Genomic DNA, 450,838 nt, shown 5'->3' with positions numbered 1-450,838 from the left:
CGACCTGCTGGCCCGGCTGCGCGCGCTGCCGAACGAGCGCGATGTACCCGCCGATGGCTGGGCACGCCTGTCCGCCCGGCTGCCGCCGCGTGAATCGCAGGCAGCACCCGCGCCAACGGACAACGTGATGGTCCTGCCGGTGCGTTCGCGGCGCCGCTGGTGGTTGCCGGCCGGCGCTGCCCTGGCGGCCAGCCTGGCACTGTATGCGGTGGCGCCGTGGCGGCATGCGCAGCCGGATACGCCGGCGCCGTCCGCCCTGCAGCTGCAGGCCGCGGCGATGACCGAGCAGTATCAGCAGGCCGTCGCTTCGCTGCCCGATGGACGGGCGCCGGAATGGCAGCCGGCCCTGCACGAACTGGATGAAAGCGCGGCGCAGATCCGTGCCGCCCTGGCGCAGGACCCGCGTGCGCCGCACCTGCTTGGCCAGCTCAAGCGCACCTATGCGCTGCGGCTGGAACTGACCCGGCAGGCGGCCTATGCCGCCGAGTCCGGCTTGACGACCTGAGGAGACCCCCATGACCCGAACCCTGATTTCCTGCTGCGTCGCGCTGCTGTTGGCCCCTGCCGTGGCGCTGGCCGACACCCGCATCGACGAGCGCCACACCTTGGCTGCGGGCGGTCGCATCGAGCTGAGCAACGTGGCCGGCAAGGTGACCGTGCGTGGCTGGGACCGCAATGACGTGCAGCTCACCGGCACGCTCAGCGACGGCCTGCAGTTGCGCCAGGAAAAAAGCGCCAACCGTGTGCGCTGGGAGATCGAATATCCGCGCCGCAGCAACAGCGGTGGTGCAACGCTGGTGCTGAACGTGCCGCGATCGGTGGAGCTGCTGCTGAGCACGGTCAGCGCCAGCCAGGACATCAGTGGTATCGATGTGCGACGGCTGCAGGCCGACACGGTCAGCGGCAGCCTGAGCGCGGCTGGCCGCAGTGGCGACAGCAAGCTCAACACGGTCAGTGGCAGCGTCAGCGCACGCCTGCAGACGCCGAAGCTGGATGTGAACACCGTCAGTGGCCGCATCGAGGCCGGCGGTGGCGTGTCCGGTGATATCGGTGCGCAGACGGTGTCCGGACGGGTCGAGGTCGACGCCGGGCGCGTGCAGCGACTGGCGGTGGAAACCGTTTCGGGCAGCATCGATCTGGCAGCGGCCGGGTTGGCGCCCGGCGGCCGCATCAATGTCGAATCGGTCAGTGCCTCGGTCACGCTGAGCCTGCCACGCACGGTGTCGGCACAGCTGTCGGTGAACAGCTTCAGCGGCTCGATCAACAGCGACGCCGGTCAGGTGGAGCGGCCGCGCTACGGGCCGGGCAGCCATCTCGATACGCGTCTGGGGGGCGGCGATGGAGACATCCGCATCCAGTCGCATTCGGGCAGTGTGCGGGTACGCCTGGATCGCTGAGCACGGTCCGGCAGGCCGCGGCGGCAGCGCCGCCGCGGTCGGTACTGGGTCAGCTGGCTTTCTTCAGCGCCCAGGTGGTGCCGAGGACTTCGATCTTGCCACCGGCCTTGCGGAACGCTGCCAGGTCCGAAGCGATCGAATCGCTGCTGACCACGGTGCTGGCGGCCGCGCCCTTGCGTTCGCTGCGGATGCTGTTGCTGGCCTTCGCGGGGGTCTTTGCCTTGCGGGGCATGGTTGCTCCTGTCAGGTGGAAGGGGAGGAAAGCGCCCAGGCGTCGGCCTGGCGCAGGTAATCCTGCCGCTCGCGGCGGCAGTCATCGCCGCCCATCGAAAACTGGCGGCAGATCGCCGGGCGCTGCGAATAGATCGTGCAGCGCAGGTGATAGGGATCGATCGCCGCGCACCAGCCTTCCTCGTTGCGCGCCATCACGGCACGGCCGTGGGTGTCGCGTGACAGGAACTGGCCAGGCACGTGGTCGCCGGGCTGCAGCAGCACGGGCAGCCGGCAACAGACCGCGTCACAACGGCGGCAGTCGATGGGTGCAGGTGCTGCGTCAGGTTGTAAGGCCACAGGGGCCTGGCGGGTGCCCAAAGCGGGTCTCGATGGCGGCTCAGGTGCTGCGCGGACCATGAACGAGCCAGGAAGGCATGGCCGCTAGGCCCGCAGGGCGGGCCAGGCTGCACCGTGGACACACACCGGCGTGGCCGGTGGAAGGTGCAGCGGGGTTCTAGCCGACCAAGAGTAACTTAGACCGCGTAACGTTTTGTTAATCCTGGCTGGCTGCCGCCAACGCCAGGCCTTGGACCACGCCCAGCGAGGGCTCGCCGTGGACCATGCGGGCCCCCGGGAAGGCCTCGGCCACGGCCTGGCGCAGGTAGCCGGCACGGGACATGCCGCCGGTCAGGAACACCGCATCCGGGTCGCCCCCGATGTCGCTGCGGACTTGGGCCAGCAGTTCCCGGATCTGCTCCAGGTAGCCGTGGGCGGCGGCGGCCAGGCCATCGGCGCTGCTGTCGGCATGCAGGTCGCGGGCGATGTAGTCCAGCGTGCTGCGGTGCTCGCTGGCGGCGCTGAGGGCGATCTTGGCGCGTTCGACATCGCGGTACAGGCGGGCGGTATTGCCGGTGTCCTGCAGGGCCTGCAGGCGCCCGCCCCACGGCTCGTCGACGTGATCGTATTTGTGCTGGCGGAAGTCGCGCTGGCGCGTCATGTCCTGCACGGTGGCTGCTTCCACATAGTGGTGGGCGGGCACGCGGGTGATGCCGCGGCCGAACAGCGGCATGTAGCTGGACAGGCTCAGCGCCAGATCAATGTCGGTACCGCCGCGGGCGATACCCCACGCGCGGTGGATACGCGGGGCGTCGTCGCCACCGACTTCGGCATGCGCGATATCGGTGGTACCGCCGCCGATGTCGACGATCACCGCCTGGTGCCGCTCGCGGCTTTCGGCGTGGTAGTGCATGGCCGCCGCGGCGGGTTCTTCGAGGAAATCGATCTGGTCGAAGCCGGCCTGGGTGGCGGCCTCGCGCAGGATATCCAGTGCCTGGTCATTGCCGGCCGCGCCGATCGAGCTGCGGAACTGCACCGGGCGGCCGAGCAGAGCGGCACGCAGCGGCTGGCCAAGCTGGGCGCTGGCGGTCAGGCGGATGTGTTCGAGGATGTGCGCGGCGATGCCGGTGATGGTCTGCTTCGCGCGTGGGTGCAGGTTGTAGCCCAGCATCGACTTCGGGCTCTGCACCAGGTTGCCTTCGTGTTCCTCGAAATAGGCTTCCAGCGCGTCGTCGCCGTAGACCGCGTTCTGCAGCAGGTCGCTGGCGCTGCGTTCCTTGCCGGCGCGGGCCTCCATCCATTCACGGCGCAGGGCGCGCAGGGCTTCACGGCGCAGCGCCTGCGGGGTGCGTTCCTGGCCGGCGGCACGGGCTGCACGCGCGGCGCTATCGATCATCTGCTGCAGCTGGTGTTCCTGGCCGTCGTCGAGCTGGAAGTCGTCCGGGTCGGGCACCACGCCGGGGAAGTACACGCTGGTGCGGAACTGTTCGGCGTCACCGAAACGGATCGGCAGCAGTTTCCCCTCATGCACGATGGCGGCGGCGGAGTTGCTGGTACCGAAGTCGATGCCGAGGCGCATGGGGAGTTCCGGGGGCGGTCAGGGGCCGCGCACTCTGCTGCAGTTCGTCGCCGACTGCAAGTTCCAGCGTCGCGGCTGCTCCAGCCGCGGTCATGGCGGCGGCCGGGCACCTGCCAGGGAGCCGGGGCCCCGGACCGGGCGGTTACAATGGCGGCTGTTGATTCACTTTGAGGTACTTGCCGATGTCGTCTGTTCCCGCCTGCCCGCAGTGCACCCTGGAAAACACCTATGCCGATGGCGCGCTGTGGATCTGCGCCGATTGCGGTTTCGAATGGACCGCCGAGGAAAGTGCCGGTTCGACCCTGGTCGTGCGTGACAGCAACGGCAATACCCTGCAGGCCGGCGACACCGTCACCGTGATCAAGGACCTGAAGGTGAAGGGGTCTTCGATCCCGCTGAAGCAGGGCACCGTGATCCGCAACATCCGCCTGGTCGAAGATGATGCCGAGCACATCGAAGGCAACTCGGACAAGATCAAGGGCCTGGTCCTGAAGACCTGCTTCCTCAAGAAGGCCTGATCGGTCTCAGCGCCTGGCCTGCTGCTGCGCGCGCCAGCGGGCCAGGCTGTCGAGCTTGGCCTGGTAGCGTGCCTGCTCCGGTGCACCACCCAGCAGCTGCGCGCGGGTCAGTTCACGGTCGGCGCGTTCAAGCTGCCCGGACAGGAAATACACGCGCGCCAGCCCGAAGTGGAACTGGTGCGCGGTGTCATACAGGCGCACGGCCTGCCGGTAATAGCGGATGGCTTCGGCCAGCTTTCCGGCCTGCTCGGCCTGCGTGCCCAGCATGTACTGCGCGAACGGGTCCTCACGCTGCACCGACTTCAAGCGTCGCTCCAGGGCCTTGGCCTGCGCATCCAGCCCAAGCTGCCGATACAGCGCGCTGGCATTGGTCAGCGCCGCATCCTGGCGACCGTCCAGGCGCAGGGCGCGGTCCAGTGCCTGCCGCGCCGCATCGGTGTTGCCCTCACGGTTGTCGAGCACACCCAGGTTGTTCCAGACCGAGGGGAACGCGCGATCCTGCACGACCGAGGCATCGAAGAACGCGCGGGCGCCGACGAGGTCTCCTTCGGCCATGCGTTCGGCACCTCGATTGTTGTAGAAATGGGCCAGTGCACGCGCGCGGCTGACCGGCTGCGGGCCGTGGCGGTCGTAGAGTACGTTGCGATCGAGGTCGACCGTGGCGTAACGCCCCGCGATCTCCACGCCCGCGTTGACGTGGCCCACACTGTAGACCACGCCGGCGTCCTGGTCCTGGTACCAGGACACGACCTGGCCGACTTCCTGGACGCGGGCCTGGATGCCAGCCTCGCGCGCCAGTGCCACGAACATCAGCGTGAAGGCGAGGCAGTTGGCGCGGCGCTGCTGCCAGACTTCGTCCACGGTGTAGGTCGCGTTCGCGTCGTACTGCAGGTCCAGCCCCTGGCGGCCGAAGATCATTTCCACCAGTGCCTGCAGCCGCTGCTCGCGCGATGAACTGCGGTCGATCACCTGCGCCTGCAGCATCGCGCGCATTGCGGGAGGAATCGCGAAGACCTGTTCCGGTGAGGGGACCTCCACCGGGGTGACGCTTCCGATGGGCGGGAGTGCATCGGTGCGCGGGTGGTTCTGTGCGCAGAGCGGCGCGGCCATCAAAGCGGCCAGGACCACGACGAAGATGCGGGCGGCAGGGCGGTACATGACAGTTCCCGGCAGCGGCGGGCGCTCCCGCCTGCAGCGAGTGTAGACCCGGCGGCGCCGCGCTGCAGTGACCGTTGGTCGGCGCGTGGCCGGTACGGCGTTTCATCCACAACCGATGTGGACCAGCGCTCGACAAAGCTGTGGACAACCGCGTCCAGGCCTCACCGGGCAAGCGTTGTGAGTATGTGGTGAAAAAACCATCAGCTTGCCGCGGGGCTGCGCAGGCGGGATGATCCGGGTATGGATTTCTCTCCGCTGACGCTGGCTCCTGCGCAGTGGCAGGCGCTGCAGGACAGCTACGCAACGCCGCCCCGCGCCTACCACCACTTCGGACACGTACGCGCGGTGCTGCAGCACTGCCAGGACGTGGCTGACGGCCCGGGCTGGCAGAGGCCCGCCGAGGTGTACCTGGCCGTGCTCTACCACGACGCGATCTATGTGGCGGGCCGCAAGGACAACGAAGCGCGTTCGGCGGCGCTGGCCCTGCAGGCAATCGCACGGGCCCCGGAACTGGCCGGCGTCGACGCCGCGCGGGTCGAGCAGTTGATCCTGCTGACAGCCCGCCATGGCGATCTGGGCCCGGACGACGTTGATGCCGAGGCCGCGCTGTTCCTGGACTGCGACATGGCGATCCTGGCCGCGCCCGAGCCGGTGTTCGCTGCCTACGATCGTGGCGTGGCCGAAGAGTACAAAGGGGTCGTGCCGGGCTTCCTGTACCGCGCCGGGCGTCGCCGTTTCCTGCAGGGGCTGCTGCGGGCGCCGCGCATCTTCCTCAGTGACTTCTTCCACCAGCGTCTGGATGCGGCGGCTCGGGAAAACCTGCGTCGACAGCTGGCCCGCTGAGCTGGACCGGTACACTTGGGCCTGCTCTCACCGATTGTCGCTTCCCACTGTGTCCGTCCCTGATCCCGACCCCCGCCCGCTGCCCCCCGAAGAGCCCGGTCCCAACGAGTGCTGTGGCAGCGGCTGTCCGCTGTGCGTGCTGGATCTGTATGCCGATGAGCTGCAGCGCTATCGCAAGGCGCTGGCCGAGTGGAAGACGCGGCATCCGGAGGCAACGCCATGAGCCGTGCGCGTCCGGCGGCGGTGCTGGCACTGGTGGCGCTGCTGCTGTTCGTGACCACCGCGCTGTGGACCCAGGTCGCGCGCAGTGATCTGGACTGGGTGCGGGCAACCTTGAGCCTGTACCTGCACGGGCCGTGGGGCCTGGCATTGCGCGCTGCCTACTGCCTGCTGGCGCTGGCCATTGCGGCGCTTGGCATTGCGCTGTATCGCGGCAGCATCGGGCCGCGCCGCAGTGCGGCGGCGCCGCTGTTGTTCACTGTCTCTGCGCTGGGGCTGGCGACGGTCGCCATCGGTGACAGCTGGCTGCCTGAAGCGACCCCGCTGCTTGCACCGTTCATCCATGGACTGGCAGCCAACACCGCGTTCCTGTGTGCCAGCGTCGGCATGCTGCTGCAGGCCTGGTACCTGCGCCGCGAACCGGGTTGGCAGTCCGCCGCGGGCCTGCTCTGGGGCTGGGCATGGCTGGCCTTCGTGCTGCTGTGGCTGCATGTGCTGTGGCGTGGTGGACCACCGCGTGGGCTGGGACAGAAAGTGGTGATCGCGGTGATCGTTGGCTGGCTGCTGTATCTGGCGATGGCCCTGTACCGGCGCAGCCGTCGGGCCGTAGCCCACTGAATCCCCAACGGCCTGCGCCGGTACGTGCCGTGCACGCGGCGGCGGCGTATCGTGTGCGCATTCCATCGGGGATGCGACATGAAGCGTGCAGGGCTGGGCAGGGCAATGGGTGTGGTTCTGGCGTTGGCAGCACTGCCGGCAATGGCGGCGGCCAACGTGCAGCAGTTCAGCCACGGGCGGTTCGAGCAGATTCCGGTGCACATGCCGGCTGGCACGCCGCAGCGTGTGGTGATCTGGTTCCATGAACCCACCGCCGGTGGTGATACCAGCCGCCTTCCGATCGAGGCCCTGCGTGCCGATGGCGCGATGGTCGCTGCCGTGGACATCGCGCATCTGCGCAGCGTGCTCAAGCGCGAGGGGAATCCGACCTGTTCGTTCGGTTCCGGCGACGTCGAGAACTTCTCGCGCTGGTTGCAGGCCTCCCTGCACCTGCCTGGCTACCACCTGCCGCTGGTCGGTGGTGATGGTGAAGGCGCCGAGATGGCCTACACGCTGGCCGCACAGGCCGACACCCAAGTGTTCGCCGGCCTGCTGACCACTGGCTTCTGCCCGGATCGCAGCCACGAGCGCATGGTCTGCGGCGATGGCGTGAAGCACAACAAGCTGCAGCCTGCCGAGTTGAATTCCCCGTGGCTGAGCGCCGCCGGCGACCATGGCTGCAAGGTTGGCGAGGCCAGCCGCTTCGTGCAGCAGGTGGCGATGGCACGCGAGTTCAAGCGCACCGCGCGCGGTGATGCTTCACCCGGCCTGGTGGCGGCGGCGCGGGTGATCGGCGCGCAGGCCGGCGTCAGCCTGGCACCGCCACCAGCCGCGCTGAAGGGCCTGCCGATAGTGGAAGTACCCGCTGCCGGTAATGGCGACACGCTGGCCGTGTTCGTTTCCGGCGATGGCGGCTGGGCCGGCCTGGACAAGGACGTGGCATCGTCGCTCAACGAGCATGGCGTGGCCGTGGTCGGCATCGACTCACTGCGCTACTTCTGGAGCGAACGCACGCCGAAGGGATTTGCCACTGACCTGCAGAAGATCATCGATCACTACCGCCAGCAGTGGCATCGCGACAAGGTGATGCTGATCGGTTTCTCGCAGGGTGCCGACGTGCTGCCGGCCACCATCAACCAGCTCGATGCCGATACCCGCGCAGCGCTGGATCGTATCGTGCTGTTGTCGGTAGGCAGGAAGGCCGACTTTGAATTCCACGTCAGCAACTGGCTGGGTGGTGGCGGCGATGGTCTGCCGATCGCGCCGGAAGTGGCGAAGCTGCCGGCGGCGAAGACCCTCTGCGTGTATGGCGACAAGGATGACGACGCGCTGTGCCCCGGCCTGCCGGCCAACGACGGCGTGCAGAAGGTGAAGCTGCCGGGCGACCATCACTTCAATGGTGATTACGACCGATTGGCCGAAGTGATCCTCAAGGGCGGGGCGTAGCGCCGGGCCACGCCCGAACGCTGTCGCCGCCGTGTCGACCAAGGTCGACACCTACCGGGTGGTTTGCAGCGCCGGGCCATGCCCGGCGGCTCAGGGCTTCAGTTACGCCGCGGGTCCAGCGAGATCAGGCGCGTGGCATCCAGCAACGCGGCCGGCAGATGCATGCCGCCGGGTGCTGCCAGATAGCGCGGTCGCCACTGCGGGTCGAACTTCGACTTGAAGCGGCGCAGGCCACTGAAGCCATAGAAGCGTTCGCCATGCCGCGCGAGCAGGCCGGCCAGTCGGTTCCAGCGACCAGCAAGGCGATGCTGGGCCAGCCCGGACAGCGGCGCCATGCCCAGCGAGAAGCGCGCATAGCCCTGCGCGCGGCCCCACAGGAACAGCTCGATGAACAGGAAGTCCATCGTGCCCTTCGGTGCCTCGTTGACGTGGCGCATGAGGTCCACCGACAGCTCGGCACCGGCCGGTGCCTGCCACAGGTTGGCGAATGCCACGATCTGGCCCTCGGCTTCGACCAGCGCCACCGGGAAGCGCGCCAGGTAATCCGGATCGTAGCTGCCCAGCGAGAAACCCTTCTCGTCGCCGGCCTTGTCTTCCAGCCACGCGTTGGAGATCGCGTGCAGGCGGGGAAGCAGGCTGGGAATCTCTTCCACCGGTGCCACGCGGAACGAAAGGCCCCCGCGCTTGCCACGGTTCCAGGCCTGGCGCAGATCGGCGCGTTCGCGGCCTTCCAGGCCGAAGTCGTGCAAGGGCACGATCGCTTCCTCGCCCAGCTTGACCAGGCCCAGGCCCAGGTCGAGATAGGTCTGCCAGTAGGTCTCGCCCACCTGGTAGAACACCGGGCGCAGGCCGAGCCGGTCAGCTTCCTCGCGGAAGCGCCATATCAGCGCGCGCGCCACATCAGGCGGGCCGACCGGATCGCCCATCGCGATCAGCGAACCGCCGTAGCGCTGCATCATCACGAAGCCCTGTTTCGCATCATCGCGCAGCACCGCCTTGTCGGCGGTCAGTACCAGGCAGGCCTGGGTATCGGTGGCACCGGCCAGTACCGGCGCCAATGATTGCAGCGTGGCCTCGTCGGCGGCTGGCAGCGGGCTGCGCGTACTGTGCAGCAGCCGCGCCAGGCCGAACATCACCAGCGCGATCGCCACCACCAGCAGCGCACGCAGCGCACGCGGTGCGTTGCCGGATATCGCAAACTGCCACCACAGCTCGTTCTGGTACTCGACATGGCTGTAGGTGAAGAACAACAGCCAGGTGACCGCCACCAGTACCAGGCCGAGGTTGCGCAGCCATGGCCACGACCATGCTTCATCGAGCAGCGCGCCCTGGCGGTAGAACTCGCGGCGTGCGGCCCACAGCGCCATCGCCACCAGCAGGGCGGAGACCGCGATCAACGGTTGGCCACCGCGCAGCCACAGTGGCAACGGGGTGATCACGCACACGGCCATCGCCAGCATCCATGCGGCATGGCTGCGCCGGGCCAGGCCCTGGCCGATCAGCAGCAGGGCGACGCCGCTGAGGCTGCCGATCAGATGGGACGTTTCCAGGATCGGCAGTGATGCGTTGACCAGGTGACGGCGCGGCGTGGGCAACGTGCCGTCGATGACCAGCGCAGCACCGATGCTGAACACCGCCAGCGCGATGATCTGCGGCAACCATGGGCGCAGCGCGTTCCAGCCGGCACGGGTTGCCCCGGCACTGGCCTGCAGCGGCTGGCGCAGCGCGGGTGCAAGCGCGAGCAGGGTGGCCAGCAGCAGGGGCAGCACGTAGTAGGTGACGCGGTAGATCAACGCCGCCGCCAGCACCGCAGCCGGTGCCACCTGTGGCAGCAGCTTCAGCAGGCTCCATTCGAACACGCCGAGGCCGGCGGGCACGGTCGAAACCAGGCCGGCCAGCACCGCGACCAGGTACAGGCCGACGAAGCCGGGCAGGCCGGTCGGCGTCGAGTCCGGAAGCAGCACATAGAACGCGGCACTGGCCAGCACCAGCTCGATCACGCTGAGCACGGTCACCCCGATCATCGTGCGCCGGTCGGGCAGCCACAGCGCATGGCCGAACACGCTGAACTGGCGTCCATCGCGGCCGACCAGTAGCAGGGTGGCCGCATAGGCCAGCAGCGCGACGATGCCGACCACGCGCACCGCATCCGGGTCCAGCGGCAGGGCAAGCGCCGCTGCCGCCGGTTCCATGCACAGCGCCACGCTGATCAGCAGCCACGCACCGAACACGAAGCCGAGCGTGCTCATCAGCACGACCTGGCCGATCTGCGCCAGGTCGAGGCCGGCGGTACGGTAGCCGCGCAGGCGCACCGCACCGCCGGTGAGCGCGGCAAAGCCCACGGTCTGGCCGAGCGTGTGTGCCAGGAACGCGGTGATGCCGATGCGCGCCGGATGCACGCGGATGCCGCTGCGGCGCAGGCCGATGGCATCAAAGCCGATCAGGCAGGCATAGCTGGCCAGGCCCAGCACGACAGTAAGCGCGATCTGCGTGCCACTGAGCTGGTGGAAGGCATGGCGGATGGCGCGGTAGCCGTTCTCATCGAACTCGTTGGCCAGGCCGTGCAGCGCCAACGCAAGGATCAGCAGCGGGATGACGATGGTGAGGACCCGCTTCCATGCCGGGGTGGAGGGAGCGGTGGCGGGGTCGGTGGTTTCGGTCATCGGCGCAAGGGTGCGTCAGGGAGGGCGAGGGCGGTGTCAATGCAGCCGTGGCGCATCGTGCGCCTGTCGCTGGCATTTGACCAGCGTCGCTGTCGGAAGCCGGTAGTGACCGTGTGTGGATGGCTGCCCTGCACCCATCGTTGACCGGTTTGGAGGACAATGCAGGCCTGATCACCCGCAGGAGCCACGCCCATGATGGAGCGTTACGACGTCGGACCGCGCATGTCCGAAATGACCGTGTACAACAAGGTCGCCTACCTTTCCGGCCAGATTCCGGAAGACACCAGCCAGGACATCACCGGGCAGACCCGGCAGGTGCTGGCCGAGATCGACAAGCTGCTGGCGCTGGTGGCCAGTGATCGCCAGCACGTGTTGCGCGCCGAAGTGTTCCTGGCCGACATGGCCGATTTCGACGGTATGAACAAGGCATGGGATGAGTGGGTGGTGGAAGGTGCGACCCCGGCGCGCGCCACGGTCGAGGCCAAGCTGGCCCACGCCGACTGGAAGGTCGAGATCGTGGTGACGGCGGCAGTGCCGTAACGGCAAGGTCACCTCCCAGCAGTGGAGGGGGGGTAGAGTCGACTGTCGCGCGCAGCGCGGGGTTTTGCGCCGCCGGAACGAAGAGCAGTCGACTAACAGCCGACTCTACCCCGCCGCTCCACCGCCGGTTGGTCTGGTGGCTAGGCCGGCACCAGCTCGATGCAGTCCACCGGGCACGGCGGGATGCACAGCTCGCAGCCGGTGCACAGATCGGCGATCACCGTGTGCATGTACTTGGCGCCGCCGATGATGGCGTCCACCGGGCAGGCCTGGATGCACTTGGTGCAGCCGATGCAGTCGGCTTCCACGATCAACGCCACCTGCGGCGCCTTGTGCTCGCCGCGCGAACGATCAAAAGGAATCGCCGGTACGCGCAGAACCTGGGCCAGCGCGCGTGCACCGGCATCGCCACCGGGTGGGCAGCGGTCGACGCCTGCCTCGCCGCGCGCCATCGCCTGCGCGTACGGTCGGCAGCCGTCGTAGCCGCATTGCCCGCATTGGGTCTGCGGCAGCAGGCGGTCGAGGCGTTCGGTCAGGGGCGGGATCAGGCTCATGCGTGGCGAAGGCTGCGCGTCGGGTTACTTCAGGGGTTTGCCGCGGAACCAGCGCTCGTGGGCCAGCGCCAGCATCGGCTTGTCTTCGGAACTGTCACCGTAGGCATGGATGCGCACGTAACGCGACAGATCGAACTGGCGACGGATGTGCTCGACCTTGCGCGGGCCACAGTCGCCACCGGCGTAACGGCCGGTCAGGCGTCCGTCCTGACATTCCAGCCGGTTGCAGATCAACTGCAGGCCCAGCTGCTCGCACCACGGCCGCAGGTACAGGTCCAGCGAGCCGGACACGATCACCACGGTGTGCTGCTGTTCCTTGTGCCAGCGGATCTGCTCCAGCATTTCCGGGCGCACCACGTCGGGCAGGAACTCACGCGAGAAGCCGGCGGCCAGGGTGGCGATGTCGTCACTGTGGCGGTCGCTGAAGGTCAGGCGGGTGACGCGCGCGCGGATGCGTTCGGCCGAGATCAGCTTCAGCTTGTACGCGAGCAGCCACGGGCCGACCTTCCACCACGCCTGCGCCAGCTGTTCGGCGGTGGCCACGCGGCGCAGGAAACGGCCATAGGTATCGCAGGTGGTCACGGTGTGGTCGAAGTCGAACAGCGCCAGTTCCATTCCGTTGCCTCCCATCGCGTTGCCTCCGCTGGCCAATGCTGCCGGCGGGCGCGGCCGAGGCCACGCCCGCTGCGGGCATCAGCGGACCGGCATGCCCGGCTGCGCGCCGCTGTCGGCGTCCAGCAACGCCAGCGCACCGCCGTCGAAGCCGGCCGACAGGATCATGCCTTCGCTCAGGCCGAAGCGCATCTTGCGCGGGGCCAGGTTGGCGATGAACACCACGCTGCGGCCGACCAGCTTCTCCGGCTCGCCGTAGCTGCCACGGATACCGGAGAAGATCTGGCGCTTGCCCAGTTCACCTGCATCCAGCTCGAAGCGCAGCAGCTTGTCCGATCCTTCCACGAACTCGCAGACCAGCACCTTGCCGATGCGCAGGTCGAGCTTGGCGAAATCGTCGATGCCGATGTAGGCCGGCGCGTCGGCGCTCTTTGCTTCGTCCTTGGCCGGGGCCGGGGCGGCCGGCTTGGCGGCGGGGGCAGCGGCAGCCGCCGGCTGCAGGGTGTCCTTGGAGGCGTCGATCATGGCGTCAATCTTCTTCGGGTCGATACGGGTGAACAGCGGGGTGTAGTCGGTGATGCGGTGGCCCAGCAGCGGCTGTGCCAGTTCGGTCCAGTCGTTCACCGGCGCGGCCAGGAAGGCTTCGGCCTGCGCGGCGGTGGCCGGCAGCACCGGCTTCAGGGCGGTGACCAGCACGCGGAACAGGTTCAGGCCCTGGCTGCACACGGCCTGCAGCTGCGCGTCGGCGCCTTCCTGCTTGGCGATGACCCACGGCTTGACGTCGTCGATGTAGCGGTTGGCTTCGTCGGCCAGGGCCATGGTCAGGCGGATCGCCGCGGCCGGGTCGTTGCGCTCGTAGGCTTCACGGATCGGCGCCAGGCCGTCGACGAGGCGCTGGTACTGCGCCGCATCGGGCAGCTGCGCGGCCAGCTGGCCGTCGAAACGCTTGCTGATGAAGCCGGCGCAGCGGCTGGCCAGGTTGACGAACTTGCCGACCAGGTCGGCGTTGACGCGGGCGATGAAGTCACCCAGGTTCAGGTCGAGATCGTCGACGCCACCGCCGGACTTGGCGGCGTAGTAGTAGCGCAGTGCTTCCGGTTCCAGGCCGGCATCGAGGAAGGTACGCGCCATCACGAAGGTGCCGCGCGACTTGCTCATCTTGGCGCCGTCCACGGTCAGGTAGCCGTTGACGTGCAGGCGGGTCGGCGCGCGGTGGCCGGTACCGTGCAGCACCGCCGGCCAGAACAGGCCGTGGAAGTTGACGATGTCCTTGCCGATGAAGTGGTGCAGCTCGGTGGCGGTACCGGCGCGCAGGTGCGCCTCGAAGTCCTCGCCGATCCTGCCGCACAGGGTCTGGAAGCTGGACAGGTAGCCGATCGGCGCATCCAGCCAGACGTAGAAGTACTTGCCCGGCTGGCCAGGAATCTGGAAACCGAAGTACGGCGCATCGCGCGAGATGTCCCACGCGCGCAGGCCACCTTCGGCATTGAGCCACTCACCCAGCTTGGCCTTCACGCCCGGCAGGGCGACGTCGCCGGCCAGCCATTCGCGCAGGAACGCGTCGAAGTGGCCCACCTCGAAGAAGAAGTGCTCCGAATCGCGCATTTCCGGCGTGGCACCGGAGATGACCGAACGCGGTTCCTTCAGATCGGTCGGCGCATAGGTAGCGCCACACACTTCGCAGTTGTCGCCGTACTGGTCGGGGCTGCCGCAGTTCGGGCAGATGCCCTTGACGTAGCGGTCGGGCAGGAACATGCCCTTGGCCGGGTCGTAGAACTGCGCCACCGAACGGCGGCTGATGTGGCCTGCCGCTTCCAGCTTCAGGTAGAACTGCTCGGTCAGCGCCTTGTTGGCCGCCGAATTGGTCGAGTCGTAGTGGTCGAATGCCACGCCGAAGGCGGCGAAGTCACGTTCGTGGCTGGCCTGGATGTTGGCGATGAAGGTCTCCGGGGTGACCCCGGCCTTTTCCGCGGCCAGCATGATCGGCGTGCCATGGGTATCGTCGGCGCAGACGAACCAGGCCTTGCCGCCACTCATTCGCCGCGCACGCACCCAGATGTCGGCCTGGATGTAGCCGACCAGGTGGCCCAGGTGCAGCGGGCCGTTGGCGTAGGGCAGGGCGGTGGTGACGAGCGCGGTACGGGTCATGGTCGCGGGGTGAAGCCGAGGGGAACCGCAGAGTATCGCATGCCCGCAACGAGGTGACCCGGCCGGGGCCGGGTCACGGGGATGAAGCGGGGGCCGGGGCGCTTATTCGCGCTGCCAGGTCTGCGCGCGGCAGATGAAGGCGATGCAGCCGGACACGTCCAGCCTGGTGCCGCCGGGCTGGAGTTCCATCTTCGACTTGTAGGTCTTGCCATTGGCCGGATCGAGGATGGTGCCACCGGACCACTTGTTGGCGCCGTCGGCCTTCAGGTTCCAGAGGATGGTCATGCCCTTCACCGGCTTGTTCCTGTTGGCGCCTTCACAGCCGTCACAGACCGGGTTGGGGCCCTTGTCCGAGTGCAGGATGTCGACCACCTTGCCGGTCAGGGTGCCGTTGGCGGCCTGGGTGATCTCGACGATCGACTTCACCTTGCCGGTCTTGTCGTCGATGGTCTTCCAGCGGCCGGCGGCGCCATCGGCGGCCTGCGCCGAGAGCGCGGCCAGGCACAGCGGCAGTGCCAGCAGCAGGGTCTTGAAGGTCTTGCGCATGGTCCCCTCCCAGGGTTCATTCCGGCACGATGCCGGTACGGGTCGACTGTATACCCATTCGGCGGGGTATGGGGAAGGGGGGCTTTGCAGGGCTGCGCCCTGCACCCGCGGTAGTGCCGGCCGCTGGCCGGCAACCTCAAAAGCAAAGACGGCTATCCGTGGGATGGCGGGGTGGGTCCGGTTGCGGGGGGCGCTGCAAGTCCCCCTCCGGGGCCCGGCCCAGCCGCTGGCGGCTGTGCGTTCGGGCGCTTGCGAAGCAGTGCTTCGCAAGCAAAGCGCCCTCACCCATGTAAGCTCGGTCGCCGCTTGCTCGTGGGCGCAGTCCTGCGCACACGGCAAGACCGGGGTTGGGCGTCCTGCCCAACCCGCCCGAGGCATGCCTCGGGCCCATGCGGCTCACGCCCCCGCAACCGGACCCACCCCGCCTTCGACAGGTCTCCGCGATCTGTTGGAATGCCACGGCCTGCTCTTGGTGGGTGTCGACCTTGGTCGACACGTAGATCCACGCCATGCGTGGATGGGCCTCCGCGATTGAAAATCGCTCACGCGATCTCGTACAGCTCCAGCGGCAGGTCGTCGGGGTCGGCGAAGAAGGTGAAGCGTCGGCCGGTGTATTCGTCCACGCGGATCGGTTCGCAGGCGACACCATGCGCGGCCAGGCGCTGGATGAAGGGTTCCAGTGCAGCCACCCGGAACGCGAGGTGGCGCAGACCCTGGGCCTCCGGGCGGCTGGGACGGGGCGGCGGCGAGGGGAAGGAGAACAGTTCCAGCTGGCCGCCGTCGGGCAGGGCCAGATCGAGCTTCCAGGAATCGCGTGCGGCGCGGTGGTTCTCGGCCAGCACGCGCAGGCCGAGGATGCGCACGTAGAAGTCCTTCGAGCGGGCGTAGTCGCTGCAGATCAGTGCGGCGTGGTGGATGCCCAGCAGGGCGTCGGAACCGGGGGTCATTGCAGGGTGTCCAGCCAGCGCTGGGCGATCTTCTGCGCCAGCGGATAGGGTTCGGGGTCGTTGCGGTTGGTCAGCACGATCACGGTCAGGTGCTTCTCCGGGTGGCGCACGATCACGTTGCGGAAGCCGATGCTCTCGCCGCTGTGCCATTGCACCGGGCCGTTCAGGCGCCAGCCGAAGCCGTAGTGCGGCACATCCGGTTCGGGCGTCGGTGTGGCGGGGCTGAACATCGCCCGGCGCGAAGCCTTCGACAGCAGGCGGTCGTCGTACAGCGCCGCATCCCAGCGGGCCAGGTCGTCCAGCGAGGAGTAGATCCCGCCGTCTCCCAGTACAGCGCTGGTAGTGCTCTGGTCGGTGCGCTGCCAGCGGCCATCGATCCTGCTGTAGCCATAGGCGCGTGTGGCGACCGTGTCCACGCCGTCCTGGTGGGCCACGGTATGCGCCATGCCCAGCGGGCGGAAGATGCGTTGTTGCAGGAAGGCGGCGAAATTCTGGCCGGATGCGCGGCCCACGATCAGTGCCAGCAGTGCATAGCCGCTGTTGCTGTAGCGGTACTGCGTGCCCGGCGCGAAGTTCAGCCGGTCCTGGCGCGACAGCAGGGCCAGCACATCGGCATCGTGTACCTGCCGCGTGTCTGCCGGGTCCATCAGGTCTTCGTAGTCGAGCAGGCCGCTGGTATGCGAGAGCAGGTGGCGGAGGGTGATGCCCGCTGCAGCCGGTGGCAGCTCGGGCAGCCACTGCCGGGCCGGCTGGTCCAGCCCGAGCCGGCCGTCTTCCACCAGCAGCAGCACCGCCGCGGCGGTGAACTGCTTGCTGACCGAGGCCAGCCGGAAGTTGCTGGCGGCTGTGACCGGGGTGCCGTCTTCGACCACCGCAAGGCCGTAGCCACGGCGGAACACCGGCTGCCCGTCATGCAGCACCAGCACTGCGGCGCCGGGCACCTGGCCATCGTAGGCCTGCATCAGGCCGTCGATACCGGCATCCGGTGGGGTCAGCACCGGTGCGGCGGCGCCCGCCAGAGGCAGCAGGCCCAGCACGGCGGCGAACAGGGCGACGGCAGGGCGCATGGTGGCTCCGGAAGCGTCAGGGCGAAAGTGTGGGCGCAGCGCTGGCCGGCTGTGCCATCCAGCGCTCCATCTTGCGGTCCAGCACGTCCAGAGGCATCGAGCCGTCTTTCAGCAGTTCTGCATGGAAGCGGCGCAGATCGAAGGCTGCGCCCTGGCGTGCCTTGGCCTTGTCGCGCAGGGCAACGATGGTGGTCATGCCGGCGACGTTCGACAGTGCCTGGCCGGGCTGGGCCATGATCCGCTCGACTTCGGCGTTGGCGTCATCGCTGCTCATGTCCACCGTCTTCTGCAGGTAGGCCACGGCCTGCTGCTTGCTCCAGCCCTGTGCATTGACGCCGGTGTCGGCGACAACGCGTGCGGCGCGCAGCAGGCGCGAGTACAGGTAGCCGATGCGGTCGTAGGGATCGGTGTAGGCGCCGAGATCTTCGCCCAGCGTTTCGGCGTACAGGCCCCAGCCTTCGACGAAGGCGAGATCGCCACCGAGGCGACGGAAGCGCGGCAGCTTGGCCAGCTCCTGCTGCAGGCCCAGTTGCACGTGATGGCCGGGAATCGCTTCATGCAGGTACTGCACCGGCACGCTCCAGCGCTTGCGGCTGGGCAGGTCGCGGGTGTTGATGTACAGCACGCCGGGCTGCCCGGGCGGCGACGGCTGGTAGGCGGCAGCGGCGGCGGTCAGCGCCCGTTCCGGTTCCACCGCGCGTACTTCCAGCGCGGACTTCGGCAGCGTATCGAGCACCTGCGGCAGGCGCGCGTTGACCTGCTGCTGCACCTGGCGGTAGCGGCTGATCAGTGCATTGGCATCGCTGTACTGGAACTGGCGATCGTTGCGCATGCTGCGCAGCAGCTTTGCCGGCGTGCCACGCAGCTTGGCGTCCTTCATCACCGTGGCGATCTGTGCCTGCAGTTCCTGCACGCGTTGCTCGCCCAGCGCGTGCAGCTGCGCGGCGGTCTGGTCGCTGGCGGTGGTCTGCACGATCAGGTTGGCGTACCAGGCCTGGCCGTCGGGCAGCGCGCCCATGCCGCTGCTGGCGCGCGTGGCCGGCAGGTACTCGGTGGCGATGAAGCCGCGCAGGGCGCGGTAGGCGGGCATGATGCGCAGTTCGATCATGCGCTTGTACTCGGCACTGATGCGCGTCTTGTCTTCGGCCGCAATCGTGTTCGGCATGGTGCGGATCGGCGACCAGAAGATGCTCTCTTCAGCGGTCGGCTTGATCACCGCATCCAGCTGCGGCAGCACCTTCTCCATCAGGTCGCGCGGCTGCACCACGCCGGCCTTCATGCCCTGGCGCATGTTGTCGATGGCCTGGTCGAACAGTTCGGGAATGCCGAGCGAGCGGCGCGACCAGGTGTCGTAGTCCTGCACGGTGTTGAACGGCTGCGCGCCGGCGCCGGAGCCGAGGATCGCCATGATGCTGCCGATGTTGTAGTACTGGCTGATCGGCATCATCCAGCTCGGGTAGCGCTCGGCAGCCAGCGAGGCGCGCGCGTCACGTACGAAGATCTCGTAACTGAGCAGGTCCTGGCCCTGCAGGCCATCGCTGCCGAGTTTTTCGACCTTGCCCAGCCACTGCGTGGTGAAGTCGTGCGACTGCTGGCGCCAGGCGGCGGACAGGATGTTGGGCAGCTGGTCGTTGTAGCGCGGTTCGCCCTGGAACGTGGCCTGCAGCGGGTTCAACCGCATCGAGGCATCCCAGTACTCGTCGTACAGCCGTTCCAGCTGCACCTGCTTGGGCACGGCACGGGCCGGAGCGACCGGACGCGGCGCAGCGCGGCGCGCCGAACTGCCACGGGCCGGTGCGGTGGCACGGGCGGGCCTGGCCTTGGGCTTGGCGGCCTGGCGGGTCTGCGCAGCGGCAGGGCGGCTGGCCTTCTTCTTCGCTGCTTCGGCCGACGGCACGGCACTGAACAGGAACAACGCGGCAATGGCAGCGGCCAGGACGCGGGGGGAATACGGCATCAAGAAGCTTCCGTGGAACACAGATCGTGGAGCTTGCACGATCCGCGCGCGTACGGCCAGCGTGAAGACGCAGTCAGCTTGGTGGCGCTGGGGCTTCAGTCAGCCGCAGCGGCGGCGCGCAGTGCCGCCGCGCGATCGGCGCCCAGATAGCGGGTGATGGCACGCCGCATCAGGTACAGCAACGGAATCAGGGCGACCGCAAAGCCCATCTTGTACACGTAGTTGACACTGGCGACCGCAAGGAACAGCGAGGTCGGCCAGTGCTGCGGGCCCAGCACGAAGGCGATCCAGATCACCACGAAGCTGTCCACCACCTGCGAGATCGCAGTCGATCCGGTCGCACGCAGCCACACGTGGCGTTCACCGGTGGCTTGGCGGATGCGGTGGAACACCGCCACGTCGATCAGCTGGCCAAGCAGGAAGGCCACCAGCGAACCGGCGATGGTCCACATGCCCTGGCCGAACACGGCTGCGAACGCGGCCTGGTAGTCGGGCACACCGTGGCCATCCATCGACGTGACCCACCAGCTGGCCGGCGCCAGCGAAATGGCCGCGAAGGCGAACAGGAAGCCGTAGCCGATCAGCACCACCGCCAGCCACGAGATGAAGCGCACGCCGCGCTTGCCGAAAAACTCGTTGATGGTGTCGGTCATGATGAACACCACCGGCCACAGCAGGGTACCGGCGGTGAAGCTGAGCGAGCCGGTCTGGCCGAACAGGTTCCAGTTCAGCGGGGCGATGCCCAGGGTGTCTTCCAGCGCGAAGATCTTCACCCCGATCAGCTCGGCCAGCACCGCATTGCCGCAGAAGAACGCGGCCAGCACGATGAACAGCAGGACCGCGCGGTCCTGCAGCGGGCGCTCGATCGGCGCCGGGGTCATTCGGTGCGTTCGCCGGTGCGTTCGCCGGCGCGGGTGAATGGCACGCTGGACGGTGCGACGGCGCCGCCGGAAATGATGAAGCTCATGGCCTGGTCGACGGTCCAGTCAGTCGGGGTCAGCAGTTCCACCGGCACGATTTCCAGGTAGCCCGAGGTCGGGTTCGGCGTGGTCGGTACATACACCGCGGCCAGCTCACGGTCGGTGCCGTGTTCCTTGATCACGCGGGTGACCAGTCCGACCGATTTCATGTCGCGGTGCGGGAAGTCGATCAGCACCACGCGCTGGGTGCTGCCCGGTTCGGTCTGCAGCATGTCCAGCAGCTTCTTTGCGCTGTCGTAGATGATGCTGGCCAGCGGAATGCGCTTGATGACCGCGCCCACCCAGCGCAGCAGGCGCTGGCCGAGCACGCGGCGGCTGGCCACGCCCACCGCCAGGATCACCAGCAGGGTGGCCAGCAGGGCGATGGTGTCCTGGATCCATTCGGCGCGGACCCAGCCGAGGTAGTGCGGAAAGCTTGTCGCGATCTGCTCGGACAGCGGTACCACCAGCGGGCTGGAAATGCCCGACAGCAGCACGAACACGAACTTGACCACGACCCAGGTCAGCCAGATCGGCAGCAGGGTCAGCAGGCCGGTCAGGAACAGGCGCTGCAGGGAGGGGCGGGGGACCAGGGCGGGGGCTTCGAGCGACATATGCGCATTGTAGCGGTCACTGCCGGTCGATTACGCTGGTGGATCGACTGCGGCAACGAGCCATGGAAGGGAAGCTGTGTTGAAGATTCTGCGCGGACTGGGCTGGACCCTGGCGGGCCTGCTGCTGTTGACCATCGTGGTGTGGTGCGCCTCACGCATGTGGCCGGTGCCGGAATCGCGGTTGCAGGCGCAGCAACGGCTGGAAGCGCGGCTGCCGGCGAGCGGGCGCAACGGTTATGCCCTGTTGTGGACGCTGCCGTTCGACGATCTGGATGCCCGCCAGCGCGAGCAGGCGTTGGCCGAGGACGTGCGCCGTTGGGAGGCCGACCTGCGGGGCAGCAGCGGCGGCCAGACACACCTGGTGGCCAACCATGCCGAGCTGCGCTCGCGGCCCGGTGCCAGTTGCGGGCCGGCCGCCCGCGGCTGCCTCGCCCAGGTCCGCGCGGACCCGCAACGCTTCGTGGAGGCCCATGCCGGGCACCAGCAGTTGCATGCGCGGCTGGATCAGCTCGCCGAAGCAGACTACTTCGTATCGCCGTTCCAGCCGAAGGGCGAGGGCATCCTGGTGCCGATGCCGACCTACGGGCTGGTGGTCGATGCCACCAGCGCACGCGCGCTGGCGTTCGTACAGGGTGACATCGACGGTGCCCTGCGCGGCAGCTGCCGGGGAGTGCAGCTGGGCCGGCGGCTGGTGCCCGGTGGCGGCTATCTGGTCGAAAGCATCATCGGCGCCAGCCTGGTACAGGCCAACGCGCAGCTGCTGGCCGACATGCTGGTCGAACTGCCTGCCGATCACCCGCTGCCGGCCGAATGCGAACAGGCCATGCAGCCGATGCGGGCCGACGAGCAGAGCCTGTGCCGTGCGATGCAGGGCGAGTATGCGATGAACCAGGTGGCGATCGAGACCTCGGCGCGGGAATTCGGCGGCGCGCTGGTACTGGACCGCAGCAGCACCCTGGCCCGTGCGGCTGGCAATCTCGGTTGGGCCTGTGGCGCGACGGCGACCGCTGCGCTGGAGGCGGACCGTCCGTTGCCGGTGCCGGCGCCGCCGCAGCGTGACTTTGGTTGCCTGTCGAACGTCATGGGTTGCCTGTTGACCGACATTGCGGGTCCGGTCTATCCGTCCTATTCGTCGCGCACCCAGGACGCCGCGGCGATGCTGCGCCTGCTGGGTGCACAGCGCTGGCTGCGGCAGCAGCCGGGGGATCCGGTGGATGCCCTGCAGCGGTTGCCGGCGCAGTTCGCCTCGCCGGTGCGGGTGCCGCGCTTGTCGGCGGATGGCCGCCATCTGCAGGTGCCGCGCCGCTCGCCGTCCCGCAGCAACGACGAAAGCCCGTGGCTGTCGGTGCCGCTGCAGGCGGAGCCAGCTTCGACTGCGTTGGCGCGCGATTGAGGCGCGCTCAGCGCGCGTGCGGCTTCAGGCGCAGGTACACCTGCTTGCGGACCTGTGCGACCACTTCGCCGCTTTCATCGATCACGTCGTTGCTGAACCAGCGCAGCACCTTCTCGCCACTGGCCGCTTCGGCGCGCAGTTCATCCAGCAGCGCGTCGTCGATGCGGAACGACGTCCGCACGATGCCACGGCCCGGCTTGAGGAAGTCGATGGCGCCGGCGCGGTCCCACACGTAGTAGTCGCGGCCGAGGATGTGCAGCAGGCCGAGCATCCAGAACGGATCGGTCATCGCGAACAGGCTGCCGCCGAAGTGGGTGCCGACGTAGTTGCGGTTCCATGGCCGCAGGCGCAGCTCGACATCAATCTGCCGGTAGTCGGGGGTGATGCGGGTGACGTGGATGCCGGTGAACAGGAAGGGCGGCCAGAGGTTGATGCCGAAGCGGAACAGACGGGCGTTCATGCGGATCCGGGGGCGCTGGGCGAGGTGTCCAGTCTAACCATTCGCATGCGTATGTTGCACCCGGTGGCACCGGTCACGCGCCGCCGTCGATCACATACCCGTCGCGTCCATTCGCTTTGGCCTGGTACAGCGCGGTGTCGGCCCCTTCGACGAAATGATGCGGTTGCAGCTCGCCTTCCGGTACCCGGGTAAACACGCCGATGGTGAGCGTCACCCGATCGTCGCTGCCGTCACCGTGTACCGGCAACGCACGTACGCAGTCGATCAGGTCCTGGATGACAAGCCGCGCGCCTTCGGCCGGGGTATCGGGCAGTACCAGTGCGAATTCATCGCCACCGTAACGCGCGGCCATGTCGCGCGGCCGCCGCGCATGCGCGCCGATCAACCGGGCGACGTCCCGCAGCACGCGGTCGCCGACCTGGTGGCCATGGCGGTCGTTGTGGCGCTTGAAGTGGTCGACGTCGATCAGCGCCAGGCTCAGCGGCTTGCCGTTGCGTCGTGCGGCGTCGCATTCCTGCTGCAACGCCTGTTCGAAACGCAGGCGATTGCCAAGGCCGGTCAGTGCGTCGCGGTTGGCCTGCCGGTGCCAGGCCGAAATCCGCCAGGTCGCCCAGGCCAGCAGGACCAGCAGGACGCCCAGCAGGGCGGTGGCTGGCGCCCACCAGAGGTTGCTGGTGCGCAACAGCAACCAGCTCAGCAGAGGGGCAAGCGGCAGCGAACACAGCGCCGCCAGCCACGGCAGGCGCAGGCCGAGCAGGATCACGCACAGCGCCACCAGCACCGCGCTGATGGTGTGCTGCCAGAAGCGGGGCAGCACCTCGATCTGCTTGTGCCGCAGCAGCATCGAGGCGATGTTGGCCTGGTACTCGCTGCCGCTCATCCAGAACTCGCGGGTGGTCGGGGTCAGCAGGCGCGGTGCGATGCCGCTGGCGGTCATGCCGACGATGATGCGGCGGCCATGCAGCATCGCCATGTCCACGTGGCCATCGAGTACGTCTGCGTAGGAAACCTGCGGCAACTGCTCGGGAGGTCCGGCATAGCGCACCCGCACGTAGTCGTTGCGCCGCCATTGATAAGGCGAGCCCACCTCGGGATCAGGGTCGGGCAGTCCGCGCACCGCGCCCGCAGGCAGGCCGGTCAGGGCCAGCCCGAGCGCCGGCCAATGCGCCTTGCCGATGCCCGCATGCAGGTAGATGCCGCGGGCGACGCCGTCGCTGTCCACCTCAACGTCGGTGTGGCCGATGGCGGCGGCACTGGCCGCGATCTGCGGAACCGGCAGCATTTCCTCGGCCATGCGATCACCGGCTGCCGGTGCGGCCAGCACCGGCAGCACCACCCGGCCATTGCGACGGATGGCCGCGGCCAGCGCCTCATCCTGGCGGCTGTCGCGGCGGTCTGGCTCGGACAGCATCAGATCCAGCGCGACCCGTTCGGCACCGGCATCGGTCAGGCGATCCAGCAACCGGGCGTGGACCGAGCGCGGCCACGGCCATTGGCCGATGCGTTGCAGGCTGCCTTCGTCGATGGCCACGATCAGCACGCTCGGGTCGGGTCGATAGTCCCAGTTGCCGACCATCGCGTCGTAGGTGGCCTCGTCCTGCCGCCACAGCCATTGGCCCTGGCTGGCGACGAGGGTCAGTATCCCGGCCAGCATGGCCAGCAGGACCCGCTTCGACCACGGCAGCGGCGAACGCCTCACAACAGCAGCCACAGCAGCAGGGCACCGCCGCCGGTGCCATAGCAGAGGCGACACGGCAGGGCGATCTTCTGGGCAGGCGAGAACTCGCCGGCATGGCCGTCATCGTCGATGTACTGCACGCGCACATGCAGGGTGCCGCGCCACGGACGCTTGAAGCTGACCTGCGGTTCGGCCACGGTTTCGTCGACCAGGGGTGCCTTGAAGTCGCCGCGGCGGTCGACCTGCACGCGATAGCGCTGGCCTTCGCTGCCGGCCTGCCAACGCAGGGTCAGTTCACCGTGCGCGGCCTCGGGCGGTTGCAGCGCAGGATCCACCGGCTCGTTGCTCAGCTGCAGTGGCAGGGCCTGGCCATAGCGCCCCTGGTGCCCATCGGCACTGCGGGAGGCGATCCGCCAGAAGTAGTGACCCGGCGGCAATGGCTGCGCCAGGCGCAGGTCGGTGCCGGTGCTGGTCTGTTCCTGCAGTGGCTGTACGAAGCTGGAATCAGCCGCGATCTGCAGCACGCTGCTGCGCGCACCGGGGGCTTGGCTCCAGCGGAAACGCGGGCGGTCGCTGTTGATTGTCTGTCCATGCAGCGGGGCCAGGGTCAGCGGCGGTGGAGGCTGGTCGCTGAGTTCGAAGTCGGCACTGGCGTCGATGCCTTCCACGCCCTGCGCATCGACCGCGCGCAGCAGGATGCGCAGCTGGCCCGGCGGCAGATCGCCGATGGCCAGGCGGGTATCGGGGGTGGTGGCAGCGAACAGCAGGATCTCCGGCGTGGCTGCCTCCACCACTTCAACGCGGTAATGCGCGGCGCCGGCGACCGGAGTCCATGCCAGCAGCGTCGGCAACGGGGCCAGGCGCAGTTCATCGTTGCGCAGCTGCGGTGCCGGCAGCAGTACGGAGACTGCGTCCGGAGCGGCGTCTGCGCTGGCGCTGCGGGTGGCCTGTCCGGGCTGGACCATGCGCTGGCCATGGGCGTTGCCGACCTGTACCTTGCCCTGCAGGACCTCGGTGGCCGCGACATCACGACCGTCGCCGGCACTGACCCGGAAGACGGTGCCGCGTACGCTGCTGGTGGCGGTGGGCGCATCGATGATGTAACGCGATGCCGGGCCGCGCGCGGGCGTCACCCGATTGCTGGCGCGGCCCTGCTGCAGGCGCAGGCGGGTGTCGACCATGCCGGTGTGGCCGTAGCGGCTGAGCTGGTCCAGGCGCAGGCGCGAGTACTCACGCAGCTGCAGGCGCGACGCATCGGCAAATTCCAGCGTGACGCTGGATTCGCCCTCGGTCTGCACGGTGTCTCCGATATGCAGTTGCTCGCCGGCCTGGATGGCGCGGCTGGCGCTGCCGTCTCCACTGGACAGTTCGACCTTGCCGCGGACCGAGAGCACCCGCGCCGGTGCCGGTTCGATGCGCAGCCAGCTGATGGGGAAACGCAGCAGCTGGCCGGGCGGCAGCCGGTAGGGGTTGTCGATTCGGTTGTGCTGCTGGAGCTGTTGCCAGCGCACCGAGGGTTTCAGATACACGCCACCCAGATCCCACAGGGTGTCGCCGGGGCGGACCCGGTAGTTCCAGTCCTGCGCGGCGGCGATGGCCGGCAGCAGAAGCAGGGCACAGAGCAGGGCGCCCTGGAAGCGCATGGCAAACAACAGCGAGCGGACGAAGGTCACAGTTTTGCAATCCCGGCAATGCGGGGGTGCAGCTGCAAGACCCCATGGCCCCGACCTCATCCCCCCGAACGGATCGTGGCGGCCGTACGGCCGCCATCGTGCGCATTATTGCCCGCGTCCAGTGCAGGGATTCTGAACGAACCCGGCTTCCGTTCAGAACAGCAGGGAGGCCATCCTTCGGCGGTACTGGCCGACCAGGTCCTCGTCGGAGATCACATTGAAGGCATCGATCAGCGCCTTGCGCGGCAGGCCTTCCTCGAAACTCCGGTCGATCCGCAGCATTTCCAGGAACTGCGCCAGCGCGGCTTCGTCATGGCCGCCGAGCAGCAGCTGCACGCCGCGCAGGTGGCGGGCCTTGAGGTCATTGCCGTTGGCGGCGATGCGCGCGTCCAGCACCTCGGCGGCCGGGGCGTCCTTCAGGGCGGCGGCAAAGGACAGCCGGGCGCGGGCGCGCACGGCGCGGTCGTCGGTGGCCAGGTTGGCGGGCAGGCCGTCGATCAGCGTACCGGCTTCGTCCACGCCGCCGATCTGCAGCAGGGCCAGGGCCAGGTCGAGCTTCAGCTCGTCCTTGTCCGGCTCGGCGGCGATCTGCGCACGCAGTACGTCCACCTGTGCCTGCGGATCCAACGGCGCTTCGTCCTCGGCGGCAGTGTCGCCGACGTCGGCCGGCACGATGCCGTGCTGGGCCAGGAACTCACGCAGCTGGCCTTCCGGGATGGCGCCGGGGAAACCGTCCACCAGCTGGCCGCCCTTGACCAGGAACACGGTGGGCACCGAGCGGATCTGGAAGGCGGCGGCAATCTGCTGTTCCTTGTCGACATCGACCTTGGCCAGCTCGAAGGCACCGTTGTATTCGGCGGCCAGTTTTTCCAGCATCGGGCCCAGGGTCTTGCAGGGGCCGCACCACGTGGCCCAGAAGTCGACCAGCACCGGCGTCTGCAGCGACTTCTGCAGGACTTCGGCCTCGAAGGTCGCAGTGGTGGCGTCGAATACGTAGGTCGTCTCGGTCATGGGGGAGGCATCGATTGGCATCTGGAGACCGATTCTATGGTGACGATCGATGCCAGTCTCAACCCGGACTGCGGCAAATGCCCGACAATGCGTCGTTCCCGCCGCCGTTGCTCCTGGAGCCCGCATGACCTCCCCGTCTTCCCTGTTGCGTCTGTCCGGCCCCGCCGCCGCACTGCTGTTCGTGCTGGCGGTGCTGGGCTTCGGCGCCGGCCTGGAAGGTTATGCACAGGCGCGGCACCCGGTGGCCCTGCTGGGCGCACACGGCGTGCCGCACGCGTTGGCCTTCAATCTGCTGGGCTTCGTACTGCCGGGCCTGTTGGCGGTGGTCGTGGCCGAGTGCCTGCGCCGACAGCTGCCGGCCAGTGCTGGCTGGGCGCCGCGGGTGGGCAGCCAGATGCTGTTGCTGGGCGGACTGGCCTTCACCGCGATGGGCTTGATGCCGCTGGATGTGGACGATCTGCACGGGCCGGCCAGCCAGCTGCACGCCAGTGCCTGGATGATCTGGGTGCTGGGCTTCGTCGCCGGCACCCTGTTGCTGGGCATCTCGCAGCTGCGCCAGACGCACGGCCGCGCCCTGGGCGGGGTGGCGCTCGCCTGTGGCGCGCTGGCAGCGCTGGCTGCCTTTGCGCTGCAGGGCGTGCTGCCGGCGCCGCTGGCACAACGGCTTGCATTCGCCTGCTGGGCGGTCTGGCTGGCGCTGGCCCTGCCTCTGTCGCGACCGCGCTGAGACCGGCTCCGGGCGCTGGCGGCGCCGGCGGTCGGCGGGCAGGATTGGAGACGTTTGCCGCACTGCGGTACGCTGTACCGCTTTGCCGCCGCATCCGCGTGTTCCATGACCAGCGCTGAAACCAACGCCTACGACCCGCAGCAGGTTGAATCCGCCGCCCAGAAGTACTGGGACGCCACCCGGGCCTTCGAAGTCGACGAGACTTCGGACAAGCCGAAGTACTACTGCCTGTCGATGCTTCCGTACCCGTCCGGTGCGCTGCACATGGGCCACGTGCGCAATTACACCATCGGCGACGTGATCAGCCGCTACAAGCGCATGACCGGGCACAACGTGCTGCAGCCGATGGGCTGGGACGCGTTCGGCCTGCCTGCGGAGAACGCGGCAATCAAGAACAAGACCGCACCGGCGGCCTGGACCTACAAGAACATCGAGCACATGCGTGGCCAGTTCAAGGCCATGGGCTATGCGGTGGACTGGTCGCGCGAATTCGCCACCTGCCGCCCGGACTACTATGTCCACGAACAGCGCATGTTCACGCGCCTGATGCGCAAGGGCCTGGCCTACCGCCGCAATGCGGTGGTGAACTGGGATCCGGTCGACCAGACCGTGCTGGCCAACGAGCAGGTCATCGATGGCCGTGGTTGGCGTTCCGGTGCGCTGGTCGAGAAGCGCGAGATCCCGCAGTGGTTCCTGCGCATCACCGATTACGCCCAGGAACTGCTGGACGGCCTGGATGAACTGGACGGCTGGCCGGATTCGGTCAAGACCATGCAGCGCAACTGGATCGGCCGCTCCGAGGGCCTGGAAATCCAGTTCGACGTGCGTGATGTCGACGGCACTGCGCTGGATCCGCTGCGCGTGTTCACCACCCGTCCGGATACCGTGATGGGCGTGACCTTCGTGTCGATCGCCGCCGAACATCCGCTGGCCCTGCATGCGGCGAAGAACAACCCGGAACTGGCTGCGCTGCTGTCGGAAATGAAGCAGGGTGGCGTGTCCGAGGCCGAGCTGGAAACCCAGGAAAAGCGCGGCATGGACACCGGCCTGCGTGCCATCCATCCGGTCACCGGCGAAAAGGTGCCGGTGTGGGTCGCCAACTTCGTGCTGATGGGCTACGGCACCGGTGCGGTGATGGCTGTTCCGGGCCACGACCAGCGCGACAATGAAGTGGCAAACAAGTACGGCCTGCCGATCAAGCAGGTGATCGCGCTGAAGGATCCGCGCAACGACGACGAGCGCACCTGGGATGGTGCCCGCTGGCAGGACTGGTACAGCGACAAGAACCGTGCCTTCGAGCTGGTCAACTCGGCCGAATTCGATGGGCTGGATTTCCAGGGCGCCTTCGAAGCCCTGGCCGAACGCTTCGAGCGCAAGGCCCAGGGCCAGCGCCGCGTCAACTATCGCCTGCGCGACTGGGGCGTGAGCCGCCAGCGCTACTGGGGTTGCCCGATTCCGGTGATCTACTGCGACAAGTGTGGTGCGGTGCCGGTGCCGGAAGAGCAGCTGCCGGTGGTGCTGCCGGAGGACGTGGCGTTCTCGGGGACTGGTTCGCCGATCAAGACCGATCCGGAATGGCGCAAGACCACCTGCCCGGAATGCGGCGGCGCGGCCGAGCGCGAGACCGACACCTTCGACACCTTCATGGAGTCGAGCTGGTACTACGCCCGCTACACCTCGCCGGGTGCCCGTGATGCGGTCGACAAGCGCGGCAATTACTGGTTGCCGGTCGACCAGTACATCGGCGGCATCGAGCACGCGATCCTGCACCTGATGTATTTCCGCTTCTACCACAAGCTGCTGCGCGACGCGCGGATGGTGGACAGCAACGAACCGGCACGCAACCTGCTGTGCCAGGGCATGGTGATCGCCGAGACCTACTACCGCCCGAACCCGGACGGCTCGAAGGACTGGATCAATCCGGCCGATGTGGAAGTGCAGCGCGACGAGCGCGGCCGCATCACTGGCGCCACGCTGATCGCCGACGGCCAGCCGGTGGTGGTCGGTGGCACTGAAAAGATGTCCAAGTCGAAGAACAACGGCGTGGACCCGCAGGCGATGGTCGACAAGTACGGTGCCGACACCGTGCGCCTGTTCTCGATGTTCGCCGCCCCGCCGGAACAGTCGCTGGAGTGGAACGAAGCCGGCGTGGACGGCATGGCGCGCTTCCTGCGCCGCCTGTGGGCCCAGGTGCAGAAGCACGCCGCCGACGGTGCCGCCCCGGCGCTGGACGTGGCCGCGCTGGACGCCAACCAGAAGGCACTGCGTCGCAAGACCCACGAGACCATCGGCAAGGTCGGTGACGACTATGGCCGTCGCCACAGCTTCAACACCGCCATCGCGGCGGTGATGGAACTGATGAACGCGCTGGCCAAGTTCGAGGACGGCAGCGAGCAGGGCCGTGCGGTGCGCCAGGAAGCGCTGCAGGCCATCGTGCTGCTGCTGAACCCGATCACCCCGCATGCCAGCCACGCCCTGTGGCAGGTGCTGGGCCATGGCGAGACGCTGCTGGAAGACCAGCCGTTCCCGCAGGCCGACGCCGGTGCGCTGGTGCGCGACGCGCTGACCCTTGCCGTGCAGGTCAACGGCAAGCTGCGTGGCACCATCGAGGTGGCCGCCGACGCTGCACGCGAGCAGGTCGAAGCACTGGCTCTGGCCGAGCCGAATGCGGCCAAGTTCATGGAAGGCCTGACCGTGCGCAAGATCATCATCGTGCCGGGCAAGATCGTGAACATCGTCGCTGCCTGATGCATCCTTGGGCCGGTCACCCACGCGGTGGCCGGTACCTTCCCGGTGCGGGGCCATGCACTTGATGGCCCTGCATTCACGCGGCTTCGGGCAGGCTGTGTGTTGCCGTGATCGCCCGGCTCCGCCAGACTGTCTCCATGACCCGAATCCTGCTTGCCCTCGTTCTTGTCCTCGGCCTTGCCGGCTGCGGTTTCCATCTGCGCAACAAGCTGATGCTGCCGACCGACACGGCGCCGGTGAAGGTGGTCTCCACCGCGCCTTACAGCGAACTGGTCAAGCTGCTCAATCGCAGCCTGCTGGCATCCGGTGCCAAGCTGGCCGACGAGGACAGCAAGGGGCCCAGTACCCAGCTCCAGGTGCTGTCCGAACGCTGGGGCGACCTGCCGATCGCCATCGACTCGCAGGGCCGTGCGCAGGAGTACAGCCTGCGCTATGCGGTGATCTTCATCTTCCGTCGCGAGGATGGCAGCGAGCTGGTGCCGCAGCAGGTGATCGAACTGTCGCGCGACTACGTGTCGCCGCCGACCGACGCCACCGGTACCACCACCGAACGCGAAATCCTGGCCGATGAGCTGCGACGGGAAATGTCCGCGTCGATCATCCGCCGCATCGACAGCGTGGTGCGCGCCGAGATCGAGAAGGGCGGCAGCCTGACGGCGCCGAAGGCCAAGCCGATCGAAGGGGCGGAGCCGGCCGAGCCGGTCCCCGCAGCCAAGCACTGAGTCGCGACGATGGAACTGCGTCCGGAGCAGCTGGCCAGCCAGGGCGCTGACACCCCGCTGGCGCCGGTCTACCTGATTGCCGGCCCGGAAACCCTGCGCGTGCTTGAGGCGGCCGACGCCATCCGTGCACGCGCACGCGCCGCCGGCATTGCCGAGCGGGAAGTGTTCGACGCCGATGGGCGTGATTTCGACTGGAACCAGCTCGACGCCAGCTTCAACGCGCCCAGCCTGTTCAGTGCCCGCCGCCTGGTCGAGGTGCGCCTGCCCAGCGGCAAGCCGGGCAAGGACGGGGCCGAGGTGATCAGCCAGTTCTGCGCCAACCCGGCGCCGGACGTGGTGCTGATGATTACCGCCAACGAATGGAGCAAGGCCCACCAGGGCAAGTGGGCCGAGGCAGTCAATCGCATCGGCGTGCTGTCGGTGGCGTGGGCGATCAAGCCGCACGAACTGCCGGACTGGATCGAGCGCCGCCTGCGTGGCAAGGGCCTGCGTGCCGATCCGGCCGCCGTGCAGCGCCTGGCCGAGCGGGTCGAGGGCAACCTGCTGGCCGCTGCGCAGGAAATCGACAAGCTGGCGTTGCTGGCCGACGGCCAGCCGCTGGACGTGGAACGGATGGAATCGCTGGTGGCCGACGCCGCCCGCTATGACGTTTTCCGGCTGCTGGAAGCCACGTTCTCCGGCCAGCCGCCGGCGGTGCTGCGCATGCTGGCGGGCCTGCGTGGCGAAGGCGAGGCGGTGGCCGCACTGATGCCAATGGTGATCCGCGAGCTGTTGGCTGGTGCCGGCCTGGCCCGGGTACAGGCGCGTGGCGGCAATCTGGCCGCCGAAATGAAATCGCGCGGCATCTGGGAATCGCGGCAAGCGCCCTACAAGCGTGCGCTGCAGCGGCACCCCGAGGGCAAGCGCTGGGAGCGTTTCGTGGCCGAGGCCGGACTGGTCGACCGCATCGCCAAGGGGCGCGCCGACGGTGATGCCTGGCTGGCGCTGGAGCGCCTGCTGGTGGCCGTGGCCGAACCGCGTGCCGTGCGCCTGCTGGCGCGGGCCTGAATGATGAGCCTGCGGATCTATTACGGGGGCACCTTCGATCCGGTGCACCTCGGGCACCTCGCCATCGCGCGTGCTGCCCGTGACGAACTGCAGGTCGCTGTACGCATGCTGCCGGCGGCTGATCCGCCGCATCGCGCGGTGCCGGGCGCAACCGCTGACCAGCGCTTCACCATGCTCTCGCTGGCCATCGGCGATGAGCCTGGCCTGCTGCTGGACCATCGTGAACTGGACCGCGCCATACGCTTTCCCGGCCGCCCGTCCTACACCGTCGACACCCTGCGCGAACTGCGCGGCGAGCTGGGCCCCAGCCGGCCATTGGCCTGGCTGGTCGGGGCCGACAGCCTGCTGGGCCTGACCCGCTGGCATGAATGGGAGGCACTGTTCGGGCTGGCCCATTTCGTGGTGGCCGAGCGCCCGGGCAGCCCCCTTCAGGCCTCGGTGGATGGCGAACTTGGCCGCGCCCTGGAAGGCCGCTGGGCCGACAACGAGCAGGCCCTGTTCGCCAGTCCGGCCGGGCGCATCCTGCGCCTGCATCATCCGCTGCGCGAGGAATCGGCCAGTGCCGTGCGTGCGCAGATCGCCGCCGGCGGCCCCTGGCGGGCGTTGCTGCCGCCGGCCGTGGCCGACTATGTGGCCGCCCATGGCCTGTACCGCTCCCCTACGCCGTGAATGCCGCCGCCCCGGCTTGCCCGTATAATCGCCCCCACGTTTATCGAGTCGATCCACTTTGAGCAACCAGACCCAGCCCCAGACCATCAAGGTCGATCTGCCCAGCCCGCCGCCGTCCGTGCCGGAACTGCTGGCCAGCGTCCGCCAAGCCACCGAAGACCTGAAGGCCAAGGACCTGGTCGAGATCGATGTGCGCGGCCGGTCCAGCGTTGCCGACTACATGATCGTCGTTTCGGGCACCTCGACCCGCCACGTCAAGTCGATCGCCGATGAAGTCGTGCGCTTTGCCAAGAATCTCGACGTGATGCCGCTGGGTGTTGAAGGCGAGCGCGAAGCCGAGTGGGTGCTGGTCGACCTGGGCGACGTGATCGTGCATGTGATGCTGCCGCGCGTGCGTGAGTTCTATGCCCTGGAGCGCCTGTGGACCGTTGGCGACCAGCCGCCGTCCAGCGACGACGAAGTGGCCTGAGCCGCACGTTGATGCATCCCTTCGACGGCGCCGATGGCGCCGTCGACGTTTTGGAGGACCGTTGATGAAAGCCCGCCTGATTGCTACCGGCGAACGCGCACCCAGCTGGGTGGCGCAGGGCTTCGCCGAGTACCAGAAGCGGCTGTCGCACTGGCTGCCGTTCGATCTGGTGGAAATCGAGCCCGGCCTGCGCGGCAAGGGCCGCGATGCGCGCCGCGCCACCGAAGACGAAGGCAGGCGCGTGATCGCCGCACTGCCGAAGAATGCCTATGTGGTGGCGCTGGATGTGCCGGGCCGCCAGCTCAGTTCCGAACAGCTGGCGCAGCGGCTGGAGCATTGGCGTGGGCAGGGCAGGGACCTTGCCTTCCTGATCGGTGGCCCGGAAGGGCATTCGCCGGAAGTTTCCGCGCTGGCCGACGAAAAGTGGTCGATTGGACCATTGACGCTGCCGCACATGCTGGTACGCCTGGTGGTGGCCGAGCAGTTGTACCGGGCCGCCGCAATGATTGCGAATCACCCCTACCATCGCGCGTGAAGAGTGGTTATACTAGTCGTCTGCCCGAATAGCTCAGCCGGTTAGAGCACTTGACTGTTAATCAGGGGGTCGTTGGTTCGAGTCCAACTTCGGGCGCCACCTTGAAGAGACCTGCATCGCAAGATGCAGGTCTTTTTTTTGCGTTGTTGTAGAGCCGAGCCCGCGCTCGACTCTACAGTGCCAGCTCACCTCTGGAGAACGCCACCAGCGTAGCGATGGCCACCACCAGAATGGCGCCGAACAACACCCATTCCCAACGCGTGAATACCTGCTCACCGCGTTGCAGCCGGGTCAGTGCGAACACCACCACGCCGGGCACATACAGCAGCACCGACAGCAGCAGGTTGTCGAGGCCTCCTGCATACACCAGCCACAACGCGTAGGCACTGGCCAGCAGCGCCACAGCGAAGTCACGCCAGCGCACGCCCGGTTCACCCGCATAGGCGTCCCCGCGCCACGCCAGCTGCACGCCGAACGCGGTGGACAGGAAGTAGGGCACCAGGCTCATCGAGGCCGCCAGCAGCACCAGGCCCGTGTAGCTGCCGGAGTTGACCAGCACCAGCAGCAGGAACAGCTGGATCAAGCCATTGCTCAGCCACAGCGCGTTGGCGGGCACGGCGCGCGCATTCTCGCGTCCCAGGAAGGCCGGCATGGTGCCGTCGCCTGCAGCGGCGTACAGCACTTCGGCACACAGCAGCACCCAGGCCAGCAGCGCGCCGAGTACCGAAATGATCGAGCCGACGATGATCACCGTCGCGCCCCACTCGCCAACGATGGCGCGCAGCACATAAGCCATCGACGGATTGGGCAACCCCGCCAGTTCGGCCTGCGACAGCACGCCCATCGACAGCAGGCTGACCAGCACCAGCAGCAGCCAGACGCCGAGGAAGCCGATCACCGTGGCGCGGCCGACATCGGCGCGACGGGCCGCGCGCCGCGAGTAGATGCTGGCGCCTTCGATGCCGATGAATACCCACACGGTCACCAGCATCATGCCGCGCAGCTGCTGGCCGAGGTCGCCGAGCGCGGGCGCGCCCAGGAAATCGGCACGGAACACATCCATGCGGAAGGCGCCGGCGGCCAGGATCAGGAACAGCGTGATAGGCAGCAGCTTGGCCACCGTCACCAGCCCGTTGACGATGGCGGCGGTGCGCAGGCCGCGCAGCACCAGCAGGTGCACGGTCCAGAGAAGTAGCGACGAAGCGGCCACGGCGGCCGGGGTATTGCCTTCACCGAAGACCGGCATGAAGTGGCCGAGACCACTGAAGATCAGCACGAAGAAGCTGGCGTTGCCGAGCACCGAGGCAACCCAGTAGCCCCACGCAGCGGAGAAGCCGATGTAGTTGCCGAAGCCTTCGCGCGCGTATGCGTAGATGCCGGTATCGAGATCCGGCCGGCGGTTGGCCAGGGCCTGGAACACGAAGGCCAGCATCAGCATGCCGGCGCCGCTGACCGCCCAGCCGAGCAGCGCCGCCGCCGGACCGGCGCTGTGCGCTACGTTCTGCGGCAATGAAAAGATGCCGGCACCGACCATCGAGCCGACCACCAGTGCGGTCAACGCGGGCAGCCCGAGGCGTTGTGATGTCACGGCCATGATGTCCCCTGCGGCGCTGATGCCGCTGACCCACGGTAGCGGTGTGCCCGTGAACATGCACGCAAGGGGCCGCAACGACGAAGGCCCGGGCAGATGCCCGGGCCTTCGACGGTGGTGCGTTGAACGGTATTACTTGAAGGTGTACTTGGCGCCGACAGTGAAGTAACGGCCGATGGCGCCGCTGAAGTGCATCGGGTTGTAGTTCACGCCGCCATAGGTCAGCGGATCCAGCGGAGCGATGCGATCGAACACGTTTTCGACCGAAGCGCTCAGCTCGAACTCGTCGGTAACAGCCCAACGGCCGGACAGATCGAAGGTGGTGAACGAGGAGATCTTCTTCACCGGCGTGCCGTCGAAGTAGAAGAACTGGTACTTGCCGCCACGCTTGTCGGTGTTGTCCATGCTGGAGATGTAATTGGCAACGCCGCTCACGCTCCAAGGACCCTGTTTCCAGGTGGTACCGAAGTTGATGCGATCCTTCGGCGTACCGATGCAGTTGGTCACGTCGCAGTTGCCGTGCGTGCCCAGGAAGTCATCGGTGCTGCCACCGCTGGTGCGCTCGAATTTCAGCAGGTGGCTCCACTGCAGATCCATCTCCAGCTGGCCCGGGCCGATGTCGAAGGTCTGGCGGATGTCGGTGTCGATGCCGCGAACGCGCGAGGAGCTGGCGTTGATGTAGGCGGTATTGACGGCCAGGATGCTGCCGGTGCCTGCGACGCCGTTGAGCAGGTTGTTGTCGCGCAGGACATTGCCGGCACGGATCGCGTCATCGGTATCGCCCTGGGCGATCTCGTTGGTGCGCTTGATTTCCCAGGCATCGACGGTCAGCGAGGTGGAGCTGGTGGGCTGCAATACGATGCCCACCGAGTAGCTCTTCGACTCTTCCGGCTTCAGGTCCTTGTTCGGACGGGTGATGATCGCAACCGACTGCGAGCCGCAGTCGTCCGGCGAAGCACCCGGGGCCGGGTTTTCACCGTCCGGGCAACGGATCGGATCCGAGGCCGTGGAGAAGGCGGCCAGGCCACCGTCTCCGTTCTCGGCCGGGTTCGGTGCACGGAAGCCTTCGGCGTAGCTGGCGCGCAAGGCGATCCAGTCGGCCGGCGTCCACTTCACGCCCAGCTTCGGCGTGGCCTTGCCTTCACCGCTTTCATACTTGTCGTAGCGCAGTGCAGCGGACAGTTCCAACTGCTCCAGCACCGGTGCCGACAGTTCGACGTAACCGGCGTACACGTTCTGCGTGCCGTCATAGGCCGAGTAGCCCAGGCCGATGATGTCACCCGTGTCGGTGTAGGTCTGCGGGGTCAGGCTGTTGCTGGTCTTGCGCCATTCGGTACCGATCGCCAGGCCCAGCGGCCCCCCCTTCAGATCCATCAGGCTGCGCGACACGGTGAAGTCGAACATGTCCAGGCTGGACTTGGCGCGTGCGCTGATCTTCGGCGAGATGTAGTCGTACAGTGCCTTGGAGTTCAGGTTGGCATTGTCACCGATGCGCCACACGCCACCGGCACAGTTCGCGTCGCCCAGCGCGCACTTCACGGCGCTGTAGCGCAGGAAGCCGGTGCGCTCGTTGACCAGGTCGGTGCCCGAATGCAGGTAGGCGGTGTCATAACTCCAGTCGCCCCAGTTGCCCTTGACGCCGACCAGGAAGCGGTTGAACTCGTTGGTGTTGTCGGTCACGCGCGGGCCGACATCCCAGGCGCTGTAGCGCAGGCGCAACGGGCCGTTGCCCAGGCCGGCAGGCCGGTCAGGATGATTCGGGCCGAGCACCACGGCACCGTCGCCGCTGTTGGCGTTCACCGGGCCACCCGGGTAGCCCCAGCCGCCGGAAACACCGGACGGCGTGTTGCTGAAGGTGGTCTCCTTCTTCGAGTAGCCGATCTCGGTGTAGATCTCGCCGCCCTCGCCGAAGGCGAAGCTGGCACGTCCGAACACGTTGACGTACTTCTCTTCCGGCGAAATGTCGCGGTACAGCTGCGCCGGATCCCACAGGCAGCCCTGCGCGGCCACCGAAGCATCGGTCTGGCCACCAATGGTGGTCAGGCCCTGGCAGCCCGGCAGCGGTACCAGCGTCGCCGGATTGGTCTCGGTGACATTGCGGTCGTCATACACCGAACCGTTCGGTCCGACACCGCCACGGGTCCTGCCGCTGAGGAAGGCGCCGCCCAAGAACTGTGCATTGTTGCCGTAGCCCCACTGGCGGGTGTCGCCGGTGCCGATCCACTTGCGGTTCTTGCGGTCGCTGATCTTGATCGCGTCGCTCTTGCCGACGTCCAGGCTGAAGAAGGCGTTCCAGCCGTCGGTGGCCATGTCGCCGGTACCGGCGGTCAGGGTCGCCTTGCGGGTATCGCCGTCGCCGTCGCCGGAGACGCCATAGGAGCCACGCAGGATGGCGCCCTGGAAATCACTGCGCAGGATGATGTTGACCACGCCGGCGATGGCATCGGAGCCATAGATCGCCGAGGCGCCGTCCTTCAGCACTTCCACGCGTTCAACGGCGTCGAGGGGGATGGTGCTCAGGTCGGTGAAGACCTTCTGGCCATCATCGGCCAGGCCATAGGTCGCCATGCGGCGGCCGTTCAACAGGACCAGGGTCGAGCCCGCGCCAAGACCGCGCAGGGAGATGCCGGCGCCACCGCCGGCGAAGCCGTTGCCGAATGATTTGGGAATCGAGCCGGCGCCGTTGGCGGTGATGGTCTGCAGGTATTCGGCGACCGTGGTCTTGCCGGTGCGGTCGATTTCCTGGCGGGTCACCACCTGCACCGGGGACGGTGTTTCGGTGTTGGTGCGCGGAATGTTCGAACCGGTAACCGTGATGCGGTCCAGGTTGGTGGCCTTCTCCTGCGCGAAGGCGGAGGTGGAAGCCACGGCGCCAACCAGCAGCAATGTGCCGCCGGTAAGGATGTGGGTGATGGACGATGCCAGGGTGCAGCGGCGGCGGCTGGCGGGCCGTTGGATCAGGTGTTTCACAGCTTCTCTCCTAACTGGAAAACCGTAGCGTTGAGGGCTGTCTCCGGAGTGTCCGGGACGGGCCAATCTAGGTTTCCGACGGGTGACGAAGTCGTGAAATTTTGCTTAATCCGTAACGTTTGAACTGGAACTTTGCCGAGTTTGGCAGTTCGGTCCCGAAGGCCGGTCCGACAGGCGGTCGGACCGGCCCGGGTCGTCAGTCCGGCAACGAGAACTGCACCGGCACCAAACCGATGGCCGGTACCGCTACACCATCACGCTGGGCCGGTTCAAAGCGCCAGCGCTTGAGCACCTGTTGGCGTGCAGCCTGGTCCAGGTGGCGGGAGCCACTGCTGCGCTCGATGCTGACCGCGACCGGCTGGCCGCCGCTGTCGACCTCCACCCGCAGCAGCACCGTGCCCTGCTCATGGTTGCGCAGTGCGGCGACCGGATAGACCGGTGGCGGGGCGCTGCGGTATTGCAGCTGGGCGCCGGCCAGCGGTGCATGGGTGTCGATGCTCGGCGCGAGTTGCGGCGGAGCCTGTTCGGCGGCCGGCAGCATGATGCCCTGCGTTTCCTCCACGGTCGCGGTTGGGGTCGGCAGTGGCGGTGTCGCCGGCTGTGCCTGCGGTTTCGGCACGACCCGGGCGACTTCCTTCGGTTCCTGCAGCACCGGTGGGGGCGGCGTTGGCGGGATCTTCTCGATCAGCCTGACCGTGGTCTTGTCACGCGGGACCTGCACGGCCTGGTAGGTCGCCGGGATCAGCAGCAACAGGAACGCGAGCAGGTGCAGGGCGATGGCCGCGCTCCAGGCGGCAACGCGGGCGGGGTCGAAGTGCGGGGATGCAACGGGATACGTACGAACCATGGTCCACCTCCATGCCAGTGACGAAGTCCTCAACGCACCAGGGCCCGTGGCGGGGTTGCCGCACGCGGCTGGCAGCCAATCATTAACGCCAGGCCCCGGCCACTGCCTAGAGGCAGGGGCAGGATCGTTGGGCTGGCCTTCAGCCAGCCGCCCCGGTCCATGAAAAAGGCGGGCCCCTGCGGGACCCGCCTCTGTCTACCGGAACGGATGGGATCAGCGACCCAGCTCGAACACCACGTCCAGATTGACCGACACAGTGGATTCGCCCGGGGCGACCGGCGTGGCCTTGTCCATCGCCGCGCCGGCGGCCATGGTCCGCATCATCGGCATCGGGCGGTAACCACCCCCGGCATTCTCGGAGATGCTGACGATGCGGCGCACCTGAAGGCCGAGCGACTTGGCATAGGTCTGGGCGCGGGCCTGGGCCTTCTTCAGCGCGGCCAGGCGCGCTTCGTCATAGACCGGTTCCGGCTGGTCGATCTCGAAGCTGGGGCCGTTGATCTGGTTGGCGCCCTGAGCGGCCAGCGCGTCCAGCACCTTGCCGAGCTTGGCGATGTCACGGACCTTCAGGCTGACCGTGTTGCTGGCCTGGTAGCCGGTGATCTTCGGCGCTTCGTTGTCGGCATAGCGGTACTGCGGGTTGAGGCTGACGCCGCTGGTCTGCACGTCGCGCTCGGCGATGCCGGCGGCCTTGATCGCGGCCAGCACCTTGTCCATCTGCTGGGCGTTCTGGCGCATGGCGCTGTTGCCATCGGCAGCCTGGGTGACCACGCCGGCCGACAGGGTGGCCACGTCCGGTACGCGGGTGGCTTCGGCATTGGCCGAGATGTTCAGCAGCGTGCCTTCGGCCGCGGCGGCGATCGACGGCGACGACGGGGCGGCATGGGCAGTCATCGAGGTTCCAAGGGCGAGGGACAGGGCAAGCAGCAGCGGGGTGGCGGTCAGGCGCATGGAGAACTCCTTGTTGTGCCGTTGAGGGTGGTGTCGTAGCGATGAACGCGCTGTGAGCCCGTTCGGGGTTCAACGCGTTCCGGGACGGGTTGCCGACGATTCAGGTGGCGGCCTCAGGTTATGCTGTGCCGATGCTCTATCTTGCTTCCCGCTCCCCCCGACGCAACCAGTTGCTGGCCCGACTCGGACGCCCCTTCCAGGCCCTGGACCTGGAGGTCGTCGAGCAGCGCGCGCCCGCTGAAAGCGCCGAACAGTATGTGTGCCGGGTCGCCGCCGACAAGGCGCGCGCCGGCCTGGCCCGGGTGCTGGCCGATGATCCGCAGGCGCGGGTGCTTGGCTCGGACACCGAAGTGGTGCTGGACGGCGAGGTCTTCGGCAAGCCGGCCGACGCCGCCGGCGCACGCGCGATGCTGGCGCGCCTGGCCGGGCGCACCCACCAGGTGATGACTGCGGTGGTGGTGGTCGGCGCCGACGGGCTGGACAGCGAACTGGTCATTTCCGAAGTGACCTTCGCCCCGATCGCCGCCGCCGACATCGCCGCCTATGTCGCCACCGGCGAGCCGTTGGACAAGGCCGGGGCCTACGCCATCCAGGGCGGGGCCGAGCGCTGGATCGAACATCTTTCCGGCAGCTACTCCGGCGTCATGGGGCTGCCATTGCTGCATACCGATCGTCTGCTGGCGCGCTGTGGCGTGCCGGCCCCCACTGCCGATGCCGCCAGGGAGGCTGCCGATGTCTGAGGAAATCCTGGTCAATGTGACCCCGCGCGAGACCCGGGTCGCGGTGATCGAGAACGGCATGCTGCAGGAACTGCACATCGAGCGCGGTTGGCGCCGGGGTGTGGTCGGCAACATCTACAAGGGCAAGGTGCAGCGGGTCATGCCCGGCATGCAGGCCGCGTTCGTCGAGGTAGGCCTGGAGCGCGCCGCGTTCCTGCACGCCAACGACGTGGTGCGCCCGGCCCCGGTGGCCAGTGCAGACACCGAGAACACGACCCTGCCGCCGCCGGCCAGCGTGCCCATCGTCGAGCTGCTGCGTGACGGCCAGGACATCGTGGTGCAGGTGGTGAAGGACCCGATCGGCACCAAGGGCGCACGCCTGACCACCCAGATCAGCATTCCGTCGCGCTACATGGTGCTGCTGCCGCAATCCAAGGTGGTGGGGGTGTCCGCGCGCATCGAGGATGAAGCCGAGCGCGCCCGCCTGAAGGCCCTGGTGACCGAGCTGTCTGCGCAGCATGGCGGCTACGGCTACATCGTGCGTACCAATGCCGAGGGCCAACCGGCCGAGGCCATCGCCGAGGACATCGCTTACCTGTCGCGGGTCTGGAACGTGGTCGAGCGCCGCGGCCGCGAAGCGGCCTCGTGCAGCAACATCTATGAAGACCTGAGCCTGCCGCTGCGTTCGGTGCGCGACCTGATCCGCAAGGACGTGGACAAGGTGAAGGTGGACTCGAAGGAAACCTTCGCGCAGCTGCAGGCGTTCGTCGCCAAGTACATGCCGGTGCTGGCCGAGAAGCTGGAACTGTATTCAGGCGATCGCCCGATCTTCGACATGTTCGGGGTGGAGGACGAGATCGGCCGTGCGCTGGACAAGCAGGTGCCGCTGAAATCCGGTGGTTACCTGGTGATCGACCAGACCGAGGCGATGACCACCATCGACGTCAATACCGGTTCGTTCCTCGGCCAGCGCAACCTGGAAGAGACGGTGTTCCGCACCAACCTGGAAGCGGCACAGGCGGTGGCCCGCCAGCTGCGCCTGCGCAACCTGGGCGGCATCATCATCATCGACTTCATCGACATGGACGATGCCGAGCATCGCCGCCAGGTGCTGCGCACCCTGGAAAAGGCGCTGGCCCGCGACCATGCCAAGACCACGGTGTACGACTTCTCGCCGCTGGGGCTGGTGGAGATGACGCGCAAGCGCACGGTGGAAAGCCTGGAGCGCCAGCTGTCGGAAACGTGCCCGCAGTGCAGTGGCCGTGGCAGCATCAAGACCACCGAAACGGTGACCTACGAGATCTTCCGCGAGATCACCCGTGCCGTGCGCCAGTTCGATGCCGCACGCCTGCTGGTGATCGCCTCGACCAAGGTGGTCGCGCGCATCACCGACGAGGAATCCTCGGCGGTGGCCGAGCTGGAGGAATTCCTCGGCAAGAGCATCCGCTTCCAGGCGGACGAGCAGTACCTGCAGGAGCAATTCGATGTCGTTCTGCTCTGATCCTCGCCGGCCGCAGGCCGGCGGTGGCCGATGAGCGCGCCGCCGCGCCTGCGACTGCGAAGGATCCGCCGTCATTTCATTGCCGCCTGCGCGGTGGGCCTGGTCGGGCTGGCACTGCTGGTGGGTACCCTCAGCCAGCTGCTGCCGCTGGCCGAGCGTCACCCCGACAGGATTGCCGCCTGGCTGAGTGAGCGTGCCGGCCAGCCGGTGCATTTCGACCAGCTGCAGACGGCCTGGACCCGGCGTGGTCCGCTGCTGCAGCTGAAGGGCCTGCGCATCGGCGCCGGTCAGGGCCTGGCCATCGGCGAGGCCGAAGTGCTGGTGTCAATGTACAGCGGGATGCTGCCTGGTCGCTCGCTGACCGAGCTGCGCCTGCGTGGCCTGGCACTGGACCTGCAGCAGGACAAGGACGGCCGCTGGTCGGTGCGTGGCCTGCCGAAGTCAGACACGGGCGGTGACCCGCTGGACGCGCTGCGCCGGCTGGGCGAGCTGCAGGTGATCGATGGCCGCTTGGGTGTGCATGCACCGGGACTGGGTATCGATACCACCCTGCCGCGTATCGATCTGCGCCTGCGCGTCAATGGCGACCGCCTGCGTGTGGGCGTGCGTGCCTGGGCGCAGACCGATGCCCTGCCGCTGACCGCAGTGCTGGACGTGGACCGCGCGCGCGGCAACGGGCAGGCCTGGCTGGGTGCCGATCCTGTTGATTTCCATGCCTGGTCGCCGTTGCTGGCAGCTGGTGGCGTGCGCCTGCGCGAAGGCAAGGGTGAGCTGAACTTGTGGCTGACCCTGCGCGACTTCGCGCCGGTGGCGCTGACCACCGATTCGGACCTGCGTGACGTGCGCGTCGACGGTGCACCGATGCCCGACGTGGCAACGCCGCAGTTGCAGCTGCAGCGCTTGCAGGCGCGCCTGCGCTGGCAGCGCCAGGCCGATGGTTGGGCGCTGCAGGTACCGCGCCTTCGTTTGAAGACCGAAGACGGCGAACAACAGCTCGATGGCCTGCAGTTGCAGGTTGGCAGGCAGCTGCGGGTGAGTTCCGGCGAAGTACAGGCCGGTACGGCGCTGCGTGCGCTGGCGCTGAGTGATCGCCTCGAGGCAGGCCTGCGCCATTGGTTGTTCCTGTCCAAACCGCAGCTGGATGTGCGAGAGCTGCAACTGGCCGGCGAACGTGATGGCCCGTTGCGGGCACAGGGCGAGCTGCAGTCGCTGGGCTTTGCCAGCGTTGGCAATTCTCCGGGTCTGCGCGGCCTGGGGGGACATTTCGAGGGCGACGCCGATGGCTTCAGCCTGCAGCTGCAACCGCAACGGCAGCTGCAGTTCGATTGGCCCACCGGCTTCGGCGTGCGGCACGACCTGCACCTGGCTGGACAGATCGTGGGCTGGCGTGACGAGGGCGGTGGCTGGCGTATCGGCACTGCGGCGATGCGCGTGGAAGGCACCGACTACGCGGCCGATGTGCGCGGTGGTGTCTGGTTCCAGGGCGACGGCACGCGGCCCTGGCTGCAGTTGGCGGCCAAGCTGGACGATGTGCCGATGACGGCGGCCAAGCGCTTCTGGATCCACTCCAAGATGAGCAAGGGCGCCACCGACTGGCTGGACATGGCGCTGGCCGGCGGCCAGGTGCGCAATGGCATCGGCCTGGTCAGCGGTGACCTGGACGACTGGCCGTTCGACAACAACGATGGCCGTTTCGAGGCCACCGGCCATATCACCAACGGCGACATCCGCTTCCAGCACGACTGGCCGCTGATGCGCCAGGTCGACGCCGATATCGCCTTCATCGGCCCCGGCTTCGACATGCATGGGCGCGGGGACCTGGCCGGTGTAGCGGTGCAGAAATTCGAGGCGGGCATCCAGGACTTCGGGCAGCAGCCGCTGTACGTGCGTGCCGATGCGCAGAGCGAGGCCGGCAGACTGCTGGCAATGCTGCGGCAGAGCCCATTGCACAAGGACTATGGCGACACCCTGGACAACCTCACGGCTGCGGGCCCGGCGCATGTGACCTTCGACCTGCTGCAGCCGCTGCACCACGATGAAGGCGGCGGTCACCTGCAGGGCACGGTCGACCTCAATGGTGTGAAGCTGGTGGACAAGCGCTTCCAGCTGGCCTTCGACAACATGCATGGGCAGGCGCGCTACAGCAATGGTGGCTTCGGTGCCGAGGAACTGGCGGTGCGCCACCTCGGCCAGGACGGCCGCTTGAGCTTGCGTGCCGGCGGCTACGTGCACGACAGCAGGCTGGCGTTCGAGTCGCAGCTGACGGCCAACCTCGACGCCGGTGTGCTGATTGACCGCGCCCCGGAAATGGCGTGGCTCAAGCCCTATATCGCGGGTAACTCGCCCTGGACCATCGCGGTCAACCTGCCCAAAGTCGCACCGGGAGCGCCCGCACCGCCCAGCGAACTGCGCCTGAGTTCGGATCTGGTAGGAACCCGCCTGGACTTGCCGGCACCGCTGGACAAGCCGGCCACCGAGCCGCTGGCGACCACGGTGGCCGCGCAGCTGCCGATGGGCGCTGGTCGCATCGATGTGGCCTTTGGCCAGCGTCTGGCCCTGGCCGCGCGCAGCCACAACAACCGCACCGGTGTGCAGGTCACCCTGGGCAGCGACCATGCCGATCGCGAGCCGCCGCCCAGCGGACTGTCCGTCAATGGCCGCAGCCCGACTCTGGATGCGCTGGAGTGGATCAGTCTGGCCCGTGGTGGCAACGACGATGACGGCATGCCGCTGCGTGCAGTGGACGTGCAGGTCGGCAAGCTGATGCTGATCGGCGGCGTCTTCGAGCAGACCCGGTTGCAGCTGCAGCCGGGACCGCAGGCGCTGGACGTGCGCCTGGATGGACCTTCGCTGGCCGGTCGCCTGATCGTACCCAACGCCGAAGGAGGCACCATCAGTGGCCGACTCGACCGTGTGCACTGGCAGTCGCTGCCGCCGGCGCCGGGCGCGGCCGCGCCAGCCCGGGTGCAGGCCGGCGCCAACGACATGGACCCGGCCAAGCTGCCGCCGTTCGCGCTGGACATCGCCGACCTGAAGTTCGGCAAGGTGGTGCTGGGCCAGGCGGTGCTGCGTACGCGGCCGCTGGCCAATGGCCTGAACGTGGACGAGCTGCGCTTCCGCGCGCCCGACCAGGAAATCGACATCAGCGGTCGCTGGCTGGGTCGCACCGGTGGTGCCCGCACCGAGCTGACCGCGCAGGTGCGCAGCGAGGACCTGGGCGGCCTGATGCAGAACCTCGACTACGGCGGCCAGCTGCGTGGCGGCTCTGGCCAGGCGCAGCTGCAGGCCTCCTGGAGCGGGGGGCCGTCGGACTTCCAGCTGGCCAATCTGCAGGGCAGCCTTGATCTGCACGCGCGTAATGGCCAGCTGCTGGAGCTGGAGCCGGGCGCTGGCCGTGTGCTGGGCCTGCTCAGCGTGACCCAGCTGCCGCGGCGCCTGATGTTCGACTTCCGCGACTTCTTCTCCAAGGGCTTCGCGTTCAACCAGGTCGACGGCAGCGTGCAGTTCGGGCAGGGCATGGCCCGCACCGACAAGGTACTGATCGAGGGCCCGGCGGCGAACATCACCATCCGCGGCCAGGCCGACCTGCGCAACCAGCGGTTCGACCAGACCATCGATGTCAACCCGCGCGCCGGCAACCTGCTGACGGTGGTCGGCGCGGTGGCCGGTGGCCCGGTGGGCGCGGCGCTCGGCGCGGCCACCAATGCGGTACTGTCCAAACCGCTCGGCGAGATCGGCGCCCGCACCTACAAGGTGACCGGTCCATGGAAGGAGCCGAAGGTGGAAGTGATGGAACGCAGCCGCGACAAGACCCCGCCAGCGCCCGCGCCGCGCCCGGCCCCGGCCGTTCCGCCGCCCGTTACCGACCTGCCACGCTCACGCTGAGCGTGGACCTCCTGTTCACGGGGCTTGCCTGAGCGCCCCAGCACCCCCAGATCGAGAACCATGACTGATATCGCCCTGACGCTTGCCCAAGATCGCCTGCTGCGCCCCGGCGGGCTGGATACCGATGGCCTGGAGCGCACCTTCGGCCAGCTGCTCGGCCCCGGTGTGGACTTCGGCGACCTCTATTTCCAGCACGCCCGCCGCGAGAGCTGGAGCGTGGAAGACGGCATCGTCAAGGACGGTGCCCATTCCATCGAGCAAGGCGTGGGCGTACGGGCGATGTCCGGCGAGAAGACCGGATTCGCCTACTCCGACGACATCCATGCCGACGCGCTGCTGGCCGCGGCGCAGTCGGCGCGTGCGATTTCGCGCGAGGGTGGCGCGCAGTCCGGGCGCTCGCTGCTGCGCGGCAATTCACGCGCGCTGTATCCGGCGCTGGATCCCATCGATGGCGTCGGCAACGAGGCAAAGGTCGAGGTGCTGAAGCGCCTGGACGGCTACCTGCGTGCCGCCGACCCGCGCGTGAAGCAGGTGATGGTGAGCCTGTCCGGCGGCGTGGACACGGTGCTCATCGCGCGCAGCGACGGCGTGCTGGGCGCTGACGTGCGCCCGCTGGTGCGCCTGAACGTGCAGGTGATCGTCGAACACAACGGCCGCCGCGAGTCCGGCTATGCCGGTGGCGGTGGCCGCTATGGCTACGGGGAACTGTTCGCTGATGGCCGCCCGGAAGCGTTTGCGCGCGAGGCCCTGCGCCAGGCGCTGGTGAACCTGGACGCCGTGCCGGCGCCGGCCGGCGTGATGCCGGTGGTACTGGGACCTGGCTGGCCCGGCGTGCTGCTGCATGAAGCGGTCGGCCACGGCCTGGAAGGCGACTTCAACCGCAAAGGCACCAGCGTGTACGCCGGCCGCATCGGCGAACGCGTGGCGGCACCGGGCGTGACCATCGTCGACGATGGAACCCTGGACGGGCGTCGCGGTTCGCTCAACATCGACGACGAAGGCCACCCGAGCCAGTGCACCACGCTGATCGAGGACGGCATCCTGGTCGGCTACATGCAGGACAGCCTCAACGCACGCCTGATGGGCATGGCACCGACCGGCAACGGGCGTCGCGAATCGTTCGCGCACCTGACCATGCCGCGCATGACCAATACCTACATGCGCGCCGGCCAGCACGACCCGCAGGAAATGATCCGCTCGGTGAAGAAGGGCCTGTATGCAGTGAACTTCGGCGGCGGCCAGGTCGACATCACCAGCGGCAAGTACGTGTTCTCGGCCACCGAGGCCTACCTGATCGAGGATGGCCGCATCACCGCGCCGGTGAAGGGGGCGACCCTGATCGGCAACGGTCCGGAAACCATGCAGAAGGTGCGCATGGTCGGCAACGACCTGGCCCTGGACGAGGGCGTGGGTATCTGTGGCAAGGACGGGCAGAGCGTGCCGGTGGGTGTCGGCCAGCCGTCGCTGTTGATCGAGGGCATCACCGTCGGCGGTACCCAGGCCTGAGCCGGGCGATGGCCAGCGCCACCGCCCGCTCCAGCGCGGACTCAGTCCTCGTCGGCCTCGTCGGTCTCGACGTGGTCGGCGTCTTCGGCGCTGGCCTTCAGGCCGAGCGCCGCCGGCAGCATCAGTGCGCGCAGCACCTGGTAGATCTCGCGATAGGCACGCGGCGGCTTGTTCTTCGCCTTCTCGGCCTGCGCATTGCGCACCAGCGTGCGCAGCTGCTGGCGGTCGGCCTGCGGGTAATCGTCCAGCAGGGCGGCCAGCGCCTTGTCACCTTCGGCCAGCAGGCGCTCGCGCCAGTCTTCCACGCGGTGCATCATCGCCACTTCGCGACGGCCGGTTTCGCTGTTGGCATCCAGCGCATCGCGGATCGCATCCAGCGTGGCTTCTTCTTCGCGGCGCATGTGCTTGGCCAGGAACGCCAGCTGGCGCTTGTGGGCGATGTGCGCGGTGATGCGCTTGCACTCGGCGATGTGCGGCAGCAGGTCTTCCGGGATCGGCAGGCGCGCCAGCTGGGCCGGTGTCAGCGACACCAGTTTTTCGCCCAGGGCCAGGACGTCGAGCGCGTCGCGCCGGTTCTGGCTGCGGCTCTTGTCGTGGAATTCACCGGTTTCTTCGTCGCGTCCGCGCATCGTCCATACCTGATTTCAAAAAAAGTCGCCCGGCGTGATGCCGGGCCCAACCCGTACAGGATAAAGCATTGAACGTGATCGCCCCTGAAGCCGCCGTCGGCGACGACAGCCCGGCCCGGCTGGAACGGCTGGCCGACCTCTCCCAGCAGCTGCTCGACCGCGCCCGCGCGCTGGGCGCCAGCCAGGCTGAAGTCAGCTGCAGCGAAGACCGCGGGCTGGAGGTGAATGTCCGCCTCGGCGAGGTCGAAACCGTGCAGTCCACCCGCGACCGCGGCATCGCCGTCACTGTGTATTTCGGCCAACGCAAGGGCAGCGCCAGCACCGGCGACCTGAACGAGGCCAGCCTGGCGGCCACGGTCGAGCAGGCCTGCGCCATCGCCCGGCATACCGAAGATGACGCGGCCGCCGGTCTGGCCGAGGCGGCCCTGATGGCCACCCACTTCCCGGACCTGGACGGCTGGCACCCGTGGGCGCTGCAGGCCGACGAGGCGGTGGACCTGGCCTTGGCTTGCGAAGCCGCAGGCCGTGAGGCCGATGCGCAGATCCGCAATTCCGACGGCGCCTCGGTGTCGAGCATGCAGAGCCTGTCGGTCTATGCCAATTCGCATGGTTTCATCGGCCGTGAGCGCGGCACCCACCATTCGGTCGGTTGTGCGCTGATCGCCGGGCAGGGCGATGGCATGCAGCGTGACGGCTGGTACACCAGTGCGCTGGCTCGCGAGGACCTGGAGGACGTCGACCTGGTCGGACGTCGTGCCGCCGAGCGCACTGTCGCCCGCCTGCAGCCACGATCGCTGGCCACCGGCAGCATGCCGGTGCTGTTCGCCCCGGAAGTGGCGCGCAGCCTGGTCGGGCACCTGCTGTCGGCGGTGTCCGGCGGTGCTCTATATCGCCAGGCCAGCTTCCTGCTGGACAGCGTTGGCCAACGCCTGTTCCCGGAATGGATGCAGATCGAGGAGCTGCCGCACCTGCGCCGTGGCCTGCGCTCGGCCGCCTTCGACGGCGACGGCGTGGCCACCCGGGCCTCGGCTCTGGTCCGCGACGGCGTGCTGCAGCGCTATGTGCTGGGCAGCTACTCGGCACGCAAGCTGGGCCTGCACACCACTGCCAATGCCGGTGGCGTGCACAACCTGCAGTTGGCGGCCAATGCCGGCCCGCTGCACGACATCGCCCGGCAGATGGGCGATGGCCTGCTGGTGACCGAGCTGATGGGGCAGGGCGTGAACGGCGTGACCGGCGACTATTCGCGTGGCGCGGGTGGCTTCCGGGTCGAGAACGGCGAGATCCAGTATCCGGTGGACGGCATCACCATCGCCGGCAACCTGCGCGAGATGTTCAGCAGCATCGAGGCGGTCGGCAGCGACGTCGATCCCCGTTCGCACATCCGGACCGGTTCGATCCTGTTGGGGCGGATGACCATCGCAGGTAATGATTGATGCCGTCGATGGCGTAAGCTATGCCCGCCTGACGCAATCAGCTGGGTGCTGGTTGGTCAAGACCACCCAATGAAAAGGAGTTTTGTCGTGAGTGAATTCGATAACGTCCCGCCGCCGCCACCGGCCACCGCCGACGTTCCGGCCGACCAGCGCACCATGGCCCTGGCCGCGCACCTGCTGGGCATCTTCACCGGCTTCATCGGCGCGCTGATCATCTGGCTGATCAATAAGGACGATGCTGGCAAGGCCTTCGTGACCGACCAGGCCAAGGAAGCCCTGAACTTCCAGATCACCGTGACCATCGCCATGGTCATCAGCATGATCCTCACCATCGTGATCATCGGCGTGTTCCTGGCCCCGATCGTCGGCATCATCAGCCTGGTGTTCAGCATCATCGCTGCGGTCAAGGCCAACAACGGCGAAGCCTATCGCTACCCGTTCGCGCTGCGCCTGATCAAGTAGGATCGTCCGCACGCGGAACTGAAAACGCCCGGCACTGCCGGGCGTTTTCGTGTGCGGGGAATGCCGGGCCGCGTGCAGCGATCAGTGATCGCGTTCCACCGCCAGCGTCGCCAGCGCGCGCAGCGCGTCGGCTTCCTCGCCATACCCGGCCAGGATCGACTGCATGCGCGCTGCGAGCTCGTGCAGCTGGGCCTTTGCGCCGTCCATGCCAAGCAGGGCGGGGAAGGTGCTCTTGTCCTGCGCCTGGTCCTTGCCGGCAGTCTTGCCCAGCTGTTCGGAACTGGCTTCGACATCGAGGATGTCATCGCGGACCTGGAAGGCCAGGCCGAGTGCATCGGCGAAACTGTCGAGCTGGGCCAGCTGCGGTTCGTGGGCCTGGCCGCACAGCGCGCCCATGCGCACTGCCGCGCGGATCAGCGCGCCGGTCTTCAGCGCGTGCATGCGGGTCAGCGCCGCCAGCGTCTGCTGCTGGCCGGTGGCATCGATGTCCAGCGCCTGGCCGCCACACATGCCGGACGCGCCTGAGGCGTGGGCCAGGGTCTGCAGGCAGGCCACGCGCAACGTGGCCGGCAGCGGCGCATCGGCCAGCAGGCCGAAGGCGCGGGTCTGCAGGGCGTCGCCAGCAAGGATCGCGGTGGCTTCGTCGAAGGCGATGTGGGTGGTGGGCTTGCCGCGACGCAGGGCGTCGTCATCCATCGCCGGAAGGTCGTCATGCACCAGCGAATAGGCATGGATCAGCTCGACGGACATGGCCGCCGCATCCAGGCTTTCCGGCTGCGCACCGAACAGGTGACCACTGGCGTAGACCAGCAGGGGCCGCATGCGCTTGCCGCCACCAAGCACCGAATAGCGCATGGCCTGATGCAGGCGCTGCGGCGCCTCGGCAGGCGAGGGCAGGGCGGCATCGAGCTGGCTTTCGATACGGTCGCGCCAGCGCGCGAACAGAACCTCAGCCGTCATGGCTGGGCGGGTCGAAGGGCTCGGAGGCTTCCGGCTGCGCCGGATCACTGAGCAGGCGCACGCGCAGTTCGGCCTGCTCCAGTGCCTGCTGGCACTGGCGGTACAGACCGACACCACGCTCGTAAGCACTGAGCGAAGCTTCCAGGCTCAGCTCGCCGGTTTCCATCTGCTCCACCAGCTGCTCCAGCGATTCGAGCGACTGCTCGAACTGGGCGACGGGGGAGGCGTTTTCGGGGGACTTCTTGGCCATGCGGCAAGTGTGGACGGGCCGCGCGCGGGGGTCAATTCACCAGCCGCCGGGACGCCACCGCAGCTGTGCCTCGTTGGCCTGCAACCAGGCCTGCAAGGGCGCGGCGATGACCACGTCGGCGGCGGCCAGCAACTGCGGGCCATCGAAGATCAACGGCAGCTGCGCGCGTCGCCAGGGGGCGAGGTGCTCGCGCTGCAGGCAGTCCTTCAGCGCGTGCGAATGCTGGCGACCCTGCAGCAGGATGCGCTCGCCGCCCACGCGTGCACGGACCTGCAGTGGCTGTTCGAAAGCGCCGGCGCCCAGCAGGCTCAGCTGGCCACCGTCGGGCAATGGCAGCGGTGCACGGCCATCCCACTCGGCCTGCCAGTCGAGGGGCAGCGAGGGCAGCCGGGCCGGCAGCAGATAGGCGTGGTCGCGCCATTGCTGGATCACGTGCTGCTGCCAGCGCACACGCGCCTGGCGGTCGGTGTCGGCCGGCAATAGCTCCTCCAGCGCCTGCTGCAACACCGAGGCCGGCAACGGTGCCGCATCATGGCCCAGCACCCACGCGCGCAGCACGCGTGCTGCGCGGCGCGGCGACATCTGGCGCAGCAGTTCCAGTGACAGCACGCGCGGTGCCACTTCCAGATGCGCGATCAGCTCGGCGTCTTCCTCGTCCAGCAGTTCGCGGGTCTGCCGGCAATGCGTCGCGCTGCCCGCCAATGCTGCAGCCGCATGCGGCCAGCGCTGGCGCAGCAACGGCAACACCTGCAGGCGCAGGAAGTTGCGATCGGCGTGGTCTTCCGCGTTGCTGGGGTCTTCGATCCAGCGCAGCGCGTGCTGGCGCGCGTAGTCGAGCAGTGCACTGCGTGGTACCGCCAGCAGCGGGCGCCACAAGGGATGTTCGCCAAGGCGGCTGTGCGTGGACATCGCCGCCAGGCCATCGACGCCAGAAGCGCGCAGGGCGCGCAACAGGAAGGTCTCGGCCTGGTCGTCCTGGTGCTGCGCCAGTGCCAGCGTTTCGCCTTCGCGTAGCTCAGCCGCGAACGCGGCACGTCGTGCCTGTCGCGCGGCACCTTCGGTGCCCAGGCCTGTGCCGTTCTCGACCTGCACGCGGTGCACGGCCAGCTCAATGCCCCAGGCGTCGCATTGCTGCCGGCAGTGCAGCACCCAGTCATCCGCATCGGGTTGCAGGCCGTGATGCACGTGCACCGCGCGCAGGGCGGTGCCCGAAGTCTGCGCGCAGCGCCACAGCCAGTGCAGCAGCACGGTGGAGTCGACGCCACCGCTGTAGCCCACCAGCAGCGGCGCATCCAGCGGAACGAGGGCAGGGAAGGCAGTCACGGTGGCAAGTATAGGGTTGCTCGGCAGGGCTGCGCCCTGCACCCGCTACGATCCAGAGCAACAGCAACAGCAACAGCAACTGCAACAGCAACAGCAGAAGCTGGTTTCCTGAGGGTAGGCGGGGTGGGTCCGGTTGCGGGGGGCGCTGCAAGTACGTCCATGTAAGCTCGGTCGCCGCATCCATGCGGCTCACGCCCCCACAACCGGACCCACCCCGCCTTCGACAGTTTCCTGCGAACTGTCGGGTTGCTCATGGGGTCAGATCCGTTTTCCTGCGGAAAACGGATCTGACCCCGGATTCAATTCGATATCTGACAGATACGATCCACGCAAAGCGTGGATGGTCCAACCGTCACCGGAAAACTGTCGGGGGTGGGGCGGTGTGGGTGGGCAGGACCGTTGGCGCCATGGATGGCGCCATCGAGCCCCCAGGGATGGGTTTACGGCGTGTCCTGCCCACCCACACCGCCCCACCCAACTCACAGGAAACCAGAGCCGCTTTTGATCTTGCTTTGGCGTCTGCAGGTGCAGGGCGCAGCCCTGCCAAAAACCCTACTTCACCCGACGACCCGAACGGTCGATGCGGAACCACTCTCCGCCTTCCATCGGCGTGTGGCCATCGGCATCCGGCGTACCACGACGGCAACCATTGCAGACCTCGGCCACGCCGTCCTGGAACGGCCATGCGAAATCGAAGGTGCCGGACACCACCTGGCGGAACGTCAGGTCGAAGTAGCCCACGCGGTTGCCGACGCGGGCGCGCAGCAGGCCTTCCTGCGGCGTTTCCGGGCCGTTGTCCCAGGTCAGCACCGGCAGGCTGCGGCCCTTGCGGTCGACGTAGTGGAAACCCTGGTCGGCGTACACCACTGCCAGGCCGTGGTCGTCGTAATTCAGGTCCTTCAGCGTGTCGGCGCTGATCTTCGGCCGGTGATCGATCACCTCGCAGTTGGGCAGTGGCCACAACCCGTGTTCGTCGGTCAGCAGCTTGCATGCCGGTGCCTGTGCCGCTGCAGTGGCGCTGACCAGCACGCCAAGCAGGGCCAGCGACCGCGCGAAGCGGCCGCTGGCAGCGTCAGGGCGGGCCTGCCGTGCGATCACTTGGCCTCGGCCTTGCGCTCGAACGCGGTCGGTGCCGGCAGCTGCACCGGCACGCCCTTGTCATCGCAGGTGCCGGCCTGGCACAGGCGCTCGCGCAGGGCCGGGGTGGCCTGCACGATCATGTGATAGATCGCGTTCTGTTCCAGCGTGCCGCGGATCGCCTTGCTGCCCGGGCCGCGTGCCCAGATGCCGACGTCCTCGCCACCGTGCGATTCGGACTTCATCGGCACCAGTGCTTCCTGCATGTAGTCCGGATGCTCGGTGTCGACCTCGCGCAGATTCGGGCGGCCGTTGGCCGGTTCGAAGCTGCTCGGGTTGTGCGGGTAACGCTTCGGGCCGGCCGGCTGCTGGTTGCTGCTGCCGGTGTGGCCCGGGCCGTTGGCGTAGCTCAGCGTGGTGTACGGCTGGCCGGTGCCGTCCAGCGCGTAGTCCAGCTTGCCGGCGCCGTCTTCGCCGCCCTTGTCCTTCACCTTGCCCAGGATCGGGTTGCCACGTGCCGGGTAGCCGACGAAGTTCAGCGTGTGCGAGTGGTCGGCGGTGACGATGATCAGGGTGTCGTCGGCGGAGGTCAGTTCGTTGGCCACGCGCACTGCGTCGGACAGGGCCACGGTCTCGGTCAGTGCACGGTAGGCATTGCCGCTGTGGTTGGCGTGATCGATGCGCGCGCCTTCGATCATCAGCACGTAGCCTTCCTGGTGCTTGGCCAGATTCTTGATCGCTGCGGCCGTCAGTTCGGCCAGGCTCGGCTCGCCGCCCGGATCCTGCGGGCGCTCGTACTCGTAGCGCATGTGGTCCGGCTCAAACAGGCCAAGGATGGCCGGTGCGTTGGCGGCGGCGGCCAGCTGCTTGCTGTTCCACACGTAGGCACCCTGCGGGTGCGCCTGCTGCCATTCCTGCACCAGGCTGCGGCCATCCAGGCGCTGGCCGACCTTGTCGTCGTATTCCGGATCGCGCTCTTCCACGGTGGTGAATTCACCGCGGCCGCCACCGAGGGCGACCAGGGGGCCGCGGCCATAGCGTGAGGTCGACAGCAGTTGCTGGGCGATGTCCTTGCAGCCGGCCGCCTTGGCCGCTTCGGTCAGGTCGGTGTCGTTTTCCCAGTTGCGCTCGGGCGAGTGCGCGTAGGTGGCGGCCGGGGTGGCATGGGTCAGGCGCGCGGTGGAGACCACGCCGGTAGCCAGACCGGCGCTGTCGGCCAGCTGCAGCCAGGTCAGCAGGCCCTTGGACAGGCTGTCGGCACAGTCGGTGCGGCTGCCGGCGCTGACGCCGATCGCACCCATGTGGGTCTTCACGCCGGTGGTGATGGCGGTCATGGTGCCGGCCGAATCGGGCGTCTGCGAATCGGTGTTGTAGGTCTTGCTGAATGCCGTGGCCGGGAAGCGCTCCCAGGACAACAGGTTCTCTTCACCGGAGCCACCCTTCTGCTGGCCCTCGTAGATGCGCGAGGCGGCCACGGTGGTCAAGCTCATGCCGTCGCCGAGGAACAGGATGACGTTCTTGGCCTTGCCGGACATCGCACCGTTGGCGGCGGCCTGGGCGGCGCCACTGCGGTACCACCACTGCGGGGTCTCGCCGGCCGGGTGGGCGACGGGGTCGACGGCGACCTTGAGGCTGGCCGGGGCAGTGGCGGGGGTGGTGCTGGCGCAGGCGCCCAGCAGCAGGGTGGTGGCGCAGGCGGCCAACAGGGAGACGGAACGGCGCATGGACGCTGGGATCTCACAAACTGTAACGGGACGTTCATTATGCCCGCCCTCGCAAGGCACGCCGATGACACACTGATTTGCCGGTCGGGCGGTCGTTCCCCAGCCGTTGATGGGCTATCGTGCCAGCATCCCTTCCTTCCCTCTGGATTGCCTATGAAGCTGGTCTCTGCCTGGCTGCGGATTCCATTCTGGCAGCGCGTGGTCGGTGGCTTCGTGCTCGGCGCGCTGGCCGGCTGGGCGCTCGGCCCGGCCGCGGAAACGTGGTTCGGCCCGCTTGGCGAGCTGTACGTCACCCTGATCAAGATGATCGCCGTGCCGCTGGTGTTCTTCGCGGTCATCAATGCGATCTCCTCGCTGCACGGCCAGAAGTCGGTTGCCGCGCTCAGTGGCCGCACCTTCCTGTGGTTCGTGATCACTGCTGCGTTGGCGGTGTGCGTCGGACTGGGCGTGGGCACCGTGCTGCAGCCCGGCGCCGGTGGCCTGCAGCTGACGATGGCCAGCAATTACGTGCCGCGCGAAGTGCCCAGTGTGGTGCAGGTGCTGCTGGACGTGGTACCGGCCAATGTCTTCTATGCGCTGTCTGGTATCGGCACAAAGGTCAACGCGGCCGGCGAAACCGTGCTGGCCGCCGGCCGTGGCTCGATCCTGCCGGTGATCTTCTTCGCTGGCCTGGTCGGCTTCGCCATCGTCAAGCTCGGCGAGAAGGTGACCGAGGCGCGCAAGCTGGTCGGCCAGATGAGCGACATCATGATCCAGGTGACCCGCTTCGTGCTGGAAGTCACCCCGATCGGCACCTTTGGCCTGATCGCCGGCCTGGTCGGCAGCTACGGGTTCGAGAAGCTGCTGCCGCTGGGGCATTTCGTGCTGGCCCTGTACGTGGCCTGCGCCCTGCACATCGTGGTGGTGTACAGCGCACTGCTGCTGGCGCACGGACTGAACCCGCTGAAGTTCTTCCGTGGTGCGGCGCCGGGCATGCAGGTTGCGTTCGTCAGCTCTTCCAGCTTCGCGGCGATGCCGGTGGCACTGCGTTCGATCACCCACAACCTGGGCGTGAACAAGGATTACGGTTCGTTTGCGGTGCCGCTGGGCGCCAGCATCAAGATGGACGGCTGCGGTGCCATCTACCCGGCGCTGTGTGCGGTGTTCATCGCGCAGTACAGCGGTGTGCCGCTGACCCCTGAACAGTACGTGGTGGTGCTGATTGCTTCGGTGCTGGGCAGCTTCGGTACGGCCGGTGTTCCGGGTACCGCGGTGATCATGGCTACGGTGGTGCTGAGCGCGGCCAACCTGCCGTTGGAGACGATCGGCTACCTGTATGCCATCGACCGCATCCTCGACATGATGCGCACGATGACGAACGTGACCGGCCAGATGCTGGTGCCGGTGATCGTGGCCAAGGAAACCGGGCTGCTCGACCAGGCGGTGTATGACAATCCGTCCAGCAATGTGGGTGTGGACGACCCCGATCCGACGCCGCCACGCGGCTGAGGTTGCGTGGAGATGAAAGGCCCGCCCTGAACGGCGGGCTTTTTGTCTGGGAGCTGGCTGGCGCGGTGGCGGTCATGCCGGGCCTGGTAGATCCACGCCATGCGTGGATGGAGGCGGTGCCGACCAACGGTCGGCCCCCACCAAAGGTCAGTACCCACCAGAGGTCGGCCCCCACCAAAGGTCAGTACCCACCAGAGGTCAGTACCCACCAGAGGTCAGTACCCACCAGAGGTCGGTAGATCCACGCCATGCGTGGATGAAGGCGGTGCCGACCAAGATCGGCAGCTACCCACCATTGCGCGGGCCTAACAAAAAAGCCGCTGCAGGGCAGCGGCTTTCTCGTGTCAGGCGGCGTGGTAGCGCCAACCGGCCAGATCAGAGATCGACCCGGCGGGCCTGCATGAACTTGTTGCCCCAGTAGCCGCTGAGCAGGGTGTCCACGCGCACGTCCTTGCCCGAGCTCGGTGCGTGCAGGAAGCGGCCATCACCCACATAGATGCCGACGTGATCGACGCGGCCCTTGCGGCCGAAGAACACCAGGTCACCGGCGGCCAGCGCGGTGCGGTCGTTGATCAGTTCGGCGTTGTCGTCGTGTGCCATTTCGCGCGAGACGCGCGGCAGCTCAATGCCCAGGGCCGAGCGGAACACGTAGCCGACCAGACCACTGCAGTCGAAGCCGCTGTCCGGGTTGCTGCCGCCCCAACGGTATGGGGTGCCCAGCAGGGTCATCGCGCGGCGCAGCAGCGACTGCACCTTGCCATTGTCGGCCGCGGTGCCGACAACGCTGCCATTGGCAGCGCTGCTGGTGTCGTAGTTGGCGAGGAGGCGGCTGAGGTCACCGGCCACCACGGCCGAGCGGTCCATCAGCGGAATGGTGTCGTTGGCGGCCAGGTGAGGCAGCAGGGCGGCCAGGGTAGCGCTGGCGGCGGCGTCGACGCGGCTGCGTTGCGGAGCGGCAGCCTCGGCCTTGGCGGCCGGTCGGGCGGTGCTCTCGGCCACCGGGGCCGGGCTCACATCGGAACGGTTCGGAGCAGTCTGCGACCAGGCCGGAAGGCTGGTCAGACACAGTGCCAGGCCAAGCAACAGCGGGCGGGCACTACGTGAAGATACGGAAGTCTGGCCTTCGCTTTTCAGGTCGTCAGTCGTCACGCGTCGGTCACAGGAAAAAAACGATGGGGCATCATGCCCTGTAAAAGCGCGGATAAGTTAAAAATTCCGTTAGTAATTCGTTAGATGCATAGTGATTTTTGTCACAGTTTTGAACATATCGCCTGTTCATTTTAGCGAAGGACGCGTTTCGCCCCTGTGTAGTGGTCCTTCCAGTAGGGACCGCTGAGCGAGTCGAGGCGCACGGTGCCGCCGGTGCTCGGCGCATGCACGAAGCGCCCTTCACCGACATAGATACCGACATGGGTGACGCTGCCGCGGCTGCCGAAGAACACCAGGTCGCCGGTGGCCAGGCGCTGCGGATCGATCTTCGGACCCTGTACCGCCGCCAGGTCGCGCGAGGTGCGCGGCAGTTTCAGGTCCAGCATCTCGCGATAGACATAGGCCACCAGGCCGCTGCAGTCGAAGCCGGAATCCGGGGTGTTGCCGCCATAGCGGTAGGGGGTGCCGACCAGGCTGATGGCACGCATCAGCACCGAGTTGGCCGCCTCGGGGTTGTCCGGCACGGTCTTCGGCCAGTTCGCGGTCGGCGGGGGCGGAGCGGGGCGGGTGGCCTTGCCGCCGCCGCAGGCGGTCATCAGCACGGGCAGGGCCAGCAGCAGGGCCGGGGCGAGGAGCCGGCGCAGGCCGGACGAAACTGGCGTGATGTGCATGTTCTCCGGATAATGCGCCACCTTGGGATTGGCCGTCATGATGGCGGCGTCCCCGCCGGGCGACAACCCGCCCCAACCCGCCTGCCTCCGGCAGATCCAGACAGAGTTGCGCATGAAGATCGAAAAAGACCGCGTTGTCCGCTTCCACTACACCGTTTCCGAAGTCGGCCAGGAGCCGATCGAATCGTCCAAGGACCGCGGCGAGCCGCTGGCGATCCTGATCGGCCACGGCAACATCATCCCGGGCCTGGAAAACGCCATGATGGACAAGGAAGCCGGCGCGACCTTCAGCGTTGACGTCAACGCAGCCGATGCCTACGGCGAGCGCCGCGAGGGCCTGTCCCAGCGCGTGCCGAAGAAGCATTTCGGCAACACCAAGCTGGCTCCGGGCCAGCAGGTCGTGCTGCAGACCAACTTCGGCCCGCGTGCGGTGACCGTGCAGAAGGTCGGCATGAGCGTCGTCGACGTCGACCTGAACCATCCGATGGCCGGCAAGGACCTGCACTTCGACGTGGAAATCGTCGATGTGCGCGAAGCCGGCAAGGAAGAGATCGACCACGGCCACGTCCACGGCGATGGCGGTCACCACCACTGATCGCAGCGCGATCATGATGGCAGCAAGGGCCCGCTTCGGCGGGCCATTGCGTTTCTGGAACACGGCGCGGCCATCCATGGCACGCGGGCCGGCGGCATAATGGCGGACCTGCCCGACGGACGCCCCGTGAACGCCGCTTCTCCTTCCCTGCAGCCGGTGGCTTCCGGCGAACGCATCGCCGTGCTGGACGTGCTGCGCGGTGCTGCGCTGCTGGGCATCCTGCTGATGAACATCGAGGCCTTCAGCGGACCGCTGGACCTGGCCTTCACCGGCATCGACGTGCATTGGCAGGGTATCGACTACTGGGCCGATGCCTTTGTCTACGTATTCGTGCAGGGGAAGTTCTTCACCCTGTTCTCGTTGCTGTTCGGCGCCGGCTTCGCGGTGATGGCGCAGCGCGCCGAGGCGGCCGGGCGTGACTTCACCCCGTTCTACCTGCGCCGCAGCGCTGGCCTGCTGCTGATCGGCCTGTGCCACGCGCTGCTGGTCTGGTCCGGCGACATCCTGGTGATGTACGCGTTGGTCTCGTTGCCGTTGCTGGCCTGCCGCGAGGCGCCGCGCAGCTGGCTGCCGTGGATGGGCGTAACGGTCTATCTCGGCGGTGTGGCGATGATGCTGCTGGTCGGCGCGATGGTGTCGATGGCTTCGGCGGAGGACGTGCGGAAGATGCTCACCGACGCGCAGCAGAGCATCGATCTGCAGCGCCTGGTGTACGGGCAGGGCAGCTGGATGCAGGCCAATGCGCAGCGGCTGAGCGAGTTCGGCACGTCGATGGGGGCGATGCTGATCACCGGCCCGGAAGTGCTGGGCATGTTCCTGATCGGCAGCTGGTTTGCCGGCAGCGGCGCGCTGGCCACGCCGGATCGCTTCCCGCGGCTGTATGCGGTGTTGCGTTGGGGGGCGCTGCCCTTCGGCCTGCTGGTCACGCTGCTGGGTGTTGCCTGGAAGCCGTATCTGGCGCCGGGCGCTTACGATCTGCCGGTTACGGCGGCGATGGCGCTGGTGACGATCGGCGGCCTGCCGATGTGCCTGGGTTACCTGGCCTGGATCGTACACTGGCGCGCGCGGCTGGGCTGGCTGGCGCCGGTCGGGCGCATGGCGTTGACCCATTACCTCGGCCAGTCGCTGCTGTGCACCTGGCTGTTCTACCACTACGGCCTGGGCGCGTTCGAAACGATGCCACGCAGCGTGCAGTTGATGTTCGCGCTGCTGTTGTTCACCGTGCAGGTGGGCATCTCGCACGTATGGCTGCGCCGCTTCCGCTTTGGGCCGATGGAATGGCTGTGGCGCGCGATGACCTATCGGCAGTGGCCGCCGATGCGGCGCGAGGCCGGCCAGGGCTGATCGATGCAGGGCGCGCGCGAGGATGTGATCGTGGTCGGCGCCGGTGCCATTGGACTGGCTGCCGCACTCGCGCTGCGTGCACAGGGCCGGCAGGTACGCGTGATCGACCGTGGGCGTGTCGGCGGCGCGACCTCGCATGGCAACTGCGGCACCATCACCCCCAGCCACGCGCCACCGCTGGCAGCGCCCGGCGTGCCGTTGCGCGCGCTGCGCTGGATGCTCGATCCGCGTGCGCCGCTGTACGTGCGTACACGCCTGGACCCAGCATTGTGGCGCTGGCTGCTGCAGTTCGGGGCGCGCTGCAACGCACGCGACTGGCTGCACGCCACGCGGGCACGCGGCGCATTGTTGAATGATTCACGGCTGCGCCTGGCGCAGTGGGTGCAGACGCATGCGCTGGACTGCGAGTTCGAGGCGCGCGGTCTGGACTATGTGTTCGGTGACGCCCGCAATTTCGATCACCACGCTGCCGAGTGTGAGGCGCTGAACGCACAGGGCATTGCCTCGGCGCGCATCGATGGCACCGACTACGCGCGCGACAATCCGGCGTTCCATGATCGCCTTGCCGGTGCGATCCACTTCCCCGGCGATGCCCAGCTGCGTCCGGACCGCTACACCGCCGAACTGGCGCGCGTGCTGCGCGCACAGGGCGTGGTGATCGAAGAGCAGTCGGACGTGGAGGATTTCAGCGCCGATGCGCAGGGTGTGCGCGTGCGTGTCGGTGAACGCATGCTGCTGGCGCGCGAGCTGGTGCTGGCGACCGGGCCGTGGTCACCGCGCTGGGCGCGGCAACTGGATCTGCGCGTGCCGATCCAACCCGGCAAGGGCTACTCGCTGACCTGGTCACGACCGGCGCAGGTGCCGCAGCGTCCAGTCGTGCTGAAGGACCATTCCGTGTTCGTGATCGCGTGGCGCGAAGCGCTGCGGCTGGGCGGCACCATGGAATTCGCCGGTGCCGATCCGCAGCTGCGCACGACCCGCCTGCAGGCCTTGCAGCAGGCCGCCGACCACTACCTGCGCGCGCCACGTGGTGTGCAGCTGCAGGAGCAGTGGTGCGGGTGGCGCCCCATGAGCGTGGACGACGTGCCGTTGATCGGCCGCGCGCCCGCGCATCCTCACGTCTGGCTTGCAGCGGGGCATGGCATGCTCGGCATCAGCATGAGCGCCGGCACCGGCCAGCTGATCGCCGATCTCGTCTGCGGCCGCACGCCGGCGATCGATCCTGCCCCTTACCGACCCGAGCGATTCCGATGAGCACTGCACCCTATGATTACGACCTGATCGTCCTTGGCGGTGGTTCCGCCGGCCTGGCTGGCGCGATCCGCGCCGCGCAGCGCGGCAAGCGCGTGGCGCTGCTGGAGCCTGGTGAACTGGGCGGGACCTGCGTCAACGTCGGCTGCGTGCCGAAGAAGGCCATGTGGCTGGCGGCCGACCTGCACGAGCGCATCGGCCTGGCCAGTGCGATGGGTTTCGATGTCAAGGCACGCCCGGCATTGTCGTGGAAGGAGCTGGTGATCCATCGCCAGGCCTACATCAGCAACATCCACACCAGCTACCACAAGCGCCTGGACGAAACCGGCGTGGTGCGCGTTCCGGCGCGCGGTCATCTGCTCGATGCGCATACCGTGGCCTGCAGCGATGGCGTGCGTTACAGCGCTGAACATATCCTGATCGCCACCGGCGCGCACCCGCTGCGGCCTGACATCCCCGGTGCCGAACTGGGCCTGGTCTCCGATGATTTCTTCGATCTGCGCGCCGCACCGGCCGAGGTGGCGATCATCGGTGGCGGTTACATCGCGGTGGAGCTGGCCGGCCTGCTGCAGGCACTGGGCAGCAAGGTGAGCCTGCTGGTGCGTGGTCAGCGGCTGCTGGATCGCTTCGATTACGAGCTGACCGATCAGCTGGCCGAGAACCTGAAGCAGCAGGGCGTGCGCATCCATTTCGGCTATCGCCTGCGCGAACTGCAGCGCGATGGCGAACGCGTACGTGCATTCGGCCATGATGGCCCGCTCGACAGCGTGTTCGACGCGGTGTTCTTTGCCACCGGCCGCCGTGGCAACAGCCGCGATCTGGGCCTGGAAGCGCTCGGCATCGGTATCGGCGAACACCAGCAGGTGCAGGTGGACGAATGGCAGACCACGTGTGTGCCGAGCGTGCACGCGGTGGGCGACATCGCTGGCAAGGTCGGCCTGACCCCGGTGGCGGTGGCCGCTTCGCGGCGGCTGATGGACCGCCTGTTCGGTGGCCGCCCGCAGTCGAAGATGGATTACGAGAACGTGGCCAGCGTGGTGTTCTCGCATCCACCGCTGGGCGCGGTGGGCATGAGCGAAGAAGAGGCGCGCGCGCGGTTCGATCAGGTGAGCGTCTACCACAGCCGTTTCCGTCCGATGCTGCAGGCGCTGGCCAACGGCACCCAGCGCAGCCTGTTCAAGATGGTCTGTGCCGGTCCGGAAGAACGGGTGGTGGGCATCCACCTGCTGGGCGAAGCGGCCGACGAGATCCTGCAGGGCTTTGCGGTGGCGGTGAAGATGGGCGCGACCAAGGCCCAGTTCGACGACACCGTGGCGATCCACCCGACCTCGGCCGAGGAAGTGGTGCTGATGCGCTGAGCTGGACGGTTTTAGAGCCGAGCGCAGGCTCGGCTCTCCAGGTCACCAGGCGCACCCATGCGACAATGGACGCCCTTACGCCTTCCCTAGCCGCCCCGTGCGGCCCGCCGTCGTCCTGATGTCCAGCCCCGCTTCCCGTATCGCCACCGCTTCCCCACGCATCGCGCTGGGAGGCATCGGCCTGGCCGTGATCGGCGCCATCGCCGCCTCCGGCAAGGCCATCATCGTCAAGCTCGGCCTGCGTCACGGCGTGGATGCTACCACGCTGCTCGCCCTGCGCATGCTGATGGCGCTACCGCTGTTCGTACTGATGGCACTGTGGGCCGCGCGCCGGGCCGAGCCGCTGACCTGGGCCGACCGTGCCCGCGTGTTGTGGCTGGGCTTCACCGGCTACTACCTGTCCAGTCTGCTCGACTTCCAGGGCCTGCAGTACATCAGCGTGACCCTTGAGCGCCTGATTCTTTACTTGAACCCGACCCTGGTGCTGCTGATCAACGTGCTGCTGACGCGCCAGCGGCCGGGTCGGTGGCAGATCGGCGCGCTGGTGCTGAGTTACCTCGGCGTGCTGCTCGCCTTCGGCCACGATCTGCAGCGCGAGGGCGGGCAGATCATCGTCGGCAGCCTGCTGGTACTGGGCAGTGCGCTCAGCTACGCGCTGTACCTGTTCGGCAGTGGGCAGGTGGTCGCACGCATCGGCGCGGTGCGGTTGACCGCCTATGCCAGCTGCGTGGCCAGCGTGCTGGTGCTGCTGCATTTCGCGGTGACCCATCCGCTGCCGTTGCTGTGGCAGGCACCGGCGCCAGTGCAATGGCTGTCGCTGGTCAATGCCACCGTGTGCACGGTGCTGCCGGTGCTGGCGATCATGCTGGCGGTGCAGCGCGTGGGTTCGTCGCTGGCCGCGCAGGTCGGTATGCTGGGCCCTGTTTCCACCATCGTGATGAGCCTATGGCTGCTCGACGAACCGATGGGGCCGGCGCAGATCGCCGGCACCGTGCTGGTGCTGATCGGCGTTCTGCTGGTGACCCGCCTGCGGCGCTGACGCCGGAGCAGGCGCGTGCCCGCATTCTGGCGGTGATCCGCGCGATCCCCGCAGGGCAGGTGATGGGTTATGGGCAGGTAGCGATGCGCGCGGGCCTGCCCGGGCGTGCGCGGCTGACCGCGCGCATCCTGGGCCAGAACGACGACCCGGACCTGCCCTGGCACCGCGTGCTGCGCTCGGATGGGCGAATTGCCATGGAAGAAGGGTCGGCCGGATGGCGCGAGCAGTCACAGCGGTTGCGCGCGGAGGGCGTGGTGGTGGAGAACGGCCGGGTGCGGATGCCGGCGGCTGATCCGGCAGCGGCACTGGATGCCGCTGTGTGGGGCCCGGGCTGAGCACCGCTGGCGACTGAACAGGCCGGACCTGAGGGCCGCCAACAAGACACGGTGCTGCGGCTATGATGGAGGCCGTTCCATGCCGGTACTCCCATGTTCCCGCGACTGCCAACCGTCACCAAGGCCCTGCTGATCGCCAATGCGATCCTGTTCCTGCTGCAGCAGCCGTTCCTGCTCGGCATGCAGACCTTCGAGCCGTTCATGCTGCAACCGCTGCAGCAGGGCTTCGATGCGTTCTCGCCGGGCGGCAACTTCCAGCCGTGGCAGCTGCTGACCTATGGCTTCCTGCATGGCAGCTTCGGCCACCTGTTCTTCAACATGCTGGCGGTCTTCATGTTCGGCGCGCCGCTGGAGCAGACCTGGGGCGAGAAGCGCTTCCTGCTGTATTACCTGGTGTGCGTGGCTGGTGCAGGCGTCTGCCAGCTGCTGGTGGGCACGCTGCTGGAAAACCCGGCGACGGTGCTGGGCGCCTCCGGTGGCGTGTTTGGCCTGCTGCTGGCCTACGGCATGCTGTTCCCCAACCAGCGGGTGATGCTGCTGTTCCCGCCGATCCCGATGAAGGCGCGGACCTTCGTGATCCTGTTCGGCGTGGGCGAACTGGTGCTGGGCATGACCGGCTGGCAGCCGGGCGTGGCCCATTTCGCGCACCTGGGCGGCATGCTGTTCGGCTGGTTGCTGATCCGTTACTGGCGCGGGCAGCCGCCGTTCAACAAGCGCCGCCCGCCCGGCCCACCGAAGCGCCCGAACCATCTGCGCAGCGTCAAATGATCCGAAGGATCACTTGACGCCCAGGTGCCTACCGTTGGTCGCCACACCGCTACAGGTCCCGCAGCACCACCTGCGCCGCATTGTGCCCCGGTGCACCGGTAACACCACCGCCGGGATGGGTACCCGACCCGCACAGATGCAGGCCGGGAAGGGCGCCGCGATAGCCGGCCTGGCCGACCATCGGCCGCGCCGAGAACAACTGGTTGGCGCTCAGTGCGCCGTGGAAGATGTCGCCGCCGACCAGGCCGAAGGTGCGTTCCAGATCGAGCGGGGACAGCACCTGACGACCGAGCACGCTGTCAGCGAAGCCGGGCGCATAGCGTTCAACGGTAGCGATCATCAGGTCGGCTACCGTCTCGCGGTGGTCATCCCAGTGACGCCCATCAGGAAGTACCGGCGCCACGTGCTGGCAGAACAGGCTGGCCACATGCTGCCCGGGCGGTGCCAGTGAATCGTCCAGCGTACTGGGTATCAGCATTTCCACGATCGGTTCGCGCGACCAACCGTCGCGGCGCGCATCCAGCCAGGCGCGATCCATGTAGTCCAGGCTGGGTGCCATGATGATGCCGGCACTGAGGTGATCGCCCGGACCGGGCAGGGCGCGGAACTCCGGCAACCGCGACAGCGCCACATTCATCCGGAAGGTGCCGGAACCGCAGCGCCAGTTCGTCATGCGTTCGCGTGTGGCAGCCGGTACCTGCGCCGGCTCCAGCAGCTGTTCGTACAGCAGCTTCGGATTGACGTTGGCGACCACCGCGTGCACGCAGGGTTTCGCCGTTGGCCAGTTCCACCCCCACGGCGCGGCCCTGTTCGGTCAGTACCCGTCGCACGCCGGCATCCACGCGCAGCTCGGCCCCGGCCTCGCGCGCCGCGCTGGCGATGGCCTGGCTGATCGCGCCCATGCCACCCATCGCATGGCCCCATGCACCCTTCACGCCATTGCACTGGCCGAACACGTGATGCAGCAACACGTAGGCGCTGCCCGGTGTGTATGGACTGGCATAGTTGCCGACGATGCCATCGAAGCCGAACAGCGCCTTGATCGGCTCGCTCTCGAACCAGCGGTCCAGGTATTCCGCCGCCGACAGAGTGAACAGGTCCAGCAGCTCCTGCCGCAGCGGTGCATCCAGCGCCGCCAGTTCGCGGCCGAGCTTCCCCATCTGCCAAAGTGCGGGCAGGCCGCGCCAGCCGCCGGCGACGCCGATGTCCGGTGGCGCGCGGAGAGCCCACGCGCGCAGTACATCGGCGAAGATCTCCAGGCGTGCTTCGTACGCTGGCAGGCGCTGTGCATCCCGAGCGGAGAATCCAGCGACTTCGGCCTGGGTGCGGCCAGGTGCCGACAACAGGTAGCGGTCGTCGGGCAATGGCAGGAAGTTGTTGGCCGGGCGCGTGACAATGCGCAGCCCATGCGCATGCAGTTGCAGGTCTTCGATCACCTTCGGTTGCAACAGCGACACCGTGTACGACGCCACCGAGTTGCGGAAGCCGGGATGGAACTCCTCGGTGACCGCCGCTCCGCCGAGCACGCCGCGCCGTTCAAGGACCAGCACCTTCTTTCCGGCCTTCGCCAGATAGGCCGCACAGACCAGGCCGTTGTGGCCACCCCCGATGATGATTGCATCCCAGGACATCAGCACCTCAAAAAAAGGGGACGGAGGGGATCAAGTCGCAATTCGCACAAGGTCGGCAGTGGTGGGGAGAAACGACTTAATCCCCTCCGTCCCCTTCTTTTATTGCCGCTTCGATGGTGGCGATGTCGATCTTCTTCATCGGCATCATCGCGTTGAAGGCGCGCTTGGCCAATGCCTTGTCCTTGCTGGTCACTGCTTCGATCAACATGCGCGGGCTGATCTGCCAGGAGATGCCCCAGCGATCCTTGCACCAGCCGCATTGGCTCTCCTGGCCACCGTTGCCGACGATCGCGTTCCACAGGCGGTCGGTCTCGGCCTGGTCCTCGGTCTGGATCTGGAAGGAGAACGCTTCGCTGTGCTTGAACGCGCTGCCGCCGTTGAGGCCGACGCAGGGAATGCCGCAGACGGTGAATTCGACGGTCAACACGTTGCCTTCCTTGCCATCCGGGTAGTCGCCCGGCGCGTGATGCACGGCGGTGACCGCGCTGTCGGGCAGGAGGCTGGCATAGAAGGTGGCGGCCTCGAGCGCGCCGTTGTCGTACCAGACACAGATGGTGTTCTTGTGTGCCATGTCGGGGCTCCGCGATGGACGAGGCCGCAGCGATAGCACGCCCGGTGTTAAGCCGGGATGGGTATCACGGTGACCGGAGACTGGGGGCGGGAACGGGTGGAGCGCGCTGCAAGCGGCTGATTAATAAACAAAACTTGAACGAGGTTCATGTTTGTATCAAAACTTTTCCTTCAATTTCAATTGGTTATTTTTGTTCAGCTGCCATTGCAAATTAAGAATTGATGAAATTAATATTTGGTTCAGCTACATGGAGCTGTCGCTTCCGTGCAGCAATTCTGCAACTGCAGCCTGATCTTCACCGAATCAAGGAAACTCCATGACCAGCAGCAAGCACGTCGCAAGGTTGAAGCGTACCGCCTTGGCGGTCGTCCTGACTTCTTTCATCGGCGCCGCAGCCGCGCAGAGCACGACCGGTTCGTTGTACGGCAGTGCGCCTGCCGGCACGACCATCGTCGTGCAGAGCGATACGGGCCTGAAACGCTCGGCGACCGTCGACAGCAATGGCCGCTACAACCTCGGCTCGTTGCCGGTGGGCAAGTACACCATCATCCAGCAGCGTGACGGCCAGACCGTCGATCAGCGCGAGAATGTTCTGCTGAAGGTCGGCGTTGGCACCGAGGTGTCGTTTGCCGGTGGCAGCAGTGCCGCCACCACGCTGGAGGCCGTGAACGTCGTCGCGGCGAATGTGCCGAAGATCGATGTCACCAATACGGTGTCCAAGTCGGTCATTACGTCCGAGCAACTGGATGTGTTGCCACTGGGGCGTAGCGCCGAAGCCATCGCATTGCTCGCGCCAGGTGTTGTCGCAGGCAGTGGCGCGTTCAGCAACGGCTCGCGTTCGGTGCTGTCTTTCGGTGGTTCCAGTGTTACTGAGAATGCCTACTATCTGAATGGCTTCCTGGCCAACAATCCGCTCAGCAACCTGGGTGGTATCAGCCTGCCCTATGGGTCGATCGACCAGCAGGAAACGTTCATGGGCGGCTACGGAGCGGGATACGGTCGCTCCACCGGTGGTGTGATCAACCAGCTCGGCAAGCGCGGCACCAATGAATGGCATTTCGGCGTGCAGGCCACCTGGGCCCCGGACTCGCTGTCGGCTTCTGCGGCCACTGTCATCTATCCCAATCGCCAGCTGCCAGATGGATACAGCTACACCGATGACTCGTTGCCTGGTTCGCTCTATCGCTACCGCAAGGACGATGTCGCCACGCGTACCACCTACAGTGGCTATGCCAGTGGCCCGCTGATCGAGGATCGTCTGTTCATTCACTTGGCTGCGGAAAAGGACCGCACCGAAGGTGTGTCCACGAACAGCTCTGCAGCAACGCAGCAGGTGCGCAACCACTACACCATTGATGCGCCGAAGTTCTATGGAAAGATCGACTGGAACATCAACGATAGCAATACGCTGGAATACACCCGCGTGCAGAACACCGATCGCAACGGTGGCTACTACCGATCGTTCGACTACGAGGACCTGGCCGAAGGTGATCGCACCGGCACGTTCCCGAACACCACGAAGCTCAAGGACGACTTTGACATCTTCAAGTACACCGGCTACCTGAACGATGACCTGACCCTGAGTGCGGTATGGGGTCGCAGCAAGGAGAGCAATCTGGAGTCGAATCCGCTGGATACGGCCAACCCCTATCTCAGCAGCCCGGGCAATCAGGATCCGTCCATTACCGGTGGCCGCCCCATCCGCAACGACCAGTCGGCGCTCTATACCAAGTCGTCAGATGCGGGCAGCAAGACCCGAGGCCTGCGTGTAGACCTGCAGTACCGCATCGGCAACCACGAGCTGACCGGTGGTATCGATAACATGTACTTCCAGGGGCATAACGAAGGTCAGGCGATGACCGGGCCGGGGTATGCCTGGATCTATGGTCGTGTTGATCCGGCCTCGTCGCCGAATCCGGGCTTTGATATCACCCCGCCGGGCGGCAATGGCTACTTCGTGCAGAAGTACATCTTCTCCACGACCACCAGCATGTCGGTCAAGCAGAAGGCCTACTATCTGGAGGACCGCTGGCAGGTCACGCCGAACTGGTTGGTGACCCTCGGCATCCGCAATGACAAGTTCACCAACTACAACAGTGCGGCCAAGCCTTACGTCGACAGCGGTGACCAGTGGGCGCCGCGCCTGGGCGCGAGCTGGGATGTGTTTGGCGATTCGTCGCTGAAGGTGTTCGCCAACCTGGGCCGCTACTACCTGGCGTTGCCCAACAGCGTTGCCATTCGTGGTGCTTCCGCCTCGACGTTCACCCGCGAGTACTTCACCTATAGCGGAATTGATGCCAACGGCAACCCGACCGGGTTGACCGCTCTGGGCCCGGGCCCGGTGTCAGCCAACAATGAATATGGCCAGACCCCTGATCCGTTGTCGATTGCGCCGACCGACCTGAAGTCGCAGTACCAGGACGAGCTGATCCTTGGCTTCGAGAAGACGCTGGGCGAGCGCTGGAGCTCCGGTGCCAAGTTCACCTATCGTCGCCTGCAGACGGCCATCGACGATACCTGTGACTCCGATCGCATCCACGACAAGCTTGCCGCGATGGGCGTCGACGACAGCAATCTCGATGTCCCGGGCTGTGTGATCTTCAATCCGGGCAAGACCAACACCTTCATGATCCGACACGCGGATGGCTCGGGTTACACGCCGGTGCAGATGAGCTCCGCCGACTGGGGTTACGGCAACAAGAAGGCCAAGCGTGACTACATCGCCGTCGATCTGTTCATCGAGCACCCGCTGAGCGACAAGTGGTACGGACGTCTGGATTACACCTGGTCGCGCAGCTTCGGCAATACCGAAGGCCAGGTGAAGTCGGATATCGGCCAGGATGACGTCTCCAAGACCCAGGACTGGGATGCCGCGGCACTGATGGAATACGCCGGTGGCTATCTGGCGAACGACCGCCGTCACCAGCTGAAGGGCTATGGCGCCTATATGTTCAACGACGAGTGGTCGGCGTCGGCCACCCTGCGGATCATGTCGGGGGCGCCGAAGAGCTGCCTGGGCTACTACGGCACCGATGAGAGTGATCCGCTGGGCTACGACGCGGCCTATCACTATTGCGGTGGCAAGCCGTCGCGTCCGGGTGACGCCGGCCGGCAGCCCTGGACGACCCGCCTGGATCTGGGCGTGATGTATCGCCCTTCGTTTGCCGATCACAAGCTGGCTTTCAGCCTGGATGTTTTCAATGTGCTGAACCAGCGTCGCGCCGTGCAGTCTGACGCGGTCTATGAAGATGGCCCCTACACGGTGTCCAACACCTACGGCATGGGTACCTACTTCAGCGCGCCTCGTTCGGTTCGTGTCAGTGCGTCCTACGACTTCTGATCGCAGCACCTGATCGATCTCTCCAGAAAACGACCTGGACCCCGGCCATGCCGGGGTCCCTTTTTTGGGTCGCCAAGCGAAAAAAGGGCGCCCGAAGGCGCCCTCTGCATTACCAGTTGCAGCAGTTGGCTCAGCGCCAGACCTTGATCTGCTCGGCTTCGCTGCGCTGCATCGGCTGGCCGGCCTTGCAGCTGAAGGTGGCACCGAACGCCGGCAGGTTGGCCAGCGTGCCGTTGCTGCGCCACAGGCCCGGTGCACGGATGTCGGCGGTCAGGCGACGCACGGCCTCGTTCGGCGACAGCTGCTGCGCCCACAGTGCCGACCAGGCGCGGAAGAAGCCCTGTTGCTGTGCCTGCTTGGCCTTCGGCTCCTGCGCGGTGTACGCGGCCCAGGCCAGTTCCAGACCGGCGATGTCGGCCAGGTTCTCTTCCTGGGTGAGCGTGCCGTTGACCTTGGCACCCTTCACGCCCGGGAAATCGTAGGCGCCGTACTGCGCGGCGACGCGGTTGCCGAGCAGGGTCCAGGCGGTCTTGTCGGCCGGCGTCCACCAGCTGCGCAGTTCGCCCTTGGCATCGACCAGTGCGCCCTTGGCATCGATCGCACGGGTCAGCTCGTGGCCGACCAGGCCACCGAAGCTGCCGAACTTGTCGGCAGCGTCGGCCTTGGCGTTGAACACCGGCCCCTGCAGGATCGCAGCGGTGACGATCAGGCGGTTCTGCGCCAGATCGTAGGCCAGCGACGGCTGCTGCGGCAGCACGTCCCAGCGGCGGTCGGCGTTGCCCTTGCCGATGCGCTTCATTTCCTCGCGATGGCGCCAGGTCGAAGCGATCAGCATGTTGCCGCCAAACGAACCACGGCCCATCGGCTGCACGCTGTAGTCGAGATCACGCAGCGGGGTACCGATCTCGATCTTCAGCGCGGCCAGCTTGGCCTGCGCTTCGGTCTTGGCTTCGGCACTCATCCAGCTGCTGTTCTTGACCGCTTCGATCTGCACTTCGCGCACCTTGTCGACGATCCATGCGGCCTGGCGACGATCTTCGGCGGACAGGTAACGGGCAGCGTATTCGCGACCGACCATCGGGCCAGCGGCCACGTTGATCGCCTCCAGCACGTCTTCCCAGCGCTGCGGCGGCAGGGTCTCGCCACGCAGCACGCGGCCACGGAATTCGAATTCGGCGTCGCGGTAGGCCTTGGACAGGTACGGCGCCATCGAGTCGCCCACGCGCCAGCGCAGGTAGGCCTTCCACTGGTCCGGCTTGAGCTTGGTGACCATGCCGTCGAGCTGCTTGAACAGGCCCGGGTCGGCCAGCGAGACCAGGTCGTCATCCACGCCCTGGGCCTTCAGGAACGCATCCAGCTGCAGGTTGCGGTAGCGGCTGTTGAGCTCCTTGGTGGAGATCGGCGCGTAGTTGTTGAACGGGTTGTTGATGCCGGCCAGCGACTGCGCGTTGCGCGCCAGTTCGGTTTCCAGTGCGATCACCGATTGCGACTCGGCATCCAGCTTGGCGGCCGGAGTGCCGGTCAGTGCCAGGATCTGCTTGACGTAATTGCGGTAGCGGCCCATCAGCGCCACGGTGTCGGCGTCGGTGCGGGTATAGAACGCCGGGTCCGGCAGGCCCATGCCGCCCTGCATGAAGTAACCGATGTGGCGGTCCAGCGCCTTCAGGTCCACGTCCGGGCCGAAGTTGAAGGCCACCGGGATGCCGACCTGGTGCAACGCGGCGATCGAGGCCGGCACATCCTTGGCCTTCTTGATGGCGTTGATGCGGGTCAGCAGCGGGGCGATCGGATTGGATCCGTCGGCTTCCACGGCGGCTTCGTCCAGGCCGCTGGCCCAGAAGTCGCCCAGCAGTTTCTGCACGTTGCCCTGCGGCGCCTTCATGGCTGCGTCGAGCAGTTCACGCTGCTGCTGACGGCTGCGGTCGACCAGCTGGCCCAGCGCGGTGGTGGCACCGGTCTGTGGCACCGGGTTGGCCTTCAGCCAGCCTGCGTTGGTGGCGTCATAGAAGTCGCTGCACTGGGCGCTGACGGCCGGGGCGCGCGCGGCCTTCTTCTTGGCGGCGGCGAACGCATCATGGGTCGGGACCAGGGTCGCCAGGCTGATGCCCAGGGCGATGGCAAGCGGACGGAAATTGGGCATGTGGAACGAATCCGTGATGGATTGAGGGCGCGCGCACTATAGCAAGCCGTGCATCGACGCGGCATGCACGCATCACGCTGCTTTCGCCGGCCAGGGTCGGCCGCTAACGGGGAGCGCCGAGATCATTGGATCCACACCATGCGTGGATGAAAAACACCCCGGAAAAACAAAGGCCCGGGAATTCCCGGGCCTCTGCAGGTCTGCCGCGGCGTCAGCCGTGGCTTACCAGATCACCACCTGCTGGTCGCCGCTGCGGGCCATCGGCGAACCGGCCTTGCACTGGAACGCGGCCGCGAAGGTCGGCAGGTTCGACGGCGCACCCATGGCGCGGAACTGCGCCGGGGCGTGCGGGTCGGTCGCCAGGCGGACCTTGGCGTTCTCCGGGGTGTACTTGGTGCGCCACACGGTGGCCCAGTTGAAGAAGAAGCGCTGGTCGCGGGTGAAGCCGTCCACCTTCGGGTCTTCCTTGCCGGCGCTGGCCTTCTGCAGGGCATCGTAAGCAGTGGCCAGGCCGCCCAGGTCGGCGATGTTCTCACCCAGGGTCAGGTGGCCGTTCACCGCCTGGCCGTCGACCTTGTACTGGTCGAACTGCTTGACCAGCTTGCCGGTCAGGCCTTCGAAGTTCTTCTTGTCAGCGGCGGTCCACCAGTCTTCCATGTTGCCGGTCGGCCCGAAACGTGCGCCCTGGTCGTCGTAACCGTGGGTCATTTCGTGGCCGATCACCGCGCCGATGCCGCCGTAGTTCAGTGCGTCGTCGGCCTTCGGATCAAAGAACGGCGGCTGCAGGATGGCGGCCGGGAACACGATCTCGTTCTGCAGCGGGTTGTAGTAGGCGTTGACCGTCTGCGGGGTCATGCCCCACTCGGTCTTGTCCACCGGCTTGCCGATCTTGGACAGGTTGAACTTGTAGTTGAATTCGTTGGCCGCGCGCACGTTGCCCAGGAAGCTGTCGCGCTGGGTCTGCAGGCCCGACCAGTCACGCCACTTGTCCGGGTAGCCGATCTTCGGGGTGAAGGTTTCCCACTTGGCGATGGCCTTGGCCTTGGTTTCATCGCTCATCCAGCTCAGGCCCTGGATGCGGTCCTTCAGCGAGGCGGCCAGGTTCTTCACCAGTTCTTCCATCTTCGCCTTGGCTTCCGGCGAGAAGGCCACCTTCACGTACAGCTGGCCGAAGGCTTCACCGGCGTCATTCTCGATGGTGCCCAGCACACGCTTCCAGCGCGGCTTCTGCTCCTTCTGGCCGTTGAGGGTCTTGCCGTAGAACTCGTAGTTCTCCTGCACGAAGGCATCGGCCAGGTACGGCGAGGCGCTGTCCACGGTGTGGAAGCGCAGGTAGGCGCGCCACACCGACGGATCGGTGTCGCCCAGCGCCTTGCTCACTTCCTCATGGAAGGCCGGCATGGCCAGCGAGAACTTCTCCGGTGCGGCCACGCCCTGCGACTTGAAGAACTCGGTCCAGCTGAAGTTCGGGGTCAGCTTGTCCGCGTCGGCCACGGTGACCGGGTTGTAGTACAGCTCAACGTTGCGCGACAGTTCGACGCGCGACTTGGACGCCTTGGCCAGGCGGGTCTCGAACTTGACCACGTCCTCGGCCTGCTTGGCAGCGTCGGCAGCAGCGACGCCGGACAACTCCAGCACCTTGGCGACGTGCGCCTGGTAGGCCTTCAGCTTGTCGGCGTTCTTGGCATCGGTGTAGTAGGTGCTGTCCGGCAGGCCCAGGCCGCCCTGGCTGGCGTAGGCCATGTTCACGGCCGAGTTCTTGAAGTCGGCTTCGGCGCCGAAGCCGAACAGGACGTTGTCACCCTTGGCGGCGCTGGTGCGCAGGTAGTTGGCGATGGCCGCCTTGTCCTGCAGGCCATCGATCGCGGTCAGGTCGGCCTTCAGCGGCTCGATGCCCTGGGCGTTGATCTTGGCCTCGTCCATGCCGGTGGCCCACAGGTCGCCGACGATCTTCTCGATGTGGTTCGGAGTCTTCACCTGCGCGACCTGTTCGGCCAGCTGGTGCTGCACGGCCACCGAGCGCTCGTCGAGGATGGTGAACGCGCCCCAGCTGGTGCGGTCGCCCGGGATTTCATTGGCGGCCAGCCACTTGCTGTTCACGTAGTCGCCGAAGGCGCCGCAGGCGTCCTTGCTGGCATCCAGGTCGCTGGGCTGGAAGGCGTTGTAGGCCGGCAGCTTGCTCTCGTCCAGGGTGTACTGGGTGGCTTCGGCCGCAGCCGGCGTGGAGGCGGTGGCGTCCTTGGCCGGGGTTTCGTTCTTGCCGCAGCCAACCAGCGCGGCCGAAACGGCCAGGGTCAGCAGCACGATCTTGGGAGTACGGGTCACTTTGATGGCCTCCAGGCCGAGTGAGTCAGGGAAGGGCCGCAGGGACGGCCGTGGGCCGAACGATACGCCGCCGGCTTGCCCTGCAAGGGTGTCGAAGGTCATGGCCGGGCGCAAGGGGCCGACGGCGACGCGCCACGAAAGGAAAAAAGAAGGGCCCGTGCGGATCGCACGGGCCCTCCGGGTCAACGATGCTGCCGGATGATCAGAAATCGTATCGGGCAGTGAAGCGGAAGTAGCGCGGGGTCGAGTAGTTCAGGTCACGACCGTACTCCGGGTTGTAGTCCGCTGCGCCGCGGTACGGCGAGGCGGCGTAACGCGAGTACGTGCTGCCAGCCACCTGGCGATTCAGCAGGTTGATCACATCGGCCTGCAGGGTCAGGCCCTTCGCCCAATCCGGCGTGTACGCGACATTCAGCCCCAGGTTGAACTGCCACGGCGCCTTGCCGTGCGAACCGCGCGGCGAGGAACCATAGTCCGCCGACGGCGGCACGTAACCGGCCGTGCCCGGTGTGGTGCCGCTGCCCGGCAGGCCGCAGTACCAATAGTAGGAGCCATCGTAGAGGCCCTTGTCTGGGGTCGGGTACATGCTGGTGCAGTTGTTCGGACGACCTTCGGCAACGGTCAGGCTGCCACCCACGCGCCACTCGGGGGTCAGCTTCATGTAGCCGAACGCCTTGAGCACATGGCCACGGTGGTTCGGCAGCAGCCCATTGGCGCCCTGCATCAGCTGCGGCAGATCCCAGTCCTGGGTGACCGACACATCTTCCTGGCCACCGGTACCGGTATCCAGGTCGGAGTTCAGCTGGCCTTCGGTATTGCCGTAGTTGCGGCTGAAGGTGTACATGACCTTGCCGTACCAGTTGTCCGTACGCTTCTCCAGGAACAGGTCCAGCGCGTAGTACTTGCGCTTGAGCTTGGGCAGGCCAAGGTCAGCTGCCGAATAGTGCACCTTCTCGTAGCTGCCATCGGCCTGTTCTTCCCAGAAGGTGTTGCCCACGCCGGGGTTGAACAGGAAGCATGCGCCGCCCAGCGCGGGGGTGCAGGTGTCGTCGATCGCGCTCTTCAGTTCGCGGTAGGTGAACTTCGCGCCCCAGACGGTATCAGCCGCAAGCTGCTGCTCCATGCCAATGATGTACTCGTCCTGGTAGTGCGACTTCATGTCCACTGCGGCCAAGGTGCGCGGATTCGGCGCACTGCCGCATTCCAGGTTGCTGGCGACAGCGTTGGTGCCCGGGCACAGGTACCCCTTCGAGGCATCGACCGGAATGGAATTGAGCCCCGTCGGTGCACCGGTGGTCGGATCGACGCCGGTGTAGGTGAAGTACTCGTTGGTGTTGAGCGAGCCGGAGGCTGCACGCACTGCCACGTTGTTCGGCATGGCCAGGTGGTAGCGACCGGCATTGGCGAACAACTTCAGCGACGAGTCGCCATGAACGTCCCAGGCCACGCCCAGACGCGGTGCCAGCTGCGTCTTCTGGCTCGCATACTTCTCGCCCGTGCCGGTGTAGTTGGTGAACTGTTCGTTGCGCAGACCCAGCGATAGCAAAACGTTGTCCGAAACCTGCCAGCGGTCTTCGATGTACTGCGAGGCCTGCTCGGTCTTCGGCTGTGCCAGCTTGGTGCTGTACAGGCGATAGACGTAGTAGCCCTGTGCGCCCAGGCCGCCACCGGAAGCTGCCGAGCTCACGCCGTGCGATGCATCGATCGGGGTGTTCGGGTTGGTGGAGCGACGATAGATCCAGCCGTAGCCGCCCGGATACTCGGTGCCGGTCAGCGACTCTGCATCCTGGCGGTCGAAGCCGAAGCGGAGTTCATGGTTGCCCAGACGCCAGGTCAGGTCGATACGCCCGCCCTTGGTCTCGTCGAAGGCGCCGTCGGCGTTGACCAGCGAGGTCGTGCTCTGGCAGCCGCTGTAGTTCAGGCCCGGCACGCGTGCAGTGGTTCCGGCACTGATGTACGGGCAGCTTGCGTCGTAGTTGTACAGGCCCTGCGAGTGTTCGATCTTCTGGCGACCGTACAGCGCCGACAGGGTCAGGTTGTCGGTCAGGTAGCCGGTGTACTTGCCGATGTAGAGTTTGGAGTCTTCCTTGGTGCTGATGCCGCCGGTCTGCACGTCGCCATGTGTGAACTTGTTGTAGTCGAACGAGTAGTACTCGGCGTCGTACTTGGTAACGTCAGACACACCTGTCAGCTCGATGACGTGGTTGTCGGTGATGTTCCAGTCGATCTTCGCCGTCCAGCGCGGATATTCATAGGTGTACTCGTTCCAACCGCGGGTCAGGTTGGCCGGGCTGGTGTTGGTCGCGTAGCGGGCGCTGGTGCCGTCAGTCTTGGTGAACTCGCCGTTGACGAAGAAGAACAGCTTGTCCTGGACGATCGGGCCGCCGACATAGGCACCGGTGGTGTTCTGCCAGGAGTTGTTCTTGTTGCGGTACTGATACAGCTTGCCATCGGTCTGGTAAGCCGCGCCGCGCGGATCATTGGCGGTGAAGTGGCCGGTGTTGGCGTAATACATGTTGCGCGGAGATGCGCGCAGCGATTCCGGGCTCCAGATCTCGTACGCACCGGCCTTCCATTCGTTGGTGCCGCGACGGGTCACGATGTTGACCACGCCACCGGTGGAGCGCCCAAAGTCCGCGCCATAGCCGCCGGTGAGGACCTGTTCCTGGGCGATGGCCTCAAAGGGCAGTGTGGTCGAGCCGATGCTGGTCAGCGGGTTGGTTACCGCAAAGCCGTTGATGTAATAGGCATTCTCCGACGCAGCAGAACCGCCGAAGCTGGGTACGCCGCTGTAGCTGTTGCTGGCGATCGCACCGGGTGCCAGCAGGGCAACAGCAGTGATGTCGCGCGGCAGCGGAAGGCTGCGCAGGTCTTCGTAGCTGAAGACGGTCCGGGTATCGACCTGCGAAACGTCGATCGATGCCATCGACGCGGCGCGCACCACGATGCCGTCCAGATCAGTCGCCTTGCCGCCGGCGAAGGAGACCTCGGTGCCGGAGGCGATGTTGACCGCCACGTCATTCTGTGTCGTGACCGTGGCGCCGTCACGGCGCAGTTCCACCGAGTAGCGGCCGTTGGGCAGGTCGGACACGCGGTAACGACCATTGGCATCAACCGGCAGGGTGCGCGTGGCGCCGGTCCCCAGGTTGCGGACAACCACGCTCGAACCCGCGCCGGCCGGCGCCTGGCCGTAGATGTAACCGGTCACGGACTGAGCGTGGGCGATCGAGAAAAGGCAACCAGACAGGGCGGTAGCCAGCGCCGCGCGGCGCCAGAACTTCGTTTGCATCAGGACTCTCTCCGGGGTGTAGTGGGTGCGCCTCGTGGCCAAACAGGAATGCGGTCACAAACGGCGTGCCTCATTTATAAATGCCTCGTGAACAAAAATGCAATGAATCCTGAATGAAATTTTTTAGGTGACAAGACTTGGAAAAACTCCGAGTTGGTAAAAAAACGCAATATTGAAGCTAAGTTCTGCGAAAATACATCTAAAATCATTGTCATGTGATGGGTGGCGCGATCGCTGCATGAGGTGGAATTGTCATATTTTTCTGACATTCATGAATCCAGCCGCGAACGATCAAGGATGGTCACCGACGCGCAGCATCCGGAGAGAAGCGGTGGAAGACCCACGCAGGCAAAAAAAAGCCCCGCCGGAGCGGGGCCTCTGCTTCCATGTGCGTTTGGCTGTGCTTACTTCCTGCCGAAGTCGTACTGGGCCTGGACGTAGATAGCGCGCCCGTAGGCGTTGTAGAGCGAGTTGTTGTACGGCACGTCGATGTTGCCCGCGTAGGAGTGCTGCTGGTTGTCCGGCACCTTGTTGAACAGGTTGTTGACCATCAGCGAGAACGTCAGGTTGTCCATCGCGCGGTAGTTCACGCTCAGGTTGTACGTCGTGTAAGAGCCCCACTTGCCAGCCTTGTAGCCGGACGTCGGATCGACATAGTCATAGCCACGGCCCAGGTAGGACAGGTAGTTCGGCGTGCGGCCGATGTAATTGAAATACAGCGTGGTGGTGAACTTGTCGATCGCCCAGCCGATCGAGCCGTCAGCCCGGACCTTGGCGTAGGAGTCGTACACCCACATTGCGTACGGGTTGCCCAGCAGATCCAGGAACGGGTCGTTGAGCTGCGGCTGCAGTTCACGCTTGAGCATGTTGGTGTAGTTGCTGGAGAACTGCAGCGAACCGAAGCGACCGATGTCCTGCACGTACTTGAAGCTGGCAGTGACCGCCTCAAGGTTCTGCCGTGCCACGTTCAGCTTCGGCGTGTAGATCTCCTCCAGCGCGCCGGTGGCATCACGGGTGACCCAGTTGGCCACTTCCTCGCAGGTGGCGCCAGCGGTGTTGGTCAGGCCGTTGCGGCAGTAGTACTCGGCGAGCAGCAACTGGTCGGAGCTGAGGGTGTTGACCTCGTTCTTGATCTTCCAGTTGTAGTAGTCCAGGGACACCGACAGGTTGTTGATCGGCGCCCACACCAGGCCCGCGTTCCACACATCGGCGGTAATCGGCTTCAGCTCCGGATTGCCCGACTGGGTGCCGAACACCGACACGCTGCCGTAGCGGCAGTCGACCGTGTTGGACGGATCGAACCCGAGCTGGCCACAGCGGTAGTAATCCTTGGACCCATTGGCGTAGTAGCCGCTCTTGCCCTGGAAGGCATCGGGCAGGGACGGGGCGCGGAACGCGGTGCCGTACTTGCCGCGGACCAGCAGGCTTTCGAAGGGGCGGAACTCGAGGCCGATGCTGTAGGTGGGCTTGTCTACGGTATGGCCGGCGATCTTGAAGTTGTCGTAGCGGCCGGAAGCGGTGACCGTCAGCATGTCATGCAACGGCAGACGCAGTTCGCTGGTGACAGCGTAGTTGCTGCGATGGCCGTTGCCCGCCACCGAGGTGGTACCGAACACTGTGCCGTCGGTCAGGCGCACGTCCGGCATGTAGTTCCACCCTTCGCTGCCGCCTTCAACCACGGCGGCAAAGCCGGCGTCGCCACCGGGCAGCTTGAACAGCGAGCTGTTGGTGATCTGCGCGCGGGTCTGGGTCTGCCAGGTGCGGCTGCGGCTGGTGGTGAAGCCGGTGAAGCTCTGGAAGGCCCCTTGCGGCAGCTGGGAATAGAAAGCACCCCAGTTCGGGTTGTAGATGTTGTAGCCGTCGTCGGTCTGGCCCAGCACCGGTCCCAGCACGTTGTCGGCGAACCAGTTGTTGATCGGGTCGTTCCAGCGTGCATAGCCACGCTCGTTGAGCTTGTACTCGCCGCGGGTGACGCTGGCCTCGTAGTCCCAGTTGCTGCCGATCGCGCCGCGTGCACCGAGCGTGACCTGATAGGACTTGCTGCGGTCGGTATTCATGATGTCGCGGTAGCCGATGCCGCCGATGTCTTCGGGTGCGAACACGCGTTGCAGCCCCAGATAGCGACCACTGGACTGATCGAAGAACGGACCCATGCTGATGTCCGTGCCCCAGTAGTTGTAGCCGGCACCGGTGTTGTACTTGACGGTTTCGTAGCTGTAGAGGACATCGCCGAACAGCTGCAGGTTGTCATTCACATCGTAGGTCAGCGACGAATAGAACTGGCTGCTTTCCTTGCTGTTCTTGATCGTCTTGTAACCCGCACCGAACGCGGAGCCGCAGGATTGTCCAGCGCGGCGCGTACCGAGGATGGTGGTGCCGCCGAACTGGCCGGAAACGCCGGCGCAGTTGTTCGGATCCATCATCAGGAAATCATTGGTATCCGCGTCGAAGACCAGGAAGTCGTTCGAGGGCAGCTGGCGCGTGTAGCCATGCGGATTGTTCTGCTTGGTGATGTCGCGCTGGTAACCCCAGATCGGGTTGGTCTTTTCATACTGCACATTGACCAGGGCGCGGAAGCGATCGTCCTTGCTGTTGAAGCCATTGGCGCCGCTCACGCGGAAGCTGGCGCCACCGCCATCGGAATAGGCGCCGCCGCGCACGTTCAGCGTGCCGCCGTCCATGCGTTCCTTGAGGATGATGTTGACCACGCCGGCGATCGCGTCCGAACCGTACAGGGATGACTGGCCACCCGGCAGCACCTCGATGCGGTCGACGATGTCGATGGGGATGCCGCTGATGTTGTTGAACGCGTCGCTGCCGTTGTACAGCGCCGGATACGAGAGCATCGGGCGGCCGTTGATCAGGTACTTGGTGTAGCCCGGGTTCAAGCCGAACATGCCAGCCGCTTCAGCACCCTGGGTGAAGGATGCCGAGGTCTGGCCGCCTTGCAGGCCGCCGGTGGTCAACGAGGACTGCTGCAACACTTCGGCAACGCTGGAGAAACCGCGCGCCTGAATCGCCTCGGCGCTGATGGTCAGCACCGGCGTCTGGTTTTCGATCTGCGTCTGCGGGATCAGCGAGCCGGTGACCGTGACCCGGTCGAGGTTGGTCGCGGCCTTGCTGCTGTCCTGGGCGAGTACGGTGGCGCTGCTGCCGGCCAGCAACAAGCCGCAGGCGACGGCGTGGGTGAGCGGGTGGTGCGAGAATGCGAAGCGACGACGAGACATGCGATTACTCCGTGTGATCGTGATGACGCGTGTATCCCTTTCCTGGGATTTCGATTCTGTTCAGCTGCCTTGCCTATGCGGTTTGGCGGCGTGGAGTCAACGTAACACACGCTTAACGTGCCTTGCGCAGTTCTGTAACGGTCGGTGACGGACGGTTGCGCGCTTCGTAAAAAGCCCCTTCTCCACAGGCATTTCTGCCGTTTTCCGGATTATCGGAAAGCAGTGAAAATGAATATTTGATAAATTCAACTGACATTAATAATCGATACGTCGCGGGCTTTCCCCATGCCGCATAGAAGGAAAAAAAAGGCCCCGCCGAAGCGGGGCCTGGTCCAGACACGAAGTCCGGGAAACGACGGGATCAGAAGTTGTACTTGACCTGGGCCGAGATCTGGCGGCCGTAGACGCTGTAGAAGCCGTCATTGAACGGGGTCGATTCGTTGCCCGGGTAGTTGTAGCGCTGGCCTTCCGGCAGCTTGTTGAACACGTTGTTGACCATCAGCGACAGGACCAGATCGTCCTGTGCCTGGTAGTTCATGCTCAGGTTGTACGTGGTGTACGAACCCCACTTGCCGGCCTTGGCACCGGAAGAGTGGACATAGCCGTAGCTGCGGCCGGTGTAGGCCAGGTAGTTCGGGGTGCTGCCGACGTAGTTGGCGTACACGGTGGTGGTGAACTTGGCGATGTTCCAGGCCACCGACAGATCGCCACGGACCTTGGCGAAGTTGTCGTAGTACCACATGTTGTACGGATCGCTCAGCAGGTCGAGCTTGGCGGCGCCCGGCATCGGCTGCACTTCACGCTTCAGCATGTTCGTGTAGTTGCCGGAGAACATCAGCGAGCCGAAGCGACCGATATCCTGCTGGTATTTGGCCGCCACCGTCACCGCTTCCAGGTTCTGGCTGGCGACGTTGAGCTTCGGCGTGTACACGCGGGTCAGGTTGCCGCCGGCATCGCGCGACACCCAGTCGGTGACGTTCTGGCAGCTGGCCGAGGTGTTGTTCGGCAGGCCGTTGTGGCACTGGTACTCGGCCAGCAGCAGCTGGTCGGTGCTGAGGGTCTTGACCTCGTTCTTGATCTTCCAGTTGTAGTAGTCGGCCGACAGCGAGAAGTTGCTCACCGGGGCCCACACCACGCCTGCGCTCCACACGTCGGCGGTGATCGGCTTCAGGTCCGGATTGCCGGACTTTTCGCTGTACACCGAGGTGTTCTTGTAGAACGAGCAGGCCTCGTCACGCAGGCCGTAGCCCAGCTGGCTGCAGCGGTAGTAGTCATTCTGGCCGGACGAGTACGAGCCGCTCATGCCCTGGAAGGCATCGGACAGGGTCGGTGCACGGAAGGCGGTGCCGTACTTGCCGCGCAGCAGCAGGCTCTCGATCGGACGGAATTCCAGGCCGATGCTGTAAGTGGCCTTGTCGACGGTCTTGTCGGCGATCTTGAACGCGTCATAACGGCCCGAGGCGCTGACGGTCAGCTTCTCCAGCAGCGGCATGCGCAGTTCGCTGGTGACCGCGTAGTTGCTGCGGTGGCCGGCGCCCGCGACGGCGGTGGTGCCCCACACGTTGCCGTCGACGAAGGCCTGGTCCGGCGAGTAGTCCCAACCTTCGCTGCCACCTTCCAGCACGACGGCCAGGCCGGCGTCACCGCCCGGCAGGCTGAACAGCGAGCCGTTGGTCACCTGCACGCGACCCAGGTTCTGCCAGGTCTTGCTGCGGTGGGTGCCGTAGCCGGTGAAGCTGGCGAACTGGTCCGGGGTGATCGGCGAGTAGAAGGCAGCGTAGTTCGGGTTGTAGATGCCGAACGTGGCGGTCGGGTCCTTCGGGTCGGTGTAGGTGCCCAGGCGCGGGCCCAGCACGGTCTGGCCGAAGAAGTCCTCGATCTTGTCCTTCCAGCGCACGAAGCGGTTCTGGTCCAGGCGGTACTCGCCACGGGTGAAGCTGGCGCTGTAGTCCCAGTCGCCGACGATGCCCTTGCCGCCCAGGGTGACCTGGTAGGCGCGGCTCTCATCGGAGTTCAGGATGTTGTTGTAGTCGCCCGCGCCGATCTCCTCCGGCGCGAAGGCGCGCTGCAGGTTCACGACCTTGCCTGCGCCCTGGTCGTAGAAGCCACCCATGACCGACTTCGTGCCCCACCACAGGGCGCTGGAGCCGGAGGTGAACTCGGTCTTTTCCTTGCTGTACAGCACGTCGGCGAACAGCTGGAAGTTGTCGTTCACGTCGAAGGTCATCGACGAGTAGAACTGGCCGCTGTTCTTGCCGTTCTTCAGGGTCTTGTAGCCGGCGCTGTACACCGAACCGCAGGACTCGCCCGACGCGCGCTTGCCGACGACGGTGGTGCCGTCGTACAGGCCTGCCACGTTGGCGCAGCGGCTCGGGTCCATCATCAGCAGCTTGTTGTCTGCATTGGTGATGACGGCGAAGTCGTTCGACGGCACCTGCGCGGTGTAGCCGACCGGGTTGTTCTGCTTGGTGATGTCACGCTGGTAGCCCCAGATCGGGCTGCCGTTCTCGATCTGCACGTTGACCAGCGCGTGGAAGCGGTCGTCGAACGCGTTGAAGCCCTTGGCTGCGCTGAAGCGGATATTGCTGCCGCCGCCTTCGGTGTAGGTGCCGCCACGGACGGTCATCGTACCGCCGTCCATGCGCTCCTTCAGGATGATGTTGACCACACCGGCGATCGCGTCCGAGCCGTACAGCGAGGACTGGCCACCGGGCAGCACTTCGATGCGCTCGACGATGTCGATCGGAATGCCGCTGATGTTGTTGAAGGTGTCGCTACCGTTGTACAGCGCCGGATACGAGAGCATCGGGCGGCCGTTGATCAGGTACTTGGTGTAACCCGGGTTCAGGCCGAACATGCCGGCTGCTTCAGCGCCCTGGGTGAACGAACCCGAGGTCTGGCCACCCTGCAGGCCGCCGGTGGTCAGCGAGGACTGCTGCAGCACTTCAGCAACGCTGCTGAAGCCGCGGGTCTGGATGTCTTCGGCGGTGATGGACATCACCGGGGTCTGGGTTTCAACCTGGGTCTGCGGGATCAGCGAACCGGTGACGGTGATCTTGTCCAGGTTGGTCGCCTTGTCCTGGGCCATTGCCGGGGCGGCGGCCATCAGGGCGGAAATCAGGGCGACGGCGAGCGTGTTGCGACGTGCGGTGTTGCTTGCGTATTTCATGTAGTTCCAATAGAGAGCAAAAACAAAAATCGGCACTGCGCATGCGCCATCGTGCGCGCTGGAAACCAGCTCCGCAGCCCAAAACAGTGCTTCAGGAACGTAACATGAACTTAACAATCTGTGCACGAATCTGTAGCAATCCTGAATTTCAGTCAGGCTACGTCCAGCTTGTATGATGTTGGGTTATTCCCCCTGATACAGCTGGTGCCCGTTGTGAACAGTTCCCCCCGCCGCCCCCATGCCAGCCAAGTCCAGAAGGGACTGACGCCACATGCCCGCATCCGCAATGTCATCGCGGTCGGCTCCGGCAAGGGCGGCGTGGGCAAGTCGACCACCGCGGTCAATCTGGCCGTGGCGCTGCAGCAGCTGGGCGCACGTGTCGGCGTGCTGGACGCGGACATCTACGGCCCCAGCGTGCCCGCCATGCTGGGCTTGTCCGGGCGGCCGGAAAGTCCCGACAACAAGAGCATCGAGCCCCTGCGCGCGTTCGGCGTGGACACGATGTCGATCGGTTACCTGATCGAAGAGGACACGCCGATGATCTGGCGCGGTCCGATGGCCACCTCGGCAATGACCCAGCTGTTCAACGACACGCTGTGGGATGACCTGGATTTCCTGCTGATCGACCTGCCGCCGGGCACCGGCGACATCCAGCTGACCTTGACCCAGAAGATTCCGCTGGCCGGTGCGGTGATCGTCACCACGCCGCAGGACATCGCCACGCTGGATGCGAAGAAGGCGCTGAAGATGTTCGAGAAGGTCGAGGTGCCGGTGCTGGGCATTGTCGAGAACATGGCCGTGCACACCTGCAGCAACTGCGGGCATGTCGAGCATCTGTTCGGTGAGGGCGGTGGCGAGCGCATGGCCGCGCAGTACGGCGTGCCGCTGCTGGGATCGCTGCCGCTGCAGATCGGCATCCGCGAGCAGGGCGATAGCGGTACCCCGATCACCGTGGCGCAGCCCGATTCGGTGCCGGCGCAGGCCTACCGCCATGCCGCGCAGCGCCTGATCGAGGAAGTGGGCAAGCGCCCGCGGGCGTCGATTCCGATCCTGTCGTCGCTGCTGTAAGCACCTCGGCCGGGGCCGTCGGCGATGCCCGGCCCCCTGCTAGAATCCTCGCGCCCCTCGTATCCCCCAGGACAAAGCATGAGCATCAAGAGTGACCGTTGGATCCGCCGCATGTCCGAGCAGCACGGCATGATCGAGCCGTTCGAGGCCGGGCAGGTCAAGCAGGCCAACGGCGAGCGCATCGTCAGCTACGGCACGTCCAGCTATGGCTACGACGTGCGCTGCTCGCGCGAGTTCAAGGTGTTCACCAACATCAACTCGACCATCGTCGATCCCAAGCATTTCGACTCGGGCAGCTTCGTCGACATCACCGCCGACGAGTGCATCATTCCGCCGAACAGCTTCGCGCTGGCGCGTACCGTGGAGTATTTCCGCATCCCCCGCGATACCCTGGTGGTGTGCCTGGGCAAGAGCACCTATGCGCGCTGCGGCATCATCGTCAACGTGACGCCGCTGGAGCCGGAATGGGAAGGCCACGTCACCTTGGAATTCAGCAACACCACGCCGCTGCCGGCTCGCATCTATGCCAACGAAGGCGTTGCACAGATGCTGTTCTTCCAGGCCGCGGCCGATGACATCTGCGAGACGTCGTACCGCGATCGTGGCGGCAAGTACCAGGGCCAGACCGGTGTGACCCTGCCGCGGACCTGAAGATTGCAGGCGGTTTGTGGAGCCGAGCCATGCTCGGCTTCAAGGCGGGGCAGCCGAGCATGGCTCGGCTCTGCATGAACGAGGGCGGCGCAATGCGCCGCCTTCGTTATTTTCCGCGCCCGAACAGCATCGCGATCCCGACACCCACCAGCGCCACCGGCCACCAGGTCAGCAGCAGCTTGGACAGGTTCAGGTGCGTCCAGCCGAGGTTGCTGGCGAGCATGAACAGGCCGATCAGGATCAGCAGGATGGCGGCAACGAGGTTGAATCGCATCGGGTCGGCGAAGGCTCAGGTGTGGGCCGGATATCCTAGCCGTTCCTTCCAGTAGGCGACATGCTGGTCCAGTGCGGCCGCTTCGTAGCGGTGCGCGGGACCGCTGCCCCAGACCGGGCCCGGCCAGGCCGGATCACCGTCATGGCGGCCGATCACGTGGAAGTGCAGCTGGCGCACGATGTTGCCCAACGCGCCGATGTTGATCTTCTCCACTCCGTCGGCGCCCTTAAGGGCCTTGCAGGCGCGGTTGAGCTCGGTGCGCAGCTTGTCCTGCTGCTCGCCGTCCAGCTCGATCCACTCGGTGACCCCGGCCAGGCGCGGTACCAGTACCAGCCACGGGAATCGTTCGTCGTTCATCAGCCGCACTTGCGACAACGGTCCTTCGGCCACCAGTACGCTATCGGTGGCCAGGCGTGAATCGAGTTCGAATTCGCTCATCCAAGATGCTCCGAGAAGAAGTCCAGGGTGCGTTGCAGCGCCAGGGCGGCGCTTTCTGGATCATACGCATGTCCGACCTCCCGGTTGAAGGCGTGGTCGGCCGGATAGACGAAGGTGGCCATCTGCGGCAGCTTCTCGCGATGGGCCTGGACCGCTTCCGGCGGGATGCTGCGGTCCTGGGCGCCGAAGTGGAAGATCACCGGCGCCTTCGGCGTCTCATCGAGGAACTGGACGTTGCGCGCGCCGTAGTAGCTGACAGAGGGCAGGCCCAGGCGCACTGCGGACAGCATCGCTACCGTACCGCCCCAGCAGTAGCCGACGGTGCCGACCTTGCCGTAGGGGGCCAGCCGGGTGGCTGCCGCGCGGACCACTTCCAGCGCCTTCTCCATGCCCAGCGCGCTGACCCGTTCCAGGCCCTGCTTCACGCCGTCGGCGTCGTAGGGCAGGGCATCCGGGTCGGCATCGGGGCCATCAATCAGGTCAAAGAACGACGGTGCCAGCACCGCATAGCCCTCGGCGGCGAAGCGTTCGGCCACGCCGCGGATGTGCGGGTTCGCGCCGAAGATTTCCTGCACCACCACCAGCCCGCCTCGCGCGGTGCCCTCGGGGAGTGCCTGCCAGGCCCGTACCGCGCCGTGGTGCGTATCCAGGGTGATCCACTCGGCCATCGTCATCTACTCTCGTTGCAGGGACAGGACTGCATTGTCGGTGCTGCGCGGGTTAGCGCGGTGTCAGCGGCTGTGCGTGATCGGGCGGCTGGCCATTCAGAGCCCGGCCGCCAACCCCGGTATACTGGCGCCCTTTCAGGCCCCGGCCCCCAGGAACCCCTGCCATGCCGGCAGGGGCCCAGGCCCCCAGAGTCCCGCGATTCCATGTCCCAGCTGAACCCCAAAGTCGGCTTCGTCAGCCTTGGCTGCCCGAAGGCCCTTGTTGATTCCGAGCGCATCCTCACCCAGCTCCGCTCGGAAGGTTACGACATCGTCCCGTCCTACGATTCGGCCGATGTGGTGGTGGTCAACACCTGCGGCTTCATCGATTCGGCGGTGACCGAGTCGCTGGACGCGATTGGCGAGGCGATGAACCAGAACGGCAAGGTCATCGTCACCGGCTGCCTGGGCAAGCGCCCGGAGCAGATCCGCGAGGCGTATCCGAACGTGCTGGCGGTGTCCGGCCCACAGGACTACCACAGCGTGATGGAAGCGGTGCATGAAGCACTGCCGCCCAAGCACGATCCGTTCGTGGACCTGGTGCCTGACTACGGCATCAAGCTGACCCCGCGCCACTATGCCTACCTGAAGATTTCCGAAGGCTGCAACCACAAGTGCAGCTTCTGCATCATCCCGTCGATGCGCGGCAAGCTGGTCTCGCGCCCGGTCGACGAGGTGCTGCGTGAGGCCGAGCGCCTGGTGCGTGGTGGCGTGCGCGAGCTGCTGGTGGTGTCGCAGGACACCTCGGCCTATGGCGTGGACGTGAAGTACGCCGAGAAGATGTGGCGCAACAAGGCCTACCAGACCCGCCTGAAGGCACTGTGCGAAGGTCTGTCCGAGCTGGATGCGTGGGTTCGCATGCACTACGTCTACCCGTACCCGCACGTGGACGAGGTGGTGCCGCTGATGGCCGAGAACCGCATCCTGCCGTACCTGGACATTCCGTTCCAGCATGCCAGCCCGCGCATCCTGCGCCTGATGAAGCGTCCGGGTGCGGTCGAGAAGACCCTGGAGCGTGTGCAGAACTGGCGCCGCATCGCGCCGGACATCACCGTGCGTTCGACTTTCATCGTCGGCTTCCCGGGCGAGACCGAGGCCGAGTTCGAAGAACTGCTGTCGTTCCTGGACGAGGCACAGCTGGATCGCGTCGGTGCGTTTGCCTACTCACCGGTCGAAGGTGCCACCGCCAACGACCTGCCCGATGCGGTGCCGGAAGAAGTGAAGCAGGAACGCCTGGCCCGTTTCATGGAGAAGCAGGCGCAGATTTCCGCCGCGCGCCTGGAAGCCAAGATCGGTACCGTGCAGCAGTGCCTGGTCGATGCCATCGAAGGTGATATCGCCGTGGCCCGTTCCAAGGCCGATGCGCCGGAGATCGACGGCCTGGTGCATATCCAGAACGCCGACCAGGTGCCGCTGCGCGTGGGTGAGTTCGTCGACGTGGAAATCACCGAGAGCGATGAGCACGACCTGTACGGTGATGCGCTGCCGGCCGCTACCCGCCCGGTATTCGATCTCAAGATGCTGTGACCGCGGCGACGACCGCCGCCGGTGACGGCAGCGGTGTCCGCCGCTTCGTGCCGCCGCCGCGTGCGGCGGTCGATCCGCAGGTGTTCGCGCACCCGGTGTTTGCCGGGTTGCGCGACGTCCATGACCTGCTGGTCAGCCCTGAGTGGCCGTCCATTGCAGCGCTCGAGGCACGCCTCACGCTGCCCGGCAAGCACCTGGTCGAGCAGGATGCCGCGCTGCTGGCCGACGGCCTGCACTACGAAGCCCGCATCGCACAGGGGCGCATCGCCACCCGCGCCGACAACTGGCATGACCTGTTCAATGCACTGGTGTGGGCCCGTTACCCGCAGCTCAAGCAGGTGCTCAATGTGCAGCAGTGCAGGCATATCGCATCCATGCCGCCGGGCCAGCGCAATCGCGCGCAGGCCGCGCTGACCCAGTTCGACGAAACCGGTGTGATCGTGCGTGTGCGCGATGAGGACGTGTTGGCCGCATGGGACGTGCATGATTGGCCGGCGTTGTTCGAGCCTGCGCGCTGGCAGAGTGGTGACATCGCTATCGCTGCGATATTCGGGCACGCGTTGATGGAGCAGGCGCTGCTACCGGGGCGCCTGCTGGTCGGCAAGTGCGTGGTGGTGCACGGTGAAGTCGATGATGCCTGCGTTGACGCAGTAACCGCGGCCATCGCCGAGGGCAGGGCAGTGACCGATCCCCTGCAGTTGCGTCCGCTGCCGCTGGCGGGAATCCCGGGCTGGCACCAGGGACAGGATGCCGCCTTCTATGCAGATGCCGCGTACTTCCGCCCGCTGCGTGCCGGCCGCCAGTACCCGCCGCCGTTGCACAGGGCTATGTAGAGTCGACTGTCAGTCGACTGCTCTTCGTTCCGAGGCCGTGAACGCCCGACAGATGGCTTCGACGAGTCATCAACCGCGATGAGGAGCGCGGTGCGTTCACCGTCCGGCTGCGGAGGTTTGTGCCGCGCTTGGCGCGGTAGTCGACTGACAGTCGACGCTACAGCGGTTCGTATTCCACGCTGATCACCGCGAAGTTGAACTGGCCGCCGGGCAGTTCCACCGAAAATTCATCATCCAGCCGCTTCTTCAGCAGCGCACGCGCCAGGGGGGAATCGATGCTGATCCAACCCAGCCCAGCATCGGTCTCATCCGGCCCGACAATGCGATAGCGGCTGGTCTCACCGCTGTCCACGTTCTCCAGTTCCACCCACGCACCGAAAAACACCGCCTGCGGATCGGTCGGCGTGGTATCGACCACGCGTAGCGATTCCAACCGCTTGGTCAGGTAGCGCACACGACGGTCGATCTCGCCCAGCTGCTTCTTGCGATAGGTGTACTCGGCGTTTTCCGAACGGTCGCCTTCCGCAGCGGCCGCGGCCAGTGCCTTCACCACCTCGGGGCGGCGCACACGCCATAGGTCATCCAGCTCGGCCTTCAGCCGGGCATGGCCGGAGGCGGTGATCAGGGCGGTACTCTTTTCTGCAGGGGGACGCCAACGCGACATGTGGTGCGATTTCTTTTCAGGGGGACGATGGGGTCGGATCCTTTCCGCAGGAAAGGGATCCGACCCCAGTAGTGGCGGATCAGCGCTTGCCGCCGAAGATGCCACCCAGGATGCCACGCACGATCTGGTTGCCCAGCTTGGTGCCGACGGTGCGCGTGGTCTGCTTGGCCATGGTTTCGATCATGCCCTGGCGGCGCTTGGTGCCGAAGATCGCGTCCTTGATCGCCTGGCCGAAACCGCCTTCCTGCGCTTCGTCCTGCTCGCGACTACGCGCGGCCGGTGCCTGCGCCTGTTCGACGGTCTTCTGCGCACGCTGGGCCAGCAGTTCGGCGGCCGATTCACGGTTGATCGCGGTGTCGTAGCGGCTGCCGACCGGGCTGCCGGCACGCACCTGGGCACGCTCGGCGTCGGTGATCGGCCCCATCCGGCAGCGCGGCGGCGCGATCATCGTCTGCTGCACCGGCATCGGCACACCCTTGTCCTGCAGCGTGGACACCAGCGCTTCGCCGGTACCGAGCTGGCTGAGCACCTTGGCCACGTCCAGCTTCGGGTTCGGCACGAAGGTCTCGGCAGCAGTCTTCACTGCCTTCTGGTCGCGCGGGGTGAATGCACGCAGCGCATGCTGCACGCGATTGCCGAGCTGGCCGAGGATGTTGCCCGGTACGTCATCAGGGAACTGCGAGCAGAAGTAAACGCCCACGCCCTTGGAGCGGATCAGTCGCACCACCTGCTCGATGCGCTGCACCAGCGACGGCGGTGCATCGTCGAACAGCAGGTGCGCTTCGTCGAAGATGAAGACCAGCTTCGGCTTGTCCAGGTCGCCCACCTCCGGCAGCTGCTCGAACAGCTCCGACAGCAGCCACAACAGGAAGGTGGAATACAGCTTCGGCTTGAGCACCAGCTGGTCGGCGGCAAGGATGCCGATCATGCCGCGGCCGTCGTGATTGACCCGCATGATGTCGGCCAGTTCCAGGGCCGGCTCACCGAAGAAGTTCTCGCCGCCATCCTGCGCCAGGCGCAGCACCGACCGCTGGATCGCAGCGATGGACTGCGCGCTGACCAGGCCGTACTCGGTGGAGATGTCCTTGCGCTCCTCGGCCACCAGGCCGAGCAGGGCGCGCAGGTCGTCCATGTCCAGCAGCAGCAGGCCACGGTCGTCGGCCAGCTTGAACACGATGTCGAGCACGCCGGACTGGGTGTCGTTCAACTCGAGGATGCGCGCCAGCAGGGTCGGGCCCATCTCGCTGACCGTGGTGCGCACCGGGTGACCCAGCTTGCCGTACAGGTCCCAGAAAATGGTCGGGCTGGCGGCCGGTGCGTAGTCGGCCACGCCGATCTCGGCGGCGCGCTTGAGCAGGTTCTCGGCGCCGGTGCCGGACACCGCCAGGCCGGACACATCGCCCTTCACATCGGCCAGGAACACCGGCACGCCCAGCCGCGAGAAGCCCTCGGCCAGGGTCATCAGGGTCACGGTCTTGCCGGTACCGGTGGCGCCGGCCACCAGGCCGTGGCGGTTGCCGAGTTTCGGCAGCAGGGTGACGGCCACATCGTCGGTGATGCCTTTGCCGAGCAGAATCGGATCCATGGTCCAGCCCTTGTGGTGAATAGCCCAATGTTAACCGCCGGCGGTGACGGTCCGAAGGTCGGCTTGCCCGGACCTTGGCGGCGCCGCTACTCTGCCTGCCTGTTTCGCACACAGTGCCATCAATGCCCGTTCCTGTCCTGATTTCCCGCGGTTGGCCGCTGCTGGCCCTGGCCGGCCTGGTTTCCCTGGCGCCCGACGCCCATGCGCAGCGGGTTTCGGCCCGGGACAAGGTGAAGGTGGATGCGCTGCAGCAGCGCATGACCGTCGCCGAGAAGCGTTACAGCGATGCGCTGCTGCTGGTCGCCAATGCCGACCCCAAGGGCAGCAACGAAGCCGACGCCGCGCTGGAGGACATGGAAGATGTCCTCAACGACTGCGTGAAGCAGAAGGGCTGCCAGATGGGCACCCTGCTGGCCAGCTACAAGCGCCTGCTCAAGCACGACGCCGACGCGGCCGCCAGCGATGACGTGGCCGACGAGGGCGGTGATCGCCTGGAAGCCGACCCCGACCACATCGGCCCGCTTACCGCCGACGTACCGGAGGCCGCGCGCGCTGCCGCGCTGCTGAACGACAAGCGGCACGCCTTCGACAGCATGGTCGAATACAACCCGGCGGTGCAGGCCGGCATCCGCCGCTGGCTGACCGACATGCGCCCGGCGTTGCTGACCAGCTACGAGAACTACCAGAACCTGCGTGCGGTGATGTGGCCGGAGTGGGAGAAGCGTGGCCTGCCCGAAGCGCTGCTGTTCGGCATCATGGCCAAGGAATCCAACGGCCGCGTGCATGCCTCCTCGCGCGCCGGCGCGGCGGGCCTGATGCAGTTCATGCCGGCCACCGGCCGCCGCTTCGGCCTCGGCCCGGACGGCACCGGCTTCGACACCCGCTTTGACGCGCGCAGCGCCGCCGAAGCCAGCGCCAGCTACCTCAACGAACGCCTGCGCGAACTGAACAACAACGTGGAAATGTCGGTGGCCGCCTACAATGGTGGCGAAGGCCGCGCCGCGCGCGTGTTCAAGCAGAGCGCCGGGCAGAGCTTCTGGACCGACAGCGTCTACAACCAGTTCCCCGGCGAGACCAAGGACTACGTGCCGATGGTGATCGCCGCGGCCTGGATCTTCCTGCACCCGCAGCAGTACGGGGTGGAGTTCCCGAAGATCAGCGCGCAGCCGGCCACGCTGCGCCTGGCCAAGTCGACCACCATCTACGAACTGACCATCTGCCTGGGCAGCCACGGCACCCGCGATGGCTACATGCGCGCGCTGCGCAACCTCAACCCGCGCTATGAGGCCGATGGCTGGATCCCGGCCGGCACGCTGATCAATGCCACCACCCGCATCGCCGGCCTGTACCAGCGCAACTGCGTCAGTGGCCCGCGTGCCGACCTGGCCCGCACGCTGATCACCGCCGATCTGAACGCAGCAATCAAGCGCCCGGCCGCGACCAGCTACACCGGAAGCGTGGCCGTGGGCGGCGTGGTGCCGGTGGCCGATGCGGCCGCGTCCACCAGCGTGCCGACCACGCCGGTTGCTCCGGTGGTCACGCCGCGCCCGGCGGCGCGCCCGAAGCCGGTGCGCAGCCACAAGGTGGGCCGGGGTGAAACCCTGGGCGCCATCGCGGCCAAGTTCCAGTGCGACGTGCCCACCCTGGCCCGCGCCAATGGCCTGAAGGCCCCGGCCTACAGCCTGCGCCACGGCCAGACGCTGAAGCTGCAGGGCTGCGACAAGTAATCCCCCCGACCCTGGAATCCGCATGGACCTCGAAGACACCCGCAACCTGTTCGCCAACCTCCGCGAAAACACCGACTGGGACATCACCGGCCCGTTGCTGTGGGGGTACTTCTTCGTGCACTCCACTGCCGAGCCGTTGCAGGCACTGGCGCAGCACCTGCAGGCGCAGGGTTACACCTTCGTGGAATTGTTCGAACAGGATCCGGAAGAGGGCGACGCGCCGTTCCACGTGCTGCATGTGGAGCGCGTGGAGATCCACGACGAAGCCTCGCTTGACCGCCGCAACCAGGAATTCGCAGCGCTGGCCGCGGAGAAGGGCGTGGAAGACTACGACGGCATGGACGTCGGTCCGGCCCCGTCCCTGCAGTAACGCGCGTACCGGTAGTGCCGGCCGCTGGCCGGCAATGCTCGACGCGTTGGATCAGCGGAGATGCCGGCCAGCGGCCGGCACTACCGAAGCCTCAGCGCAGCTTTGCCAGCGCCTGGCCCAGCTGCACCGGGCTTTCAGCGCCCAGCTGCGGGGCGAAGTCAGCCACGCCCGGCGGCAGCAGTACGATCACGGTGGAGCCGTAGTTGAAGCGCGCCATCTCGGCAAAGCGCTCCAGCCTGATGCCCTGGCCGCGGTAGTCCTTGCGGGTGATGCGGTCGCCATAGTGCGGAATCTCTTCGCCGCTCCACACGGTTTCCACCCCGGACACCAGCAGCGCACCGACCATCACGCTGACCATCGGGCCGAAGCTGGTGTCGAAGTGGCAGACCAGGCGCTCGTTGCGTGCGAACAGGCGCGGTACGCCGTTGACGGCCGCCGGGCCGACGCTGAACAGGCGCCCCGGCACGTGCACGGTCTCACGCAGGGTTCCGGTCCACGGCATGTGCACGCGGTGGTAATCGCGCGGCGACAGGTACACCGTGGCGTAGAGGCCATCGTTATATGGCTTGGCGTCCTCGTCACTGCCCAGCAGTTCGGCAGCGGTGAATGACTGGCCCTTGGCCTGGAAGATGCGGCCGGCCTCGATCTTCCCCAGCTGGCTGATGCGGCCGTCGGCCGGCATCACCAGGCTGCGCGGATCGGCGTCAGCCACGCGCGCACCCGGCTTCAGCGCACGGGTGAAGAACTGGTTGAAGGTCGCATAGCTGCGCGGGTCCGGGTTGGCCGCTTCGTCCAGGTTGACGTTGAACTTGCGGGTGACCGTGTCGATCAGCCAGCGCGATACGCGCGGATCGTCCGAGTACGCCAGCGAACGCGCCATCGAGGACAGCAGGCGGTGTGGCAGCGCGTACGTCAGGGCGGTGGTGAGGCTCATGGGGCGGTTTTCTCGGTCAGCTTCTGCAGGTCGCGGGCAATGGCCGGCGCGTTGAACGGGGGGCGTACCAGGCCGGCAAGGCGGCCCTGCGGGTCGAGCACGGCCAGGCTGGCCGAATGCTCGACGGTGTAATCCTCGGGGTTCTCGTCGAAATGCTTGCCCGGCACCTTCTGGAACACGAAGCCCAACGAGGTGGCGAAGCGCTCCAGCGAGGGAACGTCAGCGGTGGCGGCCAGGGTGTCCTTGTGGAAACCGTGCACGTACTCGCCGAGGCGGGTGGCGCTGTCGCGGTCGGGGTCGACCGAGATGAACAGCACGCGTGGGCGCAGGCTGTCGGGCAGGGCTTCCCACTGGTTCTGCGCGCCGGCCAGCTCGGCCAGGGTGGTCGGGCAGACGTCCGGGCAGAAGGTGAAGCCCAGGAATACCAGGGTCCAGTGGCCCTTCAGTTCGCCCGGGATCAGGCGGGTGCCGTCGGACTGGGCCAGGTTGAAGTCGGGCAGTTCGCGCGGCTGCGGGTACAGCGTGATCGCTTCGGTGGCCGGGGCATTGGCCGGCGGCTTCGGCGCGAACAGCTGCTGGGCGGCCAGCAGGCCGAGACCCGCCGCCAGGGCGATCAGCAGGATGATGCCGGCGTTGCGATTGAACATGGGGGCTCCCGCGCGAAGTGGGCCCCATCATACCGGCTGTGGCCCGAATCGTTTCCGCCGCAACGGATGCCGCCACGGGCGCCAGCCCCTATAATCGGGGGCCACTTTGCCCGCAGTACCGCCATGACCGCTGAAACGGCCGCCGAACTCCACACGATCATCGATCTGATCCGCTACGGCACCAGCCGTTTCAACGAAGCCGGACTGACCTTCGGGCACAGCTACGACAACGCGCTGGACGAGGCCACCCAGCTGGTGCTGCACAGCCTGCACCTGCCGCATGACCTCGGCCCGGCCTATGGCCAGGCGCGCCTGCTGCAGGCCGAGAAGCTGCGCGTGCTGGAGCTGTTCCAGCGTCGCATCGACGAACGCATCCCGGCCGCCTACCTGACCGGTGAGGCCTGGTTCGCTGGCCTGAGCTTCAAGAGCGACAAGCGCGCCCTGGTGCCGCGCTCGCCGATCGCCGAACTGATCGAATGCGGCTTCGAGCCGTGGCTGGCCGGCCGCGATGTCAGCCGTGCGTTGGACCTGTGCACCGGTTCGGGCTGCATCGCCATTGCCATGGGCCACTACTACCCGAACTGGGAAGTGGACGGCGTCGACCTGAGCGACGATGCACTGTCGCTGGCCGAAGAAAACAAGGAGCGCCTGCAGGCGCACAACGTCACCCTGCTCAAGTCGGACCTGTTCAACGGCCTGACCGGCCGCCACTACGACCTGATCGTCACCAATCCGCCGTACGTCACCAACGACGAAACCGATGCCCTGCCGCAGGAATACTCCTACGAGCCGGAAATGGGCCTGCGTGCCGGCGACGACGGCCTGGACCTGGTGCTGAAGATCCTGCGCGACGCCCCGCTGCACCTGAGCGAGGACGGCCTGCTGATCTGCGAAGTGGGCGAATCCGAGCAGCACCTGATCAAGCTGCTGCCGGAAGTCGACTTCGCCTGGATCGAGTTCAAGGTCGGCCAGATGGGCATCTTCGCGGTCGAGTGCCGCGAGCTGATCGCCCACAGCGCGCGCATCACCGAACTGGCGGCGCAGCGCCCGTGAGCTCCAATTCGTTCGGCAAGCTGTTCACCGTCACCACGTTCGGTGAGTCGCACGGGCCGGCCATCGGCTGCGTGATCGATGGCTGCCCTCCGGGGCTGGCGCTGGACGCGGCCGAATTCGCCCATGACCTGCAGCGTCGCGCGACCGGCAAGAGCCGGCACACCTCGGCCCGCCGCGAGGCCGATGAGGTCGAGATCCTGTCCGGCGTGTACGAGGGCCTGACCACCGGCACCCCGATCGCGCTGCTGATCCGCAACACCGACCAGCGCAGCAAGGATTACGCGAACATCGGCCAGCAGTTCCGGCCAGGTCATGCCGACTACAGCTACTGGCACAAGTACGGCATCCGTGACCCGCGCGGTGGCGGTCGTTCCTCGGCGCGCGAGACCACCATGCGCGTGGCCGCCGGCGTGGTCGCCAAGAAGTGGCTGGCCGAACGCTTCGGCGTCACCGTGCGCGGTTACCTGTCGCAGCTGGGCGACATCACTCCGGCTGGTTTCGACTGGTCGGCGGTGGAAGACAATCCGTTCTTCTGGCCGCATGCCGCGCAGGTGCCCGAGCTGGAGGCGTACATGGATGCGCTGCGCAAGTCCGGTGATTCGGTCGGCGCGCGCGTGGACGTGGTCGCCGACAACGTGCCGCCGGGCTGGGGCGAGCCGATCTACGGCAAGCTCGATGGCGAACTGGCCGCCGCGCTGATGAGCATCAACGCGGTGAAGGGCGTTGAGATCGGTGACGGTTTCGCCAGCGCCGCACAGAAGGGCACCGAACACCGTGACCTGCTGACCCCGCAGGGCTTCGCCAGCAATCACGCCGGCGGCATCCTCGGTGGCATCTCCACCGGCCAGCCGGTGGTCGCCTCGATCGCCCTGAAGCCGACCTCCAGCCTGCGCCTGCCGGGCCCGTCGCTGGACACCGCCGGCAACGTGGTCGAGGTGGTCACCACCGGTCGCCACGATCCCTGCGTCGGCATCCGCGCCACCCCGATCGCCGAGGCGATGGTGGCGATGGTGCTGATGGACCAGGCGCTGCGCCATCGCGCGCAGTGCGGCGATGTCGGCACGATCACCCCGCGCATTCCCGGGCAGATCGATGGCTGACACGCGGCCGACCGTGTGGGTGAGCCAGCCGCTGATCGACGCGGCCATCGCGCCGCTGCGCGATCGCGTGCAGCTGCGCAGCACCGATGCGGTCACCGCCTGGTCGCCCGAGCAGGTCGCCGAACAGCTGGCCGGCGTCGACGGCGCGATCATCACCCTCAACGAGCGCATCGGTGCGGCCCAGGTGGCCGACGCCGCGCAGCTGCAGGTGATCGCCAATGTCGGCGTCGGCTACAACAACCTGGATGTCGATGCGCTCAGCGCAGCCGGCATCCTCGCCAGCAACACGCCGGACGTCCTGACCGAAACCACCGCCGATCTCGGTTTCGCCCTGTTGATGGCGACCGCGCGCCGGATCACCGAATCCGAGCGCTGGCTGCGCGAAGGCCAGTGGCAGCAATGGTCGTTCCAGACCATGCTTGGCGCAGACATCCATGGCAGCACGCTGGGCATCCTCGGCATGGGCCGCATCGGCCAGGGCATCGCCCGCCGCGGCGCGCATGGTTTCGGCATGAAGGTGCTGTACCACAACCGTTCGCGCCTTCCGGCCGAGACCGAGGCTGCGCTCGGCGCGACCTACGTGGACCTGGACACGCTGCTGGCGCAGTCCGACCACCTGGTCACCGTGCTGCCCTACACGCCGGCCTCGCATCACATCATCGATGCGGCTGCGCTGGCGAAGATGAGGCCCTCAGCCACCCTGGTGAACATCGCCCGCGGCGGCATCGTCGACGAACTGGCGTTGGCCGACGCGCTTGCCCGAGGCCGTCTGGCCGCTGCCGGCCTGGATGTCTACGAGGGTGAGCCGGCGGTGCGCCCCGAACTGCTGGCGCTGCGCAATGTCGTGCTCACGCCGCACATCGGCAGCGCCTCGCTGGCCACGCGCACGGCGATGGTACAGCTGGCCGTGGATAATCTGGTTGCCGGGCTCGGCCTGGACGGCGGCCCGTCGCGCATGCCGAGCGCGATCAACGCTGATGCGGCGATGGCCGCGCGCGTGACGCTGGGCAAAAAAACCGGGAAACGATAGGGAACCTCCGCGCGCCCCGCTTGAGGAGGTTCCCCGAACCCAGCTGTCGTGCGTGTTTCTTCCCCATTCCCGTTTTCGTGAGAGTTCCCCCATGAGCAATGCACAGCGCAGTTTCCACGTTGCCGTCGTCGGTGCCACCGGTGCGGTCGGCGAGACCATGTTGTCGATCCTGGCCGAGCGTGGTTTCCCGGTCGGTACCCTGAGCGTCCTGGCTTCCGAGCGTTCGGCCGGCGGCGAGATCGAATTCAACGGCCAGAAGGTCAAGGTGCAGGACCTGGCCACCTTTGATCCGAGCGGTGTCGAGATCGCGCTGTTCTCGGCCGGTGGCAGCGTGTCCAAGGAATACGCACCGAAGTTCGCCGCTGCCGGTGCGGTGGTGATCGACAACTCTTCGGCCTTCCGTTACGACGATGACGTGCCGCTGGTGGTGTCCGAGGTCAATCCGGAACAGGTGGCCAACCGTCCGCGCGGCATCATCGCCAACCCGAACTGCTCGACCATGCAGATGCTGGTGGCGCTGGCGCCACTGCACCGCAAGTACGGCATCGAGCGTATCAACGTCTCCACCTACCAGTCGGTGTCCGGCGGCGGCCGTTCGGCTACCGAGGAACTGGGCAAGCAGACCGGCCAGCTGCTGAGCTTCCAGGAAATCGATCCGCAGCGCTTCCCGGTGCAGATCGCCTTCAACCTGATCCCGCACATCGACGACTTCCAGGACAATGGCTTCACCAAGGAAGAAATGAAGCTGATCTGGGAAACCCGCAAGATCCTCGGCGACGACAGCATCCTGGTGAACCCGACTGCGGTGCGCGTGCCGGTGTTCTACGGCCACTCCGAGTCGGTGGCGATCGAGACCCGCGACAAGGTCACCGTCGCCGAAGCGCGCGCGCTGCTGGAGCAGTCGCCGGGCATCGAAGTGGTGGATCGTCACGAAGCCGGTGGTTACCCAACCCCGGTCACCCACGCCTCGGGCACGGACGCGGTGTACGTCGGCCGCATCCGCGAGGACCTCTCGCACCCGCGCGGCCTGAACCTGTGGATCGTGTCGGACAACGTGCGCAAGGGCGCGGCGTTGAATGCCGTGCAGCTGGCCGAGCTGGTCGCCGCCGAGCAGCGCTGATCACAGCGGTTGCCTCACCGGTAGTGCCGGCCGCTGGCCGGCATTGCCGTGATCCTTGTGCCGGAGTGCATGCCGGCCAGCGGCCGGCACTACCTCAAGGGTCTTTCCGGTGGGTGCGGACCCCGGTCCGCACGCTTTATAGTGTCGCCCATGAATAAACGGGCCAGGGGCGCAAAGCGCCCGCTCCTCTATCTTTCCACCGCGCTGCTGGCCCTGGCCAGCAGTTCGGCACTCGCATTGGGCCTGGGAGACATCCGTGTCCTGTCCAAGCCGGGGCAGCCATTGCTGGCCGAAATCCCGGTGGTGTCGGCGGACCCGTCCGAACTGGAAAACCTGCGCGTGGCGCTGGCCTCGCCGGTCACCTTCGAACGCGTCGGCCTGCAACGGCCGACCGGGCTGGTCAGCGAGCTGCAGTTCGAGCTGACCCGCAATGCGCAGGGCAGGGCGGTGGTGCGCGTCACCTCGCAGGCCCCGGTGGAGACGCCATCGCTGAGCTTCCTGATCGAAGCTGACTGGGGCCAGGGCCGCCTGGTGCGCGAGTACTCCGCGCTGGTCGACGCGCCGTCCAGCGCGCTGGCCGTGGCCGAGCCGGAGATCGTCGCGCCGGCAGGCACGCTCTCCAATACCATCGTGCGCGAACCTGCACCGGCTTCGGCAACGGTGCCAGCGGCAGAGGCGCCCACTACGCCGCCACCTGTGGTGGCGCCTGCACCGGCACGCCCGCGTGCGGCCTCCGCGCCGGTCGCTGCACCGGCGGCCGATGGCAGCGTCACCGTGCAGCGCGGTCAGACCCTGTCGCAGATCGCCAGCGCGGTGGCGCGTGGCAACCAGGTCAGCCGCGACCGCGCGATGATCGCCCTGCTGCGCGCCAATCCCGAAGCCTTCATCCGTGGCAACGTCAATCTGCTCAAGCAGGGCGCGGTGCTGCGCATGCCGGGCAGCGATGCGCTTGCCGCTGTCGATGCCGCCGAGGCCGCCGCGCTGGTGCGCGAGCACGCCGCGCAATGGCGGCAGGCGCGCACCGTGCCGCAACCGGCGGGTGCGGTCGCGCCGGCCGCCAGGGCGGCAACCGCGAACGCTTCTTCCCCGGCTGCCGCCAACGGGGCACGACTTGAGATCGCTCCGGCGCTGGCGTCCGACGCCGCGCACGCGGGCACAACCACCGGCACCGCTGCCGGCAGCGAGGGTGACATGCTGGGCAACGAACAACTGCGACAGGCGCGTGAGGACATCGCCACCCGCGATGCCGAGATCGGTGAACTGAAGCAGCGCGTGGCTGATCTGGAGAAGCTGAAGGAGCAGCAGCAGTCGTTGATCGCGATGAAGGACAACGACCTGGCTGCCGCGCAGCAGCGCCTGGCACAGGCGCCGGGTTCCCGTGATGCGGCAACGCCGTGGTACTGGCTGGGGCTGCCGGTGCTGCTGTTGGCGGCGGGCGCGGCCTGGCTGCTGCGTCGTCGCAAGCCGTCGCCGCTGCCGCCGCTGCGTGAGGAAGACGATGCCGCCGGCCTGGCCGCAGCGGTGCCGGCAGGTGCGGCGCTGGATACGCTGGCCGAGCAGTCCTCGTGGTCGTCGGCTGTTGCCGACAATGGCCGCCAGGAACCGGCGATGCCTGCCTGGGCGACCGAAACCGAAGTGCACGACGTGGTGGTCGCCGAACCCGTTGCCGAGCACGCGGTGCGGGCCGAATGGCAGGCCGAGACACTGCGCGACGAGGACGCGGTGGCATTGCCCGAAGCGGTGACCGATCTGCCGCGCTGGGACGATTCCGCAACCACCGGCGACGAGGTTGTCGTCGCCGAGCCGCTGCAGGACGAACGCGTTGTACCGCAGGCGCCGGCCGAAGTGGCGGTGCCGGACTACGCACTGCATGCCGAACAGCAGCCGCAGTTCCGCGGAGTGTTCGATCTGCCGGCTGACGCGCATGAGAACGAGGCTCCGGCGGATACCGTACGTCCGGAAGCCATCGACAGCATCGACGATGGCAGCGTCGAGGCCTCTCATTCCGACGATATCGCGCCGAGCGCGGCCGCGCCCGCCGGCGACGCGGGCTGGTCGCCGCGTGCCGGCCAGGAGCGCCTGGAACTGGCCATTGCCTACCTCGATCTGGGCGACGCGCAGACCGCGCGCACCCTGTTGCTGGAAGTCGCCGAAGGCGGTGACCTGCACAGCCAGGCCCAGGCCCGCGAACTGCTGGCCCGCCTGCCGTGACCGAACCTGCCGACAAGGGCCCTGCCATGAGCCGCGAGCGTCGCATCGACTACGTTGAATTCGCTTCCAGCGACCCGGCCGCAAGCCGCGCCTTCTTCGAGAAGGTGTTCGGCTGGTCGTTCGTCGATTACGGCAGCGACTACACGGCGTTCGACGATGGCCGCCTGCAGGGCGGCTTCTTCCGCGGCCAGCCGCAGCGGGCCAGCGACAGCGGTGCACCGCTGCTGGTGCTGTATGCCGACGCACTGGCACCGGTCGAGGCCGCCGTGCGCGACGCCGGCGGCGAGATCGTGCGCCCGGTGTTTTCCTTCCCCGGTGGCAGCCGCTTCCAGTTCGTCGAGCCCGGTGGCAACGAACTGGCGGTCTGGTCCGAACGCGATCCGGCCTGAGAGCCGCCCCATACGCAATATCGAGGTAGCACATGCGTTACGCGCTTGGCGTCGAATACGACGGCAGCGATTTCAGGGGCTGGCAGAACCTGGGCGAGGGCGGTCCCAGCGTGCAGGCCAGCCTTGAGCAGGCCCTGTCGTCGGTGGCCGATACGCCGCTGCAGGTGGTCTGCGCCGGCCGCACCGATGCCGGCGTGCATGGCCAGTGCCAGGTCGTCCATTTCGATACCGACGTGGTGCGCGACCCGCGCGCCTGGATGCTGGGCACCACCACCCGCCTGCCGCGCTCGATCGCGGTGCGCTGGTGCGTGCCGGTGGCCGACGATTTCCACGCCCGCTTCTCGGCACGCGCGCGCCGCTACCGTTACCGCCTGCTCAACCGCGAGGTGCGGCCGGCGCTGGACCGGCAGACCCTCAGCTGGGAGCGCCGGGCGCTGGACGAGACGCTGATGCACGCCGCCGGCCAGGCCCTGATCGGCGAAAATGACTTCAGCGCGTTCCGCTCCGTGCAGTGCCAGGCGCTGCATGCGCGGCGTGAGCTGCAATCACTGCAGGTCAGCCGCCAGGGCGAAGTGATTGAAGTGGCCGTGCAGGGCAATGCATTCCTTCATCACATGGTCCGCAATATCGTCGGTTCGTTGATCCTGGTGGGCAGCGGTGAAAAACCGGTGGAATGGATCGCCGAACTGCTGGCCGGGCGCGATCGCACCGTAGCCGGTCCCACCGCACCGCCGCAGGGCCTGGTGTTCCTTGGGCCCCTGTACCCCGACAACTGGCATCTGCCCGCCGAGGTCACGCTATGAGCCGCTCCTACTACCGCACGCGCATCAAGTTCTGTGGCATGACCCGTGCCGGCGATGTCCGCCTGGCCGGTGAGCTGGGCGTGGACGCAGTGGGTTTCATCTTTGCCCGCGAGAGCAGCCGCAGGGTTGCTCCTGCCGAAGCACGCGCGATGCGCCAGGCGATCGCGCCGATGGTCGATGTGGTGGCCCTGTTCCGCAACAACAGCAAGGAAGAGGTGCGCGAGGTGCTGCGCACGGTGCGGCCAACCCTGCTGCAGTTCCACGGCGAGGAAGACGAGAGCTTCTGCCGCAGCTTCAACATGCCCTACCTGAAGGCGATTGCCATGGGGGGCCGGGAAGAGGTCAATGCGCGCACGTTGCAGCTGCGTTACCCGAGCGCGGCGGGGTTCCTGTTCGACAGCCACGCTCCCGGCGGCGGCGGCGGTACCGGCGTGGCCTTCGACTGGGGCCGTATCCCGACCGGCCTGCACCGGCCGTTCCTGCTGGCCGGTGGCCTGAACCCGGAAAACGTCTACGACGCTGTGCTGGCCACGCTTCCCTGGGGCGTGGACGTGTCCAGCGGCATCGAACTGGAGCCGGGCATCAAGGACGGCTACAGGATGCGCACCTTCGTCGAGGAAGTGCGCCGCGCGGACTGCACGGTCCTGGAGTGATCCGCGCCCCCTGAGGGCGCACCCGGAACGTCATCGCCGACGGTGCATTCCGCCGGGTCTGTGTTCTGCCTGTCGCGTGCCGTGCCATGAAGGCGGACGTCTACTGAATGCGGTGAGCATCCCACTTTCGGGTAATTCAGGATCCAGCGCCAGGAAGTCGACACTCCCGAGCATCTGATCGGACACAATGGGCCCGGCCTGACCTGGCTGGGTGCGATGCGGTGTGCGTGTCGCTGGCCGCACCCCTGAGATACGCCTTGGCTTTCGAACGAGGACGCAATGGATATGCGCCATCTCTCTTCCCACCGTATCCACCTGGCCCGCCTGACGATCATGCCCGGCCTGCTGCTTGCATTGGGCGCGTGTGCGGGCGGTGACTCGTCCGCCCCGACTGCATCGGCACCGGCCGCTGCCACACCGGCAGGCGCAGCCGCCACAGCACCGGCGACGGTTCCGGCGGCAGCACCGGCTGCCGACAGCCTGGCGGCGCTGATCCAGGCCAGTGGCGTGAAATGCAGCAACGCCAATACGGGCAGCGGCTGCACGGCCGGCGATGTGGACAGCGGTGATTTCTACGATGTCGAACTGTCGCCGGACTGTGGCGACCAGGGCTTCTTCGCGGGCGTAGCCGACGCCAAGGGCGTGGAGACGTTGAATGCGGTGCCATCCACCGGCAGCAAGGCCAGCGTGACCGCAAAGCTGTCGAAGGGGCAGCTGGTCTGCGTGCAGGGCATCGGGCGTACCGGACAGAATCCGCTGTTCTATTACGTCGTGGCGGTTCCCGCAGCAACGGTCGGCAAGTGCAAGGGCAACACGTTGTGTGACACCTATGGCGACAGGCCGATCACTGGCCTGGCGAACACGGGGGGCGAGGCCTGCCATGTGGCGGCGCCGGGACATTACGCCGGGAACTGCGCGCAGGGCTGGGTCAGTGCGGACGTGCTCGACGTGTTTTCCAACGGAATGTAATTACGGTATCGATGCGGCCGACAAGCTGCAGAGCATCACGGCGCAGGATGGCAAGGCGTTCGTGATGGGCACGACGCCGGGCTTCCGCACCGCCATCGATCTGGCTCAGGCGCCACCGCCGCTGGAGCAGACCAGTGCCAAGCTGCTGGCAGATCCGCCGCACCAGCAGCGGGTGCATGAGGAGCAGCAGCGGGTCGCGATGGGCGGTCGCTGAGGCTTGTGTTGCCGACTTCGGGGGCGAACGCCACCCGGAGCCTTGTCTCATCGCAGCTGTGCTGCTGCCCAGTCGGCCAGGGCGTCCACCCGTGCATCGGCCGGGCCATCCGGCCGCGCCAGCACCCAGAAGCCGCCGGTGGCGGTAAATCCCCACGGTGCGACCAGCCGGCCTGCGGCCAGGTCTTCGGCCACCAGCGGTTCCGGTGCGATCGCCGGGCCCAGCCCGGCTACTGCGGCTTCCAGCAGGTAGTACAGGTGCTCGAAGGCGGTGCCCAGCTGCAGCTTCGACACGTCCAGATCGTGCGCCTGTGCCCATGCCGGCCATGCCTGCGGCCGTGAGCTGGTGTGCAGCAGCGTCTCCTGCAGCAGCGCCGACGGCGGTGCATGCCGCAGGCGCTGCGCGGCCGGATGCGATGGCGCCACCACCACGCCGACCCGTTCCGACGCCAGCTCGCGTACCTGCCAGCCTCGTGGCCACGGGCCCTGCGCCAGCAGCAGCACCGCGTCCAGCGCCGCCTGCGCTTCGGTGAAACTGCCATCCAGTGCCGACCACTGCAGGCGCACGCCGGACAGGGCAGCCTGCAATGCTGGCAGTCGTGGAATCATCCAGCGCGCCAGCACGCTGCCACTGCAGCCCAGTACCAGCGCCGGGGCTGCTGTCGGCCGCCGCAGTTCGCGCACGCAGTCTTCGATGCCGCTGAAGGCCTCGCTGCATGCTGCCTGCAGCCGCGTGCCCGCAGCGGTCAGGCGCAGGCCACGGCCGGCCCGCTGGAACAACGCCAGGCCAAGGTGATCCTCCAGCAGCTTCAACTGCCGACTGACCGCGCCGTGGGTGACGTGCAGGTCCTGCGCGGCGCGCCCAACGCCGCCAAGGCGGGCCGTCGCTTCGAACGCGCGCAGCGCATTGAGGGGAGGCAGCAGGGAACGGCTCATGTGAGATTTCCTGACGATATGCGCCAGATAATATCCATTTTCCGGTCATGACCCGTGCGCTAGAGTATCCACCTGTCTGAACCACCGGTCGTATCCATGTCTGCCTCCCCCATTGCCGACTATCACGCCTTCCCGGATGCCCAGGGCCACTTCGGCCGCTATGGCGGCAGTTTCGTTGCCGAAACCCTGGTCGGCCCGCTGCAGGAACTGGCCCAGGCCTATGACCAGGCGCGCCAGGATCCCGCATTCCAGCTGGCCTATGACCGCGATCTGGCGCACTACGTGGGCCGGCCGAGCCCGATCTATCACGCCCAGCGCCTGAGCGATCACGTCGGTGGCGCGCAGATCCTGCTCAAGCGCGAGGACCTGAACCACACCGGCGCGCACAAGATCAACAACACCATCGGCCAGGCCTTGCTGGCCGCGCGGATGGGCAAGAAGCGCATCATTGCCGAGACCGGTGCCGGCCAGCATGGCGTGGCCAGTGCCACGGTTGCCGCGCGGCTGGGCCTGGAATGCGTGGTGTACATGGGCGCCACCGACATCGAGCGGCAGAAGATCAATGTTTACCGCATGAAGCTGCTGGGCGCGACGGTGGTGCCGGTCACTTCCGGCTCGGCCACCCTGAAGGACGCACTCAACGAAGCCATGCGCGACTGGGTGACCAACGTGCAGGACACCTTCTACATCATCGGCACCGTGGCCGGCCCGGATCCGTATCCGCGCATGGTCCGTGACTTCAATGCCATCGTCGGCCGCGAAGCGCGTGAGCAGATGCTGGCCGAATACGGCCGCCTGCCCGATGCGATTACTGCCTGTGTGGGCGGCGGCAGCAATGCGATCGGCCTGTTCCATGCCTTCCTCAACGACCGCCAGGTCGAGATCGTCGGCGCCGAAGCCGCCGGGGATGGCATCAACACCGGCCGTCACGCCGCGTCGATCGCTGCCGGTCGCCCGGGTGTGCTGCACGGCAACCGCACCTATGTGCTGTGCGACGACGACGGCCAGATCATCGAGACCCACTCGGTATCAGCCGGCCTGGACTATCCGGGCGTCGGCCCGGAGCACGCATTCCTGGCCGATACCCGTCGCGCACGCTACCTCGGCATCACCGACGAGGAAGCGCTGCAGGCCTTCCATCTGCTGGCGCATACCGAAGGCATCCTGCCGGCACTGGAGTCCAGCCATGCGTTGGCGCAGGCGATCAAGCTGGCGCGCGAGCGACCGCGTGACCAGATCGTGCTGTGCAATCTGTCCGGCCGTGGCGACAAGGACGTGCACACCATCGCTGCGCGCGAAGGGCTGGTGCTGTGAGCGCGCGGCTGCGGAACAGCGGCGTGCTGCTGCTGGCGCTTGGGCTGGCCGCGTGCCAGCCGCCGGAGCCACCGGTACTGGCGCCGGCCGCCAAGGCCACCACGCAGCCGGCGCAGCAGCCCGCCGCCAATGATGACCTCGACCCGATGGCGCGCACGCCGATCGACGATCCGCCGTCTGTGGACGATACCGACAGCGATGACGCACCAGCGGTGGCCTCGGTGGCGCTGGACCATGCCGGCGAGGTATTGATCGGGCAGCACATGACCGATCTGAAGGCCTTCGGGCCGTGGACGGCACAAGGGGCTGTCGAAGCCATCGGCGGTAGTTGCGAATACTACGACGGCAAGGGGCTGCCGCCCGGCGTGTCGATGATGACCGATGAAGATCGGGTGGTCCGTTTCGACCTCGGCCTGGATCCGGAAAGTGGGGCGCCGACCCAGCAGCCAGGTCCATTCGGCCTGCGCGTCGGCATGACCCGCGCCCAGGCGATTGCCCGGTTCCCGAAGCCGCCTGTGTCCAGCCCGCATGCCTACGATGGTGAGCAGGGCGAGTATCTCACCTGGCAGGACCCGGGCTCGGCCCTTGGCATCCGGGTGGAACTGTTTGAAGGGAAGGTCATCCAGATGTACTGGGGGACCAGTGATGCGATTGAACTGATTGAAGGATGTGCCTGAGATGCCTGTATCCCGACTCGATGCCTGTTTCCAGCGCCTGCGCGAGCAGCAGCGCAAGGCGCTGATTCCCTTCATCACTGCCGGTGATCCCTCGCTGGAGGCCACCGTGCCGGTCATGCACGCGCTGGTTGAGGCCGGTGCCGATGTGATCGAGCTGGGCGTGCCGTTCTCCGACCCGATGGCCGATGGCCCGACCATCCAGCGCAGCTCCGAGCGCGCGCTGGCACGGGGGGCTGGCAGCCGCTACGTCCTGCAGGCCGTGGCGCAGTTCCGCGAGCGCGACGCGCAGACCCCGGTGGTGCTGATGGGCTACCTCAACCCGGTGGAGATCCATGGCTACGCGGCCTTCGCCAAGGCCGCCGTCGACGCAGGCGTGGACGGCGTACTGCTGGTCGACCTGCCGCCGGAAGAAGCGGGTGAAGCGCAGCAGGCCTTCGATGCAGCCGGCTTGGCACTGGTCCTGCTGGCGTCGCCGACCACCAGCGAAGCGCGGGCCGACAAGCTGCTGGCGCTGGCCCGTGGCTATCTCTACTACGTCAGCTTTGCCGGTGTCACCGGCGCGTCCGAACGCCTGGACAGCGATGCCGCCAGTGCCCGCCTGCAGGCCCTGCGCGCGCGCGCTTCAGTGCCGGTGGTTGCTGGCTTCGGCATCAAGGACGCCGCCAGTGCTGCGGCGATGGCGCGCCAGGCCGATGGCGTGGTGGTTGGCAGTGCGCTGGTGGCGGTGCTGGCCGAAGCGGGCTCGGCTGAAGAGGCCGCGCAGCGCGCTGGAGCTTTCCTGGCCCCGCTGCGGCAGGCGCTGGACGCGTAACGGTCGTGCCGGCCGCCGGCCGGCATCTTCCTGACGGCCACATGCAAGTGCTGCCGGCCAGCGGCCGGCACTACCCATGGGTCTGCACGTAGGGGCTGCCGGCCAGCGGCCGGCACTACCCATGGGTCTGCACGTAAGGGGCTGCCGGCCAGCGGCCGGCAGTACCCATGGGTCTGCATGTACGAGCTGCCGGCCAGCGGCCGGCATGACCCAGCACCTAAACGTACGTCCCAGCATGGTTTTTTCCGGCGGCTCCGTGGCCGGCAAGGGGGTGCACGGGCAGGGAAAGCGGAGCTAGACTGTCCGCCTTTGCGGCCCTCGGGCCGCCCTGAACGGAAGTGTCCTCCCGCATGAGTTGGCTCAGCAAGTTGATGCCGTCCGGCATCCGCACCGACAACACCCCCAGCAAGAAGCGCAGTGTCCCCGAGGGCCTGTGGGAAAAGTGCAGCAACTGCGGCAGCGCGTTGTACCGTCCGGAACTGGAAGAGAACCTGGAGGTCTGCCCGAAGTGCGGCCACCACATGGCGATCCGCGCGCGTGCGCGCCTGGCCGCCCTGTTCGACGCCGACAGCACTACCGAGATCGGTGCGCGCCTGGGGCCGACCGACCTGCTCAAGTTCAAGGACCAGAAGAAGTACAGCGAGCGCATCAAGATCGCGCAGAAGAACACGGGTGAGTACGACGCGCTGATCGCCATGCGCGGTCTGCTCAAGGGCCGTGCACTGGTGGCCTCGTCGTTCGACTTCGCCTTCATGGGCGGCTCGATGGGCTCGGTGGTGGGTGAGCGTTTCGCGCTGGCCGCCGAAACCGCAGTCGAAATCGGTGCCCCCTACGTGTGCTTCTCGCAGAGTGGCGGCGCGCGCATGCAGGAAGGCCTGTTCTCGCTGATGCAGATGGCCAAGACCTCGGCCGCACTGGGCAAGCTGCGTGAAGCGGGCCTGCCGTACATCTCGGTGCTGACCCACCCGACCACCGGTGGCGTGTCGGCCTCGTTCGCGATGCTGGGCGACATCAACATCGCCGAGCCGCAGGCGCTGATCGGCTTCGCGGGTCCGCGCGTGATCGAGCAGACCGTGCGCGAGAAGCTGCCGGAAGGCTTCCAGCGTTCGGAGTTCCTGCTGGAACACGGTGCCATCGACCAGATCTGTGACCGTCGCGAGATGCGCGACCGCCTGTCCGATCTGCTGGCAATGCTGGGCCGTCAGCCGGCGCCGGAGGTGGCTTGATGGGAGGCCGCAAGTACTTCGGTACTGACGGCATCCGTGGGCGGGTCGGCCAGGGCGTGATCTCGGCCGACTTCGTGCTGCGCCTGGGCAACGCCCTGGGCCGTGTCCTGGTCGCCCAGCGCGGCCAGGACGGGCGCCGGCCGATCGTGGTGATCGGCAAGGACACCCGCATTTCCGGCTACATGTTCGAAGCGGCGCTGGAAGCCGGCCTGGTCGCTGCCGGCGCCGACGTGCAGCTGCTGGGGCCGATGCCGACCCCGGCGGTGGCGTTCCTGACCCGCACGCTGGGCGTGGACGCCGGCATCGTCATCAGCGCTTCGCACAACCCGCATTACGACAACGGCATCAAGTTCTTCTCCGCCCAGGGCGAGAAGCTCGACGACGCCACCGAACTGGCCCTGGAAGCGGCGCTGGACGTTCCGTTCACCACCGCCGAATCGGAGAAGCTGGGCAAGGCGTCGCGCGCGCGCGAAGCGGTCGGCCGCTACATCGAGTTCTGCAAGGCCAGCGTGCCGCGCGCGTTCGACCTGCGTGGCGTGCGCCTGGTGCTGGATTGCGCACACGGCGCCACCTACCAGATCGCACCGCTGCTGTTCCGCGAACTGGGCGCCGAGGTGATCGGCATCGGTGCCGAGCCCAACGGCGTCAACATCAACGCCGGTGTGGGTTCCACCCATATCGACAACCTAGCGGCCAAAGTCCGCGAGACCCGCGCCGATCTCGGCATCGCCTTCGATGGTGATGGCGACCGAGTGCTGATGGCCGACGACCAGGGCAACCCGGTCGACGGCGATGACCTGCTGTACATCCTGGCCCGCGCCTGGAAGGACGAAGGCCGCCTGCGCGGCCCGGTGGTCGGCACGCTGATGAGCAACTATGGCGTGGAGAAAGCTTTCGCCGATCTGCAGATCCCGTTCGTGCGCAGCAACGTTGGTGATCGATACGTGCACCAGGCGCTGGTCGAAGGCGGGGGCGTGCTTGGCGGTGAGGCCTCGGGCCACCTGCTGTGCCTGGACCGGGCGACCACCGGCGACGGTATTGTCAGTGCCCTGCAGGTACTGGTGGCACTGCGCAACGGCGGCCAGACCCTGCGCCAGGCGCTGAAGGGTTTGGAGCGGGTGCCGCAGAAAACGGTCAACGTGCGGTTGGGCAATGTCTCGGCCAAGGCCACGGTGCAGGCCGCCAGTGTGCAGGCCGCGCTGGCGGCCGCGCAGCAGTCGGTGGCCGGCCGCGGTCGCGCGTTCCTGCGCCCGTCGGGTACCGAGCCGGTGGTGCGGGTTACCGTCGAAGCCGATGACGCCACGCTGATGCAGGAGACACTCGATCGCTTGTCCGCTGCGGTGCGCGAAGCCGCTGCCTGAGCAGCGTGGCAATACCGCGTGTTGCACCCGACATGGCCGCGTTTGCGGCCATGTTTTTTTCTGGTAGGGGGGGGACTCAACCGTGCGCGACCCGCGATCGCGTTCAGCTGCGGCTGCGCACCTTGTGACGCGTCGTGTACGGGCGTTTCCGACCGCTGGGTCCTGCCCGCATCAGCGCGCGGGCAGGTGCTCTGGCATTGCACCTTGTGCGGTGCGTGACATCGCCCGCTGCCACTTCCAGGTGTCCCGGCACATGTCGGTGAGATCGTGACGCGCCTTCCAGCCCAGCTCGCGCAGCGCCAGCGAGGCATCGGCGAAGCTGACCGCGATGTCGCCATCGCGCCGCGGTACGATGCGGAACGGAACCCGCACGCCGGTGGTGAGTTCGAAGGCCTGGATCAGTTCCAGCACGCTGTGGCCCTGGCCGGTGCCAAGGTTGAGGGTGATGCTGCGCCGCTGGTCGCGAAGGAACTGCAGGGCCAGTACGTGGGCGCTGGCGACGTCCTGCACATGGATGTAGTCGCGCACGCCGGTACCATCATGGGTCGGATAGTCGTCCCCGAAGACCTGGACCTCCGGCAGCAGCCCGGCGGCGACCTGCGCGATGTAGGGCATCAGGTTGCTCGGCGTGCCATGCGGAAGCTCGCCGATCAGCGCGCTGGCGTGGGCGCCGACCGGGTTGAAGTAGCGCAGCGTCGCAATATGCAGGTCCTGGCCCGTTGCCGCCAGGTCGGCAAGCAGCTGCTCGACCACCAGCTTGGTGCGCCCATAGGGCGTCATCGCACAGGTTGAAGCGGTCTCGGCCACCGGGCAGTGGTCCTGGTTGCCGTACACCGTTGCCGAAGAGCTGAAGACCAGCAACTGCACGCCTGCATCCTGCATGGCACCGAGCAGGGCAATCGAACCGCTGATGTTGCTGTCGAAATACTGCAGTGGAATCTTCTGGGATTCGCCCACGGACTTGAGCGCTGCGAAGTGCAGTACGGCATCGATCGCGTGCTCCTGCATCAAGGCGGCCATGCGCGGCCGGTCCCGGATGTCAGCCTGCACGAACACCGGTGCCGTGCCGGTGATCCGTCCGATGCGCTCGACCACGCTGGCGTCGCTGTTGCACAGCGAGTCCACGATGACCACGCAGTGCCCCTGCTGCTGCAGCTCCACGCATGCATGCGAGCCGATGTAGCCAGCACCGCCGGTCACCAGTACGTTCATTGCCTTCACTGTTCCTTTGAGTCCATTCGAAAAACGGGTGCTGCCGCGATCAAGATGAACGTGGCCTCCTAAGGGCCAGGCACCATCTTCTTCTGCCGCGCCTTGAAGCCGTTGAAGATCGGCGCGATCAACGGGTTGTAGCTCCATGCGATGCGCTTGCGCAGCCAGCTGGCCGGCCGGTTGCGGATCGCGAAGCGATAGATCCGCTCCGGATCGCCGCCAATCACGTTGCGGCCGAAGGGATGGGTGGTGTGCAGGTAGCGGAAGCCCTGTTCGCGTGCCACTTCGATGTAGTCATCGTCGAAGTCACCATAGGGCCAGCACAGCGTATCGGAGACTTCGCCGAGCTTCTCCAGCAGCGTCTGCTTCGCCATGGCCAGGTCGCCGCTGATGCCTTCGCGGCGCTGCGCACGGTCCAGGTCATCGCGCTTGAGCCAACGGGTGTGGCTGTGGGTATGGCAGTGGACCTCGAACGTGCCGGCTTCGATTGCCGCACGCGCTTCGCTCCAGCGCATCATCACTTCGTCGCTGCGGCCCTGCTTGTAGATCAGGTCCTCGCAGGCGCGATGTTCCGGCGTGGCCGGCAGCTCGGCGCCTTCGATGCCTGCATGCGGGCGGATCGGACCTTCGTGCATCCAGCCGGTGACCACGAACACCACCGCATGCATGCCGTATTTCTGCAGGATCGGATGGGCGTAGACCCAGTTGTCCAGGTAGCCGTCGTCGAACGTGATCACGATCGATTTGCGCGGCACCGGCTTCCCGGCGAGAAAGCCGGCGTACTGGTCCAGCGTCAGCGAGGTCCAGCCGGTCCGTGCGAGCCAGGCGATCTGGCTCTCGAAGTTCTCCGGGGATACGGTGATCATTCCCGGCGAGTTGCTGACATGGTGGTGCATCAGCACCGGTACGGTTCTGGCGTTAGCCATGACCCAGCTCCTTCAACCATTGGAGGTAGTAGTTTTCAGTGGCCTCTCCGTGGCCGGCCGCGCTGAACTGCTTGGCGCTGCGGATCCAGTCCCAACCGGCGCGGCCCATCTGCCGGCGACGTTCCTGATCATCCACCAGCAGCCGCAACGCACCAGTGAGGGCGGCGTCATCACCCAGCCGGGTGAGGATGGCATTGCTGCCTTCCACCACCATTTCAGGCACGCCGCCAACGCGATGCGAGACGATCGGCAGTGCCGCCTGCGCCGCCTCGAGGAACACGGTCCCCGAGGCTTCCTTGTGGGTGGCCAGGGCGAAGATGTCGAAACCGGCCATCAGCCGGTGTGCGTCGCTGCGGAAGCCGAGCAGGTGCACCTGGCGCTCCAGCCCGAGTTCGCTGCGCAGGGCCTGCAGGCGGCCCATGACCGGCTCGCCGTCGCCGACCACGGCCAGGTGCAGGTCGGGATTGGTCTTGCATAGTGGCGCCATGGCGCGCAGCAGCTCGGCATGGCCCTTGGGCTCGCGCAGCACGGCCACGCAGCCGACCACGATGTCGCGCTCGGCGAAACCGAGTTCGGCGCGGACCTGTGCGCGGGTGGCCTGCAGGTTCTCCCAGGGATCGCCCTGCTCGGTCATGCCCCAGCGCGGCGGCGTCGCCATGGGGGGCACGATGCCGATGTGCTCGGCGGCAATGCCGCGGTCGACCAGCAGCCGCTTGACGAAATCGCTGACGGTGATGATCCGGTGCGGAAGACCGGTATAGGTCAGCAACGAATTGACCGGACTCATCAGGTGGCGCGAGCGCACCACCAGTGGCGTGCCGCCCAGGCGTGCGCCGGCCGCGGCGATCAGTGCGTCGCGGCGGCTGGTGGTGTTGACCACGTCGTAGCGTTCGCGGCGTACCAGGCGTGACACCGACCAGATGCCGCGCAGCAGCCGTGCCAGGCCGCCCATGCGCAGAGTATGCACAGTGAAGCCATCGTCGCGCGCGAGCTGGGCCAGGCGGGCATCGGGCTGGCACAGCAGCGACACCTGGTGCCCACGCGCACGCATCACCTGCATGTGGCGGAAGATGTAGATCTCCTGGCCGCCCATTCCCCGGGCAGCTTCGGTATGCAGGATCCGCAGCGAGCGTTTCATGGAATCCATCCTCTGTGGTCAGCGGTTGCGGAAGCGGGTCAGCGCTTCCCATGCGGTACGGACGGCGCCGGCATCCGGGGCCTGGCGCGGCAGCGGGCGGTAATGCAGGTCAAGCGCCGTCGCATTGCCGAACTTGTCGAACACGTAGATGCCATTGCCATGGCGGACGGCGCGTTGTGACCAGCTTTCCACCACCAGTGCGCGCTCGCCTGCGGGTTCGGCCAGCAGATCCTGGCCGGTGCTGAAGTCGCTCAGTGCGTTCTCGCAGCCCAGGGCGTGGCGCATCAACGTCGGCACCCAGTCCTCATGTGAACTGGTGCGTGTCTCATGGCCGCTGGCCTGGCCGGGCCAGTGCAGCACGAACGGTACCTGCAGCTGGTAGTCGGAGAAGTTGCCGTTGTGGCCCCAGTAGTTCAGCTTCAGGTCGTTGAACTCCTCGGCGTGGTCGCCGGTGACCAGAACGATGGTGTTCTGATCCAGGCCCTGCGCGCGCAGATCGTCCAGCAGGGTGCCGACGAGGCTGTCGGCGTAATGCACGGCGGTCCGGTAACGGTTCAGTTCCGGGGCCGGGTCGTGGTCCGGACCGAACCTGAGGAAGTCGATTTCCTGCGCCATCGGGGTCGCCAGCGGCGGGTAGCCTGCGGGCATGTGGTAGGGCGCATGGGTGGAATCGAGGAAGACGAAGCCGAACCACGGCGTGTGCGCTGCCTGGCTTGCACGGATGTCCTTCTGAAGCGAGGCTACGATGCTGCTGTCACGGCCTTCCGAACCCAGGCCGGGCGGGCCCTGGTGCAGCTGGTCGCGGACGTCCGCAAATGCAGTGCGGTCGAATTCCGGGCTGTACATCGGCGCGCTGCCGTACAGATGCAGGTCGTACCCCTGCTGGCCCAGCACCTTGAACAGCTGTGAGCCGCGCTGTTCGTCAAGCATGCTTTGCCAGTAGCCGCCCGGCAGGCCGTAGAGCAGGCCGAACAGGCCATAGCGGGTGGCGTTGCCCGTGCTGAAATGGCGGTCGTAGACACGAGCGGAGGCCGCCAGTGCCGAGGTGTTCGGCATGATCTGCGGAGTAAGCGCATCGTGGCGCAGCGATTCCAGCACGACCATCAGTACATTGGGCCGCTGTGGGCTCTGGCAGCGCAGTGGCTGCAGCGGATACAGCAGCTGCGCATGGCGAGGATCGGGCAGGCCGACCTGCTGTTCACTGACCACGCCCAGCCTGCGCATGAAGCTCTTGGCGGTGATCGGCTGGGCCCAGGGCAGGTAGTTCCACTGGGCAATCACGTCACGGTCGCCGCGTGCGTCGTAGTAGGCGGTGGCCACCTGGCCGCTCGCCATCAGCAGGGCGACCACCGCCCAGGCCTGCAGCACCCTGCGCCGGCGGGGCGCGGCCGGCAGCAGCTTCCAGCACGCCCAGGCCAGGATGCCCTCGGCGGTGAAAATGGCCGCCACCAGCAGGCCGACCTGCACCCAGGTCTTCCACGACAACGCAACCTGGTCCTGCAGGGCGCCGCCGAACACCATGTTCAGGACCATGGCATTGAGGTGGAAGCGGTACAGGGTGAACACCTTGGCGTCGACCAGCAGCAGGCACAACCACAAGCCCTGCAGCAGTACCGCACTGATGTTCAGCGTGCGCGCGCTGCGCGGCCACAGGCCCAGCAGCAGTGGCAGCGCGCCGGCCAGCGCGCCGAAGGCGAGCAGGTGCCCGGGCAGGGCAATCGCGAGATAGGCCAGGCCCTGGTGGCCGCCCGGGTTGTCGTACAGCGGCACGTTGCCGAGGGTGATCATCGTCGCCAGCAGCGCATTGCCCAGAACGAACAGGGACCACCACGCAAGCCGGCGCCAGCGAAGGGCAGGGCCCGCAGAGGGAAGAGCGATGGCGGCTGGGGCGTCGGGCATGGTGCGTCGGGTCGGGGAGGCGCGGTCGGGGCTTGCGCTGCCAACGTGATGGATTCGTTAAATTGTGCGCAGGTCGCGCATTGTATCGATTTGTTTCCGAGGATCGAGTAGCGTCCGCCGGGTGATCTGTCACAATGTTCAGGCGGGCCATGAATGCGCAGGCCCCCCAGACCCAATGACAAGCCAGGAATTGCTGTGAGCCAGATCCCCACCCTCGACATCACCCGTTTCGACAGCGACCGCGAGGCCTTCGTGGCCGAGCTGGGCGCGGCCTACCGCCAATGGGGATTCGCGGGCATCCGCAACCACGGCATTCCGCAGGCCGACATCGACGCGGCCTACGATGCCTTCAAGGCCTTCTTCGCGCTGCCGGAAGAGGTCAAGCGCAAGTACCACGTGGCCGGCAGCGGCGGCGCCCGCGGCTATACCCCGTTCGGCGTGGAAACCGCCAAGGGCTCCAAGCACTTCGACCTGAAGGAGTTCTGGCACATCGGTCGCGAGATCGCCGACGACTCCAAGTACCGTGACGTGATGGCGCCGAACCTGTGGCCGACCGAGGTCGAGGGCTTCCGTGAGCGCGGCTACGGCCTGTACCAGGCGCTGGACAACCTGGGTTCGCGCGTGCTGTCCGCGCTGGCCCTGCACATCGGCCTGCCGGAAGACTTCTTCGCCGACAAGACCAACTTCGGCAACTCGATCCTGCGCCCGATCCACTACCCGCCGATCACCACCGACGACATCCCGAACGTGCGTGCCGGCGCGCATGGCGACATCAACTTCATCACCCTGCTGGTCGGCGCCAGCGCCGCGGGCCTGGAGGTGCAGTCGCATGAGGGCGAGTGGGTGCCGTTCACCTCGGACGCGGACACCATCGTGGTCAACATCGGCGACATGCTGCAGCGCCTGACCAACCATGTGTACCCGTCGACGATCCATCGCGTGGTCAACCCCCCGGGCGAGCTGGCCCGCCAGCCGCGTTACTCGGTGCCGTTCTTCCTGCACCCGAACCCGGATTTCCTGATCGACGTGCTGCCCTCGTGCATCACCCCGGAGAACCCGAGCCGGTACCCGGAGCCGATCACCGCCCACGGCTTCCTCGAGGAGCGCCTGCGCGAGATCAAGCTGAAGTAAAGAAAAGTGAGGCCGCCGAAAGGCGGCCTTTGTCTTTGCAGGGTTGCACCCTGCACCCGCGGCAGTGCCGGCCGCTGGCCGGCAAGTCCAAAGCCAAAGCGGCTCTGGGTTTCTGCGTGTTGGGCGGGGCGGTGTGGGTTGGCAGGACACGCCGCGAACCCCCAGGCCGGCCCAGCCGCTGGCGGCTGGGCGTTCGGGCGCTTGCGAAGCGGTGCTTCGCAAGCAAAGCGCCCTCACCCCTGGGGGCTCGATGGCGCCATCCATGGCGCCAACGGTCCTGCCAACCCACACCTCCCCGCCTTCGACAGTTTCCCGGTGACGGTTGGTGGGTGTCGACCTTGGTCGACACGGTAGATCCACGCCTTGCGTGGATGAGATCTGTCGGATCGAAGTGGGGTAGGGGTTGGTCCAGCCGGCAGCAACCCGGAATGCAGCTTTTGCCTTTGCTCTTGCTCTTCTTTTTTCTTTCCGTGGCGGGCGGAACCGCCGGACTGTGTCAGAGGCCGGGCGGGTGGGGATGGCGGGGGTGTCCGCGGCATGGATGCCGCGGCCAAGCCCCCAGGGACGGGTTTACGGCGTCCCCCGGCATCCTCACCCGCCCGGCCAATCTCACCAATCCAACCGGTGATACGCGACCAACCCGCCCCCCGCCACGAGGGGCTGCGCCGTTGGCTGAAAATCCATGTAACCGCTTACAAGGAAACGGATTTTTGCCGCAGCGGGTATCATGACCGGCTGACTTCACACAGGAGCCACCCGCTCATGCGCCGCAAGATCGTCGCCGGAAACTGGAAGCTGCATGGCAGCCGTCAATTCGCCAATGAACTGCTGGGGCAGGTGGCTGCCGGGCTGCCGCTGGAGGGGGTGGACGTGGTGATCCTGCCGCCGCTGCCGTACCTGGGCGAGCTGGTCGAGGACTTCGGCGAGACCGGCCTGGCCTTTGGCGCGCAGGACGTGAGCAGCAACGAGAAGGGCGCCTACACCGGCGAGGTCTGCGCGGCCATGCTGGTCGAGGTCGGGGCCCGCTATGGCCTGGTCGGCCATTCCGAGCGCCGCCAGTACCACCACGAGAGCAGCGAGCTGGTCGCGCGCAAGTTCGCCGCCGCCCAGCACGCCGGCCTGGTGCCGGTGCTGTGCGTGGGCGAGACCCTGGAACAGCGCGAGGCCGGGCAGACCGAAGCGGTCATCGCCAGCCAGCTGGCACCGGTGCTGGAGCTGGTCGGCGCGGCCGGTTTCGCCCAGGCCGTGGTCGCCTATGAGCCGGTCTGGGCCATCGGTACCGGCCGTACCGCGACCAAGGAGCAGGCACAGCAGGTGCACGCGTTCATCCGTGGCGAAGTCGCGCGTATCGATGCTAGAATCGCTGATTCACTGCCCATTGTTTACGGCGGTAGCGTGAAGCCCGACAATGCCGGGGAACTGTTCGCGCAGCCGGATGTCGATGGTGGGCTGGTCGGCGGCGCCTCCCTGGTGGCCGCGGACTTCCTGGCCATCGCAAGGGCGGCGGCCGCGAACTAATCCTAGAAGTATTGTCCGAGGGCGGTTTCCAATGCTGATGTTGATCCTCAATGTCGTCTACGTGCTGGTCGCTGTGGCCATGATCGCGCTGATCCTGATGCAGCGTGGCTCGGGTGCGGCGGCGGGTTCGGGCTTTGGTGCCGGCGCCTCGGGTACGGTGTTCGGTGCGCGTGGCGCCTCGAACTTCCTGTCCAAGTCGACCAAGTGGCTGGCTGTCGTGTTCTTCGGCATCAGCCTCTTCATGGCCTGGTATGCCGGTCATGGCAGCCGTCCGGCGGCCGACCAGGATCTGGGCTTGATGTCCGCCCCGGCGGCGGTCGCTCCGGCGGCTCCGGCGGGCGAGCTGCCGGCCGTCCCGAAGGCTGATGCGGTCCCGGCCGCCCCGGTTCCGGCCGCGAATGTGCCGGCTCAGGCGGAATCTTCGGTTTCTGGTGAAGAAAAGCCTTCGGAAGGCTCCCAGAAACACTGAAGCCGGTTACAATACGCGGCGCATCGGGAAGATAGTCTGATGTGATCGTTTGCCCAGGTGGCGGAATTGGTAGACGCACTACCTTGAGGTGGTAGCGACTTAGGTCGTAGGGGTTCGAGTCCCCTCTTGGGCACCATTTGTAAGTAAAGCGGGTTCGCCTGGCGCGCAAGGCGCCAGGTAGATTCCCGTCCACTCCCCCATGCCAAAGCGCCTGCAGGCGCAGCGGCAGAGGCAAGAGAGAATCGCTGTGCTGGCCGAATATTTGCCGTCTCTGCTGTTTCTGATCGTTGCCACCGGTATCGGCATTACGCTGATGCTGGTTGGTCGATTCCTCGGTCCCCGCCGCCCCGATCTGGAAAAGCTGTCGCCGTACGAGTGCGGCTTCGAGGCCTTCGAAGACGCGCGCATGAAGTTCGACGTGCGCTACTACCTGATCGCGATCCAGTTCATCGTCTTCGACCTGGAAATCATCTTCATCGTGCCGTGGACCCAGGTCTTCATGGAGCTGGGCGCGCGTTCGCTCGTCACCATGGGCCTGTTCGTCGGCATGCTGTTCCTAGGTTTCATTTACGTCTGGAAGAAGGGAGCGCTGGAATGGGAGTGATTCAGACTCTCGATGGCCTCATGAACAACCCCACGCCGGAAGGCCGGGTTGATGACATCCTGCGGCCGGAAGGCGACAACCCGCTGCTGGAAAAGGGCTTCGTCACCACCAGCGTCGATGCACTGCTGAACTGGGCGCGCACCGGCTCGATGTGGCCGATGACCTTCGGTCTGGCCTGCTGCGCGGTCGAGATGATGCACGCCGGCGCCGCGCGCCTGGACCTTGACCGCTATGGCGTGGTGTTCCGCCCGTCGCCGCGCCAGTCCGACGTGATGATCGTGGCCGGTACCCTGGTCAACAAGATGGCCCCGGCGCTGCGCAAGGTCTACGACCAGATGCCGGACCCGAAGTGGGTCATCTCGATGGGTAGCTGCGCCAATGGTGGCGGCTATTACCACTACTCCTATTCTGTCGTGCGCGGCTGTGATCGCGTGGTGCCGGTGGACGTCTACGTCCCGGGTTGCCCGCCGACCGCCGAGGCGCTGGTGTACGGGATCCTGCAGCTGCAGAAGAAGATCTGGCGTACACAGACCATCGCCCGCTGACCCCTTCACCTGACAAGAGCGCGCCAAGCCCCCATGGCAGAGCAAGCATCCTTCATCGACCGACTCTCCGCACGTTTCGCTGGTGCGAAGGTCATCGTGGTCGAACCCCGCGGCGAAGTGACGCTGGAAGTGCCTGCCGCCGAGTGGCACGCCACCGCCCTGGCGCTGCGTGACGAGTTTGGTTTCGAGCAGGCCGTGGATCTCTGCGGCGTCGATTACCTGGGTTATGGCTCCGACGAATGGGACACCGCCGACGTGTCCTCGCAGGGCTTCAGCCGTGGCGTCGAAGGCAAGGCCCAGGGCCGTTTCGCGTGGGGTGAGTTCCCCACCGAGGAAAACGGTGCCGACGGTGCCCGCCCGCAGCACATGCCGACCCAGCGTTTCGCCGTGGTCGCCCAGCTGCGCTCGTACCAGCACAACCTGATGATGCACCTGCGCTGCTTCGCCCCTGACGAAGCACTGCCGGTGGTGTCCTCGCTGACCGGCATCTGGCCGGGCCTGAACTGGTTCGAGCGCGAAGCGTTCGACCTGTACGGCGTGATCTTCGAAGGCCACCCGGACCTGCGCCGGATCCTGACCGACTACGGTTTCGTCGGCCATCCGTTCCGCAAGGACTTCCCGCTGATCGGCAATGTCGAAGTCCGCTACGACGAAGAAAAGAAGCGCGTGATCTACGAACCGGTCACCTCGGTGGAGCCGCGTGTCGGCGTGCCGCGCGTGATCCGCGACGACGCCCGTCTGCAGACCGCAGAAGGTGAGCGCGCGCAGGAGGCAGTGAAGTGAGCCACGTACACCAGGCCGGCGAAGCATTCGCCAGCAACGCCGCCGAAAGTCGGCAGGAAATCCGCAACTACACCATGAACTTCGGCCCGCAGCATCCGGCCGCTCACGGTGTGCTGCGCCTGATCCTGGAAATGGACGGTGAAACCATCATGCGCGCCGACCCGCACGTGGGTCTGCTGCACCGTGGTACCGAAAAGCTGGCCGAGTCCAAGCCGTTCAACCAGTCGATCGGTTACATGGATCGACTGGATTACGTGTCGATGATGTGCAACGAGCACGCCTACGTGCGCGCGATCGAGACCCTGATGGGCATCGAGGCGCCGGAGCGTGCGCAGTACATCCGCACCATGTACGACGAGATCACCCGCATCCTCAACCACCTGATGTGGCTGGGCTCCAACGCGCTCGACCTGGGTGCGATGGCGGTGATGCTGTACGCCTTCCGCGAGCGCGAAGAGCTGATGGATTGCTATGAAGCAGTCTCCGGCGCACGCATGCACGCGGCGTACTACCGTCCGGGCGGTGTCTACCGCGACCTGCCGGACCACATGCCGAAGTACAAGGAGTCGCGCTGGCACAAGGGCAAGGCGCTGAAGCAGCTCAATGCTTCGCGCGAGGGCTCGCTGCTGGACTTCCTGGAGAACTTCACCGTCGAGTTCCCCAAGCGCATCGACGAATACGAAACCCTGCTGACCGACAACCGTATCTGGAAGCAGCGTACCGTCGGCATCGGCGTGGTGACGCCGGAACTGGCGCACCAGTGGGGCATGACCGGCGTGATGCTGCGTGGCTCGGGCGTGGCCTGGGACCTGCGCAAGAAGCGCCCGTACGCCAAGTACGATGCCGTCGATTTCGACATCCCGCTGGGCAAGGAAGGCGACTGCTACGACCGCTACCTGGTCCGCGTTGCCGAAATGCGCGAGTCCAACCGCATCATCAAGCAGTGCGTGGCGTGGCTGAAGGCCAACCCGGGCCCGGTGATGGTGAAGAACTTCAAGGTCGCTCCGCCCAAGCGCGAGGACATGAAGGACGACATGGAAGCGCTGATCCACCACTTCAAGCTGTTCAGCGAAGGCTACTGCGTGCCGGCCGGCGAGACCTACTCGGCGGTGGAAGCCCCGAAGGGCGAATTCGGCTGCTACCTGGTCTCCGATGGCGCCAACAAGCCGTTCCGCGTGCACCTGCGTGCGCCGGGCTTCGCCCACCTGTCCTCGATCGATTCGATCGTGCGCGGCCACATGCTGGCCGACGTGGTGGCGATGATCGGCACCTACGACCTGGTGTTCGGCGAGGTTGACCGGTAATGCCGTCCGCCACGCCAACGCCCGCTGCAGGCAGCCGGCGCAAGCCGGCGCCGCAGTTTCTGGAATTTCACGTTATGCATTTCGCTGAGGTCGGCCGATGAAGGCGACAGGTAATTTCGAGGCGGCGCGCGACGTCGACCCGATGGTGGTGCTGAGCGACAAGACCCGCGCTCACATCGATCACTGGCTGTCCAAGTTCCCGCCGGACCGCAAGCGCTCTGCCGTGCTGCAGGGCCTGCATGCGGCCCAGGAGCAGAACCAGGGCTGGCTGACCGACGAGCTGATCGCCGGCGTGGCCAAGTACCTTGATCTGCCGCCGGTGTGGGCCTACGAGGTCGCCAGCTTCTACTCGATGTTCGAGACCGAGAAGGTCGGCCGCAACAACGTGGCCATCTGCACCAACATCAGCTGCTGGCTCAATGGCGCCGAGGACATCGTGCGCCATTGCGAGAAGAAGCTGGGCATCAAGCACGGTGAATCGACCCCGGACGGCCGCGTCTACCTCAAGCGCGAGGAAGAGTGCCTGGCTGGCTGCGGTGGCGCGCCGATGATGGTCATCAACGGTCACTACCATGAGCGTCTGACCCTGGAAAAGGTCGACGAGCTGCTGGACGGGCTGGAGTAAGGGCATGGCACATCACCACGAATCCAAGGGTCCGGTCGGCCCCGCGCCGCTGCCGCACCAGGTGGTCTATACCACCCTGCATTACGACACCCCGTGGTCGTACGAAAGCTACCTGAAGACCGGTGGCTACGCCGCCCTGCGCAAGATCCTCGAAGAGAAGATCCCGCCGGAGCAGGTCATCGAGATGGTCAAGGCCTCGGGCCTGCGCGGCCGCGGTGGCGCAGGCTTCCCGACCGGCCTGAAGTGGTCCTTCATGCCCAAGGGCAACATGCAGAAGTACATCCTCTGCAACTCGGACGAATCCGAGCCGGGCACCTGCAAGGACCGCGACATCCTGCGCTACAACCCGCATTCGGTGGTGGAAGGCATGGCGATCGCCTGCTACGCCACCGGTTCGACCGTGGGTTACAACTACCTGCGCGGTGAGTTCCACCACGAGCCGTTCGAGCACTTCGAGCAGGCCCTGGCCGACGCCTATGCGAACGGCTGGCTGGGCAAGAACATCCTCGGCAGCGGCGTGGACATCGACATCTACGGCGCGCTGGGCGCCGGCGCGTACATCTGCGGCGAAGAAACCGCGCTGATGGAATCGCTGGAGGGCAAGAAGGGCCAGCCGCGCTACAAGCCGCCGTTCCCGGCCAATTTCGGCCTGTATGGCAAGCCGTCGACGATCAACAACACCGAAACCTATGGTTCGGTGCCGGCGATCATCCGCAACGGTCCGGAGTGGTTCAAGGGCCTGAGCCTGACCGCCAACGGCGGTCCGAAGTGCTTCTCGGTGTCCGGCTGCGTGCAGAATGGCGGCAACTTCGAAGTGCCGCTCGGCACCAAATTCCACGACCTGCTGGAAATGGCCGGTGGCCTGCGTCCGGGCCGCACGCTGAAGGGCGCGATCCCGGGCGGCGTGTCGATGCCGGTGCTGACCGCGGCCGAGCTGAAGGACCTGCCGATGGACTACGACACCATCCGCGCGCTGGGCTCCGGCCTGGGTTCGGGCGCGATCGTGGTGCTCGACGACAGCGTCTGCTGCGTCAAGTTCGCCTGCCGCATCAGCCAGTTCTTCCACAAGGAATCCTGTGGCCAGTGCACCCCGTGCCGTGAGGGCACCGGCTGGATGCACCGCGTGCTGGAGCGCATCGTCGCCGGCAAGGCCACGATGGAAGACCTGCACCAGCTGAAGGCGGTGGCCGGCCAGATCGAAGGCCACACCATCTGTGCGTTCGGTGAAGCGGCTGCATGGCCCATCCAGGGCTTCCTGCGCCAGTTCTGGGACGAATTCGAGTACTACATCGTCAACGGTCATTCGATGGTTGACGGCAAGAAGGTGGAGGCAGCCGCCGCATGAGCGCGCAACCCGTAAACCCGAACGTGCCACCGGATCACGTGACCATCGAAATCGATGGCAAGTCCCTGGTCGTGCCCAAGGGTTCGATGATCATCCAGGCGGCCGACAAGGCCGGCATTTCGATTCCGCGCTTCTGCTACCACGAGAAGCTGCCGATCGCCGCCAACTGCCGCATGTGCCTGGTGGACGTGGAAAAGTCGCCGAAGCCGGCGCCGGCCTGCGCCACTCCGGTGATGGATGGCATGAAGGTCGCCACCCGCAGCGAGAAGGCACTGAAGTTCCAGCGCTCGGTGATGGAGTTCCTGCTCATCAACCACCCCCTCGACTGCCCGATCTGCGATCAGGGCGGCGAGTGCGAGCTGCAGGACGTGTCGCTGGGCTATGGCCGTTCGGTCAGCCGCTTCAACGAGCGCAAGCGCGTGGTGCCGGATGAGGACATGGGCCCGCTGGTCGCCACCGAGATGACCCGCTGCATCCAGTGCACCCGCTGCGTCCGCTTCACCGCCGACGTCGCCGGTACCTACGAACTGGGTGGCATGTACCGCGGTGAGAACCTGCAGATCGGTACCTTCGACGGCAAGCCGCTGACCACCGAACTGTCCGGCAACGTCGTCGACGTCTGCCCGGTCGGCGCACTGACCAACAAGGTGTTCCAGTTCCGCGCCCGCCCGTGGGAACTGACCGCGCGCGAGTCGCTGGGTTACCACGACGCGATGGGTTCGAACCTGTTCCTGCACGTGCGTCGCGGCGAAGTGCTGCGCACCGTGCCGCGCGACAACGAAGCGGTGAACGAGTGCTGGCTGTCCGACCGTGACCGCTACTCGCACCAGGGCCTGTACAGCGAAGACCGTGCGGTCAAGCCGCTGCGCAAGGTCAATGGCGAGTGGAAGGAAGTGAGCTGGACCGAAGGCCTGGCTGCTGCCGCCGAGATCCTCAAGGCCAACCAGGGCGACAACCTGGGCGTGCTGGTGCACCCGTCCACCTCGAACGAGGAGGGCGCGCTGCTGGCCCGCCTGGCCAAGGGCCTGGGCTCGAGCAACATCGACCACCGCATCAACAACCGCGATTTCTCCGACGCCGCAACCGCCGAAGTGTTCGGCCTGCCGCTGGCCGAGATCGAAGGCGCCGACCGCATCGTCGTTCTGGGCAGCAACATCCGCCACGAACTGCCGCTGCTGCACGCCCGCCTGCGCAAGGCGCAGACCACCAAGGGCGCGAAGATCCACGTCGTCAATCCGGTGGACTTCGACTTCGCTTTCAGCATCGCCGGCAAGCAGATCGTCGCGCCGTCGAAGTTCGTCGACGCGCTGGCCAGCGCCGAGCTGCGTTCGGCCGTGCAGGGCGGCAACAACACCGTGCTGATCGTTGGTGGCATCGCCGAGAACCACCCGCAGGCTGCCGCCATCCGCGCCGCCGCGCGTGACTTCGCCGCCGCCACCGGTGCCAAGCTGTGCCGCATCCCGCAGGGCGCCAACGCCGTGGGCCTGACCCGCGCTGGCGTGCTGCCGGCCGGCAAGGACGTCGCCGCGATGCTGGCGCAGCCGCGCCAGGCCTACGTGGTGTACGGCCTGGAGCCGGGCCTGGATTTCGCCGATGCACCTGCCGCGCGCAAGGCGCTGGCCGGTGCCCAGGTGGTGGCCTTCAGCCAGTTCGCCTGTGCCTCGACCCGCGACGTCGCCGACGTGATCCTGCCGATCGGTGCGCTGCCGGAAATCGACGCCACCCTGACCAACCTCGATGGTCGCGAGCAGTCGGCCCGTGCCGGCGGCAAGCTGCCGGGCGAGGCCCGTGAAGGGTGGCGCGTGCTGCGCGCACTGGGCGGCGACATGGCGCTGGCCGGTTTCGACTTCACCGACCTGGCCGGCCTGCGTGCCAGCCTGGCCCCAGTGTCGGTCACCGTTGCCGCTTCGGCGCAGCCGGTGGTTGCCGGCGAAGGCCTGGAAGTGGCTTCGACCGCCGCGATCTACCGCACCGATGCGGTGGTCCGTCGCGCCCCGGCGCTGCAGTCGCATCCGCTCAACAACGCCCCGCGCATCGTGCTGAACGCTGAAGATGCCGCTCGCCTGCAGCTGCAGGAAGGGCAGATGGCCAAGGTCGGCACCGATGCCGGCAAGGCCACCCTGCCGGTGGTGGTCGACGCCCGCGTCGCTGCGGGTTCGGTCTGGATTGAATCGGGCCACGGCGCGACCGCGCCGCTGGGTGCCGCTCGCGTAACGGTGGTGGCTGCATGAACGAATTGCTGTTGAACGCGGTCGACCCGCTGCACCAGTGGCTGCTGGGCCTCGGTGACATCGGCGCGCTGATCTGGATCATCCTGAAGATCCTGGTGATCACCGTTCCGGTGATCATCTCGGTGGCCTTCTACGTGGTCTGGGAACGCAAGCTGATCGGCTGGATGCACGTCCGCCACGGCCCGATGTACGTGGGCATGGGCATCTTCCAGGCCTTCGCCGACGTCTTCAAGCTGCTGTTCAAGGAAGTGGTCCAGCCGAGCAGCGCCAACAAGGCGATCTACCTGCTGGCACCGCTGATCACCCTGGCCCCGGCCTTCGCGGCCTGGTCGGTGGTCCCCTTCGATTCGCAGATCGTGCTGTCCAATGCCAACGCCGGCCTGCTGTACCTGCTGGCGATGACCTCGCTGGGCATCTACGGCATCATCCTGGCCGGTTGGGCGTCCAACTCGAAGTACGCGTTCCTGGGTGCCATGCGCGCCTCGGCGCAGATGATCAGCTACGAAATCGCCATGGGCTTCGCCCTGGTCGGCGTGATGATCGCCGCTGGCAGCCTGAACCTGAGCAATATCGTGATGGCGCAGGCCGGCAGCTCCGGCTTCTTCGACTGGTTCCTGCTGCCGCTGTTCCCGCTGTTCGTCATCTACTGGGTGTCGGGCGTGGCTGAAACCAACCGCGCGCCGTTCGACGTGGTGGAAGGCGAATCGGAAATCGTCGCCGGCCACATGGTCGAATACTCCGGCGGTGCCTTCGCGCTGTTCTTCCTGGCCGAATACGCGAACATGATCCTGATCAGCTTCCTGATCTCGATCTTCTTCCTCGGCGGCTGGCTGAGCCCGGTCCAGGGCTGGGTCAACTTCGGCGATGTCTCGCCGCTGGTCGACTGGATCTGGAAGGGCGGTGCACCGTGGCTGTTCGTCAAGGTGTTCTTCTTCGCCAGTGCCTACATCTGGTTCCGTGCCAGCTTCCCGCGCTTCCGCTACGACCAGATCATGCGCCTGGGCTGGAAGGTCTTCATCCCGCTGGCCATTCTGTGGATCGCGGTTACCGCCGTCATGGTGTTCTTCGGCGTGATGCAAAAGGGCGTCTAAAGTGATGAACAGGATTACCCATTACTTCAAGAGCCTGCTGCTGCTCGAACTGCTGGCGGGCCTCTGGCTGACGCTGAAGTACAGCTTCAAGCCGAAGTACACGATGATGTACCCGATGGAGAAGTTCCCGCAGTCGCCGCGCTTCCGTGGCCTGCACGCGCTGCGCCGTTACCCCAACGGCGAAGAGCGCTGCATTGCCTGCAAGCTGTGCGAAGCGGTGTGCCCGGCCCTGGCCATCACCATCGACTCGGCCAAGCGCGAGGACGGCACCCGCCGCACCACCCGCTACGACATCGACCTGTTCAAGTGCATCTTCTGCGGCTTCTGCGAAGAAAGCTGCCCGGTGGACTCGATCGTCGAAACCCACATCCTCGAGTACCACTTCGAGAACCGTGGCGAAAACATCGTTACCAAGCCGCAGCTGCTGGCCCTTGGCGATCGTCTCGAAAACGAGATCGCCGAGCGTCGTGCCGCCGATGCCGCTTACCGCTGAGGTCGAGAGATGGATTGGGTAAATATCGCTTTCTGGGTGTTCGCCATCGCGGCAACGGTTTCGGCCGGTGCGGTGATCAGCGTGCGCAACCCGGTGCATGCAGTGCTGTGCCTGGTGCTGACCTTCTTCTCCATTGCCTGCGTGTGGCTGCTGGTGGGCGCCGAGTTCCTCGGCGTGGCGCTGGTGCTGGTCTACGTCGGCGCGGTGATGGTGCTGTTCCTGTTCGTGGTGATGATGCTGGACATCGATCCCACCAAGATGCGTGAGGGCTGGGTGCGCTACCTGCCGGTCGGCCTGATCGTGGCAGTGGCGATGCTGGTGCAGATGCTGATCCTGATCGGCGTGAAGGGCAGGGCGGTCACTCCGTTCCCGGCCGACAACGCCGCTGCGGTCGCTGCCGACAGCTCCAACGTCACCTGGCTGGCGCGCACGCTGTTCACCGAATACCTGCTGCCGTTCGAGTTCGCCGCCGTCATCCTGACCGTGGCCGTGGTCGCCGCCGTGATGCTGACCCTGCGTCGCCGTACCGGCGTGAAGAGCCAGAACCCGGGTGAGCAGACCATGGTCAAGGCCGGCCAGCGCCTGCGCATGGTCAAGATGGGCGCCGAAGCACCGGTCGTGCACAGCAACAGCAAGCCGGCCACCGGCGAGGAGACCCAGCCGTGATTACCCTTGGCCACATGCTTGCGCTTGGCGCGGTGCTGTTCGCCATCAGCCTGGCCGGCATCTTCCTCAACCGGAAGAACGTCATCGTCCTGCTGATGTCGATCGAGCTGATGCTGCTGTCGGTGAACATCAATTTCGTCGGCTTCTCGCGTCAGCTGGGCGATCCGTCCGGCCAGCTGTTCGTGTTCTTCATCCTGACCGTCGCCGCCGCGGAAGCCGCCATCGGCCTGGCGATCCTGGTGACCCTGTTCCGTACCCGCCGCACGATCAATGTCGGCGAAGTCGATTCGTTGAAGGGCTGATCCACAGATGGAAATCACTCTCTCCAAGAGTCTGTTGATCGCAGTGGTGCTTGCGCCGCTGTTCGGCAGCATCATCGCCGGCCTGTTCGGTCGCCAGGTCAAGCGCTTCGGCGCGCAGACCATCACCATCCTCGGCGTCGCGGTAGCCTGCGGCCTGTCGATGTACACGTTCTACCAGCTGATGTGGGGCGGCGCGCAGCCGTTCAACCAGAACATCTACACGTTCTTCGAAGTCGGCCAGTATTCGGCGCACGTCGGCTTCATGGTCGACAAGCTGACCGCGATGATGATGGTGGTGGTGACCTTCGTGTCGCTGCTGGTCCACATCTACACGATCGGCTACATGCAGGACGACCCGGGCTACCAGCGGTTCTTCAGCTACATCTCGCTGTTCACCTTCTCGATGCTCACCCTGGTGATGAGCAACAACTTCCTGCAGCTGTTCTTCGGCTGGGAAGCGGTGGGCCTGGTGTCGTACCTGCTGATCGGCTTCTGGTTCAAGCGTCCGACCGCGATCTTCGCCAACATGAAGGCGTTCCTGGTCAACCGCGTCGGTGACTTCGGCTTCCTGCTGGGTATCGCCGGCGTGCTGTGGGTGTTCGGCACCCTGGACTACTCGCAGGTGTTCTCGCAGGCCGGCATGCTGGCTGACCCGCGCGCCCAGCTGCAGATCTGGGACGGCACGCTCCTGGGCATGCAGCTGCTGAACGAGCCGGTGATCTGGTCGATCGCCACCGTCATCTGCATCTGCCTGTTCATCGGCGCCATGGGCAAGTCGGCCCAGGTCCCGCTGCACGTGTGGCTGCCGGACTCGATGGAAGGCCCGACCCCGATCTCGGCACTGATCCACGCCGCGACGATGGTGACCGCCGGTATCTTCATGGTCACCCGCATGTCGCCGCTGTTCGAGCTGTCGCAGACGGCGCTGAACTTCGTGCTGTTCATCGGTGCCACCACCGCGTTCTTCACCGGCCTGATCGGCATCGTGCAGAACGACATCAAGCGCGTCGTCGCGTACTCCACGCTGTCGCAGCTGGGCTACATGACCGTCGCCCTGGGCGTGTCGGCCTACTCGGCCGCCGTGTTCCACCTGATGACCCACGCCTTCTTCAAGGCCCTGCTGTTCCTGGGCGCCGGCTCGGTCATCATCGCGATGCACCACGAGCAGGACATGCGCAAGATGGGCGGCCTGCGCAAGTACATGCCGATCACCTTCATCACCATGTGGATCGGTACGCTGGCCCTGGTTGGTACGCCGTTCTTCTCCGGCTTCTACTCGAAGGACACCATCATCGAGGCGGCCGAGATCCACGCCCACATGCAGAACAGCTGGGTGGCCACCTATGGCTACTGGGCGGTGCTGGGTGGCGTGCTGGTGACCAGCTTCTACAGCTTCCGCCTGCTGTTCATGACCTTCCACGGCAAGGAGCGTTTCCGCGACGCGCACGACGATCATGGCCACGGCCATGACGATCACCACGCCGCCGAAGCCCACCATGGCGATGCCCATGACGACCACGGCCATGGCCACGGTCCGCATGAACCGCATGAAACCCCGTGGGTGGTGACCCTGCCGCTGATCCTGCTGGCCATCCCGTCGATCGCCATCGGTTTCTTCAGCATCGGTCCGATGCTGCACGGCACCGACTGGGCCGGCAACCATGCGCACGAGGCGATCAAGGGCCAGGCGCAGACGTTCTTCACCGGCATCGTCGACTTCTACGATCCGGCCAAGAACACCGTCGCGTTCCTGGGTGAAGAGTTCCATGGCCCGGTGGCGTTCGCGCTGCACGGCATGATGCTGCCGCCGTTCTGGCTGACCCTGGCGGGCTTCCTGCTGGCTGCGCTGTTCTACCTGTGGAAGCCGGACCTCTCGGGCAAGGCACGCAAGACCTTCGCCCCGATCGTTTCGGTGCTGGAAAACAAGTACGGCTTCGACAAGCTGTGGATCGATGGCTTTGCCGGTGGCAGCGTCAAGCTGGGCAAGGTCTCGCGCTGGATCGACAGCAACATCGTCGACGGCGTGGTCAATCTCTCGGCACGTGTTGTGGACGTTGCAGCCGGCGTGCTGCGTCGTACCCAATCCGGTTTCCTCTATCACTACGCCTTCGCGATGATCATCGGCCTGATTGCCCTGCTGGGCGTGCTGATGCATTACCTGCGTTGATGACCTGTACGGAATAAGAAGACGTGTCGAACTGGCCTCTACTCAGTGTCCTCATCTGGCTGCCGATCATCGGTGGCGCCCTGATCCTTGCGATCCGTGATGCACAGACTGCCCGCTGGGCGTCGCTGGGCGTCGCGGTGCTCACCTTCGTTGCAAGCCTCTCGCTGCTGAGCGGCTACAACGCGGGCATCGACGGCCTGCAGTTCGTCGAGACCCATGCCTGGATCCCGGCGTACAAGATCGGCTACAACCTGGGCGTGGACGGCATTGCCGTGGCGCTGATCCTGCTGACCACCCTGGTCAGCGTGCTTGCCCTGATCGGCGCCTGGAGCGCCATCGACAAGCGCGTCAACCAGTACGTGGCGGCCTTCCTGATCCTGGAAGGCGTCACCGTCGGCATCTTCGCCGCGACGGACGCGATGCTGTTCTACGTGTTCTTCGAGGCCATGCTGATCCCGATGTTCCTGATCATCGGTGTCTGGGGTGGCCCGCGCCGCATCTACGCAGCACTGAAGTTCTTCCTGTACACCTTCCTCGGCTCGGTGCTGATGCTGGTGGCGCTGATCTACCTGTACATGAAGGGCGGCAGCTTCCAGCTGGCCGACCTGTACGCGCTGCCGCTGTCGGCCAAGGAACAGACCTGGATCTTCTTCGCCTTCCTGATCGCCTTCGCGGTCAAGGTGCCGATGTTCCCGGTCCACACCTGGCTGCCGGACGCCCACGTGGAAGCGCCGACCGCCGGTTCGGTGATCCTGGCCGCCATCGCCCTGAAGATCGGTGGCTACGGCTTCCTGCGCTTCAACCTGCCGATCGTCCCGGACGCGTCGCAGGAATGGGCCTGGCTGGTGATCGCGCTGTCGCTGATCGCGGTGATCTACGTCGGCCTGGTCGCCCTGGTGCAGGACGACATGAAGAAGCTGATCGCCTATTCGTCGATCGCGCACATGGGCTTCGTCACCCTGGGCACCTTCATCGCCCTGTGGCTGGTGCGTGAAGCCGGCAACGCCGATGCTGCCCGCCTGGGCCTGCAGGGCGCCATGGTGCAGATGATCTCGCACGGCTTCGTGTCCGGTGCGATGTTCTCCTGTGTCGGCGTGCTGTACGACCGCATGCACAGCCGCCGCATCGCCGATTACGGCGGCGTGGTCAACGTGATGCCGTGGTTCGCCACCTTCGCCATGCTGTTCTTCATGGCCAATGCGGGCCTGCCGGGCACCAGCGGTTTCGTCGGCGAGTTCATGGTCATCCTGTCGGCCTTCCAGCGTAATCCGTGGATCGCACTGGGCGCGGCCACCACCCTGATCATCGGCGCCGCCTACACCCTGTGGCTGTACAAGCGCATCTTCTTCGGCGAAGTGGCCAACAGCCACGTGGCCGAACTGAAGGACATCAACGGCCGCGAATGGCTGGTGCTGGGCGTGTTCGCCATCGGCGTGCTGGCCCTGGGCATCTACCCCAAGCCGCTGACCGACCTGATGGAGCCCTCGATCGCGAAGCTGGCGATGCAGATCGCATCCAGCAAGCTGCTGTAATTCCAGGATTTGATGATGACCACCTCGCCGCTGCTGCCATTGACCGCCGCTGACCTGCCACCGCTCGCTCCCGAGCTGGTGCTGATCGGCAGCGCCTTCGCCCTGATGATCCTCGACCTGTTCGTCAGCAACCGGAACAAGATCGTCACCCACCTGTTCTCGCTCGCTGCGCTGGCCGTGGTGCTGTTCATGCTGGCCACCGGCGTGGGCGGGCAGGGCGAGGTCTTCCATGGCATGTTCGTGCGCGATACCGCCGCGGACGTGATGAAGACCGGGATCGTGCTGCTCAGCGGCCTGACCCTGGTCTACGGCTGGCGCTACCTGCGTGACCGCAACCTGTTCCAGGGCGAGATCCCGGTGCTGATCCTGTTCGGCACCGCCGGCATGATGATCCTGGTCTCGGCCGGCAGCCTGCTGATGGTCTACCTGGGCCTGGAACTGCTGGCGCTGTGCTCCTACGCACTGGTTGCCAGCAACCGTGAGAACGGTCTGGCCTCGGAAGCGGCGATGAAGTACATCGTGCTGGGTTCGCTGGCCTCGGGCCTGCTGCTGTACGGCATGTCGCTGATCTACGGCGCCACCGGCAGCCTGCACCTGGACGTCATCCGTGACGCCATCCCGCACTCGGAAGAGCGCGTGCTGCTGATCACCGGTGCGGTGTTCATGATCGCCGGCGTCGCCTTCAAGCTGGGCGCCGCACCGTTCCACATGTGGCTGCCGGACGTGTACCAGGGTGCCCCGGCACCGATCGCACTGTTCATCAGCTCGGCGCCGAAGCTGGCCGCCTTCGGCATGGCCTACCGCCTGCTGGAAATGGGCGTGGGTCCGCTGTCGACCGAACTGCAGCTGCTGATCGCCGGCCTGGCCGCGGTCTCGCTGGTCATCGGCAACCTGATGGCCATCGCGCAGAGCAACCTCAAGCGCATGCTGGCGTTCTCCACCGTCTCGCACATCGGCTTCCTGCTGATGGGCATCGCCGGTGGTGGCGCGCAGGGCTATGCCGCCGCGCTGTTCTACGCACTGGCCTACGCCATCATGTCCACCGCCGCCTTCGGCGCGATCATCGCGCTGTCGCGTGCCGGTTTCGAAGCCGAGAACATCGAGGACTTCAAGGGCCTCAATGCCCGCAACCCGTGGATGGCCGGCCTGGTGCTGTGCATCATGGCGTCGCTGGCCGGCATTCCGCCGTTCCTGGGCTTCTGGACCAAGCTGGCGGTGCTGGGCGCGGCCGTCAACGGTGGCCTGCTGTGGCTGGCCATCCTCGGCGTGCTGTGTGCCGTGGTCGGCTGCTTCTACTACCTGCGCGTCATCAAGGTCATGTACTTCGATGAGCCGGTGGGCGAGGCCATGCCGCGCAGCAACGACCGCGTGCTGGGCCTGGTGCTGGGCGTGAACGCGCTGGCGCTGCTGGCGCTGGGCCTGGCCTGGAACCCGATCATGGTCTGGTGCCAGCAGGCATTTGCGCATCTTGCATAAAAGTTGACACAAAGCTGCGCGATTCGTGTAATATGCGCAGCCTGAGTTGTCACTGCAGCGGTTCAGCCAGAACATCGTTGCGGTAGCCCTCCTCGAAAGCGAGCAGGGCAGCAGTTCAAACACTTCCGGTGCGGGGTGGAGCAGTCTGGCAGCTCGTCGGGCTCATAACCCGAAGGTCGCAGGTTCAAATCCTGCCCCCGCTACCAACTTCAGATCGGCGCCAACCGGTTTGATGAATGAGGGAAAGCTTGCATTTTTTGGAGCCAAAGCTCATAATTCCGCTTCTGATGCGGGGTGGAGCAGTCTGGCAGCTCGTCGGGCTCATAACCCGAAGGTCGCAGGTTCAAATCCTGCCCCCGCTACCAAGTAAAGAGATCGCCTTCGAAGTCCTGCTTCGAAGGCGTTTTTCTTTGGGTGGCTGCGTCGTTTCTGCGTGATCGGGGTCAGATCCCTTTTCCGCGGGAAAGGGATCTGACCCCAGGTCCGCACCTTGCACCAGCGCGGTGCAGCCGCTATCATCAGCGGCCTAGCAGTACCCCTGAAGGCGGCCTCCCGGCGGGAGTCCGGACCCGGAAGGAGGGCCGCAACCGGCAGGCACTGCAGGTTGCAACCGGAATCCAGTCACCGGAGTCTTTCCGGAAAAGGGGCCCAGCGGGCCCTTTGTCGTTTCCGGGGCGTCATGTTTTCACGCCGGCCAAGGCCGGCACCCAACCAAGAGATCAAGGCAGGCTGTGAGCGACAAGGCAACCGACATCGCGAATCTGCTCGCCCCGACCGTTGTGTCGCTGGGCCTGGAGCTGCTGGGCGTTGAGTATCTGCCGGCCCCCGGCGGTGCGACCCTGCGCCTTTACATCGACGTGCCGCTGGCTGAACAGCCCGAGCGCATCATCAATGTCGACGACTGTGAGCGGGTCAGCCGCGAAGTGTCGGCGCAGCTGGACGTCGAAGACCCCATCAGCGGCAATTACACGCTGGAAGTGTCCTCGCCGGGCGTGGATCGCCCGCTGTTCAACCTGGAGCAGTTCGCTCGCCACCAGGGCGAATCGGCCAAGGTCACGCTGAAGCTGCCGCAGGACAACCGTCGTCGCCTGCAGGGCCGTATCGAGGCAACCGACGAGGCCGCAGGCACCATCACCTTCATCGTCGACAAGACCGAAGTGGTGGTGTCGGCCGACAACATCGACAAGGCACGGATCATGCCCGACTGGGTGGCGCTGGGGCTGGCCCCGAGCAAGCCGACCGGTCCGGCGCCGAAGCGTCCGAAGCCGAACACGAATTCTTCTTCCAACGAGCCGGCGGCAAAGAAGCCGCGCGCGGAGTGAGCCAATGAGCAAGGAACTGTTGCTGGTAGTCGACGCGGTCGCCAACGAGAAGGGCGTGCCGCGTGAAGTGATCTTCGATGCCATCGAGGCCGCCCTGGCCTCGGCAGCGAAGAAGCGCTATCCCGACGAGGAAGTGCTGACCCGCGTGGTCATCGACCACAAGGATGGCAGCTACGAAACCTTCCGCCGCTGGGAAGTGGTGGCCGACGACGTGGTCATGGAATCGCCGGACCGCCAGATCCGCCTGATGGACGCCGTCGACGAAGCCGAAGGCGTGGACGTCGGCGACTACATCGAAGAGCAGATCGAGAACCCGGACTTCGGCCGCATCGCCGCCCAGGCCGCCAAGCAGGTCATCGTCCAGCGCGTGCGCGAAGCCGAGCGCCAGCAGGTCGTGGATGCGTGGAAGGATCGCGTCGGCGAACTGATCACCGGTGTGGTCAAGCGCGCCGAGCGCGGCAACATCTATGTCGACCTCGGTGGGAATGCCGAAGGCTTCATTCCGAAGGACAAGGGCATTCCGCGCGACGTGCTGCGCGCTGGTGACCGCGTGCGCGGCTACCTGGCCGAAGTCCGTTCGGAACCCCGTGGCCCGCAGCTGTTCATCAGCCGCGCCGCCCCGGAATTCATGATCGAGCTGTTCAAGCTGGAAGTGCCGGAAGTCGGCCAGGGCCTGGTGGAAATCAAGGCCTGCGCCCGTGATCCGGGCGACCGCGCCAAGATCGCCGTGCTCGCCCACGACCAGCGCACCGATCCGATCGGTGCCTGCATCGGCATGCGCGGTTCGCGCGTGCAGGCCGTGTCCAACGAGCTCAATGGCGAGCGCGTGGACATCGTGCTGTGGAACGACAACCCGGCCAACTTCGTCATCAACGCGATGGCGCCGGCCGAAGTGCAGTCGATCATCGTCGATGAAGACAAGCACTCGATGGACCTGGCCGTTGCCGAAGACCGCCTGGCCCAGGCGATCGGCAAGGGCGGCCAGAACGTGCGCCTGGCCAGCCGCCTGACCGGCTGGCAGCTCAACGTGATGACCCAGGACCAGGTCACCGCCAAGTCGGAGGCCGAGCAGGCTTCGGCCCGCCAGCTGTTCATGGACAAGCTGGAAGTGGACGAGGAAATCGCCGGCATCCTGGTCAGCGAAGGCTTCGGCACCGTCGAGGAAATCGCATATGTCCCGGTCGGCGAACTGCTGGCCGTGGAAGGTTTCGACGAAGACATCGTCGAAGAGCTGCGCGCTCGTGCCCGCGATGCGCTGCTCAATGAGGCCCTGGCAGTCGAAGAAGGCCTTGAAGACGGCCAGCCGGCGCAGGACCTGCTGTCCCTGAAGGGCATGGACGAAGCCACCGCATATGCGCTGGCCGGCCACGGCGTGCGTACCAGCGAGGACCTGTCCGACCTGGCCGCCGACGAGGTCATGGACTTTGGCATCGAAGGACTGGATCAGGCGCGCGCCGCTGCGCTGATCCTGGCCGCCCGTGCCGAAGAGATCGCCCGACTGGAACGCGGCGAATGAGCCGGCAATGAACAGGGCCCTGAGCCGCTCAGGGCGTAGAATCCGCGCCACCTCCAGATGCGGGGGGGCGCCCACAAGATCATAGGATCCGAATGTCGCAGCAAACCACCATCCGCAAGCTTGCCGAACTGGTCAACACGCCGGTCGAAAAACTGCTGGAACAGCTGGCCGGTGCCGGCATGAAGTTCAGCGGTCCCGACCAGGTCGTGACCAGCTCCGAGAAGGTGAAGCTCCTGGGCTTCCTTCGTCGTTCGCACGGCAAGCCCGAGCAGGCCCCGGAAGAGAGCGATCAGTCTGCAAAGAAGATCACGCTCAACCGCCGGAAGCAGCAGGAAGTGACGGTCAATTCCGGTCGCAGCAAGACGACCGTGAATGTCGAGGTGCGCCAGAAGCGCACCTACGTCAAGGATGGTGCGCGCGCCATGACGCCGGACGAAGAGCGCGCCGACATCCTGCGCAAGCTGGAAGAGTCGCGCGCCCGCAACCTCGCCGAACAGCAGGCCCTGGCCGAGAAGGATCGTCTGCGCGACGAAGCCATCGTCCGTGCCCGTGAGGAAGAGATTGCGGCCAAGGAACGCGCAGAGGCCGAGAAGAAGGCTGCCGAGGAAGCTGCGGCCGCCGCCAAGGCTGCCGAGGCACTGGCGGCCGCCAAGCCCAAGCGCGCTCCGATCGATGAAACCGCGCCGCGTCCGCCGCGCACGCCGGCCGCCGCTCCGGCTGCGCCGCGCAGTGCGCCGCCGCCGCCGCGCAACGACGACCGCAACAACCGCAGCGCGCCGCGCAACGAGCGTGGCCCGGGCGACCGTTTCGCCGGCCAGATGCACCTGTCGGCTGCCGACCGTGCGCGTCGTGGCAACAGCAACAACAGCAACACCCGTGGTCGGCCGGGCGGCCGTAACCAGGCCGGTGGCCGTCGCGACATGTCGCGCGGTGGCAACAATGCCGGCCCGCACGCCTTCGAGCGTCCGACCGCACCGGTGGTGCGTGAAGTGGCGATCGGCGACACGATCACCGTGGCCGACCTGGCGCAGAAGCTCGCGCTGAAGGGCGGCGAGGTGGTCAAGGCGCTGTTCAAGATGGGCGTGATGGCCACCATCACCCAGTCCATCGACCACGACACCGCCGCGCTGGTGACCGAAGAACTCGGCCACAAGGCGATCCGTGCCAACGACAACGACGCCGAGGACGCACTGCTGGCCTCGACCGGTGAAAACCAGGGCGAAGCCACCCAGCGTCCGCCGGTGGTCACCATCATGGGCCACGTCGACCACGGCAAGACCTCGCTGCTGGATTACATCCGCCGCACCAAGGTCGCCACCGGCGAAGCCGGCGGCATCACCCAGCACATCGGTGCCTACCACGTGGATACGCCGAAGGGCGTGATCAGCTTCCTGGATACCCCGGGCCATGCTGCCTTCACCTCGATGCGTGCCCGCGGCGCCAAGCTGACCGATATCGTGGTGCTGGTCGTGGCCGCCGATGACGGCGTCATGCCGCAGACCAAGGAAGCGATCCAGCACGCCCGTTCGGCGGGTGTGCCGCTGATCGTGGCGATCAACAAGATCGACAAGTCCGACGCCGACCCGATGCGGGTCAAGAACGAACTGCTGTCCGAGCAGGTCGTGGCCGAAGATTTCGGTGGTGACACCCAGATGGTGGAGATCTCGGCCAAGACCGGCCTGGGCATCGACGACCTGCTGGACGCCATCTCGATCCAGGCCGAACTGCTGGAACTGAAGGCCGTCGACGAAGGCCGCGCCTCGGGCGTGGTGATCGAATCGTCGCTGGACAAGGGCCGCGGCCCGGTCGCTACCGTGCTGGTGCAGCAGGGCCGCCTGAAGAAGGGCGACTACCTGGTGTGCGGCATCCAGTACGGCCGCGTGCGTGCGCTGTTCGACGAAACCGGCAAGCAGCCGGAATTCGCCGGCCCGTCCATCCCGGTGCAGGTCCTGGGCCTGTCCGGCGTGCCGGAAGCCGGTGACGACTTCGTGGTGGTCGAGGACGAGCGCCTGGCCAAGGACGTTGCCCAGCAGCGTGAGACCAAGCGCCGTGAATCGCGCCTGGTCGCCACCGCCGGCAGCCGCATGGAAGACATCATGGCGACCCTGGGCAAGGGCGAGGGCCAGCAGGTCCTCAACCTGGTCATCAAGGCCGACGTGCAGGGTTCGGTGCAGGCCCTCAGCCAGGCGCTGGTGGCACTGTCCAACGAAGACATCCGCATCAACGTGATCCACTCCGGCGTGGGCGGCATCACCGAATCGGACGCCAACTCGGCGGCCGCTTCGAAGGCCACCGTCATCGGCTTCAACGTGCGTGCGGATGCTTCGGCCCGTCGCATCATCGAATCCAACGGCGTGGACCTGCGCTACTTCTCGATCATCTATGACGTGATCGATCAGGTGAAGCAGGTGGCCTCCGGTCTGCTGGGCGTGGAGATCCGCGAAGAGATCATCGGTATCGCCGAGGTCCGCGACGTGTTCCGCAGCTCCAAGCTGGGCGCCGTTGCCGGCTCGATGGTCATCGAGGGCGTGGTCAGGCGCAACAAGCCGATCCGCGTGCTGCGCGACAGCGTGGTGATCTTCGAGGGCGAGCTGGAATCGCTGCGTCGCTTCAAGGAGAACGTCGAGGAAGTCCGCAACGGTACCGAGTGCGGTATCGCGGTGAAGGCCTACAACGACGTCAAGCCGGGTGACCAGATCGAGTGCTTCGAGCGTATCGAAGTGCCGCGCACCCTGTAATGCTGCAAGGTGGCCCGACCAACGGTCGGGCCCCACCATGGACCTGTAGCGCCCGACCGTTGGTCGGGCGACAATCGAATCAAAGGTAGCGCCCGACCGTTGGTCGGGCGACAACTGAACCAAGAGCTCCTCGTGCCCAAGACTTTCCATCGAACCGACCGTGTCTCCGCCCAGCTGCGCCGTGAACTCGGCACCCTGGTGCACAACGCCGTGCGCGAGCATGGGTTGCCCTCGGTGAGCGTGTCCGACGTGGAAATCACCCGCGACATGGCCCATGCCAAGGTGTTCGTCACCGCGCTGATGCCGGAACGTTCGGCCGAAGCCGTGGCCGGCCTGAAGGAGCTGGGCTACCGCCTGCGCATGGACCTGGCGCGCGCGATGAAGCTGCGCCACGTGCCGGAGCTGCATTTCCACTACGACGACTCGGTCGACCGTGGTGAGCACATCGACAACATCCTGCGCGACCTGCCCGATACGCTGGCCGCGGAGAAGCGTCGCGAGAGCGACGAAGAATAACCGCGTGGCGCCGGGCATGCCCGGCGTTGTTGCATTCCGGCTGCGCGATGTCTGATGCAGACCGCGCTGCGGCAGTCGAGCATGGCTCGACCCTACAAAATTCTGCCATGACCCGAATTCAGTTCCGCCGCCTGGATGGCATCCTGCTGCTCGACAAGTCGACCGGCATGAGTTCCAACGCCGCCCTGCAGGTAGCCCGCCGCCTGTTCCGCGCCGAGAAAGGGGGGCACACCGGCAGCCTTGACCCGCTGGCCACCGGCCTGCTGCCGCTGTGCTTCGGCGAGGCAACCAAGATCGCCGGCCTGCTGCTCGGCTCGGCCAAGGCCTACGACGCCGAGATCGTGCTGGGCCAGACCACCGATACCGACGATGCCGAAGGCCAGGTGCTGCTGCAGCGCCCGGTGCCGGCCATCAGTGCCGAAGCGCTGCAGGCCGCACTGGCGGCGCTGACCGGCAACATCCGCCAGCGTGCCCCGATCTATTCGGCGCTGAAGCAGGGCGGTGAGCCGCTGTATGTGAAGGCCCGCCGCGGCGATGTCATCGAAGCGCCCGAACGCGAGGTGCAGGTACATGCCATCGAGGTGCTGGAGCAGCAGCCGGAACGGTTGCGGCTGCGCGTGACCTGCGGCTCCGGCACCTACATCCGCAGCCTGGCCCGCGACCTGGGCGAGGCGCTGGGCTGTGGTGCCCACATCAGCGCACTGCGTCGGCTCTGGGTCGAGCCGTTCCGTGAGCCGGTGATGGTCACCCTGGACCAGCTGCGGGCGATGGTCGAGGCGGGGGACGAGGCGGGCATGGACGCGCTGCTGCTGCCGCTGGCGGCCGGCCTGGCCGAGTACCCGCGGGTCGACCTGGATGCCGACCAGGCCCACCGCTTCTGCGTCGGCCAGCGCCAGCGCGATCTGTCCTGGCCGCGTGGCCTGGTGGCGGTGTTTGGTCCGGACGACGCTGTCCAGGGCCTGGGCCAGGTCGACGAAAGCGGCCTGCTGGCCCCGCAGCGTCGTTTCAACCTCTGACCGGGCCCGGGCGGTTCAGCCCCGGTCCTTGTCCCGGAAGCCCCCGACCGTTACAATTTCGCGGCCGTTTTCCGGCAGCCTGCTTGGCAGGTTTCATCCTCGTAGTCCACGGCGAGCCTGGCGGTGCGCGAAGCGCGTTCCTGCCGGCCACGCATCACAGAGAAAAAGAAATGTCGATCGACACCCAGAAGGTCATTGAAGACAACAAGCGCAGCTCGGCTGACACCGGCTCCCCGGAAGTCCAGGTTGCGCTGCTGACCGCCCGCATCGAACTGCTGACCGGCCACTTCAAGACCCACAAGAAGGACCACCACAGCCGCCGCGGCCTGCTGCAGATGGTCAACCGCCGTCGCAGCCTGCTCGACTACCTGAAGAAGAAGGACGTCGAGCGCTACAAGGCCCTGATCGAGAAGCTTGGCCTGCGTCGCTAAGCAACGAATCCCCCGCGGCGCAGCGATGCGCCGCGGTTTTGTTTTGTAGTACCGCAATCCCCGATTCAGGCCGGAACGATCCGGCCACCCGCTGGCGGCAAGGGTCGCCGACGGTCCAAATTCGCAGACAGCATCCCCAAGGACACCCTCCGTGGCAAAAATCACCAAAACCTTCCAGTACGGCAAGCACACCGTCACGCTTGAGACCGGCGAAGTCGCCCGTCAGGCCAGCGGCGCCGTCATCGTCAAGATGGACGACACCGTACTGCTGGTCACCGCCGTCGCCGCCAAGAGCGCGCGCGAAGGCCAGGACTTCTTCCCGCTGACCGTCGATTATCAGGAAAAGTTCTACGCCGGCGGCCGTATCCCGGGTGGTTTCTTCAAGCGTGAAGGCCGTGCGACCGAGAAGGAAACCCTGATCTCGCGTCTGATCGACCGTCCGATCCGTCCGCTGTTCCCGGAAGACTACAAGAACGAAGTGCAGATCATCGCCACGGTCATGTCGTTGAACCCGGACGTGGACGGCGACATCCCGGCCCTGATCGGTGCCTCCGCTGCCCTGGCCTTGGCCGGCACCCCGTTCATGGGTCCGATCGGCGCTGCCAAGGTCGGTTACAAGAACGGCGAGTACATCCTGAACCCGACCGTCAGCGAACTGGCTGACTCGCAGCTGGAACTGGTCGTCGCCGGTACCTCCAACGCCGTGCTGATGGTTGAATCCGAAGCCGCGCTGCTGTCCGAAGAAGTGATGCTGGGCGCCGTGACCTTCGGTCACCGCGAAATGCAGAAGGTCATCAACGCGATCAACGAGCTGACCGTCGAAGCCGGCACCAAGCCGTCGACCTGGGAAGCCCCGGCCAAGAACGACGCGCTGATCTCCGCCCTGAAGGAAGCCATCGGCCCGCGCCTGGGCGAAGCCTTCCAGGTGCGTGACAAGCTGCAGCGCCGTGACGCCATCTCGGCAATCAAGAAGGACGTGTTCGAAACCCTGGCTGGCCGCGTGGCCGCCGAAGGCTGGAACCCGGCCGAGCTGTCGAAGGAATTCGGCGAGCTGGAATACCGCACCATGCGTGACTCGGTGCTGGACACCAAGGTCCGTATCGACGGCCGTGCGCTGGACACCGTCCGCCCGATCGCCGTGAAGACCGGCGTGCTGCCGCGTACCCACGGTTCCTCGCTGTTCACCCGTGGCGAAACCCAGGCCATCGTGACCATCACCCTGGGCACCGCCCGTGACGGTCAGGTCATCGACGCCGTTGCCGGTGAGTACAAGGAAAACTTCCTGTTCCACTACAACTTCCCCCCGTTCTCGGTGGGTGAGTGCGGCCGCATGATGGGCCCGAAGCGCCGCGAAATCGGCCACGGTCGCCTGGCCAAGCGCGGCGTGCTGGCTGTCATGCCGTCGCTGGAAGCCTTCCCGTACACCATCCGCGTCGTCTCGGAAATCACCGAGTCGAACGGTTCCTCGTCGATGGCCTCGGTCTGCGGCTCGTCGCTGGCCCTGATGGACGCCGGCGTGCCGGTGAAGGCTCCGGTGGCCGGTATCGCCATGGGCCTGGTCAAGGAAGGCGAGCGCTTCGTCGTCCTGTCCGACATCCTGGGTGACGAAGATCACCTGGGCGACATGGACTTCAAGGTCGCCGGTACCGCTGAGGGCATTTCCGCCCTGCAGATGGACATCAAGATCGAAGGCATCACCGAAGAGATCATGAAGCAGGCCCTGCAGCAGGCGAAGGCTGGCCGTCTGCACATCCTGGGCGAAATGGCCCACGGCCTGACCGCTCCGCGTGAAGAGCTGTCGGACTACGCGCCGCGCCTGCTGACCATCAAGATCCACCCGGACAAGATCCGCGAAGTGATCGGCAAGGGTGGTTCGACCATCCAGGCCATCACCAAGGAAACCGGCACCCAGATCGACATCCAGGACGACGGCACCATCGTCATCGCTTCGGTCAACGCCATCGCTGCGCAGGCCGCCAAGGCCCGCATCGAGCAGATCACCTCGGACGTCGAACCGGGCCGCATCTATGAAGGCAAGGTCGCCAAGATCATGGACTTCGGTGCGTTCGTCACCATCCTGCCGGGCAAGGACGGTCTGGTCCACGTGTCGCAGATCTCCAGCGATCGCGTCGAGAAGGTCGGCGACGTGCTGAAGGAAGGCGATGTGGTCAAGGTCAAGGTGCTGGAAGTCGACAAGCAGGGCCGTATCCGCCTGTCGATGAAGGCCGTGGAAGAAGGCGACGCCGCCAGCGCCGAGTAATCGGTATTGCTGATTGTGCGGTGGGTGAGGACCGTTGGTCCTCACGCTTTCGCAAATGAAAAAGCGGGCTTCGGCCCGCTTTTTCTTTGCCTGGAATCCTGTGGATGAGGACCGTTGGTCCTTGCACTTACGCGCCTTCTTCGTCCTCCCCCAGCCACCAGACCTGGCCTGGCTCCGGGGCGCTCATCGGGTGCTCGCGCTGTTCGATGGCCTCCAGCACCCGGCTGGGGGCTGCAGCGACCCACACCGCCATGAGCTTTTCCACCGCAGCCCGGCCCTGTGCGGCCACGCCGAGGTCACGTTCGCGTCTCCATTGGTCTTCATCTAGCGCCTCATCACCATGCTGGTGCGGCGTGCCGTAGCTGCAGCGGCGGCACAGCCGGCGCACGGTGGCCGTCCAGTCCTCGACCATGCCGATGCCTGGCAGCGTGATGGCCTCCAGGGCAGCGATGTCATCGGCCGAATCACACTGCACGAACACGGTGAAGGTCGTCATGTCCGATGCCTGCAGGCGCTGCATCGCGTTGAACACCGGCACCTGGCGCTCGCCGTAGGTGCGATGGCCGGTTGATGCGCCGTCGTGCAGCACGGTGTCGCCGAAGCGGAAGCCGCTTTCGGGCAGCGGTACGTTGTCGATGCGTGCACGCACCGGATCAATGCGGCTCATATACACCACTTCGGCATCGGACCACGGTGCCAAGCGCACACAGGCCACGCCGAAGTTGCCCTCGATCGGACCTTCGCCCTCGGGCAGGGTGATGCCACAGCGGGCCCATTGGCGGCGCGCTTCGGCCCAGTCACCGGCGCCGGTGGCGGCGATACCGGCATTCCACGCGGTGGCTTCATCGAACTCGCCGCGCAGCTGTTCTGATTGCCGGTTGTCCTGCAGCGAGGCAGCCCAGTCGCGCAGGTATTTGTGCGCCAATCCGCGCATGTAATGCAGATACGGCACTTCGGGAGCGAGTGCGATCAGCTCGCCGAACAGAGCCACTGCCTGCTGCAGGTCGCCCTCGCGGAAAACGGCGTAGGCGCGTGCCTCCAGTGCCTGGTGTTCGTCGAGGATTTCGTCGTCCAGCAGGTCGCCGTCGTCAATGTCGTTGTGGTCGGTGCTCATGTCCATGCACGGTTGGAGGTCCGCGGCTACCTTAGCCGATGCATGGGAGACCGGCGTCGGTGTGTGTCCTGCTGCAGTGCATGACGGCAATCGCATGTCTGCCCCGATGTCGTCAAGGGATGCGGCGTGCCTGTCCACTGGACGACATGCCGCGACAACCGTCCCACAGCCCCATCCGTTTGCTAACGTGGCTGCGCCTTCGAACCGGGAGATCCCATGTTCCGCCAGACCGTGGCTGTCCTTGCCGTGCTGATTGCCGGTGCCTTGCCCATTGCCGTGCATGCGGCGCCCGCGCAGCCACCGATCTTCGGTGCCTACTACCCCGGTGGTTCGGCCGAGCGCTACCCGGTGTCGAGCATTCCGGCCGAGCGCCTCACCCATCTGTTCTACGCGTTCTCCACCATCGAGGACGGGCGCTGCACGATCGGTGCCGAAGCGCCGAAGAATTTCGCGGCGCTGGCCGAGCTGAAGAAGGCGCACCCGCATCTGCGCACGCTGATCTCAATTGGCGGATGGGGCGCAGGTGGATTCTCCGATGCAGCGCTGACCGAGGCCAGCCGCAAGCGCCTGGTCGACTCGTGCATGGCGCTGTTCTTCGACCGCCATGCCGGCAGCTTCGATGGCGTGGACATCGACTGGGAGTTCCCGGTCAGTGGCGGACCGAAGGAGCTGGCGCACCGCCCGCAGGATCGCGCCAACCTGACCCGGCTCGCGCAGGCGTTCCGCGTCGCACTCGACGCGCACGGGCGCAAGGAGCGACAGCCGATGCTGCTGACCGCCGCGCTGGCCGCCGGTCGCCTGCAGACCGATGGCCCCTACGATCCAGCAGCGAGCTACGACCTGCCGGCGTTGGCCAAGGTGTTCGATTTCATCAACCTGATGAGCTACGACATGGGCACCGGTTTCTCGGCGGTGTCGACCTTCAATGCGCCGCTGCATGAAGTGCCGGCCGATCCGCTGGCCCCGGAGCTGCGGCGCTGGAACAACGTGGCCGGCGCGGTGCAGTACTACCGCGAGCACGGCGTGCCGGCCGATAAACTGGTGCTGGGCGTACCGTTCTACGGGCGCGGCTTCAAGGTCACCGGCGATGCAGCGGATGGTCTGTACCAGTCCTACAGTGCGCCGGCCGATGCCGGCGACTGGCGGGTGATCAAGGCGCGCTATCTCGATCAGCCGGGTTGGACGAAACACTGGCAGCCGCAGGCGCAGAGCCCGTGGCTGTACAACGCCGGGCAGAAGATCTTCATCAGCTATGAAGACCCGCGCTCGATCGGCCTGCGTGCGCAGTTCGCCCGCGAGCAGGGCCTGGCCGGGGTGTTCATGTGGGAGCTGACCGGCGACGACGAACAGGCCAGCCTGCTCAACGCCATGCTGGGCCCGTGGCAGAAGGCGCGCATCGGCGATTGAGCTGCATCAGGCGATGCCCGGCGCAATGCCGCAACGCCATTGGCCCAACCCCGCACAGCATGGCCACGCCCGCAGCGTTACGCTGCGGGCATGATCCATCTTGAACGCCTGGACCACCTGGTCCTCACCGTCGCCGACATCGACCGCAGCTGTGATTTCTACCAGCGCGTGCTCGGCATGCAGGTCGTGCGCTTCGGCGCGGGTCGTACCGCGTTGCAGTTCGGCCAGCAGAAGATCAATCTGCATGCGGCCAGTGCCCCGCTGCAGCCGCATGCGCTGCGGCCCACGCCGGGCAGTGCCGACCTGTGCCTGGTCACGCGCATGGCGACAGTCGATGTGCTGTCCCACCTGCAGGCGCAGTCCGTTGCAGTGGAGGAGGGGCCGGTTGCGCGCACCGGTGCGCTGGGGCCGATCGAATCGGTGTATTTCCGCGACCCGGATGGCAACCTGATCGAAGTGAGTCGTTACCCCGGCGAGGCATGATCCTGCTCGGGTAGCGTCGAGCTTGCTCGACGGTGCTTGGCGCGAAATCAACAGCTGTCGAGCAAGCTCGACGCTACAGGGAGCGTTGCGCGCAATGGCAGGTAGCGCCGGGGCATGCCCGGCGAAGGTTCAGTTGGCCCAGACGCTGTTGGGATCGCCGTTGCGGGCGCGGCGCTGGCTGGCCACTGCCAGGCGGGCAAAGCCGAAGGCCATGGCCAGCGCGATGGCGTCGACCCAGAACAGCGGCCAGTGGCCACGCGCGGCGGCGCGCCACAGCCAGTCACCATTGAGTGCGCCGTGCAGCACCGGTACCAGCGCGGTACTGATCGCCGCCGCCCACAGCAACTCGCGTGCGGCCTGCGCCGGGCGTCGCAGCGCGGCCCACAGCGCACAGGCCGCCCAACTGCCGAAGCAGGCCCAGCGGATGCCGCGATCGACCGCTGTCGGCGCCAGCCGCTCCAGCACCAGCGCGGTGACGAACGCGACCGAGATCGCCACGCACAGGCCGATGCACACGCCGACCGTCGCCCGCGCCATGTTCACCCCGGCGCGCGGCTGCTGCGGCTGGCGACGCTTGCGCCGCGACTCGATCCACAGCAGGTTGCCCGAATAGAACAGGAACGCACCGCCAAGGCCGAGCAGGAAGTACAGCCAGACCACCACGCCGTTGCCGAGTTCGCCGAAGTGCAGCGCGTAGGCGGCGCTGAGCGTGGCGTGGTTGGCGTCGCGCTGGCCCGGCAGCTGCGAGGCCAGAACGTCGCCGGTGGCCACGTCCAGCGCCACCGCGCCAAGCGGGCCGAGCGTACCGGTGGATTCGCCGGTGATCTCGATGGTGGCATTGGCATCGCCGGCATTGGCCAGCTTCAGGTAGGCCGGCTCGAAGTTGGCCACGCCCTGTGCGCGGGCGACTTCAAGCGCGCGCGCATGCAGCACGCGCAGGCTGCCCGGCGGTGCCGGAATGCCACTGGCATCGCGCACGGGCGCGGTGTCCATCGCCGTCGGCACCGCCTGCAGCGCCTTGCCGTCGTAGATCAACGGGTTGAGCAGGGCCATCTGCACGAACACCAGGCAGAGCAGGGCACCAGTGACCGCGAACATCAGGTGGAAAGGCAGGCTGAGCACGCCGATCACGTTGTGCGCGTCCTGCCACAGCTGCTTCAGGTTGCGGCCAGGACGCAGCGCGAACAGGTCGCCGAGCAGCTTCGGCAGATGGATCACCAGGCCGCTGAGCAGTGCCATGCCGTACAGCAGGCTGACAATGCCCATCACGTAGATCCCGGCTACGGGCAGGCCGAGGCTGTAATGGAGCTCGTTGACCAGTTCGGCCAGTCCGGTCTGCGGTGGTGTGGGGCTGCCGGCGATCTGGCCGGGCCAGGCATAGCGCCAGCTGCCGTCATCGGCCTGCCAGTACGCAAGCGGCTGCGGGTGTTCGGCGCCGGGGAAAGTCATGCCGACGTGGCGGCGTGCCTCCGGATGCGCAGTCAGCACGTCTTCCAGCAGGTACTGCGCATCGTCCAGCCCGGCGGGCAGTGCGGTGGCGGCTCCCGGCGTCTGCCACAGTGGCAGGTCGTGATGGAACAGGGTCAGCGCTCCTGCGTAGAAGGCCACGAACAGGCCGAAGCCGGCCACCAGGCCGACCCAGGTATGCAGGGTGGTGAACGTGCGCAGGGTCTGCGAACTGAACTTCATGGGAGAGGTCTCATTGCACTGCGCCGGTCAGGCGCAGCAGCCCGAGCATGGCGAAGCCGGCGGCGGCGCTGCCACCCAGCACCAGCCAGGCGCGCAGCGCGCTGCGGAAACTGAACGCCCACAGGGCGGCCAGCATCCACAGCGGGATGAAAGCGATCAGGGTCGGCACCAGCGCCCGCTGCCAGGGGCCGGGCGGTACCCATGCCAGCAGGCCGGTCGCGGCCGCGGCCAGGAGGAAGCCGGCCACGGTGCCAGCGAAGGCGCGCGGCCACATCAGGGCGACTCCGTGCCGGGACGGTGCCAGGCGGCCAGCGCCGGCAACAGCATCGCGGCCAGCATCCAGGTGCACAACATCGCCACCAGGCCGGCGGCAAAGCCGAGCTCGGCCATCCACAGCCACAGCGCGGCGGCAGCGGCGACCAGGCCGATCTGGCGGCCCAGGCGGCCGGCGCGGCGCAGGCGCGGCCAGCGGCAATGCGGCGAAGCGGCATAGAAGGCCAGCGCCGAGAACATCGCTGCCAGCATGCCCAGGCTGCAGAAGCCGAGCGTGGAAAGGCCGACGGTGATCATTGCGGGCGGCCGGCGCGGCAGCGGGCCGGCGAACGCGGGGCACGGGCGGGGCCGGCGGAAGCCGGTCGGAGCGGGTGGCGCATCACGGGGTCCTGGGGGAAAGCGGGCAGGCTGGCACGGAGCGGCCTGCGCCGACATGGTAATCATTGCAATTTCACGCCGCCAGCGAGGCACATTCAGCCGACCGTACGGTAGCCCTTGGGCTTTCCTGTGCGCTGGTTTAAGATCATCGTAGAACCCTGACTGGAACAAGGTGGCCCGCGCCCAGCGCCGGCCGAGCGTGCGACATGAGCACTACCACCGCCCACTGTTGACCTGCCCCCGAAGGCCCTGTGTTCCAGGCGCCCTCGCGGCGCTTTTTTATTGCCCGGGCGCCGCCCCGGGAACGCTTTCCAGCCCGCCCAGCGGGCCCCGCACGAAGCCACTGCGATGATCAACATTACTCTTCCCGACGGCAGCCGCCGCGAATTTGAAAACCCCGTCAGCGTCATGGAGGTCGCCCAGTCGATCGGCGCCGGCCTGGCCAAGGCCACCATCGCCGGTGCCGTGGATGGCGTGCTGGTCGATGCCAGCGACGTCATCGACCACGATGCCAGCCTGCGCATCATCACCGCCAAGGACGAGGAGGGCGTGGAGATCATCCGCCACTCCTGCGCCCACCTGGTCGGCCACGCCGTCAAGCAGCTCTACCCGGACGTGAAGATGGTGATCGGCCCGGTGATCGCCGAAGGCTTCTATTACGACATCTACTCCGAGCGCCCGTTCACCCCGGACGACATGGCCGCGATCGAGAAGCGCATGGGCGAGCTGATCGCCCAGGACTACGACGTCATCAAGAAGATGACCCCGCGCGCCGAAGTGATCGAGATCTTCAAGGCCCGTGGCGAGGACTACAAGCTGCGCCTGATCGAGGACATGTCCGACGACATCCAGGCGATGGGCATGTACTACCACCAGGAATACGTGGACATGTGCCGTGGCCCGCACGTGCCGAACACGCGCTTCCTGAAGGCCTTCAAGCTGACCCGCATCTCCGGCGCCTACTGGCGCGGCGACGCGCAGAACGAGCAGCTGCAGCGCATCTACGGCACCGCCTGGGCCGACAAGAAGCAGCTCGAGGCGTACATCAAGCGCATCGAAGAAGCTGAAATGCGCGACCACCGCCGCATCGGCAAGCAGCAGGACCTGTTCCACCTGCAGGAAGAAGCACCGGGCCTGGTGTTCTGGCACCCGAAGGGCTGGGCGCTGTGGCAGGTGGTCGAGCAGTACATGCGCAAGGTCTACCGCAACAGCGGCTATGGCGAAGTGCGCTGCCCGCAGATCCTGGACGTGAGCCTGTGGAAGAAGTCCGGTCACTGGGACAACTACCAGGACAACATGTTCTTCACCGAATCGGAGAAGCGCACGTACGCGGTCAAGCCGATGAACTGCCCGGGCCACATCCAGGTGTTCAACCAGGGCCTGCACAGCTACCGCGACCTGCCGATCCGCTATGGTGAGTTCGGTTCCTGCCATCGCAACGAGCCGTCCGGCGCGCTGCACGGCATCCTGCGCGTGCGTGGCTTCACCCAGGACGACGGCCACGTGTTCTGCACGGAAAACCAGATCGAGTCGGAAGTGACGGCCTTCCACCAGCAGGCGCTGGCGGTCTACCAGCACTTCGGTTTCGACGAGATCCAGATCAAGATCGCACTGCGCCCGGAATCGCGCCTGGGTGACGACGCCACCTGGGACAAGGCCGAAGGCGCGCTGCGCTCGGCGCTGACCGCCTGTGGCGTGGAATGGCAGGAGCTGCCGGGCGAGGGCGCCTTCTACGGCCCGAAGATCGAGTACCACCTGAAGGATGCCATCGGCCGTACCTGGCAGCTGGGCACCATGCAGGTGGACTTCATGATGCCGGGCCGCCTGGGTGCCGAGTACGTGGACGAGAACAGCCAGAAGAAGCACCCGGTCATGCTGCACCGCGCCATCGTCGGCTCGATGGAGCGCTTCCTGGGCATCCTGATCGAGCACCATGCCGGCCAGTTCCCGGCCTGGCTGGCGCCGACCCAGGTGGTGGTGGCCAACATCACCGACGCCCAGGCCGACTACGTCTCGGGCGTGACCAAAACCCTTGCGGAGCAAGGCTTCCGCGTCAGCTCGGATTTGCGTAACGAGAAGATCGGCTATAAAATCCGCGAGCATACGTTGCAGCGCGTGCCCTACCTGCTGGTCATCGGTGACCGCGAGAAGGAAAATGGGGCTGTGGCGGTGCGTACGCGTTCTGGCGAAGACCTGGGCAGCATGAGCCTGCAGGCCTTCATCGAGCGGCTCCACGCCGAGGGCGCGTAAGCAAAGGTCCGGTCCGGGCGCACAGGCACCCGGACCGGTTCGATACCCTTGGGAGAACGTAATATCAGCACCCCTGACAACAAACAGAACCGCAAGAATCAGGAAATCCGTGTGCCGCGCGTCCGCGTGATCGGCAGTGACGGAGAAATGATCGGCGTGTTGTCGCGCGACGAAGCGCTGTCCATGGCCGAAGATGAAGGCCTGGACCTGGTCGAGATCCAGCCGCAGGCCGATCCGCCGGTCTGCAAGATCATGGACTTCGGCAAGTTCAAGTTCGAAGCGCAGAAGAAGGCCAGCGAGGCCAAGAAGAAGACCAAGCAGGTCGAGATCAAGGAAGTGAAGTTCCGTCCGGTCACGGACGAGGGCGACTACCAGATCAAGCTGCGCAAGATGCGCGGGTTCCTCGAAGATGGTGACAAGATCAAGGTCAACATCCGTTTCCGTGGCCGTGAAATGAGCCACCAGGAACTGGGCCGCGAAATGGCCAACCGGATCGAGACCGATCTGGGCGAGGACATCGTCATTGAATCCCGTCCGCGCCTGGAAGGGCGTCAGATGGTCATGATGATCGCGCCGAAGAAGAAGACCTGAGGCCTGACGGGCCGCCTTCCGGGGCGCCTGGCTGAAGGGTTCAGGGTAAGGGGGCGCCGCTGGCGTCCCTTTGCTTTTGCAGGACGCCGGTGAATCGCCGGTAAAGGGTTGCAGGGGCTGGTGGCAGGGCGGTTTTGCCTGTATCATGCCCGGCTCGACCCACCCAGGACGGGTCGTACGCCGATCATGGCAGGACGGAAAGAGCGGCCCAGGCCGCCGCCAGATCAGTCAGAAACCAGGGTCATATCCCATCAAGGACATTGCAATGCCCAAGATCAAGACCAACCGGGCAGCGGCCAAGCGTTTCCGCAAGACCGCCTCGGGCAAGTACAAGTGCGGCCACGCCAACCGTAGCCACATCCTCACGAAGAAAGCGACCAAGCGTAAGCGTAATCTGCGTCAGACGGGCCATGTCCGTGCAGAAGACGCAGGCCGTCTGGACCGCATGCTCCCTTACCTCTGAGGAACTGAAAAATGGCACGAGTTAAGCGTGGCGTACAGGCGCGTCGCCGCCACAAGAAAATCCTGGATCTCGCCAAGGGCTATTACAACGCCCGCCGCAAGGTCTTCCGCGTCGCCAAGCAGGCGGTCATCAAGGCACAGCAGTACGCCTACATCGGCCGTAAGCAGAAGAAGCGCAACTTCCGTTCGCTGTGGATCACCCGTATCAATGCGGCTGCCCGCATCAACGGCCTGAGCTACAGCCGCTTCATGAACGGTCTGCTGAAGGCCGGCATCACCCTGGATCGCAAGGTCCTGGCTGACATCGCCGTGCACGACGCAGCCGGTTTTGCTGCGCTGGCCGAAAAGGCCAAGGGCGCGCTGGCGGCATAAGTCCTTCCCGATGCCGTAACCGTTCACTCGGACGGTGTCAGGTCAAGGCAATGCATGGGGAAGGGCGCAAGTCCTTCCCCATTCTTTTTTGGGTCCCGGCGAGGCCACGACGGCAGCGCGGGGACGGCGGTGGCGACAGGGGTCGGCCCTTCGCGCATCGCGATGGCAGATCGACTGGAGTTCCAGCCCCCCATGAGCGACATCCAATCCCTCACCACCCAGGCGCTGGCCGATGTGGCCGCCGCACAGAGCCCCGACGTGCTGGAGCAGCTGCGCGTGGCCCTGCTTGGCAAGAGCGGCAGCATCACCTCGCAGCTCAAGCAGCTCGGTGCCCTGCCGGCCGACGAGCGCAAGGCCGCCGGTGAAGCGATCAACCAGGCCCGCGACGTGCTGACCCGCGCGCTGGGCGAGCGCAAGGCGCTGCTGGAAGACGCGGCACTGGATGCGCGCCTGGCCGCCGAAGCCATCGACATCACCCTGCCGGGCCGCAATGGCGACCGTGCCGGCCTGCACCCGATCACCCGCACACTGGAGCGCATCACCGGCATCTTCGGCCGGCTGGGCTACGAGCTGTCGGAAGGGCCGGAGATCGAGGACGACTGGCACAACTTCGAGGCGCTGAACTTCCCGCCGCACCACCCGGCGCGCGCCATGCACGACACCTTCTACTTCGGCGACGGCCGCCTCCTGCGTACGCATACCTCCGGTGTGCAGGTGCGCTACATGGGCGACCACGCGCCGCCGCTGCGCATGATCGCCGCCGGCAAGGTGTACCGCAGCGACAGCGACCAGACCCACTCGCCGATGTTCCACCAGGTGGAAGGCCTGCTGGTCGACGAGCATTCGACCTTCGCCGACCTGAAGGGCACGCTGGCCGAGTTCGTGCGTGCGTTCTTCGAGCGCGATTTCGAGATGCGTTTCCGTCCCAGCTACTTCCCGTTCGTTGAACCGGGCGCGGAAGTGGACATCGCCTGGCAGCAGCCCGATGGCAGCACCCGCTGGCTGGAAGTGCTCGGCTGCGGCATGGTCCATCCGAACGTGCTGCGCAATGTCGGCATCGATCCGGAGCGCTACACCGGCTTCGCCTTCGGCATGGGCGTGGAGCGTTTCGCGATGCTGCGCTACGGCGTCAACGACCTGCGCGCGTTCTTCGAGAACGATGTGCGGTTCCTGAAGCAGTTCGCGTAAGCCGCAACCGTGTAGAGCCGAGCCCTGCTCGGCTGCTTTCTGGATGGACGCCTGCTTGCGCATGCGCTGGGCGACCCCAAAAACCGCAACGGGAGGCACGCCTCCCACCAGGGTGACACCATGAAATTCTCCGAAAACTGGCTGCGCAGCCACGTCCCGACCTCCGCCTCGCGCGATGAGCTGAGCGCGGTGCTGACCGCCATCGGCCTGGAAGTGGAAGAAGTAACCGCGCTTGGCGAAGGCCTCGATCACGTGGTCGTGGCACGCATCGTTGAAGCCGTGCGCCATCCGGAAGCCGACCGCCTGCAGGTGTGCAGGGTCGATGCCGGGCAGGGCGAACTGCTGCAGATCGTGTGCGGCGCACCGAACGCACGCCCGGGCCTGGTCGCGCCGCTGGCGATGGTTGGCGCGCAGATCGGCGAGCTGAAGATCAAGCCGGCCAAGCTGCGTGGCGTCGAGTCCAACGGCATGCTGTGCTCGGCCAAGGAGCTGGGCCTGGACAGCGATGCGTCCGGCCTGCTGGAACTGCCGGACGATGCCCCGATCGGCCAGACCCTGGTCGAGTACCTGGGCCTGCCGGACGCAAGCATCGAGATCAAGCTGACCCCGAACCGCGCCGACTGCTTCAGCCTGCGCGGCATCGCCTACGACGTCGCCGCCGCCACCCGCAGTGAAGTGCTGGACTTCGCGGCCGACGCCATTGCGGCTGTCGGCAGCCGTGAGCTGGCCATCCAGCTCGACGCCGGCGCCGAAGCGCCGCGTTACCTGGGCCGTGTCATCGAAGGCGTCAATGCTGCCGCCAGGACCCCGCTGTGGATGGCCGAGCGCCTGCGCCGCAGCGGCGTGCGTCCGGTCTCGCTGCTGGTCGACATCACCCAGTACGTGATGCTGGAGCTGGGCCAGCCGATGCACGCGTACGACCTGGGCACCCTGCAGGGCAGCATCGCCGTGCGCCGTTCGCGCGCGGGCGAGACGCTGAAGCTGCTGGACGGCCGCGATGCTGCGCTGGACGACAGCTTCCTGGTGGTCACCGATGCTGACCGTGCGGTCGGCCTGGCCGGCCTGATGGGCGGCTTCGACACCCGCGTCACCGACGCGACCACCGCCGTGTTCCTGGAAGCGGCGCACTTCGCGCCGGCCGCGATCATGGGCCGTGGCCGCAAGCTGGGCCTGCACACCGATGCCGGCCATCGCTTCGAGCGTGGCGTCGATCCGGCGCTGCCGCGCACCGCGATCGAGTACGCCACCCGCCTGGTGCTGGACCTGGCCGGCGGTACCCCGGCACCGGTCACCGAGGCCGTGCGTGAAGCCGATCTGCCGCAGCCGGCGACCATCGTGCTGCGCCGCGCCCGCATCACCCGCGTGCTCGGCATCAGCATCGACGATGCCGAAGTCGAGCGCATCCTGCGCGCGCTTGGCATGGACGTGGTTGCTACCGCCGAGGGCTGGCAGGTCACGGCGCCGAGCCGCCGCTTCGACATCGCCATCGAAGAAGACCTGATCGAAGAGCTGGCCCGCATCCACGGTTACGAGCAGATCCCGACCACGCTGCCGGGCGGTGCCTCGCGCGTGGCGATGCCGAGCGAGACCCAGCTGGACGCGCTGAGCGTGCGCCGCCAGCTGATCGCCCGTGACCAGCAGGAAACCGTCAACTTCGCCTTCGTCGACGACGCGCTGCTGACCCAGTGGCAGCTGCGCGACGGTCTGGTGCCGCTGGCCAACCCGCTGTCGGCGGAACTGGCGGTGATGCGTCCGTCGCTGCTGCCGGGCCTGGTCGCCACGCTTGGCCGCAATGCCGCGCGCCAGCTGGGCCGCGTGCGCCTGTTCGAGATCGGCCGTGTGTTTGCCCAGCAGGGCGGAGACGGCCAACCGGCGCCGCTGGAAACCCCGCGCGTGGCCGCTGCGGTCTGCGGTGAGGCGCAGGCGGTGCAGTGGGGTCTGCCGACCCGCAAGGTCGATTTCCATGACCTGAAGGGCGACCTGGAATCGCTGGCGGCTGCCAGTGGCGCGCAGCTGGAGTTCCGTCCGTCGGCCCGCGCCTACGGCCACCCGGCGCGTTCGGCCGAGGTGTTCCGCGATGGCGTGGCCATCGGCTGGATCGGCCAGATCCATCCGCGCCTGGCGCGGGCGATGGAGATCGAGGCCGACGTGTATGCCTTCGAGCTGGACCTGGAGCCGCTGACCGCCCGTCGCCTGCCGCGTGCCGGCGAGCTGTCGCGCTTCCCGGCGGTGCGCCGCGACCTGGCGTTCCTGGTGCCTGAGCAGGTGGCCTGGGCCGACCTGGCGGCCACCGTCCGACAGGCCGCAGGCCCGCTGCTGCGCGACCTGAACCTGTTCGACCGCTATGTTGGCCAGGGCGTCGAGCCGGGCTTCAAGAGTCTCGCTATGGGCTTGATTTTGCAGGACAAGTCGCGCACTCTGACGGACCGCGACGTGGATGCGGTGGTGGCCGAGGCGGTCACTGCCATCGAGCGTGAACACCACGCCCGGATCCGCGGCTGAGCGGGCAGCACTCGGGGGTAGCAGGCAATGGCATTGACCAAGGCGGAGATGGCGGAAAAGCTGTTCGACGAAGTCGGTCTGAACAAGCGTGAAGCCAAGGAATTCGTCGACGCGTTTTTCGATGTGCTGCGTGAAGCATTGGAACAGGGACGTCAGGTGAAGCTGTCGGGCTTCGGTAATTTCGATCTGCGGCGCAAGAACCAGCGCCCGGGTCGCAACCCCAAGACCGGCGAGGAAATTCCGATTTCCGCCCGTACGGTGGTCACCTTCCGTCCGGGCCAGAAGCTCAAGGAGAGGGTGGAGGCTTATGCTGGATCCGGGCAGTAACCGCGAACTACCGCCGATCCCGGCCAAGCGCTACTTCACCATTGGTGAGGTCAGCGAGCTGTGCGACGTCAAGCCGCACGTCCTGCGCTACTGGGAAACCGAGTTTCCCAGCCTTGAGCCGGCCAAGCGCCGAGGCAACCGCCGCTACTACCAGCGCCATGACGTGCTGATGGTGCGGCAGATCCGCAGCCTGCTGTACGAACAGGGCTACACCATCGGTGGTGCCCGCCTGCGCCTGGATGGCCCCGATGCCCGCGAGGAATCGGCGCTGAGCAACCAGATCATCAAGCAGGTGCGCATGGAGCTGGAAGAAGTGCTGCAGTTGTTGCGCCGCTGATCCCATTTCCATCGTAATCCGCTATACTTCACGGCCCGCCGCACTGGCGGGCACATCGCAGCATCAGTCGGGGCGTAGCGCAGCCTGGTAGCGCATCTGCCTGGGGGGCAGAGGGTCGTCGGTTCGAATCCGGCCGTCCCGACCACTGTGATGAATCAAGGAGCCTGCGCAGCAATGCGTGGGCTTTTTTGTGCGTTCTGCAGATGCTGATCAGTCTTCCGCGAAGCGGTAGATGAGTTCCGGATCGCCTTCATCCAGGCCATGCACGATGCCGCTGCCCACGAAGCCGGCGGCAGCGAGCAGGCGTTGCATGCCCGTGTTGGAGGCATTGGTCGAGGTGAACAGCTTGCCGCCACCGCGCCACGTGATCGCGTGCCGCAGCAGGATGGCGCCGATGCCCTGGCTGCGCTGTTCGCGCGCCACCATCAACATTTCAATGAAGGCTTCGCCAAAGAAGTGGTGATGGATGACCAGGTAGCCGACGATCTTGCCGTCCTGCTCGGCGACCTGCACGACGCCGTGCGCCAGCCAGTCGGCAATCTGCATGATCCGCCGTGGATCAGTGGCTGCCACGCTGTCGAGCGCGATCAAGGCATCTGCGTCCTGCGGAATGCCGTCGCGCAGATGCGGAGAAGAGGACGTCCGGTTCATCGCGGGCGCAGCTTCAGCAACAGGCCGCCACCCGACACAAAGCAGGCGAGCAGGACGGCAATCGACAGCGGCAGGTGGAATTCACTGCGACCGAACAGGGCAAAGGCCAGATGGATCAGTGCCGTGCCAATGCCGAGCCCCCCGCACGCCAGTGCATAGCTGCGCGCCGTGGATGTGCCCAGCACGATCTGGCGATAACCCCAAAGCACGGCGCCGACTGCGAACAGGTTGAACAGCAGGAAGCCCTGGATGCCACCGGGGACATGGAACATGGCCCATTCCTGCCAGAACGCAGCGTCGATCTGATGCAGGATCAACGCCAGCAGCGTCGCCAGATACCATCGTTCCATGTCGTGCTCCCTGCCGTGCAGGCCATAGTCTATCGACTCCGCCTGGCACGCACGCCTGCTCGATGCAGCCAGCGCGCGGCCGGCAGTCAATACACACGGAACTCGGCACGGCAGCCGTCGCTGACCCACACCCCGCGGCGGTCCCAGCCCCAGTTGCGGTCCTCGATGCAGGCTGTCACCGATTTCTGCCTGACCAGCCGTACCTCATGGCGCACGCGAATCCGGCACTCCTTGTCCTTGTTCTCGTAGGACTCGCAGACCAGGCGTTCGCCCTCGTTGTCGCGATCACGGCTGCGGCCACGTCCCGGCCAGCGGCCGTGTTCGTCGGCGACGAACTCGGCGCGGCAGCCGTCGGTCACCCACAGCATGCGCCGGCTCTGGCCCCAGTTCTGGTCTTCCACGCAACGGGTCACCGACAGCTGCCTGGCCAGGCGCATCGGTCCCTCGATGGGGCATTGCTCGGTCTTGTTGAACTGGGATTCGCAGCGCGGCGCTGGAATGTGATCAGTGTCGTAGTCCTGGGCGGCCACGGCGGTGGCGGCCAGCAGCAGGGCAAGGGCGGCGCCGGTGATCGGCAGCAGCGGGCGAAGGGTCATGGGGGAGCCTCGGGCGGGGATTCGGGCGGCAAGAATGACCCAGCACGGGGCCGTCGGAACGCATCGTTCCGGAAGCGGCTCAGGAGGGATTTAGTAGTGCGCACCAGCCCATGCAGAGGCTTACATCCCGTATCATCGCTGCACATCCGATCGCATCGGTTTACACCTTCTTACATGTCTTCCACGCCTGTCGGCGCAGCCTGTGGCTGCCGTCACTGGTGTGCGGGCGGCCTGCGGGGGAGGATGCGCGGACCACGACGACCACAGGGGGTTGCGTTGATCAGCAGTACCGTCATTCATCGCTCGGCCGACGCAGGTGGCGCCGAGGTGCGGGTCCTGGACACTACGTTCAAGGGCAAGCATGTGTTCGTTGCCTGGGGGCTGCGCGGGCCGGAACTGACCCGCAGCGCGGACCCGGCTGCCACTGTGGCTGCGCGCAAGGCATTGCATGCCGTTGCCGGGCATAGTGAAGGGCCGCGCAGCCCGGAAGTGTTCATCGCCAACCAGTCGGCGGTGGCGATCACGGTCTATCGGCTGCTTACCGAAGCACGCTCCGGTGACGCCATCTTCTTCCTGTGCGATTCACCGGCGGTGGTCGAGTGGCTGATCACCGCGCTGGAAGTGCAGGGCGCGGACTGATTCCGCGCTCCGGCGCGCATTGATTCAAGCCAGGGCCGTGTCCACGGCGGCCCGCGCATGCAGGGCGGTGGTATCGAACAGCGGCACTGCACTGTCCTCCGGGCGTACCAGCAGCATGATCTCGGTGCAGCCAAGAATGATTGCTTCGGCACCGCGCGCCACCAGTCGCGCGATCACGCCGGCATAGACCTGCCGTGAGTGCTCGCTGACCACACCAGCGATCAACTCCTGGTAGATGATGTCGTGCACGCTGCGACGATCATCGGCTTCGGGTACCAGCACCTCCAGTCCGAAGCGATCCTGCAGCCGGCCGCGGTAGAAGTCCTGTTCCATGGTGAAGGCGGTGCCGAGCAGGCCCACCTTGCGTGCGCCTGCCTGCACGATGGCCTGGGCGGTGGGGTCGGCGATATGCAGCAGCGGCAGCGTGCAGGCCGCCTCGATGCGGTCGGCCAGCGTGTGCATGGTGTTGGTGCAGACCAGCAGCAGATCGGCACCACCGGCCTGCAGGCGTCGTGCGGCCTCAACCATGTGGTCGCCCAGTGCATCCCAGTCGCCGTCGTGCTGCAGCTGCTTGATCGGGGCGAAATCCACCGACCACAGCAGCAGCTGTGCCGAGTGCGCACCGCCGAGCCGCCGCCGTACCTCCTCGTTGATGAGCCGGTAGTACTGGGCCGAGCTTTCCCAGCTCATGCCACCAATCAGGCCAAGGGTCTTCATGCGCCGCTCCGTGCCAGGAGCCCTCATTGCAGCACAGATGGTGCCCGGTTGCCGATGGCGGCGATCTGTAACCACCACATCCATGCTGCGCTGTGTGTGCCGCGGCAGGCCCGGCGCACTCTATGCTGGTTGGATCTTCTGAAGTGGATGTGCGCTATGGCCCTGCATACCTGGTGGTGGTTCCTCGCCACGGTGTTCGTTCTGTGTGGTACGCCGGGGCCGAACATGCTGCATATCCTCGGTCGCAGCGTCGGGCTGGGGTTCCGTGGCAGTGTGCCGGCGATGGCCGGCTGCCTGCTGGCGATGCTGCTGGTGCTGGCGGCCTCCGCAGCAGGCCTGAGTGCGCTGCTGCATTCCTCGCCGATGCTGTTCGAGGTGCTGCGTTATCTGGGCGTGGCCTATCTGGCTTGGCTGGGCCTGAAGGCATGGCGTGACAGTTGCCGGCCGGCACCGCCGGTGACGGTCGATGCTACGCCGCCGGTTGCGGCCTCGCTGGGCGCGTGGAAGGTGTTCCGTGGTGGCCTTCTGGTGGGCCTGAGCAATCCCAAGCTGCTGCTGTTCGCGGCGGCGTTCCTGCCGCAGTTCGTCGACCCGTCACGCGGCCAGGCGCTGCAGTACAGCGTGCTAGTGGCCACCTTTGCCGCGTGCGAACTGTTCTGGTACGTGATGTATGCGGCCGGTGGCCATGGCCTTCGCCGCTGGTTGGCCAAGCCGTTTGCGCGACGCTGGTTCGAGCGCCTGGTGGGCAGCGTGTTCCTGGCGTTTGCCGTCGCGCTGCTGCGCTTCCGTCCGCGCTGATTCACGCCGCGCACGCGGCCTGTTCACGATTGCCGCATCGGCCACGGCCTAGCCTGATCATCCAGTACGCAGTCCCCGCAGGGAAAGGTTTGACATGATCAAGTGGGCCATCATCTTCGCCGTCATCGGTGTGATCGCAGGCGTGCTCGGCTTCGGTGGCATTGCCGGTGCCGCGGTCGGTATCGCCAAGTTCCTGTTCTGGGCCGGCATCATCATCGCCGTGGTGCTGTTCCTGCTCGGCATGACCGTAGCGAAGAAGGTCAGCTAGCGTTGATCGCGCAGCAGCGTGCTCAGTGCGCGCTGCTGCGCGAGAACAGGTTGATCACCAGTACGCCGGCGCAGATCAGGCCGATGCCGGTCAACGCCGGTGCATCCAGGCGCTGCTTGAACACCACCAGCCCGATCAGTGAGATCAGCACGATGCCGACGCCGGACCAGATTGCGTAGGCGATGCCGGTCGGGATCGACTTCATGGTCATTGACAGCAGGTAGAAGCACAGCCCGTAGCCGACCAGTGCGCCCAGTGTCGGCGCCAGCCGGCTCATGCCGTCGGATGCCTTCAGCAGTGATGTGGCAATCACTTCCAGCACGATGGCAGCGGCAAGGTAGAGGTAGGGATTCATCGAGCGCTCCAGCTCACTGCGGGTCGCACAGTTTCAGGGCCTGCTCGGCCATGGCCAATGCATTGGCACGTTCTTCCTCGTCCAGCGGACGCCCATAGGCCGTGGCCCAGTAGCCATCGGCAGCGCAGCGCGCCGCGTACAGCCGTGGGTCGCCGGCTTCGCCAGGGAACTCGGCCAGCATCGCGCGCTTCCAGTTGCGCCAGTGCGCAAGCAGGCCCGGTTCCATCAGGTTGCCCAAGGTCAGGCCGATGTCGTTGTCCTGCTCCTGCTGCAGCAGATGCTCGAAGTTGGCCTGCACATAGGCGCGGCTGAAACGGCCATGGCCTTCGGGGTTTTCCTGCAGCAGGGCGCGCACGCGCGCTTCGAATTCTCCAATCAGCGCTCCGATGGCTTCATCCACCAGCACCTGCTTGCTGCTGAAATGATGGAACAACGCACCCTTGCTGACACCGGCGGCCTGCGCGACGTCCTGCACGGTCAGCGCGGCCAGGCCGTTACGGCCGATCACTTCAATGGTGGCCTGCAGCAGTGACTGGCGCACGCTGTCGGGCGCCTTGCGGCGCGAACGGGAGGGGGATGCGGACATGGCGGGAAGAAACCGACTGGACGGTACGATTGTAACGCAGGCCCGCCGCGTTACCGCGCGCTGCCGGCCATGGCCGGCAGCGGAACCCTCATGCGTCGACGCGGGCGAAACGCGGTTGCGGTCCGTGCTCGCCGGGCACCTGCTCGACGAACATGGCGTACGGGCGTACCCACAGGCCACCTTCGCCATACAGCGCGCGGTACAGCACCATCGGCTGCAGGGTCTCGCTGCTGCGGACGATGTCGAGCACTTCGTACTCGCCGCCCTTGAAGTGGCGGTAGCGGCCTGGGGCCAGGGTGGGGAGCGGACTCAGCTCAGCCATGGGCGGCGCGACTCACTTGCGCGCCGGGCTGGCCGGCTTCGCGCAGTAGGCATCGATGGCTTCGGCGGTGTTGGCCAGGCCCTGTGCCTGCGCCAGTTCCCACGGACGTTCGCAACGCTGGCTGTGCTCGCACCACTGGTAGCCGGCCGAACCGATGCAACCGTGGGCATCGCGGTCGCCACCGACCTTCGGCGTGGCGGGCGAAGTGGCCGCCGTATCGGCACGCGCAGCGGCCTGATGCTGGTTGGCACAGGCGGACAGCACCAGCAGGGCTGGAATCAGAAGAAGCGCTTTCATCGGGCGGGCTCCGTGCCTAAAGCGACAGTGTCTGTCGCAAATAGCCCTGCAGCAAGCGCTCAGTGCATGGCGGCGCGGATCAGTTCCTCGATCAGCACGAGGTAGCTGGCCACGAAATAGAACTTCAGCAGCGTCCAACGCTGCTGCGAGAAGAAGGTGCGCATGTGGAAGGGGCCCCTGTTGATGACGGTAGTGTGAAGCCCGGCTGACTCCGTGACAAGAATCACGGAATGAACAGGCTAAATGGACTCAGGGATGTGAGGGCAGGCAAGGGCTGACCGGAGGGCGCGGCATTTTCGTACAAATCTGATGGGCCACCCCTGAGGTGATCGCTAGCCTGAAGGTGTACCGGCACGTGGACCGTCCGCCTGCCGTCGCATCCTTCCATCCGCAGGAGCCCCTCATGGTCATTACCGTTCAACGCAACGCCCGGCACTGGTCCGTGCTGGATCCGCAGGTGCATGACGCAACCCGATATGCGCGGGGCGCCGAGGCTTTCGATGTCGCCGCGGCGCGGGCCCTCGAGCACCACCGTCGCACCGGCCAGCGCAGCACGGTGCGGGTCGAGGCGCTCGGCAGCGCGGTGGATGCCCTGCACGTAGGAGACTGATGCCGGTCGTTGCGTGCAGTCAGCTACGGTTGCGTTGTTTGAATGGGGAAAAACCGGCGTCACGCGCCCCCCTGTGCGCCGTGCCGGGAATCCCGGATGCTTGCGCCATCGTATTCATCTGGAGATCTCGATGGGCAAGGCACTCACCTGGCGTACCCTGGCCTGCACCCTGCTGCCGATGCTGGCGGCGGCGGGTGGCGCCCAGGCGCAGAGCTATGGCTACGGCTATGACGATGACCGCTACGGTGGCCGCGAAGGCAGCGGCATCGTGCGCTGCGAGTCGATCAAGAACCGTAGCAACGAGTGCCGTCTGGAGGGCCGCGCGCGGATGATCCGCCAGTTGTCCGGCTCGCCGTGCGTGGAAGGTGAGACCTGGGGCCAGTCGCGCTATGGCGTCTGGGTGACCCAGGGCTGCCGCGCCGAGTTCGTCGGCGAGTACCGTCGTGGCGGTGGCTGGGGCAATGGGGGTGGCTGGGGCAACGGCAACGGTTGGGGCGGCGGCGAGGTGATCACCTGTCATTCCAATGGGCATCGCCAGGAGTACTGCGACGCCCGCATCCGCCGCGGCGTGCGCCTGGTTCGCCAGGATTCGCGCAGTGCCTGCATCGAGGGCCAGACCTGGGGCTGGGATCGTCGTGGCATCTGGGTCAGCGACGGCTGCCGGGCACAGTTCCAGGTGAACTGAGCGTGCCCCTCTAAAATCAGAAAAATCTGATACAGCTCACATTTTGAATTGCCGTATCTTCTGCGATCAGGGCATCTCTGTGTGTCCCTGATCTGTTGCGACGATGCCTGCCGTGATCGGCAGGAATGTCCCGCTACCGTCGATACGCTGCCTCAAGGAGTGAGCCGCATGTTGATCCGCCTGCAATGCGAACAGCGCCAATGGCGCGTGCTGCATCCGGACCGGCCGGAGCCGATCGATTTCCGCGACGGTGCCCGCGCGTTCGACTTCGCTGAAACCCTGGCGCGCCTGCACTTTGTCGATACCGGGCAGCGCGCCGCGGTGCGCGTGGAAGCCAGCGGCGCCTTCGTGGAAGCGGTCAGCTACGGCTGAGGGCGGGGGTGTCAGGCCAGATCCTGTTTCCGGGTCCCGCTATCCACGCATGGCGTGGATCTACTGCGGAACCGGGGTCGACCCACGCCATGCGTGGATGCAGACGCAAGGTAGATCCACGCCATGCGCGGATCCACTGGGTGGCAATTGGCCTCAGCCCGCCGCGCTCAGCGGCGGGGTACCTGTGACCAGCTGCGGCCAACGCTTGAGCACGGCCGCACGGATGCCCGCGGCGTCGATGCCTGCTTCGGCCAGCAGGTCCTCGCGGCTGGCATGGTGCTGGTAGCTGTCGGGCAGGCCCAGGTGCAGGATCGGGCGCAGCACGCCTTCGGCATTGAGCAGCTCGCCGACGCCTGAACCGGCGCCACCGGCCACCACGTTGTCTTCGATCGTCACCAGGCCCTCGTGCTGGGCGGCGACAGCCAGCACCAGCTCGCGGTCCAGCGGCTTGATGAAACGCATGTTGACCACGCTCAGGCCGAGTTCGCGGCCGACCTGCTCGGCGGCGGCCACGGTGCTGCCGAAGGCGAGCAGGGCAATGCGGCTGCCCTGCAGGCGCAGTTCGCCCTTGCCGATCGGCAGGGTGGACAGGTCGGTGCCGGCTGCAACGCCGGTGCCGGTGCCGCGCGGGTAGCGCACGGCGGCCGGGCCCGGGTGCTGCAGGCCGGTGCTGAGCATCTGCCGGCACTCGGCTTCGTTGGACGGTGCCATCACCACCAGGTTGGGCACGCAGCGCAGGAAGCTCAGGTCGAGGTTGCCGGCATGGGTCGCACCGTCCGGGCCGACCACGCCGGCGCGATCGATCGCGAACAGCACGTCCAGGTCCTGGATCGCCACGTCATGTACCAGCTGGTCGTACGCGCGCTGCAGGAAGGTCGAGTAGATCGCCACCACCGGCTTGCCACCCTGGGTGGCCATGCCGGCGGCGAGGGTGACCGCATGCTGTTCGGCAATCGCCACGTCGAAATAGCGCTGCGGGTATTCCTTGCTGAAACGCACCAGGCCGGAGCCTTCGCGCATCGCCGGGGTGATGCCGTACAGGCGGGGCTCGGCGGCGGCGGCATCGCACAGCCAGTCGCTGAACACATCGGTATAGGTCGGCTTCTTGGCACCGGCCTTGGCCACCAGGCCCTTGTCCGGATCGAACGGGCCCACGGCGTGGTAACCGATCTGGTCGCCTTCGGCCGGCTCGTAGCCCTTGCCCTTGGTGGTCATCACGTGCAGCAGCTTCGGGCCCTTGGAGGCGCGCAGCGTCTTCAGCGTGGACAGCAGGGCGGGCATGTCGTGGCCGTCGATCGGGCCGGTGTAGTGGAAGCCCATCTCCTCGAACATCGTGGACGGCACGAACATGCCCTTCCAGTGTTCTTCCCAGCGCTTCACGAAACGCGCCGGGTTGTTCTTCTTGTCACCGAGGATCTTCTTGCCGCCTTCGCGCAGCGCATTGAGCGTGCGGCTGCCGGTGGCACGGCCGAGCATCTTGGTCAGGCCGCCGACCGCCTCGGAGATCGACATGTTGTTGTCGTTGAGGATCACCAGCAGGTTCGGTTCCGGGTCCATGCCGCCGGCGTGCATCAGCGCTTCGAAGGCCATGCCGGCGGTCATCGCACCGTCACCGATCACTGCCACGATCTTGCGGTCGTCGCCTTCGGACTGGCGGGCAATGGCCATGCCGAGTGCCGCCGAGATCGAGGTGGAGGAGTGGCCGACGCCAAAGGTGTCGTATTCGCTCTCCTCGCGCTTCGGGAATGGCGCGACGCCGTCCTTCTGCTTGACGGTGTGGATCTGGTCGCGGCGCCCGGTCAGGATCTTGTGCGGGTAGGTCTGGTGACCGACGTCCCAGACCAGCTGGTCGACCGGAGTCTGGTACAGGTAGTGCAGGGCTACGGTGAGTTCGATCACGCCCAGGCCGGCGGCGAAGTGGCCACCGCTCTTGCCCACCGATTCGATGAGGTAGGCGCGCAGTTCGTCGGCAACCGCCCTCAGTTCGGATTCGTCGAACGTGCGCAGGTCATCCGGCGTCTGGATGCGCGCGAGGCGGGGATAGCGGGCAGAGTCGATCATCATGTTCGCACTTTTTCTGAATGCCCATTTTCGCCCTCAAACGGGGGTGGGGCAAGCAAACGCCGCCGTCCGTGACAGGACGGTGAGGGTTGCATTTTCAGGCGTTCAGGTGCTCAGTTTCGACCGCTTGGGCAATTGCGCCTTCAGGAAGGCCATCTGGTCGGCCAGGATGTTGCGGTTGGACAGGATCAGGTGCTCGATCCAGCTGGGCCGGTAGGGCACGGCCAGCAGCGGCATTCCGGCCTGCTGCGGGGTGCGGTCGCTCTTGCGCGAGTTGCAGTGGAAACAGGCGGTGACCACGTTTTCCCAGCAGTCCAGGCCGCCCTTGGACAGTGGCACGACGTGGTCGCGGGTGAGCGTGGGGCGGTTGAACTGCTGGCCGCAGTACATGCACAGGTGGGCGTCGCGGGCGAACAGGGCCGGGTTGGTCAGGTTCGGCGTGGGGTCGATCGCGCGGGAGCGGGCATGGCCGCGCGCGGCGATGATCGGGTGCAGGTCCATGCCGCTCTGCAGGCCGCTGAAGCGATTGGTGCCGCCGTGGATGTGCAGGCAGGGATCACCCAGCGTCCAGGCCACCGCTTCGCGGGCGTAGAGGCACGCCGCATCCTGCCAGGTGATCCAGTCCAGTACGCGTCCGTGGGCATCAAGCGAGAGCAGCCGGACCGAACCGGGGCGATGCAGCGTCGTGGCGTTGGGCGATGCTTCGGCGCCCGGAGCAGAAAACGGAGCTCCGGCTTCGATCAGACCCAAGCGTGTAGTGTCTGTCTCCATCGGGAGAACAGCTTATACCTGAATTGTTGCGTTTTGGGTATCGCCACTTGGGCGATACCCAAAACGCAACAATTCAGGTCCGCGCATTCCGCATCCCAGCCCGCCGATGGCGGGTTGGGATGCCCACGCATTCCTCCTATCCCCTGCGCCGTCGGCGCGCCCCCCTTAACAAAGGGGGGCTTTTCCCCAGATGGATTTCGGTGGTTTTCATCCACGCATGGCATGGATCCACTGGCCACCGGAGATCTGTCGAAGGCGGGGTGGGTCCGGTTGCGGGGGCGTGAGCCGCATGGATGCGGCGATCGAGGCTACAGGGACGTACTTGCGCCGTCCCCCGCAATCGGACCCACCCTGCCATCCCGCAGGAAGCCAGCTGTTGCTGTTGCTTTGGCTCCAGCCTTGGCTTCTGCGGGTGCCGGGCGCAGCCCGGCTCAGGCGCCGAAGCGCTCGTCGTCCATCGCCATCAGCGGGGCGGCGCCGGCCTGGATGGCGGCGGCGTGGCTGAGGGTGCGCGGCAGCACGCGGGCGAAGTAGAAACGCGCGGTCTCGCGCTTGCCCTGGGCGAAGGCGGCGCCGTGCGCGCTGGCATCGGCGGCGGCCACGCTGCGGGCCCACCAGTAGGCCAGCACCACGTAACCCGAATAGAACAGGTAGTCGTAGCTGGCCGCGCCCAGTTCGTCCGGATTGGCGGCCGCGCGCTGCAGCACGTCCAGGGTCAGCTTGCCCCATTCGGCGGCCTTGGCGCGCAGTGGGCCGATGAACTCGGCCAGCGCTTCGTTGCCCTCGTGTTCCTTGGCGAAGGCTTCGATCTCGGCCAGCATCAGCTTCAGGCCAGCGCCCTGGCTGGACGCGGTCTTGCGGCCGATCAGGTCCAGCGCCTGGATGCCGGTGGTGCCTTCATACAGCGTGGTGATGCGGGCATCGCGGGCCAGCTGCTCCATGCCGTGTTCGCGGATATAGCCGTGGCCACCGAAGCACTGCAGCGCGTTGTAGGTGTTCTCGATGCCCCATTCGGTCTGGCAGGCCTTGGAAATCGGGGTGAGGAAGCTGACCAGGGTGTCGGCGCGCTCGCGCTCGGCGGCGTCCTCGGCGTGGTGGGCGACGTCGATCAGGGTGGCGGCGTGCAGGGCCAGCAGGCGGCTGCCCTCGACCAGTGACTTCACCGTCAGCAGCATGCGGCGCACATCCGGGTGGACCAGGATCGGGTCGGCCGGCTTGTCCGGGAACTTGGCGCCGCTGAGGGCGCGCGACTGCAGGCGCTCACGGCTGTACTTCAGCGCGTTCTGGTAGGCACGCTCGGACAGGCCGATGCCCTGCAGGCCGACACCCAGGCGCGCGGTGTTCATCATGGTGAACATCGCCTGCAGGCCCTTGTGCGGCTGGCCCACCAGGTAGCCCTGCGCACCATCGAAGTTCATCACGCAGGTGACCGAGCCCTTGATGCCCATCTTGTGCTCGATCGAACCGCAGCGCAGCGCGTTGCGCTCGCCGACATTGCCCTCGCGGTCGACCTTGAACTTGGGCGTGACGAACAGCGAGATGCCCTTGGCGCCCGGAGGGGCGTCGGGCAGCTTGGCCAGCACCAGGTGCACGATGTTTTCGGTCAGGTCGTGCTCGCCGGCGGTGATGAAGATCTTGGTGCCGGTGATCGAGTAGCTGCCGTCGGCGTTCGGCTCGGCCTTGGTCTTCAGCAGGCCCAGGTCGGTACCGCAGTGCGGCTCGGTCAGGCACATGGTGCCGGTCCAGCGGCCCTCGATCAGCGGCTTGAGGAAGGCCTCGTGCTGCCAGGCCTCGCCGTGCTGCTTCAGCGCTTCGATGGCGCCGTGCGAGAGCAGCGGGAAGTTGCCCCACGCCAGGTTGGCGGCGTTGATCATTTCGTTGAGCGGCACGCCAAGGGTGTGCGGCAGGCCCTGGCCACCCAGTTCCGGCGAGGCGGTCAGGCCGGTCCAGCCGCCATCGACGAACTGGTCGTAGGCCTGCTTGAAGCCGGGCGGGGTGGTCACTTCACCGGTGGCCTGGTCGAGCACGCAGCCGATCTCATCGCCAACGCTGTTGAGCGGGGCCAGCACGGTGGCGCTGAAACGGCCAGCTTCTTCCAGCACGGCATCGACCACGTCGGCGGTGGCGTCGGTGAAGCCCAGGCGGGCGAACAGGGGTTCGACCTTGAGCACGTCGTGCAGGGCGAAACGGAGGTCGGAAAGCGGGGCGGTGTAGCTGCTCATCGGTACGTCTCGATTTGATCAGGGCAGGGGAGAGCGGCGCCAGGCGCCGCGACGGAAGGTGGAAATCAGCGCAGCACGCCCGGCAGGCCCGGGGCCTGGTTGAGGGTGCTGCGGCTGCTGATGTCGAAGCTGCGCTGCTTCTTTTCCTGCGGCGTGGCCGCGACCGTTCCCTTCAGGCCATAGGCCAGGGTGCGGTTGCCGGCCAGTGCATCGGCCACCACCAGGCGTGCGGCCGAACTGGGCACCAGGTCGACATTGATGACATCCGCGGAGGTGCCGCCGATGGAGATACCGGGCTTGGCCTGCAGGGTGCCGGCGTCGCTGTCGCCGACGGTCAGTGCCAGCGAGACGTCATCGAAGGTCATCGGCATGGAGCTGTAGTTCTGCAGGCGCAGGGCCACGGTCCAGTTGCCGTCGGCGCGCACGGTCAGCTGCTGCAGGCTGGCCGCCGGTTCCGAAACACGCTTGACGATGCCGTTGCCACAGGCGGCAAGGGCGAGGGTGCTCAGGACGATCAAGGCGATACGGAAACGGTGGAGCATGGGCGCAGGTCCTCTGGAGGCGGTGCGTTGGAATAAGCATACTACGGCGTATGGTCGTTTGGATCGCCTGTGGCGAGCCGTCGCAGAGGGTAGCGCGTGAAGATGGCGGCGGGGCGTGCGCAGCGCTGGATGGCGCGCGCGTGGTGCGCCGGATGCGGGGCGGTTCAGTCGGCGGGTGTATCGCGAATCGGGGCCATCAGGCGCAACGGGCCGAGGTCGTAGCCCATCGTCTCGGCCTTGGCTTTCAGCTGTTCGAATCGGGCGCGATCCATTTCCGGCAGGCGCGAGAGGATCCACAGGTATTTCCGGTCCGGTTCACCAACCAGGGCCCACTGGTAGTCCGGGTCCAGCGCCAGCACCCAGTAGTCGGCCCAGACCAGTGGCACCCAGCTCAGCCAGTCCGGAACGAAGCGCACCTGCAGTTGGCCGGGATGGCCAGCCACCGGGCGTGCAACGCCTTCGGCGATCACGCGTTCTCCGTCGGCGTTGCGGCAGGCATTGGTGACACTGATGCGGCCATCGCGGCGCAGCCCGTAGTTGGCGGTGATCTCGCCGACGCACTGCTTCTGGAATGACACCGGCAGGTGAGCGATCTCGTGCCATTGGCCTGCATAGCGGTCGATGTCCAGCGTGTCGACTGCACGCACCGATTCGGCGGCGATCACCGGGGTGGCGGCCAGCAGCAGGCAGGCGAGCAGGGTGGGGCGCAATTGCATCGGCAGGCTCCGGCAGGAATCTGCAGCGTAGGTGCCGCGGCGGGTACTGGTGTAAATGTTTCGTCAACCAGACGGCGGTGGCCCGGCATGGATCGAGGCAATGGAAGGAGCCAGCGCCAGGTAGACCCACGCCATGCGTGGATGGCAGGCCGCACGCAAAAAAAAGACCTGCATTTCTGCAGGTCTCTGAAGATGGTGGCCGAAGACGGAATCGAACCGCCGACACGGGGATTTTCAATCCCCTGCTCTACCAACTGAGCTACTCGGCCAAGTTGTGTGGCAACCGTGATCAAACCCGGTTTCCGGAAAAAAAAGACCCGCATTTCTGCAGGCCTTCGAAAGTGGTGGCCGAAGACGGAATCGAACCGCCGACACGGGGATTTTCAATCCCCTGCTCTACCAACTGAGCTACTCGGCCACATGTTTCGTTGCAGCGAGGTCGCTGCCAAGGACGCGTATATTACGGAGGTCGGCTGCCTTCGGCAAGCGTTTTGCCAAGATTTCTTCACATTGCCGTCTGCGGGCTCGCAAGTGCTTGATCCTCCGTTGTGGGACGGGGGCGTGGTCAGTCGATCATCGTCTGCGGTGGAAATCAGCAGATCGCCGCGATCGCCAAAGCTGCAAGGGCAAGGGCTGCGCCGGACCCGCGCCGCGCCGGTCCATGGAACGCTGTTTTCGTGGCCGTTGCCGGCGATCGTTGCGGCGTAGTGTCGGCATTCCTTTCCTGATGCTGGCAACAGCAGAGCCGGTCACCATGTCCGATTCCCTCGCTACCTCCCGTATCGTGCTGGCCTCGCGTCCGCAGGGCGCACCAAGCGCGGCCAACTTCCGCCTGGAACAGGCTGCGCTGCCGGCATTGGGGGATGGCGAAGTGCTGCTGCGCAACCGCTACCTGTCGCTGGACCCGTACATGCGTGGACGCATGGACGAGGGCCCGTCGTACGCCGCGCCGGTGGCGGTGGGCGCCGTGATGGAAGGGCAGACCGTGGCCGAAGTGCTGCGATCCAACGCCGAAGGTGTGGCGGTCGGAGATCTGCTGCTGGCGCCGGGCGGCTGGCAGACCCATGCGGTGCTGCCGGCCAAGGCATTGGGGCGCCGCCTGGACCCGGCCGGACTGCCGCTGAGTACGGCGCTGGGGGTATATGGCATGCCCGGCTTCACCGCCTATTCCAGCCTGCACGAAATCGCCCGTTTGAAGCCGGGTGAGACGCTGGTGGTGGCTGCCGCGACCGGGCCGGTGGGCGCGACCGTCGCCCAGCTGGCCAAGCTGCAGGGCGCGCGCGTGGTCGCCATCGCCGGTGGCGAAGCCAAGCGTGCCTACCTGCAGACGCTGGGCGTGGACGTGGCGCTGGATCATCGCGCGGCTGATTTTGCCGATCAACTGCGCGCGGCAGTGCCTGCCGGCATCGACGTGTACTTCGAGAATGTCGGTGGCCATGTGCTGGATGCAGTGCTGCCGCTGCTCAACGACTTCGCCCGCATTCCGGTGTGCGGCACCATCGCCACCTACAACGAGCAGGGCATCGAGCAGCCCGGCCCGGACCGGTTGCCCGCACTGTTCAGCCAGATCCTGCGCCAGCGCCTGACCGTGCGTGGTTTCATCGTGCACGACTTCAACCACCTGTGGCCGGACTTCGAATGCGAGATGCGGCAGTGGCTGCGCGAAGGTCGCATCCAGTACCGCGAGGATGTGGTGGAAGGGCTGGAGAATGCGCCGGAGGCGTTCTTCGGGCTGCTGAAGGGGCAGAACTTCGGCAAGCTGGTGGTGAAGCTGGATTGAGTGTCCGCCGGGCGTGCCGACCAAGGTCGGCACCCACGTCAGGCAGTCGAGGCCTTTTCCCGGCGCAGCAGTTCGCGCTTGCGCGCCACGCCCCAGGCGTAGCCGGACAGGTCGCCGTCGCGGCGTACAACGCGATGGCAAGGGACGGCCACCGCCAGTGGATTGCTGGCGCAGGCGCGAGCCACCGCACGGCTTGATCGCGGGGCGCCGATGCGCGTGGCGATGTCGGCATACGAGGCGGTCTGGCCACGTGGGATCTGCTGCAACGCCTGCCACACGCGCTGCTGGAAGGCGGTGCCGCGGATATCCAGCGGCAACGTGGCGCCCCGCGTCGGGTCCTCGACCAGACCTACCACCTGTGCCACCAGTTGTTCATAACCGCTGTCGGCACCGACCAGCTTGGCCTGGCGGAAGCGGTGCTGCAGCGATTGCAGCAGCGCTTCCGGATCGTCGCCGAGCAGGATCGCGACCACGCCGGTGGCACTGCTGGCCACCAGCACGCTGCCCAGTGAGCTTTCGGCAAGCGCGAAGTGGATGACTTCGCCGCGCCCCCCTGCGCGCCATTGCTTCGGGGTCATGCCCAGCAATTTCGGTGCGTTCTCGTAGAAGCGCCCACTGGAACCGAAGCCGGCATCGTGGAAGGCATCGGTGATGCGTTCCTGCTGTTGCAGCCCGGCGCGCAGGCGGTCGGCGCGCAGTGCCGCAGCGTACTGCTTCGGGGTCAGCCCGGTTGCCTGCTTGAACAGGCGATGCAGGCGGGTCGGGCTGCAGCCGGCGATGTCGGCCAGTTCCTGCAGCGAGGGTTCGTCGAGGCTGGTCTGCAGGTGGCGGCAGACCCGTTCAACGCGGGCATCGAGGGCGGTGGTGGCGGTACTGTCCATGGGCGGATTCTGGCACGTGCCGCAGCCACGAAAACTCCGTTTCCTGCACTTGCCAGCGAGGCCCGGAAACGGAGTGTTGGCCGTCCAGAGGCAGGGCATCGTTGCGGCCACTTCACAACGGATGCCACGACCATGCGCCTGAACAACAGGATCGCTCTCATCACCGGTGCCAGCGCCGGCATCGGCCGCGCCAGCGCCCTGCGCTTCGCTGCCGAAGGGGCAAAGCTGGTGCTCAACGCACGGCGGCCGGAACCGCTGCAGGCGCTGGCCGAGCAGATTCGCGCCGCCGGTGGCGACGCCGTGGTGCATGCCGCCGACGTCGCCGACCCGGGCACGGCGCAGGCGCTGGTCGATCTGGCCCAGCAGTCATTCGGCGGCCTGGACATCGCCCTCAACAATGCCGGCATGCTCGGCCCCGGTGTGCCGGCAGCGGAGTTCCCGGTGGACGCCTGGCGCGAGGTGATGGCCACCAATCTGGATGCCGCCTTCCATGCCGCGCGCGCACAGTTGCCGGCACTGCTGGCACGCGGCGGCGGTTCGCTGGTGTTCGTCGGCACGTTCGTCGGCCATACCGTGGGCTTCCCTGGCATGGCGGCCTATGCGTCGAGCAAGGCCGGGCTGATCGGCCTGAGCCAGGTGATCGCGGCGGAGTATGGCGCGCGCGGTGTGCGCAGCAATGTACTGCTGCCCGGTGGCACCGATACCGAGATGGGGCGGCAGGCCGCGCCTACCGGGGATGCGCGTGATTTCGTGCGTTCGCTGCACGCGCTGAAGCGGATGGCCGAGCCGGAGGAGATCGCCAACGCGGCGCTGTTCCTGGCCAGCGATGAAAGCAGTTTCGTTACCGGTACCGCGATGCGCGTGGAGGGTGGAGTGTCGATCACCCGCACCTGAGTGGGGTCATGAGCGCGGAACGTAGCGGATACCGCTGCTGGCCATGAACCCCTTCGGATCGAAGCGGGCCCAGGCTTCGCCCCAGTCGAACCGGGCGTGGCCACCCGCCAGCTTGCGGCCGATCGCCGCGCCCAGCGTGCGGCAGATGAAGGCGGCTCAGAGTGCGGTCGGTGTGATCTGGTACGTCCCATCACGGGTGAAGCCGAGCCGCAGCTTGAGACGGTCTCCAGCGACAACGTCGAAAGCCGCTTCGCGCATATGCGCGGTACGGCTCACGATGCCGCACACACCGGTGCCCGCTGGGCCGGCACCCAGGATGTGCTTGCCCGAAGGGATGTACACCGTCATGGTCTGCCCATTGTCTACGTGTGCTGCCACTTTGCCGTCGACGTAGAAGGCGACAGGACACTTTGATCCGGCCAAGCCAACATCCCGGGTCACGATGACCGTCCCGGTGTCAGCGGCGGGCTGGGCGTAGGCGAAGATCTGACTGGCCGGGACGGGCTTTGCCACCTCTGTCGCGATGGGGCGGGTGGCCGAACAACCAGCGAGCAGAGCGACGACGGCGGCAGCTGCAAAAAATCCCTTCATGAGTGCTCCTACGGTAGCGATGAGACGTCGTGGTGGCATTTCACGACATTATCACGAGCCCGACGCCAAACAAAAAGCCCCGAGGAGACCCTCGGGGCTTTTTGATTTGCTTATGAAGTGGTGGAGCCAAGGAGGATCGAACTCCTGACCTCGTCATTGCGAACGACGCGCTCTCCCAGCTGAGCTATGGCCCCACGGCAGGGTTTCAGTGTAGCGCTGCCTGCCGGGCTTGCCAAGCGCCGGGCCGGGACGGTGGTCGCGTCGCTTCGGCTACCGCCCCTGACCGGTTCAGGACAGGGCCCAGCGCAGCAGGGTGCCGGCACGACTTGCTGCCACGTCGGTGCTGGCACTGACCGCGTGCAGATGGATGCAGGCGTGGATCATCCCGGGCAACCGCTCGAGCGTGCAGTCGACACCTGCCGCCTGCAGCCGCCGTGCGTACTGTTCGGCCTCATCCCGCAGCGGGTCGTGCTCGCAGCTGAGCACGGAGGCCGGCGCCAGCCCATGCAGATCCGTTGCATGGGCCGGCGAGGCCAGTGCCAGCGGCGGGTGCAGATCGCCAAGATAGGCCTGCCAGCAACGCTGCATCAGTTCGGCGCTGAGGTAGTAGCCACTGGCGTACTCGCGATAGGAGTCGCTGCCCATGCCGGCATCCAGTGCCGGGTACAGCAGCAACTGGTGGCGTGGCTGCGGCAGGCCGAGATCGCGCAGCCGCAGGCAGCAGGCGGCTGCCAGATTGCCGCCGGCACTGTCGCCACCGATTGCCAGCCGTTGCGGGTCCAGTCCGAGGCTGACCGCGTTGGCCAGCAGCCACGACCAGGCGTCGGCAACGTCGTGCAGCGGCAGCGGGAACGGATGCTCCGGCGCCAGCCGGTAGCCCACGGCGACAATCACGCAGCCGCTGGCATTGGCCAGCGCGCGGCAGGGGCCGTCATAGACCGCCAGCGAACACTGGAACCATCCGCCGCCATGCGCGAACAATAACGCCGGTGCCGGTCCATCGGGCAGCCCTTCCGGTGTGTAAAGGCGGACTTCCAATGCATGCCCGTCGCGTGCGATCACCGCATGTTCGATCACATGCGCAACCGGCTGCGGCGCGCCCTGCAGCTGGGGCAGCGCGCTCTCGCTGATCGCACGCAGTTCCCGCAGGTCGTCGGGCAATGGCTGCGACGCCACGGCGTCGACGAACTGCCGCAGCGCCGGTTCAAGCTGCATGGTGTGCCTCCTGCAGGAACGGCAGCAGCTGTGCAAGGAATGCCTGCGGCGCTTCTTCCATGATGAAATGGCCGCAGCCCGGCACGATGCTGCCGCGCACGTCATCGGCATGTGGCTGCAGGGTGAGCATCGGCGCATCGGCGGTGGCGTGCTCGGCGCCGATGGCCAGCACCGGCATCGCCAGCCGGCGCTGCGCACGTTCCTTGTTCTGGCGGATGGTTTCCGGAATCGCGCGGTACCAGGCGAAGCCGGCCCGCAGTGCGCCGGGGCGGCTGTAGGCGGCGATGTAGGTATCGGCAGCCACCGCGTCGCGGCGGTACGACCAGCGGTCGAACATGAATTCCAGGTAGGCGCGCTCGCGACCGCTGATGAGCGCCTCGGGCAGGTCGGCCACCTGGTTGAACATGAAATGCCAGAGGAAGATGTTGTCGGCCGGTGCGGCGAAGATGCCCGGTTCCGGCGCCAGGCCGGGAATCACCGCTTCGGTGACCGCCAGTTGGCGCACCGCCTGCGGCTGGTCGCTGGCCAGTGCATAGGCGATCCACATGCCGATGTCATGGCCGACCACCTGGTAGCGCTCGTGGCCCAGCGCCCGCATGGTCTGGTGCAGGACGGCGGCGGCACTGCCGGTGTCGTAGCCGTGGGCAGGGCGGTCAGATTCGCCGATGCCCGGCGGATCAACCGCGATGGCTTCGAAACCGGCCTGGGCCAGGGCGTGCAGCACATGGCGCCAGGCATACCAGGTCTGCGGCCAGCCGGGAATCAACAGCACCGGTTCGCCGTGGCCGGCGGAGACGCAATGCACGCGCTGGCCATCGATGCGCAGGTAGTGGTGGCGCAGGGCGTCGTCGCCGGCAGCGCCAGCGGGAAGGGAAGGGGTCATGGGGGAGTGCTCCGTGGGGGCTCAGGCGATGCCGAGCATGTGCTGCATCTGCGCGGTGCTGATCGGAGCACCGGCGAAGTCGTCGAAGATCTTGTCGGTGACCGGAATGATGTGGTCGCGGATGAATGCAGCGCCTTCGCGTGCACCGGCTTCCTGGTCCTTCAGGCAGCACTCCCACTCCAGCGTCGCCCACCCCTGGTAGTCGTACTGGGCCAGCTTGGAGAAGATCGACTTGAAGTCGACCTGGCCATCGCCCAGCGAGCGGAAGCGACCTGCACGTTCGGTCCAGTCGGCATACCCGCCATAGATGCCTTGGCGGCCGCTGGGGCGGAACTCCGCATCCTTGACGTGGAACATGCGGATCAGCGGGTAGTAGATGTCCAGGTACTCCAGGTAGTCCAGCTGCTGCAGCACGAAGTGGCTGGGATCGAACAGGATGCGGCAGCGCTGGTGCTGACCGACGCGCTCGAAGAAGCGCTCGAAGCTGGTGCCGTCATGCAGGTCTTCGCTGGGATGGATCTCGTAGCAGAGGTTGATGCCGTTGTCCTCGCAGGTATCGAGGATCGGCCGCCAGCGTCGTGCCAGCTCATCGAAGGCCGCGTCGATCAGGCCCGGCGGGCGCTGCGGGAACGGGAACAGGTAGGGCCAGGCGAATGAGCCGGAGAAGGTGCCCATGTCCTGCAGGCCCAGCCGGCGGGAGGCACGGGCGGCCAGGTGCAGTTGCTGCTGCGCCCATTCGCTGCGCGCCTTCGGGTTGCCGCGCAGTGCTTCCGGCGCGAAGCCATCGCAGAGTTCATCGTAGGCCGGATGCACGGCCACCAGCTGGCCGAGGATGTGGGTGGTGAGCTCGCTGACCTGCAGGCCGTGCTCAGCCAGGGTGCCGCGGATGTCGTCGCAGTAGTCCTGGCTGTCGGCGGCGGTGGCCAGGTCGAACAGGCGTGCATCCCAGGCCGGGATCTGCAGTGCCTTGAAACCGTGGCCAGCGGCCCACTCGGCAATGCTGGCAAGTGAGTTGAACGGGGCCTGGTCGCCGGCGAACTGCGCCAGGTGCAGGCTGGGGCCCTTGAGGGTCTGCATGTGTTGCTCCAATTATTTGTCGGGCGACAAAGAATAGGCGCGACCCTCGCGATGGTCAACACCCGCGTTACACTGCGCGTCTCACTGGAGCAGGCAGGCAGATGGCAGGGCGACCGCGCGAATTCGACAGGGACCAGGCGTTGCGCAAGGCGATGCTGCTGTTCTGGCAGCACGGCTACGAAGGCACGTCGATGTCGGCACTGGTCGAAACGCTGGGCATTGCCTCTGCACGCATCTACGCCGCGTTCGGCAGCAAGGAGCAGCTGTTCCGCGAAGCCGTTGCGCTGTACGAAGAGGGCGAGGGTGGTTTCGCGCCGCGCGCGCTGGAGCAGGCCACGCTGCGCGAGGCGATCGGGTCCATGCTGCGCGAGGCGGTGCTGACCTACACCCGCCGTGGGCGTCCGCACGGCTGCCTGGTGGTGTCCTCGGCCAGCAGCGTTTCGCCTGATGGCGAGGGCGTGCGGGACTGGCTGGCCAGCCATCGTCGCCAGCGCACGGCGGCGATCATCGCGCGGCTGCAGCAGGCGCAGGCCGAGGGTGAGCTGGCCGACGACGCGGCGGTGCAGGCGCTGGGTGACCACTTCGCCACGGTGCTGCATGGCATCTCGGTGCAGGCGCGTGACGGCATCAGCCGCGAGCGCCTGCTGGCGATGGTCGATGTCGCGTTGACCCCGTTGCCCTGAGATCCGGGGTCAGATCCGTTCTCCCTTGGGAAACGGATCTGACCCCAAACGGTGCTGGCTGACTGTGCCGAAACCGCTGGTTTCGCCGGGCTTGGAGGTCGCGCAACGAAATCGTAACAATTTGGGGGATAATGGCGGCTTGCGCAGTTCTCCTCCCTTTTGCCGCCCGGCTCGCGCAGGCCGCACGGACGCCTCCTCAGAGCATTTCATGCCCTCCCATTCCGATTCCCGCCGCCTGTCGGGTATGTCGTCTTCCTTCGTTTCCTTCCGCCGCCATCCGCTGGCCCTGGCCTGTGCCGGCCTGGCCCTGGTCGGCAGCTTCGGTGCCGCCGCGCAGGACAGCGCGCCGACCCCGACCGGGCTGGACACGATCACCGTGACCGCCGAACACCGCGAGCAGAACCTGCAGGAAGTGCCGGTCTCGGTGGGCGTGGTGCAGGGCGAGCGCATGCGCGACTTCACCGCCGGCGGCGATGACACCCTGCTGGCGCTGTCCGGCCGCGTGCCGAGCCTGTATGCGGAAACCACCACCGGCCGCATCTTCCCGCGCTTCTACATCCGTGGCCTGGGCAACATCGACTTCTACCTGGGTGCCTCGCAGCCGGTGTCGATCATCCAGGACGACGTGGTGCTGGAGCACGTGGTGCTGAAGTCCAACCCGGTCTATGACGTCGACCAGGTGGAAGTGCTGCGCGGCCCGCAGGGTTCGCTGTTCGGCCGCAACACCACCGCCGGCATCGTCAAGTTCGACACCCTGAAGCCGACCCAGGATTACACCGGCCGCGTCAGTGCCAGCTATGCGACCTATAACAGCGTGTCGATCGACGGCGGCTTCGGCGGCCCGATCAACGACATCGCCTCGTTCCGCGTGTCGGCCCTGTACCAGCACCGCGACGACTACGTCGACAACACCTACCGCGGCCCGAGCGCCGACGGCACGGTCAGCCCAAAGAAGAACGCCATGGGCGGCTTCGATGACCGCAACGTACGCGCGCAGCTGCTGCTGACCCCGAGCGACCAGTTCTCGATCCTGGCCTCGGCCCACGCCCGTGATTACGAGGGCACCTCGACCCTGTTCCTGCGCGGTGCGCTGACCAAGGGCTCGAACAAGACCGACGTGCCGCGTGACAAGGTCGCCTACGACGAAGCCGACAACAACCCGCAGGCCTACAAGACCTACGGCGGTTCGGTGAAGGCGCGTTATGACTTCGGCGCGATCGACTTCACCTCGATCACCGCCTACGAAACCACCTCCGGCTACAGCCGCGGCGACACCGACGGCGGCGCCGCGGTGAACTTCCCGGTGAACGGCGTGCCGAACGGTTACGGCCAGTCGATGGGCCGCATCCGTGACCTGGACCAGTGGACCCAGGAATTCCGCCTGGCCAGCCATGATGACAGCGCCCTGCAGTGGCAGGCCGGTGCGTTCTACTTCAACGGCAGCGACACCACCGACTTCTACCAGCGCGCGTGGTTCCTGCAGGGCGCGGCCCGCAACCCGAACAATTGGGTGCGCCTGCGCAACAAGAACACCTCGTGGGCCGGTTTCGGCCAGATCAGCTACGCCTTCACCGACAAGTTCACCGTCACCGCCGGCCTGCGCCAGACCAAGGACGAGAAGCACACCCGCCTGCTGAAGACCGCTGACACTGCCGCCGGCGTGGTCACCTACAAGGGCCGCACCGACGTCAGGATGTCCGACACCACCCCGAGCTGGGATCTGAGCGCGATGTATCAGATCACGCCGGACGTGAGCGTCTACGCCAAGGTCGCGCGTGGCTTCCGCGGCCCGACCATCCAGGGGCGTTCGGCGGTGTTCAACGCCGATTTCACCACCGCCGATTCCGAGACCATCCTGTCCTGGGAAGCGGGCGTGAAGAGCAGCCTGTGGGACAACCGCCTGCGCCTGAACGCCACCGCGTTCACCTACACCGTCAACGACATCCAGCTCAACGGCAACGATTCGGACGGCAACGGCGTGCTGTTCAACGCCGACAAGGCCAAGGCCTACGGCTTCGAAGCGGACATGGAACTGCGCCCGATCCCGAACCTGACCCTGAGCGCCGGCCTGAGCCTGCTGCACAGCGAGATCAAGGACAAGCGCGTGTACGCGCAGGTCTGCGGCCTCAACGGCCAGGTGGTCTGCACGGTGAATGATCCGACCATCAAGGTCGGCGCCAACACCTTCGCGCAGATCGACGGCAACCCGCTGCCGAACGCGCCGAAGTACAACGTGAACCTGGCCGCCCGTTACGACTTCCCGGTCAGCGACGCGGGCACCATGTTCGTCTCCACCGACTGGAACAAGCAGGGTTACACCAGCTTCGTGCTGTACGACAGCAAGGAGTTCAATTCCAAGGGTGACTTCGAAGGCGGCCTGAAGATCGGCTACTCGGGCAACTACGGTGCCTACGAAGTGGCGCTGTTCGCGCGCAACATCACCAACGAGAAGAACCTCAAGGGCGTGATCGAGAACTACATGGCCGCGGTCTACAACGAACCGCGTACCGTCGGTGTCTCGCTGAACATGAACTGGTAATGCGCTGTCGCGATGGCGGGGCATCCCGCCATCGCACTGTTGGAATGCAAAGGGCGGCCCGGTGATCCGGGCCGCCCTTTTCGTTGCTTCAGACTGCAGTGAGGTTGCTGTCCTGGCTGCGCTGGCCGAAGGTCAGGGCCCAAGTGGCGCTGTCCACCTGGTGCCGGTCCTGTTCCTGCTGCTTGCGTGCGCGGCTGGCACCGAACCAGCGGCCTTCGCCGTTGATCAGCGGTGCCATGCGTACCACGTCCACATACTCCGGATCGATCTCGCTGGCACGCTGCAGCCAGCTCAGGGCGAGGAATGCATTGGCCGGGACGCCGTTACCGAAGTGGTAGATGTCGGCCAGATAGCCGGCAGCCCACAGCTTGTCGTCGTCGTCGCCGCGCCACCACAGCGGAATCAAGGCGCGTTCGACCGCTTCGCGCTTGTGCGCGTCGTTCCGGCCATCGAATGCCAGGCAGGCCAGGTTGCGGCAGGTTGGGCCCCACACGCGCTCGCCGGCCTCGGCCTCATCCAGGCAGCGCAGGTACAGCTCGCGCGCACGCGCTTCGTTCTCCGCGCCGCCTGCGGCGACGAGACGGACGGCCAGGTTGTAGGTGGCGATCAGGTCGCCGCCTTCCACCGCACGCTCCTGCCAGTAGGCGGCCTTTTCCGCATCGGCGAACTGTGGTTGGTCACGGCCACCGAGGCGGCCCTTGTACAGGTCGCACAGCGCCGACATCGCGCCGGCGTCGCCATCGTCCGCCATGCGCTGCAGCAGCGACAGGCCGGCGGCCTGTGAGACATCGCAGAACAGATTGGCGGCGAACGTCACCGCCGAGGTGTCGTCCTGCTGCGCAAGCTTCAACGCGCGCTGCAGCAGGACACTGGCGCGTGTCGGGTCGCTGGCCTGGCCGAGCAGGCCATGCTCGATGGCGGTGGCGGCCCAGAGCAGGCCGATCGCCGAATCGCCTTCGCGCGCGGCATAGTCCACCACCTGTGCGAACAGTGCTTCGGCACCGTCGACATGGGCGAACCAGGTGCAGGCCTCGAGGTTGCTGAGCCCCTCATGCAGGACCACATCGCGGTCCAATGTCCATGCCTGCTGCAGATCTTCAAGCACCGCCTGCATGTGGTCCGGATCCCACTGCACGACGCCTTCGCTGTCTTCAACGCGGCCAAGCCGGTAGCGCAGCCCGGCGCGCTGGGCCAGCACCTGCGCGCGCAGGTGGCGGTCCAGGTGCCAGTCGAGGATCTGCGTGTAGGCGCGCTCGTGCGCGGCCACGGCCTCGGCATCCTCACGGTGGGGCAGATCGCCCATCCAGTCCTGCTCCTTGTGCCACCGCAGCGCGTTGCTCTGCGCCAGTTCCAGGCCACGGCACCAGCTACCCTCGATGAAGTTCTCCATCGCCTCATGGCTGCCGCCCCAGCGCGGGTACAGGAAGTACAGGGTGTCTTCCAGCGTGGCCAGATCGTCCGGGCGCTGCTCCAGCACCAGGCGCATCCAGTACGCCAGTGGTGCGTCGAAATCGTCCTGGCTGCGCTCGCGCAGCAATGGGGGCAGCGTATCCGGCAGCGTCTGCAACGGCGTACCGAAGCGCGACAGCAGCTGCAATGCCTTTGGCCAGGCTTGAGGGTAGTGCTCGGCCAGCGCGGCGTCATCGGATGCGGCGGGCTGCCCGGCCTGCAGCGCACGCAGCCAGTTCGGTTCGCGCAGGTAGCTGGTGATGCGCTTGATGCCATCCAGCGCCAACGCAGGTCGTGGCGACAGCGGTATCGCCTGCAGGTAGGCGTGCACGGCATGATCGCGGGCCAGCTGTGCCGCCAGCCACTGGCTGTCTTCGACCAGTGCGGCAACGTCGGCGCTGCGCAGTTCGCCGGCAGCGTCCTGCCAGCAGGCGCCCAGGCAAAGCCAGGCGTAGTAGCTGCCGGGGGCGGCCGAAGCCCACTGCTGGGCCAGTTGCAGGCGGGCTTCCAACGTCAGCGTGGCGTCGTGCAGGTTGCGCAGCCGCCAGCGGATGCCGGGCAGCGCATTCTCTCCCTGCAGCCAGGCCAGCTCATGTGGAGCAAGCAACGCATCCAGTTCGGCATAGCGCCGTTCCTGCAGCGCAGTGCGCGCCTGCACGCGCCAGGCAAGGTCTTCGGGGGAAAGCCCGTCTTTTGCAAATCCGTTTGTCATTGCTGCAATCCAGCGAGTACGAGGCTGGACATTAGAAGCGCGGTCGTTAGCGGCGGCAAGCAGGACATGCGGCTGCCGTGTCGATGGCATTCAGCAGGAGGCTTGAAGGTGAATCCCGTCACCCGGAACAGGCGTTCGCGTTGCGGATCGTCCATGTGCAGCGGAAAGGCAAGCAGCAGCTCGGGCCGGTAGGCGAGTGTGCCCTGGCCCTGTCTCTACGCCTCGATTCCGGGAAATAGCCGTGCATCAGGCGTGCGGATGCAGCCAGGGTTCGAGCTTGTCCTGCTCGCTGGCAACGGGGGCCTGTTCGATCAGGCGTGCCGAAAGCGCGAGGTAGTGAACCGAACGGGCCAGGTCCAGCCCGCCCGTCAGTGCCGCGTAGGCGTTGAGCTGGCTGCTGCGATCCATGCAGGAGTGTCGCCGGCCAGCAGCGTGACGATCGTCCATCGCAATACGCCGGAAGAGGGCCATGCAGGCACGCAGCAATGTCCTTGTCGAGCATTGGCAGGGCCGCCCCGCGAGGCGGCCGATGCGGGTTGCTAGTTTCCCGGCAGCAGCGCCTGCAGGCGCGACTCCAGTTCCTGCTGGCGCCAGCCGGCCAGTGCGGCGGGCCATTGGCGACGTTCCAGATAGCTTTCCAGGTGCTTGCGCGAGGCAAGGATGCCATCTGGCAGTCCCAGCTCGCGGCTGCGTTCGGCCACGGCATCCTGCAGCTTCTTCAGCGCCTGCTTGTTGCTGTCGTTGGCCGGCAGCGCCAGCGGCGCGTCGGCTTCGTCGGCCAGCGGCGTGGACAGCGCCTGCCACACGGCGCCGGCCAGTTTGCGCGGTGCCTTTGGGAACTGCTCGAACAGCTTGCCCAGCGCTGCCTCGTCGGCCGGAGGTGTGCGCGCCAGAGTGGCGGCCAGTTCGTTGTCCAGGATCCAGCTTCGCGGGCGGTCGCTGCTGCGTGCCTGCACATCACGCCAGCGCAGCAGGCGCAATAGGCGGTGCTGCGCGGCGTCATCAAGGAACTGTGCCGAGCGCATCGCCAGGTGCGGCCAGCGATCTTCATCGTTGGCGACGCTGGCCAGCAGGCGCTCGCCATCGTCGTGCAACCACTGCTGGCGGCCGAGCGCCTGCAACCTGGCATCAATGGCGTCGTGCAGTGCGAACAGGTGCTCGACATCGTCGGCGGCGTACTGCAGCTGCGACTCGGACAGCGGGCGGCGCATCCAGTCCGAGCGGGTCTCGCCCTTGGCCAGCGCCACTCCGGTGATCTCCGCCACCAGCTTCTGGTAGCCCATGCCGCCGCCGATGCCGGCCAGTGATGCCCCGATCTGGGTGTCGAACAGCGGTCGCGGTAGCACGCCGCAGGCCCACTTGAAGGCAACCAGGTCTTCGCTGGCGCTGTGCATTACCTTGGTGATGGATTCATCGGCCAGCCAATGCGCAAGCGCCTCGGTCATGCCGGGAATCAGCGGGTCGATGAGCAGGATGTCCTGCCCGACCGCCATCTGCACCAGGGCCAGCTGCGGCCAGAAGGTGCGTTCACGGATGAATTCGGTGTCCAGGCCGATGCGGGTCGGGCGCTGCTGGAAGTACGCATCCAGCTCGGCGGGGGTGGTGATCCAGGTTGCCACGGGTCAGGGCCTACTACTCGGGTTTGCTCAGGCAGGGGAGAATAGCCTAACGTCGGTCCGCGTCTGTGCCGAAGGAGGCTCTGCTTGCGTTTTCCGTTGTCGCCCGTGCTGTGCACCGCCCTGGCCGTGGCCCTGGCCGGCTGCACGCCGTCGCCGTCCGCGCCGGCGGAACGGGCCGCCAGCGAAGAGGCGCGCGCGGCCGAGGGCGCCGACACCGGCGCCAATGCCAGTTCGCAGGCCGGGCAGGGCAGCGTGACCATCGCCGGTGAAGATGCCGCCGAGGACGTACAGCAGTGGACGCCGCCACGGGTGGACCGCCAGGGCCGCAGCCTGGCCCAGTTGCGGCGCGCCGCCGAGCAGGCGTTCGCTGAAGGCCGGCTCTATGAAGATGCGGATGCCGCCATTCCGCTGTGGCTGGCGGTGCAGGAAGAAGACCCGGATGACCGCCAGGCCCGGCTGGGCCTGCAGCGTGCCCGCCAGCGCCTGCAGCAGCAGGCCGACGCCCTGCTGGTGCGGCCGCTGAAGCAGCGTGAGGCGCTGGCCGAGGCCCGCCGCCAGGCGCTGGTGTTGCTGACGCTGGCGCCAAAGGACGAAAAGGTGCGTGCGCTGCAGGGACGGGTGGAGCTTGCCCAGCGTGTGGTGGCTTACAACCGCGCCGGCGAAGAGGACCTGCGCTCGGACCGGATCGGTGAAGACGGGGATGGGGCCATCAGCAACTTCCGTGAGGCGCTGGCACTGGATGAGGACAACAGTCGTGCACGGCAGGGACTGGCCGCAGCCGAAAGCGGGCTGATCCGCCGTGCCGAGGACGCTGCACGCACGCGCGATTTCGCGAGCGCCGGCACCTGGCTGGCCGAAGCCAGCAAAGTGCGCGATTCGTCACCGACGATCGCCGACGCCTTCGAACGCATCGAGCAGATCCGCGCCGCCACGCTGCTGCAGCTGCGTGATGACGGTCTGCGTGACCTTGCCACGCCACAAGGCCTGAAGCCGGCGCGCGAGAAGCTGGCCGAGGCGCTTCGCATCGCTCTGCCGGGTGATGCAGTGGTGGGCCAGCTTCGCGAGCGCATCGACCTGGCCACCCATTACGGGAGCTTCCGGCCGGGACAGGTGTTCAGTGATGCGATGCGCGATGGGGGGCGCGGACCGCAGATGGTGGTGGTGCCCCACGGTGGCTTCCAGATGGGTGCAGGCGATGCCGAGCCGGGCTCGAGTGATGCCGAGCGTCCGTCGCACTACGTGCGCTTCGATCGCGGCTTTGCCATGGCGATCACCGAGATCACCGTCAGCGATTTCGAGCGCTACGTGAAAGCCTCCAATGCGCGCCCGCGCGCGACCCGGCGTGGCCATTCGGTGGTCTACGACGAACGCAGCGGCAATTTCATCCGCCGCAGCGGCGTGGACTGGCGTTCCGACTACGACGGCGGTCGCGCGCTGGGCAACTCGCCGGTGATGCACGTCAGTGTGCGTGATGCCGAGAATTATGCGGCGTGGCTGTCCGAGCAGACTGGCCGCAGCTACCGGCTGCCCAGCGAAGCCGAGTTCGAGTACGCGCTGCGCGCTGGCAGCAGTGGCCGCTATCCGTGGGGCGATGCCGGCGTGCCGCCGCCAGGCAGCGGCAACTTCACCGGCAGCAAGGACGTTTCGCCTTCGGGACGGCACTGGCACAACGCGTTTATCGGGTACGGCGATGGCTGGTGGGGGCCGGCGCCGGTGGCCAGCTTCCAGGCCAATGCCTTCGGTCTGCACGATATGGGCGGCAACCTCAGCGAATGGGTGGCCGACTGCTGGCATGCCAGCTACCGCCGCGCACCGTCCGATGGCGTCGCCTGGTTCAATCCGGGCTGCCGGTCGCGGGTGATCCGCGGTGGCAACTGGGCCAATGCCCCCGAGCAGACCCGCGCGGCCTGGCGGCAATCCCAGGATTCGGATACCACCAACGCCCGCATCGGCTTCCGCCTGGTGCGCGGCATCTGAGCGGCACCCGGCTTCACCCGCTGCGGGCAGCGGCGCACTAAGATTGCGCCGTGCCCGCCAGCCGGCGGGGCCAGCAGGAAGTCCCCCGATGCGCAACGATCCCTTCTCCCGCTCGTCGCAAGGCCCACAGCGGCGTGGCCTGTTCGGCAACATCCGCTGGTGGGTGCTGCTGCTGGCCGCCGCCTATGCGCTGTTCTACTGGTTCTCCAACCGCACGGTCGATCCGTACACCGGCGAGAAGGTGATGATCGACAGCAGCCTGGACGCGCGCCAGGAAACCGCGCTGGGGCTGCAGGCCTACCAGCAGATCCTGTCGCAGGAACGGCCGATGGACCCCAATGCACCGATCGCGCGCGATGTGCGTGACATCGCCCAGCGCCTGATTGCCAAGGTCGATGTGGTGGAGACCGCGCTGGCCCAGGAGCACGGCGTGCAGCCGGCGCATTTCGCGCGGGATTTCCAGTGGGAAGTGAATGTGATCCCGTCCGACCAGGCCAATGCGTTCTGCCTGCCGGGCGGCAAGATGGCGGTCTATACCGGGCTGGTGCCGGTAGCACGCACCCGCGATGCGATGGCGGTGGTGATGGGGCATGAGATCGCCCATGCGCTGCTGCGCCATGGTGCACAGCGCATGGCCCAGCAGAAGCTGACTCAGATCGGGCAGGTGGCCGGCGCCGCCAGCGGCATGGATGCGCAGCAGCAACAGATGATGATGTCGGCGATGGGCTATGGCTACCTGCTGCCGTATGCGCGCAGCCACGAGACACAGGCGGATGAAGTGGGGCTGATGCTGGCCGCAGCGGCGTGCTTCGATCCCCGCGAGGCGGTGCCGCTGTGGCAGCGCATGGGCCAGGCCAGCGGCGGCCAGTCGCCACCGGAGTTCGCCTCGACCCATCCGAATCCGGGCACCCGCATCCAGAACCTGCAGGCGCTGATGCCGAAGGCGCTCGAGTACCGGCAGAAGTTCTGCGAGCAGGCAAAGTAGGGGGGGGGCGGGAGGGCTTGCAGCCCTGCACCTGCCGAAGCCAGAGCAACAGCAACAGCAACAGCAACAGCCGAAGCAAAAGCTGGCTATCCGTGGGATGGCGGGGTGGGTTCGGTTGCGGGAGACGCCGTAAACCCGTCCATGGGGGCTTGGCCGCGGCATCCATGCCGCGGACACTCCCGCAACCGGATCCACCCCGCCTTCGACAGATGTCCGCGATCTGCCGGAATGGCGCTTGGGGTCAGATCCGTTTTCCGCAGGAAAACGGATCTGACCCCGAATTGATTCGATATCTGAAAGAGATTCATCCACGCATGGCGTGGATCTACCGACCGTCATCGGGACATTGTCGAGGGTGGGGCGGTGTGGCTGTGCAGGACCGTTGGCGCCATGGATGGCGCCATCGAGCCCCCAGGGATGGGTTTACGGCGTGTCCTGCACAGCCACACCGCCCCGCCAAACCATCAGCAATCCAGAGCCGCTTTGGCTGTTGCTTCGGCCGTTGCTTGAAGCCTCTGCAGGTGCAGGGCGCAGCCCTGCCGAGCAACCCTCTACTTGACCTGCACGTCGATCACGCCGTCGCCAACGCGGGCCTGCAGCGCGTCACCGGGCTGCACCTGGTTGACCTTCCGTACCAGCGTGCCATCGTCAGTGCGGGTCAGGATGCTGTAGCCACGGGCCACGGTGGCCAACGGGCTGACCGCTTCCAGTGAACGCGCCAGTCCGCGCAGTCGCAGTGCATCGCGCTCCAGCAGGCGCTGCATCGCTGCCTGCGGCCGCCCGCGCAGGGCGGTCAGGCGGCGCTGCATCGCGTCGAGCTGGCGTTGCGGATGGTGCCCGCGCAGTACCGCGGCCGCATGGCGCAGGCGTGCGGCACGGCGCTCCTGCTGCTGGTTGAAGACCGCATGCAGGCGCCGGCCCAGATCGAGCTGACGGCGGCGCAACAGGTCCAGCCGCGCCTGCGGGCTCTGTGCGTTCAGGCGCAGCAGGGCGCGGTCGGCACGCTGCATCGCCTGCTGCATCGCATGCCGTTGCAGCTGCACCATGCGCGCGGCCGTACGGCGCAGGCGCAGGGCCAGTTCGCGCTGGTCCGGTACCAGCAGCTCGGCTGCCACCGACGGCGTTGGTGCGCGCAGGTCGGCGGCAAAATCGCTGAGGCTGAAGTCGGTTTCATGGCCCACCGCCGACACTACCGGGGTGCGGCTGGCGGCGATCGCGCGGGCCAGTGCTTCATCGTTGAAGGCCCACAGGTCTTCCAGTGAACCGCCGCCACGGGTCAGCAGGATCACGTCGTAGCGGCCACTGGCATCGGCGGCCTGCAGCAGGCGGGTGATCTGTGCAGCGGCGCTGCTGCCCTGCACCAAGGTCGGCAGCAGGTCCACTTCCAGCAGCGGGAAGCGGCGGCCGAGCACGCTCAGCACGTCGCGCACGGCGGCGCCGGTGGGCGAGGTGATCACCGCCAGGCGCTGCACGTGCGCCGGCAACGGCCGCTTGCGTGCCGGGTCGAACAGGCCTTCGGCTTCCAGGCGTGCCTTCAGCTCTTCGAACGCGCGGCGCAGCGCGCCTTCGCCGGCTTCCTCCATATGGTCCAGCACCATCTGGTACTCGCCACGGGCGTCGTACAGGGTCACCTTGCCGCGCACCAGCACGCGCATGCCTTCGCGCGGCACGAACTTCAGGTACTGCGCCTTCATCCGGAACATTGCCGCGCGCAGCTGCGCACGTGCATCCTTCAGGGTCAAATACAGATGCCCGGAGGCGGGACGCGCCACGCTGCCCAGTTCGGCCTCGACCCAGATCGCCGGGAAGCTGCCTTCCAGCAGGTCGCGGGCCAGGGTGTTGAGCTGGCTGGGGGTGAGGATGTCGTTGTTGCGTGGCTGCATGGGAACGGCGTGCTGCGGGCGGAACGGGGGCTCAGGATCGCACGTCAGCGCACCCTGTGCTGGTCCAGCGCCCATTGCACGTGTTCGCGCACCAGCGGCGAGGGATCATCGACGCGGGTATGCAACGCGGCCAACGCTTCGGCCGAGGACGGTGCATTGCCCAGTGCCACGGCGATGTTGCGCAGCCAGCGTTCATGGCCGCTGCGCCGGATCGGGCTGCCTTCGGTACGGCGCAGGAATTCAGCTTCGTCCCAGGCAAACAGCTGGTCCAGACGGGCAGTGTCGAGGTTGTTGCGCGCGCGGAAATCGGCTTCGTCGGTACGCTTGGCGAACTTGTTCCAGGGGCAGACCAACTGGCAGTCGTCACAGCCGTAGATGCGGTTGCCGATCAACGGCCGCATGTCTTCGGGGATGGCACCGTCGTGCTCGATGGTCAGGTAGGAAATACAGCGCCGCGCGTCCAGCCGCTGCGGGCCGGTGATGGCCTGGGTCGGGCAGACATCGATGCAGCGCGTGCAGGTGCCGCAGTGTGCCGTGGCCGGTGCATCGATCGGCAGCGGGATATCGATGTAGATCTCGCCGATGAAGAACCAGGAGCCGCCATGGCGGTCGATCAGGCAGGTGTGCTTGCCGATCCAGCCCAGGCCGGCATTGCGCGCCAGTGCGCGTTCCAGCACGGGCGCCGAATCGACGAACACGCGGTAGCCCAGCGGTGCCACTTCATCGTTGATCTGCGTGGCCAGCTTCTGCAGGCGGTTGCGCATCAGCTTGTGGTAGTCGCGGCCCAAGGCGTAACGGGCCACGTAGGCGCGGCCCGGGTCGGCCAGGGTTGCCCAGGCTTCGGTGTCGTCCTTGTGGCTGTAGTCCATGCCTACCGAGATCACCCGTACGGTGCCGGGCAGCAGCTCGGCCGGGCGCGCGCGCAGGGTGCCGTGGCGCGCCATCCAGTCCATCGTGCCGTACAGGCCCTGGCCCAGCCAGTCGGCCAGGTGCGCCTCATCCTCGCCCAGCTCGATGCCGGCGATACCGCAGCGCTGGAAGCCATGCGCACGCGCCAGTTCGCGGATGCGCTGCACGGCCTGGGCCGGATCGACAGGGATGGGGGCGGGGGACATGTGCACCAGTATAAAATCCCTGCATGGCCAACCTTGCCGATCTTTTCGATTCCGCTGCCGCGCGTGCGCTTGATGCGCAGGCTTCGGCGCTGGCCGCCGAGGGTGGTTGGGGCCTGATGGCGCAGGCCGGCCAGGCCGCCTGGCAGTGCCTGCTGCAGCATTGGCCGCAGGCGCAGCGGATCGGCGTGGTGGTCGGAGCAGGCAACAACGGCGGCGACGGCCTGGTGCTGGCCCGCCATGCACGGAAGGCCGGGCGCGCGGTGACGGTGATCGCCTTGCCGGGCAAGCCACCGGCGACGTCGCTGGCACAGCGTGCAGCATCGGAATTCACGTCCCACGGCGGCACCATCACCGATTTCGACGGCGGGCTGCCCGAGGCCGATATCTGGGTTGATGCCCTGTTCGGTCTGGGCTTCGACCGTGCGCCGGAAGGTGTGGCGCAGGCGCTGATCGCCGCCCTCAACGCGCAGACGGCACCGGTTCTGGCGCTGGACGTCCCCAGTGGCGTCGATGCCGACCGGGGCGCCGTACCGGGCGAGGCGGTGAAGGCTGCTTTGACCCTGCAGTTCATCGTGCCGCATCGCGGGCTGTATACCGGCGATGCGCTGGATCATTGCGGGCGGAAGGCGTTGGCGCCGCTGCAGCTACCCACGGCCGCATGGCAGGGCGTGTCACCCGCCGCAGAGCACTGGACCCAGGCTCGCTTGCCGGCACTGCTGCCGCCGCGTCGTGCCAATACCCACAAGGGCGAATCCGGGCACGTGCTGTGCGTCGGCGGCAACCATGGCAGCGGTGGGGCCATCGCGATGGCGGCCGAAGCGGCACTGCGTGCCGGCGCGGGACTGTTGAGCCTGGCCACCCGGCGCGATCACGTCGGCCCGTTGCTGGCTCGGCTTCCCGAGGCGATGACCCATGCGCTTGAAGATGGCGATGTGCTGCCGGCGCTGCTGGAGAAGGCCAGGGTGGTGGCGATCGGCCCCGGCCTGGGCCAGGACGAATGGGCACGCGCAATGTTTGCGCAGGTGCTGGACAGCGACAAACCGCTGGTGGTTGATGCCGATGCGCTGAATCTGCTGGCGCAGGATCCGCGCGCGCTGCCGGAGGCGATCCTTACGCCACATCCGGGCGAGGCCGCGCGCCTGCTCGACTGCAGTACCGCTGACATCCAGGCCGATCGCTACCGCTGTGCGCAGGCGTTGGCCGAGCGCTTCCACGCCGTGGTGGTGCTGAAGGGCGCGGGCAGCATCGTGACGGCGCCCGGGCAGGTGCCACGGCTGATTGCTGCAGGCAACCCCGGCATGGCCGTGGGGGGCATGGGCGACCTGCTCACCGGCATCATTGCCAGCCTGCGCGCGCAGGGCCTGGCCGCCTTCGACGCTGCCGCCACTGGCGCACTGCTGCACGCGCTCGCCGGCGACGCTGCGGCCGCCGACGGCGCGCGCGGCATGCTTCCCACTGATCTGCTGGTGCCGCTGCGGCAACTGGCCAACCCGGAACGCTCTTCATGACTGAATTCTTCCTTGCCGACAGCGATGCCACCGAACTGCTCGGGCAGTGGCTGGCGGCGACCCGACCGCCGCAGGCGCTGATCGAACTGCGCGGCGACCTGGGCGCCGGCAAATCCACCACCGCACGCGCACTGCTGCGCGCGCTGGGCGTGCAGGGCGCGATCCGCAGCCCCACTTACACCCTGGTCGAGCGCTATCCGCTGGCCAGCGGTGGCGAGGCCTGGCACCTGGACCTGTACCGGATCGGCCAAGCCGGCGAACTCGATTTCCTGGGCCTGGACGAGGGCAGCGCGGTGTTGTGGCTGGTGGAATGGCCGGAACGCGGCGCTGGCGCGCTGCCGCCGACCGACCTGGTGGTGGCGTTGGAGATCGAGGGGCAGGGGCGTCGCGCCCGTCTCACCGGAGCCAGCGACGTCGGACATGAGTGGCTGAAGCGGCTTCCCCAAGAGGGCGACTTGCAGGCCATTTCTGTCGGCTGACGAGAACAAAGACCGGCAGGTTACGGATTATTAAGGAAAAAGGTGTTGCATTCCGTTCAGCGCGGTGATTGAATCCTGAGCCATGCGCCCGGGGAACCGTCTCATCGCTATCTGTGCCGCCGTCGGACTGGGTCTGGCGAGCGTCAGTGCGTGGGCCGGTGAAGTCCGCCAGGTCCTGCTGAATACCGGCGCCACCGGCACCCGTGCCGAGATCTCGCTGGTCGGCAGTGGCGGCTACAAGACGCTTTCTCTGGCCAGTCCGAACCGTCTGGTGGTCGACTTCCCTGACTCCAGCGCCATACGCAACCTGAAGATGCCGGCTGCGCAGGGCGTGGTCACGGCGGTGCGTACCGGACAGCCGGTGCCGGGGACCTTCCGTGTCGTTTTCGACCTCGCTGAATCGGTGGCGCCGTTCCGCCCGCAGATGCAGCGGGAGGGCAATGAATCCAAGCTGGTGATCGAATGGCCGGGCGATGGCCCGGCCATGGCCGCCAGCCGTCCGGCAGCGACACCGGCGGTGCAGCCGCAGGCACCGGTGGCGACGCCCGCGCCGACCCCGGCTGAAAGCGCACAGTCGCGTTCCGATGCCGCACGTGCGACCGCACTGCTGACCGCGCAGGTGCGGCAGCAGGCCAGTGCCACTGCCGCCGCACCGGCCACGCCGACCCCGGCGCCGTCCACCGCGCCGGCCCAGGTTGCGGCGGCCGGTACCGTGGCCAGCAGCTCACCTTCTTCCTCGCCGGCCGCGATCCTGGCCGGCCAGCGCACCGCCGCCGTGGTGACCACGCCGCCGGCTACCGTGCCTGCACCGGCGCCGACGCCGGTGGAACCGCCGCGCCCGGCCATGCCCAGCGATGCCTCGCGCATCCGCATGCAGGCCGGCATGCGTCATCTGGTGGTCGCCATCGATCCCGGCCATGGTGGCCAGGATCCCGGCGCGATCGGCCCGACCGGCAAGCGCGAAAAGGATGTCACCCTGGCGGTGGCGCGTGAGCTGGCCCGCCAGGTCAATGCGACGCCGGGCCTGAAGGCCTATCTGACCCGCGACAGCGACGTGTTCATCCCGCTGCCGATGCGTGCGCAGAAGGCACGTGCAAACAAGGCCGACATCTTCATTTCGATCCATGCCGACGCGGCCGAAAACCGTTCGGCCACTGGTTCGTCGGTATACGTGCTGTCGACCAAGGGCGCCTCTTCGCAGCGCGCCCGCTGGCTGGCGGACAAGGAAAACGCGGCCGACCTGGTGGGTGGCGTGCGCCTGCAGCAGACCGAAGGCACGCTTGCCAACGTGCTGCTGGACCTTGCCCAGAGCGGTTACATGAAGGCATCTGAAGATGCCGCCGGCCACGTGCTGGGCGGCCTGAAGCGGATCGGCAACAACCACAAGCCGAACATCGAACGTGCGAACTTCGCCGTGCTGCGCACCTCGGACATGCCGGCGATGCTGGTGGAAACCGCGTTCATCTCCAACCCGGACGAAGAGCGCCGCCTGATCGACCCGGCCTACCAGCGCAAGATCGCCGGCGCCGTGCTCGATGGCGTGCACACCTTCTTCAGCCGCCAGCCACCGCCGGGCACGCTGTACGCAGCCCGTGCCCAGGCCGAGATCGACGCTGCCGGGACCATGGCCGGCGGCAGCAAGTAACCCGCCGAAGGCAGGTTACTGCTTTCTGTAGCGTCGACTGTCAGTCGACTACGCGCGCAGCGCGGGGTTTTCGCCGCCCGGCGGAGGGCAGTCGACTGACAGTCGACTCTACACGGGGCGGCTCCGCTATCATCAACCCATGAAGTCTGCTGCCCATCCTCTCCCATGAGCGCGCCCGGACCGCGCCCGATCCGGCCGTTGCCGGAAATCCTGATCAACCAGATCGCCGCCGGCGAAGTGGTCGAACGTCCTGCGTCAGTGGTCAAGGAGCTGGTCGAGAACGCGATCGATGCCGGTGCCAGCCGCGTTGATATCGATCTTGAAGAGGGTGGTGTCCGCCTGATCCGCATCCGCGACAATGGCAGTGGCATCGCGCCGGAACAGCTGCCGCTGGCGGTCTCGCGCCACGCCACCAGCAAGATCGCCGATCTGGACGACCTCGAATCGGTGGCCACGCTCGGGTTCCGTGGCGAAGCGCTGCCGTCGATCGCCTCGGTCAGCCGCTTTACCCTGTCCTCGCGTCGCGCGCATGACGAACACGGTTCGGCACTGCAGATCGAAGGCGGCAAGATCGGCGAAGTGACGCCACGTGCGCATGCACCGGGCACCACGGTGGAAGTGCGCGAGCTGTTCTACAACGTACCGGCGCGGCGCAAGTTCCTGCGCGCCGAGCGTACCGAACTGGGCCATATCGAAGAGTGGTTGCGTTCGCTGGCGCTTGCGCGACCGGATGTCGAGCTGCGCGTGTCGCACAACGGCAAGGCCTCGCGCCGCTACAAGCCGGGCGATCTGTATTCCGATGCGCGCCTGGCCGAAACGCTGGGCGAGGATTTCGCCAACCAGGCCGTGCGCGTCGACCACAGTGGTGCCGGCCTGCGCCTGCACGGCTGGATCGCGCAGCCGCATTATTCGCGCGCCAGCGCCGACCAGCAGTACCTGTACGTCAACGGCCGTTCGGTGCGCGACCGCAGCGTCGCCCATGCGGTGAAGATGGCTTACGGCGATGTGCTGTACCACGGCCGCCAGCCAGCCTATGTGCTGTTCCTCGAGCTCGACCCGACCCGCGTTGACGTCAACGTGCACCCGGCCAAGCACGAGGTTCGCTTCCGTGATTCGCGGCTGGTGCACGATTTCGTCTACCGCACGCTGAAGGACGCGCTGGCTGATACCCGCGCCGGCATGTCGGCGCAGGAGATCGGTGCGGGTCCGGTGCATCCGGTGGACGCCGCTGCTGCACCGATGACATCGAGCGCGGGCGCATCGGGTTTCGGGCTGGCGCGTGGACCTGCGCCCGGTGCCGGCTCGGGTGGCGGTGGTGGTGGTTTTTCCGGCTGGCGCCCGCAGCAGCCCCTTGGACTGCAGGTGGCCGATGCACCGGCGGCCTATGCCGCGCTGTATGCCGCACCGGCCGGTGCCGAACGCGGTGCTGCGCTGCCGCCGATGCCGGCCGAGAACGGACTGCCGGTGACCAGTGCCGACGCCGGCGTACCGCCGCTGGGCTACGCGATCGCGCAGCTGCACGGCATCTACATCCTGGCCGAGAACGCAGAAGGCCTGATCGTGGTCGACATGCATGCCGCGCACGAGCGCATCGGCTACGAGCGCCTGAAGAACGCGCACGATGGTATCGGCCTGCAGTCGCAGCCGCTGCTGGTGCCGATCACACTCGCCGTGGGCGAGCGCGAAGCCGACACCGCCGAAAGTGAAGCCGAAACGTTGGCGGCGCTCGGCTTCGAGGTGACCCGTGCCGGTCCCGGATCGCTGCACGTGCGCAGTATTCCAGCGCTGTTGGCGCATGCCGAACCGGAGGGGCTGCTGCGCGATGTGCTGACCGACCTGCGCGAGCACGGCCAGAGCCGCCGCGTGGCCAGCGCACGTGACGAACTGCTGTCGACAATGGCCTGTCACGGTGCGGTGCGTGCCAACCGGCGCCTGACCGTGCCGGAAATGAACGCGCTGCTGCGCGACATGGAAATCACCGAACGGTCTGGCCAGTGCAACCACGGCAGGCCGACCTGGGCCCGTTTTTCGCTGGCGGAGATCGACCGCTGGTTCCTGCGCGGACGTTGAGGGGAGCATCGATGCGTTATCGGGGAATGGGCGGCCTGCTGGCCGCCTTGCTGTTGGCCGCGTGCAGTCCGGCAACACCGCCGGCGCCGAAGGTTACCGAAGATCCGGCCTATGCGGCCGCGCAGCAGCAATGGCGGGTGGCCCGCTACCAGGACCTGACCCGGCCCGATGGCTGGACGGCCCTGGTCGGCCTGCACTGGCTGCAGAACAAATCACACTTCGTCGGCAGTGGTGCCACCAACGGCATCCGCCTGACGGTTGGCCCGGACAAGCTGGGCCTGCTGCGTCGCGAGGGCAGCCAGTGGTGGTTCACGCCCGAAGCCGGTGTGGATGTCAGCCATGATGGCCAGCCGGTGCGCGGCCGTATCCGCATCGACACCGACAAGGATCCGCAGCCAACCCTGTTGGCCTTCGACGGTGGCAAGGGCCAGCTCAGCATCATCCGGCGCGGGCCGCGCGATGCGCTGCGGGTCAAGCATGCCGATGCGCCGGCGCGCCGTGATTTCGCCGGGCTGGAGTACTGGCCGGGTGGCCCGGACTGGCAGGTGCAGGCACGCTTCATCCCGCATCCGGCGGGCAAGACCCTGCCCATTGTCGACATCACCGGCCTGACCACCGAGATGCCCAATGCGGGTGCGGTCGAATTCGAACGCGACGGCCGCACATGGCGGCTGGAGGCGATCGGAGCCACCGGGCAGCCGCTGTTCCTGATCTTTGCCGACCGCACCAGTGGCCGCGGCAGTTATCCGGCCGGGCGCTACCTGGATACCGATGCGCCGGCAGCCGACGGCACGCTACGCATCGATTTCAATCATGCCTACAACCCGCCGTGTGCATTCACCGCCTATGCCACGTGCCCGCTGGCGCCGCCGGAAAACCGGCTGGACCTGCGCATGGAAGCGGGCGAGAAGGCCTACCACCTGTCTGAAGGAGAGGGCTGAGATGCCGTTGAAGGGACTGTTCCGTGCAACGCTGCTGATGGCAGCGTTTGCAATCGCACCGCTGGCACCGGCGCGCAATGCACCGGCCACCGACGCCGCGGCCACGGCGGCGGCCAAGCCGCCGGTGCCGCTGCTGTGGAAGGTGACCGGCCCGGGTGATTCACGCGTATACCTGCTTGGATCATTCCACCTGTTGAAACCGCAGGACTACCCGCTGTCGCCCGATGTCGAGCAGGCCTTCGAGGCCTCGCAGCGGGTCGTGTTCGAACTGTCGCCGGAGGACATGCAGTCGCCGCAGCTGGCCAGCCGCATGGTGCAGGCTGCAGTGCGCACCGATGGCAGCGAGCTCAAGCGCGATCTCGACGCGGCCACCTGGCAGAAGCTGCAGGCGTTCGCATCCGAGAACAAGCTTCCGTTGGCACAGATGCAGGGCATGAAGCCCTGGTTCGTCGGCCTGAGCATTTCGGTTGGGCAGATGCAGAAGATGGGCCTGGACCCGGCGCTGGGCCTGGACCGTCATTTCATGGAGCGCGCGCAGAAGACCGGCCGCAGGACCGCTGGGTTGGAAGACATCGATACCCAGATCGGCATGCTCGACGGCATGACCGTGCAGGAGCAGCGACAGATGCTGTCCGAGGCGCTGGATCAGGCGGGCAAGGGCGATGAGCAGGCGCGCCAGCTGCATGATGCCTGGCGGCGAGGCGATGAGCGCGTGTTGTGGACGAAGATGGCCGCGGAAATGCGCCAGCAGTACCCGCAGCTTTACCAGCGCATCAACACCGGGCGCAACGATGCGTGGGTACCGAAGCTGCTGCCGTACCTGCAGGCCGGGCAGGGTGGCACGCTGGTGGTGGTCGGTACGCTGCACCTTCTGGGCGGTGACGGCGTGGTCGAGAAGCTGAAGGCGAAGGGCTACAAGGTCGAACGCGTATGCACGGGGTGCAAATCGAAACGTTGATGCTCCCCCGGGGCACAAAACAAAGCGGCGCGCCATTGGGCGCGCCGTTTTCGTATCTGCCGATACATCGGCTCAGCGGCGGGTCTTGCCGCCGGTGCCGGTACCGGGTTCGTTGGGCTTGTTGCCGGTACCGGTGCCGGTACCCGTGCCACCCGGTCGCGGACCACCGAAACCGGTGCCCATGCTGCGCTGGAATTCCTGCCACAGCTCCAGGTTGCGCTCGGTCAACTGGTTCATCATCGCCCACGGGGTCTGGCCCAGCAGGTTGCCCATCTGCTGGCGGAACTGCTGCTGCTGGTCGAGGAAGACCTGCATGCTGCGCTCCAGGTAGTTGCCCATGAAGCCCTGCAGGGAATCGCCGTAGAAGCGGATCAGCTGGCTCAGCAGCTGGGTGGACAGCATCGGTTCGCCGTCCTGTTCCTGGTCGGCGATGATCTGCAGCAGGACCGAACGGGTGAGGTCGTCGCCGCTCTTGGCGTCACGGACTTCGAAGTCTTCACCGTCCAGGATCAGCTGGCGCACGTCCTCGATGGTGATGTAGCTGGAGATCTCGGTGTCGTAGAGACGGCGGTTCGGATACTTCTTGATGATGCGGGTCGCAGCCATTGAAGCGGTCACTCGTCACAGTAGATGCGAAGCATGGCGCAGTGCAGCAGCCGTTGCAACCGCCTCAGCCCCCGCCAGGCTTGGCTTTCACAGGGGATCATGTTGCGCAACAAGGGTTTGCGTGCTGCGCAGCATGACCATCGGCAGGGGCGGCGGGTGTGCGCCGCCGAGGCCGGCGCGGCTTACCAACCCATATGGTGGCCGCCATTGATGTCCAGGTTGCTTCCGGTGATCCACGAGGCTTCCTCCGCCACCAGGAAGGACACCCCGTAAGCGATTTCCTCCGGCTTGCCGAGGCGCCCGGTGGGAATGTCGGCGACGATCTTGGCGCGCACTTCTTCCGGCACCGCCATCACCATGTCGGTCGCGACGTAGCCGGGCGAAATGGTGTTGACGGTAATGCCGAAGCCGGCGTTCTCGCGTGCCAGCGAGATGGTGAAGCCGTGCATGCCGGCCTTGGCCGCCGCGTAGTTGGCCTGGCCGTACTGGCCCTTCAGGCCGTTGATCGAACTGATCTGGATGACCCGGCCCCAGCCGCGGCGGCGCATGCCCTCGATGACCGGGCGGGTGACGTTGAACACCGAATTGAGGTTGGTGTTGATCACATCGTGCCACTGGTCCGCGCGCATGCGATGGAACGTGGTGTCGCGGGTGATGCCCGCGTTGTTGACCAGGATCTCGACCGGGCCCAGCTCGGCCTCGACGGCGCGCACCAGCGCTTCGGCGCTGCCTGGATCGGAGACATCGCCCGGGAAGATCGACACGCTGGAGCCGCGTTCGGTCATTGCCTGCTGCCAGGCGCGGGCCTTGGCCTCGTCGCGGTAGTTGGTGGCGACCCGGTGGCCCTGGTCGGCCAGGCGTTGGCAGATGGCGGTGCCGATGCCGCCGGTTCCGCCGGTGACCAGTGCGACGCGAGATGTCATGGAGTGTTGTCCGGGTGTCGGGTGGGGGAAGGGGGATTCTGCAACATCGGCGCGGAAAGTGCGCCGGCTGGCAACAGGATGTCGGTCCGCGGCAGTCGTGCCGGGTCGAAGGCCTGCCGAGCGGTGGCCAGCAGCGTATCCAGGTCGTGCGCAGGTTCCAGCGCCCCAGGTGCCTGGCCGAGCAGCTTCCAGAGCTGGCGCAGCACGGGCAGCGGGTGCGAACTGTCCACCGGCAGCGCCGCCAGCGACTTGGACAGTTTGTGGCCCGGCGCATCCAGCAGCAGCGGCAGGTGCCAGTAGCGCGGCACCGCCAGCCCCAATGCCTGCTGCAGCAGGATCTGCCGCGCGGTGGAGTCGAGCAGGTCGGCGCCGCGCACCACTTCGGTCACTCCTTGTACGGCGTCATCGACCACCACCGCCAACTGGTAGGCCCAGCAGCCATCGGCGCGGCGCAGCACGAAGTCGCCGACTTCGGCGTGCACGTCCTGCTGCTGCGGGCCGCGCAGGCCATCGTCGAAGTGCACGATGCTGCCCGGTGGCACGCGGAAGCGGACGGCAGGGTCCGGTCGAGGTTGCCGGGCGATGCAACGATGGTGGATGCCGCCGTTGGCGGCCAGGTCGCTGCGGCTGCAGTGGCAGACAAAGGCCTGGTCGCTGGCCAGCAGCACGTCCAGCGCGGCCTGGTAGGCCTCGCCGCGGGTGCTCTGCCAGAGGATCGGGCCATCGTGGACCAGGCCGAACGCTGCCAGCGCCTGCAGCTGTGACTCGGCGGCGCCGGGCACGGTGCGTGGTGGATCGACGTCTTCGATGCGCAGCCGCCACAGGCCGCCGTTATGTCGCGCGAGCAGCCAGCTGCCGAAGGCGGCGAGCAGGGATCCGGGATGGAGCAGGCCGGTCGGCGAGGGCGCGAAACGACCGCAGGGAATGGGGGAGGTCATGCTGGCTGAATCGTCGGTCAGGTTGGCGCTTGAATTCAAGCTGACCACACCGCAAATTGACCGGTATCGACCCCTTCCGAGCCGGATTTTCCCATGTTTACCCGCATTGCCCTGTTCCTGGCGACCAACTTCGCGGTCCTGATTCTCGCCAGCATCGTGATGTCGTTGCTCGGGGTCAATCCAAGCCAGATGAGCGGCCTGCTTGTCATGGCCGCGATCTTCGGCTTCGGTGGCTCCTTCATCTCGCTGCTGCTCTCCAAGTGGATGGCCAAGCGCTCCACCGGTGCGGTGGTGATCACCGAGCCGCGCAACCAGACCGAGCGCTGGCTGCTGGCCACCGTCGAGCGCCAGGCCAAGGCGGCCGGTATCGGCATGCCCGAAGTAGCGGTGTACGAAGGCCCGGAGATCAACGCCTTCGCCACTGGCGCCAACCGCAACAACGCGCTGGTGGCGGTGTCCACCGGCCTGCTGCACAACATGAGCGAAGACGAGGCCGAAGCGGTGCTGGGCCACGAGATCGCCCACGTCGCCAACGGTGACATGATCACCATGGCGCTGCTGCAGGGCGTGCTGAACACCTTCGTGATCGTGCTGGCCCGCGTGGTCGGCGGCATTATCGACAGCGCGCTGTCGGGCAACCGCGAAGGCGGCGGCCGTGGCTTCGCCTATTACATCATCGTGTTCGTGCTGGAGATGGTGTTCGGCCTGTTCGCCACCATGATCTCGATGTGGTTCTCGCGCCACCGCGAGTTCCGCGCCGACGCCGGCGGTGCCTCGCTGGCCGGCCGCCAGAAGATGATCGCCGCGCTGGAGCGCCTGCAGCTCAACCACGGCCAGAGCACGCTGCCGACCCAGATTGCCGCTTTCGGTATTGCCGGTTCGACGGCGAAGAAGCTGTTCATGAGCCATCCGCCGCTGGAAGAGCGCATCGCCGCGCTGCGGGCGTCGACGGTGGCGTAAGTCTCCGTACTTCTACGGTAGTGCAGGAACGCCTGGCCCCGCGCCGGGCGTTTTTGTTTGCGCGGTGCATTGCTGATGCCGGATCGTGCCCGGGGGATCGTTTCCGCGCCTGCGGGGAGGTGTCACTTTCTTTGCTCGTGCAAAGAAAGTAACCAAAGAAACACGCCGCCGGGGCGCGAGCCGATGCTGCGCATCGGTACCCTGCGCTCCTCGGCCCGTCGAGGGACGGTGCGGGAACTCGCTGCGCTCAGACACCCGCACCTCTTCGCCCTCGCCGGACCTGCGGTGCTCGGCTCGCTCAAGGCGGACCCAACGTCAAATGCCACAGCTGCACCCAGTAGATCCACGCCACGTGTGGATGCTGTCGATCTTGATCTTGATCTTGATCTTCCAGTCCGCCTTGAGCGAGCCGAGCATCGCAGGGGAATCAGGGGCGAAGAGGCGCCGGTGTCTGAGCGCAGCGAGTTCGGCGCCGTCCCCTGATTCACCGAGAAGCGCAGGGTACCGGCGCGTAGCGACGGCTCGCGGCTGGCGGAGCGTTTCTTTGGTTACTTTCTTTGCGCGCAAAGAAAGTGACACCCCTCCGCGGTCGCGGAAACGACTCTCCGTGCGCGCAAACGAAAACGGCACCCTCGCAGGTGCCGTCTCCATGAACCGCTTTACGCGAAACCTCAGAACTTCGCGTCGAATTCTGCCGCGTAGCCAGTGTTCACCAGCACCTTCTGCAGCGACTCGGCCACCTTCAGGTTGCCGGCAACGATCTGGTGGGTCTCCGGGCCACGGTTGTCCATCCGGCCCAGGGTCGCGCCCTTGAAGTCGCAGACCTTGCCACCCGCCTCGCGGACCAGCAACAGCCCGGCAGCGATGTCCCACGCCTTCACGCCGGCTTCGAAATAGGCGTCGGCGCGGCCGCAGGCCACGTAGGCCAGGTCCAGCGCGGCCGAACCGGTGCGGCGGATGTCCTCAGCCTGGACCAGCAGGGTGTCGACCGACTTCAGCTGCGCGCTGGCGCGGCTGCGTTCGCGCGGGGCGAAGCCGGTGTGGATCATGGTGCCTTCAAGATCCTTGCGGTCGGCCACGCGGATGCGGCGGTCGTTCAGCACGGCGCCGGCGCCACGGCTGGCGGTGAACAGTTCATTGCGCAGCGGATCGAAGATGACGGCATCGGTCGGCTCGCCGTTCTCGACCAGGGCGATCGACACGCAGTAGTGCGGCACGCCGCGCAGGTAGTTGCTGGTGCCATCCAGCGGGTCGATGACCCACATCTGGCGGCGCTCGCCCTGCACGCCACCTTCTTCACCGAAGATGCCGTAATCCGGGTAGGCGCGCTTGAGTTCCTTGACGATGACCTTTTCCGCGTCCGCATCCACTTCGCTGGCGTAGTCCATCCGGCCCTTCTGCACCACGTTCAGTGCCTCGAGCTTGTTGATGTTGCGCAACAGGACGTTGCCGGCGAGGCGGGCGGCCTTGACCATGACGGTGACGGCGGGTTTCTGCATGGCGTGGGCTCCCGGAAAGGCAGAAGAGATGGACTGGCGGGGGAAAAGAGCGGGTCCGGCGCAGTGGCCGGCCGCACAGTTTACCATTGGTCATCGTCCAGCTCGACCTTTTCCCTGTTCATGTCCCAGTTTCCCGCCGCCACCCGCCTCCGATTCGTCCTGGTCGGTACCCAGCACCCCGGCAACATGGGGGCTGCCGCCCGCGCCCTGAAGACCATGGGCCTGGCCCGCCTGGTGCTGGTCGCCCCCGAAAAGCCGCTGGACGAGGAGGCCTTCCGCCGCTCGGCCGGTGCCGAAGACGTGCTGGGGGACGCTCCGGTGGTGGCCACCCTGGCCGAGGCCGTGGCGGATTGCCGCCTGGTACTGGGTTGCACGGCCCGTGCCCGCCGCGTCCAGCTGGAGGAATACCTGCCGGCCGACGCTGCCGCCCGTGCGGTGGCCAAGGCGGGCGAAGGTGCCGAGGTCGCACTGGTATTCGGCCGCGAGCGTACCGGCCTGACCAACGAGGAGCTGCAGCTCTGCCACGCCGCAGTGCACATCCCGTCAGACCCGGAGTTCAGCTCGCTCAACCTGGCCGCCGCCGTGCAGGTGCTGGCGTACGAAACGCGCATGCAGCTGCTGGGCGCGCAGCCGGCCGCCGACGCCGAGCCGGGCTTCCGCGAACAGGCCGCCAGCCATGAGCAGATGGAGAGCTTCTTCGCCCAGCTCGGCGACACCCTGGACGAGATCGATTTCCACAAGGGCCGCGCGCCGGAATCGGCGATGCGCAAGCTGCGCCGCCTGTTCCTGCGCAGCGAGCCGAGCGAGCAGGAAGTGCGCCTGTTGCGCGGCATCCTCGCCGATACCCAGCGCATGGCGCGTCTGGCCCAGGCCGGCAGCAAGGACAGCTGACGACGTTCTCATTTTTTCGGGTAGTCTGTCTGGATACCCAGGGGGGATGACGTCTGTGTCGGGTCTGCGAAAGGCAATGCAGGGGGGGACTGCTGAGCCTGGCCATGGTCCTGCTGGCCGGAGCCGTGCATGCAGCACCGGATCCGGTGCTGGTGCTGGGCCGGATCAGCGATGACCCCCAGGCTCACTACGAGCAGCTGCAACCCCTGCTGGACTACGTGGTGGCGCGCATGCATGACGTCGGCATCCAGGAGGGGCGGGTACTGATGGCCCGCGACCCGCAGCAGATGGCCAGCTATCTGCGGCGGGGACGGGTCGACTGGGTCACGGAAACCTCCGGTACGGCGGTGGCACTGGGCCAGCGCAGTGGTGCGCGGCCGCTGCTGTTGACCGAGCGCAACGGGGTGCGCGAATACCAGACGGTGTTCTTCGTGCGCAGCGACAGTCCCATCCAGCGGGTGCAGGATCTGCGCGGCCATCGCCTGGCCCTGCAGAACACGGCATCCACCAGCGCCTACCTGGTGCCGGTGATGACCCTGCTGAACCATGGCCTGTCGCCGCAGATCCTGGCCGGGGTCTGGGACGTGCCAGGGCGTGACAGCGTGGGGTATGTGTTCGCGCGCAGCGAGTTGAACATCGCGACGTACGTGCACAAGGGGATGGCGGATGTGGGGGCGGTGAGCAGCGTGGACTGGAACGACGAGCGGCGGGTGCCGGCTGCATTCCGGCGCGATTTCCGCGAACTGCTGCGTACCGAACCCTATCCGCGTGCGGTGGAGATGGTCCGCGCCGACCTCGATGCCCGGGTGCGCGACCGCCTGCAGGAAGTCCTGCTGCAGGCAGCCAGCGACCCGCAGGCACAGGGCGCGTTGCATCGGTTTTTTGGCACTTCCGGTTTCCACCGTGTCGATGCGCATGCGCAGCAGCGGTTGGATGAATTGAAACAAGGATTGACGCGCGTGCGGATGGAAGTGGAATGAAGTGGCTCGGCTCGGGGATGCAGGCCCGGTTCCTGCTGGCGATGGGCGGAGCGATGGTCGTGGTGGTCGCCATTCTGGCGGTGCTGCTGGGGCGCCAGACGGCGATGCAGAGCGAGGTGCGCACCCTCAGCGGTGGCGTCATCCATGAATTGTTCGACCGCAGCGTGCGCAGCCGCGGCGAGGCGATGGCGCGCGAGTTGTCCGATGCGCTGGCCAACCCGCTGTATTACCGCGACCTGGACCAGGTCGGCGTGCTGGTGCGCAGCACGGCGCGACAGCCGGTGGTGCGCTATGTACTGGTGTTCGACGAGCGCGGCCGGCTGGTGCACGACGGCTCGGTCGAGGTCCCGGGATTCGGCCAGCCGATGGGCGATCCCCTGGCACCCAAGGCTGCGGCGGCGCAGGCCTTGCTGGTGCAGGAATCGCCGAAGGTGCTGGACAACACGATGCCGATCATGGTCGGCAACCAGCGCATCGGCGGCGTCCGCGTCGGCATGGCGCTGGACGAAGTACAGCAACGCGAGCAGGCGGCCAACGCCACCCTTGGCGAGCGCCTGCAACTGGTCGGCAGCCGCCACCTGGGTTGGTTGCTGCTGATGCTGGGGTTGCTGGTGGTGATCGGCGTGGTGGTGATCCTGTACGTGCAGCGCACGCTGGTCGCGCCGATCCGCGATCTGGCCGCGGCCGCGCGCCGCATCGAGGCCGGTGACTACCAGACGCCCCTGGCCGAGAACACCCGTGACGACGAAGTGGGTGAGCTGGTGCGCGGCTTCGCCCGCATGCGCGATGCGATCGCCCGCCATGACCGTGAAGTGCGGCGCATGGCCTATACCGACGCGCTGACCGGGCTGACCAACCGGCTGGCATTCCGCGAAGCGCTGGACCATCGGCTGATGGCCGCGCGTGCCGCCAATCACCGGTTGGGCCTGCTGTTCGCCGACATCGACGATTTCAAGCGGGTCAACGACACGCTTGGCCATGAGGCCGGTGACGAGGCGTTGCTGCAGTTCGCACAGCGCATCGGCCGCGCCGTTGCGGAGGCAGGCGGCGACGAGGCCCTGCTGGCCCGCTTCGGCGGTGACGAGTTCGTGATCCTGGTGGGCGACGGTGATGTGGCCGCCAACGCGCGGCTGCTGGCCGAAGTGCTGGTGCGCGAGCTGGGCAGGCCGCTGGTGGTGCAGGGCAGGGAGCTGTTCCTGGGCACCTCGATCGGCGTGACCCTGTTTCCCGACGATGCGGCCGATGCGACCACCCTGTTGAAAAACGGCGACATCGCCATGTACCAGGCGAAGATGGCCGGCAAGAACTGCTATCGCTACTACAGCCGGGCGATGGACCACGCGGTCGAACGTCGCGTGCATATGGAACAGGAGCTGCGCGGGGCCTGGGAGCGCGGCGAACTGCGCCTGGCCTACCAGCCGATCTTCCGCATGCGCGACCGCCGCATGGTCGGCGTCGAAGTGCTGCTGCGCTGGCAGCATCCGACCCTGGGCACGATTCCGCCATCGGTGTTCATCGAGGTGGCCGAGCAGAGTGGTCTGATCGAGATCATCGGCCCGAAAGTACTGCGTGCGGCCTGCATGGAGGCCTCGCAGTGGCCGCGCGGGGCGGCCGGCGACGACCTGTTCGTGTCGGTGAACGTGTCACCGCGGCAGCTGCGCGGCGGCGAACTGCCGGCGCTGGTCGCGCAATGCCTGCATGAGTCCGGGCTGCCAGCGTCGCGCCTGCATCTGGAGCTGACCGAGACCGCGGTGATCGGTGACGAGATGGTCGCCGCGCAGCTGCTGGACAAGCTGCACCGCACCGGCGTGAAGGTATGGCTGGACGACTTCGGCACCGGCTTCTCCGGGCTCAGTCATCTGCGCCAGGTGCCGGTGGACGGCGTGAAGATCGACAAGAGCTTCGTGGCCGACATGCAGCGTGATCCCGACGACCTCGCATTGACCACGGCGATCATCGCCATGGCCCACGCGCTGGGCATCACGGTGGTGGCCGAGGGCATCGAGCAGCAGGCGCAGTTCGAACTGCTGGCGCAGCGCGGCTGCGATCTGGGGCAGGGCTACTGGCTGAGCCACCCGGTCACCGCCACCGAAGTGGTGCGGATGATCGAATCGGGCGTTTGACCGATTGACGTTGTGCCGTGGGTCATCCCTTTTCCGCAGTAAAAGGGATGACCCACGCTACGGAATTACACCGGGCGCTTGCTCGGGTCGCCGGGCAGTTCGCGCACCAGCTTCGGGACCAGATAGCCGGACAGGCGCGCGGTCAACCCGGCAATCAATGCCTTGGCCCGGGTGTCGTCCACTTCGAAGTGGGCCACGCCCTCGACCCGGTCCAGCTGGTGCAGGTAATAGGGCAGCACGCCGGCGGCGAAGCTGCGCTCGCTCAGGTCCTGCAGGGCCTGCACGCTGTCGTTGACCCCGCGCAGCAATACCGCCTGGTTCAGCAGCTGGGCGCCGATGCCGCGCAGGCGCGCCATCGCCGCGTCCACGCTGGCATCGAATTCATTGGCATGGTTGGCGTGGACCACGATGGCCAGCGGCCACGGCAGGCTGCCCAGCCAAGAGACCAGTTCATCGTCCACGCGCTCGGGCAGCACGATCGGCAGCCGGGTATGGATGCGCAGGCGGCGGATATGCGGGATCGCGCGCAGGGCGTCGGTCAGCTCGGCCAGCTTGTGCGTGGCCAGCGACAGCGGGTCACCGCCGGACAGGATCACCTCGTCGATGTCCGGGTCGGCGGCGATGGCGGCTACGGCTTCCTGCCAGCCACCCTTGGCGGCGTTCTCCGCGCCATAGTCGAAGTGGCGGCGGAAGCAGTAGCGGCAGTTGATCGCACAGCTGCCCGTCGCCACCAGCAGGGCGCGGCCACGGTACTTCTGGATGACGCCGGTGGCCTTCTTGGCGGCACCATCACCCACCGCATCGAAGCTGAACCCGGGCGCCGGGCGCATTTCCTCGTCGATCGGCAGCACCTGCCGCAGCAGCGGATCGGCCGGATCGCCCTTGCGCATGCGGGCCACGAACCCCTCCGGCACGCGCAGCGCGAACTGGGCCATGGCCGCTTCGGAGACGCCCAGTGCCGCCGGGTCCAGCTGCAGCCGGGCCAGCAGCGCCTGCGGGTCGCGCAGTGCCTGGCGCCAGAGCTGCTGCCAGCGCGCGGGCGCGCCTGGCGACTGGGGCCGGGGGAAGGCGGAAAGCTGCATGGAGAGGGGGCCTGCGGTTATCATGGGGGCAGAAAAACAGTCGCCCACCGGCATCCGGTGGGCTTTCCATTCTAACGGCTCGCCGCACCCGCGGCGTTTTTGCCACTCAGGAGTTTACGCATGGCCAGCTACGGCATGAACGACGTCAAGAACGGGATGAAGATCCTGGTCAACAACCAACCGGCCGTCATCATCGACACCGAATACGTCAAGCCGGGCAAGGGCCAGGCCTTCACCCGCGTGAAGTACCGCCTGATCAAGGACGGCCGTACCCAGGAAGTGACCATGAAGTCGACCGACTCGCTGGATGCAGCCGACGTCGTCGATACCGACATGAACTTCATGTACAGCGACGGCGAGTACTGGCACTTCATGGACCCGGAATCCTTCGAGCAGGTCCAGGCCACCAAGGCCGGCATGGGCGGCGCCGAGAAGTGGCTGAAGGGCGAGGAGTCCTGCGTGGTCACCCTGTGGAACGGTGAGCCGATCTTCGTGCAGCCGCCGAACTTCGTCGAGCTGAAGATCACCGAAACCGATCCGGGCGTCCGTGGCGACACCTCGGGCGGCGGCGGCAAGCCGGCCACCCTGGAAACCGGCGCCGTGGTCCGCGTGCCGCTGTTCGTGAACCAGGACGAAGTGATCCGCGTCGACACCCGTTCGGGCGAATACTCCGCACGCGTCAAGTAATCCGGCGCAGCCGGATTACGGTAGTGACGGCCGCTGGCCGGATACGCGCCATCGCATTCGCGCTGGCGCTCCCATGATCTGCTTCGGCAGATCATGGGCCCCCGCTTCACGGGTCTCCAGACCCCGCCGCTTCGCGGCAGCCCCTGACTCAGGGGCGTGTCCCCCAGAAGTATCTCGCCGCCCCCCAGCCAGTGAGTCCGCATGAGCGATAGCCCGCACCTCCCCGAAGCCTGCGACCTGCTCATCGAAGCCGGTTACGTCGTTCCGATCGAGCCGCATGCGGTGGTGCTGGAAGACCATGCCGTTGCCGTGCGTGGCAGCGAGATCGTGGCCATCCTGCCGCGTGCCGAGGCGCGCGCGCGCTTCCGTGCCACCCAGGTGGTCAGCCGCCCTGAGGCCGCGCTGATGCCGGGCCTGGTCAACGCGCACACGCACAACCCGATGACCCTGCTGCGCGGCGTCGCCGACGACCTGCCGCTGATGACCTGGCTGCAGCAGCACATCTGGCCGGTGGAAGCGGCGGTGATCGGCCCCGAATTCGTCGCCGACGGCACCACCCTGGCCATCGCCGAGATGCTGCGCGGCGGCACCACCTGCGCCAACGAGAACTACTTCTTCGGCGATGTGCAGGCCGCCGTCTACAAGAAGCATGGTTTCCGCGCGCTGGTCGGCGCGGTCATCATCGATTTCCCCACCGCCTGGGCCAAGACCGACGACGAGTACTTCGCCAAGGCCGGTGAACTGCATGACCAGTGGCGCACCGATCCGCTGATCGGCACCGCGTTCGCGCCGCATGCGCCGTATACGGTCAACGATGCCAACTTCGAGCGGGTGCGGATGCTGTCCGACCAGCTCGACATGCAGGTGCACCTGCACACCCACGAGACCGCGCAGGAGATCAACGATTCAATCAAGCTGCACGGCCAGCGCCCGCTGGCGCGGCTGGATCGCCTCGGCCTGGTCAACGACCGCCTGATCGCGGTGCACATGACCCAGCTGACCGATGCGGAAATCCACCTGTGCGCCGAGCGTGGCGTCAGCGTGGTGCACTGCCCGGAATCGAACCTGAAGCTCGCCTCCGGTTTCTGCCCGGCCTGCGCCCTGCAGCGTGCCGGCGTGAACCTGGCGATCGGCACCGACGGCTGCGCCAGCAACAACGACCTGGACATGTTCAGCGAGAACCGCACCGCGGCGATCCTGGCCAAGGCCGTGGCCGATGACGCCACCGCGCTGGACGCGGCGACCACGCTGCGCGCGTCCACCCTGGGCGGTGCCCGCGCGCTGGGCTTCGGCGAGCGCATCGGTTCGATCGAAGTCGGCAAGCAGGCCGACCTGGTCTGCGTCGACCTGTCCGCACTGGAAACCCAGCCGCTGCACAACGTGCTGTCGCAACTGGTGTACGCCACCGGCCGCCAGCAGGTCAGCGACGTCTGGATCGCCGGCAAGCCGAAGCTGGTGCAGCGCGAGCTGGTCGGCATGGACCTGCCGGGCATCATCGCCAACGCGCGCCAGTGGCGCGAGCGCATCCGTCATATCCGCGCCTGAACCCCGGCGCCGCAAGGACTCCCTCATGACTGCCCCCCACGCTTCCTCCAATTTCGATCAGGCCGAGCTGGACAAGTTCGCCGCGCTGGCCAACCGCTGGTGGGACGCTGACGGCCCGCAGAAGCCGCTGCATGCGCTGAACCCGGTGCGCCTGAAATACGTGACCGACCGCGTTCCGCTGCGCGGCGCACGCGTACTCGACATCGGTTGCGGTGGCGGCCTGTTGAGCGAAGCGCTGGCCCAGGCCGGCGCCGACGTCACCGCCATCGACCTGGCCCCGGAGCTGGTCAAGGTCGCGCGCCTGCATGCGCTGGAAAGCGGCGCCAAGGTCGATTACCGGGTGCAGGCCGCCGAGGACCTGGCCGCCGAGCAGCCGGGCAGCTTCGATGTGGTGACCTGCATGGAAATGCTGGAGCACGTGCCAGACCCGGGCGCGATCATCGAGGCCTGCAAGCGCCTGCTGAAGCCGGGCGGCCACCTGTTCCTGTCGACCATCAACCGCACCGCTGCCGCCTTCGCAGTGGCGATTGTCGGTGCCGAGTACGTGGCGCGGCTGCTGCCGAAGGGCACGCACCACTACCAGGAATTCATCAAGCCGGCCGAGCTGGCGCGCTGGCTGCGCGAGGCCGACATGCAGCTGGTGGACGTCAGCGGCATGGCCTACGAGCCGTGGCGCAACCACGCCCGCCTGAGCAGCCGCACCGACATCAACTACCTGGCCTACGCGGTCAAGCCGGCATGACCTCCGCCCGCTTCCCGCGTGCGGTGCTGTTCGACCTGGATGGCACGTTGCTGGACAGCGCGCCGGACTTCGTCGCCACCTGCAACGCGATGCTGGCCGAACGTGGTCGTGCACCCATCGATCCGGCCGCACTGCGCCCGGTGGTGTCGAAGGGCTCGCGGGCGATGGTCTCGGCCGCGTTCCCGGACCTGGATGCCGCTGCGCGCGATGCACTGATCCCGGAATTCCTGCAGCGCTATGAAGCGTTGATCGGCCAGCACGCAGTGCTGTTCGACGGCGTGGCCGGCATGCTCGCCGCGCTGGATGAGGCCGGTACGGTGTGGGGCATCGTCACCAACAAACCCGAGTACCTGGCGCGCCTGATCCTGCCGCAGCATGGCTGGCAGCAGCGCTGCGCGGTGCTGGTCGGCGGTGACAGCCTGGCCGAACGCAAGCCGCACCCGCTGCCGCTGCTGCACGCTGCGCAGGCCATTGGCAATGCCGCCGAAGACTGCGTGTACGTGGGTGACGACGAGCGCGACATCATTGCCGCACGCGCTGCCGCCATGCCGTCGGTGGCGGCGCTGTGGGGCTACCGCCTGCACAGCGACGACCCGCTGGCCTGGCAGGCCGACGTGCTGGTCGAGAACGCCGAACTTCTGCAACTGGCCAGTCTCTGGCCGACCCGGCCGGCAGCCCCGGCCCAGCCGTAAGGAATCACGTAGTGAGCAGTACCGCGCTGGACAGTTTCCTCGACAAGTGGCGCAGCCGTTGGCCGGAATGGTCGGTGGCCGCCCCGTTCGTGGCCGAATCGCAACGCGAGCTTGCCGTGGCGTGGTTCGCGCTGCTGCAGGAGTTCGACGACATGCTCAATACCAGCGGCGATCCGCTGCCGGCCGATGCCAAGCTGGCATGGTGGGGCGAGGAACTGCGCAGCTGGGCCGGGCATCGTTCGCGCCATCCACTGGGCCGTCTGCTGGAGCCGGTGCGTGCGCCGTGGGCGCAGTTGGCCGAAGCGCTGCCGGATCTGGTTGAAGCACGCACCGTCGCGCTGGACGCTGTCAGTGCGGAGCGTGCGCTGGCCAACTACGCTGAAGCCGTGGCTGCGGTCGAGGCGGCCTTGTTCGCGGACAAGCCGCGCACCGGTGCCGGTCGCGCGGTGCAGTTGCAGACCCTGGCCCAGCGCCTGCAGGATGCCGGCGTGGCCGGTGTACCGCGCAGCCTGCTGGATGGTGATGCCAGCACGGCTGCACAGCGCTGGGCGCAGCATCTGTTGAAGGGCTGGGGCACGCGCGTGCCCGGCCCGCGCCCGCGCCGTGTGTGGTCCAGCCTGGCGCGCGCCCGCGTTGCCGCGCAGGCCGCAGGCAAGCCGATTGAAGCGACCCCGGTGCGCACCTTGTTGCGCGTGTGGTGGGCTGCGCGCGGTTGATCGATCGGCGCTGTTGACTGCTTCTGGTGGGTGCGGACCTTGGTCCGCACGCTCTGTGAGGTTGTGCCGACCAAGGTTGGCACCCACCAAAGCGCATTGCGCGCGTTACTTGCGTTCCAGTACCAGTAGTGGATCGATACGGGTATCGAACCAGTTCATGCCCCAGTGCAGGTGCGGGCCGGTGGCGCGGCCGGTGGCACCGACGGCGGCGATCACCTGGCCCTGCTCGACGCGGTCACCGACCTTCACGTCAATGCGCGACAGGTGCAGGAAGTTGGAGCTGACCCCGAAACCGTGGTCGAGCAGCAGCGTACCGCCGGTCAGGTACAGGTCCGGCCCGGCGAAGGTGACGATGCCGGCGGCCGGTGCCTTCACCGGGGTGCCGGTCGGTACCGCGATGTCCATGCCGGAATGACCGGCACCGGGCTGCCCGTTGTACACGCGCGCATTGCCGAAGCGACCGCTGATGCGGCCCTGCACCGGCCAGATGAAGGTCTGGGTGAAGTCGGTGCGGTCGTCATCGCGGGCACGCGCGGCGGTCACCTGCGCCTGTTCGCGCTTGATCCGCTCGGCAATCGCCGGCGGCGGATTGACCGTCTTCGGCGGCACGCCGTTGACCCGCTCGGTGGGCCAGTCGCGCGGCGTCACCGCAATGGTCGCGGTCTCGCTGCCACCATCGGGGCGCTGCACCTGCACGCGCAATGGTCCCTTCTCGTCGCGGCCGATGCCGAACACCACGCTGCCGTAGCCGCTCACCCGCAGCTGGCGACCGGCGTACTGCACGCGGCTGCCGGCGGGAACCTTGCCGATCACCAGTGCGCCCTGCGACGCACTGGCCGGGAACACCACGCGGCTGTCGATCAGGCTGCCGATGGCATCCTGCGCGTGAGCCGACGGTACGCTGAGCAGGGGTGCCGCCAGCAGCAGCGCCCCGGTAAATAGAGCCGCGCGCATCAGCGGTCGTAGGTCATGCGCTGGCCGGCGGGCTCGCCCACCAGTTTGCTGCCGTCCCACACCAGCTGGCCGTTCACCCAGGTGGAGGCCACGCGCGAACGGAAGGTCGTGCCTTCGAACGGCGACCAGCCGCACTTGGACAGCACGTCCTCGCGCTTGACGGTGAACGGCACGTCTTCCACAAGCACCAGGTCGGCGAAGTAGCCTTCGCGCAGGAAGCCGCGTTCTTCCACGTCGAACAACTGTGCCGGCGCGTGGGCGAATTTCTGCACCACCTGTTCGCGGGTCAGCTTGCCTTCGTGCACGCGCTCCAGCGCGGCCACCAGCGCGTACTGCACCAGCGGCAGGCCCGACGGTGCCTGCGCGTACGGCTTCTGCTTCTCTTCCCAGGTGTGCGGCGCGTGGTCGGTGGCCAGCACGTCCAGCACGTCGTCGGCCAGCGCAGCGGTGATCGCCTCGCGGTCGGACACTTCCTTGATGGCCGGGTTGCACTTGATCAGGTTGCCCTTGGTCGCATAGTCCGGGCGCGCAAAGTGCAGGAAGTGCACGCAGGTCTCGGCGGTGATCTGCTTGCGGCTGCCGTCGGCGCGGATCAGCGGGCCCTTCTCGAACAGCGCCAGCTCGTCGGCGGTGGAGATGTGCAGCACATGCAGGCGGGTGCCGTGCTTGCGCGCCAGCGACATCGCCAGCCGGGTCGACTTGATGCAGGCCTCGCGCGAACGGATGTCCGGATGCATGTCAGGGGTCAGCGCATCGCCGTACTTTTCCTGGAAGGCCTTCAGGTTGGCATCGATCATCGGCGTGTCTTCGCAGTGCGTGATGATCGGGGTCGGGCATTCGCGGAAGATCGCATCCAGCGTTTCCGGGTTGTCCACCAGCATGTTGCCGGTCGAAGCACCCATGAACACCTTCACGCCCGGGGCCTTCTTCGGATCCAGGGCACGGATCGCGTCGAGGTTGTCATTGCTGGCGCCGTGGTAGAAGCCATAGTTGGCCCAGGCGCGGCCGCGCGCGAGCTCGTACTTGGCTTCCAGGATGGTCGAATCCAGCGTCGGCGGGTTGGTGTTGGGCATGTCCATGAAGCTGGTCAGGCCACCGGCCACGGCCGCGGCCGATTCGCTGGCGATGTCGCCCTTGTGGGTCAGGCCCGGTTCGCGGAAGTGCACCTGGTCATCGATCATGCCGGGCAGCAGCCAGCGTCCGGCCGCATCCACCACCTGTTCGCCGTCGCGCGGCGCCAGCCCGCTGCCGATCTGCGCGATGCGGCCGTTCTCGATGCGCAGGTCGCCGTCGAAGGTGCGGCCTTCGTTGACCATCCGGGCGTTGGTGATGAGGGTGGAGGACATGTCAGTGTTTTCCTGTGCAACGGCAAGAGGGGGCGTTGGGAGACTCGGGCACGGGGTCGAAGCCGCCGGGATGGAACGGGTGGCAGCGACCGAGCCGGCGTGCAGCCAGCCAGCTGCCGCGCAGCGGGCCGTGCCGCGAGATGGCTTCCATCGCGTATTCAGAACAGCTCGGCACGAAACGGCAGCGTGGCCCCAGCAAGGGGCTGATGAAGCGCTTGTAGAAGCGCAGCAGGGCAATGAGCAGGCGCGAGATCACCCAGTCATCTTATGCCAGTTGGCATGAAGGCCGCATTTGTGCAGGATGGGCCGTTGGTCGCATGTCGCCGATGGCCTGCGACCGGTACCAGCACCTGCGGGTGCTGGCCAGGTTCCGTACCGCGCAAGGCGGTCCGTGTTCGTCGGACTGCCTCCAAGGGCGCCTTGACTCCAGGACTGAATGGAGCAGGGTGCCGAGGTTGCTGCTGCCGGTCGGGTAGGCTATAAAGGCCCGCTTTCCCGGGCCCCGGGGAATCCAAGGAAGAGCGTTTCGTGGCTGCTAAAAAAACTGCAAAGAAGGCCGCAACGGCCGCCAAGAAAACCGCCAAGCCTGTTGTGAAGAAGTTGGCGGCAAAGCCCGTTGCCAGGAAACCGGCCAGCAAGCCGGCGACCAAGGCAGCGTCCTCGCAACCGGCGGCCAGGAAGGCCACCGCAAAGAAAACGCCGGTCAAGGCAACCAAGCCGGTGGCGAAGAAGGCTGCTGCGCCCGCCAAGGCCAAGCCTGCCGCTGCCAGCAAGAAGGCGCCGGTGGTGAAGAAGGCCGCCAGCAAGGCCGCGCCGGTGAAGAAGGCTGCCGCCAAGCCAGTGGCGAAGAAGGCAGCAACCAAGCCGGCGCCGAAGGCGGTGGTGAAGAAGGCTGCAGCCAAGCCGGTCGCCAAGCCCGCAGCAAAGAAGGTCGCTGCGGCCAAGCCGGTCGCCACGCCTGCCGCTGTAAAGAAGGTTGCCAAGAATGTTGCCGCGCCGGCCGTAAAGCCGACCCCGGCCCCAGTAGTGAAGTCCGCACCGAAGCCTGCTGCCAAGCCGGCTCCGGCCAAGCCTGTCCCGGCCAAGACCGTGGCAGTGGCAGCAGCCCAACCGGCCTCCAAGCCGGCCCCGGCCGCCGCTCCTGCCGCCTCGAAGGCCCCGCAATCCAAGAATCCCGTGCCCGTTTCGAAATCGCCTGCCAAAACCGCCGTGAAATCCGATTCCGCCCCGAAGACCGTGTCGCGCCCTGTCGGCAAGGTTGCCGTGGCCGTCGCCGCCCGCTCGGCGGCACCGGCCCCGCGCAGCAAGTACAAGGTGGTCGAGTACAAGACCGACGAGGCCACCGGCCGCCCGATCCTGCCGGCTGGCTACAAGCCGTCCTCGGAAGAGGAATACATGAGCCCGCTGCAGCAGGAGTACTTCCGCCAGCGCCTGCAGAACTGGCGCGCGGACCTGGTGGAAGAGTCCAAGCAGACCATCGAGAACCTGCGCGAGGAAGTGCGTGACATCGGCGACGAAGCCGAGCGTGCGACCCGCGAGACCGAGAACTCGCTGGAACTGCGTACCCGCGACCGCTATCGCAAGCTGATCGGCAAGATCGACAGCACCCTGAAGCGCCTGGAAGCGGGCGACTACGGTTACTGTGTCGACACCGGCGAGGAAATCGGCCTGGAGCGCCTGGAAGCGCGCCTCACCGCCGAACGCACCATCGATGCCCAGGAGCGTTGGGAGCACCTGCAGAAGCAGCAGGGCGACTGATTCCCGCTCGTTGTATGGTCATGCAGAAAACCCGGCTTCGGCCGGGTTTTTTGTTGGGGGATCGTCGGTAAGCGACCGTGGCTGGCACGGGCAGTTGTGGCCGTTGACTTGGGTCCGCCTTGTAGCGAGCCGAGCACCGCAGGGGAATCGGGGGAGAAGAGGCGCCGCTGTTTGAGCGCAGCGAGTTCGGCGCCGTCCCCTGATTCACCGAGGAGCGCAGGGCACCGGTGCGCAGCACCGGCTCGCGGATGGCGGCGCGTTTCTTTGGTTACTTTCTTTGCGCGCGCAAAGAAAGTGACAAACCCATTCATCGAGGGAAAGTGACGTGGCCAGCCAAACGCCCGGCGCCGCCGAATCCGCTGTTCGCAGGCTCACTGCAGGTCGCGAAGATTCAACTTCCGCAGCGTCGGGTTCTTCCACGCGGTGATCCCGGCCACGCTCAGCACCGCAAACCCACCCAGCACCACTGCAGGCACCAGCCCCAGCAGACGGGCCATCGTGCCGGCATAGAACGCGCCCAGCTCGTTGGACGAACTGATGAAGATGCCGTTGATCGACGACACCCGTCCGCGCATTTCTTCCGGCGTGGCCAGCTGCAGGATGGTCGAGCGGATCACCACCGAGACGCCATCGAAGGCCCCATAGAACAGCAGGATCAGCGCCGACAGCCAGAAGTGCTGCGACAGCCCGAAGCCGATCACGCACAGGCCGAACCCCGCCACCGCGAACAGCAACACGCGGCCGGCATTGCGGTGCAGTGGGTGGCGGGCCAGCCAAAGGCCCACGCACACCGAACCGAGCGCCGGCATCGCGCGCAGGATGCCCAGGCCTTCCGGGCCGTGGTGCAGGATTTCGTGCAGGAAGGCCGGCAGCATCGCCACCACGCCGCCCAGCAGCACCGAGAACATGTCCAGCGCCATCGCGCCGACCATGATCCGGTTGCCGACCACGAATCGCGCGCCTTCGGCGATGCTCTTGAAGATCGGCGCGGCCGGATCGGTGTGCACCGGCTCCTCCACTTTCAGCGTGGCCAGGCAGGCCATCGCCACCAGTGCAAAGGCCGTAGCCACCGCGTAGGACAGGCCCTTGCCGCCGAAGCCAACCAGCACGCCGCCCAGCGCCGGGCCGGCCACCATGCCGGCCTGGAACACCACCGCGCCGAGGCCGGCGCCGCGCGCGAACTGATCGCGGGCCAGCACGCGGGCGAACAGTGCGTTGTAGATGGGCGAAAGAAACGCACGGACCATGCCGGTCAGGGCGATGGCCGCATAGATGGGCCACACGCCCTCGAACGGCAGCCAACCCGTCGCAACGCCGGTCAGCACCAGCGCCGTGGCGATCAGCCCGGAACAGGCGACCATGCCCAGCCGACGGCGCGGCAGGTGGTCGACCAGATAGCCGGCGAACGGCGCCACGCAGAAGAACGGCAGCACCTCGGCCAGGCCGACCAGGCCCAGCGAGAACGGATTGCGGGTGACTTCGTAGATGTGCCAGCCGACGGTGACCGCCACCACCTGGTAGGACAGCATCGCGAAGATGCGGTAGGCCAGCAGCTTGGCGAAACCGGGCCGGGACAGCAGGCCCAGCGCGGTGTCTTCGGCTGTGGCAGGCTCGCTCACGACGGGTCGCGCTGCAGCTGGGCCTGCGCGGTCTCGCGGATGAAGGCCAGCATCGCCGCCACGCCGTTGCTGCGGGTGGGGGAGAGGTGACGGGCCAGGCCGATGTCCTGGATGTAGCTGGGCTCGGTGTCCAGGATTTCCTGTGCCGAGCGCCCGGAGTACACGCGCAGGGCCAGGAAGATCAGTCCGGAAACGATGGCCGAATCACTGATGGCATGGAAGCGCAGCGACTGCGCGTTGCCTTCCGGCACGATCCAGACCATCGACTGGCAGCCGAGCAGGCGGTGCTCTTCGGTCTTCCATTCGTCCGGGAAGGCGGGCAGCTTGCGGCCGAGGTCGATCAGGTACTGGTAGCGCTCGGACCAGTCGCCGAAGAAGCCGAATTCCTCGGCGATGGCGGTCTGGGCCTCGGCGGCGGTAGGTTCAAGCGGGAACGGGGAGTCGGTCACAACAGTCTCTACAGTGGGGGCGTGGCCGGCGGGCCGGCCACGGGGCAGGGCAGGTCAGCCGCGCTTGCGCGACCAGCGCACGCCCTGCGGGGTGTCTTCCAGCACGATGCCTTCGGCGGCCAGCTGGTCGCGGATGGCATCGGAACGGGCGAAATCACGCGCTTTCTTGGCCGCAGCACGCTCGTCGATCAGGCCCTGGATGCGGGCATCGTCGCCGCCGTCGCCCGCAGCGGTACCGAACCACTGCGCCGGATCGGCCTGCAGCAGGCCCAGCGCCAGGCCGGCGCCGAGCAGCTCGCCCTTCAGCCGTGCCTGTTCGGCCGGGTCGGTGGCGCGGCGTGCATCGGCGGCGATGCGGGCCACTTCGGCCAGCGCCTGCGGGGTGTTCAGGTCGTCATCCAGGGTCGCCTCGACGCTGGCCGGGATCACCGCGCTGGCTTCGATCGACGCCAGCTCGCGCAGCGTGCCGTACAGGCGGTCCAGGGTGCGCACCGACTGCTCGATCAGGCCATCGGACCAGTCCAGCGGCTGCCGGTAATGGGCCGACAGCAGGGCCAGGCGCAGCGCTTCCGGCGGATGCTGGCGCACCAGGTCGTGTACGCGCTCGATGTTGCCCAGCGACTTGCTCATCTTGGCGCCGCCGAAGTTGAGCATGCCGTTGTGCAGCCAGTAGCGGGCAAAGATCCTGCCGCCATGCGCGCATTCGCTCTGCGCGATCTCGTTCTCGTGGTGCGGGAACTGCAGGTCGACACCGCCGGCATGGATGTCGATGGTCTCGCCCAGATGGGCGGCCGCCATCGCCGAGCATTCGATGTGCCAGCCCGGGCGGCCGCGGCCCCAGGGCGATTCCCAGCCGGGCAGGTCGTCGCTGGACGGCTTCCACAGCACGAAATCGCCCGGATCACGCTTGTAGGGGGCGACATCGACGCGGGCGCCGGCCAGCATCTCTTCCGGATCGCGTCGCGAGAGCTTGCCGTAGCCGTCGAAGCTGGCCACCGCGAACAGCACGTGGCCTTCGGCGGCATAGGCATGACCATTGGCGATCAGCTGCTCGATCATGGTGATGATCTGCGGCATGTGCGCAGTCACTTCCGGCTCGATGTCCGGCGGCACCACGCCCAGCGCGGCCATGTCTTCACGGTAGGCGGCGGCGAACCTGTCGGTGATGGTGCTGATCGGCACCCCCTGCTCGCGTGCAGCGGTGTTGATCTTGTCGTCCACGTCGGTGATGTTGCGCGCGTAGCGCAGGCCACCGAAACGCCGCCGCAGCAGATCGGCCAGCACCCCGAACACCACCGGGCCACGGGCGTTGCCGATGTGCACGTAGTTGTAGACCGTGGGGCCGCACACATACAGGGTCGGACAGGCCGGATCGAGCGGGGTGAACGGTTCGAGCTGGCGAGTCAGGTTGTTGTGCAGGCGCAGGGTCATGGGGCTGTGGCTGGGGGACAAGCCCGTGATTTTAGAACGTGTCGGCCCGCTTTGGGGCGCCGATTGCCACCGGTGGACGCCGGCTCCACCCAAGGTGGGGTGGGCAGGAGCGGCGTGGACGGGTAATGTTCAGCCCCTTGCGCTCGTCACTGCCTACACTATTGCCGTGTCCTTGCTCCCGTCGCCACTGAAATCCACCGCGTTGCTGACCCTGGCCTGCCTGTCGGCGACGGCCGCCGTGGCCCAGGCGCAGGAGGCCGAGCCGCGCAACCGGGTGGTGATCGTCGAGAACGTGAAGTTCGACTATGCGCAGGTGCTGAACGTCGAGCCGGTGTTCCAGACCCTGCGCGCGACCCGCACCGAGGAGCATTGCGAGCCGATCTCGACCCGCACCCTGGCCCCGGTCAACGTCACCGGTGAAGAGCCGGTCGAGGACAAGGGCCGGATCAGCCGCTTCTGGGACTCGGTGCGCTCGATGTTCAAGCGCAGCGATGAAGAGGTCTCCGAGGAGACCGCCGCCGAGACGCCTGCCCCGGCACCGGCCAACAACGGCCCGATGCTGACCCGCGACTGCCGCATCGTGCCGGTCGGGCGTGAATTCCGCCGGCCGATCGCCTATGACGTGGATTACGTCTACAAGGGCACCAAGTACCGGTCGCGCCTGCCGGAAGACCCCGGCAACCGGCTGAAGATCCGGGTTTCGATCACCCCCTGGGTCGGCCCCGAGCAGGGCGCCGCCGGTAATCCCTGATTCTGCGACCCCGGCCCCTTGCGTCGGCCCCGGCCGCATGCAAAGATTGGCGGCCATGAAGCTCACCGACTTCCAGCACGACAGCAGCGCAGCCCGACAGGCGTCGGGCATGACCTCGCGTGCGCGTCGACCGGAACCCCACATCCTCGCTGGGTAACCGGAGCTTTCTGCTGTTCGTCCGAAAAAAACCCAGCCCGCCGGCTGGGTTTTTTCGTTTCCGCGCTTCAAAAATGCATGTGCTGAAAGCTGCAACTGCAACCTTTTCGATCCACCTTTGCTTCCTGCTTTTCCCTTCCACCGCGTCGAACCCGGCGCCGCCACGCAAGGAAAGATGATGTCCCCCAAGCACTTCCTGAACACCCAGGACTGGAGCCGCAGCGATCTTGACGCGCTGCTGACCCAGGCCGCGCTGTTCAAGCGCAACAAGCTCGGCGACCAGCTCAAGGGCAAGTCGATCGCGCTGGTGTTCTTCAACCCCTCCATGCGCACCCGCACCAGCTTCGAACTGGGCGCGTTCCAGCTCGGCGCCCACGCGGTGGTGCTGCAGCCGGGCAAGGATGCGTGGCCGATCGAGTTCAACCTCGGCACGGTGATGGACGGCGATACCGAGGAGCACATTGCGGAAGTGGCCAAGGTGCTGGGGCGTTACTGCGACATCATCGCCGTGCGTGCGTTCCCCAAGTTCATCGACTGGGCCTACGATCGCCAGGACATCGTCCTCAACAGCTTCGCCAAGTATTCGCCGGTGCCGGTCATCAACATGGAGACCATCACCCACCCGTGCCAGGAGCTGGCCCACGTCATGGCCCTGCAGGAGCACTTCGGCACCCAGGACCTGCGTGGCAAGAAGTATGTGCTGACCTGGACCTACCACCCCAAGCCGCTGAACACCGCCGTGGCCAACTCGGCACTGACCATCGCCACCCGCATGGGCATGGACGTGACCCTGCTGTGCCCGACCGCCGACTACATCCTCGACGATCGCTACATGGGCTGGGCCGAGCAGAACGTGGCCGAGAGCGGCGGTTCGCTGAAGATCAGCCATGACATCGACAGCGCCTACGCCGGCGCCGACGTGGTCTACGCCAAGAGCTGGGGCGCGCTGCCGTTCTTCGGCAACTGGGAGCCGGAGAAGCCGATCCGCGACCAGTTCAAGCACTTCATCGTGGACGAGCGGAAGATGGCACTGACCAACAACGGTGTGTTCAGCCACTGCCTGCCGCTGCGCCGGAACGTGAAGGCCACCGACGCGGTGATGAATTCGCCGCAGTGCATCGCCATCAACGAAGCCGAGAACCGCCTGCACGTGCAGAAGGCGATCATGGCGGCGGTTGCCGGGCGCTAGATCGAACAAGGGGTAGCGCCGACCGTTGGTCGGCTGCTCCCGCAGCGGCGCATCCAACATTCCAGCCGACCAACGGTCGGCTCTACCGAATTCCCATCCCCCAAGTGGACCTGACTCCCATGAGCAACAAAGACGTCGTTCTCGCCTTCTCCGGCGGCCTGGATACCAGCTTCTGCGTGCCGTACCTGCAGGAGCGCGGCTACAACGTGCACACCGTGTTCGCCGACACCGGCGGCGTGGATGATGAAGAGCGCGATTTCATCGAAAAGCGCGCCGCCGAACTGGGCGTGACCAGCCACGTCACCGTCAACGGTGGCCCGGCCATCTGGGAGGGCTTCGTCAAGCCGTTCGTGTGGGCCGGCGAAGGCTACCAGGGCCAGTACCCGCTGCTGGTCTCGGACCGCTACCTGATCGTCGATGCCGCGCTGAAGCGTGCCGCCGAACTGGGCACCAACATCATCGCCCACGGCTGCACCGGCATGGGCAACGACCAGGTCCGCTTCGACCTGGCCGTGAAGGCGCTGGGTGACTACCAGATCATCGCGCCGATCCGCGAGATCCAGAAGGAACACACCCAGACCCGCGCCTACGAGCAGAAGTACCTGGAAGAGCGCGGCTTCGGCGTGCGCGCCAAGCAGCAGGCCTACACCATCAACGAGAACCTGCTGGGCCTGACCATGTCCGGCGGCGAGATCGACCGTTGGGAAGCCCCGGGCGAGGGCGCTCGTGGCTGGTGCGCACCGCGCAGCGAGTGGCCGGAGCAGGCGCTGACCGTCACCCTGAAGTTCGTTGAAGGCGAAGCCGTTGAACTGAACGGCAAGGCGCTGCCGGGCGACCAGATCCTGGCCCAGCTCAACAAGCTGTTCGCCCCGTACGGCGTCGGTCGCGGCGTGTACACCGGCGACACCGTGATCGGCCTGAAGGGCCGCATCGTGTTCGAGGCCCCGGGCCTGGTCTCGCTGCTGGCCGCACACCGCGCGCTGGAAGATGCGGTGCTGACCAAGCAGCAGAACCGCTTCAAGCCGGACGTTGCACGCAAGTGGGTGGAGCTGGTGTACGAAGGTTTCTACCACGACCCGCTGAAGACCGACATCGAAGCCTTCCTGAAGTCCTCGCAGGCCAAGGTGAACGGTGAAGTGGTGCTGGAAACCCGCGGTGGCCGCGTCGATGCAGTGGCGGTGAAGTCGCCGCACCTGCTCAACACCAAGGGTGCCACCTACGCGCAGTCGGCCGACTGGGGCGTGGAAGAGGCCGAAGGCTTCATCAAGCTGTTCGGGATGAGCTCCACTGTCTATGCGCAGGTCAATCGTGGTTGACCTGTGACGGGGTGCCGGCCGCTGGCCGGCGCCTCGCAACGTCGATGGAGGGTAGTGCCGGCCGCTGGCCGGCTCGTGGCACGGCTGGATCATTGCGGAGCCGGCCAGCGGCCGGCACTACCGATTTCGAACCCTACGGATATTCAGACACATGCTTGAACAGACGCTCGATCACCTGCAGGCCCTGGTGTCTTTCGACACCCGCAACCCGCCGCGTGCGATCACCACCGGTGGCATCTTCGATTACCTGCGCGCGAACCTGCCCGGATTCAATGTCGAGGTGATCGACCATGGCGCGGGCGCGGTCAGCCTGTACGCCGTGCGTGGTACGCCGAAGTACCTGTTCAACGTGCACCTGGATACGGTGCCGGACTCGCCGCACTGGAGTGCCGACCCGCATGTGATGCGGCGCCTGGACGACCGCGTGGTCGGCCTGGGCGTGTGTGACATCAAGGGCGCGGCCGCTGCACTGGTGGCTGCGGCCAATGCCAGCGATGGTGATGCCGCGTTCCTGTTCTCCAGCGATGAAGAAGCCAACGATCCGCGCTGCATCGCCGCGTTCCTGGCCCGCGGCATTCCGTACGAAGCGGTGCTGGTGGCCGAGCCGACCATGAGCGAAGCGGTGCTGGCGCATCGCGGCATCAGCTCGGTGCTGATGCAGTTCGCCGGTCGTGCAGGGCACGCCTCGGGCAAGCAGGATGCGGCTGCCAGCGCGCTGCACCAGGCGATGCGCTGGGGCAATCGCGCGCTGGACCATGTGGAATCGCTGGCTTCGGCGCGCTTCGGTGGGCTGACGGGCTTGCGCTTCAACATCGGCCGCGTCGAAGGCGGGATCAAGGCCAACATGATCGCGCCCGCTGCCGAAGTGCGCTTCGGCTTCCGGCCGCTGCCGTCGATGAACATCGACGCGTTGCTGGCCACCTTCGCCGGTTTCGCCGAGCCGGAAGCGGCGGTATTCACCGAAACCTTCCGTGGCCCCAGCCTGCCGGCCGGCGACATCGCCGAAGCCGAGAACCGCCGCCTGCTGGCACGTGACGTGGCCGATGCGCTGGAACTGCCGATCGGCAACGCGGTGGACTTCTGGACCGAGGCCTCGCTGTTCTCGGCCGGTGGTTACACCACGCTGGTGTTCGGCCCGGGTGACATCGCCCAGGCCCACACCGCCGATGAGTTCGTGACGCTGGAACAGCTGCAGCGCTACACCGACGCCGTGCACCGCATCATCGCCGCCGGCGCCTGATTCTTCCCTTTCCGACGAAACCGAAATGTCTCCTGCCCTCCAGCCCCATCGCCAGACCCGCCAGACCATCGTGCGCCTGCTTTCCAGCATGGCCAGCGCGAAGGAGATCAGCCAGTACCTCAAGCGCTTCTCGCAGCTGGATGCCAAGCGCTTCGCCGTGGTCAAGGTCGGCGGCGCGGTGCTGCGCGACGACCTCGACGCGCTGACCTCTTCGCTGTCGTTCCTGCAGGAAGTCGGGCTGACCCCGATCGTGCTGCACGGCGCCGGCCCGCAGCTGGATGCCGAACTGTCGGCCGCCGGCATCGAGAAGCAGACCGTGAACGGCCTGCGCGTGACCTCGCCGGAAGCGCTGGCGATCGTGCGCCGGGTGTTCCAGCAGTCCAACCTGAGGCTGGTCGAGGCGCTGCAGCAGAACGGCGCGCGCGCCACCTCGATCACCGGCGGCGTGTTCGAAGCCGAGTACCTGGATGTGGATACCTACGGCCTGGTGGGCGAGGTGAAGAAGGTCAACCTGGCACCGATCGAGGCCAGCCTGCGCGCTGGCTCGATCCCGGTCATCACCAGCCTGGGCGAGACCGCCGGCGGCCAGATCCTCAACGTCAACGCCGACTTCGCCGCCAACGAGCTGGTGCAGGAACTGCAGCCGTACAAGATCATCTTCCTGACCGGCACGGGCGGCCTGCTGGACGAGGCGGGCAACGTGATCGATTCGATCAACCTGTCCACCGAGTACGACCACCTGATCGCGCAGCCGTGGATCCACGGCGGCATGAAGGTGAAGATCGAACAGATCAAGGATCTGCTCGACCGCCTGCCGCTGGAATCGTCGGTGTCGATCACGCGCCCGGCCGACCTGGCCAAGGAACTGTTCACCCACAAGGGTTCGGGCACGCTGGTGCGCAAGGGTGAAAAGGTGCTGCGCGCCACCGCCTGGAACGAACTGGACCTGCCGCGCCTGAAGGGCCTGATCGAATCCAGCTTCGGCCGCGCGCTGGTGCCGGACTATTTCGAGAAGACCAAGCTGTTGCGTGCCTACGTCAGCGAGAACTACCGCACCGCGGTCATCCTCACCGACGAGGCAGAGGGCGTGTACCTGGACAAGTTCGCCGTGCTCGACGACGCGCAGGGCGAGGGTCTGGGCCGTGCGGTCTGGAACGTGATGCTGGAAGAGACGCCGCAGCTGTTCTGGCGCTCGCGCCATGGCAACCCGATCAATCACTTCTACTACGCCGAGTCCGACGGCTGCTACAAGCAGGACCACTGGAAGGTATTCTGGTTCGGTGCCGATGGCATCGACCGGATCAAGACCTATGTCGATCATTGCGCGCAGCGCACCCCGAGCCTGCAGGGCTGAGCAATGAGCAACCTCGATGCCTGGAACACGGTTCCTACCCTGCGCGGCCAGCACGTAACCCTGCAGCCGCTGCAGATGGAACACGTGCCCGGCCTGCGCGATGCGCTTGAAGGCAGCGGCCTGGACCAGCTCTGGTACACCCAGGTGCCGTCGCCGGAACAGGCCGAGACCTATGTGCGGGCCGCGCTGCAGGCGCAGAGCGAAGGCAAGGTGCTGCCGTTTGTGATCCGTGATGCGGCGGGTGACATCGTCGGCAGTACCCGTTTCTATGACATGGATGCCGGTGTGCCGAAACTCAGCCTCGGCTACACCTGGTATGCGCCGCGCGTGCAGCGTACCGGCGCCAACACCGAAGCCAAGCTGTTGCTGCTGCAGCACGCCTTCGAAACGCTGGGCTGCATCAGCGTGGTGCTGGAAACCAGCTGGTTCAACGCCACCTCGCGCACTGCCATCGCCCGCCTCGGCGCCAAGCAGGACGGCGTGCTGCGCAATCACAAGCGGCATGCCGACGGCACGCCGCGCGACACCGTCATCTTCTCCATCATCGATGCGGAATGGCAGGGCGTGAAGCGCCACCTGCAGTACCGCCTGGACAGCCACGCATGAACGATTCGACCTTTACCCTTGGCATCGTCGGTGCCCGCGGCCATACCGGTGCCGAGCTGATCAAGCTGGTGGCCGCCCATCCGCGGCTGGAACTGGCTTTCGTCTCCTCGCGCGAGCGCGCCGGGCAGCGCCTGTCCGACCATCACCCGGAATTCCAGGGCGATCTGCAGTACGAGAACCTGGACGCCGACGCGGTGGCGGCCAAGGGTGTGGACGCAGTGATCCTGGCCCTGCCCAATGGCCTGGCCGCACCGTTCGTGGCTGCGCTGGAAGCGGCGAAGCCGGACACCGTCATCGTCGATCTCTCGGCCGACTATCGCTTCGACAACGGCTGGTACTACGGCCTGCCGGAGCTGACCCGCGGCCGCTACAACGGCCAGAAGCACATCAGCAACCCGGGCTGCTATGCCACGGCGATGCAGCTGGCGGTGCATCCGCTGCTGGACCTGCTGGCCGGTCCGCCGCAGTGCTTCGGTGTCTCCGGCTACTCCGGCGCCGGTACCACGCCGTCGGACAAGAACAACGTCGAACTGCTGGCCGACAACCTGATGCCCTACGCGCTGACCAACCACGTGCACGAGCGCGAGGTGTCGGTGCAGCTGGGCGTGGCTGTTGAATTCATGCCACATGTCGCGCCGCATTTCCGGGGCATCACGCTTACCGCCAACCTGTGGCTGAACCGCGTGCAGACCCGCGAACAGATCGTCGAGCGCTTCCAGCAGGCCTATGCCGGCGAACCCCTGATCGACGTGGTGGATGACGCGCCGTGGGTCAGTCGCATCGCCGGCCGACACGGTGCCCAGGTCGGTGGCTTCACGCTCGCGCCGGGCGGCAAGCGGGTCGTCGTGGTGGCGACCCTGGACAACCTGCTCAAGGGCGCGGCCACCCAGGCCATGCAGAACCTCAACCTCGCGCTGGGCATCGATGAACTGACGTCCATCCCGCACTGAACACGCCTTCCGGAGCCCCCATGGCAAACCTTCTTTGGCAGAAGCCCGGCGTCGCTGTCGACGCCCAGATCCAGACCTTCCTCGCCGGCGACGACGTGATCCTCGACCGCGAGTTCTTCCTGCATGACATCGCCGCCAGCGCCGCACATGCACAAGGCCTGCAGCACATCGGCATCCTCAGTGCCGACGAGCTGGACGGCCTGCTGCGCGAACTGGAGGTGCTGGCGCAGGACTTCCGCGAAGGCCGCTTCGTGCTCGATACCCAGTATGAGGATGGCCACTCGGCGATCGAAGCGCGCCTGACCGAACGCCTCGGCGATGCCGGCCGCAAGATCCACACCGGCCGCAGCCGCAACGACCAGATCCTGGTCGCCACCCGCCTGTGGCTGAAGGAGAAGCTGCAGCGCGTGGCACAGCTCAGCGCCGAAGTGGCCAAGGTCGCGCTGGACCGCGCACAGGCCGAGAAGGACCTGCCGATTCCCGGCTACACCCACATCCAGCGCGCCGTAGTGTCCTCGGCCGGCATGTGGTGGGCGGGCTGGGCCGAGGCCTTCATCGACAATGCCATCCGCGCGCGTGACACCCATGCGCTGGTCGATGCCAATCCGCTCGGCACGGCTGCCGGCTACGGCGTGAACCTGCCGCTGGACCGCGAACACACCACGGCCGCGCTCGGTTTCGCGCGCATGCAGATCTCGCCGATCTACGCACAGCTGTCGCGCGGCAAGTTCGAGCTGGCCGCGCTGGAAGCGCTCGGTGGTGCCACGCTGGACCTGCGCCGCATCGCCTGGGACCTGTCGCTGTTCACCAGCGCCGAGTTCGGCTTCGTCGCGCTGCCGGCGCAGTACACCACCGGCAGTTCGATCATGCCCAACAAGCGCAACCCGGACGTGATCGAGCTGATGCGTGCGACCCACGCCAGCGTCGCCGCAGCGCGCACCGAGATCGAGCAGCTGCTGTCGCTGCCGTCGGGCTACCACCGCGACCTGCAGTCGTCCAAGGGTGCCATCTTCCACGGCTTCGGCCGTGGCCTGGCCGCGCTGGAGCTGCTGCCGGCGCTGCTGGCCAACCTGGAATGGCGTGACGACAAGCTGCGTGCGGCCATCGATTCGGGCATGTATGCCACCGACGTGGCGGTGGAAGCGGCCGTGGCCGGCGTGCCGTTCCGTGAGGCCTACAAGGCCGCTGCGGCCGGTGCCGACAGTGCAGGGCAGGGGCGTACCCCGGAAGGCAGCCTCGCCGCGCGCGTGTCGCCGGGTTCGGCCGCCGACCTGCGCCTGGACGAACTGCGCGCGCGCTGGCAGGCGCTGTCCTGATGGCGGGCACTGTCTACCTGGTGATGGCGATGCGCCGGCCGGACTTCAACGATGCAGCGGTGCAGCTGCACCGCGATTTCCTCGATGCGTTGCAGGCGCAGGGCAAGCTGCAGCTGACTGGTGGTTTCGCCGACGGCAGTGGTGGCGCTTATGTGCTGTGCAACGTGGACAGCCTGGCGCAGGCGCAGGCCATCGTCGCCACCGATCCGCTGGTGACGATGCAGGCCTCCGAGCTGACCGTGCACGAATGGAACACCCGCTGAGACACTGACCGATGATCCCGCACGCTGCCAACGTCGCCTCGCCGTTCCCCGAACAAGCGCTGCCGCCATGGCGGCGTGCGGTGCTGAAGGTCGGCAGCAGCCTGCTGGCAGCCGATGGCGGCGGCCTGTCACCACGCCACGCGCTGGGCCTGGCGCAGTTCGTCTCGGCCAATGTCCTGGCCGGGCGCGAGGTGGTGATCGTGTCTTCCGGCGCGGTCGCTGCCGGGCGCGCGATCCTGCCGCGGGCCGATGAACCTGGCGCGGCGATGGCGGCGCGGCAGGCGCTGGCTGCGCTCGGCCAGGCCCAGCTGATCGGGCTCTGGCAGCGCTTCTTCGAGCGCCCGGTGGCGCAGGTGCTGCTGACCCATGACGACCTGCGCAACCGCCGCCGCTACCTCAACGCCCGCGCCACGCTCAACGAACTGCTGCGGCTGGGCGCGTTGCCGGTGGTCAACGAGAACGACACCGTGTCGGTGGACGAGCTCAAGCTTGGCGACAACGACAACCTGGCGGCGACGGTGGCGGCGCTGGTCGATGCCGATGCGCTGTTCATCGCCACCGATATCGATGGCCTGTACAGCGCCGACCCGCGCACCGTGGCCGACGCGCGGCCGCTGCACGACGTGCCGGAACTGAGTGACGAGGTGCTGGCGATGGCCGGCGGCGCCGGCTCGCGCGCCGGTACCGGCGGCATGCGGACCAAGCTGGAAGCGGCAGCGAAGGCGGGTCGTCTCGGCATCGAAACCTATCTGTTCAATGGCCGTAGCGGTGACGTGGTACGCGCGCTGGCCCAGGACCGCCTGTTCGGTACCCGTATCCACGCCGCGCGCAGCCGTGAGGCGGCCCGCAAGCACTGGCTGCGGCACGCGCCGCTGGTCGAGGGAGCGATCGTGATCGATGCCGGCGCGGCGCAGGCGATGCGCGAGAAGGGCGCCTCGCTGCTGCCCGGCGGCATCACCGGCGCGGAGGGCATGTTCCGCCGTGGCGACATGGTGCAGGTGTGCTGGAACGCGCCACAGGGCCGCGTCTGCGTGGCGCGCGGCGTCAGCCAGTACGCGGCCGATGATGTGCGCTGGATCGCCGGCCGCCATTCGCGCGACATCGAGGCCGTGCTGGGCTACAACTACGGTGGCAGTGTCGTCCATCGCGACGATCTGGTGCTGCCATGACCGATTTGAAGGACTCCCCGATGAGCGAAATCGAAGCGCAGGCGCGTGCCTGCCGTGACGCGGCCCAGATCGTTGCCGGCCTCGACAGTGCGGCGCGCCGCACGCTGCTGCTGGCAATGGCCCAGGCACTGGAAGTGAATGCCGGGCTGATCCTGGCCGGTAATGCGCGCGACCTTGCCGCTGCGCGCGAGAAAGGCATTGGCAGTGCCATGCTCGACCGCCTGGCGCTGGACCCGGCACGCCTGTTCGCGATGGCCGAAGCCGTGCGTGAGGTCGCCGCGCTGCCCGATCCCGTCGGCCAGATCACCCGCGACGATGTGCGTCCAAACGGCATCCGCGTGCAGAAGGTGCGCGTGCCGCTGGGCGTGATCGCGATGATCTACGAGGCGCGCCCGAACGTGACCGCCGAAGCGGCTGCGCTGTGCCTGAAGGCCGGCAATGGCGTGATCCTGCGCGGTGGTTCCGAAGCGGTCCACTCCAACACCGCCATCGCCCAGGCGCTGGCCGTCGCCCTGCAGGCCAATGGCGTACCGGCGGCGGCAGTGACCGTGCTGACCGACCTGCGCCGCGAAGCAATGCTGGAGCTGCTGCAGCTGCATGAACTGATCGATCTGGCGATTCCGCGCGGCGGCGAAGGCCTGATCCGCTTCGTTTCCGAGCATGCGCGGGTGCCGGTGATCAAGCACTACAAGGGTGTCTGCCACCTGTTCGTGGATGCCAGCGCCGACCTCGGCAAAGCCATCGACCTTCTGGTGGACGGCAAGTGCAGCCGTCCGTCGGCCTGCAACTCGCTGGAAACCCTGCTGGTGCATCGTGATGTGGCCGAAGCCTTCCTGCCGCGCGTGGCGCAGGCGCTCGGTGAGCGTGGCGTGGAGCTGCGCGCCGACACGAACGCGCAGCCGCTGCTGCCGGGCAGCACCGCCGCCAGCGAAGACGACTACGCTGCCGAGTTCCTCGACCTGGTGCTGGCCGTGCGGGTGGTCGACGACCTCGATGCGGCCATCGCGCATATCCGTGCCTATACCTCCGACCATACCGAAGTGATCGTCACCGAAGACGCCGGCCATGCCGAGCGCTTCGTCAACGCACTGCGCTCGGCGGTGGTGATGGTCAATGCCTCGTCGCGCTTCTCCGACGGTGGACAGCTGGGCCTGGGCAGCGAGATCGGCATTTCCACCACGCGCCTGCATGCGTACGGCCCAATGGGCCTGGAAGCACTCACCGTCGAACGATTCGTCGTGCGCGGTGAAGGGCAGACGCGCAAGTAGATCCACGCGATGCGCGGATGCCCTTCGCGGTAGACCCCGGTGCCGACCAAGGTCGGCGCCCACCAGGCCCAAGCGCCGACCAGGGTCGGCAGCTACCCAAGCAAGCGCCGACCCGGGTCGGCGACTACCGGGGCGTCACACCACCTCGCGGCGGATACCGATCGGCCGCGCGTGATCGTCCATGTGCAGCGTGGCGGCCTTGCAGCCCAGCAGGCGCTCGGCAAGGCCGGTGCTGGCACCCAGATCGGCCGCGACTTCATTGAGGCTGGCCAGCGGTCGCGGCAGGCGTCGCTCGTGGCCACGGAAGCGCGCGCGGTTGTACTCGGCCCAGCCGATCAGCAGCACGCTGGCACACAGCAGCATCAGCGGCAGTGCCACCAGCACATAGGGGTCGAACTGGCTTTGCCGTTCGTACAGCTGCTGCCAGGCCAGCTGGCCGCCGATCAGCCACGAGAACAGGGTCACCAACGGTGCCCACAGGTAGAAGTAGAACCCCCAGAACGCGAGGGTGACGAAGCCCCAGGCGGTGCGCTGGAAGCGTGGTTGGCGATGCGGCTTGCGAATCATCCGCGAGTCGAAGCGGTTGGACGGGCGTTGTGCGTTCATCGGATCCCCCGATCGGGACTGGTCCAGGTGGCGCGCTTGCTGCGACGGCGCAGCAGGGTCTTCGGCAACGCCACCAGGGTGGTGGAAAGACTGATCAGCCAGTACGCCATCGGGTACCAGATGACCCAGAAGTAGTTGCGTCCAATCTGTGTTTCGTAACGACGGTCGATGATCAGGCTGCTTGCGAACTGCATCAGGCAGACCAGGGCCAGGATCACGCCATGCCATTGCGGCAGCAGGCTGGCGATGTACAGCTGCGGCGGTACGTCGATGAGCTTGCCCAGCACCCACAGCACCACGATGAACAACATGGTGTAGGCCCAGATCACGCTCAGCACGTACTCCAGCAGTACGCCCCACATGCGCCGTTCCTTCCAGTGCAGCAGTGAACGCGCATGCCGCAGCATCACTTCCACGCCACCCTGCGCCCAGCGCAGCCGTTGCCGCCACAGACCCTTCAGCGTTTCCGGCATCAGGATGAAGCACAGCGCGTTGGGTTCGTAGCGGATGTCCCAATGCGCACGCTGCAGGCGCCAGCTGATGTCGATGTCCTCGGTCACCATGTCGTCCGACCACCAGCCGACCTGGTGCAGGGCGGTGCGGCGAAAGCCTGCGATCACTCCGGAGATGGTGAAGATGCGCCCGTACACGCGCTGCGCGCGCTTGATCATGCCGATGATCGAGGAGAATTCGGCCACCTGCAGGCGTCCAAGCAGGGTGGAACGGTTGCGGATGCGCGGGTTGCCGGTGACCGCACCGACGCGGTTGCCGCTGACCAGGTGCCAGACCATCCAGTGCAGGGCGTGTTCCTCCAGCATGGCATCGCCATCGATGCACACCAGGTACTCCGAGCGGGCCGCCAGCGCACCCATGCGAAGCGCGTTGGCCTTGCCGAGGTTGCGGTCCAGGTGCAGCACGCGCAGCCGCGGATGCTTCGCCGCCAGCACGTCGAGCCGGGCGCCGGTGTCATCACTGCTGCCATCGTCGATGGCGATCACCTCGTAGTCGGCCGGATAGCGCTGTGCCAGTGCCGCGCCGAGTGTGTCGTCGAGGTTCGCGGACTCGTTGTGGCAGGGAATCAACAGGCTCGCGAACGGTGGATCGACCATCAGCGGCGGGTCGTTGCGTGGGCGCGAATGGCGTTCGCGCCGGAAGTAGTAATACAGGCCGCCCGACATCCAGAAGAACGCCATCACCATCGGGTAGTAGAAGGCGAACTGGAACAGGACCTGCAGCAGCGGGTGCATGTCCATGTCACTTCTCCGGGTACGGGAAGTTGCCGGCGGACATCGCCGCGCGGGCATCATGGGTGGAAGGCTGGCCGGCGATGAAGTCGTCCGGGTACCAGGCGAAGTGGTGCACGCCCTGCGCCTGCAGCTGGCGGATCTGCGCGCGCAGGCGCTCGGCGGGAATCGGTTGCCCGCTGCGCCAATCGACGGTCTGCAGTTCGAACAGGGTGTGCTGCAACTGGGGATCGTGCGCACGCACCGCGGCCAGCAGCTGGTCGAGCCAGCGTTCCGGATGCCTGCTGCCTTCCATCCACGGCATCGCCATCAGTGCGGTCTGGTCGTAGGCCTTGTTGAACAGGTCCAGGCGCTGCGCGAACCAGGCTTCGCTCTGCGGACGCAGTACCGGCTCCGCGTACAGGTTGCGCACCGTGGCCAGCTTCGGCCGCCAACGCTGCGCACTGCCGCGCAGGGCCAGGGTGAAGTCGATCAGCGCCCGGGTGCGAGCGCTGCCATCGTCGCCGGCCGCCAGCGTGGGCAGTTCTGTGTCGCGCAGGTAGCCATCATCATGGAAGAGCAGGCCTTCGAAGTACGAATTGACGGCCAGATCCTCGTAGATGTCGAGCATGATCTGGCGTGCCTTCGGTTTGGTGAAGTCCAGCCGGTACATGCCGTCGGCATCGCCGTTGTGGATCGCCAGTGCCTTGCGCTGCACGGGGTCGGGCAGCTCGAAGCCGAGCACCGGCAGCCATGCGTAGACCTTCACCCCCGCGCGCGACTTCAGCTGCCAGGCGACCCGGCTGAACAGGTCCGCGCGCATCGGCATGTGCCGGTTGGGGAAGTACAGTGCATCGGCGGTGTTGTTGCCGTCCGGATCGGCGAACGCCTGCAGGTAGACGTGGGTGGGCGAGATGCGTTTGACCCGCTCGATCAGCGCATCGAGGTTGCGCCCTTGCTGCGCCGGGTCCGGGTCGTACACATCATCCAGGTCGACCTGCAACGCGCGGATGCCGTCGAGCGCAACGTCGCGCCGCAGCTCGTAGGCCAGGCCCTCCACGGTCGGGTTGTCGCTGACCAGGAAGCGCGCCAGCCCATGCAGGTCGCTGGCCACTGGCGTGCTGCGGCCTTCCAGATCGAAGGACACCGGCATGCCCAGCTGTTCGGCGATGTCGTTGCTCAACTGGTTGTAGGCGGCGTACGGCCAGACGATGGCGCGCGGGCGCACGCCCAGATGCTGCTGGATGCGCTGCACGCTGCGGCCGAGATCGGCGCGCAGGCGCTGCTCGTACTGCGCCTCGCTCTCGTAGCTGCGCGTGGCCGGCCGGTAGATGCGGGTGACCACCGCTGGCGTCGAATTGCCCTGCGGATTGGCAAGCACTCCGTGGTGCAGGTCGTCGGTATGGCTGGCCACTTCGATCAGGCCGCTGTCGTGCATCTGCTTCAGCTGCGCCCAGGTAACGAAGTCATCGTGGCCGAACGGCCGGTAGCCATAGTCGATCGTGCGCCCGGGCGCCATGTCCACGTAATCGGTGATCACTGCCACCAGCGCCGGGTAGCGGTACGCCTGCAGCAGCGGGAATGCCTTGTCGTAGACGCTGCGCAGGCCATCATCGAAGGTCAGCAGTACCGGTTTCGGTGGCAGCGTGGCGCGTCCCTGGGAGGCGTCGATCACCTGCGACAGCGACACCGGGTGGTAGCCGTGTGCCCCCAGCCAATCCAGGTGCGCGGCGAAGTTCTGCGTGCTCACCGCGTAGGTATCGGCGTCGCCCTTGGCCGCGACCCGGTCGCGGATGTCGTGGTAGCTGAGGATCAGCAGGCCGTTGTCAGTGGCATCGAGATGCAGGGCCTGCTGCGCGAACGCCGGCGGCGTGGCGGCCAGCAGCAGGAGCACGATCAGTCGCAGGATGCGGGCCATGTCACTCTCCCCAGCGCAGTGCGGCTTCGAAGCCGATATGACGCTCGCGGTGGCCGTCGTAGACCGGCCGCGACCAGCGCACGCCGTACTCGAACACGCGGCCCTGGCCCAGCTGCCATTCGTGCATGTAGGACACCGAAGGGACCAGAGCGCTGCCGAAGCCGTCCTGCCAGTAGTCACCCAGCGAGACCGTCAGGCGGTGCCGGAAGTGGCGCTCGTAGTGCCGCCACAGCTGCTGGTCGATGCGCAGCCCGATCTCGACCATGCGGTCGCGCTTCGGGTTGAAGTAGGGCGCGTCGTCGCGGCTGCCCCGGCTGGTGTAGGCACTGGCCAGGCCGTCGATCAACCAGCGCGGGCAGGTCAGCAGGCGCTGTTCGATGCTGGTGCTGAACAGCTCGCGGTGGTTGCCGTCGTCGTAGCGGAAGCGGCTGGCGCCGAACATCCAGTGGGTCAGCTCGCTGCGCCGGTAGTCGACCTGCGCGCTCACGCTGTCAGCACTGATGCCCGCCACGCGCGCCTGCATCGAGGCTTCCGGGTCATTGCGTGCGGCCACCAGCCCGGCATGCCAGTAATCGTTGAACTGCCAACCCACGCCGATGCGCAGGCCGGTATCGCCAATGTGGTCGTTGGCGCGCAGTACCGCCGCTTCCGCATCCAGCTGGCCAAAGCGGTAGCGTACGCCCGCGCCCAGCCACAGCGGGTCGATGCGCTGGTCCTGGAAGTCGACCGAGCGCCTGTCGGCGAAGGCGAACAACCGCCAGCGGTCGTCGAGCACCGGTGTCTGCACTTCCATGCCGTAGTGACGGTCGTTGTTGCCCAGCGGCGAGGTGCCGCCACCGCCGGAGCTGCGACCAATGTCGGTCCATGCCTTCAGCTGCCAACCGCGATGCGCCCGCCAGGCCTGGTCCATGCGTTCGACGGCGGGTTGGGTCGGGTAGCGTGCGACAAGATCGTCGTGCAGTGGCCTTGCCAGGTCATCGCGCTGCAGGGCGACGTAGGCCTCCTCCATGCCCAGCCGCGGCTCGATGTCGCGAGGGTCCAGCGCATGTGCCATCTGCTGGCGCTGCAGTGCCATGCGTGGCCATCCGCGCATCATGTACACGCTGCCCAGCGCGCTCTGCAGGCCGCCGTTGCCCGGTGCGATGTCGACCATCGATTCCAGGTCGTGCTGTGCGGTGCGCAGGTCGCCGCTATAGGCGCGTACCATCGCCAGATTCAGGTCGGCCTCGTAACGTGACCAGTTCGCGTACGGTGACTTGCCGTTGCTCCAGCGCCACGCCGGCTCCTTGTCACGCCAGGCCTGCAGCAGGTCGATCGCCTTTTCCTGCTGCTCGCTCTCCAGGTAGGCATAGGCCAGTTCCGAATGCGAGGCATCGCGTGTCGGGTCGCCGGCCACTGCCGCCTGCAGCACCGGTATGGCTTCTTCCGGATGCAGGGTGCCCATCAGCGAATCGCCGACCGCAGGCAGCACATAGTCGGGCAGGGCATGGCCTTCGGCCTGCAGTGCGCGGGCTTCCTCGCGCACCTGCGCATGGCGGCCCAGCCGGTTGAGCAGGATCAGCCGGTCCATGCGGACGCGAAGCGGCGCCTGCGCGGGCGGGGTGCCTTCGCTGCCCAGGTAGCGCTGCATGCGCGCCAGGGTCGATTCGGCTTCTTCCAGGCGGCTGTCTTCGCTGCTGCTGTAGGCCAGGCTCCAGACCACCAGCTTGGCCAGGTAGTCGCCTTCGATGCGTTGCTTCTGTGCAGCGTCGAACAGCTGCGGGCGCTGCTGGTACAGCTCCCAGGCGCGCCAGGCGTTGCCGATGTCGCCCAGGGTCAGTACGCGCAGCTTGAACAGCAGGTCGTCGTTGGGTTGCTCTTGGCTGGCGCGCTCGATCGCGCCGAGGGCATCCAGCCAGCGGGCCTGGTCGCGGTAGCGGCCGATCTCGGCCAGGGCCGCCTCGCGGTCAGGCGGGGCAGCGCTGCTGGCCCAGGCCAGGGCGGTACAGGCAAGGCCGACGCAGAGCGCCAGCCGGCGGTGGACAACCATTGGGGACCCCCTTGGCTTCCGAACCAGACAACTTGAGAAATGTGACGCACATCACATGCCAGCTTTTGGCGTGGCCGTGGCCCGCGTCACTCCCTTCGTGCATTCCCGTCCAGCAAGGACGGATACAAACCCGGACAGCGACCTGCAATGTCTTGTCTGAAACGAGAGTCCCCCGCACACCGAATGGCGGCCTGGGCGGCGCTGCCGCCCCCATGCCCGATGCCGGCACGCGGCAAGGATGGGCATTCGTGGGCACTATCCGCCCGGAATTGTCAGCCCGGTGTCAAAATGCGCAGGCGGGCTGACGAGCGGTAGGTAGGGCCGGTTGCGAGGCCCTGCGCGGCTTACCAGAGGTCTTCCAGCTTGCGCGGCTTGCAGGCCACCCAGGAGGCGCACAGCATCAGGGTGGCGCAGCCGAACAGGAAGCTGAACGGGAGCGTCCAGCCGTTGCTGACCGTATGCAGCCAGCCGACCAGGAACGGCCCCAGACAGCTGAAGCTGTAACCCACGCCCTGCATGAAGCCGGACAGTGCCGCCGAGCCGGTGGGGGTGCGCGTGCGCAGGTTGATCAGGGTCAGCGCCAGCGGGAAGGTGGATGGACCGACGCCGAGCAGGCACGCCCATAGCAGGGGGGCCTTCATCGGTGCCAGCAGCAGGCCGGTGAAGGCGATCACGAACGAGAAGAAGCCGATCAGCACCAGCGGGAACGGGTTCTGCATGCGAACTGCCATGGATGGAATGACCAGCGACGGCAGCAGCCCCAGCGCCGAGAACACCGCCACCATCACGCCACCGAAGGCCGGTGTGCCGCCGGCCTCGACCACGATGCGTGGCAGCCAGGTGAACATCGAATAGGTCATCAGCGAAGTCATGCCGAACATCAGCGTCATGCTCCAGCCCAGTGAGGTGCGCCAGACTTTCCCATGCGGCTGTGCGGCCGGGTCGGTGGCATCTGCCTGCGGCTTCGGTGCGCGCCTGGCCAGAACCAGCCACGGCAATGCTGCGGCCAGTGCCAGCAGTGCCCACATGCCCAGCGACACGCGCCAGCCAGCGGCGTTGGCCATCGGCACCGCGAGCAATGCGGGCAGCATGGTGCCCAACTGCAGCACGCTGATGTAGAGCGTGCTCATGGTGCCGACCTTGTTGGCGAAGTAGCGCTTCACCAGCGGCGGCACCACCACGTTGCCGATGCCCATGCCGGCCAGTGCCAGCACCGAACCGAGCAGCAGCGTGCCGACGTTGCCGGCACTGGAGCGCAGCAGCAGGCCGGCCATCGCCATCACCATCGCCAGCAGCGTGGTGCGCTCCAGGCCCAGGCGCCGCGCCAGCGCCGGCGTGGCCACGCCGAACAGCGCGAACGAGGCGGTCGGCAGCATGCCCAGCACGCCGGTCATGGTGGTGCCGAAGCCGAACTGCTGGCCGAGTACGTCCAGCAGCGGGGTGATCGAGGTGACCGCAGTGCGCAGGTTGACCGCTGCCAGCAGGATCGCGGCAAACGCGAGGACACGACCGTGCAGCAGCGACGGCGAATCGGAAGTGGAGGAACTCATCGGTGGTCCTTGCAGGTGTCGCATGCCGGGGCAATGGCATGCAGCGCCGGCATCGATCTACGCCGAAGCGGCAGGTGGGGGGTGGGGGCTGCTGGCGGGCCGGCAGCGCGGCCATTGTACGTGCGGGCTCCTGCAAGGTCCCGTCATGCGGGCGGCCAGGTGCCCTGATACAAAAAAACCCGGAGGACAGTGATGTCTTCCAGGCTTCTTGGTGACCACCGAAGTGGTCGGGGAGACAGGATTCGAACCTGCGACCTCTACGTCCCGAACGTAGCGCTCTACCAGACTGAGCTACACCCCGAAGGGAGCCGCCTATTCTAGCGATTCACCCCGATGGCGGCAAGGGGTGAATGCTGTTTTCTTCACACTGCCGAAGCAGTGCCACTTCAGGGAACAAAAAAGCCTGGACGACTTCACCAGGCTTCAATGCGACCACCGAAGTGGTCGGGGAGACAGGATTCGAACCTGCGACCTCTACGTCCCGAACGTAGCGCTCTACCAGACTGAGCTACACCCCGAAGGAGCCGCCTAAGATACCGTGTGAAGGCCAAGGCGGCAAGGCTTTTTTACAGCTCAGCGACGATTTTCCTTCTCGATGCGGTTCTGCTCGCGGGCTTCGAACCACATGCCGTTGAGGATGGCCACCGTCGAGGCGAGGCCGGCACCGAGAATCCAGGCGAAATACCACATGATCAGTCTCCTTCATTCCGGGTAGGTGCCGACCGTTGGTCGGCACACGTGCAAGCAATCAATACGCGTTCGGGTTGTTGCCCATCTCTTCGGTGGTGGTCTTGCCCTTCAGCACGCGGTACACCCAGGTGGTGTAGGCGAGGATGATCGGCAGGAACACCGCCGTGGCCAGCAGCATGATCCACAGGGTCAGGTGGCTGGACGAGGCGTCCCACACGGTCAGGCTGGAGGTGGGCTGGCTCGAGGACGGCAGCAGGAACGGGAAGATCGCAAAGCCGACGGTCAGGATGATGCCGGCGATGGCTGCCCCGGAGGCGATGAAGGCCAGGCCGCCGCGACGGGCCCGCAGCAGTACCGCACTGGCCAGCAGGCCGGCCAGGCCCAGCAGCGGCGCCAGGATCGTGGCCGGCATGGCGCTGTAGTTGCGCATCCAGCCACCGGCGGCGCCGAGTTCGGCGGTCTTCAGCAGCGGATTGGTGGCGCCGTCGGTGACCACCTGCGAGGTGATCTGGTAACCCGGCAGGCCGAAGGCCACCCAGGCACCGCCCACCGCGAACAGCACGAAGGCGATGATCGCGGCGATGCTGCCGAAACGGGCCGCACGTTCGGCCACCGGGCCGTCGGTCTTCAGCACCAGCATGGCGGCACCGTGGGCGACCAGCATCGACACGCTGAGCAGGCCGGCCAGCAGCGCGAAGGGCATCAGCAGGCCGAAGAACGAGCCGGTGTAGAAGATGCGCATGCTGTCATCGAAGTGGAACGGCACGCCCAGCACCACGTTGCCCACCGCCACGCCCATGATCAGCGCCGGGATGAAGCCACCGATGAACAGCGCCCAGTCCCAGGTGTTGCGCCAGCGCTCGCTGGGCATCTTGCTGCGGAACTTGAAGCCGACCGGTCGCAGGATCAGCGCGAACAGGATCACGAACATCGCCAGGTAGAACCCGGAGAAGCTGACCGCGTAGAGCGGCGGCCATGCGGCGAAGATCGCGCCGCCGCCCAGGATCAGCCACACCTGGTTGCCTTCCCATACCGGACCGATGGTATTGATCACCAGCCGGCGCTCAGCGTCGTTGCGGGCGACGAAGGGCAGCAGGGTGCCCACGCCCAGGTCGAAACCATCCATCACGGCGAAACCGATCAGCAGGATGCCGAGCAGCAGCCACCAGATCACGCGCAGCGTGGTGTAGTCCAGAAGAATGAAATCCATCTTGGTTCTCCTGCCTCAGGCCTGGCCGGCGGCCGGCGCCGAGGCATTGTGGGAAGCATGCGGCTGGGGCGACTGCAGTGACGGCAGCACCTCGTCCGGACCCTTGCGGATCGCCTTGAGCATCAGCTTGATCTCGACCACGATCAGCGCGGTGTAGATGGCAGTGAAGCCGGCCAGGGTCAGCACGATTTCATGCAGGGCCAGCCCCGATGCTGCATAGAAGGTCGGCAGCACGCCATCGACCGCCCACGGCTGGCGACCATACTCGGCCACGAACCAGCCGCACTCGATCGCGATCCACGGTGCCGGCAGCGTCCACAGGGCCAGCTTGAGGAACCAGCGCTTGTCCTGGAAATTGTTGCGGCAGGAGTAGTAGAAGGCCAGGGCGAAGAAAGCGATGAGGTAGAAGCCGAGGCCGGCCATCACGCGGAAGGTCCAGAACAACGGCATCACGCGCGGCACCGTGTCCATCGCCGCCTGCGAGATTTCCTGCGGGGTGGCGTTGAGGATGTCATCACGATAGCGCTTGAGCAGCAGGCCGTGGCCCAGGTCCTGCCAGTGACGGTCGAACATCTCGCGCGCTTCAACGTCGTTCTTGTTGGCGCGCAGGCGTTCCAATGCACCGTAGGCCAGCTGGCCGCCACGCACGCGGTGTTCGGCGCGCTCGACCAGTTCCAGGATGCCGGGAATCGGCTGGTTCAACGAGCGGGTGGCGATCAGGCCCATCAGGTAGGGGATCTTCACCGCGTAGTCGTTCTGGTGGGTCTCCTGGTTGGGGATGCCGAAGGCGGTGAAGTCGGCCGGCGCACGCTCGGTCTCCCACATCGCTTCGATCGCGGCCAGCTTCATCTTCTGGTGTTCGCTGGCGGCGTAACCGCTCTCGTCACCCAGCACGACCACCGACAGCGATGACAGCAGGCCGAACGCCGCGGCCACCGCAAACGAACGGCGGGCCAGGTCCTTGTGCTTGTTGCGCAGCAGGAACAACGCGCTGATCGCCATCACGAACACCGCACCGGTCACGTAGCCGGCGCTGACGGTGTGCACGAACTTGGCCTGCGCCACCGGGTTGAACACCACCGCCATGAAGTCGACCACTTCCATGCGCATGGTTTCCGGGTTGAACACCGCACCGGTCGGGTTCTGCATCCAGCCATTGGCCACCAGGATCCAGATCGCCGACAGGTTGGTCCCCAGCGCCATCAGCCAGGTCACCATCAGGTGCTTGACCTTGCTGAGGCGGTTCCAGCCGAAGAAGAACAGGCCGACGAAGGTGGCTTCCAGGAAGAACGCCATCAGGCCTTCGATGGCCAGTGGCGCACCGAAGATGTCACCCACGTAGTGGCTGTAGTAGGACCAGTTCATGCCGAACTGGAATTCCATGACGATGCCGGTGGCAACGCCCATGGCGAAGTTGATGCCGAACAGGACGCCCCAGAACAGGGTCATCCTGCGCCAGATCTCCTTGCCGGTCATCACATACACGCTCTCCATGATGGCCACCATGAAGGACAGGCCGAGGGTGAGCGGTACGAATAGGAAGTGGTACATCGCGGTCAGCGCGAATTGCAGCCGCGACAGTTCTACGACTGTCTGATCAATCATGGCCTGGCTACCTCGTTGGATAGTGCCGTTGCAGGTGGCGGGAAGGGTGGTCTACGACGTGAATGATGTGACCGACTACTTCAAACAGCCTTGATCCAGATCAATGTATGAACAGGTGCCCCGGTTGATCGTATGCCAACCTGATGAAGACTGCGACCGCCGGCCGCAGGGGCGGGCTATTGCCTGCGCCTACAATGCCGTGTCTCCCTCGTTGCCCGTGAAGACCTCTTGAGCGCTGCCGAAACGACCCCTGACGGCCTGTCCCCGGAAGCTGAAACCGCCCGCCAGCGGCGTGTGCGCACGGCCTGGCTGGCCGACCTGGCACGCTCCGCCCGGGGCCGCCAGCGCCTGGCCGCGCTGTGCATCAGCCTGTCCGGCGCACTGTTGATCGGCCAGGCTGCCGCCATCGCCTGGCTGGTGCAGCGGGTGCTGGTGGAGCGCGTGCCGCTGGCCTCTGGCCTGCCGGTGCTGGCGGGATTGGCGGTGATCCTGGTGCTGCGCACCCTGCTGGGCAGCGCCACCCAGGCCGCCGCCGGTGACGTGGCCGACGCCGCACGCCTGGCATTGCGCGAACGCGTGTTCGCACGCCTGCTGGGCCACGGCCCACTGTGGCTGCGGCAGCGCCGCACCGGCGAACTGGGCGAACTGATGCTGCATCACGGTGATGCGATCGAGAGCTATTACAGCGGCTTCCTGCCGGTGCGCACTGAAGTGGTGGTGGTGCCGCTGCTGATCCTGGCCGCTGCCGCCTGGGTCGACTGGGTGGTGGCGCTGATCCTGCTGTTCACTGCGCCGCTGGTGCCATTTTTCATGATGCTGGTGGGCTGGGGCGCCGAAGCGGCCGGCCGTGCGCAGCTGGGTGAGCTGGCACGCATGAGCGGCCATTTCGCCGACCGCATCAAGGGCCTGGGCCTGCTACGCCTGTATGGCCGCGGTGACGCCGAGCTGGAGGGTATCGAGGCCGCCGCTGAAGGCGTGCGCGTGCGCACGCTGAAGGTGCTGCGGATTGCCTTCCTGTCGTCCACGGTGCTGGAATTCTTCGCCTCGGTGAGCGTGGCGATGGTGGCGCTGTACCTGGGCCTGAGCTATCTGGGCATGATGTCGCTGCATGCAGCGGTGCCGACGCTGGGTGCGGGGCTGTTCTGCCTGCTGCTGGCACCGGAATTCTATGCGCCGCTGCGACGGCTGGCCGCGCACTACCATGATCGCGCCAATGCACTGGCCGCCGCCGCCGAAGTGGAGCGCCTGCTGCAGTCGCTGCCCGATGAGCAGGGCCTGATCGAGAACGAGGTTGCACCGCTGGCGGTGGAGCCGGCCGAGGCCGCCTTGCCGCCGCTGCAGGCACAAGGGCTGGTGCTGCGTCCGCTGGGCGCGCCGCAGGATGTGCTGCAGGATCTGGACCTGCGGCTGGAGCCGGGCCAGCGCCTGGCCCTGGTTGGTCCCAGCGGCTCCGGTAAAAGCACCCTGCTGGAAGCGCTGGCCGGCTGGCTACCGCCGCGCGCCGGCAAGCTGCAGCTGCGGCCTGGCGTGCAGGTGGCTTATGCCAGCCAGCGTCCGTACCTGTTCCACGGCAGCATCGCCGACAACCTGCGCCTGGCTGATCCCGGTGCCAGCGATGCGCGGCTGCGCGCGGTGGCCGAGGCCGCGCAGGTGCTGCAGTTCGCACAGCGCCTGCCACTGGGCCTGGACACGGTGATCGGCGAACGTGGCTTCGGCCTCTCCGGCGGCGAAGCCCGTCGTATCGGCCTGGCCCGGTTGTTGCTGCGCGACCCGCAGGTCCTGTTGCTGGACGAACCCACCGCGTTTCTCGACGCCGATACCGAGGCCGCACTGCTGCGCAGCCTGGCTGCCTATGCGCGGGGCCGCAGTGTGGTGGTCGCCACCCACAGCCCGGCGGTGATCGCCTGGGCCGACCGCTGCCTGCTGCTGCCGGAAGGGCGCCTGGTCGAACCGGCACAGGCGGTGCGCGCATGAGCCGTTCGCCTGATTCGCTGCGCGCGGTGTTCCTGCGCCATCGGCCGCGCCTGCTGCTGACCGTGCTGCTGCTGTGGACCACCATGCTGGCCGGCACCGCCTTGCTTGGCCTGTCCGGTGGCTTCCTCACCGCCGCCGCGTTGGCTGGCGCGGCCGGCCTCGGCCAAGGCTTCAACTTCTTCTCACCGTCCGCGGGTATACGCGGGCTGACGATGGCGCGCATCGTGTCGCGCTATTTCGAGAAGCTGGTCGGCCACGACGCCACGCTGCGCATCGCCCGCGACCTGCGCGTGTGGTTCTTCCGCCGCGCGTTGCCGCTGGCACCTGCACGGTTGGGGGCTACGCGCACGGGCGACCTTCTGGCGCGCCTGCTCGGCGACATCGGTGAAGTGGACGGCCTGCTGGTGCGTGCGATCGGGCCGCTGGTGGCGTTGGGCGGATTGTCGCTGGTCGCGATCGTTTCGGCGGCACTGATCCTGCCGTCGGCTGCGGTGCTGCTGGCGGTGCTGGCGCTGCTGATCGCCTTCGGCGTGCCGTGGCTGGGCGTGCGTGGCCATGACGACGAAGAGGCCGACCGTGCCGCGCATCGTGCCGCATTGCGTACCGCTGCATTCGAAGGGCTGGAAGGTGCGGGTGACCTGGCCGCGCTGCACGCCGATGCGGCCTGGCAGCTGAAGGTACGCGTAGCTGCCAAGCAGCTGGCCTCGCGGGATCGCCGCCGCCGCTGGCGCCTGATCGCGGCCTCGACCCTGCACGGCCTGGTGGCGGGGCTGGGCCTGGTGGCGATGCTGGCGTTGGCCCTGCACGCGGCCGAGCAGCAGCGCATCGCACCGGAAATGGCCGCAGGTTTGGTGTTCCTCACCGTGGCGTTGATCGAGCTGTGGGCCGGCATGGGCCTGGCCTGGCAGTCGCTGCAGTCCGGGCGCATTGCCGCCGATCGCCTGCAGGCGATCGTCGAGCAACCGCCGACGGTGGACGATCCCCAGGCGCCACAGGTGGTGCCGCCGGCTGCGCGCGTGCATTGGGATGACGTGCATTTCCAGTGGCCAGGCGGCGCGCGGCCGGTGTTGTCCGGCCTGCAGCTGACCCTGGCGCCAGGCGAACGCATCGCGATTCGCGGCGACAGCGGCAGCGGCAAGACCACGCTGTCGAGCCTGCTGCTGCGGTTGTGGGATCCGCAGCAGGGACGGCTGACCTACGGTGGCCGCGACCTGCGTGATTTCGCCCAGGCCGACTGGCACCGGCAACTGGCGTGGCTGCCGCAGAACGCGCCGGTGTTCGCCGGCAGCGTGGCCGAGAACCTGCGATTGGGTGATCCCGATGCCAGCGACGCCGCCTTGTGGGCGGTGCTGCGCCGCGTGCGCCTGGGCGAATGGGCCGAGCGCAACGGCGGCCTGCAGGCCTGGGTCGGCGAGAACGGTGCGACGATGTCGGCGGGCCAGGCACGACGCCTGGCGCTGGCGCGCGCGCTGCTGCGCAATGCGCCGATCCTGCTGCTCGACGAACCCACCGAAGGGCTGGACGTGGATACCGCACGTGCGCTGTTGCAGGACCTTTCCGGATTGCTGGACGGGCGCAGCCTGCTGATGATCACCCACGACGACCTGCCCGAAGGCGTGGTCGATGCGCAGTACCGGTTGCGCGACGGGACTCTGGTCCGCGAAGCGTGAACCGGTAGTGCCGGCCGCTGGCCGGCAACCTCATGGCGCCTGATACGGACACGGAATTGCCGGCCAGCGGCCGGCACCACCGATTGCGAGGGTTACCGCGAGAACTCGCACAGCATCACCGCGATCGAGGCCACGTTGGCCAGCACGCACAGCCAGAACACCCACTGGAATGCGGCCTTGCGGTGCTTGTGGCGGAACAGCGCCTGGCCCAGCAGCGCGCCGGGCCAGCCTCCGGCGAAGGCCAGCAGCTGCAGGGTGCGCTCGGGAATGCGCCATCGCTTTCGCTGCGCCGCGCGCTTGTCATGGCCATAGAGGCCGAACGACACCGCACTGGCCAGCAGGCACCAGCCACCCAGCCACAGCGGCAGCACACCGCTGATCATCAAGGCGGTCAGCGCGCCGAAGGCGGCCAGCGCGAGGTTACGCCGCCACGCCACTTACAGCGCGTCGAGGAAGCCGCGCACGGCCGGGCCGAAACGCTCGAAATCGACGAGGAAGGCATCATGGCCCTGTGGCGATTCCAGGCCGATGAAGCGCGCATCGGCACCGCCGGCACGCAGGCCGTCGGCGACCTGTTGCTGCTGCTGCACCGGGAACAGGATGTCGGTGTTGGCGCCGATCGCCAGTGCCTTCTCCACCCGGATCTTCGCCAGCCCGGCCAGCACGTCGCCGTCGGCGTACTCGGCCATGTCGAACCAGTCCATCGAACGGCTGAGGTACAGATAGCAGTTGGGGTCGAAGAAACGCACGAAGCGCCGTGCGTGGCCTTCCAGGTAGCTTTCCACCTGGAATTCGAGGCCGAACGGATCGTCGTCGGTCTGGTCCGAATCCAGCCGCACGCGGCCAAAGCGGCCATCCCATTCCAGTGCCGAACGGTAGGTGATCACGCCCAGCTTGCGCGCCATGCGCATGCCGGACTCGGGATACGCGTCGTCGTCGTAGTGGCCACCATTCCAGCGTGGATCAAGGCGGATCGCTTCGCGCTGCAGCGAGCGGATCGCGATGGAGAACGGCAGCGCCTGCGCGCTGCCGGAAATGTTGACGTGGCTGCGCGCAATGCCCGGGTGCAGCATCAGCACGGCCAACGCGGTCATGCCGCCCATCGAATTGCCGACCACGCAGGCAAGCTGTTCGATGCCCAGGGCGCGCACGACTTCGATCGCGGCGCGCGCGCCGTCTTCGATCGACAGCTCGGGGAAGTCGAGACGATACGGTTGGCTGGTGGCCGGGTTGAGCGAGGCCGGACCGGTCGAGCCCTTGCAGCTGCCCAGCGAGTTCACGCAGACCACGAACCAGCGGTCGGTATCGATCGCCTTGCCGGGTCCGACCATGCCTTCCCACCAGCCCGCTGCCGGGTTGGCGTCGTTGGCTGCCGCATGTGCATCCGGCGAGAGGCCGGTCACGATCAGGATCGCGTTGCTGGCGTCGGCCGCCAGTGTTCCCCAGGTTTCATAGGCGACGCGCGCGCCGTGCAGGGCGCCGCCGCGCTTGAACGGGAAGGGCGAGGGCAGGGCGTGGAAGCGGGTGCCGGGCGGGATGAATTCGGTCATGCAGGCATTCTAGCGGGGCCGCATGTGGAGCTGGCGACACGCTGGTTTCCATCGGCGATGCAGGTAGTGCCGGCCGCTGGCCGGCAACCTCGCAGGCGCATCACGATTCATGAGGTTGCCGGCCAGCGCCCGGCACTACCGCGGCGCGTTACGGGAAGCGCAGATCCACAACACCGTCGTGGGGCAGGCTCACCTTCACCGGCACGCTCTGCAGGTCATCCTCGCTGCGGTTGGCGCTGCCGGTGCGCGAGATGCGTGCCAGCACTTCCACTTCGCGATGGGCCGACAGCGGTGCGGTTGGCATCGGGCTGTCAGCGTCACCCAGCCCGACCGTGGCCGGGAATCCGGCCAAGGGCAGCTTGCGTGCGGCCACCGGCATCGGCGGTCCACCCACGGCGCGGGCCAGCACGAATACCTGGGTGCTGGCCGGCCACTCGGTGCCCTTCAACGCAGGCAACTGCACGCGCACCTGCAACAGCGCCGGTGGCGCCGCAACGGCTGCATCGGACGGCTGACCGGCGGCTTCACGGGCGATGGCGATCTGCGCCTGCAGCGCCTGCGCGGCGCCGGGCTCAAGCCGTGGCAGCAGGCCGCTCCACACATCTGCGGCCTCGGCATTCTTTCCGCGCTGGCGCAGGGCGATCCCCAGCAGCCAGCTGGCACGCTCGGCATCGGGTGCCTGTGCACGCGCCTGCTGCAACCAGGCCATTGCGGTGTCATCGAACTGCTTGCCGGCATCGGCCTGCGCACGTGCCTGCGCCGCTTCCACCAGCACGCCGGGGTCTTCGGGGGCGAGAGCGGCGGCACGTGCGAAGGCGTCCGCCGCGGCCGCGGCGTTGCCCAGTTCGGCTTGCGACCGGCCCAGCAGCGCCCAGCCATCGGCCCGCTGTGGGTCACGCTTCAGTGCATCCTGCAGGGCCTGCACGCCATCGCGCAGGGTGGCTACCGAAGGCGTCGGTTGCATCTGTGCGGCACGTGGATCACCGACCAGCAGGTACAGGCAGGCACCGGCCACGCCCAGTGCGAATACGCCGACCACGAAACCGCGGCGGCCAGAGTGGCGCAGCGGCCACAGCACCAGCGCTGCCATCAACGCCGCAACCAGACCGGCCAGCATCGGCAGCCAATGGCTCACCATCCGTCTCCTTCATCGGCCTTGCCGGCCGCTGCGGCGCCAACCGTAAGGCCACGGCGGCGGACGATGCCCAGCACCACCAGAGCACCCGCACCGAGCATCAGCAGGGGACCGCCCCACAGCAGCCAGGTGCCCGGCTGCAACGGTGGCTGATAGAGCACGAACTCACCGTAGCGCGCGACCAGGAACTGCTTGATCTGCGCGTCGTCGTGGCCCTGCTGCATCAGCTGCAGTACCTCGCGGCGCAGGTCCTGCGCGATCTGCGCGTTGGAATCGGCCAGCGACTGGTTCTGGCACTGCACGCAGCGCAGCTGCGCGGCCAGGTCGTGGAAGCGACGTTCTTCGGCGCCATCGCGGAACTGCAGCGGCTGCGGATCATGCAGCGGCTGCTGTGCCAGCGCGGCCAGCGGCAGCATCAGGAGCAGCAGCGCCAGCAGCCAGCGCATGGGCTCAGGGCGCCGTGTGCAACGTGCTGCCGGCATTGCCCTGGGCCTTCTCGATCTTCTCCAGCGCCGGGATCAGCTTCTCGTCGACCACGCGCTGGGTCATCGCACCGCTGTACTTCCAGCGCACGATGCCGCTGCCGTCGACAAGGAAGGTTTCCGGTGCAGCGGTCACGCCCCAGTCGATCGCGGTGCGGCCTTCCACGTCGCTGAGCACGACCATGAACGGGTTGCCCAGCTGTTCCAGCCAATGCAGGGCATCGGTCGGTTCATCCTTCCAGTTGTAGCCGATCACGCGCACGCGCTTGCTCTCGGCGAAACGGGTCAGCACCGGGTGTTCCTCGCGGCAGGCCGCGCACCAGCTGCCCCACACGTTCAACAGGTACGGCGCGCCACGCAGTTCGTCGCTGTGCACGATCATTTCCGGGTCGTGCAGCACCGGCAGCGCGAACGCTGGCGCCGGCTTGTCGATCAGCGCCGATGGCAGCACGTCGCGCTGCGGATCACCCGATTTCATAACCCCGTAGATCATCAGCCCGAGCAGGCCGAAGAAAAACAGCACGCCGATCACGATGGCTACCGGCGGCAGCGGGCGGGAGGGGCGCGGGGCGGGGGACTCGGACATGGAAACTCCTACGGACGACGGAAACGGCGGTCGGCGGCGGCGATGAATCCGCCCAGGGCCATCAACAGCGCGCCCAGCCAGATCCAGCGCACGAACGGCTTGATGTGCACCCGTACCGCCCATGCATTGTTGCCCAGCGGCTCGCCCAATGCCACGTAGACATCGCCGTCGAAGCGTGCATCGATGCCGGCCTCGGTCATCACCTGGCCGCCGCTGGCGTACTGGCGCTTCTCCGGGTGCAGCAGGGCCAGTTCGCGGCCGTCGCGGAACACCCGCAGGTGACCGCGGTCGGCGATGAAATTGGGGCCTTCGCGATGGTCCACGCCCTCGAAGCGCACTTCGTAGCGACCGACCACCAGCTGCTGGCCCGGGGCCAGCGCCACTTCGCGCTGCACGTTCAAGGCTTCCACCAGCAGCGCGCCGCTCAGGAACACGGCGATGCCGGCGTGGGCAACGATCATGCCGAGCATTTCGGCGGTGAAGCGGCCGTTGCCGCGCAGTCGCTGCCAGACGAAGCGTGCGGTACCGAGTGCGACCCAGGCCGCAGCGGCCACGCCGATGCCGGCCTTCCAGCCGTTCTGCGGCGCCTGCCACCAGGCCAGCGCGCCCAGCAGCAGCGCCAGGCCCAGCCACGGTGCCAGCAGCGCGAAGGCGCGCGAGGGCTGGTCACGCTGCCATTTCACCAGTGGGCCGAACGGCAGCAGCAGGATCATTGGCGCCATCAGCAGCAGGAACAGGCTGCCGAAGTAGGGCGGGCCGACCGAGATCTTGCCCAGCGACAGCGCATCGGCCAGCAACGGATACAGCGTGCCGAGCAGCACCATCGCGCAGGCCGTGGCCAGCAGCAGGTTGTTGGCCAGCAGCAGGGTCTCGCGCGAGGTGGCGGTGAAACCACGGCGCGGGTCGTCGGCGTCCACGCTCAGCTGGCTGGCGCGCAGCGCGTACAGCAGCAGGCTGCCACCGACCAGCACCGACAGGAACACCAGGATGAACAGGCCACGCGAGGGATCGGCGGCGAACGAATGCACGCTGGTCAGCACACCGGAGCGGACCAGAAAGGTGCCCAGCAGCGACAGCGCGAAGGCGGCGATCGCCAGCAGCAGGGTCCAGCTGCCGAACGTGCCGCGCTTTTCAGTGACGGCCTGCGAATGGATCAGTGCCGCACCGACCAGCCATGGCATGAAGCTGGCGTTCTCCACCGGGTCCCAGAACCACCAGCCACCCCAGCCCAGCTCGTAGTAGGCCCACCAGCTGCCCAGCGCGATCCCCAGGGTCAGGAAGCCCCACGCGACGTTGGTCCACGGCCGCGTCCAGCGCAGCCAGCGCGCATCCACGCGACCTTCCAGCAGCGCCGCCACCGCGAATGCGAACGGAACGGCGAAACCCACGTAACCGATGTACAGCATCGGTGGATGGATGATCAGCCCCGGGTCCTGCAGCAGTGGGTTGAGATCGCGCCCTTCCAGCGGCGCCGGGTTCAGGCGCAGGAACGGGTTGGAAGTGAAGATCAGGAAGGCGAGGAAGCCGACGCTGACGATGCCCATCACCGCCAGTACGCGCGCCTGCACCGGTGCCGGCAGGTGCCGGGAGAACAGCGCCACCGCGCCGGTCCACAATGCCAGCACCAGCGCCCACATCAGCAGTGAGCCTTCATGCGCGCCCCAGACCGCCGAATAGCGGTAGATCATCGGCAGCAGCGAATTGGAGTTCTCGGCCACGTAGCGCACTGAGAAATCCTGCTGCACGAATGCGGCGGTCAGCACCGCGAACGCGCCGGCGAGCAGCAGCAGCTGCGCGAACGCGGCTGGCCGTGCGACCGCCATCCATGCCGTGTTGTTGCGATGTGCGCCGACCAGCGGCAGGCCGGCCTGCAGCAGCGAGGCCAGCAATGCGCACATCAGCAGGATCTGACCCAGTTCGGGCAGCACTCAGCGCACCTCGGGTGCCGTCACCGGCACATCGTGCTTGCGGTGGGCATCGCCCATCTTGTCGGCCACTTCCTTCGGCACGTACTTCTCATCGTGCTTGGCCAGCACCTCGTCGGCGACGAAGGTGCCGCCCTGCAGGCGGCCGCTGGCGACCACCGCCGTGCCTTCGGCGAACATGTCCGGCAGGATCCGCGAGGTGGTCACTGCCAGCTGCGCGTCGCCGTCGGTCACTTCGAAACGTGCTTCCAGCGAGCCGACGGGCCGATTGAAGGAGCCTTTCACCACCATGCCGCCCAAGCGGAAGCGCGACTGCGCATCGACATCACCGCGCAGCACTTCCGAAGGCGTGTACAGGTAGGCGATGTTGCGCTCCAGTGCCATCGCCACCAGCGCAGTGGCCAGCCCGGAGGCGAGCAGGGCCAGCAGCACCCATGCCAAGCGGCGACGCTGTACCGGGGTCATCGTTCCAGCTCCGTCGACAGCGGCACAGCTGCGTCCTGCCTGCCGGCGCGGGTCTGCTGCCGCTGCTGGCGGGCCAGTGCCAGCCGGCGTGCCACGCGCAGGCGCAGCCACGAACCGATGGCGTCGGCGCCGAGCACCAGCACGAACACGGCGTAGGCGCCGATCACATAGGGAAGGTGGGTCATGGCTGGGCCTCCCGGACCGGGCGTTCGGCACCGACGCGTCCACCGACCCAGGCCTTGCCGGCCTCACGGTCGAGATTGTCGGCGCGCGCCTTGGCCAGCACCGAACCGGCGAACCAGAACTTGGTGCCGATCACCATCCACCACAGCGGCGCGATCATCGCGCTGCTGATCGCCGATTCACCGAACACGTTGATCGACTGGCGCTGATGCAGGCCGCCCCACCAGTCCACCGAATAGCGGATCACCGGCAGCAGGCTGACGCCGACGATGGCCAGCAGTCCCGCCGCACGTGCGGCGCTGCGGCGGTCCTCGATGGCGTGGTAGAGGCCGATCACGCCCAGGTACAGGAACAGCAGCACCAGCTCGCTGGTCATGCGCGGGTCCCAGTCCCACCAGGTGCCCCAGGTGCCCTTGCCCCAGATGCTGCCGGTCAGCAGGGTGATCAGGGTGAAACCGGCGCCCATCGGTGCACAGGCCATGGCCAGGATCTCGCAGACCTTGATCCGCCAGATCAGCGCGATGGCGGCATACAGCGCCATCAGCGCGAACACGAACAGGCTCATCCAGGCACTGGGCACGTGGATGTAAAGGATGCGGAAGCTGTCCAGCTGCTTGGCTTCCGGCGGCACCACCAGCAGCGCCTGCCACATGCCGACCAGCAGCACCGGCACCGCCGCGAGGTAGAACACCCGCGACCAGCGGGCAGCGAAACGGTCGAACGTGGGAGGCGAACCGAGTTGGTGGAACCAGCGGACAATCGGATTCATGCGTGGCGGCTATCCAGCAGGGGTGGATTGGCTCTCAGCTCGGTCAACTCAGAGAAATACGTATTGCAGCGGCAGTGGCCAGCGGAGCCAGCACCAGCGCGAGCAGCAGGCCAGCGCCCAGCATCAGCAGCGCACCGACCGGATCCTGCCCGCGTCCGGTTGCCGCCAGGCTGCCGGCGCCGAACACAAGCACCGGCACGTACAGCGGCAGCGACAGCAGCGCCACGAGAATACCAGAGCGTCGGATGCCAACGGTCAGTGCGGCGACCACGCCACCGATCAGGCTCAGCAACGGCGTTCCCAGCAGCAACGATGCCAGCAACATCGGCAGCTGGTCATGCGGCAGATGCAGCATTTCGGCCAACAGCGGGCTGACCACGATCAGCGGCAGCGCAGTGGTCGCCCAGTGCAGGAGCACGCGCACCAGCACCAGCCAGGCCAGCGGCACCGGCGCCAGCAGCCACTGTTCCAGTGAGCCATCTTCGGCGTCGGAACGGAACAGTGAATCCAGCGACAGCTGTCCCGCCAGCAGCACGGCCAGCCACAGCACCGCGCCCGCGGTGGCGGCCAGCAGCTGTGGTTCGCGGCCTTGGGCCAGCGCGAACAGCACCACTACCAGCACCGCGAACAGCAGTGGTTGCAGCGCATCGCCGCGGCGGCGCCAGAGCAGGCGCAGGTCGCGCTTGAGCAGGGCGCCTGCGGTCTGCCACAGGCCTGGTTCGGTACCCGGCGCGATCATGCGGCACCGCCGAGGTCGAGCTGGCGGGTACGCACCGGCGGTGCGGCATAGGCGCCATGGGTGGTGACCAGCGCAGCGCCGCCGGCACGCAGGTGCGCCGAGATCATCCGGTTGACCAGGGTGATGCCCTCCAGGTCGAGGTTGGCATAGGGCTCGTCCAGCAGCCACAGTGGCGCCGGCGACAGCCAGATGCGTGCCAGTGCCAGCCGCCGCTTCTGCCCGGCGGACAGATGCCGAACGAGGGTGTCCTCATAACCGGCCAGGCCCACGATGGCCAGCGCGTTGCCGGGCATCTGCCGCGCACGCCGTCCATGCAGGCCGCACAGGAAGTGCAGGTTCTCCAGCGTGTCCAGGTCTGGCTTCAGGGCCGGCAGATGGCTGAGGTAGGCCACGTAGCGTGCACGTTCGGCATTGCTCGCCGGCTTGCCGTCGATCCGCACCTGGCCGGCGCCGGGCCGGGCCAGGCCGGCCAGCACGCGCAGCAGGGTGGTCTTGCCGGCGCCATTGCCGCCCTGCACCAGCAGGGCTTCGCCGGCGTCCACATGGAAGTCCAGCGGGCCGAACACCGGCTCGTCATTGCGGGAGAAGCTCAGGCCGCTGGCGGCCAGCAATGCAGGGGTGTTCAAGGGGCAGGGGTCTTCATGCCGGAGTGCGATGGCAATTGTAGCGGTGAATGCCGATGGTAGTGCCGGCCGCTGGCCGGCAGATGCGACCCGGCGCCGCAGATCGTCCCAGGGGTGCCGGCCAGCGGCCGGCACTACCGACGCGCGGATTGCGTAAACTCGCAGGCCTGTTCCCCCACAGCCCAGGCCGATGCAACCGAACACCAAGCTGCCCAAGGTCGGTACCACGATCTTCACCGTGATGTCCCAGCTCGCCGCCGAACACGGCGCAGTCAACCTGGGCCAGGGTTTCCCGGACTTTTCGGCGCCGCAGCGCCTGATCGACGAGACCGCCAGGGCGATGGCCGCCGGGCTGAACCAGTACCCGCCGATGACCGGCGTGGCGCCGCTGCGCCAGGCCATCGCGCAGAAGGCGCTGGACTGCTACGGCGCGCAGGTCGATGCGGACAGCGAGATCACCGTCACCAGTGGCGGTACCGAGGCCATCTTCAACGCCATCCACGCCGTGGTGCGTGCCGGCGAGGAAGTGATCGTGCTCGACCCGGCGTATGACTGCTATGAACCGGCGATCGACCTGGCCGGTGCCAAGGCCGTGCATGTGTCGCTGGATCCGCAGACCTTCGCGGTCGACTGGGACCGCGTGCGTGCGGCGATCACCCCGCGCACCCGCATGCTGATCGTCAACACCCCGCACAACCCGTCCGGCGCGATGCTGTCGGCGCAGGACATGCAGGCACTGGCCGAGCTGCTGCGTGGCACGCAGATCTACCTGATCTCCGATGAGGTGTACGAACACATCATCTACGACGGCCGCCGCCATGAATCGGCGCTGCGCTACCCGGAACTGCGCGAGCGCGCGTTCGTCATCTCCAGCTTCGGCAAGACCTATCACTGCACCGGCTGGAAGATCGGCTATGCGATCGCACCGCCGGCACTGACCGCCGAGTTCCGCAAGGTGCACCAGTACAACACCTTCACCAGCTTCGGCCCGGCGCAGTACGGCTTCGCCGCGATGATCCGCGACGAACCCGAACACCACCTGGAGCTGGGCGCGTTCTACCAGGCCAAGCGCGACCGTTTCCGCGAGCAGCTGGCCGGCACCCGCCTGAAGGCGCTGCCGGTCCCCGGCGGCTACTTCCAGCTGGTCGACTACTCGGCCATCAGCGACCTGCCGGACCATGAGTTCGTGAAGTGGCTGACCATCGAGAAGGGCGTGACCGCGATCCCGCTGTCGCCGTTCTACGAAAACCCGCCGGCCGGCCAGCGCCTGGTGCGCCTGTGCTTTGCCAAGAATGAAGCAACGATGGACGCGGCGATCGAACGCCTGCGCCTGCTCTGAGCGGGGCTTGAACATGCAGGACCTGCGCATTTCCCTCGTCCAGGGCGACACCCGCTGGCACGATCCGGCCGGCAACCGCGCCTACTACGGCGCGCTGCTCGCACCGCTGGCCGGCACCACTGACCTGGTGATCCTGCCGGAGACCTTCACCAGTGGTTTCTCCAACGACGCCATTGCCCAGGCCGAAGGCATGGACGGCCCGACCGTGGCCTGGGTGCGCGAACAGGCCAGGACCTTGAACGCGGCGGTGATCGGCAGCGTGCAGCTGCGCGACGGCGAGGGCGTCTACAACCGCCTGCTGTTCGCCACGCCCGATGGCGACCTGCAGTACTACGACAAGCGCCACCTGTTCCGTTACGGCGGCGAGCACGAGCGCTATGCCGCCGGTCGCGACCGCCTGAGCGTGGAATGGAAGGGCTGGCGGATCAATCCGCAGGTCTGCTACGACCTGCGTTTCCCGGTGTTCTGCCGCAACCGCTACAACGTGGAGCGTCCGCAGCAGCTGGATTTCGACCTGCAGATCTTCGTCGCCAACTGGCCGTCGGCACGCGCCTATGCGTGGAAGACGCTGCTGCGTGCGCGGGCGATCGAGAACCTGTGCTTCGTGGCAGCGGTGAACCGCGTCGGTGTCGATGGCAACGGGCTGCACTACGCGGGCGACAGCGCGGTGCTGGATTTCCTCGGCCAGCCGCAGGTGGAGATCCGCGAGCGCGAACAGGTGGTCACCACCACCATCTCGGCCGAGGCGCTGGCCGCACACCGCGCGCGTTTCCCGGCGATGCTCGATGCCGATGCCTTCCACCTGGACGAACAGGCCTGAGCACCGGCCTGAACACTGCTGCACCAGCGCGTGCGCCTGCATCCAGCGTGCACGCGCGCGCTGCTAGATTCGCCGGCAGTCCGACCGAACTGGAAGTCCTGCCATGAACAAGCCCTTCGCCCTGCTGCTTGCCCTGTCTGCCGCATCGCTGGCCCCGGCCGCGCACGCCGCTGGCAACCTCGACTGTGAGCTGCGCTACAACCTCTCTGGCTGGTCGCTGATCTACAAGACTGCATCCGGCAATGGCACGGTCACCTGCAGCAATGGCGCCAGCATGCCGGTGCGCATCCAGATGAAGGGCGGCGGCCTGACCGTGGGCAAGTCGAAGATCACCAACGGACGTGGCAGCTTCACCGGCGCAGTCAGCGTCAACGAGCTGCTGGGTACTTACGCCTCGGTGGGCGCGCATGCCGGTGCGGTGAAGTCCAGCAACGCGCAGGTGATGACCAAGGGCGACATCTCGCTGGCCCTGTCCGGTACCGGCAAGGGCTGGGATCTGGGCGTGGACGGCACCGCGTTCACCCTCAGCCGGCGCTGAGGCGCGACGGCGCGGCAGTTCCCCAGCTGATGCGGATGTAGTGCTGTTCGGAATCGCTCAACAACCGTTCGACACCGAAACCATTCTTCAGCAGCTGTGCGACCACGTCTTCGACGAGCTGCTCGCTGGCCATCACCTGGCTGAAGCCGAACACGATGTAGCGGCGGCCATTTTCCGAGCCGATCTGGATGGCGTTGTCGAGATCGCGGTAGAACAGTTCGATCGGGCGCTTGGCGGCATCGACGTTGGCGCGGGCCTGTTCGGCGGTGATGGTGATCATGGGCATCTGCCTTGTGTGGGAGCGCGCGCACGATAGCCGGGGAATCAAAGCCGTTCCCGGAAGGCCAGCACAGTGCGCTGCTTTTGCAGCAATTCCTAGGCTGCAGCGGGACGCCGCCGTTGCAGCCACAAGGCCAGCAGGCCACACGCGATAACGGTCGGTGCCAGCATCTGCACTGCACCGACCAGCGCCATTGCCGCACCGATCAACAGGTAGTAGAGCAGGCCGAACAGCGCGCCTGCGCTGCCGAGACAGTGTGGATAGCCGCGCAGGGCCTGGCCGAGCACATTGGGAATGGCAAGGCCGAAGCCCGTCACCACCGGCACCATCGCCGCGATCAGGGCAGGGTGATCATGCAGCAGCGCGGCCAGCAGGCCTCCCGTCAGAACCAGTACTGCGGCGATGCGGATACGCGTGGTTGCGGCAACGCCTGCACGCAGCAGGCGGCCATTGCCCCACGCGCCCAGTGCCGAGCCCAGTGCCAGCACCGCGCCGCTGGCGCCGAACCAGGTGGCTGGCCAGTGCAGGCGCGCAAACACGAAGGGGCCGAGCACATACCAGCTGTACATCGCCACGTTGAAGGCCATCACCAGCAACGCGTGTGACCAGATCCAGCGATCGCGCAGCAGTTCCCGCAGCAGCGGCAGCATGGGCGCGTGCGGGATCTGTGCAGGGCGGCTTTCGCGCAGGCCCGCCAGGCATGCGACTGCCAGCAGGGCAGCGATCAGCAGCAGGCCGGACTGTACGCCGACATAGCCATGGGCGGCGACCAGCAGCGTGCCCAGTGCAAGGCCGATGGCCGGGCTCAGGGCCAGGGCCATGCCGATCCAGGAGAATGCCTGCGCCAACGCGGGTCCCTGCAGGTGGTCGCGTAGTACGGTCTGGGTTACCACCGAGGCCGCCGCCGCACCCAGCGCGGCCAGTGCCTGTGCCAGCAGGACCTGGCCGAAGGTGCTGGCCAGCAGGCCGCCGCAGGCGGCCAGTGCGAACACGGCCAGGCCGCATAGCAGGGCAGGGCGACGACCGATACGATCGGCCAGGCGCCCCCACAGCAGCACGCCTGCAGCGAAGCCGAACAGGTACAGGCTCATGGCCTGGCTGGCGGCACTCGGCGGCAGGGCGAAGCGTTCGGCCAGATCGGCCAGGGCCGGGCTGTACAGGGTCTGTGCCAACTGCGGGAACATCAGCAGTGCAATGGTGAGCAACAACAGGCGGCGCGACATGCGGGCGCTCCAGGAACAGGGCCCCGCATTGTGGTCGCGTCCGCAATGGCGCACTCTGTCTATCTTGTCATCGAATGTATGAAATCAGACATGGCCTGGTTGCAGCCGCACGCGCACTTCGACGCCGATGCCTGGAGCGCTCCGGTGCTGGGGATTGCAGCCTCACTGGCGGATCACGACTCGGGTTGGCACCAGCATGCACGCGCGCAGCTGCTGTACACCCGGCAGGGCTGCACGCGCCTGACCTACGGTGATCGCATCAGCCTGCTGCCGCCCGCGCGCGCCGCGTGGATTCCGGGTGGGCTGCGCCATCGCGCGCAGATGCGCCAGGCGGTCGACTACCGTTCGTTGTACTTCGACGCCACGCTGTCGGCCCAACTGCCCCGGCAGCCGGCGATCATCGGCGTGGGGCCGCTGCTGCAGGCCTTGCTGGAGCCGATCGCGCAGGCGCCGTTCGACCATGACTGGCAGTCGCCGCGCGCACGCCATCAACTGGCGTTGTGCGTGCTGGAGATCGCTGCTGCACCGGTGGCACCGATGGACCTGCCTCTGCCTCGTGATCCGCGGATCGCACGGTGCCTCCCGGTGGCCGAGCAGCTGCCGCCCGAACTGGGGGAGCTGGCCGCGCGCACGGGCCTGAGCGCGCGTACCGTCGGCCGGTTGATGCAGCGTGATACCGGCATGAGCTACCAGGCCTGGCGCCAGCAATGGCGACTGATGCGGGCCATGGAGTTGCTGCTGCTGGGCCAACGCGTGGCGCACGTGGCGCAGGACACCGGCTTCTCCGCCGAGAGCCCGTTCATCGCCTTCTTCCGCGGCATGACCGGCACCACACCCGCCGCGTTCCAGCGCCACGCAAAAGGGGACGGAGGGGATTAAGTCGCTTTCGCCCCTTCGACACAGGCCGTGGCAAAAACGACTTAATCCCCTCCGTCCCCTTTTCAACGAAAAACCCCGGCCTGCGCCGGGGTTTTTCATTTCAGGCGTGCCGGTGGATCAGCCGCCGCGCGGGCCGCTGCGGCGCGGGCCGCCCGGACCGCGGTTGCCGCCGGGGCCACCCGGGCCGCGGTTGCCACCCGGAGCGCCGGGGCCGCGATTGCCGCCCGGACCACGGTTGCCACCACCCGGACCGCGACCGCCCGGACGGGCGCCCTGCGCCGGCTTGGGGCTGCCATACGGGTTGAAGCCCGGCGTGGCGTGGTCGGACGGGAAGCTCGGGGCATTGCCCGGATGGCCATACGGGTGCTTGTTGCCCTGGCCCTGCGAGCGGTTGCCGGCACCGGCCGGACGACCCTGGCCGCCTGCGCCGCCACGGCCTTCACCGCCGAAACCGCCACGGCCCTGTCCGCCACCGGCGCCCGGACCCTTCGGCTTGCCGTACGGACGGCCCTGGCCGCCTGCGCCCGGACCACGGGCACCCGGGCCGCGCGCGCCCGGACCGGCATTGCGATGGCCGCTCGGGCCCGTGCTCACGCCATCCGGCACGTACCAGGTGCGGAACGCGGCCGGGTTGCCTTCCGGCAGCGAACGGTCGTTTTTCTGGGTGCGCTGCTTGAACGGCTTCTGCGACTGCTTGGCTGCTGCTTCACCGCTGACCGTCAGGCCACCCTTGAAACCGCCGCTCTTGCCGCCGCGGCCACGGCCGCGGTCTTCGCGGACGTTGTCGAAGCGACGCAGCTCGCGGCCTTCGTCGGCGGTGTTGTGGCCGTTGACGTAGGCATTGCCACGGCCACCCTCGCGCACGCGCACGGTGGTCTTGGCGGCGCGGCGCTGGCCGATCACCGGCTGCAGGGTCAGAGCCGACGGCGCGCCTTCTTCCAGCTTCAGCTGCGCACGCAGGGCTTCAACCTGGGCGGTGCCCAGTTCCACCGAATGGCCACGGGCCAGTTCGCGCGGCAGGCTCACCTTGCCGTAGCGGGTGCGCTTCAGGCGGCTGACCTGGCAGCCCTGCGACTCCCACAGGCGGCGCACTTCGCGGTTGCGGCCTTCCTTCACCACGACGCGGAACCAGTCGTGCGAGTCGGTGCCGCCGATGCGTTCGATCTCGTCGAACTTGGCAGGGCCATCTTCCAGTGCCACGCCGCGTGCGAGGCGGTCGACGATGGCGTCGGAGACCTTCTCCTCGCCTTCCGGGGCGCGCACGCGCACCACGTACTCGCGCTCGACCTCGAACGACGGGTGCATCATGGCGTTGGCCAGTTCACCGTCGGTGGTGGCCAGCAGCAGGCCGGTGGTGTTGATGTCCAGGCGGCCGATGGCGATCCAGCGCGCGCCCTTCAGCGGCGGCAGCGATTCGAACACGGTCGGGCGGCCTTCGGGGTCTTCGCGGGTGGTCACTTCGCCTTCCGGCTTGTTGTAGACCAGCACGCGCGACGGTTCGGCCAGGGCGGTGGCGACGAAGCCGCGGCCATCCAGCTCGATCTTGTCGCCGCTCTTGACCGACATGCCGGTCTGCGCGACTTCACCGTTGACCTTGACCAGGCCTTCGGCGATGCGCTGTTCCAGCGCGCGGCGCGAACCCAGGCCGGCCTGGGCCAGCACCTTGTGCAGGCGCTCTTCCAGCTTGAACTGTTCGGAGGTGGCTTCGCGCTTCAGCGAGAGCTTGTTACGGGGGGTGTCACTCATCAGTTTTGCTCCGGCCGACGGTTTCGGGGTCGGCCTCTGGTTCGGAATCGGCTTGGTCAACAGCCACGGTCGTCATCGCGACGGCGTTGTCTTCGCGTTCGTTCAGGGGCACCGCGCGCTCGCCCGGCGCGGAATCGGGGTGCCCATCATCAAGGGGCGAAGGTGCTTGCTCATCGGAAGCCGACGCAGACGCTGCGTCGGCGGAATCGGGGGTGTCGCTGCCGGCCAGGCCGGCGTCATCGTTGGCAGCAGCGCCATCGGCGCCAGCTGAAATGTCCGGACCCTCGGCACTGGCGGCGGCCGGTGCGTCGCGGTCCAGGGCCAGCTGGGGTTCCAGCTCGCCAAGGTCCTTCAGTTCCGACAGCGGCGGCAACTCGTCCAGGCGCTTCAGGCCGAAGTAGTCCAGGAAGCCCTTGGTGGTGCCGAACAGGGCAGGCTTGCCGGGCACGTCGCGGTGGCCGACCACGCGGATCCACTCGCGTTCCTCCAGCGCCTGGATGATGTTGCTGCTGACCGCCACGCCGCGCACCTGCTCGATCTCGCCACGAGTGATCGGCTGCCGGTAGGCGATCAGCGCCAGGGTTTCCAGGGTGGCACGGGTATAGCGGGTCTTGCGTTCGGTCCACAGCCGGCTGATCCAGCCATGCACTTCGCCGGTCACCTGGTAGCGGAAGCCGGAGGCGACCTCGACCAGTTCCACGCCACGGCCTTCGCAGGCTTCGCGCAGGCGCTCAAGCGCACGTTCGATGCTGCCCGGCGGTGCCGGCTCCTCTTCCGGGAACAGGTCTTTCAGCTGGGCCAGGGTGAGCGGCTGGCTGGAGGCCAGCAGGGCACCCTCGACAATGCGGTTGATCAGCGTTTGGTCCATCGGCAGTCAGCGCTCACTCGTTCTCGTTGGCGGCGTCGTTGTCGTCGAACTCGCTGCTGAACTGCAGCGGGGCATTGGTGTTGCCGGCGGCCAGGGACTTCACGTAGATCGGTGCCAGCGGCTCTTCCTGGACGATGTCCAGCAGCTGTTCCTTGGCCAGTTCCAGCACCGCCAGGAACGTGACCAGCACGCCCAGCTTGCCTTCTTCTGCGGTGAACAGCCCTTCAAAACGGTAGAACTTGCCATCTTCAAGCCGGCCCAGCACTTCGCCCATGCGTTGCCGCACGCTCAGCGCCTCGCGCTTGATGGCGTGGCCACTGAACAGCTCGGCGCGCTTGAGCACGTCGTGCAGGGCCAGCAGCATTTCCTTCAGGTCCACCGGCGGCGGCAGCTTCACCGCAGCACGTTCGGGCATGAAGGCGTGTGCCACCGTGGTGTCGCGGTCCTGGCGGGGCAGGGCGTCGATGTCCTCGGCGGCCTGCTTGAAGCGTTCGTACTCCTGCAGGCGGCGCACCAGTTCGGCGCGCGGGTCGGCCTCATCGCCTTCCTCGCTGACCGGGCGCGGCAGCAGCATGCGCGACTTCACCTCGGCCAGGATCGCGGCCATGACCAGGTACTCGGCGGCCAGCTCGAAGCGCAGCTCGCGCATCACGGTGATGTACTCCACGTACTGCCGGGTGATCTCGGCCACGGGAATGTCCAGTACGTCCAGGTTCTGGCGGCGGATCAGGTACAACAGCAGGTCCAGCGGGCCTTCGAAGGCATCCAGGATGACTTCCAGCGCGTCCGGCGGGATGTACAGGTCCTGCGGAATCTGCAGGACCGGTTGCCCATGCACCACGGCCAGCGGCATTTCCTGCTGCTGGGGGGCGGGCGGCCGGGTTGGCGGGTTCGCGTCGAGCGCGAGTTCGGAAGTCATCTAATGGACATCAGGATTGCATCGGACCAGTCGCGGCAGCGGGTTCACCGGGCCAACGCCACGGCGCCCCACGGCACCAGACACGCCGGGATCGGCGCGATTCCACACATATCAAACAGCAGGACGCGCCGCAGTAAACGGCAGCGACGGAACTACGGGGAGGTCGTCTACGTGGCCCGGCCAGGTGGTCCGGTTCGAAGCAGCGGGACGGTCGTCGGGGGCTGCGTTGGCCACAGAAACCGACGGGCTGCTGCATCCAGCCACGTGCAATGGTGTCTAGGGTAAGCCTTTGTCGCGCCAGTGTCCAGCCGGGCTGGGGCGAGGGCGGCATTGGCTAGAATCTGCGCACCCGACAACGCAAGCGAGGAAATGCCGTGTGGTATGTGATTGAAGGCTATGACGGCCAGGACGTGCTGGCACAGCGACTGCAGGCACGTCCGGAACACCTGGCGCGCCTGCACGCGCTGCGCGACGAAGGCCGCCTGCTGCTGGCCGGACCGTGCCCGGCAGTAGACAGCGAGGACCCGGGCCCGGCCGGCTTCAGTGGTTCGGTGGTGATCGCGCAGTTCGAGTCGCTCGTGCAGGCCCAGGCCTGGGCTGATGCCGACCCTTACGTAGCCGCGGGCGTCTACACCCATGTACAGGTGCGTCCGTTCCGCAAGGTCCTGCCGTGAACGCGGAGCGGATCGAGCGGATGCGTGACGCACTGCAGCAGGCGCTGGCCCCGAGCGTGCTGGAAATCGAAGACGACAGTCATCGTCATGCAGGCCACGCCGGTGCGCGCGATGGCCGCGGTCATTTCAACGTGCATGTGGTCAGTGAACGCTTCGCCGGACTGGGTCCACTGGCCCGGCATCGCGCGGTCTATGCCGCGCTGGGCGCGATGATGGAGACCGACATCCACGCGCTGTCCATTCGTGCATTGACCCCGTCAGAACAGGGCTGAGCCCTTGTCCCACACTGTCCTGGCGGGTCCGTCAGCGGGCCCGCCACAGACAGATTTCCATGTCCATTTCAGGACATTCGCCTAACGGACTGTTTACAAGCCCAGATGGAAACGCTTACATTCCGCGCCAATGCCGGTAGGTCCAAGCCGTGGAGGGCGGCTTCGTGAACAAGGCAGCTATCACAATCAAAGACGTCGCTCGCGAAGCCCGGGTCTCCGTGGCCACGGTTTCCCGCGCGCTCAACGGGCATGAAAATGTCGCCGAACCGGTCCGCCAGCTTGTGCTGGAGGTGGCTGCACGGCTGCGTTACACCCCGCACGCCGCCGCCCGCAGCCTCAGCAGCCGTCGCACCAATACGGTGGGCGTGGTACTGCCTGACCTGTACGGCGAATTCTTCTCCGAGCTGATGCGCGGCATCGACAACGTCGCCCGCAACCGCCGCCAGCACCTGCTGGTGTCCAGTTACCACGGTGACCAGGAGCAGCAGGGCGCGGCCCTGCGCGCCATGCGCGGCCGCGTCGACGGCCTGCTGGTGCTCTCGCCCTATGCCGAGAGCCCGGGCTTCCTGACCGACAACCTGCCGCAGTCGTTGCCAACGGTGCTGATCAACACCTATCTGCCCGGGCAGGACCACCCGGTGCTGAGCATCGATGACCATGCCGGTGCGATGGCGATGACCCGCCATCTGCTTGACGCGGGTCACCGCCGTATCGCTTTCATTTCTGGCCCGGACCTCAACTTCGACGCGCGCGAGCGCCTGCGTGGCTTCCGTGACGCGTTGGCGGCTTTCGGCAGTGACGCCGAAGGCATCGAGCTGCCCGGTGATTTCGACGAAGCTTCCGGCCATCGCGCCGGTCAGGAGTTGTTGGCAGCCGGAGCGCTGCCTGATGCCGTGTTCGCCGCCAACGACATGATGGCGCTGGGTTGCCTGTATGCGTTCACGCAGGCAGGTGTCCACGTTCCGTCCGACGTCGCCCTGGCCGGTTTCGATGACATTCCACTGGCGCGTTTCGTCCACCCGTCGCTGACCACCATGCAGGTCAGCATCGCCGAACTCGGCGATCGGGCCATGACGCGCCTGATGCAGTTGATGGACGGCACCTCCACGGATGGGACAGGGGACAAGCAGACCCTGGTTCCCCGCTTGATAGTTCGCGATTCCACCACTCCGCCATCCGGCCGTTGAAGCCGGAGGCTTTCCTTCTTTTTTGATTGATCGCAGGGACCGCGCAAGCGGTTACCGCCACCCGGAGATTGAGTTGATGATGCACACCACCTTCCGCACGCCGGCGCGCCGGCTGCTGAGCACCGCACTGGTCAGCTGCCTGATGCTGGCTGCTGCTCCGAACGTCATGGCGCAGTCGGCCAATGCCAGCCTGCGCGGCCAGGTTTCCGGCGCGCAGGCCGGCGCCGAGGTGACCGCCACCAACGTGGCCACCGGCACCGTCCGTCGCGGTACCGTCCGTGCCGATGGAAGCTACTCGCTGATGGGCCTGGACCCGGGCACCTATGACGTGGTCGCCAACGGCCAGTCGCAGAAGGTCACCGTCACCGTGGCCTCGACCGCTACCCTGAACTTTGCCGGCGCTGCCAGCAGCACCCCGGGTACGACCGCAGCCACCAACCTGGACACTGTCAACGTCGTCGCGCCGACCCTGCTGCAGGAAGTGCGCACGTCCGAAGTCGGCAAGACCGTCAGCCTGCAGCAGATCCAGACCACCCCGCAGGTCTCGCGCAACTTCCTGGAGTTCGCCGACGCGGTGCCGGGCATGATCTTCACCCGCGACGCCAAGGGCAACACCTCGCTGCGCGGCGGTGCCACCAACTCCGACGGCACCAACGTCTACATCGACGGTGTGGGCCAGAAGAGCTACGTCAAGGGCGGCGGCGTGGCCGGTCAGTCCGGCAGTGCCGGTAACCCGTTCCCGCAGCTGGCCATCGGCGAGTACAAGGTCATCACCGGCAACTACAAGGCCGAGTACGGCCAGGTGTCCAGTGCAGCGGTCACGGCCGCGACCAAGTCGGGTACCAACGAGTTCAAGGGTGAAACCTTCTACCGTTATACCAACGACAGCATGCGCGCGATGACCCCGGCCGAGCGTCAGCCGGGCAAGGGCAAGGAGGATTCGGCCGAGAAGGAATACGGTTTCGCCCTGGGCGGCCCGATCGTCAAGGACAAGGCCCACTTCTTCGTGACCTATGAAGCCAAGCGCTTCGATCTGCCGGTGACCATCGCACCGCATGGTTCGGTGACCAACAAGGCCAACCGCGTCCCGGCTGATGCCCAGGCCGGCCTGGGCCCGGCCAGCCAGCCGTTCCAGCAGGACCTGATCTTCGCCAAGGTCGACTTCGAGCCGACCGACAACGATCGCCTGGAACTGACCTTCCAGGACCGTGATGAAACCCAGCAGCAGTTCTCGGACCAGACCGCGCCGATGCACGGCAAGGAAACCAAGAACACTGACCGTCGTTACGCGCTGCGCTGGAACCACAGCGGTGAGCGTTACTACAACGAGCTGATGGTTACCCACGAGGATTCGTTCAACAATCCCAAGCCGCTGAGCATGGGCAACGGTTTCAACTACACCGCGCCGGACGGCAAGAACGAGGAGCGCGCCATCGTCTCGATCGGTGGTTCCTCGGCAATGTCGTCGCAGGTGAAGGGCCAGAAGGGCTGGTCGGTCGAAGACAACCTGACCCTGGATGGCATCCAGTGGGCGGGCGACCACACCATCAAGATGGGTGCCAAGTACAAGCAGATCGACCTGTACGCCTCCGATGCGGCGCAGATCAATCCGCAGTTCTACTACACCATCGACAACCCGACCTTCCCGGACAGCATCCCGTACAAGGCACAGTTCGTGAAGCCGGTCACCGGCGTGTCCGGTGTGTCCGGCGAAGTGCGCTCGAAGGTGAAGCAGATCGGTCTGTTCATCCAGGATGACTGGCAGGTCAACGACCACCTGCAGCTGAACCTCGGCCTGCGCTGGGACTACGAGAAGAACCCGTCCTATCTGGACTTCGTGACCCCGCCGGAAGTGGTCAATGCGCTGTTCGCGCAGGATCCGCGTGCCGCCGCTGGCCAGAGCTACGCCGACACGCTGGCGCTGAGCGGCCTGAACATCAACGATTACATCAGCAACGGCCACAACCGCAAGGCATTCAAGAATGCCTGGCAGCCGCGTCTGGGTTTCTCGTATGACATCAATGCCGACGAGCAGCACGTGATCCACGGTGGTGCCGGTCGTTCCTACGACCGTGACCTGTTCGACTACCTGCAGCTGGAAACCACCAAGCTGGCCCTGCCGCAGCCGACGATCTACTTCCGCAATCCGGCAACCGGTCAGTGCTTCCAGGGCAACGCCGCGTGCTATGACTGGAACCCGAACCTGCTCAACGGTATCGGCAACCTCCAGAGCCTGGTCGGTTCGACCAGCAATGCCGGCCTGGAGGTCGACCTGCTGAACAACAATCTGAAGGTGCCCTACGCTGACCAGTTCAGCCTGGGCATGAGCAACCAGATCGGCGACTGGCTGACCGACGCCACCATCTCGCGCACGCTCACCTATGACGGCTTCGCCTTCACCCTGGGCAACCGCTACCCGACCGGCAACTTCTTCGACGATCCGCGTCTGTGCGGTGGCACCGAAGCCGGTCTGGGCCAGGCGTGGAGCTGCAACGTACCGGGCTTCGGCAGCCTGATCATCGGCCAGCAGGGCATCAAGACCCGTGCTACCCAGATCCTGTTGTCGGCGCAGAAGCCGTTCACCCAGGAAAGCGGCTGGGGCACCTCCATCGCCTATACCTGGACCACCGCCCGCCACAACCGTGACATCAACGAGCACTACGCGTTCGACCGTGGCGTGATCGGTGACTACCCGACCATCCGCTCCAACGGCGCGCCGCGTCACCGCCTGGTGGTGACCGGTTCGTATGCGGGCTTCTGGGGCATCACCTTCGGTGGCAAGATCACCCTGGCCACCCCGACCGCGATCAACGACTGGTATGGCGTGCCGCAGGCCAATGGTTTCGACCTGCCGACCCCGATGGCGGCGGTTCCGGGTGGCAACGGCAAGTTCCTGCTGGGTGGCAAGATCTTCGGTTATCGCTCGGTCGACCTGCAGGCGACGAAGACGTTCAAGATGCCGGGCGATACCGAGCTGTATGCGCGTATCGACATCATCAACGTGTTCAACTTCGACAATTTCTCGAACTACAACTACTACAAGAATGGCAAGTTGACCGCGAGCTACAACGAGACCGGCGACATCGTCGGTACGCCGCGCCAGATCAAGGCCGAAGTGGGCTTCCGCTTCTAAGCCCGGATGGATGCATGACCCCGATGCCGCCGCTCCGCCGGCGGCATCGGCTGAATGGATACATGGCAATGGCCGGCCCTGTGCCGGTCCATTGCCCATGCCGCTGCCGGTCAAGGGGCATCGGCATGGGCAATGATCGCGGTGTCAAACCACGTTTTTCGTGGTTTTTTAAGAACGCACCTTGTAAACGATTTCAGATCATTGGACGGTATGCTTTCCCATCGATCAGACCACCGGAGAAATCGCGCCATGCAGGCACGTCATCTGTTGTCCGCCGCAGCGTTGAGCCTGGCCGTGGCCGCCTGCCAGCCGGCCCAGCAGGAGCCTGCCAAGCCGCGGCCGCCGGTGATCCTGATCGAGGCCGATGCACCGCCGCGGCCGATGAAACCTGAGCTGCCGCCGCTGTTCGATGACATCGAGCGCCGCACCTTCCAGTTCTTCTGGGATACCACCAACGAGATCAATGGCCTGACCCCGGACCGCTATCCGTCGCGGCCGTTCGCCAGCATCGCCTCGGTCGGCTTCGCACTGACCGCGTATCCGATCGGCATCGAGAACGGCTGGGTCAGCCGCAACCAGGCGATCGACCGCACCCTGACTACCCTGAAATTCTTCCGCGATGTGCCGATGGGCCCGCAGCGTACCGGCAAGGCGGGTTACAAGGGCTTCTATTACCACTTCCTGGACATGCAGGAAGGCCGTCGCTACGACAGCTGGGTCGAACTGTCCTCGGTGGATACCGCGCTGCTGATGATGGGGGTGCTGTTCGCGCAGTCGTACTACGACGGTGACGATCCGCGTGAGAAGGAAATCCGCCAGATCGCCGACACGTTGTACAAGAAGGTCGACTGGCCCTGGCTGCAGCAGCGTGCGCCGCTGATCTCGATGGGCTGGTTCCCCGAGAGCGGTTTCATCGACCACGACTGGATGGGCTACAACGAGGCCATGATGGTCTACATCCTTGCCCTGGGTTCGCCGACGCACCCGGTCAGCCCGGATGCGTGGACGGTGTGGACGCGCACCTATGACAACGACTGGGGGGTCTACCAGGGCCAGGAATACCTGTCCTTCGGCCCGCTGTTCGGCCACCAGTACAGCCACGTCTGGATCGACTTCCGCGACATCCAGGACGCCTACATGCGCGAGCGCGGCAGTACCTACTTCCTCAACAGCCGCTCGGCTGCACTGGCCCAGCGTGAGTACGCCATCGCCAACCCGATGCAGTGGAAGGATTACGGCGAGAACGTCTGGGGCCTGACCGCCAGCGATGGCCCGCAGAACACTACGCAGGAATACCGTGGCGAGCAGCGCCAGTTCCGCCATTACTCTTCGCGCGGCGCCGGCCTGCGCGAGAACTTCGATGACGGCACCATCGCTCCGACCGCCGCGATCGCGTCGGTGGTGTTCGCGCCGGAACAGGTGATCCCGGCCACGCTGGAGATGCACAAGCGCTACGGCGATTACATCTATTCCAGCTACGGCTTCCTGGATTCGTTCAATCCCAGCTTCAACTACGACATCCCGATCAAGACCGGCCGGGTGGTGCCGGATCGTGGCTGGGTCGCCAGCGACTACATCGCCATCGACCAGGGGCCGATCCTGACCATGATCGCCAACTATCGCAATGATTTCGTCTGGGAAGTGATGAAGAAGAACCCGTACATCCGCAAGGGCCTGGAGCGGGCGGGGTTCAGTGGTGGCTGGCTGGCGCCGGAAGGTTCGTTCCAGCCGCTGGAACTGCAGAAAGACGAAAAGGCCGCGGCGGCACGCGCGGTGGGTATCGCCGAATCACGCGCGGCTGCCGCGCAGGAACAGAAGAACAATGCCAACCGCAACACAGGCCAGGGCAAGTAACCCGATGCCGAACTGGATCGACCGTCTGCGCCGCTGGACACTGCCAGCCCTGGCCGCACTGGCCGTGGCCGGCTGCGCCCGCACCGAACCGGGCACCACCACTGTGCGCTTCTGGGCAATGGGCCGGGAAGCCGAGGTGGTCAGCGAACTGATCCATGAGTTCGAAGCCGAGAACCCGGGCATCAAGGTGGACGTGCAGAACATCCCGTGGACCGCTGCGCACGAAAAGCTGCTGACCGCGTTCGCCGCCGACGGCCTGCCGGACGTGTGCCAGCTCGGCAACACCTGGGTGCCGGAGTTCGCCGAGCTCGATGCGCTGACCCCGTTGCAACCGTTCGTCGATCGCTCTGCCGTGGTCGATGAGAAGGATTATTTCCAGGGCATCTGGGACACCAACGTGATCCACGGCAAGCTGGTCGGCGTGCCGTGGTATGTCGATACGCGCCTGATCTACTACCGCAAGGACCTGCTGGCCAAGGCCGGCTACGACCACCCGCCGCGCACGTGGCAGGAGTGGGATGAGCAGATGGCAGCGATCAAGCGCATGCAGGGCCCGAACCGCTATGCGGTGCTGATGCCGATCAACGAGTTCGAGCAGCAGCTGTCGCTGGCACTGCAGCAGCCCGATCCGCTGCTGCGCGATGATGACACCCGCGGCAACTTCAGCAGCCCCGGCTTCCGCCGCACGCTGGCGTTCTACGCCAACATGTTCGAGCAGGGCTGGGCGCCGAAGATGTCCGAGACGCAGATCTCAAACGTCTGGGATGAGTTCTTCCGCGGCTTCAACGTCTTCTACATTTCCGGCCCATGGAACATCCGCGAGTTCAAGAAGCTGCAGCCGAAGGAACTGGAAGGGCAGTGGGGCACCGCAGCGCTGCCGGGGCCGGAAGGTCCGGGCGCGGGCATCGCCGGTGGCACCAGCCTGGTGATCTTCCGCAAGTCGCAGCAGAAGGAGGCGTCGTGGAAGCTGATCGAGTTCCTGTCGCGCCCGCAGATCCAGGCACGTTTCCATTCGATCATCGGCGACCTGCCGCCACGCCGCAGCACGTGGAGTGCGCCGTCGCTGGCCAACGATCCGCTGGCCGCAGCGTTCCGTGACCAGCTGGAGCGGGTCAAGCCGACGCCGAAGGTGCTCGAATGGGAGCGCATCGTGCAGGAAATGCGCATCGTCACCGAGAAGGTGGTGCGCGGTGGCCTGCCGCAGGACAAGGCCGTCGAAGAACTCGACCAGCGCGTGGACAAGGTGCTGGCAAAGCGCCGCTGGATGCATGAACAACAACGCCTGCAGCAGCGCGTTCCGTCGCCGCAATCGAGCAGTGCCGTGGCCGCCGGGAGCGCGCAATGAAACGTACTTCACTCGCCGGCTGGATTTTCGCCGGTCCCTCGCTGATCGTGCTGGGCGTGTTCTTCGGCCTGCCGGTGGCTTCGGCGCTGGCGCTGAGCGTGACCGACTTCGACCTGTATGCCCTGGCTGACAGCAGCAACCTGCGCTTTGTCGGCCTCGGCAACTACATCGATCTGCTGCAGACACCGATGTTCTGGAAGTCGCTGTGGAATACCACTTACTTCGTGTTGATCGGCGTGCCCTTGTCGATCGGCGTATCGCTGGGCGCGGCAATGCTGCTGAATGCGCCGGCCGCGCGCTTCAAGGCGCTGTTCCGCACTGCGTTGTTCGCGCCGGTGGTGACCACGCTGGTGGCGGTGGCGGTGATCTGGCGCTACCTGTTCCATACCAGCTACGGCCTGGTGAACTACGGCCTGGGCCATCTGGGCATCAGCCCGATCGACTGGCTGGGCGATCCCAACTGGGCGATGCCGACCATCATGCTGTTCGCGGTGTGGAAGAACTTCGGCTACAACATGGTGATCTTCCTGGCCGGCCTGCAGGCGATCCCGCATGACCTGTACGAGGCCGCGCGCATCGACGGTGCCTCGCGCTGGAAGCAGTTCCTGCACATCACCCTGCCGATGCTCGGCCCGGTGCTGCTGGTGGTCGGCGTGATCACCGTGTCCGGCTACTTCCAGCTGTTCGCCGAACCCTACGTGATGACCCGCGGCGACCCACTGCAGAGCACCGTCAGCGTGCTGTATTTCATGTTCGAGGAAGGCTTCAAGTGGTGGAACCTGGGACGCGCCTCCGCCGTGGCGTTCCTGCTGTTCCTGATCATCCTGGCGGTGACCACCGTGATGCTGCGTTTCGGCCGCAAGAGGCAGTTGGTATGAGTCGTGAAATCGGCCAGTCGCGCTGGTACCCGTGGTTGATCAATGGTGCGTTGCTGGTGCTGGCCCTGGTCAGCCTGGCACCGCTGTTGTGGATGCTCTCGGTCTCGTTCATGCCGCAGGGCGAGGCCAGCCATTTCCCGCCGCCGCTGCTGCCTTCCAGCATCACCACGCACAACTACCATGAGCTGTTCGCACGCACTGGCATGGGCGGCAACTTCGCCAACAGCCTGCTGGTGTCGCTCGGCATCACGGTCGGTTCGCTGCTGCTCAACACCATGGCCGGCTACGCCTTCGCCAAGCTCAACTTCGTCGGCCGCGAGCGCCTGTTCCAGGTACTGATGGCGGCGCTGGTGATTCCGGCGCAGGTGGCGATGCTGCCGCTGTTCCTGCTGATGAAGCAGCTGGGCCTGGTCAACAGCTTCGGTGGCGTGATCGTGCCAGCGCTGGCCAGTGTGTTCGGCATCTTCCTGGTACGCCAGTACGCGCGTTCCATCCCGGACGAACTGCTGGAAGCGGCGCGCATCGACGGGGCAGGGGAGCTGCGCATCTTCTTCCAGATTGTGCTGCCGATGCTCAAGCCGGTGCTGGTGACCCTGGCGATCTTCACCTTCATGGGCGCATGGAACGATTTCATGTGGCCATTGATCGTGCTGACCGACCAGGAGCACTACACTTTGCCGGTGGCACTGGCCACCCTCTCGCGCGAGCACATCATGGACGTGGAAATGATGATGGCTGGCGCGGTGGTCACCGTGGTCCCGGTGCTGGCGCTGTTCCTGGTGCTGCAGCGGTACTACATCCAAGGTCTGTTGCTGGGGAGCGTCAAGGGATGAAGCGAGCGATCGCCGTTGGACTGGGCCTGTTGTGGACTTCCCTGGCGATCGCCGCACCTCCGGCGCTGCCGGCACCGAAGGTGCTGGACGACTTCGACGACATCGCAGCCTGGACGCTGGTGCTGTCCGACCAGGTCAGCGGTTCGCTGCGCCCGGTCAGTGGTGCCGGTGGTGGCCGCGCGCTGTGCCTGGACTATGACTTCCACGATGTCTCCGGCTACGTCGGCATCCGCCGCGCGCTGAACATCGAATACCCGGTCAATTACCGCTTCGGATTCCAGCTGCGTGGCGAATCGCCGGGCAACGACCTGCAGTTCAAGTTGATCGATGCCAGCGGCGACAACGTCTGGTGGGTCAACCGGCCCGGCTACAGCTTCCCCAAGGCGTGGACGCCGGTCGAGTACCGCCGCCGCCAGATCGACAAGGCGTGGGGTCCCTCGCCCGAGAAGGAGATGGCACGAAGCGCCGCCGTCGAGTTCACGATCTACAGCAAGGTCGGTGGCCGCGGCACGGTGTGCTTCGACAAGCTGACCCTGCAGGGCCTGCCGCCGCAGGATGATTCGGCGTTGGTGCCATCGGTGATTGCCGATACGGCCACCGCGCTGCAGGACCGCATGATCGACGGCAAGAGCGACACGTTCTGGATCAGCGGTGGCGTCAAGCAGCAGACCATCAGCCTGGACCTGCACAAGAGTCGCGAGATCGGCGGTGTAGTGATCGATTGGCTGCCGAACCTGGAAGCCAATCGCTACACCGTGCGGACGTCCGAGGATGGCCGGGACTGGCGCACTGTGCGCGAGGTGACCGGCGGTGCGGGGGGGCGCGATTGGCTGGCGCTGCCGGATACCGACGCGCGCTACGTGCGTTTCGATCTGCGCGATGGCCCGAACTGGCGCTATGGCATCCGTGACATCGCACTCAAGCCGCTGGCGTTCGCCGCCACGCCCAATGCCTTCCTGTCCTCGGTGGCCGCCGATCTGCCGCGTGGCTCGTTGCCGCGTGCCTATGTGGGCGAACAGCCGTACTGGACCCTGCTCGGCCTTGATGGTGGCCAGGAGCAGGCGCTGATCAGCGAAGATGGCGCGCTGGAGCCGGCCAAGGGCAGCTTCAGCATCGAGCCGTTCATCCGCCTGGACGGCAAGCTGCTGGACTGGTCGAAGGTCGCCATCACCCAGTCGCTGCAGGATCACTACCTGCCGATCGCCACCGTCGACTGGGTGCATGAGAAGGCCGGGCTTTCGGTGACCAGTTTCGTGCAGGGCACGCCCGAGCGCGCGCAGCTGATCGGCCGCTACCGGCTGAGCAATCCGGACAAGGTCGCGCACGAGTACACCCTGGCGCTGGCAATCCGTCCGTGGCAGGTCAACCCGCCCACCCAGTTCCTCAACACCGTCGGTGGCTTCAGCCGCATCGATGCACTGGATGTGGGCGAACAGCTGGTTCGGGTCAACGGTGAGCCGCGCATCTATCCGCTGCAGGTGCCGGATGCGCGCTTTGCCAGTACGTTCGATGGCAAGCTCGATGCGATGCATCTGGAAAGCGGCAAGTACCCGGCCACGACCGCAGTGAAGGACAGCACCGGCATGGCGTCGGGTGCGCTGATGTACACGATCAAGCTCGAGCCCGGGCAGAGCCGCGAAGTGGCGGTGGTGCTGCCGCAGACCGGTGGCTGGGCGCCGCAGGCGCTGGACGTGGCCAAGGCGCAGGCGCAGGTGGCCGATCAATGGCGGCAGAAGCTGGGCGTGGTCTCGCTGCAGGTGCCGGCTGCGGGCCAGGCACTGGTCGATACCCTGCGCACGGCCGTCGCGCACATGCTGATCTCGCGGGTTGGCCCACGCCTGCAGCCGGGCACGCGCTCGTACGCGCGCAGCTGGATCCGCGATGGCGCGATGATTTCCGAGGGCCTGCTGCGCATGGGGCGCAGCGATGCCGTGCGTGACTACATCAACTGGTATGCGCCGTACCAGTTCGAGAACGGCAAGGTGCCGTGCTGCGTCGACGCGCGCGGCAGCGACCCTGTACCGGAGAACGACAGCCATGGCGAACTGATCTACAGCATTGCCGAGTATGGACGCTACACCGGCGACAGCACGTTCACCGAGCTGATGTGGCCGCACGTGCAGGGCGCCTACAACTACATGGAGCAGCTGCGCGCCAGCGAGCGCACCGAGGAAAACCGCGCACGCAATCCTGCCTTCTACGGGATGATGCCGGCCTCGATCAGCCACGAAGGCTATTCGGCCAAGCCGATGCATTCGTACTGGGATAATTTCTGGGCGTTGCGCGGCTACAAGGACGCGGCATCGCTGGCGGCCCAGCTGGGCAAGGTCGAGGCGATGCAGATCGCCGGATCGCGTGACCAGTTCCGTGATGACCTGCAGGCCTCGCTGCTGTCGGCGATGCAGCAGCACGACATCGACTACCTGCCGGGCTCGGCCGAGCTGGGCGATTTCGATGCGACCTCGACCACCATCGCGCTGGCGCCGGGCGGCGAGCAGGGCCGACTGCCGCAGCAGGCACTGGAGGCGACCTTCGAGCGCTATTGGAAGGAGTTCGTGGCCCGCCGCGACGGCAAGCGTGAGTGGAAGGACTACACCCCGTACGAGTGGCGCAACGTGGCGGCGTTCGTACGCCTGGGCTGGCGTGACCGCGCCTGGCAGGCCACCGAGTTCTTTTTCAAGGACCGTGCGCCGCAGGCCTGGAACCAGTGGGCCGAGGTGGTCTCGCGCACGCCGCGCAAGCCGTTCTTCGTCGGTGACCTGCCGCACGCCTGGGTAGCCTCGGACTTCGTGCGCTCGGCCTTGGACATGTTCGCGTACAGTCGTGACATGGACGATGCGCTGGTGCTGGCCGCCGGCATTCCGAGCGCCTGGCTGCAGGGCGAGGGCATCGCCGTGCAGGGCCTGCGCACGCCGCAGGGCCAGCTCAACTACCGCCTGCAGCGCAGCGACAAGCAGCTGGTGCTGGAGGTGCAGCCGGGCCTGGTGCCACCGGTCGGTGGCGTGGTGTTGCCATGGCCGTACGCCGGTGATCCGGGTGAGGCGACCATCAACGGCGAAGCGGCCGAATGGGTCAACAAGGAACTGCACGTGCACCAGCTGCCGGCGCGGGTCGAGATCGATGTACCGAGCGCGGTGCGCCGCGCCGAGCGCAAGGGGCAGTAACGATGAAGCAGCAGGGGGCAAGAGTGCGCACGATCGTGCGCGCCCTGGGGCTGGCCATTGCATTGGCACTGCCGGGCGCCGCGATGGCGGCCGATCCAGCCGCCGGGGCAGCGGCTGATGTCGCCACCGCGCCAGGCATGAGCATGGTCACCTTCAATCTGCATCATGACCGCGAGGACTGGCCACGCCGGCGCCGCACCATCCTGGCCGAACTCAAGCGCCTGCAGCCGGATGCGGTTGCCCTGCAGGAGGTGATCCAACGCCGCAACGTGCGAAACCAGGCGCAATGGCTGGCCAGCCAACTTGGTTACAAGTACGTGTTCGTGTCCACCGATGCGGTCGGCGCGCCCAAGCGCTACGGCAATGCGCTTCTGACCCGGCGGCCGATCCTTGCCCAGGGGGATCATCTGCTGCAGCCCTTGGACGACTACCGCACCGTGGCCCACCTGCGCATCGACGTCGATGGCACGCCGGTAAACGTCTACGCCACGCATCTGAACGAGCGCAGTGATGAGAGCGGACAACGCATCCGTCGCAGTCAGGTCGAGGACCTGCTGCGCTTCATCAGCGCGACGTCGGCGGGCGCGCCGGTGGTGATCGCAGGTGACTTCAATGCACTGGTGGATGCCGGCGATCTGAGCGAGCTGCGCAGCCACTACGGCGACAGTTACGGCAGCGTGCACGTCAACACCGATCTGTCCGGGGTCAGTACGCTCAACCGCCACTATTACCAGGCGCCGTCGCGGATCGACCACATCTTCTTCCAGCAGGACGAGATGGTCGCGCGCGAGGCGAAGATCCTGTTCGACCAGCCCGACGACAGCGGTCGCTGGGCCTCGGACCACTACGGCGTGTGGACCCGCCTGCAGTTCGCGCCGAAACCCTGACGGGACACGCTTAGGTAGGTGCCAACCTTGGTTGGCACGGGCGTGTCCGCGTGCACTCAATCAACGGCGCCAACCAAGGTTGGCCTCTACCAAAGCGGTGACCGTGCGCGGGTTGTGCCCTGGTGGGTGCCAACCTTGGTTGGCACGGAGGTGTCCGCTGGCGACCGACCCACGGCGCCGACCAAGGTCGGCCTCTACCAGTGCGCTGTACGTGCATCAGGTGGGTGCCAACCTTGGTTGGCACGGTTCGGCCCGAAGCACAAACAAAAACGGCGGGGATCATTGATCCCCGCCGGTTCGTTTTCACGCTATCAAGGAGCGATCAGTTCGCCGGCGGCGTGCGCTTGGCGGCCTCTTCGTCTTCTTCATCAGCCTTGGCTTCTGCAGCCTGGGCTGCAGCGTCGGCATGGCCATCGGCGACCGGATCGATCGACGGCGTCACCACCGAATCAGCGCTCGGGGCGGCGGCTTCGATCGGTGCGGCTTCGACCGCCACCGGAGCGACCGGCTGTTCCACGATCGGCGCAGTCTCGACGACCGGCGTGGCTTCAACGGCCGGGGCGGCCTCCACCACCGGGGCACTCTCACTGGCCACCGGCTTGGTTTCAACCACCGGGGTTGCTTCAACCACCTGCGGCTTCGATTCCACGACCGGCGCGGCCTCGACTGCGACCGGCTTCGCTTCGATCACCGGAGCGGCTTCAACCACCGCGGCCGTTTCAGCCACAACCGGCTTTGCTTCGATGGCCGGCGCAGCAGCGTCCACCACCGGAGTGGCGTTGGCGACCGGTGCGGCAGCGGCGACCGGCTGGACCGGGGTCGCGGCGTCGATGGCATCGAGCATGCTGGTCTGCACCGGCGAGGACACCGCTTCGGTCTTCGCAGCTTCGACCGGTGCCTGCACTTCAGCCACGACCGGGGTGGCGGCTTCGACCACAGCGCTGCTCACCACGGCAACCGGCGCGGCGACAACAGCGGCGGCAGCACGGGCTGGCTTCTCGGCTTCGACAGCGACCGGCTCGGCTTCGTCATCGAAGTCGAACTCCGGCTGCGAACGCGTGGGCTGCACAGCCGCGACCGGCGCAGTGCCGGCAGTGCTGTCGATGTTCGGCTCGGCGCCGTCGGCGTCATCACCGTCATCACCCTCGTCCTGGTCATCACCCAGGGCGTCGCTGCCGGCGGCGTTTTCGGCGCCACCGCGGCGGCGACGACGGCCACCACGACGGCCACGGCGACGGCGGGTTGCGCCTTCGCCAGCCTGCTCGCCATTGGCGTCGGTTGCAGCCTCTTCACCGGCAACTGCAACCACGTCGGTCGCACTGGCCGCATTGGCAGCGGTGTCGACCGGTGCGGCCGCTTCCACCGGGGCGACCGGGGCGACAGGCGCGGTGGCTTCCTGCGCGTTCACCCTATTGGCGGCGACGGCCGTAGCGGCTACGGCTGCAGCTGCGGTCACGGCTTCGGCAGGTGCTTCGGCGGCATTGCGCTGCGGCTTCTCGGCCGGCTTGTCACCGTCCTGCTGCTGCGGGCGCGGCTGCTTGGGCTGCTTCAGCTTCGGTTGCTGGTTCTGGTTCTGGCCCTGCTGCTCGTTGCGCGGCTTGTTCTGCTGCTGCGGCGGCTGCTGGCCATCCTTGTGCTGCGGCTCCTTCTGCTTGCCCTGCTGCGGCTGCTGCTGCGCATTGCCATTGTTGCCGTTGCGGCCGTCCTTGCGCTGCTCGCCGCGGTCCTTGCGGTTGCCGCCGTCCTTCTGCTGCTGCGCGTTGCCATTGCCACGATTGTCGTCGCGACGGTCCTTGCGGTCCTTGTTGCGATCCTTGTTGCGGTCCTTGCGACCGCCGTCCTGCTGCTGGCGTGCAGCCGGGGCGGCCGGTGCCGGCGCGGGCGCCGGTTCGCCACCGAACACGCGCTTGAGCCAACCGATCACGCCGCCCGCCGGGGCCGGCGCAACCGGCGCTGCAGCGACCGGGGCCGGAGCGGCCGCGGCCGGCTCCACTTCCTCGCGCACCGGGGCCGGGGAAGTGTGCTTGACCTGGGTCACCGCCGGCGGCGGGATGTTCAGCTGGCCCTTGGTCAGCGCGTGCACCGGCAGCTTGCGCGGGGTGCCGCGCTGGTAGCTGGGCTTGCTGCTTTCTTCACCCAGCTCGTTCTCGCGCAGGCGGGTCACGGTGTAGTGCGGGGTGTGCAGCTGCTCGTCGGCGACGATCACGATCGGCGCTTCGTGGCGCTGTTCGATCTCGCGCAGGGCGCTGCGCTTCTCGTTCAGCAGGTAATTGGCGATCTCCACCGGGGCCTGCACCAGCACCTGCCCGGTGTTCTCCTTCATCGCATGCTCTTCAGCCACGCGGATGATCGACAGCGACAGCGACTCGACGCTGCGCATGCGGCCGTGGCCGTCACAACGCGGGCAGACGATCTGGCTGGACTCGCCCAGGCTCGGGCGCAGGCGCTGGCGGCTCATTTCCAGCAGGCCGAAGCGCGAGATGCGGCCGACCTGCACGCGCGCGCGGTCGTACTTCAGCGCGTTGGCAAGGCGGTTCTCGACTTCGCGCTGGTGCTTGTTGGACGCCATGTCGATGAAGTCGATCACCACCAGGCCGCCCAGGTCACGGAGGCGCAGCTGGCGGGCCACTTCCTCGGCCGCTTCCAGGTTGGTCTGGAACGCGGTGTCCTCGATGTCGCTGCCCTTGGTGGCGCGCGAGGAGTTCACGTCGACGGCGGTCAGCGCTTCAGTCTGGTCGACCACGATCGAGCCGCCCGACGGCAGGCGCACGTTGCGCTCGTAGGCGCCTTCGATCTGCGATTCGATCTGGAAGCGGTTGAACAGCGGAATGTCGTCCTTGTAGTGCTTGAGCTTGCGCAGGGTCTGCGGCATCACCTGCTGCATGAATTCGCGGGCGTGCTCGTACATCTCCTCGGTGTCCACCAGGATCTCGCCGATGTCGGCGCGCAGGTAGTCACGCAGGGCGCGCACGATCAGGCGCGATTCCTGGTAGATCAGGAACGGGGCGGGCTTGCTCAGTGCCGCTTCGGCAATGGCGCGCCAGACATTGAGCAGGTAGTCCAGGTCCCACTGCAGCTCTTCCGCATCGCGGCCGACGCCGGCGGTACGGATGATCACGCCCATGTCGTCGGGGATGTTCAGCTTGTCCAGGGCGTCCTTCAGCGCGGCCCGGTCTTCGCCCTCGATGCGGCGCGACACGCCGCCGGCGCTGGGCGAGTTCGGCATCAGCACCATGTAGCGGCCGGCCAGCGAAATGAACGTGGTCAGGGCGGCGCCCTTGTTGCCACGCTCTTCCTTGTCGACCTGGACGACGATCTCCTGGCCTTCCTTCAGCAGCTCGCGGATGCCGGCCTTGTTGTGGTCGACACCGGCCTGGAAGTAGTCGCGGGAGATTTCCTTCAGCGGCAGGAAGCCATGGCGGCCACCGCCGTACTCGACGAAGGCCGCTTCCAGCGAGGGCTCGATGCGGAAGATCCGGCCCTTGTAGATGTTGGACTTCTTCTGTTCCTTCGACGGCTGTTCGATGTCGATGTCATACAACGACTGGCCATCCACGATGGCAACACGCAGCTCTTCAGCCTGCGTGGCGTTGATCAGCATTCGCTTCATTGTTGCGTTCCTCGCAAGCGGCTACCGCGCGGAACGCCATGGGGTTTCGCCTCTGGACACGGCTCGCCGCCCATTCGCGCAAGCGCGGGGAGGGCGGCTTGGGTTTCCAGCGCTACGACACCACGGCAGGCCGCGGGAGCGCTTCACTCTTATGGTTTTTGGGTGTTGCAGGGCCGCAGGCAGCTGTCAGCCAGGCTGGAGCGCCACGCGGGACATGTTCAGCACGGTTGCGTGTCAGGCATCCGGCGATGGCCGGGAAGGCCGGTGAGCCGCTAACATGGCCGCCCCGCGGGCGGTGGTCGCGCACTGTGCCGGATTCGTCGGAAGCTGGGCTTCTGGCCCTGAGTAACTTCCAACGAAATCAATCCCTTATCTCGCCCCCCGAGTGTAACAGAATAAACAGCCTGATGACCGCCCAAGACCCCACCAAGCCCGCTGGCGACAAGCCTTCCGTGCGCATGATCACCGTTCCCGCCGACCGCGCCGGCCAGCGCTTGGACAACTTCCTGCTCGGCCAGCTGAAGGGGGCCCCGCGCAGCCTGGTCTACAAGCTGGTGCGCAGTGGCCAGGTGCGGGTCAACGGTGGCCGCGCCAAGGCCGAGCGCAAGCTGGAGGCGGGCGATGAAGTGCGCGTGCCGCCGGTTCGTCTCACCGAAGAGGGAGACAAGGTGGGTCCCCCGGAGGCATTCATGCGCCGGCTGGAGCAGGCCATCGTGTTCGAGGACGCGCGCCTGCTGGCCCTGAACAAGCCCACCGGCGTGGCCAGCCACGGTGGCAGTGGCATCAGCTTCGGCGCGATCGAGACCCTGCGCGCGTTGCGTCCCGGGCAGACCCTGGAGCTGGTCCACCGGCTGGATCGCGACACCTCGGGCCTGCTGATCGTGGCCAAGAAGCGCTCGGCGCTGAGCGAACTGCAGGCGCTGCTGCGTGAAGACCACGGTGCCGGCATCCGCAAGCGCTACCTGACCCTGCTGGCCGGGCGCATGCCCGACGGGGTGATGACGGTCGATGCGCCGCTGCATGTCGGCCTGCGCCAGGGCGGCGAGCGCCATGTGCAGGTCAACGCGATCGGCAAGGAATCGATCAGCCACTTCCGGGTGCTGGAGCGCCGCGGCGGCCATTCCTATTGCGAGGTGCGCATCGAGACCGGCCGTACCCACCAGATCCGCGTGCATGCCCAGCACCTGGGGCATCCGGTGGCCGGCGACGACAAGTACGGCGATCCGGCGGTCAACAAGCGGCTTCGTGAGCAGATCGGGCTGAAGCGTCTGTTCCTGCACGCGGCCTCGCTGGAGTTCGCGCTGGACGACGGCAAGAGCCCGTATGTGCTGAACGCGCCGCTGGCCGATGAGCTGGTCGAGGCGCTGGACCGCCTGCGCTGACGGCAGTTCGGCGGCGCCGGGCGCTTGGTCGGCGCCATTCGCAGCGCTCAGACACCCGCGCCTCTTCGCCCTCGCCGGACCTGCGGTGCTCGGCTCGCTACAAGGCGGACCCGGACATTCGCAGCGTAGGCCCATACCCGCACGCAGCCTTTGTAGACTCGAGTCGTACTCGACTCACGCGCGCAGCGCGCGCTTCGCTCTTCAATCTTTTCATCGCGCGGCTGGCGTGCACGGAAGAATGACGGGGCACGGGCGGGGCCGGCTTGCAGGGGTGTCTGCGGCATGGATGCCGCGGACAAGCCCCCATGGACGGGTTCACGGCGTCCCCTGCAAGCCGGCCCCGCCCGTGACCTCTCGATACTGCGGAACGTGCCAGCCGCGAGGGGGCTCAGCCCGTTGGCCGGGAACCCCTCACCACTTGAACAGCACCAGACTGATCGCCAGGGTGCCCATGCCGGCCACCAGGCCATATACCGTCTCGTGGCCCTTGGCATAGCGCTTGGCTGCCGGCAGCAGCTCGTCCAGCGCCAGGAACACCATCACGCCGGCGATCAGTCCGAACACCCAGCCAAACGTGGCGTGCGACAGCGATCCTGACAACAACCAGTAGCCCAGCACCGCGCCCACCGGCTCAGCCAGGCCGGACAGCAGGCTGGCACTGAACGCATAGAACTTGTTCTGGGTGGCGAAGTACACCGGCACCGCGATCGCGATGCCCTCGGGAATGTTGTGGATGGCGATGGCGAAGGCCAGCGGCATGCCCACCGACGGGCTTTCCAGCGTAGCGAAGAAGGTCGCCAGGCCTTCCGGGAAATTGTGCGCGGTGATCGCCACCGAGGTCAGCAGCGCGACCCGCTTCAGGTACTCGCGGCTGTTCTCGCGGAACGCAGGGTCCTGTTTGTCCAGGCTGTCATGCGGATTGGGAATGAAGTGATCGATCAGCACGATCACGATCACGCCGGCCAGGAAGGCCAGCGTGCCGTAGGTGAAGCCGGTGCGCTCGCCATAGGCCAGGGCGAACGATGCGATGGATTTGTTGAGGATTTCCGATAGCGACACGTAGACCATCGCGCCGCCGGCGAAGGCCAGGCCGAACGCCAGCAGGCGCGGATTGGGGCGGCGCGAGAACAGCACCAGCAGGCTGCCGATGGCAGTGGCCAGACCGGCCGCGAGGGTGACCGACAGTGCGATCCAGACATTTTCGGGGGGAATCTGCAGCATGTACCGACGCGGTCCTGGTCAACAGACAGCCGCCCCGGATGAGCCCGGGGCGGGGAGGGCGAGGCGGGCGTCGGCTGGCCTCGTCGGGGCGCGCGCGATCAGCCGCCGCGGCGCAGGCGTTCTTCGATGGCGAAGCACTGATCGGGCTTCGGCTGCGGCGGGTTGAAGCTGACCGGCACCTGGATGGTGGCCGGCACGGCAGCGCCATTGCGGGTGGCGGCCTTGAACTGCCAGCCCTGAACGGCCGTTTTGGCCAGTTCGTCCAGCTGCGGGTTGCCGGCGCCGGTCAGCAGGGCGACCTCGCTTGGCTTGCCGTCGGTGCCGATGGTCACCTTGAAGGTGCTGGTGCCGCCTACGCCCATGCAGGCCAGTTCAAGCGGGTACTGCGGTGGCGGCGTCTTCACCGCGGCCACTTCGGTCGGCGGCGGCGGCGGTGGTGCCGGCGGTTCCGACGGGCCACAACCGGCCAGGCCGGTCGCAGCAATCAGGGACAGGCTCAGCAAGCGTACGTTCATGGCAGTTGCTCCGTCAGGGCCGAAGTCTTCGCAGCGCAGATGAAGTCGTTCTCGCTCAGGCCGCCCACGTCGTGGGTGGAAAAGCGCACCACAGCGCGGTCGTAGTGCACGCCCAGGTCCGGATGGTGGTCCTCGCGGTGGGCAATCCAGGCCAGCGCGTTCACGAAGGCCATGGTGGCGTAGTAATCCTTGAAGCGGAAGGTGCGCAACAGGGCCTGTCCGCCCTCGCTCAGCTCCCAGCCGGGAATCTGCGGCAGCAGTTCGGCCAGGCGGGCTTCGCCGAGCTTGTGGTCGCTGCCTTTGCGCGGCACGCAACGGGCCTGGGCCAGTGGAATCAGGTCGGCCATGGGAATCTCCACCTCGTGTTGACTGAACAATGCGCCGGACGGTGTATAAATCGAATGAGCGGCTGACGCTTACTTGGCTAGAATAGCCTGATGATCCAGATCTCCGACACTGCCCAGACCCATTTCCGCAAGCTGATCGAACGCGAGGGCGTGCCCGGCATGGGTGTGCGCTTGAGCGCGGTCGATCCCGGCACCCCGCGCGCCGACGCCCGGCTGGAGTTCGCCGAACCGACCGACCTGCTCGGCGACGAGTGGGCGGTGGACTGCGATGGTTTCACGCTCTACGTTGATGCCGGCAGCGTCGGTTGGCTCGATGGCGCCGAGATCGACATCGTCGCCGGCAGTGCCGGTACCCAGCAGCTGACCATCAAGGCGCCGCGCATCAAGGGCGAAGCGCCCGGCGATGCCGCCTCGCTGGTCGAGCGCGTGCACTGGGTGGTGGAAAACGAAATCAATCCGCAGCTGGCCTCGCATGGCGGCAAGGTGGCCGTGCAGGAAGTTTCGGCCGAAGGCGTGGTGCTGCTGCGCTTCGGTGGCGGTTGCCAGGGCTGCGGCATGGCCGACGTGACCCTCAAGCAGGGCATTGAAAAGACCCTGATGGGCCGCGTGCCGGGCGTGACCGCCGTGCGCGACGCGACCGACCACGACAGTGGCCACGCGCCGTATATCCCTCGCGGCAACGCCGCCTGATCGCTGACGCGTGCCTCTGACCCGGGCCGAGCAGTTCATCGACCTGCTGCTGGCCCGCCAGCAGCCCAGGGCCGTCCTCGAGAAAACCACGCGCCTGCCGTATGGCTGGGCGCTGTGGCTGCGCTCGCTCGGTCCGTTGCCGCGGCCGCTGCACGCCAGCGAGTTGATCGCGGTGCTGCTGCCGCGTCCGCTGCCAGGGCCACCCGGGCAGTTGCCCCGGCTGTCACCCTGGCAAGCGTTGCGCCGTCTGTTCTGGCAGGACTGGGATGCTGCGCCGCGCGACCAGCGCTGGATGCGTTGGGTCTCGGCCTTGGCCAGTGCGCTGCTGCATCTGCTGTTCTTCATGCTGCTGCTATGGGTGGCAGTGATCCGCACCTCGGCACCGGAAGAACAAGGCGCCGAGGGCGAGCGCGTGCAGGTGGAGTTCGTCGGTCGCGCTACCCAGGAGGGCGGTGGCGATCAGCCAGGTGCGGAAGCGGCGGCCGCTGCACCGCCGGGCCAGGTTGCAGCTGGCCAGAACGCAGGGGCCGAAACGGCGCCTGAGCCGCGTCCGGCGTCCGCGTCGGCAGCTGCGTCCGCACCCGCTCCGGCTGCAGTGGCCAGCGTGCCGCCGCCGCCCGCCGAATCCGAGCCGGCGCCGGTCGCGGCACCGCCGCCGTCTCCGGTGCAGGCCACCGAAGTAGCCGAGGCCAGTACGGATTTCGTGGTGCCACCTGTCAGCGTGCCGCGCACGGAGATCAGCATCGTGCCGCGCGACACGGTACCGACGGTGCGCGAGCGCAGTGTGCAGCCGGTGCAGGTGCCGCCGGCCCCGGCCGCACTGCGTGCGCCGGAGATCGCGGTGCGGACGCCGCAGCTGCGTGACATCCCGGTGCAGGAGCGTGAAATCAGTACGGTCGATGCACCGGCGATATCGCAGCCGCTGCGCACGGCCGATGTACAGGTCCGTGTGCCGCAGCGCGATGTGCAGGTGCGCGAGCGCGAAGTGCAGGCCGTGGTCGATCCGCAGGTACGGATGGCTGCTGTGGCCGGGCGCGAGCCGACCGTGCGTGCGCCGGCAGGCCGTGACCTGCAGGTGCGCGAGCGCGAAGTTGCGTCGGCACCCGCGGCGGCGCCTTCAACGTCCAGTGGCAGCGCGCCAGCGGCAACGCCCGCGCCTGCGGCCAGTAGCACTGCAACCCAGGCCAACAGCAGCACGCCACGGCCATCCACCTCCAGCACGACACCGGCCCAGGCCGGCGCGCGTCCGGCTCCCAACCCGGGCAACTGGGCTACGCCTGCCAAGGGCGACGACTGGGGCGCGTCGAGCCGCAACCACGACGGCGCCAGCAGGGGCGCAAGCCAGGCCAGTGCCGCCGGCAAGGGCAATGGCCTGTTCAATGCCGACGGCAGCGTGCGCGTGCCGGGGCAGGAAGGTGGCGGTCACGCCGAACGTGGTGCCCCCGGTGGCGCCAACGATGGCTGGAGCAAGGAGCGCATCGCGCAGTCTGGCACCTGGTTGAAGCGACCGCCGTACGACTACACGCCGACCTCGTTCGACAAGTACTGGGTGCCGCAGGAATCACTGCTGGCCGAATGGGTGCGCAAGGGCATCAAGTCGATGGAGATTCCGTTGCCGGGCACCGGTACGAAGATCTCCTGCGTGATCTCGATCCTGCAGGCGGGTGGCGGCTGCGGCCTCACCAATCCGAACATGCAGGACCAGCCGGCGGTGGCACGGCCGCCGCCGGACATTCCGTTCAAGAAAGAGCTGCAGGAAGATAACGGGAGCCGGTAGGCTAGGGGGCGCGCCACGCCCTGGCCGGCTCGCGTTTGGGTAGGTGCCAACCTTGGTTGGCACAGGAACGCCGACCAAGGTCGGCCTCTACCAGGGCATTGCCCTACGCGCTCTGCGACAGGAACACCCAGAACGGCACGTCGCGGCCGACCCAGTCGCGGCTGGCTTCGTCCATCACGTCCAGCAACGTGTCGAAATCCTTCTGTGTGGAGGCGCGCAACGTATCCACGTCGGCCAGGAACAGCGCGTAACCGTCGGCCGGCAGCCATTGCAGATCACGCAGGTTGTCCGACAGTGCATCCCAGTTGCCGCCGAAGCCAGCCGGGAAATCCAGCTGCGCCGCCAGCCGGGCGAGCAGGGTGCGTTTGTCGGCGACGCCTTCCAGGTCGATGCGGATCACCTTCACGCCGGCATCGCGCATCGCTGCGGCCAGTGCGCCGATGTCGTCGCTGTCGATGGCGTAGACGCCGGCATTGTTGATGTCATGCAGGCCGAGGCCGAAATCGTCGTGGCTCATCACTGCGCTCCTTGGGCCGGTACGGTGAAGCTGCGGAACGATTCGTAGTGGTCGTCGGTGTAGTACCACGCCTCCGGCGGATCGCCGCCGGTGACGATGCGGCGCGTGCCACGGGTGCGCGCGCCGGGGGTGTCCACGGTGTATTCGCGGTAGTAACCGCGCGGACGCTGCGGCAGCTGCTGTTCGCGGTTACCGAAGGTGCTGCCATCCTGGCGGTGCGGGAACGGCCCGCCGCGCTGGATCAGCGCGATCGTCTGCAGGGCTTCGGCGGGCAGGAAGGCGGGCAGACCGTTGCCCTTGCCGGGCGTGGCCGTGGCCGGTGCGCGCGCGGCAGTCGCACCCTGCAGGTCCGGCGCGAACTGCGGCGCCGGCGGGCGCTGCATGAAATAGTTGACGACCAGGCCGAGCAGCAGCAGGGCGATGGCGGTGATCAGCAGCCGGGGGTTGCGCATGGGCAAGGAAGCGGGCGAGGGTGGTGCTCGCACTGTAGCGCCTGCGCGCTGCACGGTGCATGAGGACGGCGCCGCGTCACCGCTGCGTAACAATTGCCGTCGTGCTCACCGGCAGGACGCAATTTCCTTTACATCCCCCTTGGTAATCTGGCGGTCTGTCCCCATCATTCACCGCGCAACGCCCGACACCGTCGGGTGCCCTCGCAATCAGGAGATGCATCATGGCCTATACCCTGCCCAAGCTGTCCTACGCCTACGACGCGCTGGAACCGCATATCGATGCGGCGACGATGGAAATCCATCACACCAAGCATCACCAGACCTACATCAACAACGTCAACGCGGCGCTGGAAGGCACCGAGTACGCTGACCTGCCGGTCGAAGAACTGGTGAAGAAGCTCAAGTCGCTGCCGGAGAACCTGCAGGGTCCGGTGCGCAACAACGGTGGCGGCCATGCCAACCACTCGCTGTTCTGGACCGTGATGGCACCGAACGCGGGCGGTAACCCGGTGGGCGACGTGGCCAAGGCCATCGACAAGGACCTGGGCGGCTTCGACAAGTTCAAGGACGCCTTCACCAAGGCAGCGCTGACCCGTTTCGGCAGCGGCTGGGCCTGGCTGAGCGTGACTCCGGACAAGAAGGTGGTGGTCGAGAGCACCGGCAACCAGGATAGCCCGCTGATGGAAGGCAACACCCCCATCCTCGGCCTGGACGTGTGGGAACACGCGTACTACCTGAAGTACCAGAACCGCCGCCCGGAATACATCGGCGCGTTCTTCAACGTCATCGACTGGAACGAAGTCGAGCGCCGTTACCAGGAAGCGATTGCCTGATCTGCGTCGCTGGATGAAATGAAGAGGCCGGGGGAGACCCCGGCCTTTTTGTTTTCCGCATTGGTAGTGCCGGCCGCTGGCCGGCAGCCCTGGAATGCCGGCCAGCGGCCGGCACTACCTATTCGGCCGTGGCCGTATCGCCCTGCAGGCGCAGGGTGGCCATTACGCCCAGACGCAGGCCCGGCAGGTCACCGTCGGCCGGCAGCAGGATCGGCTGCTGGCGGATGCCGCCGAAGTGCTTGACCTGGAACAGCACGTCCAGGCCATGACCACTGGCGCCACCGCCGCTGGCCGCCGGCGGCTCGGGGCGGCCGCCCGGATTGCGCCGGGCCGGCTGGAACCCCGGGGTACTGCGCACGAGCTCGATGGTAGTTGCCGAGAAATCACCGGCGATCAGGCTGGGCATGCCCTCGGCGGTGGCGCCGATCCAGGTCATCAGGTCGCTGGTCTGGTGCTGGCGGGCAGTGGCCTCGTCCGGGTCCGGGCGCAGCCGTGCCACATAGATGTTGACCAGCGCCTGGCCCAGCTTCAGCCGCATCATGCCGGCGGCGCTGAAGGTGCCGGGTGGGTGCAGCAGGGTTACGCCATCCTCGCTGACCGGCAGCCGGGTCAGCATCGCGTTGCCATGCCGCAACGGCTGGCTGGGCGGATCGGCGGTAACGAAGTCGCAGCTGTAGCGCAGCCGGCTGGCCAGCCAGCAGGCCGGATTGCGGCCCTGCTGCTGCAGCACCTGCTGTACGGAGATCACGTCCGGCTGCAGCTCGGTGAGCAGGTGCGCCACCTGTTCGCGGCGCTGCTTCCACTGCGCATCATCGCGGCTGGGCAGTTCCAGCGCGGCCACGGTCAGCTGCCGGGGCTCGGCCTCACCGCTGGCGGCGGCCGGTGCCTGCGGCCGCGCCTGTGCCTGCAACGCCAGCAGCAGCACGAGACAGCTGAGCAGGAGACGGGCGTGGGCGAGGGGGCGCATAACGATAAGTTTACGCTTTTGTCGTGCAGGTGCCGTGACTTCCGGCATGTAGTGGCGTTGCCTGCCACGGATTGGCACCGTTGTCATGCAGCCCTGCAGCGTGCTTCGCAAGCCCTGCTTCCGGTAACCTTGGCGCCTTTCGCTTTGCAGGATTGCCTTACAGGATGAGCCACGACGCAGTTGCCCCCATCGCCGGCCAGGGAAAGATGCCGCGCCAGATCCCGTACATCATCGGCAATGAGGCCTGCGAGCGGTTCAGTTTCTACGGGATGCGCAACATCCTGGTGCAGTTCCTGATCACCTCGCTGCTGCTGCAGGAAATCACTGCGGAAGGCCGTGCCGGTGAAGCCAAGGACATCATGCACAGCTTCATGATCGGCGTGTATTTCTTCCCGCTGCTCGGAGGCTGGCTGGCCGACAGGTTCTTCGGCAAGTACCACACCATTCTCTGGTTCAGCCTGGTCTACTGTGCCGGCCATCTGTGCCTGGCGCTGTTCGAGAACAGCCGCGAGGGCTTCTTCCTCGGCCTGGGCCTGATTGCGCTGGGTGCCGGTGGCATCAAGCCGCTGGTGGCCTCGTTCATGGGCGACCAGTTCGACCAGAGCAACAAGCACCTGGCCAAGATCGTTTTCGACGCCTTCTACTGGATCATCAACTTCGGCTCGCTGTTCGCCTCGCTGCTGATCCCGCTGGTGCTGAAGAACTGGGGCCCGCAGTGGGCGTTCGGCATCCCGGGCATCCTGATGTTCATCGCCACTTTCGTGTTCTGGCTGGGTCGCAAGCGCTACGTGCTGGTACCGCTGCCGCCGAAGGACCCGCATTCGTTCGCCAACGTGGTGCGTACCGCACTGACCACGCGCGTGGCCGGCCAGGGCCGTCCGGGCCTGGTGATCGCCGTGCTCGGCCTGGTGCTGGCAGCGGCCTCGTTCGGCCTGGTCGGCTCGCTGGGCATCGTCATCTGCCTGTGCCTGGCGCTGGTGTCGATCCTGGCGGGCATCGGCGGTGGCACCTGGCTGCAGCTCGATCGCGCCCGTGGCCAGCATCCGGCCGAAGCGGTTGAAGGCGTGCGCTCGGTGCTGCGCGTGCTGGTGATCTTCGCCCTGACCACGCCGTTCTTCTCGCTGTTCGACCAGAAGGCCTCGACCTGGGTCCTGCAGGGCCAGCAGATGCAGATGCCGAGCTGGTTCACCGCCTCGCAGATGCAGGCGCTGAACCCGCTGCTGGTAATGATCCTGATTCCGTTCAACAACCTGGTGCTGTACCCGGCCCTGCGCCGCTTCGGCTTCGAGCCGACCGCGCTGCGCCGCATGACCGCCGGCATCGCCTTCAGCGGCCTGGCCTGGATCGTGGTCGGCGGCATCCAGGTGGTGATGGACGGTGGCAATGCCATGTCGATCTTCTGGCAGATGCTGCCGTATGCGCTGCTGACCTTCGGTGAGGTGCTGGTCTCGGCCACCGGCCTGGAGTTCGCCTACAGCCAGGCGCCGCAGGCGATGAAGGGCGTGGTGATGAGCTTCTGGAACCTGACCACCACCATCGGCAACCTGTGGGTGCTGCTGTCCAACGCTGCTGTGCGCAACGATGCGGTGACCCACAAGATCGCCAGTACGGGCCTGAGCGAGGCGGCATTCCTGATGTTCTTCTTCGCCGGTTTCGCCTTCGTCGCGGCGTTGGCCTTCGGTTGGTACGCGAAACGCTATCGTATGGTCGACAACTACCGTAGCGCCTGAGCCTGACATGACCCCCGTCAATCTGCTGTTGATCGCCATCACCGCCCTCCTGTCGTGGATGGCGTTCAACAACCGCAAGCTGGCCGACCGCCTGATCCTGTGGCCGCCGGCCATCGACCGTCACCGCCAGTACGACCGGCTGGTGACCTATGGCTTCATCCACGCCGACTGGTCGCACCTGATCTTCAACATGATCACCCTGTTCTTCTTCGGGGGATTCATCGAGAGCGTGATGGTGCAGCTGACCGGCAGCTACCTGACCTACCCGGCGTTCTACATCGGTGCGCTGCTGGTCTCGATCCTGCCCAGCTACCTGAAGAACCAGAAGAACCCGAACTACCTGAGCCTGGGCGCGTCCGGGGCGGTGTCGGCGGTTCTGTTCGCCTTCATCCTGATCAAGCCGTGGTCGATCATCCTGGTGTTCTTCATCCCGGCACCGGCCATTGTCTATGCCGCGTTCTACGTGGGCTACAGCATCTGGATGGACAAGCGCGGTGGTGATCGCATCAACCACAGCGCCCACCTGGCGGGCGCGGCGTTCGGTGTGATCTTCATGCTGGCCATGCAGCCGAGCATCTTCACCCACTTCCTGCGCGAGCTTTCCAACCCGACCTTCCGCCTCGGCGGCGGTTGAGGGGCCGGGGTCGGATCCACTGGATCCGCCCCCTGGGGCAGGGACCCGCTCCTGGTCAGGCGCGGGTCTGCTGGCCGTAGGTGTCCAGCAGGCGGGCGAATACCTCTTCGCCGATGCGCTGGAAATCCTGATCTTCGGTCTGCCCTTCCACCGCCAGCTGCAGCAGGCCCTCCAGCAGGGCGCGGTCGGTGTCGGAATGGGAATCGCTGGGGTGCATCGGAGCCTCCGCGGTGGTGCGCATGATCAACGGTCGCAAGGGCCGTGCCAGCATGGCCGTACCCCTCCACAGGCGATAGCGGCCGTCCTCGCTCCAGCTTGAGGGTCGAAAACTGACGTGAATGGATTGGACTTGCCCCTGTTCAGGCTTCACGCGATCATGGCGCCCGGCTGCGCACCATCCACGCAGTCGCCGCAGGAGACAGTTCCATGGCTTCGGTCACGCCCCCCGGTCTGGCCTACGAGGTCGAACACGACCTGGCCAACCATCGCTTCACCGCCCGTGTGCGCGGACAGCTGGCGGTGCTCGATTACCAGATCAAACGCAGGCGCATGGTCATCACCCACACCGAGGTACCCGAGCCGATTGCCGGCCGTGGCATCGCAGGTGAGCTGACCCGCGTGGCACTGCGCTTTGCCCGCGAGCAGAAGTACAAGGTGGTGCCGGCATGTTCCTACGCCGAAGCCTTCCTGCAGCGGCACGAGGAGTACCACGACCTGCTCGCTGGCTGAATGCCAGCGGGCCACGCTTCAGCCATGGCAGGCGATGATGTACAAACATGAACAGGGGATCCCGATGAAGATTGGAAACAACCGGCCATTGCACGGCAGCGTGCTGGCCGGCGTGGTGGGCGTGCTGTTGCTGGCCGGTTGCCAGCGTGAAAGCGAGCCGGCACCGGCGACCGACGCGGCCCCCGCCGCCGAGGCCACTGCCGCAGGTGAAACGCCGGCCACGGAAGCGCCGCTGGACCTGCGCGACGTGATCGAGAACAACGAGCGCGAAGTGGTGGGCATCAGCTACCCGGCCGGCATCGATCGCTACCCGGGCCTGGCGCGCGCGCTGCAGAACTACGCAACCAGCGCACGCAGCGACCTGCAGCAGGCACTGGACGGGCTCGGCAATGACAAGCCGACCATGCCCTACGAACTGTCGCTGAGCTTCGAGAAGCTGCTGGAAACGCCGCAGCTGGTGGTGGTCAGTGCCGATGGCAGCCGCTATACCGGTGGCGCCCACGGCGAGCCGCTGGTGGCGCGTTTCGTGTGGCTGCCGGCGCAGCAGCAGATGCTCAGTGCCGACAAGCTGGTGGCCGATGCCAAGGGCTGGAAGGCGATCAGTGATTTCGTCGCCGACCAGCTGCGCGAACGCGTGGCCACCCGCCTCAGTGGCGAGGACATGGACCCGGCCCAGCTGCAGGAATCGCTGCGTAACGCATCGCGCATGATCGCCGACGGTACCGGCCCCCAGGCCGACAATTTCAGCCAGTTCCAGCCGCTGACCAACGACAGGGGGCAGATCACCGCGCTGCGCTTTGTTTTCCCGCCGTACCAGGTGGGTCCATACTCGGACGGCACCCAGACCGCCGACGTACCGGCGGCGGTGCTGTTGCCGCACGTGGCCAAGGACTACGTGGAGCTGTTCGCACGCGGTTGACCGCAGTCGAGGAGGTGGCGTGGATACAGGGTTGCAGGAGCGGGTCGCCGGCCTGCTGCAGGAAGCCGGGGTCCGCATCGGCGGCACCCAGCCACAGGACATCCAGGTGCATGACCCGCGCTTTTTCGCGCGGGTCATGGCGCACGGCTCGCTTGGCCTCGGCGAGAGCTACATGGACGGTTGGTGGGATGCCAACGTCCTCGATGAATTCCTCGTCCACCTGATGCAGGCACACCTGGATGAACGGGTGCACGGTTGGCGCGAAGTGGCCGATGCGCTGAAGGCGCGCCTGTTCAACCTGCAGGTCGGGCAGGGCAGCTACGAAGTGGGCCGCCGCCACTACGATCTTGGCAACGACCTCTACCAGGCCATGCTCGGCCAACGCCTGGTGTACAGCTGCGGCTACTGGCGCAATGCCGGTGATCTCGATGCCGCGCAGGAGGCCAAGCTGGACCTGGTCTGCCGCAAGCTGGGGCTGCGCCCCGGGCAGCGTGTGCTGGACATCGGCTGTGGCTGGGGTGAAGCCCTGAAGTTCGCAGCAGAGCGCTACGGCGTCACCGGCGTCGGCGTGACCATTTCGCAGGAACAGGCCGGGTACGCACGCGAACTGTGCGCCGGCCTGCCGATCGAGATCCGCCTGCAGGACTATCGCGAACTGGATGAGCCGTTCGATGCGATCTTCTCGATCGGCATGTTCGAGCATGTCGGCGACAAGAACTACGCCAGTTTCTTCGAGGTGGCCAGGCGCTGCCTGTCTTCGCGCGGGTTGCTGCTGCTGCACACCATCGGCACCAACATCTCGCGGCATCGCACCGATCCGTGGATCGCGCGCTACATCTTCCCCAATTCAATGCTGCCGTCGGCGGTGCAGATCAGCAAGGCGTTCGAAGGGCGCTTCGTGCTGGAGGACTGGCACAACTTCGGCACCGACTACGACCTCACCCTGCAGGCTTGGCGACGCAACGTGGAAGCGGCGTGGCCGCAGCTGGACGCGCGCTACGACGAGCATTTCCGCCGCATGTGGCGGTTCTACCTGGCCGGATCGATGGCCACCTTCCGCTGCCGGCACGCGCAGCTGTGGCAGCTGGTGCTGTCGCCGGAAGGCGTACCGGGTGGGTACGTGGCGCCACGCTGAGGGTGCGCAGGGGTAGATCAGGCCGGATGCGATACTTACTGACGCCAAATCCGTGTGTTGCACGGTCAGCTCCGCGCGTGGACGTCGTCGACGCTACGCTGTTGGGTCGGCGGGGTTACCGCATTCCTGAAGGCGTTGCAGCATGGGTTGGGACATCACCTACCATCCAGTCGCGGATTCGGAGATCCGTGACATCTATTTCCGTGCTCTGGAGGACGTGACGCTGGTCGAGGCGCTGCAACAGCGGTTCCGGATCGAGCCGTTCTACATGGAGCAGTTGCAGGAACGCATCGACGAGGCTCGCTCGATCAGCGCCGACGTGCCTTTCGAGAAGGGGCACGCTTTGTACCTGGCGATCGTGGCCGGCCACCTTCGGCGGTATCACTATCTCCGCGGGAGCGCCCTTTCGTTTTTCATCGACGATCCGGCGGTCGCCCGGTATTTCGCGGACTGGCGGCAACTGGTGCCGTTGCAGTGGGCGGATGCTGCCGCCGGCAACCATCTACGTGAAAACTATGGTGGTGGCGTGTTCATCACGCATGCCCGGCTGAAGCAATTACGCGCTGATTATGCAGTGGACAGCGCACTTGCTGCGCGCCTGGAGGAGCTGTTCTCCGATGGACGCCTGGTCGTTTTCTGGCGTGTTGTCGATGAAGCGATCGCCAGCGGATGCGGATTGCTGGAGGCCAGCGAGGTGGTCGAGCCGAACCCGATGGATCTCAATGCATCGACCAGCTTGAGCAATCTGCTGAACTGCGCGCCGGACGGCGCGATCCTTTATGCGGAAGCCGCGGCGGCCCAGCTGGCGGAGTTCGTGGCAGCGCACCCGGATGTCGCATCGACTGCCGCTGCCGCGCCCGGTGCGCCGAAACGACGGTGGTGGGAGCGACTGTTTCGGCGCTGATCTGGAAGCGCATCCACGCATGGCGCGGATCTACTGGAGTGCGTCATGTGTGGATCGATGATGCCGGGGTTCGTGGCGCGAATGGATCGTGCCGACCAACGGTCGGCACCCACCAGTAGATCCACGCCATGCGTGGATGTCCCAACAAAAAAACCGCCCGGTTTCCCGGGCGGTTTTTCGTTTCAGGCTACTGCGCGGGCGATCAGTTGCCGGCGCCGGTCAGGCCACGCTTTTCCAGCAGCGGTTCGATCTGCGGCTCGTGGCCGGCGAAATCGCGGAACAGCTGCATCGCGTCGACGCTGCCGCCCTTGGACAGCAGGGTGGCGCGGAAGTGGTCGCCGTTCTTGCGGCTCAGGCCGCCGTTGTCCTTGAACCACTTCTGGGTGTTGGCGTCGAGCACTTCCGACCAGATGTAGGCGTAGTAACCGGCCGAGTAGCCGCCCATGATGTGGCTGAAGTACGGGGTCTTGTAGCGCGGCGGCACCGGCGCGTAGTAGATGCCGTCCTTCTCCAGCGCGGCGCGCTCGAAGGCCATCACGTCCTTGGCGGCCGGCACCTGGTCGGCGCCGATCTGGTGCCAGCGCTGGTCCAGCATGGCCGCACCCAGGTACTCGGTGGTAGCGAAGCCCTGGTTGAACTTGGCTGCCGCCAGCACCTTGTCCAGCAGTGCCTGCGGCATCGCCGAACCATTCTGGTAGTGCTTGGCGTAGTTCTTCAGGATGACCGGGTTGTCGGCCCACATCTCGTTGACCTGCGAGGGGAACTCGACGAAGTCACGCGGCACCGAGGTGCCCGAGAAGTACGGGTACTTCACGTTGGAGAACATGCCGTGCAGGGCGTGGCCGAACTCGTGGAACGTGGTGTTCACCTCGTCCCAGGTCAGCAGGGTCGGCTGGCCGGCCGGCGGCTTCGGAATGTTCAGGTGATTGGCGACCACCGGCTTGAAGCCGGTCAGCTTGGACTGCGAGACGTAGGAGTTCATCCACGCGCCACCGCGCTTGGAGGCGCGTGCATACGGGTCGAAGATGAAGATCGCCAGCTGGCTGCCGTCGGCGTCGAACACGTCGTAGACGGTGACGTCATCGTGGTAGACCGGCAGGTCGGTGCGCTGCTTGAAGGTCAGGCCGAATTCCTGGCCCGCGGCGTAGAACACGCCGTTCTCCAGCACGTTCTTCATTTCGAAGTACGGCTTCAGCTGCGACTCGTCGAAGTTGTACTTGGCCTGGCGCACCTTCTCGCTGTAGAAGGCCCAGTCCCACGGTTCCAGCTTGAACGTCGGCTTGCCAGCGGCCTTCTGTTCCTGGTCGATCATCGCCTGCAGGTCGGCGGCTTCACGCTTGGCGTTGGCCACCGCGGCCGGGGCCAGCTTGCCCAGCATCGCGTTGACCGCTTCGGGGGTCTTGGCGGTCTGGTTGGTCAGGTTGTAGGCGGCGAAGTTCGGGAAGCCCATCAGCTTGGCCTTGTCGGCGCGCAGCTGCATGATGCGCGAGACCAGCGCGGTGTTGTCGAACTCACCGCCGCGGCTGCCGCGGCTCACCGATGCTTCGTAGATCTTCTGGCGCAGGGCGCGGTTGGCCAGGTTGGTCAGCGGCGGCTGGCCGGTGGTGTTGAGCAGGGTGATCACGTACTTGCCGTCCTGGCCGCGGGCCTTGGCGGCTTCGGCGGCGGCGGCGATCTGCTCCTTGGACAGGCCGTCCAGTTGCTTGACGTCGTCGACGGTGATCGCCGAAGCGTTCACCTCCGACTGCACGTTCTGGCTGAACTTGGTACCCAGGTTGGCCAGCTCGGCGTTCATCTCCTTCAGCTTGGCCTTGTCGGCGTCGGACAGCTTGGCGCCTGCGCGCACGTAGTTGTCGTAGTACTTCTCGACCAGGCGCACGCCTTCGGCGTCCAGGCCCAGCTGGCTGCGGGTGTCGTACAGCGCCTGGATGCGGGCGAACAGCTTGCCGTTCAGCGCGATCGCATCGCTGTGCGCGGCGAACTTCGCCGAGTAGTCGGCCTGCAGCTTCTTGCGGGTGTCGTTGGTGTCGGCACCGACCAGGCTGAAGAACACGGTGGTCGCGCGGTCGAGGATGTCACCGCTCTTTTCCAGGGCGATGATGGTGTTGTCGAAGGTCGGCTTGGCCTTGTTGTTGGCGATGGCCTCCACTTCCTTCAGCTGCTGCGCCATGCCGGCGTCGAAGGCCGGGGCGAAGTCGCTGTCCTTGATCTTGTCGAACTGCGGGAAGTGCAGCGGCAGCGGGCTTTCGGCGAAGAACGGATTGGCCTGCTGGGCGGTGCTGCTGGCGGCCGGGGTGGCGGCGCCGGCCGAGAAGGCGGGCAGGGCAAGGCCGAGGGACATGGCCACGGCAAGGGCAAGGCGGGTGGTCAAGGCAGGAACTCCGGTAAGGCAAACAAGGGCCCGAGGGTAACCCGGCCGGCGGCGCCCGCACTTGTGTCAAAAGGCATGTTGCCGCGGCCGGGCGCGGGTACCATGCATTCACCGCCCACGGTTCACCGCCATGACCACTGCCTACGATTTCAGCTTCCGCGACCTCGACGGCCAGCCACAGGCCCTCGCCGGGTACCGGGGTCACCCGCTGTTGCTGGTCAATGTCGCCAGCCGCTGTGGCTTCACCCCGCAGTACACCGGGCTGGAACAGCTGTGGCAGGAGTATCGCGAGCGTGGCCTGGTGGTGATCGGCTTCCCATGCAACCAGTTCGGCGCGCAGGAGCCGGGGGACGCCGCGCAGATCCGCCAGTTCTGTTCGCTGGATTATCCGGTCAGCTTCCCGCTTTCGGAGAAGATCGAGGTCAACGGCGAGGGGGCTGATCCGTTGTGGGCATGGCTGTCACGCGAGAAGCGCGGCCTGCTGGGTAGCGCCCGCATCAAGTGGAATTTCAGCAAGTTCCTGGTCGATCGCCAAGGGCGGGTGGCTGCGCGCTTTGCGCCAACCACCAGGCCGGAACAGCTGCGCAGCGCGATCGAAGCGCTGCTGTGAAGGGGGGAGTGCCGGCCGCTGGCCGGCAATCCCGGAGCGCACGGAGAGCCGGCCGGCGGCCGGCTGCCGTTGCAGATCATTTCTCGACGAACGCGCGCTCGAACACGTAGTGACCCGGCTGGCCGATGCGCGGCGAGACCTGGAAGCCGCGGGCATCGAGCACGCTGCGCAGATCAGCCAGCATCTGCGGGCTGCCGCAGATCATCGCGCGGTCGTTTTCCGGGCTCAGCTCCGGCAGGCCGAGGGTGCGCTGCATCTGGCCGCTTTCCATCAGCTGGGTCAGGCGGCCCTGGTTGGCGAACGGCTCGCGGGTGACGGCCGGGTAGTACAGCAGCTTGTCGCCGATCATCTCGCCCAGGAACTCGTGCTCACGCAGTTCCTTCTCGAAGTAATCGCGGTAGGCCAGATCCTTCTCGTAGCGCACGCCGTGGCAGAGGATCACCTTCTCGAAGCGCTCGTAGGTCTCCGGGTCCTTGATGACCGACAGCCACGGCGCCATGCCGGTGCCCGTGCCCAGCAGGTACAGGTTCCTGCCCGGGTGCAGGTCGCTGATCAGCAGGGTGCCGGTGGGCTTCTTGCCGACCAGCACCTTGTCGCCCGGCTTGATGTGCTGCAGGCGCGAGGTCAGCGGGCCGTCCTGCACCTTGATGCTGAAGAACTCCAGGTGCTCTTCCCAGTTGGCGCTGGCGATGGAATAGGCGCGCAGCAGCGGCCGTGCCTCGGTTTCCAGGCCGATCATCACGAACTGGCCGTTCTCGAAGCGGAAGCCGCTGTCGCGGGTAGTGGTGAAACTGAAGTAGGCATCGGTCCAGTGACGGACCTCAAGCACCGTTTCGGCGCCGAAAGCGGAGGACATGGGCGTATCTATCGAAAGTCGTCGGGGTTGATTCTATCTCAAATGAGATGGGTTCTCATTGGGCGGAACGAGAGGCGTTCTCAGCGGTAACCCGCCGCCTGCAGCTCGAACAGCTCGGCGTACCGTCCTCCCTGGGCCATCAGCTGCGCATGGGTGCCGCTGGCCTCGATGCGGCCATCGGCCAGCACCAGGATGCGATCGGCCATGCGTACCGAAGAGAAACGGTGGGAAATCAGCACTGCCGTACGATTATCCGCCAGCTCCCTGAACCGCTGGAACACTTCGAACTCACTGCGCGCGTCCAGCGCTGCCGTTGGCTCATCCAGGATCATCACCTGCGCATTGCGCATCCACGCGCGGGCAATGGCGATCTTCTGCCACTGGCCACCGGACAGGTCCACGCCCTGCTTGAAGCGGCGCCCGATCAGCTGGTCGTAGCCGCCGGGCAGGTCGTCGATCACTTCCTCGGCCATGCCTCGTCGCGCGGCATCGGCGATTCTTGCCTGGTCGTCCATCGCCTCGACCTGGCCGACGCCGATGTTCTCGCCGGCGCTGAGGTTGTAGCGCACGAAGTCCTGGAAGATCACCCCGAGGTTGGCGCGCAGGTCGTCCAGGTCGTAGTCGCGCAGGTCGCGGCCGTCGAGCAGGATGCGGCCTTCGTCCGGCTCGTACAGCCGTGCCAGCAGTTTCACCAGCGTGGTCTTGCCCGCGCCGTTCTCGCCGACCAGGGCCAGCACTTCGCCGGCCTGCAGCTGGAAATCGAGGTGGCGCACCGCCCACTGTTCGGCATCGGGATAGCGGAAGCCGACGTTCTCGAACACGAAGCCCTGGCGGATCGGCTGCGGCACGCGTATGGCGCCTTCACGCGAGTGGATTTCCGGCTCGATCTGGAAGAACGAGAACAGGTCGTCCAGGTACAGCGCCTGGCTGGCCACCTGCGAGAAGCCGATCAGCAGGCCTTCCAGCAGCTGGCGCAGGCGCAGGAAGCTGCCGGCAAGGAAGGTCAGGTCGCCGATCGAAAAGTCGCCGCGCACCGTGCGCCAGGCAATGTAGGCGTAGGCGGTGTAATACCCCAGCGTGCCCAGCGCAGCCAGCAGCGTGCCCCAGAACGCGCGGCGCCGGGCCAGTGCACGGTTGGCCTGGAACAGCGCCACCGACAGCCGCCGGTAGCGTTCCACCAGGAAGCGGTGCAGGTTGTAGATCTTCACTTCCTTGGCCGTTTCCACGCTGGCACCGAGCTGGCGCAGGTAGTCGAGCTGGCGGCGCTCGGGCGTCCACTGGAAGTTGAGGCTGTAACCGGCCGCATTGAAGTGCGATTCACCGATGAAGGCCGGCACCAGTGCCAGCACCAGCAGCAGGATCAGCCACGGTGCGTAGACCAGCAGGCCAACGGCGAGGCTGGCCACGGTGATCGCGTCCTGGACCTGGCCGAACAGCTGGCTCATCAGGTTCATCCGGCCCATGGTCTGGCGCCGCGCACGGTCCAGCTTGTCCTGCAGGTCCGGGTCCTCGAAGTCCTCCAGATCCAGCGTCGCCGCGTGTTCCATCAGCCGGATGCTGGTGACGTTGGCGAACAGCTCGGAGAGCAGGGCATCGGCGTAGCTGACCAGCCGGCCGAGCAGGTCCGAGGCGATGGCCAGGCCGAATTCCAGCGCCAGCAGGCCCAGCAGCGGATTCAGCACGCCGCTGGACAGCGCTTCGCCCAGCGGCGGGAAGCCCGCGTCGTGCTGGCTCAGGTGCAGGGCGCTGTCGATGATCAGCTTGCCGACGTACAGCATCGCCACCGGCAGCAGCGCGCGGATCAGGCGCAGCCCGAGGCTGGCCAGGGTGAGCGCGGGACTGGTCTTCCAGACCATGCGCAGGAACGGCGGCAGGTTGCGCATCGCCCTGAAGCGCTGGCGCAGGCTGGGTTTCTTCGCGGCGGCAGCGCCAGCGGTGGGGGTAGCAGGCATGCGCGTATTGTGCGCGCCTGATACGTGCAGAGGGGGTCAGTGCAGGCGTGTGGCCGGCACCGGGGTCAGATCCCTTTGCGCGGCAAAGGGCTCTGACCCCAGCGACCCACAGCGGGTCAGGGCCCTTCGCGAAGCGAAGGGATCCGACTCTCCCGCATCCACGCATGGCGTGGATCTACCGTGTCGACCAAGGTCGACACCTACCAGCAGCACCGATGAACTGTCGAAGGCGGGGTGGGTCAGGCCGGCAGCGGCGGCAGCAACCCCGCACCGAGGCGGTTCCAGGCATTGATCACCGCGATGCCCATGCTCAGGTCACTGATGCCCTTCTCATCGAAGTGCGGCGCCAATGCATCGAACGCCGCCTGCGACGGCGCGCCGTCGGTCAGCCGGGTCAGTGCCTCGGCCCAGCCCAGCGCCGCGCGCTCGCGTTCGTCGAAGAAGCGGCTCTCGTGCCATGCCGGCAGTGTGTCCAGCTTGCGCGGCTCGATGCCGCCCTTGCGCAGCGCCGTGCCGTGCATGTCCATGCAGTAGCCGCAGCCGTTGAGCTGCGACACGCGCAGGAACACCAGTTCCATCAGGGTCGGATCGATCGAGCTGTCATGCACCGCCTGGCTGGTGGCCAGCAGGCCCTTGAAGGCCTCGGCGGCCAGGCGGGTGTAGGGGACGCGGGGAGAAGTGTGATTGGACATCGGGGGCTCCACGGCGGCCACGATGGCCGCCTTTCACTACCAGGACGCCGCAGCGTCGCCGCGCGTGACAACCTTCGGCAACTTTTCCGGATTCAACACGCTGTACACGTTGGCGATGCGGCCATCGACCACCTCGATGGTGGTGACCGAGTGCAAGCGATCACCCACAAAGCGCAGGATCGCCGGCTCGCCGTTGACGTAGCCCAACTGCGCCGGATGCACCGCGCCGCGGCGGGCAATCGCCCAGAACAGGCGACCGATGCGCTCGGCGCCCAGCAGCGGGCGCACCGCTGCGGTGACCACACCGCCGCCGTCGGACACCAGCAACGCGTTGGCGTGCAACAGGGCCTGGATCGCCTCGCTGTCGCCGCGCTGCGAGGCATCCATGAAGCGCGCCAGCAGCTGCCGGTGCTGGCTGGCATCGGCGTTGAAGCGCGGCCGTCCGGCCTGCAGGCGCTGCCGGGCACGGTGCACCAGCTGCCGGCAGTTGGCCTCGCTGTGGCCGATCAGCTCGGCGATCTCGCGGTAGTCGTGGTCGAAGGCCTCCTTCAGCAGGAAAGCGGCGCGTTCCTCGGGGCCGAGCTGTTCAAGCAGGGTCAGGAAGGCGACCGAAACGTCGTCGGCCAGGGCATGCAGCTGGGCCGGGCCGGGCGCCGGGTCGGGCTCCAGGGTGACCGCCAGCGGCTCGGCCAGCCATGGGCCGACGTAGTGCACGCGCTCGCGCTTGGCCGCGCGCAGCCGGTCCAGGCCGAGCCGGGTGGTGGTGGTGACCAGCCAGGCTTCGGGGTCGCGGACGGCCGCCGGGTCGGCGCCGGACCAGCGCAGCCAGGCATCCTGGACCACGTCTTCGGCGTCGGCGCGGCTGCCAAGCAGGCGGTAGGCCAGGGCCATCAGGCGCGGGCGGTGGGTCTGGAAAGCGGTTTCGGCGTTCATGTGGGCAAGGACGCCGCAGTGGCGCGTGGCGTGACAGAGCGTCGGGGGAATCTTGCCGGCCAGCGGCCGGCACTACCACCCCGGGGCCGGGGGAGGGGGTAAAATGGGCGGATTACCCCCGCCAGCCTCGAGCAAGCGAGCAAGACGTGACATCGATCAAGCAGGAAGACCTCATCCAGTCCATCGCCGACGCGCTGCAGTACATCTCGTACTACCACCCGGTCGACTACATCAAGAACCTCGCCGCCGCTTACGAGCGCGAGGAGTCGCCGGCCGCGAAGGAAGCGATGGCCCAGATCCTGATCAATTCGCGGATGTGCGCCGAAGGCCACCGTCCGATCTGCCAGGACACCGGCATCGTCACCGTGTTCCTGGAAATCGGCATGGACGTGCGCTGGGACGACGCCACCATGGGCGTGGAAGACATGGCCAATGAAGGCGTGCGCCGTGCCTACATGCACCCGGACAACAAGCTGCGCGCTTCGGTGCTGGCTGATCCGGCCGGCAAGCGCATCAACACCAAGGACAACACCCCGGGCGTGGTCAACGTCAAGGTGGTGCCGGGCAACAAGGTCGACGTGATCGTCGCCGCCAAGGGCGGTGGTTCGGAAGCGAAGACCAAGTTCGCCATGCTCAACCCGTCCGACTCGATCGTCGACTGGGTGCTGAAGACCGTGCCGACCATGGGCGCCGGCTGGTGCCCGCCGGGCATGCTCGGCATCGGCATCGGTGGCACCGCCGAGAAGGCGATGCTGCTGGCCAAGGAAGCGCTGATGGAGCCGATCGACATCACCGAGCTGCAGGCCCGTGGTGCGTCCAACCGCATCGAAGAGCTGCGCCTGGAGCTGTACGAGAAGGTCAACGCGCTGGGCATCGGTGCGCAGGGCCTGGGTGGCCTGACCACCGTGCTCGACATCAAGATCAACGACTACCCGACCCACGCGGCCAACCTGCCGGTGGCGATGATCCCGAACTGCGCGGCCACCCGCCATGCGCACTTCACCCTCGATGGCAGCGGCCCGGTGATGCTGGACCCGCCGTCGCTGGAAGACTGGCCGAAGCTGACCTACGACGCGTCCAAGGGCACCCGCGTGGACCTGGACACGATCACGCCGGAAGACGTGGCCAGCTGGAAGCCGGGCCAGACCCTGCTGCTCAACGGCAAGTTGCTGACCGGCCGCGATGCCGCGCACAAGCGCATGGTCGACATGCTCAACAAGGGCGAGCAACTGCCGGTCGATCTGAAGGGCCGCTTCATCTACTACGTCGGCCCGGTCGATCCGGTGCGCGACGAAGTGGTGGGCCCGGCCGGCCCGACCACCGCCACCCGCATGGACAAGTTCACCGAGCAGGTGCTGGCACAGACCGGCCTGCTGGGCATGGTCGGCAAGGCCGAGCGCGGCCCGGCCGTGATCGAGGCGATCAAGAAGCACAAGTCGGCCTACCTGATGGCCGTCGGTGGCTCGGCCTACCTGGTGTCCAAGGCGATCAAGGCCGCCAAGGTGGTTGGTTTCGCTGACCTGGGCATGGAGGCGATCTACGAGTTCACCGTGCAGGACATGCCGGTGACCGTGGCAGTCGACTCCACCGGTGAATCGGTGCACAAGACCGGCCCGCGCGAATGGCAGGCCCGCATCGGCAAGATTCCGGTGGTGGTGGAGTAACTCCCCGCACGCTTCGGTCCAGACAACGGCGCCCGTGTGGCGCCGTTGTTGTATCCGGGGGGGGGATTAACGCGCCTGTAGCCCTTGCTCTGCTACGGTCGGCACACCCTCGCACAGGACGTGTCCATGGCCCTGCATCGATTCATCGTGGTAGGCATGCTGCTGGCGCTGGCCGGCTGCAACACCCCAGCGTCGTACGAAGGCGCGGATTTCCCTGCATCGGCGCAGTGCCGCGTGCAGTGCCAGGCCGGCTATCGCAGCTGCATGGCGCAGAATGACTCTCTCGGCAGCCGCCAGAGCAATTGCGAGCAGCGGATGGTGCCGGCGCCGGACAAGCGCTGCAAGGACGTGGACAACCCGGACCTGCGCCATGCCTGCGAACTGAAGACGCATGACTGTACGATGCGCGCGCCGATGATGTCCTGTGGCGAACGCCGGGATTCCTGCATGAGCAGCTGCGGCTGAGCAACGATCGTGCGCGCGGGCGCATAATCGGCTGATCCACCTGTACAGGATCTTCTGCATGAGCACCACGCTGTATGGTTCGACCAGTACCGCCGCGCTGGTGGTGCACTGGCTGCTGATCGAGCTGGGCATCGAGCATGAACTGGTGCTGCTGGATTTCGACGCGCGCGAGCACAAGTCGGCGCAGTACCTGGCGCTGAATCCGGCCGGTGTGGTGCCGACACTGCTGATCGATGGCCTGGTACTGACCGAAGCGGCGGCCATTGCGTTGTACCTGGCTGATCGCCATCCGGACGCCAACCTGCTGCCCGCGCTGGGCACGCCGCAGCGCGCCGATGCCTACCGCTGGATGTTCTGGTGTGCCAATACGCTGCAGCCGGCCTATCGAGCCTGGTTCTATCCACACGAAATGGCGGGCGAGGCGAATATCGAGGCCAGCCGCGGCATGGCACGGCAGCGCCTGGAAGCGGCCTGGCAGCATGTGGCCGCGCACCTGCATGCACATGGCCCCTACCTGCTGGGCGCCACGCCCTGCGTGGTCGACTACATGCTGGTGATGCTGATGCGCTGGTCGCGCAACATGCCCAGGCCCACCGACACCTGGCCGGTACTGAAGGCGCACGCCACGTCGATGAAGGCGCGCCCGGCGTTCGCCGAGGTGTACCGCCGCGAAGGCATCACCGACTGGCTGTAAGCCAGCCGGGGGGGAGGGCATCCGGGTAGAAGAGGGCGCTGGGGTAGAGTCGACTGTCAGTCGACTATCGCACGCAGTGCGGGCTTTTCCGCGGATGCATATGAAGGGTGGGGAGGGAGTCGACTAACAGTCGACTCTACCAACAGTCGACTCTACCAACACGCTCCGCTACGCGGCGGCGAGGCGGGTTACAGGATCTCCAGCACTGTTTCCGGTGGACGGCACAGGCGTGTGCCCTTGTCCGTGCGCACCACGGGGCGGTTGATCAGTCGCGGGTGTTCGGCCATCGCGGCCAGCAGCGTGGCCTCGTCCGCACCTTCCAGGCCCAGTTCGGCGAACTGCGCCTCCTTGCTGCGCACCAGATCACGTGCGCTCAATCCTGATTCGGCCAGCACCTGGCGCAGTGTAGCCACATCGGGTGGATTGCCGAGATACTCGATCACCGCTGGATCAAAGCCGGCATCACGTATCAGCTTCAATGCGCCGCGCGAGTTGCTGCAGGCCGGGTTGTGCCAGATCGTCACGGGCATCAGAACCACTCCAGCAGCGACACGCCCACGCCCACGTAGGTGGCCTTGTGGTTGTAGTCGATCAGGCTTTCGCCGTAACCGTCGAACACCTGCACATGCCCGCGCAGCAGGTTGCTGATCGGGAAACCGTAATCCAGCTGCAGGGCACCGTGCGAGCGGCTGCCGGTGCGCAGCGAATGGCGCGCCATCAGCGAGACTTCGTGGCCGTTGCGGTTCCAGGTCAGGGTCGCATCACCGCGGCCCATGTAATCCTCGATGTCCGGGTTGTTGTCGTCGCTGCGGGTCTCGGGAATGCGGTACCAGGGGCGCAGTACCAGCGCCCAGTTCTCGCGGTCCAGGCCGATGTTGAGCATCACCCGGTTCCAGCTGCGCGAAAGCGGGTCGGCGCGGCCGTTGGATTGGTGGTTCAGCGCGATGCCGGTCATGCGCCCGCGCCAGCCACCGATCGAGTAGCCGTTGCGGAACACCATCATCACTTCCGGCTCGTAATTGGTTTCGCGGAACGGGCGTGAATCCTCGCCGTTGTAGGCCTGCCAGCGCGAGCTCTGGGTGTAGCCGGCCCAGATGTCGCCGTTGTCGCCGAACAGGTTCTCGGCGATCTTGGTCTTGAAACTGATCTGGAACTTCAGCTCGGCACTGTCCAGCACCTGCGGCGTGGTGACCGTGTTGGCCGGGTTCGGCGAATGCGGCGTGGTGTTGCGATCGCTGGTCCAGAATGCCGGCAGCAGGTACACCGGCTTGTAGGCGCGCAGCTGGAACGGGCCCAGCTTGGAGTCCTCGGCCAGTTCCCAGCGGCTGTCCAGCAGCGAACCGCGGCCAGCATTGGCCAGTGCGCTGTCAGGGGCTGCTGGACGGAACAGATCGCTGACCCGCTCGCGCAGCTTCTCTTCGCCCTGGCTCACGCGTGCAGTCTGGCGTTCTTCGCGACGGGCCTGCGCGGCCGCCTCGGCCGCAGCGTCGGCCTCGGCAGTGGCCTGCGGGGTACGGCCGAACTGGCGGTCATAACAGGCCAGGCGGGCAGCATCGGTGGTAATCGCCGCGCACGCGGCCGGCGAGGCTTCGGCGCTGGGCGCGAACTCCTGCGCGGCCAGCGGCGCACTGGCCAGGGCCAGCGCCAGCGGCGCGAGACGGGGAAGCAGCGGAGACAGGGTCATTGCAGCAGGCCCTTAGGTGAATACGGGAATCGCACAGTGTGGCGGCTGCACCGGTTCACGGCCAGCCCCCACGGTTTATGCACGGGCACCGCGTGCGCGCGGCGTGAAGGCAGTGCGGGTTACAGGAACCAGGCGAAGGCGAACAGGCCGAGCATCGCGATCACCACGGCCAGTTTCAGCGCCAGGCCGAGCAGGATACCGAGCCAGGTGGCCAGGCCTACCTTGGTCGAGCGCCCCAGTTCGCGGGTGTGCCAGTACTCGCCGGCCAGGGCGCCGATCAGGGGGCCTGCAAAGAGGCCGATCGGCATGAAGAACAGGCCGACGATGCTGCCGACGAACGTACCCCACAGCGCCTTGCGGCTGGCACCGACCCGCTGCGCACCCACCACCGTGGCCAGCACGTCCACCAGCAGCGAGAGGACGGTCAGTACGCCCAGCGCGACCAGGGTCGGCCAGCCGACGTGGGTGAAGCCGTCCGCCCAAGCCGCCAGCAGCAGTCCGATGAACACCAGCGGGATGCCGGGCAGGGCTGGCAGGATGATTCCGGCGATGCCGACAAGGACAAAAATGACCGCTAGCAGATATAAGATGAATGAGAGTCCCATGCTGTCCCGTATGGTCGCCGTTTTGGGGTTGACAGTGAAAGATTTTGCCAGTTGCTTTTTCGTTTTGGGCGGGTTAAGTTGCAGTCGCTGAGCTTGGCAAGGTCACCGTGGATCGTGGCCTGATGAAGCAAGATCTTCCCGATCCGCTGCATCGATGCACCTCGCTTCCCCCTTGCTTGTCAGCCGCCCACCAGGCGTTTCCAACAACAAGAGAGAGTCACCAGGGAGTTAGTGAGATGTCTGATCGCGAGACCGGTACCGTCAAGTGGTTCAACGATGCAAAGGGCTTCGGCTTCATCAGCCGTGAAAACGGCGAAGACGTGTTCGTGCACTTCCGTGCCATCCAGACCCAGGGCTTCAAGAGCCTGAAGGAAGGCCAGAAGGTCACCTTCACCGTCGTGCAGGGCCAGAAGGGCCTGCAGGCCGACGCCGTGCAGCCGACCTGATCGCGCTGCAAGCCGTCACATGAAAAAGGCCCGCGCAAGCGGGCCTTTTTCTTTGCCGCCGGCCCGGCGCAGGTCAGCGCAGGATGACCTTGCCGTTGACCACGCGCACGTAGGTGTTTTCGCGGATGCCGCCGAGGTCGCGCTGGTTGACCACGATGGTGCGGCCATCGTCCATGCGCACGCTGATGTCGTAGGTATCGCTGGTGACGTTCTTCTGGATCTGGTTGCCGGCCAGCGCGCCACCGACCGCACCTGCGGCCGCAGCGATGTTCTTGTTGCCACGGCTGCCACCGGTGTGATCGGAGATCTCATGGCCGGCCACGGCACCGACGATGCCGCCGAGGATGGCGCCGGTCGCGCTGGGCGCGGTGCGGCCCGACGGCACGGTGTTGATGCGGGTGACGATGCCACAGTCAGCGCAACGGCCCTGGTTGTAACCGCCGTTGTTGCCGTAGCCACCATTGTTGTAGCCGTTGTTGTAACCACCGCCACCGTAGCCGGGCGAGGTGGCACAGCCAGCCAGGGCGAGGGTAGCGATGGCGCTGGCGGCAATGAGCTGGATCTTCATGGAGCGTCTCCTGGCCGTGAAGGCGGGTGTGTTGGGTGGTACTGCGTCATGCAGCAGGGTGGACGAATCCTCTCCTTTCGAACGTGAACAAGGTGCCAACCAGGCGTGCCTTGCCCGGCTACAGGATGAATGCGCGTCAGCGGAAGTCCTGGTGGCAGGCGCGGCAGTCGGCCTGCACGGTTTCCACGACCTTGGCCAGGGCGGTGCAGTCACTGGGCGGAGCCGCCAATGCGGCGTTGAGGTTGCCGCGCAGCTGGCTGGCGTGCTGCTGGAACCGGCCGTTGTCCTTCAGCCCGGGAAAGGCCAGGTCGAGGTCGTTGGACAGAAGGCGCAGGGCCTGCAGCCGCGGCACGCTGTCGGCCAGGCTGCAGCGGTTCTGCTGCTGGGCCTGCTGCAGCAGCTGCGATTGCCGCTGCATCACCTGCATCAGGCTGTCCGGGAACGGGTCGCGGCGGGCCTGCAGGGCGCGGCCGACCATGACCGTGGCGACCAGGCCGATCAGCAGGCCCAGGCACAGCACGAACAGGTACCGCTGGGCAGTGGACGGGCGGCGGGGCGGGCTGGCGTTCATGGCGGGCTCTCCTGGCGTGCAACGGTGGGTTCGATGCCGGCGCGCTGTAGGCGCTGGCGCCTGCACGTTAAAATAGCCGCATGAACGAACAGGTCAAACAACGCTTCGCCGGCATCGAACGGCTGTATGGCGTAGGTGCGCTCGAGCGCCTGCAGGGCAGCCGCGTGGCGGTGGTGGGCATGGGCGGGGTCGGCTCGTGGGTGGTGGAAGCGCTGGCGCGTTCGGCGGTCGGCCACCTGGCCCTGATCGACGCCGATGACATCTGCGTGTCCAACACCAACCGGCAGCTGCCGGCGATGGAAGGCAACTACGGCCGCAACAAGGCCGAGGCGATGGCAGAGCGCTGCCGCGCGATCAACCCGGACATCGAGGTCGATGCCGTGCAGGCATTCCTGACCGTGTCGAACATGGCCGAGTTGCTGGACCGTGGCTTCGACCTGGTGATCGACGCCTGCGACAGCTTCCGGGTGAAGGTCGAGACGATCGCCTGGTGCCGCCGCCGCAAGCTGCCGCTGCTGACCGTGGGGGCTGCCGGTGGTCGCACCGATCCGACCCTGGTGCGCATCCGCGATGTCTCGCGCACCGAGCACGACGCCATGCTGGCGCTGATCCGCAAGAAGCTGCGCAGCGAGTTCAATTTCCCGAAGAATGCCAAGCGCTATTTTGGCGTACCGGCGGTGTACTCGCTGGAAAACGTGAAGTATCCGCAGGCCGATGGCAGCGTCTGCGGCATCCGCCCGAACCTCGGTGCGGATGCTGCATTGAAACTGGACTGTGGCGCAGGCCTCGGTGCGGCAACCCACATCACCGGTGCCTTCGCCTTCGCGGCGGTCGGCAAGGCGCTTGAAATGCTGCTGGAGCCGAAGAAGGTGAAGGCCGAAGTGGTCGAGTCCAGCGAGGTGTGATGGATCGTGCCGGCCAGCGGCCGGCACCTGCCCGTTACATTGCCGGCAGCGCGAACAGGCGCCGCGCATTCTCCGTCGTGGCCTGGGCCACCGCGTCCAGCTCCATCCCGCGCAGTGCGGCCACGTGGCGGGCGATGACTGCCAGTCGCGCTGGTTCGTTGCGCTGGCCGCGGATGCCGGCGTCAGGCTGGTCGGGCGCGTCGGTCTCCAGCAGCAGCTGTTCCAGCGGCATCCCGCGCACCAGGCGCTGCAGCCGTTGAGCGCGATCGTAGGTCAGCGGACCACCGAGACCGAGCAGGAAGCCTTGCCGGTGCAGTTGCGCGGCCTGTTCCGGGCTGCCGGAAAAGCTGTGCACCACGCCGCGCAGGCCGCCGACGCGACGGATCGCGGCAATGACCGCATCCACCGCGCGTCGCGCATGCACGATCACCGGCAGCTCGAACTCGCGGGCCAGTTGCAGCTGGCCGATGAAGTACGCCTGTTGCGCCTCTGCATCCAGTCCCTGCACGAAGAAGTCCAGCCCGCATTCGCCGATCGCGCACGGGCGTTCGCGATCGATCCATTCGCGCAGCAGCGGCAGATGGTCGGGCCGGTGCTCGGCCAGGAACATCGGATGCAGGCCGTAGGCCGGGTACAGCCCCGGTGCCTGCCGGCAGACCTCGCGCAGCTTCGGCCAGCTGGCGGCCGTGACGGCCGGTACCACCTGCTCGCGCACACCCGCGGCGCCCGCGCGCTCGATCACCGCCGTGCGGTCAGCATCGAATTCACTGGCATCCAGATGGCAGTGGCTGTCGACCAGCGGAATCAACGCTGTTCCAGCGGCGGCGGGGCCGGGACTGTATTGCGGCTCTTCCAGTTGGCCAGCAGCAGGGTGCCGAAGCCCAGTACCAGCTCGTCGACGAACGGAATCGGGTCGGGAATGAACAGGGTCAGCACGAACAGGCCGGCGGTCAGCTTGAACAGGGTGGGGTAGCGCAGCCGGCGGGCCCATTGCAGTACCGGCAGCAGCATCGGGTTGGCCATGGCGTGGATCCTCGTGGGGAATATGCAAACGCTACCACGGGCCCAGCATTTCCCGATGCTGAATGGGTTACAGGAATGAGCAGGAAATGTGGAGATTCCGTTCAGGCAGTGCATGCTGCAATCTGGGCCGAGAACGTTGCGGATGGTCCGCAAGGAGCAGGTCATGAAAAGCACAACTACAACTGTCCTGGTCGCAGCGGGCGCGCTGCTGGTCGGTGGCATCGCCACCGCCGCCTTCATGAAGAGTGGCGACAAGTCGCCTGATTCCATCAGCGCCGGAACCCCCAACGGTGAATCGCGGCTGGTTGACGGCAATGCCGTTGACGATGGCGCGCGTGGTGACAAGCTCGACCCGTCTGCACCGCGCGGGCTGGAATACGCCGACGTGCTGAAGGTCGACCCGATCACCGAGAAGCAGAAGGCCTACGCCACCGTGATCGGCACCGATCCCGTGCGCGAGACCTCCACCACCCAGACCCCGCACGAGGTCTGCCAGGACGTGACCGTGCAGGAGCGCCTGCCGGAGCGTGACGGCAACGTCGGCGGCACCGTGGTCGGCGCGGTGGTCGGCGGCCTGCTCGGCAACCAGGTCGGCGGTGGCAACGGCAAGAAGGCCGCGACCGCAGCCGGTGCCGTGGCCGGTGGCTTCATCGGCAACCAGATCGACAAGCGCCATGTGGGTGGCCGCGTGGTCAACCGCACCGAGCGCCAGTGCCACACCGAGACCGCCACCTCCGAGTCGAGCCGTGTTACCGGCTACAACGTGACCTACCGCAACGAGGACGGCACCACCGGCACCATGCGCATGGCCAGCAAGCCGGGCAACCGCATCGCCATGGGCACCAATGACGTGGTGAAGGGCTACAACGTGACCTACCGCTACGACGGCGCCGAGAAGACCGTGCGCATGGACAACAAGCCGGCCAGCGATCGCCTGCCGGTGGTCGATGGCCAGCTGGTCACGCAGACCGCTGCTGCCGGCGCCACTGCGGCCACGCGCCAGTAATCCAGAATACGTGCTGTACCCGACGGGCCGGCGCATGCCGGCCCGTTTCGTTGTGAGCGCGGGCATTCATCCGTGTGGAGGCGGAATCCACCATCATGGTGGCCCCTTCGACATGGAGTCGGCATGAGCATCTTCGACCTGCGCCTGGAAACCGAGCGCCTGATCCTGCGTCCGCTGCTGCGCGAGGACTACGAACCCTATCTGGCGTTCTGCGCCGACGAGGAAACGATGCGCACCCTCGGTGGCGTGCAGCCGCCTTCGGTAGCCTGGCGCGGCTTCTGCAGCCTGGCTGGCGCCTGGCAGCTGTTCGGCTTTTCGATGTTCAGCGTGATCGAAAAATCCAGCGGGGACTGGATCGGGCGGATGGGCCCCTGGCAACCGCAGGACTGGCCGGGTACCGAGGTCGGCTGGGGCATCCGCCGCGCCAGCTGGGGCCGGGGCTATGCGCCGGAAGCGGCGGTCGCGGCGATCGACTGGGCCTTCGACACGCTGGGTTGGCACGAGGTGATCCATACCATCGCCGAGAACAACGACAACTCGCGGGCGGTCGCGCGCAAGCTGGGCAGCACGTTGCTGCGGATGGGCGAACTGCCGCCGCCGTACAACGACAAACCGATGCAGATCTGGGGCCAGTCGCGCGAACAGTGGCGGCAGCGTGCACGCTGAACGTGGCCCGGTAGTGCCGGCCGCTGGCCGGCAACCTCGTTGCAGCAGGATTCGTGCGATTGCCGGCCAGCGGCAAGCACTACCGGGGTGCCATGCTGCATCCGCGCTTGGCATTCCCTGGCGCACTTGCCAGACTGCACGCAGCCGGCCGCCGGCCGGATCCGATGGAGCAGGCAATGGTGGAAGAGCGCGTCCCGCTGACGGTGCATGGCATGTCGGTCTCGGGCAATTGCCACAAGGTCCGGCTGCTGCTTGAGCAGCTCGGCAGCCGTTACCGCTGGGTGGAAGTGGACAGTGCCCATGGCCAGACCCACACGCCCGAATTCCTGGCGCTCAACCCGAATGCCAAGGTGCCGCTGATCGTCCGCGACGACGGCCGCGTGCTGACCGAGTCCAACGCGATCCTGTTCTGGCTGGCCGAAGGCACGCCCTACCTGCCCAGCGATGGCTGGGAGCGTGCGCAGGCGTTGAGCTGGATGTTCTTCGAGCAGTACACGCACGAGCCGTGCGTGGCGGTAGCGCGCTTCATCCGGGGCTGGACGGCGCCCGACTCGCCACGCCGTGCCGAACTGCCACGCCTGCACGAGCGTGCCGCCACCGCGTTGGCGGTGATGGAGCAGCACCTGCGCGAAGCGCAGTGGTTCACCGGCAGCGGATACGGCATTGCCGATATCGCCCTGTTTGCCTATACCGATGTGGCGGGCGAGGGCGGCATCAGCCTGGAGCCGTTCCCGGAAGTTCGCGCCTGGCTGCAGCGCGTGCGTGCGCAGCCGCGCTTCCTGCCGATGCCGGCGGTGACCGCCGAGGTGCGCTCGCGCTTCGAGGCGGCTTGATGCCCACAGGGTAGCGCCCGGTATTGCCGGGCGGAACGCAACAACGACACGGAGGGTGTTCGATGTTCGCTGTGGTTCCGGATCCGATTCCCGCACGCATGCGGGGGCTCAACCGCGCCGAGGTGTGCGACGTCAATTTCCTTGAGGCGGTGCGCGGGTGGCGCGGGACGCCGCGCCCGCGACCCGCGGCAGATGCTCCGATCCTGCCGGGCAGTACGCTCACCGCTGCCGCCTTCGATGAACTGTTCGACTCGCAGCTGGCCAGCCGCCAGCTGGACCTGATGGCGCGCGTGCTGCGCGTGCAGAACAAGGTCTTCTACACCATCGGTTCGTCCGGCCATGAAGGCAACGCGCTGCTGGCGCGGGCCTGCCGGCACACCGATCCTGCCTTCCTGCACTATCGTTCCGGCGCCTTCATGGCCGAGCGTTCGCGGCAGGTGCCGGGTATCGATCCGCTGCGCGATGCGGCACTGTCCTTCGCCGCCAGCGCGGATGATCCGGCCAGCGGTGGCCGCCACAAGGTGTGGGGCAGCAAGCCATTGTGGGTGCTGCCGCAGACCTCGACGATTGCGTCGCACCTGCCCAAGGCGCTGGGTACCGCGCTGGCCATCGAGAGTGGCAAGCGGCTGGGGCAGGCGCTGCCCATTCCCACCGACAGCATCGTGCTGTGCTCGTTCGGCGATGCGTCGGCCAACCACGCCACCGCGCAGACCGCCTTCAATACCGCGATGTGGTCGGCCTACCAGAAACTACCGGCGCCGATCCTGTTCGTCTGCGAGGACAATGGCCTGGGCATCTCGGTGAAGACCCCCGATGGCTGGATCGCCGAGCGCTTCAGCCACCAGCCGGGGCTGGACTATTTCTTTGCCGATGGCCTCGACCTGGCCACCGGGCACGCCCAGGTGCAGGCGGCGGTGGAACACTGCCGGCGCACGCGGCGGCCGACCTTCCTGCATCTGCGCACCACGCGCCTGATGGGCCATGCCGGCACCGACTTTGAAGTGGAATGGCGCGCGCTGCCGGAACTGTGCGCGGCCGAGGCGCAGGATCCGCTGCTGCGCTCGGCGCAGATCGCGCTGGAATCAGGCTGGATGGATGCGGCCGCCATCGAAGTGGCCTACGAAACGATGCGCGCGCGTTGCATGGCCGCTGCCGCCGATGCCGAAGGCAGTGCGAAGCTGCAGTCGCTGCGGGAGGTGATGGCGCCGCTGGCACCGTACACCCCTGCAGCGGTGCAGGCCGAAGCGCAGCGCGAGGTCGCTGCCGAAGCACGCGAGGCACTCTATGGCGGTGCCGAGGCATTGCCGGAACGACAGGCGCCGCGGCATCTCGCAATCCAGATCAATCATGGTCTGCAGGAGCTGCTGGCCAAGTATCCGCAGAGCCTGCTGTTCGGCGAGGACGTGGCGCAGAAGGGCGGTGTCTACACCGTCACCAAGGATCTGCTGCGCCGCTTCGGGCCGCGCCGGGTCTTCAACACCCTGCTGGACGAGACCATGATCCTGGGCATGGCGCAGGGCCTGGCCAACATGGGCATGCTGCCGATCCCGGAGATCCAGTACCTGGCCTACCTGCACAACGCCATCGACCAGCTGCGTGGCGAAGCCTGTTCGCTGCAGTTCTTCTCCAACGACCAGTACCGCAACCCGATGCTGGTGCGGGTGGCCGGGCTGGGCTACCAGAAGGGTTTCGGCGGCCATTTCCACAACGACAACTCGGTCACCGCCCTGCGCGACATCCCCGGGCTGGTGGTCGGCTGCCCATCGCGCGGCGACGACGCGGTGATGATGCTGCGCACGCTGGCGGCGCTGGCCCGGGTGGATGGGCGCGTGGCGGTGTTCCTGGAGCCGATCGCGCTGTACATGAGCAAGGACCTGCATGAGCCGGGCGATGGCCAGTGGCTGTTCGACTACCCGGCCCAGGGCCGGGCACTGGTGCCGGGCGAAGGCCGTGTTTACGGGCCGGAGGCTGGCGACCTGGTGGTCTACACCTACGGCAATGGCGTGCCGATGGCGCTGCGCGCAGCGCGAGCCATCGAACAGCAGCTGGGCTGGCAGGTACGGGTGGTCGACCTGCGCTGGCTGGTGCCGCTGGATGCCGGCTTCATCGCCAGCCAGGCCGCCAGCGCACGGCGCGTGCTGGTGCTGGACGAGGGCCGCCACAGTGGAGGGGTGGGCGAGGGTGTGGTCACCGCACTGGTCGAGGCCGGTTTCGGCCACCTGCCGCTGCGCCGGGTCTGCGGCGCCGATACCTATACCCCGCTGGCAGGGGCAGCAATGTTCGGGCTTCCAAGCGACAATGCGGTGATTGGCGCCGCCCTTGAACTGGCGCAGGAACCTTGATGCATGTGTGGATTGGCGGGAATGTTGTTGCCGGCGCCGGTGGCGTCGGCCGAGGTGCTGCAGGCGCAGGTCCTGGCCATGGGCGAGGCGCTGCACCACCGCGGGCCGGATGATGGCGGAAGCTGGGTCGATGCCGGGGCAGGCATCGCGCTGGCGCACCGTCGGCTGAGCATTCTCGATCTGTCGCCGCTGGGCCACCAGCCGATGGCCTCGTCCGATGGTCGCTACGTGATGGCCTACAACGGCGAGGTCTACAACTTCGCCGCCCTGCGTGCAGAACTGGAGCCGCTGGGGCATGCCTTCCGTGGCCATTCCGACACCGAAGTGCTGCTCGCGGCGATCCTGCAGTGGGGCATGGAAGAAACCGTGCAGCGTTGCAACGGCATGTTCGCCATCGCGCTGTGGGATCGCCAGGCGCAGTGCCTGTGGCTGGCACGCGACCGCGTTGGCAAGAAGCCGCTGTACTACGGCTGGGCCGGTGACACCCTGGTGTTCGGTTCCGAACTGAAAGCGCTGTGGCAGCACCCGGCGTTCGACAACGACATCGACCGCGACGCGCTGACTCTGTTGCTGCGGTTGGATTACATTCCGGCCCCGCACAGCATCCACCAGCGCTGCTACAAGCTGATGCCCGGCCGCGTGCTGCGCCTGGACGCCGAAGCCGTAGCGGCGGGTGCATCGGCGCATCGCCCGGAGCAGGCGCAGCGCCCGTACTGGGATGCGCGTGCACGCATGCAGGCCGCACTGGCTGCGCCGTTCCAGGGCCGCATCGAGGAAGCAGAGGAGCAGCTGGACGGGCTGCTGCGCGACGCGGTGGCGCTGCGCATGGTGGCCGACGTGCCGGTGGGCGTGTTCCTGTCCGGCGGTACCGATTCGTCGCTGGTGGCGGCGCTGATGCAGGCGCAAAGCGGGCAGCCGGTGCACAGCTTCAGCATCGGCTTCACCGATTCGGGCCACGACGAGGCACCGCTGGCCAGGGAACTGGCCACGCATCTGGGCTGCGACCACACCGAGCTCTACGTCAGCGGCGCGGATGCACTGGCAGTCGTGCCGCAGCTGCCGGCAATGTTCGACGAACCCTTTGCCGATGCCTCGCAGGTGCCGACCGCGCTGGTCGCCCGGCTGGCGCGGCAGGGCGTGACCGTGGCGTTGTCTGGCGACGGCGGTGATGAGCTGTTCTTCGGCTATACCCGCTACGTGCGCGCGCTGCGCAACTGGCAGATGCTGGGCCGCGTGCCGGGCCCGCTGCGACGCTGGATGGGCGCGCGCGCGCAGCACCAGGGCGAGGCCTCGCGGACCGGCGGACTGGCCGCGCTGTTGGCCGAGTCCGGCGCGCGTGGCATTGGCGACGTGTACCGCAACCGCATCTCGCGCTGGCGCGACCCCGCCGCGGCAGTGCCCGGCGCACAGGCCGCCGGCAGCTTCTACGACCTGGCCGATCCGCTGCACGGTGCCGGCACGCCGGCCGACGCGATGATGCTGGCCGATTACGTGACCTACCTGCCGGATGACCTGCTCTGCAAGGTCGACCGCACCTCGATGGCGGTCAGCCTGGAGGCACGCGCGCCGCTGCTGGACTGGCGCGTGGCCGAGTTCGCCTGGTCGCTGCCGCTGGGCTTCAAGCGCAGCGAAACCACCAGCAAGGTGCTGCTCAAGCGCGTGCTTGGCCGCTACGTGCCGCAGTCGATGGTGCACCGGCCCAAGCGCGGGTTCGGCGCGCCGGTCAGCGACTGGCTGAAGGGCGACCTGCGGCCGTGGGCCGAGGATCTGTTGCAGCCGGCGCGCCTGGAGCGCGAAGGCGTGCTGTCGGCGGCGGCGGTGCAGCCGCTGTGGCAGCAGTTCCTGGGCGGCCAGCGCAAGTGGCATACCCACCTGTGGAACGTGCTGATGTTCCAGGCCTGGCAGGCGCATTGGCGGCAGGTGCGGGCCCGCGTGACCGGGGGCTGATCTTCACCGGACGGCACGGGCCCGGCGTCTAGGCTGGGCCTCCCGCACCGTGAGGAGTATGTCCCTATGTCCGTCCCCACCATCGCTGTGTTCGTCGGCAGCCTGCGCAAGGATTCCTGCAACCGCAAGCTGGCCCATGCGCTGGAGAAGATCGCTGGCGACCGCGCGCGCTTCCAGTACGTGCAGATTGGTGATCTACCGCTGTACGACCAGGATTTCGATGGCCAGTACCCGCCTCAGGGCACCCGGCTGAAGGATCAGGTGCGCGCCGCCGACGCGGTGCTGTTCGTGACCCCCGAATACAACCGGTCGGTGCCGGGCGTGCTGAAGAACGCCATCGACGTCGGCTCGCGCCCCTACGGTGACAGTGCGTTTGCCGGCAAGCCGGCGGCGGTGATCGGCGCCTCCATCGGCCAGATCGGCACCGCCGTGGCCCAGCAGCACCTGCGCAACAGCCTGGCCTTCCTGGACATGCACGTGCTCGGCCAGCCCGAGGCGTTCATCCATTTCAAGGACGGCCTGATCGACGCCGACGGCACGATCCACAACGAGGGCACGCAGAAATTCCTGCAGGGGTACGTGGACCGGTTCCTGGCACTGATCGCGGTGCACGTGAAGGGCGACTGAGACCGATGGGGTAGCAGCAGCCAGGCCGCGGGTCGGATCCCGGCGCGCAGCGGCGGGCCCTGGCCCTACGTTCCGCTGAGCACCGGAGTCCGTGCGCTGCACGGAATCCGACCCTGGCCGCCTGATCTGCGATAATGACCCACCCGGGCGCCGCAACGGCGCCCGTCGCAGGCACTGCGACGCCCCCGCGCCAGAGTGGCCAGGCACTGGCGGATATCCCCCGTTTCTCCACGGCTTATCCACAGGCTTGTCCATGGCTGCCGGGGTCGGCGCATGCCTACACTCGTCCGGCCCACTTTTGCAGGAAACACCGCAGCATGTCCGCTCGTTCCGGCTTCCGTTCCAACCGCAGAGAGCGCGGTGATGGCTTTGATCGTGATCGCGATGAATCGCGTATCGACCAGTTGCGCGTTCCGCCGCATTCGGTGGAAGCCGAGCAGGCGGTGCTGGGTGGCCTGATGCTGGCGCCGGAGGCCTACGACCGGGTCAACGACCAGCTGACCGAGGGCGATTTCTACCGCCGCGATCACCAGATGATCTACCGCGCGATCCGTGAGCTGTCCGAGCGCGAGCGGCCGTTCGACGCGGTGACCCTGGGCGAGTGGTTCGAATCACAGGGCAAGCTGGAACTGGTGGGCGATGGTGCCTACCTGATCGAGCTGGCGAGCACCACGCCGTCGGCGGCCAACATCGTGGCCTATGCCGAGATCGTGCGTGACAAGGCCGTGCTGCGGCAGCTGATCCAGGTCGGCACCGACATCGTCAACGATGGCTTCCAGCCTGAGGGCCGTGACAGCAGTGAGCTGCTGGCCTCTGCGGAGAAGAGCGTGTTCGCCATCGCTGAACAGGGTGCACGCGGCCGTACCGACTTCGTGGCGATGCCTGGCGCGCTGAAGGATGCCTTCGAGGAACTGCGCAACCGCTTCGAGAACGGCGGCAACATCACCGGCCTGCCGACCGGCTACAACGACTTCGATGCGATGACCGCCGGCCTGCAGCCGACCGACCTGATCATCCTCGCCGCGCGCCCGGCCATGGGCAAGACGACTTTTGCACTGAACATCGCCGAGTACGCGGCGATCAAGTCGAAGAAGGGCGTGGCGGTGTTCTCGATGGAAATGTCGGCCTCGCAGCTGGCGATGCGCCTGATCTCCTCCAACGGCCGCATCAACGCGCAGCGCCTGCGTACCGGCCAGCTGGAAGATGAAGACTGGAGCCGCGTCACCAGCGCAATCAAGATGCTGAAGGAAACCAAGATCTTCATCGACGATACGCCGGGCGTGTCGCCGGAAGTGCTGCGTTCCAAGTGCCGCCGCCTCAAGCGCGAGCACGACCTGGGCCTGGTGGTGATCGACTACCTGCAGCTGATGAGCGTGCCGGGCAACAGCGAAAACCGCGCCACCGAAATCTCGGAGATCTCGCGTTCGCTGAAGGGCCTGGCCAAGGAACTGCACGTGCCGGTGATCGCGCTGTCGCAGCTCAACCGCTCGCTGGAAACACGTACCGACAAGCGCCCGGTGATGGCCGACCTTCGCGAATCGGGCGCAATCGAGCAGGACGCGGACATGATCGTGTTCATCTACCGCGACGATTACTACAACAAGGAAAATTCGCCGGACAAGGGCCTGGCCGAGATCATCATCGGCAAGCACCGTGGTGGCCCGACCGGATCGTGCAAGCTGAAGTTCTTCGGTGAGTACACCCGCTTCGACAACCTGGCCCACGACTCGGTCGGCTCATTCGAATAACCGTAGTGCCGGCCGCTGGCCGGCAACCACCCCACGGCTTGCAAACCATTCAGAACGCCAATCTTCCGTACGTGGCGTGTAAATGACATGTAACGCGAGGCTTCTACGATTCCGCCGCTGCTGCTCTTCGACGCCGCCCTTCGGCGTCCAGCGTGCCCAAGGAATCCGCCTCCATGCCGTCCCACGCTCCGCTTCGCCGCAATCTGCTGGCCCTGCTGGTCTGTGCTTCGCTGCCGTCGCTGGCTGTCGCTGAAACCGCCCCGGCGACCGACGCGCAGTCGGCCACGACTCTCGATTCGATCTCGGTGATCGGCCGCGGCGAAGCCCGCCAGGTGCAGCGCGTGACCGCCGAGGACATGAAGGTCCTGCCGCCCGGTGCCAACCCGCTGAAGCTGCTGGCGGCCAAGCCGGGCGTGCATTTCGAATCGGCCGATGCCACCGGCGCCTACGAATGGTCCACCAGCATCAGCCTGCGTGGCTTCAACCAGAATCGCCTGGGCTACACCCTCGATGGCATCCCGCTGGGCAACATGGCCTACGGCAACAGCAACGGCCTGCACATCAGCCGCGCGGTGATCAGCGAGAACCTGGGCGGTGCGGAGGTCTCCACCGGCATTGGTGCGCTGGGTACGCCGTCCACCAGCAACCTCGGCGGCGTGTTCCAGTTCTACTCGATCGATCCGTCCACCGAATATGGGGTCGTGCTGGCACAGAGCTTCGGCAGCGACAATGCGCGCCGCAGCTATGCGCGCCTCGATACCGGCGACCACCAGGGCTTTGCCGCTTACCTGTCCGGCGTGTATTCCGAAGGCGACAAGTGGAAGGGCAAGGGCTCGCAGGAACTGAAGCAGTTCAACGGCAAGGCCACCTACAACTTCGGCACGGACAGCAGGATCACCGCGCTGTTCAACGCTTCGCGCCGTGTCGAGGCCGACTACCAGGACCTGTCGCTGGAGATGATCGATCGCCTCGGCTGGGACTGGGACAACTACACGCCGGACTGGGATCGCGCGGTGGCTGCTGCACGCGGAAAGTACAGTGGTGGCGTCAACAGCCCGTGGGACGCCTATTACTCCGGCCACGGCCTGCGCAATGACGATGTGTCCAGCATTGCCGGTGATTTCGGCCTGAACGAGTCGATGCGCCTGAAGGTCAACGTCTACAACCACAGCAACCGTGGCCAGGGCCACTGGTTCAGCCCGTCCAATCCGTCCAACCCGGGCACCAGCCGCGAGATCCCGATCTCGATCCGCACCACCGAGTATGCGATCGACCGCACCGGCGTAACCTCGGCGTTCACCTGGAACGTGGCGGGCCACGAACTGGAGGCGGGCCTGTGGTACGAAGACAACGGCCACAGCGTGCAGCGCAACTTCTACTACATCGACGGCCCGATCACTGACGACTTCTTCCTGCGCAATCCGGACCAGCGCGTGTGGCACCAGCGCTACACCACCATCACCCGCCAGTTCTACGTGCAGGACCGCTTCCGCCTGTTCGATGACCGCCTGACCATCGACATCGGCGCGAAGTCGCCGCACACCCGCACCCGCGTGCGCACGCCGCTGGGCAGCTATGCCAACAACAGCAGCCTGACCTCGAAGAAGGGCCTGCTCCCGCAGGCGGGCTTCAACTTCAAGCTCAACGAGGGCAACGAGATCTTCGGCTCGTTCGCCAAGAACGTGGCCGCCTACGCGCTGGGCGTGGGCAGCCCGTTCAACGTGCCGCAGGCCGCCTTCGATGCCAGCGCGAAGAACCTGAAGCCGGAACAGTCGCGCACCATCGAGCTGGGCTGGCGCGGCTACGGCCAGGGCTATGAAGCCTCGGTAGCGGTGTACGACGTCAAGTTCGACAACCGTCTGCTGGCCATCGCGCAGTGCGTGGGCATCCTCGGTTGCCCGGCGCTGTTCTCCAACGTCGGTTCGGTAACCAGCCGCGGCGCCGAGGCGACCCTGCAGCTGAAGCCGATGCAGGACCTGGCCTGGTCCAACGCGCTGTCGTGGAATGACAGCACCTACGACAACGACTACGTCAACAACGGCGTGGTGCCGACCCGCGGCAAGAAGACCGTCGACACCCCGGAATGGATGTTCGCCAGCACCCTGGCCTGGACCCCGGGCCCGTGGGACCTGCGCCTGGCCGCCAACCATGTCGGCAAGCGTTACGTGACCTATACCAACGACGTGTCGGTGCCCAGCTACTGGCTGGTCAACGCTTCGGTGGCCTATGACTTCGGCACGCTCGGCCCGGCGCAGAACCTGACCGTGGCGCTGAACCTGACCAACCTGACCGACAAGCGCTACCTGTCCTCGATCAACACCAACGGCACCTACGCCGCCGACCCGACCCGCAGCCTGGCGACCATGCAGGTTGGCGCGCCGCGGCAGGTGATGGCCACCGCCACCGTGCACTTCTGATGCGCGGCCCCGTCGATCCGGAAAGCCGTCGTCGCCTGTTGCGCATGGCGTGGCAGGGCACGGGGGCGGCGATCGCACTGGCGGCGATGCCGGGGCTGGCCACGGCCGGCCCGCGCCCGCGGTTGGGGCGTGATCCGTTCACCCTGGGCGTCGCCGCCGGCGATCCGGATCCGCAGGGAGCCGTACTGTGGACGCGTCTGGCGCCGGACCCGCTCAACGGCGGCGGCATGCCATCGCGGGCGGTGCCGGTGCGCTGGTTCGTGGCCGAAGACCCGGGCATGCGCCGGCTGGTGCAGCGTGGCGTCGCCGCGGCGGTGCCCGAGCTGGCGCATTCGGTGCACGTGGAGGTCAATGGCCTGCGCCCAGGCCGCGACTACTACTACCGTTTTGCCTGCGACGGTGACGAGGAAAGCGCGGTCGGCCACTTCCGCACCGCGCCGCTGCCCGACACGCAGCTGCAGCAGCTGCGGCTGGCCCTGTGCACCTGCCAGGCCTGGAACAGTGGCTACTACCCGGTGCTGCGCGATATCGCGAAGAATGATGTCGACCTGGTGCTGCATGCCGGTGACTACCTGTACGAGTACAGCCCACTGCAGAACGCGCGTGGTCTCACGCTGGATGCGGAACGCTTCAGTGGCGAGACCGTCGGCCTGGAGCGCTACCGCGACCAGTACGCGCTGTACAAGCTCGATCCCGATCTGCAGGCCGCGCACGCCGCCCACGCGTTCGCGGTGATCTGGGACGACCACGAAGTGCAGAACGATTACTCCGGCATCCATCCGGAGAAGCCCGGCGTCTCGACGGAGGACTTCATCGTTCGCCGCGCGGCGGCCTACCGCGCGTTCTACGAACACCTGCCGATGCGTAGTACGCCTGCGGGCAACGGTGGCCTGCGCGTGCATCGGCGCCTGCGTTACGGCGATCTGGCACAGCTTGCGCTGCTCGACTGCCGCCAGTTCCGTCCGGCCAATCCCTGCGGGGTGGGCGAGTCGCCGCGCTGCGACGCTGCGCTGGATCCACGCATTAGCATGCTGGGCGTGGGCCAGGAAGCCTGGTTCGCGCAGTCGATGGCGGCCGCACGGGGCACGCGCTGGAACGTGGTGGTGCAGCAGCTGCTGATGGCGCAGCTGCGGCTGGACGGCGGCACGGCGCGAGAGCGCTTCTGGAACGATGCCTGGGACGGCTATCCCGCCGCACGCAAGCGGTTGCTGCAGGCGATGCAGGCGGGCGGGCAGGGCAATGCCATCGTGCTCGGTGGTGACTGGCATTCCACTTTCGTCAATGACCTGAAGCTGGATTTCGACGCGGCCGATGCCCCGGTGGTGGCCACCGAGTTCATCGCGCCGGCAATCAGCAGTGGCGGCGACGATACGCCTTATGGCCCGTACTACGGTTCGTCGATTCCGCAGAACCCGCATATCCGCTATTTCGACGGTGACCGCCGCGGCTGGTGGAAGCTGCAGCTGAACCGGCAGACCGTGGATGCGGAGCTGCGCTTCGCCGACAGCGTGCTGCACGCGGATGCGCCGGTGCGCACTGCGGCGCGCTTCCAGGTCACCCACGGCCGCCCGGGCGCAGTGCCGGTGTGAATCCGTTCGGTCGTGCCGGCCGCTGGCCGGCAACCTGATCAATCTTCGGTTTCCCCACCACCGGATTCATCGCCCCGAGCCGGGTTTCGTCGCAAACCGTTTGCGGGCGGCCAGAGCGGGGCGCCAAGGTGTCCGCAGGCGGCAAGGTGCCGCCACAAGGAGACCGTGATGAAGACCCTGTTCGCGCTCGGTGTGTGGTGCCTGCTGTTCGTGCTGTGCTGGCCGCTGGCGATCCTTGCCCTGATCGCCTGGCCGTTCGTGTGGCTGCTGAGCCTGCCGTTCCGCCTGGTCGGCATCACCTTCTCGGCGCTGTTTGCGTTCCTGCGCGCGCTGTTCATGCTGCCCGCGCGCCTGCTCGGCGGCGGCCCGGTGGCGGCATGAGGGCTGTGTTGCTGGTCGGACTGGTCCTGTTGGCGGGCCCGGTACTGGCTGCACCTCCAGCACCGCCTTCGGTGTGGCTGGAACGCCAGCAGACCGCTGCGGCTGACGAGGCCAATGCTGCGGCGGTCTCTGCGCCGAAAGCCAAGGAGCGCTGCAGGGTCGCGAAGGAATGGAAGGTCGGCGATACGGTTGTGCAGCACAGGGTCTGCGAGGATCCACCGAAGAAGCCGGCTGGAAAGGTGTAGCGCCGAGCCCATGCTCGGCGCTACAGGGAAACGGGCAACAAAAAAACCCCGCCGAAGCGAGGTTTTTCGTATCCGGGTGATGCCGGCCAGCGGCCGGCACTACCAGCGAACGATCAGTTCGCCTTGTGGATGGCGCGCTTGCTGACCGCCATCGCCGCGTCGTGGATCACTTCCGACAGCGACGGGTGGGCGTGGCAGATGCGGGCCAGGTCATCGGCCGAACCGCTGAACTCCATGGTCAGCACGCCTTCGTGCACCAGTTCGGAGACGTTGGCGCCGACCAGGTGCATGCCGAGGATGCGATCGGTTTCGGCATGGGCCAGGATCTTCACAAAGCCCGCCGGCTCGATCATCGCCACGGCACGGCCGTTGGCGGCGAACGGGAAGCTGCCGGCCTTGTACGGGATGCCTTCGGCCTTCAGCTGGGCTTCGGTCTTGCCGACCCACGCCAGTTCCGGCTCGGTGTAGATGACCCACGGGATGGTGTCGAAGTTGACGTGGCCCGGCAGGCCGGCGATCAGCTCAGCCACCGCGATGCCTTCCTCGAAGCCCTTGTGCGCCAGCATCGGGCCGCGCACGCAGTCGCCGACCGCCCACACGCCGTTGACGCCGGTGTGGCAGTGCGCGTCGACTTCGATCTGGCCGCGCTCGTTGATCTTGACGCCGGTGCCTTCGGCCAGCAGGCCCTTGGTGGCGGCGCGACGGCCAACGGCCACCAGCAGCTTGTCCACGGTCAGGGTCTTTTCGCCTTCAGCGTCGGCGTAGGTGACGATGACTTCCTTCTTCTTGCCCTTGCCGGTGATCTCGGTCTTGGAAACCTTGGCATTGAGCTTGATGTCCAGGCCCTGCTTCTTGAATTCCTTGGCTGCGGTCTTGGCCACTTCGGCGTCGGCAGCCGCCAGGAATTCCGGCATGGCTTCGAGGATGGTGACTTCCGCGCCCAGGCGCTTCCACACGCTGCCCAGTTCCAGGCCGATGACGCCGGCGCCGATCACCGCCAGGCGGTTCGGCACTTCGGTGAAGTCCAGGCCGCCGACGTTGTCGACGATGGTCTCGCCGTCGAACTTGGCGAACGGCAGTTCGATCGAATCCGAACCGGCCGCGATGATGACGTTGGTGCCCTTCAGCTCGACGATGGAACCGTCATGCTGGGTGACCTTGACCACGTTGCCCGGCTGCAGTTCGCCAAAACCATAATAGGCAGCGACCTTGTTGGCCTTGAACAGCATGCCGATGCCGCCGGTGAACTGCTTGACGATCTTGTCCTTGCGGCCAACCATCGCCTCGACGTCGATCTTGGCATCCTTGAAGCTGATGCCGTGGTCGCCAAAGATGTGGCCCATGTTCCAGAACTGGCGCGAGGAATCCAGCAGCGCCTTGGACGGGATGCAGCCCACGCGCAGGCAGGTGCCGCCGAGGGCCGGCTTGCCGTCCTTGCCCAGCGCCGCGTCGATGCAGGCGGTCTTCAGGCCCAGCTGGGCCGCGCGGATGGCAGCGTGGTAACCGGCCGGGCCGGCACCGATGACGACGACGTCGAATTGTTCAGCCATTGAATTATTCCTTGATGCATTACCAGAACCCCTCCGCGCAGGCGCGGAGGGGCGGGAGGTGTCTTACAGGCCGAACAGCATGCGGCCCGGGTTTTCCAGCTGGTTCTTGATGTCCACCAGGAACTGCACCGAATCCTTGCCGTCGATGATGCGGTGGTCGTACGACAGCGCCAGGTACATCATCGGCGCGATCACGACCTGGCCGTTCTGGGCGATCGGACGCTCCTTGATGGCGTGCATGCCCAGGATGGCGCTCTGCGGCGGGTTGATGATCGGGGTCGACAGCAGCGAACCGAAGGTGCCGCCGTTGGTCACGGTGAAGGTGCCGCCCTGCAGTTCATCCAGGCCCAGCTTGCCGTCACGCGCCTTCTTGGCGTAGTCGGCGATGGTCTTCTCGATGTCGGCGAACGACATGCGCTCGACATTGCGCAGGACCGGGGTGACCAGGCCCTTTTCGGTCGAGACGGCGATCGAGATGTCCGAGTAGCCGTGGTAGATGATGTCGTCGCCGTCGATCGAGGCGTTGACCAGCGGGAAGCGCTGCAGCGCGTTGGCGGCGGCCTTCACGAAGAAGCTCATGAAGCCCAGCTTGATGCCGTGTGCCTTGACGAACTCGTCCTGCAGTTCCTTGCGCGCCGCCGAGACCTTGGACAGGTCGACTTCGTTGAAGGTGGTCAGCATCGCGGTGGAGTTCTTCGACTCCATCAGGCGCTCGGCGATGCGCTTGCGGATGCGGGTCATCGGCACGCGTTCTTCCGGACGTGCGCCACCGGCCTTGCCGGCGCCGCCGTTGCGGGCGAAGTTGACGATGTCTTCCTTGGTCACCGCGCCGCGACGGCCGGTGCCGTCGACGTCGGCCGGGTTCACGCCTTCGGTGATGGCGGTGAAGCGGGCGCCCGGCGGCAGCGCATCGGCGGCCGACTTGGCGGCCGGGGCCGGAGCGGCGGCAGCGGCCGGAGCAGCAGCGGCCGGGGCAGCGGCTGCAGCCGGAGCGGCTTCGGCAGCCGGAGCCGGGGCAGCAGCCACGGCGCCTTCTTCGATGATCGCCACGACCTGGCTGGAGGTCACGGTCGAGCCTTCGGCGAACTTGATTTCCTTCAGCACGCCGTCGACCGGCGACGGCACTTCCAGGACGACCTTGTCGGTTTCCAGGTCAAGCAGGTTTTCGTCGCGCTTGACGGCGTCGCCCACCTTCTTGTGCCAGGTGGCGATGGTGCCGTCGGCGACGGATTCGGGCAGTACCGGGGCTTTGACTTCGGTGGCCATTGCGGGAGCTTCCTGGTTTGTCTTCTAAATAGGGGGAGGATTATTCAGCGAACGTGTCGTTGAACGGGTTGACCAGCGCGTCGGCGATCAGCTGCTGCTGTTCGCGGACGTGGTCAGCCATGTGACCGGCAGCCGGCGACGCCGAACGTGCGCGACCGGCGTAGTGCAGGTTCTGGCCGTCGGCCAGGCAGAACTGCAGGTGGTGGCGGATCTGGTACCACGCACCCTGGTTCTGCGGTTCTTCCTGCGTCCACACCACGTCGGTGGCCTTGCCGTACTTCTTCAGCTCGGCAGCCAGCAGCGCACGCGGGAACGGATACAGCTGCTCCACGCGGATGATCGCCACGTCGTCCTGGCCACGCTTGGTCTGGTCTTCCAGCAGGTCGTAGTAGACCTTGCCCGAGCACAGCACCACGCGCTTGACCTTCTTGGCGTCCGCACTGGCGTCGCCGATCAGGTGCTGGAACTCGCCGTTGGCCAGTTCGTCCAGGGTCGACACGGCCAGCTTGTGGCGCAGCAGCGACTTCGGCGACATCACCACCAGCGGCTTGCGGGTGGTCAGGTGCAGCTGGCGGCGCAGCATGTGGAAGGCCTGTGCCGGGGTGGACGGAACCACCACCAGCATGTTCTCCAGTGCACACAGCTGCAGGAAGCGCTCCAGGCGCGCCGAGCTGTGCTCCGGACCTTGCCCTTCATAGCCATGCGGCAGCAGCAGGGTCAGGCCGGAAATGCGGCCCCACTTGGCTTCACCGGCGGCGATGAACTGGTCGATCACCACCTGGGCGCCGTTGGCGAAGTCGCCGAACTGGCCCTCCCAGATGCACAGCGTGTTCGGATCGGTGGTGGAGAAGCCGTACTCGTAGGCCATCACCGCTTCTTCGCTCAGCAGCGAATCGATGACGGTGGCCTTCTCCGGCGAATCCACCAGCTGCCGCAGCGGCATGTAGTAGTTGTCGGTCTTCTGGTCGTGCAGGATCGCGTGGCGGTGGGTGAACGTACCGCGACCGACGTCCTGGCCGACCAGGCGCAGTGCGTGGCCTTCGTCGAGCAGGGTGGCGTAGGCCAGGTTCTCGGCAAAGCCCCAGTCGCCCGGGATCTCGCCGGCGGCCATCTTGCGGCGGTCGTCATAGACCTTGGCCACGCGCGAGTGCAGCTGCACGTCTTCGGGAATGGTGTTGATCAGCTTGGCCAGTTCGACCAGCTTGTTCTTCTCGACCTTGGTCGAGACCGGGTCGGACAGCTTGCCTTCCAGCAGCTTCGGCCAATCGACGAACAGCGGGCTGGTCGGCGGGGTCTTCTCGACCTTGGCCAGCTCGGTGGTCACCTCACCGGCATCGAGCTTCTCGCGGTAGGCATCGACCATCGCCTTGCCGGCACCGGCAGCGATCACGCCTGCCTTTTCCAGCTGCTCGGCGTACATCTCGCGGGTGGTCGGGTGCTTGCGGATCACCTGGTACATCAGCGGCTGGGTGATCGCCGGCTCGTCGGCCTCGTTGTGGCCCCAACGGCGGTAGCACATCAGGTCGATGACCACGTCCTTGGCGAACTTCTGGCGGAACTCGAAGGCCAGCTGCGCGGCGAACACCACCGCTTCCGGATCATCGCCGTTCACGTGCAGCACCGGGGCGGCGATCATCTTCGCCACGTCGGTGGCGTAGCGCGTGGAGCGCGTGTCCAGCGGGTTGGAGGTGGTGAAGCCGACCTGGTTGTTGACCACGATGTGCACGGTGCCGCCGACGGCGAAGCCGCGGGCCTGCGACATCTGGAACAGCTCCATGACCACGCCCTGGCCCGAGAAGGCCGCATCGCCGTGGATCAGGATCGGCATGACCTGCTTGCGTGCGGTGTCCTTGCGGCGCTCCTGGCGCGAACGCACGGAACCGGCCACGACCGGGTCGGCGATTTCCAGGTGCGACGGGTTGAACGCCAGCGCCAGGTGCACCGGGCCGCCGTCGGTAGCCACGTCGGCCGAGAAGCCCATGTGGTACTTCACGTCGCCGGCAGAAGCGTGCTCGTCGTGCTCGAACTTGCCTTCGAACTCGTCGAACAGCTTGCGCGGGTTCTTGCCGAGGGTGTTGACCAGCACGTTCAGGCGGCCGCGGTGGGCCATGCCGATCACCACGTCCTTGACGCCATCCTTGCCGGCGCTGCGGATGATGGTGTCCATCATCGGGATCAGCGAGTCGCCGCCTTCCAGCGAGAAGCGCTTCTGGCCGACGTACTTGGTGTGCAGGTAGCGCTCCAGGCCTTCGGCCGCGGTCAGGCGCTCCAGGGTGCGGCGCTGGGTGTCAGCGTCCAGCTGGTAGTTGCCACCGGCTGCTTCCAGCTTCTTGTAGATCCACTGGCGCTGCTCGACCTCGGAGATGTGCATGAACTCCGCACCGATCGAGCCGGTGTAGGTCGCCTTCAGGCGTGCCAGCAGGTCGCGCAGCTTCATGCGCGGCTGGCCACCGACGCCGCCGGTGCTGAACTCGCTGTTGAGGTCGGCATCGGACAGGCTGTGGAACGGCAGGCCCAGGTCCGGGGTGTTGACCGGCGCGGCCAGGCCCAGCGGATCGAGGCGGGCGTCCAGGTGGCCGCGCGAGCGGTAGGCGGTGATCAGACGACCGACATTGCGTTCACGCTCGTCGCCCGCACCGTTGCCGGTGCCGGCCTTCAGCGCTTCCTTGGCCGCGTCCGCAATGTGGGAGATGACGGCCGAGTGCGGAATGTCGCCTGCTTCGCGGCCCTTGAAGCCGTCGAAGTAGGTCTTCCATTTGGGATCGACACTGTCCGGGGAGACCAGGTACTGCTCGTACAGGTCCTCGACATAGGAGGCGTTGCCGCCGGCGAGCTGCGAAGATTGCGCAAACTGCTTCAGTTGATTGTCCACGATGGAGGGTGTTGATTCGCTTTGTGGGGTATGGCTTCAGAAGGACCCGGCAGGAAGATGAATAGCCCTGCGCGGGCGCGTTCAAACAGCCAAATTGTACCCCCATCCGGACAGGAAGGGGCACCAAAACGGGCATCCCGGGTCCCCCGGTGCCGCTTCCAGACAGGTTGAGTGGGCGGTACCCCGCTCAGATGCCGAGCGCACGCAGTTCGCTGCAATCGCGCGAACGGTCCCAGACCCGCTGCAATTGCTGCTCGAACGGCTGCGAACGTGCAGGCAGCGCGACGCCTGCCTCGCCGTCGAGGCGATGACCGATCAGACGAAAGTAGAAGTCGCCGGCGTCGTTGAGCAGGCAGGCCGAGGCCAACGCACGGTCGATCGGGTCGGTGACCTCGCGGAACTGGATCACGCTGGGCAGGCGCTGGGCCAAGGCCAGCAGCGGTGCCCCGGCAGAGGCGATGGCGGCGGCGTCGTGCACGATCACCCGCAGCTGCTTGTCGTGGCGGGCGGTGACGAAGCGGCGCAGGGCGGCCTGTACCGGCGGCGCGTCGAGCAGTCCCGGGTCCAGCTGACGGCTGTGCAGCCACACTTGGCGGCGGGCACGGTGGACGATGGCCGTGGTGATGGCCACCGCCTGCTCGCGGCTGTCGATGGCACTGGCCGCGCCCAACCGGCGGCGCATCTGCTGGTGGCCGATGCCGGCCTCCTCGAATACCTCGCCTTCCGGCAGGAAGCCCTGGCGGGCATAGAAATCGCGGGCGGGCAGCTGGGCGTGCAGGTGCAGCTCGGCCAGGCCGAGCCTGCGCCCGGCCTCGACCAGTGCCTCCAGCAGGGCCTCACCGACCCCGTGGCTGCGATGGCTGGCCAGCACCGCCATGCGGCCGATGCGGCCGTCCGGGGCCAGCCGACCGGTGCCGACCGGCTGGTTGTCACTGTCCAGCGCCAGCACATGGGCGCTGAGCGGGTCCAGCGCATCGCGTTCCAGTTCGGCGGCGATGCCCTGTTCCTGCACGAACACGCGTTGGCGCACGTCGTGGATGGCGACGTGGGCGTCGGCGTGGCTGACCTGCTGGACCCGGACCATGGCAGGGCTCAGGCGCGACCGTCGTCGCTGTCGTCTTCGTCGTGATCCTCGAAGTTGACGATGACCTCGATGCCGTCGTCGTGCACGGTCACGGTGTGGACATCGTCGGACACCGCCTCGGCGTCGATCGCGTCGACACGGTCACGGCCTTCAACCACTTCGCCGAGCACCACGGCGTCTTCGCCGTCATCCTCATCTTCAGCGTCATACACCTCGTTCGGATCGATCAGCTGGAACACGCCACCGACCAACAGCTGCTGGACCACCGCGCGGCCCTTGTCGGACAGGCCGCGATAGGCGGCGGCATCGAGCTGCTCGGCGCCGGCCAGGCGCTGCGCGTCCTTCACCGGCAGCGCGAAGTCCTGGCCACTGACGTACAGGCTGGCGCCGCGCTTGGCCCGGCGCCAGGCCAGGCGTGCCCACGGATGACGCTGCAGCAGCAGGCCCGAGGCCAGGGCCTGGACCACTTCCTCCTGTGCCGGTGCGGCCTGGTGAGCCATCACTTCGCCGGCCGCGCGGTAGGTGGTGATGAAACGGCCGAACCAGTCACCCAGCTTGTCCGGATCGTTCATGCGGATGGCATTGAGCGCGGTGATCACCCGCGCCATCGCCACCGTGTCGATCTCGTTCGGGTCGGCCGGCACCTTCAGGTCGGCATCCTGGTAGCGGATGTTCTCGTCGGCGTCGGCGATCAGGGTGTCCAGGTAGTCGCTGATCAGCTCGGCCGAGGACGGCGCACGCATGCCGAAGGAGAAGGTCAGGCAGGGGTCTTCAGCGACGCCGTGGTGCGGCACGTTCGGCGGCAGGTACAGCATGTCGCCCGGCGCCAGCACCCAGTCGTGGGTGGGCTTGAACACCTTCAGCAGCTTCAGCTCCACGTCGGGGCGGAAGCCCAGCGGCGGCTGCCTGCCCTTGATCGATTCGCTGGCATCGATCTGCCAGCGGCGGTGGCCGTGGGCCTGCAGCAGGAATACGTCGTACTGGTCGACATGGGCGCCGACCGAGCCGCCGGTGGCGGCGAAGCTGATCATCACGTCATCCATGCGCCAGCGCGGCAGGAAGCTGAAGTGCTCGATCAGGGCGCGCACGTCCGGGTCCCACTTGTCCACGTCCTGCACCAGCAGGGTCCAGTCGTGGTCGGGCAGGGCGGGGAACACGTCTTCCTGGAACGGGCCGGTACGCACGCGCCAGCCGTCCTGGGTCTTGTCGTGCTCGATCAGGCGCGCCAGCACGCCTTCTTCGCAGGCCAGCCCGGCCAGGTCTTCCGGCTGCACCGGGGTCTGGAAGTCGGGGAAGGCGTTGCGGATCAGCAGCGGGCGCTTCTGCCAGAAGTCGCGCAGGAAGGTGGCCGGCGCCATGCCCAGCGGTTGGCCGGGGCGGGCGGTGACTTCGATCAGGGGGGCGGAGGACTTGCGGGCGGCCATGGGGGAATCCTTGCAGCGGAAAGCGGGAGGGGCGGCGCGGCGGGCCGCCAAGGTCTCCATTGTCCGCCGTTCGTCGGGATTGCGCACGTGCGCGGGTTTGTCGCGGGGTGTCCGGCCAACGGCGGAGCCCCTCGTGGCGGGGTGGGTTCACAAGCAAAAGCCGCGCTTGGCCGGGCGGGTGGGCTGCGCGGGGGACGCTGCAAGTACGTCCCTGTAAGCTTGGCCGCCGCATCCATGCGGCGGACACCCCCGCGCAGCCCACCCGCCCGGCCCCTGGCAGTTTCCTGCGCGGCCCGCCACGGAATGGAAGAAGAAAAGCAAAAGCAACAGCGGGTCGCGCGCTGCGCTTGCTCGTGCCAAAACAAAAGAGGGACGCGGCGAAGCCGCGTCCCTCTTTCAAATTCCGTCCCGACAACCCAATGCTCTTCGATCCGTCACCGGGAATCTGTCAGAGGTGGGGCGGGTTGGGTTCGCGGGGGTGTCCGCGGCATGGATGCCGCGGCCAAGCCCCCAGGGATGGGTTCACGGCGTCCCCCGCGAACCCAACCCGCCCCGCCAAGCGAGGCAATAACCCAGAGCCGCTCTTGACGTTGATGTTGCCGTTGCCTGCCGCAGGCAGCGCCCGCGGCCGCCGCCGCAAAGGAAACCCCTTAGATCTTCTTCGCCAGGGCCTCGGCCAGACCCGTGTAGCTGCCGGGGGTCATCTCCAGCAGGCGCTGCTTCGCATCCGCCGGCAGCTCCAGCCCCTGCACGAACGCACGCATCGACTCGGCGGTGATGCCCTGGCCACGGGTCAGCGCCTTCAGCTGCTCATACGGGTTCGGCAGGCCGTGGCGGCGCATCACCGTCTGCACGGCCTCGGCCAGCACTTCCCAGGCCGCGTCCAGATCGGCGTCCAGGCGCTGTGGGTTCACCTCCAGCTTGCCCAGGCCCTTGGCCAGCGAATCCAGCGCCACCTGGCTGTGGCCGAACGCGGTGCCCAGTGCGCGCAGCACGGTGGAATCGGTCAGGTCACGCTGCCAGCGGCTGATCGGCAGCTTCGCGCTGAAGTGCTCGAACAGCGCGTTGGCGATACCGAAGTTGCCTTCCGCATTCTCGAAATCGATCGGATTGACCTTGTGCGGCATCGTCGACGAGCCGACTTCGCCTTCCTTCAGGCGCTGCTTGAAGTAGCCCAGCGAGATGTAGCCCCAGATGTCGCGGGCCAGGTCGATCAGGATGATGTTGGCACGGCGTGCGGCATCGCCGATCTCGGCAACATTGTCGTGCGGTTCGATCTGCGTGGTGTACGGGTTGAACACCAGGCCCAGGCCGGTCACGAAGCGCTCGGCGAAGGCCGGCCAGTCCACGTCCGGGTAGCTGGCCACGTGGGCGTTGTAGTTGCCGACCGCGCCGTTGATCTTGCCGGTCAGCTCGACCGCGGCGATCTGCCTGCGCTGGCGCTCCAGGCGCGCGACCACGTTGGCCAGCTCCTTGCCCAGCGTGGTCGGCGAGGCAGTCTGGCCATGGGTGCGCGACAGCATCGGCTGGCCGGCCTGGGCGTGGGCGAGGTTGCGCAGCGTGGTGGCGATGCCGTCCAGGGTCGGCAGCAGCACCTCGCGGCGGGCCTGTTCCAGCATCAGGCCGTAGCTGAGGTTGTTGATGTCTTCGCTGGTGCAGGCGAAATGCACGAATTCCAGCGCCGGAGCCAGCTCGGCGTCGTCCTTCAGCTGTTCCTTGATGAAGTACTCCACCGCCTTGACGTCATGGTTGGTGGTGCGCTCGATTTCCTTCACGCGCGCGGCCTGGGCCGGGCTGAAGCTGGCGGCCAGGGCGCGCAGGCGGGCGATGGCGGCGTCGGAGAACGGGGCCAGCTCGACGATGCCCGGCTCGGCGGCCAGGGCCAGCAGCCATTCCACCTCGACCACGATGCGGGCCTTGATCAGGCCGTATTCGGAGAAGATCGGGCGCAGGGCGTCGACCTTGCCGGCGTAGCGGCCATCGAGCGGGGACAGGGCGAGCAGGGCGGAATCGGACATGTCGGCAGGGCTGGGACGAGCGGCGGGGGCCATATTCTACGACGTGCCGGTCAGGTAGTGCCGGCCGCTGGCCGGCAAGCCATGGCGGCGTAGGCCGGGCGTGGTTGCCGGCCAGCGGCCGGCACTACCCTTGCGCGCGCAGAACGGCCGTGCAGGTGGAACGATCTGGCCCGCCCTCGTCATCCCATGCTGCGGGCAAGGGAGTATTGTGGCCGCAGCCGCCAGCCCGGGAAGCGACACCCTGCCAGCCGCCGCTTCCCTTTCCCCAACTGAAGTAGTGCGGAGTTGATGCAATGAGCAAAGCTGCAAGCAAGGGTTTCAGAATCGAACACGACAGCATGGGCGAGCTGCAGGTGCCTGCCGATGCCCTGTGGGGCGCGCAGACCCAGCGCGCCGTGCAGAATTTCCCGGTGTCGGGCCAGCGCATGCCGCGCGGTTTCATCCGCGCCCTGGGCCTGGTCAAGGGCGCAGCCGCCGGCGTCAACGCCGAGCTGGGCCACCTGCCGAAGAATGTGGCCAAGGCCATCCAGACCGCTGCTGCCGAAGTGGCCGCCGGCAACTGGGACGCGCAGTTCCCGATCGACGTCTACCAGACGGGTTCGGGCACGTCGTCGAACATGAATGCCAATGAGGTCATCGCCACCCTGGCCAACCGTGCCGGCAAGGCGGGCAAGACCACCGTGCATCCCAATGACCACGTCAACCAGGGGCAGAGCTCCAATGACGTGATTCCGACTGCGCTGCGGGTGTCGGCGGTGCTGGCGACGCACGAGCAGCTGCTGCCGGCGCTGGTGCACCTGCGCAAGACCCTGGACAAGAAGGGCCGCAGCCTGCGCAAGGTGGTCAAGACCGGCCGTACCCACCTGATGGACGCGATGCCGCTCACCTTCGAGCAGGAATTCGGTGCGTGGTCGGCGCAGCTGGCCTCGGCGCAGGAGCGCATCGAAGACAGCCTCAAGCGCGTGCGCCGCCTGCCGCTGGGCGGCACCGCCATCGGCACCGGCATCAATGCCGACCCACGCTTCGGTGCACAGGTGGCCAAGGCGCTGAAGCAGCAGACCGGTTTCAAGTTCGACAGCGCCGAGAACAAGTTCGAAGGTCTGGCCGCGCAGGATGATGCAGTGGAACTGTCGGGCCAGCTCAATGCGCTGGCCGTGGCGCTGATCAAGATCGCCAATGACCTGCGCTGGATGAACGCCGGTCCGCTGGCCGGGCTGGGCGAGATCGAACTGCCGGCACTGCAGCCGGGCAGCTCGATCATGCCAGGCAAGGTCAACCCGGTCATTCCGGAAGCCACGGTGATGGCCTGCGCGCAGGTGATCGGCCACCACACCGCGATCACCGTGGCCGGGCAGACCGGCAACTTCCAGCTCAACGTCACCCTGCCGTTGATCGCGGTGAACCTGCTCGACGGCATCGGCCTGCTGGCCAATGTGTCCAGGCTGCTGGCCGACAGCGCGATCGCAGGGCTGAAGGTGCGCGAGGACCGCGTGGCCGAGGCGCTGGCGCGCAACCCGATCCTGGTCACCGCGCTGAACCCGATCATCGGCTACGAGAAGGCAGCGGCGATTGCCAAGCGTGCCTACAAGGAACAGCGCCCGGTGCTGGACGTGGCGCTGGAAGACAGCGGGCTTGATGAGGCCGAGCTGCGTCGCCTGCTGGACCCGACTGCGCTGACTGCTGGTGGCATCCAGGCTGGCGGTGGTGGCGCCGGCGGTTGATCGGCCGGTTGTAGAGTCGAGCCACGCTCGACTCTACGGAAACGAGAACGCCGCCCTCGGGCGGCGTTTTTCTTCAGCGACGGTCGGCGACGATGTTGCCGAAGGTGTCGGTGTAATCCTTGAACTCGGGGATGCGCTGGATCAGGTCGGCCGGGATCACCTCCATGCCCTCCGGCGGCTGGATCTTCACCGGCTGCATGTTCGGATCGGCCGGTGCGGCCACCAGCGTGTTCTGGCGCAGCACCTGCAGCTTGCCGAACATCGTCTGCAGCATCTGCTTCTGCCCGTCGTCCAGCGGAATCTGGATCTCGTCCACCTTCATCGTGCCGTCGCCGAGGATGATGATGTTCGGTGCCGGCGGGCGGCGCACGGTCACCATGCCTTCGCTGACGGAAATCTTGGGCTTGCCGCGCTCGGCGCGGTGATTGCGGTAATCCTTGTCGCAGCCGACCAGACCCAGGCAGAGCAGGGTGGCCAGCAGCAGGAACAACTTCTTCATGGCGTTCGGTTCGGGGGCATCCGGGGCCCCCATTGTAAGCCCGCCGACAGTGCCCGACCGGCAACGGAAGGCCGCAGCCGGTCGGGTGCGTCGATTTGTCTCAGTTGGAGAACGTGACCGAGTTGTCCTTGCCGCAGTCGTCCACGTCGCTCTGGTCCATCGTCGCGTAGGGCTTGAACGCCGGCAGCTCGCGCGCCAGTGCCTGCTGGCTGGCCAGCATCGCCGGCAGGCGATCGCAGATGCGCTTGGCCTGGGCCTCGATCTTGGCGGCTTCGGCGTTGATGCGCTTCTCCACCCCTTCGCTGTCGCCGCTGAAGATGCCCTTCAGCGCTTCACCGGCGGCGTTGGCGCCGAGCTTGGCGCCGGCCAGCCCGACATCCATGCCCGCCATCGCAACGGCGACCACGTGACCGCGGTACTCCTGCAGGTGGCGGCGCTGGACGTCGTTGGCGGCGACCTCCTTGCCGGCGATCAGCAGGCGGCCATCCGGCGTGATCTCCGCACGCGGCTGCTTGTCGGCCGAGATCTTGATGTTGCCCTGGGCGATGTCCTTGCGGGCATCGTCCATGGCTTCCTTGACGGTCTGGCCGACGCCGCTGGTGGCTTCGGCGACGCTCTTGCCGACGCTCTTGTCGGGGGCGGAGGACGTGCCACCACAGGCGATCAGCGGCAGGCACAGCAGGGTAGCGGGCAGCAGGCGCAACAGGTTCATGATGTTCCCCTGGACGTGTGTGGAAGAGGATTACTTGCTGCGCGGCAGGGTGACCCGGCCGCTGACGTTGCGGTGTTCGATATCGCCGCTGCCGCTGTGATCGACGGTCAGGCTGCCGCGTACGCCGTCCACCTGGATGTCGCCCGAGCCGTGGCTGCGCACATGCACGTTGCCGCCGATATCGGCCAGATCGATGCCACCGGAGCCGACCACGCCGACTTCGACGCTGCCCTGCACGCGCTTGAACTCGATGTCGCCGGAGCCGACCGTATCCAGGCGTGCGTTGCCACGCACATCGGTGATCTTCAGGTCACCCGAACCAACAGTGCCGGTGATGGCATCGCCGCCGATGTTGCGGGCATTGACGTCGCCGGAACCCAGTGACAGCAGATTCAGCGAACTGCCGCCATCGATGTTGAGGTCGCCGGAACCCACTGCAGCGTGGATGCTGCCACGGGTACCGCGGGCCACCGCGTCACCGGAGCCGACGTCCACGCTGAGCGACTGTGCGTTCTCCACGCTGGCGTCACCCGAGCCGACCTTGAACTGCAGCGGCAGGTTGTCCGGCACGCTGCCACGGATATCCAGCCAGGCGTAGCTGTTGCCCAGGCTGATGCCGCTTTGGCGGCCGTCGCGGCGCAGGCTCACCACCAGCTTGTCGCCCACCTTGCGCTGGTCCAGTACCAGCTGGTCCAGCCATTCCTGGCTGGACGCGCAGGCGCGGCCGTCCAGCTGGCCGCCGCCAGCGCTGGCGACCACCTTCAGGTCATGCTGGTTGACCTCGAACACCACCGTCTTGGCACCGGCCACGTCCAGCTTCAGCGCGCGGGCGGCAGTGAACTTGCAGTTCGGAGCATCGGCGGCCAGCGCCGACAACGGCAACAGCAACAACGCAGAACAGGCGAGCAGGGAACGCATGGGTGGTGCCTCCGGGTGGATGGAATCAGATCTCGCCGGCGCGCTTGCGCAGGCGGATGGCGAGGAAGATGAACAGTGCCCCGACGGCCGCACCGATCCACAGCTCCGGCATCGCCAGCGACTTCAGCTGCGAGGCGGGGGACATCAGGCTGACCACCGAATCCAGGTCGCGGCGCGAACCTTCACCTGCGCCGAGGCGGTACAGCAGGTCCATGCCGGGCACGCCGCCCAGCAGCAGGCGGCCGACGATGTTCTGCCAGAACCAGCCGGTGGTCAGGCCGAACAGCGGCATGATCTTGGTGGTGCTGACGATGACGCCGGCAAACAGTGGCAGCATCACCGCCCACAGGAACGGCTTGCTCTTGGCCCAGGCTGAGCACAGCAGCAGCCACCCTGCAGTGGGCAGGGCCCAAAGCGCGTAGACCGGAATCCAGCTCAGGTGGCCAGCGGCCAGGGTCAACGGGCTGGCGGGCCCCCAGATCAGCGCCATCGGGCTGCCACCGTGCATCAGCGCGACGATGCTGATGATCAGCATGAAGCCGAACATGGTGATGATGCCGGCAATCACCGCGATCAGCGGTGCCACGACCAGTGCGCTGATGACCTTGGACAGCACGGTCTGGGTATCCGACAGCGGCAACGACTTCCAGAACAGGATGCTGCGGTCGCGGCGGTCGTCGTACAGTGCGCCGAGGCAATAGAAGAACACCACGAAGGCCAGCACCAGGAACGGCCATGCCGAGCTGAGCACCAGGGTCAGGTCAAGGCCGTTACCGAGGTCGGCAAGGTCCTTGCCGTCGATGTTGCGGGTGAGCAGCGCCAGGTCCAGGCCATTGACGTTCACGCTCTCGCCATCGACATGCAGCGCACCGTTGCGCGCCGCGCGGTTCAGCGCGAACAGGCCGAAGGCGATGCCGACGGTGCTCATCACCAGCGAGATCAGGCCGGCGATCAGCGGGGCATACAGGAAACCGCCGCGGTTTTCCCAGTACTCGCGCTTGAGCAGCCAGCGCAGCGTGCCGAGGGGGCTGACGGGATGGTTGACGGCATTCATGCGTAGGTCCCCTTCATGACGGCGACGAACAGGTCGGCCAGGCCCGGGCTGCGGGTCTCGCCAAGGGTGGAAAGCTGGGCGCGCGGTACGCCGTCGAACAGCATCACGGTCTTGCCGAACGCCAGGCTGCGTTCGTCGATCGGCTTCAGGGCGCGTGCGGTCTCCAGCTGGTCGGCGTTGACCAGCAGTTCGGTGTAACGCTGGCCGACCTCGTCCATTTCCGCATCGAGCACGATGCGGCCATCACGGATGAACATGACGTCGCTGAGGATGTGCTCGATCTCTTCCACCTGGTGGGTGGTGACGATGATGGTCTTCTGCTCGTCGAAGTAGTCTTCCAGCAGGCGCTGGTAGAACTCCTTGCGGTACAGGATGTCCAGGCCCAGGGTGGGCTCGTCCAGTACCAGGATGCGGGCATCGATGGCCATCACCAGGGCCAGGTGCAGCTGCACGATCATGCCCTTGGACAGCTCGCGCACGCGCTGCTTCGGCTGCAGCTTGGTGTTGGCCAGGAAGCGCTCGCAGCGGGCGCGGTCGAAGCGCGGATGCACGCCGGCGACGAAATCGATGGCTTCGCGCACCTTCAGCCAGCGCGGCAGCACGGCGACGTCGGCGATGAAGCAGATGTCGTTCATCAGTTCGTCGCGGTGCAGCCGCGGGTCGCGCCCGAGCACGCTCAACTCACCTTCCACCGAGGTGAGGCCAAGAATGGCCTTCAGCGCGGTGGTCTTGCCGGCGCCATTGGGACCGATCAGGCCGACGATGCGCCCGCTCGGAATGCTGAAGCTGGCACTGTCGAGGGCAACGGTGGACTTGTAGGCCTTGCGCAGGCCGCGGGCGGTGATGACCGGTTCGCTTGCGGTGCTATTCATCAGACTTTCCCCTGGGGCAGCAATTCGTCGAGGCTCAGGCCCAGGCGCTGGATGCGCTCCAGCACGGCCGGCCATTCTTCATTGAGGAAGCGCTCGCGCTCGCTGCTGCGCAGCTGCGTGGCGGCCTGCTCGGTCATGAACATGCCCAGCCCGCGGCGCTTTTCGACCAGGCCTTCGTCGGCCAGTTCCTGGTAAGCGCGCGAAACGGTGATGGGATTCAGCTGGTAATCGGCGGCCACCTGGCGCACCGAAGGCAGGGCATCGCCCGGCTTGAGGATTCCGTCGAGCATCATGGCGATCACGCGCTCCTTCAACTGACGGTAGATGGGAGCGCCGTCGCTCCACTGGATGTCGCTCATATTCAGCTCCGTGGGGTCAGCGGCTGGGCGAACGAGAAATACGGCATGGACAGGGAGCTGTGCAGCCGACGCGGGGGAGGGGGGGAGGGATCGGCGTTCCCGGCCGGTGTAGCGATTGCATCCTGCGCACTGTCGGGCGAGGCGGGGGCGGTGGGCGTGGCCAGCCAGGCCAGCACGATCAGGGTCGAAACAGCAGCGGCCGCGGGTGCGGTGAGGTTGCGACGGATCCGGGCGTTCATGGCTTCCCCCTGTCTCAGGTGACTGGTGTTGTATGCAACTATAACACCGGCACGCCTACGTGCAACCCCTTGCCGTCCCCAACTGATGGCAGGGGTGGTCAAATCGCTGAAATATCCGTTTATCCGATTGATTCGGAAGGGAAATCAGGTTCTGGCGCGGGCCGACCCAGGCGCGCCTTCCATTCAGTGTTGTCCATGCTATGTCATTACTGCGCCGTTGCTGGCGGGTCGTGCAGGAAAGCGCCACGCCGCGCAAAGCCACAGGCGCCCCTTGCAACAAGGGGGAAGGGGGCCCGGTGCTATAGTTCGGCCGACTCCGGCCGCTACCGGCCGGCCCTGTGAATGGCCACCGCGGACTGCTCTCGATGCCCTTGCCGACCGTTATGCCGCGCCGCCTGCGCGGCCTGTCCCTGCTGACCCTGCTGGTAGCCGGCCTGGCCGGTTCCACCCACGTGCTGGCGGCCGATCTTCTCGACCTCGACTACCGCCCGCTGGCCAGCAAGCAGCAGGTCAACCTGCAGCAGCGCTACCACGGACAGGTGCTGCTGGTGGTCAATACCGCAAGCAAGTGCGGCTATACCCCTCAGTACGAAGGCTTGGAGGCGCTGCAGAAGCGCTATGCCGGCCGAGGTTTTGCCGTGCTCGGCTTCCCGTCCAACGATTTCAAGGGCCAGGAGCCCGGTGACGAGAAGCAGATCCAGGATTTCTGCACGCTCACCTACGGGGTCAAGTTCCCGATGTTCGAGAAGGTGCACGTGGTCGGTGCGGAGGCGACGCCGCTCTATCAACGGTTGACCGCGGCCACCGGCGTGGCACCGGGCTGGAATTTCCACAAGTACCTGGTCGGCCGCGATGGCAAGGTCATCGCCCAGTTCGCCAGCAAGGTGACGCCGGATGATCCGCAGCTGACTGCGGCCATCGACAAGGCGCTGGCCGCAGCGGCCGCACATTGATATCCGGCACGGATGCCTCGACATCGACGGCATGCGTGCGACAATGCTTCTTTTCGCGCCGACGTCGGCGCCCAGACACTTCCAGGAATGCAGCGAATGAAGATGGGAATGCGCGGCGCCGCGGCGTCGGTTCTGATTCTGGCGATGGGCACTTCAGGTGTCGCTCTGTCGCAACAATCGGCTGCCCCCGCAGCCGCCAAGGAGACCGCAACCTTGAATTCCCCCAAGCAGAAGCTCGGCTACGCCATCGGCCTGGACGTGGCCAAGTCGTTCACCCCGATCGCCGATGAGATCGACGTGGCCGCGCTGCGCACCGCCGTGGAGCGTTCGTTCGAAGGCCTGCAGCCGCAGATCACCCAGGAACAGGCCAAGGCCACCGACGCGGCCCTGCGCCAGGTCGTGATGGCCCGCAGCGGCCAGCAGGTGCCGGGCATGGCGCCGGGTTCGCAGCCGCCGAAGGTCGACCGCGTCAAGGTGTCGCAGATGATCGGTTCCTACTCTGTGGGCCCGTCGCTGGCGCAGCTGAAGGACGACATCGATGTTGCCTCGCTGTTTGACGCGATCAGCACCGGCCTGACCAAGGGCCAGCCGAAGATGACGGAAGCTGACGCGACCGCCACCATCCAGGCCTTCATGGGCAGCAAGCAGGCTGAAATGCAGGCCAAGGCTGCCGCTGCTGCGCAGACCAACCGCGAAGAAGGCAATGCCTTCCTGGCCAAGAACAAGACCCAGCCGGGCGTCGTGACGACGGCCTCGGGCCTGCAGTACCAGGTCATCCGCCCGGGTAGCGGCGAGCGCCCGCTGCCGAGCAGCAAGGTGCGCGTGAACTATGAAGGCAAGCTGCTCAACGGCACCGTGTTCGACAGCTCCTATGGTCGTCAGCCGGCCGAGTTCGGCCTGGACCAGGTGATCAAGGGCTGGACCGAGGGCGTTGCGCTGATGCCGGTCGGTTCGAAGTACCGCTTCTGGATCCCGGGCAATCTGGCTTATGGCGAGAACGGTACGCCGGGTGGCCCGATCGGCCCGAACGCGACTCTGACGTTCGACGTCGAGCTGCTGGGCGTCCTGCCGTAAGCCACCACGGAGCCTGCACGGACATGCGCGTTGCGATTTTCGGTACCGGTTATGTAGGTCTGGTGACCGGTACCTGCCTGGCCGATGTCGGTCATCAGGTGGTCTGCGTCGATATCGACCAGGCCAAGGTGGATGGCCTCAACCAGGGCATCATCCCGATCTATGAGCCCGGCCTGGAGCCGATGGTGAAGGCCAACCACGCCGCGTCGCGGCTGGCATTCACCACCGATGCCGCGTCCGCGATCGCGCATGGCCAGGTGGTGTTCATCGCCGTCGGCACGCCGCCGGACGAGGACGGCAGCGCTGACCTGCAGTACGTACTGGCCGTGGCCCGTACCATTGGCCGGCACATGAGCGTGCCGACCGTGGTGGTCAACAAGTCGACGGTGCCGGTGGGCACCGCCGACAAGGTGCGTGCGGCCATTGCTGAAGAACTTGCCGCGCGTGGCGCGGATATCACCTTTGACGTGGTGTCCAACCCGGAATTCCTGAAGGAAGGCGACGCGGTCGCCGACTGCATGCGCCCGGACCGCATCATCATTGGTGCGACCAGCGAGGAGTCGGTCGCGGTGATGCGTCGTCTGTATGCGCCGTTCAACCGCAACCACGACCGCGTGGTGGAAATGGACGTGCGCTCGGCCGAGCTGACCAAGTACGCGGCGAACGCGATGCTGGCGACCAAGATTTCGTTCATGAACGAAATCGCGAACATCGCCGAGCGCGTCGGTGCCGACGTCGAGCAGGTCCGCCAGGGTATCGGCTCGGACCCGCGCATCGGCTGGCACTTCATCTACCCGGGCGCCGGCTATGGTGGCTCCTGCTTCCCCAAGGACGTGCAGGCGCTGGCCCGCACCGCCCAGCAGCATGGTCTTGAGCCGAAGCTGCTGAACGCGGTGGAAGCGGTCAACGATGCGCAGAAGGGCCACCTGTTCGCCCTCATCCAGCGTCATTACGACAAGGGCGAGGACGAAGGCGTGCGCGGCAGGACCTTTGCCGTGTGGGGCCTGGCCTTCAAGCCGAACACCGACGACATGCGTGAAGCCTCCAGCCGTCGCCTGCTGGCGCAGCTGTGGGAGGGCGGTGCCACGGTGCGTGCCTACGACCCGGAAGCGATGCATGAATCGCAGCGCATCTTCGGCGAGCGCGATGACCTGGTGTTCTGCAGCAGTGCTGATGAGGCCCTCGAAGGGGCCGACGCGCTGGTGGTGGTCACCGAGTGGAAGCAGTTCCGCAGCCCCGACTTCCAGAAGCTGCGCGAGCAGCTGAAGGACGCGGCGGTGTTCGATGGGCGCAATCTGTACGATCCTGCCGAAGTGGAAGCTGCCGGCCTGGCGTACTACGGCATTGGCCGGGGGCGTTCGCTGCATGTCTGACCTGCTGCCGACCGAACGGGAGCAGGCGCTGGAAGCGCGCCTGGTCGAACTGGAAATGCGCGTGTCCTTCCAGGAACAGGCGCTTGCCGAATTGAGCGATGCGCTGGCCGATGCCCGCATGCAGGGCATGCGCAACGCCGACGTGCTGCGTGTGCTGCTGGAGGACCTGGGCAAGGTCCGCAACGCACTGAATTCTTCCGATCCGGCGAGCGAACCACCGCCGCCGCACTACTGATCCGAATCCTATGAGCGATACCCTCCGCGACCAGCTGATGGGCCTGGGCTTCAAGCCCGCGCCCAAGCCCGAGCGCAAGAATGATGGCCCCCGCCGTGATGGCCGCCCGCAGGGCAAGGGTGGCAACGGCAATGGAAAGCCGCAGGGCGCTGGCAAGGGCGAGCACAAGCCCGGCGAGCGTCGCGGGCATGGCCACGGTGGCCCGGGCAGGCCCGGCCAGTCGCGTGGCCCGGGCCAGCAGGGCCCGCGCAAGCCGCGCAGCGCCGAAGAGATGGATCTGGCCAAGGCCTATGCCATCCGTGCGCAGCGTGAGAAGGAAGAGCGCATCGAGACCGAGCGCCTGAAGCAGGAAGAAGCACGCGTGCGCCGCGAGGCGAAGGCCAAGCTGGAAGAACTGCTGAAGGACAAGGGCCTGAACTCCGAGGCGGCTGATATCGCTCGCCACTTCCCGTATGGCGGCAAGATCAAGCGCATCTACGTGACCGCCGAACAGCTGACCGCGCTCAATGCCGGTGAGCTGGGCGTGGTCCAGCTCAATGGCCGTTACCTGCTGGTGACCGCCGAAGTGCTGGCACAGTCCGAAGCGGTGTTTGCCGCATCGGTGGCACTGAAGGTCGACCCGAACGCGCCGGCCGAGGAAGATCCCTACGCGGACCCGCAGTACCAGGTACCGGACGACCTGGTCTGGTAACTGCACCTGCTGCACGATGAAAACGCCGGGCATTGCCCGGCGTTTTCGTTACCGGACGCGCGCAGTGCTGTGGCGTGCACGGATCAACGGCAGGCTCAGCGCGAAGAAGCACAGCAGTGCGCCGACCAGAGCGAATCCGCTACCTGCGAGGAAGGCCGTGCGTCCCTCGTCGATCTTCCACAATTGGCCGGCGATGAGCGCGCCCAGCACGCCGCCGACACCGGACGAGAAACCGTACAGCAGGCCCTGGCCATGGCCATTGAGGCGTCCGGGGAAGTAGATCGCCAGCATCTGCATCGCCGCGGCGAAGAACGCGGCAAAGCCCAGCGCGTGCGCGGTCTGCGCCAGCAGCATCACCGGCAGGTTTTCCGGGTACAGTGCGGTCACGGCCCAGCGCAGGCAGGAACTGACCAGTGCGATCAGCAGCATCCAGCTGGCGTCATAGCGGCGGAAGAAGCGGCCGATGGTGAAGAACACGCCCACTTCGAACACCACGCCGATGGTCCAGAGCAGGCCGAGCGTGGATGTGCGATAGCCATGGTGGTCCATGTAGACCGAGAAGAAGGTGTAGTACGGGCCGAACGAGAGCTGCTCCATGAAAGCGGCCAGGAAGAACGCCAGCACCGGCGGGCGGCGCACGATCTGCCAGAAGCCGCTGGCATCGCCGCCGGTCCTGCCGATGTCGCGTGCGTAGTGGTTGCTGAAGGCCGAGGCGACCAGCAGGACGAACAGCGGCAGCATCATCCAGGGCAGCAGCCCGGCGCGGCCGGCGGTGCCGTCACCTTCGATCAGCCAGCCGAACAGGGTGACGATGGCGATGAACCCAAGCGAACCCCAGACCCGGATCAGGCCGTAGCGATGGCTGTCGCTGCCGAGATGGGTGAGGGTGATCGACTCGAACTGCGGCATCACCGCGTTGTAGAAGAAGCAGAACACGATCATCGCCGGATACATCCACGGCTGCGGCAGAGGCAGCAGGAATGCGGCGAAGCTGATCAGGGTCAGTACGCAGCCGATGCGCAACAGTCGGATCGGCCGCGGTGAGGTGGCTGCCAGCGAGGTCCAGGCACTGGGTGCAACCACGCGTGTGGCATACCACAGCCCCATCATCACGCTGATGGCGGTCACGCTCATCCCGCGTGCAGTGAGGAACAGGCTCCAGTACGGAGTGAACGCGCCCAGCGCCGCGTAATAGAACAGGTAGAAGCTGGAAAGACGGGCAACGGGAACGGTCATCGCGGAATGATGAAGCAAAAAGGGGACGGAGGGGATTAAGTCGTTTGAGGCACAAACGACTTAATCCCCTCCGTCCCCTTTTCGGGTCATTCGGGATCGTAGTCGAGGTTGGAGGCCAGCCAGCGCTCGGCCTGGGCGCGCTCCACGCCCTTGCGCCGGGCGTAGTCGGTGACCTGCTCGCGGCTGAGGCGCCCGACCACGAAGTACTGGCTTTGCGGATGGCTGAAGTAGTAGCCCGATACCGCGGCGGTCGGAAGCATCGCAAAGCTCTCGGTCAGTTCCATGCCGGCGTTGGCCTCGGCCCGCAGCAGATCGAACAGGCGCCGCTTCTCGCTGTGCTCGGGGCACGCCGGATAGCCGGGAGCGGGGCGGATGCCACGGTACTGCTCATCGATCAGGGCGTCGTTGTCCAGCGTCTCGGCCTGGTCATAACCCCAGAATTCCGTGCGTACACGCTGATGCAGGCGCTCGGCCAGGGCTTCGGCGAAGCGATCGGCCAGGGCCTTCAGTAGGATCGCGTTGTAGTCGTCATGCTCGGCTTCGAAGCGCGCCACGTGGGCATCGATGCCGATGCCGGCAGTGACCGCGAACGCGCCGATCCAGTCCTGCCTGCCGCTGTCGGTCGGCGCGATGAAATCGGCCAGGCAGAAATCCGGACGCTCGGCCGGCTTGTCCACCTGCTGGCGCAGGAAGTGCAGGGTGGTCTCGCCCTGTGGGTGCTGCACGCGCACGTCGTCGCCGACGCTGTTGGCCGGCCACAGGCCGAACACGGCCTTGGCGGTCAGCCACTTCTCGCCGACGATGCGGTCGAGCATCGCGCGGGCATCGCGGTACAGCTCGCTGGCCTGGCTGCCGACGATCTCGTCGGTGAGGATCGCCGGGAACTTGCCGGCAAGCTCCCAGGCCTGGAAGAACGGCGTCCAGTCGATGTACTCGACCAGCTCGGCCAGCGGATAGTCATCGAAGACGTGCAGGCCCGGCTGCTTCGGCGCGGGCGGCGTGTAGTTCCCCCAGTCGCCCTGGAACTTCTGCCCGCGTGCATGTTCCAGCGGCACCAGGCGCTTGGCATCGCCACGATTGCGGTGCCGTGCCCGGATCTCGGCATAGTCGGCCTCGTTGGCGGCAACGAAGGCTTCGCGCAGGTCGCGCGAGATCAGCGACTGGGCCACGCCGACCGCGCGCGAGGCGTCCTTCACCCACACCGTAGGCGCTTTGTAGTGCGGGTCGATCTTCAACGCGGTGTGCGCGCGCGAGGTGGTGGCGCCGCCGATCAGCAGCGGCAGATTGAAACCCTGGCGCTCCATCTCGCGGGCGACGTGGCTCATCTCCTCCAGCGAGGGAGTGATCAGACCGGACAGGCCGATCAGGTCGGCGTTGTGCTCGCGCGCGGCATCGAGGATCTTCTGCGCCGGCACCATCACGCCAAGGTCGACCACCTCGAAGTTGTTGCAGGCCAGGACCACGCCGACGATGTTCTTGCCGATGTCATGCACATCGCCCTTCACCGTGGCCATGATGATCTTGCCGTTGCTCTTGGCAGTGTCGCCGCTGCGCGCCTTCTCCGCCTCGATGTACGGCAGGAGGTAGGCCACGGCCTTCTTCATCACACGCGCGGATTTCACCACCTGCGGCAGGAACATCTTGCCGGCGCCGAACAGGTCACCGACGATGTTCATGCCGTCCATCAGCGGGCCCTCGATCACGTCCAGCGGGCGGCTGGAGGCCTGTCGGGCCAGTTCGGTGTCTTCCTCAACGAAGGCATCCAGGCCGTGCACCAGTGCATGCGCCAGGCGCTGCGCCACCGGCTTGTCGCGCCAGGCCAGGTCTTCGGTCTTCGCCGCACCCTTCCTGCCCTTGTAGCGCTCGGCGATCTCCAGCAGGCGTTCGGTGGCATCGCTGCGGCGGTTGAGGATCACATCCTCCACGCGCTCACGCAGCTCCGGCTCCAGCTCATCGTAGATCGGCATGGCACCGGCATTGACGATGCCCATGTCCATGCCGGCGGCGATGGCGTGGTACAGGAACACCGAATGGATGGCCTGGCGCACCGTTTCGTTGCCGCGGAACGAGAACGAGACATTGGAGACGCCGCCGGACACATGGCAGTGCGGCAGCGTCTGCTTGATGATGCGGGTGGCTTCGATGAAGTCCACCGCATAGTTGTCATGTTCTTCGATGCCAGTGGCGACGGCGAAGATGTTCGGGTCGAAGATGATGTCCTGCGGCGGGAAGCCGATCTCGTCGACGAGGATGCGGTAGGCGCGGGTACAGATCTCGACCTTGCGCGCACACGTATCGGCCTGCCCGCTTTCATCGAAGGCCATGACCACCGCGGCGGCGCCATAGCGCAGGACCTTGCGCGCGTGTTCGCGGAAAAGCGCCTCGCCTTCCTTCAGCGAGATCGAGTTGACCACGCTCTTGCCCTGCAGGCACTTCAGGCCGGCCTCGATCACGCTCCACTTGGAGGAGTCGACCATCACCGGGATGCGGGCGATGTCCGGCTCGGACATGATCAGGTTGAGGTAGCGGGTCATCGCCGCCTCCGAATCGATCAGGCCCTCGTCCATGTTGACGTCGAGGATCTGCGCGCCGCTTGCCACCTGCTGGCGGGCCACGTCCACCGCTTCTTCGTAGCGGCCTTCCTTGATCAGCTTGCGGAACTGCGCGCTGCCGGTCACGTTGGTGCGTTCGCCGACGTTGATGAACAGCAGGTCCGGGGTGATGACCAGGGGTTCCAGGCCGGACAGGCGGGTAGGGCGGACAGGCGTCATGGCAGGCGTCGGCTCAGCAGCAATAGGGCGGGAAGTGCGGAACGGTGGCGGCGACATTCATGCGGCCTGCTCCCGGGTGCCGGGCAGTGCGCGCGGCGGCAGCCCGGTCACAGCCGCGGCAATTGCGCGGATATGGTCGGGCGTGGAGCCGCAGCAGCCGCCGACCAGGTTCAGCAGGCCATCTTCGGCGAAGCCTCGCAGGGTGCTGGCCATGTCCTCCGGCGTCTCGTCATACTCGCCGAAGGCATTGGGCAGACCGGCATTGGGGTGTGCGCTGACGTAGCAGTCGGCGACCTGCGCAAGGGTTTCCACGTGCGGTCGCATCGCATCGGCGCCCAGCGCGCAGTTCAGCCCGATCGACAGCGGCCGAGCATGCGCCAGCGAGGCATGGAAGGCTTCCGCAGTCTGCCCGGACAGGGTGCGACCGGAAGCGTCGGTGATGGTGCCGGAGATCATCACCGGCAACCGCGCGCCGCGCGCATCGAACGCTTCCTCCAGCGCATACAGCGCGGCCTTGGCGTTGAGCGTGTCGAAGATGGTCTCGACCATGATGGTGTCGGCGCCGCCGTCGATCAGGCCCTCGATGGCTTCGCGGTAGGTGTCGCGCAGTTCGTCGAAGCTGGTGTTGCGGAAGCCCGGATCGTTCACGTCCGGGCTGATCGAGGCGGTGCGGCTGGTCGGGCCGACCACCCCGATCACGAAGCGCGGCTTCCCCGGGGTGGTTGCGGCCACGGCGTCACAACAGGTGCGCGCGACCGCAGCGCCGGCCTTGTTCAACTCGTACACCAGGTGTTCGAGGTGGTAGTCGGCCTGGCTGACCGAAGTGGCGTTGAAGGTGTTGGTCTCGACCAGGTCCGCGCCCGCTTCCAGGTAGGCGGTGTGGATGTCTGCGACGATCTGCGGCCGGGTCAGCAGCAGCAGATCGTTGTTGCCCTTCAGGTCATGGCCCTCCGGCGTGCCGTGGTCGCAGCCGGGGCCATGGCTGTGATCGTAACCGCCGGCGAAGCGTTCGCCACGGTAATCGTCTTCCTGCAGGCCGTGGCGCTGGATCATCGTGCCCATCGCACCGTCGATGATCAGGATCCGCTCGCGCAGGGCGTCGAGCAGGGCGTTGGCACGCTCAGGATGCAACCAGGGCAGGGCAGGCATGGCGTTCTCGGGCTCAGGGTTTGTGGGCGATCAGCGAAATCACTTCGAAGTGCGGCGGACGCTTCTCGCGGGTGACCGTCTCCAGGCTGGATACCTGCAGGCCGGCCTTGTCGACGAACCTGCGCAGCTCCTTGTCGCTGAAGCCGAGGTTGACGTGGCCGTAGGCTTCCACCGCGGCCTTGTGTTCGTGGCGGGCCAGGCTGCACAGCAGCAGGCGCCCGCCCGGGCGCAGCACGCGCGCGCCTTCGGTCACCGCCTGCGCCGGCTTGCTGGCGTAGGTCAGCGCGTGCATCAGCACTACCAGATCGAAACTGTTGTCCTTGAAGGGCAGCGCATGCATGTCGCCCTCGCGCACTTCCACGTTGGGCAGACGGCGCAGGCGCTCGCTGGCGGCGGCGACCACGCGCGCGCTGGTGTCGATGCAGATGTAGCGCTTGGCATGCGGGGCCACCAGTTCGGCCAGCACGCCGTCACCAGAGGCGATGTCCAGCACGTCGCCGGTCTCCAGCAGCGGCAGCGCGGTGCGGGCGAGGGCTTCCCAGGTGCGCCCCGGGGAGTAGTGGCGTTCCATGTCGCCGGCCACGCTGTCGGCCCAGTTCTGGTCGGAGGCGCGGTGGGCCAGCACGGCAGCGACGCGTTCAGCGTCCTGGCGCAGCAGCGGGTCATCGCTTCCGTTGCTCAAGGCATGCCACAATGCACGCTGCGCCGGATCCAGCTGGGCCTCGTCGAAGCGGTAATAGGCCGATACGCCGGCACGGCGGTCGCGGACCAGGCCGGCTTCCTTCAGGCGCGCCAGGTGGGTGGACACGCGTGGCTGTGCCAGCCGGGTGATCGCCGACAGTTCGGCCACGGTCAGTTCCTCCTGCTCCAGCAGCGCCAGCAGGCGCACGCGGGTCGCATCGGCGAACACCTTCAGGCGGGTCGACCAGTCTTCAAGATCCATAAATATCTACCTATCGCGATATAGAGATATATTCGCTGAAAGGGCCCGTCGCGGTCAAGTCGCCAGCGTACGGAAACAGCCGGGCCCCGGTACAATCGGGACACCTGGGCGCGCCGTATGTAGCCCATAACTTCATGTACCCGGGAGGGTGTTGTGGATTTCAGCTTTACCGAAGAGCAGTTGATGCTGCAGGACGTTGCGCGGCGCATCGCGCAGGAGAAGATCGCCCCGAGCGCGGAGCACCATGACCGTACCGGCGAGTTCCCGCTCGACAACATCCGCCTGCTGGGCGAGAACGGCCTGATGGGCATCGAAGTGCCGACCGAATACGGTGGCGCGGGCATGGACCCGGTTGCGTACGTGCTGGCGATGGTGGAGGTCGCCGCCGCCGACGCAGCCCATTCGACCATCATGTCGGTCAACAACTCGCTGTTCTGCAACGGCATCCTCACCCACGGTACCGAGCAGCAGAAGCAGACCTACGTGCGTGCCATCGCCGAGGGCGAGGCCATCGGCGCGTTCGCGCTGACCGAGCCGCAGTCCGGCTCCGATGCCACCGCCATGCGCTGCCGCGCGGTGAAGCAGGCCGACGGCACCTTCGTCATCAACGGCAAGAAGAGCTGGATCACCTCCGGCCCGGTGGCCAGGTACATCGTGCTGTTCGCGATGAGCGAGCCGGACAAGGGCGCGCGCGGCATCACCGCCTTCCTCATCGATACCGACAAGGCGGGCTTCGGTCGCGGCAAGACCGAGCCGAAGCTGGGCATCCGCGCTTCGGCCACCTGCGAGATCGAGTTCAACGATTACGTGGCGCAGGCCGAAGACGTGCTGGGCCAGGAAGGCGAGGGCTTCAAGATCGCCATGAGCGTGCTCGATGCTGGCCGCATCGGCATCGCCTCGCAGGCCATCGGCATCGCCCGAGCCGCCTATGAGGCGACCCTGGAATACGTGAAGGAGCGCAAGGCCTTCGGCGCGGCCATCGGCACCTTCCAGATGACCCAGGCCAAGATCGCCGACATGAAGTGCAAGCTGGACGCAGCGCTGCTGCTGACCCTGCGTGCCGCGTGGGTGAAGGGCCAGGGCAAGCGTTTCAGCACCGAAGCAGCGGTGGCCAAACTGACCGCTTCGGAAGCAGCGATGTGGATCACGCACCAGGCGGTGCAGATCCACGGCGGCATGGGGTACTCGAAGGAGATGCCGCTGGAGCGTTACTTCCGTGATGCCAAGATCACCGAGATCTACGAGGGCACCTCGGAGATCCAGCGCCTGGTGATCGCGCGCAACGAGACCGGGTTGCGCTGATGGACGCGACGGGGCGGCGATTGCCGCCCCGTTTCCCTTGTGCGATCAACGTGGCAATCGGCAAACGATATCCGTTCCGTTCCATTCACAGACGATCTGCAGCGACTCAGGTGGAGCGCCGGGGAACATGTTCATCCCATAGAGGCGACCGGAGTCGATCCATCGATCCAGATCGTCCCGGCTGTTGAAGTTGTAGGTGCCGGCGAAGTGTTGGGCCAGGCCGGGGCTGGTTGCCGCGCCGTCGGGAATCATGTTGCCATTGGCGTCCTTGCTCTGGCCTTGCACGTATCTGGCGGTGTCCACTGACGAAGAGACGATGACCAGCGTAGTCTTCGAGCCATCGCGCCAGGTGATCCTGTAGATTGCACCGTCGATTCCGAGGGCCTTGCTGACGAAGCTCAGGCCGATCGAGGACAGGAATATCGCCATGCTGTTCCAGGCCCTCGACGATGTCGTGGCGCCAGTGAATGCCTTGCCCATGGCGCTCTCCAGCCTGAATCGCTCGGTTGCCATCTGCACGACATCGTAGGCGTTGAGGTTCTTGTGCTCTTCCGGGAAGCCTATGCCGTTGGCGTATTGCGGGTCATCAGGATGAACCTCGTACTGGACTCCTCTTCCGGCCCACTGCCGCGGCGCGAACTGTACGGTTGGCACGTTGTTGTCGAGCATCCCCATGATCCGATTGAAGGATGCGTTGATTGGCCCGGGAATCTGCGCCCTGGTGGCGCGATAGCGACGCAGCTCGCGATCGTATTCCACATCGAAACCATGGAGCCGGCGCTGCTGGAAGTCGGCGACGATGGTGGGCCCCGTGCCCGAGGACAGCGCCAGCGCGCGTGGATCGCGACAGTTGTCGCAGACGAGAACGCCTGCCGCATGTGCGTCCTGGACGCTGCTGGCCGCGAAGAGCGCACCAAGCAGAAGGGCGGGGCGGCTGAAGCGTCGTAGTGGTGCTCTTTCCATGAACTGTCTCCTGGGCGGCATCGGATCGATTGCCGTGGAGGTATCTGGATAGCAACGATCCGGGCGTGCCGCACTACTGCGCGCCCAGGAGTCCAAAGCGGGAGCCTTATGCGAAACCGGTAGACGCCTTGAGCGCCTCGTTGTCGGCGCAGCAGTGGAAGGGACTTTTCAGTACAGGCCGTATGCGACCGGTCTCCGGGCAGTCGACATGCCAACGGTCCATTGGCATTCCCGCTCCTTGGTCGCAGAATGCTCCACCGTTCATGGACGCCACCACATGCTCATCTATCGAGGCGCAGGGCTGCTGACCCTGCTCACACCGATCGCTGCCGTGCTGCTCATCCTCATCCTGTTCCCGGATCCAGCGGTGGGTCGCGGCAATACTTCACTCAGCCAGGTCCTGCTGGCGTTCGGCCTTGGCTCGGCAATCAACACGGTGCTGGGTTTCGTGCTCAATCGAAAGCCGCGTGCACCTGGGCAGCATGCTCCGCATCACTTCTTCTTCCTGCCGATGCAATGGCCTGCACTGGCGATTGTGGCGGCATGCGTGGTGATCGCAGTGTTGCGCTGAGACGCTGCCCGGACAGCGCCCACCAAGGTTGGCGACTACCGGGTATGCCGTTGCCCCGGTAGATGCCAACCTGGGGCGGCATGGATCCAGAAGCGGCAACAACAAAGGCCCCGGATCGCTCCGGGGCCTTTCTCGTTTCAGTTCACCGCTGGATCAACGATCCGGACGGTGTGCTGCATCCGCGTCGCGCTGGCGTTCCATGAACTCCTTGGACGGTTCATCCAGCTTGTCGCCCAGCATGCGGCGCACGACCACGAAGAACACCGGGATCATCAACAGGCCGAGCAGGGTGGCGAACAGCATGCCGCCGATCACGCCGGTACCGATGGCGTGGCGGGAATTGGCGCCCGCGCCGGTGGAGATCGCCATCGGGATCACGCCCATGATGAACGCGAACGAGGTCATCAGGATCGGGCGGAAACGCAGGCGGGCCGCTTCGATGGTGGCATCGCGCAGGTTCTTGCCGGCGGCGCGCTGCTCCACCGCGAACTCCACGATCAGGATCGCGTTCTTCGCCGCAAGGCCGATCACGGTGATCAGGCCGATCTTGAAGAACAGATCGTTGGGCAGGCCGCGCAGCATCGACAGGCCGAGGGCGCCGAGCACACCCAGCGGCACCACCAGCAGCACTGCCACCGGGATCGACCAGCTCTCATACAGCGCGGCCAGGCACAGGAACACCACTACGATCGACAGCACCAGCAGCAGCGTCGCCGCGTTGCCAGCCAGGATTTCCTGGTAGGACATGCCCGACCAGTCGTAGCCGAAGCCGGCCGGCAGATCGTCGTTGACGATGCTCTCCATGGTCTGCATCGCCTCGCCCGAGCTGGTACCCGGGGCCTGCGAGCCGACGATGTTGATCGCCGAGTAGCCGTTATAGCGGCTCAGCGACGGCGGTGCCGACACCCATTCGGACTTGACCACCGTGTTCAGCGGGATCATCGAATTGGTGCCATCGGCGTTCTTGGTCAGGCTGGAGGGGCTGTAGAAGCTCTTCAGCGATTCCTGGCCGGTGCGGTACGGACCATCGGCCTGCATGGTCACGCGCTTGATGCGGCCTTCGTAGAAGAAGTCGTTGACGTACACCGGGGCCAGCATCAGCTGGATGGTGCTGTACACGTCCGACACCGACATGCCCATCGACTGCGCCTGCACGCGGTCTACATGCAGCTGCAGCTGCGGCGCGTTTTCCAGGCCGTTCGGGCGCACGCCGACCAGGTGGTCCGGCTTCTGCGCGGCCTGGCCGAGCAGGATGTTGCGGGCCTGCGTCAGCTGCTCGTAACCGGCACCGCTGCGGTCCTGCAGCCACATGTCGAAGCCGCCGAACTGGCCAAGGCCCTGCACGGTGGGCAGGTTGACCACGAAGATCTGCGCTTCCTTGATGCCGTAGAACGCGCCGTTCATGTTCTGGATGAACTCGGGCGCGGTGAACTTGCGTTCCTCCCACGGCTTCAGGCGGATGAAGCCCATGCCGACGTTCTCGCCGGAACCGACGAAGCTGAAGCCGGCCACCTGCAGCATGCCTTCATAGCCATCCTGCTTTTCCAGGATGCCACGCATCTGCGCGAACACTTCGTTGGTCTGGCCCTTGGTCGAGCCCGGCGGCAGCTGCACGATCGCCAGCGCATAGCCCTGGTCTTCTTCCGGCAGGAAGCTGCCCGGCATGCGGGTGAACAGGAAGCCGCACAGTGCGGTGAGCACCACGAACAGGATCATCCAGCGCGGCGCATGGCGCACCGCCGAGGTGATGTGGCCGACATAGGTGTGGCTGATCTTGTCGTAGTACTTGTTGAAGGTGCGGTAGACGATGTTCGGGTTGTCGTTGTGCGTCGGCTTCAGGAAGGTCGCGCACAGCGCTGGGGTGAAGCCCAGCGCCAGGAACGCCGAGAACGCCATCGAAATGGCGATGGTCAGGGCGAACTGCTTGTAGATCTCACCGGCGGCGCCGCCCTGCAGGGCGGACGGGATGAACACCGCAGCCAGCACGACGGTGATCGCCACCACCGCGCCGGTGATCTGGGTCATCGCCTTCTGCGTGGCCGGCTTCGGCGCCAGGCCTTCCTCGGTCATGATGCGTTCGACGTTCTCGATCACCACGATCGCGTCATCGACCACGATGCCGATCGCCAGCACCATCGCGAACAGGGTCAGCTGGTTGATCGTGAAGCCGATCATCCACATGCCCAGGAAGGTACCGAGCAGCGCCACCGGGATGACCAGGGTCGGGATCAGCGTGGCGCGGAAGTTCTGCAGGAAGATCAGCATCACCAGGAACACCAGGAACACTGCTTCAAACAGCGTCTTGACCACTTCCTGGATCGAGATCTTGACGAAGGTGGTGCTGTCGTACGGCGAGAACCAGGTCACGCCGGCCGGGAAGCTGGGCTGCAGCTCGTCCATCTTGGCGCGCACCGCCTCGGCCACGTTCAGGGCGTTGGCGCCCGGCAGCAGCTGGATGGCGAAGGCACCGGTCGGCTTGCCGTTGTACTGGGTGTCGAAACCGTAGTTGTTGGCACCGAAGGCAACGCGGGCGATGTCCTTCAACAGCACCCGCGAGCCGTCAGCGTTGGCGCGCAGGATGATGTTCTCGAACTCCTGCGGCGAACTGAAGCGGCCTTCGGCCGAGACCGTGGCGGTGAAGTGCTGGCCTTCCGGCGACGGATCCGAGCCAAGCGCACCGGCGGCGAACTGCACGTTCTGCGCGCGCACCGCAGCCAGCACCTGGCTGGCCGACAGGCCATAACCCTGCATCTTTTCCGGGTTCAGCCAGATGTTCATGGCGTACTCGGAACCGAACTGCTGGGTGCTGCCGACGCCGGGGATACGCGAGACCTGGTCGAGCACGCGCGAACCAACGATGTCGTTCAGCGCATCACGGTTGATGGTCGGGGTATCGGACTGCAGCGCCACCACCATCAGGAAGCCGGCGTTGGCCTTGGCCACCACCACGCCCTGCTGGGTCACTTCCGAAGGCAGTCGTGGCGTGGCCAGCGAGACCTTGTTCTGCACCTGCACCTGGGCGATATCCGGATCGGTACCCGTCTCGAAGGTCAGGGTGATCTGCGCACGGCCGTTGGACGACGAGGAAGAGCTGAAGTACAGCAGGTGATCGATACCGGTCAGCTGCTGCTCGATCACCTGGGTGACCGATTTTTCCGTGGTGTCGGCACTGGCGCCCGGGTAGGTGGCCGAGACGGTGACCTGCGGTGGGGCGATGTTGGGATAGGACTCCACGCCCAGGTTGAGGATCGCGATCACGCCGCTGAGCGAGATCAGGATCGCCACCACCCAGGCGAAGACTGGATGTTCGATGAAAAATTTAGGCATGACGGAAGGTTCCCGTTACTGCTTGTTCGAATCGGTGGCGGCCGGCTTGGCCGCATCGGCCTGCTCGGGCTTGGCCGCGTCGGCCGGTGCCTTGCCAGCAGCCGGTGCGGTGCCCGCCGGAGCGGCGCCGCCTGCGGCCGGCTTGCCGTTGGCGTCCTGCCCCGGGGTCCACGGCTTGGCCACCGCCGGTGCACCTTCCTTGACCTTCTGCACGCCGGCCACGATCACCTTGTCGCCGGCGGCCAGGCCGTCGCTGACCAGCCAGTTGCCGTTCTGCGCGCCATCGGTCTTCACGTTCTTGCGCACAACCTTGCCGTCGGCGCCGACCACCATCACGTAGCCGCCGGTGGTGTCGCGCAGCAGGGCCTGCTGCGGTACCAGGAAGGCATTGTTGCGTTCGCCCAGGTTGGCCTGGAAGCTGACGAAGGCGCCCGGCAGCAGGATCTGCTGCGGGTTCGGCAGCAACGCACGCAACGACACCGCACCGGTGGCCGGGTCGACCGTGGTCGAGGAGAAGTCCAGGGTGCCCGGCTCGCTGTAGGTGCTGCCATCGGCCAGCTTGACGTTCACCGTGGCCTTGCCGTCGCCCGACAGCGCCAGCGCGCCCTTGGCCTGTTGCGCGCGCAGCTGGGTCAGCTCGTCCACGCTCAGCGAGAAGTTCACGTACAGCGGGTCGAGCTGGTCGACGGTGGTCAGCAGGGTCACATCGCCCTGGCCGACCAGCGCGCCTTCGGTGACCTGCTGCTTGTTGGCCACGCCGCTGATCGGTGCGGTTACTTCGGTGTAGCCCAGGCTGATGCGCGAGGAAGTCACCGCTGCTTCGGCCTGCTTGACCGCCGCCAGCGCGGTACGCTCGGCCGATTCAGCGTTGTCCAGGTCGGACTTGGAGACGAACTGCTGCGGCGCCAGCGAACGTGCACGGTCGGCGGCCACCTTGGCGTTGGCGTAGGTCGCGCGGGCCGAGGCCAGCTGTGCTTCGGAGGCGTTGAGCGAGGCACGCAGCGGCGCCGGGTCGATCAGGAACAGGGTCTGGCCCTGCTTGACCTGCGAGCCTTCCTGGTAGACGCGCTTGAGCAGCACGCCCGGCACGCGCGCGCGCACGTCGGCGCTGCGGAACGGCGACAGGCGACCGACCAGCTCGCGCTGCAGCGGCAGGGTCTGCGGCTTGGCGTCGATCACGCCCACCTCCGGCGGCGGGGGCGTCTGCTGTTCCGGCTTCTTGCAGGCAGCCAGCGCGACAGCAACGGCGCACGTCAAGGCAAGGGTGCGGAGTGGGGCGGTCATCAGGAGGAACTCCGGGGTTGGTTTGAAGACGGGGCCGGCGACGGCTGAGGCGCGAAGGCGCGCAGGAAGCTGTCGACGGAGAACTCTGCCCAGCGCCGACGCAGCCGCGCGTCATCACGATGGGGGGTATGGAAACGCTGTTTGTCGAAATCCTGACCGGCAATCATGCTCAGCAGCAGTTCGGCCATGAAGTGCGGGTCGTCATGCCGGAGCTGGCCACGCATGCAAACGGTTTCAATCCATTCAGCAAGATGAAGCGTCAGTGCGCCGGCTCCGTGCCGGTACAGCGTACGCGCCTCTTCGGGAAACTGGGCCGCGTCGGCGGCGATCAGCCGGCAAGCCTGGCCCACGTGCGGTTGGTTGAAGTGCTCCAGGAAGTCGGTGGCGAACTGGAGCAGGCTGGCACGCAGGTCGTCAGTGCGGAGTGCACGAACCATGGCGCCGGTAGCGTGGCCGACGTGGCGCTGCATCACCCGGCGCAGCAGTTCCTGCTTGCTGCCGTAGCGCGAGTACAGGGTCTGCTTGGAGCAGCCAGCGTGCTGGGCCACCGCCTCCATGCTCATCTGCATGCCCTGCTGGGCCAGCAGTTCGCGTACGGCGTCGAACACACGCTCATCGCGTGCATCGAGGGCAACGGGTAGGTAGGCCGGGTTCACGCGGTGGACTATACCGTCCAGTTCAGGATTGTGGAATCGCGTCGGCGTCGCCGCGTGTGTCTTCCGGTAACACGTTTTGCCGATCCTGCCGGCAGTGCTGAAACAGGCGCCAGCACCATACCGGTGCGAACTGAATAGGCGTTTGAACCGCAGCAAACCCGAATCTGCTTATTCCGTCCTGCAGCAAGGCCTTTTCGCGCGGTAGGGCTACAATTTCATTTTCCCAACTGAGCAAGCGCATCGCTCTGCCATGAAACCGCAAAAAACCGCAGCCAAGACCGTGAAGAACAAGACGAAACCAGCAGAGTCGGAGGTCGCAGTGACCGCTGGTTTCTCCCTGGAGCCGGTGTACACGGCCTTGCGCAAGCGCTACCCCGCGGCCGCACAGGCCGAAGCAGTGGCCTTTGCCACTGACTTCTACAAGCGCATGGAGTCGGACGAGTTCCCGCACCACAGCGCTGAAGAGTGGGCCGCTCTCGCGGCTGAGACGCTGGAATTCGCGCGTGCCCGCAAGGCCGGCAAGGCCAACGTCCGCGTGTTCAATCCGACCGCGAAGGCCAACGGTTGGGAATCGCCGCACACCGTGCTGCAGATCGTCAACGATGACATGCCGTTCCTCGTCGATACGGTCACCATGTCGCTGGCCGAGCAGGGCGTGGGCGTCCACGTGCTGGGCCACCCGGTGCTGCGCTTCACCCGCGACAAGGCCGGCAAGCTGGTCAAGGTCGGCGAGGGTGATGCCGAGTCGGTGATGCTGCTGGAGATCGACCGCCAGCCGGCCGAAGCCATGGCCGCCATCGAACAGGCCATCAACAAGGCGCTGGACGAAGTGCGCGCGATCGTGCGCGACTGGCAGCCGATGAAGGACAAGGCACTGGCGCTGGCCGACGACCTGGGCAAGCGCCAGCTGCCGGTCGACGATGCATCGCGCAAGGAAGCACAGGAGTTCCTGCGCTGGGCCGCCGACAACCACTTCACCTTCTTCGGCTACCGCGAGTACCGCGTCGAGAAGCAGGGCAAGGAAGACGTACTTGCGCCGCTGAACGACACCGGCCTGGGCCTGATGCGCGGCAAGGACAAGTCCGCGGCCCGCCCGGTCAAGACCCTGGCCGCGCAGGGCCTGAACGCCACGTCCGGCCTGAAGGACGCGCTGATCCTGACCAAGACCAATGCCCGTTCGCGCGTGCACCGCGCCGGCTACATGGACTACATCGGCGTGCTGGAATTCGACGCCAAGGGCAAGATCATCGGCGAGCAGCGCTTCCTCGGCCTGTTCACCTCCAGCGCCTACAACCGCCGCCCGTGGGAGATCCCGCTGGTGCGCCAGCGCCACGAGCACGTGATGAAGCAGTCCGGCCTGGCCCCGGCCAGCCACAGTGGCAAGGCCCTGCGCCACATCCTGGAAACCCTGCCGCGCGAAGAACTGTTCCAGTCCAGCGAGGACGAACTGTTCCGCACCGCGATGGGCGTGCTGGGCCTGCAGGAACGCGTGCGCAGCCGCCTGTTCCTGCGCCGCGACAAGTACAGCCGTTTCATCTCCGCGCTGGTCTACCTGCCGCGCGAGCGCTTCAACACCGACGTGCGCCTGCGCATCGAGGCGATGCTGAAGGACGCGCTGCACGGTGAGTACGTGGACAGCTCGGTGGTGCTGGGCGAATCGCCGCTGGCCCAGGTTCACCTGATCGTGCGCCCGAAGCCGGGTGAAATGCTCGACGTTGATACCGCCGAACTGGAGCAGAAGCTGGCCCAGGTGCTGCGCAACTGGCAGGACGACCTGCGCGAAGCGCTGGTGGCCCGCCACGGCGAGACCGAAGGCCTGCGCATCGCCGCGCGTATCGGCAAGGCGCTGCCGGCCGGCTACATCGAAGACAACAGCACCGCGGTTGCAGCCAACGATGTCAGCCAGCTTGATGCCCTGACCGGCCCGGACGACCTGCGCCTGAGCCTGCAGACCGTGCCGCGCGAAAGCGGTGATGGCCTGCGCCTGAAGCTGTATCGCCAGCTGGACGACATCCCGCTGTCGGACGCGCTGCCGATGATGGAAAACATGGGCCTGCGCGTGATCGCCGAGCGTCCGTACCGCCTGTCGGTCGACAACGCCCCGGTGTACGTGCAGGACTTCGAGGTCGAATCGACCGCCGGCGCGATCGATGCCGCCAGCGTCGATGAAGCCTTCGGCGAGACCTTTGCCCGCGTCTGGCACGGCGATGCCGAGAACGACGGCTTCAACCGCCTGGTGCTGGCTGCCGGCCTGCACTGGCGCCAGGTCGCCATGCTGCGTGGCTACTGCAAGTACCTGCTGCAGACCGGCGTGCCGTTCTCGCAGGCCTACGTGGAAGGCACCTTCGCGCGCTACCCGCTGCTGGCCCGACTGCTGGTCGAGCTGTTCGAAGCGCGCTTCGATCCGGCTACCGGCCACGAGAGCAAGGACGACATCGCCGCCGGCCAGGCCCAGCTGAAGGCCCACTTCGATGTGCTGGCTGCTGGCGACGACGCCACCCTGAAGGTGCTCAAGACCGTGGTCGACGCCCGCAAGGGTGACCGCGACGCGCAGATGCAGGCCGCGCGCGATGCGCTGCTGAAGCTGATGGACCGTGTGTCCAGCCTGGACGAGGACCGCATCCTGCGCTCGTTCATGGGCGTGATCGACGCGACCCTGCGCACCAGCTACTACCAGACCGATGCCAACGGCCAGCACGGCCATGTCATCAGCTTCAAGTTTGATTCGGCGCTGGTGCCGGACCTGCCGAAGCCGCGCCCGTACCGCGAGATCTTCGTCTACGGCCCGCGCGTGGAAGGTACCCACCTGCGCTTCGGCGCGGTCGCCCGTGGTGGCCTGCGCTGGTCGGACCGTCGCGAAGACTTCCGTACCGAAGTGCTGGGCCTGGTCAAGGCACAGATGGTCAAGAACACCGTGATCGTGCCGGTCGGCGCGAAGGGCGGCTTCTTCGCCAAGACCCCGCCGGTGAACGGCGACCGCGACGCGATCTTCGCCAACGGCGTGGCCTGCTACAAGCTGTTCATCCAGGGCCTGCTGGACATCACCGACAACATCGTCAACAACAAGATCGTGCCGCCGGTGGATGTCGTGCGCCACGACATGGACGATCCGTACCTGGTGGTGGCCGCCGACAAGGGCACCGCGACCTTCTCCGACATCGCCAACGGCCTGGCCATCGCGCACGGCTTCTGGATGGGCGATGCGTTCGCCTCCGGTGGTTCGGTTGGCTATGACCACAAGGGCATGGGCATCACCGCACGCGGTGCGTGGGAATCGGTCAAGCGCCACTTCCGCGCGCTGGGCCGTGACAGCCAGACCCAGGACTTCACTGCGGTCGGCGTCGGCGACATGTCCGGCGACGTGTTCGGCAACGGCATGCTGCTGTCGCGCCACATCCGCCTGGTCGCTGCCTTCGACCACCGCCACATCTTCCTGGACCCGAACCCGGATGCGGCCACCACGTTCGTCGAACGTGAGCGCCTGTTCACCGTGCCACGTTCGAGCTGGGCGGACTACGACGCCAAGCTGATCAGCAAGGGCGGCGGCGTGTACCCGCGCAGCCTGAAGTCGATCGAGATCACCCCGCAGGTGCGTGAAGCGCTGGGCCTGGATGACAACGTCAAGGCGCTGTCGCCGAACGATCTGATGAGCGCGATCCTGAAGGCACCGGTCGACCTGCTGTGGAACGGCGGCATCGGTACCTACGTGAAGGCTGCCAGCGAGCAGCACAGCGATGTCGGCGACCGCGCCAACAACGCCCTGCGCGTGAACGGTGGCGAGCTGCGCTGCAAGGTGGTGGGCGAGGGCGGCAACCTGGGCATGACCCAGCTGGGCCGCATCGAAGCCGCCCAGGCCGGCGTGCTGCTCAACACCGACTTCATCGACAACTCGGCCGGTGTGGACACCTCCGACCACGAAGTCAACATCAAGATCCTGCTCAACGATGTAGTGCGGGCCAAGAAGCTGACCGTCGAGCAGCGCAACAAGCTGCTGGCCTCGATGACCGATGAAGTCGCCGAGCTGGTGCTCAACGACAACTACCGCCAGAACCAGGCGCTGAGCCTGATGGAGCGGATGGCGGTCAAGCGCCTGGGTTCCAAGCAGCACTTCATCCGTACCCTGGAACAGCAGGGCCTGCTGGATCGCCAGATCGAGTTCCTGCCGTCCGACGCCGAGCTGTCCCAGCGCAAGGCACGCGGCCAGGGCCTGACCCGCCCGGAACTGTCGGTGCTGCTGTCCTACTCGAAGCTGGTGGCGTTCGCCCAGCTGCTGGAATCGGACATCCCGGAAGATCCGTACCTGTCCAAGGAACTGCAGCGTTACTTCCCGACCCCGCTGCAGAAGAAGTACGCCGACGCGATGGAGCGTCACCGCCTGAAGCGCGAAATCATCGCCACGGCCGTGACCAACCAGACCATCAACCGCATGGGCGCCACCTTCCTGATGCGCATGCAGGAAGACACCGGCCGTTCCATCGCCGAGGTCGCCAAGGCCTACACCATCAGCCGCGAAACGCTGGATGCGCGCGCGCTGTGGGCGCAGATCGATGCACTCGACGGCAAGGTGCCGGAGTCGGTGCAGATCGACGCACTAGAAGTGATCTGGAAGCTGCAGCGTTCGTTCGTGCGTTGGCTGCTGTCGCGCCCGGGCGCGATGCCGGGCATCACTGAAGCGGTCAACCGCTACCAGGGTCCGTTCAACGACATCCGCGTTGCCTCGGGTGTGCTGCCGGATTCGCAGCGTCCGACCTACGAAGCCCTGGTGGCCGAGTGGAAGGAAAAGGGCCTGCCGTCCGCGCTGGCGCAGCAGCTGGCCGAACTGCACTTCCTGGAGCCGGCGTTCGACATCATCGAACTGGCCCGCACCCGCAAGCTGAAGCCGGTGGACGTGTCCAAGGTCCACTTCCGCCTGGGCGATGCCCTGCAGCTGCCGTGGCTGTTCGAGCAGGTCGATGCGCTGGAGGTCAACGGTCGTTGGCACGCCGTGGCACGTGGCGTGCTGCGTGACGAGCTGGCCGCCAACCACCGCAACCTGGCCGGCCAGGTGCTGGGCACCAAGGGCAGCAGCGCGGAGGCCAAGGTCGCAGCCTGGATGGGCCGCGACGACAACAGCCTGCGCTTCACCCTGGCGATGCTGGCCGAACTGGCCGAGCAGAAGACCCTGGACTACCCGACCGTTTCGGTCGCGGTGCAGCGCCTGGGCCAGCTGGCGGCACACGGCGCGTAAGTGAAGTAGTGCCAGGCCATGCCTGGCATGCGTGAACCGGAACGGCCCCGCGAAAGCGGGGCCGTTCTGCATTGCACGGTAGTGCCGGGCGGTGGCCGGCAGCCGCATGAACCGCAACCGGGTGCAGCTGCCGGCCAGCGGCCGGCACTACCGGGTATGCTCTTGCAGGCACACCCACCCGGATCCACCGATGAGCGACACCCCCCGCATCGCTTTCCTGGCCAGCACCGCCGAGCCCGCGCAGATGGCCCGCGCGGCGATGATCTCGCGTTATGGCGATCACGCGCCGGAGCAGGCCGACGTGCTGTGCCCGCTGGGGGGCGACGGCTTCATGCTGCAGACCCTGCATCGGCATGGGCACCTGGGCAAGCCGGTGTTCGGCATGAAGCTGGGCACGGTCGGCTTCCTGATGAACCAGTACCGTGGAGACGACGACGTGCAGGCCCGCATCGCACGCGCAGAACCGGCCAACCTGCGCCCGCTGGAAATGGTGGCGCTGACCGAGTCCGGCACCAGTACCGGCTCGCTGGCCTACAACGACGTTTCGCTCCTGCGCCAGACCCGGCAGGCCGCGCATATCGGCATCGACCTCAACGGCCAGGAGCGCGTGGCCGAACTGATCGGCGACGGCGTGCTGGTGGCCACCCCGGCCGGCAGTACCGCCTACAACTATTCCGCGCATGGTCCGGTGCTGCCGCTGGGCTCGCACACCATCGCGCTGACGCCGTTGGCCCCGTACCGGCCGCGGCGCTGGCGCGGCGCGATCCTGAAGGCCGATACCGAAGTGCGCTTCCGCGTGCTCGATCCGTACAAGCGCCCGGTCAGCGTGACTGCCGACTCGCACGAGACCCGCGACGTGGTCGAGGTGACCATCCGTGAGTCGAAGGACCGCCGCGTGACCCTGCTGTTCGACCCGGAGCACAACCTGGAAGACCGGATCCTGAGCGAACAGTTCGTTTTTTGAGGACAATGGGCAGCCGGCCGTGCCGACCGCTTGAAGGACCCCCACCGATGGGCGACAACTCCCCCCGTTTGCTGACCGTCGCGGTGACCTCGCGCGCGCTGTTCGACCTCGAGGAAAGCCACGCGCTGTTCGAGAGCGAAGGCGTGGCGGCCTATGCCGAATTCCAGCGCCAGCACGAGGACGACATCCTCGGCCCCGGCGTGGCGTTTCCGGTGGTACGCAAGCTGCTGGCTTTGAACCAGGGCGCCAGCCCGGAGAATCCTCGCGTCGAGGTGATCCTGCTGTCGCGCAACTCGGCCGATACCGGCCTGCGCATCTTCAATTCGATCCAGCACTACGGCCTGGGCATCATCCGTGCAACGTTCACCGCCGGCGAGCCGACCTGGCCGTACGTGAAGCCGTTCGGCACCGACCTGTTCCTGTCGGCCAACCCGGAATCGGTGCGCAGCGCGCTGCGCCATGGCATCGCCGCGGCAACCATCCTGCCCAAGCCGCCCGGCGAGACCGCGGCAGCGGCGGCCGACCAGATCGATACCGGGCGCCCGGCCGGCCAGTTGCGCATCGCCTTCGACGGTGACGCGGTGATCTTCGGTGACGAGAGCGAGCGCATCTCACGCGAGCAGGGCGTGGAGGCATTTGGCCGGCACGAGCGTGAACGGGCCCGCGAACCCCTCAGCGGCGGCCCATTCCGCGGTTTCCTGTCGGCCCTGCATACGCTGCAGGAAGTGTTCCCGGCCGGCGAGAGCGCGCCGATCCGCACTGCGCTGGTGACCGCACGCTCGGCACCGGCGCATGAGCGCGTAATCCGCACCCTGCGCGAGTGGGGAGTGCGCCTGGACGAAGCGCTGTTCCTCGGCGGCCGCCACAAGGGGCCGTTCCTGCAGGCGTTCGGTGCCGACATCTTCTTCGATGATTCGCAGCACAACATCGACAGTGCGCGCGAACACGTGGCCGCCGGCCACGTACCGCACGGTGTCGCCAACGAGGGGTGAGACCACGCCGGGTGGGTGCCAACCGTTGGTTGGCACTGCCATGCATCGACGCCCACCAAGGTGGGCATCTACCGAAAGCAGCACCGTCGAAGGGCATGACCCGTCACGGGGTGGCCGACATCCCCAACTGCAGATCCACCACCTTCCAGCGCAGGCCCTGCGGTTCCAGCACCACTTTCATCGGCGGCTGGTCGGGGCCGCGATCGACGTCGATCACGAAGCGGTCCAGCGCTTCGAAGTGATGCTCGGCGTTCTTCAATGGCCGTGCCGGCTCGGTCGCGCCGAAGGCATCACCGCCCTGCAGTTCATTGCGGCCGCGCTTCCACAGCACGTGGCCCTGCAGCATTGCGCCGATCCCGGTCGGGGTCACCATGGTTTCCACCGCGGCACCGCCGAGCTGGTCGCCGAGGCCGTAGAGCAGGGCGCCGAACGGGCTGGCCGCTACATCCGGGCCGGCCTGGCGTACCAGATAGTCGTTGAGCTGGGCGCGCAGGCTGCTGCGCACGCGAGGGAAATCGACATAGCGTTCCAGTCGCGCCGTGTCGCGTTCTTCGATGGCCTTGGACAGGCCACGCACGGCCATGTACGGGCCGCCGAACCACCACGCAGCCAAGGCCAGGACCAGCAGCACAGCCAGTGCAGGGAGCTTCTTCATGCTGTCCAGACTGCCGCAAGTGAGGCAGCCAGTGGTGAACGGCAGATGATGCGGCTCAGAACTCCAGGTCCAGCGCCGCGCACAGGTAGTCAACGAACGGGCCGAGCCCAGCCAGGTCCTTGCCCAGGGTGGACAGCAGGCGCGGGCCGGTCATGGTGGCATCGTCCAGCGAGCGCCACATCACCCAGTTGCGGTGCTTGAGGTCGTCGATGAACTCGAAGTCGGCCGGGAAGCCACGCGGGGGCCGCACCAGCTTTTCGCTCTCCTCGAAATCGAAGCGTTTGCGCAGGGTCGGTGCATACGCGGCGGCCTTCCAGCTGCCCGGATTGTCGAGGATGAAGTGGCGTACGCGGCGCTGGGTTTCCGGTTCCGGATGCCACAGGCCGGCGCCGACGAAGCTCTCGCCCGGCTGCAGGTGCACGTAGAACGAGGGCGCGGCCACTTCGCGGCGGCGCTCATGGAACAGGCGTGCACCCTGCCAGGTCTTGTAGGGCGACTTGTCGTTGGAAAAACGCGCGTCACGATGGATGCGGAACAGCGAGCCACCGACGCCACGGGTATCGGCGCGGAAGTGCTCGCTGACCTCGGCCAGCGCCGGCTGCAGGTCGCCCAGCAGGCGCAGGAACGGCTGCCGCACGTGGTCTTCGTACTGCTGGCGGTGATCGTTGAACCAGGCCTTGTCGTTGTGCCGCGCAAGGCTGCGCAGGAACTTGAAGCTGGCGTCCGAGAAATAAGTGCTCACAGCGTCTCCTGCAGGTGCTGGCCCCAGTCGCGCAGCGATTGCAGCAGGGCCTGGCGCCGGGTGTCATCGGGCGCTTCGGCGGCCAGTGCATCCAGCTGCTGCTGGTACTGGGGCAGGTTGAGTTCGCCCAGGCCGCCGTCTCCGAGCAGGCGCTGGCGGCGGTAATCCTGCCAGCGCTGGCGTTCAGGCGGTGCGAGGCTGTCGGGATGATTGCGCGCGCGGTAGCGGAACAGCAGTTCCGGCAGGCGCGGGTCGCGGAAGCGACCTTCCAGCGCGCCCAGCTGCTCGGGCGCGGTGGTGCGTGCGAGCGCAAGCAGCGGCTTGTCACCGTTGCCGAGGAAGCCGTCGTACAGCGAGGCATCGACGTCGGCCACGGTGGCGGCGCGGGGCTGGTTGTAGACCTGCCGGGCCTTCTCGGCCAGCTGCGGGGCGAACGCGCGCAGGCGCTTCACCTTGGCTTCGATCGCAGCCACATCCAGGCCGAGGCGCGCGTGATCATCGGCACGCAGGTGGTTCCAGGCGATCAGCGCCGGCACCTTGTTCAGATGCACTTCCTTCAGCGGTACCCGTGCCGCGCCTTCGGGCAGCTCGCTGGCGCGCATGTACAGGCGCTGTGCGATCACCTCGGCCGGCAGTTCCAGCAGGTCGTCGATCTCGCCTTCCAGGTCGAACACGATCACCCGGTTGTTGATGGTCGGGTGCACGGCCAACGGCAGCACCGGTGCCGCGCACAGGCGGCTGGCCGGGTAGCGCATGGAAATGTGCAGCACCGGCTTCATCGCGGCCACGTCCAGCAGGCCGCCGACGAAGCGCTTGTCGCGCAGCTTCAGGGCGTAGTCCCACAGGCGTGGTTGCGACTGCTTGAACAGCCGCGCCATGCCGATGGTGGCGCGCACGTCGGACAGTGCTTCGTGTGCATCGCCTTCGCGCACGTGGTTGGCTTCGGCCAGATGTTCGAGCTTGAACGAGGTGGCGCCATCCTCGCGCAGCGGCCACTGTATGCCGTCCGGGCGCATCGCGCGCATCAGCCGCAGCATGTCCAGCAGGTCCCAGCGCGAATTACCGTTGCGCCACTCGCGTTCGTACGGATCGTGGAAGTTGCGGAACAGCCCGTAGCGGACGAACTCATCGTCGAAGCGCAGCGTGTTGTAGCCCAGCGCGCAGGTGCCGGGGCGCGACAGCTGCTCGTTGATGCGGTCGAAGGCCTCGGCCTCGCTGATGCCCTCGGCCAGTGCCTGCTGAGGGGTGATGCCGGTAACCAGGGTGGCCATCGGCGAGGGCAGCAGGTCATCGGCCGGGCGCACGAAGAAGCTGACCGGGGTGTCGATTTCGTTGAGATCGGCGTCGGTGCGGATGGCGGCGAACTGCGAGATGCGCGTGCGCCGCGGGTCCTGGCCGAAGGTTTCCAGATCGTAGAACAGGAAGCTGTCAGCCATCAGTGCGCGCCCTCCAGGACCGGCAGCTGCGCATGGATCTGCGCTTCCAGCGCGGCCCAGTCGATGTTGTCCAGTGAATCATGGCCGGTGGTGGCGGCCACCAGCATGTCGCGTTGCAGTTCGGTGCGGCGTAGCGCCTCGGCGTACGGCGTGTGCAGGAAGGTGACCATGGTGTAGTGCGGCACGAAGCGGGTCGGCCAGCGCCGCTGCAGTTCCTGTTCCAGTTCGCGCTGCAGCAGGAATGCAGGGTCGGCGACGCGATCGCGCATTTCCAGGTAGTTCTCCAGCGCCATCTGCTGGATGGCACGTGCATTCGGCTTGCGCTCGGCTTCGAACGCGGCGAACGCACCTTCCAGATCATCGGCCTCCATCAGGTGGCGGGCCAGCGCAACGCAGTCCTCGAACGCGCAGTTCATGCCCTGGCCGTGGAACGGCACCATCGCATGCGCGGCGTCGCCGATCAGCACGGCACGGCCCTGCTGGTGCCAGCGATCGAGCGTCAGCGTGCCAAGCAGGCCCGGCGGGTGCTGTTCCCAGTCTGCGCGCAGGTTCGGGATCAGCGGCAGGGTGTCGGCGAACTCGCGCGCGAACAGCGCCTCGGCCTGCGCGCCGGTATTGATCGTGGCGAAGCTGGGATCGCCCTGGTTGGGCAGGAACAAAGTGACGGTGAAGGTGCCTTCGTGATTGGGCAGGGCGATGCACATGTAATGGCCGCGCGGCCAGATATGCAGCGCGTTGCGCTCGATGCGGAAGCTGCCATCGTCGGCCGGCGGAATTTCCAGCTCCTTGTAGGAGTGATCGAGGAACGCGATGTCCTCGCCCAGCGGCGCCCGCCGGTTCATCGCCGCGCGCAGGGCCGAGCCTGCACCATCGGCACCGATCAGGGTGTCGAAGCGGATGTCATGCGGGCTGTCGTCGCGGTCGTCGATGAAGCGTGCGTAGCCGGCGTCGAAATCGACGGTATGCAGGCGGCGATGGAAGTGCACGGTGGCGCCGGCCTGTTCGGCCAGTTCCAGCAGCGTGGTGTTGAGGTCGCTGCGATGGATCGACCAGATCACTTCGCTGTCGTCGCGGCCATAGCGCTGCAGCTGCGGTTCGCCTTCGCGCGGATGCACCATGCGTCCGCGCATCATCACCGCGCGCGCCATGACCTCGTCTTCCACACCGGCCTGGCGCAGCGCATTGCGCCCACGCTCGGCCAGCGCCAGGTTGATCGAGCGGCCGCTCTCATAGTCGGCCACGCGTGGATCGCCACGGCGTTCGTACAGGGTGATGCGCCAGCCCTGGCGTGACAGCAGGATGGCCAGCAGCGACCCGGCGAGGCCGGCACCGATAATGCTCAACGAGCGGGAAGCATGTGCGATCAACGAACTGTCCAGCAGTAGGGGAGGGACCGGCTCAGAGGCCGGCCCAGGCTTCCACTTCCTCGACGAAGTGGTGCACGTCCAGGTAGCGGTTGTAGAGCGGGGTGGGCGAGATGCGGATCACGTCCGGCTCGCGCCAGTCGCCGAGCACGCCGATGCCGCGCAGGTGCTCGAACAGCGCACGGCCGCGCTCGCGCCCACCGATCACGCGCAATGACAGCTGGCAGCCACGGCGCTGTGGCTCGGCCGGGGTGATGATGTCGAGCACGCCGGAAAGGCGTGCACGTACAAGCGCTTCGAGCATGCCGGTCAACGCCAGTGACTTGTTGCGCAGTGCCTCCATGCCGGCGCGCTCGAACAGGTCCAGCGACGCGCGCAGCGGCGCCAGGCCGAGGATCGGCGGATTGCTGAGCTGCCAGCCTTCGGCACCGATGGCGGGGGTGAACTGCGGTGCCATCTGGAAGCGGGTGGCTTCCTCATGGCCCCACCAGCCGGCAAAGCGCGGCAGCGTGGTGTCGCGGTGGTGGCGCTCGTGCACGAACGCGCCGGCCACCGCACCCGGGCCGCTGTTGAGGTATTTGTAGTGGCACCACACGGCGAAATCGGGTGCGACGTCATGCAGGCGCAGCGGCAGGTTGCCGACCGAGTGCGCCAGGTCGAAGCCGATGCGCGCGCCCTGCAGGCGGGCAGCACGGGTGATTGCATCGAGGTCGAAGGCCTGGCCGGTGCGGTACTGCACGCCGGGCCACAGCACCAGTGCAAGGCGCGGACCGTGTTCGGCGATGGCGCGCTCGATCGCGGTGAGCGAGATCGTTCCGTTGGCTTCGTCCGGTTGCACTTCCACCAGGCACTCGGCCGGGTCGAACCCGTGGAAACGGATCTGCGCTTCGACCGCGTGTCGGTCGGTCGGGAACGCACCGGCTTCCATCAGGATCACCGGGCGCTGCGCGGTCGGTCGGTAGAAGCTGACCATCATCAGGTGCAGGTTCACGCTCAGCGTGTTCATCGCCACCACTTCGCTGGGCAGTGCACCGACCACGCGGGCCAGCTGCGCGCTCACCAGGCGGTGGTAGGACAGCCACTGCGTCGGGCCGGTGAAGTGGCCTTCCACCGCCAGCTCGCCCCATTGCTTCATCACTTCCTGCACCGCGGCCTGGGCGCCACGCGGCTGCAGGCCCAGCGAGTTGCCGACGAAGTAGGTCTGCTCGCCACCGCCATGGCGCGGAATCAGGAATTCGTTACGCAGCGGGCGCAGCGGATCGGCGGCGTCCAGGGCAATGGCGTGGGTGCGGCTGAGCAGGTCGGACATGGTCGGGCAACAGGCTGCAACGGGACCGCCAGTGTAGCGCCTGGGGCATGGCCCGGTAGACGCGGCCACGCTTCGAGCGCCGCGTTTTCTGGTAGTGGCCAACCTTGGCTGGCGCGCGTGGATCCATGCGCCCACCAGGGTGGGCGCCTACCGGTGTGGGCGTCAGCCCGCCGCCGGCACCGGCAGCGGATCCACGTGCCCGCACTGGCTGCAGGTACGCAGCTCCAGGCTGGCGTGATAGCGCGCAAACACCTTGGGCAGGTCGGTCTCGATGTTCTGCAGCGGGAAGAACTCTTCGTGCAGCTTGTGGTTGCAGCGTTCGCAGTGCCAGATCACGCCGTCCTTCTCGTGCGGCAGGCGCTTGCGCTCGACCACCAGGCCGATGCCGCCGGGCGGGCGCCGCGGCGAGTGCGGCACCCTGGCCGGCAGCAGGAAGATCTCGCCGGCGCGGATCGGGATGTCGCGCACCGCGCCGTCCTCCTGCACCTTCAGCACCATCTCGCCCTCGAGCTGGTAGAACCACTCCGGGCCTTCGTCGTAGTGATAGTCGGTGCGCGAATTCGGCCCGCCCACGACCATCACGATGAAGTCGCCGTTGTCGATCATCTTGTTGCCCACCGGCGGCTTCAGCAGGTGGCGGTTTTCTTCGATCCAGGCGTGCAGGTTGATCGGCGAGGCGAGCATGGTCGTGGTCCGTAGTGAGGTCAGTCGCGCCGGCCCTGGCGGGGCACGTAGGACAGTGCCTTTTCATAGGCTGGCTTCAGCTCTTCCGGTCCACCGACATCGATGCCCATTTCGCTGACCCGGCCGTTCTTCAGGCTGTAGACCCAGCCGTGCACCATCAGCTTCTGCCCGCGCGCCCAGGCGTCCTCGACGATGGTCGAACGGCACAGGTTGGCGACCTGCTCGATCACGTTCAGTTCGCACAGGCGGGCATGCTTCAGCTCGTCATCCTCGATCGCATCGAGGATGCCCTGGTGCTTCTGCACCACGTCGCCGACATGGCGCAGCCAGTTGTCGGCCAGGCCGACGCGGGTATTGTGCAGGCAGGCGTGCACGCCGCCGCAGCCGTAGTGGCCGACGATCAGGATGTGCTTCACCTTCAACTGGTCCACCGCGTACTGCACCACGCTCAGGCAGTTCAGGTCGGTGTGCGCGACCACGTTGGCGACGTTGCGGTGCACGAACACTTCACCCGGGGCCATGCCGATGATCTGGTTGGCCGGCACCCGCGAGTCGGAGCAGCCGATCCACAGGTATTCCGGATGCTGCTGCTTGGACAGCTGCTGGAAGAACTCAGGGTCTTCCTTGGCGATGCGGTCGGCCCAATCGCGGTTGTTCTGCAGCAGGCGGTGGATGTCTTTCATGTGCGGTATCCCTGGCGTCGGGTGGGGGCAAGGCGCGGCCGTTCTGGTCGCGCCGTCGCGGGAAGCTGGGGTGATCAGCCGCTGGAGGCGGACTGTTCACGGTGCCAGCGCATCCACTGCGCCAGCTCATGGGAGGACGGGGAGGCGAGCGCTTCCAGTGCGGCGATCACGGCCTGCCGGTTGGCGTCGGGATGGTTCTGGCTGAGTTTCAGCTTCAGCTGCACGTGTTCCACCTGGAAGCGGAAGCCGACGATGGCGCGCAGCTCCGGGCCGTGTTCGGCGCGCGCGGCATCGAACCGCCAGGCCTGGCCGACGCTGGCTTCGAAGCGGTCGCTGATCGCGCCGACCAGTTCGGCCAGCGCATCAGCGTCGTCGAAGGTCTGCAGCTGGCCACGCAGCTCGGCAGCGGCGTAGTTCCAGGTGGGTACCCGCGCGGCGGGCTCCTTGTCCGGATACCAGCTGGCCGAGACGTAGCCGTGTGGGCCATCGACCAGTACCTTGGCCGCGCCGCTGTGGCGCGACTGCGGGTTGGCGCGGGCCCAGTGGCCGCGCAGTTCGATCTGGTCGCCGTCACGCCGGTACAGCACCGGCATCCGGGTCAGCTCCGGCAGGCCATCGCTGCCGGGGGTGAGCACGGTGACGAACGGGTCGCGTGCCAGCAGGCGGTCCAGCCAGAGCAGGTCGGTCTCGGCGAAGGCGCGCGGGGTGAACATGCAGGGGTCAGGCGCGCCCGCCCAGCGACTGGACCATGCGGCCACGCAGACCCTCGTCGCTGTCGGCCTGCGGCGGCTGCACTTCGTGCAGGCTGAAGCCGCGCACCAGTGCGTCCTCCTCGTCCAGGCCGTCGTACTCGACGAACTCGGCGTCGAACAACTGCGAACGGGCGGTGTCTTCGCTGTCGTAGCTCAGCGTGTTGCCATCGCTGTCGAGCACTTCGGCGGTGCCGGCCGGGCGAACGCGCAGGCGCGCCCAGATCAGGGTGTTGCCGAGGCTGGCCAGCCACCAGCTGTCGCGCGAGGCGGTGATGTCGTTCATGAGCGTATTACCAGAGCGAGGCCAGCCAGAGCAGGGCGGCCATGCCCAGTCCGGCCAGCAGGGTCAGCAGCGATACCCAGGCCGGTGTCGCCAGCCCGGACAGCGAGCGGTCCGGTTGCTGCCGATAGTCGCGGCGCAGCAGCCAGGCCAGGGCATCGGGCTTGAGGAAGGCGCCGCTGCCGAAGCGCGCGGCGAGCGCCGGATGGCGGTCGCGCACGTGCACCAGGGTCAGCGGCCAGAAGATCACGAAGGCACTGAACCCGGCCACTGCAACGCCGACGAAACAGAGGGCGAAGAACAGGGTCATGGGGGCAGTACCTCCGTGGTCGTATGGGGCTTAGAAGTCCGCGCTGCCCGGGGCGCGCGGGTAGGGGATCGCATCGCGGATGTTGGACAGCCCGCAGACGTACACCACCAGGCGCTCGAAGCCCAGGCCGAAGCCGGCGTGCGGCACCGAGCCATAGCGGCGGAAATCGCGGTACCAGCTGTAGTGCTCGCGATCCAGGCCGAACTGGGCCATGCGCGCGTCCAGCACGTCCAGGCGCTCTTCGCGCTGGCTGCCGCCGATGATCTCGCCGATGCCAGGGGCCAGCACGTCCATCGCGGCAACGGTCTTGCCGTCGTCGTTCAGGCGCATGTAGAAGGCCTTGATGTGCTCCGGATAGTTGGTCACCACCACCGGGCGGCCGACGTGTTCCTCGGTCAGCCAGCGCTCGTGCTCGGTCTGCAGGTCCAGGCCCCATTCGACCGGGAAGTCGAACTTCCTGCCGGACTTCTGCAGCAGGCTGACCGCGTCGGTGTAGTCGATGCGCTCGAACGGTGCGTTGATGAAGTCTTCCAGCTTGGTGATCGCGTTCTTGTCCACGCGCTCGGCGATGAAGGCTAGGTCGTCGCTGCGCTCGTTCAGCACCGCACGGAACAGGTACTTCAGGAACTCTTCGGCCAGGCGTGCGTCTTCGGCCAGGTCGGCGAAGGCGATTTCCGGCTCGATCATCCAGAACTCCGCCAGGTGGCGGGTGGTGTGGCTGTTCTCGGCGCGGAAGGTCGGGCCGAAGGTGTAGACCTTGCTCAGCGCCAGGCAGTAGGCCTCGACGTTCAGCTGGCCGGACACGGTCAGGAAGGTTTCCTTGCCGAAGAAGTCGCGGCTGAAATCGATCGCGCCCTTCTCATCGCGCGGCAGGTTCACCATGTCCAGGGTGGACACGCGGAACATCTGGCCGGCGCCTTCGGCGTCGGAGGTGGTGATGATCGGGGTGCTGATCCAGTTGAAGCCGTTCTCGTGGAAGAAACGGTGCACGGCCTGGGCCAGGCAGTTGCGGATGCGGGTGACCGCGCCGAACAGGTTGGTGCGCGGGCGCAGGTGCGCCACTTCGCGCAGGAACTCCGGCGACATCGGCTTGGGCTGGATCGGGTAGGTGAGCGGGTCTTCGACCCAGCCGACCACTTCCACTGCACTGGCCTGGATCTCGAACGACTGGCCCTTGCCCTGCGACTTCACCAGGGTGCCGGTGGCGATGACCGAGCAGCCGCTGGTCAGGCGCTTGATCTCGTCGAAGTTGGCCAGGCTGTCGCCGGCCACGACCTGGATCGGGGCGAAGCAGGAGCCGTCGCTCACATTCACGAAGGCCAGATTCGCTGAACCGCGCACCGTGCGCACCCATCCGCGTACCGTGACTTCGCCGCCTTCCGGGATCTTCCCGGCAAGCGCATGTTCAACGCTGACCACCGTCATGACTTGAATCCTCTGCTGATCGACTCGATCTGTGAACACGGGAGTTTACCGGTTGCAGCGTTCTGCTTGCGAGGCATTTTTCGCGGCAACGGCTCCTTATAATGTCCCCGTACCTCTGGAGTAGCCCCATGGCCGTCAGCCTGACCCCCATTGCCTTCGAGCGCGTGCAGCGCTTTGTCGCCCAGACCCCCGGTGCGCTGGGCCTGCGTTTCGGCGTGACCAAGACCGGTTGCTCCGGCTGGGGCCACATCACCGACCTGGCACGCGACGAGCGCGAGGGCGATACGGTGTTCGAGCAGGATGGCGTGAAGATCTATGTCGACGCCAAGAGCCTGGCGCTGGTGGACGGCACCGTGATCGACTTCGGCAAGCACGGCCTGAGCGAGACCTTCACGTTCAGCAACCCCAATGCCACCGCCGAGTGTGGCTGCGGCGAGAGCTTCACCACCGACGCCGACAAGGCCTGACGGCCCGGCGCGTCCCGGTAGCTGCCGACCTTGGTCGGCACGCGGGGCTCGGCAGGGACCCCACGGATGGAACGACCGGCTTTTACCTATCACCCCAACGCCTACGCCCTCTCCTTCGAAGAGGTCGACGGAATCTGTGACTGCTGCGGCCAGCCGCGCACACTGCGCTACCGCGGGCCGTTCTACACCCGTCTGCGTCCGGATTACCTTTGCCCCTGGTGTATCGCCGACGGCAGGGCGGCGGCCAGCTACGAGGGTGAATTCACCGGCTGGAGTGATATCGAAGGGGTCTCGCCAGACCCGGCCGACCCGCCACCGAGCATCGCCCGTGAGCTGCTGCTGGAGATCTGCGAGCGCACCCCGGGCTACCCGTCCTGGCAGCAATCGGTCTGGCTGAGCCATTGTGAACGGCCCTGCGCCTTCCTCGGTTTCGCCGGCAGCGACGATCTGCTGCCCATCCTCGACCAGGTCCGGCCCGATGTGGCGGAGGTCAATCCACGCGACGCCGACTGGGTGCTGGCGCACCTGAGCCGGGACGGGATGATGGTCGGCTGCCTGTTCCAGTGCCTGGAATGCGGCCAGCACCGCCTTCACGTCGACCTGGGGTGAATCCAGGCGGATTCTTGGCAGGCGGATTCTTGGACTGTACGGGGCTCCGGTAGCGGCCAGCCTGGGTCGGCATGGGGGCTGCGCCCCCGGTTCAGGTTGCCCTGTGACCCGCCGGTTGCCCGGCATCCCCATCTGCGCCATAATGCGCGGCTTCCTGCCTCCCTGGCGGGAATCCTTGCCCCACCGCGGTCTCAACGGCGGGGGGCTGTCCGGCCGCAAGGCCACATCCGAAAGGTAGAAAAAAACATGAGTCGTCATTACGAAATCGTGTTCATGGTCCACCCGGACCAGAGCGAGCAGGTCCCGGCCATGATCGAGCGCTACAAGTCGCTGGTCGAGAACGGCAACGGCACCATCCACCGTCTGGAAGACTGGGGCCGCCGCCAGCTGGCGTACCCGATCCAGAACCTGGTGAAGGCCCACTACGTGCTGATGAACATCGAAGCCGACCAGGCCGTTCTGAACGAACTGACCGAGAGCTTCCGCTTCAACGACGCCGTGCTGCGCAACCTGGTCATCAAGCGTGACGAGGCTGACACCGAGCAGTCGCTGATCATGAAGAGCAAGGACGAGAAGGGTGACAAGCCGGAGCGCGGTGAGCGCCGTCGTCGTGACGACGAAGAAGGCGAGTCCAACAACACCGCTGACAACGAAGCCGGCGACGACGCCGCTTCCGCCGCCTAAGGAGCCTTCCCATGTCCAAGTTCTTCCGTCGCCGCAAGTTCTGCAAGTTCACTGCTGAAGGTGTGAAGGAGATCGACTACAAGGATCTCAACACCCTGCGCCAGTACCTGACCGAGAACGGCAAGATCGTGCCGAGCCGCGTCACCGGTACCAAGTCGAAGTACCAGCGCCAGCTGGCGACCGCCGTCAAGCGCGCTCGCTTCCTGGCCCTGATCCCGTATACCGACAACCACGACGTCTGATGCCGGCGGGGCGGCCCGGCGCCGCCCCCGCTGTGCCAGCTATTCGGACAGCCTTTGTTGCGGGGCATCGCCTCGCTAACGAATAACTTATCTGGAGCAATACCATGCAGCTGATCCTCCTGCAGAAAGTCACCAACCTCGGCAACCTGGGCGACCTGGTCGACGTGAAGCCGGGCTACGGCCGTAACTTCCTCGTGCCGCAGGGCAAGGCCGTGCCGGCCACCGAGAGCAACAAGGCCGAGTTCGAAGCCAAGCGCGCCGAATACGAAGCCAAGGCCCAGGCCATCCACGCTGACGCCGAAGGCCGCAAGGCCAAGCTGGAAGGCGCGAGCGTGACCATCGCCGCCAACGCTTCGACCGAAGGCAAGCTGTACGGCTCGGTTGGCCCGCGCGACATCGCCGAGGCCTTCACCGCCGCCGGCCTGCCGCTGGAAAAGAGCGAAGTCATCCTGGGCGAAGGCGCCTTCCGCAACATCGGCGAATACGACGTGCTGGTCCACCTGCACGCCGACGTCGAGACCACCGTCAAGGTCGTCGTCGTCGCCGAAGCCTGATCCCACGCCGCAAGGCCTGGCATCACCGCAGAACGGGCGCCCGCAAGGGTGCCCGTTTTGTTTTTGGCGCCGTTCCGCGGCGTAGGGCCAGGTCCGTCCGACGGGGTGGGGGTGGACAATGTTCCACGCCCATTCGTAGAACACGTCCACATCGGTATACTCAGGGCGTCACACCCGTTCCACGGGCATCGATCCCAACAGGATCAATGGCTTGGAGGGTAAACGCAGGCCGCTTGCCGGCCCCAGTCCGGAACCCCTATGCGTCTTTCCACGATCAAGCTCTCCGGCTTCAAGTCGTTCGTCGATCCGACCACCCTGCACCTGCCGACCAACATGACCGGCGTGGTGGGGCCCAATGGCTGCGGCAAGTCGAACATCATCGACGCCGTGCGCTGGGTCATGGGCGAGAGTTCGGCCAGCCGCCTGCGTGGCGACTCGCTGACCGACGTGATCTTCTCCGGGTCCAATGCCCGCAAGCCGGTGTCGCAGGCCACGGTCGAGCTGATCTTCGACAACTCCGACCACACGATTTCCGGCGAGTACGCCTCGTTCAACGAGATCTCGGTCAAGCGCACGGTCAGCCGCGACGGCACCAGCAACTATTACCTCAACGGCACCAAGTGCCGTCGCCGCGACATCACCGATCTGTTCCTCGGCACCGGCCTGGGCCCGCGCAGCTACTCGATCATCGAGCAGGGCATGATCAGCCAGATCATCGAGGCGCGCCCGGAAGACCTGCGCGTGTACCTGGAAGAGGCAGCCGGCATCTCCAAGTACAAGGAGCGCCGCAAGGAGACCGAGACCCGCATCCGCCACACCCGTGAGAACCTGGACCGGCTGGGTGACCTGCGCGACGAGATCAGCAAGCAGCTCGAACACCTCAAGCGCCAGGCCAGGCAGGCCGAGCAGTACCAGGCTCTGCAGGAAGAGCGTCGGATCAAGGATGCCGAGTGGAAGGCGCTGGAATTCCGTGGCCTCGATGGGCGCCTGTCGAAGCTGCGCGAAGGCCTCTCGCAGGAAGAGACCAAGCTGCAGCAGCTGATCGCCGATCAGCGCGACGCAGAGGCCCGCATCGAAACCTCGCGAGTGCGTCGCGAAGAGGCCGCCGATGCGCTCAACACCGCGCAGGCGGCGGTCTATCAGGTCGGCAGCACCCTGGCCCGCCTGGAGCAGCAGATCCAGCACCAGCGCGAGCTGTCGCAGCGCCTGCACAAGGCGCGCGACGAAACCCAGCAGGCTCTGGCCGAACTGGGGCAGCACATCAGTGGCGACGAGGCCAAGCTGAGGGTGCTGCGGGAGGCGGTAGAGGCCGCCACCCCGCAGCTGGAAGAACTGCAGGAAGAAAACGAGATAAAGCAGGAAAGCCTGCGCGAGGCTGAAGACCGGCTGGCCAGCTGGCAGCAGCGCTGGGAACAGCACACCTCGCAGAGTTCGGAAGCCTCGCGCGCCGGCGACGTCGAGCGCACGCGCGTGGACTACCTGGACAAGCAGATCCTCGATGCCGACCGGCGTCGTGAAGCCCTGGCCGCCGAGCGCGCCGGGCTGGACGTGGATGCGCTGGAAGAAGCCTTCGAGCAGCTGCACCTGCAGCACGACACGCAGAAGACCGCGCTGGATGAACTGAGCGAAGACGTCGAGCTGCGCAAGCAGGGCGTGGCGGCGGTGCAGGAACAGCAGCGCAATGGCCAGAACGAACTGGCCGAACTGCGCAAGCAGGCCAATGGCCTGCGCGGTCGCCTGGCTTCGCTGGAAACCCTGCAGCAGGCCGCGCTGGGCCAGGAGCAGGGTGCTGCCGTGGCCTGGCTGAAGGCGCGTGGGCTGGACTCGGCGGCGCGTGTCGGCGAACGCCTGGATGTCGATGCCGGTTGGGAAAACGCGGTGGAAAGCGCGCTCGGCCAGTTGATCGAAGGCGTGCTGGTCGATGACCCGGCCAGCCTGGTCGACGCGCTGGGCGAACTGGGCGAGGGCCACATTGCGCTGGTCGCCAACGATGGCGCGGACCTGAAGGTCGCGCCGACCTCGCTGGCTGCACGCGTGCGTGGCCCGGCAGCGATCCGGCGCCTGCTGGCGCACCTGCACGGTGCCAGGGATCTGTCCGCGGCCAAGGTGCTGCAGGCCAGCCTTCCGGAAGGCGATTCGATCATCACCCAGAGTGGCGAGCGCCTGGGCCAGGGCTGGCTGCGCGTATCGCGCTCCGGTGCCGCCGCGCAGGGCGCGCTGCTGCGCGAACGTGAGATCCAGGAACTGCGTGAGCAGATCGAGCAGCTGCAGGACCGCGAGGCCGAACTGGAAGAACAGCTGGCCGGCTTCCGAGAGCAGCTGCAGGCTGCCGAACAGCAGCGCGAAGACGCGCAGCGTGCGCTGTACCAGGCCCATCGCGCGGTGTCCGAACTGGCCGGCCAGCTGCAGGGCCAGCAGGGCAAGGTGGAGGCAGCGCGCACGCGCATCGATCGCATCGAAGGCGAGCTGAAGCAGCTGCAGGAAACCATTGAAGCCAACAACGAACAAGCGCGTGAAGCGCGCTCGCGGTTGGAGAACGCGGTCAGCAGCATGGGCGACCTGGAATCGACCCGGCAACGGCTGGAGGGCGAGCGCCGCCAGTTGACCGAGGCGCGCGACCTGGCTCGCGACGCCGCCCGTGCGGTACGCGAGCGCGCGCATTCGCTGGCCCTGACCCTGGAATCGCAGCGTGCGCAGCTGGCCTCGTTGGGCCAGGCGCTGGAGCGCATGGGCACCCAGCGCGGGCAGCTGGATTCGCGCCTGGGCGAACTGCATTCGCAGCTGGATGAAGGCGATTCGCCGGTCGAATCGCTGCAGGCCGAGCACCAGAACGCGCTGGAAGAGCGCGTGCGCGCCGATCGCGTGCTGACCGAGGCGCGCACGCTGCTGGACGGCATCGACGCCGAGCTGCGCAACTACGAACAGACCCGCCACCAGCGTGACGAGCAGGCGCTGGCCCAGCGCGAGCGCATTTCGCAGCGCAAGCTGGACCAGCAGGCGCTGGTGCTCAGCGCGGAGACCCTGCAGGCGGCGGTGGAGAAGGCCGGGTTCGTGCTGCAGGACGTACTCAACGCACTGCCCGAGGATGCCCGCCTGGGCGATTGGGAGCAGGCCGTGCACCAGATCGATGGCCGCATGCGCCGGCTGGAGCCGGTCAACCTGGCTGCGATTCACGAGTACGGCGAGGCCTCGCAGCGCTCGGACTACCTGGATTCGCAGCACGCCGACCTGACCACAGCGCTGGAAACCCTGGAAGATGCCATCCGCAAGATCGACCGCGAGACCCGCGGCCGCTTCAAGGACACTTTCGACCGTGTCAACGCCGGCGTGCAGGCGCTGTACCCGCGCCTGTTCGGTGGCGGCCACGCCTACCTGGAATTGACCGGTGAAGACCTGCTCGACACCGGCGTGACCATCATGGCGCGCCCGCCGGGCAAGCGCGTGTCCAGCATCTCGCTGCTGTCCGGCGGCGAAAAGGCGATGACCGCAGTAGCGCTGGTGTTCGCCATCTTCCAGTTGAATCCGGCACCGTTCTGCCTGCTGGACGAGGTGGACGCACCGCTGGATGAAGCCAACGTCGGTCGCCTGGCCAACATGGTCAAGGAAATGAGCGAGAAGGTGCAGTTCCTGTTCGTCAGCCACAACAAGGCGACGATGGAAGCTGCGCACCAGCTGTCGGGCGTGACCATGCGCGAACCGGGCGTCAGCCGCCTGGTCAGCGTGGACCTGGAAGAAGCCGCACGATTGGCGGGCGCGGCCTGACGTGCCATCCTAATTACCTGAATGAACTAGCCGGAGAACCTATCGAATGTCCGACACGGCACTGTTGCGCATCGGCATCCTGGCCGCCGGCCTGCTGTTGATCGCTGCGATCTTCCTGTTTGGCCGTCCGAAGAAGAAGCCCCAGGGGCGTCGCGTGGAAAGCGCGGAACCGACCGGCGGCGAGCGTCGCGAGCCGGTGCTGGGCGATGATGGCGTCACTGTGGCCGATGGCCGCGTAGAGCCGGGCATGGGCTCGGAAGGCGAGCAGGCCGAGCTTGGCCTGGCCGACACCGACGCCGGCGCGGCCAGCGACCTTGGCAAGCGCGCCACCCAGGACTTCGACAAGATCGTGTCGCTGTTCGTGGCCGCTCGCGCCGGCGAACAGCTGCGTGGCGAAGACATCGTGGTGGCGGCGGAGAAGACCGGCCTGGTGTTCGGCCACATGAACGTGTTCCACCGCCTGGTGGAAGGCCACCCCGAGCGCGGCCCGATCTTCTCGATGGCCAGCATCATGAAGCCGGGCAGCTTCGACATGGCCAACATCCGCGCCATGGAGACCCCGGCCATCGCCTTCTTCCTGACCCTGCCGGCGCCGCTGACCGCGCTGGATGCCTGGGAGAAGATGCTGCCCACCGTGCAGCGCATGGCCGAGCTGCTCGACGGCGTGGTGCTGGACGACAGCCGCAACGCTCTCGGCCGGCAGCGCATCGCGCACATCCGTGACGAACTGCGTGCCTATGATCGCCAGCACCAGGCGCCGCCGCTGACCAAGACCCCGCGCTGGTGAGCGCCCTGGTGTGCCGACCAGCGGTCGGCACCCACAACAGTAGATCCACGCCATGCGTGGATGGGGCGAACCAAGGTTCGCCCCCACCAACAGGGTCAGGCCGGTACGCCGGCGACCTTGGCAAATGCCCCGCGGAACGCGGCCATCTCGTCCTCGGTGCCGACGGTCACGCGCACGCGCTGCGGCCAGATCGGCCAGCTGCGGCCGATGATCACGCCGTTGTCTGCCATCGCCTTGGCAAAGGCGGCACCGTCGCGCTGCACATCCACCACGAAGCAGTTCGCTTCCGACGGCACGCAGCTGAAACCACGCTTGCCCAGCCACGCGATGGTGGCCTGCCGCACCTTGGCATTCTGCAGGCGCCGCTGCGCGATCAACTGAGGATCCTGCAGGCTGGCCAGTGCCGCGGCCAGTGCTGGCACGGGTAGCGGGTTGTCGCCCAGGCTGGCCAGTTCGCGCAGGCGGTCGGGATGCGCGGCCGCCACGCCCAGGCGCAGGCCGGCCATGCCATAAAGCTTGGAGAACGTGCGCAACACGATCAGGTCATCGCGCTGCGCCACCTGCGCGATCAGACTCGGCTGCTCGCTGTACTGCAGGTAGGCCTCGTCGACCAGTACGCGGGTGGACGCAGGCTTGTGGGCCAGCAGCCAGGCGAGCTCATCCGGCGGGCTGATCGAGCCGGTCGGGTTGTTCGGGTTGCACACATACAGCAGGCCGGTCGAGCGCGCGTGTGCGGCGGCCACCATCGCGCGCAGGTCATGTGCGCCATCGTTGCGCAGCGGCACCTTCTGCACGTATGCGCCGTGTGCGGCGGCGACCTCGCCCAGCGTCTCGAAGGTCGGATCGGCGACTACCAGTCCCGCCTGCGGGCCGGTCCACAGCACGGCGGCACGGTTCAGCGGTTCGCTGGAACCCGGATAGAGCCGCACGTGATCGGCCGGAATGCGCGCCTGTTCGATGAAGGCGTCGCGCACCTGACCGGCCAGTGCGAAACGGTAGCGGCCGCAACCGGCGATGCTGTCGCGTGCCGCCTGCTGGGCTGCGGGCGAGGGGCCGTAGGGGCATTCGTTGAAATTCAGCAGCACCGCACCTTCGGCGGGGCCCGGGGCGACGGCTGTCGCGGGTTGGGCATGGCCGGGCCGCGGCAGCCCGCTGCCGGCGACGGCGAGGCCGGCTCCGGCCAGTTGCAGGAAGCGTCGACGGGAAGCGGGCAGGGTCACGGGCAGGATTCCGAAGGGCAGACCGTCGCACGCTAGCGCCGGCGAGGGTGGGCGGCAAGCTGCTTTTTGTGGCGTCGCGCCATGCAGATGTGCCAACCAAGGTTGGCACCTGCCGGAACGAGGGAGAAGGTTGGCACCTGCCGGAGCGGGGAGTGCCCGTCGAGCACGCTCGACGCTGCAAAGGCGGAGGCGTTACAGGGCCTGACGGCTGGGCGCGGTAGAATCCCCGGCCATCCCAGAACCACCGGATTCCGATGAGCCCCAGCCCCGCCGAACGCGCCGAAGACCTTCGCCGGCAGATCGCCCAGGCCAACCGCGCCTATCACGAGCTGGACGCGCCGGAGATCCCCGACGTCGACTACGACCGGATGGTGCGCGAGCTGGAAGCGCTGGAGCGCGAGCACCCGGAACTGGCCCGTGCCGACAGCCCGACCCAGCAGGTCGGTGCGCGCCCCTCTGGCCGCTTCCCGGAAGTGCGCCACGCGGTACCGATGTTGTCGCTGTCCAATGCCTTCAGCGACGAGGAAGTGGCCGATTTCGTGCGTCGCATCGATGAGCGCCTGGGGCGTCGCAGCCTGCGGTTCTCGGCCGAGCCGAAGATGGACGGCCTGGCGATCAGCCTGCGCTACGAGGATGGTCATTTCGTGCTTGGCGCGACCCGTGGCGATGGCAGTACCGGCGAGGACGTGACCGCCAACCTGCGCGAAATCGGTGACATTCCCAAGCGCCTGCACGGCAAGGACTGGCCGGATGTGCTGGAGGTGCGCGGCGAGGTCTACATGGCCCGCGCCGACTTCGAGGCCTACAACGAACGTGCGCGCCTGCAGGGCGGCAAGGTGCTGGCCAATCCGCGCAACGCGGCGGCCGGTTCGCTGCGCCAGCTCGACCCGAAGATCAGTGCGCAGCGCAGGCTGAGTTTCTTCGCCTACGGCACCGGCGAAGTGCAGGGCGGCGAGCTGCCGGACACCCATTCGGGCACCCTGGCCCAGCTCGGCGCCTGGGGCTTCCCGGTCAGTGAGCTGTGCAAAGTGGTGGAGGGCACCGACGGCCTGCTCGGTTACTACCGCACTATCGGTGAACGCCGCGACGGCCTGCCGTTTGATATCGATGGCGTGGTCTACAAGCTGGATGACCGTGCGGGTCAGCAGGCGATGGGCTTCGTCTCCCGTGCGCCGCGCTGGGCCATCGCGCACAAGTTCCCTGCGCAGGAACAGAGCACCACGGTGGAGGCGATCGAGATCCAGATCGGCCGCACCGGTGCTGCCACGCCGGTCGCGCGACTGGCGCCGGTGGCTGTGGCCGGCGTGATCGTGTCCAACGCCACGTTGCACAATGCCGACCAGATCGCGCGCCTCGATGTGCGCGTTGGCGACAGTGTGATCGTGCGCCGCGCTGGCGACGTGATTCCCGAGGTGGTCAGCGTCATTCTCGACCGCCGCCCGCAGGGCACCACGCCGTGGCAGATGCCGACGCGCTGCCCGGTGTGCGGCTCGGAGATCGTGCGTGAGGAGGGGGCGGCGGCGTGGCGTTGTTCGGGCGAACTGTCCTGCCCGGCGCAGCGCAAGGAAGCCATTGCCCATTTCGCCTCGCGCCGCGCCATGGACATCGATGGTCTCGGCGACAAGTACATCGAAACCCTGGTCGACGCGGGCATCGTCAAGAGCGTGGCCGACCTGTACCGGCTCAGCCGCGATACGCTGCTGCACCTGAAGCTGGTGCTGGACGCCGAGGAGCCGTCGGCGCTGGCAGCGGCGCTGAAGCTGCACCTTCCCGCCGAGGGCAGTGGTGCGGTGCTCAATGCGGTGCTCAAGCTGGACGGCAACGATCCAGGCTGGCGCGCGCAGGCGCTGGCGCAGCCGGCCAGCTTCGAATGGAACACGAAGAAGATCGCCACCAAGTGGGCCGACAACCTGATCGCAGCGATCGACGCCAGCCGTGCGGCCACGCTGGAGCGCGTGCTGTTCGCGCTTGGCATCGAGCACGTGGGCGAGAGCACGGCCAAGGCGCTGGCGCAGTGGTTCGGTGACCTGGAGCTGATCCGCCACCTGCCGTGGCCGCTGTTCAAGCGTGTGCCGGACATCGGTGGCGAAGTGGCGCGTTCGCTTGGCCACTTCTTCGAGCAGCAGGGCAACCAGCAGGCCATCGATGACCTGCTGCAGGTCGGCCAGGTGCGTATCAGCGACGTGCATGCGCCCAGTGCCAAGCTGCGCGACGGGCTGGATCTGGCGCAGTTGCTGGTCGAGTCGGAGATCCCCGGCATCACCCGTCTGCGCGCCGAAAAGCTGGTGGCTGCGCTTCCCGGCGCACAGGCGGTGCTCGATGCCGAGCATGGCCAGTTCGTCAACGCCGGCCTGCCCGATGACACCGCGCGCGCTCTGGCCGAATGGCTCGACGCTGATGGCCACGGTGCGATGCTGTTGGCCGCCGAGAACGCGATGCGGGAGATCCTGGCCAAGGCGCCGGCGCTGGCCGAGATCGTGGCGGGTCCGCTGGATGGGCAGACCGTGGTGCTGACCGGCACCCTGGCCCAGCTCACACGCGATGCCGCCAAGGAGCGCCTGGAAGCGCTGGGTGCCAAGGTCTCCGGCAGTGTGTCGAAGAAGACCAGCTTCGTGGTGGCCGGTACCGAGGCCGGCTCCAAGCTGGACAAGGCACAGTCGCTGGGCGTGCCGGTGTGGGATGAGGACCGCCTGCTGGCCTATCTTGCCGAACACGAATGATGACGCCGCCGGGTGCCCGGCACCCGGCATGAAGCACAAAGGAACACCGATGCAGACTGCCCCACTGGATTTCCGCCTGGCCACCCGTGCCGACGAAGAACTGTTGATCGCGTTGATGCGCGAGTTCTATGCCGAAGACAGGATCGACTTCGACGACGCGCGCGTGCGTCGCGGCGTGGATGCGCTGCTGGCCGACCCACGCAACGGCGAAGTGCTGCTGTGGCTGGACGAGGCGGCCGAGGTGGTCGGCTACGCAGTGATCGCGATGGGCTTCAGCCTGGAGCAGGGCGGCCACTTCATGCTGCTGGACGAGCTGTACCTGAGCCATCGTGCGCGTGGTCGCGGCCGCGGCAAGCAGGCGCTGGCCATCTGCGAACAGCGGGCACGGGGCCGCGGCGTAAGCCGCCTGCGCCTGGAAGTGAACCACCACAACGAGCTGGCCCGTCGCCTCTATCTGGCGAGCGGTTACATTGATGACACCCGCGATCTGCTGACCCTGCCGCTGGACCACCCGCGCCCGGAGGGCATCCTGTGAGCGAGGCCCTGCTGCGCGCGCTGCAGCAGCGCGCCGCGCTCAATGCGCTGGTCCGCCGCTTCTTCGCCGAACGCGATGTGCTGGAAGTGGAAACGCCGATCCTGTCGGTAGCCGGCAACACCGAGCCGAACATCGACAGCTTCCATACCGATTTCACCGGCCATGTCGATGCCGGCGGACGCCGCCGCTGGCTGCGCACCTCGCCGGAGTATCCGCTCAAGCGCCTGTTGGCGGCGGGCGTGGGTGACTGTTACGAACTGGGCCGGGTGTTCCGCAATGGCGAGGCGGGCGGCCGCCACAACCCGGAATTCACCATGCTGGAGTGGTACCGGGTTGGCTGGGATCATCATCGCCTGGTGCAGGAGACCGCCGAACTGGTCGGCCAGGCGCTGGCGCTGGTCGGGCGCAGTGCGACCCTGCGCGTGCTGAGCTACCGCGAGCTGTTCCAGCAGCATGTGGGCGTTGACCCGTTCAAGGCCGATGAGGCTGCATTGCGGGCCGCGCTGGGTGATGTGCACATCGATCCGGTCGGTTTGACCCGCGACGACTGGCTGGACCTGTTGATGACCCATCGCATCCAGCCGCAGTTTGATGACGCAGTGATGACCGTGGTCCATGACTGGCCGGCCAGCCAGGCGGCGCTTGCGCGCATCCGTGCCGGTACACCGCCCCTGGCCGAGCGTTTCGAGTTGTACCTGGGCGCGGTGGAGCTGGCCAACGGCTATCACGAACTGAACGACGCCCACGAGCAGCGCGCGCGCTTCCAGCGTGACCTGCAGCGACGCCATGAACGTGGCCAGGTGCAGCCGGCGCTGGACGAGGCGCTGCTGGCCGCGCTGCCATCGATGCCGGCGTGCGCGGGCGTGGCGGTGGGGGTCGATCGCCTCCTGATGGCGATGAACCGCACGCCGCGCATCGCCGACGTGCTGGCCTACGACTTTGCCCACGCATGAGCGACCTGCGTTCCTGAACGTCAAAGACTGAACGGAATTCCGCGATTCCGCGCTTGCTTCGGTAAGCAGGATGATGCTCTTATCACGGCAGATGCCGGACACTGGCACGCAGTTCATCCATTCCTGCTGGGGAAGGCTTTGGTCAAGTGGTTTGCGGTTGTCGCTGCACCGGTTTACTCCATCGCGCTCTGGGGTGCCTGGTTGCCGTCATCGGCATCTGCCCAGCAGGCCGGCTACGACGGTGAAGTGGTGACCTGCGAATCACGCGATATGGGCTGGGTGCATTGCGATATCGATGTCAGCAACGGCGTCGACCTGGTGCGCCAGCTTTCCAACAGCAGCTGTATCCGTGGCAGCGAATGGGGCACCGACCGCAGTGGCGTGTGGGTCACGCTGGGCTGCCGCGCCGAGTTCCGCGCACGCCGCGCTGCGGGTGCCGTGCCGGTAGCAAGCGAGGGCAAGCGCCTGGTCCGTCGCGTGGTGCGTTGTGAATCCAATGGTCGCCCGCAGAGCTGCCCGGTGCGCCTGGATGGCGCGCCAGTACGCCTGCTGCGCCAGCTGTCGGCGCTGCCATGCCGCGAAGGGCAGGGCTGGGGCTACAAGCGCAATGAAGTCTGGACCAGCCGCGGTTGCCAGGGGGATTTCGAAGTGGCTGACGAGGACGGCCGATTCGTTGACGTACCACGCCGGCTGACCTGTGAATCGAAGTCGAAGAAGCGCCGTTTCTGCGGCGCCAGCATCTCGGTCGGTGCCGCCGTCTCCGAGCAGCTGTCCAGCACGCCGTGCGAGGAAGGCAGTACCTGGGGCTGGAGCCGCAACGGCATCTGGGTGGACGGTGGCTGCCGCGCCGAGTTCTCGGTGAATTGAGCCCGGGCGGGCTCCAACCCCGGGGGGCGTGGCCCTACAATGGGCCCATGAACACTGCCTCCGACATCGACTACGCCCGTTACGACCATATCCGTCCGATCCTGTGGACCGGCGATGCCCTGCAACTGCTGGACCAGCGCAAGCTGCCGTTCGTGGTCGAGCATGTGGTCTGCCATGACAGTGACGAAGTGGCTGCAGCCATCCACGCGTTGACCGTGCGCGGTGCGCCGGCCATCGGCATCGCCGCCGCCTGGGGCGTGGTGCTGGCCGCACGTGACGTGCAGGCCGCAGACGGTGCGCACGCGCTGCAGCAGCTGGAACCGGCGCTGCAGCGTCTGAACGCTTCGCGTCCGACCGCCGTCAACCTGGCCTGGGCGCTGGCGCGCATGCGCCGTTGCCTGAATGCCGCCGGTGCTGACTGGAAGGCGAAGCTGGAGGCGGAAGCGCAGGCCATTGCGGAGGAGGACCTGGCCGCCAATCGCCACATGGGCGCGCTGGGCGCGGGCCTGATCGAAGCCGGCAGCGGCGTGCTGACCCACTGCAACACCGGCTCGCTGGCCACCGCCGGCTTCGGCACCGCGCTGGGCGTGATCCGCGCCGGCATGGCCCAGCACCGCATTGCCCGCGTGTTCGCTGGCGAGACCCGTCCGTGGCTGCAGGGCGCGCGCCTGACCGTGTGGGAGCTGCAGCAGGATGGCATTGACGCCACGCTGATCGCCGATTCGGCCGCCTCGCACCTGATGAAGACCGGCGCTGTGCAGTGGGTGATCGTCGGTGCCGACCGCATCTGCGCCAACGGCGATACCGCCAACAAGATCGGGACCTATCAGCTGGCCATCGCCGCCCGCCATCACGGCGTGAAGTTCATGGTCGTGGCGCCGTCCTCGACGGTGGACATGGAGACCGTGGACGGCAGCCAGATCGAGATCGAGCAGCGCGATCCGGGCGAGCTGTACGGCGTGGGCGGCACCCGCACGGTGGCAGAGGGCATCGCTGCCTGGAACCCGGTGTTCGACGTCACGCCGGGCGAGCTGATCGACGCCATCGTGACCGAGCGCGGCGTGATCCTGAACCCGACCCCGGAGAACATGCGCGCCGCCTTCGGCGGCTGACGCGCGGGGGAGGGGCCGCGTGACCTCCGCCCCGGTGGTGCCGGCCGCGGGCCGGCAACCCCCTAAGTTCCTGATTTGTGCAGGTAAAATACCCGTAAAGGGAGGCGGAAAACGGCCTGTTGTGGTAATATCCGCAGGTTGAATCGAGGTTCCGGCACGACCCCCTCCCGCAGGGGGCTGCGCCGGACTGGACCGCTACCAGACAACGGAACCCGAATGGCAGAAACCGCCAAGGAAATCATCCAGGTCAACCTGGAAGACGAGATGCGCAAGAGCTACCTCGATTACGCCATGAGCGTGATCGTGGGCCGCGCGCTCCCGGATGCGCGCGACGGCCTCAAGCCGGTGCATCGCCGCGTGCTGTTCGCGATGAATGAACTCAACGCGCACAGCAACAAGCCCTACTTCAAGTCGGCGCGTATCGTCGGTGACGTCATCGGTAAGTACCACCCGCATGGCGATCAGTCGGTGTACGACACGCTGGTGCGCCTGGCACAGCCGTTCTCGCTGCGTTACATGCTGGTCGATGGCCAGGGTAACTTCGGCTCCATCGATGGCGACTCCGCCGCAGCAATGCGATACACCGAAGCGCGCATGTCGCGCCTGGCGCATGAGCTGATGGCGGACATCGACAAGGAAACCGTCGATTTCCAGCCCAACTACGACGAAAAGGAACTGGAGCCGACGGTCATGCCGACCCGGTTCCCGAACCTGCTGGTCAACGGTTCGGCCGGTATCGCGGTGGGCATGGCGACCAACATCCCGCCGCACAACCTGAGCGAATCGATCAACGCCTGCATCGCGCTGATCGACAACCCGGACATCGACGTCGACGGCCTGATGGAGTACATCCCGGGCCCGGATTTCCCGACCGCCGGCATCATCAACGGCACCGCCGGCATCGTCGCCGGCTACCGCACCGGCCGTGGCCGCGTGCGCATCCGTGCCAAGGCCGATATCGAAGTGGCCGACAACGGCCGCGAATCGATCATCGTCACTGAAATTCCTTACCAGGTGAACAAGGCGCGTCTGATCGAGAAGATCGCCGAGCTGGTCAAGGAAAAGAAGATCGAAGGCATCAGCGAGCTGCGCGATGAGTCCGACAAGGACGGCATGCGCATCTACATCGAGATCAAGCGCGGTGAATCTGCCGAGGTTGTGCTGAACAACCTGTACCAGCAGACGCAGATGGAATCGGTGTTCGGCATCAACATGGTGGCGCTGGTCGATGGCCGCCCGCAGTTGATGAACCTCAAGCAGATGCTGGAGGCGTTCGTCCGCCACCGTCGCGAAGTGGTCACCCGCCGTACCGTGTTCGAGCTGCGCAAGGCGCGCGCCCGTGCCCACGTGCTGGAAGGCCTGACCGTCGCGCTGGCCAACATCGACGAGATGATCGAACTGATCAAGACCTCGCCGAACCCGAACGAAGCACGCGAGCGCATGCTGGCCCGCGTGTGGGAGCCGGGCCTGGTCGGTGCGATGCTGGGTGCCGCCGGCGCCGAAGCCTCGCGCCCGGAAGACCTGCCCAAGGGCGTGGGCCTGATCGAGGGCGGCTACCAGCTGACCGAGATCCAGGCCACCCAGATCCTGGAAATGCGCCTGCACCGCCTGACCGGGCTGGAGCAGGACCGCCTGACCGATGAGTACAAGCAGCTGCTGGAAGTGATCGCCGGGCTGATCCACATCCTGGAAGATCCCGACCGCCTGCTGCAGGTGATCCGCGAAGAGCTGGTCAGTGTGAAGGCCGAATTCGGCGACGAGCGTCGTACCGAGATCCGCCACAGCGAAGAAGACCTGGACATCCTTGACCTGATCGCGCCGGAAGACGTGGTGGTCACCGTGTCGCATGCCGGTTACGTGAAGCGCCAGCCGGTGAGCGTGTACCGCGCGCAGCGCCGTGGTGGTCGTGGCCGTAGTGCGGCGGCGACCAAGGAAGAGGATTTCATCGAACAGCTGTGGCTGGTCAACACGCATGACACGCTGCTGACCTTCACCAGTTCGGGCAAGGTGTTCTGGCTGCCGGTCTACCAGCTGCCGGAAGCGGGCTCCAACGCCCGCGGCCGTCCGATCATCAACTGGATCCCGCTGGAACCGGGTGAACGCGTGCAGGCCGTACTGCCGGTGCGCGATTACGCCGATGGCCAGTTCGTGTTCTTCGCCACCAAGAACGGTACGGTCAAGAAGACCCCGCTGGGTGAGTTCGCCTTCCGTCTGGCGCGCGGCAAGATCGCGATCAACCTCGATGAGGGCGACGCGCTGGTCGGCGTCGGCCTGACCGACGGCCAGCGCGACATCCTGCTGTTCGCCTCCAACGGCAAGACCGTGCGCTTCGGCGAGGACAAGGTCCGCTCGATGGGCCGTACCGCCACCGGCGTGCGGGGCATCAAGATGCCGGCCGGCGAGGAAGTGGTCAGCCTGATCGTGGCCGAAAGTGCCGGTGGCATCGAGGACGAGAACGAGGACGACAACGGTGTCGAGGAAGCCGCCGCCAATGGCGATGCGGTGATCGACGGCGCCGACGACGCCAGCGTTCAGTACATCCTGACCGCCACCGAGAACGGTTACGGCAAGCGCACCCCGCTGCCGGACTATCCGCGCAAGGGCCGTGGCACCCAGGGCGTGATCGGCATCCAGACCACCGAGCGCAATGGCAAGCTGGTCGCCGCGGTGCTGATGGGCTCCAGCGACGAAGTCCTGCTGATCTCCGATGGTGGCACCCTGGTGCGTACGCGTGGCTCGGAAATCAGCCGCGTCGGCCGCAACACCCAGGGCGTGACCCTGATCCGCCTCTCCAAGGACGAGAAGCTGCAGGCGGTGGAGCGCATGGATGCCTCGATCGACGAGGACGAGGACGAGGTGGCTGCCGCCGCCCCGGCCACGACCGACGGCGCACCGGCTGCTGCCAGCAGCGAGGACGCCGCGCAGGAGTGATCCTGCCGCGAGCCTGAGGTACCGACGACGCCGGCCCTGCGCCGGCGTCGTCGTATCCGGGTGCCACGCATACGCGCGCGCTTCACGCAGGCGGTGGGATAAGGGCGCATGCTGCCCCCGGAGATCGACGATGTCCGCCACGCCGCAGTCCGCTCCTGCTCCCGTCCGCGCCTCCCGGCATCCCCTCGTCACCGTGCTGTCACTGCTGCTGGTCGTGCTCGGCCTGGTCATCGGTGGCCCTCGGTGGGTGGCTGCTCAGCCTGGGTGGCTCGGCGTACTACGCCATCGCCGGGCTCGGCCTGCTGGCCAGCGGAACCCTGTTGTTCGGCAACCGCCGCAGCGGCGCGCTGCTGTATGCGCTGGTGTTCATCGGCACGCTGCTGTGGACCTGGTGGGAATCGGGCAGCGACTACTGGCGCTGGGTACCGCGGCTCGGGCTGGTGACTGCGCTCGGCATCGTGCTGGCGCTGCTGGCGCCGACACTGCGCGAGCCGGTTTCAAAACCCCTGTCGCGCAGCGTGGCGGGCGTGCTGATGCTGGTGTTCGTGGCCGCCTTCGGCCTGGCTTTCGCGCCGCATGGTGAAGTGGATGGGCATCAGCCGTTCCCGGAAGGCGCGGTCAGCGCCGGACTGGAACCTACGCGCGATACCACGGGCCTGCAGCCGGCTGACCAGCCCGCCGAGGGCGACTGGCCGGCGTGGGGCCGCAGCAATGCGGGTACCCGCTATTCGCCACTGCAGCAGATCACCCCGGCCAATGTGGCCACGCTGCAGCCGGCCTGGCAGTTCCGTACCGGGGATATGCCGAAGAAGCGCTGGGGTGCCGAAACCACGCCGCTGAAGATCGGCGACCGCCTGTACCTGTGCACCGCACGCAACCGCCTGATCGCGCTTGATGCTGCCAGCGGCAAGGAACTGTGGCGGTTCGATCCAAAGGTGAAGGATGCCTCGATTCCCTATACCGCTGCCTGTCGTGGTGTGAGCTATTACGAGCAGCCCAGCACGCCGACCCTTGCTGACGCGGCATTGGCCGATGTCGCTGCCGATCTGGCCCTGCCGGAGCCGCCGCCCAGCGTCACCCGCAGCGCTGCACCGGGCAGTCGTCCGGCGTGCTGGGCGCGCATCATTGAAGGCACGCTGGACGGTCGCATCATCGCGGTGGACGCGGACAGCGGCCGCCCCTGCGCCAACTTCGGCAACAACGGCCAGGTCGACATCACCCTGGGCATGGGCGAGGTGCCACAGGGTTACGTGTCGATCAACTCGCCGCCGGCCATCGTGCGCGGCGTGATCGTGACCGGCCACCAGGTGCTGGATGGGCAGCGCCGCGATGCGCCGTCGGGCGTGATCCAGGCGTACGACGCCATCACCGGCAAGCTGCGCTGGGCGTGGGACATGGACCAGCCCGAGCGCAGCGGTCTGCCTCCGCGCGAGCAGACCTATACGCGCGGCACCCCCAACATGTGGACCACGGCCACCGGTGATGAGGCGCTGGGCCTGGTCTACCTGCCGCTGGGCAATGCCGCGGGCGATTACTGGAGTGGTTCGCGCACGGAGAACCAGAATCGCTATGCGACCTCGCTGGTGGCGATCGACGTGGCCACCGGCAAGCCGGTCTGGCATTTCCAGGCGGTGCGCAAGGATGTGTGGGACTACGACCTGGGTTCACAGGCCAGCCTGATCGACTACCCGACGGCGGCGGGCAAGGTGCCGGCGATCCTGCTGCCGACCAAGCAGGGCGACATGTACATCCTCGATCGCCGCAACGGCCAGCTCCTGACTGCCGCCGAAGAGCGCAAGGTGCCGGTCGGCGGCGTCGAACCCGAGCAGCGTTCTCCCACCCAGCTGTTTTCGCTGTACCACACGCTGCGCCGCGAACATGACCTGACCGAGCGTGACATGTGGGGCATCACCCCGATTGACCAGCTGGTCTGCCGCATCCAGTTCCGCAAGGCGTACTACGAAGGGTTCTACACGCCGCCGAGCAGCGAGCGCCATTCCATCGAGTACCCCGGCTACAACGGCGGCTCGGACTGGGGCAGCGTGTCCATCGATACGCGCCGCGGCGTGATCGTGGCCAACTACAACGACATGCCCAACTACAACCGGCTGGTGCCACGCGCGGAGGCCGACCGGCTGGGCTGGCTGCCACGCGAGAAGGTCCGGTTCGACCAGGGCGGTGCCGAAGGCGCGGGCGACCCGCAGGTGGGTACGCCCTACGCCATCCAGGTCAACGCCGGCTGGCGGCTGCCGTTCACCGGCCTGCTGTGCAAGCAGCCGCCCTATGGCGGTATCCGTGCCATCGACCTGCGCACCGGCAAACTGCTGTGGGACCGTCCGTTTGGCAGTGCGCGCGGCAACGGACCGTTCGGCATCCGTTCCGGCCTGCCGATCGAGATCGGCACGCCGAACAACGGCGGTTCGGTAGTGACCGCCAGCGGCCTGATCTTCATCGCCGCCGCCACCGATGACCTGCTGCGTGCCATCGATCTGAAGACCGGCAAGGAGCTTTGGCATGCCAAGCTGCCTGCCGGCGGCCAGGCCAACCCGATGGTGTACGAGCAGGGCGGGCGCCAGTACGTGGTGATCATGGCCGGCGGCCACCATTTCATGGAAACCCCGAACGGCGATTACGTGATTGCGTTTGCGTTGCCCAGGTAGGGCCGACGGGGTAGAACCGGCTGGGTAGAGCCGACTGGATAGAGCCGACTGGATAGAGCCGACTGGGTAGAGTCGACTGTTAGTCGACTGCTCTTCTCTCCCATGCTGGAAAGCCCGCGCTTCGCGCGATAGTCGACTAACAGTCGACTCTACCCAGGCGACTCCACATCCCCGGACGCTGCATCGAGATGGTCCCTGATCCTGACGTTGGCAGTGAACCGATGTCGAGCATCCATCCTGGCGGGCATTCTCGAACTCATGCCCAGCCCTCAACTGCTTGCCGGCCGCCGATCCATAGTCGGCAACGTCTACGCCATCACCATGGTGTGCCGGAACCGCCATCGCGTTTTCGATAGCCCTGCCAATGCCGACCTTGCCATGCAGCTCCTCGGATCGATGGATCGGGAAGGCCTGACTGCATCGTTTGCCTGGGTGATCATGCCGGATCACATCCACTGGCTGGCTCAACTTCGTGGCCATTCGCTGGGCTACTGCGTGCAGCGCTTCAAGGCGCGCAGCAGCTTTCTAATCAACCGGCGGCGAGGGAGCCAGGGTGCAATCTGGCAGGCGGGTTATCACGATCATGCGATCCGCAGTGACGCGTCGCTGCACAGGCACGCTTGCTACATTCTGGCAAATCCCGTTCGAGCCGGTCTTGCCGCGCAGATCGGTGACCATCCGTACGGATGGTGCCGCTGGCCGTTGAGCGAGCTTGAGTCGGCAGGCGAACGCGCATGGTGATGGAACCGACCGGGCAGAGTCAGCCGGGCAGAGTCAGCCGGGCAGAGTCAGCCGGGCAGAGTCGACCGGGTAGAGTCGACCCGGTAGAGTCGACTGTTAGTCGACTGCCTTAATCAATGCCGCCGAAGAGCCCGCACTGCGTGCGTTAGTCGACTAACAGTCGACTCTACCAGTCGCCGCTACGCGTTAGGTGCCGGCACCCGCACCATCTTCGTCATCAAGTGTTCCACCACACCCGCCGGGTCGGTCGTGCGGCCCACATGCGTGCTCGACATCTGCACGACCGAACTGCGCTTGGCGGTAAGGAAGTGGAAGCGGGCACGCGCGGGCAGTTGCGCGATCGGCCCGGCGTTGGCGTCGCCACGGCAGATGGCCACGATCGCATCCAGCCACGGTTGCAGCGCCTCCTGGTCCAGCGCCGGCGCGAAGGCACGCAGGCGCGCAGGATCGATCTCGATGGCCGCTTCCAGATGGCGCGCGCCAGGGCAGGAGACGATCACCCCGACGTTGATGAACTCCTCGCGTTCCACCCGCGGTACCACGCGGATGACCGCATAGTCATACGTGTGCAGCGTGGGCACGGATGGCCTCCTGCACGAACACCGCACGCACTTTCAGGCGGTGCTTGAGATAATCGATGTAACCCTGGCGGTAGGCTTGGGGGCTGTCGAACGCCGGCTCGTTGACCAGCCAGCTGTCCGGCACCAGGCCGACGATGCGTTCGATCTCGGCATCGGTCAGGCGCGCGGCCAGCTCGGCATCCACCTCGGCGATGCGACTGGCGAACGACAGCAGCACATGGTCGCGGATCAACACGAACGGCTTTTCGCAGGCATCGCCGGCGTTGGCCCAGTCGTGATGGAAGTACATGGCCGCACCGTGATCGATCAGGTACAGCTTTCGATGCCACACCATCAGGTTCGGGTTGCGCGTGGTGCGATCGACATTGCTGGTGAACGCATCGAACCAGACGATGCGCGAGGCCAGGTCGGCATCCACCGGCATTGCCGCCGGATCGTAATTGATCGCACCGGGCAGGTAGTCCAGGCCCAGGTTCAGGCCTTCGCTGGCGCGGATCAGCTCCTGGATTTCCGGGTCGGGCTCGGTGCGGGCGAACTCGCGGTCCAGCTCGACGAACAGGATTTCCGGAATCGGCAGGCCCAGCGTGCGTGCCATCTCGCCGGCGATCAGCTCGGCGATCAACGCTTTCGGGCCCTGGCCGGCGCCACGGAACTTCAGCACGGCCATGCCGTCGTCGTCGGTCTCGACCACGGCCGGCAGGGAGCCACCTTCCCGCAAGGGCGTGATGTAGCGGAGGGCATGTACGGTGCGCATGCGTGCATTCTAGCGTGGGTGCAGGCGCAACCCTCTGACCGGCGAGGACCGATTTCGGCCTTCACCTGTCCCTTCCGCCTGCGATGGCAGCATCCTGCTACAGGAACCCTTGGGTTCATGGGCGTACTGGCACTCTCGATGCAGAGGCTCCAGGCTGGGTACCTGCTCGGCTGCCAGCGACGCGCACTGCGAAGCGGAAACCTCATCCACGATGTCCTGCAGGCTACGGAGGTGCACCGATGAGCGACGAATTCACTCCCATTCTGCCGACCTTGGACGATGCCAAGGCGGAAGAAATGATCGGCAAGGTCGTACTGGTCGGGGTTACCCGCTATGGCGGCGACGGTCAGGTAAAGGGGCTGGAGCAGTACGCCGGCACGGTGCTGCGCATCAGCGCCGACGAGGGCGTGGTGCTGGCCGACGAGAATGATGGCCACGAGCGCTACCTGCCACCGATGCTGGACCAGTACCAACCAGCCGAACCCGGCGAGTACCGCATGCGCACCAGCGGCATGATCGTGGTCGACCCCGACTACCTGGCCACCTGGGACCTGCACGCGCAGCAGTAGTGCCAGGCCATGCCTGGCAGGTGCCGGCAGTTCCCCGGCACCTCCCGGAGCCGCACTTTGCCCCATCCGGCCACTAGTCCTTCCGGCCCATTCACGACAACCCCTGCGGTGCTAGATTCGGGTCCATGCCCGATTCCGGGCGCCCATTCACACCCCAGGGGATAAGGATGCTCATCCGTCGAACCTCTCTGGCGGCGGCTGTTGCCGTTGCCACCGTCGGCCTGCTGGCCGCTGGACCGGCTTTCGCTGATTACGCGAAGCCGCCGGAACACCTGCTCAAGGTGCTGAAGGCGCCGCCGCCGCCGGCGCCGAACGTGGCCCCGGGCGGCCAGCGCCTGCTGCTGACCACCGCGCAGACCTACCCGTCGATCAGCCGCGTCGCCCAGCCGTACCTGAAGCTGGCCGGCGTGCGCCTGGAGCCGAAGAACCGCAGCCGCCATGACACGCCCGGTGGCTACGGCATTCCGGCCTGCGTGGCCGACTTCACCCTGGTCGACATCGGCAGCGGCAAGGAGACCAAGGTCAACCTGCCGCAGGGCTGTGCCACCGGTGCGCTGTGGTCGGCCGATGGCAGCCACTTCGCCTTCCAGAATGCGGTCGATACCAGCGTGCAGCTGTGGGTAGGCGATGCGGCCACCGGGCAGGTGAAGCAGGTGCCGAATGTGCAGCTGAACCCGATCTTCGGCTACACCGTGCAGTGGCTGGGCGGCAGCCAGAACCTGCTGGTGAAACTGGTACCGGCCAACCAGGGCCCGGCACCTTCCAACGGCGGCGTACCGACCGGCCCGGATGCACAGGAGTCGCTGGGCAGCAGTGGCGAGAGCAGCACCTACGAGGCCCGCGACACGCTGACCAGCGTGCACGACGAGAAGCTGTTCGCTTATTACGGTGCCTCGCAGCTGGCCGTGGTCGATACCGCCGCCAACAGCGTGCGTCCGGTCGGGCAGCCGGCGCTGTTCAACGAAGTCAGCGCCGCACCCGATGGCGTGCACGTGCTGACCGAATCGATCAAGGCGCCGTACTCGCATGCGGTGACCTACCAGCGCTTCGCCAACGACGTGGCCGTGCTGGACATCGCCAGCGGCAAATCCACGCCGATTGCCAGCCTGCCGCTGGCCGATCGCGTACCGGTGCATGGCGTGCCGGAAGGCCCGCGTGGCTTCGACTGGCGTGCCACCGATCCAGCCACCCTGGTCTATGCCGAGGCACTGGACAAGGGCGACTGGAAGGTCAACGTGCCGCACCGCGACCGCGTGCTGATGCTGAAGGCCCCGTTCAACGGCAAGCCGACCGAAATCACCCGTACCGCGCAGCGATTTGAGGGCTTCGCGTGGACCGCCGATCCGGCCGTGGCGTTCCAGTACGAGAACGACGAGAACCGCCACTGGATGCAGACCCGCATCGTCGATGTGGACCAGCCGAAGAAGGAAGGCCGCCTGCTGTGGGACATGTCCAGCGACGAGCTGTATGGCAACCCCGGCAACCTGGTCTTTACCCGCCTGCCGAATGGCGCGCAGGTGGTGCGCCGTGAGGGCAACCATGTGTTCCTCAGCGGCCGTGGCGCGTCGCCGCAGGGCGACCGTCCGTTCCTGGACCGCCTGGACCTGGGCACCCTGAAGAGCGAGCGCCTGTTCCGCAGCAGTGTCGACGCCTACGAACAGTTCCTCGGTTTCAGCAGCACGCCGGGGCGCTACCTGACCTGGCACCAGTCGGTGATCGATCCTCCGAACGCCTTCATCCGCCAGCAGGGTGAGGCAGTGGCTGATGCGAAGACCGGCGAGGCGCAGTTCGCGTCCACCGCGACCGCGCTGACCAAGCTGGTCGACCCGACCCCGGAAGTGCGCCAGATCAAGAAGCAGCTGGTGACCTACAAGCGTGCCGATGGCGTGGACCTGTCGTTCACCCTGTACACGCCGCCGGGCTACAAGGAAGGCCAGCGCGTGCCGGCGATCCTGTATGCGTACCCGGCCGACTTCGCCAATGCCGCGCAGGCCGGCCAGGTGTCCGGTTCGCAGCAGACCTTCACCCGTCTGCAGCCGTACCGCCTGATGCTGCTGGCCGGCTACGCGATCATCGACAACGCCTCGTTCCCGATCGTGGGTGACCCGAAGAACGCCTACGACACCTACCTGGAGCAGCTGGAAGCCGACGCCAAGGCGGCGGTGGACAAGGCCGTGGACATGGGCGTGGTCGACCGCAACCGCGTCGGCGTGACCGGTCACAGCCACGGCGGCCTGATGACCGCCAACCTGATCGCGCACACCAAGCTGTTCAAGGCCGGCGTGGCGACCAGCGGTTCGTACAACAAGACCTTCACCCCGTTCGGCTTCCAGAACGAACGCCGCTCGGTCTGGCAGGCGCAGGACGTGTACCTGAAGGCCTCGCCGTTCTTCTATGCCGACAAGATCAAGCTGCCGCTGCTGCTGGTCCACGGCGAGGACGACGCCAACCCGGGCACCGAGCCGTTCCAGTCGCGCAAGCTGTACCAGGCGATCCGCGGCAACGGCGGTACCACCCGCCTGGTGATGCTGCCGAACGAGCCGCACTGGTACACCGCGCTGGAGTCGAACGAGCAGCTGGTATCGGAAATGCTGAACTGGTTCGACACCTACGTGAAGAACGCCAAGTGAAGGAACAGGAAGGCCACCTCCGGGTGGCCTTCCTGCATCCTGCTGTAGCGCCGAGCCCACGCTCGGCTGTAACCAGCCGCACGTGCTCTGCAATCAACTGTGGAGACTCGGTAACGACGTGTTACCGGCACATTCGCGTGCCACGCAGATGGGCTAGGCTGGCCCTGTGAGTTCGTCCCGGGTCGGTGCAATGAAAGCCATCGTTCTTGCTGCAACGTTGTCGTTGGTCCTGGTTTCAAACGCCCATGCCCAGTCGCTGCCCACCGAGCTGGCGCAGCTGGGGATCATCGCCGGCATGCCCTACGCCAAGGCCAAGCGCCTGCTGGATGCTGCGGGATGGCAGGTGAAGCCGGCGCAGGGCGCGCCGGAATCGCTGGAGGGCTTTCCGGAAGTGGGGTGCCAGAAGGGCGGGAAGCAGTGCGCGACGACCTTCGAGAAGGGTGAACAGCAGATTGCGGTGCGGCTGGGCACTACCCTGGCAGGGCAGCCGTTCGTGCAGAGCGCTGATTGAGCACCCGAGCTCACGCCAACGGCAGGCGGTCCTGCGCATGCGCCAACCGGTCGTGCAGTTCGCGCACGTGCTCGGCCTTGGCATGGATGCGCGTGGTATCACCGAAACTGCGCAGGTAGGCGCACGCGGCGAAGCCGGCACTCTTCTTTTCGTACTCGGCAATCCAGGCCAGGCGATCCGGGTTGTTGGCCTGCTCGGCTGACCACGCGGCCACCGGCGGACGGATGCGGTACCTCAGGCCAACGCGCCACGGCTTTGGTGTCAGGCGCGCACGGAAGCAGTGCTGCAGCCGGCACATGCGCGCGTACAGGGTGTCGGCGCCCAGCGTTCTGAAGAACGCCTGCAGCTGCTCGTCTTCGGGCAGGAACGTGGCGTGCATGGCCAGCACGCGCAATCCAGCCGGCGTGCGGTACGTACGCAGATGCCAGTCCGGATGCTGTTCGCTGAAGGCCGCGACCCGCTGCAGGGCTACGCCTTCGGCGCCACCGGCCGCGGCCAGGCGCCGCTTGCGCTGCATCAGCATCGCCGTGTTGACCAGCAGCACCGCTGCCACCCCCAGCACCAGTCCCACCAGCCAGTGCCAGAGCAGAGTGCCGATGACGGCGCCAGCGAACAGCAGCACTGCGGCGATGATTGCAGGCATCACGCAACCGGCAGGTGGCTGCGCATGATCTATGTCGGCGAACAGCACGTCCGGGGTGTTCAGGCACAGCGCACCGTAGCTGTTGCGTGTAATGATGACGTCGCCGTCGCGCTGCACGATCTGCTCGCGGATCGGCACGCCCTCCACGCCGTAGTTGCTGCGCACTTCGCGTCGCGGAAGCGCCTGCCCGGCGAGGATGGCATTGAGGGCTTCGTTGGCGCGGCGATCGGCGTGCACCTGCGCCTCGGCAGGGCCTTCGTCGGACCAGCCGAAGCGGCGCACGACCACCGGCCGGCCACGGAAACGGGCCTGCAGGCGGGCTTCGGCCCAGTACGCGGGAACGATCATCATCGTGCGGTGCTCCATCTTCCATGGCAGGTGCCGAAGCGAGTCTGGCACAGCGCCGGTGCGCCCGCATCCGCCTGCTGCAGTGGGCCGGGCGGAGTGATAGATTGCGCGCTTCGCATGCACTCCACCAAGGACGGAGCGATGTTCATGATCCTGCGCGGCCTGTTGGCCCTGGCCTGTGCCGGGGCGGTAGGCGTGGCCACCGCAGCGGTACCGGCAGGGCCGCAGATCCTCACCGAGGATGTCAGCCGTTTCTATGCACTTTATGACAGCGCTGGCGGCAAGCCCAGCGTTGCGCAGCTGCGTGGATACCTGGCCGAGGGTTCGGCCGGCCTGGCCGAACTGGCCAAGGCGCGCCGGGTCACTCCCGAACGCATTGCCGAGTCCATCGCCAGCCAGCCCGAGCTGTATGCACAGGGACGAAACTGCCTGGCCGAACTGCCCGCGGTGAAGCAACGCCTGACGCAGGTGTTTTCCAACCTGCAGGCGATCTACCCGCAGACCCGGTTCCCGCCGGTGACCATCGCGGTGGGCCGCGGCCGGCCGGTCGGGCTGACCTCAAAAAGCGGTGTGATCATTGGCCTGGAAGCGCTGTGCGCGGCCGACTTCATGAGTGCCAATGTGCAGGATCGCTTCGTGCATGTGATCGCACACGAATACGTGCACATCCAGCAGACCGGCCTGATCGACTTCGAGCCGGGTGACCCGCGTGCCACGGTGCTGCATGTTTCGCTGGGCGAGGGCATCGCCGAGTTCATCGCCGAGCTGATTTCCGGCAACGTCGGCAATGGGCGTCACGCGGCCTGGACCCGTGGCCGGGAAGTGCATATCGAAAGCGCGTTCGCGCTGGATCTGGACAGCACCGATCTGTCGCCGTGGCTGTACAACTACAAGCCGGGCTCGCAGGAACCTTACGACCTGGGGTACTGGGTGGGTTACCGCATCGCCAAGGCCTATTACCTGCAGGCCAAGGACAAGCGTGATGCGGTCCGTGCGCTGATCCAGCAGGACAACCCGAAGACGATCCTGGCCGCCAGCGGCTGGACGCCGGGCATGTGGATGCCGGCGAAAGTCACGGGTGTGGCGGCGCGTACGGCTGCACGCTGAGCACGGGGCAGGGCGTTAGACTGCGGAAGTTGATTTCAGGAGTACCCGCATGCGTGGACCTGTTGAGCTTGCCGCTGCAACCGTCGTGACGTTGGGCCTCGCGTTGGCTTCTCCGCCGGGTGCCGCCGAAGCCGTCGCAGTCAATCCGCTGCTGCAGACGCCCATCGACCAGTTGCGCCCCGACGAGGTTCGTTTCATGCAGCAGCGCCTGGCCGATTTTCCGGAGCTGCAGCGCTATCGTGATGCCAACGCGCAACTGCCTGCGGCAGTGCCGGGCCAGCCGCGCGTGGTGTTCTTCGGCGACTCGATCACCGAAGGCTGGGGTGCGGAAGGCAGCGCCGGATTCTTCCCCGGCAAGGGCTGGCTCAACCGCGGCATCAGCGGCCAGACCACGGCGCAGATGCTGGTGCGCTTCCCGCAGGACGTGCTGGCACTGAAGCCACAGGTGGTGGTGATCCTGGCCGGCACCAACGACATTGCCGGCAACACCGGCCCGTCCACGCAGGCGATGATCGAGGACAACCTGCACGCGATGGTGGACCTGGCGCGTGCACATGGCATCGCCGTGGTGCTGGCATCGGTGCTGCCGGTCAGCGATTACCCGTGGCTGCCGGGAACAGCGCCAGCGCCGAAGGTGCGTGCATTGAACACGGCATTGAAGCGCTATGCCGATGCGCAGCAGCTGGTCTATCTGGACTACTACACGCCGATGGCCAATGCCGCCGGAGGACTCGATCCGCAGCTGGCCGAGGATGGCGTGCATCCCACGGCGAAGGGCTATGCGGTGATGGCGCCGTTGGCCGAGGCGGCGGTCAAGCGCGCGCTGCAGCAGAAGTAGCTTCTGCGGGCAGACTCGCCAGCAACCACTCACAGAAACTGATCACCAGCGGATCGTCTGCGCTGTCCTCATGCACCAGCCAGCTCCAGCGCGGGCCGCGCACGCGTGCCTCATCCAGCGGCTGCAGCAGCCCCTGATCGCAGGCGCGTGCCGCCAGCAGCTCGCTGACCAGGGCGATACCCAGCCCTTGGCAGGCAGCATCCAGCAGCTGCCCGGGTTCGGAGAAGTTCATGCCTTCGCGGCGCTGGCCGACATCGGCGCCGCCCTGTACCTGCCACTGGCTCCAGTCCATTTCGCGCTCGCCATGCAGGGTGAGGCGTTCGTGCACCGGCGTGGCGAGCAGGGCCGGATGGCAGGCCGGAAAGAGGCGATCCTGCAGCAGCACGCGATGCTGGCACTGCGCCTGTGAGTCGAGGTCATCGCGTACCGCCACGTCCAGCGTCTGCGTGGTCATATCCGGTGCCTCCTCGCTGGTCAGCAGCCACAGGTCGGCGTCGGGATGCAGGCGGTGGAAGCTGGCCAGGCGCGGCACCAGCCAATGCCGGGCAAAGGCTGGACTGGTGTTGACGATCAGTTGATTCGGCTTGCGGTACTGATCGAGCCGGCGGATGCCGCTGGCCAGCTGCCGCAGCAGGGACTGGGTGGTTTCCAGCAGGTCGATGCCGGCGTCGGTGAGGGTGACGCTGCGGCCCTGCCGGAAGAACAACGGCTGCTGCAGCGAGGCTTCCAGGCCCCGGATCTGCTGGCTGATGGCCGACTGGGTCAGATGCAGTTCCTCGGCGGCCCTGTGGAAACTACCCAGGCGGGCGGCGGCCTCGAAACCACGCAACGCGTTCAGCGGTGGCCAATGCCTCAGCATTTCAGATAAGTAAAACTGTTCAATTGATGGCTGAATCTATCGTTTGTTCTTATCGATACGCAAGCGCAGCATAGGTCCATCCCACACCGGCCCTGGAGCCCGTCATGAGCAGCCGTCGTCACTTCCTCACCCAGCTGGCGGGCGCCGCTGGCCTTGGCGGCCTGGCCGCCCTCGGCCTGACAGGGCTGCCGACGCGCGTATCCGCAGCGGGGCCGGGTGCGGGTATCTGGCGCATGCCGGACGAGCACGGGCCGCAGGAACGCGTTTTCCTGGCCTTCGCCGCGCAACCGCGGGTGTGGGGCGCGCAGGCCGATGCGGTGAACACCGCCGTGGCACGCCTGGCCCGCACCATCGCCCGCCACCAGCCCGTTAGTGTGCTGTGCCGCCCGGCGCAGCGGAAGCTGGCGCAGGATCGCTGCGGCCGCGACAACATCGAGTTCCTCGAGGTGCCGCTGGATGACATCTGGGTGCGCGACTACGGCGGATGTTTCGTCACCGATGGCAAGGGCGGGCTGGGCCTGGTTGATTTCAACTTCAACGGCTGGGGCGGCAAGCAGAGCGCACGGAACGATGGTGCGGTGGCGCCGTGGCTGGCGCAGGTGACCGGTGCCACGCTGCTGGAAAGCGATCTGGTGGGCGAGGGTGGCGGCATCGAAGTCGATGGCCATGGCACGGCCATCCTCACCGAAAGCTGCTGGGTGAACCGCAATCGCAATCCCGGCTGGTCGCGCGCGGATATCGAGGCCGAGCTGATGCACCACCTCGGCCTGCGCAAGGTGATCTGGCTGCCCGGCATTGCCGGCGAAGACATCACCGACGCGCATGTGGATTTCTATGCGCGCTTCGTGCGCCCCGGCGTAGTGATCGCCAACCTGGACAACGATCCGGAGTCCTACGACTACGATCTGACCCGCGAGCATCTGGACATTCTGCGCGGGGCCATCGATGCCGATGGTCGCCGCCTGCAGGTGCACACGCTGCCGCCGCCGCTGGACGGGCGCGACAACGTGCATACCCGCGACAACGATGATCTGGCGATGGGCTACATCAACTACCTGCCGATCAACGGCGCGGTGGTCGCGCCGCAGTTCGGTGACGACGCAGCCGATGGCTACTGCCGTGAACTACTGGAAGACATGTATCCCGGTCGTGTGATCGAACAGGTGGACATCGATGCGATCGCCGGTGGCGGTGGCGGTATCCATTGCTTGACCAAGAACATGCCGAAGGTAGGCTGAGGTGCCTCAGGCGTCGTCCTGCTTCAACGCCGCATCGGCCGCCAGCAGCGCCTCGGCGGCTGCACTGAGCGGCGGCGACGGCGGGGCAACCACACCGATCGCTTCCATCATCTTCGGCATGCCCAGGAACTGGCGCGCGCGACGGTCGTAGATGCCGGTGACCAGCAGCGCACGGGTGGCGATCTTCTGCTCGGGCCCGATCAGCACGCGCTGCTCCATGATGCCGCGCGAGCCGATCCAGCCGACCAGGCGTGTTTCCAGGGTGAAGCGCTGGAACGGCTTCAGTTCACGGCGGAACTGGATGGTGCCAGCGCCGACGATCGGTGCCCACTTCTCGCGCAGCGCCACCCGGCCCAGGCCCATCCGCAGTATCAGGTCCAGCCGGCCCAGATCGAAGATGTTCCAGTAGCGGCCGTTGGTCATGTGCAGGTTGCTGTCCAGGTCGTTGGGCAGTACCCGGAACTGCAGCCGCGAGACCCCGAACGGCGCCTCCAGCTTCGGCCGGAACAGGCTGCACAGCAGCAGGTGGAGCAGGCGGAACCAGAGATTCATGGTTATGACGACTGTTATAGAATCGCCGATACGCTAATTTATGACGACTGTCCTGGCAAGGAGCCTGCCGTGAGCCCGCGCCCCTCTGATGCGCCACAACGCGTGATTGATGCTGCGGCACAGATGCTGGCGCGCGTGGGTCTCAATGCCACCAGCATCCGTGAGGTGACCAAGCTGGCCGAGGCGCCGCTGGGTTCCACCTATCACCACTTTCCCGGCGGCAAGCAGGAGCTGCTGGCGCGCGCCACCCACATGGCTGGTGACAAGGTGGAGGCGCTCCTCGTTGAGTTGTTGAAGGGCGGGGCCGTGCAGGGCCTGCAGCAGTTCCTGGCGATGTGGCGCGAGCGCCTGCTGCGGTCCGGGTTCCGCGCGGGTTGTCCGGTGCTGGCCGTTGCCGTCGAAGAGCCGGTCGAGGCGGTTACCAGCCAACCGCGCGTGGCCGCCGCAGAGGTGTTCGTGCGCTGGCAGGGGCATCTGGCCGCAGCCTTCATTGCCGACGGCCACGAACCTGCGGCGGCGGATGGACTGGCCAGCCTGGTGATCGCCAGCGTGGAAGGCGCCGTGGCGATGTGCCGCGCACTGCAGGACATCGCTCCGTTTGATCGGGTAGCAGCGCAGTTGCTGAAGGCGGCCGCGCCTCCTTGATCCGGCTATACGTGTGCGGAAGACGCGCAGCAGGTCATCGGAAGATCATCAGGTAGCCCCAGCCGAGCACGATGGGCAGGAAGGCAGCGATGGCCGACGCGCCAAGCCAACGCAGGTAGCTGCGGGAGGCGGGGCATCCCTGCCGCTTGAGGGCCCAGGCATGCGTCGGGAGCACCAGCAACGCCTGCACCGCAAAGGTGGCCACGGCGGCAAGCCATGCCACCAGGACGCCGAGGCAGCCATCGCTGAAGCAGCGGCTACCAAACCACGAACCCCAACCGGCGAGGCCGATCATTGGAACGAACATCACGAGCGCGGTGGCGCGGGTGAACTGGGAGGCGTGCATGCCGTGGCGCATAGCTCTTCTGGTGGAAAATCATAATCCAGCCGCCGGCGCGCGGGTACAAGGCCGGCGCCAGTGCGGCCTGTGGGTGATGGACCCACGGCCCCATCGCGCTAGAATCCGTCCACCACCGCCTACGCGTGCCCGGCAAGGATGTCCGCATGCAGTATCAGGTTTCTGAGGTCCCTGGCCGCAATGCCACGCGCCCGCTGGCGGCGGCATGAAGAACTCGCGCCATTTTTCAATCAGTGCATTGAAGTTGCCCAGGAGCCGCGGCAGTGAAGTCGTGCGTGCGGCTGGCCGCGCACGCGGTGGCCATGATCGTCGCGTTGACCGGCGACACCGTTTTCCATGCCTCGGGTCTGCAGTGGGCGGCCGCTGTCGATGCAATGCCGCTGCGCTACCCGATGGCGGTAGTGCTGGCCGGGTAGTACTGCAATTCCGGGCAATTTCCTCTGTGCTTCACTTTTTCCAGGATCTTCATGCGACAGCGCATTGCAAGGAAACGCGTCCTGGCCACAACGGTCGTTCTATCGATGGTTGCAGTCGTAGCGCTGATGGTCAGCGTGCGCCCGCAGTGGCGGCGGGAAGTCGGCCCGCCTCCGATCAATCTGGGAACGGCACGGATGCAGGCCGAAGTGATGGCAGAGCTCATCGACCTGCGACCGACACCGCCAGGAAAGCCGCCGGTTCCACCGATTCCAATGAGAGGAGTCTCCTCCCCGATGCTGGCCGGTAACAGTGGGTTCGCGACCGCAGCGGTGCGGTTGGAAGACGTCGCGCCAGCACACTTCGAGCCGCGCGGCTGGGAGCCCGACATTCCATTCGCTGTGATGGAATGGACTGCGCCTTCCTGCGGTGAAGGGTATCCCGCCCCGGTCTGCCAGGTTCGTCACAGCGTCGTCGAGTGGCGCGATGATGACAGTGCGGCGTCCTTTCAACTGCAGCAGCATCTGGAGTCGATGCTGCAGGTTGCGAACCGCCGGGCTTCACGGGTACCCGGTCTCGCGTTCGAGCTTGCACACGTGCGGGCGCAACGGATGACGTGGGACGAGCTTCAGCAACGGCGCGCGCGCGGTATCGAGGGATGCACGGGTGGCCCGGGCAATCCGGATCTGGGCGTTGTCTATCTGCAGCGTCCTGTGTTCAGCCTGGATGGGAACTGGGCAATGGCATCGGTCGCCTCGGATCTGTGCAGTGGAGGAACGGCGATGCGTGTCCTCTACCTTCTGCATCGCAGGAAGGGCGGCTGGGAGCGTGTTCGAGTGGAGCCTGTCCGCCATATGAGCTTTGGACAGGGCCTGTGGCCCGCGTTGCCGGAGTCGTGATGATAGATACCTCGTTCAAGCCAAACCGTGACTGCCAACAACGGATCGCCTGGCGACGCATTGCATCGCTGGCGGCGGCGCTGTCGGCCTTGGCGCTCATGGCCGGGATCTGCAGCCTGCGCCCGAGGTGGCAGCAGGCGATCGGTCGGCTACCGATCAACCTGGGAACAGCGCAGATGCAGGCGGAGGCGATGGCGCTGGCGATCCGGCAGAGCCCCCCATTCCCCCCTCCACCCCCGCCAGTGCCGCAGCCAACGCCAGTTCTGCCATCGTCGCTGAGCGAGGTGCCCAGCGCACCGCAGACACCGTCCACGCGCGTTGATCAATGGCGCCCGCAGGAACAGCCGCAGTTGACCGACCCGGTGGGGGAGGACATCTACGTGATGGAGCAGACCTTGCCCTATTGCTGGCCGGGCAGCAGTGCCTCCATCTGCCAGGAGGTGGACGATCTGGTCCTGCCGCTGGACGACCGGTGGCCGCCGGACATCCATGCGCTGCGGTTGCAGCTGCAGGCGGACCTGGTTCCCGTCAATCGCCGGTCCACGCCAGTGCCTGCGGCCGCATTGGCCGGTGCGCAGCGGATGGACGGCGCGGGGCTTCGAGCGCTGCGGGAGCAAGGGTGCGGGGCAACGGTGCATGGGCCGACTCGGACATACGACCACGTCGCCTATCTGACCCGGCCTGTTTTCAGCGTCGATGGGCAGTGGGCTATGATTGCGGTCGCCTGGGATTCGTGTTCCGACGATTTCGTCTACCGGGAGCTTGTCGTGCTGCATCGGGAACAAGAACGCTGGATGGCCGAACCCCCGGAACGGGGTCTGGGCGGCGTATGGGACGGCCGCATACTGCGGCCCTGGACGTACAACCACTGACGAGGAAGAGCGCATGGATGTCGCTGCACGCAGGAACAGGACGTTGTTTCGTTGGATCATGGTGACGCTGCTGGCAGTATTGATGCCGTTTGCGGCACTGGCGCAGCCCGCAGCCGGGGAGGCCGATGGCGCCGAAGCCGCCACTGCCGCGGAAGAGGCGCGATGCCGCGCCTGCACCTACGAGCGTATCGGGCACAAGGTCGATATCGGGCTGGTTGCACTGGTGTCGCTGCTGGTGGTGGGCCTGCTGGTAGCGGCGTCCCGCGAGTGGGGCACCACCTCGCAGCGCTGGACCTGCCGCACGCTGGCTCTGTTGCTGGTGGGTGTCGGTGTGGCATTGCTGTGGTGGGCTGGCAGCGTCGTCTACCTGGGCTACAACCCGTGGCAGGAAATGGCCGCCCCTGTCGATGGTTCGCTTACCTCGACACTGCTCAACACCTCACCGAAGTGGCTGGCGGCGCTGGCGTTGATTGGTTTCGCACCTTCCATCTGGAAGCGCGGCGAGCGCCTGCCGGCCTGGCGTATCGGCTGATCCTGGAACGACGGCGCCGGATCACACCCGGCGCCGCCTGCGGTCATCAGTCAAAGCGCCAGCGCACGCCCGCATAGACGCCACGCCCATCGCCCGGGGTCGAGCGCGCGACATCCTTGCCGGCGTCGTCGTAGCCCGGCGTGACCGTGGCGGCGTAGTGGCGGTTGCCGAGGTTGCGCATCTCCGCCCAGGCCTGCCAGCGGCCACCGGGTGCGTCGTAGCCGATGCGGCTGCCGAAGATCACGTGGCTGTCGGCCCAGTAGCTGTTGGCGTAGTCGACGGCGATGCGCGAGGCGTATTCGGTATTGAGCGCGGCGTACAGGCCGGATGCATGATCGAAGCGCAGCTCGGCCTGGTAGGCGTGGCGCGGCAGGCCGGGCAGGCGGTTGCTGCCGAAACGCGCGTCGTGGCGATAGCGGAAATCGCTGAAGGTATACGCCTGGCGCAGCGACAGGCGGCCCGGTGCAGCCTGCCACAGCGTGCTGTCCAATCCGGCCTCGATGCCGCGGTGAACGGTGGGGCTGGCGTTGTTCTCGGCGATGAACAGGTTCGGCACCGGTTGCAGTTCGACGCTCAGCAGTTCGTGGTTTACGTGCGCGTAGTAGCCGGTCAGTTCCCAGCGACCCAGCGCCGCGTCACCGCGCGCACCCAGTTCCAGCGTGGTGGCGGTCTGGTTCTGCATCGGCACCGGCGCGCGCTGGCGGCCGGTAGACGGGCCATTGCCCGGCCCGAAGTACTGGTTCGAGCCCCAGATAATCGACCACGGATGTGGCGCCTCCACCGAGCGGCTGAGGTTGCCGAACCACTGGGTCTGGGCGCTGTGCTGCCAGGTGAAGCCCAGTCGCGGCGCGTAGTCCCAGTCGTGGTCGCAAAGGCGGCCGCCGCTGCTTGGCCAGGTCACCTGCACATCGCGACGGGTGTTGATCAGTGCCAGCCCGGTCTGCATGCGCAGGCGGTCATTGAAGGTGAGGGTATTGCCGACGTGCAGCGTGCTATCGGTGCCGTGGTGGCGGAAGTCACGCGTGCGCGTACCGGCGGCATAGCCGTTGCTGGCAAAGCGCAGCGACTCGCGCACATCGGCGTCCAGATCGTGGGTGACGCGCAGGCCGACCGTGGTCTCGCTGTCCAGGCCGAACAGCCGGTGGCGGCGGCGGTAGTCCAGCGTGGCGTTGAGGTTGGCGTAGTCCAGCTGCTGCCGGTACAGGCTCTCGTTCAAGTCCATCGGGTACTTGTGATAGACCAGCCCGGCCTGCAACGAGGAGTCCTCATCGATCTGCAGCGTGGTGACGTTGCCCACCCAGGTGCTGCCCGGCTGCGGGCGACGCGCATCGATGGCCAGGTTGGCCGCATTCGCGGCACGCGGATCGTTGCGGATCTGATCGCGGGTCAGGCGGCCGGGCGTTTCATGATTGGTTTCGCGATAGCGCACGAAGAAGCGCGTCTGCAGGTCGGGCGTGATCTGCCAGCCGATGTTGGCCATCGCACCCTTGCCGTCGCCGCGCGAATGACGCTGGTAACCGTCGAATTCGGTATCGGTGTAGGCCAGGAAGTAGTCGACATCACCACTGACGCCGCCCCAGCTGATGCCGCGCTTCTGGTAGCCACGGCTGCCGGCTTCGTAGTGCAGCTGCACGCCCGCCGAATCACGACCGCTGCGGCTGACGTAGTCGATGGCACCGCCCAGCGCCAGCGCCCCGCGCTCGAAGCCGTTGGCGCCGCGCAGCGCTTCGACGCGCGACAGCCACAGCGGTTCCAGCAGCTCGTAGGGCGTGCCGCCCGGGCCGGTCAGTGGCAGACCGTCGATCGACACTGCAATGCCCGAGGCGTGCGCGCCCGGGCCCCGGTTGATGCCCGAGCCACGGATCGAGATCTTGGTGCCTTCGTTGCCCGGCGACTGCGCGCTGATACCCGGCTGGTAGGCCAGCACATCGGCGCTGCTGGAAAGGCGGCTGTCGGCCTTGGCCACGTCGATGACGTTGCCGGCGCCGGGTACACGCTTCAGTGCCACGCGCGCCTGGGCACTGGCATCGGCGGCAGCGGTGACCTGCACGGCATCCAGCGTGGTGGCCTGTGGGGCCGCAGCGGCGGTGGAAGAGAGGCCGAGGGAAACGGCCAGGAACAGCAGCGAGGGGGTGGGGCGGTACGACGAGAGCGACATGCGGGAATGCTGTAAACCACAAAAGTGGCGCGCAAGTTAACAGTTCGGCGGCGTCACGTCACCCACCGGCGGCGTATGGCCGCCCGCAACATCCATGTAGAGCCGAGTCCATGCTCGGCTATCGCGCGCAGCGGGGGTCTCCTGAGATCGCAACGAAGAGCAGCCGAGCATGGGCTCGGCTCTGCAGCAGGGTTTAGGGCGAGGGCTTCGCCAGCGCCTTGGCCTTCGCGTACAGCCGATCAGCCGCTTCCCTATCGCCCAATGCCGCATGGCACTCGGCCAGGCTGTCCCACGCGTTGGCCGAATCCGGATACAACTCGGCGTTGAGCGCGAACACTTTCAGCGCCTTGCTGGCACCCAGACTCTCGCGGATGGCATAGCCATCACCGTTGATCGCACGTTCCAGTTCACCTGTGGGAACGCCATTGCTGTCGCGCAGCCAGCTACGCATCTGCGGTTTCGCATCGGTGCTGTCATCCCGCGCATAGCCGATCAACCGCTCGGACAACACCGCATGCGGAAACTCCCCGGGCGCGGCCACCCCCATCATGCTCTCCACCAGCGTGCTGGACCAGACATTGCGGGCGCTGCCGTTGGTCAGGTACACGAACACCCAGTAGCCGCTGGCCAGCGTGCCCTTGTAGGCCAATCGCGCACGTACACGGGTGCCACCATCGTGGCCGACCTGGGTGTAGCCGTCGCTTCGGGTGGTGTCCCAACCGGTGGAGAAGAAATTGCTACCGCCACCGCTCAGTTTCTGCGGCTGCCAGAGCTTTTCCAGGGTCGCCGTGCGCACCAGCTTTCCGCTCGCCAGCGCCTGCAGGAAACGGTTCATGTCGCCCACGCTGGTCTGCAGATCGGCATGGCCCCAGCCGTAATCCGGCCAGGCATCTTCATTGGCCGGCTGCAGCTGGCCGTCCTTGCCGATGTAAGGCACCGCCGCGCGCTTGGCTGGCACGCTGGCGATGGCCCATGACGTGCTGGCCATCTTCAATGGCTGCAGGATGCGTTCGCGCGCGATGGCTGGGTAGGGCTTGCGGTAATGCGCTTCCAGCAAGGCGGTCAGCACCAGGTAGTTGGCCTGGGTGTACTGTACGCGGCTGCCGGTGGCGAACTGCATCGGTGTCGCGCCGGCTACCTTCAGTGCAGCGCCAAGGTCAGGGGCTACACCGGGGTAGCCCTTGCTGACCCAACGGTTGTCGACACGATCGTAGTACTCGCCGATACCCGAGCTGTGGTTGAGGAAATCGCGCACGTGGATCGCCTGCCATGCTGCAGGCAGGTCCGGCACATAGCGGCTGGCCGGTGCATCCAGATCCACCTTGCCCTGGTCGACCAACTGCATCACCAGCGTGCTGGTCAGCAGCTTGGCCATCGACTGCGCGGCGAAGATGGTCTCGACGGTGGCGGGCGCATGGGTAGCGGGATCACGTTCACCGCTGGCGCCCTGGTACAGCACCTGACCGTTGTGGGCGACCAGTACCGCCTGGCCGGCGATGCCGTAGCGTTCGCGGTTGGTCTGCAGCTGGGTGCTGAGCTGCTTGGAAAGATCGCCGGCAGTTTCAAGCGCCGAAACGGGTGGGATCGCAAACAGCGTGCAGAGCAATGCAACGGCCAGGGTGCGGTACATCGCGGTGATCCATCAGCGGTGATGGCGCATGTTGGTCACGTCGGAAGAGCGGGTCAAGGGCACCGATTCCCGCATCAGGGAGAGCCGGCCAGCGGCCGGCACTACCACACGTTTCCGGTAGTGCCGGCCGCTGGCCGGCACCCCTGCGATCAGCCGAGAATCCCTGGCAGATCCAGCCCCTTTTCCTTCGCGCAGTCGATCGCGATGTCGTACCCCGCATCGGCATGGCGCATCACGCCGGTGGCCGGGTCGTTCCACAGCACGCGGCCAATCCGCTTGGCCGCTGCCTCGGTGCCGTCGCAGACGATCACCATGCCGGCGTGCTGCGAGAAGCCCATGCCGACGCCACCACCGTGATGCAGCGACACCCAGGTCGCGCCGCTGGCGGTGTTGAGCAGGGCGTTCAGCAGCGGCCAGTCGGACACCGCATCGGAGCCGTCGGCCATCGCTTCGGTTTCGCGGTTCGGCGAGGCGACGCTGCCACTGTCCAGGTGGTCGCGACCGATCACCACCGGCGCCTTCAGTTCGCCGTTGGCGACCATCTCGTTGAACGCCAGGCCAAGTCGATCACGATCACCCAGGCCGACCCAGCAGATGCGCGCCGGCAGGCCCTGGAACTTGATCTTCTCGGCGGCCATGTCCAGCCAGCGGTGCAGGTGCGGGTTGTCCGGAATCAGTTCCTTCACCTTGGCATCGGTCTTGGCGATGTCTTCCGGGTCGCCGCTCAGTGCGGCCCAGCGGAACGGGCCGATGCCGCGGCAGAACAACGGGCGGATGTAGGCCGGCACGAAACCCGGGAAATCGAAGGCATTGGCCACGCCTTCTTCCAGCGCCATCTGCCGCAGGTTGTTGCCGTAATCCACGGTGGGCACGCCCAGCGCATGGAAGCCGAGCATGGCGCGGATGTGGTTGGCCATCGATGCGCGCGCGGCCTTCTCCACTTCCTTGGGGGCGGAAACGCGCTTCTCGTCCCACTGCTCGACCGTCCAGCCCTGCGGCAGGTAGCCGTTCACCGGGTCGTGCGCGGAGGTCTGGTCGGTCAGCAGGTCCGGCTTCACGCCGCGCTTGAGCAGTTCGGCCAGCACGTCGGCAACGTTGCCGAGCAGGCCCACCGATTTCGGCGTGCCGGCCTTGCACGACTCGTCGATCAGGCGCAGCGCTTCGTCCAGGTTGTCGGTCCAGGTATCCAGGTAGCCGGTGCGCAGGCGCATGTCGATGCTGCTCTTGCGGCACTCGACGGCCAGGCAGGAGGCACCGGCCATCACGGCAGCCAGCGGCTGTGCACCACCCATGCCGCCGAGGCCACCGGTGAACAGCCACTTCCCGGTCAGGTCGCCGCCGAAATGCTGGCGCCCCATTTCCACGAAGGTCTCGTAGGTGCCCTGCACGATGCCCTGCGCACCGATGTAGATCCAGCTGCCGGCGGTCATCTGGCCGTACATGGCCAGGCCCTTCTTATCCAGCTCGTTGAAGTGGTCCCAGTTGGCCCAGCGCGGCACCAGGTTGGAATTGGCGATCAGCACGCGCGGTGCATCGGCGTGGGTGCGGAACACGCCCACCGGCTTGCCGGACTGCACGAGCAGGGTCTGGTCATCGTCCAGGCGCTTGAGCGTTTCGACGATGGCGTCGAAGCTCTCCCAGTCGCGTGCGGCGCGACCGATGCCGCCATACACCACCAGTTCCTGCGGGCGCTCGGCCACGTCCGGGTGCAGGTTGTTCATCAGCATGCGCAGCGGTGCTTCGGTCAGCCAGCTCTTGGCATTGAGCGTGGTGCCGGTCGGCGCGGCGACGGTGCGGGATGGGTCGTTGCGGGTCATGCGGCGCTCCGGTTCGTAGCGAATTCAAGGCAGGCGTTGAGCACCTGCGCCAGGGTGTGGCGCAGTGGTGCGGCGTGGTCGGGGTCGAGCGGGGTGGGCCAGCTGTGTTCGTCCACCTGGTCCGGCAGGGGTTCGTGCATGTAGCCGCGGCAGGCAAGTTCCATCTGCAGGCTGTGCACGCCGCCGGCGATGTTGCTGTAGTGGCGGGTGATCCAGCCGCCCTTGAAGCGGCCGTTGCGCACCTGGCTCATGCCGCTGATCTTCAGCAGGTTTTCCACCACGTCGCTCAGGGCGTTGTCGCAGGAGGTGTCCGGTGCGCCGGACGGACCGGCAGTCCCCAGGTTGAACTGCGGCAGTTCGCCCTCGAACAGGTGCGGGATATGCGAGCGGATCGAGTGCGCGTCGTACACCACCACGGTGCCGTGGCGTGCACGCAGGCGCGTGATCTGCGAAGCCAGCGCATCGTGGTAAGGCAGGAAATACGTGTCGCGACGACGGGCGATTTCTGCTTCGTCCGGTTCGCGCCCGGCGTGGTACAGCGGCTGGTTGTCGAAGGTGGTCAGCGGACACAGGCCGGTGGTGTTCTGGCCCGGGTACAGCGACACGCCGCTGGGATCGCGGTTGAGGTCGATCACCGAACGCGAGATCGCCGAGCGCACCGTGGTCGCGCCCATGCCGCGCACGAAGTCGTACAGCTCGTGCACCCACCAGTCGGCATCGCGGCGGGCCAGCCACGGCGAGTGGTAGTCGCCGATCAGGTCGTGCGGCAGCTCGCTGCCGGTATGCGGGAAGCTGACGATGAGGGGGGCATCGCCCTCGTGCACCGTCAACCATTCAGGAAGGGTCGTCATGCCTGCGGTTCCACAGTCGGCAACAGATCGCCCAGGCCCTGCGCCAGCGCGCCACTGCGCACAAGATTCGTGGCGGTCACCATGTCGGGGTGGAAATAGCGGTCTTCTTCCAGCGTCGGCACCTGCGCACGCAGGGTGGCGCGCACCGTTTCCAGCGCGGCGCTGGAGCGCAGCGGCGCATGGAAATCACAGCCCTGCGCGGCGGCCAGCAGCTCGATGCCGATCACGTTGGCGGCGTTCTCGGCCATCTGCATCAGCCGGCGCGCGCCATGCGCGGCCATCGACACATGGTCTTCCTGGTTGGCCGAGGTCGGAATCGAATCAACGCTGGCCGGGTAGGCGCGCTGCTTGTTTTCCGAGACCAGCGCGGCGGCGGTCACCTGCGGAATCATGAAGCCGGAATTCAGGCCCGGGCGCGGGGTCAGGAACGCCGGCAGGCCGGACAGGGCCGGGTCCACCAGCATCGCCAGGCGGCGCTCGCTGATCGAACCGATCTCGCACACCGCCATCGCCAGCATGTCGGCGGCGAAGGCCACCGGCTCGGCGTGGAAGTTGCCACCGGACAGCGCTTCGCCGGTGTCGGTGAACACCAGCGGATTGTCGGACACGCCGTTGGCTTCAATTTCCAGCGTGGTCGCGGCCTGGCGCAGGATGTCCAGCGCCGCGCCCATCACCTGCGGCTGGCAGCGCAGGCAGTACGGGTCCTGCACGCGCACGTCGTTGTCGCGATGCGACTCGCGGATGTCCGAGCCCTGCATCAGCGCGCGCAGGGTGGCGGCGGTGGCGATCTGCCCGCGCTGGCCGCGGATCGCGTGTATGCGCGGGTCGAAGGGCGTGTCGGAACCCTTGGCAGCTTCCACCGACAGCGCGCCGGTGACCAGTGCGGCCTGGAACACGGTCTCGATCTCGAACAGGCCCGCCAGCGCATAGGCGGTGGAGAACTGGGTGCCGTTGAGCAGCGCCAGGCCTTCCTTCGCGCCCAGTTCGATCGGCTGCAGGCCGGCACGTGCCAGTGCATCGGCCGCCGGCAGGCGTTCGCCGCCGATGAAGGCTTCGCCTACGCCCAGCATCACGCTGGCCAGGTGCGAGAGCGGCGCCAGATCGCCCGAGGCACCCACCGAACCCTGTGCGGGCACCACCGGCAGCACGCCCTTGACCAGCATCGCTTCCAGCAGTAGCAGGGTTTCCTCGCGAATGCCCGAAGCCCCCTGCGCCAGGCTGACCAGCTTCAGCGCCATCATCAGGCGCACCACGCTGGCCGGCATCGGCTCGCCCACGCCAGCGGCATGCGAGAGCACGATGTTCCGCTGCAGGGTGGCTAGATCTTCGCGCTCGATGCGCACGCTGGCCAGCTTGCCGAAGCCGGTATTGATGCCATACACCGGCGCGCCCTTGGCGACGATGGCGGCCACCGCCGCCGCACTGGCGCGCACCACCGGCAGCGCGGCCGGGTCCAGTGCAAGCGGCGCACCGCGATAGACCTGCCGCCACTGGGCGAGAGTGACACGGCCGGGGCGAAGAACCAGGGTGTTGCTCATGTGTTGCTCCAGGAGGCAGGCAGGTCGGGCTGTCCGCGCACCACGCGCGCGTGCAGCGGGTTGAATCCAATGCGATAGACCAGGTCGGCGGGGCCATCGATGTCCCAGATCGCCAGGTCGCAGTCCAGGCCCACGGCGAGGCGGCCGATGCGATCGCTGCGTCCGAGCGCGCGCGCCGCTTCACGGGTGAAGCCGGCGATGCACTCATCGACGGTCAGGCGGAACAGGGTGGCGCCCATGTTCATCGCCAGCAGCGGGCTGGTCAGCGGCGAAGTGCCCGGATTGCTGTCGGTGGCCAGCGCCAGCGGCACGCCGGCCGCACGCAGCGCAGCGATCGGCGGCAGGGTGGTATCGCGGGTGAAATAGAAGGCACCGGGCAACAGCACGGCGACGGTGCCGGCGGCGGCCATCGCGGCGATGCCGGCATCGTCCAGATGTTCGATATGGTCGGCCGAGAGGGCACCGAAGCTGGCGGCCAGTTCGGCGCCATGCTGGTTGCTCAGCTGCTCGGCATGAATCTTCACCGCCAGCCCGTTGGCGCGCGCCGCTTCGAAGACCTGCCGCGCCTGCGCCGGCGAGAAGGCGATGTTCTCGCAGAATACGTCCACCGCTTCGGCCAGGCCTTCGGCGGCGATGGCCGGAATCATCACGTTGCACACCTCGTCGGTGTATTCCTGCGCCTCGCGGCCTGGCGGAATCGCGTGTGCGCCGAGGAATGTGGTCACCACGTTGACCCGGCACTCCTCGCCCAGCGCACGCGCTACCTGCAGCTGCTTGCGTTCGTCGGGCAGGGTCAGGCCGTAGCCGGACTTGATCTCGATCGTGGTCACGCCTTCGGCACGCATCGCCAGCAGGCGCGGCCGGCTTTCGCTGGCCAGCTGTTCCGGGGTGGCAGCACGGGTGGCGCGCACGGTGGAGACGATGCCGCCGCCGGCACGGGCGATCTCGGCATAGCTGACGCCCTGCAGGCGCTGCTCGAATTCGTTGGCGCGGTTGCCGGCGTAGACCAGGTGGGTGTGGCAGTCGATCAGGCCGGGCGAGATCCAGCGGCCTTCGCCATCGATGCGGGTGGTCGGCTGCAGGTGGGCGTCGCTGCCGGCCGGGCCAACATGGACGATGCGGCCGCCAGCGCAGGCCAGTACGCCATCGCGGATGACACCCAGCCCCTCGCCATCGAGGGTCATCAGGTGGACGTTGGACCAGAAGGTATCGACGTGCATGGCATCCACAACGCGGCTGTGCTTATATGTCTATACAATATAGGCGTCCATTTCGGGTTGTCCAGCCATGTCCGATTCGCGTTCCCCGCTCTGTTTCCATGCCGCCCACGCCCTTCTGGCCGACGGCTGGGCCCGCGATGTCCGCCTGCAGGTGCAGGACGGCCGCATCACGGCGATCCACATGGGGCAGGGCGCCCAGCACGGCGACACCCGCGTCGACATCCTGGTGCCGGGCCTGCCCAACCTGCACAGCCACGCCTTCCAGCGCGGCATGGCTGGGCTGACCGAGATCGGCGGCGGCGACGGTGACAGCTTCTGGAGCTGGCGTGAGCTGATGTACCGCTTCCTGGCCCATCTGCGCCCGGACGCGGTGCAGGCCATCGCCGCCCAGGCCTACATGGAAATGCTGGAAAGCGGCTTCACCCGCGTCGGCGAATTCCATTACCTGCACCACGACGCCGATGGTCGCGCCTATGCCAACCGCGCCGAGATGAGTGCACGGATTGCTGCCGCCGCCGAGCAGACCGGCATCGGCCTGACCCTGCTGCCGGTGTTCTATGCGCATGCCGATTTCGGCGGGGCGGCGCCGAATCCAGCGCAGCGGCGCCTGATCCACGACGTGAACGGTTTCGCGCAGTTGCTGGACGCCGCCAAGCCGGCACTGGCCGCGCTGCCGGATGCGGTGCTCGGCATCGCGCCGCACAGCCTGCGTGCAGTCACCGGCGAGGAATTGAGTGCGTTGCTGCCGCTGACCGACGGCCCGGTGCACATCCATATCGCCGAGCAGGTGCGTGAAGTCGAGGCCTGCCTGGCCTGGAGCGGCCAGCGTCCGGTGCAGTGGCTGTACGACCATGCACCGGTGGATGCGCGCTGGTGCCTGGTGCACGCCACCCACATCACCGACGATGAGCGCGTCGCCATCGTGGCCAGCCAGGCCGTGGCCGGCCTGTGCCCGATCACCGAAGCCAACCTGGGTGACGGCCTGTTCCCGATGCAGGCGTTCGCGCGCGAGGGCGGGCGCTTCGGTGTCGGCTCCGATTCCAATGTGCTGATTGATGCGGCCGAAGAACTGCGCCTGCTCGAATACGGCCAGCGCCTGACCCTGCGCGGTCGCAACGTGCTGGCCCCGGATGCCACCCGCAGTACCGGCCGCTTCCTGTTCGAAGGCGCACTGCACGGTGGTGCACAGGCGCTGGGCGTGGCCGCTGGCCTGCAGGTCGGCGCCAGTGCCGACCTGGTCGAACTGGATGCCGGGCACCCGGCGCTGCAGGCGCGACAGGATGACGCATGGCTTGACAGCTGGGTGTTCGCCGCACGTAATGGCGCGCTGCGATCGGTCTGGCGCCATGGCCGCCAATGCGTGGCCGAGGGCCGCCACCTGCAGCGCGAGGCGATCACCACCGCCTTTACCGCCGCCCTGCGTGGCGTGCTGGGCTGATCGCCTCCCGCCACCGAGACCCCATTACGTGAAGGTCAGCAAGTCCGCCACGCTCAACCAGCGTATCCGCAGCGATCTGGAAAGCCGCATCCTCAGTGGAGAGTGGGCGCCGGGCTTTCGGATTCCGTACGAACACGAGCTGATGGAGCAGTACGGCTGCTCGCGGATGACGGTGAACAAGGTGCTGACCGCGTTGGCCGAGAGCGGCATGATCGAGCGTCGCCGCCGTGCCGGTTCGTTCGTGGCGCGGCAACCCCCGCACCTGGAGCAGGTGGCGCTGGAGATCCCCGATATCGCGATGGAGGTTGGCTCGCGCGGCCACCAGTACGCCTATCGCCTGCTGCAGCGCGACCTGCGCCTTGCCGATGCCGGCAATGCCGGTGAAGTCGAGCTGGCCGGTCAGGAAAACCTGCTGGCGATGCGCTGCCTGCATCTGGCCGATGGTCGCCCGCTGGCGCTGGAGCACCGCCTGATCAGCCCGGTGGGGGTGCCGGAGGTACTGGAGGTCGACTTCAGCACTACCGCACCGGGCAGCTGGCTGCTGCAGAACGTGTCGTGGACCCGTGCCCAGCACCGCATCAGTGCCTGGGGGGCAGATACCGCCACCGCCAAGCTGCTGGAGGTGAAGCCGGGTATCGCCTGCCTGGTGATCGAACGCCTGACCTGGCGTGGCGAACAGCCGATCACCCGCGTGCGCCAGGTGTTCCTGGGGGATGCCTGGGACCTGGTGGCGCGCTTCGCGCCGGGCGCGCGATAGGGATTCCATCCACGCATGGCGTGGATCTACTGGGCCGGAACGACTGTCGCCTTGAACTCTGTCGGGGCGTGTGTGCGATGTGTATCGTCCCTGCATGAAGAGCAGGGACCTCATCCGGGATCTGGAAGCGGCATGTTGGATCTGTCGTCGGATCCGCGGATCCCATCATGTATTCGTGCACCCGCAGCACCCTCACATCATCACCGTTCCTCACCCAAGGAAGGATCTGGGGAAGGGCTGGTGCAGGCGTTGCGGAAGCTCGCAGGACTGACGTAGGAGGGCCCATGCGATATCCAGTCCTGATCGAGGCAGGCGATGAGCGCACCGCGTGGGGTGTGGTCGTTCCAGATCTGCCGGGGTGCTTCTCGGCGGCCGACACGCTTGATGATGCGCTCAGCGCTGCCGAGGAAGCTGCACTCGCCTGGATTGATGCGGCCCTGGATGAGGGGCGCTCGATTCCGACACCTTCCGCGCCACAGAAGATCGCCGCCGAGGCATCCAAGGACATCCGTTGGATTCTTGCGTACATCTGCATTGATCCGGCTCTGCTGGACGATACCATCGAGCGGGTCAATATCAGCCTGCCACGCCGGATCCTGGCGAGGCTGGATGCGCAGGCCAGAGCGGCGGGTGAATCGCGCTCCAGTTACATCGCCCATCTCGCGGCATTGGGCTGAGCTGGCGCCATGTGGAGCCGAGCCGATGCTCGGCTGCTGTTCGCGTGTGGCTCAACTCTGCAAAGGCATCCACGCGTGGCGTGGATCTACCAAGGGGTCGCGCATCGGGGTTCAGTAAATCCACGCCACGCGTGGATGCGGCCCCATCAGTACGTGGCGCACTGCCGCCAGCGCACCGGCTCATCCACGCCGGGGCGGGCGTTGAGCTGGATGCGCACGTTGCGCAGGGCGGGGTAGTGCAGCACTTCCTCGCAGACCTGCGGCCAGACCGCGTCCAGCTCGCCCGTGCGGTTGATCGCCAGCGTCTGCCGGGTCAGCCAGACCCCGCTGGCGATACCGGGCTTGTCGGCCAAGGCGCGGGACAGATCGGCCTGGAAGCGCTCCAGCGTGGCGGCATCCGGGTTGGGGTTGCTGCGCGCGTCGGCTGAGGGCGCGGCCGGTGCAGGCGCAGCGGCCGGCGGCGTGGTGGCGGGGGCCGGCGCCGGTTCGGGCGCCGCTTCAACCGCAGGTGCAACCGGCGCGGGGGTGTCCGCCACCTCGGCAACAGGCGCGGTGTCCTGCACATGCAAGCCTTGCAGGCTCAATCCCACCAGCAGGCCCAGCGTGACCGCGCCGAGCGCGGCAATGGCGATCCGGCGCAGGGCTTCATGGCGGGCGCTGGCACGCACACGGGTTTCGATTTCCGCCGGCAGGTAGGGCTGGAGCAGCGGCCATAGGCGCGGACCGTCCAGTACTTCTACCGCCTGCTTCTCGGCAGCGCTGCGCCCGTCGCGTTCCATCCGGCCTTCGGTCAGCAGCACGCCGCCCTTGGCGCCGGCCAGGCGCGCAGCAGCCCCCAGCTCGTTTACTGCGGCGGTGCCGATACGGTAGGCAAGGCCATGCTTGCAGGACACCAGCCACTGGTTGGGGCCATCGCTGAGCAGGAAGTCGCTGCTTGGCTCGCGGGACTCCTCCGCCGGGTCATTCAGTTCACGCAGGCCGCGCTGTTCGCGCAGCATGCGCTTGACCAGTACCGAGAACTCGCGCCAGTGCATGCCGGCCAGCGCTTGCAGGCCAAGTTGCATCTCCTTCTGCCGCCGCTTGATCCACCACAGATAGACAACAGCCAGGGAACAGGTAAGCAGGGCCGACAGCAGGGCCAGGATCCAAGGGAGCATGCAGGAGGTGCGCGGAAGGGGCGAATGCGGAAGACGACAGTGTAAAGGTCGCACTATCCGGCTGGGTCAGGACGTTCCTGACAGGAAGCGTGATGGAACGCTCAGATCGGCATACGGCGAGCACGAAAAACCCGCCAATCCTGAAGCCGTGAGGGGAGGGAACAAACGGCAGCCGAAGCGATTGGCGGGTTGCTCGCGATTGTCAATCAAAATTTATTGCATTGCAACAATGGCCGGTCAGGGCACGCTGCCTGGCGACTGATGGCTGCCCGGTGCGGGTGCATCGGTGCCTGAGGCCGCACGGTTTTCCAGCTTGGCCAGCCGCGCGTGCAGGGCGTCGATACGGGCTTCCAGCGCGGTCACCTCGTCCGCAGTGGGGACATGCAGGCGCTTGAGCACGCCCTGCACCTGGTCATCGAAGGCCTTTTCGACCTTGTTCCAGGTGCCAGAGGCCTTCTCGCGGGCCTCATCCAGTGACGATTCCACGTTGTCGCGCCAGCCCGGGCCCTGTTCGCCGTGGCGTTCACGGCGGCGGGCCTCCCAGGCTTCGCCTTCCTTCACCAGGCCGTCGAAGAAGCGGCTGCCTTCGGCCTGTGCACGGCCCAGGGCGCCCAGGCCGGCCAGCCAGACCTGCTGCGCCGAGTCACTCAGCTTGCGCGAGAAGCGCTCGGCCTGGTCACCGAACGAGGCGTCGTCGTTGCGGCGGTCATCGTTTTCGTACTGGTTCATCGCACTTCCCGTGGGAGTTGGGCCTGCCCCGAGAGTAGCGCGCACTGGCGTTGCACGGCCGTGACGGCCGCCGCCGGGGTTCAGCCCAGCTTTTCCTTCAGCACGCGCTGGATCTCGCCCTCGACCATGCCCTTCATCGCCGACAGCAGGAAGCCCAGCTTGGCGGTCACGCGCACGGCGCCCGGCTGCAGTTCGATCGCACCGTCCACGCCGCTGCCAGAGAAGTTCAGCACGTCGGCGGCCCAGGACGACTTCAGGCCGAAGCGCTCGGACAGCTTGGCGGCGACCTGTTCGATCGCGGCGCGTGCCTGTGCGTCGGGCAGGGCGTGGGCGTGGCGGACATCGATGGTGGACATGCAGGCTCCTGGCGCAGGGCGGGGATGATCAATGAGGGCGAGCATTGTGCGCATCGAGGGCCGTCGCGCCAAGCACTCATCGCAGGTTCTTCTTCGTTGGCGGCCAACCTGCTAGGCTGCGCCGCGTGCAGAACCTGCTTGTTCACTTCAGTCAACAACAACAGCCCGACCAGCCGCTGCGGCCCGGGGTGCAACGCATCGTGCGCCAGGCCAACGGCAGCGTGCGGCTCGGCGACGCCGGCCACGGCGCCCTGCTGCTGGCGCAGTTCTGCATGGACGATCGCGGCCTGTGGCTGCAGGTCGGCAACGGTATCCGTGGCATCCACGTGAATGGTCGGCCGGTGCGCCGCATGGCGCTGCTGCGTGCAGGCGATGCGGTCTATGTGGACGGCGTGGAGATGGTGCTGCAGGGCGAGGTCGAGAGCCTGCTGCAGGCACCCGCGCCGAAGAACGACGATGGCACCGATGAGCAGCAGCGCCTGCTGCGCGGTGTCGGCGGCCTGCATCATGGCCGCAGCTATACGCTGTCGCGGGCACGGTTGATCGGCCGCGGCAGCCACGCCGACATCGCCATCGACGATCCGGCCTTCGCCGAACAGCACGCCCGCGTGGAAGTGCACGGTGATCGTGTGCTGCTGCGCGACCTCGGCAGTGCCGACGGCACCCGGGTCAACGGCGTGGCCGTGCGCCACTGCTGGCTGCAGGCCGGCGACCAGGTGGTGTTCGATGGCCAGCATCGTTTCGTGCTGGAAGTGCCGCACGATCCACGTCGGCGGCCGTTGCCGGCCGAGGACGAGTCAGGCGAGGACGCGGAACAGGCGCCGGTGCTGCCGGTGACACCGCGCAGGGTCCGGCGCTGGCCGTGGCTGCTGGCCAGCGCCTTGTTGCTGGCGGCAGTGCTCAGCCTGCTGCTCTGGTTCGGCGCGCGCTGACGGTCGCGCGGTGACGGTAGTGCCGGCCGCTGGCCGGCAACCGCCGCCCCGAATCCATGAGGTTGCCGGCCAGCGGCCGGCACTACCCGGTCGCGTCGCCAATGGATTCCAATGAAACCAAATTTCCCTTGCGCCACAAGGCCGCAAGGCTGGTGCACTGCGGCATACTAGGGGTCTTGCCCCACAGGTGTGACATGACGCGCGCGTTCAACTTCAGTGCCGGCCCTGCGACCTTGCCGGAATCGGTCCTGCGCCAGGCGCAGGCGGAAATGCTGGACTGGCACGGGTCCGGCGCTTCGATCGTGGAAATGAGCCATCGCGGCGCGGAATTCATGTCCGTGGCTGCCGAAGCCGAGGCCGACCTGCGTCGCCTGCTCGACATCCCCGACGACTATGCGGTGCTGTTCCTGTCCGGTGGCGCCACCACCCAGCAGGCGCTGATCCCGCTCAACTTCGCCAGGCCCGGCCAGCGTGCCGACTACGTGGTCAGTGGTCACTGGGGCAAGACCGCGGTCAAGCAGGCCGGGGTCTACGTCGACGTCAACATCGCCGCCAGCAGCGAGGCCCACGGCTACCGCGAGCTGCCGGCGCGTGCCGACTGGCAGCTGTCGCGCGATGCCGCCTACGTGCACATCACCGCCAACGAGACCATCCACGGCGTCGAATTCCGTGATGTGCCCGATACCGGCAACGTCCCGCTGATCGCCGACTTCAGCTCGTCCATCGCCAGCGAACCGCTGGACGTGCGCCGCTATGGCGTGATCTACGCCGGCGCGCAGAAGAACCTGGGCCCGGTCGGCATTGCGGTGATGATCATCCGCCGCGACCTGCTCGAGCGCAGTGGCCAGCCGCGCGCGGACATCTTCGATTACCGCTCGCACGTCGCCCGCGATTCGATGCTCAACACGCCGCCGACCTGGAACTGGTACCTGGCCGGCCTGGTGTTCAAGTGGATGCTGGCCGAAGGGGGCGTGACCGAGTTCGCCAAGCGCAACGCCGCCAAGGCCGCGCTGGTGTACGGCGCCATCGACGGCTCCGGCGGCTTCTACCGCAATGAGGTCGCACATGCGGCCCGTTCGCGGATGAACATTCCGTTCTTCCTGCCCGATGCCGAGCTTGATGCCCGCTTCGTCGCCGAAGCCAAGGCCGCCGGCCTGCTGGCGCTGAAGGGGCACAAGGTGGTCGGGGGCATCCGGGCTTCGCTGTACAACGCCATGCCGCTGGCCGGGGCCGAGGCGCTGGTCGCCTTCATGGCCGATTTCCAGCAGCGTCACGGTTGAGCAATGAACGGCGCGCACCGTCGGGTGCGTGCCCCGCAACAGGGAATTCCGATGGCAAGCAGCAAATCCAGCAAGAAGGCGCCGAAGAAGGCCGAACCGGCCAAGGACAGCGCCTCCACCAAGGCCAAGGGCAAGAGCACGTCCAAGGCTGCGTCGAACCCGGCGCCCACCCTGGCGCCGCTGGCGCTGGCCGATGTGCGTTCGAAGATCGACCAGATCGACCGCGACATCCAGAGCCTGATCGCCGAGCGCGCGCGTTTCGCCCACCAGGTCGGCAAGGCCAAGGGCAAGCTGGCTGCTGCCGTCGACTACTACCGCCCCGAGCGCGAAGCGCAGGTGCTGCGCATGGTGGTGGACCGCAACGAAGGCCCGCTCAGCGATGAACTGCTGGTGCACGTCTACCGCGAGATCATGTCGGCCTGCCTGGCGCAGCAGGAGCCACTGAAGATCGGCTACCTCGGCCCGGAAGGCACCTTCAGCCAGCAGGCGGTGCTCAAGCACTTCGGCCGCTCCGCGCTGGGCCTGCCGATGGCCAGCATCGAGGAAGTGTTCCAGGAAGTGGAAGCGGGCAACGCCGATTTCGGCGTGGTGCCGGTGGAGAATTCGGGGCAGGGCACCATCCAGATCACCCTGGACATGTTCCTGACCTCCAACCTGAAGATCTGTGGCGAAGTGGAACTGCGCGTGCAGCAGTACCTGATGTCGCGCAGCGGCCGCATCGAGGACATCGAGCGCATCTACGCACACCCGCAGTCGTTCATGCAGACCTCGGCGTGGCTGCGCGCAAACCTGCCGAAGGCCGAGAAGATTCCGGTATCCAGCAACGCCGAAGGTGCGCGCCGTGCGCGCAACGCCGACGACGCGGCTGCCATCGGCGGCGAGAGTGCCGGCCACGTGTACGGCCTGAAGAAGGTGGTCACCAAGCCGATCCAGAACGATGCCGACAACACCACCCGCTTCCTGGTGGTGGGCCGTAACATCTTCCCGACCTCCGGCCACGACCGCACCTCGGTGCTGGTGTTCATCCATGACAAGCCCGGTGCGCTGTTCGACGTGCTCAGCCCGTTCGCCCGCCACGGCATCAGCATGAACCGCATCGAGTCGCGGCCTTCGCACCACGGCAAGTGGGAGTACGGCTTCTTCATCGACCTGGCCGGCCACATCGACGACGCGCCGATGCAGGCCGCACTGGCCGAACTGGAAGCGCACTCGGCGCAGATCAAGGTGCTGGGCTCCTATCCGGTGGCCGTGCCCTGAGTGCTGCTGCGGCGGCCATGGCCGCCGCTCCCTGATGCATCGCCGGCGCTGCCGGTGTTTACGGAATGATCGAACGATGAGCAACGCGCAACACTGGATTGCCCGCAAGGGCCAGCCGCTGCAGGGCAGCCTGACCATTCCCGGCGACAAGTCGGTCTCGCACCGCTCGGTGATGTTCGCCGCGCTGGCCGATGGCACCTCGCATATCGAAGGCTTCCTGGAAGGCGAAGACACCCGCGCTACCGCGCGCATCTTCAGCCAGCTGGGCGTGCGCATCGAAACCCCCAGCGCGTCGCAGCGCATCGTGCACGGCGTCGGTATCGACGGCCTGAAGGCGCCGGATGCGCCGCTGGACTGCGGCAACGCCGGTACCGGCATGCGCCTGCTGGCCGGGTTGCTGGCGGGCCAGGCGTTCGACTGCACGCTGATCGGCGATGAGTCGCTGTCGGGCCGACCGATGCGCCGCGTCACCGGCCCGCTGTCGCAGATGGGCGCGAAGATCGACACCCAGGATGACGGCACGCCGCCGCTGCACGTGCATGGCGGCCAGACGCTGCACGGCATCGACTTCGCCTCGCCGGTGGCCAGCGCGCAGATCAAGTCGGCGGTGTTGCTGGCAGGCCTGTACGCACAGGGCGAAACCAGCGTTGTCGAGCCGCACCCGACCCGCGACTACACCGAACGCATGCTGTCCGCGTTCGGCGTGGACATCGAATTCTCGCCGGGCAAGGCGCGCCTGCGCGGCGGCCAACGCCTTCGTGCCACGGATATCGTGGTGCCGGCCGACTTCTCGTCTGCGGCGTTCTATCTGGTGGCTGCCAGCATCATTCCGGGCTCCGAGCTGCGCCTGAAGCAGGTTGGCCTGAATCCGCGCCGTACCGGCCTGCTGCACGCGCTGCGCCTGATGGGTGCCGACATCACCGAAGAGAATCCGGCCGAGCAGGGCGGTGAACCGGTGGCGGACCTGGTGGTGCGCTATGCCCCGCTGAAGGGTGCACGCATTCCGGAAGCACTGGTGCCGGACATGATCGACGAGTTCCCCGCGCTGTTCGTGGCCGCCGCCGCCGCCGAAGGCCAGACCGTGGTGAGCGGTGCCGCCGAGCTGCGGGTGAAGGAATCCGATCGTCTCGCAGCGATGGCCACCGGCCTGCGCGCGCTGGGCATGCAGGTGGACGAAACCGACGACGGTGCCACCCTGCATGGTGGCGTGCGCCTGGGCAGCGGCACCATCGAAAGCCACGGCGACCACCGCATCGCCATGGCGTTCGCCATTGCCGGCCAGATCAGTGACGGCGAAGTGCGCATCAACGATATCGCCAACGTCGCCACGTCCTTCCCGGACTTCGACGGCCTGGCCCGCAGCGCCGGATTCAACCTGGCCTGATCGTCACCGCATCCGCCGGGTCATGCCCGGCGGATCGCATTGCCCGGCAGGTGCCAACCTTGGTTGGCTCGCTCACATCTCCCGGTAGGTGCCAACCTTGGTTGGCACGCTTTCCCGCATAAAAGGACGGAGGCCGAAGCCTCCGTCTAAACATCACGAACCCCTCGTCCGCGATCAACGCTGCTCGGTACGGAAATCCACCGGGACTCGCACTACGCTTGCTACCGCGCGGCCGTCATGCACCGCCGGCTGGAACTTCCAGTTCTGCACGGTATTGAGCACCGCACGATCCAGATCGCGACTGCGCTCGCCGCTGCGCGAGACGATCGCAGCGCTAGCGACATTGCCGCGGGTATCGACATTCAGGCTGGCGATCACGCTGCCCTGCACGCCGCTACGCAGCGCGGCGGCGGGGTAGGTGGGCATGCGGTTGCTGGCCAGCGGGCGGGCTTCACGATTGCGCACTACCGGCGCGGCCTTCCGCGAAGCAGTAGCCGGGGTTGCCTGGCGCGCGGCAGGGGCCGCTGCATCCGTCACCGCGGGCTGCTCAGGGGCCGGCAGCATGCGCTCACCGACCGGCGCCGGTGCCACGTCTTCCTGGTTCGAATGACGCAGCCAGAGCAGGGCGCCGGCAAACATCGCCACGATCAGCGCGATCCACATCCAGAGCGACGTGGGCTTGTGCTGCGCGCTTGAATCCTGCGGCAGCTGCGGCGAATGAAGGTCTTCATGGGTGGTGGCGGTCATCGCAAACTCCTTCCGTCAATGGACGACGTGGGCAGTGTTGCCCGAGCCACGGACGGGAAGTGTCAGCGTTGCGTCAACGCCACCGGCAGGGTTCAGTTTGCCTGCCGGGAAGTGTTCAGTTACTGCGTCTTGAAGTCGAACGGCACTTCAATGCTGCCGGGTACGGCCTGGCCGTTGCTCTGCGCCGGAGTGAAGCGCCAGCGGCGCACAGCGTCGGTGGCGGCACGGTCGAGCTCGCGTGAACCGCTGCGCTGGATCACCGTGGCATTGTTCGGATAGCCGGTGGCGTCCACGTCCACGCGTACCACCACCGTGCCGGTTTCGCCGGCGCGCAGGGCGGCGGCGGGATAGGACGGCGGCGGTGACTGGCCGGCAATCGGCATCGGCTGGCTGTTGCCGGTGGCCGCCGGCGCAGGGCCCGGTGCAGCCGGAGCCGCTTCAGCCACGGGCGCGGGCGGCGGCGGGGCCGTTTCCACCAGCTTCGGCGCTTCTTCCTCCACCGGTGCCGGCTTGGCATCGGGCATGTCGCTGGAACCGGCGGCAGCGGCCAGTGGTTCCGGCAGGGGCTCGATCTGGGCGGTTTCCTGCGGGGTCTGGGCAGCCGGATCGGCGCGGAAGAACTCCTTGTCGCGGCCGGTCAGCCAGACCAGCACGAACAGCAGTACGCCCACGCCGAAGGCGATGCCGGCGATCTTCAGGGCGTTGCGCGGGATATGCACAGTGAACGACTTGGCGGACGACGAGCGGGGTGCAGACATGGACCGGACCAGTACGGAATGGCTCGATTCTGCCACGGCGGGAATGAACCGGGCGGCAGAAATCCGTATAACAAGCGATAATCCCATCCCTGATACCCACCACGACACCTGCCATGCTTGATCCAGCCCTGCTCCGCCACCAGCCCGCCGACCTCGCCGAACGCCTGCGCACCAGCCGCGGCTTCGAGCTCGACGTGTCTGCCCTGGAGTCCCTGGAGGCTGATCGCAAGCGCATCCAGGTGCGGACCCAGGAGCTGCAGAGCCTGCGCAACAGTCGTTCCAAGGCCATCGGCCAGGCCAAGGCCAAGGGCGAGGACGTATCGGCCATCATGGCCGAGGTCGCAGCCTTCGCCGACGAGCTGAAGGCCTCGGAAGTGGCGCTGGACGAGCTGCGCGAGAAGATCGAAGCGATCTCGATGGGCATCCCGAACCTGCCGGCCGATGACGTGCCGGCCGGTGCCGACGAGAACGACAACGTCGAGCAGTCGCGCTGGGGAACCCCGCGCCAGTTCGATTTCAAGGTGCTCGACCACGTCGAGCTGGGCGCCCGCAACGGCTGGCTGGACGGCGAGACCGCGGCCAAGCTGTCCGGCTCGCGCTTCACCGTGCTGCGCGGCCCGATCGCGCGCCTGCACCGTGCGCTGGCCCAGTTCATGGTCGACCTGCACACTGGCGAGCACGGCTATGAGGAAACCAACGTGCCGCTGCTGGTCAACGCCGATTCGCTGCGCGGCACCAGCCAGCTGCCGAAGTTCGAGGACGACCTGTTCAAGACGGCCGTGGGCGATTCCACGCGCTACCTGATCCCGACCTCGGAAGTGCCGCTGACCAACATCGTGCGCGACGAGATCGTCGACGCCGAACGCCTGCCGTTGCGCATGACCGCCCACTCGATGTGCTTCCGTGCCGAGGCCGGCAGCGGTGGTCGCGACGTGCGCGGCATGATCCGCCAGCACCAGTTCGAGAAGGTCGAGCTGGTCTCGATCAGCCGCCCGGAAGACAGCGATGCCGAACACCAGCGCATGACCCGCTGCGCCGAAGTGGTGCTGGAAAAGCTGGGCCTGCCGTACCGCAAGGTGCTGCTGTGCACCGGCGACATGGGCTTCTCTGCGGTGAAGACCTACGACCTGGAAGTCTGGCTGCCGTCGCAGGAGACCTACCGCGAGATCTCCTCGTGCTCGAACTGTGGTGATTTCCAGGCCCGCCGCATGCAGGCGCGCTGGCGCAACCCGGCCACCGGCAAGCCGGAACTGGCGCATACCCTGAACGGCTCGGGCGTGGCCGTCGGCCGCGCGATGATCGCGGTGATGGAGAACTACCAGAACGCCGACGGCAGCATCACCGTGCCGGAAGCCCTGCGGCCGTACATGGGCGGACTGGAAACCATCGCCTGATTCCCTGATCGGGCGGTGCTGCGGCTCCGGTGGGTGCCATGCTTGCATGGCACCGAATCCACGCATGGCGTGGATCTACTGGAGGATGTTGCAGGCGCTCGGCATGATTTCACCGATGCCCCAGCAGATCCACGCCGTGCGTGGATGAACCGCCGTGATCACTCCACAGCGCGCAACTTCTCCAACGGCACCCATCCCGGGTCGCCGGCCTCCGGCACGCACCACGCCCAGCCATTGAGCGTGCGCTGCCCACGCAGCAGCTGCCCGGGATCCACATCCAGTTCCCGCGCGCAGTAGTCCTCCGTGGCAAACGCGCCACCCTGCGCGTCGCGACCGATCACCGGCGCCGGCACGAAACCGGGGTGCTGCCCCTCGGCCTCGCACAGGAACCAGTCATCCCAGCCCTCCGGGCCTTCATGGCGTTCGCCCACTACCAGCGCCTGGCCGCGGCGCAGGGTGATCGGGTGCGGAAATTCGCTGCGGTGCGCAGTGGTCACGATGTAGTTCATGGCCCCAGCCTAACGTGCTGGTGAGCGCCGCGCATGGCACCGATCCACGCATGGCGTGGATCTACTGATGCAAAAAAAACGGCCCCGCAAAGCGGGGCCGCCAGGGTGGGCCGGGATGGGGGAGGGGATCCACGGCCCGCGTTCAGCGCCTCGACGAGGAGAGAGCGGCGCCGAACGCTGGAACGCTTATGCAGCGACGGCTTCGACCACTTCGTGCGACGGCAGGGCTGCCAGTGCACCGGCAATCGCGTCTTCGCGGTGCTGCGGCGAGTAGGCGATGCCCTCGGCGCGCACGAACTCGACCTCGTTGACGCCCATGAAGGCGAACACCTGGCGCAGGAACGGCTCCTGGAAGTCGGCCGGCGAGTCGGTGTAGATGCCGCCGCGGCTGCTGGCGATGATCACCCGCTTGCCACCGGCCAGGCCCACCGGGCCGTTCTCGGTGTACTTGAAGGTGCGGCCGGCCACGGCCACGCGGTCGATCCAGGCCTTCAGCGTGGAAGGAATGCTGAAGTTGTACATCGGCGCGCCGATCACCACGATGTCAGCCTCCAGGAACTGCTGCATCACCTGTTCAGCATCGGTCGCCTCGGCGGCATCGGTCTTGGCCAGCGAGCTGCTGCGCAGATGCGGTACCGGATTGGCGTCAAGATCGCGATAATCGACCTGCAGGCCATCGATCTGGCCCGTGAAGCGGGCGACCACGGCGGCCGACAGCTGGCGCGAGACGGAATTGTCGCCAAGCACGCTGGCGTCGAGATGCAGAAGCTTCATGGCAGTCACCTATGTTCTGGAGGGAAGGGGCGGGGTGGCCCCGCCGACGGAGAGAACGATAGGTTGTTGCAAAGGCGGGATAAAGGTGATTGAATGCCACGTATTGTTCTAGATATGGAACTCGGGCATGCATGACCTGAATGATCTGTACTACTTCGCGATGGTGGTCGACCACGGCGGATTCGCCGCCGCCGAGCGCGCCTTGGGTATCCCCAAGTCGCGACTGAGCCGCCGCATCAGCCAGCTGGAAACCGACCTGGGCGTGCGCCTGCTGCAGCGCTCCACGCGCCGTTTCGCGGTCACCGATGTCGGCACCAGCGTGCACCGCCATGCGCAGACGATGCTGGCCGAGGCCCAGGCCGCGCGCGAAGTGGTGGACCGGCTCAGCGCGGAACCGCGCGGCGTGGTCCGCGCCAGCGTGCCGGTGTCGCTGGCGCAGATGCAGCTGCCCAAGCTGCTGCCCAAGTTCCTTGAGCAGTACCCGAAGGTGCGCCTGCAGCTGAACATCAGCAACCGCCGCGTGGACATCATCAATGAAGGCTACGACGTGGCCCTGCGCGTGCGTTCGCGCTTGGACGATGACGGCAGCCTGGTGATGCGCAGCTTCGGCCAGGTGCAGGAATTGCTGGTGGCCAGCCCGAAGTACCTGGACCGCGCCGGTCGCCCCAAGGACCCGGAAGAGCTGACCCAGCACGTCACCCTCAGCATCAGCGAAGACGAAGCCCGCCAACGCTGGGAGCTGCACGGGCCGGAAGGCGAAGTGCGCCGGGTCGACCTGCAGCCGCGCGTGGCCGGCTTCGACTTCCCGTTGCTGCAGAGCATGGTGAAGGACGGTTTCGGCATCACCATGCTGCCGGAAACCGTGTGCGCCGACGCCGTGCGCAACGGCGAGCTGGAAGTAGTGCTGCCGGACTGGTCGCTGCCGCAGGGCGTATGCCACGCCGTGTTCGCCTCGCGCCGCGGCCTGCTGCCGGCGGTACGCGTGTTCATCGACTTCCTGGCCGAGCACCTGCCGCCGCAGCTGGAAGCCTCGCGCCTGGATTGCGGTGGCGCCTGTGAAAAGGCCAAGGAGCGGATCAAGGCCAGTGCGCTGGGCGCGTTGGCGGTGGACGCGGGCTGAGGGCTGCTGCACCGCTTCCGTGAAGAAAAGCCCCGGCGACGTTCCGGGGCTTTTTGCTTCAATGCGACGGTGTCATCCGCACGCCCAGTCGATCTTCATCTGCTGCAGATCCAACTGTGCGTTGCCGCCACCGAAATTGAAGCCGCCAAAACCCTCCTCGAATTCGAGGTAGTAGGGGCCGAACTCAGGTAGCCCTGCTGGGGCTGCATCGTTCCGCCGAGGTGAGCAATGGAATCCCAGCGACTCAGGTTCAGTTCCTCACCGCGCTCGCTGAATGCTTCGATGTATCCACTGATGGCGCATTCGCTTTCCCGCTCCCGCGGTGACCTCCCAACGTTGGGATCGTCAGCGCGGATGCCTGTGCTGACCGGCAATGCAACGGCCTCGCTGGAGACGCCTCCGATTCCTGCGCCCGGGATGACGGCATTTCCGTTCCTGGTGTACAGCCATCGCTCGTAGAAATAGCTCGCGTAGTCCTGCCCGATCCAGCTCGGAGGGGCATCCAGCAGGGCTGAATTCAGCTTGGGCGGCAGGCTCAGCTCGCCATCAAACTCCTGCTGGGTAAGCCAGATGGCGCAGAATTGCGTTCCAAGGATGTCTTCCATGCTGTGGCTGTGCGCATGCTTGGCCTGGCGATGCTGCCAGAAGGGAAGCAGGTCGCTACCCTCTGGCGGGGTTGTGGAAAGGGGAGAGGCGAAGTACTTCGCGATTTCCTCGACGGTGCAGAGCTCCTCCTGCTGATCGTCGACGAACAGGGAGAGAGCAACCAGCTCATTTCCCTTGGTTCGGTACTCCGAGGGCAGGTGCAGCGTAAAGGCGTGCCGCAGCGGGTGCCCGTTGCTGGAACTCAAAGGCCATTGTTCAGCGGTGATGCCTGGAGGAAGGCCCAGCGTCCAGCCTCCGGCCCATTCGCTGCCCCGGCCTGCTTTGGGGAGCACGCGCTGGGGGCCAAGCGCTATGTCAAAGGCCTTGGTCAACGTCGGATCGAATATGGGCGATGCAGGCTCACAGTAGGTGGCGTTCGGGTTCTCTAGACGAATGCTCTTTACCGTGTTGTCCCGCGTGTTCACGTTCGCGGCCACCTGCAATCCGTCATCCGTGATGAAGCCGTAGGTCGCCCATCCCTCGCATGCGTCCTCTGGCTCTTCCGGCAGTACAGCGAGACGAGGAGTGTTGGCGAGAGCGTCGCCGATGGCCATGCCCGTACGCAGGCCCTCGACCAGCACCGTCTTGGGCATTGAACAGGCGAAAATGACGTATCCAATGACTCGATCGCTATCCAGTCGAACGAAGACGTCCTTGCTCAGGCAAGTCAGATGACCTTGTTCATCCGGCTCCTTCCATCGGGCGCCCAGAAGTTGGGCCAAGGCGCCTGAAGGCATGCCCGGGCGTATGTTCAGGAGGCTGGAGTTGTCCATGCGGGTGGAACTAGAGGGAATTGGTCACTCTAGCCAGCCGGGGCGTGGGAAGGCTATCGGATTAGTTGCAGATGGACGTGGCGTAGGGGTCTTGGGCAAATCGCCCGGCCGTGCGAGAATGCGTGCCCGGCCAGCAGGCTGGGCCGATGCGGAGAGATGGCCGAGCGGTTTAAGGCACCGGTCTTGAAAACCGGCGAAGGGTTAAACCTTCCGTGGGTTCGAATCCCACTCTCTCCGCCATAACGCGAACGCCCCGGAAGGGGCGTTTTGCATTTCGGACAAGGTCCACTTGAACGCCCGCACAGCGGGTTGCAAGAGATTCCACGGGCCCATTCCTAACGCCCAACCTTCGGCTTGTTTTGGCACAACGGGTAACTGGAGCACGACCGGAACGCCCCATGCGGCCCATTGCGGTCCACGAACACGCCGACCTTGCACACCGGACAGCGCTCTTCGTGGATGGCCGCGCCTGAAATCGCGGTCACTTCCACTGCGCCGTCCTTCACCAGCTCGTCCAGGAACGGCGAACGCTTCCCCTGTAGGGTGAACATGGCCACCGAGCGTCGCGCACGCGTCAGCGCCACATAGAACAACCGCCGCTCTTCGCTCAGCGGGTAGGTATCACCCTCCGGCATTGCCAGGGAAAGGACCGGGTCATCGGCGCGCAGGCTCGGGAAGCTGCGGTTGACCATGCCTGGCAGGATCACATAGTCCGCCTCGCGTCCCTTTGACCGGTGGGCCGTGAGGAACTCCACGTCCATCGTGCTGCCGAAGACTGTCTTCCAATCCGAAGGCATCGCGCTGCGGTCCGCGCGGTAGCGGCCCAGGATGAAGACCGTCACGCGTCCCTTGCGCCCTTGCGGCACCGCCCCGGACAGCAACTGCTGATGCAGCTTCGCAAGGTACTGGCGAACGCCATCCTGCAGCTCCTCGCGACGATTCATCTGGAACGCTTGCAGCACTGGCCCCATTGCCGGTGCGGCAGAACGAACCGCCTTGGCAATCTGCGCTGGATTCCGGCTGATGAAGCGGCTGGACGCATCGCAGAGCGCCTGCGGGCAGCGGAATGTCTGCTCCAGTTTCAGCACCTGGCCATGGCCCATCCACTCGCGGAATCCGGTCATCACCGAAACGTCGGCACCGGCGAAACGATTGATCGATTGCCAGTCATCGCCCACCGCAAACAGATAGCGGCCGGGGCGGCTGACCAGGGCACGGCAGAGCCGGGCGCGGGCGCGCGAGGCATCCTGGAATTCGTCGGCCATCACCAGTTCGTAGGGCGATTCATAGCGGCCCTGTTCCAGCAGTCCGGCCGCCATGTTGAGCATGTCTTCGAAATCGATGCCGTGCTCGTCAGCCAGTGCGTTGTCCCAGGCTTGGAAAACAGGGCTGGCGATTTCCAGGAAGCGCCGATGCCGTTCCTTGAACTGGTCTTCGGGCATCTGTCGCAGGCGCTCGGCCATATCGTCCAGCGTCAGGCAGTTGCTCTTGGCATGGGCAATGAAGGTGCGCATCAAGCCGATCAGGTCCGCGTCCGGCATGGGCTTTGCGCCCTGCTCGGGCAGCTCGCGGTCGGGGTTGGGGTCGAGTACGACACCGGACTCGCCAAGCCTCTCCGCCATATCCCGCAGGGCGTATCCACTGCGCAGACCAAACGAGGTGGTTTCAACAAGGGCGGTGCCTCGTGCCGCATGCTGTTGACGCTTCCAATGCATACCTTCGGCGTAGTCGGGAAGCTGCTCTGGCGCCTGGCCATCCGCATCCAGCGAGAAGTGCTCGTGATACAGCCCGGCGTGCGGGTAATAGAAGTTGGGGCGATACTGGCAGTGGGTGTCTGTCGCAGTATCGAACTCGTAGCGTCGCTCGTAGTCGTACGTCACGCCGTTGTAGAACAGCCAGTCGGCGATCACGCATTCTTCCAGGCTCTTCACCCGCTCACCCTGCAGGGTGCGGATGTAGGGCGTGCCATCGCGTTCGTAGCCATCGGCCTCCATTTCCGCGCCGAATGCCGGCAGGTCGCGCCCGAACACCAGGCGGAACATGTCCCACTGGGTGCGGAAGTGGATCGAGCGATCCTTCAGGTCGTCCACCAGTTCGGCCAGCTTGTTGAAGCCCAGCGTGGCGTCAATGGCCCATTCGGGGATGTCGGGCTTGCGGCCGGTGGCCTTGGCGATGATGGCCAGGCCCAGGGCGTGGAAGGTCCGGGCCTCAACCACGGTGTTGCCCATGCCGAGTCGATCGAAGGTTCGCTGCGCACGCTCCTCCAGTTCCTTGGCAGCATCCTTGTTGAAGGCGAGCATCACGATGCGTTCGGGCTCGACAAAGCCGCGGTCAATGGCATAAGCGGCCTTGGCGACCATCGTGGAGGTCTTGCCGGAGCCGGCCGCGGCCACGACCTGCACCCGATTGTCGAAGCAGATGACGGCGCGGGCCTGTTCCTCGGTCAGCGGCTTGCTCTCGACACGGCCCAGGAAGCCCTTGGCCAACACCAGCTCGCGCAGGGTCATGGCCTCATTGGCTTCGGCCCAGGCAGCGGGCCAATCCAGGTTCCAGTCGCGCAGGGCGTCCAGCGCTGCGCGATGGCTGTCCGCATGCAGATCTTCATGCACGTCTTCATCGCGGAACAGCTGCTCCAGCTCAGGCGGCTGCAGGGGCAGGTCTGAGCGCTTCGCCAGCAGCGCCTGCTGCTGCTCATGGGTGATCCAGCGGCGGCCGGCACCGCCACGATCGATGAGGGCATCCGCGTCGCTCAACCAGGACTGGATCTGCTCCAGAATCGTGTCGAACAGGGCCTTGCGTCCACGCGTGGTTCGCGCAAAGAGCAGGTGCTGCAGGGCCCCCGCAAGCCGGGACGCTGGTCCGTTGGGGAGCCCGTCCACGCACAGCCCGGCAGCATCGCCGGTCTGCAGTTCGACCCGTGACCAGAAGACCCCTCGATGGACCTGCACCTGCTGATCATCATCCACGCGCAGCCGGTACTGCTGGCCGGAGACACTGAGTTCAACGTACTCGCCATCAAGCCGCAGCGACCAATGGGGCGAACGGGTCAAGCGTCGGCCCCAGCCCGAAGGGCGCCATTCCATAGACATCCAGATACTGCCCCGCAAGCCTCAGTGGGGCGTACAGCGCCCCCAGGCCCACATGATAAGGGCCCTTGAAGATGCGTGCGGCCTTGCCCGCGGGCACGCCATCACTCGTAGGCGCGCTCCTGCTTCGTCGGCGGTACTTCCACCACATCACCGCGTCGGATCAGCTCGTCCAGATCCACCGCCGAAGCGGCCAGGGCATCCTGCGCATTGAAATCCCACTTGTCCTTGTACTCGCGTGCCAGCAGGTCGCAGACCGCTTTGGCACGCGGATAGGCATCGTCCTTGCCCTCGTTCTGCTTCAGCGCATCGCGATGGATCTGGCACAGCATGAGCTGGTGCGCATCCTCGGCGCGCTCGCGCTCCCAGGTGATGTCGGGCAGGCCCGAAAGCGCAGCGGCAAGTGCGAACGCGGTCATTGGCATGTCGGGTGTCCAGGCAGCGATGGGAACCCGAGCGTATGCGAGCGGCAGCGGCTTGGGGACACCACCGCCCGCGTCGTTTCACTGCATGTTCACCATTCGCCGTAGCATGGAAGCTGCATCAAATGCAGTTGATCCAGACGATCTGCTCACGCATTCACATCCACCACAATCCGCCCACGCACCTTGCCCGGAATGATCTGCTCATAGACATCCAGCACCTCGGCGAGGCCGATCTGCTGCACGGTGCTTTCCAGCTTCTGCGGGTCCAGGTCAGTCGCAAGCCGATCCCAGGCGCGCTGGCGAACCTCCTGCGGCGCATTCACCGAATCCACACCGGCAAGCGTCACGTTGCGGAGAATGAAGGGCAGCACCGAGCCATGCAGCTCATCACTCTGCGCCAGACCGCAGGCGGCCACGGCGCCTCGGTATTTTGTCTCGGCAATGGCGTTGACGAGGGTAGGGCCACCGGCCACATCCACCACCCCGGCCCAGCGCTCGGCACTCACCGGCCGCTCGCGCGGTTCTGAAAGCTGCGCGCGGTCGATGATCTCGGCGGCACCCAGGCTGTGCAGATACTCGGCGTGTTCCGGGCGCCCGGTGGCGGCCACCACGCGATAGCCCAGCTTTGAGAGGATCGCCACCGCGATCGAACCGACGCCACCGTTGGCGCCGGTCACCAGCACATCGCCCTTTTCGGGCGTCAGCCCCGCATGTTCGAGGGCCAGTACGCACAGCATGGCGGTATAGCCTGCGGTACCGATGGCCATGGCGTCGCGGGTGCTGAAGTTGCCGGGAATCCGGTTGAGCCATTCGCCCCGCACGCGCGCGCGCTGGGCCAGCCCGCCGTGATGTCCCATGCTCAGGTCCCAGCCATTGAGCACAACGCGGTCGCCTGGCTGGAAGTCGGCTCTACTGGATTCCAGCACCACACCTGCCAGATCGATGCCGGGAATGAGCGGGAACGTCCGGATGACCGGACTCTTGCCGGTCAGGGCGAGCGCATCCTTGTAGTTCAGCGTGGAGTACTCGACGTCCACCAGAACGTCGCCGTCCATCAGATCGGCTTCATCAAAATCGACCAGCTCGGTCGAAACCTGGTTGTTCGTCTTGCGGGTGAGCAGTGCTTTGAACGTCATGCTGGGCCTCACATTCAAGGAATGGGGCCATGCTAGGCTCGCACCGTTATCGCAACAAGAACGATGAATTTCCGTAGGTACTATGGTTTTCCGGAGTATGCATGCGTAGCAGGCGTTGGGATGGCAAGAGCGGTTGCGCGGTGGAAGTCACGCTGTCGGTGATGGGCGGCGTGTGGAAGCCGATCATTCTGTTTCACCTGATGACAGGCAAGCGACGTTTCATGGAGCTGACCCGGCGTGTGCCCAACGCCACCCAGTCCATGCTGACCAGCCAGCTGCGGGAACTGGAAGCTGACGGGGTGGTGATCCGCCACGTGTACCCGGAAGTGCCGCCGAAGGTGGAGTACGAGCTTTCCGAATTCGGTCGCACGCTGGTACCGGTGCTGCTTGCCATGCGCGAGTGGGGTGAAACCTATCGCGGCCATAAAGGCACGGACAGCAACGGCTGAGACCTGGAGTGGAGTGCCGAAGGAGTATCCGCAGTACTGCAGGCAGCGTATGTGGAGCGCAGCCTGGTTTCATGAAGGGCTGCGATGCGGTTCCTGTTCCGTGGACGCCCGGTTGCCTATAGTGGCGCTGGAACCCTGCAATGGAATGCCCATGCACGTGATGTCCCCCAGCCGGTGTCTGACGCTTGCACTTGCCGTTGCAGTGAGTGCCGGCGCCTGTGCGCGGCCACCGTCCAACGAACACGAAAGGAATCCCGCCATGTCCGGCGCAACCCAGACCGGCCGCACGATCAACGGCCACACCTATACCGATGCGCCCGTGGACGTGAAGCTCGGGCCGAATACCTTCCGCATTCCAGCCAACTACCTGGACAGCCAGATCGCACCGTGGCCGGGCGAGGGCGTGACGCTGGTCATCGAGTGGCCGGACATGAAGCCGACGGCGCCGGGTGCGCGGGCGAATCCGCGTACGAATGATTTCCGGAAGGAGATTGCTGTGGCGATCGATTACATCGATCGCGCGCCAATCGAAACATCATTGGAGCGATTGTCCTCTAATCAGGCATCCACCGAGGAAGGATCGGTGGAGCGAGGGGATCCTCGGGATCGGCTCGATCTGCGTATTGCGCGGCCCGACGTCATGGGTCTGACGCCTTACGCCATCGATGAAACGAGGATGGGGGTTTTCTCGAAGGAATACGAAGCACGCTATGGAAAACCGCCCACGCGCAATCCTGCCTTTGAAGATGACTGGTACATCGCGCGCGCTCCCAACGGCGGCCTGGCCACATTCATCAAATGCGAAAGCACGGCGTTCCGGGGGGATGGCGTTCGCCTGCAGGGCGATCAGGTCATCAGTGAGCAAGGACAAGCCGCCGCGGGGTGCTTCCACTATTTCTCGGATGTGGAGAACAAGCTTTCCATCTCGCTGAACTACAAGCGGGCCTTCCTGGCGGACTGGAAGCGGATGGAAGATGCGGTGCGGGATGTTCTCGCGCGCTCCCGCGTCCGGTAGTGAATGCATTCAGGAGCAGGCTATGAGTGGATTGACGCAAGAGAATCTCAAGATTCTGGCCAGCTATGCCAAGGCCGGAAACCGCGAGTTGTACTGGAACTATCTGTCGCAGCTGCCAGATGCGGATGGCTATGGCACGCTTGCGCTGGGTGTTGTTCGCAACGACAGCCTGCCAGGCCGCGTTGCAAACAGCTACGCGCAGGATTACGCCCGTGATCAGGAGGGCAAGGGCTCCGGCTTTCCCGATGCGCAGCTGAGCGAGCGCCAATGGGAGATGTTTGGGCAGACGCTTCTGCGCCAGGACCTGGAGCGACGCCTGTACTGGATGGAGCAGGGCCGCCCAGACCTGGCACTGAATCTTCCCGGCAAGGATGTAATGCTGGCTCACGACCGTGCATTTGAACGGCATGAACTCGATCCCAACTGCTGGACGCCGCGCGTGTTGCTGCAGGCGGCTGAGCAGAAGAGCGGCCCCGAGAAGCTGGAACAGATCTGGACCAACATGCTCAACAATGACTACGCCGGAGGCCCGCGTGTAGGCAACACCAGCGTCGATGCCATCAGCCAGATGGGATGGACGAAAGGCGGCCAGTACCTCACCCGGTTGAGCGTGCTGGAAGCCACCCAGGCCCTGGAAGGGCGCTCGGCGGTCGATCCGAACGTCATCGGTGGCAACAGCTACTACGCGATGTACTTCGAGGCGGACAGGAAATGGGCCAGCATCAGTGCGGGCGGCGGTCACATGTCGCTGCGCGAGATCACCGATCCCTCACGTATCGCCGAACTCAACGACGCGCGCGAGGTTCGTCTGGAGCGCCTGGAGAAGCGAACCCAGTTCCACCCGGACGACCCGTATCGGACCATTACCCGCAGCCCGCTGACCGCAGCGGTGGACGACGTGCCGGATCCCTCACAGGCGCCGACCCGTCTGGCCGACATTGGTCCTGGCCACCGTGAGTACACATTGCTGCAGCAGGTGCGCGAAGGCGTGGCCGCGATCGATGCCAGCGCGGGACGTACCCACGATGAGAACAGCGAGCGTCTTGTGGCGAGCGTGATGGCCTTGGCCCGCCGCAACCAGCTTGAACGCGCCGATCACGTGCTGCTGAGTGCCCAGACGGCCGACGCTCCCGCAGGGCGGAACGTGTTCGTGGTGCAGGGCGAGATGACCGACCCCGCCCACCTGCGCGTTTCAATGCCCACGGATATAGCAGTACAGACGCCGGTTGCGCAGTCGTTGCAGCAGATGAAAGCGGTCGACCTGGAGCGCCAGCAGACTGCCGGGCAACGCCAGCAGGAAATTGATGTGCAGGCGCGCGAGAACCATGCGATGCGGATGGGATGAAATCACACCGTCAGTCGCATATGGAACCTTTTCAGTAGTGAGGCGCAGCGCCTGCCAGCCAATGCCAGCCCCCGAAATGGGGGCCGGCACGCATCACGGCAGTGCGTGACTTACGGGATGGTGCAGCCGCTGTTCCGCAGGCAACGAGCAAACGCCGGGTAACAGACCTTCTCGCCATTACCCGCCGCCAAGCACGCGTCATACGCGGTGTAGCAAGGGGTACAGCGGGACTGCGCGGAGGCACTGCCGATTCCCAAGGTCAGTGCAGCAGCCGCAATAGCAACAGACAGCTTGAATCCAATCTTCATGCTTCACTCCGTTGATAGCCCTCCTTGGGCAACGGCAACGCTACAGGCGGAGGAGATCGTGCACAAGTGACTGGAAGTGCCGACGGTTTCGGACACGCGTGGATCAGTGCCAGGCAACGATCTGCTTGCCGGCAGTGGATCAGCGCTACACGTGCTTCCGGTCAGAAGCTGTAGGCCGCCTGCACATACACCCGCCGTGGATCGCCGGGGAAATGCCCGTTGCGTTCAATGAAGCCACTGGCCGCATACACTTTGTCGAACAGGTTCTTGACGTTGGCCTGGAACTGCCACTGCCTCCACGTGGTCTTCCAGCTCATGTCGAACACGGTGTAGGCCTTGACGGTCTGCCCATCCAGGCTGACGCGCTCGCCGACGTGATCCGCGCCAAAACCGATGGCGGAGTTGATCGCCGGCAGGTCATAACGCGTCCACAATCCCAGCTTGTTGCGCGGCGCATTGGCGAATCGGTCACCGGAGGCGTTGGTGATGCCATTCGGGCCGGCGTCCTTCACCCGCGCATCGTTGTAGGCGTACGTCAGATTCAGCACCCAGCGCTCGCTGAGGTCGGCCAGCAGGTCAAGCTCCATGCCGGTGCTGCGTACCAGGCCCAGCGCGGCCAACTGGTTCACGCCACCGATCACCTCGCCGGTGGCCTGCACGATGTTGCTGCGGTCGATCCGGTAGACCGCCATGTTCAAGGCCACACGGTCGGCCAGCAGCGACTTCATGCCTACTTCCCACTGCTTGCTGCGCTCGGCATCGAACGGTCCCCCAGCGGCCGGGTTCTGGTTGGCGGCACTCTGCGGCACGAAACCACTGGCGACGTTGGCGTAGACGTTCAGGCCCTCACGCACGGTGAACGTGCTGCCCAGCCGCCAGCTGAGATCGTTGCCATCCACACTGTTGCCAGTGATGCGATCCTCATCCTTGAAGCCATCCCAGCGCACCCCGGCCAGCACATGCCAGCGCGGGCCCAGTGCCAGTTCGTCCTGCAGGTAGCCGCCATGGCGCTTGCTGCGGGTGGATGTGCTGCGCCAGGGCAGGGCCGCCAGGTTGTAGTCGTGCCAGGTACTGGCGCCGTACACGGGATTGAACAGGTCGATGCCGCGCACCGGCCCCGCACCACGTGCAAGGTCAGCGCTGTTGGCGGTCTGTGCAGTGAAATCCGCATCCAGCTGGTACACGTCCGCACCGAACAGCACCTTGTGCTCAACCGCGCCGGTGGTCACCCGCCAGACGGCATTGCCGTTGGCAGTGAATGCTTCGTTGTCGCGGATCTGGTTGCGCAGCTGGCGGGTCATCCACTCGGCCACGCCATCGCGGTCGCGATCGATCAGGCCCATCGGCTCGTGGTACATCTGGTGTTCGCTGTTGCTGAACCAGCGGGCGGCGAAGTCCAGGTCCAGAGAATCGAGCGGCGCGAAGCGGTACTGCGCCAGCGCCACCTTGGCGCGCATGTCGAGGAAATCACTGGCCTCGTTGTGGTTCCAGCGGCGGTCGGTCAGGAACGTGCCTGCATCGTTGACCGGCACGCCACGCAGGCGGTTGCCGCCAAGGTTCTGGGTGATGTCGGTGAACTGCAGCACCAGCTCGCCGGTCTGGCCAACGTCGAAGGCCAGC

Annotated in this window: 404 protein-coding genes, 11 tRNA genes and 4 pseudogenes (2 of these 419 cut by a window edge); 224 read left to right on the top strand and 195 right to left on the bottom strand. The window is 66.6% G+C overall.

From position 1 onward, the window contains the following. Both AC5P7E_RS02400 and AC5P7E_RS02395 read left to right on the top strand, forming a co-directional pair. Positions 1 to 505 carry the 3' portion of a hypothetical protein gene (locus tag AC5P7E_RS02400; protein WP_111117954.1) on the top strand. The gene continues 29 nt to the left of window position 1, outside the view, so the window shows 505 of its 534 coding nt (coding positions 30-534); its start codon lies off the left edge, out of view; its stop codon occupies positions 503 to 505. Between the two features lie 10 nt (positions 506 to 515). Next, the gene (locus AC5P7E_RS02395) at positions 516 to 1,397 is read left to right on the top strand and encodes a DUF4097 family beta strand repeat-containing protein (protein ID WP_100438804.1); all 882 of its coding nucleotides are present in this window, start codon (positions 516 to 518) and stop codon (positions 1,395 to 1,397) included. Between the two features lie 49 nt (positions 1,398 to 1,446). Here AC5P7E_RS02395 and AC5P7E_RS02390 read toward each other — a convergent pair whose 3' ends face one another. The 3 genes from AC5P7E_RS02390 to AC5P7E_RS02380 form a co-directional block, all read right to left on the bottom strand. After that, positions 1,447 to 1,629: a hypothetical protein gene (locus AC5P7E_RS02390; RefSeq protein ID WP_005410566.1), complete on the bottom strand. Its 183-nt coding sequence runs from the start codon at positions 1,627 to 1,629 to the stop codon at positions 1,447 to 1,449. A gap of 11 nt (positions 1,630 to 1,640) precedes the next feature. Further along, positions 1,641 to 1,934 carry a YkgJ family cysteine cluster protein gene (locus AC5P7E_RS02385; protein WP_053462562.1) on the bottom strand — a complete coding sequence of 98 codons (294 nt, stop codon included), beginning with the start codon at positions 1,932 to 1,934 and terminating at the stop codon, positions 1,641 to 1,643. A 229-nt stretch (positions 1,935 to 2,163) separates the two neighbouring features. Continuing rightward, the gene (locus AC5P7E_RS02380) at positions 2,164 to 3,525 is read right to left on the bottom strand and encodes an Hsp70 family protein (protein ID WP_012480950.1); all 1,362 of its coding nucleotides are present in this window, start codon (positions 3,523 to 3,525) and stop codon (positions 2,164 to 2,166) included. Between the two features lie 182 nt (positions 3,526 to 3,707). Between AC5P7E_RS02380 and AC5P7E_RS02375 the strand changes: the two genes are divergently transcribed. After that, on the top strand, positions 3,708 to 4,043 hold the full coding sequence (locus AC5P7E_RS02375) for a zinc ribbon domain-containing protein YjdM (protein WP_005414225.1): 336 nt from the start codon (positions 3,708 to 3,710) through the stop codon (positions 4,041 to 4,043). Positions 4,044 to 4,049: 6 nt separating this feature from the next. Here AC5P7E_RS02375 and AC5P7E_RS02370 read toward each other — a convergent pair whose 3' ends face one another. Beyond that, a complete protein-coding gene (locus AC5P7E_RS02370; RefSeq protein WP_043035446.1) occupies positions 4,050 to 5,201 on the bottom strand; it encodes a transglutaminase-like domain-containing protein in 1,152 nt (383 codons plus the stop codon). Positions 5,202 to 5,441: 240 nt separating this feature from the next. Here AC5P7E_RS02370 and AC5P7E_RS02365 point away from each other — a divergent pair, with 240 nt between their 5' ends. From AC5P7E_RS02365 to AC5P7E_RS02350, 4 genes are all read left to right on the top strand, one after another. Then, a complete protein-coding gene (locus tag AC5P7E_RS02365) occupies positions 5,442 to 6,044 on the top strand; it encodes an HD domain-containing protein (RefSeq protein ID WP_005410561.1) in 603 nt (200 codons plus the stop codon). A 34-nt stretch (positions 6,045 to 6,078) separates the two neighbouring features. Next, on the top strand, positions 6,079 to 6,267 hold the full coding sequence (locus AC5P7E_RS02360; protein WP_012480947.1) for an oxidoreductase-like domain-containing protein: 189 nt from the start codon (positions 6,079 to 6,081) through the stop codon (positions 6,265 to 6,267). Continuing rightward, entirely contained in the window at positions 6,264 to 6,881 is a 618-nt protein-coding gene (locus tag AC5P7E_RS02355) for a DUF998 domain-containing protein (protein WP_043035448.1), read from the top strand. The genes AC5P7E_RS02360 and AC5P7E_RS02355 overlap by 4 nt, the downstream gene beginning before the upstream one ends. A gap of 78 nt (positions 6,882 to 6,959) precedes the next feature. Then, positions 6,960 to 8,306 (top strand): virulence factor family protein, encoded by a 1,347-nt coding sequence (locus AC5P7E_RS02350; protein WP_223846435.1) that lies wholly within the window; start codon positions 6,960 to 6,962, stop codon positions 8,304 to 8,306. Positions 8,307 to 8,404: 98 nt separating this feature from the next. Here AC5P7E_RS02350 and mprF read toward each other — a convergent pair whose 3' ends face one another. Continuing rightward, complete coding sequence (mprF, locus tag AC5P7E_RS02345) at positions 8,405 to 10,969, bottom strand: bifunctional lysylphosphatidylglycerol flippase/synthetase MprF (protein WP_005414230.1); 2,565 nt, start codon at positions 10,967 to 10,969, stop codon at positions 8,405 to 8,407. 192 nt (positions 10,970 to 11,161) lie between these two features. Here mprF and AC5P7E_RS02340 point away from each other — a divergent pair, with 192 nt between their 5' ends. Beyond that, positions 11,162 to 11,509, top strand: coding sequence for a RidA family protein (locus AC5P7E_RS02340; protein ID WP_005410556.1), 348 nt, complete (start codon positions 11,162 to 11,164; stop codon positions 11,507 to 11,509). 140 nt (positions 11,510 to 11,649) lie between these two features. Here the strand turns inward: AC5P7E_RS02340 and rnfB are convergent, their stop codons facing one another. The 9 genes from rnfB to AC5P7E_RS02295 all read right to left on the bottom strand — a co-directional run bounded on the left by rnfB (position 11,650) and on the right by AC5P7E_RS02295 (position 20,913). Then, positions 11,650 to 12,063 carry an Rnf electron transport complex subunit RnfB gene (rnfB, locus tag AC5P7E_RS02335; protein WP_005410555.1) on the bottom strand — a complete coding sequence of 138 codons (414 nt, stop codon included), beginning with the start codon at positions 12,061 to 12,063 and terminating at the stop codon, positions 11,650 to 11,652. Positions 12,064 to 12,087: 24 nt separating this feature from the next. Beyond that, the gene (locus AC5P7E_RS02330) at positions 12,088 to 12,678 is read right to left on the bottom strand and encodes an HAD family hydrolase (RefSeq protein WP_005414141.1); all 591 of its coding nucleotides are present in this window, start codon (positions 12,676 to 12,678) and stop codon (positions 12,088 to 12,090) included. Positions 12,679 to 12,756: 78 nt separating this feature from the next. Continuing rightward, on the bottom strand, positions 12,757 to 14,823 hold the full coding sequence (metG, locus tag AC5P7E_RS02325) for a methionine--tRNA ligase (protein WP_114618680.1): 2,067 nt from the start codon (positions 14,821 to 14,823) through the stop codon (positions 12,757 to 12,759). A gap of 102 nt (positions 14,824 to 14,925) precedes the next feature. Beyond that, the gene (locus AC5P7E_RS02320) at positions 14,926 to 15,369 is read right to left on the bottom strand and encodes a DUF2147 domain-containing protein (RefSeq protein ID WP_005410552.1); all 444 of its coding nucleotides are present in this window, start codon (positions 15,367 to 15,369) and stop codon (positions 14,926 to 14,928) included. A gap of 542 nt (positions 15,370 to 15,911) precedes the next feature. Then, complete coding sequence (gloA2, locus tag AC5P7E_RS02315; RefSeq protein ID WP_005410551.1) at positions 15,912 to 16,316, bottom strand: SMU1112c/YaeR family gloxylase I-like metalloprotein; 405 nt, start codon at positions 16,314 to 16,316, stop codon at positions 15,912 to 15,914. Continuing rightward, positions 16,313 to 17,383 (bottom strand): serine hydrolase domain-containing protein, encoded by a 1,071-nt coding sequence (locus AC5P7E_RS02310; RefSeq protein WP_114618681.1) that lies wholly within the window; start codon positions 17,381 to 17,383, stop codon positions 16,313 to 16,315. The genes gloA2 and AC5P7E_RS02310 overlap by 4 nt, the downstream gene beginning before the upstream one ends. A gap of 16 nt (positions 17,384 to 17,399) precedes the next feature. After that, complete coding sequence (locus tag AC5P7E_RS02305; protein ID WP_114618682.1) at positions 17,400 to 19,340, bottom strand: DUF885 domain-containing protein; 1,941 nt, start codon at positions 19,338 to 19,340, stop codon at positions 17,400 to 17,402. Positions 19,341 to 19,435: 95 nt separating this feature from the next. Next, positions 19,436 to 20,221 (bottom strand): queuosine precursor transporter, encoded by a 786-nt coding sequence (locus tag AC5P7E_RS02300; RefSeq protein ID WP_012480937.1) that lies wholly within the window; start codon positions 20,219 to 20,221, stop codon positions 19,436 to 19,438. Beyond that, on the bottom strand, positions 20,218 to 20,913 hold the full coding sequence (locus tag AC5P7E_RS02295; protein ID WP_005414135.1) for a DUF502 domain-containing protein: 696 nt from the start codon (positions 20,911 to 20,913) through the stop codon (positions 20,218 to 20,220). The genes AC5P7E_RS02300 and AC5P7E_RS02295 overlap by 4 nt, the downstream gene beginning before the upstream one ends. A 76-nt stretch (positions 20,914 to 20,989) precedes the next feature. Between AC5P7E_RS02295 and AC5P7E_RS02290 the strand changes: the two genes are divergently transcribed. Continuing rightward, on the top strand, positions 20,990 to 22,306 hold the full coding sequence (locus AC5P7E_RS02290; RefSeq protein WP_114618683.1) for a hypothetical protein: 1,317 nt from the start codon (positions 20,990 to 20,992) through the stop codon (positions 22,304 to 22,306). 7 nt (positions 22,307 to 22,313) lie between these two features. Here AC5P7E_RS02290 and AC5P7E_RS02285 read toward each other — a convergent pair whose 3' ends face one another. The 4 genes from AC5P7E_RS02285 to trxA all read right to left on the bottom strand — a co-directional run bounded on the left by AC5P7E_RS02285 (position 22,314) and on the right by trxA (position 27,128). Next, positions 22,314 to 22,766 (bottom strand): DUF4442 domain-containing protein, encoded by a 453-nt coding sequence (locus AC5P7E_RS02285; RefSeq protein WP_010482929.1) that lies wholly within the window; start codon positions 22,764 to 22,766, stop codon positions 22,314 to 22,316. Positions 22,767 to 22,839: 73 nt separating this feature from the next. Then, positions 22,840 to 24,465 (bottom strand): CHASE2 domain-containing protein, encoded by a 1,626-nt coding sequence (locus AC5P7E_RS02280; RefSeq protein WP_114618684.1) that lies wholly within the window; start codon positions 24,463 to 24,465, stop codon positions 22,840 to 22,842. Further along, positions 24,462 to 26,117, bottom strand: a complete 1,656-nt coding sequence (locus tag AC5P7E_RS02275; RefSeq protein WP_114618685.1) for a FecR family protein — start codon at positions 26,115 to 26,117, stop codon at positions 24,462 to 24,464. The genes AC5P7E_RS02280 and AC5P7E_RS02275 overlap by 4 nt, the downstream gene beginning before the upstream one ends. Before the next feature lie 153 nt (positions 26,118 to 26,270). Further along, positions 26,271 to 27,128 carry a thioredoxin gene (gene trxA / locus AC5P7E_RS02270; RefSeq protein WP_005410542.1) on the bottom strand — a complete coding sequence of 286 codons (858 nt, stop codon included), beginning with the start codon at positions 27,126 to 27,128 and terminating at the stop codon, positions 26,271 to 26,273. A gap of 124 nt (positions 27,129 to 27,252) precedes the next feature. Here trxA and AC5P7E_RS02265 point away from each other — a divergent pair, with 124 nt between their 5' ends. The 8 genes from AC5P7E_RS02265 (at position 27,253) to AC5P7E_RS02230 (ending at position 34,144) form a co-directional block, all read left to right on the top strand. Continuing rightward, positions 27,253 to 27,855: a DUF998 domain-containing protein gene (locus AC5P7E_RS02265; RefSeq protein WP_114618686.1), complete on the top strand. Its 603-nt coding sequence runs from the start codon at positions 27,253 to 27,255 to the stop codon at positions 27,853 to 27,855. Between the two features lie 105 nt (positions 27,856 to 27,960). After that, the gene (gene leuS, locus AC5P7E_RS02260; protein WP_012480931.1) at positions 27,961 to 30,603 is read left to right on the top strand and encodes a leucine--tRNA ligase; all 2,643 of its coding nucleotides are present in this window, start codon (positions 27,961 to 27,963) and stop codon (positions 30,601 to 30,603) included. Between the two features lie 137 nt (positions 30,604 to 30,740). After that, a complete protein-coding gene (locus AC5P7E_RS02255) occupies positions 30,741 to 31,325 on the top strand; it encodes an LPS-assembly lipoprotein LptE (protein ID WP_005410539.1) in 585 nt (194 codons plus the stop codon). A gap of 9 nt (positions 31,326 to 31,334) precedes the next feature. Further along, on the top strand, positions 31,335 to 32,372 hold the full coding sequence (gene holA / locus AC5P7E_RS02250; protein ID WP_005410538.1) for a DNA polymerase III subunit delta: 1,038 nt from the start codon (positions 31,335 to 31,337) through the stop codon (positions 32,370 to 32,372). Next, positions 32,373 to 33,041 (top strand): nicotinate-nucleotide adenylyltransferase, encoded by a 669-nt coding sequence (gene nadD, locus AC5P7E_RS02245; RefSeq protein ID WP_005410537.1) that lies wholly within the window; start codon positions 32,373 to 32,375, stop codon positions 33,039 to 33,041. It abuts the gene before it with no gap. Positions 33,042 to 33,099: 58 nt separating this feature from the next. Continuing rightward, entirely contained in the window at positions 33,100 to 33,510 is a 411-nt protein-coding gene (gene rsfS, locus AC5P7E_RS02240; protein ID WP_005410536.1) for a ribosome silencing factor, read from the top strand. A 64-nt stretch (positions 33,511 to 33,574) separates the two neighbouring features. Next, a complete protein-coding gene (gene rlmH / locus AC5P7E_RS02235; protein WP_005414126.1) occupies positions 33,575 to 34,045 on the top strand; it encodes a 23S rRNA (pseudouridine(1915)-N(3))-methyltransferase RlmH in 471 nt (156 codons plus the stop codon). Positions 34,046 to 34,067: 22 nt separating this feature from the next. After that, a tRNA-Asn gene (locus tag AC5P7E_RS02230) sits at positions 34,068 to 34,144 on the top strand. A 73-nt stretch (positions 34,145 to 34,217) separates the two neighbouring features. Here AC5P7E_RS02230 and AC5P7E_RS02225 read toward each other — a convergent pair. The 4 genes from AC5P7E_RS02225 to AC5P7E_RS02210 form a co-directional block, all read right to left on the bottom strand. Then, a complete protein-coding gene (locus tag AC5P7E_RS02225; RefSeq protein ID WP_099472665.1) occupies positions 34,218 to 35,639 on the bottom strand; it encodes a basic amino acid/polyamine antiporter in 1,422 nt (473 codons plus the stop codon). A gap of 129 nt (positions 35,640 to 35,768) precedes the next feature. Then, on the bottom strand, positions 35,769 to 38,606 hold the full coding sequence (locus AC5P7E_RS02220; protein ID WP_005410533.1) for a TonB-dependent receptor: 2,838 nt from the start codon (positions 38,604 to 38,606) through the stop codon (positions 35,769 to 35,771). A gap of 196 nt (positions 38,607 to 38,802) precedes the next feature. After that, the gene (locus tag AC5P7E_RS02215; RefSeq protein ID WP_099472658.1) at positions 38,803 to 39,453 is read right to left on the bottom strand and encodes an energy transducer TonB; all 651 of its coding nucleotides are present in this window, start codon (positions 39,451 to 39,453) and stop codon (positions 38,803 to 38,805) included. Between the two features lie 213 nt (positions 39,454 to 39,666). Further along, on the bottom strand, positions 39,667 to 40,404 hold the full coding sequence (locus AC5P7E_RS02210) for an SIMPL domain-containing protein (protein WP_005410531.1): 738 nt from the start codon (positions 40,402 to 40,404) through the stop codon (positions 39,667 to 39,669). Between the two features lie 131 nt (positions 40,405 to 40,535). On the opposite strand from AC5P7E_RS02210, the gene AC5P7E_RS02205 reads away from it, so the two are divergent. Genes AC5P7E_RS02205 through tldD form a run of 4 tightly spaced genes read left to right on the top strand, consistent with a single transcriptional unit; the run spans position 40,536 to position 48,015 of the window. After that, the gene (locus tag AC5P7E_RS02205; protein WP_032966937.1) at positions 40,536 to 41,144 is read left to right on the top strand and encodes a Maf family nucleotide pyrophosphatase; all 609 of its coding nucleotides are present in this window, start codon (positions 40,536 to 40,538) and stop codon (positions 41,142 to 41,144) included. Next, positions 41,137 to 42,624 (top strand): ribonuclease G, encoded by a 1,488-nt coding sequence (gene rng / locus AC5P7E_RS02200; RefSeq protein WP_005410529.1) that lies wholly within the window; start codon positions 41,137 to 41,139, stop codon positions 42,622 to 42,624. The genes AC5P7E_RS02205 and rng overlap by 8 nt, the downstream gene beginning before the upstream one ends. Positions 42,625 to 42,654: 30 nt before the next feature. Then, positions 42,655 to 46,509, top strand: a complete 3,855-nt coding sequence (locus tag AC5P7E_RS02195) for a YhdP family protein (RefSeq protein WP_114618687.1) — start codon at positions 42,655 to 42,657, stop codon at positions 46,507 to 46,509. 60 nt (positions 46,510 to 46,569) lie between these two features. Continuing rightward, complete coding sequence (tldD, locus tag AC5P7E_RS02190; protein ID WP_005410527.1) at positions 46,570 to 48,015, top strand: metalloprotease TldD; 1,446 nt, start codon at positions 46,570 to 46,572, stop codon at positions 48,013 to 48,015. A gap of 41 nt (positions 48,016 to 48,056) precedes the next feature. Here the strand turns inward: tldD and yjgA are convergent, their stop codons facing one another. Continuing rightward, a complete protein-coding gene (gene yjgA, locus AC5P7E_RS02185; protein ID WP_062606145.1) occupies positions 48,057 to 48,644 on the bottom strand; it encodes a ribosome biogenesis factor YjgA in 588 nt (195 codons plus the stop codon). 68 nt (positions 48,645 to 48,712) lie between these two features. On the opposite strand from yjgA, the gene pmbA reads away from it, so the two are divergent. Further along, a complete protein-coding gene (gene pmbA, locus AC5P7E_RS02180; RefSeq protein WP_062606147.1) occupies positions 48,713 to 50,080 on the top strand; it encodes a metalloprotease PmbA in 1,368 nt (455 codons plus the stop codon). Positions 50,081 to 50,167: 87 nt separating this feature from the next. After that, positions 50,168 to 50,542, top strand: a complete 375-nt coding sequence (locus AC5P7E_RS02175; protein WP_005410524.1) for a DUF4870 domain-containing protein — start codon at positions 50,168 to 50,170, stop codon at positions 50,540 to 50,542. A gap of 81 nt (positions 50,543 to 50,623) precedes the next feature. On the opposite strand, the gene AC5P7E_RS02170 is transcribed toward AC5P7E_RS02175, so the two are convergent. The 5 genes from AC5P7E_RS02170 to AC5P7E_RS02150 form a co-directional block, all read right to left on the bottom strand. Then, positions 50,624 to 51,502 carry a polyprenyl synthetase family protein gene (locus AC5P7E_RS02170; protein ID WP_005410523.1) on the bottom strand — a complete coding sequence of 293 codons (879 nt, stop codon included), beginning with the start codon at positions 51,500 to 51,502 and terminating at the stop codon, positions 50,624 to 50,626. Beyond that, positions 51,492 to 51,752, bottom strand: a complete 261-nt coding sequence (locus tag AC5P7E_RS02165; RefSeq protein ID WP_005410522.1) for an exodeoxyribonuclease VII small subunit — start codon at positions 51,750 to 51,752, stop codon at positions 51,492 to 51,494. The genes AC5P7E_RS02170 and AC5P7E_RS02165 overlap by 11 nt, the downstream gene beginning before the upstream one ends. Before the next feature lie 36 nt (positions 51,753 to 51,788). Continuing rightward, a complete protein-coding gene (tilS, locus tag AC5P7E_RS02160; protein ID WP_197596209.1) occupies positions 51,789 to 53,075 on the bottom strand; it encodes a tRNA lysidine(34) synthetase TilS in 1,287 nt (428 codons plus the stop codon). A gap of 552 nt (positions 53,076 to 53,627) precedes the next feature. Continuing rightward, complete coding sequence (locus tag AC5P7E_RS02155; RefSeq protein WP_114618689.1) at positions 53,628 to 54,173, bottom strand: WG repeat-containing protein; 546 nt, start codon at positions 54,171 to 54,173, stop codon at positions 53,628 to 53,630. Further along, entirely contained in the window at positions 54,170 to 55,876 is a 1,707-nt protein-coding gene (locus AC5P7E_RS02150) for an alkaline phosphatase (RefSeq protein WP_005410519.1), read from the bottom strand. Before AC5P7E_RS02150 ends, AC5P7E_RS02155 begins: the two co-directional genes overlap by 4 nt. Positions 55,877 to 56,029: 153 nt before the next feature. On the opposite strand from AC5P7E_RS02150, the gene AC5P7E_RS02145 reads away from it, so the two are divergent. Next, positions 56,030 to 57,364, top strand: coding sequence for a dicarboxylate/amino acid:cation symporter (locus tag AC5P7E_RS02145; protein WP_005410518.1), 1,335 nt, complete (start codon positions 56,030 to 56,032; stop codon positions 57,362 to 57,364). A gap of 375 nt (positions 57,365 to 57,739) precedes the next feature. Here the strand turns inward: AC5P7E_RS02145 and AC5P7E_RS02140 are convergent, their stop codons facing one another. Together AC5P7E_RS02140 and AC5P7E_RS02135 are read right to left on the bottom strand one after the other, a co-directional pair. Next, complete coding sequence (locus AC5P7E_RS02140) at positions 57,740 to 58,513, bottom strand: C40 family peptidase (protein ID WP_005410517.1); 774 nt, start codon at positions 58,511 to 58,513, stop codon at positions 57,740 to 57,742. Between the two features lie 131 nt (positions 58,514 to 58,644). Continuing rightward, the gene (locus AC5P7E_RS02135) at positions 58,645 to 59,223 is read right to left on the bottom strand and encodes a C40 family peptidase (RefSeq protein WP_005410516.1); all 579 of its coding nucleotides are present in this window, start codon (positions 59,221 to 59,223) and stop codon (positions 58,645 to 58,647) included. 73 nt (positions 59,224 to 59,296) lie between these two features. Here AC5P7E_RS02135 and AC5P7E_RS02130 point away from each other — a divergent pair, with 73 nt between their 5' ends. The 7 genes from AC5P7E_RS02130 (at position 59,297) to AC5P7E_RS02100 (ending at position 65,874) form a co-directional block, all read left to right on the top strand. Further along, positions 59,297 to 59,779 (top strand): FKBP-type peptidyl-prolyl cis-trans isomerase, encoded by a 483-nt coding sequence (locus tag AC5P7E_RS02130; protein WP_012480915.1) that lies wholly within the window; start codon positions 59,297 to 59,299, stop codon positions 59,777 to 59,779. A 99-nt stretch (positions 59,780 to 59,878) separates the two neighbouring features. Then, positions 59,879 to 61,123, top strand: coding sequence for a DUF418 domain-containing protein (locus AC5P7E_RS02125; RefSeq protein WP_005410514.1), 1,245 nt, complete (start codon positions 59,879 to 59,881; stop codon positions 61,121 to 61,123). A 3-nt stretch (positions 61,124 to 61,126) separates the two neighbouring features. Next, positions 61,127 to 62,377, top strand: coding sequence for an NAD(P)/FAD-dependent oxidoreductase (locus tag AC5P7E_RS02120; protein WP_005410513.1), 1,251 nt, complete (start codon positions 61,127 to 61,129; stop codon positions 62,375 to 62,377). Next, on the top strand, positions 62,374 to 63,732 hold the full coding sequence (gorA, locus tag AC5P7E_RS02115) for a glutathione-disulfide reductase (protein ID WP_065183950.1): 1,359 nt from the start codon (positions 62,374 to 62,376) through the stop codon (positions 63,730 to 63,732). The genes AC5P7E_RS02120 and gorA overlap by 4 nt, the downstream gene beginning before the upstream one ends. A gap of 118 nt (positions 63,733 to 63,850) precedes the next feature. Further along, positions 63,851 to 64,771 carry a DMT family transporter gene (locus AC5P7E_RS02110; RefSeq protein ID WP_114618710.1) on the top strand — a complete coding sequence of 307 codons (921 nt, stop codon included), beginning with the start codon at positions 63,851 to 63,853 and terminating at the stop codon, positions 64,769 to 64,771. Then, the gene (locus AC5P7E_RS02105) at positions 64,678 to 65,106 is read left to right on the top strand and encodes an MGMT family protein (RefSeq protein WP_414486787.1); all 429 of its coding nucleotides are present in this window, start codon (positions 64,678 to 64,680) and stop codon (positions 65,104 to 65,106) included. Before AC5P7E_RS02110 ends, AC5P7E_RS02105 begins: the two co-directional genes overlap by 94 nt. A gap of 93 nt (positions 65,107 to 65,199) precedes the next feature. Beyond that, positions 65,200 to 65,874 (top strand): rhomboid family intramembrane serine protease, encoded by a 675-nt coding sequence (locus tag AC5P7E_RS02100; protein ID WP_005410509.1) that lies wholly within the window; start codon positions 65,200 to 65,202, stop codon positions 65,872 to 65,874. Positions 65,875 to 65,923: 49 nt separating this feature from the next. Here AC5P7E_RS02100 and AC5P7E_RS02095 read toward each other — a convergent pair. Continuing rightward, a pseudogene (locus AC5P7E_RS02095) lies at positions 65,924 to 67,505 on the bottom strand (phytoene desaturase family protein). A gap of 76 nt (positions 67,506 to 67,581) precedes the next feature. Next, positions 67,582 to 68,076: a VOC family protein gene (locus AC5P7E_RS02090; RefSeq protein ID WP_049459374.1), complete on the bottom strand. Its 495-nt coding sequence runs from the start codon at positions 68,074 to 68,076 to the stop codon at positions 67,582 to 67,584. Positions 68,077 to 68,392: 316 nt separating this feature from the next. On the opposite strand from AC5P7E_RS02090, the gene AC5P7E_RS02085 reads away from it, so the two are divergent. Beyond that, positions 68,393 to 71,416, top strand: a complete 3,024-nt coding sequence (locus AC5P7E_RS02085; protein ID WP_005410506.1) for a TonB-dependent receptor — start codon at positions 68,393 to 68,395, stop codon at positions 71,414 to 71,416. Between the two features lie 130 nt (positions 71,417 to 71,546). Here AC5P7E_RS02085 and AC5P7E_RS02080 read toward each other — a convergent pair whose 3' ends face one another. The 6 genes from AC5P7E_RS02080 to AC5P7E_RS02055 all read right to left on the bottom strand — a co-directional run bounded on the left by AC5P7E_RS02080 (position 71,547) and on the right by AC5P7E_RS02055 (position 85,566). Beyond that, positions 71,547 to 73,556 carry a M13 family metallopeptidase gene (locus AC5P7E_RS02080; protein ID WP_049459372.1) on the bottom strand — a complete coding sequence of 670 codons (2,010 nt, stop codon included), beginning with the start codon at positions 73,554 to 73,556 and terminating at the stop codon, positions 71,547 to 71,549. 222 nt (positions 73,557 to 73,778) lie between these two features. Further along, positions 73,779 to 75,881 (bottom strand): M13 family metallopeptidase, encoded by a 2,103-nt coding sequence (locus tag AC5P7E_RS02075; RefSeq protein ID WP_111197747.1) that lies wholly within the window; start codon positions 75,879 to 75,881, stop codon positions 73,779 to 73,781. Positions 75,882 to 76,083: 202 nt separating this feature from the next. Then, complete coding sequence (locus AC5P7E_RS02070; RefSeq protein ID WP_005414103.1) at positions 76,084 to 79,170, bottom strand: TonB-dependent receptor; 3,087 nt, start codon at positions 79,168 to 79,170, stop codon at positions 76,084 to 76,086. A 404-nt stretch (positions 79,171 to 79,574) separates the two neighbouring features. After that, positions 79,575 to 82,397, bottom strand: coding sequence for a TonB-dependent receptor domain-containing protein (locus AC5P7E_RS02065; RefSeq protein WP_114618690.1), 2,823 nt, complete (start codon positions 82,395 to 82,397; stop codon positions 79,575 to 79,577). A 112-nt stretch (positions 82,398 to 82,509) separates the two neighbouring features. Continuing rightward, a complete protein-coding gene (locus AC5P7E_RS02060; protein WP_162792550.1) occupies positions 82,510 to 82,653 on the bottom strand; it encodes a hypothetical protein in 144 nt (47 codons plus the stop codon). A 105-nt stretch (positions 82,654 to 82,758) separates the two neighbouring features. After that, positions 82,759 to 85,566 carry a TonB-dependent receptor plug domain-containing protein gene (locus tag AC5P7E_RS02055; protein WP_111117724.1) on the bottom strand — a complete coding sequence of 936 codons (2,808 nt, stop codon included), beginning with the start codon at positions 85,564 to 85,566 and terminating at the stop codon, positions 82,759 to 82,761. A gap of 213 nt (positions 85,567 to 85,779) precedes the next feature. Here AC5P7E_RS02055 and apbC point away from each other — a divergent pair, with 213 nt between their 5' ends. Together apbC and dcd are read left to right on the top strand one after the other, a co-directional pair. Further along, on the top strand, positions 85,780 to 86,634 hold the full coding sequence (gene apbC / locus AC5P7E_RS02050) for an iron-sulfur cluster carrier protein ApbC (RefSeq protein WP_005414099.1): 855 nt from the start codon (positions 85,780 to 85,782) through the stop codon (positions 86,632 to 86,634). A gap of 78 nt (positions 86,635 to 86,712) precedes the next feature. Then, positions 86,713 to 87,285 (top strand): dCTP deaminase, encoded by a 573-nt coding sequence (gene dcd, locus AC5P7E_RS02045; RefSeq protein WP_005410499.1) that lies wholly within the window; start codon positions 86,713 to 86,715, stop codon positions 87,283 to 87,285. 106 nt (positions 87,286 to 87,391) lie between these two features. On the opposite strand, the gene AC5P7E_RS02040 is transcribed toward dcd, so the two are convergent. The 3 genes from AC5P7E_RS02040 to AC5P7E_RS02030 are packed head-to-tail and all read right to left on the bottom strand — an operon-like array spanning position 87,392 to position 88,665. Then, a complete protein-coding gene (locus tag AC5P7E_RS02040) occupies positions 87,392 to 87,559 on the bottom strand; it encodes a LiaI-LiaF-like domain-containing protein (RefSeq protein ID WP_005410498.1) in 168 nt (55 codons plus the stop codon). A gap of 15 nt (positions 87,560 to 87,574) precedes the next feature. Continuing rightward, complete coding sequence (locus tag AC5P7E_RS02035; RefSeq protein WP_005410497.1) at positions 87,575 to 87,997, bottom strand: HIT domain-containing protein; 423 nt, start codon at positions 87,995 to 87,997, stop codon at positions 87,575 to 87,577. Beyond that, positions 87,994 to 88,665: a dienelactone hydrolase family protein gene (locus AC5P7E_RS02030; RefSeq protein WP_114618711.1), complete on the bottom strand. Its 672-nt coding sequence runs from the start codon at positions 88,663 to 88,665 to the stop codon at positions 87,994 to 87,996. Before AC5P7E_RS02030 ends, AC5P7E_RS02035 begins: the two co-directional genes overlap by 4 nt. Before the next feature lie 204 nt (positions 88,666 to 88,869). On the opposite strand from AC5P7E_RS02030, the gene rimO reads away from it, so the two are divergent. Together rimO and AC5P7E_RS02020 are read left to right on the top strand one after the other, a co-directional pair. Further along, positions 88,870 to 90,231, top strand: a complete 1,362-nt coding sequence (gene rimO / locus AC5P7E_RS02025; protein WP_076739738.1) for a 30S ribosomal protein S12 methylthiotransferase RimO — start codon at positions 88,870 to 88,872, stop codon at positions 90,229 to 90,231. Further along, positions 90,228 to 91,064 (top strand): DUF3025 domain-containing protein, encoded by an 837-nt coding sequence (locus tag AC5P7E_RS02020; protein ID WP_099484893.1) that lies wholly within the window; start codon positions 90,228 to 90,230, stop codon positions 91,062 to 91,064. The genes rimO and AC5P7E_RS02020 overlap by 4 nt, the downstream gene beginning before the upstream one ends. Positions 91,065 to 91,221: 157 nt before the next feature. On the opposite strand, the gene greB is transcribed toward AC5P7E_RS02020, so the two are convergent. Both greB and AC5P7E_RS02010 read right to left on the bottom strand, forming a co-directional pair. After that, positions 91,222 to 91,728, bottom strand: coding sequence for a transcription elongation factor GreB (gene greB / locus AC5P7E_RS02015; protein ID WP_114618691.1), 507 nt, complete (start codon positions 91,726 to 91,728; stop codon positions 91,222 to 91,224). Between the two features lie 79 nt (positions 91,729 to 91,807). Further along, positions 91,808 to 93,313, bottom strand: coding sequence for a helicase HerA-like domain-containing protein (locus AC5P7E_RS02010; RefSeq protein WP_114618692.1), 1,506 nt, complete (start codon positions 93,311 to 93,313; stop codon positions 91,808 to 91,810). 122 nt (positions 93,314 to 93,435) lie between these two features. On the opposite strand from AC5P7E_RS02010, the gene AC5P7E_RS02005 reads away from it, so the two are divergent. Together AC5P7E_RS02005 and AC5P7E_RS02000 are read left to right on the top strand one after the other, a co-directional pair. Beyond that, the gene (locus AC5P7E_RS02005; RefSeq protein WP_043034818.1) at positions 93,436 to 95,040 is read left to right on the top strand and encodes a transglycosylase SLT domain-containing protein; all 1,605 of its coding nucleotides are present in this window, start codon (positions 93,436 to 93,438) and stop codon (positions 95,038 to 95,040) included. A 22-nt stretch (positions 95,041 to 95,062) separates the two neighbouring features. After that, positions 95,063 to 95,410 carry a ribonuclease E inhibitor RraB gene (locus tag AC5P7E_RS02000; RefSeq protein ID WP_005410490.1) on the top strand — a complete coding sequence of 116 codons (348 nt, stop codon included), beginning with the start codon at positions 95,063 to 95,065 and terminating at the stop codon, positions 95,408 to 95,410. A gap of 91 nt (positions 95,411 to 95,501) precedes the next feature. On the opposite strand, the gene asd is transcribed toward AC5P7E_RS02000, so the two are convergent. Both asd and AC5P7E_RS01990 read right to left on the bottom strand, forming a co-directional pair. Next, positions 95,502 to 96,344, bottom strand: a complete 843-nt coding sequence (gene asd / locus AC5P7E_RS01995; RefSeq protein ID WP_005410489.1) for an archaetidylserine decarboxylase — start codon at positions 96,342 to 96,344, stop codon at positions 95,502 to 95,504. Beyond that, positions 96,341 to 96,991, bottom strand: coding sequence for an SCO family protein (locus AC5P7E_RS01990; protein WP_005410488.1), 651 nt, complete (start codon positions 96,989 to 96,991; stop codon positions 96,341 to 96,343). Before AC5P7E_RS01990 ends, asd begins: the two co-directional genes overlap by 4 nt. A gap of 123 nt (positions 96,992 to 97,114) precedes the next feature. Between AC5P7E_RS01990 and prmB the strand changes: the two genes are divergently transcribed. The 10 genes and pseudogenes from prmB to AC5P7E_RS01940 all read left to right on the top strand — a co-directional run. Continuing rightward, positions 97,115 to 98,044, top strand: a complete 930-nt coding sequence (gene prmB / locus AC5P7E_RS01985; RefSeq protein WP_005410487.1) for a 50S ribosomal protein L3 N(5)-glutamine methyltransferase — start codon at positions 97,115 to 97,117, stop codon at positions 98,042 to 98,044. Continuing rightward, entirely contained in the window at positions 98,041 to 99,144 is a 1,104-nt protein-coding gene (gene aroC, locus AC5P7E_RS01980) for a chorismate synthase (protein WP_005410486.1), read from the top strand. The genes prmB and aroC overlap by 4 nt, the downstream gene beginning before the upstream one ends. Further along, positions 99,137 to 100,174, top strand: coding sequence for a 2-hydroxyacid dehydrogenase (locus tag AC5P7E_RS01975; protein WP_111117728.1), 1,038 nt, complete (start codon positions 99,137 to 99,139; stop codon positions 100,172 to 100,174). Before aroC ends, AC5P7E_RS01975 begins: the two co-directional genes overlap by 8 nt. A gap of 91 nt (positions 100,175 to 100,265) precedes the next feature. Then, entirely contained in the window at positions 100,266 to 101,294 is a 1,029-nt protein-coding gene (locus tag AC5P7E_RS01970; RefSeq protein WP_005410484.1) for an aspartate-semialdehyde dehydrogenase, read from the top strand. A 150-nt stretch (positions 101,295 to 101,444) separates the two neighbouring features. Continuing rightward, positions 101,445 to 103,505, top strand: a complete 2,061-nt coding sequence (locus AC5P7E_RS01965; protein WP_114618693.1) for a FimV/HubP family polar landmark protein — start codon at positions 101,445 to 101,447, stop codon at positions 103,503 to 103,505. 26 nt (positions 103,506 to 103,531) lie between these two features. After that, positions 103,532 to 103,894 (top strand): VOC family protein, encoded by a 363-nt coding sequence (locus AC5P7E_RS01960; RefSeq protein WP_005410482.1) that lies wholly within the window; start codon positions 103,532 to 103,534, stop codon positions 103,892 to 103,894. Between the two features lie 32 nt (positions 103,895 to 103,926). Beyond that, positions 103,927 to 104,697, top strand: a complete 771-nt coding sequence (gene truA, locus AC5P7E_RS01955) for a tRNA pseudouridine(38-40) synthase TruA (protein WP_012480891.1) — start codon at positions 103,927 to 103,929, stop codon at positions 104,695 to 104,697. Continuing rightward, positions 104,694 to 105,350, top strand: a complete 657-nt coding sequence (locus AC5P7E_RS01950; protein WP_005410480.1) for a phosphoribosylanthranilate isomerase — start codon at positions 104,694 to 104,696, stop codon at positions 105,348 to 105,350. The genes truA and AC5P7E_RS01950 overlap by 4 nt, the downstream gene beginning before the upstream one ends. Before the next feature lie 279 nt (positions 105,351 to 105,629). Then, positions 105,630 to 106,319 (top strand): hypothetical protein, encoded by a 690-nt coding sequence (locus tag AC5P7E_RS01945; protein ID WP_114618694.1) that lies wholly within the window; start codon positions 105,630 to 105,632, stop codon positions 106,317 to 106,319. 4 nt (positions 106,320 to 106,323) lie between these two features. Continuing rightward, positions 106,324 to 106,533 (top strand): annotated as a pseudogene (locus AC5P7E_RS01940) (peptidoglycan-binding protein); the annotation flags it as partial. 47 nt (positions 106,534 to 106,580) lie between these two features. Here AC5P7E_RS01940 and AC5P7E_RS01935 read toward each other — a convergent pair. Then, on the bottom strand, positions 106,581 to 107,468 hold the full coding sequence (locus AC5P7E_RS01935; protein ID WP_114618695.1) for a LysR family transcriptional regulator: 888 nt from the start codon (positions 107,466 to 107,468) through the stop codon (positions 106,581 to 106,583). Positions 107,469 to 107,564: 96 nt separating this feature from the next. On the opposite strand from AC5P7E_RS01935, the gene trpB reads away from it, so the two are divergent. The 5 genes from trpB to glmM all read left to right on the top strand — a co-directional run bounded on the left by trpB (position 107,565) and on the right by glmM (position 112,857). Continuing rightward, positions 107,565 to 108,782, top strand: coding sequence for a tryptophan synthase subunit beta (gene trpB, locus AC5P7E_RS01930; protein WP_197589611.1), 1,218 nt, complete (start codon positions 107,565 to 107,567; stop codon positions 108,780 to 108,782). After that, positions 108,779 to 109,459, top strand: a complete 681-nt coding sequence (locus AC5P7E_RS01925; protein WP_099473472.1) for a hypothetical protein — start codon at positions 108,779 to 108,781, stop codon at positions 109,457 to 109,459. Before trpB ends, AC5P7E_RS01925 begins: the two co-directional genes overlap by 4 nt. Before the next feature lies 1 nt (position 109,460). Beyond that, positions 109,461 to 110,270 carry a tryptophan synthase subunit alpha gene (trpA, locus tag AC5P7E_RS01920; protein WP_049397010.1) on the top strand — a complete coding sequence of 270 codons (810 nt, stop codon included), beginning with the start codon at positions 109,461 to 109,463 and terminating at the stop codon, positions 110,268 to 110,270. Positions 110,271 to 110,620: 350 nt separating this feature from the next. Next, the gene (gene accD, locus AC5P7E_RS01915) at positions 110,621 to 111,496 is read left to right on the top strand and encodes an acetyl-CoA carboxylase, carboxyltransferase subunit beta (RefSeq protein ID WP_005410473.1); all 876 of its coding nucleotides are present in this window, start codon (positions 110,621 to 110,623) and stop codon (positions 111,494 to 111,496) included. Continuing rightward, a complete protein-coding gene (glmM, locus tag AC5P7E_RS01910; RefSeq protein WP_049397008.1) occupies positions 111,496 to 112,857 on the top strand; it encodes a phosphoglucosamine mutase in 1,362 nt (453 codons plus the stop codon). Before accD ends, glmM begins: the two co-directional genes overlap by 1 nt. Positions 112,858 to 113,028: 171 nt before the next feature. Here glmM and galE read toward each other — a convergent pair whose 3' ends face one another. From galE to AC5P7E_RS01890, 4 genes are all read right to left on the bottom strand, one after another. Further along, positions 113,029 to 114,069: a UDP-glucose 4-epimerase GalE gene (galE, locus tag AC5P7E_RS01905; RefSeq protein WP_049397007.1), complete on the bottom strand. Its 1,041-nt coding sequence runs from the start codon at positions 114,067 to 114,069 to the stop codon at positions 113,029 to 113,031. A 68-nt stretch (positions 114,070 to 114,137) separates the two neighbouring features. After that, entirely contained in the window at positions 114,138 to 114,995 is an 858-nt protein-coding gene (locus tag AC5P7E_RS01900) for a polysaccharide deacetylase family protein (RefSeq protein ID WP_005410470.1), read from the bottom strand. Continuing rightward, a complete protein-coding gene (locus tag AC5P7E_RS01895; protein ID WP_065183947.1) occupies positions 114,988 to 116,133 on the bottom strand; it encodes a glycosyltransferase family 4 protein in 1,146 nt (381 codons plus the stop codon). Before AC5P7E_RS01895 ends, AC5P7E_RS01900 begins: the two co-directional genes overlap by 8 nt. An 18-nt stretch (positions 116,134 to 116,151) precedes the next feature. Then, positions 116,152 to 118,032 carry a DUF3413 domain-containing protein gene (locus AC5P7E_RS01890; protein WP_012480882.1) on the bottom strand — a complete coding sequence of 627 codons (1,881 nt, stop codon included), beginning with the start codon at positions 118,030 to 118,032 and terminating at the stop codon, positions 116,152 to 116,154. A gap of 153 nt (positions 118,033 to 118,185) precedes the next feature. On the opposite strand from AC5P7E_RS01890, the gene AC5P7E_RS01885 reads away from it, so the two are divergent. The 27 genes from AC5P7E_RS01885 to pnp all read left to right on the top strand — a co-directional run bounded on the left by AC5P7E_RS01885 (position 118,186) and on the right by pnp (position 146,113). Next, positions 118,186 to 119,163 (top strand): isopenicillin N synthase family dioxygenase, encoded by a 978-nt coding sequence (locus AC5P7E_RS01885; RefSeq protein ID WP_005410467.1) that lies wholly within the window; start codon positions 118,186 to 118,188, stop codon positions 119,161 to 119,163. Positions 119,164 to 119,925: 762 nt separating this feature from the next. Further along, positions 119,926 to 120,681 (top strand): triose-phosphate isomerase, encoded by a 756-nt coding sequence (gene tpiA / locus AC5P7E_RS01880; RefSeq protein WP_005410466.1) that lies wholly within the window; start codon positions 119,926 to 119,928, stop codon positions 120,679 to 120,681. A gap of 31 nt (positions 120,682 to 120,712) precedes the next feature. Next, positions 120,713 to 121,150, top strand: coding sequence for a preprotein translocase subunit SecG (gene secG / locus AC5P7E_RS01875; protein WP_005410465.1), 438 nt, complete (start codon positions 120,713 to 120,715; stop codon positions 121,148 to 121,150). A gap of 51 nt (positions 121,151 to 121,201) precedes the next feature. Then, positions 121,202 to 121,286, top strand: a tRNA-Leu gene (locus AC5P7E_RS01870). Positions 121,287 to 121,397: 111 nt separating this feature from the next. Next, positions 121,398 to 121,754 (top strand): NADH-quinone oxidoreductase subunit A, encoded by a 357-nt coding sequence (locus AC5P7E_RS01865; protein ID WP_005414075.1) that lies wholly within the window; start codon positions 121,398 to 121,400, stop codon positions 121,752 to 121,754. Next, complete coding sequence (locus AC5P7E_RS01860; RefSeq protein ID WP_005410463.1) at positions 121,745 to 122,299, top strand: NuoB/complex I 20 kDa subunit family protein; 555 nt, start codon at positions 121,745 to 121,747, stop codon at positions 122,297 to 122,299. The genes AC5P7E_RS01865 and AC5P7E_RS01860 overlap by 10 nt, the downstream gene beginning before the upstream one ends. 33 nt (positions 122,300 to 122,332) lie before the next feature. Then, complete coding sequence (locus tag AC5P7E_RS01855; RefSeq protein WP_005410462.1) at positions 122,333 to 123,082, top strand: NADH-quinone oxidoreductase subunit C; 750 nt, start codon at positions 122,333 to 122,335, stop codon at positions 123,080 to 123,082. Continuing rightward, on the top strand, positions 123,079 to 124,386 hold the full coding sequence (locus tag AC5P7E_RS01850) for an NADH-quinone oxidoreductase subunit D (RefSeq protein WP_014037950.1): 1,308 nt from the start codon (positions 123,079 to 123,081) through the stop codon (positions 124,384 to 124,386). Before AC5P7E_RS01855 ends, AC5P7E_RS01850 begins: the two co-directional genes overlap by 4 nt. A gap of 97 nt (positions 124,387 to 124,483) precedes the next feature. Continuing rightward, positions 124,484 to 125,011 (top strand): NADH-quinone oxidoreductase subunit NuoE, encoded by a 528-nt coding sequence (gene nuoE / locus AC5P7E_RS01845; RefSeq protein WP_005410460.1) that lies wholly within the window; start codon positions 124,484 to 124,486, stop codon positions 125,009 to 125,011. A 4-nt stretch (positions 125,012 to 125,015) separates the two neighbouring features. Continuing rightward, positions 125,016 to 126,356 (top strand): NADH-quinone oxidoreductase subunit NuoF, encoded by a 1,341-nt coding sequence (nuoF, locus tag AC5P7E_RS01840; RefSeq protein WP_010486436.1) that lies wholly within the window; start codon positions 125,016 to 125,018, stop codon positions 126,354 to 126,356. After that, entirely contained in the window at positions 126,353 to 128,587 is a 2,235-nt protein-coding gene (gene nuoG, locus AC5P7E_RS01835; protein ID WP_043035584.1) for an NADH-quinone oxidoreductase subunit NuoG, read from the top strand. Before nuoF ends, nuoG begins: the two co-directional genes overlap by 4 nt. Further along, positions 128,584 to 129,678 carry an NADH-quinone oxidoreductase subunit NuoH gene (nuoH, locus tag AC5P7E_RS01830; RefSeq protein WP_114618697.1) on the top strand — a complete coding sequence of 365 codons (1,095 nt, stop codon included), beginning with the start codon at positions 128,584 to 128,586 and terminating at the stop codon, positions 129,676 to 129,678. The genes nuoG and nuoH overlap by 4 nt, the downstream gene beginning before the upstream one ends. Positions 129,679 to 129,682: 4 nt before the next feature. Next, positions 129,683 to 130,171, top strand: coding sequence for an NADH-quinone oxidoreductase subunit NuoI (gene nuoI, locus AC5P7E_RS01825; RefSeq protein WP_005410456.1), 489 nt, complete (start codon positions 129,683 to 129,685; stop codon positions 130,169 to 130,171). Positions 130,172 to 130,180: 9 nt separating this feature from the next. Beyond that, the gene (locus AC5P7E_RS01820) at positions 130,181 to 130,837 is read left to right on the top strand and encodes an NADH-quinone oxidoreductase subunit J (protein WP_010486441.1); all 657 of its coding nucleotides are present in this window, start codon (positions 130,181 to 130,183) and stop codon (positions 130,835 to 130,837) included. Next, the gene (gene nuoK / locus AC5P7E_RS01815; RefSeq protein WP_005410454.1) at positions 130,834 to 131,139 is read left to right on the top strand and encodes an NADH-quinone oxidoreductase subunit NuoK; all 306 of its coding nucleotides are present in this window, start codon (positions 130,834 to 130,836) and stop codon (positions 131,137 to 131,139) included. The genes AC5P7E_RS01820 and nuoK overlap by 4 nt, the downstream gene beginning before the upstream one ends. A 7-nt stretch (positions 131,140 to 131,146) precedes the next feature. Then, the gene (nuoL, locus tag AC5P7E_RS01810) at positions 131,147 to 133,306 is read left to right on the top strand and encodes an NADH-quinone oxidoreductase subunit L (protein ID WP_043035586.1); all 2,160 of its coding nucleotides are present in this window, start codon (positions 131,147 to 131,149) and stop codon (positions 133,304 to 133,306) included. Between the two features lie 23 nt (positions 133,307 to 133,329). Continuing rightward, complete coding sequence (locus AC5P7E_RS01805) at positions 133,330 to 134,838, top strand: NADH-quinone oxidoreductase subunit M (RefSeq protein WP_005410452.1); 1,509 nt, start codon at positions 133,330 to 133,332, stop codon at positions 134,836 to 134,838. A 15-nt stretch (positions 134,839 to 134,853) separates the two neighbouring features. Then, positions 134,854 to 136,314: an NADH-quinone oxidoreductase subunit NuoN gene (nuoN, locus tag AC5P7E_RS01800; RefSeq protein WP_005410451.1), complete on the top strand. Its 1,461-nt coding sequence runs from the start codon at positions 134,854 to 134,856 to the stop codon at positions 136,312 to 136,314. 129 nt (positions 136,315 to 136,443) lie between these two features. Then, positions 136,444 to 136,520, top strand: a tRNA-Met gene (locus AC5P7E_RS01795). Between the two features lie 82 nt (positions 136,521 to 136,602). Next, a tRNA-Met gene (locus AC5P7E_RS01790) sits at positions 136,603 to 136,679 on the top strand. A 366-nt stretch (positions 136,680 to 137,045) separates the two neighbouring features. Continuing rightward, positions 137,046 to 137,636 carry a ribosome maturation factor RimP gene (gene rimP / locus AC5P7E_RS01785; protein WP_005410450.1) on the top strand — a complete coding sequence of 197 codons (591 nt, stop codon included), beginning with the start codon at positions 137,046 to 137,048 and terminating at the stop codon, positions 137,634 to 137,636. 4 nt (positions 137,637 to 137,640) lie between these two features. After that, positions 137,641 to 139,152 (top strand): transcription termination factor NusA, encoded by a 1,512-nt coding sequence (nusA, locus tag AC5P7E_RS01780; protein ID WP_005410449.1) that lies wholly within the window; start codon positions 137,641 to 137,643, stop codon positions 139,150 to 139,152. A 92-nt stretch (positions 139,153 to 139,244) separates the two neighbouring features. Next, entirely contained in the window at positions 139,245 to 141,890 is a 2,646-nt protein-coding gene (infB, locus tag AC5P7E_RS01775; protein ID WP_012480878.1) for a translation initiation factor IF-2, read from the top strand. A 132-nt stretch (positions 141,891 to 142,022) separates the two neighbouring features. Next, a complete protein-coding gene (rbfA, locus tag AC5P7E_RS01770) occupies positions 142,023 to 142,406 on the top strand; it encodes a 30S ribosome-binding factor RbfA (protein WP_005410447.1) in 384 nt (127 codons plus the stop codon). A 107-nt stretch (positions 142,407 to 142,513) separates the two neighbouring features. Then, complete coding sequence (gene truB / locus AC5P7E_RS01765) at positions 142,514 to 143,422, top strand: tRNA pseudouridine(55) synthase TruB (protein WP_005410446.1); 909 nt, start codon at positions 142,514 to 142,516, stop codon at positions 143,420 to 143,422. 170 nt (positions 143,423 to 143,592) lie between these two features. Beyond that, the gene (gene rpsO / locus AC5P7E_RS01760) at positions 143,593 to 143,853 is read left to right on the top strand and encodes a 30S ribosomal protein S15 (RefSeq protein ID WP_005410445.1); all 261 of its coding nucleotides are present in this window, start codon (positions 143,593 to 143,595) and stop codon (positions 143,851 to 143,853) included. A gap of 151 nt (positions 143,854 to 144,004) precedes the next feature. Beyond that, positions 144,005 to 146,113, top strand: coding sequence for a polyribonucleotide nucleotidyltransferase (pnp, locus tag AC5P7E_RS01755; RefSeq protein ID WP_005410444.1), 2,109 nt, complete (start codon positions 144,005 to 144,007; stop codon positions 146,111 to 146,113). A 127-nt stretch (positions 146,114 to 146,240) separates the two neighbouring features. On the opposite strand, the gene AC5P7E_RS01750 is transcribed toward pnp, so the two are convergent. After that, positions 146,241 to 147,227, bottom strand: coding sequence for a tetratricopeptide repeat protein (locus AC5P7E_RS01750; RefSeq protein WP_231347401.1), 987 nt, complete (start codon positions 147,225 to 147,227; stop codon positions 146,241 to 146,243). Positions 147,228 to 147,443: 216 nt separating this feature from the next. Between AC5P7E_RS01750 and AC5P7E_RS01745 the strand changes: the two genes are divergently transcribed. Together AC5P7E_RS01745 and AC5P7E_RS01740 are read left to right on the top strand one after the other, a co-directional pair. After that, positions 147,444 to 148,634 carry a glycoside hydrolase family 18 protein gene (locus AC5P7E_RS01745; RefSeq protein WP_114618700.1) on the top strand — a complete coding sequence of 397 codons (1,191 nt, stop codon included), beginning with the start codon at positions 147,444 to 147,446 and terminating at the stop codon, positions 148,632 to 148,634. Positions 148,635 to 148,724: 90 nt separating this feature from the next. Beyond that, positions 148,725 to 149,117, top strand: a complete 393-nt coding sequence (locus tag AC5P7E_RS01740) for a VOC family protein (protein WP_005410442.1) — start codon at positions 148,725 to 148,727, stop codon at positions 149,115 to 149,117. 129 nt (positions 149,118 to 149,246) lie between these two features. Here the strand turns inward: AC5P7E_RS01740 and AC5P7E_RS01735 are convergent, their stop codons facing one another. From AC5P7E_RS01735 to AC5P7E_RS01725, 3 genes are read right to left on the bottom strand one after another with little or no spacing between them, the layout of a single operon-like run. Continuing rightward, positions 149,247 to 150,806 carry a PepSY-associated TM helix domain-containing protein gene (locus AC5P7E_RS01735; RefSeq protein WP_495222817.1) on the bottom strand — a complete coding sequence of 520 codons (1,560 nt, stop codon included), beginning with the start codon at positions 150,804 to 150,806 and terminating at the stop codon, positions 149,247 to 149,249. 10 nt (positions 150,807 to 150,816) lie between these two features. After that, complete coding sequence (locus AC5P7E_RS01730) at positions 150,817 to 151,080, bottom strand: hypothetical protein (protein WP_005410440.1); 264 nt, start codon at positions 151,078 to 151,080, stop codon at positions 150,817 to 150,819. Further along, on the bottom strand, positions 151,080 to 151,376 hold the full coding sequence (locus AC5P7E_RS01725) for a hypothetical protein (RefSeq protein WP_005410439.1): 297 nt from the start codon (positions 151,374 to 151,376) through the stop codon (positions 151,080 to 151,082). Before AC5P7E_RS01725 ends, AC5P7E_RS01730 begins: the two co-directional genes overlap by 1 nt. Before the next feature lie 429 nt (positions 151,377 to 151,805). On the opposite strand from AC5P7E_RS01725, the gene thrS reads away from it, so the two are divergent. From thrS to AC5P7E_RS01680, 9 genes are all read left to right on the top strand, one after another. Continuing rightward, positions 151,806 to 153,707: a threonine--tRNA ligase gene (gene thrS, locus AC5P7E_RS01720; RefSeq protein ID WP_005410438.1), complete on the top strand. Its 1,902-nt coding sequence runs from the start codon at positions 151,806 to 151,808 to the stop codon at positions 153,705 to 153,707. Positions 153,708 to 153,755: 48 nt separating this feature from the next. Continuing rightward, positions 153,756 to 154,298: a translation initiation factor IF-3 gene (gene infC, locus AC5P7E_RS01715; RefSeq protein WP_005410437.1), complete on the top strand. Its 543-nt coding sequence runs from the start codon at positions 153,756 to 153,758 to the stop codon at positions 154,296 to 154,298. Positions 154,299 to 154,563: 265 nt separating this feature from the next. After that, complete coding sequence (gene rpmI, locus AC5P7E_RS01710) at positions 154,564 to 154,761, top strand: 50S ribosomal protein L35 (protein ID WP_005410436.1); 198 nt, start codon at positions 154,564 to 154,566, stop codon at positions 154,759 to 154,761. A gap of 11 nt (positions 154,762 to 154,772) precedes the next feature. Further along, positions 154,773 to 155,132: a 50S ribosomal protein L20 gene (gene rplT / locus AC5P7E_RS01705; protein WP_005410435.1), complete on the top strand. Its 360-nt coding sequence runs from the start codon at positions 154,773 to 154,775 to the stop codon at positions 155,130 to 155,132. Between the two features lie 192 nt (positions 155,133 to 155,324). Then, positions 155,325 to 156,320, top strand: coding sequence for a phenylalanine--tRNA ligase subunit alpha (locus tag AC5P7E_RS01700; RefSeq protein WP_005410434.1), 996 nt, complete (start codon positions 155,325 to 155,327; stop codon positions 156,318 to 156,320). A 120-nt stretch (positions 156,321 to 156,440) separates the two neighbouring features. Beyond that, the gene (pheT, locus tag AC5P7E_RS01695; RefSeq protein ID WP_114618702.1) at positions 156,441 to 158,822 is read left to right on the top strand and encodes a phenylalanine--tRNA ligase subunit beta; all 2,382 of its coding nucleotides are present in this window, start codon (positions 156,441 to 156,443) and stop codon (positions 158,820 to 158,822) included. Positions 158,823 to 158,849: 27 nt separating this feature from the next. Next, entirely contained in the window at positions 158,850 to 159,149 is a 300-nt protein-coding gene (locus AC5P7E_RS01690) for an integration host factor subunit alpha (protein ID WP_005410432.1), read from the top strand. Further along, a complete protein-coding gene (locus tag AC5P7E_RS01685) occupies positions 159,130 to 159,486 on the top strand; it encodes a MerR family transcriptional regulator (RefSeq protein WP_005410431.1) in 357 nt (118 codons plus the stop codon). Before AC5P7E_RS01690 ends, AC5P7E_RS01685 begins: the two co-directional genes overlap by 20 nt. A 68-nt stretch (positions 159,487 to 159,554) precedes the next feature. Continuing rightward, positions 159,555 to 159,631, top strand: a tRNA-Pro gene (locus AC5P7E_RS01680). 65 nt (positions 159,632 to 159,696) lie between these two features. Here the strand turns inward: AC5P7E_RS01680 and AC5P7E_RS01675 are convergent. The 3 genes from AC5P7E_RS01675 to AC5P7E_RS01665 form a co-directional block, all read right to left on the bottom strand. Next, on the bottom strand, positions 159,697 to 160,137 hold the full coding sequence (locus AC5P7E_RS01675; RefSeq protein WP_005414059.1) for a GNAT family N-acetyltransferase: 441 nt from the start codon (positions 160,135 to 160,137) through the stop codon (positions 159,697 to 159,699). Beyond that, positions 160,134 to 160,487, bottom strand: a complete 354-nt coding sequence (locus AC5P7E_RS01670) for a DUF6713 family protein (RefSeq protein WP_043035591.1) — start codon at positions 160,485 to 160,487, stop codon at positions 160,134 to 160,136. The genes AC5P7E_RS01675 and AC5P7E_RS01670 overlap by 4 nt, the downstream gene beginning before the upstream one ends. Before the next feature lie 86 nt (positions 160,488 to 160,573). Continuing rightward, positions 160,574 to 161,083: a DUF3011 domain-containing protein gene (locus AC5P7E_RS01665; protein WP_329761644.1), complete on the bottom strand. Its 510-nt coding sequence runs from the start codon at positions 161,081 to 161,083 to the stop codon at positions 160,574 to 160,576. Between the two features lie 243 nt (positions 161,084 to 161,326). On the opposite strand from AC5P7E_RS01665, the gene AC5P7E_RS01660 reads away from it, so the two are divergent. Beyond that, entirely contained in the window at positions 161,327 to 161,722 is a 396-nt protein-coding gene (locus AC5P7E_RS01660) for a hypothetical protein (RefSeq protein WP_044570630.1), read from the top strand. Positions 161,723 to 161,746: 24 nt separating this feature from the next. On the opposite strand, the gene AC5P7E_RS01655 is transcribed toward AC5P7E_RS01660, so the two are convergent. After that, entirely contained in the window at positions 161,747 to 162,439 is a 693-nt protein-coding gene (locus tag AC5P7E_RS01655) for an aspartate/glutamate racemase family protein (protein ID WP_114618703.1), read from the bottom strand. Positions 162,440 to 162,595: 156 nt separating this feature from the next. Between AC5P7E_RS01655 and AC5P7E_RS01650 the strand changes: the two genes are divergently transcribed. After that, positions 162,596 to 163,237, top strand: coding sequence for a LysE family translocator (locus AC5P7E_RS01650; RefSeq protein WP_005410425.1), 642 nt, complete (start codon positions 162,596 to 162,598; stop codon positions 163,235 to 163,237). Between the two features lie 94 nt (positions 163,238 to 163,331). Next, positions 163,332 to 163,505, top strand: a complete 174-nt coding sequence (locus AC5P7E_RS01645) for a DUF1328 domain-containing protein (protein WP_005410424.1) — start codon at positions 163,332 to 163,334, stop codon at positions 163,503 to 163,505. 22 nt (positions 163,506 to 163,527) lie between these two features. Here the strand turns inward: AC5P7E_RS01645 and AC5P7E_RS01640 are convergent, their stop codons facing one another. The 4 genes from AC5P7E_RS01640 to AC5P7E_RS01625 form a co-directional block, all read right to left on the bottom strand. Then, positions 163,528 to 163,860, bottom strand: a complete 333-nt coding sequence (locus AC5P7E_RS01640; RefSeq protein WP_005414055.1) for an SMR family transporter — start codon at positions 163,858 to 163,860, stop codon at positions 163,528 to 163,530. Between the two features lie 13 nt (positions 163,861 to 163,873). Beyond that, complete coding sequence (locus tag AC5P7E_RS01635) at positions 163,874 to 164,446, bottom strand: TetR/AcrR family transcriptional regulator (protein WP_012480869.1); 573 nt, start codon at positions 164,444 to 164,446, stop codon at positions 163,874 to 163,876. An 88-nt stretch (positions 164,447 to 164,534) separates the two neighbouring features. Continuing rightward, positions 164,535 to 164,768: a DUF1653 domain-containing protein gene (locus AC5P7E_RS01630; RefSeq protein WP_005410421.1), complete on the bottom strand. Its 234-nt coding sequence runs from the start codon at positions 164,766 to 164,768 to the stop codon at positions 164,535 to 164,537. A gap of 12 nt (positions 164,769 to 164,780) precedes the next feature. Next, entirely contained in the window at positions 164,781 to 165,065 is a 285-nt protein-coding gene (locus tag AC5P7E_RS01625; protein ID WP_005410420.1) for a hypothetical protein, read from the bottom strand. Positions 165,066 to 165,468: 403 nt separating this feature from the next. Between AC5P7E_RS01625 and AC5P7E_RS01620 the strand changes: the two genes are divergently transcribed. The 3 genes from AC5P7E_RS01620 to AC5P7E_RS01610 all read left to right on the top strand — a co-directional run bounded on the left by AC5P7E_RS01620 (position 165,469) and on the right by AC5P7E_RS01610 (position 166,732). Beyond that, the gene (locus tag AC5P7E_RS01620) at positions 165,469 to 165,675 is read left to right on the top strand and encodes a hypothetical protein (RefSeq protein WP_005410418.1); all 207 of its coding nucleotides are present in this window, start codon (positions 165,469 to 165,471) and stop codon (positions 165,673 to 165,675) included. Positions 165,676 to 165,805: 130 nt separating this feature from the next. Further along, entirely contained in the window at positions 165,806 to 166,360 is a 555-nt protein-coding gene (locus tag AC5P7E_RS01615; protein ID WP_049430631.1) for a DUF3011 domain-containing protein, read from the top strand. A gap of 168 nt (positions 166,361 to 166,528) precedes the next feature. Then, positions 166,529 to 166,732, top strand: coding sequence for a hypothetical protein (locus tag AC5P7E_RS01610; protein WP_005410416.1), 204 nt, complete (start codon positions 166,529 to 166,531; stop codon positions 166,730 to 166,732). A 153-nt stretch (positions 166,733 to 166,885) separates the two neighbouring features. Here AC5P7E_RS01610 and dxs read toward each other — a convergent pair whose 3' ends face one another. The 7 genes from dxs to AC5P7E_RS01575 form a co-directional block, all read right to left on the bottom strand. Beyond that, positions 166,886 to 168,793, bottom strand: coding sequence for a 1-deoxy-D-xylulose-5-phosphate synthase (gene dxs, locus AC5P7E_RS01605; RefSeq protein ID WP_012480865.1), 1,908 nt, complete (start codon positions 168,791 to 168,793; stop codon positions 166,886 to 166,888). A 105-nt stretch (positions 168,794 to 168,898) separates the two neighbouring features. Continuing rightward, complete coding sequence (locus AC5P7E_RS01600) at positions 168,899 to 169,564, bottom strand: HNH endonuclease (protein WP_005410414.1); 666 nt, start codon at positions 169,562 to 169,564, stop codon at positions 168,899 to 168,901. A 431-nt stretch (positions 169,565 to 169,995) separates the two neighbouring features. Continuing rightward, entirely contained in the window at positions 169,996 to 171,786 is a 1,791-nt protein-coding gene (locus AC5P7E_RS01595) for an acyl-CoA dehydrogenase C-terminal domain-containing protein (RefSeq protein WP_076739860.1), read from the bottom strand. Between the two features lie 65 nt (positions 171,787 to 171,851). Further along, positions 171,852 to 172,328 (bottom strand): LEA/WHy family protein, encoded by a 477-nt coding sequence (locus AC5P7E_RS01590; protein ID WP_049395301.1) that lies wholly within the window; start codon positions 172,326 to 172,328, stop codon positions 171,852 to 171,854. Between the two features lie 164 nt (positions 172,329 to 172,492). Next, positions 172,493 to 173,044, bottom strand: coding sequence for a lipocalin family protein (locus AC5P7E_RS01585; protein WP_076739859.1), 552 nt, complete (start codon positions 173,042 to 173,044; stop codon positions 172,493 to 172,495). A gap of 193 nt (positions 173,045 to 173,237) precedes the next feature. Beyond that, a tRNA-Phe gene (locus AC5P7E_RS01580) sits at positions 173,238 to 173,313 on the bottom strand. 73 nt (positions 173,314 to 173,386) lie between these two features. Then, a tRNA-Phe gene (locus AC5P7E_RS01575) sits at positions 173,387 to 173,462 on the bottom strand. A gap of 336 nt (positions 173,463 to 173,798) precedes the next feature. Between AC5P7E_RS01575 and curA the strand changes: the two genes are divergently transcribed. Continuing rightward, positions 173,799 to 174,824 (top strand): NADPH-dependent curcumin/dihydrocurcumin reductase, encoded by a 1,026-nt coding sequence (gene curA / locus AC5P7E_RS01570; protein WP_076739858.1) that lies wholly within the window; start codon positions 173,799 to 173,801, stop codon positions 174,822 to 174,824. A gap of 38 nt (positions 174,825 to 174,862) precedes the next feature. Here curA and AC5P7E_RS01565 read toward each other — a convergent pair whose 3' ends face one another. Beyond that, positions 174,863 to 175,705 (bottom strand): bifunctional transcriptional activator/DNA repair enzyme AdaA, encoded by an 843-nt coding sequence (locus AC5P7E_RS01565; protein WP_076739857.1) that lies wholly within the window; start codon positions 175,703 to 175,705, stop codon positions 174,863 to 174,865. 132 nt (positions 175,706 to 175,837) lie between these two features. Here AC5P7E_RS01565 and AC5P7E_RS01560 point away from each other — a divergent pair, with 132 nt between their 5' ends. Further along, complete coding sequence (locus tag AC5P7E_RS01560; protein ID WP_495222816.1) at positions 175,838 to 176,599, top strand: SDR family oxidoreductase; 762 nt, start codon at positions 175,838 to 175,840, stop codon at positions 176,597 to 176,599. Positions 176,600 to 176,755: 156 nt separating this feature from the next. Here AC5P7E_RS01560 and AC5P7E_RS01555 read toward each other — a convergent pair whose 3' ends face one another. From AC5P7E_RS01555 to AC5P7E_RS01535, 5 genes are all read right to left on the bottom strand, one after another. Further along, entirely contained in the window at positions 176,756 to 177,190 is a 435-nt protein-coding gene (locus AC5P7E_RS01555; RefSeq protein WP_076739855.1) for a hypothetical protein, read from the bottom strand. A gap of 118 nt (positions 177,191 to 177,308) precedes the next feature. Further along, positions 177,309 to 177,384, bottom strand: a tRNA-Ala gene (locus AC5P7E_RS01550). A 94-nt stretch (positions 177,385 to 177,478) separates the two neighbouring features. Then, positions 177,479 to 178,405: an alpha/beta hydrolase gene (locus AC5P7E_RS01545; RefSeq protein WP_114618706.1), complete on the bottom strand. Its 927-nt coding sequence runs from the start codon at positions 178,403 to 178,405 to the stop codon at positions 177,479 to 177,481. Continuing rightward, positions 178,395 to 179,288 carry an alpha/beta fold hydrolase gene (locus AC5P7E_RS01540; protein ID WP_049395561.1) on the bottom strand — a complete coding sequence of 298 codons (894 nt, stop codon included), beginning with the start codon at positions 179,286 to 179,288 and terminating at the stop codon, positions 178,395 to 178,397. Before AC5P7E_RS01540 ends, AC5P7E_RS01545 begins: the two co-directional genes overlap by 11 nt. A 21-nt stretch (positions 179,289 to 179,309) precedes the next feature. Continuing rightward, the gene (locus AC5P7E_RS01535; protein WP_049395560.1) at positions 179,310 to 180,365 is read right to left on the bottom strand and encodes a sugar phosphate isomerase/epimerase family protein; all 1,056 of its coding nucleotides are present in this window, start codon (positions 180,363 to 180,365) and stop codon (positions 179,310 to 179,312) included. A 101-nt stretch (positions 180,366 to 180,466) separates the two neighbouring features. On the opposite strand from AC5P7E_RS01535, the gene AC5P7E_RS01530 reads away from it, so the two are divergent. Further along, positions 180,467 to 181,048 (top strand): TetR/AcrR family transcriptional regulator, encoded by a 582-nt coding sequence (locus AC5P7E_RS01530; protein ID WP_049437387.1) that lies wholly within the window; start codon positions 180,467 to 180,469, stop codon positions 181,046 to 181,048. A gap of 208 nt (positions 181,049 to 181,256) precedes the next feature. Continuing rightward, a complete protein-coding gene (locus tag AC5P7E_RS01525; RefSeq protein WP_114618707.1) occupies positions 181,257 to 183,587 on the top strand; it encodes a TonB-dependent receptor in 2,331 nt (776 codons plus the stop codon). A gap of 88 nt (positions 183,588 to 183,675) precedes the next feature. On the opposite strand, the gene AC5P7E_RS01520 is transcribed toward AC5P7E_RS01525, so the two are convergent. The 3 genes from AC5P7E_RS01520 to rnd all read right to left on the bottom strand — a co-directional run bounded on the left by AC5P7E_RS01520 (position 183,676) and on the right by rnd (position 187,367). Then, a complete protein-coding gene (locus tag AC5P7E_RS01520; RefSeq protein ID WP_076739851.1) occupies positions 183,676 to 185,748 on the bottom strand; it encodes a DUF4034 domain-containing protein in 2,073 nt (690 codons plus the stop codon). A gap of 246 nt (positions 185,749 to 185,994) precedes the next feature. Next, on the bottom strand, positions 185,995 to 186,156 hold the full coding sequence (locus AC5P7E_RS01515; RefSeq protein WP_224119244.1) for a hypothetical protein: 162 nt from the start codon (positions 186,154 to 186,156) through the stop codon (positions 185,995 to 185,997). Between the two features lie 131 nt (positions 186,157 to 186,287). Further along, positions 186,288 to 187,367: a ribonuclease D gene (gene rnd, locus AC5P7E_RS01510; RefSeq protein WP_049395553.1), complete on the bottom strand. Its 1,080-nt coding sequence runs from the start codon at positions 187,365 to 187,367 to the stop codon at positions 186,288 to 186,290. Between the two features lie 84 nt (positions 187,368 to 187,451). Here rnd and AC5P7E_RS01505 point away from each other — a divergent pair, with 84 nt between their 5' ends. Both AC5P7E_RS01505 and AC5P7E_RS01500 read left to right on the top strand, forming a co-directional pair. After that, a complete protein-coding gene (locus AC5P7E_RS01505) occupies positions 187,452 to 189,344 on the top strand; it encodes a formylglycine-generating enzyme family protein (protein ID WP_329761643.1) in 1,893 nt (630 codons plus the stop codon). Positions 189,345 to 189,432: 88 nt separating this feature from the next. Beyond that, entirely contained in the window at positions 189,433 to 190,329 is an 897-nt protein-coding gene (locus AC5P7E_RS01500) for a M48 family metallopeptidase (protein WP_005410400.1), read from the top strand. Positions 190,330 to 190,880: 551 nt separating this feature from the next. Here AC5P7E_RS01500 and xseA read toward each other — a convergent pair. Next, positions 190,881 to 192,212, bottom strand: coding sequence for an exodeoxyribonuclease VII large subunit (gene xseA / locus AC5P7E_RS01495; protein WP_114618889.1), 1,332 nt, complete (start codon positions 192,210 to 192,212; stop codon positions 190,881 to 190,883). 44 nt (positions 192,213 to 192,256) lie between these two features. Then, entirely contained in the window at positions 192,257 to 193,327 is a 1,071-nt protein-coding gene (queG, locus tag AC5P7E_RS01490; RefSeq protein WP_033834693.1) for a tRNA epoxyqueuosine(34) reductase QueG, read from the bottom strand. A gap of 23 nt (positions 193,328 to 193,350) precedes the next feature. On the opposite strand from queG, the gene AC5P7E_RS01485 reads away from it, so the two are divergent. From AC5P7E_RS01485 to AC5P7E_RS01460, 6 genes are all read left to right on the top strand, one after another. Continuing rightward, the gene (locus tag AC5P7E_RS01485; protein WP_099484827.1) at positions 193,351 to 194,835 is read left to right on the top strand and encodes an NAD(P)H-hydrate dehydratase; all 1,485 of its coding nucleotides are present in this window, start codon (positions 193,351 to 193,353) and stop codon (positions 194,833 to 194,835) included. Next, complete coding sequence (gene tsaE / locus AC5P7E_RS01480; protein WP_114618891.1) at positions 194,832 to 195,314, top strand: tRNA (adenosine(37)-N6)-threonylcarbamoyltransferase complex ATPase subunit type 1 TsaE; 483 nt, start codon at positions 194,832 to 194,834, stop codon at positions 195,312 to 195,314. Before AC5P7E_RS01485 ends, tsaE begins: the two co-directional genes overlap by 4 nt. Before the next feature lie 82 nt (positions 195,315 to 195,396). Further along, positions 195,397 to 196,959 carry an N-acetylmuramoyl-L-alanine amidase gene (locus tag AC5P7E_RS01475; RefSeq protein ID WP_099484826.1) on the top strand — a complete coding sequence of 521 codons (1,563 nt, stop codon included), beginning with the start codon at positions 195,397 to 195,399 and terminating at the stop codon, positions 196,957 to 196,959. 165 nt (positions 196,960 to 197,124) lie between these two features. Beyond that, positions 197,125 to 199,029: a DNA mismatch repair endonuclease MutL gene (gene mutL, locus AC5P7E_RS01470; RefSeq protein ID WP_062606511.1), complete on the top strand. Its 1,905-nt coding sequence runs from the start codon at positions 197,125 to 197,127 to the stop codon at positions 199,027 to 199,029. Between the two features lie 11 nt (positions 199,030 to 199,040). Further along, positions 199,041 to 199,970 (top strand): DUF1684 domain-containing protein, encoded by a 930-nt coding sequence (locus tag AC5P7E_RS01465; RefSeq protein WP_005410393.1) that lies wholly within the window; start codon positions 199,041 to 199,043, stop codon positions 199,968 to 199,970. 1 nt (position 199,971) lies between these two features. Continuing rightward, complete coding sequence (locus AC5P7E_RS01460) at positions 199,972 to 200,928, top strand: TraB/GumN family protein (RefSeq protein ID WP_062606513.1); 957 nt, start codon at positions 199,972 to 199,974, stop codon at positions 200,926 to 200,928. 72 nt (positions 200,929 to 201,000) lie between these two features. On the opposite strand, the gene phaR is transcribed toward AC5P7E_RS01460, so the two are convergent. From phaR to gluQRS, 3 genes are all read right to left on the bottom strand, one after another. Beyond that, a complete protein-coding gene (gene phaR, locus AC5P7E_RS01455; RefSeq protein ID WP_049451648.1) occupies positions 201,001 to 201,534 on the bottom strand; it encodes a polyhydroxyalkanoate synthesis repressor PhaR in 534 nt (177 codons plus the stop codon). A gap of 182 nt (positions 201,535 to 201,716) precedes the next feature. Then, positions 201,717 to 202,457: an acetoacetyl-CoA reductase gene (gene phbB, locus AC5P7E_RS01450; protein WP_114618892.1), complete on the bottom strand. Its 741-nt coding sequence runs from the start codon at positions 202,455 to 202,457 to the stop codon at positions 201,717 to 201,719. After that, entirely contained in the window at positions 202,454 to 203,395 is a 942-nt protein-coding gene (gene gluQRS, locus AC5P7E_RS01445) for a tRNA glutamyl-Q(34) synthetase GluQRS (protein WP_114618893.1), read from the bottom strand. Before gluQRS ends, phbB begins: the two co-directional genes overlap by 4 nt. A 93-nt stretch (positions 203,396 to 203,488) precedes the next feature. Here gluQRS and htpX point away from each other — a divergent pair, with 93 nt between their 5' ends. Next, positions 203,489 to 204,355 carry a protease HtpX gene (htpX, locus tag AC5P7E_RS01440; RefSeq protein ID WP_005410387.1) on the top strand — a complete coding sequence of 289 codons (867 nt, stop codon included), beginning with the start codon at positions 203,489 to 203,491 and terminating at the stop codon, positions 204,353 to 204,355. Positions 204,356 to 205,026: 671 nt separating this feature from the next. On the opposite strand, the gene AC5P7E_RS01435 is transcribed toward htpX, so the two are convergent. Further along, positions 205,027 to 205,854, bottom strand: a complete 828-nt coding sequence (locus AC5P7E_RS01435; protein WP_005410386.1) for an inositol monophosphatase family protein — start codon at positions 205,852 to 205,854, stop codon at positions 205,027 to 205,029. 120 nt (positions 205,855 to 205,974) lie between these two features. On the opposite strand from AC5P7E_RS01435, the gene AC5P7E_RS01430 reads away from it, so the two are divergent. From AC5P7E_RS01430 to AC5P7E_RS01420, 3 genes and pseudogenes are all read left to right on the top strand, one after another. Continuing rightward, on the top strand, positions 205,975 to 206,745 hold the full coding sequence (locus tag AC5P7E_RS01430; RefSeq protein WP_005414025.1) for an RNA methyltransferase: 771 nt from the start codon (positions 205,975 to 205,977) through the stop codon (positions 206,743 to 206,745). A 46-nt stretch (positions 206,746 to 206,791) separates the two neighbouring features. After that, positions 206,792 to 207,725, top strand: a pseudogene (locus AC5P7E_RS01425) (phosphate/phosphite/phosphonate ABC transporter substrate-binding protein). Beyond that, a complete protein-coding gene (locus AC5P7E_RS01420) occupies positions 207,722 to 209,848 on the top strand; it encodes a putative bifunctional diguanylate cyclase/phosphodiesterase (RefSeq protein WP_062607456.1) in 2,127 nt (708 codons plus the stop codon). The pseudogene AC5P7E_RS01425 and the gene AC5P7E_RS01420 overlap by 4 nt, the downstream one beginning before the upstream one ends. Positions 209,849 to 209,913: 65 nt before the next feature. Here AC5P7E_RS01420 and epmB read toward each other — a convergent pair whose 3' ends face one another. Continuing rightward, positions 209,914 to 210,930 (bottom strand): EF-P beta-lysylation protein EpmB, encoded by a 1,017-nt coding sequence (epmB, locus tag AC5P7E_RS01415; protein WP_044570623.1) that lies wholly within the window; start codon positions 210,928 to 210,930, stop codon positions 209,914 to 209,916. A 120-nt stretch (positions 210,931 to 211,050) separates the two neighbouring features. Here epmB and efp point away from each other — a divergent pair, with 120 nt between their 5' ends. The 5 genes from efp (at position 211,051) to AC5P7E_RS01390 (ending at position 215,312) form a co-directional block, all read left to right on the top strand. After that, positions 211,051 to 211,617 (top strand): elongation factor P, encoded by a 567-nt coding sequence (gene efp / locus AC5P7E_RS01410; RefSeq protein ID WP_005410381.1) that lies wholly within the window; start codon positions 211,051 to 211,053, stop codon positions 211,615 to 211,617. 201 nt (positions 211,618 to 211,818) lie between these two features. Continuing rightward, the gene (locus AC5P7E_RS01405) at positions 211,819 to 213,162 is read left to right on the top strand and encodes a TRZ/ATZ family hydrolase (RefSeq protein ID WP_005410380.1); all 1,344 of its coding nucleotides are present in this window, start codon (positions 211,819 to 211,821) and stop codon (positions 213,160 to 213,162) included. Positions 213,163 to 213,187: 25 nt separating this feature from the next. Next, the gene (gene ubiG / locus AC5P7E_RS01400; RefSeq protein ID WP_099490349.1) at positions 213,188 to 213,904 is read left to right on the top strand and encodes a bifunctional 2-polyprenyl-6-hydroxyphenol methylase/3-demethylubiquinol 3-O-methyltransferase UbiG; all 717 of its coding nucleotides are present in this window, start codon (positions 213,188 to 213,190) and stop codon (positions 213,902 to 213,904) included. Next, positions 213,901 to 214,596 (top strand): phosphoglycolate phosphatase, encoded by a 696-nt coding sequence (locus AC5P7E_RS01395; RefSeq protein ID WP_114618895.1) that lies wholly within the window; start codon positions 213,901 to 213,903, stop codon positions 214,594 to 214,596. The genes ubiG and AC5P7E_RS01395 overlap by 4 nt, the downstream gene beginning before the upstream one ends. An 11-nt stretch (positions 214,597 to 214,607) precedes the next feature. Then, positions 214,608 to 215,312: a squalene/phytoene synthase family protein gene (locus AC5P7E_RS01390; protein ID WP_005410377.1), complete on the top strand. Its 705-nt coding sequence runs from the start codon at positions 214,608 to 214,610 to the stop codon at positions 215,310 to 215,312. A gap of 105 nt (positions 215,313 to 215,417) precedes the next feature. Here the strand turns inward: AC5P7E_RS01390 and AC5P7E_RS01385 are convergent, their stop codons facing one another. From AC5P7E_RS01385 to yidD, 3 genes are read right to left on the bottom strand one after another with little or no spacing between them, the layout of a single operon-like run. Continuing rightward, on the bottom strand, positions 215,418 to 216,266 hold the full coding sequence (locus AC5P7E_RS01385; RefSeq protein WP_005414018.1) for a M23 family metallopeptidase: 849 nt from the start codon (positions 216,264 to 216,266) through the stop codon (positions 215,418 to 215,420). Next, positions 216,266 to 217,612 carry a dihydroorotase gene (locus tag AC5P7E_RS01380; protein ID WP_012480835.1) on the bottom strand — a complete coding sequence of 449 codons (1,347 nt, stop codon included), beginning with the start codon at positions 217,610 to 217,612 and terminating at the stop codon, positions 216,266 to 216,268. The genes AC5P7E_RS01385 and AC5P7E_RS01380 overlap by 1 nt, the downstream gene beginning before the upstream one ends. A gap of 1 nt (position 217,613) precedes the next feature. Further along, the gene (yidD, locus tag AC5P7E_RS01375) at positions 217,614 to 217,868 is read right to left on the bottom strand and encodes a membrane protein insertion efficiency factor YidD (RefSeq protein ID WP_005414016.1); all 255 of its coding nucleotides are present in this window, start codon (positions 217,866 to 217,868) and stop codon (positions 217,614 to 217,616) included. A 272-nt stretch (positions 217,869 to 218,140) separates the two neighbouring features. On the opposite strand from yidD, the gene dksA reads away from it, so the two are divergent. Continuing rightward, positions 218,141 to 219,370: an RNA polymerase-binding protein DksA gene (gene dksA / locus AC5P7E_RS01370; protein ID WP_005410374.1), complete on the top strand. Its 1,230-nt coding sequence runs from the start codon at positions 218,141 to 218,143 to the stop codon at positions 219,368 to 219,370. 371 nt (positions 219,371 to 219,741) lie between these two features. Here dksA and AC5P7E_RS01365 read toward each other — a convergent pair whose 3' ends face one another. From AC5P7E_RS01365 to cysS, 3 genes are read right to left on the bottom strand one after another with little or no spacing between them, the layout of a single operon-like run. Beyond that, positions 219,742 to 220,989 carry an MFS transporter gene (locus AC5P7E_RS01365; protein WP_012480833.1) on the bottom strand — a complete coding sequence of 416 codons (1,248 nt, stop codon included), beginning with the start codon at positions 220,987 to 220,989 and terminating at the stop codon, positions 219,742 to 219,744. Then, positions 220,986 to 221,438, bottom strand: a complete 453-nt coding sequence (locus tag AC5P7E_RS01360; RefSeq protein WP_005410372.1) for a SufE family protein — start codon at positions 221,436 to 221,438, stop codon at positions 220,986 to 220,988. Before AC5P7E_RS01360 ends, AC5P7E_RS01365 begins: the two co-directional genes overlap by 4 nt. 54 nt (positions 221,439 to 221,492) lie before the next feature. Continuing rightward, positions 221,493 to 222,869, bottom strand: a complete 1,377-nt coding sequence (gene cysS, locus AC5P7E_RS01355; RefSeq protein WP_005414013.1) for a cysteine--tRNA ligase — start codon at positions 222,867 to 222,869, stop codon at positions 221,493 to 221,495. Positions 222,870 to 223,056: 187 nt separating this feature from the next. On the opposite strand from cysS, the gene AC5P7E_RS01350 reads away from it, so the two are divergent. The 11 genes from AC5P7E_RS01350 (at position 223,057) to AC5P7E_RS01300 (ending at position 234,447) form a co-directional block, all read left to right on the top strand. After that, complete coding sequence (locus AC5P7E_RS01350) at positions 223,057 to 223,620, top strand: glycine zipper 2TM domain-containing protein (RefSeq protein ID WP_024958440.1); 564 nt, start codon at positions 223,057 to 223,059, stop codon at positions 223,618 to 223,620. Between the two features lie 334 nt (positions 223,621 to 223,954). After that, positions 223,955 to 224,965: an N-acetylornithine carbamoyltransferase gene (locus AC5P7E_RS01345; RefSeq protein ID WP_099484818.1), complete on the top strand. Its 1,011-nt coding sequence runs from the start codon at positions 223,955 to 223,957 to the stop codon at positions 224,963 to 224,965. Between the two features lie 119 nt (positions 224,966 to 225,084). Next, complete coding sequence (locus tag AC5P7E_RS01340; RefSeq protein ID WP_005410368.1) at positions 225,085 to 226,281, top strand: argininosuccinate synthase; 1,197 nt, start codon at positions 225,085 to 225,087, stop codon at positions 226,279 to 226,281. Between the two features lie 151 nt (positions 226,282 to 226,432). After that, positions 226,433 to 227,521, top strand: coding sequence for an acetylornithine deacetylase (locus AC5P7E_RS01335; RefSeq protein WP_005410367.1), 1,089 nt, complete (start codon positions 226,433 to 226,435; stop codon positions 227,519 to 227,521). A gap of 25 nt (positions 227,522 to 227,546) precedes the next feature. Next, complete coding sequence (locus AC5P7E_RS01330) at positions 227,547 to 228,875, top strand: acetylglutamate kinase (protein WP_005410366.1); 1,329 nt, start codon at positions 227,547 to 227,549, stop codon at positions 228,873 to 228,875. Between the two features lie 3 nt (positions 228,876 to 228,878). After that, complete coding sequence (locus AC5P7E_RS01325) at positions 228,879 to 229,481, top strand: GNAT family N-acetyltransferase (RefSeq protein WP_114618897.1); 603 nt, start codon at positions 228,879 to 228,881, stop codon at positions 229,479 to 229,481. Then, positions 229,478 to 230,431, top strand: a complete 954-nt coding sequence (argC, locus tag AC5P7E_RS01320; RefSeq protein WP_114618898.1) for an N-acetyl-gamma-glutamyl-phosphate reductase — start codon at positions 229,478 to 229,480, stop codon at positions 230,429 to 230,431. The genes AC5P7E_RS01325 and argC overlap by 4 nt, the downstream gene beginning before the upstream one ends. Before the next feature lie 20 nt (positions 230,432 to 230,451). Beyond that, entirely contained in the window at positions 230,452 to 231,747 is a 1,296-nt protein-coding gene (gene argH, locus AC5P7E_RS01315) for an argininosuccinate lyase (protein WP_114618899.1), read from the top strand. Continuing rightward, positions 231,747 to 232,010: a YciI family protein gene (locus AC5P7E_RS01310; RefSeq protein WP_005410362.1), complete on the top strand. Its 264-nt coding sequence runs from the start codon at positions 231,747 to 231,749 to the stop codon at positions 232,008 to 232,010. The genes argH and AC5P7E_RS01310 overlap by 1 nt, the downstream gene beginning before the upstream one ends. Before the next feature lie 11 nt (positions 232,011 to 232,021). Then, positions 232,022 to 233,179, top strand: coding sequence for a glutamate 5-kinase (gene proB / locus AC5P7E_RS01305; protein WP_495222815.1), 1,158 nt, complete (start codon positions 232,022 to 232,024; stop codon positions 233,177 to 233,179). Further along, positions 233,176 to 234,447, top strand: coding sequence for a glutamate-5-semialdehyde dehydrogenase (locus tag AC5P7E_RS01300; RefSeq protein ID WP_114618900.1), 1,272 nt, complete (start codon positions 233,176 to 233,178; stop codon positions 234,445 to 234,447). The genes proB and AC5P7E_RS01300 overlap by 4 nt, the downstream gene beginning before the upstream one ends. A 135-nt stretch (positions 234,448 to 234,582) precedes the next feature. On the opposite strand, the gene pgaD is transcribed toward AC5P7E_RS01300, so the two are convergent. The 10 genes from pgaD to AC5P7E_RS01250 all read right to left on the bottom strand — a co-directional run bounded on the left by pgaD (position 234,583) and on the right by AC5P7E_RS01250 (position 245,278). Next, the gene (pgaD, locus tag AC5P7E_RS01295; protein WP_005410359.1) at positions 234,583 to 235,053 is read right to left on the bottom strand and encodes a poly-beta-1,6-N-acetyl-D-glucosamine biosynthesis protein PgaD; all 471 of its coding nucleotides are present in this window, start codon (positions 235,051 to 235,053) and stop codon (positions 234,583 to 234,585) included. Then, positions 235,050 to 236,306, bottom strand: a complete 1,257-nt coding sequence (gene pgaC, locus AC5P7E_RS01290) for a poly-beta-1,6-N-acetyl-D-glucosamine synthase (protein ID WP_005410358.1) — start codon at positions 236,304 to 236,306, stop codon at positions 235,050 to 235,052. The genes pgaD and pgaC overlap by 4 nt, the downstream gene beginning before the upstream one ends. Before the next feature lies 1 nt (position 236,307). Beyond that, positions 236,308 to 238,194, bottom strand: a complete 1,887-nt coding sequence (pgaB, locus tag AC5P7E_RS01285; RefSeq protein WP_114618901.1) for a poly-beta-1,6-N-acetyl-D-glucosamine N-deacetylase PgaB — start codon at positions 238,192 to 238,194, stop codon at positions 236,308 to 236,310. A gap of 1 nt (position 238,195) precedes the next feature. Next, entirely contained in the window at positions 238,196 to 240,223 is a 2,028-nt protein-coding gene (gene pgaA, locus AC5P7E_RS01280; RefSeq protein ID WP_114618902.1) for a poly-beta-1,6 N-acetyl-D-glucosamine export porin PgaA, read from the bottom strand. A gap of 344 nt (positions 240,224 to 240,567) precedes the next feature. Next, complete coding sequence (locus tag AC5P7E_RS01275; protein ID WP_005413997.1) at positions 240,568 to 241,773, bottom strand: CynX/NimT family MFS transporter; 1,206 nt, start codon at positions 241,771 to 241,773, stop codon at positions 240,568 to 240,570. Between the two features lie 224 nt (positions 241,774 to 241,997). After that, positions 241,998 to 242,074 (bottom strand) — tRNA-Pro (locus AC5P7E_RS01270). 140 nt (positions 242,075 to 242,214) lie between these two features. After that, positions 242,215 to 242,291, bottom strand: a tRNA-Pro gene (locus tag AC5P7E_RS01265). A gap of 55 nt (positions 242,292 to 242,346) precedes the next feature. Next, a complete protein-coding gene (gene cydX, locus AC5P7E_RS01260) occupies positions 242,347 to 242,463 on the bottom strand; it encodes a cytochrome bd-I oxidase subunit CydX (RefSeq protein WP_005410354.1) in 117 nt (38 codons plus the stop codon). Between the two features lie 58 nt (positions 242,464 to 242,521). Beyond that, complete coding sequence (cydB, locus tag AC5P7E_RS01255) at positions 242,522 to 243,673, bottom strand: cytochrome d ubiquinol oxidase subunit II (RefSeq protein WP_005410353.1); 1,152 nt, start codon at positions 243,671 to 243,673, stop codon at positions 242,522 to 242,524. Positions 243,674 to 243,688: 15 nt separating this feature from the next. After that, on the bottom strand, positions 243,689 to 245,278 hold the full coding sequence (locus AC5P7E_RS01250; RefSeq protein ID WP_005410352.1) for a cytochrome ubiquinol oxidase subunit I: 1,590 nt from the start codon (positions 245,276 to 245,278) through the stop codon (positions 243,689 to 243,691). A gap of 228 nt (positions 245,279 to 245,506) precedes the next feature. Between AC5P7E_RS01250 and cydD the strand changes: the two genes are divergently transcribed. Both cydD and cydC read left to right on the top strand, forming a co-directional pair. Then, complete coding sequence (gene cydD, locus AC5P7E_RS01245; RefSeq protein ID WP_114618903.1) at positions 245,507 to 247,252, top strand: thiol reductant ABC exporter subunit CydD; 1,746 nt, start codon at positions 245,507 to 245,509, stop codon at positions 247,250 to 247,252. Beyond that, positions 247,249 to 248,922 carry a thiol reductant ABC exporter subunit CydC gene (gene cydC / locus AC5P7E_RS01240; RefSeq protein ID WP_114618904.1) on the top strand — a complete coding sequence of 558 codons (1,674 nt, stop codon included), beginning with the start codon at positions 247,249 to 247,251 and terminating at the stop codon, positions 248,920 to 248,922. The genes cydD and cydC overlap by 4 nt, the downstream gene beginning before the upstream one ends. Before the next feature lie 92 nt (positions 248,923 to 249,014). On the opposite strand, the gene AC5P7E_RS01235 is transcribed toward cydC, so the two are convergent. The 11 genes from AC5P7E_RS01235 to ccmA all read right to left on the bottom strand — a co-directional run bounded on the left by AC5P7E_RS01235 (position 249,015) and on the right by ccmA (position 257,322). Then, positions 249,015 to 249,359 carry a DUF1294 domain-containing protein gene (locus tag AC5P7E_RS01235; protein WP_114618905.1) on the bottom strand — a complete coding sequence of 115 codons (345 nt, stop codon included), beginning with the start codon at positions 249,357 to 249,359 and terminating at the stop codon, positions 249,015 to 249,017. Continuing rightward, positions 249,360 to 250,472, bottom strand: coding sequence for a homoserine O-acetyltransferase MetX (metX, locus tag AC5P7E_RS01230; protein WP_059034820.1), 1,113 nt, complete (start codon positions 250,470 to 250,472; stop codon positions 249,360 to 249,362). 148 nt (positions 250,473 to 250,620) lie between these two features. After that, positions 250,621 to 251,610 (bottom strand): tetratricopeptide repeat protein, encoded by a 990-nt coding sequence (locus AC5P7E_RS01225; RefSeq protein ID WP_114618906.1) that lies wholly within the window; start codon positions 251,608 to 251,610, stop codon positions 250,621 to 250,623. Further along, entirely contained in the window at positions 251,604 to 252,053 is a 450-nt protein-coding gene (locus AC5P7E_RS01220; protein WP_114618907.1) for a cytochrome c-type biogenesis protein, read from the bottom strand. Before AC5P7E_RS01220 ends, AC5P7E_RS01225 begins: the two co-directional genes overlap by 7 nt. Positions 252,054 to 252,057: 4 nt before the next feature. Next, on the bottom strand, positions 252,058 to 252,675 hold the full coding sequence (locus tag AC5P7E_RS01215; RefSeq protein WP_005410345.1) for a DsbE family thiol:disulfide interchange protein: 618 nt from the start codon (positions 252,673 to 252,675) through the stop codon (positions 252,058 to 252,060). A gap of 8 nt (positions 252,676 to 252,683) precedes the next feature. Further along, entirely contained in the window at positions 252,684 to 254,603 is a 1,920-nt protein-coding gene (locus tag AC5P7E_RS01210; protein WP_114618909.1) for a heme lyase CcmF/NrfE family subunit, read from the bottom strand. Beyond that, positions 254,604 to 255,065, bottom strand: a complete 462-nt coding sequence (ccmE, locus tag AC5P7E_RS01205) for a cytochrome c maturation protein CcmE (RefSeq protein WP_005413989.1) — start codon at positions 255,063 to 255,065, stop codon at positions 254,604 to 254,606. Then, entirely contained in the window at positions 255,062 to 255,250 is a 189-nt protein-coding gene (ccmD, locus tag AC5P7E_RS01200; protein ID WP_005413988.1) for a heme exporter protein CcmD, read from the bottom strand. Before ccmD ends, ccmE begins: the two co-directional genes overlap by 4 nt. Then, a complete protein-coding gene (gene ccmC, locus AC5P7E_RS01195) occupies positions 255,247 to 256,017 on the bottom strand; it encodes a heme ABC transporter permease CcmC (RefSeq protein ID WP_005410341.1) in 771 nt (256 codons plus the stop codon). Before ccmC ends, ccmD begins: the two co-directional genes overlap by 4 nt. A gap of 43 nt (positions 256,018 to 256,060) precedes the next feature. Continuing rightward, entirely contained in the window at positions 256,061 to 256,756 is a 696-nt protein-coding gene (ccmB, locus tag AC5P7E_RS01190; RefSeq protein WP_114618910.1) for a heme exporter protein CcmB, read from the bottom strand. Next, on the bottom strand, positions 256,753 to 257,322 hold the full coding sequence (ccmA, locus tag AC5P7E_RS01185; RefSeq protein WP_407070841.1) for a heme ABC exporter ATP-binding protein CcmA: 570 nt from the start codon (positions 257,320 to 257,322) through the stop codon (positions 256,753 to 256,755). Before ccmA ends, ccmB begins: the two co-directional genes overlap by 4 nt. Positions 257,323 to 257,569: 247 nt before the next feature. Between ccmA and AC5P7E_RS01180 the strand changes: the two genes are divergently transcribed. The 3 genes from AC5P7E_RS01180 (at position 257,570) to AC5P7E_RS01170 (ending at position 260,076) form a co-directional block, all read left to right on the top strand. Continuing rightward, positions 257,570 to 258,718 carry a pyridoxal phosphate-dependent aminotransferase gene (locus tag AC5P7E_RS01180; protein ID WP_005410338.1) on the top strand — a complete coding sequence of 383 codons (1,149 nt, stop codon included), beginning with the start codon at positions 257,570 to 257,572 and terminating at the stop codon, positions 258,716 to 258,718. A gap of 13 nt (positions 258,719 to 258,731) precedes the next feature. Continuing rightward, complete coding sequence (locus tag AC5P7E_RS01175) at positions 258,732 to 259,538, top strand: amidohydrolase (protein ID WP_012480813.1); 807 nt, start codon at positions 258,732 to 258,734, stop codon at positions 259,536 to 259,538. Between the two features lie 103 nt (positions 259,539 to 259,641). Beyond that, positions 259,642 to 260,076 carry a hypothetical protein gene (locus AC5P7E_RS01170; RefSeq protein WP_005410336.1) on the top strand — a complete coding sequence of 145 codons (435 nt, stop codon included), beginning with the start codon at positions 259,642 to 259,644 and terminating at the stop codon, positions 260,074 to 260,076. Here the strand turns inward: AC5P7E_RS01170 and AC5P7E_RS01165 are convergent. After that, positions 260,063 to 260,356: a hypothetical protein gene (locus tag AC5P7E_RS01165; protein WP_005413984.1), complete on the bottom strand. Its 294-nt coding sequence runs from the start codon at positions 260,354 to 260,356 to the stop codon at positions 260,063 to 260,065. The genes AC5P7E_RS01170 and AC5P7E_RS01165 overlap by 14 nt on opposite strands. A gap of 95 nt (positions 260,357 to 260,451) precedes the next feature. Beyond that, the gene (locus AC5P7E_RS01160; protein WP_062607427.1) at positions 260,452 to 261,579 is read right to left on the bottom strand and encodes an MFS transporter; all 1,128 of its coding nucleotides are present in this window, start codon (positions 261,577 to 261,579) and stop codon (positions 260,452 to 260,454) included. 90 nt (positions 261,580 to 261,669) lie between these two features. Here AC5P7E_RS01160 and AC5P7E_RS01155 point away from each other — a divergent pair, with 90 nt between their 5' ends. Continuing rightward, entirely contained in the window at positions 261,670 to 262,458 is a 789-nt protein-coding gene (locus tag AC5P7E_RS01155; protein WP_012480810.1) for an AraC family transcriptional regulator, read from the top strand. Positions 262,459 to 262,575: 117 nt separating this feature from the next. Here the strand turns inward: AC5P7E_RS01155 and AC5P7E_RS01150 are convergent, their stop codons facing one another. From AC5P7E_RS01150 to AC5P7E_RS01140, 3 genes are read right to left on the bottom strand one after another with little or no spacing between them, the layout of a single operon-like run. Beyond that, a complete protein-coding gene (locus tag AC5P7E_RS01150) occupies positions 262,576 to 264,204 on the bottom strand; it encodes a pseudouridine synthase (RefSeq protein WP_111174353.1) in 1,629 nt (542 codons plus the stop codon). Then, complete coding sequence (gene scpB / locus AC5P7E_RS01145) at positions 264,197 to 265,072, bottom strand: SMC-Scp complex subunit ScpB (protein ID WP_005410331.1); 876 nt, start codon at positions 265,070 to 265,072, stop codon at positions 264,197 to 264,199. The genes AC5P7E_RS01150 and scpB overlap by 8 nt, the downstream gene beginning before the upstream one ends. 13 nt (positions 265,073 to 265,085) lie before the next feature. Next, complete coding sequence (locus AC5P7E_RS01140; RefSeq protein WP_005410330.1) at positions 265,086 to 265,991, bottom strand: segregation and condensation protein A; 906 nt, start codon at positions 265,989 to 265,991, stop codon at positions 265,086 to 265,088. Between the two features lie 374 nt (positions 265,992 to 266,365). Between AC5P7E_RS01140 and AC5P7E_RS01135 the strand changes: the two genes are divergently transcribed. From AC5P7E_RS01135 to AC5P7E_RS01090, 10 genes are all read left to right on the top strand, one after another. Next, positions 266,366 to 266,665, top strand: a complete 300-nt coding sequence (locus tag AC5P7E_RS01135; RefSeq protein ID WP_005410329.1) for a YciI family protein — start codon at positions 266,366 to 266,368, stop codon at positions 266,663 to 266,665. Positions 266,666 to 266,685: 20 nt separating this feature from the next. Next, positions 266,686 to 266,937, top strand: coding sequence for a BolA family protein (locus tag AC5P7E_RS01130; RefSeq protein WP_032963317.1), 252 nt, complete (start codon positions 266,686 to 266,688; stop codon positions 266,935 to 266,937). Between the two features lie 149 nt (positions 266,938 to 267,086). Beyond that, positions 267,087 to 268,124: a LacI family DNA-binding transcriptional regulator gene (locus AC5P7E_RS01125; protein ID WP_012480808.1), complete on the top strand. Its 1,038-nt coding sequence runs from the start codon at positions 267,087 to 267,089 to the stop codon at positions 268,122 to 268,124. A 76-nt stretch (positions 268,125 to 268,200) separates the two neighbouring features. Further along, on the top strand, positions 268,201 to 271,257 hold the full coding sequence (locus tag AC5P7E_RS01120; RefSeq protein WP_114618911.1) for a TonB-dependent receptor: 3,057 nt from the start codon (positions 268,201 to 268,203) through the stop codon (positions 271,255 to 271,257). Positions 271,258 to 271,506: 249 nt separating this feature from the next. After that, positions 271,507 to 273,111 (top strand): glucoamylase family protein, encoded by a 1,605-nt coding sequence (locus AC5P7E_RS01115; RefSeq protein WP_024956629.1) that lies wholly within the window; start codon positions 271,507 to 271,509, stop codon positions 273,109 to 273,111. Positions 273,112 to 273,115: 4 nt separating this feature from the next. Next, complete coding sequence (locus tag AC5P7E_RS01110) at positions 273,116 to 274,456, top strand: sugar ABC transporter substrate-binding protein (RefSeq protein WP_099530294.1); 1,341 nt, start codon at positions 273,116 to 273,118, stop codon at positions 274,454 to 274,456. Continuing rightward, entirely contained in the window at positions 274,453 to 275,334 is an 882-nt protein-coding gene (locus AC5P7E_RS01105) for a carbohydrate ABC transporter permease (protein WP_005410323.1), read from the top strand. Before AC5P7E_RS01110 ends, AC5P7E_RS01105 begins: the two co-directional genes overlap by 4 nt. Further along, positions 275,331 to 276,167: a carbohydrate ABC transporter permease gene (locus AC5P7E_RS01100; RefSeq protein WP_005410322.1), complete on the top strand. Its 837-nt coding sequence runs from the start codon at positions 275,331 to 275,333 to the stop codon at positions 276,165 to 276,167. Before AC5P7E_RS01105 ends, AC5P7E_RS01100 begins: the two co-directional genes overlap by 4 nt. Beyond that, the gene (locus AC5P7E_RS01095) at positions 276,164 to 279,331 is read left to right on the top strand and encodes a discoidin domain-containing protein (protein ID WP_114618912.1); all 3,168 of its coding nucleotides are present in this window, start codon (positions 276,164 to 276,166) and stop codon (positions 279,329 to 279,331) included. Before AC5P7E_RS01100 ends, AC5P7E_RS01095 begins: the two co-directional genes overlap by 4 nt. A gap of 2 nt (positions 279,332 to 279,333) precedes the next feature. Beyond that, positions 279,334 to 280,218 carry an endonuclease/exonuclease/phosphatase family protein gene (locus AC5P7E_RS01090; protein ID WP_111188825.1) on the top strand — a complete coding sequence of 295 codons (885 nt, stop codon included), beginning with the start codon at positions 279,334 to 279,336 and terminating at the stop codon, positions 280,216 to 280,218. 322 nt (positions 280,219 to 280,540) lie between these two features. Here the strand turns inward: AC5P7E_RS01090 and AC5P7E_RS01085 are convergent, their stop codons facing one another. Then, positions 280,541 to 283,828, bottom strand: a complete 3,288-nt coding sequence (locus AC5P7E_RS01085; RefSeq protein WP_197596213.1) for an Rne/Rng family ribonuclease — start codon at positions 283,826 to 283,828, stop codon at positions 280,541 to 280,543. Between the two features lie 407 nt (positions 283,829 to 284,235). Between AC5P7E_RS01085 and AC5P7E_RS01080 the strand changes: the two genes are divergently transcribed. After that, entirely contained in the window at positions 284,236 to 285,210 is a 975-nt protein-coding gene (locus tag AC5P7E_RS01080; RefSeq protein ID WP_012480803.1) for an RluA family pseudouridine synthase, read from the top strand. A 411-nt stretch (positions 285,211 to 285,621) separates the two neighbouring features. On the opposite strand, the gene zupT is transcribed toward AC5P7E_RS01080, so the two are convergent. The 3 genes from zupT to AC5P7E_RS01065 all read right to left on the bottom strand — a co-directional run bounded on the left by zupT (position 285,622) and on the right by AC5P7E_RS01065 (position 287,293). Further along, positions 285,622 to 286,431 carry a zinc transporter ZupT gene (gene zupT, locus AC5P7E_RS01075; protein ID WP_111174348.1) on the bottom strand — a complete coding sequence of 270 codons (810 nt, stop codon included), beginning with the start codon at positions 286,429 to 286,431 and terminating at the stop codon, positions 285,622 to 285,624. Between the two features lie 98 nt (positions 286,432 to 286,529). After that, positions 286,530 to 286,946 carry an energy transducer TonB gene (locus AC5P7E_RS01070; RefSeq protein ID WP_005410316.1) on the bottom strand — a complete coding sequence of 139 codons (417 nt, stop codon included), beginning with the start codon at positions 286,944 to 286,946 and terminating at the stop codon, positions 286,530 to 286,532. Next, positions 286,943 to 287,293 (bottom strand): 4a-hydroxytetrahydrobiopterin dehydratase, encoded by a 351-nt coding sequence (locus AC5P7E_RS01065; protein WP_100440645.1) that lies wholly within the window; start codon positions 287,291 to 287,293, stop codon positions 286,943 to 286,945. Before AC5P7E_RS01065 ends, AC5P7E_RS01070 begins: the two co-directional genes overlap by 4 nt. 90 nt (positions 287,294 to 287,383) lie before the next feature. Here AC5P7E_RS01065 and AC5P7E_RS01060 point away from each other — a divergent pair, with 90 nt between their 5' ends. Then, positions 287,384 to 287,983 carry an NfuA family Fe-S biogenesis protein gene (locus AC5P7E_RS01060; RefSeq protein WP_005410314.1) on the top strand — a complete coding sequence of 200 codons (600 nt, stop codon included), beginning with the start codon at positions 287,384 to 287,386 and terminating at the stop codon, positions 287,981 to 287,983. A gap of 10 nt (positions 287,984 to 287,993) precedes the next feature. Then, complete coding sequence (locus AC5P7E_RS01055; RefSeq protein ID WP_114618914.1) at positions 287,994 to 289,760, top strand: hypothetical protein; 1,767 nt, start codon at positions 287,994 to 287,996, stop codon at positions 289,758 to 289,760. A gap of 103 nt (positions 289,761 to 289,863) precedes the next feature. Here AC5P7E_RS01055 and AC5P7E_RS01050 read toward each other — a convergent pair whose 3' ends face one another. Next, positions 289,864 to 290,277, bottom strand: a complete 414-nt coding sequence (locus tag AC5P7E_RS01050) for a barstar family protein (RefSeq protein ID WP_088429983.1) — start codon at positions 290,275 to 290,277, stop codon at positions 289,864 to 289,866. Next, positions 290,277 to 290,729 (bottom strand): guanyl-specific ribonuclease, encoded by a 453-nt coding sequence (locus tag AC5P7E_RS01045; protein ID WP_114618915.1) that lies wholly within the window; start codon positions 290,727 to 290,729, stop codon positions 290,277 to 290,279. The genes AC5P7E_RS01050 and AC5P7E_RS01045 overlap by 1 nt, the downstream gene beginning before the upstream one ends. A gap of 221 nt (positions 290,730 to 290,950) precedes the next feature. Between AC5P7E_RS01045 and AC5P7E_RS01040 the strand changes: the two genes are divergently transcribed. Beyond that, on the top strand, positions 290,951 to 291,562 hold the full coding sequence (locus AC5P7E_RS01040) for a superoxide dismutase (protein ID WP_005410310.1): 612 nt from the start codon (positions 290,951 to 290,953) through the stop codon (positions 291,560 to 291,562). Between the two features lie 118 nt (positions 291,563 to 291,680). Here the strand turns inward: AC5P7E_RS01040 and AC5P7E_RS01035 are convergent, their stop codons facing one another. Further along, positions 291,681 to 292,529, bottom strand: a complete 849-nt coding sequence (locus AC5P7E_RS01035) for an endonuclease/exonuclease/phosphatase family protein (protein ID WP_114618916.1) — start codon at positions 292,527 to 292,529, stop codon at positions 291,681 to 291,683. A 164-nt stretch (positions 292,530 to 292,693) separates the two neighbouring features. Here AC5P7E_RS01035 and AC5P7E_RS01030 point away from each other — a divergent pair, with 164 nt between their 5' ends. Together AC5P7E_RS01030 and AC5P7E_RS01025 are read left to right on the top strand one after the other, a co-directional pair. Then, positions 292,694 to 294,259, top strand: a complete 1,566-nt coding sequence (locus AC5P7E_RS01030) for a POT-type proton-dependent oligopeptide transporter (RefSeq protein WP_005413967.1) — start codon at positions 292,694 to 292,696, stop codon at positions 294,257 to 294,259. Positions 294,260 to 294,266: 7 nt separating this feature from the next. Beyond that, positions 294,267 to 294,893 carry a rhomboid family intramembrane serine protease gene (locus tag AC5P7E_RS01025; protein ID WP_005410307.1) on the top strand — a complete coding sequence of 209 codons (627 nt, stop codon included), beginning with the start codon at positions 294,267 to 294,269 and terminating at the stop codon, positions 294,891 to 294,893. A 55-nt stretch (positions 294,894 to 294,948) separates the two neighbouring features. On the opposite strand, the gene AC5P7E_RS01020 is transcribed toward AC5P7E_RS01025, so the two are convergent. Further along, positions 294,949 to 295,110 carry a hypothetical protein gene (locus AC5P7E_RS01020; protein ID WP_005413966.1) on the bottom strand — a complete coding sequence of 54 codons (162 nt, stop codon included), beginning with the start codon at positions 295,108 to 295,110 and terminating at the stop codon, positions 294,949 to 294,951. A gap of 209 nt (positions 295,111 to 295,319) precedes the next feature. On the opposite strand from AC5P7E_RS01020, the gene AC5P7E_RS01015 reads away from it, so the two are divergent. From AC5P7E_RS01015 to AC5P7E_RS01000, 4 genes are all read left to right on the top strand, one after another. Next, a complete protein-coding gene (locus AC5P7E_RS01015) occupies positions 295,320 to 295,622 on the top strand; it encodes a GNAT family N-acetyltransferase (RefSeq protein WP_005410305.1) in 303 nt (100 codons plus the stop codon). Positions 295,623 to 295,659: 37 nt separating this feature from the next. After that, the gene (locus AC5P7E_RS01010; protein ID WP_114618922.1) at positions 295,660 to 296,541 is read left to right on the top strand and encodes a DUF3298 and DUF4163 domain-containing protein; all 882 of its coding nucleotides are present in this window, start codon (positions 295,660 to 295,662) and stop codon (positions 296,539 to 296,541) included. A 19-nt stretch (positions 296,542 to 296,560) separates the two neighbouring features. Continuing rightward, positions 296,561 to 297,676 (top strand): cyclopropane fatty acyl phospholipid synthase, encoded by a 1,116-nt coding sequence (cfa, locus tag AC5P7E_RS01005; RefSeq protein ID WP_065183473.1) that lies wholly within the window; start codon positions 296,561 to 296,563, stop codon positions 297,674 to 297,676. Positions 297,677 to 297,818: 142 nt separating this feature from the next. Beyond that, positions 297,819 to 298,580: a hypothetical protein gene (locus AC5P7E_RS01000; protein WP_024956640.1), complete on the top strand. Its 762-nt coding sequence runs from the start codon at positions 297,819 to 297,821 to the stop codon at positions 298,578 to 298,580. Positions 298,581 to 298,782: 202 nt separating this feature from the next. Here AC5P7E_RS01000 and AC5P7E_RS00995 read toward each other — a convergent pair whose 3' ends face one another. Next, positions 298,783 to 300,951: a M3 family metallopeptidase gene (locus AC5P7E_RS00995; RefSeq protein ID WP_005410302.1), complete on the bottom strand. Its 2,169-nt coding sequence runs from the start codon at positions 300,949 to 300,951 to the stop codon at positions 298,783 to 298,785. A gap of 130 nt (positions 300,952 to 301,081) precedes the next feature. Here AC5P7E_RS00995 and AC5P7E_RS00990 point away from each other — a divergent pair, with 130 nt between their 5' ends. Beyond that, complete coding sequence (locus tag AC5P7E_RS00990) at positions 301,082 to 301,561, top strand: glutathione peroxidase (RefSeq protein ID WP_005413962.1); 480 nt, start codon at positions 301,082 to 301,084, stop codon at positions 301,559 to 301,561. Between the two features lie 76 nt (positions 301,562 to 301,637). Here AC5P7E_RS00990 and AC5P7E_RS00985 read toward each other — a convergent pair whose 3' ends face one another. The 4 genes from AC5P7E_RS00985 to AC5P7E_RS00970 form a co-directional block, all read right to left on the bottom strand. Further along, positions 301,638 to 302,417, bottom strand: coding sequence for a ferredoxin--NADP reductase (locus tag AC5P7E_RS00985; RefSeq protein ID WP_005410300.1), 780 nt, complete (start codon positions 302,415 to 302,417; stop codon positions 301,638 to 301,640). Between the two features lie 80 nt (positions 302,418 to 302,497). Then, complete coding sequence (locus tag AC5P7E_RS00980) at positions 302,498 to 304,369, bottom strand: ABC transporter ATP-binding protein (protein WP_024956642.1); 1,872 nt, start codon at positions 304,367 to 304,369, stop codon at positions 302,498 to 302,500. Positions 304,370 to 304,608: 239 nt separating this feature from the next. Continuing rightward, on the bottom strand, positions 304,609 to 305,061 hold the full coding sequence (locus AC5P7E_RS00975) for a carboxymuconolactone decarboxylase family protein (protein WP_005413960.1): 453 nt from the start codon (positions 305,059 to 305,061) through the stop codon (positions 304,609 to 304,611). A 36-nt stretch (positions 305,062 to 305,097) separates the two neighbouring features. Further along, on the bottom strand, positions 305,098 to 305,994 hold the full coding sequence (locus tag AC5P7E_RS00970; RefSeq protein WP_114618917.1) for an RNA polymerase sigma-70 factor: 897 nt from the start codon (positions 305,992 to 305,994) through the stop codon (positions 305,098 to 305,100). Between the two features lie 146 nt (positions 305,995 to 306,140). Between AC5P7E_RS00970 and AC5P7E_RS00965 the strand changes: the two genes are divergently transcribed. The 3 genes from AC5P7E_RS00965 (at position 306,141) to AC5P7E_RS00955 (ending at position 308,817) form a co-directional block, all read left to right on the top strand. Next, positions 306,141 to 307,658 carry a fumarate hydratase gene (locus AC5P7E_RS00965; protein ID WP_329761639.1) on the top strand — a complete coding sequence of 506 codons (1,518 nt, stop codon included), beginning with the start codon at positions 306,141 to 306,143 and terminating at the stop codon, positions 307,656 to 307,658. Positions 307,659 to 307,784: 126 nt separating this feature from the next. Further along, positions 307,785 to 308,123, top strand: coding sequence for a hypothetical protein (locus tag AC5P7E_RS00960; RefSeq protein ID WP_005410295.1), 339 nt, complete (start codon positions 307,785 to 307,787; stop codon positions 308,121 to 308,123). Between the two features lie 58 nt (positions 308,124 to 308,181). Further along, the gene (locus AC5P7E_RS00955; RefSeq protein WP_012480793.1) at positions 308,182 to 308,817 is read left to right on the top strand and encodes a glutathione S-transferase family protein; all 636 of its coding nucleotides are present in this window, start codon (positions 308,182 to 308,184) and stop codon (positions 308,815 to 308,817) included. A gap of 188 nt (positions 308,818 to 309,005) precedes the next feature. Here the strand turns inward: AC5P7E_RS00955 and arsC are convergent, their stop codons facing one another. From arsC to AC5P7E_RS00940, 3 genes are all read right to left on the bottom strand, one after another. Next, the gene (arsC, locus tag AC5P7E_RS00950) at positions 309,006 to 309,347 is read right to left on the bottom strand and encodes an arsenate reductase (glutaredoxin) (RefSeq protein WP_062607409.1); all 342 of its coding nucleotides are present in this window, start codon (positions 309,345 to 309,347) and stop codon (positions 309,006 to 309,008) included. After that, the gene (locus AC5P7E_RS00945; RefSeq protein WP_005413953.1) at positions 309,347 to 310,501 is read right to left on the bottom strand and encodes a phospholipase A; all 1,155 of its coding nucleotides are present in this window, start codon (positions 310,499 to 310,501) and stop codon (positions 309,347 to 309,349) included. The genes arsC and AC5P7E_RS00945 overlap by 1 nt, the downstream gene beginning before the upstream one ends. Positions 310,502 to 310,620: 119 nt before the next feature. Next, positions 310,621 to 311,106 carry a DUF456 domain-containing protein gene (locus AC5P7E_RS00940; protein ID WP_033835435.1) on the bottom strand — a complete coding sequence of 162 codons (486 nt, stop codon included), beginning with the start codon at positions 311,104 to 311,106 and terminating at the stop codon, positions 310,621 to 310,623. Between the two features lie 236 nt (positions 311,107 to 311,342). On the opposite strand from AC5P7E_RS00940, the gene AC5P7E_RS00935 reads away from it, so the two are divergent. Then, on the top strand, positions 311,343 to 311,552 hold the full coding sequence (locus tag AC5P7E_RS00935) for a cold-shock protein (RefSeq protein WP_005410290.1): 210 nt from the start codon (positions 311,343 to 311,345) through the stop codon (positions 311,550 to 311,552). A 73-nt stretch (positions 311,553 to 311,625) separates the two neighbouring features. Here the strand turns inward: AC5P7E_RS00935 and AC5P7E_RS00930 are convergent, their stop codons facing one another. Together AC5P7E_RS00930 and AC5P7E_RS00925 are read right to left on the bottom strand one after the other, a co-directional pair. Further along, positions 311,626 to 312,120 carry a glycine zipper 2TM domain-containing protein gene (locus AC5P7E_RS00930; protein ID WP_005410289.1) on the bottom strand — a complete coding sequence of 165 codons (495 nt, stop codon included), beginning with the start codon at positions 312,118 to 312,120 and terminating at the stop codon, positions 311,626 to 311,628. Between the two features lie 136 nt (positions 312,121 to 312,256). Beyond that, entirely contained in the window at positions 312,257 to 312,691 is a 435-nt protein-coding gene (locus AC5P7E_RS00925; protein WP_005413950.1) for a cytochrome c, read from the bottom strand. Positions 312,692 to 312,771: 80 nt separating this feature from the next. Here AC5P7E_RS00925 and AC5P7E_RS00920 point away from each other — a divergent pair, with 80 nt between their 5' ends. Then, positions 312,772 to 313,596, top strand: a complete 825-nt coding sequence (locus AC5P7E_RS00920; RefSeq protein ID WP_059034802.1) for a tRNA threonylcarbamoyladenosine dehydratase — start codon at positions 312,772 to 312,774, stop codon at positions 313,594 to 313,596. Positions 313,597 to 313,630: 34 nt separating this feature from the next. Here AC5P7E_RS00920 and AC5P7E_RS00915 read toward each other — a convergent pair whose 3' ends face one another. After that, on the bottom strand, positions 313,631 to 314,404 hold the full coding sequence (locus AC5P7E_RS00915; RefSeq protein ID WP_114618918.1) for a TatD family hydrolase: 774 nt from the start codon (positions 314,402 to 314,404) through the stop codon (positions 313,631 to 313,633). Then, positions 314,401 to 314,619 carry a DUF6116 family protein gene (locus AC5P7E_RS00910; RefSeq protein WP_005410285.1) on the bottom strand — a complete coding sequence of 73 codons (219 nt, stop codon included), beginning with the start codon at positions 314,617 to 314,619 and terminating at the stop codon, positions 314,401 to 314,403. Before AC5P7E_RS00910 ends, AC5P7E_RS00915 begins: the two co-directional genes overlap by 4 nt. Positions 314,620 to 314,782: 163 nt before the next feature. Between AC5P7E_RS00910 and AC5P7E_RS00905 the strand changes: the two genes are divergently transcribed. The 11 genes from AC5P7E_RS00905 (at position 314,783) to AC5P7E_RS00855 (ending at position 328,420) form a co-directional block, all read left to right on the top strand. Further along, positions 314,783 to 315,625 carry a glycine zipper 2TM domain-containing protein gene (locus AC5P7E_RS00905; protein WP_005410284.1) on the top strand — a complete coding sequence of 281 codons (843 nt, stop codon included), beginning with the start codon at positions 314,783 to 314,785 and terminating at the stop codon, positions 315,623 to 315,625. Positions 315,626 to 315,748: 123 nt separating this feature from the next. Next, positions 315,749 to 316,291 (top strand): GNAT family N-acetyltransferase, encoded by a 543-nt coding sequence (locus AC5P7E_RS00900; RefSeq protein ID WP_005410283.1) that lies wholly within the window; start codon positions 315,749 to 315,751, stop codon positions 316,289 to 316,291. Between the two features lie 176 nt (positions 316,292 to 316,467). Next, on the top strand, positions 316,468 to 317,124 hold the full coding sequence (locus AC5P7E_RS00895) for a glutathione S-transferase family protein (RefSeq protein ID WP_005410282.1): 657 nt from the start codon (positions 316,468 to 316,470) through the stop codon (positions 317,122 to 317,124). Positions 317,125 to 317,186: 62 nt separating this feature from the next. Further along, the gene (locus AC5P7E_RS00890; protein ID WP_012480788.1) at positions 317,187 to 319,466 is read left to right on the top strand and encodes a transketolase C-terminal domain-containing protein; all 2,280 of its coding nucleotides are present in this window, start codon (positions 317,187 to 317,189) and stop codon (positions 319,464 to 319,466) included. 3 nt (positions 319,467 to 319,469) lie between these two features. Further along, positions 319,470 to 321,413 (top strand): asparagine synthase (glutamine-hydrolyzing), encoded by a 1,944-nt coding sequence (gene asnB / locus AC5P7E_RS00885; RefSeq protein ID WP_062607405.1) that lies wholly within the window; start codon positions 319,470 to 319,472, stop codon positions 321,411 to 321,413. A gap of 66 nt (positions 321,414 to 321,479) precedes the next feature. Then, positions 321,480 to 322,040: an NADPH-dependent FMN reductase gene (locus AC5P7E_RS00880; protein WP_024956652.1), complete on the top strand. Its 561-nt coding sequence runs from the start codon at positions 321,480 to 321,482 to the stop codon at positions 322,038 to 322,040. Between the two features lie 317 nt (positions 322,041 to 322,357). Continuing rightward, complete coding sequence (locus AC5P7E_RS00875; RefSeq protein WP_005410278.1) at positions 322,358 to 323,788, top strand: replicative DNA helicase; 1,431 nt, start codon at positions 322,358 to 322,360, stop codon at positions 323,786 to 323,788. Positions 323,789 to 323,961: 173 nt separating this feature from the next. Continuing rightward, positions 323,962 to 326,205 (top strand): TonB-dependent receptor family protein, encoded by a 2,244-nt coding sequence (locus AC5P7E_RS00870; protein WP_329761638.1) that lies wholly within the window; start codon positions 323,962 to 323,964, stop codon positions 326,203 to 326,205. Then, positions 326,205 to 327,794: an alkaline phosphatase D family protein gene (locus AC5P7E_RS00865; protein WP_114618920.1), complete on the top strand. Its 1,590-nt coding sequence runs from the start codon at positions 326,205 to 326,207 to the stop codon at positions 327,792 to 327,794. The genes AC5P7E_RS00870 and AC5P7E_RS00865 overlap by 1 nt, the downstream gene beginning before the upstream one ends. Positions 327,795 to 327,962: 168 nt before the next feature. Then, complete coding sequence (locus AC5P7E_RS00860) at positions 327,963 to 328,175, top strand: hypothetical protein (RefSeq protein ID WP_005410275.1); 213 nt, start codon at positions 327,963 to 327,965, stop codon at positions 328,173 to 328,175. Further along, the gene (locus AC5P7E_RS00855; protein ID WP_043034714.1) at positions 328,172 to 328,420 is read left to right on the top strand and encodes a hypothetical protein; all 249 of its coding nucleotides are present in this window, start codon (positions 328,172 to 328,174) and stop codon (positions 328,418 to 328,420) included. The genes AC5P7E_RS00860 and AC5P7E_RS00855 overlap by 4 nt, the downstream gene beginning before the upstream one ends. Positions 328,421 to 328,533: 113 nt before the next feature. Here AC5P7E_RS00855 and lpdA read toward each other — a convergent pair whose 3' ends face one another. The 6 genes from lpdA to purB all read right to left on the bottom strand — a co-directional run bounded on the left by lpdA (position 328,534) and on the right by purB (position 338,634). Continuing rightward, positions 328,534 to 329,970, bottom strand: a complete 1,437-nt coding sequence (lpdA, locus tag AC5P7E_RS00850) for a dihydrolipoyl dehydrogenase (RefSeq protein ID WP_114618921.1) — start codon at positions 329,968 to 329,970, stop codon at positions 328,534 to 328,536. 63 nt (positions 329,971 to 330,033) lie between these two features. After that, complete coding sequence (gene sucB / locus AC5P7E_RS00845) at positions 330,034 to 331,236, bottom strand: dihydrolipoyllysine-residue succinyltransferase (RefSeq protein ID WP_005410272.1); 1,203 nt, start codon at positions 331,234 to 331,236, stop codon at positions 330,034 to 330,036. 40 nt (positions 331,237 to 331,276) lie between these two features. Further along, positions 331,277 to 334,108, bottom strand: coding sequence for a 2-oxoglutarate dehydrogenase E1 component (locus tag AC5P7E_RS00840; RefSeq protein WP_005410271.1), 2,832 nt, complete (start codon positions 334,106 to 334,108; stop codon positions 331,277 to 331,279). Between the two features lie 187 nt (positions 334,109 to 334,295). Continuing rightward, a complete protein-coding gene (locus tag AC5P7E_RS00835; RefSeq protein WP_024956655.1) occupies positions 334,296 to 335,192 on the bottom strand; it encodes a GNAT family N-acetyltransferase in 897 nt (298 codons plus the stop codon). Positions 335,193 to 335,200: 8 nt separating this feature from the next. Next, positions 335,201 to 336,616: a ribosomal protein uL16 3-hydroxylase gene (locus AC5P7E_RS00830; protein ID WP_049452169.1), complete on the bottom strand. Its 1,416-nt coding sequence runs from the start codon at positions 336,614 to 336,616 to the stop codon at positions 335,201 to 335,203. Between the two features lie 650 nt (positions 336,617 to 337,266). Continuing rightward, a complete protein-coding gene (gene purB / locus AC5P7E_RS00825) occupies positions 337,267 to 338,634 on the bottom strand; it encodes an adenylosuccinate lyase (protein ID WP_111193528.1) in 1,368 nt (455 codons plus the stop codon). A gap of 293 nt (positions 338,635 to 338,927) precedes the next feature. On the opposite strand from purB, the gene AC5P7E_RS00820 reads away from it, so the two are divergent. Beyond that, the gene (locus AC5P7E_RS00820; protein ID WP_012480781.1) at positions 338,928 to 340,355 is read left to right on the top strand and encodes a class II fumarate hydratase; all 1,428 of its coding nucleotides are present in this window, start codon (positions 338,928 to 338,930) and stop codon (positions 340,353 to 340,355) included. A 73-nt stretch (positions 340,356 to 340,428) separates the two neighbouring features. Here the strand turns inward: AC5P7E_RS00820 and AC5P7E_RS00815 are convergent, their stop codons facing one another. The 7 genes from AC5P7E_RS00815 to AC5P7E_RS00785 form a co-directional block, all read right to left on the bottom strand. Further along, the gene (locus AC5P7E_RS00815; protein WP_005413932.1) at positions 340,429 to 340,854 is read right to left on the bottom strand and encodes a hypothetical protein; all 426 of its coding nucleotides are present in this window, start codon (positions 340,852 to 340,854) and stop codon (positions 340,429 to 340,431) included. Positions 340,855 to 340,954: 100 nt separating this feature from the next. Then, positions 340,955 to 341,566: a YggN family protein gene (locus AC5P7E_RS00810; RefSeq protein ID WP_005413931.1), complete on the bottom strand. Its 612-nt coding sequence runs from the start codon at positions 341,564 to 341,566 to the stop codon at positions 340,955 to 340,957. Between the two features lie 30 nt (positions 341,567 to 341,596). Continuing rightward, a complete protein-coding gene (locus AC5P7E_RS00805) occupies positions 341,597 to 342,484 on the bottom strand; it encodes a GIN domain-containing protein (protein WP_005410264.1) in 888 nt (295 codons plus the stop codon). Positions 342,485 to 342,509: 25 nt separating this feature from the next. Next, positions 342,510 to 343,538 carry an ABC-2 transporter permease gene (locus AC5P7E_RS00800; RefSeq protein WP_005410263.1) on the bottom strand — a complete coding sequence of 343 codons (1,029 nt, stop codon included), beginning with the start codon at positions 343,536 to 343,538 and terminating at the stop codon, positions 342,510 to 342,512. Next, complete coding sequence (locus tag AC5P7E_RS00795; RefSeq protein ID WP_005410262.1) at positions 343,535 to 344,410, bottom strand: ABC transporter ATP-binding protein; 876 nt, start codon at positions 344,408 to 344,410, stop codon at positions 343,535 to 343,537. Before AC5P7E_RS00795 ends, AC5P7E_RS00800 begins: the two co-directional genes overlap by 4 nt. Continuing rightward, on the bottom strand, positions 344,410 to 344,769 hold the full coding sequence (locus tag AC5P7E_RS00790; RefSeq protein ID WP_005410261.1) for a GntR family transcriptional regulator: 360 nt from the start codon (positions 344,767 to 344,769) through the stop codon (positions 344,410 to 344,412). Before AC5P7E_RS00790 ends, AC5P7E_RS00795 begins: the two co-directional genes overlap by 1 nt. Positions 344,770 to 344,771: 2 nt before the next feature. Beyond that, positions 344,772 to 345,008, bottom strand: coding sequence for a hypothetical protein (locus AC5P7E_RS00785; protein ID WP_005413929.1), 237 nt, complete (start codon positions 345,006 to 345,008; stop codon positions 344,772 to 344,774). Between the two features lie 365 nt (positions 345,009 to 345,373). Between AC5P7E_RS00785 and AC5P7E_RS00780 the strand changes: the two genes are divergently transcribed. The 5 genes from AC5P7E_RS00780 to AC5P7E_RS00760 all read left to right on the top strand — a co-directional run bounded on the left by AC5P7E_RS00780 (position 345,374) and on the right by AC5P7E_RS00760 (position 349,334). After that, on the top strand, positions 345,374 to 345,961 hold the full coding sequence (locus AC5P7E_RS00780) for a glutathione peroxidase (protein WP_032966917.1): 588 nt from the start codon (positions 345,374 to 345,376) through the stop codon (positions 345,959 to 345,961). Positions 345,962 to 346,057: 96 nt separating this feature from the next. Then, entirely contained in the window at positions 346,058 to 347,035 is a 978-nt protein-coding gene (locus AC5P7E_RS00775; protein ID WP_005413927.1) for an FKBP-type peptidyl-prolyl cis-trans isomerase, read from the top strand. A 23-nt stretch (positions 347,036 to 347,058) separates the two neighbouring features. Next, a complete protein-coding gene (locus AC5P7E_RS00770; protein ID WP_005410257.1) occupies positions 347,059 to 348,408 on the top strand; it encodes a UDP-glucose dehydrogenase family protein in 1,350 nt (449 codons plus the stop codon). Continuing rightward, positions 348,401 to 348,643, top strand: coding sequence for a SlyX family protein (locus AC5P7E_RS00765; protein ID WP_005410256.1), 243 nt, complete (start codon positions 348,401 to 348,403; stop codon positions 348,641 to 348,643). Before AC5P7E_RS00770 ends, AC5P7E_RS00765 begins: the two co-directional genes overlap by 8 nt. 10 nt (positions 348,644 to 348,653) lie before the next feature. Beyond that, positions 348,654 to 349,334 (top strand): DUF2058 domain-containing protein, encoded by a 681-nt coding sequence (locus tag AC5P7E_RS00760; RefSeq protein WP_005410255.1) that lies wholly within the window; start codon positions 348,654 to 348,656, stop codon positions 349,332 to 349,334. A gap of 48 nt (positions 349,335 to 349,382) precedes the next feature. Here the strand turns inward: AC5P7E_RS00760 and AC5P7E_RS00755 are convergent, their stop codons facing one another. From AC5P7E_RS00755 to AC5P7E_RS00740, 4 genes are all read right to left on the bottom strand, one after another. Beyond that, entirely contained in the window at positions 349,383 to 350,570 is a 1,188-nt protein-coding gene (locus AC5P7E_RS00755; protein WP_024957246.1) for an MFS transporter, read from the bottom strand. A gap of 86 nt (positions 350,571 to 350,656) precedes the next feature. Next, on the bottom strand, positions 350,657 to 353,341 hold the full coding sequence (gene metH / locus AC5P7E_RS00750; protein ID WP_033833945.1) for a methionine synthase: 2,685 nt from the start codon (positions 353,339 to 353,341) through the stop codon (positions 350,657 to 350,659). A gap of 57 nt (positions 353,342 to 353,398) precedes the next feature. Further along, positions 353,399 to 354,490: a homocysteine S-methyltransferase family protein gene (locus AC5P7E_RS00745; protein WP_012480774.1), complete on the bottom strand. Its 1,092-nt coding sequence runs from the start codon at positions 354,488 to 354,490 to the stop codon at positions 353,399 to 353,401. A gap of 13 nt (positions 354,491 to 354,503) precedes the next feature. Beyond that, the gene (locus AC5P7E_RS00740) at positions 354,504 to 355,433 is read right to left on the bottom strand and encodes an ArsR/SmtB family transcription factor (RefSeq protein ID WP_005410251.1); all 930 of its coding nucleotides are present in this window, start codon (positions 355,431 to 355,433) and stop codon (positions 354,504 to 354,506) included. 153 nt (positions 355,434 to 355,586) lie between these two features. Between AC5P7E_RS00740 and AC5P7E_RS00735 the strand changes: the two genes are divergently transcribed. Further along, entirely contained in the window at positions 355,587 to 356,735 is a 1,149-nt protein-coding gene (locus AC5P7E_RS00735) for an acyl-CoA dehydrogenase family protein (RefSeq protein WP_005410250.1), read from the top strand. A gap of 45 nt (positions 356,736 to 356,780) precedes the next feature. Here the strand turns inward: AC5P7E_RS00735 and AC5P7E_RS00730 are convergent, their stop codons facing one another. Continuing rightward, positions 356,781 to 357,698 (bottom strand): hypothetical protein, encoded by a 918-nt coding sequence (locus tag AC5P7E_RS00730; RefSeq protein WP_062607385.1) that lies wholly within the window; start codon positions 357,696 to 357,698, stop codon positions 356,781 to 356,783. 277 nt (positions 357,699 to 357,975) lie between these two features. Between AC5P7E_RS00730 and AC5P7E_RS00725 the strand changes: the two genes are divergently transcribed. After that, on the top strand, positions 357,976 to 358,269 hold the full coding sequence (locus AC5P7E_RS00725) for a hypothetical protein (protein WP_033833585.1): 294 nt from the start codon (positions 357,976 to 357,978) through the stop codon (positions 358,267 to 358,269). A 153-nt stretch (positions 358,270 to 358,422) separates the two neighbouring features. Here the strand turns inward: AC5P7E_RS00725 and AC5P7E_RS00720 are convergent, their stop codons facing one another. The 3 genes from AC5P7E_RS00720 to AC5P7E_RS00710 are packed head-to-tail and all read right to left on the bottom strand — an operon-like array spanning position 358,423 to position 363,536. Next, the gene (locus AC5P7E_RS00720) at positions 358,423 to 361,596 is read right to left on the bottom strand and encodes a multidrug efflux RND transporter permease subunit (protein ID WP_005413921.1); all 3,174 of its coding nucleotides are present in this window, start codon (positions 361,594 to 361,596) and stop codon (positions 358,423 to 358,425) included. Between the two features lie 15 nt (positions 361,597 to 361,611). Next, positions 361,612 to 362,880, bottom strand: coding sequence for an efflux RND transporter periplasmic adaptor subunit (locus AC5P7E_RS00715; RefSeq protein WP_049448991.1), 1,269 nt, complete (start codon positions 362,878 to 362,880; stop codon positions 361,612 to 361,614). Then, positions 362,880 to 363,536, bottom strand: a complete 657-nt coding sequence (locus AC5P7E_RS00710) for a TetR/AcrR family transcriptional regulator (protein ID WP_005410245.1) — start codon at positions 363,534 to 363,536, stop codon at positions 362,880 to 362,882. Before AC5P7E_RS00710 ends, AC5P7E_RS00715 begins: the two co-directional genes overlap by 1 nt. A 250-nt stretch (positions 363,537 to 363,786) precedes the next feature. Between AC5P7E_RS00710 and AC5P7E_RS00705 the strand changes: the two genes are divergently transcribed. From AC5P7E_RS00705 to AC5P7E_RS00695, 3 genes are all read left to right on the top strand, one after another. Next, positions 363,787 to 368,763, top strand: a complete 4,977-nt coding sequence (locus tag AC5P7E_RS00705; protein WP_111173890.1) for an NAD-glutamate dehydrogenase — start codon at positions 363,787 to 363,789, stop codon at positions 368,761 to 368,763. Between the two features lie 190 nt (positions 368,764 to 368,953). Then, positions 368,954 to 369,727 carry an NAD kinase gene (locus AC5P7E_RS00700; RefSeq protein WP_005410243.1) on the top strand — a complete coding sequence of 258 codons (774 nt, stop codon included), beginning with the start codon at positions 368,954 to 368,956 and terminating at the stop codon, positions 369,725 to 369,727. A gap of 47 nt (positions 369,728 to 369,774) precedes the next feature. Next, the gene (locus tag AC5P7E_RS00695; protein ID WP_114619071.1) at positions 369,775 to 370,719 is read left to right on the top strand and encodes a 5'-nucleotidase; all 945 of its coding nucleotides are present in this window, start codon (positions 369,775 to 369,777) and stop codon (positions 370,717 to 370,719) included. Between the two features lie 103 nt (positions 370,720 to 370,822). On the opposite strand, the gene AC5P7E_RS00690 is transcribed toward AC5P7E_RS00695, so the two are convergent. From AC5P7E_RS00690 to asnS, 11 genes are all read right to left on the bottom strand, one after another. After that, complete coding sequence (locus tag AC5P7E_RS00690; RefSeq protein WP_329761695.1) at positions 370,823 to 371,374, bottom strand: DUF2939 domain-containing protein; 552 nt, start codon at positions 371,372 to 371,374, stop codon at positions 370,823 to 370,825. A gap of 55 nt (positions 371,375 to 371,429) precedes the next feature. Next, complete coding sequence (locus tag AC5P7E_RS00685; protein WP_114619072.1) at positions 371,430 to 372,116, bottom strand: DUF2461 domain-containing protein; 687 nt, start codon at positions 372,114 to 372,116, stop codon at positions 371,430 to 371,432. After that, positions 372,113 to 373,552 (bottom strand): exodeoxyribonuclease I, encoded by a 1,440-nt coding sequence (gene sbcB / locus AC5P7E_RS00680; RefSeq protein ID WP_109337273.1) that lies wholly within the window; start codon positions 373,550 to 373,552, stop codon positions 372,113 to 372,115. Before sbcB ends, AC5P7E_RS00685 begins: the two co-directional genes overlap by 4 nt. Further along, positions 373,552 to 374,919, bottom strand: a complete 1,368-nt coding sequence (locus tag AC5P7E_RS00675; RefSeq protein WP_012480765.1) for an FAD-dependent oxidoreductase — start codon at positions 374,917 to 374,919, stop codon at positions 373,552 to 373,554. Before AC5P7E_RS00675 ends, sbcB begins: the two co-directional genes overlap by 1 nt. Positions 374,920 to 374,950: 31 nt before the next feature. Then, positions 374,951 to 376,225 carry a kynureninase gene (kynU, locus tag AC5P7E_RS00670; RefSeq protein WP_005410237.1) on the bottom strand — a complete coding sequence of 425 codons (1,275 nt, stop codon included), beginning with the start codon at positions 376,223 to 376,225 and terminating at the stop codon, positions 374,951 to 374,953. 162 nt (positions 376,226 to 376,387) lie between these two features. Beyond that, the gene (locus AC5P7E_RS00665) at positions 376,388 to 376,909 is read right to left on the bottom strand and encodes a 3-hydroxyanthranilate 3,4-dioxygenase (protein ID WP_005413911.1); all 522 of its coding nucleotides are present in this window, start codon (positions 376,907 to 376,909) and stop codon (positions 376,388 to 376,390) included. A gap of 20 nt (positions 376,910 to 376,929) precedes the next feature. After that, positions 376,930 to 377,592 (bottom strand): carbonate dehydratase, encoded by a 663-nt coding sequence (gene can / locus AC5P7E_RS00660; RefSeq protein WP_005413910.1) that lies wholly within the window; start codon positions 377,590 to 377,592, stop codon positions 376,930 to 376,932. Positions 377,593 to 377,666: 74 nt separating this feature from the next. After that, positions 377,667 to 378,305 (bottom strand): FMN-binding negative transcriptional regulator, encoded by a 639-nt coding sequence (locus tag AC5P7E_RS00655; protein WP_111117871.1) that lies wholly within the window; start codon positions 378,303 to 378,305, stop codon positions 377,667 to 377,669. Positions 378,306 to 378,312: 7 nt separating this feature from the next. Continuing rightward, on the bottom strand, positions 378,313 to 378,627 hold the full coding sequence (locus AC5P7E_RS00650) for a hypothetical protein (RefSeq protein ID WP_005410233.1): 315 nt from the start codon (positions 378,625 to 378,627) through the stop codon (positions 378,313 to 378,315). A gap of 7 nt (positions 378,628 to 378,634) precedes the next feature. Next, positions 378,635 to 378,934 (bottom strand): hypothetical protein, encoded by a 300-nt coding sequence (locus AC5P7E_RS00645; protein ID WP_005410232.1) that lies wholly within the window; start codon positions 378,932 to 378,934, stop codon positions 378,635 to 378,637. Positions 378,935 to 378,964: 30 nt separating this feature from the next. Next, positions 378,965 to 380,359 carry an asparagine--tRNA ligase gene (gene asnS, locus AC5P7E_RS00640; protein WP_005410231.1) on the bottom strand — a complete coding sequence of 465 codons (1,395 nt, stop codon included), beginning with the start codon at positions 380,357 to 380,359 and terminating at the stop codon, positions 378,965 to 378,967. A gap of 128 nt (positions 380,360 to 380,487) precedes the next feature. Here asnS and AC5P7E_RS00635 point away from each other — a divergent pair, with 128 nt between their 5' ends. From AC5P7E_RS00635 to zipA, 7 genes are all read left to right on the top strand, one after another. Then, entirely contained in the window at positions 380,488 to 380,826 is a 339-nt protein-coding gene (locus tag AC5P7E_RS00635) for a HesB/IscA family protein (RefSeq protein WP_005410230.1), read from the top strand. 66 nt (positions 380,827 to 380,892) lie between these two features. Next, positions 380,893 to 381,435, top strand: coding sequence for a CbrC family protein (locus tag AC5P7E_RS00630; protein ID WP_005410229.1), 543 nt, complete (start codon positions 380,893 to 380,895; stop codon positions 381,433 to 381,435). Between the two features lie 246 nt (positions 381,436 to 381,681). Beyond that, the gene (rpsF, locus tag AC5P7E_RS00625) at positions 381,682 to 382,119 is read left to right on the top strand and encodes a 30S ribosomal protein S6 (protein ID WP_005410228.1); all 438 of its coding nucleotides are present in this window, start codon (positions 381,682 to 381,684) and stop codon (positions 382,117 to 382,119) included. Between the two features lie 11 nt (positions 382,120 to 382,130). Next, positions 382,131 to 382,361, top strand: coding sequence for a 30S ribosomal protein S18 (gene rpsR, locus AC5P7E_RS00620; protein ID WP_002804494.1), 231 nt, complete (start codon positions 382,131 to 382,133; stop codon positions 382,359 to 382,361). Positions 382,362 to 382,465: 104 nt separating this feature from the next. Beyond that, positions 382,466 to 382,915 (top strand): 50S ribosomal protein L9, encoded by a 450-nt coding sequence (rplI, locus tag AC5P7E_RS00615; protein WP_005410227.1) that lies wholly within the window; start codon positions 382,466 to 382,468, stop codon positions 382,913 to 382,915. Positions 382,916 to 383,173: 258 nt separating this feature from the next. Continuing rightward, a complete protein-coding gene (smc, locus tag AC5P7E_RS00610) occupies positions 383,174 to 386,677 on the top strand; it encodes a chromosome segregation protein SMC (protein WP_114619074.1) in 3,504 nt (1,167 codons plus the stop codon). Positions 386,678 to 386,723: 46 nt separating this feature from the next. Next, a complete protein-coding gene (zipA, locus tag AC5P7E_RS00605) occupies positions 386,724 to 387,464 on the top strand; it encodes a cell division protein ZipA (RefSeq protein ID WP_005410225.1) in 741 nt (246 codons plus the stop codon). A 95-nt stretch (positions 387,465 to 387,559) separates the two neighbouring features. Here zipA and AC5P7E_RS00600 read toward each other — a convergent pair whose 3' ends face one another. Then, the gene (locus AC5P7E_RS00600; RefSeq protein ID WP_197596187.1) at positions 387,560 to 388,684 is read right to left on the bottom strand and encodes a pyridoxal phosphate-dependent aminotransferase; all 1,125 of its coding nucleotides are present in this window, start codon (positions 388,682 to 388,684) and stop codon (positions 387,560 to 387,562) included. 248 nt (positions 388,685 to 388,932) lie between these two features. Here AC5P7E_RS00600 and ligA point away from each other — a divergent pair, with 248 nt between their 5' ends. From ligA to AC5P7E_RS00560, 8 genes and pseudogenes are all read left to right on the top strand, one after another. After that, a complete protein-coding gene (ligA, locus tag AC5P7E_RS00595) occupies positions 388,933 to 391,404 on the top strand; it encodes an NAD-dependent DNA ligase LigA (RefSeq protein ID WP_197596188.1) in 2,472 nt (823 codons plus the stop codon). 49 nt (positions 391,405 to 391,453) lie between these two features. Then, positions 391,454 to 391,939: a GNAT family N-acetyltransferase gene (locus AC5P7E_RS00590; RefSeq protein ID WP_005413904.1), complete on the top strand. Its 486-nt coding sequence runs from the start codon at positions 391,454 to 391,456 to the stop codon at positions 391,937 to 391,939. After that, a complete protein-coding gene (gene epmA, locus AC5P7E_RS00585) occupies positions 391,936 to 392,892 on the top strand; it encodes an EF-P lysine aminoacylase EpmA (RefSeq protein WP_049453818.1) in 957 nt (318 codons plus the stop codon). Before AC5P7E_RS00590 ends, epmA begins: the two co-directional genes overlap by 4 nt. Before the next feature lie 138 nt (positions 392,893 to 393,030). Continuing rightward, positions 393,031 to 393,759: a DUF3011 domain-containing protein gene (locus AC5P7E_RS00580; RefSeq protein WP_005410220.1), complete on the top strand. Its 729-nt coding sequence runs from the start codon at positions 393,031 to 393,033 to the stop codon at positions 393,757 to 393,759. Positions 393,760 to 393,806: 47 nt separating this feature from the next. Further along, positions 393,807 to 394,871 carry an S-methyl-5-thioribose-1-phosphate isomerase gene (mtnA, locus tag AC5P7E_RS00575; RefSeq protein ID WP_005413901.1) on the top strand — a complete coding sequence of 355 codons (1,065 nt, stop codon included), beginning with the start codon at positions 393,807 to 393,809 and terminating at the stop codon, positions 394,869 to 394,871. A gap of 216 nt (positions 394,872 to 395,087) precedes the next feature. Beyond that, on the top strand, positions 395,088 to 397,802 hold the full coding sequence (gyrA, locus tag AC5P7E_RS00570; protein ID WP_111193932.1) for a DNA gyrase subunit A: 2,715 nt from the start codon (positions 395,088 to 395,090) through the stop codon (positions 397,800 to 397,802). A gap of 130 nt (positions 397,803 to 397,932) precedes the next feature. After that, positions 397,933 to 400,462, top strand: a pseudogene (locus AC5P7E_RS00565) (membrane-bound PQQ-dependent dehydrogenase, glucose/quinate/shikimate family). Between the two features lie 258 nt (positions 400,463 to 400,720). Further along, the gene (locus tag AC5P7E_RS00560; protein ID WP_171968761.1) at positions 400,721 to 401,203 is read left to right on the top strand and encodes an REP-associated tyrosine transposase; all 483 of its coding nucleotides are present in this window, start codon (positions 400,721 to 400,723) and stop codon (positions 401,201 to 401,203) included. 179 nt (positions 401,204 to 401,382) lie between these two features. Here AC5P7E_RS00560 and AC5P7E_RS00555 read toward each other — a convergent pair whose 3' ends face one another. Continuing rightward, positions 401,383 to 401,784 carry a DUF3037 domain-containing protein gene (locus tag AC5P7E_RS00555; RefSeq protein ID WP_043034606.1) on the bottom strand — a complete coding sequence of 134 codons (402 nt, stop codon included), beginning with the start codon at positions 401,782 to 401,784 and terminating at the stop codon, positions 401,383 to 401,385. After that, positions 401,762 to 402,538, bottom strand: coding sequence for a HipA family kinase (locus AC5P7E_RS00550; protein ID WP_021202746.1), 777 nt, complete (start codon positions 402,536 to 402,538; stop codon positions 401,762 to 401,764). Before AC5P7E_RS00550 ends, AC5P7E_RS00555 begins: the two co-directional genes overlap by 23 nt. A 239-nt stretch (positions 402,539 to 402,777) precedes the next feature. Here AC5P7E_RS00550 and AC5P7E_RS00545 point away from each other — a divergent pair, with 239 nt between their 5' ends. The 3 genes from AC5P7E_RS00545 (at position 402,778) to AC5P7E_RS00535 (ending at position 406,248) form a co-directional block, all read left to right on the top strand. Beyond that, on the top strand, positions 402,778 to 403,107 hold the full coding sequence (locus AC5P7E_RS00545) for a hypothetical protein (RefSeq protein WP_005413891.1): 330 nt from the start codon (positions 402,778 to 402,780) through the stop codon (positions 403,105 to 403,107). Between the two features lie 167 nt (positions 403,108 to 403,274). After that, the gene (locus tag AC5P7E_RS00540; RefSeq protein WP_111193930.1) at positions 403,275 to 405,737 is read left to right on the top strand and encodes a S9 family peptidase; all 2,463 of its coding nucleotides are present in this window, start codon (positions 403,275 to 403,277) and stop codon (positions 405,735 to 405,737) included. A gap of 190 nt (positions 405,738 to 405,927) precedes the next feature. Continuing rightward, positions 405,928 to 406,248, top strand: coding sequence for a hypothetical protein (locus tag AC5P7E_RS00535; RefSeq protein ID WP_005410210.1), 321 nt, complete (start codon positions 405,928 to 405,930; stop codon positions 406,246 to 406,248). A gap of 10 nt (positions 406,249 to 406,258) precedes the next feature. On the opposite strand, the gene AC5P7E_RS00530 is transcribed toward AC5P7E_RS00535, so the two are convergent. Then, a complete protein-coding gene (locus AC5P7E_RS00530) occupies positions 406,259 to 407,242 on the bottom strand; it encodes a hypothetical protein (protein WP_024957218.1) in 984 nt (327 codons plus the stop codon). 138 nt (positions 407,243 to 407,380) lie between these two features. Between AC5P7E_RS00530 and AC5P7E_RS00525 the strand changes: the two genes are divergently transcribed. After that, entirely contained in the window at positions 407,381 to 408,346 is a 966-nt protein-coding gene (locus tag AC5P7E_RS00525) for a DUF2268 domain-containing putative Zn-dependent protease (RefSeq protein WP_114619078.1), read from the top strand. A 49-nt stretch (positions 408,347 to 408,395) separates the two neighbouring features. Further along, complete coding sequence (locus AC5P7E_RS00520) at positions 408,396 to 409,184, top strand: SGNH/GDSL hydrolase family protein (RefSeq protein ID WP_114619079.1); 789 nt, start codon at positions 408,396 to 408,398, stop codon at positions 409,182 to 409,184. Here AC5P7E_RS00520 and AC5P7E_RS00515 read toward each other — a convergent pair. Next, on the bottom strand, positions 409,159 to 410,043 hold the full coding sequence (locus AC5P7E_RS00515; protein ID WP_114619080.1) for a LysR family transcriptional regulator: 885 nt from the start codon (positions 410,041 to 410,043) through the stop codon (positions 409,159 to 409,161). The genes AC5P7E_RS00520 and AC5P7E_RS00515 overlap by 26 nt on opposite strands. A 104-nt stretch (positions 410,044 to 410,147) precedes the next feature. On the opposite strand from AC5P7E_RS00515, the gene AC5P7E_RS00510 reads away from it, so the two are divergent. Then, positions 410,148 to 411,281: an agmatine deiminase family protein gene (locus AC5P7E_RS00510; RefSeq protein WP_099527306.1), complete on the top strand. Its 1,134-nt coding sequence runs from the start codon at positions 410,148 to 410,150 to the stop codon at positions 411,279 to 411,281. A gap of 6 nt (positions 411,282 to 411,287) precedes the next feature. On the opposite strand, the gene AC5P7E_RS00505 is transcribed toward AC5P7E_RS00510, so the two are convergent. Then, positions 411,288 to 411,833, bottom strand: a complete 546-nt coding sequence (locus AC5P7E_RS00505) for a thioesterase family protein (RefSeq protein WP_005410204.1) — start codon at positions 411,831 to 411,833, stop codon at positions 411,288 to 411,290. 69 nt (positions 411,834 to 411,902) lie between these two features. Between AC5P7E_RS00505 and AC5P7E_RS00500 the strand changes: the two genes are divergently transcribed. After that, a complete protein-coding gene (locus AC5P7E_RS00500) occupies positions 411,903 to 412,478 on the top strand; it encodes a TetR/AcrR family transcriptional regulator (RefSeq protein WP_024957212.1) in 576 nt (191 codons plus the stop codon). Between the two features lie 34 nt (positions 412,479 to 412,512). Here the strand turns inward: AC5P7E_RS00500 and AC5P7E_RS00495 are convergent, their stop codons facing one another. Next, a complete protein-coding gene (locus AC5P7E_RS00495; protein WP_225792049.1) occupies positions 412,513 to 412,824 on the bottom strand; it encodes a hypothetical protein in 312 nt (103 codons plus the stop codon). Between the two features lie 275 nt (positions 412,825 to 413,099). Between AC5P7E_RS00495 and AC5P7E_RS00490 the strand changes: the two genes are divergently transcribed. Genes AC5P7E_RS00490 through AC5P7E_RS00475 form a run of 4 tightly spaced genes read left to right on the top strand, consistent with a single transcriptional unit; the run spans position 413,100 to position 415,553 of the window. Next, on the top strand, positions 413,100 to 413,252 hold the full coding sequence (locus AC5P7E_RS00490; RefSeq protein WP_158230227.1) for a hypothetical protein: 153 nt from the start codon (positions 413,100 to 413,102) through the stop codon (positions 413,250 to 413,252). A 51-nt stretch (positions 413,253 to 413,303) separates the two neighbouring features. Further along, a complete protein-coding gene (locus AC5P7E_RS00485; protein ID WP_024957211.1) occupies positions 413,304 to 414,149 on the top strand; it encodes a hypothetical protein in 846 nt (281 codons plus the stop codon). Further along, a complete protein-coding gene (locus tag AC5P7E_RS00480; protein ID WP_114619081.1) occupies positions 414,149 to 415,021 on the top strand; it encodes a hypothetical protein in 873 nt (290 codons plus the stop codon). The genes AC5P7E_RS00485 and AC5P7E_RS00480 overlap by 1 nt, the downstream gene beginning before the upstream one ends. A gap of 13 nt (positions 415,022 to 415,034) precedes the next feature. Next, positions 415,035 to 415,553 carry a hypothetical protein gene (locus AC5P7E_RS00475; protein ID WP_111193536.1) on the top strand — a complete coding sequence of 173 codons (519 nt, stop codon included), beginning with the start codon at positions 415,035 to 415,037 and terminating at the stop codon, positions 415,551 to 415,553. A 46-nt stretch (positions 415,554 to 415,599) separates the two neighbouring features. Here AC5P7E_RS00475 and AC5P7E_RS00470 read toward each other — a convergent pair whose 3' ends face one another. The 6 genes from AC5P7E_RS00470 to hutI form a co-directional block, all read right to left on the bottom strand. Beyond that, positions 415,600 to 417,711, bottom strand: a complete 2,112-nt coding sequence (locus tag AC5P7E_RS00470; protein ID WP_114619082.1) for a TonB-dependent receptor family protein — start codon at positions 417,709 to 417,711, stop codon at positions 415,600 to 415,602. Positions 417,712 to 417,904: 193 nt separating this feature from the next. Then, on the bottom strand, positions 417,905 to 419,341 hold the full coding sequence (locus tag AC5P7E_RS00465; RefSeq protein WP_049459705.1) for a serine hydrolase domain-containing protein: 1,437 nt from the start codon (positions 419,339 to 419,341) through the stop codon (positions 417,905 to 417,907). Positions 419,342 to 419,490: 149 nt separating this feature from the next. Beyond that, a complete protein-coding gene (hutU, locus tag AC5P7E_RS00460; protein WP_109337088.1) occupies positions 419,491 to 421,158 on the bottom strand; it encodes a urocanate hydratase in 1,668 nt (555 codons plus the stop codon). Continuing rightward, entirely contained in the window at positions 421,155 to 422,009 is an 855-nt protein-coding gene (hutG, locus tag AC5P7E_RS00455) for an N-formylglutamate deformylase (protein ID WP_012480727.1), read from the bottom strand. The genes hutU and hutG overlap by 4 nt, the downstream gene beginning before the upstream one ends. Continuing rightward, a complete protein-coding gene (gene hutH / locus AC5P7E_RS00450; RefSeq protein ID WP_099484030.1) occupies positions 422,006 to 423,547 on the bottom strand; it encodes a histidine ammonia-lyase in 1,542 nt (513 codons plus the stop codon). The genes hutG and hutH overlap by 4 nt, the downstream gene beginning before the upstream one ends. Further along, positions 423,544 to 424,767, bottom strand: coding sequence for an imidazolonepropionase (gene hutI / locus AC5P7E_RS00445; protein ID WP_114619083.1), 1,224 nt, complete (start codon positions 424,765 to 424,767; stop codon positions 423,544 to 423,546). The genes hutH and hutI overlap by 4 nt, the downstream gene beginning before the upstream one ends. A gap of 67 nt (positions 424,768 to 424,834) precedes the next feature. Between hutI and AC5P7E_RS00440 the strand changes: the two genes are divergently transcribed. The 4 genes from AC5P7E_RS00440 to AC5P7E_RS00425 all read left to right on the top strand — a co-directional run bounded on the left by AC5P7E_RS00440 (position 424,835) and on the right by AC5P7E_RS00425 (position 427,639). Then, a complete protein-coding gene (locus tag AC5P7E_RS00440) occupies positions 424,835 to 426,205 on the top strand; it encodes a formimidoylglutamate deiminase (protein ID WP_049459706.1) in 1,371 nt (456 codons plus the stop codon). Positions 426,206 to 426,233: 28 nt separating this feature from the next. Then, a complete protein-coding gene (hutC, locus tag AC5P7E_RS00435; protein ID WP_329761694.1) occupies positions 426,234 to 426,962 on the top strand; it encodes a histidine utilization transcriptional repressor HutC in 729 nt (242 codons plus the stop codon). Positions 426,963 to 427,056: 94 nt separating this feature from the next. Continuing rightward, positions 427,057 to 427,233 (top strand): type II toxin-antitoxin system HicA family toxin, encoded by a 177-nt coding sequence (locus AC5P7E_RS00430; RefSeq protein WP_076738546.1) that lies wholly within the window; start codon positions 427,057 to 427,059, stop codon positions 427,231 to 427,233. A gap of 13 nt (positions 427,234 to 427,246) precedes the next feature. Beyond that, the gene (locus AC5P7E_RS00425) at positions 427,247 to 427,639 is read left to right on the top strand and encodes a type II toxin-antitoxin system HicB family antitoxin (RefSeq protein ID WP_005410188.1); all 393 of its coding nucleotides are present in this window, start codon (positions 427,247 to 427,249) and stop codon (positions 427,637 to 427,639) included. 146 nt (positions 427,640 to 427,785) lie between these two features. Here AC5P7E_RS00425 and AC5P7E_RS00420 read toward each other — a convergent pair whose 3' ends face one another. The 3 genes from AC5P7E_RS00420 to AC5P7E_RS00410 form a co-directional block, all read right to left on the bottom strand. Beyond that, the gene (locus AC5P7E_RS00420; RefSeq protein ID WP_111118471.1) at positions 427,786 to 428,796 is read right to left on the bottom strand and encodes a restriction endonuclease; all 1,011 of its coding nucleotides are present in this window, start codon (positions 428,794 to 428,796) and stop codon (positions 427,786 to 427,788) included. 237 nt (positions 428,797 to 429,033) lie between these two features. Beyond that, positions 429,034 to 429,525 (bottom strand): phasin family protein, encoded by a 492-nt coding sequence (locus AC5P7E_RS00415; protein WP_012480721.1) that lies wholly within the window; start codon positions 429,523 to 429,525, stop codon positions 429,034 to 429,036. Positions 429,526 to 429,605: 80 nt separating this feature from the next. Next, positions 429,606 to 429,881: a polyhydroxyalkanoic acid system family protein gene (locus AC5P7E_RS00410; RefSeq protein WP_005410185.1), complete on the bottom strand. Its 276-nt coding sequence runs from the start codon at positions 429,879 to 429,881 to the stop codon at positions 429,606 to 429,608. Positions 429,882 to 430,006: 125 nt separating this feature from the next. Here AC5P7E_RS00410 and AC5P7E_RS00405 point away from each other — a divergent pair, with 125 nt between their 5' ends. The 4 genes from AC5P7E_RS00405 to aroA all read left to right on the top strand — a co-directional run bounded on the left by AC5P7E_RS00405 (position 430,007) and on the right by aroA (position 434,734). After that, a complete protein-coding gene (locus AC5P7E_RS00405) occupies positions 430,007 to 430,813 on the top strand; it encodes an FHA domain-containing protein (RefSeq protein ID WP_495222814.1) in 807 nt (268 codons plus the stop codon). Between the two features lie 194 nt (positions 430,814 to 431,007). Further along, positions 431,008 to 432,093, top strand: coding sequence for a 3-phosphoserine/phosphohydroxythreonine transaminase (gene serC, locus AC5P7E_RS00400; RefSeq protein WP_114619105.1), 1,086 nt, complete (start codon positions 431,008 to 431,010; stop codon positions 432,091 to 432,093). Between the two features lie 51 nt (positions 432,094 to 432,144). Then, positions 432,145 to 433,350 carry a prephenate dehydratase gene (gene pheA / locus AC5P7E_RS00395; protein ID WP_005410182.1) on the top strand — a complete coding sequence of 402 codons (1,206 nt, stop codon included), beginning with the start codon at positions 432,145 to 432,147 and terminating at the stop codon, positions 433,348 to 433,350. A 76-nt stretch (positions 433,351 to 433,426) separates the two neighbouring features. Continuing rightward, positions 433,427 to 434,734 carry a 3-phosphoshikimate 1-carboxyvinyltransferase gene (gene aroA / locus AC5P7E_RS00390; protein ID WP_100438711.1) on the top strand — a complete coding sequence of 436 codons (1,308 nt, stop codon included), beginning with the start codon at positions 433,427 to 433,429 and terminating at the stop codon, positions 434,732 to 434,734. Between the two features lie 174 nt (positions 434,735 to 434,908). Here the strand turns inward: aroA and AC5P7E_RS00385 are convergent, their stop codons facing one another. After that, the gene (locus tag AC5P7E_RS00385) at positions 434,909 to 435,481 is read right to left on the bottom strand and encodes an energy transducer TonB (RefSeq protein WP_060380783.1); all 573 of its coding nucleotides are present in this window, start codon (positions 435,479 to 435,481) and stop codon (positions 434,909 to 434,911) included. A 119-nt stretch (positions 435,482 to 435,600) separates the two neighbouring features. Next, positions 435,601 to 436,239, bottom strand: a complete 639-nt coding sequence (locus AC5P7E_RS00380; protein WP_005410179.1) for an energy transducer TonB — start codon at positions 436,237 to 436,239, stop codon at positions 435,601 to 435,603. Between the two features lie 113 nt (positions 436,240 to 436,352). Between AC5P7E_RS00380 and serS the strand changes: the two genes are divergently transcribed. Beyond that, positions 436,353 to 437,633: a serine--tRNA ligase gene (serS, locus tag AC5P7E_RS00375; protein ID WP_005410178.1), complete on the top strand. Its 1,281-nt coding sequence runs from the start codon at positions 436,353 to 436,355 to the stop codon at positions 437,631 to 437,633. Positions 437,634 to 437,791: 158 nt separating this feature from the next. Here the strand turns inward: serS and AC5P7E_RS00370 are convergent, their stop codons facing one another. Together AC5P7E_RS00370 and AC5P7E_RS00365 are read right to left on the bottom strand one after the other, a co-directional pair. Continuing rightward, entirely contained in the window at positions 437,792 to 438,142 is a 351-nt protein-coding gene (locus AC5P7E_RS00370) for an SH3 domain-containing protein (protein WP_099527313.1), read from the bottom strand. A gap of 186 nt (positions 438,143 to 438,328) precedes the next feature. After that, positions 438,329 to 438,916, bottom strand: a complete 588-nt coding sequence (locus AC5P7E_RS00365) for an FMN-dependent NADH-azoreductase (RefSeq protein ID WP_024956390.1) — start codon at positions 438,914 to 438,916, stop codon at positions 438,329 to 438,331. A 127-nt stretch (positions 438,917 to 439,043) separates the two neighbouring features. Here AC5P7E_RS00365 and AC5P7E_RS00360 point away from each other — a divergent pair, with 127 nt between their 5' ends. Then, the gene (locus tag AC5P7E_RS00360) at positions 439,044 to 440,036 is read left to right on the top strand and encodes a LysR family transcriptional regulator (RefSeq protein WP_005410175.1); all 993 of its coding nucleotides are present in this window, start codon (positions 439,044 to 439,046) and stop codon (positions 440,034 to 440,036) included. A gap of 95 nt (positions 440,037 to 440,131) precedes the next feature. Here AC5P7E_RS00360 and AC5P7E_RS00355 read toward each other — a convergent pair whose 3' ends face one another. After that, positions 440,132 to 441,454, bottom strand: a complete 1,323-nt coding sequence (locus AC5P7E_RS00355; protein ID WP_223846429.1) for a DUF7256 domain-containing protein — start codon at positions 441,452 to 441,454, stop codon at positions 440,132 to 440,134. A gap of 150 nt (positions 441,455 to 441,604) precedes the next feature. Between AC5P7E_RS00355 and AC5P7E_RS00350 the strand changes: the two genes are divergently transcribed. Then, positions 441,605 to 441,694 (top strand) — tRNA-Ser (locus tag AC5P7E_RS00350). Between the two features lie 95 nt (positions 441,695 to 441,789). On the opposite strand, the gene AC5P7E_RS00345 is transcribed toward AC5P7E_RS00350, so the two are convergent. The 3 genes from AC5P7E_RS00345 to acuI all read right to left on the bottom strand — a co-directional run bounded on the left by AC5P7E_RS00345 (position 441,790) and on the right by acuI (position 446,101). After that, positions 441,790 to 444,537 carry a UvrD-helicase domain-containing protein gene (locus tag AC5P7E_RS00345; RefSeq protein ID WP_197596178.1) on the bottom strand — a complete coding sequence of 916 codons (2,748 nt, stop codon included), beginning with the start codon at positions 444,535 to 444,537 and terminating at the stop codon, positions 441,790 to 441,792. A gap of 107 nt (positions 444,538 to 444,644) precedes the next feature. Next, positions 444,645 to 444,965 (bottom strand): hypothetical protein, encoded by a 321-nt coding sequence (locus AC5P7E_RS00340; RefSeq protein ID WP_043034634.1) that lies wholly within the window; start codon positions 444,963 to 444,965, stop codon positions 444,645 to 444,647. Positions 444,966 to 445,111: 146 nt separating this feature from the next. After that, positions 445,112 to 446,101, bottom strand: a complete 990-nt coding sequence (gene acuI, locus AC5P7E_RS00335) for an acrylyl-CoA reductase (NADPH) (protein ID WP_005410146.1) — start codon at positions 446,099 to 446,101, stop codon at positions 445,112 to 445,114. Positions 446,102 to 446,202: 101 nt separating this feature from the next. Here acuI and AC5P7E_RS00330 point away from each other — a divergent pair, with 101 nt between their 5' ends. The 3 genes from AC5P7E_RS00330 to AC5P7E_RS00320 all read left to right on the top strand — a co-directional run bounded on the left by AC5P7E_RS00330 (position 446,203) and on the right by AC5P7E_RS00320 (position 448,910). Beyond that, positions 446,203 to 446,550 carry a winged helix-turn-helix transcriptional regulator gene (locus AC5P7E_RS00330; protein ID WP_005410145.1) on the top strand — a complete coding sequence of 116 codons (348 nt, stop codon included), beginning with the start codon at positions 446,203 to 446,205 and terminating at the stop codon, positions 446,548 to 446,550. Between the two features lie 151 nt (positions 446,551 to 446,701). Further along, on the top strand, positions 446,702 to 447,565 hold the full coding sequence (locus AC5P7E_RS00325; RefSeq protein WP_049396630.1) for a Smlt3025 familytype IV secretion system inhibitor: 864 nt from the start codon (positions 446,702 to 446,704) through the stop codon (positions 447,563 to 447,565). 22 nt (positions 447,566 to 447,587) lie between these two features. Next, entirely contained in the window at positions 447,588 to 448,910 is a 1,323-nt protein-coding gene (locus AC5P7E_RS00320) for a Smlt3024 family type IV secretion system effector (protein WP_109337101.1), read from the top strand. Between the two features lie 110 nt (positions 448,911 to 449,020). Here the strand turns inward: AC5P7E_RS00320 and AC5P7E_RS00315 are convergent, their stop codons facing one another. Together AC5P7E_RS00315 and AC5P7E_RS00310 are read right to left on the bottom strand one after the other, a co-directional pair. Continuing rightward, positions 449,021 to 449,218 carry a hypothetical protein gene (locus tag AC5P7E_RS00315; RefSeq protein ID WP_005410142.1) on the bottom strand — a complete coding sequence of 66 codons (198 nt, stop codon included), beginning with the start codon at positions 449,216 to 449,218 and terminating at the stop codon, positions 449,021 to 449,023. Positions 449,219 to 449,379: 161 nt separating this feature from the next. Continuing rightward, a protein-coding gene (locus AC5P7E_RS00310) for a TonB-dependent siderophore receptor (RefSeq protein ID WP_114619107.1) crosses the window boundary here: on the bottom strand, positions 449,380 to 450,838 show its 3' portion. 683 nt of this gene lie beyond the right edge of the window; the window shows 1,459 of its 2,142 coding nt (coding positions 684-2,142); its start codon lies beyond the right edge, outside the window; the stop codon is at positions 449,380 to 449,382.

Source organism: Stenotrophomonas sp. YJH_SMC_25 (genome assembly GCF_059369595.1).
The sequence above is the reverse complement of the archived record's forward strand: the minus strand, read 5'-3'. Positions and strand labels throughout refer to the sequence as shown.

Excerpts from the sequence above, each read along its gene's own strand:
- ubiG (WP_099490349.1), top strand. The coding sequence starts at position 213,188 with ATGACTGCCCCCCACGCTTCCTCCAATTTCGATCAGGCCGAGCTGGAC.
- AC5P7E_RS00520 (WP_114619079.1), top strand. The coding sequence starts at position 408,396 with ATGCGTGGACCTGTTGAGCTTGCCGCTGCAACCGTCGTGACGTTGGGC.
- AC5P7E_RS00315 (WP_005410142.1), bottom strand. The coding sequence starts at position 449,218 with ATGAAGATTGGATTCAAGCTGTCTGTTGCTATTGCGGCTGCTGCACTG.
- AC5P7E_RS00945 (WP_005413953.1), bottom strand. The coding sequence starts at position 310,501 with ATGACCCTGTCTCCGCTGCTTCCCCGTCTCGCGCCGCTGGCGCTGGCC.
- AC5P7E_RS01600 (WP_005410414.1), bottom strand. The coding sequence starts at position 169,564 with ATGGAGACAGACACTACACGCTTGGGTCTGATCGAAGCCGGAGCTCCG.
- AC5P7E_RS01435 (WP_005410386.1), bottom strand. The coding sequence starts at position 205,854 with ATGCAGAAACCCGCCGTCACCGTCATGGTCAAGGCCGCCCGCCTCGCC.
- rpmI (WP_005410436.1), top strand. The coding sequence starts at position 154,564 with ATGCCCAAGATCAAGACCAACCGGGCAGCGGCCAAGCGTTTCCGCAAG.
- AC5P7E_RS00655 (WP_111117871.1), bottom strand. The coding sequence starts at position 378,305 with ATGTTCACCCCGCGCGCCTTCGCCGAGACCGACCTGCTCTGGCTGGAC.
- AC5P7E_RS01090 (WP_111188825.1), top strand. The coding sequence starts at position 279,334 with ATGAAGCAGCAGGGGGCAAGAGTGCGCACGATCGTGCGCGCCCTGGGG.
- AC5P7E_RS00495 (WP_225792049.1), bottom strand. The coding sequence starts at position 412,824 with ATGCACGCCTCCCAGTTCACCCGCGCCACCGCGCTCGTGATGTTCGTT.
- glmM (WP_049397008.1), top strand. The coding sequence starts at position 111,496 with ATGGGAGGCCGCAAGTACTTCGGTACTGACGGCATCCGTGGGCGGGTC.
- AC5P7E_RS01690 (WP_005410432.1), top strand. The coding sequence starts at position 158,850 with ATGGCATTGACCAAGGCGGAGATGGCGGAAAAGCTGTTCGACGAAGTC.
- AC5P7E_RS02205 (WP_032966937.1), top strand. The coding sequence starts at position 40,536 with ATGCTCTATCTTGCTTCCCGCTCCCCCCGACGCAACCAGTTGCTGGCC.
- AC5P7E_RS00690 (WP_329761695.1), bottom strand. The coding sequence starts at position 371,374 with ATGAAGAAGCTCCCTGCACTGGCTGTGCTGCTGGTCCTGGCCTTGGCT.
- AC5P7E_RS00770 (WP_005410257.1), top strand. The coding sequence starts at position 347,059 with ATGCGCGTTGCGATTTTCGGTACCGGTTATGTAGGTCTGGTGACCGGT.
- AC5P7E_RS00810 (WP_005413931.1), bottom strand. The coding sequence starts at position 341,566 with ATGAACCTGTTGCGCCTGCTGCCCGCTACCCTGCTGTGCCTGCCGCTG.
- AC5P7E_RS00865 (WP_114618920.1), top strand. The coding sequence starts at position 326,205 with ATGCGCGGCCCCGTCGATCCGGAAAGCCGTCGTCGCCTGTTGCGCATG.
- curA (WP_076739858.1), top strand. The coding sequence starts at position 173,799 with ATGTCCGATTCCCTCGCTACCTCCCGTATCGTGCTGGCCTCGCGTCCG.
- AC5P7E_RS00590 (WP_005413904.1), top strand. The coding sequence starts at position 391,454 with ATGCAGACTGCCCCACTGGATTTCCGCCTGGCCACCCGTGCCGACGAA.
- AC5P7E_RS00340 (WP_043034634.1), bottom strand. The coding sequence starts at position 444,965 with ATGCCAATGACCGCGTTCGCACTTGCCGCTGCGCTTTCGGGCCTGCCC.
- infB (WP_012480878.1), top strand. The coding sequence starts at position 139,245 with ATGTCGCAGCAAACCACCATCCGCAAGCTTGCCGAACTGGTCAACACG.
- AC5P7E_RS02395 (WP_100438804.1), top strand. The coding sequence starts at position 516 with ATGACCCGAACCCTGATTTCCTGCTGCGTCGCGCTGCTGTTGGCCCCT.
- AC5P7E_RS00475 (WP_111193536.1), top strand. The coding sequence starts at position 415,035 with ATGGATGTCGCTGCACGCAGGAACAGGACGTTGTTTCGTTGGATCATG.
- rpsR (WP_002804494.1), top strand. The coding sequence starts at position 382,131 with ATGTCCAAGTTCTTCCGTCGCCGCAAGTTCTGCAAGTTCACTGCTGAA.
- AC5P7E_RS00525 (WP_114619078.1), top strand. The coding sequence starts at position 407,381 with ATGTTCATGATCCTGCGCGGCCTGTTGGCCCTGGCCTGTGCCGGGGCG.
- AC5P7E_RS00790 (WP_005410261.1), bottom strand. The coding sequence starts at position 344,769 with ATGAGCGACATCCAGTGGAGCGACGGCGCTCCCATCTACCGTCAGTTG.
- AC5P7E_RS02370 (WP_043035446.1), bottom strand. The coding sequence starts at position 5,201 with ATGTACCGCCCTGCCGCCCGCATCTTCGTCGTGGTCCTGGCCGCTTTG.
- AC5P7E_RS00960 (WP_005410295.1), top strand. The coding sequence starts at position 307,785 with ATGGCCCTGCATCGATTCATCGTGGTAGGCATGCTGCTGGCGCTGGCC.
- AC5P7E_RS00630 (WP_005410229.1), top strand. The coding sequence starts at position 380,893 with ATGGAACGACCGGCTTTTACCTATCACCCCAACGCCTACGCCCTCTCC.
- AC5P7E_RS01085 (WP_197596213.1), bottom strand. The coding sequence starts at position 283,828 with ATGAAGCGAATGCTGATCAACGCCACGCAGGCTGAAGAGCTGCGTGTT.
- AC5P7E_RS01465 (WP_005410393.1), top strand. The coding sequence starts at position 199,041 with ATGCGTTATCGGGGAATGGGCGGCCTGCTGGCCGCCTTGCTGTTGGCC.
- trxA (WP_005410542.1), bottom strand. The coding sequence starts at position 27,128 with ATGACCGAGACGACCTACGTATTCGACGCCACCACTGCGACCTTCGAG.
- AC5P7E_RS01610 (WP_005410416.1), top strand. The coding sequence starts at position 166,529 with ATGTTGATCCGCCTGCAATGCGAACAGCGCCAATGGCGCGTGCTGCAT.
- AC5P7E_RS01890 (WP_012480882.1), bottom strand. The coding sequence starts at position 118,032 with ATGCCCGACGCCCCAGCCGCCATCGCTCTTCCCTCTGCGGGCCCTGCC.
- ccmD (WP_005413988.1), bottom strand. The coding sequence starts at position 255,250 with ATGACCCACCTTCCCTATGTGATCGGCGCCTACGCCGTGTTCGTGCTG.
- AC5P7E_RS00560 (WP_171968761.1), top strand. The coding sequence starts at position 400,721 with ATGCCCAGCCCTCAACTGCTTGCCGGCCGCCGATCCATAGTCGGCAAC.
- ccmC (WP_005410341.1), bottom strand. The coding sequence starts at position 256,017 with ATGAATCCGATTGTCCGCTGGTTCCACCAACTCGGTTCGCCTCCCACG.
- cydC (WP_114618904.1), top strand. The coding sequence starts at position 247,249 with ATGAGCCGTTCGCCTGATTCGCTGCGCGCGGTGTTCCTGCGCCATCGG.
- AC5P7E_RS00695 (WP_114619071.1), top strand. The coding sequence starts at position 369,775 with ATGGGCGACAACTCCCCCCGTTTGCTGACCGTCGCGGTGACCTCGCGC.
- AC5P7E_RS01250 (WP_005410352.1), bottom strand. The coding sequence starts at position 245,278 with ATGATTGATCAGACAGTCGTAGAACTGTCGCGGCTGCAATTCGCGCTG.
- tsaE (WP_114618891.1), top strand. The coding sequence starts at position 194,832 with ATGACTGAATTCTTCCTTGCCGACAGCGATGCCACCGAACTGCTCGGG.
- AC5P7E_RS01420 (WP_062607456.1), top strand. The coding sequence starts at position 207,722 with ATGAAGTGGCTCGGCTCGGGGATGCAGGCCCGGTTCCTGCTGGCGATG.
- AC5P7E_RS01160 (WP_062607427.1), bottom strand. The coding sequence starts at position 261,579 with ATGTCGCGCCGCCTGTTGTTGCTCACCATTGCACTGCTGATGTTCCCG.
- AC5P7E_RS01485 (WP_099484827.1), top strand. The coding sequence starts at position 193,351 with ATGGCCAACCTTGCCGATCTTTTCGATTCCGCTGCCGCGCGTGCGCTT.
- nuoI (WP_005410456.1), top strand. The coding sequence starts at position 129,683 with ATGAACAGGATTACCCATTACTTCAAGAGCCTGCTGCTGCTCGAACTG.
- AC5P7E_RS01990 (WP_005410488.1), bottom strand. The coding sequence starts at position 96,991 with ATGTTCAATCGCAACGCCGGCATCATCCTGCTGATCGCCCTGGCGGCG.
- AC5P7E_RS02135 (WP_005410516.1), bottom strand. The coding sequence starts at position 59,223 with ATGACGGCCAATCCCAAGGTGGCGCATTATCCGGAGAACATGCACATC.
- gluQRS (WP_114618893.1), bottom strand. The coding sequence starts at position 203,395 with ATGACCTCCCCCATTCCCTGCGGTCGTTTCGCGCCCTCGCCGACCGGC.
- AC5P7E_RS01935 (WP_114618695.1), bottom strand. The coding sequence starts at position 107,468 with ATGAGCCGTTCCCTGCTGCCTCCCCTCAATGCGCTGCGCGCGTTCGAA.
- AC5P7E_RS00330 (WP_005410145.1), top strand. The coding sequence starts at position 446,203 with ATGCGTAGCAGGCGTTGGGATGGCAAGAGCGGTTGCGCGGTGGAAGTC.
- AC5P7E_RS01545 (WP_114618706.1), bottom strand. The coding sequence starts at position 178,405 with ATGCAGCTTGAACCGGCGCTGCGGCAGTTCGTCGACGCCGTGGCGTCG.
- hutI (WP_114619083.1), bottom strand. The coding sequence starts at position 424,767 with ATGCACGTCGATACCTTCTGGTCCAACGTCCACCTGATGACCCTCGAT.
- AC5P7E_RS00665 (WP_005413911.1), bottom strand. The coding sequence starts at position 376,909 with ATGCTCGCCTCGCCGATCAACCTGCACGCCTGGATCGAAGAAAACCGC.
- asd (WP_005410489.1), bottom strand. The coding sequence starts at position 96,344 with ATGAGCCTCACCACCGCCCTGACGTACGCGCTGCCACACCGCCTGCTG.
- queG (WP_033834693.1), bottom strand. The coding sequence starts at position 193,327 with ATGTCCCCCGCCCCCATCCCTGTCGATCCGGCCCAGGCCGTGCAGCGC.
- AC5P7E_RS01565 (WP_076739857.1), bottom strand. The coding sequence starts at position 175,705 with ATGGACAGTACCGCCACCACCGCCCTCGATGCCCGCGTTGAACGGGTC.
- AC5P7E_RS02150 (WP_005410519.1), bottom strand. The coding sequence starts at position 55,876 with ATGCGCCGTTCCGTCTCCCTGTTGGCCGCCTGCGCCACCACCCTGCTG.
- AC5P7E_RS00930 (WP_005410289.1), bottom strand. The coding sequence starts at position 312,120 with ATGAAGATCCAGCTCATTGCCGCCAGCGCCATCGCTACCCTCGCCCTG.
- AC5P7E_RS00480 (WP_114619081.1), top strand. The coding sequence starts at position 414,149 with ATGATAGATACCTCGTTCAAGCCAAACCGTGACTGCCAACAACGGATC.
- AC5P7E_RS00545 (WP_005413891.1), top strand. The coding sequence starts at position 402,778 with ATGAGCGACGAATTCACTCCCATTCTGCCGACCTTGGACGATGCCAAG.
- AC5P7E_RS00370 (WP_099527313.1), bottom strand. The coding sequence starts at position 438,142 with ATGAACTACATCGTGACCACTGCGCACCGCAGCGAATTTCCGCACCCG.
- AC5P7E_RS01045 (WP_114618915.1), bottom strand. The coding sequence starts at position 290,729 with ATGCGCAACCCCCGGCTGCTGATCACCGCCATCGCCCTGCTGCTGCTC.
- AC5P7E_RS01220 (WP_114618907.1), bottom strand. The coding sequence starts at position 252,053 with ATGCGCTGGCTGCTGGCGCTGCTGCTCCTGATGCTGCCGCTGGCCGCG.
- AC5P7E_RS00345 (WP_197596178.1), bottom strand. The coding sequence starts at position 444,537 with ATGGAATGGCGCCCTTCGGGCTGGGGCCGACGCTTGACCCGTTCGCCC.
- AC5P7E_RS00745 (WP_012480774.1), bottom strand. The coding sequence starts at position 354,490 with ATGCCTGCCCTGCCCTGGTTGCATCCTGAGCGTGCCAACGCCCTGCTC.
- AC5P7E_RS01325 (WP_114618897.1), top strand. The coding sequence starts at position 228,879 with ATGAGCAACCTCGATGCCTGGAACACGGTTCCTACCCTGCGCGGCCAG.
- AC5P7E_RS01060 (WP_005410314.1), top strand. The coding sequence starts at position 287,384 with ATGATCCAGATCTCCGACACTGCCCAGACCCATTTCCGCAAGCTGATC.
- AC5P7E_RS00730 (WP_062607385.1), bottom strand. The coding sequence starts at position 357,698 with ATGGAAAGAGCACCACTACGACGCTTCAGCCGCCCCGCCCTTCTGCTT.
- AC5P7E_RS01030 (WP_005413967.1), top strand. The coding sequence starts at position 292,694 with ATGAGCCACGACGCAGTTGCCCCCATCGCCGGCCAGGGAAAGATGCCG.
- AC5P7E_RS00975 (WP_005413960.1), bottom strand. The coding sequence starts at position 305,061 with ATGTCCAATCACACTTCTCCCCGCGTCCCCTACACCCGCCTGGCCGCC.
- AC5P7E_RS00925 (WP_005413950.1), bottom strand. The coding sequence starts at position 312,691 with ATGAACGCCAGCCCGCCCCGCCGCCCGTCCACTGCCCAGCGGTACCTG.
- accD (WP_005410473.1), top strand. The coding sequence starts at position 110,621 with ATGAGTTGGCTCAGCAAGTTGATGCCGTCCGGCATCCGCACCGACAAC.
- AC5P7E_RS02010 (WP_114618692.1), bottom strand. The coding sequence starts at position 93,313 with ATGGATCCGATTCTGCTCGGCAAAGGCATCACCGACGATGTGGCCGTC.
- AC5P7E_RS01895 (WP_065183947.1), bottom strand. The coding sequence starts at position 116,133 with ATGAAACGCTCGCTGCGGATCCTGCATACCGAAGCTGCCCGGGGAATG.
- AC5P7E_RS02365 (WP_005410561.1), top strand. The coding sequence starts at position 5,442 with ATGGATTTCTCTCCGCTGACGCTGGCTCCTGCGCAGTGGCAGGCGCTG.
- AC5P7E_RS01215 (WP_005410345.1), bottom strand. The coding sequence starts at position 252,675 with ATGTCCGAGTCCCCCGCCCCGCGCCCCTCCCGCCCGCTGCCGCCGGTA.
- AC5P7E_RS01170 (WP_005410336.1), top strand. The coding sequence starts at position 259,642 with ATGAACAAGCCCTTCGCCCTGCTGCTTGCCCTGTCTGCCGCATCGCTG.
- AC5P7E_RS02130 (WP_012480915.1), top strand. The coding sequence starts at position 59,297 with ATGAAGATCGAAAAAGACCGCGTTGTCCGCTTCCACTACACCGTTTCC.
- AC5P7E_RS01725 (WP_005410439.1), bottom strand. The coding sequence starts at position 151,376 with ATGATCACCGTCGGCCTTTCCACGCTCGGCTTCTGCAGCCTGGGCATG.
- AC5P7E_RS00835 (WP_024956655.1), bottom strand. The coding sequence starts at position 335,192 with ATGGTCCGGGTCCAGCAGGTCAGCCACGCCGACGCCCACGTCGCCATC.
- hutU (WP_109337088.1), bottom strand. The coding sequence starts at position 421,158 with ATGACCCGCAACGACCCATCCCGCACCGTCGCCGCGCCGACCGGCACC.
- AC5P7E_RS02085 (WP_005410506.1), top strand. The coding sequence starts at position 68,393 with ATGACCAGCAGCAAGCACGTCGCAAGGTTGAAGCGTACCGCCTTGGCG.
- AC5P7E_RS00870 (WP_329761638.1), top strand. The coding sequence starts at position 323,962 with ATGCCGTCCCACGCTCCGCTTCGCCGCAATCTGCTGGCCCTGCTGGTC.
- phbB (WP_114618892.1), bottom strand. The coding sequence starts at position 202,457 with ATGACATCTCGCGTCGCACTGGTCACCGGCGGAACCGGCGGCATCGGC.
- AC5P7E_RS01035 (WP_114618916.1), bottom strand. The coding sequence starts at position 292,529 with ATGCGCCCCCTCGCCCACGCCCGTCTCCTGCTCAGCTGTCTCGTGCTG.
- AC5P7E_RS00645 (WP_005410232.1), bottom strand. The coding sequence starts at position 378,934 with ATGACCCTGTTCTTCGCCCTCTGTTTCGTCGGCGTTGCAGTGGCCGGG.
- AC5P7E_RS00505 (WP_005410204.1), bottom strand. The coding sequence starts at position 411,833 with ATGAATCTCTGGTTCCGCCTGCTCCACCTGCTGCTGTGCAGCCTGTTC.
- AC5P7E_RS01735 (WP_495222817.1), bottom strand. The coding sequence starts at position 150,806 with ATGAAGTTCAGTTCGCAGACCCTGCGCACGTTCACCACCCTGCATACC.
- AC5P7E_RS01100 (WP_005410322.1), top strand. The coding sequence starts at position 275,331 with ATGAGTCGTGAAATCGGCCAGTCGCGCTGGTACCCGTGGTTGATCAAT.
- AC5P7E_RS01960 (WP_005410482.1), top strand. The coding sequence starts at position 103,532 with ATGAGCCGCGAGCGTCGCATCGACTACGTTGAATTCGCTTCCAGCGAC.
- AC5P7E_RS00755 (WP_024957246.1), bottom strand. The coding sequence starts at position 350,570 with ATGACCGTTCCCGTTGCCCGTCTTTCCAGCTTCTACCTGTTCTATTAC.
- AC5P7E_RS00550 (WP_021202746.1), bottom strand. The coding sequence starts at position 402,538 with ATGCGCACCGTACATGCCCTCCGCTACATCACGCCCTTGCGGGAAGGT.
- AC5P7E_RS02310 (WP_114618681.1), bottom strand. The coding sequence starts at position 17,383 with ATGCGCCCTGCCGTCGCCCTGTTCGCCGCCGTGCTGGGCCTGCTGCCT.
- AC5P7E_RS01150 (WP_111174353.1), bottom strand. The coding sequence starts at position 264,204 with ATGAGTGACACCCCCCGTAACAAGCTCTCGCTGAAGCGCGAAGCCACC.
- nuoF (WP_010486436.1), top strand. The coding sequence starts at position 125,016 with ATGGCACATCACCACGAATCCAAGGGTCCGGTCGGCCCCGCGCCGCTG.
- acuI (WP_005410146.1), bottom strand. The coding sequence starts at position 446,101 with ATGACGTTCAAAGCACTGCTCACCCGCAAGACGAACAACCAGGTTTCG.
- AC5P7E_RS02215 (WP_099472658.1), bottom strand. The coding sequence starts at position 39,453 with ATGGTTCGTACGTATCCCGTTGCATCCCCGCACTTCGACCCCGCCCGC.
- AC5P7E_RS01585 (WP_076739859.1), bottom strand. The coding sequence starts at position 173,044 with ATGCAATTGCGCCCCACCCTGCTCGCCTGCCTGCTGCTGGCCGCCACC.
- AC5P7E_RS01015 (WP_005410305.1), top strand. The coding sequence starts at position 295,320 with ATGGCTTCGGTCACGCCCCCCGGTCTGGCCTACGAGGTCGAACACGAC.
- AC5P7E_RS02165 (WP_005410522.1), bottom strand. The coding sequence starts at position 51,752 with ATGGCCAAGAAGTCCCCCGAAAACGCCTCCCCCGTCGCCCAGTTCGAG.
- AC5P7E_RS00895 (WP_005410282.1), top strand. The coding sequence starts at position 316,468 with ATGGTGGAAGAGCGCGTCCCGCTGACGGTGCATGGCATGTCGGTCTCG.
- AC5P7E_RS00415 (WP_012480721.1), bottom strand. The coding sequence starts at position 429,525 with ATGAACCAGTACGAAAACGATGACCGCCGCAACGACGACGCCTCGTTC.
- AC5P7E_RS00935 (WP_005410290.1), top strand. The coding sequence starts at position 311,343 with ATGTCTGATCGCGAGACCGGTACCGTCAAGTGGTTCAACGATGCAAAG.
- AC5P7E_RS00325 (WP_049396630.1), top strand. The coding sequence starts at position 446,702 with ATGCACGTGATGTCCCCCAGCCGGTGTCTGACGCTTGCACTTGCCGTT.
- AC5P7E_RS02070 (WP_005414103.1), bottom strand. The coding sequence starts at position 79,170 with ATGCAAACGAAGTTCTGGCGCCGCGCGGCGCTGGCTACCGCCCTGTCT.
- nuoL (WP_043035586.1), top strand. The coding sequence starts at position 131,147 with ATGGAAATCACTCTCTCCAAGAGTCTGTTGATCGCAGTGGTGCTTGCG.
- AC5P7E_RS01065 (WP_100440645.1), bottom strand. The coding sequence starts at position 287,293 with ATGGCCGACCTGATTCCACTGGCCCAGGCCCGTTGCGTGCCGCGCAAA.
- AC5P7E_RS01730 (WP_005410440.1), bottom strand. The coding sequence starts at position 151,080 with ATGTGGCCGCGCGCCTTCGCTGGCACCGTGGCCGGCTTCCTCCTGGCC.
- AC5P7E_RS01950 (WP_005410480.1), top strand. The coding sequence starts at position 104,694 with ATGAGCCGCTCCTACTACCGCACGCGCATCAAGTTCTGTGGCATGACC.
- AC5P7E_RS01970 (WP_005410484.1), top strand. The coding sequence starts at position 100,266 with ATGAGCAATGCACAGCGCAGTTTCCACGTTGCCGTCGTCGGTGCCACC.
- sbcB (WP_109337273.1), bottom strand. The coding sequence starts at position 373,552 with ATGGCTGACAGCTTCCTGTTCTACGATCTGGAAACCTTCGGCCAGGAC.
- AC5P7E_RS00540 (WP_111193930.1), top strand. The coding sequence starts at position 403,275 with ATGCTCATCCGTCGAACCTCTCTGGCGGCGGCTGTTGCCGTTGCCACC.
- AC5P7E_RS00410 (WP_005410185.1), bottom strand. The coding sequence starts at position 429,881 with ATGTCCACCATCGATGTCCGCCACGCCCACGCCCTGCCCGACGCACAG.
- pheT (WP_114618702.1), top strand. The coding sequence starts at position 156,441 with ATGAAATTCTCCGAAAACTGGCTGCGCAGCCACGTCCCGACCTCCGCC.
- xseA (WP_114618889.1), bottom strand. The coding sequence starts at position 192,212 with ATGCAGCCACGCAACAACGACATCCTCACCCCCAGCCAGCTCAACACC.
- mtnA (WP_005413901.1), top strand. The coding sequence starts at position 393,807 with ATGAACACTGCCTCCGACATCGACTACGCCCGTTACGACCATATCCGT.
- nuoG (WP_043035584.1), top strand. The coding sequence starts at position 126,353 with ATGAGCGCGCAACCCGTAAACCCGAACGTGCCACCGGATCACGTGACC.
- aroA (WP_100438711.1), top strand. The coding sequence starts at position 433,427 with ATGAGCAACGCGCAACACTGGATTGCCCGCAAGGGCCAGCCGCTGCAG.
- AC5P7E_RS02080 (WP_049459372.1), bottom strand. The coding sequence starts at position 73,556 with ATGCCCAATTTCCGTCCGCTTGCCATCGCCCTGGGCATCAGCCTGGCG.
- gorA (WP_065183950.1), top strand. The coding sequence starts at position 62,374 with ATGAGCACTGCACCCTATGATTACGACCTGATCGTCCTTGGCGGTGGT.
- AC5P7E_RS02380 (WP_012480950.1), bottom strand. The coding sequence starts at position 3,525 with ATGCGCCTCGGCATCGACTTCGGTACCAGCAACTCCGCCGCCGCCATC.
- AC5P7E_RS00485 (WP_024957211.1), top strand. The coding sequence starts at position 413,304 with ATGCGACAGCGCATTGCAAGGAAACGCGTCCTGGCCACAACGGTCGTT.
- AC5P7E_RS00705 (WP_111173890.1), top strand. The coding sequence starts at position 363,787 with ATGAAACCGCAAAAAACCGCAGCCAAGACCGTGAAGAACAAGACGAAA.
- AC5P7E_RS01010 (WP_114618922.1), top strand. The coding sequence starts at position 295,660 with ATGTACAAACATGAACAGGGGATCCCGATGAAGATTGGAAACAACCGG.
- AC5P7E_RS01345 (WP_099484818.1), top strand. The coding sequence starts at position 223,955 with ATGTCCCCCAAGCACTTCCTGAACACCCAGGACTGGAGCCGCAGCGAT.
- AC5P7E_RS00440 (WP_049459706.1), top strand. The coding sequence starts at position 424,835 with ATGTCCGATTCGCGTTCCCCGCTCTGTTTCCATGCCGCCCACGCCCTT.
- tldD (WP_005410527.1), top strand. The coding sequence starts at position 46,570 with ATGACTGATATCGCCCTGACGCTTGCCCAAGATCGCCTGCTGCGCCCC.
- AC5P7E_RS00470 (WP_114619082.1), bottom strand. The coding sequence starts at position 417,711 with ATGTCGCTCTCGTCGTACCGCCCCACCCCCTCGCTGCTGTTCCTGGCC.
- AC5P7E_RS02320 (WP_005410552.1), bottom strand. The coding sequence starts at position 15,369 with ATGCGCAAGACCTTCAAGACCCTGCTGCTGGCACTGCCGCTGTGCCTG.
- AC5P7E_RS02355 (WP_043035448.1), top strand. The coding sequence starts at position 6,264 with ATGAGCCGTGCGCGTCCGGCGGCGGTGCTGGCACTGGTGGCGCTGCTG.
- proB (WP_495222815.1), top strand. The coding sequence starts at position 232,022 with ATGATCCCGCACGCTGCCAACGTCGCCTCGCCGTTCCCCGAACAAGCG.
- AC5P7E_RS01640 (WP_005414055.1), bottom strand. The coding sequence starts at position 163,860 with ATGAATCCCTACCTCTACCTTGCCGCTGCCATCGTGCTGGAAGTGATT.
- AC5P7E_RS01560 (WP_495222816.1), top strand. The coding sequence starts at position 175,838 with ATGCGCCTGAACAACAGGATCGCTCTCATCACCGGTGCCAGCGCCGGC.
- mprF (WP_005414230.1), bottom strand. The coding sequence starts at position 10,969 with ATGACCGAAACCACCGACCCCGCCACCGCTCCCTCCACCCCGGCATGG.
- htpX (WP_005410387.1), top strand. The coding sequence starts at position 203,489 with ATGTTTACCCGCATTGCCCTGTTCCTGGCGACCAACTTCGCGGTCCTG.
- trpA (WP_049397010.1), top strand. The coding sequence starts at position 109,461 with ATGCCTGTATCCCGACTCGATGCCTGTTTCCAGCGCCTGCGCGAGCAG.
- AC5P7E_RS00425 (WP_005410188.1), top strand. The coding sequence starts at position 427,247 with ATGCGATATCCAGTCCTGATCGAGGCAGGCGATGAGCGCACCGCGTGG.
- rplT (WP_005410435.1), top strand. The coding sequence starts at position 154,773 with ATGGCACGAGTTAAGCGTGGCGTACAGGCGCGTCGCCGCCACAAGAAA.
- dcd (WP_005410499.1), top strand. The coding sequence starts at position 86,713 with ATGAGCATCAAGAGTGACCGTTGGATCCGCCGCATGTCCGAGCAGCAC.
- cydX (WP_005410354.1), bottom strand. The coding sequence starts at position 242,463 with ATGTGGTATTTCGCCTGGATTCTCGGTGCCGGCCTCGCCTCGACGGTG.
- AC5P7E_RS02100 (WP_005410509.1), top strand. The coding sequence starts at position 65,200 with ATGTTCCCGCGACTGCCAACCGTCACCAAGGCCCTGCTGATCGCCAAT.
- AC5P7E_RS01540 (WP_049395561.1), bottom strand. The coding sequence starts at position 179,288 with ATGACCCCTTCCCTTCCCGCTGGCGCTGCCGGCGACGACGCCCTGCGC.
- AC5P7E_RS02090 (WP_049459374.1), bottom strand. The coding sequence starts at position 68,076 with ATGGCACACAAGAACACCATCTGTGTCTGGTACGACAACGGCGCGCTC.
- AC5P7E_RS01380 (WP_012480835.1), bottom strand. The coding sequence starts at position 217,612 with ATGTCCTCCACCCTCATCACCAACGCCCGGATGGTCAACGAAGGCCGC.
- efp (WP_005410381.1), top strand. The coding sequence starts at position 211,051 with ATGGCCAGCTACGGCATGAACGACGTCAAGAACGGGATGAAGATCCTG.
- hutH (WP_099484030.1), bottom strand. The coding sequence starts at position 423,547 with ATGAGCAACACCCTGGTTCTTCGCCCCGGCCGTGTCACTCTCGCCCAG.
- AC5P7E_RS00465 (WP_049459705.1), bottom strand. The coding sequence starts at position 419,341 with ATGTACCGCACCCTGGCCGTTGCATTGCTCTGCACGCTGTTTGCGATC.
- arsC (WP_062607409.1), bottom strand. The coding sequence starts at position 309,347 with ATGCCCGTGACGATCTGGCACAACCCGGCCTGCAGCAACTCGCGCGGC.
- AC5P7E_RS02040 (WP_005410498.1), bottom strand. The coding sequence starts at position 87,559 with ATGCGATTCAACCTCGTTGCCGCCATCCTGCTGATCCTGATCGGCCTG.
- AC5P7E_RS01855 (WP_005410462.1), top strand. The coding sequence starts at position 122,333 with ATGGCAGAGCAAGCATCCTTCATCGACCGACTCTCCGCACGTTTCGCT.
- AC5P7E_RS01745 (WP_114618700.1), top strand. The coding sequence starts at position 147,444 with ATGTTCCGCCAGACCGTGGCTGTCCTTGCCGTGCTGATTGCCGGTGCC.
- rnfB (WP_005410555.1), bottom strand. The coding sequence starts at position 12,063 with ATGAGCCTGATCCCGCCCCTGACCGAACGCCTCGACCGCCTGCTGCCG.
- kynU (WP_005410237.1), bottom strand. The coding sequence starts at position 376,225 with ATGTCCGACCTGCTCAGCCGCACCCACGCCATTGCCCTGGACGCCGCC.
- AC5P7E_RS01115 (WP_024956629.1), top strand. The coding sequence starts at position 271,507 with ATGCAGGCACGTCATCTGTTGTCCGCCGCAGCGTTGAGCCTGGCCGTG.
- rplI (WP_005410227.1), top strand. The coding sequence starts at position 382,466 with ATGCAGCTGATCCTCCTGCAGAAAGTCACCAACCTCGGCAACCTGGGC.
- AC5P7E_RS00890 (WP_012480788.1), top strand. The coding sequence starts at position 317,187 with ATGTTCGCTGTGGTTCCGGATCCGATTCCCGCACGCATGCGGGGGCTC.
- AC5P7E_RS01670 (WP_043035591.1), bottom strand. The coding sequence starts at position 160,487 with ATGGAACGATGGTATCTGGCGACGCTGCTGGCGTTGATCCTGCATCAG.
- prmB (WP_005410487.1), top strand. The coding sequence starts at position 97,115 with ATGACCGCTGAAACGGCCGCCGAACTCCACACGATCATCGATCTGATC.
- AC5P7E_RS01050 (WP_088429983.1), bottom strand. The coding sequence starts at position 290,277 with ATGAGCCACGACGATTTCGGCCTCGGCCTGCATGACATCAACAATGCC.
- AC5P7E_RS02300 (WP_012480937.1), bottom strand. The coding sequence starts at position 20,221 with ATGACCCCGGCGCCGATCGAGCGCCCGCTGCAGGACCGCGCGGTCCTG.
- AC5P7E_RS00970 (WP_114618917.1), bottom strand. The coding sequence starts at position 305,994 with ATGAACGCCGAAACCGCTTTCCAGACCCACCGCCCGCGCCTGATGGCC.
- AC5P7E_RS01650 (WP_005410425.1), top strand. The coding sequence starts at position 162,596 with ATGGCCCTGCATACCTGGTGGTGGTTCCTCGCCACGGTGTTCGTTCTG.
- ccmB (WP_114618910.1), bottom strand. The coding sequence starts at position 256,756 with ATGATCGCGCCGGGTACCGAACCAGGCCTGTGGCAGACCGCAGGCGCC.
- AC5P7E_RS00420 (WP_111118471.1), bottom strand. The coding sequence starts at position 428,796 with ATGCTCCCTTGGATCCTGGCCCTGCTGTCGGCCCTGCTTACCTGTTCC.
- AC5P7E_RS00715 (WP_049448991.1), bottom strand. The coding sequence starts at position 362,880 with ATGACCGCCCCACTCCGCACCCTTGCCTTGACGTGCGCCGTTGCTGTC.
- AC5P7E_RS01615 (WP_049430631.1), top strand. The coding sequence starts at position 165,806 with ATGGGCAAGGCACTCACCTGGCGTACCCTGGCCTGCACCCTGCTGCCG.
- AC5P7E_RS02005 (WP_043034818.1), top strand. The coding sequence starts at position 93,436 with ATGCCCGTTCCTGTCCTGATTTCCCGCGGTTGGCCGCTGCTGGCCCTG.
- AC5P7E_RS00990 (WP_005413962.1), top strand. The coding sequence starts at position 301,082 with ATGACCACTGCCTACGATTTCAGCTTCCGCGACCTCGACGGCCAGCCA.
- rimO (WP_076739738.1), top strand. The coding sequence starts at position 88,870 with ATGTCCCAGCTGAACCCCAAAGTCGGCTTCGTCAGCCTTGGCTGCCCG.
- lpdA (WP_114618921.1), bottom strand. The coding sequence starts at position 329,970 with ATGGCTGAACAATTCGACGTCGTCGTCATCGGTGCCGGCCCGGCCGGT.
- AC5P7E_RS00530 (WP_024957218.1), bottom strand. The coding sequence starts at position 407,242 with ATGATGATCGTTCCCGCGTACTGGGCCGAAGCCCGCCTGCAGGCCCGT.
- AC5P7E_RS01310 (WP_005410362.1), top strand. The coding sequence starts at position 231,747 with ATGGCGGGCACTGTCTACCTGGTGATGGCGATGCGCCGGCCGGACTTC.
- asnB (WP_062607405.1), top strand. The coding sequence starts at position 319,470 with ATGTGTGGATTGGCGGGAATGTTGTTGCCGGCGCCGGTGGCGTCGGCC.
- AC5P7E_RS01110 (WP_099530294.1), top strand. The coding sequence starts at position 273,116 with ATGCCGAACTGGATCGACCGTCTGCGCCGCTGGACACTGCCAGCCCTG.
- AC5P7E_RS00780 (WP_032966917.1), top strand. The coding sequence starts at position 345,374 with ATGCCCTTGCCGACCGTTATGCCGCGCCGCCTGCGCGGCCTGTCCCTG.
- AC5P7E_RS02195 (WP_114618687.1), top strand. The coding sequence starts at position 42,655 with ATGAGCGCGCCGCCGCGCCTGCGACTGCGAAGGATCCGCCGTCATTTC.
- AC5P7E_RS02255 (WP_005410539.1), top strand. The coding sequence starts at position 30,741 with ATGACCCGAATCCTGCTTGCCCTCGTTCTTGTCCTCGGCCTTGCCGGC.
- phaR (WP_049451648.1), bottom strand. The coding sequence starts at position 201,534 with ATGGCTGCGACCCGCATCATCAAGAAGTATCCGAACCGCCGTCTCTAC.
- can (WP_005413910.1), bottom strand. The coding sequence starts at position 377,592 with ATGAAAGACATCCACCGCCTGCTGCAGAACAACCGCGATTGGGCCGAC.
- pgaB (WP_114618901.1), bottom strand. The coding sequence starts at position 238,194 with ATGGCCCGCATCCTGCGACTGATCGTGCTCCTGCTGCTGGCCGCCACG.
- AC5P7E_RS01525 (WP_114618707.1), top strand. The coding sequence starts at position 181,257 with ATGCCCTCCCATTCCGATTCCCGCCGCCTGTCGGGTATGTCGTCTTCC.
- AC5P7E_RS02000 (WP_005410490.1), top strand. The coding sequence starts at position 95,063 with ATGGACCTCGAAGACACCCGCAACCTGTTCGCCAACCTCCGCGAAAAC.
- purB (WP_111193528.1), bottom strand. The coding sequence starts at position 338,634 with ATGTCCGATTCCGCCCTGCTCGCCCTGTCCCCGCTCGATGGCCGCTAC.
- pgaA (WP_114618902.1), bottom strand. The coding sequence starts at position 240,223 with ATGGTTGTCCACCGCCGGCTGGCGCTCTGCGTCGGCCTTGCCTGTACC.
- AC5P7E_RS00385 (WP_060380783.1), bottom strand. The coding sequence starts at position 435,481 with ATGACCGCCACCACCCATGAAGACCTTCATTCGCCGCAGCTGCCGCAG.
- AC5P7E_RS01630 (WP_005410421.1), bottom strand. The coding sequence starts at position 164,768 with ATGGCTGAGCTGAGTCCGCTCCCCACCCTGGCCCCAGGCCGCTACCGC.
- nuoN (WP_005410451.1), top strand. The coding sequence starts at position 134,854 with ATGACCACCTCGCCGCTGCTGCCATTGACCGCCGCTGACCTGCCACCG.
- tpiA (WP_005410466.1), top strand. The coding sequence starts at position 119,926 with ATGCGCCGCAAGATCGTCGCCGGAAACTGGAAGCTGCATGGCAGCCGT.
- AC5P7E_RS00430 (WP_076738546.1), top strand. The coding sequence starts at position 427,057 with ATGAAGAGCAGGGACCTCATCCGGGATCTGGAAGCGGCATGTTGGATC.
- AC5P7E_RS01515 (WP_224119244.1), bottom strand. The coding sequence starts at position 186,156 with ATGGATCGCAGCAGCCAGCTCAACGCCTACGCGGCACTGACGGGCGGG.
- AC5P7E_RS02350 (WP_223846435.1), top strand. The coding sequence starts at position 6,960 with ATGAAGCGTGCAGGGCTGGGCAGGGCAATGGGTGTGGTTCTGGCGTTG.
- AC5P7E_RS00880 (WP_024956652.1), top strand. The coding sequence starts at position 321,480 with ATGTCCGTCCCCACCATCGCTGTGTTCGTCGGCAGCCTGCGCAAGGAT.
- AC5P7E_RS00760 (WP_005410255.1), top strand. The coding sequence starts at position 348,654 with ATGAGCGATACCCTCCGCGACCAGCTGATGGGCCTGGGCTTCAAGCCC.
- AC5P7E_RS01340 (WP_005410368.1), top strand. The coding sequence starts at position 225,085 with ATGAGCAACAAAGACGTCGTTCTCGCCTTCTCCGGCGGCCTGGATACC.
- AC5P7E_RS01750 (WP_231347401.1), bottom strand. The coding sequence starts at position 147,227 with ATGAGCACCGACCACAACGACATTGACGACGGCGACCTGCTGGACGAC.
- epmB (WP_044570623.1), bottom strand. The coding sequence starts at position 210,930 with ATGCAGCTTTCCGCCTTCCCCCGGCCCCAGTCGCCAGGCGCGCCCGCG.
- AC5P7E_RS00700 (WP_005410243.1), top strand. The coding sequence starts at position 368,954 with ATGAGCGACACCCCCCGCATCGCTTTCCTGGCCAGCACCGCCGAGCCC.
- AC5P7E_RS01020 (WP_005413966.1), bottom strand. The coding sequence starts at position 295,110 with ATGCACCCCAGCGATTCCCATTCCGACACCGACCGCGCCCTGCTGGAG.
- AC5P7E_RS01860 (WP_005410463.1), top strand. The coding sequence starts at position 121,745 with ATGGGAGTGATTCAGACTCTCGATGGCCTCATGAACAACCCCACGCCG.
- greB (WP_114618691.1), bottom strand. The coding sequence starts at position 91,728 with ATGTCGCGTTGGCGTCCCCCTGCAGAAAAGAGTACCGCCCTGATCACC.
- AC5P7E_RS00515 (WP_114619080.1), bottom strand. The coding sequence starts at position 410,043 with ATGCTGAGGCATTGGCCACCGCTGAACGCGTTGCGTGGTTTCGAGGCC.
- AC5P7E_RS00795 (WP_005410262.1), bottom strand. The coding sequence starts at position 344,410 with ATGAATAGCACCGCAAGCGAACCGGTCATCACCGCCCGCGGCCTGCGC.
- AC5P7E_RS02210 (WP_005410531.1), bottom strand. The coding sequence starts at position 40,404 with ATGCGCCTGACCGCCACCCCGCTGCTGCTTGCCCTGTCCCTCGCCCTT.
- AC5P7E_RS02285 (WP_010482929.1), bottom strand. The coding sequence starts at position 22,766 with ATGAACGCCCGTCTGTTCCGCTTCGGCATCAACCTCTGGCCGCCCTTC.
- nusA (WP_005410449.1), top strand. The coding sequence starts at position 137,641 with ATGAGCAAGGAACTGTTGCTGGTAGTCGACGCGGTCGCCAACGAGAAG.
- rpsO (WP_005410445.1), top strand. The coding sequence starts at position 143,593 with ATGTCGATCGACACCCAGAAGGTCATTGAAGACAACAAGCGCAGCTCG.
- AC5P7E_RS01555 (WP_076739855.1), bottom strand. The coding sequence starts at position 177,190 with ATGAAGGGATTTTTTGCAGCTGCCGCCGTCGTCGCTCTGCTCGCTGGT.
- AC5P7E_RS00380 (WP_005410179.1), bottom strand. The coding sequence starts at position 436,239 with ATGTCTGCACCCCGCTCGTCGTCCGCCAAGTCGTTCACTGTGCATATC.
- leuS (WP_012480931.1), top strand. The coding sequence starts at position 27,961 with ATGACCAGCGCTGAAACCAACGCCTACGACCCGCAGCAGGTTGAATCC.
- AC5P7E_RS01475 (WP_099484826.1), top strand. The coding sequence starts at position 195,397 with ATGCGCCCGGGGAACCGTCTCATCGCTATCTGTGCCGCCGTCGGACTG.
- AC5P7E_RS02035 (WP_005410497.1), bottom strand. The coding sequence starts at position 87,997 with ATGAGCGAATTCGAACTCGATTCACGCCTGGCCACCGATAGCGTACTG.
- AC5P7E_RS00875 (WP_005410278.1), top strand. The coding sequence starts at position 322,358 with ATGTCCGCTCGTTCCGGCTTCCGTTCCAACCGCAGAGAGCGCGGTGAT.
- secG (WP_005410465.1), top strand. The coding sequence starts at position 120,713 with ATGCTGATGTTGATCCTCAATGTCGTCTACGTGCTGGTCGCTGTGGCC.
- AC5P7E_RS02055 (WP_111117724.1), bottom strand. The coding sequence starts at position 85,566 with ATGAAATACGCAAGCAACACCGCACGTCGCAACACGCTCGCCGTCGCC.
- AC5P7E_RS01225 (WP_114618906.1), bottom strand. The coding sequence starts at position 251,610 with ATGGTGAGCCATTGGCTGCCGATGCTGGCCGGTCTGGTTGCGGCGTTG.
- AC5P7E_RS00940 (WP_033835435.1), bottom strand. The coding sequence starts at position 311,106 with ATGGGACTCTCATTCATCTTATATCTGCTAGCGGTCATTTTTGTCCTT.
- AC5P7E_RS01675 (WP_005414059.1), bottom strand. The coding sequence starts at position 160,137 with ATGAACCGGACGTCCTCTTCTCCGCATCTGCGCGACGGCATTCCGCAG.
- AC5P7E_RS01685 (WP_005410431.1), top strand. The coding sequence starts at position 159,130 with ATGCTGGATCCGGGCAGTAACCGCGAACTACCGCCGATCCCGGCCAAG.
- AC5P7E_RS01165 (WP_005413984.1), bottom strand. The coding sequence starts at position 260,356 with ATGATCACCATCACCGCCGAACAGGCCCGCGCCAACGTCGATGCCGCC.
- AC5P7E_RS00355 (WP_223846429.1), bottom strand. The coding sequence starts at position 441,454 with ATGGACAACTCCAGCCTCCTGAACATACGCCCGGGCATGCCTTCAGGC.
- AC5P7E_RS01335 (WP_005410367.1), top strand. The coding sequence starts at position 226,433 with ATGCTTGAACAGACGCTCGATCACCTGCAGGCCCTGGTGTCTTTCGAC.
- AC5P7E_RS01500 (WP_005410400.1), top strand. The coding sequence starts at position 189,433 with ATGCGCAACGATCCCTTCTCCCGCTCGTCGCAAGGCCCACAGCGGCGT.
- AC5P7E_RS00785 (WP_005413929.1), bottom strand. The coding sequence starts at position 345,008 with ATGAACGCCCGGATCCGTCGCAACCTCACCGCACCCGCGGCCGCTGCT.
- holA (WP_005410538.1), top strand. The coding sequence starts at position 31,335 with ATGGAACTGCGTCCGGAGCAGCTGGCCAGCCAGGGCGCTGACACCCCG.
- AC5P7E_RS01975 (WP_111117728.1), top strand. The coding sequence starts at position 99,137 with ATGGCTGACACGCGGCCGACCGTGTGGGTGAGCCAGCCGCTGATCGAC.
- AC5P7E_RS01700 (WP_005410434.1), top strand. The coding sequence starts at position 155,325 with ATGAGCGACATCCAATCCCTCACCACCCAGGCGCTGGCCGATGTGGCC.
- AC5P7E_RS02110 (WP_114618710.1), top strand. The coding sequence starts at position 63,851 with ATGTCCAGCCCCGCTTCCCGTATCGCCACCGCTTCCCCACGCATCGCG.
- argC (WP_114618898.1), top strand. The coding sequence starts at position 229,478 with ATGAACGATTCGACCTTTACCCTTGGCATCGTCGGTGCCCGCGGCCAT.
- AC5P7E_RS02390 (WP_005410566.1), bottom strand. The coding sequence starts at position 1,629 with ATGCCCCGCAAGGCAAAGACCCCCGCGAAGGCCAGCAACAGCATCCGC.
- AC5P7E_RS02065 (WP_114618690.1), bottom strand. The coding sequence starts at position 82,397 with ATGTCTCGTCGTCGCTTCGCATTCTCGCACCACCCGCTCACCCACGCC.
- serS (WP_005410178.1), top strand. The coding sequence starts at position 436,353 with ATGCTTGATCCAGCCCTGCTCCGCCACCAGCCCGCCGACCTCGCCGAA.
- smc (WP_114619074.1), top strand. The coding sequence starts at position 383,174 with ATGCGTCTTTCCACGATCAAGCTCTCCGGCTTCAAGTCGTTCGTCGAT.
- metG (WP_114618680.1), bottom strand. The coding sequence starts at position 14,823 with ATGACCCGTACCGCGCTCGTCACCACCGCCCTGCCCTACGCCAACGGC.
- AC5P7E_RS02030 (WP_114618711.1), bottom strand. The coding sequence starts at position 88,665 with ATGGCCGAGTGGATCACCCTGGATACGCACCACGGCGCGGTACGGGCC.
- rlmH (WP_005414126.1), top strand. The coding sequence starts at position 33,575 with ATGAAAGCCCGCCTGATTGCTACCGGCGAACGCGCACCCAGCTGGGTG.
- rpsF (WP_005410228.1), top strand. The coding sequence starts at position 381,682 with ATGAGTCGTCATTACGAAATCGTGTTCATGGTCCACCCGGACCAGAGC.
- AC5P7E_RS01395 (WP_114618895.1), top strand. The coding sequence starts at position 213,901 with ATGACCTCCGCCCGCTTCCCGCGTGCGGTGCTGTTCGACCTGGATGGC.
- AC5P7E_RS02145 (WP_005410518.1), top strand. The coding sequence starts at position 56,030 with ATGAAGCTGGTCTCTGCCTGGCTGCGGATTCCATTCTGGCAGCGCGTG.
- AC5P7E_RS02120 (WP_005410513.1), top strand. The coding sequence starts at position 61,127 with ATGCAGGGCGCGCGCGAGGATGTGATCGTGGTCGGCGCCGGTGCCATT.
- AC5P7E_RS01120 (WP_114618911.1), top strand. The coding sequence starts at position 268,201 with ATGATGCACACCACCTTCCGCACGCCGGCGCGCCGGCTGCTGAGCACC.
- AC5P7E_RS01330 (WP_005410366.1), top strand. The coding sequence starts at position 227,547 with ATGTCTCCTGCCCTCCAGCCCCATCGCCAGACCCGCCAGACCATCGTG.
- AC5P7E_RS00740 (WP_005410251.1), bottom strand. The coding sequence starts at position 355,433 with ATGGATCTTGAAGACTGGTCGACCCGCCTGAAGGTGTTCGCCGATGCG.
- galE (WP_049397007.1), bottom strand. The coding sequence starts at position 114,069 with ATGAACGTACTGGTGACCGGCGGTGCTGGCTACATCGGCTCGCATGCA.
- AC5P7E_RS01645 (WP_005410424.1), top strand. The coding sequence starts at position 163,332 with ATGATCAAGTGGGCCATCATCTTCGCCGTCATCGGTGTGATCGCAGGC.
- metX (WP_059034820.1), bottom strand. The coding sequence starts at position 250,472 with ATGACCGAATTCATCCCGCCCGGCACCCGCTTCCACGCCCTGCCCTCG.
- AC5P7E_RS01620 (WP_005410418.1), top strand. The coding sequence starts at position 165,469 with ATGGTCATTACCGTTCAACGCAACGCCCGGCACTGGTCCGTGCTGGAT.
- AC5P7E_RS01530 (WP_049437387.1), top strand. The coding sequence starts at position 180,467 with ATGGCAGGGCGACCGCGCGAATTCGACAGGGACCAGGCGTTGCGCAAG.
- AC5P7E_RS01740 (WP_005410442.1), top strand. The coding sequence starts at position 148,725 with ATGATCCATCTTGAACGCCTGGACCACCTGGTCCTCACCGTCGCCGAC.
- gyrA (WP_111193932.1), top strand. The coding sequence starts at position 395,088 with ATGGCAGAAACCGCCAAGGAAATCATCCAGGTCAACCTGGAAGACGAG.
- AC5P7E_RS01155 (WP_012480810.1), top strand. The coding sequence starts at position 261,670 with ATGGCCTGGTTGCAGCCGCACGCGCACTTCGACGCCGATGCCTGGAGC.
- AC5P7E_RS00775 (WP_005413927.1), top strand. The coding sequence starts at position 346,058 with ATGAAGATGGGAATGCGCGGCGCCGCGGCGTCGGTTCTGATTCTGGCG.
- AC5P7E_RS01070 (WP_005410316.1), bottom strand. The coding sequence starts at position 286,946 with ATGAACGTACGCTTGCTGAGCCTGTCCCTGATTGCTGCGACCGGCCTG.
- AC5P7E_RS00905 (WP_005410284.1), top strand. The coding sequence starts at position 314,783 with ATGAAAAGCACAACTACAACTGTCCTGGTCGCAGCGGGCGCGCTGCTG.
- AC5P7E_RS02330 (WP_005414141.1), bottom strand. The coding sequence starts at position 12,678 with ATGGAACTGGCGCTGTTCGACTTCGACCACACCGTGACCACCTGCGAT.
- pgaC (WP_005410358.1), bottom strand. The coding sequence starts at position 236,306 with ATGGACATGCACCCGCTGCTGCAGGTCCTGTTCCAGTTCGCCTTCTAC.
- serC (WP_114619105.1), top strand. The coding sequence starts at position 431,008 with ATGACGCGCGCGTTCAACTTCAGTGCCGGCCCTGCGACCTTGCCGGAA.
- AC5P7E_RS00510 (WP_099527306.1), top strand. The coding sequence starts at position 410,148 with ATGAGCAGCCGTCGTCACTTCCTCACCCAGCTGGCGGGCGCCGCTGGC.
- AC5P7E_RS01180 (WP_005410338.1), top strand. The coding sequence starts at position 257,570 with ATGCAACCGAACACCAAGCTGCCCAAGGTCGGTACCACGATCTTCACC.
- cysS (WP_005414013.1), bottom strand. The coding sequence starts at position 222,869 with ATGACCCTGCGCCTGCACAACAACCTGACTCGCCAGCTCGAACCGTTC.
- AC5P7E_RS02060 (WP_162792550.1), bottom strand. The coding sequence starts at position 82,653 with ATGTCAGTTGAATTTATCAAATATTCATTTTCACTGCTTTCCGATAAT.
- rng (WP_005410529.1), top strand. The coding sequence starts at position 41,137 with ATGTCTGAGGAAATCCTGGTCAATGTGACCCCGCGCGAGACCCGGGTC.
- AC5P7E_RS02225 (WP_099472665.1), bottom strand. The coding sequence starts at position 35,639 with ATGGCCGTGACATCACAACGCCTCGGGCTGCCCGCGTTGACCGCACTG.
- AC5P7E_RS01460 (WP_062606513.1), top strand. The coding sequence starts at position 199,972 with ATGCCGTTGAAGGGACTGTTCCGTGCAACGCTGCTGATGGCAGCGTTT.
- AC5P7E_RS00805 (WP_005410264.1), bottom strand. The coding sequence starts at position 342,484 with ATGCGTTCCCTGCTCGCCTGTTCTGCGTTGTTGCTGTTGCCGTTGTCG.
- AC5P7E_RS01105 (WP_005410323.1), top strand. The coding sequence starts at position 274,453 with ATGAAACGTACTTCACTCGCCGGCTGGATTTTCGCCGGTCCCTCGCTG.
- AC5P7E_RS01595 (WP_076739860.1), bottom strand. The coding sequence starts at position 171,786 with ATGAGCAGCTACACCGCCCCGCTTTCCGACCTCCGTTTCGCCCTGCAC.
- metH (WP_033833945.1), bottom strand. The coding sequence starts at position 353,341 with ATGACGCCTGTCCGCCCTACCCGCCTGTCCGGCCTGGAACCCCTGGTC.
- zupT (WP_111174348.1), bottom strand. The coding sequence starts at position 286,431 with ATGCTGCAGATTCCCCCCGAAAATGTCTGGATCGCACTGTCGGTCACC.
- zipA (WP_005410225.1), top strand. The coding sequence starts at position 386,724 with ATGTCCGACACGGCACTGTTGCGCATCGGCATCCTGGCCGCCGGCCTG.
- AC5P7E_RS00860 (WP_005410275.1), top strand. The coding sequence starts at position 327,963 with ATGAAGACCCTGTTCGCGCTCGGTGTGTGGTGCCTGCTGTTCGTGCTG.
- AC5P7E_RS01140 (WP_005410330.1), bottom strand. The coding sequence starts at position 265,991 with ATGACTTCCGAACTCGCGCTCGACGCGAACCCGCCAACCCGGCCGCCC.
- truA (WP_012480891.1), top strand. The coding sequence starts at position 103,927 with ATGCGTTACGCGCTTGGCGTCGAATACGACGGCAGCGATTTCAGGGGC.
- mutL (WP_062606511.1), top strand. The coding sequence starts at position 197,125 with ATGAGCGCGCCCGGACCGCGCCCGATCCGGCCGTTGCCGGAAATCCTG.
- thrS (WP_005410438.1), top strand. The coding sequence starts at position 151,806 with ATGATCAACATTACTCTTCCCGACGGCAGCCGCCGCGAATTTGAAAAC.
- AC5P7E_RS01885 (WP_005410467.1), top strand. The coding sequence starts at position 118,186 with ATGCGCAGGCCCCCCAGACCCAATGACAAGCCAGGAATTGCTGTGAGC.
- AC5P7E_RS01385 (WP_005414018.1), bottom strand. The coding sequence starts at position 216,266 with ATGCGCGCGGCTCTATTTACCGGGGCGCTGCTGCTGGCGGCACCCCTG.
- AC5P7E_RS02305 (WP_114618682.1), bottom strand. The coding sequence starts at position 19,340 with ATGCCGTATTCCCCCCGCGTCCTGGCCGCTGCCATTGCCGCGTTGTTC.
- asnS (WP_005410231.1), bottom strand. The coding sequence starts at position 380,359 with ATGACGGTGGTCAGCGTTGAACATGCGCTTGCCGGGAAGATCCCGGAA.
- AC5P7E_RS01665 (WP_329761644.1), bottom strand. The coding sequence starts at position 161,083 with ATGACCCTTCGCCCGCTGCTGCCGATCACCGGCGCCGCCCTTGCCCTG.
- AC5P7E_RS01590 (WP_049395301.1), bottom strand. The coding sequence starts at position 172,328 with ATGCTCCACCGTTTCCGTATCGCCTTGATCGTCCTGAGCACCCTCGCC.
- AC5P7E_RS00635 (WP_005410230.1), top strand. The coding sequence starts at position 380,488 with ATGGCCGTCAGCCTGACCCCCATTGCCTTCGAGCGCGTGCAGCGCTTT.
- AC5P7E_RS00320 (WP_109337101.1), top strand. The coding sequence starts at position 447,588 with ATGAGTGGATTGACGCAAGAGAATCTCAAGATTCTGGCCAGCTATGCC.
- AC5P7E_RS02265 (WP_114618686.1), top strand. The coding sequence starts at position 27,253 with ATGACCTCCCCGTCTTCCCTGTTGCGTCTGTCCGGCCCCGCCGCCGCA.
- AC5P7E_RS00765 (WP_005410256.1), top strand. The coding sequence starts at position 348,401 with ATGTCTGACCTGCTGCCGACCGAACGGGAGCAGGCGCTGGAAGCGCGC.
- trpB (WP_197589611.1), top strand. The coding sequence starts at position 107,565 with ATGTCTGCCTCCCCCATTGCCGACTATCACGCCTTCCCGGATGCCCAG.
- AC5P7E_RS01625 (WP_005410420.1), bottom strand. The coding sequence starts at position 165,065 with ATGAAAGCGCTTCTTCTGATTCCAGCCCTGCTGGTGCTGTCCGCCTGT.
- AC5P7E_RS01430 (WP_005414025.1), top strand. The coding sequence starts at position 205,975 with ATGTCCCAGTTTCCCGCCGCCACCCGCCTCCGATTCGTCCTGGTCGGT.
- truB (WP_005410446.1), top strand. The coding sequence starts at position 142,514 with ATGACCCGAATTCAGTTCCGCCGCCTGGATGGCATCCTGCTGCTCGAC.
- nadD (WP_005410537.1), top strand. The coding sequence starts at position 32,373 with ATGATGAGCCTGCGGATCTATTACGGGGGCACCTTCGATCCGGTGCAC.
- AC5P7E_RS00910 (WP_005410285.1), bottom strand. The coding sequence starts at position 314,619 with ATGGCCAACCCGATGCTGCTGCCGGTACTGCAATGGGCCCGCCGGCTG.
- AC5P7E_RS01275 (WP_005413997.1), bottom strand. The coding sequence starts at position 241,773 with ATGAGTTCCTCCACTTCCGATTCGCCGTCGCTGCTGCACGGTCGTGTC.
- AC5P7E_RS01660 (WP_044570630.1), top strand. The coding sequence starts at position 161,327 with ATGCGCGGACCACGACGACCACAGGGGGTTGCGTTGATCAGCAGTACC.
- pgaD (WP_005410359.1), bottom strand. The coding sequence starts at position 235,053 with ATGAACGCACAACGCCCGTCCAACCGCTTCGACTCGCGGATGATTCGC.
- AC5P7E_RS01300 (WP_114618900.1), top strand. The coding sequence starts at position 233,176 with ATGACCGATTTGAAGGACTCCCCGATGAGCGAAATCGAAGCGCAGGCG.
- AC5P7E_RS01025 (WP_005410307.1), top strand. The coding sequence starts at position 294,267 with ATGACCCCCGTCAATCTGCTGTTGATCGCCATCACCGCCCTCCTGTCG.
- AC5P7E_RS00815 (WP_005413932.1), bottom strand. The coding sequence starts at position 340,854 with ATGAAGAAGTTGTTCCTGCTGCTGGCCACCCTGCTCTGCCTGGGTCTG.
- AC5P7E_RS00800 (WP_005410263.1), bottom strand. The coding sequence starts at position 343,538 with ATGAATGCCGTCAACCATCCCGTCAGCCCCCTCGGCACGCTGCGCTGG.
- AC5P7E_RS02340 (WP_005410556.1), top strand. The coding sequence starts at position 11,162 with ATGATGGAGCGTTACGACGTCGGACCGCGCATGTCCGAAATGACCGTG.
- AC5P7E_RS01535 (WP_049395560.1), bottom strand. The coding sequence starts at position 180,365 with ATGCAGACCCTCAAGGGCCCCAGCCTGCACCTGGCGCAGTTCGCCGGC.
- AC5P7E_RS01655 (WP_114618703.1), bottom strand. The coding sequence starts at position 162,439 with ATGAAGACCCTTGGCCTGATTGGTGGCATGAGCTGGGAAAGCTCGGCC.
- AC5P7E_RS00920 (WP_059034802.1), top strand. The coding sequence starts at position 312,772 with ATGAACGAACAGGTCAAACAACGCTTCGCCGGCATCGAACGGCTGTAT.
- ccmE (WP_005413989.1), bottom strand. The coding sequence starts at position 255,065 with ATGACCCCGGTACAGCGTCGCCGCTTGGCATGGGTGCTGCTGGCCCTG.
- pheA (WP_005410182.1), top strand. The coding sequence starts at position 432,145 with ATGGCAAGCAGCAAATCCAGCAAGAAGGCGCCGAAGAAGGCCGAACCG.
- AC5P7E_RS01130 (WP_032963317.1), top strand. The coding sequence starts at position 266,686 with ATGCGTGACGCACTGCAGCAGGCGCTGGCCCCGAGCGTGCTGGAAATC.
- AC5P7E_RS00720 (WP_005413921.1), bottom strand. The coding sequence starts at position 361,596 with ATGCCTAAATTTTTCATCGAACATCCAGTCTTCGCCTGGGTGGTGGCG.
- AC5P7E_RS01945 (WP_114618694.1), top strand. The coding sequence starts at position 105,630 with ATGGATATGCGCCATCTCTCTTCCCACCGTATCCACCTGGCCCGCCTG.
- AC5P7E_RS01900 (WP_005410470.1), bottom strand. The coding sequence starts at position 114,995 with ATGGCTAACGCCAGAACCGTACCGGTGCTGATGCACCACCATGTCAGC.
- AC5P7E_RS00985 (WP_005410300.1), bottom strand. The coding sequence starts at position 302,417 with ATGTCCTCCGCTTTCGGCGCCGAAACGGTGCTTGAGGTCCGTCACTGG.
- AC5P7E_RS00535 (WP_005410210.1), top strand. The coding sequence starts at position 405,928 with ATGAAAGCCATCGTTCTTGCTGCAACGTTGTCGTTGGTCCTGGTTTCA.
- AC5P7E_RS00820 (WP_012480781.1), top strand. The coding sequence starts at position 338,928 with ATGAGCAAAGCTGCAAGCAAGGGTTTCAGAATCGAACACGACAGCATG.
- hutG (WP_012480727.1), bottom strand. The coding sequence starts at position 422,009 with ATGACGACCCTTCCTGAATGGTTGACGGTGCACGAGGGCGATGCCCCC.
- AC5P7E_RS01175 (WP_012480813.1), top strand. The coding sequence starts at position 258,732 with ATGCAGGACCTGCGCATTTCCCTCGTCCAGGGCGACACCCGCTGGCAC.
- AC5P7E_RS00650 (WP_005410233.1), bottom strand. The coding sequence starts at position 378,627 with ATGAACGACATCACCGCCTCGCGCGACAGCTGGTGGCTGGCCAGCCTC.
- AC5P7E_RS01965 (WP_114618693.1), top strand. The coding sequence starts at position 101,445 with ATGAATAAACGGGCCAGGGGCGCAAAGCGCCCGCTCCTCTATCTTTCC.
- AC5P7E_RS01820 (WP_010486441.1), top strand. The coding sequence starts at position 130,181 with ATGGATTGGGTAAATATCGCTTTCTGGGTGTTCGCCATCGCGGCAACG.
- AC5P7E_RS01520 (WP_076739851.1), bottom strand. The coding sequence starts at position 185,748 with ATGACAAACGGATTTGCAAAAGACGGGCTTTCCCCCGAAGACCTTGCC.
- AC5P7E_RS00855 (WP_043034714.1), top strand. The coding sequence starts at position 328,172 with ATGAGGGCTGTGTTGCTGGTCGGACTGGTCCTGTTGGCGGGCCCGGTA.
- AC5P7E_RS02125 (WP_005410514.1), top strand. The coding sequence starts at position 59,879 with ATGGCGGACCTGCCCGACGGACGCCCCGTGAACGCCGCTTCTCCTTCC.
- AC5P7E_RS01000 (WP_024956640.1), top strand. The coding sequence starts at position 297,819 with ATGGGTTGGGACATCACCTACCATCCAGTCGCGGATTCGGAGATCCGT.
- AC5P7E_RS01635 (WP_012480869.1), bottom strand. The coding sequence starts at position 164,446 with ATGTCCGCATCCCCCTCCCGTTCGCGCCGCAAGGCGCCCGACAGCGTG.
- AC5P7E_RS00830 (WP_049452169.1), bottom strand. The coding sequence starts at position 336,616 with ATGGCCGCCCGCAAGTCCTCCGCCCCCCTGATCGAAGTCACCGCCCGC.
- argH (WP_114618899.1), top strand. The coding sequence starts at position 230,452 with ATGGCAAACCTTCTTTGGCAGAAGCCCGGCGTCGCTGTCGACGCCCAG.
- dxs (WP_012480865.1), bottom strand. The coding sequence starts at position 168,793 with ATGATCGACTCTGCCCGCTATCCCCGCCTCGCGCGCATCCAGACGCCG.
- cydB (WP_005410353.1), bottom strand. The coding sequence starts at position 243,673 with ATGGATTTCATTCTTCTGGACTACACCACGCTGCGCGTGATCTGGTGG.
- AC5P7E_RS00955 (WP_012480793.1), top strand. The coding sequence starts at position 308,182 with ATGAGCACCACGCTGTATGGTTCGACCAGTACCGCCGCGCTGGTGGTG.
- sucB (WP_005410272.1), bottom strand. The coding sequence starts at position 331,236 with ATGGCCACCGAAGTCAAAGCCCCGGTACTGCCCGAATCCGTCGCCGAC.
- AC5P7E_RS00900 (WP_005410283.1), top strand. The coding sequence starts at position 315,749 with ATGAGCATCTTCGACCTGCGCCTGGAAACCGAGCGCCTGATCCTGCGT.
- AC5P7E_RS00980 (WP_024956642.1), bottom strand. The coding sequence starts at position 304,369 with ATGCCTGCTACCCCCACCGCTGGCGCTGCCGCCGCGAAGAAACCCAGC.
- nuoH (WP_114618697.1), top strand. The coding sequence starts at position 128,584 with ATGAACGAATTGCTGTTGAACGCGGTCGACCCGCTGCACCAGTGGCTG.
- gloA2 (WP_005410551.1), bottom strand. The coding sequence starts at position 16,316 with ATGACCCCCGGTTCCGACGCCCTGCTGGGCATCCACCACGCCGCACTG.
- AC5P7E_RS01080 (WP_012480803.1), top strand. The coding sequence starts at position 284,236 with ATGACCGCCCAAGACCCCACCAAGCCCGCTGGCGACAAGCCTTCCGTG.
- AC5P7E_RS00360 (WP_005410175.1), top strand. The coding sequence starts at position 439,044 with ATGCATGACCTGAATGATCTGTACTACTTCGCGATGGTGGTCGACCAC.
- scpB (WP_005410331.1), bottom strand. The coding sequence starts at position 265,072 with ATGGACCAAACGCTGATCAACCGCATTGTCGAGGGTGCCCTGCTGGCC.
- AC5P7E_RS02375 (WP_005414225.1), top strand. The coding sequence starts at position 3,708 with ATGTCGTCTGTTCCCGCCTGCCCGCAGTGCACCCTGGAAAACACCTAT.
- AC5P7E_RS00725 (WP_033833585.1), top strand. The coding sequence starts at position 357,976 with ATGCTCATCTATCGAGGCGCAGGGCTGCTGACCCTGCTCACACCGATC.
- AC5P7E_RS01095 (WP_114618912.1), top strand. The coding sequence starts at position 276,164 with ATGAAGCGAGCGATCGCCGTTGGACTGGGCCTGTTGTGGACTTCCCTG.
- AC5P7E_RS02105 (WP_414486787.1), top strand. The coding sequence starts at position 64,678 with ATGGCTGCTCGACGAACCGATGGGGCCGGCGCAGATCGCCGGCACCGT.
- AC5P7E_RS01040 (WP_005410310.1), top strand. The coding sequence starts at position 290,951 with ATGGCCTATACCCTGCCCAAGCTGTCCTACGCCTACGACGCGCTGGAA.
- nuoE (WP_005410460.1), top strand. The coding sequence starts at position 124,484 with ATGAAGGCGACAGGTAATTTCGAGGCGGCGCGCGACGTCGACCCGATG.
- AC5P7E_RS02170 (WP_005410523.1), bottom strand. The coding sequence starts at position 51,502 with ATGACGGCTGAGGTTCTGTTCGCGCGCTGGCGCGACCGTATCGAAAGC.
- AC5P7E_RS00365 (WP_024956390.1), bottom strand. The coding sequence starts at position 438,916 with ATGAAGCTTCTGCATCTCGACGCCAGCGTGCTTGGCGACAATTCCGTC.
- AC5P7E_RS02295 (WP_005414135.1), bottom strand. The coding sequence starts at position 20,913 with ATGTCGCTCGAAGCCCCCGCCCTGGTCCCCCGCCCCTCCCTGCAGCGC.
- yjgA (WP_062606145.1), bottom strand. The coding sequence starts at position 48,644 with ATGCGCGGACGCGACGAAGAAACCGGTGAATTCCACGACAAGAGCCGC.
- AC5P7E_RS01405 (WP_005410380.1), top strand. The coding sequence starts at position 211,819 with ATGAGCGATAGCCCGCACCTCCCCGAAGCCTGCGACCTGCTCATCGAA.